This window comes from Cohaesibacter marisflavi (assembly GCF_963665895.2).
Taxonomy (GTDB): domain Bacteria; phylum Pseudomonadota; class Alphaproteobacteria; order Rhizobiales; family Cohaesibacteraceae; genus Cohaesibacter; species Cohaesibacter marisflavi.
The window spans coordinates 2179793-2641165 of record NZ_OY762534.1; the positions used below are offsets into that span (position 1 = coordinate 2179793).

Genomic DNA, 461373 nt, shown 5'->3' on the forward strand with positions numbered 1-461373 from the left:
TGCCCTGTTTGACGATGCGGCCCTTACCGATTTCCAGCGGAACTCCCTCTTCAGGGATTTCGACCCCGACGCCTTCACCGCGTGGATAGCGGAAAGCAATCGGCCCATCCTCATAGGCCCGCGCCGTGGCGACCATATGCACCAGCTCGGCTTCATCGCTTGCAGCCATGACGACCATATTGGGCAAGGAAGCCATAAAACCGATATCATAGGCTCCGGCATGGGTCGGACCATCGGCACCGACAAAGCCTGCCCTGTCTATGGGGAACCGCACTGGCAGATTCTGGATGGCCACATCATGGACCACCTGATCATAGGCCCGCTGCAGGAAGGTGGAATATATGGCACAGAAGGGTTTCAGCCCCTCGCAGGCAAGCCCTGCAGCAAAGGTTACGGCATGCTGCTCGGCGATGCCCACATCGAAGGTGCGATCAGGGAACTGCTCTTCGAAGATATCGATGCCGGTGCCTGAAGGCATGGCGGCGGTCACTGCGACAATCTTCTTGTCCTTGGCGCCTTCCTTGGCGAGGCTTTCGCCGAAAATCTTTGTGTAGCTGGGGGCATTGCTGGGCGGCTTGAGCTGGGTGCCGGTGACCACATCAAAGCGGCTGACGCCATGATATTTGTCGCTGGCATGCTCGGCAGGCGCATAGCCCTTGCCCTTCTGGGTAACCACATGCACCAAAATGGGGCCTTTATCCGTATCGCGCACATTTTTCAGGATCGGCAGCAGATGCTCCAGATTGTGCCCGTCAATCGGGCCGACATAATAGAAGCCCAGCTCCTCGAACAGAGTGCCTCCTGTGACGAAAGAACGTGCGAACTCCTCAGCCTTCGCAGCCTTTTCCTTGAAGAAGCGCGGCAGTTGATGGGCCAGCTGTTTGGCGGCATCGCGCAGGGAGAGAAAAGTCTTGCCGGAAATGAGGCGCGCCAGATAAGCGCTCATGGCGCCGGTCGGCGGCGCAATGGACATGTCATTGTCGTTGAGTATGACGATCAGGCGGCTGTCGAGCGCCCCGGCGTTGTTCATGGCCTCATAGGCCATACCGGCGCTCATAGCCCCGTCGCCAATCACGGCGATGACATTGCGGTCTTCACCCTTCAGTTCAGAGGCCATCTGCATGCCCAGTCCCGCCGAAATAGAGGTCGAGCTATGGCCGGTGCCAAAGGGGTCGAATTCGCTCTCAGACCGCTTGGTGAAGCCTGAAAGGCCACCGGGCTGACGCAAGGTGCGGATGCGATCGCGACGACCGGTGAGAATTTTGTGCGGATAGGATTGATGACCGACATCCCAGATGACACGGTCATTGGGCGTGTTGAACACATGGTGCAGAGCCACAGTCAGTTCCACGACGCCCAGCCCTGCCCCCAAATGCCCACCCGTCACCGATACTGCATCAATGGTCTCGGTGCGCACGTCATCCGTGAGCGCCTTGAGCTGCTCCATATCCATTGAACGGATATCTTCGATGGACTTGATACTGTCGAGCGTGGGGGTCTTGGACAATTCCGTCACCTGTTATTCTTTGGCATTCGAGTTGGCTGCTCGCGCCGCTGGTTTTCCTTTTAGGCCAATCAGTCCCAAAAGACCGAAAAAACCGCCGGTTATAATTTCCTTCATTACGCAGTTTACCATATACGACCGGATCGTGGACAGGGATCTATCGAAAGGATGACAAAACAAGCGCTGATGAGGTTTTGTAATGTGAAAGCAATAGCCACATGATGCGGCGTTATTTCCCAATGTCTATAGGGAAATATGCTTGAGAGCAAGAACATGGGACATCGCCAAATGGTCACATTTACAAGAGGTCGGGGCATAGCCTTTCCGGATTGTCCGAACCGGCCTTCCCGAGGCAGATGTCGAGCATTCTAGAAGAAGAAACTTCGCATTCTCTGCCAGAGGCTGCAAGACGGGCCATCCGCCATCCACTGTTCCTTGATGGCACCGATCATCCACATATCGGCCTCATCCAGAGCTCCACGATCTTGCAAGCAAAGCAAATGATCATGGGCGCTTTGCAGAAAACGATCCCTATTCTTGGGGTCCAGTTCGGAAGCACGCCATTTTGCGATTGCAAGATCTCGGTTATAGCTGGCATTTTGTGGATCTTTGGCCACCAACTTTTCACAAATTGCCAAGGCTTCACCATAGGCAACGAGCGCGCCAATCTCATCCCCCAGAGCACGCCTCAAATCACCAAGTTCGATTTGGCAGATGCTGATGTCGTGCTTTGTCTCTTCCTGATGTTTTGTCAGGGTGAGCAATCCTTCGAAATGTTTGAGAATCTCTTCACAATGGGTCAGCGTCGACCACTTGTCGCCGCGCCTTAGATGTCGCTTGCCGATGGTCCTGTGGATTTCAATCAGATCGCGCCTGCGTATCGGACTGTTTGGATTCTCGGCAAAACGACCGCGAGCTTGTGCGAGAACCTGCTCAAGCTCAGTCTCCGTCTTATCGTCTCCTCGCGCATCACTCGCAGAAACGCGTGAATCCCCAGCCATGAAGTCCCCTTTAAATACCGTGTCTTGTAGACACCCCCCGGTCGCAGCCCGTCAATGAAACCGAAAGGATGCTCAAGATAGTAAATATCAAAGAGTGTTACGCTTTTACTACATAAAGGTTGTATTTTCACACAACGCGCTCACCGACACAGGCTTATTAAAATGCGTGGAACCAGAATTTGTATTAAAGCGAACAAATCCGATCCGGCGTTAAGTATTTGTGTAGGCACACTCGCGTCTGCATAAGAGAAAATACGGCTTGACGAAACGGAGCGCTGAGTGCATTCTCAAAAAAGAACATTTCATGAACATATTTTTAGAGACCGGAATGACTAGCGAACCACCCGTCATCATGGCGCATGTATCCGTAGGGACGAATGATTTTCCAAGGGCGCGGGATTTCTACAAGGCGGTTTTGGAAACCGTTGGCGCAAAGGTCATCATGGAAGTTGATGTGCCCGGAGAAGTCAGCGCTATTGCCTTTGGCAAGATGTTTCCCGAATTCTGGGTCCAAACGCCCCATGACAAGCAAAAGGCCGGCGTGGGGAATGGCACCCATTTCGCTTTTCTAGCCACCAGCAAGGAAATGGTTCAGGCCTTCTGGGACAAAGCGCTGGAAATGGGAGCAACACCTGATGGCGCGCCAGGCCCAAGGCCTCATTATGGCGAGGCCTATTATGGCTGTTTCTTGCGTGACCTTGAGGGCAACAAGATCGAAGCCATGTATTGGGGTGCTCACGATCAGTTCGAAACCTGAGCTCGCCTCGGCCGAGCAGTCTCCCGTGGTAGCGTCCTTTGCAAAGGGTGCACCGCAGACAACCTCTGTTGTCTGTTGCTGTCAATCACGGCTTGCTCTAGAAATGATGAGGTGCCCGTGATCTCCTTTGCGCGCACCCTACCAGGATTATTCCGCACCCTTTGGCTTTCAGTATCAGAGGCGGATCGATCCATCGTCTGCTTAAAGGCCATTCTGGCCCGTCTCTACCGTCACCGCTTTTGTCTTCTGCCCTGTGCATCAAGAGCATAAGCATGTGTTTGTTGATTGAGGTCCGCCATGTTTGATCACTTTCCCTTCCTCACCATCATTCTGGCTCTTGCTGCCCTGACCATGGCTCCGGGGATGGACACGGTTCTCGTGCTGCGTAATGCGGCGCGTGGCGGATTTACCGATGGCTTTACCACCAGTTTCGGCATCTGCTCGGGGCTTTTCGTGCATGCGACCATTTCGGCGCTGGGACTCTCGGTGATCCTGCTCCAATCGGCCTATCTGTTTACTCTGCTCAAATTTGCCGGTGCACTCTTTATTGTCTATCTGGCCTTCCAGTCCCTGCTGTCGGCTTGGCGCGGGCATGGGCTTGTGGTGGCGCACGAAGGCGCAAGGCGCGTTTCCCTCATCACCTCTTTTCGTGAGGGCATTCTCTCCAATGTGCTCAACCCGAAGCCTATCCTGTTTTACATGATGTTTCTGCCCCAGTTCATCGATCCCGCCCAGTCTGCCCTGTGGCAATCGCTTTTGGTGGCGGGCATCCATTTTCTGTTGGGGATGATGTGGCAAGGAGGGCTGGCGCTCATGGTGCACAAGGCACGCCGGTTTCTGGCCCGTCCGGCCATTGCACGCACGCTTAACGGGGCCACGGGGCTGCTGCTTCTGGGTTTTGGCATCAAACTGGCGCTCACTCACCGCTAGCGCCAAGCGAATCTGCGCCAGTTTTTGCTCGCTCCCGCCCATTCTTTCGGGCACTTGCCAGCTCAATCGTGAGCTCAAAGCGGTGTCTGATACAGGCCTAAACCTCTCATCCTTAAGCCTCATGTGCAGTTTCGTCCGGTTGACTTCACACCACAGCTGTGAAAACTGAAAGGCCATCACGTTGAAACCATGCGCAGATTCATCCAGCAGCCAAAGGGACCGTTTCATGAAAAAGCTGATACGCACCATTTCTTGGGCCATGAGCCTTGTCATGGCCATCGTATTGGGGATTCTGGTCTTTTCCTGGTATAGCGAAGAAATGCGGGTCCAAAAAACGCAAGAGGGTCAGACCGATGTGCAAATCGGCGGCGACTTTGCGCTCACTGATCATACGGGCAAACCGGTCACCTATGCCGACTTTGCCGACAAACCGCTGGCAATCTATTTTGGCTACACCTTCTGTCCGGATGTCTGCCCCACGACCCTGAGCGAAATGACCCTCTGGGTGGAGGAATTGGGTGGAGACGCCCAAAAGATGAATTTCGTCTTTGTCACCGTTGATCCCGAGCGCGATACGCAGGAGGCCATGGGTGATTATGTGGACGCGTTTTTTGATCAGCTCATTGGCCTCAGAGGGACGCGCGAGCAAACCGATGCTGTTATAAAGGCCTATAAGGTCTATGCCAAAAAGGTGGATGACGGCAGTGGCGACGGCGACTATGTCATGGATCATACCGCCTCTGTGTTCCTGATGAAAAAGGGTGGCGCCTTTTCCGGAACCATTTCCTTTGGCGAAGCACATGACAGCGCGGTCAAAAAGCTGCGTAACCTGATTGCCAGCGCCGAATAGGAATGCAGCCCCCGGTCCTTTGGGCAAACTCTCTTGATTTGACGGCGGCCAATCTCTATTGACTGGGGCGGCTCGGGGCTGCACGCCAGTTGCTTCCTGCGTTTGGCGGCAAATCAATGCTGGCGCTACCGAAGCTCCAGAGCTTTGCTCTTTTGCCCCGCCTAATAAGAGGATCCTCTATCATGGAAAAGCTGCGGCTTGATCAGGCTCTTGTCGAACGGGGCCTTTGCGCCAGTCGGGCGCGGGCACGCGACGCTATCAAGCGTGGCTTTACGCAAGTGGATGGCAAACCAGCCACGAAGGCCAGCCAGATGGTAGGCCCACAGGTAGCGCTCTCCATCAATGATCCGGCGGCTGGCTATGTCTCCCGCGCCGCATTGAAGCTTATCGGCGGGCTTGATCATTTCGGCTTTGATCCGAAGGGACGTGTGGCCGTCGATATTGGAGCATCCACCGGCGGCTTTTGTCAGGTGCTACTGGAGCGCGGCGCCGCAGCGGTTTATGGCATTGACGTCGGGCATGATCAGATGCATCCGAGCCTGTTGGACAATCCCAAGCTTCATTCGCTGGAAGGTGTCAATGCGCGCCATCTGGATCGCACGCACGTACCAGATCCTTTCAGCGCCCTCGTCAGTGATGTCTCCTTTATCTCCTTGCGACTGGCGCTGCCTGCGGCTTTGGAAATGGCCGAGCCGGGAGCCTTCGCCGTGTTGCTGGTCAAGCCCCAGTTCGAGGTGGGAAAAAAGGGCATCGGCAAGGGAGGGCTTGTGAGAGATCCAGCCGAAGGCGAACGCACAGCACAGGATATTGCCCGTTGGCTGTCTGGAGACGAAGACCCCGCCTGTCATGGTTGGCAGATACGCGAATTGATCCCCTCGCCCATTCTTGGCGGCGATGGCAACAAGGAATATCTACTCGGCGCGTTTAAAGACGGCTAAACGCCGGAGCCCTGCCCCAGCAAAGATGAGAGAGCCGAAGGCTAGAGCCAGATGCTGACCAACAATCCGGCAAAGATGATCCAGCCGATTTGCGTGTTGGAACGGAACAGCGCGAGGCACTGGCCGCCATTGTCAATATCCAGCTTCCAGATCTGCCAGCCCATATGCAGACCAGCAACCGCCAGTCCGACAAAGGCAGGCCAGGAAACGCCGGATACGGCAAAGCAGGCCGCCATGCAGACAACCATCACAGCATAGAAAAGCGAAAGCCAGGCGCGGGTATTTTCAGCAAAGAGCAGCGCGGTGGATTTCACGCCAATCATGACATCGTCTTCTTTATCCTGATGGGCATAGATGGTGTCATAGCCGATGGTCCAGACAATGGCGCCCAGATACATCAATACCGGCGCCAGCGCCAACTGCCCCGTAATGGATGTCCAGCCCACCAAAGCGCCCCATGAAAAGGCCAGCCCGAGCACGAGCTGCGGCCAATGGGTGATGCGCTTCATGAAAGGATAGATGGCCACGACGCTCAGCGACGCAAATCCAAGCCAGATGGTGTAGCTGTTAAATTGCAGAAGAACGAACAGGCCAATCAGCAACTGGGCTGCGAGCCACACCCCGGCAAAGCGGCGGGAAACCTGATGGCTTGGCAGCGGGCGCGAGCGTGTACGCTCCACCTTCTCGTCAATATCCTGATCGACAATATCGTTATAGGTGCAGCCGGCGCCGCGCATGGCAACAGCGCCCAGCCAGAAGGAAAATCCATACCAGAGGATATGCTCGATCGACGGCAATGTGCCAGATTGTGCCGTGGAAACGGCAAGCGTCAGCGACCACAGACAGGGCCAAAGCAACAGCCACCAGCCGATGGGACGTTCAAGACGGGACAGACGCGCATAGGGACGAAACCACGCGGGCAACAAAGTGTCTGCCCAGTGGCCACGCACTGCATCTGCAACGCGTCCCTCACCCAGTGTCGCCTGATCCTTCATAAATATGTCCTTGGTCGTTGATTGTGAGCCGAAAAGGAGAACCCTTATTCACGTAAGAGCATTGCCCCATGCTCCTGTCTGCGTCAACCACTCAAATTGTATTGTGGTGTTCTGGCACAGCATCATTTTGTATTATATAAACTAAATGGGCGCAGCCTTTGTGCTTAGCTTACGTCTTTACGGTCATTTTGTTAGGTTGGATCGCCCGATAATTGCCTTTTCTTGCGTTGTCCTCCCTACATACCGTTGCGTTCCTTTTTCGAGCTTTTTTATTGCGCTTCAAATTGATTAGAAGCGCCCAGAAACGGACAAATCAACCGTCCCTGATGCCTTTTCAGCATTTGTGCATGGCTTTTAGGGCAACAATTGGCCCTGAGGCTGCTTGTGGGCTTGATTTTGTGGCGGCTGAAGGGTAGCAGACGATCACCTGTCTCATTCTTTGTTTTTCGAGCCGCACAAGCGGTTCCCTGTCTCTATCAAAAGGTGGCCCTGATGACTGATCGCCTCAACGTTCTTCTCATCGGCTCTGGCGGACGCGAACATGCCCTTGCCTATGGCCTTAAGAAATCCCCCCGTCTTGGCGCACTGTATGTGGCTCCGGGCAATGCAGGCCTGCTGGAGCTAGCAGAAAAAACCGACATTCAAGAGAGCGACCATGATGCGGTTATCGCCTTTTGCAAGGCCAACGCTATCGACTTCGTGATTGTCGGCCCGGAAGCGCCGCTGGTTGACGGTCTTGTCGACAGCCTCAGCGCGGCAGGCATCCTGACATTCGGTCCTTCCAAGGAAGCTTCCCAGCTGGAAGGCTCCAAAGGCTACACCAAGGATCTGTGCGCCGAGTTTGACATCCCGACCGCGGCCTATGCGCGCTTTGTTGATTGCGCCGCTGCCCTTGCCTATCTCAAAGACCATCCAGCCCCGATCGTCATCAAGGCAGACGGGCTCGCCGCAGGCAAAGGCGTCACCGTTGCCATGAGCGATGCCGAAGCCGAAGCGGCTGTCAAGGAATGCTTCGACGGAGCATTTGGCGAAGCCGGTGCTGAAGTGGTCATCGAAGCCTTCTTGCAGGGCGAGGAAGCCAGCCTGTTTGCCCTTTGCGATGGCAAGACCGCGCTGCATCTGGCCTCTGCACAAGATCATAAACCCGTTGGCGAAGGCGACACCGGCCCGAATACAGGCGGCATGGGGGCTTATAGCCCGGCTCCCGTGATGACCGATGCCTTGACCGAAGAGGTCATGGAAAAGATCGTCCGCCCGACCATCAATGGCATGGCCAGCCGCGGCGCACCCTTCACAGGCATTCTTTTTGTTGGCCTGATGATCACTGACAATGGCCCTGAGCTGATCGAATATAACGTGCGCTTTGGCGACCCGGAATGTCAGACCCTGATGATGCGCCTTGAAAGCGACCTGCTTGAATTGCTGCTTGCCGCAGCCAAGGGCGAGCTGGAAGGCGTTTCGGCTGATTGGTCAGATGATGTGGTGATGAATGTGGTGCTGGCCTCCAAGGGGTACCCCGGCTCCTATGAGAAAGGCACTGAAATAGCGGATCTCTCAGCAGCCGAAGCGCTGGAGGGCGTCACCATTTTCCACGCTGGCACGGCTGAAAAAGACGGCAAGCTGGTGGCCACCGGTGGCCGTGTGCTCAATGTCTGCGCGCGTGGTCGTTCGGTCACAGAAGCTCAACGTCTTGCCTATCAGGCCGTGGATGCGGTGCGTTGGGACAATGGCTTCTGCCGCCGCGATATCGGCTGGCGGGCCGTTGCGCGCGAGAAGGATACCGCTCAATAAAAGAACCGGATAGAGGGCCATCGCCCCGATCTATCCGGCATGCACAAACAAAAAGCCCGCAGTGAGACACTCACGGCGGGTTTTGCTATTGCGCAAGACGCGGGGTGGTATATTCGCCCGGCAATAGAAAAGGCCCTACGACAAAGCCGGACGAATCCGGTAGGCTCTGATTGAACTATGCGCTTTGAAGCCCGGCCAGTTGGCCTAGGCCATAAAGCACGGCAGCACTGAAGGACCAGACATACAGTGACAGACCCTGTTGAAATCACGATTGACGAGCTTGGCGCAAAGGGCGACGGGATCGCCTACTATGGCGGAGGCAGTTTATATGTTCCCTTCGCTCTGGAAGGGGAGCGCGTGCGCGTCACCCCCATGGGAGAGCGCGGCGAACTCGAAGGCATCGTCACGCCGTCCCCAAGCAGGGTCGAGCCGATCTGTCCGCTGTTCCAAACCTGTGGCGGCTGCACCATGCAGCATATGGCGCCAGAGGCTTATGGCGCATGGAAGCAGGATCTTGTGAGGGATGCTCTCGCCTCTCGCGGCTTTGAAGATCTTGCGATCAATCCGCTGGTTGCCACCAAGCCGGGCGAACGCCGCAGAGCCGTTTTGACCGCCCGCCTCATCGGTCGCCGTCTGCTGTTTGGTTATCATGAAGCCCGCTCGACACGGGTGGTCGATGTGGACCATTGCCCGCTGCTTGTGCCTGCTCTCAATGCGCTGTTGCCAAAGCTGGCTGACTATCTGCCCCTTTTCGTGACCAAGAAGAAAGAGGCCCGCATCACCCTACTGGCAACCCATTCGGGCGTTGATCTCAGTTTGGATGACGTCAAGGACATGCGGGGTGGTCAGGACTATCTCAAAGCCGTTGAAATGGCCGAAGATCTGGATCTTGCGCGCCTTTCAGCCAATGGCGAGACGCTGCTCGAGCGCCGCCCGCCGCTATTGCGCATGGGCGCAGCACAGGTCAGCCCGCCTGCCGGGGCCTTTGTACAGGCGGAGGAAAGCGCCGAACGCGCCATGGCCAAGATGATTCTGGAAAGCGTGGGCGACGCCAAGCGTGTGATCGATCTTTTCTGTGGCTCGGGCACCTTCGCCCTCAGACTGGCCAAAAAAGCACAGGTCTGGGCACTGGAAGGCGAGGATGCGGCGCTCAAATCTCTTGAACGTGCATGGCGCTTTGGCGACAAGCTCAAGGGCATCAAGATGGAACGCCGCGATCTGTTCCGTCGCCCGTTGCTGGCCGCAGAAATGAAGAAATTCGACGCCCTCGTGTTTGATCCGCCGCGCGCTGGAGCCAAGGCTCAATGCGAGGAGATCGCCAAATCCCAGTTACCGGTCGTTGTTGCCGTATCCTGCAATCCGGGCACGCTGGCCCGCGACCTGCGCATTCTGGTGGATGGCGGCTACACAATCGCTTCGATCACACCGGTGGATCAGTTTTTATATTCGCCGCATGTGGAATGCGTCGTTACACTCACCCGCTAGCAATTGCAGAAAGGGCTGCCTCGGGCAGCTCTCTTTTGCGCGCTCCGGGCGCGCCTTTCCATAATGAAAGGAGCGTGACGGCAAGTTTCTTTGCTTCTGTATAATTTCGGCTTTTGGTAACAATCGACTTGATCTTGCCATTATGCTGACTAGATATTGCATGACTTAGATCGTTATGGGTGTAAACCCCGATTGCCTTTGAGAGGTCGCCACCAGATGGTCCATATAAAGCGATGGGTGATTATCACCTTCGCTATCTTGCTGTTTCTTGTGGGGCTGGGGTCTGTCTGGACGCCCATTCCCATCGGGGCAATTCTTATGACCTTCGCAACCTTCCTGCTGATCGCCTACAGCCGGAGAGGACGCGCCCTTGTACGTGGTGCCCGCCGACGCTTTGCCCTGATTGATCGCCAGATGCGCTGGTTCGAGGGCAAGAGCAAGGCCAAGATGGTGCGTGTTCTGAAAACCACTCAGCCGCTGGAATCCCGCCTGCGCTATGGCATTAAAAAGCTCGATCTTTAGCGCCCATGACGGCCCTGTTTGTCTTCACGCTGTCATACATGCAGCCTAATGGAAGAAAATGGAGAGCCATAACAGGCTTCTATCTCTTTATTCTCTATTCTTGTTCAGTCGGATTGATGGACTTGGCTTGCAATTCAGGCACGCTGCCGTCTGGTAGGAGTGAAAGACGGTGATCTCGAATCTCAGGCAATGGGCGATCATTGGCTTCGCCTTCTTCTGCTTGCTCGTGGGGCTGGCAACCATATGGCTTCCCATTCCAACCGGCGTGCCACTGCTGGCGCTCGGGGCCTTTCTCCTAATCGCCAATAGCCGCGTCGGGCGCAATGCTGTGCGCCGCCTGCGTAAACATGTCGATTGGCTTGATCACGCGCTTGTATGGTTGGAGGAAAGAGCGGGCCGCCCTTTTGATCGGGTTTTGAAAACGACGCGTCCTTTGATGACACGCCATCGCCGCAAACGCGAAGTCGAAGCCGGCTTGTCTCGCAGCACAGCTGGAACAGATCCCGCCCTCACCTCAACGACCTCCCCCTCTACTCCTGCCGGAGAAGAGAAGCGAACACAGGAAAGCACTGCCAAACAGCCTTGTGGGTAAAGTCTGCTCTGTAAGGATACACCGCCCACTTGCCAATTTTACCATGCTTGGCGTGCGTCTTTCTCGGCGCTGATTTGGGTCGCTATCAGCGCATAAAATCTGGTGCCGGGCAGCGAGCAGGCGATACGTCCAGTTTTATGGCAGAAAAACACCTATTTAAAACAAACGGTTGTGTTTCTTGCTTTTTGGTATCCTACCAAGGACGCCTTGTGCGCCATGAGCGTGATCTCTATCCTGATTGGTGAGTTTTGTAAGAAGGCCATTCAAGTAAAAAGTAACGGGAAAACGATTTGTCGTTTCCTCAACCTTTGAACCATCGCCGTTGGTCAGCGGAGGCGCCGAGCGGTATTGTCAGGATTGTGCCATGCTCAAACCGATCGTCAAAGTGATTGAAGTCCCTTGCGACGCGCTCGCTGCCTACCAGCTCTTTTCCATGGGCATGGGGAGCTGGTGGCCTCTGGAGACGCGCTCGATTTCAATCCATAGCACCGGCATGCCTGCCAAGGCGCTCGAAACCGATCCGGTAGCAGGGGGCGCGATCATTGAAATCGCCTCGGATGATACGCGCCATGTCTGGGGCTGTTTTGCCGACTGTGATCAGCCCAACTCGCTTGCGATCAATTTTCATATGGGCCAACCGCTAGATCATGCGACCTATCTCACAGTGAGCTTTCTGCAAATGAATGCCCACCGCACACTGGTCAAGCTGGTGCATGGCGGATGGGATAGCTATGGCGCCATCGCAGCCATGATGCGGGATGGATATGATACAGGCTGGAACGAAATCTTCTGCTTCCACTATGCCCGTTCCTGTGAAAAGCCACGCTTTTTGCGCCGCGCCTGATCGCGCGCAAAACACACCCTTGCCTCTGAAAGCAAAAACGCCCGATCGCATATGCGAACGGGCGTTTTCACATCATTCCGGGCTCTGTCGTGCATCAGGAAGTGCCGGCCCTGATGCAAACCAGACAGATCATCAGAGCCCCAGAATGCTTTCAGGAGACGTATAGTCATAGCCAAGCGCTTTGGCGACGGCTTCATAAGTTACCTTGCCGTCATGCACATTGAGGCCGGTGCGCAGATATGGGTCGTCCTTGCAAGCCTGCTCCCAGCCCTTGTTGGCCAGAGCCAGTGCAAATGGCAGGGTCGCATTGTTGAGTGCGAAGGTGGACGTGCGGGCGACACAGCCGGGCATGTTGGCCACACAGTAATGCACGACACCATCGACCACATAGGTCGGGTCAGAGTGCGTGGTAGCCTTGGAGGTCTCAAAGCAGCCGCCCTGATCGATGGCCACGTCCACAACCGCAGAACCGGGGCGCATGGATTTGATCATCTCTGCGGTAACCAGTTTCGGCGTTTCAGCGCCCGGGATCAGCACGGTACCGATCACAAGGTCGGCCTGCTCCACAACGCGGGCGATGTTGCCCTTGTTGGAATAAACGGTCTTGATGGCCGTGCCAAAGCGGTCAACAGCTGCGCGCAGCGCATCGGTGTTGCGATCAACCATGGTGACGCTTGCGCCCATACCCAGAGCAACGCGGGCAGCGTTTGTGCCGGAAACGCCAGCACCGATGATGACGACTTCGGCCGGATCAACCCCCGGTACGCCACCGAGCAGAACACCCATGCCGCCGCCATTGTTTTCCAGCGCCTGAGCACCAACCTGCGGAGCCAGACGACCAGCCACTTCAGACATCGGGAAGAGAAGCGGCAGAGCACCGGTTTTCGAGGTTACGGTTTCATAAGCGATGCAGGTTGCGCCTGATTTGACCAGATCTTCGGTCTGGGCTGCATCGGGAGCCAGATGCAGGTAGGTGAAGAGAAGCTGGCCGGAGCGCAGCTGCGCGCGTTCAACGGCAAGAGGCTCTTTCACTTTAACGACCATTTCGGCCGTTGCAAAAATCTCGTCGGCAGTGGCGATGATCTTTGCGCCTGCGGCAACATAGTCTTCGTCTGCGCAACCGATACCGGCACCGGCATTGGTTTCGATCATGACTTCATGGCCAGCGGCGACCAGTTCGAGCACTGAGGAAGGCACCAGACCGACGCGGTCTTCGTGGTCCTTGATCTCTTTGGGACATCCGATAAGCATTGTTGAGTTCTCCATGGTGATTGCTGCCATTACGCCTTTTTGTCGATCAGGTCTCCCGGGTGTACCGGAGCCCCTCTCGCGGGCGCTTATGCATTTCGAATAACTTTTCAATGATGGCGTAAAATAAACGCAATGTGCGGCGAAATAAGGCTGTTTCCGCTGTCAATTTTCGCATATAATTGCGCGAAATCATCAAAAGATCGAATTTTCATGAGCCTCGAAAAACTAGATAAAAGAGACCGCCAGATTCTCAATCTCTTGCAGGACAATGGGCGGCTAAGCAACGCAGAGTTGGCCGAGCGGGTCAATCTCTCGCCATCGGCCTGCCTGCGCCGGGTCAAGCAATTGGAAGACAGCGGGCTTGTGGCGGGCTATCACATGCATCTGGACATGAAGGCTTGCGGCATGTCCGGAGCGGCCTTCGTGTTTGTGACACTGGATGGACAGGGGCGCGATTCGCTGGCCCGGTTCGAAAGGGCCATTAAGGATATCAACGAGATTCAGGACTGCTATCTGCTGGCAGGACAATATGACTATCTGCTGCGCGTCATCTATCGCAATGCCGCCGATCTGGAACGCATCCATCATGACATCCTGACCAACCTGCCCGGCGTTGTACGGGTCAATTCGACCCTCACCTTGCGCGCGGTCAAGCATACAGGCAAGCTGACGGTCTGAGCATCCGACTTTGACTAGCTGGCGATCGGGAAGCGGACGATGACCGTCAATCCACCGCCGACCGTATCGGTCAGCTCCAGTGTAGCTTGATGCATTTGGGCTACCTTGCGGGCAATCGCCAAGCCGAGTCCGAAGCCGGACTTGTCATTCATTGTTCTCGCCTTGTCACCCCGTTCAAACGGTTCCAGCAAGTGGAGCTTGTCTTCCTGAGCGATGCCGGGTCCGTGATCTATGACCCTGAGGCAGGCGACGTCGCCCTTCTCGCTCTCTTCCCGGCTCAATGACACCTCGCAGCTGCCTGCATATTTAATGGCATTGTCGATCAAGTTATCAACCATGCGCATCAGGTCGTTGGGGCGGGCCAAAATCGTCATATTGGCATATCCCACCAGTGCCACCGACTCACCGGCATCATCCCATTCGCAAACCAGACTATCCACCAGACTGCTCAATTCCAGCCGGACCGGATCATCATCAATCTCACCTTTGCTGAAATAGGTCATCAGGCGCTTGAGCAAGCCGTCCATCATGTTAAGATCGCGCAGGAAAGCGGTCTTCACCTCCTCCGGCTCTACGGTATCAGCTCGCAGGCGCAAGCGCGTAACAGGCGTGCGGAGATCATGCCCGACAGCCGCCAGCATGCGGGTGCGGTCATCAATGAGCTGATGAATACGGTCCTGCATCTTGTTCAGGGCCAGCGCGGCGACACGCAATTCGGTTGGCCCGGCGACATCCACTTTTTGCGGCGTGGCATTTTCCTTGGCAATGTTATTGGTTGCCTGAGCGAGACGGCGTAAGGGCCGGATCAGGAAGATAATCGCCCAAAGCAACAACAGCGACATGCAGACGATCGTAAAGACCAGAATGCTCTCTACCTGACGGTTGGGGGGTGTTCTGACCTGGATATGAATGCTGGCGCTAATAACCTTCTGGTCCACCATGCGGGAATAGATGGTTACATGAACCATGTTGCTCCCTTCGGCAGACAATGTACGCGCCAGAGGAATGCTTATCTTTTGAGGATTGGCAAGACTGTCAAAGAAAGGATCCCTTTGTGGCTCCCGCGGTCGGGCTACATCCCCTGAGCGGGACTGATTGTCGGACGCTTCATGTGTCTGGTCTTTGAGCGCCAGGTTACGCGACACCCATGTTAGGCCTTCCAGACGAGGGTCTTTTCCGTCGAGGAGTTGATAGTCCACACCGGGATGCAGCGCCTGCAATTTTTCCAAGAAGGTGCTCGCCTGCGCCTCAGGCAATTGCGCGAGCGTCTCGGCTATGCCGATCTGGCGCTCGGTGAAGAGCATAACGGGGGGAGCGAGCGGCGCATCACGCGCCGCACGGACAGATATATAGATGCCGGTCAGAAAAAGGGCCGTTGCCAGAAGAAGCAGCACGAGCAGCTGTCCGGCAATGGAGTTCAGAAATGCAAACCAGCGGAGTTGTTTCATGCAGGCTCGCGCTGTTCCTGAACTTCGGCAATGAATTCATAGCCGCCCGAACGCACGGTATGGATCAGCTTTTGTCCATCTTCTCCGCTTTCGAGCTTACGCCGCAAACGCGAAACAAGAATATCAATGCTGCGTTCGGTAGCCCCCGTATTAGGGCCCTGCGTCAGCTCGATCAACTGCTCGCGAGTCAAGGTCAACCCGGGGCGCTCACAGAAGACACGCAACAGATCAAATTCAGCCGGTGTGAGGTGAGTCTGCACACCATTATAGTCCATAAGCTCGCGCTTTCTAACATCAAGCTGCCATTTGCCGCCGAAATACAGGATTGGCGCCTGCATGCGGCTGTCTTTGATCGACATGCGGCTGCGGCGCAACATCGCCTTGATTCTGGCTTCCAGCTCTCGTGGATTGAAGGGCTTGGACATATAGTCATCTGCGCCCAGTTCCAACCCGACAACCCGATCAATATCCTCCCCCTTGGCAGAAAGAATCAGAATGGGAACCGTAGAAATGGAGCGCACGCGGGCACAAATGCTCAGTCCGTCTTCCCCCGGCAGCATGACATCAAGAAGGATCAGATCGACAAAGCTGCGAGCCATTATGGCGTCCGCTTCGCGTCCATTGGAGGCCAGTGAAGCTGTCCAGCCGTTGCGCTGCAAAAGAGCCGCAAGCAGCGACTGGATTTCGGTGTCATCTTCGATAACAAGGATATGCGTATTGTTCTGCATGGCGTTTCTTCTGGTTTAAGGAGCCTTATAGTTGGCTGCATATCGGCGAAAAATCAAAGCAACCTTCATTTTTTGCGCAGATTTTCGCCGTCTTTTGTTTCTGATGTTTTCTATATCAGGATTTGAAACGCCAAGACATTGTCAGAAATATAGAGGTCTCGCGCAGCTTCCAATTTTTACAACCATAAGGGGCTGAAACAAAGGCAAAAAACTTCTGTAGAAATTTTTCAGGCGAGAGAAGAACGGGAAGGATAAACTGTTCAAGGAAGTCGTCAAATGGCGCATGGTCAAGTGCGGCGTCGAGATGCCCATACACCAACTCGATTACCATCCGCTCACCCGGCACATCCGGGCAGAAGATTACATCGGTGCTAGGCCAGACGATCTTTCACGCTGAGTACAAGTTTAAAAAGATGTTTGGACAATATGCTGATAGCCGTCAGAAAAAGCATCTTGCGCATTATAATCACCTCATTGTCAGAGCTTACACTCCGATAACGCCCGTACGGAAGAATGGTTCCATTGGCAAGAAAACATTTTCAGCAATAATAAATTCTATATAGGAAAGAAATCTATCGCTTCAATAGCCTCTCGATATGGAGCCCCCTTCTTTGGCAGTTCTACCCTATCTTGCAATCTCGGTGATAGAGCCGTTTCAAAATCCTGTTACAGTTGCCGTCTAGCAGACAAAATCTTCCAAAATATGGCGCACTATGCCTGCACCCAACCAAATTGTATCAAACTGTAACCCGCCAAGGCTTTCTGCGTTGTTCTCCTGTTTCGCGCTATACGCGCAGTGCCTCTGGGCAGAAGGACAAGCCCCCCCTAAGATGACTTGATGCGTGCGGGCTGCAAAGCGAGAATCCTCCAGCAGTAGTTTACAGAAGCAACCAGTTTTGATACCCGATTTTGCCTCATCTCAGCATCTGAAGAGTAAAGCGATTTCATAAAGTTTTTTTGATTTATTTAATTTCGGCGAGAACAGGAAAAGAACAAAGTTCAAACAAATGAATCACTTTCAGAACACCGCAAAAAATAAAAGAACATAAAAAGAACATATATAAGTAAATCCTTTTGAATTTTCTGTCATTTTTGGTAAACCGGATTCACTTAATGTTTCATTAAATATTTTCTGACAATCGCCTCTTGAGAGCATCAAAAACAACAGGATACTCCATGTCGACACAAACGCTGATGACGTCGATTGACATTTATTGCGAGCGAACGGATGCCGGATATTGGTCAGAACCAATCAATGCGCTAACCAACCTGTCATTCATACTTGCTGCCCTTTGGGGATATTGGACCTACCACAGATTGCACAAGAAAAATGGAGAAACAAAAGGGGATATCTTGATCCTTATTACCATCTTCATGGCAGGCCTTATCGGCGTGGGCTCTTTCCTGTTTCACACCCATGCGCAAGTTTGGTCTTCTTTTGCCGATGTCATCCCGATCTGGACCTTCGTTGCCTATTATCTGTTTCTTGCGATCTACCGTATCGTGGGAACCTCTCTTACCCGCGCATTCCGGATCTATGGCATCACCCTTATCTGCATCATCGCCGTTCTTTTCGCTTTCTCGCGGTTTCTGTTGGCAAGCAATGCAACGGACGCCGGTGGTGACGGGCTAAATGGTTCGAGCCAGTATCTGCCGGGCATCATCGCGCTTTATGGCTTCGCGCTGGTCTTGCAACTGCGCAAACATGCCGCAAGAGGATGGATCCTGGCAGCTGCTATCGTGTTCACCATCTCGATTTTCTTCCGCACAATCGACATGCGCGTTTGCAGCGCTTTTCCTCTCGGCACGCATTTTCTCTGGCACACGCTCAACGGCCTCTTCATAGCTTTGCTGCTTCAGACGCTAGTACGCTTTGGCCGCAAGAGTGCGCGCTGAAGATCACACGAAAGGACTAATGGAGGAAAGGTAGGAACAGGGCAGCACAGGATCACTCCGCCCTGTCTTTGCCACCCAAGAGTGCCTTGGGCCAAAGGTCGCCCTCCCTCGTGCACCAGAATAGCATAGGCCCCAATAGGCACTACAAGGCATGAACCATCTGTATGCGCAGGGGCTGAAAACCCTGCGACTCATAAAAGCGCTTGGCCCCCTCGTTGAAGGCATAGACGTTAAGTAGCATTTCACTGGCCCCGTTCTCTTTTGCCCATTCCTCCGAAGCAGCAAGAAGGGCACGCGCAACACCCCGCCGACGACAGGTTTCATCCACTACAAGATTATCAATCTCAAACATCACCCGAACCGGAAAGACAGGTCCGGGTGGGCAGGTTTTCAGCGTCACGAGGCTGAGACCGATCAGCGAACCGCGTTCCCCTTCGATCGTCGGGCATTGTTCAGCCACCAGCAGAGCGCGATCTGCACAATGGATCAACTCGGCGATATAGGCTTTGCTGCGTGGCGCATCCTTTGGCGTGCCGGGAAAGCGCTTGGGGTCCTGTCCCTGGTGGTAACCATCAAGCAGATGCCATAGCGGGCCCATGGCGTCAAAATCGCCAAGACTTGCCTGCCTTATAGTGAAAGTGGGGATTTTTGATAGATGGGTCATGTCTTGTCTCCTGTGCCCCATTTTGCGGGGCCTATAGCCTTCAAAGCGGGAGCGGAGATCAGACATCAGAAACAAGAAGACCACCGAACCCGGTGGTCTGTCTTAAGCACGCAAAAGCCAACCACCCATCTACAAGGATGGGTACCAATAGGATACGGCAGCAATGGTTGGTTTCATTATCATGAAGCGAAAGATAGGGCCAAGCCACAGGTTGGTCAAGCAGCAAATTTTATTGGAGCTGACATGGCTCATAAAAGGGCTGGGCGAGATTGGATAAAAACAGGAAAAAGGGGGCGCATCTGTTGGGCGGTTGGACCAAACAGGGAAATAGGTTAGGCCGCGCTCGCTGTGGCGACGTTCACCCTTTTCTCAAAATAGCCTTTAAAGCCTGATCAGAGCACTGTAAGCCAAAACAAGGAATAGGCGACCAGTCCCAAACTCAGCATCGCGGCATATTTGGCGACATCAATGGAAGCGCTTTTTTCAACTGCTTTTCTTGCCATTTTTTCCACCTGTTCCTAGGGAATTTTCTCAAGTGTAAGAAGCAAAAGTGAATCAGATATGAACGTTTGCTTTTCTTATATTTAGGAACCTTGCAGCAAAGTTCAAATGGTTCCAAAGAATAATTATGACTATTTGTGGCGTTTATTCCCCATCCCTTACGACAAAAGCCAGCTGCAAACGACGAGTTTGTATCTGAATGTAACCAGAAGCTGCTCTGAGACACTTTAAGACACTAATAGGAATTGCTGAGATTTTTCCAGCAACCGTCTGGGATATGCTTAGCCCATATATCGAGCTATGACCTCTTGAGCGGAGACGCTGACATGTCTTTCAGACGAATTATTTTCTGGGCTCACCTGATTGTGGGTGTCGCCACGGGCCTCGTCATTTTTGCACTGGCTCTGACGGGCGTATTATTGACCTATGAAATGCAGATAAAGGCAGCCTTCGATCCGAGCGTTGAACCTGCGGCTGGCCAGACGCAGGTTTTGTCGGCAGATGAAATCCTGCAAATTGCCAAACCCGCCTTCCCCGGCCAAACCGCTACGCTGAATTTCTACAGCGATACAAGCAAGCCTGTCTCCGTTTCTGCCGGGCGGCACGACTCCAAGCTGATCAACCAGTATGACGGCAGCTTCATCGAAAGCGAGAGCAACCCCACCGAGGGCTTCTTCGGTTTCATGGAAAATATCCATCGCAATCTGGCCATGGGCTTCAATTCCGTGGGCGGCGATATCGTCAAGATCAGCAATGTGGCCTTCCTGTTCATCATCCTTTCAGGGGCCTATCTGTGGCTGCCGCGCAAATGGAAATGGCCGTTCCTCAAACAGAAGATATTCTTCCAGAAAATGCCGACATCCAAGGCGCGCGATTTCAACTGGCACCATGTCTTTTCCTTCTGGGTGATCATTCCTCTTGTGGCTGTGGTCGGGTCTGGTGCCGTGCTGTCCTATCAGTGGGCCAGCAACGCAGTGTTTGCCGTCGCCGGATTGGAAGCGCCGCAAGGACGCGGCCAAGGCAAAGGCATGTGGGCGAAATCTTCTGGTGGTGGCGCCTCTGAGTTGCCTGTTGAGCAGCTTGTTTCCTTCCAGTCCATTCTGGACAAGGCCAAAGGCGTGGAAAGCGGCTGGAACAGCATTTCTATCATAGTGCCGAGCTCTGACAAGGCTAAGACCGTGGATGTTCTGATCGATACGGGCAATGGCAAACAGGCACAGACCCAACAGACCATTACCTATGACAGGGAAACGGGCGATGTCGCCGCCGTCAAGGGCCCTGATGAGATGGCCACGCCAACGCAAGCTCTGCGCCGCTATATCCGTTTTCTGCATACAGGCGAAGTCTATGGCGTTATCGGGCAGACCCTTGCGGGTATCGCGTCTCTGGCCTGCCTGTTTCTCGTATGGACCGGGTTTGCGCTGGCCTGGCGCCGTCTCATTTCGCCTCTGTTCCGCCCCAAAGCCACCCCGACCATGAGAGCGCACAGTTAAGCGGGATCAACTGCACAAGCGGTTGGGCAAGCGAAACCCGCAGGGCTTATCAAAGCGCTGCGGGTTTTTCATTTGTCTTGATGTGTTTTTCTGACGCAAGAGCGATCAGATGATGTCCGTGCCGCTGATTTCCAGACCGAAGCCGTCAAGGCCCACATAATGGCGCTCACGCGAAGAAAGCAGGCGAATGGAAGAGATACCCAGATCCTTCAGGATTTGCGCGCCAAGGCCAATGTCGCGCCAGTCATTGTCGCGGCCCTTGGCGCTGGAATGTTCCTCGTTCTGGGCAAGTTCCAAGCCATCACGCGGACGCATGGAGCCGGTAGCCACACAAGGGGAGCCATCACGCAGATAAACAAGCACACCACGATCGGCTGCGAATTTCTCGGAAATCTTGTCCAGCGTGCCGGAGGTTCCGAAAATATCGGCCAGAACATTCTCCTGATGGATACGCACAGGAATATCCTTGCCATCGCGGATATCGCCGAAGATCAAAGCCACATGTTCCATATCGTCGAACTTGGCCTTGAAGGTCACGGCGCGGGCCGGACCATGGCGGGTGTCGATCGGGAAATCCTCGATTTGTTCGACCAGGCGCTCGATGCGCTGGCGGTAGGCGATGAGGTCAGCCACGGACACGTGGGTAATGCCATGCTCCTCAGCGAAGGTGATAATGTCCGGGCCCTTTTTGACCGTACCATCATCATTGACCAGCTCGGAGATGACACCAACCGGTGGCAAACCGGCCAGATTACACAGATCCACCGCAGCCTCGGTATGGCCTGAGCGCACCAGCACGCCGCCCTCTTTGGCGATCAGCGGGAAAATATGGCCCGGACGCACGAAGTCACTTGATACGGCATTGCCATTAGCCAGGCCATGCACCGTGATGCAGCGTTCTTCGGCGGAAATGCCGGTGGTGGTGCCGTGCTTATAATCGACAGAAACCGTAAAGGCCGTAGAGAGTGGCGCATCATTGTGAGCCACCATCGGGTTGAGGTTCAGCCGGCGTGCGCTCTCCCCTGTCATGGGCGCGCAGACAATGCCGGAGCTGTGTCGAATGATGAAGCCCATTTGCTCGGGTGTGATCTTGGTCGCGGCAACAATCAGATCGCCTTCATTTTCACGATCATCATCGTCGGTTACAACGACCATTTCGCCATTTTCAAATGCGCGGATGGCTTTGGCTACCCGTTCCATATCGGCCATGTCGTTTCTATCCTCATTCTTGTTATGCGTGTTCGGTGCTGGTTATAGAATTCTTTTCAAATCATTCAGCGGCGCTTTTGTTGGCGTCTGTCTGTCGCTAAGAAATAGTATCTGTCAGCGAAAAAACAATTGGACATTTAGCCCTGTTGCGCTCGATGGAGCAGAGTGTGGTCGGCAAGAACAAGCGCCATCATGGCTTCGCCAACCGGCACGGCCCGAATGCCCACGCAAGGGTCATGACGCCCCTTGGTCATAACATCAACTTCCTCACCAGAGCGGGTGATGGACTTTTTCGGCGTCAGGATCGAGCTGGTCGGCTTGATGGCAAAGCGCACCACGACATCCTGCCCGTTGGAAATCCCACCCAGAATACCGCCCGCATGATTGGAGAGAAATTCCGGCTGGCCGTCTGGGCCGAGGCGCATTTCATCGGCATTTTCCTCGCCCGTGAGGCAGGCGGCGTTGAAGCCTTCGCCGATCTCCACGCCCTTGACCGCATTGATGGACATCATCGCGCTGGCGAGATCCTGATCCAGCTTGGCATAGATGGGGGCGCCGAGGCCGACAGGCACACCTGAGGCTACAATCTCGATGACAGCGCGATGGACGAGCCGGATTTGCGGATAGCATCAAGATAATCCGCCCAGAGAGCAGCCGCTTTCTTGTCCGGGCAGAAGAAAGGATTGTTGCCCACCTCTTCCCAGTCCCAATTGTCGCGATTGATCTTGTGCGGCCCCATCTGGACGAGTGCCCCGCGGATTGTCACACCGGGCACGACCTTGCGCGCGATTGCCCCTGCTGCTACGCGCATGGCGGTTTCGCGCGCAGAAGAGCGGCCACCGCCGCGATAGTCGCGCACGCCATATTTAGCATCATAGGTATAGTCGGCATGGCCGGGCCGATAGCGCTCGGCGATGTTGCCATAGTCCTTGGAGCGCTGATCGGTATTGTGAATGATGAGCCCGATAGACGTGCCCGTTGTCACCTGCTCACCGGTTTCGGGATGCGCGAAGACGCCAGAGAGAATCTCGACCTGATCAGCTTCCTGACGTTGGGTAGTATAGCGCGACTGGCCCGGCCGACGGCGATCCAGATCCTTCTGGATTTCCTCTCGGGTCAGGGCAATCAGGGACGGGCAACCGTCTACTGTGCAGCCAATGGCCGGCCCGTGGCTTTCGCCCCAGGTGGTCACGCGAAAGAGATGTCCGAAACTGTTGTGCGACATGTGCGGCAAGCTTCCCGTCTCAAGCGATCATGTGAGGGATAGGCGTAAACGGGAGACAGCAGAGCAATCTGCATCATCCTTGTTTGTTACGCCATTCTTCATGATCGGGCGATTCCGTGCCTTTTGGCAGGACCGCCATGATGAAATCCAACGGGACTTTCATAAAGAGCAAGGGCGCAAAGGTCAAACGTCGGACGGAATTATTTCATTCCCGCCGCATTCTCCATTCGCATCATGAAAAAGAGGGCATCCCCCGCATCTAGCGCGCGAAGGTCGTTGACCAATAGCGATTGCCCTTGCGCATGACCTTGTCGCCAACCATGTAGCCGCAATCACGCACGGTCTTCTGGGTCCAGTCGCGGGCGCCATTAACGCCATTATACAACACCATATTGACCCCTTGGGAGTCCTTGTAAAGCTCGTAGGTGGTATAGATGTGGCGGCTCTGGTCGGGTGAGCGCATGGACACACGCTCATAGAGATGCAGCCGGTTATTGCGCTTGTCGCTCAGGGTCTCGTAGCTCCAATATTCACCCAGCTGTCCTTTGCTGGCTCGACCGATCTGGAAGACGACTTCCTTGTCAGGAAAGCGCCGGTCAATCCGCATGACCGAGCCGTCTTCCACTTTGAACTTGTAGGCACGACCGGAGGATTCATTGCCGCCTTCGCAAAAGAACTCGCTTCCTGCTATTGATGCCACGATGTCTTGAGCTGAAGCCGCCGAAGCAAGGCCAAACAGGGATACGCACATCAACAGGGTTGTTGGTAGGGTCGTGAAAATTCTCATCTCGTCGCTTCCCCAAAAGCAGGGTGCAGAACACCGCGCTTCAAGCTATTTGGTTTCCCGTTTCTCAAGATAAACTTTATCAAAAGTATCTTAAGTCTTCGTCAGAATAGGAAAGCGGACTTAAGTAAAAATTACCGAAAATTCTATTCAATCAAGGGTGATTATTGTCAAAATTAACAATCATCAAACCACTAGAATAACCCGTTGAAATAACGCAAAAATCTCTTATTTTTCGTTATTTCCGGTGCTGTGGATCAAATCCAGCTGGCTTCGTGACCATCCCAGTAGTAGATCTTGTCCTGCGGGGTTTTCAGCATCGGGGCTTCGAGTTCGGGTACCTTTTCGAGGAAGTGACGCACAATGCGCAAGACACCCCCATGGGCGATGACAACAGTGGGTTTATCCAGACTGTGGAGCCACTCCCCAACCCGCTCTGCAAGCATCTGATAGCTCTCGCCATTGGGCATGCAGGTGGTCCATTTGTCCTTTTCCCGCTCCCAGTAGAGCTCTGGTTCGCGCTCCTTGATCTCTTCCAGTGTCCAACCTTCCCAGTCGCCGAAGGAAAATTCGATGATCTTGTCTTCAAACCGAACACTCTTTGCCCAGTCGCTATCGGTCCAGCCTGCCGCCTCCATGACGAGGGCCAGCGTCTGACGGGTGCGTGTCATCGGACTGCAAAACAAGTTGGTGTGCGACGGATCTGGCAGGATTTCAGCCAGCACACGACCATTGCGGCGCGCCTGCCCCTCTCCCTTCACATTGAGAGGAATGTCCTTTTGGCCCTGATAGCGATATTCAGCATTCCAGTCGGTTTCACCATGGCGAATATAGTAGAGTGGCGGGATAGGCATCATTTCTCCTCGGGGCCGCAAATGGGGCTGGTTCGGTGCATGCGAAGCGTCGGGCTTCGGATCGCCTCTGCATCGTTGGGCAAACATAAGGGCATCGTCGGCTGCCCCCCTTTGGGGACACGCGCCACCCTCTTAATTGTCACGATCCGATAAATGCCTGTCGGCTTGATGACGTCTTTAGGCCAAAAAAAACACCCGTGGTCAACCGACAAATTCGGAAGACCACGGATGCAAAATGCGGCAGCTTGCCACTTACCCTTTGATGGAGCCTCTTTCAGCCCCGGGTCAGAAGCGGATCAAACCGTGATATCAGGCGCGTCAACAGCCTTCATGCCAACAGCATGATAGCCAGCATCCACGTGATGCACTTCGCCGGTTACGCCGCGCGAGAAGTCGGACAGCAGGTAAACAGCAGAATCGCCAACTTCATCGGTGGTGACCACGCGACGCAGCGGAGAGTTATATTCGTTCCATTTCAGGATATAGCGGAAATCGCCAATGCCGGAAGCAGCCAGCGTCTTGATCGGGCCTGCGGAGATGGCATTCACGCGGATCTTGTCCTTGCCCAGATCTTCGGCCAGATATTTGACGGACGTTTCCAGAGCGGACTTGGCAACACCCATGACGTTATAATGCGGCATAACTTTCTCCGCACCATAATAGGTCAGGGTCAGCATGGAGCCACCATTCGTCATCAGTTTTTCAGCGCGCTGTGCAATCGCGGTGAAGGAATAGGCCGAGATGAACATGGACTGGGTGAAGTTTTCAGCCGTGGTGTCGATATAACGACCGGTCAGCTCATCCTTGTCGGAATAGGCGATGCAGTGAACGACAAAATCGATGCTTCCCCACTCGTCTGCCAAGGTCGCGAAGGCTGCGTCGATGGTTTCACCTTCGGTCACATCGCAGTGTCCCACCACAAAGGCGCCCAACTGTTCGGCGAGTGGCTCAACGCGCTTCTTCATGGCATCGCCCTGATAGGTCAAAGCCAACTCGGCACCGGCATCACTGCATGCCTTCGCAATGCCCCAGGCAATAGACCGGTTGTTGGCAACACCCATGATCAGGCCGCGTTTGCCTTTCAACAATTGTGGTTTGTCAGACATAGAAACCCTCTTGATTCTGTCATCGCGAACGACTCGCGTAGTGTCTGCGCTCTAACGCAATAATCTGTCAGAGGCTTATAGGCGGGATGGCCGCTGTGCGCAATCTGCTAAGGTCCGGGTTTCCAACAGGCGCAGAAGCCGCGCCAATAGAGAATAGCAGGTCCCACGACCGGCCTATTCGTGCCAATCAAGTCCCTGCTCCAAGGCCCCGAGCAATCCATCTCGAGATTTGTGGAGCCTTTATCCACCATGTTGCGATAAAATTGCAATGCCTAAATGGCTGTGCCGATGCCGCAGGCTGCTCAATATTTGTTACAGTTTCTTAACCACCACCGATCGCCTCAGCACCGGCAGATGAGAAGCAACAGGTCTGTAGGCACTGGCAGCAAGCAAGACTGAGCGGACCAACAAGCCAGCACACCGAACTCAAGGCATGCAACCAGACACACAAAAAGATGTGAGGCGCCGATCTAAATCGGCATCTCACATTTCCTCATGCTCTTTCGCACTCATTCACAGTGCCGCACGTTGGCCGCTCTCTACGCATTTGCCTTTTCAGGCGATCGCAGAGATGGGTATCGCTCCGCTTGGTTGATCTGGCAGGAAATGATATCCGGCCAGAACCCCCTTCAATGCGATATCCAGACGGTGCTGTAGATCGAAATTGCGCTCGCTATTCAGCCAGATCTGCCCCATCCCGAACAGGATGGACAAAATGATGTTACTCACATCATGCGGATCGAGATGATCATCAACCTGCCCCTTGTCCTTTGCGGCCGTGAACAGCCGCTCAAGCGTGTAGGTCAATTGCGATATGGCACATTTATGCGACCGGCCGTCGTGTTCATCAGCGGGCATTTCGGCCTCGGCCGCGATGCTGCGCTGACAAATCAGGGTCAGCCATACCCCGGGTGAGCGCTCGAAGCTCCCTCCCATCTGGGCAACGACATCCTGAATCAGATTCGCCGGATCGCTCCACATCTCGGAGCGAGAGATCAATAACTTGAGTTCATCGATCACACGAAGATTAGCTTCTTCGAGAATGGCACGATGCAACTGTTGCTTTGACCTGAAATGCCGGAAAATTGCCGGCTGTGAAATGCCTACTTTGTAGGCAAGTTCTGTTGTTGACAGCGACAAGTGTCCTGACACAGCGATACAGTCGAACGCTGCGTTCACGATCTCAAGCTGTCTTCGAGCACTGTTCATACGCTGAACAGGTCTCTTTCTTGAAGATGAACCCATATTAGGCATCCAGCTGTCCCCTTGCTGTGATGCAGACAAATAGCAATAACGAATATTTTATAACTATCTATTTCGCAAATGCTATGAATTATGCGCAAAACAGCGATAATATTTTGCTTTATTCTGAATTTTGGTCGTGCGCATACGATTACCCTGTGCGTAACTTATTAAGTGGCGAGTTGGTAACTTCTAAAACTTCCGTTGCATTACAATTCGTTCCGAATCGTCATTTGTTGCATTGCAGAAGCTCACTTTCTCATCATGGCATCATCTCGAAGACGAAAAGAAAAGAGGCCCGAGAAGCCAAAAATTCATTCTTATGTTAGGCAATTTTACTTATCTACATCCCACATTCAAAATATCACTTGCCTGCTGCGCCTACCAAAGGTCTTAAGCAGTTTTACAAGACTTCTTTTCACATCAGATGTCTTCTGCTAGGGTCTGGACCATATACCCACCTCTTGGTCTAAAAGGCCGGTTTCCCGGCGAAGACCTTGCCTATCAAGTGACGTTGCAAGTGACCAATTCATCTATTTCTCCAAAGCCTGTGGAGCCAGCCCGGCTTGACAGTCACATCCTTGAACAATTCAAAGTGCTCATCGGCGAGCAGAATTGCCTGACTGCTTCCGCAGATACAGACCCCTACTGCCGCGAATGGCGTGACAAGTTCTTTGGCAAGACAGCCCTCGTGCTCAAACCCGGATCGACCGAAGAGGTCAGCGCGGTGATGAAGCTTGCCTATGAGCAGAATTGCGCGATTGTGCCACAAGGGGGCAATACCGGGCTCGTCGGGGCCCAAACCCCCGATGCCAGCGGCAACCAGATCATTCTCTCGACCGAACGGCTCAACCGTATTCGCACCCTTGACGCCGATAGCAATGTCGCCATTGTGGAAGCTGGTGTCGTGCTGGAACAGTTGCAAACAGCGGCCGAGGAAGCCAACCGCTTGTTTCCGCTGGCGCTCGGAGCGCAAGGCTCCTGCCAGATTGGAGGGAATCTATCCACCAATGCCGGCGGCACCAGTGTACTCTCCTATGGTAACACCCGCGACATGGTGCTTGGCATTGAAGTGGTGCTGCCAGATGGGCGCATCATGAATTGCCTACGCACTCTGCGCAAGGACAATACGGGCTACGATCTCAAACACCTTTTCATCGGAGGAGAAGGCACACTGGGCGTCATCACCGCTGCTTCGCTCAAGCTCTATCCGCGACCAAAAGATCAGCAGGTTGCCATTTTTGCAGTGGAAACGCCGGAGAAGGCCTTCTCGTTGTTTGATTTGGCGCGGGATCATGCCGGGTCCATGCTCACCGGCTTTGAGCTGATGCCGCGCATGGGAGTGGAATTTACCATCAAACATGCCCCCGGTGCACGTGACGTCTTGGAAGCTCCCCATCCCTGGTATTGTCTTTTGGAAATCTCCATCGGCTCCCCTGCTGTCGACGGGCGAGCTCTGATAGAAGCCATTTTCGAGGAAGCCTTTGAAGCTGGCTTCGTAGAAGATGCCGCACTGGCCGAAACAACACAACAGGCGGCGGATTTCTGGCGTTTGCGCCATGGCATGAGTGAAGTGCAGAAGCATGAGGGCGGATCGATCAAGCATGATATCTCTGTTCCCGTCAGCTCCATTCCTGCTTTTCTGGCGCGGGCTCTTCCTGCCTGCGAAGAGGCCATTCCGGGTTGCCGCCCCGTGCCCTTCGGCCATATGGGCGATGGCAATCTGCATTTTAATATCTCCCAGCCATTGGGCGCGGATCGCGAAGCTTTTCTGGCCCGCTGGGAAGAGATCAACACCATGGTTCATGCGATTGTCGTCGATATGGGGGGCTCTATTTCAGCCGAGCATGGCATTGGCACCTTGAAGCGAGATGAGCTGCCAGCCGTGAAAGATCCGGTCGAAATGGATATCATGCGGCAGATCAAGGCGTTGTTTGATCCCAAAGGCCTAATGAATCCGGACAAGCTGATCAAATCCGCCAGTTCTTTTAAGAAAGACCAAGACCAATGAAAAAGCTTGTGGTTTCTGATCTTGCAGAAGATGAAATTGAAACTGTTGTATCGCTCTGGCAGGAATGCGGTCTGACACGCCCCTGGAACAATCCCTACAACGACATTGCCTTTGCCCGTTCGAATGACAATTCGGCTGTGCTGGTTGCCCGACTGGAGGAAGGTGGCCCCATTGTCGCCTCAACCATGGTGGGCCATGATGGTCATCGCGGCTGGACCTATTATCTCTCTGTTTCGCCGGAGCATCAAAGCGCCGGTCTTGGCAAGGCAATGATGAAGGCCGTGGAAGACTGGCATCTGGCAAAGGGAATCTGGAAATCCCAGTTGATGGTACGCACCGGCAATGAGAAGGTTATCAGCTTCTATGAATCTCTGGGCTACAATATCAGCGCAACGCAGTTGCTTGAACGCTGGATTGATCCTTCCAAACGCGGGGACTCTTGAGGCTCAGCCTTACGCTGCGAGGGCTCGACGCTGGTTTGGTGCCGGGCTGGCTCCTACGGCATGCTATCTTCTGGGACCAAATATGAGAAGAATAATCCAGACCGGAATGATTACCACCATTCCAACAATAATGTTGGGCACCAGCCAGATGACGAGCCAGTTGACCGTCAGTTCGACGGCGTCGGTCAACCGATCGATATAAATCGCCATACCCGGAAAGAGATCACGGGTTGTTATGCCAAGAAAGCCAAGCACGGATCCGGTGATCAAAGAGGCAAGCAGAGCCTTGGCAAATCCGGATAACAGTCTGGCGATGCGCATGGATCTCTCCTCTTGTCTCGATCTATCCCTTGGCCGCTTTTTGGGAAGAGCAGAATCAGCTCAAGCTGCGGCTTCATCGCATCCTATCGCAACAAGGTTAATATCAGTTAACCAGATCCGCCGCCTTCCGACCTCGACTTGCAAAATCCTAGGAATTGCGAGCAACGGAGGCCGCAGGATCTCAAGGCTGGGTGGATGTATTTTTGATGGAAAGCCCGGTTTCCGGATCGCTCAGAACCAGAGGCAAAGCAACACCGCCGATGGGGCTGATGTCGCCTTGAGGCGCTTGGGCATTATCTCCGGATGGGGCAATCTCTGCAGGGACACCGGGCGCCAAGATCTCTTCATCAGACGGCACAACAGCATCCTTCACCTTGCGCAGAGAAATGCGTGGCGCATCAAAGGAGCCGCGCAGAAGAAACGGGATTTCCTTCTCGGGAGGCTCGGAGGAATGGGTCGCCGGGTCAGAGCTTTTATAGATAAACAGTGTGCCGGGGAAATTCAGCTCACCTGTTGCAAAGCCATATTGCGCCGCCCCCAGCAACGCCCGCTTGCCCGAGGTTAGCCGCAGTCCCTCGACATCAAGCTTCTGATTGGCCACTTGTCCCCGCACCGACAGCACATCAAAGCGGGCATTTCCTGCATGCAATTTTTCCCTGTCGAGGTCCTTCTCCTGTTGCAAGGCAGTCTCGAAGACATCCATATCGAAATGCTGCAACTCGCCATCCGTCAGCACCACCGACAGGGAGCCATGTGCATCTGCCAATGCATCGCTAACATGGGTCCCCTCTGCCTGCAAGTCGACCTCAACCAGAGCTGTACCATTGAGAAACTCATTGCCGAACATTTCCCGCGTAAAGCCGCCAGCCGAGACGCCATTGGCCTTGGCCCGCAAGCTACAGATCATAATGGACGGATCATCGGGCTTCTGTCGCATATTGAAGGTAGCTTCCAGCCGACCGCCATAGGCATAGGCCTCGCCGATGGAGAAAGATACCTGATTGTCGCGCGTCATAAGAGACGCGGCAGCCTGACCGAGATTAACGGAGCCAAGCTTCAGATCGGACGACGAAATGCGAATGTCGAAATCGACTTTTGCGGCCTTGCTCTTTGTCAGATCATAGGCCATCAGGTCTTCAATGCTCTCGGGCACACGCACGAACTGGCCCAGATCCAGATCATCACTGGCCAAAGTCCCCTGCACCATCGGACGTTCCTGCCGGAAGTCCAGTTGGAGAACGCCATTGATCTGATTGCCATCAAGCTTTACGTCCAGATCGGATAACGCAATGGACGCACCAATGAGATTGGCCCGGGCAGACAGGGAGGCAGCCCCCAGATCTCGATCAGAAGGCAATGGTCGCTCCAGCCACTGCGCCAACGCGCCCAGCGCCGGGGTATCAAAGGAGAAATCCCCTTCAAACTGGAAATTCGAAATGGTTGCAGCCGAGCCATCAAAAGAAACCGAAAAGTTGGGCGAGGACAGCTTCGCGGAAAGGGGAGAAAGCCCCCCGGCAAACAGCTCCATCGGCTTACCTGATTGGGCTCGCAGGTCGACCTTTTCCCCGCGCCAGATGGCGCTGCCATTGATCGAAGCAAGATCTTCGGTGCTTGGCCAGTCAAACATCATGTTGACGTTGGAAAAGCGTTCTTCTTCGCCCGTCGTCCGGTCCTGATAATGAGCGACCCCTCCGGTTATGCGAAAATTGCCGAGGGTCACGTCGGAAAGCGTCAGCCGGCCACTGTCATCGTCAGTCTTGAATAGGGAACCCTTGCGCAGATCCCAAGAGAAGGCACCATCCTTATCCTTTATCAGTTCCAGTTTCGGCTGCATGAGATGGAAACGACGGACTTCAAAATTGCCAAGCAGCAGCGGCAGCCAATACATTTCGGCGCGCAGTGTCTGCGTGGAGACCAAAGGTGGCTCGCCCCCCCCGAGCCCGGATGCAATTTCCACGTCCCTGAGCTTGACGGTCAGATAGGGAAAAACCGTAACAACCGGCTCGCCGCTCACGGTTACTGGAAGTCCCATCCAGTCAGAAATCTGCTCGGCAATCTGCTTCTTGACCACTTTCGTGTTGATCAAATAGGGCGTGGCCAAGACCAGCCCGATAATCACAACAAGAAAGGCCAACAAGCTCCACAGGATACGGATCCGTATGGTCTTTGTCATTTATAACCCGTTCTTTCAAAAGGGATCACATATCTGAAGCGCACATCATGCTATGCCCAAATCAGGCCCATGTGCACGGCAAGCTGCTTCTGGTCCCGCGCGCCTGCTTCTGATTGATCCTCATATCACCTGATATGCGACGCGGACACCAAGCTGACATCGTCGCCAGACAAAGGGCCCGAAGCCTGTTGCTAAAGAGCATTCGGAGCTCTGTCAGGTGGTGGCGTGACAAAATCACAGCGATAGTATTCAAGTCCGACAAGCACCATAAAGTGCCCATAATTCGTGCACATACTATCCAGTCTGCTGCAAATTGTACAAATTAAAATGCAAGCTAGCTCTGGTTAACAACAGGGAAAGCCCCATGGCAGGAGCATTCACAAATGGAACCTGCAGCTTTCAGCGATTTGTGGCGCATTAAAATGAAGAGACACCTTTTCAGTATTTGATCAAAAGAAACCCCTGTGTGCATTTTCTCACGATCTCTGAGGAAAAATAAATTCACTTATAGTAATAAAATTCTCTTTTCTCAAATGAAACAGTTGTTGATCACATGTCCAAATTGTTAAATTTTAATTTCAACAACCCCACTCGCTCATAAATTAAATTTCTCACATTAGAAAACTTGTATATTACGTATACTCCCTAAATCATTTAGTTTTTCTGATTAGTTATTCAATCAATCCTTGCCATAACACACTTATTAGGCGCACAATAAACCAGCAACACGTTGTAATTCTGAGTATTTCTAAATAAGCACTTTTATGTATTAACTCTTCATTTCTAATATAATTCAATTTGAGAAAATAATACTTCAAATTTGATGTAACTGCACTGTATATAAGTGCCTGACAGCTTCGGCGTGCATCTTGGTCCAAGCGCCTTTTGGACTGAGGTGGCCCCGAAAAAAGCGGACGGGAATAAGTCCGCATATTCCGCCAACTATCCCGGCTTTGCCGGGATCTTTTATCTTTCCATGTCATTGTCAGGTTTTATGCCAGCTTAGCCTTGCATGGAGCGGCTTGATGTGCGGGAAAGAAGAATGACCGGCACGAGCCCTACCGCCACAATCGTCAGCGCTGCCAATGCCCCTTTCTCGAACGCTTCTAGCGACGCCTGACCATAGACCAGCGTGGCCAGCGTATCGAAATTGAAGGGGCGCAACAGAATGGTCGCTGGCAGCTCCTTCATAACATCGACGAAAACCAGCAGAGCGCCGGAAATCAATGAAGGCCGGATAAGAGGCAGGTCGATCTCCACCAGCGTGCGCCAGGATGATCGACCCAATGTACGTGAGGCAGCCTCCAGATTGGGAGATATGCGCTGCAGACCCGTTTCACCCGCTCCATAGGACATGGCCATGAAACGCACGCAGTAAGCATAGAGCATCGCGGCTCCGGAGCTGATGAGGATGAGGCCCGTCGCCAGCCCGAACCAATCGCGCATGCTTGCAGCGATGAGATTGTCCAACTGAGCCACAGGAATAAGTATGCCGACTGCCAGCACGGTTCCCGGCACGGCGTAACCGATGGATGAAAGGCGTGTGACGGCGCTGACCAGAGCGCTCTTCTGGGTGCGGGCGAAATAGGCCAGAGCCGTTCCTAGCAAGGCCGTTAACACTGCGGCAAAACTTGCCAGAAAGAGCGAATTGCCCATTGCGGCTAGAAAATCGGCATTGAGATTATCGCGCCAGTGAAAGAAGACCGAGCGCATCAGGATAGAGGCAGGCAACAGGAAGCCAATCAGGATCGGCAAGGCACAGGCCATAACAGCCAGCCCTGCTCGCCACCCACCAAGGCGGAAACTGGGCAAAGACTGATAGCGCCGTGTTGTGGTAGTAAAGCGCTGCTCCCTCCGCCCGCGCCGCTCAAGCCAGAGCAACAGAAGAACCACCAACAACATGACAGTGGAGATTTGTGCAGCCCCTGCCAGACTGGCCCTGTTGAGCCATGTATCATAGACACTGAAGGTCAGCGTCTTGACGCCGAAAAACTCCACCGCACCGATGTCGTTGAGGCATTCCATCATGGCGAGCGTAACCCCGACCACGATGGCCGGGCGAGCCAGAGGCAGAGCGACAGCAAAAAACAGCCGCACCGGCCCGGCCCCCAATGTGCGCGAAACATCCAGTGCGCAGGCCGATTGCATCAGGAAGGTAGCGCGCGTTGTCAGGAAGACATAGGGGTAAAGCACGAAGCTCATGACCAGAATGCTACCGGGCAGCGAACGCACCTCGGGAAACCAGTAGTCGCGCGCACTCTGAAACCCGAAGAGCCAGCGGATGAGGCTTTGCGCAGGACCGGAATAGTCAAACATATCCACCGCAGCATAGGCCACAATATAGGTGGGAATGGCCAAAGGCATCAGCAACGCCCATTGGAACAGTGCACGACCGGGGAAGCGGCACATTGTTACCAACCATGCGGTCGAAACGCCAATCAGCGCCGTCAAACTGCCCACCCCGAGCATCAGCCAAACTGTTGTCATGACCGAACGCGGCAGAACGGTTGATAACAGATGCGGCCAAACGTCACCGGCATCGCCAAAGGCAATCACGACAAGAGACAGGATCGGCGCAATCACCATCAACAGAATGAGAGCCAGCAGCACGAGGGCCACCCGCGATGTCCCCATAACACGGGGAGACACCCAACCGGAAAGCCAGCGCTTTAACTGCGAAATCAGTCCGTTGGTCGTGATGGCGGATGCTGCATCATTTGACTTGGTCATTCATCCTCCGCCCCCCCCCTTGGGGAAACTCCTTATTCTTGAAGACAATATCCATATTTTAAATTCCCCTCATTTTCAAGCGCAACCCCAACGCCCCCAAGGCTTTACAAGGCTTCACAAGGGGTGAGCCCATTGCATATGAGCCATGCTGGCTGGAAAATCACTCAATCGCCTCTTGCGATTGATCGCAAATTAATTATTTTGCGTAAGGCTTGGGTCACTGACCCGAAACTCCCCTCCAGCTTCTATCGTTTCAAGCGCGTTTCGTTTCAAGCCTTTGGGGCTTTCCACCTTCCCTGAAATAGTCTTCCATGGCCTGCATTACAGCCATGAGATCCTGCAAGTGTCCATTGCCATGCCTAATCAATATCTTGTGCTTGTTCTGGTGTTCGTCGGTTCCTTTTCCAATGCAGCAACCGTACCCTTCATGGGCTTGTTCATCATCGAAGACTTACAGAAGTCTCCCATGATGATCAGCCTCTATTCTCTGGTGGCCACGGTGTTGGCGGTTACGGCAAATCGCTTTGTGGGCAAGAAGATCGATCAGGGCTGGGACATCCGCAAGCTTCTGCTGGCCTCCATTCTTTGCTATCTGGCAGCGATGAGCTCGCTGTTGGTGGTTACGAGCTACTGGACACTGGTAACAATCTTCGCAGCCTGTCTGGCGATTGCCAACTCGGCCATTGGCACTATCCTGAGCTTTGCCCGCTTCTATTCGGAGCAATCACATCTCGATTCAGCCAAGTTCAATGCCCGTGTCCGTGCCATGATGTCGCTGGCTTGGATGGTTGCGCCTGCGCTCTGTTTCGCTCTGGCCAGTGTTTATGGCCACATGATCGTGTTCGAGCTGGCGGTCGCGGTTGGCTGCGTCTGGCTTCTGACCTGGAACATCACGCTCAAGCACCCATTTCGACGCACCCATCCGGCCCATGCAGATTCGTCTGCGGCCAGCGCTGCCGCCACCAGCAACTTCAACTTCCCGCTCTGGGCCGCGACGGTTGCCTGCTTTTTCATTGCGCTTGGCAACTCGCTGGCCCTGTCCTCAGCTCCGCTTTTCATGATCAAGGAAGCGCATTTGCCTGACTATGCGCCGGGTCTGTCGATCGCGGTAAAATGCTTCTTTGAGGTGGTGGTCATTCTGGGCACGCCGGGCTTGCTTAAAAAGATGGGCGTGCGCAATGCCATGATTCTGGCAAGCCTCATGGCCGTCGTCTGCTATAGCTATCTCTCCACGATCAATTCGTTGACGGAAATGTCTATCGCAGCAGCCATCGAAGGCACCTATTTCGGTATTTTCGCTGCGGTCAGCATCACCTTCATGCAATCCTTTGCGCGCGGCTTCATCGGCAACGCCATGGCGCTTTACACCAACTCCATGTTCCTTTCGGGGCTGGTTGGCGGTTCGCTGATGGGGATCATCGCCAGCTATTTTGACTATCGCACCGCAGTGCTGTCCGCCTCCCTTGCAGCAGTTGCCGGTATCATTACGCTGGTTGCCACACGCCGCACGGACGCTGCCGCCGAAGAGCTTCCAGCCTGATCATGACGCAGCAAAAGCTGCGGTTTCAGACATCCCAGGGGCGAAGACCTCCCCAAAAACAAGAGTGCCACGACGGATAGAAACCGTCGTGGCACTTGCCATAAAGGATCAACCGGACAAGGTGGAGAATGGGAAAGGGACCAGCTTTCCACATAAGTTTCTCCGATTGATTTTATGTACCGTCCCACATTCTTGTCTTTCCGGGATAAACCCGATAAGCATAAGAGTGTTCACTTGATGACGCATCATAACAAAGGGACCAGCTTTGTTATGGAGCCACCTATGCAGGACCGCTAGGGGATGCGCTTTTTGCAGTCAGTCGACGCGAGAGGACCAGTATCGCGTCTATCGACCGCCAAGCGCTTTATTGGCGAAGGGTCACTCCAAGGAAAAAGCAGTAGGACCAGTACAACTCACCTTGTTTGGCAGTGAAATCACGCTTGTTCCCCTTCAGCCAATTCGGGAAATTCTTCTCCTTAAAACTCAGTTCCTTTAAAAGGGCTGCCTGACTTGCTGGCTCAGCTCAGTTAGCGCCAGCGTCGAAATCAACGATATCGACCAGTTCAGAGGCCTCTTTGCGTGCGTCGGCAATCTTGGACAGCTCAACCGAGTCCGGTGTAAAACTGCCCCAGCTCATAACCAGTTCAGATGGCTGCACGCCTTCTTTGACCGGATATTCGAAATTGCCTTCCGCATAGATTTGCTGGGCTTCTTCCGATGACAGGAATTCCATCAGTTTGACGGCGCTTTCGCGATTTGGTGCGTGCTTGGTCAGCAACATGCCCGAGATATTTACGTGCGTGCCACGACCATCGCTGTTGGGAAAAAGAATGCGGACCGACTCTGCCCATTGCTTCTGCTCGGGTTCTTTGTCGTTGGTCTGCATCTTGCCCATATAATAAGTGTTGCCGAGTGCGATATCGCATTCACCGGCATAGACCGCCTTGACCTGCGCACGATCATTGCCCGTCGGGCGGCGCGCCAGATTGGCTTTGACGCCTTCCAGCCATGTCTTGGTTTCCTCGGCGCCGTGATGCACGATCATCGAGGCAATCAGGCCGATGGTGTAATCATGTTGACCGGAACGGGTGCAAATGCGCCCCTGCCATTTCGGATCAGACAGCTCTTCATAAGTGATACTGTCCTGCTCGACGCGTTCTTTGGAAGCGTAGACGACACGGGCCCGCGAAGTGAGGCCAAACCACTGATTGTCACCATCGCGGAAATGGGCCGGAATGTTGGCCTTCAGGGTGTCGGAGACCACTGGCTGCGCAATGCCCTGCTGGGCTGCCGCTTGAAGACGGCCAACGTCGGTGCTCAGCAACAGATCGGCTGGAGAATATTCGCCTTCTGCCTTGATCCGGGTCTCAAGCCCCTTGTTGGCAAAAATCAGGTTGGTGCGAATGCCGGTTTCCTTGGTGAAAGCCTCAAGCAGAGGCTCGATCAGGAATGGCTGCCGATAGGAGTAGATATTGACTTCATCTGCGGCAAAGCTCACGCTTGCAGATGATACCATGAGTGCGGCGACGCACACCGTCGCACGGAAGGACTTTTTCATTTCTATCTCCAATGTTGGGTTCAAGGCCCAGCTCGGTGTTCTTGTAGTAAAAACTGATGCGAATTGTTCGCAAAGTCAATCAAAAAGGCATAACAAAACAGTGTGTTATGGAAATGAGCGGTCAAAATATTTTTAGAATTTTTCAAAACGCAGCCAATAAGTCACTTTAATTGTTGCCTTTCATTCTCATAATTTAGATACCGAATTCCCCTTATTTAATTGTTGAAAATTTGGCTCATATTTTTGTCGCGCCCTCTCTTTTCAACCCTAAGCTATGAATAAGACCGGGTGCATGCTCTGCGTCATATGCATGGACTTGTGGAAAGCTTGCACGATTTTCCATACCATTGTCAGCCGCTTTGGGGTAAAGCTGCCCGCGACAGTTTGGAGATATCAATGCCCGTAAAATCCGATGCCCCACGCGCCTGGCAACGCATGCTCTCTGGCAGGCGGCTTGACCTGCTCGATCCTTCCCCGCTCGATATCGAAATCGAGGATATCGCCCACGGCCTTGCCCGTGTTGCGCGCTGGAACGGGCAGACCATCGGCGATCACCCTTTCTCCGTAGCCCAACATAGTCTGATCGTGGAAATGATCATGCGGCAGAAATTCCCGTCTCTGCCACTTGAAGCCTTGATGATGGGCCTACTGCATGACGGAGCAGAATATGTTGTTGGCGACATGATCTCGCCCTTCAAGTCAGCCATCGGCGCGGACTACAAGCGTATAGAAGAGCGACTGGAAACAGCAATCCATATTCGTTTCGGTCTCGCTCCCCACCCCACGGCAGCCCTCAAAAAGCAGATAAAACAGGCCGATCGTATTTCTGCCTATTTCGAGGCGATCCATCTGGCCGGTTTTGGCAAAGTGGAAGCGGAGCAATTGTTCGGAGCGCCAAACGGTCTAAAAGAAGCCGAGCTTCCCATAGCGCCGTGGAGCACGGGGGAGGCTCAAGAGGCCTTTCTTGAGCGCTTTCACACATTGCGCAAAGCGCTGGAAGGATGAAAGAAGCCAAGCGCCGCCCGGAGCCGATGCGGATGCGTGAGACGAAGGATCTGCGACCAAATGGTGAGCGCCCTGTAAGCGCACCGAAGAAGAAAAGCTGCTAGTCTGCTATGGACCCTCAAGGGTGATTTGTCAGGACAAAGAAGCACAGTCTACGCCTGACGCAAAGACACCCCGATCATGGATTGGAAAACCAGCACCCTCTCCAATATCAAGATCGGCAAAAAAAGGAACGGTCAGTTCGATGCTCTATGTTTGCTCTCTATCCAAGCTTGAAAAGGTGGTTGAAGATGTCAAAGCCTCCCACCTGGTCAGCGTGGTCAACCCCGAGATGGAGGTCGAAAGGCCGCGACGTATCGCCAAGGAGAATCATCTTTTTTTGGGCATGAATGACATCGCGGCGACCATCCCGGGCTTTACGCTGAGTTCAGAGCAGCAAGTCCAGCAAATGATCGACTTCTTTCGCCACTGGGACCGTAGCGCTCCGATGGTGGTGCATTGCTGGGCAGGCGTCAGTCGGTCAACGGCTTCAGCTTATATTGCAGCCTGTGCCTTGCGGCCCGAGCTTGACGAAATGCTGCTGGCGCAAGACCTGCGCAAAGCCTCTCCTCCAGCGACGCCAAACCGTCGGCTTGTGGAACTGGCCGATCATCTGCTTGGGCGCGACGGGCGCATGAGTGAGGCGATCAAGAGCATTGGCCGCGGCGCTGATTGCTATGAGGGCAATGTTTTTGCCATGCCTCACATCCTCTGAGCGGACTCTGAGCAGAAACTGTTTTCATTCAAATCTCTATGCTGTAGTCATAAGACAATGCCAGTCTGTTGTGTCTGCTCTTGCGGCCATGGCAGCGGCGTCCCTGACAGCGAGAGGATATAGTGGATCAGGAAACCGACACCGCCTCAATGATCTCCATTTCGGTCGGCCTTAACGCCGCCATTATCGCCGTGCGCGACCTGACGCCGATGGTTCTGGAAGTGCATCTGCCCCAGAGCATGCATCACAAGCCGAGCGATTCCCTTGCTGATCTGACACAAGACCCTGCCTCCTCTTCTCCAAACGAGCCCACTTCGGCAAATCAGCCCTATGACTCGCAGGCTTCCTTGCCTTTCGGGCCGTTTGATCCTGCCCGTCACCGGACGCTGGAAGCTGGCCTGCGTGGCTGGGTGCGCAGGCAAACGGGCTTGCGGCTCGGCTATGTAGAACAGCTCTACACCTTTGGCGACAGGGGACGCCGGATGGAAGCGCATGAAAGCGACATACACGAGGTATCCATCGGCTATCTGGCGCTGACGCAACTGGCCGAGGCGACCGAAGACGGTCCGGGTGGACAGCTGGAGCAATTCGGAGGGCGGTGGCGCAGTTGGTATAGCCATTTTCCATGGGAAGACTGGCGCGATGACCGCCCCGCTCTGCTTGACGCCCAACTGATTCCGGCCTTGCGCAAATGGGCAGCCGTTGCGCCCGATGATGGCAACAAGCCTTTGAGCCCCATGCAGCGCTTGCGCCTGTCCTTCGGCATTGATGGTGCCGTGTGGGATGAAGAGCGCGTACTGGAACGCTATGAGCTGCTTTATGAAGCGGGCCTTGTGCCCGAGCATTATCGCGACCGGGGCATTGCCCCTTCCCCCGATGCGTTGCTCTTTGGCCAGCCGATGCAGATGGATCACCGGCGCATTCTGGCCACAGCCATTTCGCGTTTGCGCAGCAAGTTAAAATATCGCCCCGTGATCTTCGAGCTTTTGCAAGACAGCTTTACCCTGACCCAATTGCAAGAAACCGTGGAGGCCATTTCAGGCCGTCATCTGCACAAGCAGAATTTCCGTCGGCTGGTGGAACAGGGCCAATTGGTTGAACCAACCGGAGCGACCTCTACTCGCACGGGTGGCCGCCCAGCCAAGCTCTATCGCTTCCGCCGCTCGGTTCTGGTCGAACGCCCGGCCCCCGGCCTCAGGGTGGGCGGCAGCAGCAAGATGGATGCGAGCTAAGGGACACCTGATGATGAAGCAAGTTCGCGGCAAAGGAAAAGGCAAACAGGGCTCCCTGTTCGACATTGCATCAACCAGCGCAGGAACCGGAGCAGCCACCGGACCAGACTTCACGCTTGAAGAAGCGGCGATGAAGCAATATGGAGGCCTTGTGGCAGGCGTTGATGAAGTGGGACGTGGGCCTCTTGCTGGCCCAGTCGTGACTGCCGCCGTGGTGCTTGATCCTGATGCGATCCCTCAGGGGCTCAACGACTCCAAAAAATTATCAGAGGCCAAGCGGGAGGCCCTGTTCGAGGCCATCTGTTCCAGCGCCCAAGTGTCGGTTGCCTCGGCCTCACCGCGCCAGATTGATAGTCTCAATATTCGCGGTGCGACGCTCTGGGCCATGGCGCGCGCGCTCAGTGGTTTGGCCATTCCGCCTGCCTATGCCCTGTTTGACGGGCGCGATGTGGCTCCCGCCTCTCCCTGCCCCGGCATGCATGTCATCAAGGGGGATAGCCGCTCGCTCTCTATCGCAGCAGCCTCTATCGTGGCCAAGGTGACGCGGGACCATCTGATGATGCGCATGGGGCGCGCCTTCCCCGGCTATGGCTTCGAGACCCACATGGGCTACGGCACCAGAGCCCATGTGGAGGCCTTGGACCGGCTCGGTATCACGATCCATCACAGGCGCAGCTTCCGCCCGATCTATGAACGGCTCGGACCTGACAACGCATAAATGCGGCGCACAAAAGAAGCGTCAAAGAGGTGGGGCCTACCAGCCACCACCGCCGCCGCCGCCACCACCGCCGCCAGAAAAACCGCCGCCTGAAGAACCTGATGAGGACGAAGCTGGCGGAGTCATGGCGCTGGAGAGATCTGTGCCAATGGCATCGGTGATTTGTGCCAGAGCTGCCGTCGGGTGGGCCGCACTATAGGCGCCGACATACCAGATCGGATGATAGGCCCGGGACGGAGGCAATTGCGAGAAGACCTTTGCCTCGAAAGTCTTGGACCATTTGCGTTCCACCCCGAGGGCAATGGCATAGGGTAGCAGATCTTCATAGAGCTTTGGCGTCAGTTCCGGCATATCGGCCGCATTGGCCTCGTCCACCTGTTGGGCAACGGTCACCGTCATAAACAGCTTCAGCCCTTCGATCTTGTCCATCACCTGTCGGCCAAGCTGCGTGGGGGCTTTCATCCATTGATAGAAGCCCAACGATAGCAGCCACATGAAGAGGATCAGAAGCACTGGCGCTATGGCCAACTCACTCCAGAGGCCCGGAATGATATTTTCCTGCCCAACAGCCAGCACATAAAGGCTTGTTCCGGCCAGTGCCGCCAGAATGAGCCCCTTCAAGGCATTCTCAAGCTTGTGGGGCAAAAGGGCCGTAACACCCATGAACAGGATGGTGAAAACAGCGCCTAAAAACGCCAAGACCATCACTTCCAGAATAGGAAATTCAAAAGGCGGAGCCCAAAAGCTTTTGAGGAGGAAGTATAGAGCGACTGAGACGACAGTGATCAGCAAGCCAATAAAAGAGCGCCCCATATTTTCGTGATAGTAGGTCTCGTCGGTTTCCTTATCAACGGCACTGGTGAAAGCCGACATGATTTTGCTCATCTGCTTATATTCCATGTCTGCCAGCTTGACTGTGTCACGCCCGTCAAACAGGGCCTTGAACAGAGCCTTCTCGCCCACCGGCAGGCTTTTGACCGCCGATACATGCCGCTTTTTGCCTGCCACCGTAACACCGGGCGCATCCTTGCGAATGATTTCGGCGCTCTTGCCGACTTCCCTGATTTCGATCAGCCCCTTGATCGCCATGGAGATCAGCGCTGCAATGAAGGTCTTCTGTTCGCCCTCTTCAAATTCTCCCATGCCCTCGATATAGCTGGCCATCGCAGGCGATATCGCCTCCGGCGCGCGGTAAAGAGGAATGATGGCACCGGCATCCGGGTCGCGCCCAACTTTCACCCACGAATAGACAAGCCAGATAAAGGTGACGATGGCCCCGAACAGAACCACATAAAGCGGACTGTTATCAAGAAAGAGACCCACTGCCTGTTCGCTTTGGCTTGGTGCAGCGATCACACCCTTTGGCCAGGCGACGGCAACGGCCATACCCTCGCGGGGGGCAAATTGGCGAGTTGCTTCCAGGCTGATTGACCGGTCAGATTGATCCGTGACCGTGTAGCTGTTGCCCCCTTCGCCATAGCGGCCCGTATAGGCAGAATATTGCAGCACCGACGCCCCTTGAGGGAGTTGTACCGTCACGCGGGCCCGTTCGATCGGAAAAGCCCATTCGGTGCCAATGGCATTCCAGTAGATCTCGTCATAGTCATCAAAGAAGCCAATCGAGTCTTCGACACTGTAGGAAATTTCGTAGGTGTGCAGCCCGTGTTGCAACAGAACATTGGCATCGCCAATGCGCAGGCGGAAATACCGCCCCTCATGGCTTATCTGATAGGGTTCATCCTGCCCATCGCGGCGGACCGTGCTGACCTGAGGGTTGATATTCACATAGCGTCCATCCTCACGCCGATAGGTCTCCGGGATATCGCGCAGCAGGCCGCGTTTGATCTGCTCTCCCTCAACATACACTTCGATGGTTTCGGTAATATCGACGGAGCGATCCTTATTGACGCTGATAGCCACCTGATAGTCGGCAATCCTCTCTCGCGCCAGAGCATCCGCTCCGGAGCCTGCGAGCATGAGAAAAGCGACGAGAAGCAAATGAAGTGAGAATCGCAGTGGCATATCTAAGTCCCTTTTCGGACAGCCGCATCGGCGCAAACATATAACGAAACGCACCTGGCAGCCCAAGTGCGATATGTCAGATCAATAGGCAACAAGAGCCCGCGCCGGGCTTTGCTGCGGATCGGAGAATCAGAATTTTACCTGAGGTGTTGCGCGATCTTCTTCATTCTCAACCTCGAAATAATCCTTCTTGGCATAGGAGAAGAAGCCCGCAACGATGTTGGAGGGGAACTGATCGATCATTGTGTTGAGGTTACGCACGGTGCCATTGTAGTAGCGGCGGGCGAGCTGGATTTCATCTTCCACGCCGGAAAGTTCCTGCTGCAGATTGAGGAAGCCTTCGTTGGCCTTCAGATCGGGATAGTTCTCGGCCACGGCCATGAGATTGACCAGGGCCTTGGAAAGATTGCCCTCGGCCAATGACCGCTCCATGGCGCCACCCTTGGAGGCATTGGCAGCACGGGCACGCATCTCTGTTACCTTTTCCAGCGTCTCGCGTTCATGGCCCATATAGCCCTTGACGGTTTCCACCAGATTGGGAATGAGATTGGCGCGACGTTTCAACTGCACGTCGATTCCCGACCAGCCCTCATTGACCATCTGTCTGGTCTTGACCAGTTTGTTATAGATGGAAATAGCATAAAGGCCCAAAAGAACCACGATCCCCAATAGGACCCAACTGATAGCCATGATCATGTCTCCTGTGAATTGGCCAGCCTTGCAGCAAACAGGCCTTCATGCGGAGAGTAACCCAGATGGCACAAAGTGCAAGCAAGAGTTGACATGGAACACAGCAATTCCTGTGGCTCTCACTCTTTAGCCCAAGTCTTGCCCGAGATGGATGCAAGCATAGACAAGATGCTTTAGGATTGTTCCAGAGACCCGACAATCGAACTCGAAACAGTTAAGGGGTACCATGCCATGACCTGCAAGAACAGACATTCGTTCTCTCTCTTGCGCGAGAAGCTTATACTGTGGTGTGATGCCACTGGTGTAAGATTTTTTCTGGGGTTTACCTTTCTGATTGCTTTTAGCGCATGGTCCGCACCGTCTCTGGCCCAAACCGTTACAGAAGAAAAGCCCATGTTGCTTAGCGAGCATCCTTTGTCTGAGAGCCTTTGGCGTATGAAGACCGGCAAGCGAGCGACGCCGGAAGTGCTTAATGATGCCATAGCCATCGCCGACTATCTTTTGCTGGGCGAGAAACATGACAATCCACGTCACCATGCCCTGCAAGCGCACATTATCGATGAAGTCGGTGCGCTAGGCCGTGAGGCGAAAGTGGTTTTCGAAATGTTAGAGCCTTCTCACCAGCCCCTCGTGGATGCGGTAACCAGATTTGCATATCGCAATCGCGCGGCTGATAACGCCAATTTGCCCGAGCGCCTTGCAGCTCTGGGAGACGACCTGCATTGGAACGATCGCGGCTGGCCCGACTGGAGCTTTTATCAACCCATTTTTGCCAGCGCGATAACCCACGCCATGCCGATCTTTGCAGGAAACCCTGAGCGATCAGATCTGCGCGCTTTGGGAAAGACTGGTAAGGTACCCGAGCGTCTTCGAGAGGATCTGAAATGGGACACCATCTATGACAAAGCTCAGAGCCAGAGCCTGACAGATGAATTGGTCGCCGCCCATTGCGGTATGATCAGTCGGGATGCTGTTGGCCCCATGATGGAGATGCAACGGCTCAAGGATGCGCATATGGCCCGCGCCATGCGCAGGAGCCATCTGGACGGGTCCCTCGCCATTCTTGTGGCAGGCAACGGCCACACCCGCAAGGATCGAGGCGTGCCGATGTTTCTGGAAGCAGATGCCCGCGTGGTATCGATAGGTTTTGTCGAGGTCGCACGGGGAGAAGACAAGCCTTCGTCCTATGCTGCTTTTGACGCGGCCCTTTATGACTGGATCTGGTTTACGCCGCGGGTGGATGAGAAAGACCCTTGCGATAAATTCAAGGCCCAGCTTGAGGCGATGCAGACTGGCAAAAAGCAGAAAGCCGACCGATAGGTGGCAAAGCGCGGCGCGCCGAACCGACAGTTATCCACGCAACTCATGGACGCGCCTGTCCAATATATAACCCAAAGATTGGTTCTGGCCCCTTCCTTTGCCCAGACCATTCAAATGCTATTTATCACGACAATACTTCGTTAACACTACCGCGTGGAATTACCTAGAAACACTAGAAATAATATTATATCGACGTGCCTATTAATCAGGCATTTAGGCATCCTTGTCATTTTTGCTTTTAATAAAAATCAAAAGACTTCGGGTCTTTTAAAGACTGTCAAGGAAACGCATGCTATGCGGCGCATTCTATTCGCTTTCGTTCTGCTTCTCGTCCTGCCTTTGCACGCTCAAGCGCAATCCGGCGCAAGCTGGACCGTGCAGAAAATCACAGGTCTTGCCTATATCGCCCAGAAGGGTGAGAAGGCCATCAAGGTGCGCAAGGGGTCTGTGCTGCATCCCGGCCAGACACTATCGACCAAGAACCGCACGCGCCTGTTGCTCATCCGGGGCAAGGAGCGGATGCAGGTCGGCCCTGATGCTATCATGGCCATTCCGCCCGCGAAATACATCCAGTCTGGCAAAACCGTCATTCTACAACAAAGCGGACGCATCCAGTTGACCGTCAATAAACAGGACGTAAAGCATTTCTCTGTGAAGACGCCCTATCTGACCGCTGTGGTCAAAGGCACCGTCTTTACCGTCGATGTGGCACAGAATCGCGCAGAGGTATCAGTCAACCGTGGCCGTGTGGAAGTCTCCGACGGAGCAACCGGCAACACGACGGAAATCACGCGTGGGCAGAAAGCGTCTGTTACCAAGGCCGCATCCGGCAAGACGAACATGACGGTTCAGGCCAAGGGCAAGAAGCCAACCATCAAACAGATCAAGTCGAAGATCACCAAGCCGAATTTCTATGCAACGGTTCAGGTTAAGGGCAAAACCCGGGCCTTGAAGGCTGGCAGCAAGACAGCGACGACATCGGTGGAGGAAGCCCGATCGGAGCTCTCAAGTTCAACCTCGTCCGCCTCAGCGAATGGCAATAGCGGGAATGGGCGCGGAACATCGTCAGCATCGAGCAGCTTCTCCAGTTCTAGTGATGACGACAATGATCACAGCAGAAACAGCGCATCATCAAGTCACGCCAACGCAGCATCCAAGCAGAGCAATGCCGGAGGCAACGGATTAAGCAACAATGGCAAGAGCAATGCCAACAGCAATGCATCCAGCAACAACGGCAAGAGCAATGCCAACAGCAACGCGTCAAGCAACAATGGCAAGAGCAATACCAACAGCAACGCGTCAAGCAACAATGGCAAGAGCAATGCCAACAGCAACGCGTCAAGCAACAATGGCAAGAGCAATGCCAACAGCAACGCGTCAAGCAACAATGGCAAGTCGGGCAAAAACAAATAGACCGACGCCATCGCTTGAGAACAAAAAACCGGCCTCAATCACCTGAGGCCGGTTTTTTGTATCAATCCTGTTTGCTGATATCGGTCGCGATCAGCTCTCGTAGCCAAGGCCACCGGCTTTGGTCTTGAGGAAGGCTTCACCGCAAGACTTGGCCAATTCCCGCACGCGTAGAATATAGCTCTGACGTTCAGTCACCGAGATAACGCCACGCGCATCAAGCAGGTTGAAGACGTGGGATGCCTTGATGCACTGATCATAAGCTGGGAAAACGCAGTAATGCATGCCAGCTTCACTGCCTGCTTTCTCGCCCTGCTCAAGAAGAGACCGGCATTCAGCTTCCGCATCCTTAAAATGCTGGAACAACATTTCGGTGTTGGCATATTCGAAGTTATGGCGGGAATATTCCTGCTCGGTTTGCAGGAAGACGTCGCCATAGGTGATGCGTTCTTCGCCATCGCGACCATTGAAGTTGAGGTCGTAAACATTGTCCACGCCCTGCACATACATGGCCAGGCGCTCCAGCCCATAGGTCAATTCACCAGCGACAGGTGCGCATTCAATGCCGCAGACCTGCTGGAAATAGGTAAACTGGGAGACCTCCATGCCATCGCACCAGCACTCCCAACCAAGGCCCCATGCACCAAGGGTAGGGCTTTCCCAGTCGTCTTCCACGAAGCGGATATCATGGATGGAGCTATCAATACCGATCGCCTTCAGAGAGCCAAGATAAAGATCCTGAAGATTTTCCGGGCTTGGCTTCAGCAAGACCTGAAACTGGTAATAATGCTGCAGACGGTTCGGGTTTTCACCATAGCGCCCGTCAGTTGGGCGGCGCGATGGCTGCACATAGGCTGCGCGCCACGGACGCGGACCAAGCGCACGCAAGGTGGTCGATGGATGGAACGTACCGGCACCGACTTCCATGTCATAGGGCTGAAGAACTGCGCAGCCGTAATCGGCCCAATATTTCTGCAGCGCCAGAATCATGCCCTGAAAAGAACGTTCTGGCTGCATGTGAGGGGCAAGAATGTCGGTCATCTTCCTAAAGTGTCTCTTTTAAAGTGGAAAAATTCAGTACTCGGTGTCCCGAAGGCTCGAGCGGACCCTAATGCAATCGGGATCATAAGAAAAGCGCGATTTTGCGCTGTGATTATCTTCTCGCATCCACCGACCGCTTAGGGCGCAGGAATATAGCGAATTTCCGCTGGACCAGCACAAATATATTCGCTACGCTCTCATTTAGGCAACATCTCCTTGCTTTTCGATGCCAATATGAACGCTAAATGAATGATGCACTCAGATTTCATTCAGGTTCGATGCATTATAAGGCCGCCAACGCGATCAGGAGATGCGGCGTTTGCTGATCCGACAAGAAACTTACTCCCAATAGCCACGAACTTCTTGGTCCGGTTGTCCTTGCTGACAGCCGAGCCAGCGATCCGCCTTTGGCTCCGCTTAGACTATGCAACAGCTTTCGTCGTCCCCAATGTGATAGCTGACGCGCACTGGTTTCGCGGTGAAATTGCCCTTCCAAGCGTCCCCCAAACGCGCAATGTTCCGAAGGTGGATCGCAACAACTCTTTTTGGTCTAGCTCGTGGGCCCACTTTGGCGCCTAGGCCTGCCCCCTTCCCCGATTACACTCATTCCGATAGCCAGATATCTGCTTCGCCCGGCGTTTTGAGCAAGGCAGCAATGACGAAGTCGCTTTTTGCATATTTCTTCTGGTATCCATCGCGTCTTTTCTTTAGATGCACAGGAAACAAGTTCTATAAGCTCATTTCCACGGATGCCAATCGGCCATGACCAACAAAAAGCCCAGCGCAGATAACAAAGATCCCCATAAGAATAGTGAGAAGCATAGCCTTCTGGACGATGTGCAAGGGCTGACATTCGGTGTCTTTGCCTGCTCTCTGGGTATGGTGTTTCTGACCCATCTGGGCTTTCTGACCGGACAGACTGCAGGGCTTGCACTACTGATTTCCTATTTGACGGATTATGATTTCGGCACGGTGTTCTTTCTGGTCAATATTCCTTTCTACTGGTTCACCTATCATCGCATGGGCATGCGCTTCACCATCAAGTCTGTCATCTGTGTGGTTGGCATGTCGGCCATGATGAAATTCGTCTCCCCTGCCATCAGCTTTGAGCATCTGGATCCGCTTGTTGGCATTCTCGCCTTCGGCGCCATGGTGGGGGCCGGGCTTCTGGCCATCATTCGCCATGAAGGTAGCTTGGGCGGCGTTGGAGCGATGGCCGTGACCATTCAGGAATTCACCGGCTTTCGGGCTGGCTATGTGCAGCAATTGCTGGATCTGGCGATTTTCGCCACCGCGCTGTTTTTCTTCCCCTGGCCAATCATCGCCTGGTCGGTTCTTGGCTCTATCGTGCTCAATTCCATCATCGCCATCAATCACCGGCGAGATCGCTATATCGGGCGCTAGGTTGGTATCGAGTGGGCGTCGGAGCTCTCTGGCCATGCTTTGCATCTTGACAGGACAAGCTGTTAGGCCATTCAATCGGCTCACGCTTGATACCGATTTGCCAAAGACCGACAGGAAAGACACCCATGGCCTATTCCCATTCTCCCGATTCCGATGCGCCCCGCTCTTTCATTCCGATGAAAATTGCCATCATGACGGTGTCCGATACGCGCACGCTGGCAGATGACAAATCCGGTCAGACCCTCGTTGACCGTTTGCAGGCTGCGGGGCATAGCCTCGCTGACAGAGCCATCGTGAAAGACGATGTCGAGGCCATTCAGGCGCAAGCCAAGGCGTGGATTGCCGATGAGGGCGTGGATGTCATCATTTCAACGGGAGGTACCGGCTTTACCGGCCGCGACGTCACGCCGGAAGCCATGACCCCGCTGTTTGACAAACAGATGGATGGCTTTTCGTGGCTGTTCCACAAGATCTCGTTTGAAACAATCGGCACATCGACCATCCAGTCTCGAGCAACAGCAGGACTGGCCGGCACGACCTTCATTTTCTGCATTCCCGGCTCAAGCGGTGCCTGCAAGGATGCATGGGATGGTATCCTCGTCCATCAGCTGGATTACCGCCATCAACCGTGCAATTTTGTAGAAATCATGCCCCGCCTTGATGAGCATCTCAAACGGGCCAAGCTGCGCTCATGAAAAAGGCCCCGAATGGGGCCTATCCTCTACAAGACTTACTGCCGGTCCTTTGGGCGCAGCCTTGCGTCAGGCAACCTCGCGCAAGGCTGCGCCCATGCGGCGGATCGCATCAAAATCGCTGAGCGGTGTATTCATTTGCGGGAAGGCTTCCATGCTGGCTGCGGTCATGGCTACATAGAAGCTGTCGACCTGTTCATTCTGCTCCAAATCGCGCAGGGTTTGCAGAGCTTCCGTGATATTCTGACAATCGGAATAGCAAGGTGTACCAGATTGCGTGCACCAGGCCAGCTTCACATAGGCGCCAAAGCGTGGCCCTGAAAGATCACCTTCATCGATCTGCTTTTTGGCAAAATCAGCGATGTCTGCAACCAATGAATCCAGTACAAGCAAGTCCGTCGACATTTTAGCAATCCTTCGTCCCCAATAGCTTTCAGCCTAAGGAGAGATGCTTAATAAAGCATTGAAGGATACCCATGCCTTGTATTTTTGTTAAGCATGGACCAAAAATAGAGGTGTAATCTGGCTTTTCCGCAACCGAACCCGCGCAAAAGACCGTCATCACCAAAGAAGCAATGACGGCCTCATGCAAATTGCAACAAGAGTTGGCATAAAGCCACACTCAGGCGGGGAGAGAAAAGTCGGCATAATCTGGCAACTCAATGCGCAAGGGCACGCTGCCTGCCGTCAGAGCCAATCCATCCTTGAGGGCATCGGCCACCCGATCCAGCCGCACAATGGCCAGAGCGCGTTTGTCGAGCATAGCCCCGACTTCGCCGACCGGTTTTTCTCCGGCAAGGATTTTGGTACCAGTCGGGGGAATCGGCATATCCGCTTCAAGGCGCACCAGACGTTTGCGGGCGGTGCCTCGATGCTGCATGCGTGAGACCACCTCCTGCCCGATATAGCACCCTTTGCCAAAATCAAGACCACCCAGCGCGTCCATATTGATGTCATGAGGAAATGCATCATCAAGAGAGAAATCAAGACCGGCCTGCGGCACAATGGCCGCGATATGGCGGGCCAGATAGGCATTTTCCAATTCGGGTGAGGTTTGCCACTGGGCGCCCTCACCATAAAGCCGCCAGCCAAGTTGATCGGACCGGGTGTCACGTAGCGCGCGCGCATCCTTGTCAGCATCGGCTACAAAGGCCACACCAACGCGTTCGCTGCTTTCCTCTATCGTCACATCGGAGCGCATCCGATAAAGCGTCATCTTCTTGATAAAGGTGCCCAGCTGCTCCCTGTCCAGATCAAAGCGGAACTGTCCGTCGTCTCGCGAGAGCAGAAAATCGATGGTGATTTTCCCCTGCGGCGTCAGCAAGGCTCCGTGACGAAGCTCCCCCTGTTTCAGATCATCCAGATCGATCGTGATAAGCCGTTGCAGCAGACTTTCCGCCTCGGAGCCGGAAAGTTGAACCACAACACGATTGGCGAGATGAAAGATCTGATCCTGAGGCATAACACGTTCCTTTTCCTGTCGGCGCATTACGGCCCGCAAGCCGCATTCTAAACAGGAATATAGGATAGACGAGCGGTCAATCCAACCGCCCGTTCAAAGAGGATGCTGCTCTTACCAGGCTAGGCGTGTCATGAAGCCGACCGTTTCCACGTCCTCATGGGTCAGACGCAGGCTGACGCGATCATCATCAGGCGCATCCATGGGGCCGAAATCCTGCGCATGAATGCCCGCTGTGATGAACAGGGCATCAATCTTCTGATAATGGCCACCGCGCATATCCGTCGGCATGGCGTCGCCAATGATCAGAATGTCGGACTTGGCAATCGGCGCTCCGTTGATCTCGGTAAACTTGGCAAGAGACGCCTCATAGATCGGGGCTTCAGGTTTGCCTGCCATGACGATTTCACCGCCATAGGCCTCATAACGGTCGGCCAATGCACCAGCGCAATAGACCAGTTTGCCGCCCTGATCGGCAATCCTGTCGGGATTGACGCAGACAAAGGGCAGATGCCGTTTGGCAAGGCGATGCAGAAGGGCGTCGTAATCGTCCGGCGTCTCAGTGAGATTGTCCAGAAGACTGGTGCAGCAGATCATCTCTGCTTCGTCTTCCCCTACGAGTTCCAGCCCGAGGCCTTCAAACAGCGGCAGATTGCGCTCGTGGCCCAGATGGAACACCTTCTTTTTGCCGATCTTGGTAAGCTCGGCTCTTGTCACATCGCCCGAGGTGACGACCGCATCATAGCAGTCACGCGGCACGCCGAGGCTATCGAGCTGCTCGCAAATCTGGGCAGAAGGGCGCGGCGCGTTGGTGATCAGAATCACCTTGCCAAAGTCTTTGCGGAAGTTGCCGAGCGCTTCGACGGTGCAGTCGTTGACAGTTTGCCCGTTGTGCAGAACACCCCAGATGTCGGACAATAGTCCCTTGTAATTCGGCGCAATGGCTGACAGGCCAGCGATGCGGGAAGACATGGCAATCCCTTCATGTCGAGAAGTGGTTTCAGGTTCTCCCTCTTGTCTCTTGTTAAAAATACAAGGTCAAGAGGCAGATGATGCCCTCTATCGCAAACATGTGCGCAAAAATGCCGCGCCTCATCGATGTCACCTGAGGGCGATCAGGACACTTCAATATATTGGCCGCGATCCGTTCCCGTTTTCAGGCCGAAATCATCGGCCGCAGGCAGGCGATCAGACTGGCCTGCGCTGCGTTGTGGCTGCATGCGATCCTGAGCGGCGGCGCGAACGGTTGGCGCAGCTCCGTCACCGGTCTGCCCCGATGCTTCGCCCGGAGCAATCAGGCCTGCAGCCTCGGCCAGAACGGCGCGGAAGTGATCGCGAGTTTCGCTGTTGTTGGTATCCTCGGCGGCCATGGCGCGCAGGGCCTCGGCTATGCGCGGATTTTCTCCCAGCGTACGCTCAGCCCCGTTGCTCCCTGCTCCGGCCGTCGGCTCGTTGGAAAAGGAAGCCGGTTGAGATGGACGTTGTGGCGCGCGTTGCGCCCCTGAGCCATTTGACATACGCGATGACGTGGCCGATCGGGAGGACGGGGCCGAAGGCGCCTGTAGGCGGGATTGCTCTGGGAACTGGGACAGGCGATCAACAGGCGAAGCACGGTTTGGTGTCGGTTCATTGCCGCCCCCAGACATGCGCGCCACCTGCGAGGGGCGTATCGCCGGACGAGGGGCTGCAGCGGCCTGTTGCTGCTGAGAGACGGTTCCTGCTTGCAAGGGGCCTCGCATCGTGGCCGGATTGCCCTTCAGTGCCTTGGCTGGCGCGAAATGATCCCCTTGGGCCAGATGCACATTATAGTCGATCAGATTGACCAGATCGCGCTCGCTTTCAACATGGGTGACAATCAGGTCCATGCCTTTGCGCGAAAGCAGGCGAGAAAAGTCGGCAGGGTGAATATCAAGCCCGCGACCGGCTTCCCGATGGGTCAGGATCGGCGCGGCGATCTTGGCGAATTTGACGCCTTTCTGGGCGAACTCGTCAAAGCCGGCAGCCAGATTGGTGACGCGGTCTACCGAGAAGCGGAAGCCCATGGAGCTGAGCAGCTTCAGGGTCTCTTCTTCCATCAACCCGAATTTGCGCAGATCAGCCTGCGAGAATTCAAGAATCACATGGGGGGCCAGATCACGGTTCTGATCGAACAGATCCCGCATCAGGGCAAAGAAATCGCTATCGGCAAGGCTCTCCAGCGCGAGATTGCAGAACAGCTCCACCGGATGGCCCCGATCTGACAGACGGCGCAACAGGCGGAATGCCTCATTGACAGCCAATCGATCCAACATGGGCAGGAAGCCGTTCTGGCGACAGACCGGCAAGAAGATGTCTGGCGTAATCACCTCGCCATCGTCGGTCTTCAGCCGTGTCAGGGCTTCGTAATATTGCGGTTTGCGCATAGGCAGGGCAACGATCGGCTGCATGAACAGTTCGATATGGCCAAGGGCCAGAGCACGACGCACCTTGGCTTCGTCTTCCGACGTCACCGGTTGTTCCCTCGTCTCTGCAAATGGGCCAGTTGGACCTCCATCTGTCGCTGCGGGTGGCGGCGACGGGCGGTTCCCCTGCTCCTCGGCATAAGGTTGGACATGAGATTGGGTTGGCGCTGGTTGTTCCTCGGGTTCATCATACCGACGCGCGGGCTCGGAATAGCTCGGTGCAACGGGCTGGGCCACAGGCTGGACGGGCTTCTCAGCCGGTCTTTCATGTCTTGCGGACAGAGAGCGCGCGTTGGCGCGCAGATGTTCCTCCAATTCCTTTACGGAACTGGTGGCGGCAATCAGCTTGGCGTTGACCTCGGCCACCTGCCCTTCGCCCTGCTGCATACGCTCATCGAGATCAGCGCAGCTCTCGGCCAGTTGCTTGACCAGCGTACCTATCACATCCAGCTCTGCCAGAATGGGTTCCACCTCTTTTTCAAGGCGGCTAGCTACGGTACTATCGAGCTCGCGCGCCATTTCGCGCACATCCTGCACTTCCTTGGTCAGGGCCAGTTTGAGGCGAGTAAGATCATCCATCTGCTCATCGAGCATCATGCGATCACGCACGCGGGAAATCTGGTAATGCACCAACAGCAGCGTCAGCAGAATACCGAAGGAAAAAGGCGAGGCCTCAGTTATGGACAACCCGAGTTTGAAATGCAAAATGGCGCCGACAGACAAAGAGATGGCGACCATACAAATGGCGATAAAAACGGCCCCTAGCCTTTGCATGTTTTCATCTCCGTTACAGGCATTTCGTGGCCCCGCTGCTTTACTAGTTACATCTTCAGCTTCGCGGGGCGATCCAATCGCCTTACTCGCTGCCGCTACTCATCAGGCACGAAGCCCATACTATCCAAATTCCAGCCAGCCCTGCGCCGCTGCAAAAGCCCTGTTCGAGTGCCCAAGGCGACGAATCAAACCATTAACACTTCGTTAGCGTAGTATGCCGGAGGGGCAGAGAAAAGTGTTTCACGAGAGGGTGTGGGCTATTTGCGAATGCTTGCACGCTTTTTCGCTTGCCTCAGAATATAAAGTTGGTGATCAAGGCCCACATTTTTCGCCTCAGCAGCTGCGTCTGACGGAGCACGACCTCATGAGAAAAGCTGAAACGGGAGAGGACAAGCAGGCCGGGTCTTCTATTGCTGCAAAGCAGTTAAGCTCTTGAAAAAATAAGCTGCCCCGATCAAACCGCCAAACGGCGATTGAAACGGGGCAGCTGGAGGCGCAGTGAAGGGAAGCCACATTCACCGCGCAACAGGAACGATGCGGCGTGTCCCTGCTATAACCCTTTTAAAAACCGGAAAAACCGGTCCATTAACCTAATCGGGTTGGCTCCTAAAGTGATTCCGTAGAGAGTACAAATGATATCTTGGGCTAAAGATAGAACATTTTTAATTTGCTCACACTTATCCAAAAATATCTCACTTAATCATGTGTTAAAGACGCCTGCTGCCAAATATAAGTATACTGAATATCGAGTATTGTTATGCAGAAGACACTTTAAGCAATGCTCCTGTCAGAATAGAGATAATTGGGCCTCGTTTCTTTTTGGGGCTGCAAAATGTTTCAAGGATAGCCGTGTGCGTCGGGTGTTATAACCAAGCTTTCTGCACACAACATCAACGCGCTTATGAAGAAGCTCAGCAAAAGGCCCTGTTCCTTTCATGCGCTGCCCCATTCGACTGTCATAGTCCTTGCCACCCCGCATGGAGCGCAAGACATTCATTACATGGCGGTAGCGATCAGGATAGTGATGCAGCAGCCAATCCTGAAAGAGCGGACTGACTTCATTGGGCAGGCGCAACAGAATGGTGCCTGCTTCCCGTGCCCCGGCTTCATAGGCTGCAGTGAGAATGTTTTCTACCTCATTGTCATTGAGCGCAGGAATGACAGGTGCAACCAGGACTGATGTGGGAATGCCCGCTTCAGCCAGCCGCGAGATGGTTTCAAGGCGTCGTTTCGGGCTCGCGGCACGCGGCTCCATGGCGCGGGACAGGCGATTGTCCATCGTCGTCACAGACAGAGCCACCTTGACGAGATTGCGTTCATTGAGCGCCTTTAGTTTGTCCAGATCGCGCAGGATCAGCGCAGACTTGGTGACAATCGCCACCGGATGGCCCGTTTCCTCCAGCACATCAAGAATATCGGGCATCAGGCGATACTCGCGCTCCACTGGCTGATAGGGATCGGTGTTGGTGCCAATGGCAATCGGGCGCGGTCGATAACCAGGGGCCGAGAGTTCCTTCTTCAGCTGATTGGCAGCATCGGGCTTGACGAAAAGCTTGCTTTCGAAATCAAGCCCCGGCGACAGCCCCATATAGGCGTGGGTCGGGCGGGCGAAGCAATAGATACAGCCATGCTCGCAGCCGCGGTAAGGGTTGATCGAGCGGTCGAAAGGGATGTCCGGCGAGTCATTACGCGTAATGATGGTGCGGGCCTTCTCTTCCTGCACCTCCGTGCGCAGAGGCGGCAGCGGCTCTTCCCCATCCGGGTAAGACCAGCCGTCATCGACCGGTTCTGTCTGGTAGGGCTCGAACCGTCCCGTCTTGTTGGAACGGGTTCCCCTGCCGCGAATGCGTTTGCCCTTATGCAGGCCGGGGTCAACCTGAAAACCGACAAAGGGATCTGCGTCCTCCAATCCTTGCTTGCGAGCGGTTGCTTTGGCGGCGGCCATGCTCATCAGTCTCCATCGCGTCTCGCGTGCGCTTGCGAGCGCCCGTCGATTCTGTTAGCGTTTTGTTCTGAGAGAATGATGCGGCAGAAGATAGAACATAGCAAGAACAAATTTTTGTCTTGCATCGCTGATGCACTGTCGATGCGCTGCTGATGCAAAAAAGGGGCCGCAGCCCCTCTTCTCACCATGCCTTTATTTCGTAGGCTTTGCCCTATTCACCGAAGGTGAAAGTGCCGATCTTGCAGACATCGATATTTTCCTGTGTAACCCGGTCGTCATCTTCAAACACGGCAAGAAAATCGAACATGCAGTTTCCGGTTCCGTCATCAAAGTTGATTTCAACGGCTTCTCCATGATTGAGTCGCTGACCTGCCAGAATATTTTCTTCCCATTCATTCGTGCCGCTGTTGGAGCCATAGAATTCAACGATGGCATATCCGGTCTGGTTTTTGATGGTTACGTTTCTGTCTGCCGCAAAGGCATAGCTTGTCGCAGCGAGGGTCAGGCCGGCAATCGTGGCAGCAAGAAAATTGACTTTCATGATTATACTCTCCCATTCCGGAAGATGCGGTCTGCGCTGCCGCACAATTCCGGATGTTTTCAAATAAGGACGATCCGCTGTTCAAGAACAGATTAGTAAGTAGAAAAGCTCTAAAAAACAGAGATTTAGATTAGAGTGCGTCCAGTAGATTCCACAAATCCGGCATTTCATCAACCGGTTTCTCGGTTTTTGTTGCAAGACGTTAATGGGCTCTTGCCCGATTGAACCTTCATGTCCTTCATCCGCAAACAACCAAGCAAACTACAGCGTAGGGATGAAGCGCCATTTTGTTGCATCGATAAAAGGACTTGTTCACGAGTTGTTATTAAGGTGGGCGCGAACTATGTTTGATTCGACGCCCGGTTTGCGCCAAATGCCAAAAGGGCAAAGTCAATTGCCAGATGGGAGTTCGCACCATGAGCGAAGAAAATGAAAAAAAGTCGGAAGACTCTATGGGCAAGGATGCGGCCGAGGCCCTGTTCAAATCCCGATCCGTCTTCATTTACGGTGAAGTGACGCAGGAAATGGCCCAGAAGGTGAGCGCCCAGTTGCTCGCCATGGCAGCCACAAGCGACGAAGACATCAAGGTCTTCATCAATTCTCCAGGTGGCCATGTCGAGTCTGGCGACAGCATGCATGACATCATTAAATTCATCAAACCGAAGGTCTGGATCATCGGAACCGGTTGGGTCGCCTCTGCGGGTGCTCTTATCTATATTTCCGTTCCGGTAGAGCGCCGCGTTTGCCTGCCAAACACACGCTTCCTGCTGCACCAACCATCGGGCGGTGCGCGCGGTATGGCCTCTGACATCGAGATTCAGGCACGCGAAATCATCAAGATGAATGAGCGCCTCAACAAGCTCTTCTCGGAAGCAACAGGCCAGCCGATTGAAAAAATCGCAGCCGATACCGACCGCGATTACTGGCTTTCTTCTGAAGAAGCCAAAGAGTATGGCCTCGTTTCCAAAATCATCACCTCACACACCGAAATCGGCTAATGGGGGACTTGCATCGTGGGCCGGCTCCGGCGTGCGAGGCAATGATTTGATTGAATTGCTTTTCTGGCAGGTCTCAGGCCTGCCAGAAATATTTTGAGGCTTCCTTTTCCGCCTCATGCCGGGTCATACCGCAATCTTCCAGCACAGCATCGTTAAAGCCGATCGTTTTAAGATCGCGCCGCATCTGCTGACGTTCCTTGCGGCGGCCACGCCACAGAGCCAGCGTCTGTCTCAAGCTTCTTTGCCGCTTTGGCCCATAGTTGGCGATCAAAGCCAGTGCTTCATGATGGCTCATGCGATTGAAATCGCCCTCAAAGCTCGTCTTCATGGCCTTCTCTCCTTCATTGTTTTTGTTATCTTTTGCTATCGGATTCGTCTCGCCCGAGCTAGTGCAATTATTGCGTCTTTTTGGCTGTAATAAAATTGAAAAATACGCACCTTATATGTGAGGAAAAGTGACATGATCCCATGCCCTCACATAAGCAGGAGCTTCAAAAATCCATGGCGCAATTGCCACCCCTTGCCTCCCTGCTGGCCTTTGAAGCGCTGTACTACAGCGGCTCGGTGACGGGAGCGGCCAACAGGCTTGGCCGGACCCACAGTGCAGTAAGCAAGCAGCTTCATCAGTTGCAAGACCATGCAGGAACGCAGCTTTTCGAGAAGCATGGCTCGGGCATCAAGCTCACGCCTCAAGGGCAGAAATTTGCCTCGATCGTTGCGGATGGTCTGTCCGATATTCGCAAGGGCTATGACAGTTTGCGCCTTGAGCGGACGCAGCAGAAAGTCTCCATCAAGGTTAGTTCAACCTTTGCCCGCGTCTGGGCCATTCCCATTGTCGCGCGTTTCAACCGGCATCATCCGGATATCGAGATCCAGATAACCCTTACCATCCCGCTCAATTCCCACTCCTTCGACGGCTCGGTAGATCTGGTGCTTTCATGGGATCGCTTTGTGAGCCCAGAAGAAGCCCACCCGAATGGCACCACCTTGGGGGATGTCCATATCGGGCCGGTGCTATCACCTTCCTACCCGCATCATCTTGAAGACGGACATTTGGCCTTCAAGAACCGCCTTGACCGACGTGGCTCGGAAAGTGGCTGGGCGCAATGGTCGGAGATGACCGGCCTTACGCTATCCTGCGAAAGCCAGCAGACCTTCGAGCTGGCGGGGCTCGCCTATGAGGCTGCCGAGCGGGGCATGGGCGTGGCACTGGCCCCCAAATTTCTCATCGAGAAAGAGCTGAAAAGTGGCACGCTGATAGCGCCTGCCGGCTTCTATTGTTTCAAGGAAGGCCTCATTGTGCGTCCTTCCTCGGAGCGCCCCCAGCCCAGCCAGAGTGCGATGATCTTTCTCGACTGGCTCGCCAGATATGGTCGTCTCGGTGACGATGGCTATCTGGCCGCCGACGTGCTCGACCCGCTATGGGGATAAGTGAGCACCCTCGCCATTGCCCGCCCGTTTTTACCCGCTAGATGGTAGGATGGAACCCCAAATAGATGGCAAACAGCGCAAGGCTTACCACGGTGGATACCGCCAGCGCATTGATCACATAAGCCCTTTCACTTTCAGGTGCCTTCTGCATGAAGAGTGGAATGATGAAGGGGGGTGGCAATATCAGCAGGGTGAAGAAAGCCATCTGGAAGGGTTCGCCAAGGCCGAGCAGGCCACCCAGCACAAACATATTGAGCAGAAGCGCCAATGGCACCAGAATGCCGTAGCGCAGGGCGACCATTTTCAAAACATCGCCCAGCCCCTCGCGATGGATGCGAATGCCATAGCCCACCACCAGCAGGATGAGCGGAATGGCCATACCAGCCAGCAGCTTCATGGTGCCATAAAGGCTTGAGAAAACTGGCGTCGTCTTGATGAAATCCGACAGGCCGAGGCCATTGCACACCAGACCGGCGACCAGAGCGATAACCACCGGCGAGGTTGCAAACATTTTCAGGATCGTTGCCGGATCGCTCTGCCCGTCTCGGCGGATCATCAGCATGGGCGCGAAAATGAACCAGATGAACAACTCATGGGCCAGATCGACCACGGCGATATAGCCCACCGCCTGCAATCCATAAGCGCCACCGAACAGGCTGACCCCGAGCATGCCATATTCAAAGCCGGTCATCAGAAAGGGGAAATAAGGATGGTTGGGAGCCAGTTTCGGCCCGACGATCCGCCCCAGCGCATAAAGTCCGCCGCAAATGGCGGCCGTTACCACGAAGACACCCAGATAGGAGGCCTTCATCGCCATATCCAGAAAGACCGTGAACAGCACACTGGGCAAAACCAGATTGACCACAAGCTTGGTCAGGCCTTCCATGATCTGCGGCGACAGGACATTGAACAGGCGCAGCGACATGCCCGCCAGAATGAGAAACAGAATTGGCAGAATTTGATCAAGAACCGACATGATGACGCCCCTCCCCCACAGGCGACGCTCACCCGCATGACGAGTGTGAGCCCATCAATGCTATTGGTCAGCCAGTTCTTTTGGCAAGAGCCTGCCTTAGCCCATTGGTAGACAAAGCGCTCAGGCAGCTGTTAGCAGCAGGTAAAAAACCGGTTTCTCCATGTCACCCTAGGCCCCTTCTGCACAAGCTGTGCATGCCTGGTGGAGAAATCGCGAAAACTCCACATACCCCAACAAAGAAAAAGGGAGCAAGCCGATATCGGTGCGCTCGCTCCCTTTTCCTTTGTTTCATGAGTCATGGCCGTGAGGATAAGTAAAAAACTTATCCCTCCGGCGAGACTCGCCTGCCCTGTCAGACGTGCCCTTTGAGACCTATCGCTTTTCGCGGAAATCACCGGTTTCGGGATCCTGCTCCAGATCGATGATATCTGCCTCGCGCTTTGCCTTTTCGCTCTCTTGCTTTAGGGCTTCAGCTTTCTGGCGCATCAGTTCGGCCTGACGACGGCGGTTCAACTCTGTGCCCTGCGCGCGAATTTTCGTAAGCAGCTTTGAAAAGATCCAGAGGGCGGCCAGCGCGGCCAACATTACCATCAATTTCGCGATCAACTGCCCTGTTCCTTTCAGCGCGGTTCGTCAGGGATCAAAGTCCTCTGGCGTGATTACAATCCGATGCGGGACCATAATGCGCGTTCTTCGAGGCTTGCAAGGATTTTGTCGGCAGACAGCCCTGCTGCGATGCGATCAACAGGATCGCCCACAGACGCGCCGTGACTTGCCCCCATGGAAAGCGAACTGGAATGGAACAGGCTGAAGAAACCGGAAGACTGGGAAATCAGCTTCAGCTTGGTATCTTCGCCAAAGCGGCGCTTGAGATAGCTGTTCATGTCGCCCAGCTCATCAACGAGTCCATAGTCCAGCGCCTTGTTGCCGGTCCAGAAGGCACCGGTAAAGAGCTTGTCCTCGGATTCGGTCAGCTTGTCGCCGCGGCGACCGCGCACCAGTTCCTTGAAGCTTTCGAACAGATCCTGAAGCAATTCGTCCAGATGCGCCAGATGCTCGGGATTTTCCGGTTTGAAGGGGTCGAGCATCGCTTTTTGCGTGCCTGCCGTATAGATGCGCCGCTCGATGCCGAGCTTCTCGATGGCATCGACAAAGCCGAAGCCGCCAGACACAACACCGATCGAGCCAACAATGGAGCTGGGGTCAGCAACGATAACATCGCCAGCAACAGCGATCATGTAACCGCCGGACGCAGCCGCGTCTTCACAGAAGACGATGACGTCCTTTTCCTTCTCGATGGCCAACTGCCGGATGCGCTCATGAATGAGACGGCTTTGCACCGGCGAGCCACCCGGACTGTTGATGGCAATCGCCACAGCGGGCGCGTCCTTGATATCGAAGGCTTTTTGCAAAGGCCCTGCGATGGAGGCCATATTCAGATGCGACCGCATCGGACCGCCCTGATTGACCATGATAGGGCCAACCATGCGCACCACAGGGATGACTACCGGCTCTTTCGTCCATTTTTCAGGGAGAATGCTGTTGGGAATGGCTTTCCTGATATATTTCATGATTTTCACGGCAAACATCCTCTGGTTACTTGCGGTCGAGGCACAACAAATCTTTTAATAGCTTTTACTTAGGCGGCTGCGGTTGCTATTTCCAGCCCCACCAGAATGATTCTTGTCATAAGCGCAGAGCGGTTGAGGTTTGGTTTCGAAATCCGCTTATTGCATGCCAATTTCCTGTCTTTCCAACAGTCTGCTGTGCTTTTCCCTTTCTTTTGCCTCGTTTGGGTCTTTAGAGTGAGACTTGATCAATCGGTCATCACAACACCGAAACAAGAAGCAAACGTGGATAATTGAAGATATGAGCACACAGCTGACCAATGCCGAAATCAACCATCTGGTGACTTTCCGGCAGGCGCTGCATCGCCGTCCGGATCTGTCGGGCTTTGAGAAGGCAACAGCGCAGACGGTCATTGAGGAATTGCAGAAGCTGTCACCGGACAGCATCGTGACGGGGCTCGGCCCGTGGACAGAGCCGGACGGCACATTGCTTGGCGGCACGGGCATCGCGGCGACCTTTGACTCGGGGCAAGATGGCCCCACCCTGCTATTCCGCTGTGAACTGGACGGATTGCCCATTCAGGAACAATCCGATCTTGCCTATCGCTCCGAGCTGGAAACCAAGGCCCATCTGTGTGGTCATGATGGGCATATGGCCATTCTTCTGGCTCTGGCCATGCGCCTTTCCCGTCAGCGCCCGGCATCCGGACGGGTCGTGCTTCTGTTCCAGCCGGCCGAGGAAACCGGCAAGGGCGCGTCTGCCCTGCTGCGCGATCCAGTATTTGAGGGTCAGGTGCCCAAACCGGATATGGCTTTTGCCCTTCATAACCTGCCCGGCCTGCCGCTTGGCACGGTGGCGCTTAAATCGGGTGCCATGTGCTGTGCCTCTCGCGGCATCCGCATTCTGCTGGAAGGCAAGACCTCCCACGCCTCCATGCCGCAAGATGGCATCTCGCCGGTCGAAGCGATGATGACAATCGCCACAGGCCTCAATGCCCTAACCAATGGTCTTGACGCCGGACAGGCCCTTGATGATAGCTACAAGCTTGTCACCATCACCCATATGAGCGTTGGCGAGCCCTGCTTCGGGGTTGCCCCTGGCACGGGGCAAATATGGGCCACGCTGCGCACCGTCAGTGACGATGTGATGGGCAGTCTGGTGGCGTCCGCCGAGCAGTTGGCAACTCTCGCTGCAAGAGAGGCTGGTCTCACCCTTCAGATCGAACAGGACGACATATTCGCAGCCTGCATCAATGCGCCCGAGACCACAGATCTGGTTGCCAAGGCCCTTGAGGCTGAGGGCATCACAACAGAAGAGCAGAGCGAGCCCATGCGCTGGTCTGAGGATTTCGGCCAGTTCGGCCATCATTGCCCCTCGACCCTGTTCGTGCTCGGGTCGGGAGAAAGCCAGCCACAATTGCATAACCCGGATTTCGACTTCCCCGACAGCCTGACGCCCAGCGGGGCCCGAATCTTCGAGCGCATCCTCCGCGACCGGTTGGGCTGATGGCAATACACGTGGCCAAGCAGGATGATGCCGGCGCACTGGCAGCGCTCAGCATCGAGGTCTGGCTGCATACCTATTGCCGCCCCGGTATTCCTCCGGTTTTTGCGGCTTATGCGCAGGAGACCTTCACGCCTGATAACATGGCAGCCCTGATTGCGGACAAAGACCAGCATTTGCTCGTTGATGGGGTGGACTATGCCGGGCAGGAAGGCCTGCGCGGTTATTTACGCTGGAGCTGTCCTTCAAAGCGACCACTCCCAGCCTGCCCTGCAGCGGAAATTGACACTCTCCATGTGCGCGAGCGCCATAAGGGGCAAGGCATTGGGACGACTCTGCTAGAGGCCAGCTACGCCGACATGCGCAAGGCCGGACATGACGCAGCCTTTCTCGTCGTCAATGCCGAGAATGAGGAAGCGGTTTCCTACTATCTTCGCAAGGGCTTCAAGACACTCGGGGAAAGCTGGTTCGAAATTGAGGACGGGCGCTATCTTAATTTCGTCATGCAGAAAGAATTTGGTATTTAGAGCCCATCTGAAACCTGCACGACCCAATCAGAAGTGCGGCTCTCCTGCATTCCGATAGAAGAGCTGTGCCCTTTGTTGGGCAATCACCCCAACTCAATCGCCGCACCATGGCGGTGAACGGCTTCTATCTGTGCGCCGGGGGTGTCCGAGCCAGCATCATGCAGGGCGATTGTTGGTAACAGGCGGAACGGTGCACGGGATTGCTTTCTGCCCTGAATAACCACCCGATGGGCAGCCTCGCCTTCTCGCGCCGAGAAAGGCTGCACGGTGATGCCGCCAAAGCGCCCTTCCATCAGTTTAAGCAGCGTGGGCAATTCATCTGCCCGTTGGACGACGGTGAAAGTGCCTTTGCTCTTGAGGATGGAAACGGCGGTTCGGAACCACGGCTCCATACCCTCATCGGTCAACATATGCGCCGTGGCGCGTGCCTCATTGGGGGAGGTCTGAAATTTCTCAGGCCGGTAGTAAGGCGGATTGGCGATGACATGGTCGGCGAGATTTTCGACGAGTCCCGCTTCTTTGCGCGGGTCGCCCCGCAAGGCGACATCACAACTGATGACCGAAGCCTCAGCGAGAAAGTCCTTGGAGCGGGCCATGTTGGCCGCAGCGATGGCGGCAATTTCTGGATCGATTTCAACGGCAAGCAGGCGAAGGCCACCGATCCGCGCCGCCACACAGAGGCCCGCAGCGCCCACCCCCGAGCCCAGATCGACCACCAGATCGCCCGGTTTTGCGGGCGTGCAGGCCGCCAGCAACACGGCATCCGTACCCGAGCGATGATGCCCCTTTCTCGGCTGCAGGAGCGAAATGCGCCCGCCGAGAAAGTCATCCTCACTCATTGCGACATCCGCCGGAAGGCCTGCGGCTGCCACAGTCGGCACGTTGGTCAACAAGGGAGCGGGCGCGGCTGAGTTGGAGGGCATGGCCTGTCTTTCTGATATGTCTTGCAAAATGCGTTTGTGCGAGAGGCCTACTCGCCGAGCGACCAATCCGCTTCCTTTTCCAGATCAGCATCGCGCAACAGCTGACGGGCGCGTTCCAGATAATCGGAATCCACCAGAATGCGGCGCGCAATGGAATTGAGAGTGTTGCCGTAAAGCGTGCTCATATTGTGATCAAGAGACTGATAGGGAATACCGGCATCCTTGAGCAGGGCTTCCACGAAGGAAAGGGTCACAGGATTGTTTGTCTTGATGAGTTCTTCCACGCCAGTATCCTTGTGCTGGGACCATTGAAATCAGCTTTGCAGATGGGCCGAACCATAAATTGAAAAGCTTGGGGAGAAAAGAGACTTATAGGCTGGCCAAGCGCCTTTGCAGGATGTTCTCCGGCCTGATTGCCCCTGATCCGGTACATTGGTCCAAGGATGCGCAAGAAAAATGCAGACAAAGGAATAATTTTCAACGTGATTCAGTAACAATTCCGCGCCTGCCCCTTGTCGTTGTCCGGTGACCCGCCTATTCTCGCGACCGAAAAGAAAAGACACAAAATTGGAGCCGCCGCGTGAGCGTTGTCCCACCTCTCAATGAGACAAATAAATCCCAAGCCAGCATTCAGCCGCTTATCGACCTGGTGAAACAGGATATGAGCCGCGTGAATGATCTGATTCTCGAAAAAGCTGGCTCGGATGTCGAAATGATTCCGGAAGTGGCCAAGCATCTGATCGATTCAGGGGGCAAGCGCCTGCGTCCGATGCTGACCCTTGCCGCAGCCAACATGTGCGGCTATGACGACACCACCTCTGCAGGTCATGTCAAGCTGGCCATGGCTGTTGAGTTCATGCATACAGCCACGCTGCTTCATGATGATGTGGTCGACGAGAGCGACATGCGCCGGGGCAAACTCGCCGCCCGTATGCTCTGGGGCAACCAGGCCAGCGTTCTGGTGGGCGACTTCCTGCTTGGTCAGGCCTTCCGCGTGATGGTGGATGTCGGCTCTATCCGGGCGCTCGACGTGCTTTCTACGGCAGCTTGTGTCATCGCTGAGGGCGAGGTTTTGCAGCTGTCCGTGGCTCAGAATATGAAGACCACGGTAGACGATTACATGCAGGTCATCCGCTCCAAGACCGCAGCCCTGTTTGCAGCGGCCTGTGAAGTGGGTCCGATCATTGCGGCAAGCGATGAAGCCAAGATCACGGCCCTGCGCGACTATGGCATGGAACTGGGCAACGCCTTCCAGCTGATCGATGATGCGCTGGATTATGGTGGATCGGCAGCCGCACTTGGCAAGAATGTCGGCGACGATTTCCGCGAAGGCAAGATCACCCTGCCGGTGATCATGGCCTATGAGCGTGGCTCGGAAGAGGACAAGGCTTTCTGGAAGCGGGTGATGGAAGAGCGCAAGGATGTCACAGACGGTGCGCTAGACTTTGCCATGGGGCTTCTGAAAAAAACCAACGCGCTGGAAGACACGCTCAAACAGGCCCGCACCCACGGCGCCACGGCTATTGCCGCTCTGGATGTGTTCGAGGATAGCGCCTATAAGTCAGCGCTTATAGATGCGGTGGAATTCTGCATTGCGCGTGGGCACTGATTTGCTCGGAGAGAGGTGAGCCTTTCCCTTTGCAGACCACAAAAGCGATGGAACGGCGCTTGACAGCTGCTGTCTTTCCAATGATCGGACTGATCTCTGGCCCACAGGGCAAGAGCCACACCGTCCGCATTGACGAATGCAAAGGGTATCCGTTGCAGATCAAACGGTAAAACGGCGATGAGGTTGCCCCTTGAAGACCAATCCACTAGCAAAAATGAGTCTACTTTTTTCAAAAGGTCAAATTTCTGCCACCCGGGTGGGGCATTTTGGTTATTGATTTTTAACATTCTTTATTATGTACAGGGCTAAAGAGTGGGGCTTGCGACAGGGCCTCAAAAAAGCCATGCTACATTCCTAATTCGCTATGAGCCGCATGAATAACGGGTCACAGCCATGACTGAGCGAACCGCGCAAACAATTGCTTGTTTGATTGCTCCGGGCGCTTCTTTGCTTGCAAGCAGCAAGAAAGCGCATTGCTCGCCGTCGTCATGGCGCTATGGTTACAATCGCTTCGGATTGCGCAACAACAAGGCTGACTAAATGCACTTTCGATTTTCCCTCAAGATGTTTCGAAAACACTTCCTGACCGGCGTCGTAGGATTTGCCTTGTTGATAGGACCGGCCTCTCTGGCCGGAGCGACCACCGAAGCGCCTGAGAGCACGCCGGAATCCATTCCCGAGGCCTTGTCTGATGTGCAGACCACCCTGACGGGCACTTATCTTTCGGCGCGTCTGGCACAGGATGAGCAGGATCTGGAGCTGGCCGCGCATTTCTATGCACAGGCCCTTGAGAAAGATCCCGAGAATTTACTGCTACTGGAACGCAACTTTGCCCTGATGCTGGCAACCGGTCGCCATGATGAAGCCTTCTCCCTTGCAGACAAGATGGCTGCCATGAGCAATCATCCTGCTGCCAAGAAAGCGAAGGATGCCACGGATGCGCAAGAGGAAGAAGTCTCTGCCGAGACCAGCGAGCTGAACGCACGCATCGCCCCGATGATCCATCTGGCTCTTGGCGTGAAGGCCCTCAAGGGCCGGAATTATTCCAGTGCGTCAATCCAGTTCCAGAATGGCGTGAAGATCATGCAGGACAATCCAGTCCAGTTGATCGCGCGTTCGCCACTACGGCGGAACCTCAATGATCCGCGCCTGCTGAGTGCCTCCGCGCAATATGGCCCCTTTGCCCTCATCTCCCAGACCGTTCTGGAAGCATGGGCGAGCATCGGGCAGGATCGGGGCAATCTTCCCAAAGCTCTGGAAATGCTCAAGGCTGATGAAGAGAGCGAGGTCAACCAGTTCTTCTTCTCGCTTCATGCCGGGCTTGTGGCATCTTATGCCAAGGATTACACCAAGGCGACATCCCTGCTTCAGCAGAGTCTTGATGCCGACCCCAATTCTCTGGCAACGGCCACGGCCCTCGTCAACAATCTTCTCAAGGCCGGCAATGAAAAACGGGCCAGTCAGGTTATTGAGGAATTTGCTGCCAGCGCCGCTGACGTTGAAGAGAAACAATGGCTGATGACCACCTTCTCTGCAATGAAGCCGATCGCCAGCACCATTCGCACGCCACAAGACGGTGCGGCAGAATATTTCTCGACCCTTGGCAATGCGCTGACCGAAGAAGGTGCCATTGAAGGTGGGGCGCTCTATTTGCAATTTGCCGACTATCTGCGCCCGAATAATGACATGACCAGTTTTTCCTTGGCGCGGCTGCTCGAGCGCGTTGAAAAGAATGAACTGGCCCTTGCCCGCTATGACACAATCAAAACCGGTAGCCCGGTCTATCGCAAGGCCCAGCGTCGTGGTGCCTTTGTTCTGGCGCGACTGGATCGCCCCGACGAGGCTATTGATCGGCTCAAAACTCTGCTGGAAGGAGATTTTTCCGATCTTGAAACCGTTTCGGTGCTTTCGCGGATCTATCAGTCCGAAAGGCGCTTTCAGGAGTCGATTGATATTCTGACCCACGGGCTGGATAGCATCAAGGTCAAGCGGGACATCCACTGGTCGCTCTACTTCCTGCGCGGCTCTGCCTATGATCAGCTCAAAGACTGGGACAAAACCGAACAAGACATGCTGTCGGCGCTCAAGCTGTTCCCCAATCAGCCAACGGTGCTGAACTATCTGGGCTATAGCTGGGTGGATCGCGGCATCAATCTGGACAAAGCCATCGAAATGATCCGTCAGGCCGTGGCGTTGCGCCCGTTTGATGGCTTCTTCGTGGATTCTCTCGGCTGGGCCCATTACCGCCTCGAACAATATGAAGAGGCGGTCAACTTCCTTGAAAGGGCGGTAGAACTGCGCCCTGAAGATCCCACCATCACGGACCATCTGGGCGACGCCTATTGGCGGGCTGGTCGCAAGAACGAGGCCACCTTCCAGTGGCAGCGCGTCAAGACCATGCAGCCTGATGAAGACCTGCTTAAATCGGTCGATGACAAGATTGCCAACGGCCTTGCTGACTGACCCGCTTGCAAGTTAAAATAGCTGAACGCTGCGCCGGATTTTCCGCGCAGCGTTTTTCTTTGCCCTGTTCATGTCTCTGATCCCATCTCCGACAGTAAGGGCCAAAAACAAGCGACAGCCTCTGATCGCTCTCAGCAATTATGCTAGTGTCTAATACGTATTTAGCCAGGCTTCCGCAAACGATCTGGACAAGCTCAATTGATGTCCATATGCTTGTGATTTGAAGGGAAAATTCATCTGGCGCAAAGGCTTGCTCACCTTCGTCTGAGAGGTTTCAAGTTATTTGCCTATCAGGTTGGCGACAGCGGGGTGAGAATCATCTTATGGTTGCGCCGGGTGAGCAGATCAAGCCAGATGCTTGGAAAACGCAGCGATACCGGACAGGCTCACACAGCTTAACAGCGCCGGCAAAAAGCGCCTTCAGGCAAAGCAGAGATCTTTCCCCAGTAACAGCAATGGAACCCAGAGATCGCGCACCTTCAAACCACTTGAGACAGACTGCTTGTAATGACCAAAACGGCAACAGACCAATCCATCCTCACCTTGACCGCACCAGCGAAGATCAATCTCGCGTTGCATATCACGGGTCAGAGGGACGATGGTTATCACTTGCTGGAATCTCTGGTGGTTTTTGGCGGCGCGGAAGATCGCATCCAGTTCAAGCCTTCGCGGCATTTGCATCTGTCGGTCAAGGGGTCCTTTGCCGAAGGCCTGCGGCAGGAGCCGGACAATCTGATGGTCCGGGCTGCGCGTCTACTGGCAGCAGAACTCAAATGCAAGCCAGAAGCAGATATGACGCTGGATAAATCCCTGCCCATTTCTGCGGGTATCGGCGGCGGCTCTTCAGATGCGGCGGCGACGCTGCTGGGTCTCTTGCGTCTGTGGCAGCGGACGATCAATGATGACAAGCTGCGCATGATTGCCCTTAAGCTAGGCGCGGATGTGCCCATGTGTCTTGAAGGGTCCTGCCTCATTGCAGGTGGTGTCGGCGACGAGCTGAGCCCGGGGCCCCGATTGCCCAAGAATCTGGGCATGGTGCTGATCAATCCGCGCGTACCGATTTCCACGCCAAGCATTTTCAAAAGCCTCAAGCGTAAAGACAACAAGCCTATGGGGCCTGTGCCCTCTGCCTTTCTCTCGGCGGTTGCTCTGGCAGACTGGCTGGACGATCAGCGCAACGATCTGGAGATGGCGGCCATTGAACAGGCCCCGGTCATCGAGACTGTTTTGCAAGCACTGGAAGATGATGGCGACTGCCTGTTTGCGCGCATGTCTGGCTCGGGGGCGACCTGCTTTGGACTGTTCGCAAGTGTCAAACATGCCGAATATGCAGCCCGCCGCCTCGCCTTTTCCCACCCCAACTGGTGGGTCAGCCATGGCGGCGTGCAATAGACATTTCTGAGCGGACAGAAGCCAAGAGCCGGACTTAATCGCCCTTGCCTGTTTTGCGAATAAGCCGCTTTTTGAGCCGGTTCATCGAAAGCCAGATGAGAGCCACGACAGGGACAACGAGGGCAGCAGCCATCGTGGTTTTTTCCAGATGGATTGCCTTGGCAAGGGGCGTGAGCAAGTAGGTGAGCAAGCTGACGGCATAATAGGAAATGGCCACCACAGACAGGCCTTCCACCGTTTCCTGCAAGCGGATCTGAAGCGCGGCCCGCCGATCCATCTGGGCCAGCAGTTGCCGGTTCTGATCGGTGGTAGTCACCTGTACGCGCGTGCCCAGCAATTCAGAGGCGTGGGCGGCGCGAAAGGTCATGTCGTCGAGCTGATATTGTGCCGAACGACAGGTACGCATGCTGGGCATGTAGCGCCGCTTCATGAATTCGGAAAAGAGCTGCCGATCCAGAATGCGCTTTTCGCGCAAAAGCTCGATGCGCTGCATGACCAGGTCTTCATAGGCGCGACCGGCATTGAAGCGTGAGGAGCTGCTGGTGGACAGGAGCGAAAGGTCCGCAGAGATGCCCAGCAATTCGTCGAGCACCACCTTGTCACTTTCCTTCTCGTCACCGATCCGGGCGACGGTCTGGCTGAGCTTTATATTCAGATCCTTGATGTTGCCAAGCACATGGCGCGCGGCTGGCAGCGTCAACATGGACATGGCACGGTAGGTTTCCACCTCCAGAAAGCGCTGGATGATGCGCCCCAGACGGCTGGAACTGACTTCGCTGCAAGCCAAAACCACCAACCTGATTTGCCCTCTGTGGTCCAGATCGAAATCAGCCGCAATGGCCGCATCGCCATCGCTGACATAAGCGGCGGCAAAGCTTGAAGCCGAGCCGAACCAGCTATGAGCCACACCGGAGATCTGTTCTTCAAGCGCGATCTGATTCTGCACCTTTTCAATGCGGGCCGAAACCGAAGAGACAATCCGGCCAGGGAAAGCCTCCAGCCATTCGATGGTGAAATGATCATGCAGATCCGTGGCAAAGCTGTCCGGCCCAAGATGATCAGGTCGGGGTGCGTAGCTATAGAGTGTATAGGTGGCGAATTCGGAGTGGTTTTCCCACTTCAGAATCATCCCCTCCTCTTCCTCGCCGATTTGGGCAATGTGATAGACGGCATCATCGCGCGGATGCTCCACACCGAATTGATCGAGAAAGGCTATCAACTGCTTGCGGGCCAGAGCCGGAGTGTGAGTGCCATCCTCTTCCGGCTTGAGCGCAATGAAGGCCAGCCGGCTGGGTGCTCCCAGTTTGAGGAAAGGGCGCGCATGCATTTCGGCAATCATCGGCGCGCGCTGACTGTGATTGAGGCGCGCCTTGGCCAGTCTGGTCTGTGTGTCAGCCACGGGTTTGGTCCTTTATCCCTGGTGTCTGCTCCCTGCTTTCAAGTAAGCCGATCACCGCTGTTTTGGTCAAGACAGAATAGCAGTCACTTGTAACAAGTCTTTGGGCAACTCATGCAAGAGCCTGTCGCAAGGGGCCGTAGACGGGGCCACCGCGCAGGCGGGCTGTCCTATTTTTGTTCAAGCACCAGTTTGACCAACGGCAGAACGAGAAAAACCGCGAGCAACTGACACATGGCAAAGACAAGGCCATCTTGTAGTCTGAGACCTGCATATGTATCCGAGAAGGCCCGTCCGATAGACACTGCCGGGTTTGCAAAACAGGTGGATGAGGTAAACCAGATCGCGGCCGTCACATAAAGCGTAACGGCAGGCGGGATCGATTGAGGTTTGGTTTGCATGCAGACAAGGATAGTGAGCAACAGCCCTCCGGTGGCAACCAGCTCACCCACCCATTGCTGAGGGCCGAAGCGTTGATAGGTTGCCATGGAAATAAGCGGTTCGCTGAACATGAAGTTGGCCAACATGGTTCCTGCGACGGCACCCAGAAGCTGCATGGCGACGAACATCAGCGCCTTGCGCGCCGGGAACTCCCTACGCACGACAAAGGTCAGCGTCACCGCCGGATTGAAATGCGCCCCTGAAATGGGGGCAAATATGGTGATGAGGACAAACAGGATGGCAGCCGGAGGCACTGTGTTGCCAAAGAGCGCGACGCCCGCATTGTCTGGAGAAAGGCTGCCGGTCATGATGCCGGAGCCGATGATGGTACAAAGAAGTATTCCTGTGCCCAAGAATTCAGCCAACAGCTGAGCCCTCAGAGTATAAGCCATTAAATGTGGTCTCCGGTTGCTCCCGAAAGATTGCCGATCTCTTGCATTGCCTGCCGCAAGGCTTCTGCATCCATACTTTCGATGGGCAGAGCGACAAAGCGGCCGATGCGATCGGATAATTGCGCATAGGCCGTCAGGAAAGCCAGTTGCATATCCTTGTCGTCCCCCACTTCAGCAGCAGGGTCGGCAATGCCCCAATGCGCAGTGGCGGGGTTGCCGGGCCAGACGGGGCAGGTTTCACCCGCCGCCCTGTCACAGACCGTGATGATATGATCCATCTGCGGACATCCCGGACGGCTATATTCGCTCCAGTTTTTCGAGCGCAGCCGACAGATCTGATAGCCAAACTGCTCAAGCAACTGAATGGCCCACGGGTTGGGCTGGCCGGCCGGCTGACTGCCTGCGGAGAAAGTCTTGAAACGCCCCTGCCCCATGCGCCCCAGAATGGCCTCGGCCATAAGAGAGCGGGATGAATTGCCGGTACATAGAAATAGCACATTCTGCATTTGGGGTCCTTCGCAGGGGACGGTACTGAGGTTGGCCCTGAGGGTAATATTGGGGCGGGATCGTCCCTTGCTACATTAGAAAGATAGGCAGACAAACACCACACTTTTTTGGCGAATGAGCGGGATCTGGTGGATTAGATCACGCTTCTTTTACCGCCATCTCGTCTTCCCCAGCGGGCATGGCTTGCGGGCATTCATCCTGCAGAAAGGCCATGAGGTCGGTGAGGCAATCCTGCAAGCCAAAATAGATGATGTTCCGGCCCTGACGTTCGGAGCGGATGAGGCCGGCCCGTTGCAGAATCGAGAGATGGGTGGAAAGCGTGTTGTGCGGAACGCCCAGCGCCTTGGCGATTGAGCCAGCGCCCATGCCGTCATGCCCTGCCTGGGACAGAAGACGGAAAACTTCCAGCCGCGTTTCCTGCGCCAGTGCGGACAGAATGATTTGCGCGCGCGATTGCGCATTCCAAATGTCGGATGCCGTATACATTGCAAACCTGCCTGAAGCCCAAAAATTGAAAAATGATACGATACAATATCAAGGCCCTTGGAAGAGAAGACCGAATATAGGTCGAAAACTATCGACGGCTAATGACATTGCCATGACAGCAAGCAGGAAAGTTACGGCAACGCACCGCAATTTTGGCCCTTTGAATGCACCGACATGCAGAAAAATAGAGGTGGACCCCAGTTTCACCTTGATCTGAGCGTTGGGAAAGGTACTAAGGACTCATAACGCAGAAGGAATGGAAGAAAATGGTTCTGGCATCTCATTGGGTTTACAATTTTGGCGGCAGTGAAGCAGACGGGAATGCGCGGATGCGCAACCTGCTGGGCAGCAAAGGCGCGAACCTGGCTGAAATGACCAATATGGGCCTGCCGGTGCCCCCCGGCTTCACCATCACGACCGAACTCTGCAACAGCTATTTTGCCATGGGGCATGTCTACCCCGCGAACCTGAAGAGCGAAGTGGATGTTGCCATCGAGCGCATTTGCGCGCTGACGGGCCGTCGCCTTGGCGATCCGGAAAAGCCGCTTTTGCTTTCCATCCGCTCCGGGGCTCGCATTTCCATTCCCGGCATGATGGAGGCTATCCTCAATCTCGGCCTTAATGACCAAACGGTGGAGGCACTCGCCCGCGAGACCGGTGACGAACGCTTTGCCTATGACAATTACCGCCGCTTCATCCAGAAATACAGCGATGTCGTGCTGGGCATAGACCAGATTGCCTTTGAAGAAATCATTGAGGATTACAAGGACGAGCGCGATATCCTTTTTGATGCGGACCTCAGCGCAGAAGACTGGAAGGCTATCATCGAGCAGTTCAAGGCCATGGTGCAGGATGAGCTGGATGAGCCCTTCCCGCAGGATATCCAGAAGCAGCTCTGGGGGGCGATCAGTTCGGTCTTTTCATCATGGATGAATGCCCGCGCCATCACCTATCGTCATCTTCATGATATCCCAGAAGACTGGGGCACATCGGCCAACGTTCAGGCCATGGTGTTCGGCAATCTTGATGATAATTCCGCGGTCGGGGTTGCCTTCACGCGCAGTCAGGAAACCGGCGAGAAAACCCTTGAGGGCAGCTTCTTGCCCCGGGCTCATGGCGAGGATATGGAATCAAGCTCCGCCAAGCCCCTGCCCCTCATCCGCTCGGAAGGGTCTGACGTCAAGAGCATGGAAGAGCTGATGCCAGATATCTTCAGCAAATTTCTTACCCTCTGCGATCGGCTGGAAACACACTATATGGACATGATGAAGCTCGGCTTCACCATCGAGAAGGGCAAATTGTGGATGCTGCAGGCCCGCGCGGCAACCCGCACCCCCAAGGCGGCCCTTCGGGTTGCAGTCGATCTGGCCAAGGAAGGGCTCATCACGGAATCCGAGGCGGTTGCCCGCGTCGATCCGCGCTCGCTGGATCAGTTGCTGCATCCGACCATTTCCGACAGCGAAAAGCGTGTGGTCTTTGCCAAGGGCATGGCTGCCTCTCCGGGGGCGGCCTCCGGTCATTTGGTGTTCCGCACGCAGGACGCGGAAGAATTTGTCAGCCATGGACGACAGGTCATTCTGATGCGCGTGGAGACCAGTCCGGAAGACGTGCACGGCATGCATGTGGCCCGCGGCATCGTCACCGCTCGCGGCGGCATGACGAGCCATGCTGCCGTTGTCGCGCGCGGCATGGGCATTCCCTGCGTCACCGGCGCTGGCGCAATGCATATCGATTATAAGCAAGAAAGCGTCACCGTGGGCTCCGTCGTGCTCCGCAAGGGTGATCTCATCACTATTGATGGCAGCTCGGGCGATGTGCTCAATGGTGATGTGCAGATGCAGAATCCGGAGCTAAGCGAAGAATTCGCCACGCTGATGGGATGGGTCGACAAGATCCGCCGCCTCAAGGTGCGTTGCAATGCGGACACGCCGCAAGACGCCAAGGCTGCCCGGGAGTTCGGCGCCGAGGGCATCGGCCTTTGCCGCACCGAGCATATGTTCTTTCAGGATGATCGCATCTTCGATATCCGCGCCATGATCATTGCCACCAGCGAAGAAGATCGCCGCCGCTCGATGGACAAGCTATTGCCATTGCAGCGGGCCGACTTCGAAGCCCTGTTTGAAACCATGGCCGGACTGCCGGTCACCATCCGCCTGCTTGATCCGCCGCTGCACGAATTCCTGCCGAACAATCGCCACGACATTGCGGCCATGGCGCATGCGCTCAAGATTGACGAAGACAGCCTGACAAGCCGCATCCATGCCATGCATGAGTTCAACCCGATGCTCGGCCATCGCGGGTGCCGCCTCGCCATTTCCAAGCCGGAAGTGGTGGAAATGCAGGCCAGGGCCATTTTCGAGGCAGCCGTCTCGGCGGGAGAAAAGACGGGCGCACCGGTTCAGCCGGAAATCATGGTGCCGCTGGTCTCCATCCGCGAGGAACTGGAATTCGTCAAGGCCCGTATTGATTCGACCGCCAAAGCGGTGATGAAGGAAATGGGCCACGAGATCGATTATCGCGTCGGCACCATGATCGAGTTGCCACGGGCGGCCCTTCAGGCCCGCAAGATCGCTGAATCGGCCGAATTCTTCTCCTTCGGCACCAACGATCTGACGCAGACCACTTACGGTATCAGCCGTGATGACGCGGCCCGCTTCATTGCCGACTATATCAAGGCTGGTGTACTGGAACAGGATCCCTTCATCTCGATTGATATCGAGGGCGTGGGCGAATTGATCGAAATTGCCTCCGAACGCGGACGCTTTGCCCGCCCAGATATCACGTTGGGCATCTGCGGCGAGCATGGTGGCGACCCGGTTTCCATCGAGTTCTGTGAACGGGTCGGGCTCGACTATGTTTCCTGCTCGCCCTATCGCGTGCCCATTGCCCGCCTCTCTGCCGCGCAGGCCACCCTGCGGCGCCATCAACGGATCTGAGATCAGTGGGGGGAGGTCTCTTCCCCCATTTTGACACGCGCAGCGCTTTTGGCCTTGTCTGCGCGCCGTAAATTATTCGACCAGATGACAGTGATCCACAGGCATTTCCGCAATTTTTGCGGAAAAATTCTCTATTTCCGTCACAGCTACTGCTCACACAATAACTGACAATAATTTATTGCTTAAAGCTGAATTCCATCCCTAAAATATCCGGTGTAGCTTGCCCATTTACTCCTCTTTCTGTGGCAAGACGCACAGCAGAAAGAGGCCTTTTTATAGCCGGATGATCATGATGAGCAGCGTTTATCTTCAGGGGATTGTGATTGGCCTTGCCATAGCGGCACCCGTTGGCCCGATCGGACTGTTATGCATCCGTCGCACCTTGCGCGAGGGACGTTTGATGGGACTTGCCAGCGGCATGGGCGCGGCAACTGCTGACGGTTTATATGGTATTCTCGCGGCCACCGGGCTTGCCGTGTCGGGCCTGCTGGTCAGTCACGGTGACTGGATGCGGCTGGCCGGTGGACTGTTGATCCTTTATCTGGGGGTGACAACCTTTCGGCGCGGTTTTGGGGCCCAGCCTCATGATCCGGCTGCGGCCCCTTCCGTGCACGCGCCACTCAAGGCTTATGCAACGACCTTTCTGCTCACGCTATCCAACCCGGCGACCATCATCGCTTTCATCGGCATGATCTCGGGTCTTTCCAGGGGAGCCGAGAGTGGCCCCGATGCGGCTTTCTGGCTGGTCTTCGGAGTTTTCTGCGGTTCGGCGCTCTGGTGGTGCATCCTTGTCGGATTGACGGCGCTGGTGCGCGAAAGGGTGCCGGACCGCTTTATGCAGGCAGTCGATTTCATTTCAGGGAGCATTCTTTCCCTTTGGGGCGCGCGCCTCATCTGGCAAGCCGCGCGGTTTCTCTTCTAAGAAGCACTCTCTTTCTGAAGCCGCTGTTAGCGCCTCCCTTTGCTAGTTTCCCTTTTCTGGCCCTCTCTTTTCTGGCCCTCTCTTTTCTGCTCCTCTGCGCCTCTCCTAGCCTTCCCGCCTAAGTCTAACGTCTGTCTGGCGACATCGTGTGCGTATGCTAAGCGATATGGAACGCTAAATCATCAACGGAGCCCCATGCGTAACCTGTTCAGCTCGACGAACCAGACATCTTCCCTTTCCCTTTCGGGCATCCGCGAGGGGGGCAAGCGTGCATTGGCGCGGGCGCTTAGCGCATTGGAAGCCGAAGAAGGCAATGAAGCCATCGCACAGCTGCTCGATGAGGCAACCCGCAATGCACAGGCCCATGTCGTAGGGCTCACCGGCCCGCCGGGTGTGGGCAAATCCACATTGACCAACAGCCTCATCCGGCATTGGCGGGCAAAAGGCGAGCGCGTGGGCGTTGTTGCTGTAGACCCCTCTTCCCGCTTCTCCCGTGGGGCACTGCTGGGAGACCGGACTCGTCTGGATACAGACCCGACCGACAAGGATGTATTCGTCCGCTCAATGGCTTCACGCGATCGGCTGGGCGGCCTTTCTCATGAGGCGGTAGCTGCCATCGTGCTGATGCGAGCCCTGTTTGATCGGGTGCTTGTGGAAACAGTGGGGATTGGGCAATCAGAATCAGACATCGCCTTTGCCACCGATAGCGTGGTGCTCTGCATCCAGCCCGGTTCGGGCGATAGCCTGCAATTCATGAAAGCGGGGGTCATGGAACTTCCGGACATCATAGTCGTTACCAAAGCAGATGTCGGAGTTCTAGCAAGACGAGCCAAGGCCGATGTGGACGGTGCCCTTTCTCTCACCATGCGCAAGGACAAGAACTGGTCCGTACCGGTCTTGCTGGTGTCGGCCATGGACGATACAGGGTTACAACAACTTATAGAGGCAATCGACGCTCATCGTGGCAGTTTGCTGGAAAGCGATCATTTCATGTCATTTCGCCAAGATCAGGCGACAGTTTGGCTACTGGATCGCATTAGAAGAAAATTTGGAGAGATAGGCTTGGCCCAGATCAACCCAGCTTCCGAAATCAGGCAGGCTGGAGGTCCTTTCATGGCGGATCACATCATCACCAAAGAATTGGAGCGCCGCCTGACAGATACAATCAGGACTAAATAAAACGCACTAACAACAATTCACCTGAAACGCTTCCATACATGGACTATATCGAGAATTATTGATATGAAACAAAACTGACCAATTGTTAATAAACTATTCGCTACGAACACTTGCGTCTGATGATGTAAGATACAAATCAAATGAAAAATTTTTCTATTCATAACTTTTTCCTATTGGACATTTGGTAAATTGGATAAATTAAAAAGCGAAAAACATCACTTTTGGGGTGATTTAATATTCATTTCCAGTTAGATTTAGATTGCTTGTATGTGTGCTCAGGAGAGCGTCACCTTATTTGGCTCTAGGTGTAGTGCGGACATTCTGCGGGGACTGTTCTGACATTCGCCTCCTACGTTTTCGGTTCTTTGCTGGTTTGAACCAAACGGAAGGGCAGATATACAGGTATTACTTGCCCGGACCCTTCATTGGGCTCCGGGCATTTTTTTATGCTCAGCCGAGGGGTATTCTGTCCGCTACCCGTTTGATAGCACGCAGTCTCCACAACCAGAAATGTGCATAGGCGACCAGAACGGTCTTGGGCTTTTTACGGAGCAAACCGTTGCAATTTGCCCCAGTCCTCCACACATTCCCGTAGTCAAATTGGTCATATTGTCAAATTTGCTTAGAGAAAAATTTTCCTGCCCAAGCTTCGCCTCAATAACGCTTTACCGGCTATTTACCGTCGAGCGTGTCGTTAACGCTCTCTCAAGGTTAATGGTGCATTATTCTCTCTTGAACCGGTCAGTTCGCCGGTTGTTCTGCGTGCGCGGTCCCGTTTGCGAGTATCACCGGGATACGCGATAGAGTGTAATAGTTGCGTTGTGTAATTGGTGACAGAATGTCGAAATCCCTACTGGGCCAGAAGAGCCTTGGTCTGACCACCTGTCTGATGATAAGCACCGGTCTGGTCCTTTCTTTCACTCAATCTCTCGACGAGGACAGATCTGCAGCCGTTTCACTGGCTGACCTGCGCGAGCAGGGCTGGACCGGAGAGATATTCACCCAGACAACCACTCCGGAGCAGGCTGTGGCGCGCCTGAAGGCAAGCACACAGCCCACCATTCCCCCGGTTCCTAAGGCGTTGAGTGCTGCGAGGCAGTTTAATAAGGGCACCTACATCCAGATGTCCGAGCCTTCCGGCAAGGACAAGCTGCTCAAAACGCGTGAAACCTATCAAATAGCCAAATATTCCGATTTGGAGGAAACCTTCAACGTCAACAATGACGGCAAGGGGGATCGCCGCCGCCGTTGGTCATTCGAACCTTTCAAGGTTTCCCATGGTCGGCGCGACATCGCCATGAACTGGTCCGGCTCGGTTTGGCATATGGCCAGCCCGATGGCCGAGGAAAGCAACGACGCCCTGCCCAAACTGGTTTTTGCGCCAGCTGACGATTTGCGTCTGGTGATGGCGGATGCCCACCAATTCCTGAAGACGGAGACCATCTCTACAGGTCCGGCTATCATGGTCGCTCAGAATGGCGTTGCAGATCCGGCCATGCAGGACACCGATCCAATGGTTACAGGCTCGACTGCCATGGCCTATGCACCGACCGGGGACAGCACCGAAGCGCCGTTTGAAGCCATTCTGACAGAACAGCGCAAGGGGGCTATCAGCGAGGACAATCAAGTCACCGTGCTTGATGCCATCGACGATCTCAACTCCGTGGACGAGAACGAAGCAGCTGAAGAAGAAACCACTCAGGCACCTGTGCTTGCTTCCATTGCCCCGATCAATGCCCTGCCCCGCGTGCGCGTTCCCTTCTCCGGTTCATCGGATGACAGCAGCCAGAATGCCAAGGTCAGCAAGCCGCTTGATATTTCGCCCATTGTTGCAGAAGCCGAAAAGCGAGAACAGCAGGTGGCCGACTCAAAGGATGAGGAAGACATTCCTCCAACTCTGGCTCTCAGCCGCGAGCGCCACGCCGAGTTGAAGCTCGCCAGGCTTGCTGATGATGACAAGGAAGAAAAGACCAAGAAGAAATCTCGTTGGGCGAGCTGGTTCAACTTCTCCAGCAAGAAAGCCAAGATTGACGCACGGGGCGAGCACGCCTGGGTGACGAACAAACTGCCAAAATCGTCCTATACGAAAAAGCAGAAGACCTGCCTTGCCAATGCAATCTATTTCGAAAGTCGCTCCGAGCCGGAAGATGGTCAGATCGCTGTGGGCCAAGTGGTCTTGAACAGGGTCAAGAACCCGGCCTATCCAAACTCTATCTGTGGTGTGGTCTACCAGAACCAGCATAAGCGCAATGCCTGCCAGTTTTCCTTTGCCTGTGATGGCATTCCGGATCGTGTCCGCTCCAAGAAGGCATGGGAACTTGCTCAGAAGCTGGCTGATGAAGTCGTGAATGAAGAGGTCTGGCTCAAATCCGTTGGTTCTTCCACGCACTATCACGCCACCTATGTGCATCCCAAATGGGCGCGCACCATGAAGAAGCGCAAGAAAATCGGCTTGCATATCTTCTACAAGACTTATGGTGGCGGCTGGAGCTGATTACGCGCTTAGAATTGGCCCCACACCAAGTCGCGGGCACATTGCATTGCATATTCGGAAAAGCGGGTCTTTTGAGGCCCGCTTTTTTAGTTGACCTGTGACAAGAAATCGCACTGGTGGCTGCACATGGGCAATTCGGAATTTTTATAAAATTTGCATTTTTTTGTGGCGATAGAATAAAGTCGCAATACAACTATAACAAATCAAAGCACAACTATTTGTAGTTTTCACAATGCTAACGAAGAAATATATTCCAACAATGACCCAATTCGGGAATACATTATAATATTCCTATTTGTGTCGTAAATTATTTTTTTAGATCCTTCTGACAATATGCAACCCGATCCACGTCTCTCGAATTTTCACAATAGTTCGGTGTTCCCATGTTTAAGAAGTCCGCTCGGTTTCTCAAATTTTCTCAATCGTTGAAAATTTCCCATCGCATCATTGCCCTGACAGTCGTTTGTTTGCTGGGTGTCGTGATCCTCGGTACGACCAACTATGTTGGTTCGAATATGCGTACTGCAGCCATCAAGGAAGGGGAAGTCGCCAATTCCATCAAGGATATTGTGCAGCAGGTCAACCTGTCGGTTCTGAACATGCGCAGCAACGCCAGCTCCTTCCAGACCGTAAATGACCGCAAATTTGCCGTCCGCTTCGATCTGGCTTACGAGGATGCCGTCAACCTGCTCGACCAGATCAACGAGGTCGACATCTACGGCACGACCAACGAATCCGTCGGAGAATTGCGAGAGGCACTGGCAGACGATCAGAAGAGCTTTCACAAGATCGTAGAAAAGACCAAGGAAATCGGCTTTTCCGATTATAGCGGAATGCGTGGTGAGCTGAACGCGATTGCATCGGATGTTGACAAAACCATCCGCAACACACGAAGCCAGCAATTGCTGGTGCTTCAGCTCGAGATGCGCCATCTGGAAAAGGACTATCTGAAAACAGGTGCGGCCGACATCCTTTCCGATCTGAAAGACAAGCAGAAGGAAATGAACAACACGCTTGCGACCGCGATGTTGTCTTCAGAGGTGCGTGCGTCCATTACCAAGGATGTGACAAGCTACACCGAGACGATCAGTAACATTCAGACAGCCAACAATGATCTCTTCAGAATGACTGCAGAGATGAACTCGCTCTATAACACCATGTCGTTCAAATTCGCGACCATTCGCGAGCTGGCTAACAAAAGCAGCGAACAGGCAGAGCACAAACTGAGCCAGATCGACAAGCAGGTCACGCTGATCTTCATCTCCACCCTGTTTGGATCTGCTGTTCTGACCATTCTGTTGGCCTTCTTCCTTGGTCGCAGCATCGTCGTACCAATCCGCAATATCATCAGCTCCATGAACAATCTGGCAGAAGGGGACAGACAGTCAGAAATTCCTTATGCCGGTCTACGCAACGAAATTGGTGATATTGCGAAAGCTGTGGAAGTCTTTCGCCAGAATGCAATCGAGCGTGAACGTCTGAAAACGACCACCGAGAAAGAACAGGAAGAACGACTGCGTCGTCAGCAGCGCATGGAAGAGCTCATCGAACAGTTCCGAGAACTGGCTCAGCATGCCATGCAGGCCGTTGCCAACAAGACCAAGGGCATGGAAGAAATCGCCAGCACCCTATCTGCCAACTCCACCCAGACCTCAACGCAGGCAGACACCGTGGAACGGTCTTCCAATGAGGCTCAGGAGCATTTTCAGGCTGTGGCTGCCGCTGCAGAACAGCTTACTGCTTCGATCAACGAAATCGGCCGTCAGACCGAAAGCTCCTCAACAGTCATCCAGAAGGCCGTCAGCACTGCTACGGCAGCCGATCAGAAGATCTCCAGTCTGGCCAATGCGGCTCAGCAGGTTGGCGAAGTGGTGACGATGATTCAGAATATTGCCGAGCAGACCAATCTACTTGCCCTGAACGCCACAATCGAGGCTGCTCGCGCTGGCGAAGCGGGCCGCGGCTTCGCTGTTGTGGCTGCTGAAGTCAAAGAGCTGGCAAACCAGACCAGCAAGGCGACCGAAGAAATCTCAGGGCAGATTTCAGCCATTCAATCTGAAACCAATGATGCGGTTGAAGCCATCCGCGCCATCACCCAGACAATGACCGAAGTCGGCTCAACCTCGAACACCATTGCAGCCGCCGTCGAAGAACAGGGCAGCGCAACGGAGAATATCAGTGAGAATGTCCAACGCGCTGCCGCTGGCGCAGCTAACATTACCGAAAATATCGGCAGCGTGGCAGAAGCTGCAAGCGCCAACTTGGACTCGGCCCAGAGTGTTTTGACTGTTTCCCATGAGATGCTGCAACAGACCGACGAATTGCAGACGCTGGTCAATCAATTCCTCGATGATGTCGCTGCGGCGTAATGCCATTTCATAACGACAAACAAAAAGGCCGTGCCGGAGCGTTCCGACACGGCCTTTTTCTATTTCAAACAAGCTCACTGATATTGTAAAACAGGAGTGCGAAGCCCAAAAAGCAGCGCTTCGCAATCACTTCCCTGCAGCCAATCTCTCTTTATATTGCTTCATGGTTTTGCCGCACAGTTTTTCGCACGGAATCCCATCCCTGTCCCTATCTCGCGCTTTGTGACCGCACACTTTTAGAAAATAGGTCGCTTCTTTGCAGCTTTTCATCTGCGTGCAGGTTTTCTTCGGCGTACAGCTCTGGGCATGGGCCGTCGTTTGCACAATGGCCAAAGCGACAAAAACAATCAGTAGCCGAATAACAAGAGACATTCTGGAATGCTATCACAGAGTCCATTGCTAAAAAAGCGACAGGCGCACAAAGCTGATCTAGATCGAACCAATTATGCCTCAGCGAAGCGATTCCAATTTTGCGACCACTTCCAGCAGATCTTGCCAGGCTGCGCGCTTTTGCGCCGGGGTGCGCAGTAGGAAGGCCGGATGCAAAGTGGGCATGGCGGGAATATCGCGTTTTGGCTTGTCTTGCCCGCCGATAGAATAAGTCTGCCAGCGCCCACGCAGGCGCATGATGCCATCCTTGCTGCCGAGCAATTGCTGGGCAGATGTGCCCCCCAGAAAGACCAAAATCTTGGGATTGACCAGTTCGATATGCCGATGAATGAAGGGCTGCATCAGGTTTTGTTCATCAAGGCTCGGCTTGCGGTTGCCCGGTGGACGCCATGGCAGAATGTTGGTGATGTAACTGCTGCTGCGATCCATATTGATCGCCGCCATCATCTTGTCTAGCAGTTGCCCTGCCCGACCGACAAAAGGCACACCTTGCAAATCCTCGTCCCGCCCCGGCGCTTCGCCGATGAACATGACGTCTGCATTGGGGTTGCCATCTCCGAATACAAGATTTTTCGCGGAGAATTTCAGACTGCAGCCTTCAAAGGATGCCAGTGTTTGGCGCAATTGATCCAGACTGCTGGCCTGCAGCGCCAGTGCTCTTGCGTTTTCAACGGCGCCCTGTGCATTGGTGGGCAATCCCCCCGGCGCTCCGGCGGCCGAAGCATTGTGCGATGCAGCATTGGACGAAGGATGGGATTGATTGCCCGCACCCGCTGGCGTAGATCTATTAGTAGGACTTTGAGGGGAAAAAGGCCGGTTTTGTTGAGAATCCTGCGCTGGTCGCGCTTTCTGGCGCGCTTGGGCCTGTCGCAGGCTTTCAGCAAAGCGATCTTGCGGCGCAGCATCAACAGCACAATCCACGCCCATCGCCTCGTACCAGTCGAGGAGGGCTTTCAGATCATGAGATGTTGTCACCACGTTATGCATATTGAACACTTGGATTCGGGCTTCTTTTTCCGCTAATGATACTCCTTATAGGGCCAACTGCGATAAGTGTCGATAGAAAGCCTTTCGACCGTATAATGAAAAGGACCTTCACATGACAGAGTCGAACGGAACTGAAGTGAGCGAACTTCCTGAACGCGAAAGCATGGAATTCGACGTGGTGATCGTTGGTGCAGGGCCTGCCGGGCTGTCTGCCGCCATTCGCATCAAGCAACAGGCAGCCGAGAAGAATGAAGACATTTCGGTAGTGGTTCTGGAAAAGGGCTCGGAAGTGGGCGCGCATATTCTTTCCGGCGCGGTGATTGATCCGGTGGCACTCAGTCGCCTTATCCCCGACTGGAAAGAAGATGAAAGCTGCCCGGTGAAGGTGGCTGTCAAGAAAGACAAGTTCCGCCTGCTCGGACCTGCCGGCGCGATCGGGCTTCCCGGCTTCATCATGCCGCCGCTGATGCATAACCACGGCAACTATATCATTTCTCTTGGCAATCTGTGCCGCTGGCTGGCCGAAAAGGCCGAAGAGATGGGCGTGGAAGTCTATCCCGGTTTTGCCGCCGCAGAATTGCTCTATGACGACAAGGGCGCGTTGCGCGGGGTCGCCACCGGTGACATGGGCCTTGGCAAGGATGGCCAGCCCAAGGACACTTACATGCGCGGCATGGAGCTTTTGGGCAAATATACATTCATCAGCGAAGGCGTGCGCGGGTCGCTGGCCAAGCAGTTGATTGCCAAATATGCGCTGGACAAGGATTGCGATGTGCCGAAGTTCGGCCTTGGCATCAAGGAAATATGGGAAGTCGATCCGGCCAAGCATCAGGAAGGTCTGATCGAACACACCTTCGGCTGGCCACTGGACAGCTCCACAGGCGGCGGCTCCTTCCTCTATCACATGGAAGACAATCAGGTTGCCGTAGGTCTTGTGGTCTATCTCAACTACAAGAACCCGTATCTTTCCCCGTTTGAAGAATTCCAGCGCTTCAAGACCCATCCGACGGTCCAGCCACTGTTTGAAGGGGGCAAGCGCCTTTCCTATGGCGCCCGCTGTATCGCCGAAGGCGGCTATCAGTCCGTGCCGCGCCTCACCTTCCCCGGTGGAGCGCTGATCGGATGTGCGGCAGGCTTTGTCAATGTTCCGCGCATCAAGGGCATTCATAATGCCATGGATTCGGGCATATTTGCAGCAAACGCCGTTGTTAATGCCTTGATTGAAGGACGCGCCAATGACGAGCTTGTCACCTTCGAGGAAAGCTGGCGCAAGGGCCCGATTGGCAAGGATCTGTTCAAGGTACGCAACGTCAAGCCACTTTGGGCCAAACTGGGTCTGTTTCTCGGCGTCGGCCTTGGTGGTCTCGACATGTGGACCAACACACTGTTCGGATTCTCATTCTTTGGCACACTGGCTCATGGCAAAACGGACGCGAAGGCCACCCTGCCCTCAGCCCAGTGCAAACCAATCGACTATCCCAAACCGGATGGCGCTATCACCTTTGATCGCCTGAGTTCGGTTTATCTCTCGGGTGCCAACCACGAGGAAGATCAACCTTGCCATCTGGTGGTTGCCGACGAGGCCCTGCAGAAAAGTTCCGAGCATGATGTCTATGCCGGTCTTTCCCAGCGCTTCTGTCCGGCGGCGGTTTATGAATGGGATGAAAGCGGCGATGAGCCGAGCTATGTCATCAACGCCGCCAACTGCGTCCATTGCAAGACTTGTGACATCAAGGACCCGAACGGCAACATTACATGGACCGTACCGGAAGGCGGTGGAGGGCCAACTTATCCGAACATGTAAGGATGTCACAATTCCTTTTGCCGATAAGCTTATCTCGCGGGCGAGCCTCGCGAGGCTTATCTGGTGACATCAAGGACCCGAACGGCAACTTTACATGGACTGTCCCCGAAGGCGGCGGCGGGCCGACATACCCCAATATGTAAGGATGTCACAATCCCTTTTGCCGATAAGCTTATCTCGCGGGCGAGCCTCGCGAGGCTTATCTGGTGACATCAAGGACCCGAACGGCAACATTACATGGACCGTACCGGAAGGCGGTGGAGGGCCAACTTATCCGAACATGTAAGGATGTCACAATTCCTTTTGCCGATAAGCTTATCTCGCGGGCGAGCCTCGCGAGGCTTATCTGGTGACATCAAGGACCCGAACGGCAACATTACATGGACCGCACCGGAAGGTGGCGGCGGGCCGACTTATCCGAACATGTAATGGTCCATGCTTTCCTGACGATAGGCTTCTCATGCGGGAACCCCGCATGGCCTATCTGATGACCGCCCCAGAAGGCGGAGGCGGACCGACATACCCAAATATGTGATGGTATCTCTGCTTTTGCACAAAGAAAAAAGCCGAGCTTGTTGCCCGGCTTTGCAAATCTTACCTGAAATCATAGCCAGCGAAGCGAGGCTGCCTAGCCGAACAGGGCGTCAATATCGTCCTGACTGCTGTCTTCTTCGTCCTTCAGTTTTTTATTGCTGAAGTCCAGATCTGCCAACATGGCATCCACCTCGTCCTGCTCAACCCCTTCGCCAGCATGCTGCGGACCATGAAGGATTAATTCGCGTTTGCGACGATCTTCATCGGATTCAACTTCGTCATAGCTGGCATCCTCCAAATCCGTCATTTTCATGCGCTCAACGAAAGTGGTGACCCGTTTGTCGATCACATTGAGAGCATGCACGACCTTGGAGATACGCTGGCCCGTAATATCCTGGAAGGAACAAGCCTCGAAAATCTCGATGACCTTGTCATTGACCAACGCCTGATAAGCCTCAGAGTCGCTTGGATCAGCGCCCATGATTTCTTCAGCGGAGGACATGATGATGTTTGTTGCATTTTCCGTCGCTTCGACGACGGCGTCCAGTTCGCGCCCGGCATCTGGGATGGCGGCATGACGCATTTGCGAAGGTCGCAAGGCGGCAATTTCATCTTTCATGGATGAAATTTCAGTCGCGATGGACGTGAATTCTTCATACAGGGTCTTGTCCATGGCTTGCAAATAGGAATCAAGGCTGTTCGCCATGACCTCTGCCAGAGCCATGATGTCATTAAGAGAGACGGCTTCTCCCTTGTTCTTTTCTAGAAAAGCAACGAGTTGTGCGACTTTTTCTGCACTTAGCTGTTCTGCTTCTGCTGCCATTTCATCTTCCCCTTGGGTCTGATTTCAGAAATTTGACCGACTTGATCGCCTTATCATTTCAAATTGTTTCTGCAACCACATCGCTCAAAGCGCCTATATGTTTTATTTCCCGTCAGAGGCGAGATTTGCGGTAGGCGCTCCCGTAGACCGCGGGAGAAACCCTGCGGCGAAGTCCCCTGTCATCATTTTCAAGGGGGAATCGGGTGGCTTTTGGCACTCATTGCTTAAAGCCCAATGTCTAGCCGAGGAGCTTGCCGGGCAAGAAGCCCGGCACTGCGGCCCAACCAAACAATCATCATCCTGCATTCCTCTTCCCTTTCGGGAGGATAGCAATGCGAGTGATCGACCTAGCTATCGAAGACAGCGTCAATCTTGGTTTTGAGCGTTGCGGCGTTGAATGGCTTCACGATGTAGTTGTTTACACCGGCCTTCTTGGCTGCAATCACGTTTTCGGTCTTGGATTCGGCTGTCACCATGATGAACGGTGTCTTGGACAGGGAATCGCTTGCGCGAACCTGCTTGAGAAGCTCGTAACCGGTCATTGGCTCCATATTCCAGTCGGAAATGACAAGGCCATAACGGCGATCCTGCATTTTCGCCAGAGCTTCGGTTCCATCAGCAGCATCATCTACATCTTCAAAACCAAGCTGCTTGAGCAGGTTCTTGATGATGCGGATCATGGTTTTATAGTCATCGACTACCAGTACCGGCATAGAAAGATCGAGGGCCATTTGTTTACTCCAAACTCACACTGCATTACCGCCTTTATCAGCGGAATTTTCGACTTTTCAGACTGTTGGTTTTTTGTGCTCGGGAATTCTGAGTTCCCTGACATGGTGAGCAGACTATCTCAAGGGTTTAAAAAAGCGGTTAACTGGCAAAAGGCGGGGTAAGTCCAAATTCCTAACAAACAGCCTGTTTTGTTAGGAAATCATCGAAATTTGCTTCAATATTTACCTAGCTGCAGTATTTTATTCAGCCTTTACTAACCTTTATATCGATTAACCATAAAGAGACCGGTTTGATCACAGCCCTGAGGTCCGCTTTGGGCCTGCGCGTCTTGACACGGCTCCCCAATACAGGTGGGCAGGTGCACTTCATCGCTCTTGGTAAAAGTAACAAGCATGAGAATGCTTCAGCTTCCAACTGTCTCTCTTTCCCTCTTTTCTCCCACTTTGGCTCAATAGACCTATGCCGTGTTGACGTCAGCGCGCTTGTTGCACATGCTCAATTATGCTGCATTGCAAAATTTCGCGGCCGGATGTAGACCTCTTCCAAAAGGGATTTTTACCAAGGGCCAAGAATAGGTCCATGGCACAGTGTTGACAGAGTGACTGCAGACGGTGTGTGGAATGAACAGGGAAATGAGCCACCGGGGGATTATGGCTCAAATGGCCAGGGGAGGACGAAGAATGACCGCACCGCTTGAAGGCGTCGCACCACGGACAATCTATTATGAGGATATGCAGATCGGGCAGCAGGAAAGCTTGATCCATACGGTAACGGAAAGTGATATTTCAGCTTTTGCCGATCTGACCGGTGACCACAACCCTATTCATATAGACAAGGCTCATGGCGCAGCTAGCCGATTTGGCAGCAACATAGCGCACGGTATCTACACCGCCGGTCTGCTCTCTGCCATTCTGGGTATGCGCCTTCCCGGGCCTGGTTCGATCTATGTCTCCCAGACGCTACAGTTCAAGGCACCGGTTCGTCCGGGCGACACGGTGACGGTCACAGCCACTGTGAAGGACCTGCAAGACAAGGGCCGCCGCGTTACGCTTGATTGCGCAGCCGAAGTGGATGGCCTTTCCGTGATGTCCGGGGAGGCCGTTGTCATGGCGCCCAAGAAGCCGACGGCCTGATTAATCCAGCAAATCTTTCTTACAGCTTTTTCTGGCCGCGTCTTTGCGCGGTGGCTTCCGAACATGCGTTTTTGATCATCCTCCCACTAGGAGGATAGTGTGCCCACGATAGAAAGCGTTTTCCCTGAAGCTTGCCTGAGTTTTCTTGCGACCCAGTCGTTTAGAAACTCAGGCCTCTTTTTATGCGCTCGCATATACGGGTAGCACGAGCCTGAAGGCGTTGCCATTATGGCAAGCTATGCAATCGAGAGACCGGTGCGCGTCCAGTCGAAATCCATTTGCCGCGAGGTCCTCTTTGCCAGTTCCTCAGAGCCAAGACGCGCCACCATTTGCAGGGCCATATCGATGCCGGCGGAAATGCCTGCCGAGCTGATCAATGCCCCATCTTCCACCCAGCGTACATTCCGAGCGCAGTCAATGGCAGGGTAGCGTTCGCGAAAATCGGGAATGTCTTCCCAATGGGTGGTCATTGTCTTGCCGGAGCAGCAGCCCGCTTCAGCCAGAATGAAGGCCCCGGTGCAAACCGATGCAAGCAGGGAAACCTTTGGGGCCTCGGTTTTGACCCAGCCCAGCAGTTGATCATCATCAAGCAGCGGCTCATGCACCCCACCGGGCACAAGTAGGATGTCCAGAGCAGGATGAGAGGCAAAATCGTGATCCGGCAACACCCTGTAGTTCGCCCGCGCATGCACCGGCTGCAAGCTTGAAGCAATAAGCAGGGGTGAATAGGCAAAGGTCTCACCATCCTTTTCGGCCACCCGCCGCGCGGTCGTAAAGACCTCGAAGGGCCCCGAAAAGTCCAGCACCTCAACGCCTTCATAAAGAAGGATACCGATATACCGTTCCTGCATTTGCTTCTCCCCTGTTTGCCAAATCGCTGCTCTAGCTCAGTTCTGGAACCTCCAAAACCACTCTGTTTGAAAATTTGACCAGCCCTAAGCGCTCACGATTAACGAAGCGATAAGTCAGCGATGCAGCCGTAATGGCAAGGCCGGACGCCAGCCCCAACCAGATCCCCTCGCCTTCCCAGCCCAGAATGAAGCCGCAGAAATAGGAGATAGGCAAGCCGCAAACCCAATAGCCCACAATGGCAATCAGCATTGGCACATTCGTGTCACTCAACCCGCGCAAGGCTCCTGCCATCGTGGCCTGAAGACCATCGACCAACTGGAACAGACCGGCATAGGCCAGATAGCTAACAGCCAGCGCGAAGGGCACGCTGTTGGCAGCAACAGTCGGATCCAGATAGAGGCCGACGAGAAAATGCGGGAACAGCAAGAAGCTGGCGCAGCTGATCGAGTTGAACAGCGCCGAGATCAGCACAGACACCCAGCCCGCCCGGTGGATGCCTTCAAGGCAGCGCGCGCCATAAGCAAGTCCGGTGCGTACCGTTGTCGCCTGACTAAGACCAAGAGGCACCATGAAGGCCAGAGAGGCCAGCTGCACGGCAACCGTATGTGCGGCCAGCGCATCGGTGCCGATCCAGCCCATGAGGAACACAGCGGCAGCAAACAGCCCCACTTCCACCATCACCATCAGGCCGATGGGAATACCAATGCGGAACAGCTCGAAAAAGCGTGGCCAGTCCGGCTTCCAGAAGCGCGCGAGCAGGTCGTATTTGCGATAGCTCTTTTTGAAAACCACATAGAGTGCCAGAAAGATGAAGACAAAGGTCTGCACAACAGAGGTGGAGATACCAGCGCCAGCCAGACCGAGCGCAGGAAAGCCGAACTTGCCGAACATCAGCAGGTAGTTGCCTGCGAAATTGACAAAGAAGCTCGCGATGGTCGTCACCAGAATGATGCGGGTTTCGCTATGGGCCGTCACCAGAGACCGCAGGGCAACAAAGCCCAGCGAGGGGAACACGCCGATGGCAGCAAAATTCAAATATCTGGCGGCCTCGGCGGACAGGCCGGGCATCTGGCCACCAAGAGCGTAAATATGCTGGCTCTGATAGAGCAAAATCATAATCAGGATCGAGATGACAAACGCCACCCATATGCCCTGACGGGCAGAGCGGCGCACAGAGGTATAGTCCTTCGCGCCAATTGCCTGCGCAACCATGGGGCTCACGGCAGACAGGGCCCCGATACCGAAGACGACAACCGGATGCAGAAGCGCAGCAGCCAGCGAGCCAGCAGCCAGTGCCTCACGCCCCAGCCACCCCATCATGATCACATCGGTGATCTGAAGGGAGAATTGCGCCAACTGCGCCAGAACAAGCGGCCAGGCGAGCGCCAGCGTGGCCGCGATTTCCTCGCGCCAGGAAATAGGCGTTCCCTGTTTTACGGTGGCTTGGTCAGAGATCGGGCTCTGTCCATCCAGCACCGGTGGCTGGTCTTGCATGCTATCACCAGAATTATGAAAATGGTCCGGTCCCCAAAAATCGGGATTTGCAGGCCACTCTGGGGGCATTGATCCGCCATGCCTATTTTCGGTCCCATAACAGGGGCTTAAAATGAGAGCCTGACGGTGCGCCATAAGCGTTCCGCACCGAACCGGATTGTTGATCGGACCGGCACCCTAGCCTCGCCGCTCGCATAAGTATAGTGTGAATCTTGCCTCATGGTGCTTTTCCCTTAGGTGCCCCGCCTGTTGCTGCCAAAGCCAGATCATACTGCGTTGTTTTGGCATCCAGATAACGGTCCCATTTTGGCTCCTCACTCCTTTTAGGGACACTCACCCACATTTTAGGGTCTGGCAACGCCCGCAGCGGCTTTTGATCCGGACTGACGAAAAAGAACTGGTCACAGCTCCGGTCCCGTTATAAAACGGGGCATGCACGCATTGTTTTTGCATTTCCAACGACGGGGTCATTTCAGACCGATTTTTCGGGCACATTTTTACAGTGTCTCTCTTTGCGGTTTGGCTCTTGTCTTTCGGATTGAGTATCCGCCTGCCCTTCCACGCGTACCTTGAGAGGTTGTCATGATTGACTTCAAGACCGCATCCCTGCCCGCCCTGTTTCTGCTGACCGCACTTGCCGGTTGCCGCTCTGTAACAATGGGGATGGATGAGATCGGCGATATGCTGCCGTCCAGCGAAGGGGTCTCCGGCGAAGTGCAGTGGGATTTTGCAGCAACAAATGGCGATGTTGTGCTGGTGGGGCTGCAAGATGGCGCAGGCATACTCAAGGAAACCAGAGTGATCCCGACCCCGGGTGTCAAACATGTTGATTTTGACCTATCCGTCACCAAGAATGACCGAACCAAATGTGCGTCTCGCGGCTCCTGCCGTTATTCGGCGCAGCTGGTGTCCGGAGACAATGTCAAAGCCAGTGGATTTGCCTATTACACCCCCACATCACACCCGACCATTCTGCTGAACAGCGTAGGCTCTGCAGCGCATGGTGCAATGACAGTATCAGGCCAAGCCATAGCGGCACAGCAACCACAAGCCACGCAAGGCGGACAGGCTGTGACTCGCCAAACCTTGCCAAAGCCGGTCTATCGATGACGTAAAGATCATTTCCGTCATGAAGCCCTGACAAGAGAAGGTCATGCCATGAAGCACGAAACTCTCTTGATGTGGATTGTCCGGGCTCTATATTAACGAGAGATCTTGACCTCATCCACGAGGTTGGGCACCCTCCCGCCAAACCTTTTACGCATATCCATCTGGCTATGCTCGACTATTTTCAACCCTGCCGGTCTTTTCGCCGGTTACAAGGAGTTGCCTTAAAATGATGACCCCAGCCGCGTCCTTTGTTGACATCCGATATCCTGAGCAGCCTTTGCCGGATTCGCTCAGAGGCGGCGTTGTTGCGATTGGCAATTTCGATGGCATGCATCGCGGGCATCAGGCCGTGTTGGAAGATGCCGTCAAGGAAGCGCGCGCCTCTGGCCTCAAGGCCGTGATGCTGACCTTTGAACCTCACCCGCGCACCCTGTTCCGGCCCAACTATCCGGTCTTTCGCCTCACCCCCCACGAGGAAAAAGCGATGATCGCGCGGGCGCTCGGGCTCGATGGCATGGTGTCTCTGACCTTTGATGCGGCCTTTGCCAGCCAGTCTCCGGACCTGTTCATCACCGACATGCTGATCGACAAGCTTGATGCCAAGAAGGCCATTGCAGGCTATGACTTCCATTTCGGCAAGGATCGCACGGGCACGCCAGACTTTCTGCAGGAAAAAGGCGAAGCGTTGGGCATCGGCGTTACCATCGTCGATATGAAAACCGATCGTTCTGGCGATGCCGTATCCTCGACCCGCATCCGGCAGGCACTGGAAGACGGCGCGGTCGCTCCGGCCAACAGGCTGCTGGGCTATCGCCATTTCTTTTCTGGCGTGGTGGTCCACGGTGCCAAGAATGGCCGCAAACTTGGCTATCCGACGGCCAACATGACCCTGCCGGACAACAGCCGCCTGCGCGAAGGGGTGTATGCGGTCAAATTTGTTCGCTCCGATGGCTCCCAGCATGATGGTGTCGCCAGCTTTGGCCGTCGCCCGATGTTTGACAATGGCCCCCGCGTGTTCGAGGTGCATGTCTTTGACTTCGACGACAATCTTTATGATGAAGACGTGCGGGTCGTGCTCTATTCCTATTTGCGCGAGGAAATGAAATTCGATGGTCTTGAGGCTCTGATCAACCAGATGGATGCAGACAGCGTTCAGGCGCGAGCCATTCTGCGCTATGCCGAACCGCTCTCGGAAGTAGAAAGCCGGATTTGGGTCTAGCAGCCCAACCACGCGCTGTTTGAGCTCAGATCTCCCAACATGACATTATAAAAGAGGCTCCATTTGGGGCCTCTTTTTTTGTTTGTGGTCATTTTATTGCAATCAGGCGCTCTAATCCAGATCGATCAGAGTGCCGTTAACCCAGCCTTGCTGATCGCCAGCGTCTACCAGATGCCACAGTTCGGCATGGCCCAGCGGCTTGTAATGGCCCGAGCGGATGATGGTCAGAGGCGTTCCTTTCTCAAGCACGCGAATGACATTGTCCGCATAGGAAGGCCAGCGACGCAGATTGGCGTCAGCAATCACGATTGGGCCACCTTGCTCGCCCTTGGCTCCGAGCAGCGCATTGCGCAAGGGCTCAAGTGGAAAGAGCGGGTTTGGATCGATCTTGCGCCCGGGCGCAATCTCCCAATGGCCCGCTATGAAGGAGAGCTGATATTTTTCAATGAGGCTCTGGGCGATCGCCGTCACCGTTCGGATCTGGGCGGCGGTATAATCCAGCCACCAGCCCTTGCCATGGGCGCGACTGGCAGCAAAGGCAAAGTGAAGCCCGTCGGTGCCATCACGATAATCGCCCTTGAACCACGGCTGAATGGAGCCATCACGCAGCTTGTTGCATCTGCCCAGATTGACCATCTCGATGCCGAAGGCAAAGGCGTTGACGCCTTCTTCGCCGCTATAGCAGCTCTTGCCTGCATGCCATGCACGACGATTGAAGGCCACTTGCTGGGTTACCGAGCCATCCCGCTCGATGGTGAGATGGGCAGATGCCTTTGCCTCGGGTTTGAGAAACCAGTTGACCGCATTGCCCTTTTCAAGCCGGCCGGCCGTGTCGTGCAGAATGATGCCGCGCGGCGCGAAATCACCCGACTGATTGGGCGAGCGCTCAAAGGGCACCGGCGCCTCATTGGCACAAAGCATATGGTTGCGGATTGTGTAGGCAGAGTGCGGAGAAATATCAAACATGGATGGTCCTTCCTTGTTGTTGATGCATCACCCTGCGGGCTTGGAGAGCACTGCCAGCAGGAAGCATGGCCACAGGGTCGCATGGCTTTCACGAAGGGGGGCCGGGGGGATTTGTCGAGCATCTCTGTGCCGCGTTACGATTGCGCAAGGGTGCAAAGGGCAGACGAGGGAGAGCCGTGCGCACGAAGCTGAATTTTTCGGGAAAGTAACGCTCTGGGGGGGCTTGTACTTGGCTCGGGCTTGAATTAATGTCGCGCGCGAGAAAAAGGCAACCGAGATGCTTATGAGACATGCCCTGCGCATGAAACCAGATATGAGATTTGCCACGCTACGGTATTTCGCACCACCCGCCCGAGGCTGTATTGGGCCGATAGCCAGTCGAATTACTGGCCCGGCCTTCGTGTGACTGGCGCAACTGACGCGCCCACGAGGGACCGGGACGACCACGAGGCCGGGCTGCCTTTCTGCTGCCTGATGCCTTTTCCCACGAATTCAATAGCTTGACCGATCCGGACCAAGCCGCAAACCATATGCCCAAGGCATATTCCTCCCCGCGGCTTTTGCTCTCAAAGAGCCTGTCACGATGGCCGAGCTTCACGGAAGTGATAGATAATGACTGAAGAACGCGATTATTCCGAAACGCTTTATTTGCCCAAGACCGACTTTCCCATGCGTGCGGGGCTGCCCAAGAATGAGCCAAAGATCCTGAAACGCTGGGAGGACATGAATCTCTACAAGGCCCTGCGTGAACGCTCTGCTGGCCGCGAGAAATATGTACTGCATGATGGCCCTCCCTATGCCAACGGCAACCTGCATATTGGTCATGCGCTCAACAAGATCCTCAAGGACCTCATCACCCGCTCGTTCCAGATGCGCGGCTATGATTCCAACTATGTTCCGGGCTGGGATTGCCACGGTCTGCCGATCGAGTGGAAGATCGAGGAAAAATATCGCAAGAAGGGCAAGAACAAGGATGCCGTGCCAGTCAAGGAATTCCGTCAGGAATGCCGCGAATTCGCACAGCACTGGATCGGCGTTCAGTCCGAAGAATTCAAGCGTCTTGGCGTGGTGGGTGATTTCGAGACCCCATATCGCACCATGACCTTCGATGCCGAAGCCCGCATCGCCAACGAATTGATGAAATTCGCCATGTCCGGCCAGCTCTTCCAGGGTTCCAAGCCGGTCATGTGGTCCATCGTCGAGAAAACCGCTCTGGCAGAGGCCGAAGTGGAATATCACGACCATACGTCCTACACCATCTGGGTGCGCTTCCCGATCACGGGTCTGCACGGCACTGTCGATCCGGACAAGATGGATGATCTGCTGGATGCGGATGTGGTCATCTGGACCACCACGCCATGGACTATCCCGGGCAACCGCGCCATCTGCTTTAACCCATCCATCAGCTACGGTCTTTATGAAATCACCGAAGCGGCTGATGACAATTGGGGCAAGGTTGGCGACAAGCTGATCATGGCCGACACGCTGGCAGCCGAAGTCTTCAAGGCCGCCCGTGTGGATGGCTACGAACGCAAGTTCGATGTCGATCCATCCCAGATTTCCGAATGCGCCCATCCGTTCGCCGAAGAAGAAGGCGCCGACGGCTATTATGATTTCGACGTTCCGATGCTGCCGGGTGACCATGTGACCGAAGAAGCCGGTACCGGCTTTGTGCATACGGCTCCAGGCCATGGCGCCGATGACTATGAGGTCTTTGTTGCCAATCGCGAACGCTTTGAAGAATGCGGCACGCCGGAAATCCCGCATACCGTGATGGAAGACGGCGCTTACTTCCCGCATGTCCCCCTTTTCCAGGGCCACTATATTCTCAACCGTAAGGGCGGCGAAGGCACCACCAACGGAGCCGTCATCGACAAGCTGGTTGAAGTGGGCTCCCTGCTCGCACGCGGCAAGATCAAGCATAGCTACCCGCACAGCTGGCGCTCCAAGGCGCCGCTTATCTTCCGCAACACGCCGCAATGGTTCATTGCCATGGATCGCAACATCGATGGCGAAGGCGATACTCTGCGCAAGCGTGCCCTTAATGCGATTGATGCCACCCGCTTTGTTCCGAAATCCGGCCAGACCCGTCTGCGCTCGATGATCGAAACCCGCCCGGACTGGGTTATCTCCCGTCAGCGCGCATGGGGTGTGCCGATCACCATCTTCATCAAGAAGGATGATCCGACGGTTGTTCTGCAGGATAGCTCTGTCAACAGCCGTATCTTTGATGCTTTCATGAAGGAAGGCGCAGATGCATGGTTCGCCGATGACGCCAAAGAGCGCTTCCTCGGGGCAGACTATGACGCTGAAGAATGGACGCAGGTGACTGACATTCTGGACGTTTGGTTTGACTCTGGCTCAACCCATGCTTTCTGTCTGGAACAGCGTGGCGACATGAAATGGCCTGCCGATCTGTATCTGGAAGGCTCCGACCAGCATCGCGGCTGGTTCCATTCCTCGCTGCTGGAAAGCTGCGGCACACGCGGTCGTGCGCCTTATGATGCGGTTCTCACCCATGGCTTCACCATGGATGAACAGGGCCGAAAGATGTCCAAATCCATCGGCAACACCATCGCGCCACAGGATATCATCAAGCAATATGGTGCTGATATCCTGCGTATGTGGGTGGCCAGTGCCGACTATTCGGACGATCAGCGCATCGGGCCGGAAATCCTCAAGACCATCGCCGATGCCTATCGCAAGATGCGCAACACCATCCGTTGGATGCTGGGCTCTCTGGCGCATTTCGATGGCACCGAGATTGCTCCTTCCGATATGCCTGAACTGGAGCGGCTGATGCTGCACCGGATCCATGAGCTGGATCATATGGTCAGAGGCGCCTATGACAGTTTCGACTTCAAGCGCATTATGCATGAACTCAACTATTTCATGGGTATCGAGCTTTCTGCCTTCTATTTCGATGTGCGCAAGGATGCTCTTTATTGTGATGCACCAAGCTCCATGCGCCGCAAGGCAGCGCTCTATGTCATCCATGAGCTGTTCATTCATCTGACGGCGTGGCTTGCTCCGATCCTTCCATTCACCATGGAAGAAACATGGCAGAGCCGCTATCCGAATGCAGATGATTCGGTACACTTCCGTCAGTTCCCGGACGTTCCGGGCGACTGGAAAGATGATGAGTTGGCTGCCAAGTGGGATAAAGTGAAAGCGCTGCGCCGCGTTGTCACCGGGGCACTTGAAGTCGAGCGTCGGGAAAAGCGCATCGGGTCTTCGTTGGAAGCTGCTCCGAAGGTCTATGTCTCCGATGAGGCCATTCTCAAAGCGATGGACGGTATCGATCTGGCCGAAATCTCCATCACCTCGCAGGCCGAGTTGATCAAGGGCGAAGCGCCTGAAGGGGCCTTCACCATTGAAGAGGTGGTTGGCGTGGGGGTTGTTCCGGCTCTGGCAGAAGGCAAGAAATGTCAGCGCAGCTGGAAGATCCTGCCCGAAGTTGGCACGGATCCGGTTTATCCAGACCTGTCGCTTCGCGATGCAGCAGCCATCCGCGAAATTGATGCCGCCTAACGGCCGCATTTAGAGCTATAGTGAAGCCGGGGTCTGGCGCTGTCCGAACCCCGGCTTTTCTTTACAGGCCCGAAAGCGGGCTGGATGTGAGTCCAATATGGTTTGGAGAACAGGCTTGTCTGCACGGTCTTTGGGATATCTCGTTGCCTTGACTGGCTTTGTCGTTGATCAGGCGTTCAAGCTCTGGATGCTTTTCGGCTTCCAGATTGATGCGGTCATGCGTTTCGAAGGGCCGGTCAGAATCACGCCATTTTTTGATTTGGTGCTAGTCTGGAACCGAGGCATCTCCTATGGCCTGTTTCAACAGGATGATGATCTGGGGCGCTATATGCTTATCGGCTTGGCGGCTGTCGCAGCCATCGCGCTGGGCATTTGGATCTGGAAAAGCCATGACAAGCTGACGACCCTTGCCCTCGGCCTTATCATGGGCGGCGCTCTTGGCAATGGCCTTGACCGCATTCTTCATGGCGCCGTGGTCGACCTGTTTCATTTTCACGTAGGAAGCTTCAGCTGGTATATTTTCAATCTGGCTGACGTCTGGATCGTTGTCGGAGCTGGGCTGCTTGTACTGGAGAGCCTTCTTGGTGGACGGAAAGCAGGAAAGCTGAAGAAAGCGCCCGATTCCAGCCGCAAAGATGCCGCAAATGAATGATTAGTGGCAAAAGCAGCAATATTTCCAGCAATCCGGGGCATTTGTCTTTGCCCAAAGACAAGCTTCTCTTGATCTACGGCCCCATTAGGAAGTATGTCTAAATCTAATTGGCACATTTTTAACGATGTGCCCGAGGTGGTTTGCGTAAGAGCATTCATGAGAATGCCCGAATATCAAAAGGCGAGATCGTCATGACAGTCAGCAGGTGCAAGGACTTTTTCCTTTCCGGTGCCGAAACTTTCAAAAGCCGTGCGGCTCAGCCTTCAGGCCTGATTGCCATGGTCATGCTGGGGACCCTCAGCATGGGGCTTTCAGCCTGTTCAGGGATTTCCTCTTCAACCTATGGCACCGGCGAAACCCACGAGCGGGAGTTGCTGGACGATGTCACAGGTTTGCTGGGCGCTCTGCCCAACGACAAGAAGCGCCAGACAATAGACTATTCTGCACGCGCCGGTCTCGTACTGCCACCCGATGGTGCACCTCTGCCAACGCCTGAAGACGGCAAACGCTTGCCAGCCTACGCACAAGCAGGCTGGCCACAGGATCCGGACAAACTGCGCGAGATCTATAATGAGCGCATGGAAAATATGACCGACGAAGAGCGCGCGCAATTGCTGGAAGCCATTCGTCGTCTGCCGCCGGAACAGCGTGATTCCATTATCAAGAACAACACCGCCTCTGCCAACTTTGCTCGACAGATCAAAGAACCTGATTATAGCAAAGGACCAGTCAGTCCTGCTGAGTTGAAAGAATATGATAGGCAGGTCAAGGAGCGTCTTGCCCTGATCCGAGCCCAGAAGCATGGAGAAAAAGGCAAACGAACCTATCTGACCCAGCCGCCAGAGCGCTTTACCGATGTAACCCCAGAGGTGGCATCGCAGATGGAACAGCTCAAGCAGCAGGAAAATTCAGGCAAAAAGAAACGCTTCTTCTCGCGTATCTGGCCATTCGGCAAGAAAGATTCAGATTCGGACTCGTAACGAACCTGTCTTCATCGCTCACTCTTAATTATAAAACGGCCGCCTCTGCACCAGCAGGAGCGGCCGTTTTTATTAGGGTTACAAATGGGCGGAATCATCGACTTCATCAATGCACCTCGCGTCTATTTGACAGAATCGATTCCCTATTGACCAGCTAAACAGCTTCGAATCCGGTTTTCTTAGTCCCTGCTTGATGCATTTTGTGCTCCGAACGCGTGGATTTTGAGTCCCCTGACGACAGATTCCGGATCGAACCACCCGGATAAAATTCCTATTTGCCATTTCATTGCCCACTACAAACGCTCAAAAAGCACGAGAATACACATAAATCCCGTTAAGAATTCAGTAACGAATTGGCAGAAATCCGGGGCATAGAGCGTATTTTGTGTTTTTTGTGCAACAGTCCTCGCAAAGTGATCTCAGCGAAGACGAGAGTCGATTGAACCCGCCGGAGAAACGAGTATTGTCAATCTTGTCGCAAGCAGTGAACTACAGTTCTGACTGGACTGGTCACTGCAAAAATATTTTTTTGTTATGACAATGAAGGTCAGAAACATGAACATCAAGAGCCTCATCCTTGGCTCCGCAGCTGCTTTGGTAGCTGGCGGTGCAGCACAGGCAGCAGACCTGCCAGTAGCAGAACCAGTAGATTACGTTAAAGTATGCGATGCATACGGCGCTGGTTACTTCTTCATCCCAGGTACCGATACCTGCCTGAAGATCTCTGGTAAAGTTGAATTCGGCATCCAGAACGGCTTCGTTGACTACCGTGGCGTACAGCGCAACACTGTAGACGAAGTTAGCTACTACACCGAAACCACCATCGCTTTCGATGCTAAAGAAGAAACCGAATTCGGTACTCTTGCTGCTCACATCGAATATGATGACAACGTAGGTGCTGGCGCAACTTCTGGTGCAAACGCTGCATTCGATAAAGCTTACCTGCAGCTCGGCGGCCTGTATGCTGGTCTGACCGACTCCATCGTCGACTTCAACGCTGGCCTGTACTATGATGACTTCGGCATCGGCCACGGTGACCTGCAGACCATTGGTTATGTTGCTTCCCTGGGTAACGGCGTATCCGCTACCATCGCTCTGGAAGAATACAACGGCACCGGCATTGCTGGCCTCGCTGGCATGACCGCTCCTTCCCTCGCTGCTCGCTTGGCTGTTAAGCAGGGCTGGGGTTCTGCAAACGTAGCTGGTGCTGTATACCAGTCTCGTTACTGGAACGGCGCTTTCTCTGCTGACGTTGGCTACATCATCGGTGGTGAAGCTTCCTTCAACCTGATGGAAGGCCTGACCTTCGGTATCGCTGGTGGCTATGAAGATGGCTACACCAACGACGGCCTGGGCAACACCTGGAGCAAATGGGCTGTTAACGGTGGCTTCGAATACGCCTTCGCTGACAACCTGGTATTCGGTGTTGACGCTGGTTACGTTGATTTCGACGAAGCAGCTTACAAAACCTGGGGTACTTCCGCTCAGATCACCTACACCCCAGTTGCTAATCTCGAAATTGGCGCTCGTGTAGGTTACGAAAAAACTGACTTCGACGCAGCAGCTGCAACTGACTGGGACGACGTAGCAGGCAAACTGTACCTGAAACGTTCTTTCTAATCTAAGCTTAGCTTAGACTTGAAGTCCACGAATTCTGGGCCCGAGAGAGATTTCTCTCGGGCCCTTTGTCATTTGAGGAGTAACGGATGTTTTGGCTGTTGGAAACAGCCTGCCTTCATCGTAGCTCCCGATCATAGCGCAGTCGAGAAACGGGCCGAGCCCGTCTTGTTATCAATGCCAGTCCCGACTTCTATCTGTCAAAATAGATCCAACTGCGCATCTTCTTCAGGCTGTCCTTTTGGATTTTTCTGCCCCTCCTCCGCCTTGGAAGCCTTTGCTTTGCTCACTTTGATGCTATCGTGTGCCGAGATCACCTGCTCGGCGTTTCCCTCAGGGGTCTTTAACGGTTCCACCAAGGATGCATCATCAATGTTTGGATTATTGACGCGATTGGAAACAGGGTAAGCCATCAGATCGTCTGGTGGAGCACTCCTAAGTAACGGGCGCGCTTCATTAAAACGACCGGAACGGGTGTTCAACCACGTATCATGGTCATCAGGTGGAATGATGAGGGGCAACCTCTCGGAAATCGTGCGAAAAGGCTGCTTTGCTGGCGCAGTCAACAACGCGAGCCCATCAAACTCCTCGCCATTGGGACCCATCCATGTTTCCCAGATACCAGCAAGCGCAAACAGGCCCTCATTGTCACGCCGGAAGAAATGCGGTATCCCCTCGCCGCTCTCCTTTTGCCGTTGCCATTCATAAAAGCCGGTCACAGGCACAAGACATCTGCGGTATCGAATTGCGTTTTTGAAGGAAGGCTTCTTCTCGACAGTTTCCATGCGAGCGGTGCTGATTTGCGTGAAATCACGCGGATCTTTTACCCAATCGGGCACAAAAGTCCATTTCATCAGCCGAGCGGTGCGTTTGCCATATTCATGGGTGATTGTCAGAACCGGAGTGCTCGGTGCGACGTTATGTCTAGGCGGCATTTTGTGCAAACCGGGCAAAAGCTCCGCTACACCGAAAAATTTAATCAATTCAATCTCTTCTGCCACAAGATGCAGTCTACCGGTCATGATTGTCCAATTCGATTTCTTCTAAAGGGTTTGCTAAATCTTTATCCTGTTTCATCTTTTTCACCGACCTCAGGCCACGTCAAGTATTTGGAAACTATAGCACCTTATGGTTAAGTTGGACCGTCTTTGAGAACCGCTTACTGCATGTATGCGGCAACATTGAGCGGGGATTGAATGTCTTGCACACTGCCGTGACACTTGCGGTAATTGGCATGAAGATATCACTCCCCAGTTGCCCATAAAGCTGTTTTCGCAGACTGGTCGCGTCGCCTGAATGCCAATGAAGTTGCGTTGAGAGTCACCCGATGTCAGAAATGTCTACCCTTCCTGATGCGAATTTGTTGCTGGACGCCAACATCAATCCATCGACATTGCTTGCTACTGACTATCTCAACCATTTCAATGAAGTGCTGATGCTGATCGAGATGCTGTCAGCCATGCCCGAATGCGCCGAGGATATCGTTGCCTGGCGCCCCATGGGCTATGCGGACTATTTCCAGCAATCAACCTTCAAAGAAAAACAACTCGCCATTTCCCTTTACGATTCAGTGCCGCCGGCAGTCCGTGACCAACTCGAGTCGCTGGTGCATGAGATCGATGTCAAGATTGAAGGGCTGATCGAACGCATCGTGGATCTGAATGGCGATCTCTCAAACGAGTTTCTCGATAGTGTCGCCTTCATGGCTTCCACTGAAGTGCGGCCTCTCATTGATCGCGTCAGTGCATTGATCAACGATACAGCCAATGCAACCGACTGGATGCTGGCCATCGATCACCCGACCGCGCAGGACGAGGTCGACCGTCTGTTCGACTAGCCCGATACGGGCCAATCCCTGTGTAGGCGTGTTTGACCGCCTTTCGCACTCCGGCATACCAAAGGTCAGAGCATCAGGCTTCGTCTTCTTCAACGACCCAAGGCTCATTCAGGGCCTCTTCTTCCCATTCCTTCCAGGCAGGCAGGGTTTTGATGGCGAAGCGATAGGCATGGAACACCTCGCTGTCGGTGAGTTCATATTTTTCAAAACGATTGATCACCGGGGCAAACATGGCATCCACCGCGCCAAAGGAACCGAACAGGAAGGGACCGCCAGAGGCATCAAGGCATTCACGCCAGATCTGTTCGATCCGTTCTACATTCTTGACCACGGCGGCGGCACTGTAAGGATCCAGGTCGAGCCGTTTGATCTCTCGCCTGATATTCATCGGGCATGAGCCTCTCAGCCCGAAAAATCCGCCATGCATTTCTGCGGCAAAGGCCCGTGCCTTGGCGCGCTCCATGACATCGACAGGCCAGAGCCCTGCTTCGGGGAATAGATCTGCAATCACCTCGAGAATAGCCAGGCTTTCGCAAATGATTACAGGCTCCTTGCCCTCTTCTTCGATTTTCAGAACCGGCACTTTCTTGGTCGGTGAATATTCGATGAAATGGGCGTGGCCGGTGGCCTCATCAAATTGCAGCAGATGCTCGGTGAAGACGATATTTTTGGTCTTCATGGCAATCCAGGGACGCAAAGACCAGGATGAGTAATTCTTGTTGGCGATATACAGCGTCAATTTGAGATGATCAGCGGAAATTTGGTCGGTCATCGGCGCACCTTCCCTATAACAATCGGTTTCCTAAAGACTAGGCACAAATCCTTGCGCTGAAAAGTGTACATTCGCATTCCTTGTGCCTTGCTTGCGCCCTGTGAAAGAGTTATCCATAAAGCGCTTTCTTTTATTCAGCATGACATGTCTGCGCCTTTAACAAGAGCGCGGCCTTCCACCCAAAAGTCCCGCCATATGGCCGGATGGGTTTTTGTATCCCAATTCTACCTGCTTTTGCGCGCCAACAGCTTGGCGCCTAGTATGGATACCCTGTCATGTATGACCTTCTTTGCACTATGGCCGAACGTCCGGCCCCCTTTTGCCAATATACCGCTCCAGACCTCTGGACCCGCCCCCATATAGCGGCCAGCATGCTCGCCTTTCACATCGATGGCAGCAATGATCTGGCCTCCCGCAAGCAAGAGAGCATCGTCTCGATTGTCGACTGGATTGCCGAACGCTTTGCCGTTGATGGCAAGCGGGTCTGCGATCTTGGCTGCGGTCCGGGGCTTTATGCCAATCGGCTGGCCCAAAAAGGGGCGCAAGTCACCGGCGTGGACATTTCCACATCATCGCTTGCCTATGCACGCGGCCATGCCCCGTCAGCCGCGCCGACTGGTGCACCAAGCTACCGTCTAGCCAATTATCTGGAAGATCCCCTGCCGCAAGAGCAGGATCTGGTCCTGTTGATCTATGCTGACTATTGTGCGCTCTCCCCCAGTCAACGCCGCACGCTGCTGGCCCGCATGCGAAGCACAGCTTAATCCCGGCGGGGCCATCATCTTTGATGTCTTCTCTGACCACATGTTCCAGAAGCTTGAACAGAGCACGGTTTTGGAAGCAGACCTCATGGGGGGCTTCTGGGCACCCTCTCCCTATGTTGGCCTCAAGAAAAGCTGGCTCTGGCCCGAGACGACGACTGGGCTTGATCATTATCTGATCGCATGCCCTGACGAGACATTCGAGATCTATAACTGGATGCAATATTTCTCGCCCCATAGCCTCAAAGACGAGCTGCAACAGTGCGGCTTTGAAGCTCCGACCATGATCGAACTTCAGACGGGGTCAGCTCTGGGGGCAGACTATGGCGATGCCTTTGGAGCGATTGTTACAGTTTAGCTGACATTTCTGCCGTTCGGGCACGCTTGCGCTATGCGCTGTAGCCTGAGCGGTGCATCAATTTCCCTTATGGATGAATTTGCACGATATGTTGGACCCTTGCAGCCCAATGGCGCTATAGTCGCGGCGCAAGAATAGCATGCAGAAAAGCAGGAGACATATCATGGATGAAATGCTGACAGGTCGGTGCCTTTGTGGTGCCGTTGAATTCGAGTTTCCCGGTCATGCCAATCCCATGGTGATGTGTCACTGCAAGCAATGCCGCCAATGGGGCGGCCATGCCTGGCCCAGCATCACGATCCAGTTCAGCAATCTGGTGATCAAAAAGGGGCAGGAGGCTCTGGCTTGGTATCAGTCGTCCGAATTTGCGCGCCGTGGCTTCTGCTCCAAATGCGGCTCGTCGCTCTTCTGGCATGCGGATCGGCATCCTGAATGGCGAGATGAAATTGCTGTCTCTGTGGGCTGCATCGATGATGTCCATGGCCGGCGCCTGACCAAGCATATTTTCGCTGCGCACAAAGGTGATTATTACGACATCACCGACAATCTGCCACAAGAAGACGACTAGCGCAGATTTTAATGCAGAATGAAAGGGGCGCGCGTTCTATCGCCGCCCCCTCAACATGGCTAGTGCAAGTCACGTTTACGGCTGCGGGTAGCCCGGCGGCACGGTAGCTATGGCCGCGCGGTTTTCATCTTCTGCGATCAACTCTTCCGCCGCTTCCAGATTGACAGAAACAAGCTGCGAGACGCCACGCTCGGCCATGGTCACGCCGAACAGTCGATCCATCCGGGACATGGTGATCGGGTTATGCGTGATGGTGACAAAGCGGGTTTCCGTAAGCGTCCGCATTTCTTCCAGCAGGGCGCAGAAGCGCTCCACATTGGCGTCATCTAGCGGAGCGTCAACCTCATCGAGCACGCAGATCGGCGCCGGGTTGGTCAGAAAAACCGCAAAGATCAGCGCCATGGCCGTCAGCGCCTGTTCTCCGCCTGAAAGCAGCGTCATGGTCTGGGGTTTCTTACCCGGTGGACGGGCGATGATATCAAGGCCAGCCTGAAGCGGGTCATCGGCATCGGTCAATGTGAGTTCTGCCTCACCGCCGCCGAACAGTTTGGCGAACAGGGATTTGAAATGACTGTTGACCACGTCAAAGGAAGAAAGCAGACGGGCGCGGGCTTCCTTGTTGAGGTTGAAGATGCCCGTGCGCAGCTTCTTGATGGCTTCAATCAGATCGTCCCGCTCGGTTTCCATGGTGACGAGCTGTTCGGAAATCTCCCCCGCCTCTTCGTCGGCGCGCAAGTTGACGCCACCGAGCCGCTCACGTTCATTCTTTAGGCGCTCCAGCCGCCCTTCCACCGATGCCATGGCGGGGAGCGGCGCGTCTTTCTTGAGGCCAGACAAGCCAAAGGTGGCGGCGGGGGCACAATCCATGGCATCGTCTATCTGGCGGGTCAGTTCGTCCTTGCGGGCCTTGATGCCATTGATGCGTTCATCAGCACGGCTGCGTTCTTCGCGAGTCGAGCTGAGTGCTTCCATGGCGCTCTTGGCAGCCACACCAGCTTCCAGAGCGGTGCGCTCTGCCTCGGCGAGCTTGTCTCCCGCTTCCTTCTGCGCCTCCTCGGCTTTGGCGATTTCAGACAAGAGGGTGCGGCGCCTGATGGCGATCTCGTCCGGAGTGTCTGTGAGCTGCTCCCTCTCCTTCTCGGTCTCGGTCAAACGGGCATCGAGTGTGGCGATCTGAGCATCGGCATTTTCTGCGCGGGACACCCAACTTGAGCGCTCGCGCTCGATTGCGGCCAGCCGCTTAGCCCGCATGATGGCATCGCGCACAAGACTATCAGCCTTGGCCCGTGCCTCAGTCAGCAGGCTGCGTTTTTCACTCTGGATCAGCCGTGCATTGTCCCGCTCACGCTGGAGATGATCGATGGCAGGCAAATCCTTCTGCTGCTTCTCGGCATCTTCGAAGGCGCTCCTTGCCTCGCCCTCTTCCTCAGTCAACCGGCCGATGGTGGCTTCCAGCGTCGCCTTGCGCGCCAATATCTGGTTGGCGTCGCGCTCGGCTTTGGCCAGATTGTCACGCAGGGACGAAAGGCGTTTCTGGGCATCTCGCCAGCGATTGCGCTTGGTTTGTTCTTCCCGCGCCATATCCGAGGCGATGGTGCGCTGTTCCTCAAAGGCATTACGTGCATCGTTGAGGCGTTCCTCAGCTTCGTCCAGACGGCCTTCCAATTCTTCAAGGCGATTGCGCTGTTCAAGGCGCTGGGCCGCTGGTGTGGGCGCTCCGGCGCGGATCACCAGACCATCCCAACGCCACAAATCGCCTTCGCGGCTGACCAGTCGTTGGCCCGGCTTCAGGTGTTTCTGCAAGTCAGCACCAAGGCTGGCATCGACGATGCCGATCTGATCAAGGCGGCGGGTCAGGCGTTCGGGGCTGGACACATAGGCGCTCAGGCAAGGCAGATCATGCGGCATGGCCGGATCTTCAGCATCGCCCCCCATCTCACCCCAATGACGCGGCGCGGCTGCATCAAGCGGTGCATCAAGATCTTCGCCGAGCGCGGAGGCGAGTGCCACCTCGTAGCCAGCATCCACCTTGAGACTATCAAGCACTGGCGGATAGCGTTTGTCCTGCCCGCCCTCGACGATCTTGGCCAGCGTACGGGCTTCGGTGTCGAGCCGGTTAAAGGCGCTTTCGGCTTCAGCACGCGCCCGACGGGCCGTGGTTTCAGCCTCGCGCGCGTCAGCCACGGCGCTGGTGGCAGCTTCCGTCTCCTCCTCGAGGATCGCCAAAACCTCGGAAGCGCTTTCCACCTGCTCGCGCAAGTCATCCAGCCCGGTATCCTTGTCCAATTGTTCGTTGACGCGATCCAGATCGCGCTCACTCTGGGCCTTCTGGCTGGACAGGCGCGCCAGACGCCCTCTTGCGGCTTCCGTTGCCTGCTGCAATTGCCGCGCAGAACCTTCAGCTTCGGCCAGACGGGAGGTCCAGTCGCTGGCAACACTCTCCGCCTTGGCCAGATCCTCTTCGGCCTTTTTGAGCGCTTCATCTGCAGCTTCTTGTGTCTTGGCTGCGCCCTCATCCTCGGCGGTCAGCTCTGCCCGCTCGTCATCAAGGGTCTTGAGCAGATCCGCATTCTCGTCAAGCATTTGCTTTTCGCGCAGTTTATCGGCCTTGAGCTGCTCGATGCGACGGGCGAGATCGGCGAGTTTTTCTTCAACACGCTTTTCCTCGTTGTCGAGTTCGCGGGCCGCCAATGTCAGGCGCTGCAAAGAGGCGGCTTTGGCTGCGGATTCATCGCGCAAAGCTGGTAGGGCATGATTGACCACGGCTTCTTCGCGAGCGGCTGCAGACTGAGCCGTGGTCGCCTCGGCGACCTTCAGGTCGGCCAGACGCAGGGCTTCCTTTGCTTTTTCCTCTTCGGCCAATATTTCCTGCCAGCGCAGATGATAGAGCGTTGCTTCTGTTGCGCGGATGTCGGAGGAAAGATTGCGATAACGGCTGGCTTGACGGGCCTGACGCTTGAGTCCCTCAAGCTGGGTCGATATTTGCGCCATGATGTCCTCAAGGCGCTCCAGATTGGCTTCAGCGGCCTTCAGACGCAATTCCGCCTCATGACGGCGACTATGCAGCCCGGAGATGCCTGCGGCTTCTTCCAAGAGGCCACGGCGCTGTGTCGGCTTCTGGCTGATGATCTCGCCAATGCGCCCCTGCCCCACCATCGACGGTGAGCGGGAGCCTGTGGAGGCATCGGCAAACAGCAGCTGGATATCGCGCGCGCGCGCATCCTTGCCATTGATGCGATAATTGGAGCCATTCTCGCGCTCGATGCGGCGGGAAATTTCCAGCTCGTCGCTATCGTTGAAACCGGCAGGTGCGGTGCGGTCGCTGTTGTCGAGATGAACGGTCACCTCAGCGGTGTTGCGGGCAGGTCGGTTGGTGGAGCCAGCAAAGATAACGTCATCCATGCCGGAGGCGCGCATATTCTTGTAGCTGTTCTCGCCCATGACCCAGCGCAGGGATTCCACCAGATTGGACTTGCCGCAACCATTGGGCCCGACGACGCCAGTGAGCCCCGTCTCGATAATAAAATCCATCGGCTCCACGAAGGATTTGAAGCCCAATAGGCGCAGCTTAGTGAATTTCATCGCCGAGCCCCCTGAAGGACGGCGAAGGGGAACGACAGACTATTCAACGCAAAAGGGCGCAGCCCTTGCCCCAGCATACTCAGTATGAAAGGGGAAAAGGCAGGCGCCCTTAAAGGGTCGGCGGGGGATTCCCCGCCAACGGATATCAAATTACAGCAATGGCTCCAAAATCTTGTCGAATTCGTCACTCGACAGGGCTCCGATATGCTTTTCACCATTCACAAAGAAGGTTGGCGTTGAATTGATTCCGAATTCTTTCTGTCCACGTTCACGTACTGCTTCGATGTCGTCCAGCAATTTATCGTCAGAAACGGCTTTCTCGAAGCTTTCCTGTGAAAAACCGGCCAATTTGGCAAAACGCTGAAGGTTGCCTACAGGATCATCGGTGAAGGCCCAGTTGCGCTGCTGGCTGAGCAAAAGATCGATCATGGCCGTTGCCTTGCCACCGGGCGTCCGTCGGGCCAGCATAGCGCCTGCGGTTGCCAGCGGATCAAGCGGGAATTCACGCAGAATGAAGCGCATCTTGCCGGTGTCGATATATTTTTCCTTGAGATATTTGTAGGTCGTGCCATGGAAATGAGCGCAATGGCTACAGGTCATTGAAAAATATTCAATAATAGTAATGGGTGCATCTTCCTGCCCTACAGCAATGTCTTCCAGATCGCCGGTTTTCTTGAGCATTTCCTCAAGAGGGTAGGTTTCAGCGGCTGCGGGTGCGGCCATTGCAAGGGGAAGTCCTGCCAGGGCAACGAAGCCTGCGGTTGCTTTTGCGCCGGTTATCAGAAATTTTCTACGGTTCAAAGCCATGATTTATTTCCTTAAGGGTTGCGTTTTGGTCGTTGGGGACATTTGCCAGCATCATAGCGAGAATGCCCCGGCAGTCCTGTTACAGAGATACCCTATCCAATCACATTTTGGCGATGAGAGGGCAAGGCGCGACAAAATGCCGTTCGTTACAAATTTGTAATTTTCAACATTTCGAAAATTGCCAATAAATTCTATAGTTTACGCGCTACAACGAAGCGCGTTTCCGCAGCCTTTGGGAAGGTACAAGACTCCAGAATCTCGAAGCCCTGATCCACCATTACAGCTTCAAGGCGTGCAGCTGAAATATAGCTCACATGGGGAGCCTTGCCCAGCCATTGCATGATCGTGATCGGAATACGCAGCAGGCTATACCGCCCGGCAAGGCACCCTGTTTTGGAGATAAGCACACCTCCGGGCTTCAACAGCTGGTTCATATGCTTAATGCCAGCGGGTATATCTTCCAACAGATGCATGAAATTGAAGGCCCAGATGCAGTCATAGGGGGCATTGGCGGCCAGTGCTTCGTCATACATGTCCGCATGCACGAACTCGACATTCTCCACCTTTTGCTCTTTGGCCTTTTCCCTGCCGATTTCCACCAGACGGGACGACAGATCGCTGGCCCAGATATGGCCGACATGTCTGGACAGGAGCAAGGCGGTCGAGCCAGATCCACAGCCCAGTTCCAGAACAGTGTCATCGGAATGGAGGTAAAGGCGCGTGCGCTCAAGCGTCTTTGAATAGGCATCCATATTCTTGATGGGCTTGGCGGCGTAATCGCTGGCCATCTTGTCCCAGAACTGCTCCGACGTCGGCATTGTTGGCTTCCCCTTGTTGTTGGGCCTCGCTTCTTTGGCGTGATGATTTCAATTGCTGCCCTCAATAGAATAGATGGTACTACTTAGAGGGAAAGTAAACAGCCTGCATTACAAGAAAAGGTGCGCCTTGTGTGGCGCACCTCTTGTCTGGTCAATATTATTGGTCTTTTTGCATTTCAGGCAGGCTGAGCTTGCTATTTGGCCGCAACGCTTACTTCGATATTGTTACGGGTAGCGTTGGAATATGGGCAGACCTGATGGGCCTTCTCTACCAGCTTGGTGGCCGTTTCCGCGTCAACACCCTTGAGATCTGCAACCAGATCCACTTTCAGCGAGAATCCTTCGCCGTTGTCGTTGTTACCGATACCGACCTCGGCAGTAATGGTCGGATCTGTCAGTGTCACCTTCTCCTGTGAGGCAATCAGCTTTACGGCGCTGAGAAAACAGGCTGCATAACCCGCTGCAAACATCTGCTCAGGGTTGGTGCCGTTGCCACCAGCGCCGCCAAGCTCTTTTGGTGTGACAAGGGTGACGTTGAGCAGGCCATCTTCAGATTTGGCGGAGCCTTCACGGCCTCCGGTGGCTGTTGCGCTTGTGCTGTAAAGAACTTTCATAGCTGTTTCCTCTCCTATGGTTTGTGTCGCAATTCATCGGTCAGATGCACTCAATTTAGTTATTGCGATAATTATTTTCAAGTAGCACATAGGTCTAAGCCAGACGGTATCGGGCTTTTTCTAAAGATTGGGGGACGAGCTAGTTTTGGGCTTTCAGCAGATTCTTGCGCAAGACTTCCAGCTTTGCTTTCAGCTCCACAAGCTCCGGAATCGGCATACCGCAGGCTTCGGCCACACAGGGGCCAACCTTGGCAGCCTCTGTGCGCAGCTCCTTGCCCTTCTCCGTCAGGCGGATGTTGAGGGCACGCTCATCCTTTTCATCGCGGACGCGTTCGACCAGTCCATCCTGTTCAAGGCGCTTGAGTACAGGGGTCAAGGCGCCCGACTTCTGGCCAAGCTTTGTGCCGATATCCTTCAGGCTCACGCCGTCATGTTCCCACAGGATCAACATGATCAGATATTGCGGATAGGTCAGCCCAAGTGGCTCCAGCAAAGGCTTGTAAAGCTGGGTCATGGCCAGAGAGGCCGAATAGAGCGAGAAGCAGAGTTGCCTGTCGAGAGGCATGATATCGGTCATGATGTATTCCTGAATTGGTTATCGCGCAAGGTAATCGCTCCAAAACAGAAACACAAGGTCGTCTTAAGTGGGTCTCGGGCTTCTGGCGTGCCTAGTTGCGCGCCAGCACTGCGTGGCCGAGACGACGCAAAGCTTCTGCCATCTTGTCGTCCTTAACCCCTTCGATCTGATGTTCGAGCGCATCGGCTTCCGTAAGGGTCAAAGGGCGGAGCGGGTCCGGGCGCTTTGGAGTTTTGGCATTGACAGGGCGCTGCAATATCTGGATTCGATCAATCGCCGGATAGCCGAAATAGGCGTTGACGCGCTGGATTATGGTTGCCTGCTCATGCTGAAGAAAAACCGACTGGGCTCCTTCGCAATGCAGAACCAGTGTACCGGGTTTGAAGCCTTGCGCCTCATCGCGACGCGGCCAGCGAATGCGTTCGGGCTCGGTGCATTCGGCAAATTGTGGTCCGACGATTTCGCCCCAGAAGCGCAGAATATCAGAGGAGGCAAAGCCCTGTTTGCGGCAAAGCGGCGTCAGGGTCGACCCTATCACGTCGCGCAGTTGCACCGCTCCCTTTTTGCGGAAGCCTGTCTGGGCAGTCTTTTTCAGCCGTGTATCAACGGCACTGCTTTTGCTGTCTTGTTTCTTCTTCATGCCAACAGCCGATCCTGTTTATCCGACTGATCAACCAACGGCACCCGATACCGGCATTCCTGCCAAACAAAAAGGGTGCTGCTTATTATTTAAGCTGATTTGCAGAGTTAATCCAGATTAACTACGCAAGATTAATGAGATAGAGTAAAGATTGCGGCAAATTTGCGATTCTTTTCATGCAGTTGGCCGCTTTCCATAAAGAAAAATCAGTAGAGCTTCAACTTGTGCATGATTTCCCATAGTAATCCCCAAGAAGGGCGGGAAAAGGCTGATTGCGCCCCCTTTCAGCTCCAAAGCACGAGACAGGCCTCGAAGAACTTCCGTTAACCTTTTGTTATCTATAAATTTTCGACTCCGGTTTGGGCATTGGATCAATTTGCGCAAAAATGCACAAGTTGACGCTTTTGCTTAACCGCTGGTTTACCATGATGGCTCAGGATAGCCATGTCGGAAGTGTGATCGCGTTTTGATCATTCAAGATATTTCCAATCTGGTCGCTGCCTTACAGGTTGTCAGATCGGGTGTCACTCCGGCAGTTTGCAGCATGGCCGCCGATGTCAAAATCGCGGGATTTGCTCTTGGGTGTAATTCAGTTGAGTAGAGTATGCGTATGCGTTCGAATGTATCCCTACGGTCGGATTTCGACCAGACCGAAGCCGGCCTCGCCGATAGGCTTGATACCATCATGAAGGGCGACTGCGTTGCCCAACTGGAAAAACTTCCCAAACATTCCGTTGACGCGATTTTCGCCGATCCGCCCTATAATCTTCAGCTGGGTGGCGGCTTGACCCGTCCGGACCAGTCCGAGGTGGACGGGGTGACCGATGCATGGGACCAGTTTGAAAGCTTCGAGGCCTATGATGCCTTTACCCGCGCCTGGCTTCTGGCCTGCAAGCGCGTCCTGAAGCCGAACGGTACCATCTGGGTCATTGGCTCCTATCACAATATTTTCCGCGTTGGCGCGATCATGCAGGACATCAATTTCTGGCTCCTGAATGACGTGGTCTGGATGAAAACCAACCCGATGCCGAATTTCCGCGGCAAGCGCTTTACCAATGCGCATGAAACCATGATCTGGGCGAGCCGCGACAAGAGTTCCAAATATACCTTCAATTATGAAGCGCTAAAGGCCTTCAATGATGATGTGCAGATGCGCTCTGACTGGACGCTGCCGATCTGCACCGGTCATGAACGTCTCAAGGGCGACGATGGCAAGAAGGTGCATCCGACCCAGAAGCCGGAAAGCCTGCTCTATCGCGTGCTTTTGTCTTCGACCAATCCGGGCGACGTTGTGCTCGATCCCTTCTTCGGAACCGGCACCACGGGCGCTGTGGCCAAGAAGCTGGGCCGCCACTTCATCGGCGTCGAGCGCGACCGTGATTATATCGCAGCCGCTCAGGCCCGCATTGATGCGGTCGAGCCTGTGGATCTGGATGCGCTCAAAACCACCCAGAGCAAGCGTGCAGCGCCGCGCATTCCGTTTGGCCGTCTGCTGGAAGAAGGCCTGCTCAAACCGGGTGTAGAGCTCACCGACAAGCGCGGCAAATTTTCCGCCATGGTGCGCGCCGATGGCTCGCTGGTCTCGGGCAGCCATACCGGCTCCATTCACAAGGTAGGGGCGCTGGTCCAGGGGCTGGATGCCTGCAACGGCTGGACCTACTGGCATTTTGACAAGGATGGAGCACAGGAGCCGATTGATAGCCTGCGCCAGATCATTCGCGACGCAGCCTGAGAGCGCCGCGTAACGGGCGGCTTTTTAGCTGCCTGTCGAATTTAACCAAGGAGATGTTCGAAGTTCCGGTTTTTCGGTGAAATCCATTCAAGCCCCACCGTCGCCTGCCTGATGTTTTGCGTAGCAGGTGACCTCGGCTTGATCTGACCCAATTGCGACCTCAGACATTTCACCCACCTGAAGGCGACCCGATGGTCGCCTTTTTATTTGGGGTTTATGGGGGGCTGTCAGATGCGCTTCTCAAAGAACAGATCCGGATAGGGATCTTCATTAAAGCGCTCAATCTCGCTCCAGCCGAGTTTGTGATACATGGCCACGGCGTCGCTGAGCACGCTGTTGGTATCCAGCCGCAGACATTTTATGCCAAGGCTTTTCGCCTCATTCTCCGCCTCGGTCATCATGCGCTGGGCCAGCCCCATGCCACGGGCTGAAGGGACGATCCAGAGCCGCTTCAACTCCGCATAGCCCTTGTCCGTTCCCTTAAGGCCAATGCAGCCGATGGGCATGCCATCCAGCATGGCCAAAAGGAAGGCGCCGCGCGGATGCTCCATGTCGCATGCTTCCGGGTCTGCCGAGAGGTTGACGTCGAAGCCGCTCTTCAGCTTCCGACCAAGTTCTTCGTAATAGGCTTCAAGGCACACCACCGCGCGGGGGTCCAGCGGCGAAACACGCTCTATCACCGTGCGCTCGAAGCCAAGTGCCGTGGCCACCACATCCATGGCCTGCAGCAGCACTTCCGGATGCGGATGGCGGGCCACGATATCGGCGGCCTGCTTATCCGAGAGAGCCTCATAGGCGGCGAATTCTTCCTGCCCCGCGGCAGACAGGGTAGCGATCCTGCGACGGGCATCACTTTCGCTGGCTGATACGGTGATCAACCCTTCGTCCTCCAAGCCGCGCAAAATACGGCTCATCAGCCCGGAATCGAGCCGCAAGTAATTTCGGATTTCAGCAATATCCGTGATCCCGCGACCAATAGCGTTGAGCACTCGGGCAGGCCCCAGCGGGCGCCCTCTCCCCAAAAAGGATGCATCAAGCACCCCTGCTTCCGTGGTGACGGCGCGATGAAACCTGCGTGTGCGGGCAACTGGATCTGTCAGCATCCCGATGACTCCCTTGCTAACTTGTCTTTTCGCTCTCCCTTGGAGAGGGCAGCCTTATCAGGCATTTCAATTTATCTGACTTTAGTCAGAAAATAATCCAAAGACAATTACGGCTTTTACGATCCCACGGATTTTTTACAGCCACGCAGCAGCGCATCGGAGAGCCCTAGAGCCCTTCGCCTCGGCCTTCCGGACCAGAATAGTCGCGTTCGATCTTGGCCACACGCAGTTCGTAATGGGCATACCAATCCTTGATCCCGAGGCGCTGGGCGGCCAGATGTTCGGCATTGCGCTTCCATTCAAGGATGCTTTGCTCATCTTTCCAGTAAGAAACGGTGATGCCGAAAAGCGCGCCATCGCGGGTGCTTTCTGCCCCGAGGCAACCGGGCTGTTCAAGGGCGAGTTTATACATGGCATCGCCCATCGCTTCATAGCCTTCATGCTCATCCCTGAGCTGGTTAGAGAAGATTACGGCATAATAGGGCGGCTCGGGTGTTTTGGCGAAACGGTCAGACATGCAGGATCCTTTCAACAGGCAGGAAGACGGAAGAGCGTGGCATTTTCCCCGCAAAAAGAGGACCAACAGGGCTACTCATCAGGCACCGATTGCTTTGCGCATGGTGATGGAGGTGACGCGATCATAACCCGGATGGGCGGTCTCAGCGGTTTTGGTGAAGCCAAGCGCAGCGAAGATCCGGTAATTTTCAATCAGCTCGATGCGGGTTTGCAATTCCAGTGTGTGATAGCCCAGCGCAAGCGCTCTCTGCGCGGCAATCTCAACCAGCTGCGCGCCAAGCCCCTGCCCGCGTGCTTCAGAAGCAACCGCCATCTTGCCCAGATAAAGACAATCGGGCTTTCTGGTGAGAAAGACGCAGGCTTTCACCGGAGCGCCGATGGACCAGACCTCGCCGCTCTCGCATTGGCGGGCGATATCGGCGATGGTCAGCACCAGCATGGAGCTGGGCGGATCAATGCGCCCGTCCATATAGGCAAAGCTCTTCTGGATCAGAGCCAGAATATCGGCCAGCACCGGATCATCCGCTTGACGCTGCCTTGCTCCCTTTATCATGGAACAAACTCCACGACCTTTCGAAAGATGGTCGGTAAAGCTTCGCCCTTGATGCTTTGCGGTGTTGACCACCACCCCTCTGGCGTGGGCCTCGCGCCATCGCTTGCGGCTTCATAGATATCCAGCAAAAGATGGAAGTGGGTGAAGGTATGGGTTACCTGCCCCGTCTTCTTTCTAAATGCGAGTCCGTCAGGTGCCTTTTCAAGCGCAGTTGCAGGGTCGAATCCCTCACCGGCCTTTTTGTCAAACCAGTCAGTGGTTGGCACGGCTGCCATGGAAGCCAACAGGCCCTTGTCCGGTCGCTTGATCAGCCAGAGAGCCCCATCGCCGCGCCGGATAAGAAAGGCCGCGCCGCGACGGGTCGGTTTTTCCTTCTTGGGTGCTTTCACCGGATAACGCTCCATATCGCCAACGGCTTCAGCGGCACAAGCACCGGTAAAGGGACAAAGGGCACAGGCCGGCTTTTTGGGGCTGCACAGGCTGGCCCCCAGATCCATCATGGCTTGCGCGAAATCCCCCGGACGCTCTTGTGGGGTGAGGTCCCCCATCCTCTGCTTGATCGGCTTCTTGGCGGCGGGCAGCGCTTCGTCTATGCGATAAAGCCGCGCGATGATGCGCTCAATATTGCCATCGACCACGGCCACCGGTTCATCAAAGGCAATGGCAGCAATGGCCGCAGCGGTATAATCGCCAATGCCGGGCAGAGATTTCAGCTCGGGGACTGTTTCGGGGAAGCGTCCGCTATACTCGTCCACCACGGTGCGGGCGCATTTGTGCAGATTACGGGCACGGGAATAATATCCAAGCCCTGCCCACGCCTTCAGGATGTCGTCTTCATCGGCGGATGCCAGATCAGTAACCGTGGGCCAGCGCGCAAGAAAAGCAGTAAAATAGTCTTTCACCGCTCCCACCGTTGTCTGCTGGAGCATGATTTCGCTCAGCCAGACTTGATAAGGCTCAGGCAAAACGCCAAGCGCAGCATCCGCCGGCGAGGTACGCCAGGGCAACGTGCGGTGATGTCTGTCATACCAATCAAGAAGCAGGGATGCATCTGCGGCGGCAGTCTCTTTGCAGGCAAGATCGGTCACAATGGTCTTATCATCCAACGCGGTCTGGTCCTTTATATGGTCCATATATGGTCAGTGCGGGCTCGCCCCACTCATGCAACGGCCGTTCATGCCAAGTGGCACTATCCGGCGCTCTGCCAAGGAAGAATGGATAAATGGCGTCGAGCGGCTAGAATCGGGCCGAAATGCAGTGTGCTCACCAGACAGCATGAAATCAAGCCTCATGCCCAAGGACGCCAGCAGGCCATACAACGGCAGCCTTCTGAAGGAACGAATGCAATGCACAGACTATATTTTCTTCTTTTTTCAGTAATTTTACTTGATAAAAAGAAGGTAATTTTCTGAAATTTACCTCATTATTTAAAAACAGAACAAAAAGAAACAAACATACATTCGAATACTCACACAATTACACATTCTTTAACTTATATATTGCTTACTAGTTTACGTTTCTCAATCAGCCACATTCCTTTTTGAAATATAAGTGAATGTGCTTACCTACCCTCCAGGATTAGGCCATGTCCACCAAACAGCTCTCATTCTTGCCAAAATGGGTGACATCCATAAAAGCAAAGATTTTTTCTATCGTTTTGCTTTCGGCTATTGGCATCGCAGCATTGGCAGTGCAGTCAGGTCTTACGTCCAGAGACGACCTGATGGCCAGCAAGGAAGCGGAACTGGCGCATCTAATAGAATCAGCCACCAACATTGCCGAAAAATTCAATGAGCAGGCGAAAAGCGGGCAGCTGTCGCAAGAAGAGGCCCAGCAGCGCGCCAAAGAAGCCATCTCCATGATGAGCTATAATGGGGGTGACTATTTTTTCATTCTCGACACCAGCGGTCACATGCTGATGCACCCGGTTAATCCGGATCTGGTTGGCAAGGATGTATCGGGCACCAAAGACCGGAACGGCACTTACACCACCCGCAGCTTTATCCAGATCGCCCGGGAGCAAGGGGCCGGCGCACTTGAATATGTCTGGCCCAAACCGGGGGAAACAGACGCCACTCCTAAAATGTCCTATGCAGAAATGTTTGCTCCATGGGGCTGGATTGTGGTGACCGGGGTCTATATCGACGATGTGAACACGATTTATCAGAACAATATCCAGAAGCTGCTGCTTTCCGCCGGAATGATCGCACTGATCATTGTCGTGCTGTCCGCAATCACTGCCTTTTCCATTACCAAACCACTTGGCAAGGCCGTGAACACGACCCGCAAGCTTGCTGACGGCGATCTCAATGTCGATATTCCGAACACCGAGCGCGGAGACGAGATCGGAGCACTTGGTCGTGCCCTGATTGTCTTTCGTGATGGCGCAAGACAGACAAAGGCCATGGAACGGGAGCAAGCCGAGCAGAAGCAGCGCAACGAAGAACAACAGCGCCAGATGCTGCTCGACATGGCGGACCGTTTTGACAGCTCTGTCAGCCAGATCATCAAGACGGTAGCTCATGCTGCCACCGGATTTGGCCACCAGACAGAACAACTCGCCACCCGCTCCAAAGAGAATAGTGATCGCGTCAAATCAATCTCGGAAGCCATGGCTGCTTCAAGCAGCAATGTGCAGACCGTTGCGGGCGCTTCGGAAGAGATGACCACATCTATTGCGGAAATCGCCTGCCAGATCGACGAGACCAACAATTATTCCCGCACAGCTGTGAACGAGGTGCAGAAGGCCACCAGCGTGATCGGTTCCCTCTCGCAATCGTCCAAGGCCATCGGCCAGATTGTAGGCCTCATCAAGGATATCGCCGAACAAACCAACTTGCTGGCGCTCAACGCGACCATCGAGGCTGCACGCGCTGGCGAAGCAGGACGCGGCTTTGCAGTGGTTGCTGCCGAGGTCAAGGATCTTGCCTCCCAGACAGGAAAGGCAACCGAAGAGATTGCTGAGCAGATCAATACCATCCAACACACCATCTCAGATGCAGTGGTCGCAATTGAGCATGTGGATGGCACGATTGGTCAGCTCAACCGCATTTCCAGCACCATCGCTTCGGCTGTCGAGCAACAGGGCGCTGCATCGCAGGAAATCAGCTGCAGCATTTCCGAAGCAGCCCAGAATAGCCTTCAGGTGACGGACAATGCCGAAGCACTCAACAATCTGGCCATGGAGAATGATCAGGCTGCTGACGACATGTCGATCCATGCCGCCGATTTGGAAACCCAGATTGCCAATCTCTCGAAACAGGTTGATGCGTTCCTCTCAACCATTCGCGAGCAGAACCGACAAAATGGCGTGAAGGCTGCTTGACCGGCAGCCTCCAACTTTGCCCTTCAAGCGCGAATAAAAAAAGCCCCCGCCGATCTTAAGGGATCAATGACGGGGGCTTTTTATTCATAAAGGGCAATCGATCAGGATCTTGTCAGGCAGATAGATCCACGCTGGAGCCTTCTTCATCCACGGGCGCTTTCATCGCGGCTTCATATTCCTTGGTCAGATGGAGCATATAGTCGATAAAATTCTGCTTGCCCTCGTTGTTCGATACTTCTGACACAATCTGGGAAAAAACATCCTCGTTGATGGGAGAACCACCCATCAGGAGAGCCATCGGATTGGTCGCGCTGCCCTGCCCAATTTCCAATTTCATCTGATCGAGATAGGTCATGAATTCCTTCTCGGTCAGCTTGCCATCACCGAAGCTGTCGGCGGTTTCGAAATTCTTGCGACTGAGAATGGGAACATTCTGCGCTTCGTCGACATTCAGATCGCCGGATTTATCCAGATCATACTTCTCGATCATCATGTCGACAGCATCGGCGTTACTGATGCGGAAGATGGGCATGTAGCTTGATGCACCGCTGATCATGGCCCCACTCCTCTCATCGACGTTCTCCCCTCACCGGGCTGATTTGCCCTCATTGGCAGGTTTTGCGTATGGTTAGCCTTCATAGTTAATGAATTTACCGAAACATGGTTAACGCCCGGTTTAATTTTAATCCGCAGCAACATTCTTCAAAAAACGGACACATTTACAGTGTTCGCATGCGTTGCTTCCACAGGCCTTTAAGCGAAGAAATTTCTATTATTTAATTCTTTAACTGGATATTGGTCGCCAAGGGTCTTATGTCTAGAATAAGTATAGTCACACAATTGTAATCATCACCGCGGGGTCACCATGCATTCTTTATCAACGACTTTGCCAGCTTCCCTTCAGGCGATCTCGCCTGCCTCAAGTCTCATCAAGGGCGAAGGCAAGGATATGCTCGAAAGTTACGGGCTCGATAAGGATCAGGTGAGGCAGGTTTTGGCCGATACCGTGCATGGCGCTGATGACGGCGAACTTTTTTTCGAACAGACGCAATCGGAAAGCCTCGTCTTTGACAACGGACGGCTCAAAAGCTCCGCCTTTGACACCGGACAGGGTTTTGGCCTGCGCGCAGTTGCAGGCGAAATGGCCGGCTATGCCCATTCGGGCGAGCTCAATATGGGCGCTATCCGGCGGGCGGCAGACTCTGTGCGTGGTGTCGCCGATGGCTATGAAGGCGTGTGGGACATGGCCCCTCCCAAAGCCAACCACACCATCTATCGAGGGTTTAACCCGGTGGATGACCTGACGCTTGGCAAGAAGATCGCCCTTCTGGAAGAAATCGACGCCTATGCCCGCGAAAAGGATCCGCGCGTTCGGCAGGTTTCCGCTTCGCTGGTTGGCAACTGGCGGCGTGTTGGCATTCTACGCCCGAACGGGCAGTGGTTTGAAGACGTGCGCCCGCTGGTGCGGCTCAATGTGTCCGTTGTCGTGGGCGAAGGTGACCGCAAGGAGGCCGGCAGCCACGGCTTTGGTGGGCGCAACAGTTATGAATTCTTTCTTGAGGCCAATGGCCTTGAAGGCGGTTGGCGCAACGCCACCGATGAAGCCATCCGGCAGGCTCTGGTCAATCTAGAAGCCGTTGCCGCTCCGGCTGGCGAGCTGGATGTGGTGCTTGGCCCCGGCTGGCCCGGCGTGCTGCTGCATGAAGCCGTAGGCCATGGCCTAGAAGGTGACTTCAACCGGCGCAAGAGCTCGGCCTTTTCCGAACTGATGGGCCAGCAGGTCGCCGCCAAGGGAGTAACGGTGGTGGATGATGGTACCATTCGCGGCAAGCGCGGCTCGCTCAATATCGATGACGAAGGCACCCCTTCCCAGCGCACAACGCTGATTGAGGATGGCATTCTGGTTGGCTACATGCAGGACCGGCAGAATGGTCGCCTGATGGGCACCAGCTCGACCGGCAACGGGCGCCGTCAGTCCTATGCACATCTGCCCATGCCACGCATGACCAACACCATTATGGAAGCGGGCGAGCACGAGCCCGAAGAAATCGTCAAGTCCGTCAAGAACGGCATTTATGCGGTGAATTTCGGCGGCGGTCAGGTGGATATTACATCGGGCAAGTTCGTCTTCTCCTGCACGGAAGCCTATCTCATTGAAGACGGCAAGGTCGGTGCGCCGGTCAAAGGTGCAACCCTGATCGGCAACGGCCCGGAAGCCATGAAGCGCATTTCCATGATCGGTAACGACATGGAACTGGATACCGGCATCGGCACGTGCGGCAAGCAGGGCCAAGGCGTGCCGGTGGGCGTTGGTCAGCCCACACTCAGAATTGACGGCATTACGGTTGGCGGCACACGCACCTGACTGCCTGATAGAGAGACATGATGCAGGATCTGGCGTGCAGGCCGCGCAGAATGCGGCCTCACTCGTCTTGAAAGCCTGTTTAAGTGCCGTTCATTGGCCTCTTTTCAATGAACAATCCTATATGCATATGCGTTGAATATCGTCCGCGCTCGACACATGCAGCCTTTTCACCAAGGCTTCATGCCGGACGATGGTCATCATATCTCTTCAAACACCGCCGAGCCGGGAAGGCTCCGCTCACAATAAAGAACGCCAATGGACCTAGACTATCCTCGCCTCATTTCGATTTTTGTCAGTTTTTTCGCTGTTGTAGACCCAATCGGGACAATTCCCGTTTTCATGGCAGTGACGTCGGGCATGGATGGGCGAGAGCGTCGACAGGTCATCATCAAGGCCTGCACAGTGGCTGCTGCCGTTCTCTGTTTCTTTGTCATTGCAGGGGAAGTCATTCTGACCTCTCTTGGCATTCCGCTGCCAGCCTTTCAGATTTCCGGTGCCATCGTGCTGTTCCTGTTTGCGCTGACGATGATCTTTGGCGCAGGCAAGCCAGAGGCGGAGCTGGAACTCAAAAACGCCCACGATCTGGCCTTCTACCCGCTGGCAATTCCCTCCATAGCGAGCCCCGGAGCTATGTTGGCTGCGGTGTTGCTGACGGAAAACTCGAAATTTCCCATTACCCAACAGATGATTACAACAGGGCTCATGCTTAGCGTCATTCTGATCACCGCCGCCCTCCTACTGGTGGCAAGCTATGCGCAGAAGGTGATCGGCAGAAATGGCGCCAGTGTGATCAGTCGTGTGATGGGCATGCTGCTGGCCGCAGTCGCCATGGAAAATGCCCTCTCCGGCCTCAAGGACTATTTCGGCATTTAGGCTGACAAGAGCTCAACGATGGAATGAATATCCGGCTTCTCGGGTTTGGCCCGGTTCACCTGTGACTGCGGCTCCAAACAAAAAGGAGCGCAGTGATAAACCGCACTCCCTTGGGCTCTTGTTTGAAATCTTTTGCTGCCTTGGCGCCGTCAGGCTGCCGAAACATCCGCAAGGAATTTTTCGATATTCTTCTTGAGAGAGTCAGCGCTCTTGTTGAGTTCGCCAGAGGCGCCTTTGACAAGATGCGCGGATTCTGTCGTCTGGGCCGTTTTCTCGGACACCATATGCATGTTGCTGGAAGCAGAGTGCGTGCTGTCTGCTGCCTGCTGGACGTTGGTGGCAATCTCGCCCGTTGCCGCGCCCTGCTGTTCCACAGCCGTTGCAATCGCCGAGGTATAGCCGTCCACTTCTTCCATGACGCGAGCAATCTTGGCAATAGAATCCACCGTTTCACCGCTTGATGTCTGGATGGCGTTGATCAGGCTGCTGATTTCCTCTGTCGCCTTGGAAGTCTGGGTTGCAAGTTCCTTGACTTCAGCTGCCACAACAGCAAAGCCCTTGCCAGCTTCTCCGGCACGTGCTGCTTCGATGGTGGCGTTAAGGGCCAGTAGGTTGGTCTGTTCGGCAATGGCCTGAATAAGGCTAACCACCTCGCCGATCTTGCGGGAGGCATCATCCAGTTCGGCGACCTTGCCGTTGGAGATCTTGGTATCCTCGGTCGCAACGGCCACGACTTCTTTACTACGGACAGCCTGCTGCATGATTTCGTTGATTGAAGCGGTTAATTCTTCGGCGGCAGATGCCACAGAATGGACGTTGGCAGACGCATCCTGACTGGATGCCGAAGCCTGCGAAGAGCTGTCTTCTGTCTGGCTGGCAATTTCTTCCAGCTTATCCGCAGCCTGCTCCATTTCGTCGATCTGGACAGCTACGGCGCCAAGATTCTGCCCGACGCTTTCCCGGAACATGGTAATCAGCTCCGCAATACGCTCGGCTTTGCGAATGCTCTCTGCATTATTCTCTTTTTCCAGTTCGGCAAGACGCTGCCGTTCAATTGCCCCTACGCGGAAGCCCTCAACGGCCCGGCTCATGGCCCCCACTTCGTCATTGCGGTTCTGCCCGGCAACTTCAATGTCGAGATTGTTGTCGCCAATGGCAACAATATCCTGATTGAGAAGAGAAATGGGCCGCGCAATCGAACGGGCAAGGAAAAAGCCGAAGCCACCGGCAACAGCGACCAGCAACAAGGCGATCAGGCCGGAAATCGTGGCAGCTTTCCAGAAGGCCTGCTGGACATCTTCCAACAGCACGCCAGAGCCGAGAATCCAGCCCCAAGCGCGAAAATTCTTGACGAAGGAAATCTTGTCATGAAAGACACCATTCTTATCATCCCAAACATAATCTACATAAGCTTCGCCATTCTGCGTTGCCTTTTCGATAAATTCTCTGACGTGATATTTGCCGTTGCCGTCCTGAGCCTGCATCAAGTTGGTATTTTCGCTTTGCGGCTTGGCCGGGTGAACAAGATTCGTGCCGGTCTCATCATAGACAAAAACATAGTCCTTGCCTTGATATTTCATGCCTCGAAGAGCAGTCTTGGCTCTGAGCTGGGCTTCTTCTTCAGTCAATTCGCCGCTTTGGGTTTTCTTGTAGAAAGTATCTGCAACATTATAGGCGGCATCGACGACACTCTGAATTTCATGGCGTTTAAAGCCATTCAGGTTGGTATCCAGATTTACCAGCTGGTAGCCCAGCAAAACCAAAAAGGACAAAACAAAGAAGGCGACGAGCGCATATAGGCGGCTCGAAATACTGCGAAAAAGGCGGGACATTTAGGTAGGCTCCGGTGCGGGGTCTTCTTAAAATTCATTATGTTTCCGTAATCTTTCTACATTTCGGGTTAGAAAAAGGTAAATTTTTCCCCTTCACTTTTCCTAATCACGGCGATTTTACTCACTCAGACGCAGACATTTTGTCACAGACATCGAGCTTTATTCTTTTCAACCATTCTCCGGAGCGAAAATGTCTGGCGTTTCTCAAGCATGGACACTGGCAAATGGTGAAACATCCTCTCGATCATCTGATTGAACAGCGCATTCAGGAAGCACTGGACAATGGAGATCTTTCCAATCTGCCCAACGCAGGGCAGCCCCTCTCTGATCTTGACCTCTCTGAGGATGATCTGCTGGCGCGCGTGGTGCGCGAACAAGGCGGCAAACCGGCCTATGTGTTGCTGAATGGCAAGCTGCAAGCGCTGCTCAAGCGCCTTGACCAAGTCAAGGATCCACTCAGACATAAGGCTCTGGAGCAGCAGATCGCGGACATGCGCACCCAAATGGCCATCGAAAAGGAACGCGGATAGGCCGCACCCGCCCAAAATAGCTAACTGCGCTCGACATTGTGAGGGGAGCAGACGGTGTCGAGAAGACGGCGAGGCTGCCCCTCTCGTTCTTTTATGCCCAATTGCCCGAAGGGATTGCCAAGGAGTGATTGCAATTTCGCAAAGCGTCCTCTACAAGGGGGCCTCACCCCGTGACATGGTTGGCCGATGGAGCAGCTTGCGACTGAGCAAGAGAGCTGCGAGGGGAAAAGGCTTCAAGACGCGGGAATCAATTTACGAAGGCCAGAGCTCTGCTGGCAAGGACTTCCTGGAAAGCCTATTATGACAAATTTCGAAAGCGTGCATCCCGTGCTCGCCACAGCCTTGACCCATCATGGCTATGATCATCTTACCTCTGTACAGCAAGCTGTCATCGAAGCCGATGTGAAGGGCCGCGACCTTCTGGTGTCCGCCCAGACCGGCTCTGGCAAAACCGTTGCCTTCGGGTTGGGCATGGCTGAAAGCCTGCTGGGGGAAGAGGGCAAGCTGCCGCGCGCTGCCGAGCCGCTGGCACTGGTCATTGCCCCAACGCGAGAATTGGCCATGCAGGTCAAGGCCGAACTGACATGGCTTTATGCCGACTGCGGTGCGCATATCGCCTCCTGCGTTGGCGGCATGGATATTCGCCGCGAGCGCCGCGATCTCTCCCATGGCTGCCACATTCTGGTGGGCACGCCGGGCCGTCTGCGCGATCATATCGAACGCGGCTCTCTTGACCTGAAATGGCTGAAAGTTTCTGTTCTTGATGAAGCTGATGAAATGCTTGATCTGGGCTTCCGCGAAGATCTGGAATTCATCCTTTCCAACGCATCTGAAGAGCGCCAGACCTTCCTCTTCTCGGCAACCGTACCGCGCCCGATTGAAGAACTGGCCAAAACCTACCAGCGCGATGCCCTACGCATTACAACGGCAGAACAGCGCCAGCAGCACGCGGATATCGACTATCACGCCCATCTTGTTTCGCCAAAGGACAAGGAAAAGGCCGTCATCAACGTTCTGCGCTTCCACGAGTCGCCCAGCACGATGATCTTTTGCTCGACCCGCGAAATGGTGCGCCATTTGTCTGCGCGCCTTTCGAACCGTGGATTTGCCGTAGTCGCGCTTTCCGGTGAGCTTAGCCAAGCTGAACGCACCCATGCACTGCAGGCGATGCGTGATGGACGGGCTCGGGTCTGTGTGGCCACCGACGTGGCTGCACGCGGTATCGACCTACCGAACCTTGATCTTGTGATCCATGCGGATCTGCCCAACAACTCTGACGCCCTGCTGCACCGTTCGGGCCGCACGGGTCGCGCCGGACGCAAGGGCAATTGCGCCATTATCGTTCCGCACAACAAGCGCAACTTGGTCAACCGTCTCCTGAAATTCGCTCGTGTGCGCGTCAATTGGGAACCGGTGCCGAGCATCGACGATATTTTGAAAAATGATCAGGCGCGCATCTTCGAGCATCCCAAGCTGCTTGAAGTGCCAACCGGCGATGATCTGACTTTGGCCGAGAGCCTGCTGGCCACCTATGGGGCCGAACAGGTTGCCCATGCCTTCCTTGCGACCCAGCAGGCCAACTATCCTGCGCCTGAAGAGCTGATTGCCGTCAACTACAAGGAAGACACTCGCAAAGGCGTTCAGGAAAGAAACGACTTTGAAAATGGCGTTTGGTTCCGCATCAATGCCGGGCGCAAGCATCGGGCCGAGCCGCGCTGGCTGTTGCCTCTCATCTGCCGTGTCGGCGGCTTCAACAAGAAGAAGGTCGGCTTCATCCGCATTCTCGATGGCGAGACCGTGTTTGAATTGGCCCCAGATGTTGCAGACCGTTTTCAGGATGTAACCGAGGCGGAAGGCACCGGCGAGAAGAGCCTGCGCATCACCAAGATCGGCGAACGCCCCGAGCATCTGCTTAATTCTGGTGGCGGACGCGGCAAACCGCGCAGCGCCGGTGGCAAGGGACGTTTCAATGATGGTCCGCGCCCACGCCGCCGTGATGGTCGCAGCGAAGGACGCGGCCAGAATGATGGATACCGCAAGGACAAGAAGTCCCACCGTGGCAAGGGTGGAAACAAGAATTACCACCCACTCAACGACTAGGAGGCAGGCTGGTTTCAGCCTTCTTTCCCTTGTCCAATCTCTTATCCATTTCGGCCCGTGTCTTTGATCTGCGCGGGCCGATTTGCATTCTTTCCGCTCAGTTTCTCCTTCTGCTGTGGCAAAAGCATTGCTTCGGCAGCAAGGGCGAAGAGGAAGAAAGCGGCCTCCCCCTCTTTCAATATCCGCCGACATTCCCTATTTAATGGGCCTGACATTTTCCGGATGACCAACCTTTTTTCTGGGCCGACAAAGGGAACCTGACAAGGCACACCCCATTGCTACCCATTTTCATGCCTTTGCCGGATCGCACCACACCGGCGGCGACTTGGCCGGATGCCACTAAACAGGAATTTGCATGACCGAAAAGATCACGCAGCCGTCTTCGGCAGCCGCTTCCCAGCCCAAAACGGACACCTCCCAACGGGCCAAATTCGTGACCGGCTCGATTTTCCGTCATGTTGTCACCATGACGGCAACAGGCGCGGTGGGCATGATTGCCGTCTTCATGGTGGATCTGGCGAACCTGTTCTATATCTCCCTGCTTGGGCAGGCGGAATTGGCAGCGGCCATTGGCTATTCAGCCACGATCATGTTCTTCAATAACTCGCTCAGCATCGGCATGATGATCGGCGGTTCTGCCATCATTGCCCGCGCGTTGGGAGAAGAGCGCAAAGAGCTTGCCAAACGGAGGGCGGGCAGCGCACTGATCGCCGTTTTCCTGATGATGATCGTGATGGCAGGGTTGGTCTTTGCCTTCATTCCCGAGCTGCTGACCTTTATCGGAGCGAAGGGAGACACCCACTCGATTGCCGTTAGCTTCCTGTCTATCGTTATCCCATCCATGCCGTTTCTTGGCATTTCGATGATGCTGGCCGGCATCATGCGCGCCAACGGAGACGCCAAGGGGTCCATGTATGTCACGCTGGCTGGCGGCTTTGCCTCGGCCATTCTCGACCCGATCTTCATTTTCGGATTCGGGCTAGGCATCGAAGGGGCGGCCATTGCCTCGGTCCTGTCCCGCTTCGTGATGATCGGCATGGGCATTCGCGGCACGCTTTTTGTCAAGCAGATCCTTGCCAAGCCAGACAGTCTGGAAGATCTTTTCAGTCAATGGCGGGTTCTGTTTCCCATAGCCATTCCTGCGATGCTGACCAATGTGGCCACTCCCGTTGGCAACGCCTATGTCACCATGTCTATCGCCGACTATGGCGATCAGGCCGTGGCTGGCTGGGCCATCATCGGACGCATCCAACCCTTGGCATGGACAGCCTTGTTTGCACTTTCAGGCTCAGTGGGGCCGATCTTCGGGCAAAATCTGGGCGCAGGACTTCATCATCGCGTCAAGCTCACCCTGCGCGACAGCATGTATTTCATTCTGGGTTATTCGCTCTTTGTGTGGTTCATCCTGTTTGTGGCGCAGGGCATGATTGTCGACATTTTCCAAGCCGAGGGTGATGCGGCCGATTTCGTGCGCTTCTTCTGTACGTGGATTGCTCCAAGCAGCATCTTCATGGGCTTCCTGTTTGTCTCCAACGCCGCCTTCAACAATCTCGGGCACCCTGCCTATTCCACGGCCTTCAACTGGGGGCGCTCAACGCTGGGGACCATCCCTACCGTTATGCTGGGCACCTATCTGGCAGGCGCGGAAGGGGCTTTGCTCGGGCAGGCCGTTGGTGCCGTCATTTTCGGGTTGATGGCGATCCTGACCTGCTTTTATGTCATCAACAAGCAACATGGTCATGGCGGTGCCGCTGACACCAACCCGGTCGAGAACTGGTACCGACGCGCGCTCTCGCCTTTCTCCTCTGGCAAGGGCAACATGTAGCCGCTGGCTTGCGAAAAAATCGCGAGCAATCTTGCAGCAAGGGCTGGTCAGAGCGTGGATTGAGCGCTAGAACAAGACAAGACGCATAAGGGAAAGGACCAAGACCATGATGATCAATCTGCCAAATTCCGGCAAGGAAGCCGTGCTGCGCTATAAAGATGCAGACTTGCAGGTCATTCATTCAGGGTCTTACGTCAGATGTGCCGTCACCGGCCGCCCCATTCCACTTGATGACCTGAAATACTGGTCGGTGGATCGTCAGGAAGCCTATATCGACTGCGAAGCATCCTTTCAGGCCGAAAAAGCCGCTGCCGCGAAAAAGGACTGACACACAGTCTGGAGCATCTCTCTAGAGATAATCCTAGCGTCGCGAGAATTTGCGGCGAACCTCAGTGAGCAGACGCGCCGCAAAGCCCTTGTCTTCAAAGCCCATATCGACCTCGATGATATGAGCCTTACTGGCCAGCTGCGCTCCGACCTCGCCCAGTTCGGCTAGACGGACGTGATCCTTGGCTGTGGTCACGATTTCGAGATTCTGCGCGGCTGCCCGATCCAGAATTTCCTGCCCTTCTTCGATGGTGAAGCTGTGGTGGTCATCAAAATGAATATGATCAATCACCGCAAGATCCAGTTGATCGAGCGTACGGTGGAACTTGTCAGGTCGGCCGATGCCGCAGAAGGCAAATATGCGGGTTCCGCCCAACAAACTGCATTTCCCCGGCAGCAAACGGGCGTTAACCGTGCCCTTGCCCAGCTTTGAGAAAAGTTGGTGCAACTGCGGCCCCTTGGATCCTTCCCCGACGATGACAAACTGATCGGCACGCCAGACCTGAGGGTGGAGCGGCGCACGCAGGGGGCCGGCAGGGAAGACAAAGCCGTTGCCAAGGCCCTGTTGCGAATCCACGATGATCAGGTTGAAATCCTTGTGCAAATAGGGGTTTTGGAAGCCGTCATCCATGATGATGATGCTGCCTTCCTTGCCACCGGAAATCTCTTCGGCCAGCTTTGCACCCGCCACCCTGTCGCGAGAGACGATCGTTGGCGCCACACGGGCCAACAACAGGGCTTCATCGCCAACATCGGCGATGGAATGGGTAGCAGGATCAACCAGCAAAGGGCCGGGCTCCTGCCCCTTGAAGCCACGCGTTAAGAAAATTGGAGAAAGATGCTGGCTTTTGGCCACGCGCCCCAACGTGATCGCAGTCGGCGTCTTGCCTGCCCCTCCCATCACCAGATTACCGATGCAAAGCACGGGCATATGGGCCTTGTAGAGAGCTTTCTTCTTAAAACGGGCAAGGGAAATCCGGCCGTAGACAAGACTAACGGGATAGAGAAGCCACGCCAGAGCGTTTCGCTCTGTCCAAAAGCCGGGTGCCTTCATAGTCTGCTCTCCTGTTGCCCGATAGCCCGGCTGGCGCGTTAGCTCAAGGCGTTTCGCTATTCGCCCTGTTCAGCTCGGCATTGATCTTGAGGGGCTCAAGGAAAGGATTAAGCGCCATCATCGTCATGTCAAGAGCGCCAGAGAATGGCCGCAGGGACCGTCTGGCCAACTCGACACGCCGGTCGATTTCGGCAGAGGAGGACATGAGGCGTGCAAGGGTCTGAATAAGTTCGCGCTCATTATGCAAACATTCCGCGCCGCCGGTCTGATCCAGAGCATCGTAGATATTCTGGAAATTCTCCACACTTGGTCCATGCAGGATCGTGCAGCCCAGTCGGGCCGGTTCAATCGGGTTCTGGCCGCCATGGTCAACCAGAGAGCCACCGACAAATGCAATGCGGGACAGGCGATAGAATAGCCCCATTTCGCCAATGGTATCAGCGATATAGATATCGGTTTTAGGGAACAGATCGGGCTCTTCAGAACGGCGCTGGATGCGCGGCACGATGCCAACCAGTTCCTTCATGATATCGTCGCTGCGCTCGGGATGGCGCGGTACGATAATAGTGAGCAGATTGGGAATGCGCACTGCCATGCGACTATGCGCCTGAGCCAGAAGCCGCTCTTCGCCCGGATGCGTGCTTGCGGCCACCCAGACCGGACGATTGCCCACCGCCATGCGCAGGCGCTGGAGTTGCTCTTCATCGGCCTGAGGTGGAGGTACATCGAATTTGAGATTGCCGGTCACCTCGACCTGCGCCACGCCCAGATTGGTATAACGGTCTCTGTCTTCTTTGGTCTGAGCAAGACAGAGCGGCACATTGCCGAACATCTGCCGGAAGACCGAAGGGAACTTGGACCAGCGCCGGAATGATCGCTCAGACATGCGCCCGTTGACCACGATCATGGGGATGTCGCGATTGTTCAATTCTGACAGGATAAAGGGCCAGATTTCCGATTCCACAAACAGCGCCATATCCGGCTGCCAGAAATTGAGGAACCGATTGACATAAGGCGCAATATCAAAGGGCACGAACTGATGGAAGGCGCCACTTGGCAGGTGCTTTTGGGCGATTTGGGCCGATGTGACCGTGACAGTTGTCAACAGAACCTGAGTGCCGGTTTCCGTTATCAGATTGATAAGCGGCAGTACGGCATTGGTTTCACCCACAGAGGCCGCATGCACCCAAATGAGAGGGCCAGACGGGCGAGCGATGGAAGATTTGCCGTAGCGCTCCTTGCGACGGGCCGGAATCTCCTTGCCCTTGCGCGCGCGCAAGCCAACCAACAGCGGAGCCAAAGGGCTCGCCGCATATCCCGCCATGCGATAGGTGGAAAGTGCAAATCGTCCTGACCAGTCCATCAATTATCCGTTCTGTTTTCCTCACTATGGCCTAAACTTATGGTCCAAAAGATGGCGGCGGGGAGACAATCAACAGCTTGACCTCCCTAAAGCGAGGCCCCCCGATAAAGCTGCCGCATGCTACAAATGTCCGAGCGAATGGCCAAGCCATTTTTGCTATTATATTTTATACAACCTTGCACACTACACACAAGATTGCCCAAACATGCAAGCGTTTCCGCTCTTTTGCAAGGGGGCCTGTCCATAGAGGCTCCAAACGGTAAACAAACCTTCAGGACATCTGACCATGCAAGCCGACACCAGACACTTTGTTGCCCATGGCGCTAGTGTTTGAGAGCTTCGTAGGCCTTGCGGGTGGTCTCATTGAGCGCAGCTTCCACCAATTGGCGCATGCGCTCCAACTCGGCCTCATCGGCCTCGTGCGACACATAGATCGGTTCGCCAATGATGAAGGCAGCCTTGCCGAAGGGCAGATTGACCGATGCCTTGTCCCAGGTATCAAGATCAATGCGCCGGGAAGAGGCATAGGCGGCCGGAATGATCGGGCGCCCGCTCAACTTGGCCAGCGTGACCACGCCGAGACCGCATTCTCTGGCGCCAGTTTTGGGCACATTGACTGTCATCACAACGCCAATGCCTTCACGCAGGCAGGACACCAGATTCTTCAGCGCTGAAATGCCGCCCTTTGTCAGCGTCTTGGAGCGATTGCGCCCGCCGGAGCCGCGCACCACATCAACGCCAAGAGCCTCTGCGGCGACACTATTGAGATGCCCATCCCCGGAGCGCGATACCAGCGCCTTGAAGGGGTCGTTCTTGCGCTTGACCAGAGGCACCATGAAATGCTGCCCATGCCAGAGCGCCACGATCGCCGGATAGTGCCCTTCGACCCTTGCATAGCCTTCATCGGGATTGTTGACCATACGGTTGGTGGCATGCACCAACCGCAGCCAGAGCGCAATCAGCCGTCCCCCCAGTGTCAACACTGGTTTGGAGCGAAAAATTTTCTTCAACTCTCGCACGGTTTGCGCCTACTCCGATCTGACCTGACGAAGAGAAACCCTGCTCGAACAAGTCAGCCAGCTCCGTCTTTTGCGCTCTCCATATAGTGCTATTCGGCAGCAAAGGGAAGAGCGGAGACCGTGAGAGAGGGACAGGATCTGCCATATTTGCGCATTAAAACAGCCAGTAAGGTTAAATCCACAAGCGCATGCGGATGAAGGCGCGCAAAGCCCGCCTTTTCAGCCCTCTTCGGGCGAGACTCAACCGTGGCGTCTTTGCGGAAATTGCAAGGCTGGCATCATGGGAGCAACCAGACGACCAAGCGCCTTGCAGGAGGCGTATAGGCTATCATGATGCACATTGGGCCGGTTATATTTCAGCAGATTGTTGGACTTGTCGCGCAGAATACCGTGAGCCTCTTCGACGATGAGGTCAGCGGCCGCCAAGTCCCAGTCATTGGCGTCTTCGCGAGCCAGAGCCAGATCAAGGGCTCCGGTGGTGACCATGACGATTCTGTAGGCCAACGAGCGGACATAGCCGGCATTTTGCACACCAGCACGGGCCAGCGGCCCTCTGGCAATAGCCGGACGCGGACCGGCTACTCTGGCGCCATCCAGATTGGCGAGGCGCGGACAGACAACGGGCACATTATTAAGCTGTGTGCCACCAAAGCGGGAGGCGCAATACATCTCACCGCGCACGGGTGCGAACAGCACGGCAGCCACCGGCCTGTGATTCTCCACCACCGCAAGCGAGATGGTCCACTCCGTACCACCATCAATGAAGGCCCGGGTGCCATCAATGGGATCGATGACAAAGACGCGCTGCTTTTCCAGCCGCTCGGGATTGTCTTCGCTCTCTTCGGAAAGCCAGCCATAGTCCGGGCGGGCGGCCATCAGAGTTTCTTTTAGAAACTCGTCAACGGCCAGATCAGCCTCTGTGACCGGACTGTAATTCTGTTTGGTCCAGACCTGTGGGTCCCTGTTGAAATAGCGCAGCGCAAGCGCCCCTGCCTTGCTGGCAGCGTCTTCCAGAAGTTTGGTGTCTTCCTTGTAGGCGTGTTTGGAACCGGCAGATGCCTTGCAAGTCTTATCGTCCGGCAACTGTCATGCCCTCTACCAGAATGGACGGTGAATTAACCGCATGTTCAAAGGAAAGGTCGTCCGCCGGAATCATCCGCGCAAACATGTCAACGAGGTTGCCGGCGATGGTGATTTCGGAAATGGCTTCGGCCAGCTTGCCATCCTTGATGCGCACGCCGGAAGCGCCACGGGAATAATCGCCCGTCACCCCATTCACGCCCTGCCCGATCAGGTCGGTAATGTAAATGCCATCCTTGATACCGGCAATCAGCTCCTGCTGGGTGTGGGTGCCCTTCTCAAGGCGCAGGTTGGTCGTTGACGGATAAGGGTTGGCGCCTGAGCGGGTTGCCCGTCCGTTGGTTTTCATTCCCAGCTCGGCAGCGGTTGCGCTATCCAGAACCCATTGGTTCAGATAGCCATTTTCCACCAGAGCCAGAGGCTGGCAATCCACGCCTTCCCCGTCAAAGGGGCGCGAGCCAAGACCGCGTGGCAGCATCGGATCGTCATTGATGCAAATGCCGGACGGGAAGACCTGCCGACCAAGCTTGTCATTGAGGAAAGAAGTATGCCGCGCAATGGCTGCACCATTGATGGCGGACGCGAAATGGCCAACCAGCGTTGTCGCAACCCGAGGCTCGAACAGGATATCGTAGGTGCCGGTTTCGATCTTGGCCGGATTGAGACGGCTCACCGCCCGCTCACCCGCCCGACGGCCGACGAGCCCCGGAGACCGCAAATCATCGCGATGCACCGCAGCCGAGAAGGAATAATCCCGCTCCATCGTCATGCCAGTGCCTGCAATGGCAGTGACGGAGAATGAAATACGAGAAGACAGATAGGAGCCAACAAAGCCGTGAGACGTGGCCAGCACAGCGCCCCCCAGAAAATGCCCGGCACCGGCGCCGCCGGATTTGGTCACCCCCTCCACCGCCATGGCAGCTTCTTCGGCCTCTTCCACCATACGGGTCAGATCTTCCGAGGTGGGAATATTGAGATCGGCCGGATCACAGGCCTTGACCCGTTCGGCCACAAGAGAAGGCTCCATCAGATCGCTGCGCGCGGCCAGTCGCGCGAAGGGATCGGGCGGAGACAGATGCGCCATGGCAACCGCCCGTTCGGCGAGCTTGGTCAGGATATCCAGATCGTCGGTGGTATTGGTGGAAATGGATGCCTTACACCCATCTATAAAGACCCGAAGCGCCATGGAGTCATTCTCGGAATGCTCATTTTCTTCCAATGATCCATCGCGCAAGCCAACCGAACTGGAAATGGCTCTGGCAGCGACCGCATCAGCGGAGTCGGCTCCAGCCTTCATGGCGGCTTTTACAAGATGGTGGGCTCTTTCCTCAATAATGGACTGATCAAGAAGGTCTGACATAAACTCTTGTCTTCTGCTTTGCGGGTGGAGCGATCAAAACACGCTTTCCTTCTGTCTTAGGGGCTTGAAGCGGCTTGAGCAAGTAAAAAGGCATAAGGGCCGTGAGCACAATCTGGGGGAAAGTGGTTGCCAAAAGGTGAAGATTCGACCCCGGTAATAATTCCCTAACCCTATATAATATCACGCTTTTTTAACCCTCTTAATTAAGCAAATACTGAAGCCTGTTTGCTAGGCTGAGCCTATTCAAAAGAAGCATCCCAAAAGGGGCTCGAAGGAGAAGGCTCGTGAGGCGTCAGGAAAATCAAAAATACACGGAAGCCATTTCCTACCAGGTTGAGGGGGCAGCACGCATTGATCCCCACAATCTGGCAAAGTATTTCCAATCCGGCGAAATCCGATCCAAGGCAGCCAAGCTCAGCGGCTTCAGCGAAACCGCTCTGTTCGGCGCACAGGTTCCCGGTATCGTTCAAATCAAGGCAGATCAGGTGCTTGTCGAGTGCAATCTCAGCTGCGGTTTGCCGCTGCTGGTGCGCGTCCCACTGGCTTATTATAAAGGTGTCGGGGCCCGTTTCATTGTCGGCAAGCGCGAAGGCAATCCGCTGATCTGCATTCTCGAACTTGTACATGACGATCCCAATCTGACCTTGCCCTTGATGGCAAGCACAGATCTGGAAGAAGCTGCCGTTGACTGGCAGAGCTGGTCCAATCGTTATCATTTGCCCATGTTGCACAAGCCTCTGGGCGCTGGCGATTATGAAGTGGCCAGTGACAGGAATGGCCCGCTTGCGGATCTGGTGACGGGGCCACAAATGCCACGTCGGCCACATGCACAGATCTCGGCTCGCCGTCCACGGTTTCTTGTGCGTCGGAAAACGGGCACATGCGGTCCGATGCAACATTTTCAGGAACGCGAGATTATCGCGCGCAACTAGGCGCGCTTGCAGGTGAACATCCCAAGACATGCACGAAAGAGAGGGTCAATCGGCCCTCTTTTTTGTTTGTCTTAGCGTTGCTTGTCTCTGTAGGAAAAAGCTCTCATCGGGGCCGCCCTATGCACGGCATCTCAGCAACCGTCTTAGTTCTCACCACATCCGTTATGCTTGCGCCACATGGCGGCATCATGCCCTTCTGGCACTGAGGCGCAGACATCGCTCTCTTCGCTATATCCCCGTAAGGCATTATAGTGCTCAACCTGCTCGGGGGTCACAATCTTCGTTGCTTCCAGATGCGCGGACAGATGGATATAGCGCAGCTTGCGGCGGGATTCTTCTATATAGCCCAAGGCCGTGCGCAACAGACCATCATTGATGCGGCCCGCGCTGAATTCCTTTTCAAGCTTGGCTTCAAGAAAAATGTAGGTTTTGGCTTCCTTCCGCGCATCGCTTGTCATCTGCTCATAGAGCGTTTCAAGCTTCTCGACCTGCTCGTCATCCAGCACCAATTTGTCTTTCAGGTCCAGCAAATGGGCTGGACCGGGAAAGCCGTTCAGTTCGGCAGCCTTGGCGAGCCCCCAGCCACCACCCTTCTTAAGCTCGTCTATATCGTCCTGCGACAGGCTCTTGATGGTTCGCTCTTGCTGTCCGGCATATTTGGACCGCTTCTCCTGCTCCACCATACCCGCCGTCATCGCCTCTATGGGAATCAGCACCGCGAAGAAGGCTCCAAAGCAAATGGTCGGGACATGATGAGAGAAGGGCATGGATGATCCGGAGTCAAGCAGTTTGAATTGCGGTTTGAGGTAATGGCACCATGGTGAATAATACGTATTACACCATACATACCCCCTATATGTGAACACAACATTCGAATCAGGGCGAAAGTTTCACGACATCGTGAAAAAAGTGCCCGTAGCAGAACGGCTGTGAAATGCGGACAGGGCTGCCATCACTCGTTATTCTTTGCTCATCGCTCAAGCAGGCGAGACAAGCTCTGCTTGACTTCTTCCTTGGTGTCGCGGCTGGCTTCAAGAATGTCCGCTGTCTTGAGAAAATCCAGAGGCCGGAAGGCATCCACTCTTGGCTGTACCAAGATGTCAGCCTTGTCATGGCGCATCTTTTCGCGCTGGATTGTCTGCATGAGAATCTGTGTTGCTCCGAAGCCCATTTCAAATGACCCGATTTTGCCATCCCGTGGCTTTTGCGGCAGACCAACCACGTCCACACCGATGACGATATCTGCCTGCGCCCGCACATGATCCACTGGCAGAGGATTGACACAGCCCCCATCGATCAGCAGGTGCCCGTTGATTTCGATAGGGCGAAAAAGGGCCGGAATGGCAATGGAAGCGGCCAGTGCGTTGATCAAATCCCCCTTGTTGAAAATAACCTCATCGCCAGAAAAATAATCTGTGGCACTGAAGCTGGCCGGAATTTCAAGGGCGCTGAAATCCTTTTTGATATCGGGTGGCAGAAAGCTTTCCACCATCCAGACCGGATCGAACTGGCTCCAGTTGGCCATGGGATTTTGCACTGAAAAGAGCCGTGAGAAGCTGCGCGGGCGGTGTTTCCAGAAACGGGATAGAACCTCCCCTGTATTGCCAAACAGATCAAGCATATAGGCGCGCAGATCGACCCCGGAATATCCTGAGGCATAACATACTGCAGCCAGAGCACCGATTGATGTTCCAGAGAGAGCGACGGGCTTTATGCCGAGCTCGTCCAGCGCCTCCATGATCCAGATATGGGATATGCCACGCGCGCCACCACCACCAAAGGCAACTGCCACCTTTTTGTCGCTCATTTTGTTTCTCGCTGTTCAGCTCTCAGATAGTAATGGGCTTCACGCCTGGTTTGGTTCGCAAACAGGTGCTTTGCCCCGCTCGCCTGTCAAGTTTTTGAAAAGCCATTGCACCGGACCTGTACAATAAATATAGTTCTAATATTCAACTTTGACAGATTAAAGAATGGAAACCACCTCATGATCAAATTGAATGTTCAAGAAATGGCCTGCGGTGGCTGCGTCAAATCAGTGACTGAAGCCGTCAAAGGCGTGGATGCGTCCGCTGAAGTGGATGCCAGCCTTGAAACAGGCGAAGTGAAGGTCGAATCTGGTGCCAATCCGGAAGCGATCCGCACAGCCATTGAAGAAGCCGGCTTCCCGGCTGCGCTGGCATAGGCCTGTTCGCAGGCTAAGGTACAATTTGCCCGATTGAATGGCTGGGTGCGATGTCTACCCGGCCTTTCTTTTGGCTCATTTTTAGTCATCCATGATCATAACTATTGTCCTTGGCAAGCTTGCTTTTGATTTTTATCAATCCTTTACACACCAGTTTTTCGATTTTTTTCGCATAATGCGACAAAAAGCTGCGCTATTTGGCCCAGAGTGCATAAATGAAAAGACTTTGTTTACCCTGTTTGAGCAACATAGCCTTACAAGTCAATTCAACAGGGGTGCCCAACCATGTCATCAGGACCTGCGGATCTTAATTCTGTCCGCATTGCAGTCGTTAGTTCTGATCCCGCATTTCGCCGCATGATCAATGATCAGCTGGCGGACCTGCTCGAGGAGAAACTCAAGCAGCCGTGCGATATCCAGATGTTCGACGACAAAGCCCCGTCCAGCTTCCTCATGGAGCCGGCCTGCGCCCTCATCACCTTTGAGGACGAAGAAGAGCTTAAGGTCCTGTCACGTCTGGCAAGCCGCCACCCCAACATGTTGCTTCTGGCGCTCAGCGAAAATGGCTCCGTCTCTCGCGCGGTGGCGTCCATGCAGGCAGGAGCACATGATTTCATCGCGCGCCCTGTTTCCGCCGACGTGCTCAGCAGCCGGATGAGCGAGATGATCGCCCATCACCGCCCTGCCCCGCACGGAGATATTCTCGTTTCGTCCCACAAATCGGCCCCCAAAGGTCATGCAGGGACAAACGCCAGCAATGGAACAGAGACATTTGATCGTGCAATAGACGCCGAGATCATGCGTGATTTCGAGGGCTTTATCGGCACATCCTCTGCCATGCAAGGGGTCTATGACCAGATCATGCGCATTGCAGGTTCCAAGGCTCCGGTATTCATCACCGGAGAATCGGGAACCGGCAAGGAAGTCTGTGCTCAGGCACTTCATGCACGTTCTTCGCGCAATTCCGGCCCGTTCATTGCCATCAATTGCAGTGCCATTCCGGCGGATCTGATGGAATCGGAAGTCTTCGGCCACATGCGCGGGGCCTTTACCGGCGCCAATGACGACCGCAAGGGCGCAGCAGAACTGGCTGACGGGGGCACCTTGTTCCTTGATGAAATCGGCGAAATGCCGCTTGACCTTCAGGCCAAGCTTCTGCGCCTCATCCAGACCGGCACTCTACGCCGAGTGGGCGGCAACGAGGAGATTTCCCTCAATATCCGCTTTGTCGCGGCAACCAACCGCGATCCTCTGGAAGAAGTGCGGGCGGGTCGATTCCGCGAAGATCTGTTCTATCGCATGCATGTTTTGCCGATCCATCTGCCGCCTCTGCGCGACCGGACGGGCGACATCGTGCCACTGGCCAAGAGCTTCCTGCAGCAATATGCCCGCGAAGAGGGCAAGGGCTTTCATATCTTCAGCACGGAAGCCGAATATATGCTCACAGCCTATCGCTGGCCAGGCAATGTGCGCCAATTGCAGAACACCATCCGACGCCTCACGGTGATGTATGACGGAGCCGTGGTCGAGCCGGATCATCTGCCTGATCTTCTGCGCAGTGACGAGAGTTTCGAGCATGACCTTAATCAGGCCATCAGCGATCTGCGCCAGATGGGCAAGGCCATGTCCGAATCCATCCAGCCTTTCTGGCAGCAGGAAAAACAGATCATCGAAGGCGCTCTTAGCTATTTTGATGGCAACATTTCCCGTGCAGCCGCCGCTCTGGAGATCAGCCCGTCCACGATCTATCGCAAACGCATGAGTTGGGCCCAGAAAGAAACTGCCTGATTCACGCCTCCATCCCAAGCTCTGATCCCATGAATTGCTCAAAGCGCTGTCAAAGGCGTTTCTGAACAGCTTCGGGCAATTTTGGGCGCGTTATATCGGTCATCCCCGTCTTCTATGACATAATTATTGATAATATCTCGACATGGAGCGTCTACGCCATTAAGAGTCGAGGCTGTTGGGATTGAAAGAGACAAGCGCATGATCTTCTGTGTTCAGGGTCGGGCAAGTGAAGCCCCCAAGCCGCCGCAAACGCAACCGCAGCGCCGCAACTTCATTGTGGCGATTGAGAGCGAACATGCTGGTTTCGCCAGAGAAACCGCAAAGCAGGTGCTGATCAAGGCTGGCTATAATTTCATTACTGTGTCGCGTGTTTTGCGCCCGCAGGGGGATATCGCAGATCCGGCAATCGCCGAGATCGTCGATCAGGCACGCCGCAACGGCATTGGCATTGCCATCTACCGCTAACTGCGTTCTGTGGCAAAGAATGCCGCCAGCAAGGGGCGTCTTTTCAAAGCTTCCTAATCCCCATAAGCGAGTAGGCATAAAAGCCTAAAGACCGAGAGAGATACAGCCATGAGTTATGCCCTGATCCGCTCTGCGACCGATGAAGATGGCCCAGCGATTGGCAAGCTGATCGCTTCGGTGTTTGCCGATTATGAGAATTGTCATTTCGTCGATGAGGAATATCCCGAGCTTGAGCATCCTTCCAGCTATTATGCTGCCATGGGTGGTCAGATCTGGGTAGCCGAGCAGGATGGCGTGATTGTCGGCTCGCTCGCAGTGGCCGAATCCCTCACCCCCGGCCTATTCGAGCTCCATAAGGTCTATGTCGCCAAGGAAGCGCGCGGCCAGGGACTCGCGTGGTCCATGTTCAATCTGGCGACAGATCTAGTGGACAAGCGCGAAGGCAAAGCCATTCGGCTATGGAGCGATACGCGGTTTCTGGAAGGCCATGCCTTCTACGAGAAGATCGGCTTTCAAAAGGTGCCGGTAGAGCGGTTTCTGGGCGATGTGTCCGACAGCTGGGAATTTGGCTATCGCCTTGATGCCAAAGACGCAGGCTGAAGCAGTCTCTCGCAAGAGCGCTCAGGGGCGCTCCTTTCCAGTAAATCCGTCAATAAAAAACCCGCTGCCCCGAGGGGCAGCAGGCAGCATCGTTTGATGCGTATGCTATGAAGATCAGAGAAGATCAGACCGGCTCTTATTGGGCGCTGTCGCTATCTGCCGGAGCCGGTGCTGCGGGCGCTGCCGCTGGAGCCTGCATGAAACGTGGGCCACCGCCGCGACCATAGCCCATGCCACGTCGTGGACCATCATTCTGATCGATCTTACCGTCATTGTTGCTGTCCATGAAGGCAAACATCTGGTCGGCATGGGCCTTCAGTTCAGCAGGCGTGATCTTGCCATCGGCATCGCTATCCATGAACTGGAAGCCACGGGCCATGCGGTTCTGGGTCAGTTTGAGCCATTCGGCCTTGAATTCTTCCAGATTGATGGCGTTATCGCCATCCTTGTCATTCTCGGCGACTTTCTTGTCAAAGCCGGTGTCGATTTCTTCCTTGGTCAGGGCGCCGTCATTGTTGGCGTCGAACTGCTGGAGCATCATGGCTCCACCCATGAAGCCTCCGCCCATCATGCCGCCCCGCATCATGCCACCGCGAGGGCCTCTGTTATAGCCGCCGCGCATCATGCCGCCACCACGACCCATCCAGTTACCGTTCTGCTGATTGTTGTTCCAGCCATAGCCCCAGCCACCGGCGGAAGCAGTGTGAACAGCCATCGATGTTGCAGACAGTCCTGCGACCAGTGCAACTGCGAGTGCGATTTTCGTTGCGTTTTTCATCTTGCTATTCCTCTACCCGATATGGGCCAATTCCTCATTGGCCTTCATTTCCAAACACCAGATCCCGAGTGCACCTTGCAGCAGGGGATCGACCCATTTTCTTTCGGAGCTGCTGGCGCCTTACCAGCCCGTCCGATGTGATTAACTTGGTCTAAGAATAGCGCCTTTTTAGGGAGGGAACTGGAAGATTTGTCGCCTTATGTATCGGCTATTTGCCGTGATACAGAGCGTTACAATTATCTCATCTTATCCACTTCAAGCTGTCGGTTTCCGGCAAAAAAGCCCGCTGACGGTGCAGCCTGAAATGCTGCAACACCATAAGAAAACCCCGCAGCCATGGGCATAAAACATGCCGGACAACGGGGATAAATTGGAGGCATCTCTTTATAAGACCGGCAGGCTCGTGCTGCCGGTCCTTTTGTTGGCTGGTTATATATTTCTATGCCGATCCGTTACTTGGCCATGGCTACAGGAGGCAGCGCGGGTGCTAGAGTTGATGCGCTGTCCTGTGCTGGCTGGACATCTGGAGCCTGAGGCGCGGCTGTCGGAGCCATCTGTGGGGCCGGAGCCTGCTGGAACTGACCCTGCTGGAACTGGCCACCACGCGGGCCGCCCATCATGCCGCCCCGAGGTCCACCCTGTGGCCCAAACTGTCCCTGTTGGAACTGGCCGCCACGCGGACCTTTCATATCGCGGCCATGATGACCAAAACCACGTTTGCCAAAGTCGGGGCCGTGCCCCTTGCCGCGCATGCCCTTGCCACGCATGGCCTGGCGATCCGCCGAGTCCACCTTGCCGTCGTTATTGACGTCCATGCGATCAAAACGCGCCTGAGCCGGATCGGAGAATTCTTCAAGGGTTACCTTGCCATCGCCATCGCGATCAAAGAACTGGAAGGTCCGCACCATACGGTTCTTGGTCATGGCCATCCATTCTGCTTTGAATTCTTCCAGAGACACGGCTTCATCGCTATTGGTGTCATTATCGCTGATTTTCTTGCCCATGGCGGCAGAGAGTTCATCTTTGGTGATGGACCCGTCCTGATCGGCATCAATGGCCTTCAGATCCAGCATGCCGCGCGGTCCGTGGAATGACTGGGCCTGTTCCGGCCCCATGCCGCGCCCATTGTTCCATCCCTTGGCCGATGCGCTGTTGACGCTCAGAGCCGTTGCAGATACGCCACCGATCAGGGCTACAGTCAAAGCAATTTTTGTAAAGCTGTTCATCTTGTTATCCTCTCGTCTCATAAAGCCAATTCCTCATTGGCCGCAGAGCCTTGTTCATCCTACAGTTCTGTCTAGCCCTGTAGAGTGCGCAGGGCCGGTTTGGGGTCGAGAGGCGGTGTCGCTTGTGGTTTGGTTTCGCGCTCTCGATGACTTCAAGATAGGTGTCTTTCTGCTTAAAGCCATCGCCAAAAAATGGCAGAGTGTCGCCCATTGTATCGCACTTGCCGGTTGATACAGTTGGTTACAATTTCCTTTGTTAGTGCTTGAAAAAACACGTATATTTTTCTGGACAGCAACAAATTTCGTGATATCTGATTATTGTTATAGGATGGCGCCACACCGATATATCGCAAGAGAAGGGCCTGCTCACTTCAAGGCCCGCTGCGGGCAAGACGCCAAGAGGCAACGGAGATACGCACATGGAACAATCAGCCCATATTCTGGTGGTGGATGATCATCGGGACATTCGCGAGCTGTTGTCAAAATATCTCTCAAAGAATGGCTTCCGGGTGAGCGATGCTGATGGTGGCGCCAAGATGCGTCAGATCCTCAAGACGGCAGCGATCGATCTTATCGTGCTGGATGTGATGATGCCCGGCGAAGATGGTCTGACGCTCTGTCGCTATGTGCGCGAGAATGAGAATATCCCGGTTATCTTGCTCACTGCCCTTGGTGAAGAAACAGACCGGATTATCGGCCTTGAGATCGGGGCAGACGATTACTTGACCAAGCCTTTCAATCCGCGCGAGCTGCTGGCACGCATCAAGTCTGTATTACGGCGCAGCCAATCCATGCCGCGCGAGGCGCAGAAGCCGGATGAACCCGAAGTGCTGACCTTTGACGACTGGACACTCTATGTGCATCAGCGCGAGCTGGTCAGCCCCGATGGCGTCACCGTTCCGCTGAGTGCAGCAGACTACCGTCTGCTGATTACCTTCCTCAAGCGCCCGACCATGGTGCTCTCTCGCGACCAATTGCTCGATCTTACATCGGGCCGCACGGCACAGATATTCGACCGGTCTATCGACAATCAGGTGTCACGCCTGCGCAAGAAGATCGAGGAAGATCCCAAGACCCCGAAAATGATCAAAACCGTGCGAGGCGGTGGCTATGTTTTCACCGCAAGGGTAACAGGCAAGGTGGAGGATGCCCCCTTCGACCATGCCGATGAGGAGGACGCTTCTTGACCCGATCATCAGGACCGGACGCATCGCAGAAGTCAGAGCACAGCAAAAAGTCTTTTGGGGCCACTTTCACCAAAGCCGGAAGGTCTCTCAGAGCGGGCTTTCGCCTATGGCCGCGCTCGCTGGCTGGTCAATTGATTGCAGCCTTGATGATTGCTCTCGTTCTGGCGCAGATCATCTCGATAATGATGTTCGCCTTCGAGCGCAAGAATATCACACTCTCAGCAACACGCGGCCAGATTCTGGACCGTACGGCGTCTGTTGTGCGCGTACTCAACCAGACCGACATGGCTTTGCATGACCGGTTTCTCAATGCTGCAGAGGGTCAGGGCATCCGGTTTGATCTAGCAGACTCAACCGAGCTGGCTTTGCCTGCCGAGGGCAGCGCCGAAGCCGGGCTTGCCCATCGGTTGGAACGCCGGGCCGGCCTCGCAGACAATACGGTGCGCTTTAGCAAGCTTCCTGCGGATCCTTTTCTCATGGCAGCCAGAGAGCGCACCACGGCGGACGATGCACCTGCGACAGATCCCCCTCGCCCGGACAGAGGCATGATGAATGGCCAGAAGATGATGGATGGTCAGGGCATGATGACCGGACAAGGACCACCGGACGACAAGAACAGGCTCTTTCGCCATCGGCGCAATTGGGATGATCGCACTCCGCCATGGCGGCGGTTTCGCGACCCGATCCTGGCACAGGATATGAAAATAGCCGTGCCTCTGGATAGTGGCAAATGGCTGATAGCGAAATCCGAAGTGCCCGCCCCTCCCGCAAAGTGGGGACGCCCGTTCCTGATTTCTCTTCTGGTCACCGCGTTGTTGATCATCGCAGTGGTCGTCCTCATCGTGCGCAAACTCACCGCCCCTTTGCGGGAATTGGAGAGCGCCTCGCGCAAGCTGGGGCGTGGGGAGGCGATTGCCCCGTTGAAAGAAAACGGACCAACCGAAATTCAAGGCACGATCAGCGCCTTCAACGCCATGCAGGAACGGCTGTTGCGCTTTGTGCAGGATCGCACCCGCATGCTCGCAGCCGTCAGCCATGACTTGCGTACGCCAATCACGACCTTGCGTCTGAGGACTGAATTTATTGATGATGATGAGATGCGAGAGAAGCTTCAGGAAACCCTTGAAGAAATGCAGGCAATGACCGACGCCGTCCTTGCCTTTGCGCGCGAGGATGCCAGCAAAGAGGAAACGCGGGACGTCAATCTGGCCGCCCTCATGTCTTCTATGGCCGAGGATTATCAAGAGCTTGGCAAGAATGTCGCGTTCGAAGGGCCAGACAATTTGACCTTCTCCTGTCGACAGGTGAGCCTCAAGCGTGCCTTGCGCAACCTTACCGAAAACGCCTTGCGCTATGCAGGCAATGCCTCTCTCAAACTGGAAGCCACCCCACGCCATATCGAGATCAAGGTCTGCGATGATGGCCCCGGTATTCCGGCCGAAAAGCTTGAAGAGGTGTTTGCACCCTTCTTCCGGGTGGAAGGGTCGCGCAATCTGGAAACCGGAGGTGTCGGTCTGGGCCTTTCCATTACGCGCACGATCATTCGCAGCCATGGGGGCGATGTGACCCTTAAGAACCGCAAGGAAGGCGGCCTTGAAGCCTCCATTACCCTGCCGCGCAAATAGACGTTTCGACCGTCATACCGCCCCGGGAAATGCGGCAAACGTGTCGCGCCACGGTCTGCACCATCCATATTCCTAATACTTTAGTCGCAATTATTACGAAAAAATCCGTAGTTTCTTCGGTCTGTCATCTTCTCGTCACTATATTGGAGGCATATCATTCGACGAAACAGACGACCTAGACAAATGTCCGGCTCCCGTTTCATTCACGCGCAGAGATAAAGCGCCATGTCTGAAAGGGTTGACCCGCCGGAGCAAGAACAGGAAAAATTATGTCACTCTATTTTGCGTTGGCCAAATCGAGCCAACTTTCTGAAATCCGCGCACTCTTTATCAAATCCATGGCTCCAATCGGTGAACGCATGGGCGTTGGCCAGCCAGCAAATGCCTTTTCCAACCTGCGCGACTTTTACCAATGCGGCAATCTATATGTTCTGGAAGAGCAAGGCACTGTGCTTGCTGCTGCCGCTCTGCATGAAGCCCGCAACGGACTTTATGTCGACTATCTGGCCGTTCATCCTGATTGTCAGAATGAAGGGCTCGGCAAGCGGATGCTGACCGAGCTGGAAGTACTGACTGAATCCCGTGAGCTATCTCACTTGCGGCTGCATACGCCGGAAGTGATGGACGAACTGAGAAGCTTTTATGCGCGTCGCGGCTTTGCCGAAACCCACCGTGCTCTGCCGTCTCATGGGCGAGACCAGCTTTTGCGTGTTCATTTCCGCAAGGCTATCTCACTGAGCGATCACAATATGGATCTCGAATTCGAACATGATCGTCAGATAGCCTGACGGTCATGCATCGACCATGAAGCCTCACAGGCTTCATGGATAGAGGCCATTAAGCGCCAGTTTATCCCCTTTTGAGCCTCTCCGATAAAATGACTCCAACATGCACATATACGATTGTGCAGATTGACGACTACTAGTCACATTATTTATGCATAGAAGCTGTGATCTATTCAGGCTTGAAACAAAGCCTGTTAGACAATAGTCAAAAGACTTCCCCCAACGGACAGCAAGATCCGCCACCTCCGTACCAGTCAGCTAAATGCTATGCGCCAGCCAAAGATCCTTACGACCTGTAAAACCTATAACCGCGACCAATTTTTCTCCGACTGCTTAGCCGGGATCACTGTTGCGATGGTAGCGATGCCACTCAGCCTTGCGATTGCAATCGCATCGGGAGCGGATCCGGCCAAGGGATTGGTCACGGCAATTATTGGCGGCTTTTTCATTTCGCTGCTCGGCGGCAGCCGCGTACAGATCGGCGGTCCGACCGGTGCCTTCATCGTGGTGGTTTTCAATGTGATTGCAACGCATGGCTATGACGGGCTTGTGCTGGCGACCTTCATGGCGGGCATCATTCTGGTTCTGGCGGGCTATTTCCGCGTTGGCCGGTTGATTGCGTTTATTCCCGAAGCGGTGGTCAATGGTTTCACCATCGGGATCGGCATCATCATTGCGTCCAGCCAGCTCAAGGATTTCATGGGGTTGCAGCTGGCATCTGTTCCGGCTGATTTTCTCGAAAAGGTCCCAGCCCTGTGGCATGCCCGCGATAGCTTCAACCTGCCCGCCTTTGGTGTGGCCATGGTAACGCTGGTCCTTATCATAGGGTTGCGCAAGGCCTTCCCGCGCTTTCCCGGCCTCATTGTCGCTGTGGCGCTTGGCTCGCTGATGATCGTGGCTTTTCATCTGCCGGTCGAAACCCTCTATTCGCGCTTCGGGGCACTGCCACAAAGCCTGCCGGTTCCGTCGCTGCCCGATCTTGGCTGGGCACGCATCGTTGAATTGTTCCCTTCGGCTCTCATCATCGCCTTTCTGGCTGGTGTTGAGTCACTTCTTTCGGCCATGGTGGCTGACCGGATGATTGATGGCAATCACCGCCCCAACGCGGAGTTGACCGCACAGGGCTTTGCCAACATCGCCTCTTCGCTCTTCATGGGCTTGCCTGCTACGGGCGCCATTGCCCGCACGGCAACCAACGTCAAGGCCGGTGGTCAGACGCCTGTTGCCGGTATCGTGCATGCTATCGTGATTCTGCTTGTCATGCTGATCGCCGCCCCGCTTGCGGGCAATCTGGCGATGCCAGCTCTGGCGGCTCTTCTGATGATGACCGCATGGAACATGAGCGAGCCACACAAATGGAAAAGCTATGCTGCGGGACAGCGCAGCGATCTGTTCCTTCTTGTCCTGACCCTCGTTCTGACGGTTCTGGTGGACCTGACGGTTGCCATCGGGGTTGGCGTGAGCCTTGGCCTTGCCATGCGTTGGTGGGAACGTCGTACCGCAACCAGCGACTGGACCACACCGGATCGTTCCTGGACGGCCTCGGAAGAGGAAGCCGAAGCCATTGCTCATGAGATGGAAGCCGTCGCCCATGAGGTCGAGGAAATCGTTCAGGGCGTGAAGGCGGCTCCTTCGGGCAAAAAGACCGATCCAGCCTCTGCCTAACCCGGCTCCCCCGGGAAGGCAGCCACCTTCAACTGATGCCAGTCGGTGACATAGGGCGGCATTGACAAATTCTGTGTGCTTTGAGACAAAACAAGCGTGTTGGCTCTTAATGGAAGCACCAAAACCATGCCTTTTTCCCGTTTGCCCCGTCTCATCCTGACTGGCCCGGAAAGCACCGGCAAGTCTTCCCTCGCCCAAGCGCTCGCTGAGCATCTGGACGGCATATTGGTTCCTGAATATTTGCGTGACTATTTCGAAGAGCAAGGCAGTCTGACCCTTGAAGATGCCATTCCCGTGGCGCAAGGCCAATGGGTGAATGAGGAGCGCGGCGCTGAAGCAGCCTCTTCACAAAACAAGGTGCTGATTTGCGATACAGACCTGATCTCTTCTCTGGTTTATAGTGCACACTATTATGCAGATGAGATGAACACTCCCCTCTGGGCGCAATGGGAGCAATGGTCGGAGCGGCACAAGCGGCGCCTGAAGACGACGCCCTACCGACCCCGTCTCTATATCTTGTGTGATCTGGACTGGCCATGGGTGGATGACGGGCAGCGAGACGCACCTGATCACAGGCCACATTTCTTCAATCGTTTTAAGGCCGAGCTCAAGGAGTTTGATCATATCACGGTAAGCGGTACACTGGACGAACGCCTCAATGCGGTGCTCGCCCATCTGGTTCGCGGCTGCCTTGGTAACTCCTGAACGCAGAAGCTTCACATCCCGAGAGCCTAAGCGGCTTCAAGCTCGGCTTTCATTTCTGTGCGGCGCGCGTCCAGATCCTGCTCGACGGCATCCAGAAAGTCATGCACGGAGCCTTCCATATTGGCAATGACATCCTCCAGCTGGGTTGAAACCGATTTGAAGGCTTCTGCCTCGCGGCTCGACTGCGCGATGGTTTCCGCCACACTAGCGACCCGGTCGCTGGCACCACGGCTCTCCTTGAGCGCAATCGTGATGTCGCCGTCCATATGCGTGGTCGCCTGCTTTTGCACATCCACGGCCTCAGCGATGGCTCTCGTTACTTCATTGACGCCTGCAATCATGTCGGAAATGGTGTGAATCAGGGTTCCGGTTTCAGAGGCGGCCTGCTGCACATCTGTAATCTGGGCTGCAATCGTTTCTGTCGCCTTGGCTGTTTGGGAGGACAGCTCCTTGACCTCCTCGGCCACGACCGCAAAGCCCTTGCCCGCCTCTCCGGCTCTGGCCGCCTCGATGGTGGCGTTGAGAGCAAGAAGATTGGTTTGCGCGGCGATCTTGCCGATCATTTCCACGATATCGCCGATCTGGCCGGTGGCCTTGTTGAGCTTGTCCATGGTGCCGTTGGCTGAATTGGAGACAGCCTCGGCCTCGCCGACAACCCGATGGGCCTTTTCCGTCTGCTCAATAATGTCACTGGCCGCTGTTTGCAGCTCCTGTGCCTTTTCGCTGACAGCGGATGCATGGGAGACGCTCGATGCGGTCGAGGAGCGGGCCAGCTCTGAGGAACCCTGTGCATTGTGAGAAATCTCGTTGAGACTGTCCGTCCGCTTGATGACCTCCCGCGCCTGAGAGGAGACACGCAGCATTACCTGATCTGTTTCAAGCCGGAAGCTCTGAAGCATTTGCTCAAGGGCGGCTTGCCGATCCAGTTCCTTCTGGCGATCAAGCCTCGCATTGTCTTTAAGGCGCTTGCTCTGGATAACGGACTCAAGGAAGTTGCGTGCCGCAACGGACAAGCGCCCCAAGGCATCCCGCGAGCGGATTTCAGGCAACTCGACCGAGAGGTCATTCACCCGAATGCGGTCCATCACATCGGCGAGGCGGGAGAGCGGCCCTGTGATCGAGCGAGCGATCAAAAGCGAGAATACTATGGTCAAGAGGACGATGCCAATCGTGATGCCATAAAAGCTTCTCTCTGCGGCTTCCTTCTGTGTCAGAGCCTTGGCCATCTGGGCTGCCCCCAGTTCGAAGGCATCCTGAGACTGGCTTTCAACATCGGCCACCAGATTGCTGATCGTCTGACGGAACAGCTGAACCTTTTCATCAAGCGCCTTCTTGCCAGCCACCCAATCGGCAAAATCCTGCCGATAGACTTTCAGAAACCCCTTCATCTCCATGCGTCCGACAATCTTGAAGCCGGCCGGCTTCATCGATTTGATCAGGTCATCATAAGAGGCGTCAAACTTTTCAATAATCCCCGGATCGCCAAAGAGCATATAGTCTTTTTCATGGTGGCGCAGCTGGAGCATACGGGCTTCAACTGCTCCGGCAGCCGGGCCCAATTTGTATTTCTTGGCAAAGGAAGAGAGCTTCTCGCCCGCGCGCCTGACAGCGGCATTAAGCTTGCCGCGCAAGCCGTCCTCCTCGCCTAATCCGACCTCTTCTCTTAGTTTTTTGATATCGGAGAAAATATGCGCTGCATTGGTCAGTTGATCGAGGCTGTCATGATAACTGCGGCTAAAAGCCCCTAAAATCTCTTCGTCAGCGGGAGCGGCCAAAGCAGACGCAAACAGGCCTGTTGTCGCATCGGCTTTGATCTTGTCCCGCTCCAGCAGAAATTCTTCCGACAATTTGGCAGCCTTGAGGCTGACAGCCTGCAGGTCTTGAAACAGGCGAGCTCTTTGCTGGGTTGCCTGCTCCATTTTTCGTGCTTCATTCAGCATCGCAGTGGTTTGACCGTTGACCACGAGCATGCCGATGAAGCCCATAAGCATGAGGACCACAAGCGCGGCGATCCGCTGGCGTATGGTCAGAAAGGAAAAGAGTTTACTCAACATAATATGACCGTCGGAGAGAGACCAGATAATACTCACAAATTTAGAAGGCAGTTTTCACGCCTTTTTCTGCTCGTCAATCTCACGTTTTCACATTAAAAAAGGACTAAACCATATAACTTATCAGTAAAAATCTCTCAAGATACGTATATATACAAAATCTTCCAATTTAAATTGAAACCTATTCTTCCAAAATACAGTTTCAATTGAAAATAAGATCCCGAAATCCATATTTTATCATATTTATTTTTCTGAATACCTTTAAAGAGTCAGAAATATATAGAGAGAGTGGTTATCGGTTTGTTTTCTCACCCCCCCTTAACAGACAAGCCGAGAACGGCTATAAGTGCCTCTCCTTGCCGCAAAGAGCATGGGCCTATAAGGTTGCCTCATTTTGCATTGCAACCAAATCGATCACATTTTTTTTGATCGGTTCATTGACTTCTGATCCCACTGCCCCTAAATGAAGGACGCTGTTAGCACTCCCCATAAGAGAGTGCTAATGCACTTGTTAATCGAGGAGCAGACTGCTCGGATGCCGCTAGCAATTTAGGGGCATGCAATGCCCGTAAATGGGTCCGGGAGGCTGCAAAACAGCTTAGGGAAAGTTCAGACAATGAAATTCCGTCCTCTGAATGACCGCGTCGTAGTTCGTCGCGTTGAATCCGAAGAGAAAACCGCTGGTGGTATCATCATTCCTGATACCGCTAAAGAAAAGCCATCCGAAGGCGAAGTAGTTGCAGTTGGCGCAGGCGCCTACAACAGCAACGGCACGCTTGTTCCTTGCGAATGCAAAGCAGGCGACCGCGTTCTGTTTGGCAAATGGTCCGGCACCGAAGTCAAAATCGACGGTGAAGACCTGCTGATCATGAAAGAGTCCGACATTCTGGGCATTCTGGGCTAATCGCCGGAATCCTTAGTCGAACCGCCTCTTATTACAAGTAATCTAGATTTCAGGAAAAGCTAAAATGGCTGCTAAAGAAGTCAAGTTCGGTGCTGATGCACGCGAAAAAATGCTGCGTGGCGTAGATATTCTCGCAAACGCTGTGAAAACCACCCTCGGCCCTAAAGGTCGTAACGTTGTTATCGAAAAGTCCTTCGGCGCTCCGCGCATCACCAAAGATGGTGTTTCCGTTGCCAAGGAAATCGAACTGGAAGACAAGTTCGAGAATATGGGCGCACAGATGGTGCGTGAAGTTGCTTCCAAAACCAACGACATCGCTGGTGACGGCACCACGACCGCTACCGTTCTGGCACAGGCTATCGTTCGTGAAGGCGCAAAATCCGTTGCTGCCGGCATGAACCCGATGGATCTGAAGCGCGGTATCGACATTGCAGTTGCTGAAGCGCACAAAGCTCTGGAAGCCTCTTCCAAAACCATCAATTCTTCTGAAGAAGTTGCTCAGGTTGGCACCATCTCTGCTAACGGCGAAGCTGAAATCGGCAAAATGATCGCTGACGCCATGCAGAAAGTCGGCAACGAAGGTGTTATCACCGTTGAGGAAGCCAAAACCGCAGAAACCGAACTGGAAGTCGTTGAAGGCATGCAGTTCGATCGTGGTTACCTGTCTCCATACTTCGTAACCAACACCGAGAAGATGGTTGCTGATCTGGAAGACCCGTTCATCCTGCTGCACGAGAAAAAGCTCTCCAACCTGCAGCCGATGCTTCCTATCCTTGAAAGCGTTGTTCAGTCTTCCCGTCCGCTGCTCATCATTGCAGAAGACATCGAAGGCGAAGCTCTTGCTACCCTCGTGGTCAACAAACTGCGTGGCGGCCTGAAAATTGCAGCTGTCAAGGCTCCTGGCTTCGGCGACCGTCGTAAGGCAATGCTCGAAGACATCGCTATCCTGACCGGTGGTACCGTTATCTCTGAAGACGTTGGCATCAAGCTCGAAAGCGTTACCCTCGACATGCTGGGCACCGCCAAGAAGGTCAACATCACCAAAGAAAACACCACCATCGTTGATGGTGCTGGCGCCAAAGAAGGCATCGAAGCACGCGTTGCTCAGATCAAAGCTCAGATCGAAGAAACTTCTTCTGACTATGACCGTGAGAAACTGCAGGAGCGTCTTGCTAAACTGGCTGGCGGTGTTGCTGTTATCCGCGTTGGCGGTGCAACCGAAGTTGAAGTGAAAGAACGCAAAGACCGCGTTGACGATGCCCTGAACGCTACCCGTGCAGCTGTTGAAGCCGGTATTGTTCCTGGTGGTGGTACCGCTCTTCTGCGTGCTTCTCAGGAAGTTGAAAAGCTCTCTTCTGAAAATCTCGACATCGAAGCTGGTATCAAGATTGTTCTTCGTGCCTTGCAGGCTCCGATCCGTCAGATCGCAGAAAATGCTGGTGTTGAAGGCTCCATCGTTGTCAACAAGGTTCTGGAAGGCGATGCGACCCTCGGTTTCGACGCTCAGACCGAAGCTTATGTCAACATGATCGAAGCTGGCATCATCGACCCGACCAAGGTTGTTCGCACTGCTCTGCAGGACGCAGCATCCATCGCAGGTCTGATGATCACCACCGAAGCCATGGTTGCTGATGCACCGGCCAAGGAAGGTGCTGGTCCTGCAATGCCTGATATGGGCGGCATGGGCGGCATGGGTGGCATGGGCGGCATGATGTAATCATGAAGCTCTAGGCACTCAGCTTAGTTCTTAGCGAAAGGCCGGTCTTCTGACCGGCCTTTTTCTTTGCCTGCCAAACTTGCTCCATGCTTGCTCGCGTCTGTTCTCAGGACCGCACTGGGGCATAGCAATGGCGATGGCGATGGCGATGGCGATGGCGATGGCGGATCATCAGAAAAATGGCTCTGCAGCCCGAAATTATATTTTTCTTGACAGCCAATCCGCGCCCCAGACATTTTAGCGCACTGTCTCTATCTATCTGAAAATTTTATTCTTTTACTATTCCAAAAATTCTTCGACTATTGATTGTCGCCGCTTGCCTGTTCGTACCTGCCGCGATTTGCTATTCTTATGGCCCTTGAACCGACATAAAGGGTCCTGCCATGCCTCTCTCATTCCTTTCGTCAGCAAGCTGGCATAATGAGCCAACTCGCTGGACCTACCATCCTCACGTCCTCTCTCTGGTGGCGGAGCCAAAATCCGATTTCTGGCGAGAAACGGACCAAGGACGAAGCCGCTCGCGCGGCAATGGTGCTCTGGGGAGGCTCCGTTAACCCTCTGAGATAAGTCTGTTTTGCGATCACCGCCGTCTGTCTGACGATTGAGGCGTTCTCAATTATCAGACAGGAGGTTTCCATGACGGAGGAGAGAACCACACCCTTACGCCAACGAATGATCGAAGATATGCGCATACGCGGAATGGGCGACAAAGCGCAAAAGGCCCATATCAGAGCGATCAAGGATTTTGCAGCTTTTCTTGGTCATTCCCCGGACGACGCCACAGCGGAAGAATTACGTGCCTACCAACTTCACATGACAGATGCCGGCATAACACCGACAACCTTCAATGCCCGTATCGTGGCGCTCCGCTTCTTTTTCACCATGACCTGTGGTCGCGAGGAGATGAAGCGGTATATGCAGTTCCGCAGAGAGCCGCGCAAGCTGCCAGTGGTTCTGAGCATTGAAGAGGTTTCAGATCTGCTGATGGCCGCACCAGGACCGGGGCTGAAGTATCGAGCCGCACTCAGCATCGCCTATGGGGCCGGGCTGCGGGCATCCGAGGTTTGCAATCTCAAGGTTTGTGACATCGACAGTGACAGGATGCTGATCCATGTCGAACAGGGCAAAGGAAGCAAGGACCGCAAGGTCATGCTGTCTCCGGGCTTGCTGCATCTATTGCGAACCTATTGGCGCGAGGCTCGCCCGGGAGGTTGGCTGTTCCCGGGCAAGCCGACGATCAACCCGATTTCACCACGACAATTGAGCCGTGCCTTTGGGTCGGCAAAGAATATGGCCGGGATCCGGAAGACCGCGACCCTGCATACATTGCGGCACAGCTTTGCCACTCATCTGCTCGAAGCCAACACGGATGTGCGGGTGATACAGGTCTTGCTCGGCCATGCCAAGCTGTCTACGACGGCGCAATATACCCATGTTGCCACCAAGACAATCCGGGACACCGTCAGCCCCTTTGAGATGCTGGCCAGCTTGCAGGATCAAACCGTGAAGCGAAGCCTGGAATAAGCGGCCCTTGTGGTGCCGCGTGCAAAGCTGGAGATAGCCGATATCTTTCGACGATACGGCCCAGCCTGGCGCCAAGCCAACCAAGGACATATAAGCCTTGACCAACTCAAGGTGATGTCAGCAATAGAGACCTGCCGAACGGAGGCGCTTGGCGGGCATGTGGCAGGCTGTGCCAAGTGTGGCCACCATCACATTGCCTATAATTCCTGCAAGAACCGCCACTGTCCGAAGTGTCAGGGTCCAGCTGCCCGTGACTGGATGGAGGCACGCGCCGAGGACTTGTTGCCGGTCGAGTATTTCCACCTCGTCTTCACCCTCCCTGCGGAGATTGCCCAGATTACCTACTGGAACAAGCGAGCACTCTATGGGCTGTTGTTCAGGGCATCTGCACAAACGGTGATGACCATCGCTGCCGATCCCAAACGCATGGGTGCCAGGCTGGGTATGACCTCTGTGCTGCACACATGGGGATCGGCCCTCATGCATCATCCCCACATCCATATGATCGTGCCCGGCGGAGGCCTGTCACCAGATGGCACAAGGTGGGTGGGATCCAAGCCCGGCTTCTTCCTTCATGTGCGGGTGCTATCCCGGCTGTTCCGACGGCTGTTTCTGGAAGGACTGTTGGATCTGCATCAGTCTGACAAGCTCGCCTTCTTCGGAGATTTGGCAGGACTGTCGGAACCGAAGGCGTTTGCCGCTTGGCTCCAACCATTCCGCAGGACCGAATGGGTGGTCTATGCCAAGCCTCCCTTTGGCGGTCCTGAAGCTGTGTTGGCCTATCTCAGTCGATACACCCATCGGGTGGCAATCTCGAATAACCGGCTGATCAGTGCGAATGCCAGCACTGTGACTTTCCGCTGGAAGGATTACCGTATCAAATCGGGAGATCGACAAAAGATCATGCAGTTGGCAACGCCCGAGTTCATCCGTCGCTTTCTGCTCCATGTCCTGCCTGCCGGCTTCCATCGGATCCGGCATTACGGGTTCTTGGCCAGCGCCAATCGCAAAGCCAACATTGCGAGGATCCGCACAATCCTTGGAGTAGAGCAACTGCAGGAAGATAACAAACAGGAACCGGCTGCAGAGGTCAGCCCGCCAACCCTGCGAGAACCCTGTCCCTGTTGCGGTGGCCCCATGCGGATTATCGAGATCTTCCGGCGAGGTCAGAAACCTCTATCCCGGGCACCTCCAAGGGAACAGGCTGCATGAAAGATATCTTGCACATCTGGTCCAAACAGAACCGGCTGCTTCAGTTATGCCGGACAGGATCGCCTGCGGCCAAATTCGGAAATCTGGTCTCAAGCGGCTTGTCACGACAGAAAACAACATCAAGCTCGATGTTTTGGCCAGCTTCAGACGCCTGGGTAACGATGAGCCTGCCTCCTGATCATCTGCCGTGCTGCACCATCGCACCAACCTTCGAAACACTTTCCCCATAGACTGAGCGCAGTCCCCGCAGGCTTCTTCCTTGGGAGGATTTCCAACGCGGGTCGAAATTCCATCCAGCCGAAAAATCGCGCCGCGACCCGCATCGAAAATCCTTCACCATGGCTCTCATCCTGATAGCGGACATTTCTTTGCAGTGCCTTGCCAAGGTGACTTTGCGGCAATTGCCGAATTCACCGGCCAGTATGACGTGCTTTATGATCAGGTTGGACTGATGATGCGCGTTGACAGGACACACTGGGTCAAATGCGGCGTCGAATATTTTGATCGCGCCACAAATTATACGACCGTTGTCACACAGGGCTCGTCCGATTGGTCTGCAGTTCCCTGCCCGACCCTGTCCGGCCCGCAGGCTGTGCGACTGGTGCGCAAGGGAAATATCATCTACACCCACTACAAGGACAGATCAGGCAGTTGGCGCCTGATGCGCCTTGCCAATTTCGAGGCACCAGAGGAGGTTCTGATCGGCCCGATGGCCTGTTCTCCCCTTAGAGATATTTCCGAACTCAAGGGCTTCCAGTGCAGCTTCAGCCACTTTTCAATTACTGACGCCCCCGACGATCCTCTTCATGACCGATAGCCTCTAGCGCCGTCCCTTCCTCTTCTCATCAGTGCTTTTGGCCCGGCAACTCTCTTTATAGACCTGTTCCAACTGTGGCGATTTCGCGTAGCCCGCCACAGATCAGCCATCATTTGCGCTTTTTCGCGTCGGTTCCCAATCTTTTTCCCTGATTGTAGGTCAAGATATTCACTGCCCGGATGGACGCATTTCTTGTTTTGAATCATGCTAACGGTAGCGTTTCAATGCGCGGCTTTTCTTACCAAAAGTTAATCTTTTTCCTCATGGGCCTTACCTCACCAAACGTCCAAGCTACGCATTTACACGCACCCGACTGTTGTAATTTAGACACGTATTGAGGCGTGCACAATCTCACCTCACAATCGCTCGGATTTTGCCCCAGTCGCCAGCTCAAATGGCTGTGCGCTGCCAACGCAACGCGAATTAATGACGATAAAACAAATATATACAAGGAGAAGCCAAATGAAGAGACTATTGATTTTGACTGGAACCATCGTGGCTCTGAGTGCTCCGGCAATGGCGCAGGATATCATGATACTGGATGCCAACAGTGATGGGGTGGTCACTCTGGAAGAATTTTCTGCAGCCTATCCATCACTTGAAAATGTCGAGCAGGTTTTCACCGCAGCCGACACAGACACCGATGGCGTGCTTTCTCAGGAAGAACTCATTGCAGCCTATGAAAGCCATCTTATCCCCGAAATGGAGTAACCAAACTCCATAACGTCGGCAGCCCCTGTCCCCTTGCCCAATGACACACCGGCAATGGGGCTGCCGACGAACGCGTTACCAGACGCGAAAAGGGCCGGTAAAAACCGGCCCTTGCTTTTGGCTTTTCATCAATCAACCTTTTGGCCCTTTGCCTTATCAGGCAGCAAGCACATGCTTGATGAATTTGTCGGCTTTGTCCTGCAGCTCACGGGTCTGGTTGTTCATGTCTGCAATCATATTCTGCACCGAGGTTGCCAGATCACCGGTTTCCTGAGCGATACCGGAGACGGTTTCGATGTCTTGGCTGACATGGTTGGTGCCGGTTGCCGCTTCATTCACATTCTGGGCGATCTCTGAAGTCGCGGCCGATTGCTGATCGGTTGCAGCGGCCATGGCCGTCGTCTGCTCGGTGATTTCAAGCACCTTATTGGCGACGGTTTCCGTTGCGCTGATCGAGCTGTTGGCAGCATTTTCCATGTTGGTCAGCTGACGGTCGATTTCTTCGGTTGCCTTGGCGGTCTGGTTGGCCAGATCCTTCACCTCGGCAGCCACCACCGCAAAGCCCTTACCAGCCTCGCCTGCACGAGCAGCCTCAATGGTCGCATTCAGAGCCAGCAGATTGGTCTGCTCTGCGATGTCATTGATGAGGCGGGTGACAGAGCCCACTTCCTGCAGAACCCGCTGCAAATCGGCAACGGACTGGCTGGTCAGCTCAACCTCATGATTGGCTTCATTGGCCAACCGTGCTGCACTGGTCACCTGACCGGAGATTTCCTGAATGGATGCAGACAGTTCTTCGGTCGCGCTTGCAACAGCCTGTACATTGGCGTTGGCCTGCTGGGTGGACGCGGACACAGCAACAGAGCGCTCCACGGTCTGCCCGGCTTTATTGGCCAGATGGGAAGAGTTCTGTTCCATCTGCCCGCACAACTCGGCCTGTTTGGCCACGATGGAGCCGACGACATTGTCGAACTCATCAGCCAGTCTGCGCATTTCTTCCTTGCGTTTGACCTCAGCCTGCTTGCGCTGTTCCTCAGCATCCAATTCAAGCTCTTTGGACCGCTTGAGATTCACCTGGAACACAGACAGAGCCTGATACATCTTGCCGATCTCATCGCCGCGACTGTTGTCAATATCCACACTAAGGTCACCATCCGCCAATGCACCGGTCACATTGACCATCTTTTTCAGTGGGCGTGAAATAATAGCATTGTTGAGAATGGCCAGACCGATGGCGGCGAGAATCATTACCACCAGACCGATCAAGGCCGCACTGGTAACGCTCCTCAACTCCGCATTCTGCTCTGCGGTCAACTGATCCATTTGTGACTGCAGACCAGAAATATGCGTATCGATCTGAGCCATCACGGCCTTGAGCTGCTCGTTGCTCTGGCCGGAGACCTCAATGGCGCGTGCCAGTTCCACTGTCATGGGATTCCGCATCATGGTCAATTGCTTGCCAGCAAAACTGTTATACCAGCTCAACCATTCCTTCTTGACATCAGCAATCTGCTGGCCTGCCGCCATTTCATCAAAATGGCCGGAGATTTCAGAATAGTCTTTCTTGACGGTATCTGACCAGTCAAGATCGCCTGTCAGCAAAAAAGATTTGAGCGCGATAGCCTGATTCTGGATGTCCAGCTTGAGCCCTTCCATGGATGATACCTGGCTTTCCATGACGGAGCGCTCAGCGACCGCTTGTCTTGCGGAATCAGACTTGATGTAGCTGACCAGCCCAACGGCCACACCGACCATCGCAAGAAGGCCGAAAAACAACAGGCTTTTGAAAGTCAGAGAAAAGTTGTTCAGCATGTTAGCCTCCTAGTTCGCAGCAAGCTGACGACGGGACCATTCGGTCAGATTCACTTCGATGGTCGCCGCGCCGATCAGTTGGCCGGTTGCCGGATCGGTCAGGCTCTTGTTGATCTGAGCGCGCCAGATATTGAAATTGTCATCCCACTCCGGATCGTCGACAAAAACAGCCTTCGGCCCCACATCGTAGGTTTTCTGGAATTTGGCTTCATCGCCCTGCCAGAAGTCGGACGTGATAGAAGACTGCCCCACATTGAGGCCCTTGTTGTCCATCACGAAGATCTCGACAAACAGCCCCACCGACTGCCCCTGCATGCGAGACAGATAAACAGACAGCGGACTGGACAGCGTAGCGGCGATGAGAGGTTTGTCATCAGCCTCGGCCTCAGCCCGCCACTGGTTGTCCAGCGTGATGATGTCTTGATCACTCATGTTACCATATTTCTCGTTGTGAGCTTTGACGCTCATGGCAACGATTTCTTTATTCAGCCAAGCATCGATCTGCTGCTGAAGCGCCTCAACATCCATCTGTTTAAGGTCCGGTGCCGGAGCGGCCACAGTCTGTGTACCCAGAGCCAGCAAGATTGCGCCAAAAGCGCCAAGAATCTTTTTCATGACGTTTCCTCGTTAGAATTTTCATTAAATTCTGCGGGAAATTACTTAACAGGTTCTTTTAACAATGCGGAATTTACTTATTTTTTGAACAATCTAAAATTTTAAATTTATGAAATAAAAAGATACTACTTAAAAATTTATGTATTCATGAAACCCTACGTTATACAATCAATCTTATGCACCTGAATTGTTGTATGTTTTACTCAACCACAGCACTGTGCTATTTTCCTAAGCAACTTAATTTTCTAGCAAAATCTGTGTAGCACGAAGCCGGCATGGGCGCCTTTTTCATGCTTCAGCGGCTGCCCATGCCGCTTTTGCAAAAGTTTGATTTAACCGTTTCCTTAACAGTTCATCCACTGGTTGGCAGCAGCAAGCTTGCAATTTATTCATCTACCTCAAGACAGATGCATGAACAGAGCCGAAGCGCACAGACCATGATGCCTACCAAAGTCTCCATCTGTTTCTCCAAACAGGCCAGAATTGTTAACCAGCACCCTGATTTATCCGCGATTCACGTTTGATCTCAATTGGTTAAGTCCGTATATAATAGAGTGATCAGCGCCTTCACTCTTTTAGTGCTTCAGGGCAGACGCCAACGATCTGTTCCTGGTCATCCATCGTTATGTGCGAGACATTCTCATGCCTTTTTCTTTGCCTGCCCAGCCACCTGTCGCCGAAGTGACCCATCTGGATGCGCGCAAAACCGCGCCCAATGTCTTTTCTGGAGAATGGCCCGACCGGCAAATCGCCCGCGTGCATTCTCCTCAACTGCACAGCTTTCGGGTTGCCAAGCCGCGGGCGCAGGCTCTGGTGTATGCGGGTGGCGGCTACACAAAGCTGATCTACGACAAGGAAGGGCTTGAGGTCGCCTTGTGGCTCAACTCTCTCTCCATAGACGCGCATATTCTGGTGCACCGTCTGCCGGGCGCAGACAGCGGCACCGGCGGTGTCTATAATAAGAGTATCGCTCTTATGGATGGTCAGGCAGCGCTCAGGGCGCTCGAAGCCACCAGCGCTTCTCTCTCACTCTTTCATGTGGGGCTGTCTTCGGGGGGCCATATGGCCGGGGTCATGGCCTGCCAGCCGAGCAGTCTGAATGTGCGTGGAGGCCTGATCGCCTATGCACCGATCAATGCAAACCATCGCGCCCATAAATATCCAGAGACCAAAGCAGACTACCCGCCAGTGCAGAAGCAGGATTTTTATGATGACTGGGCCATTGGCCTTGAAGATCACCCTCACGGCCTGCCCCACTGCCCGCTCTTCTTGGCCTATGCATTGCAAGACCGATCCGTGCCGGTACAGCATGCTCTCAATCTGCTACAGGCAGCCAGCCGCAACGGCTTGACCGTTGATGCGCATATTTTCGGCGCAGCACCGCATGGCTTTGCCCTGCGCTCTCTTGATGGCACCCACGCCAGCTGGCCAGCACTTGCTCAAGACTGGTTTATGCGCCGGCTCGAAAGTTAACGAGGCGGCGTCCCCTTCCGCACAGGCATGCCCGCAAAAATGCGTAAAATCCGCGTTTTTGTGAACAAGGTGATAATTACCTAACTTACTTAGCAAGTAATTGCTCTGTAAGCTAAAAAAAATAATCCACCCCTTTTTGATGCGTAATTTTATCAATACAACCAACCCTGCCTTCACTACGAGTTAATACTTAGAAACATAGCTTTTCTCAATATAATTTCAGATTGCACTATATTTTCAAACCGTTATCACAAGTAGCATCGTTAAAACTAACAGCCTTAACTTCTCTACCTTACGTGTAATTCAGTATTTCATGATTTCCAAAAACTTAATCCATTGGCAAAAAATTGCTTCAATGCTTTATACAACTCGAACCATATAAGTAAATGAACTAATTTTATTTTAGAGTCGATCAAAGCCATTAAAGCCCCCTTTACCAAGCAGGCAGCATATTGCTTTCAAACAAAAGGATCTTTTTGCGAGGAAAGCTTGATGATCTCAATAGCCAGCAATAGTTCAGACAAAGCCAAATTCGATGCCATCGGTCGCACGCAGGTTATCGCCGAATTCTCTCTGGAGGGGACTATTCTTGACGGTAACGCGCTTTTCGAGAAGGCATGTGGCTACAGTCTTGATGAAATAAAAGGCAAGAACCATTCAATCTTCGTGCCCGATACAAGCAATGACAAGTCTGCTGACGGTGCGCTTTGGTCTGGTCTACGTCAGGGCCTTGATCAAACCGGTGAATATGCACGCATCGTTAAAGGCGGTCAGTCAATCTGGATCTCTGGAAGCTATTGCGTGGTCAAGAACCGCTCGGGCAAGCCGATCAAGGTTGTGATGCTCGCAAGCGACATCACCGAGCAGAAGCTGCATATGCTGAAGCTGGAAGGTCAATCGGAGGCATTGAACCGGTCTCAGGCCGTTATCGAGTTCGATCTCACGGGCACTATTCGCACCGCAAACGAAAACTTCCTCCAGACGCTGGGCTATCGTCTTGAAGAAATTCAGGGCAAGCAACACCGTATGTTTGTCGATGCTGACTATGCGGCCAGTAATGAATACAAGCAATTCTGGGAAACCCTTCAGGCGGGTAAGTTTCATTCTGGTGAATTCAAACGTCAGGCCAAGGATGGGCATGATGTTTGGATACAGGCAACCTACACGCCGATTTTCGATGCCACAGGCCGCCCGATCAGCGTGATCAAATTTGCGACCGATATCACCGAGATGGTGGAAGAACGTCTGCGCCGCCGCGCGATCCAGAAGCAGATCGATGGTAATCTAAACGATATTGCCAATACTGTTTCCAGTACCAATGAGCAGGCCGCCAGTGCAGCAAACGCCGCAGTGCAAGCCTCCTCCAGTGTGCAGACCGTGGCAGCAGCAGCCGAGGAACTGGTTGCCTCCATCGAGGAGATCAGTCGTCAGGTCAATCAGGCAACAAGCGTGTCCGATCAGGCGGTTTCTGAAGCGACCCATTCGGAAGCAATCATGAGCGGCCTTTCAGACGATGCCCAAAGCATCGGCGACGTGATCGAGCTGATCGACAGCATCGCAGCACAGACCAACCTGCTGGCCCTTAACGCAACCATCGAAGCGGCACGCGCCGGAGAAGCCGGCAAGGGCTTTGCTGTTGTGGCATCCGAGGTCAAGGAACTAGCCTCCCAGACCACCAAGGCAACCGAGAATATCAGCGCCCGCATCAACTCGGTTCAGACGTCAACCGCCGGAGCGGTGAGCGCGATCCATGCGATCAAGGAAGTCATCCAGCAGGTGAGTACCATCTCGAGCAGCATCGCAACCGCCATCGAGCAACAATCTGCCGTGACGCGCGATATTTCGGGCAATATGCAGACAGCTTCCATCGGGGTTGCCACCATCACCGACAATGTCGAAACCATTTCGCAGGCGACAGCCCACATGGATAACTCCACGCGCAGTGTTCGCGAAGCATCCCGACAGCTGGCTCAATAGCAGCAAGCCGCTCCTCCAACGGCTCGCGCAAGAGACAAAAAAGGTCAGCTCACAAGCTGACCTTTTTGTTTGTTCTGCTAACGTTTAATAATGCGGCGGTTTCTCATTGCCCGGAGGAGGCAAATTTTCCTCCAGTTCGACCAGACTATCCTGAAGCATTTTCACCTGTCGGGTCAGTCTATCCATGATGTCCCATTGGCGGGATACCATCTGCGAAAGATCCTCGATTGTGTTGGCCTGATGCGTAATCTGGATTTCCAGATCAACAACGCGGCTTTCGAGTTCCTGTGTCACTTGGCGTCTCCCTCGCTTCACTTGAAGCTGTCTTGTATTGTTCTTGATGGCTAATAGCACATTTTCACCTCTATCATGCAAGATGAAACGGTAAAAACATGACTTTGATCTCCATTATTGATGCAGCTCAAAGCAAAAGTGCCCTCGCACCTTCACCAATGCACTATAACCAGAGCGAGGTATCATATGAGATTGGCCAAAGGGACCGATTTCGCCTATCGGATTTTAATGCTGGTCGCCATGAATGACGAGCGAAGCCTGACCGTGGAAACCGTGGCCTCGGCTTTGCGGCTTTCGCGCACGCACTGCATGAAGCTGATAGCCAAATTGTCCAACAGCGGATTTCTGAAAACCACACGCGGCCGCGGTGGCGGACTTGTTCTGGGCAAAGCCCCTGAAGACATCCGCATGGGCGATGTTGCAAAGGTTATGGAAGCCGATTTTGGCGTGGTGGAATGTCTTTGCCCTCGATGTAATGATGAGCCTCAGCCCGATTGCCCGATGTTTGGCGGTTGCGAAATGTCGCGTGTCATGTCCCGTTCCATCAAGCAGTTTGTTGCCAGCCTGAATGAACATACACTGGCTGAAATCGTCGAGAAATCGAAGAACTCCAAACATCTGATTCTGGAGCCAGATGGCACCATGGCTCCCTGTGCTCAGGAATAGGAAAGTTATTCCCTGGCAATCCCGATCAAATGCAATCTTGAGCATCAAGGTCTTTTTATGCAACTATAAACAATATATGGTTGTATAGACCTTTTTGACTCACCTCTTGCATCTTGACTGGAACCCCCATGAGCCAACTCAAGACCAAAGACAGGGGAAAGCATTTCGGCTTCCTTGTCCGCAAAGCCATCACGGAAAGCAACCGGTATGACATCGCGTCTGTCGCCAAGGGCACAGACATGAGCTATCAGTCTTTCTATCAGCGGCTACAGGGTGTTACCCCCTTTTCTGCCGATGAAATACGCAGGCTCATTGCCTTCTTCCCCGATCCTTCGCTCGTAAGCTATCTCTTGAAAGGCACGGCCTTTGTCGCAGCCGAGCGGATTGAGGCCGAACCGGAAAAGAGAGAAGATCATATCTTTCAGGCCGCCCACCGCATCGTGTTCGAAGCATCTGACGTATTGGAGACCATCGATCAAGCACTCAAGGACCGGCGTATCGACCATCGCGAAGCTGTCACCATCATGTCAGCGATTGACGATGCCGAGCGAAGCCTTATCTCCTTGCGCGAGTTTGTTGCAGGCATGAAGAAGTGACCTTTGAGCTGAAAGGAAAAGGGGCGCGTCCATCTGAAGGCACAATGGCGACGTGCCTCACTCGTCGCTTTCTTTACCGCACCTTGCGGCTTGCTTGCCGATCCTTTGCTGCTTCTTTGTCGCAAAAACCATCGAGCTTTAAAATCACCCTTCTGTTTTAATCGACAAGAACCGGTCAACTCTCCAAATATAGATACGAGAAAAGTTATGAAGGTGGCGCTTCCACCTGTTTATCCTTCCCGTGTTTTGAGGAGAGCATCGTGAACAAGATTTCCCCTGACGCCTATAGTACAGCATCCCAGAATCCGACATTCCTATTTGCACCGGCCATCGCGCCGACCGGCAATGACCTGCATCAGTTGATGAGAGATCCGGCGAGTGTTTGCTGCTTTGAGCAGTTCCTCACAAGCCTGACTGTTCGTGACATCACCTTTGAATGCGAGGGCGACGGTCCTTTGGCCCAGCATCCCGGCTTTCCCGGCGCTGTGCGGCAAGCCATTGGATCGCAGCTAATGAAGACGGCCTCAAGAGAAGCGCTGGCCGGCCTTCCCTGCCCTTGGGGGCCGGCCTGCGGCTTTCAGGTTTTCTTCAATATGCCACAAGACAAGACCGGTGACATGGCCACCCGGATCACACCACCCTGGATCTTGCGCACGGAAACCGCAGACGCCACCAGTGTACGCATTACCATGCGTCTATTCGGACTGGGCCTATTGTGGGCAAGTGAAATTTCGGATGCCTGCCACAGAGCAATTGAAGAAGGCATCTATATCGGCGGGCTGGGGCCTGTCTGCGATAGCGTTCTGATCCGTTCGGTCGAAAATGTCTGGACTGACCTTGATGACGAACAGAAAGACGCCGACCGAGCCATGCTCTCATTCGTGACACCCTTCCATGATGCAGCAGGCGACACAGCACAATCCATCGCAGAACAGTTTCTTGCAGGCCTGATTGATCGAGCGACAGTGGTTGCCCGCTGGCATGGTGTATCGCCCGATGGCGACTTCGCCAAAATCAAGCAGGCGCTCTCAGATTGTCAATGTGATGACGCGGGTCTGGCTGAAGTTAAATGGAATCGCACAGTCAGTCAGCAGCGTAGCGCATCCATTGCCATGCACGGCCAGACCGGACTGTTGCAACTCCGCCTGCCAGAGCAAAACCGTTTGGAAATTCTCCAGTTACTACGCGTTGGCGAGCTACTCCATTGCGGTTCCATGCTTGCTTTTGGCCAAGGACGGTACAAACTCTACCTGATCTGATGGGGTTGGGTAAAATCGGAGGTTTCGTATATGCGCATGAAACGCATTTTCTCCATGTTGAAAAATGGATAAAGGGAGAGTGTAGGCCGCCTATTCCATCATAGACACCTTACATTTAGGTCATTTTTGTCCAATTTCCAAAGCTGTCGAGTGAATTGGGTTCTGACGAGAACCAATCGAACCATGCTTGGTGAGCAGAAACAGAAGAGGCGGGCCACCAGTCCCCCGAAAAGCAGCCCGCCTTGTCGCAGCATCGAATCGTATCCGACCGCGACTATGTTCTGTTTCCCTCCGGATACCTCCGGAGATCTGATGCGACCAAGGCGGCTCGAGAGCCCCTGGAGCATTGCATCAGATAAAACAACAACGAAACATTCTTAATGCTGGAGAAAAGCCTTACAAGTCAGGGATATCTTTACCACTGACGTCTAATCGGAGCGCGGCGCTTCGATTATTTGATCCAAAATTCAAGACCCGTGGCGTCTCAACCAAAAGGCAGTTGAGCCGTTTTGTCACCAAATTCCAGATTTGTTCTTCACTGTCCCCCAGTATAAATTGCTGGCTCCCAACTTGTACTGACACAAAAAGTCGTTCGTATGGTGGTATCCAGCATGTAATACAAGAATACCGCGACACAACAAGAACTCAAGTGGCAAGTTGCTCGTTATACTCGGAAATGTTGCAGCAAGGAGAATCCAATACCAATTGCTACGGGTAAAAAGTTGAATCATCCATACAGATCGGGAAATATCTCAGAACTGCGGTTAAAGCCACCCCATTTGTTTTACCCGAAATAGCGGATCCGGATCGAAGCGGGACAAGCGCTCGTCTGGTAAAGCGGGCCTTATAGCCGTCCAGATCTTTCCATCCTGTAACCAGCTGTTTTTAGGGGGCAATCGCTCGGCATTTGGGGGCTCCATCAAGGCGCGCCGCACCCAGGGTTCGCGCATATGATCATTGGCTCGCCAGATATGGCGTTTTTCCAGTTTGTCCTTCCACCCATTGGCTTGCGGTAACAAAGGACATATGACCGGCAGCGTTGCTGCATCGAATTTTGCTAAAGTACCGGTGACAGCGCGGGCTGCGGCTGCGAAATAGAGGATCTCAGGCTGAAGTACCAAAAAGTGTGGACTGCTGCCTAGATGGGCGGTGAACCGCCGGAACTGCGCGCGGAACTCCGCCTCAAGCGTTCTTTCATCCAGTTCAAACCGGCGCGCCGCTCGGGCCAGATCCGTTCTCCGGGGCAAATAGCCCTGTTGATCGCGATTTTCCGGTGCGAATCCGGTAGAGAGTGGTGAAAAGGGTCCGGTGATCGCCAGACAGAGCCCCACGATAGGGCGTTTTGGAGCGGTCTTGAGATAGGCGTGCAATCCGCTTGCACTCTTGGGCCACAGATCAGACACCGGCAAGCAGGCAATCGAACCAATCTTACCCGCCCGCACGAGCTGGATAATGGCCGCGTCTATGCCTTGAGCCAATCCGAAATCCAAAGCGCACAACAACACACATCTCCATTTAACGTTCGGCGGGCCATGCCACGCCTGAAGCGGAAAGGAGAAACGCAACACGATCTGAAACAGTCAGCAAGCTCGATTCATCCCAAATGATGCATGCGCTTTTGATAAGCCAAATGCAAGATGGCATCTGCATACACTCAAATTTACCGTGCAACTTTTAATACGCAGCCAATTCGGGATTTTGGGTTAAGAAAAGCTTACAGGTTGCAGGCACCGTGTGACTGCCCGAGTAAAGAGCAATCTTGCAATCGCGTGAAACAAGAAAGATGACATGCGTATTTTTATCTAGATTTCTAATCAAATTGAATTAGGTGCAATAGGCAGGATCAGACGAAGCAAACTTACAGATTCTTGCACATTAAAAAGCCTCTATACTTATTGAAATGACTCAAAGTCGGCTCGTAATGGACCGAATATTCGCACCGTCTCAACAGAATAATAAAGAACAACTATAAAATTACACATCCATTTTATAAATAATATTTATTTTATACAGCCATATTCAAGCCTAACCGAATAAGGAATTACACGTTTTGCGCTTTATAACCTACCTTTTTTCGACTTCTACATGCAATTTTTCGATGAGCACTATGGAAAAACCGACCAGCTAAGCGTAGTATCAAAATCAAGAAAGGCCCAAGAAAAAAGCAGCTCTCGGTGTTGGTCCCCCAACAAGACACCAGATGAGCGAAGAAAATAGTCTTTCTAAGGACGGTCCCCACAATTCACCGTCACTAGAGGTCGTCTTATGACGACCTCTTATTTCTTTTGTTTTCACAGCAATCTTACGCTGCATTCACAAAGGCAACCCTCCTTTTGATTGCATTTTTTTCAGTTGGCACTCTTGGTACATACGTTCCAAAGCGGATCATTTGTTCAATCTATGCGAGCAAATTGAACAGCTGTCCAAGCTCGACTCTCCCGCTATGCGCAGCATTCAGAGCTGCAATAATCCACAACAGGCTTGATTCCGTCTCAAAGTTGCTCTAATTATGCGGCCATCATCACGAGAAGGGCTGACGCCCTCGCCAACCTGCCGACCGCGGCAAGGTGGCACCTGTACGGGGATGTGGCGGCATCTTTGCAAACCGCGAAGATGGGCGCAACTAAGCGGAGTTCCCTTACCTGTTGTCGTCAGTCTTCCAAACCCGTGCATGGGCGTTGTCCATGGGCATGTTAGGAAGGAAACACAATGTTTGAAGCAATCGATCAAAGCTACGATTTTCCTGTCAACCACGCCTCCAATCTATCCAAGGAAGCTGACAGCCAAACAGGAAATCCAACGACAAAAGCAGCCAGCGCCGAAACCATCGCGGTTCTGAAGGCCGGTTTTCGCGCCCGCATCATGTCGTTCCGCGAAGCCTATGATCTGGGTGCACGCAGCGGGCTTTCCCTTTCCAGCCTGAAGAACCGCACTGAACAGTGCGCTCATCTCATTTCAGCCGGTCTGGGCTATGCCGTGGATGAAACCGTGTTTGCCACGCTCGTCTATCATTATCCCGAGCTGGCGCAGGGTTATTACCGCGCCCATCGCTAAAAAGCGACCATAGCGAAGCCCGTAGCGTCTCTCATAAGGCTCATCAAGCCGAACGCGAGCGACGCAATCGGGCCGCGCTATCCAATATCTGCTTCTCGCTGATCTGCCCCTGTCGCACCGCGTCGCGTATCCAACCGACGGCTTCGGCGGGCAGATTGGCATCAGGCTTGAGGCTGTTGGACAGCAAAAGAATGTCATAGCCAGCCTGAGCGGCCCGAATGGCCGCTTCGCGGGTGGATGCCACCTTGCGCACGGCGCCCATGTTGAGATCATCGGTCATGATCAGGCCATTAAAGCCCATGCGTCGCCGCAGGGCATCGCGCACAAGGGTCTTGGAAAAGGTTGTCAATTCGCCGTTGCTATCCTTCCCCACTCGCACATAGAGATGACCGGACATGATGCAGTCGGCCAGTCCCATACGGACCAGTTCGGCAAAGGGCGTCAATTCCTCTGGCTGCCACGTATCGCGGATATCGACAAAGCCGTTGTGGCTATCGGCCTTGGACAGCCCGTGTCCGGGGAAATGCTTGAGCGCCGTGGTGATGCCGTAGCGGCGGTGCGCCTTCACGAAAGCCCCCGCATAGCGGATCACCGTGGCAGCATCCTTGCCATAGGCGCGTTTGTTGCGGCCAATCACCGGATTATAAGCGCGATGCAGGTCTGCCACTGGGCCCAGATTGAAGGTGAAACCCGCCTCCGACAATTCTCTTGCCGCCACGGCGTAAATCTTTTCCGCGCCACCGGGATTGGTGCTTTTGGCGATGCTGAGCGCGGAGGCAATGCGGGTGAAGCCCTGTCGCTCCTTGAGACGCTGCACCGTACCACCTTCATGATCGATGGCGATATGCGTGGCACCAGCATCATGAAACAGTTTGTTGAGCCCCAGCACATCCTTGCGCGTGCCGACATTGGTGGAAAGATAGACAACAGAGGCCGCCCTGCCCTTGGCAATTTGGCTGGCGATGGTGCGGGCAAAATTGCCTCCAGCGCTCTTGCCTGAAAAGCCAACCATGATGAGACTTCCGATCGCCCGATCCAACTCGGCGGCGTTGACCACATTGGCGCGCACAAGCGCCGGAGCGGCAAGCCCGGCGGCCACCAGTTTGATCGCCATACGGCGGGATATATCTCGGTTCATGGTCATGTGATGCTCATGTGCTGAGGCGCCAATCAAGAGCCTGCTTGCTCAGGATGAATGATTGCGCCGGTTGCCGCTGTCTTTGTGAGGAAGTGGCCCCAGCAATGAGTCCAAATCAAGGCCAGCGCCGGTTTTGGCGCTGGCAATGCCGTTTATTGCCCAAGGCGCTCCACCATATGATCAAAGAGCGGATTGGATGCCTCGAACACATAGTCCAGACGCCCCACAGATACGGATACCGAGCCCAGCTCGCGCAGGCGACGAGCAATGGCATAGACGCTCTTTTGCGGGGCATGCAGGCGCAAGATATGGTCGTTATGGCCATAGGGCGCAGTCACGCCAGCGGCTTCGAACTCGTCACAGATCTGCTGGCTGATTGCAGCGGCGTCATGGTGGGCAGCTGTGATCTCGCGCACGGAGCGGGCGGCTTCTTCGGCCTGTATGCGATCAAGAATTTCGCCCAGCGCCGATTTGGCTTCCTCAGACCAGTCCGCCGTCAGCGAAGCCACCAGATTGGCCTCCGAACGCAGCATGACCCCATCGTCCAGAATCTTGAGATTGTTGGCCTCAAGGGTCGAACCGGTGGAGGTGATATCGACGATGATATCAGCCGACCCCGCAGCAGGCGCCCCTTCGGTCGCCCCAAGGCTCTCGACAATCTTGTAGTCAATGATGCCGTGGCTGGCGAAGAAGGCCCGCGTCAGGTTGATATATTTGGTCGCGACACGCAGGCGATGGCCATAACGAGCTGGCATGTCCATAGCCACGTCGCCGAGATCTTCCATGTTGCGCACGTCGATCCATGCCTTGGGCACGGCGATGACAACATTGGCATGACCAAAACCGAGTTTGATCAGCAGATCGACATAGCTCTCCGGCGTTGCGAGATGTTCGCGGATCAGATCCTCACCCGTCACCCCAAGATGCACGGAACCAGCTTTCAGCTCCTTGGCGATTTCAGAGGCGGAAAGAAAGGCGATTTCGACATTGTCGGTGCCCTTGAGATGACCGCGATAATTGCGTGCGCCACCCGGACGGGCGACATCAAGACCGGCACGGGCGAAAAAGGCGTTGGTGTTTTCCTGCAGGCGGCCTTTGGAGGGGATCGCGATGATCAAAGGTGTCTTGCTCATGGTGCTCTCTCCTTAGCTCTCTTTGCCCGCTTGCGTCAGACGATCCAGCCAGACCACAAAACCGATGGCCGGAACCGCGTCCACCGCGTTGCCCTGTTTGGCGCGGGAGGCCAGAATGCCCAGCAGGCGATCATAGCGACCGCCACCGGCAACCGGCTTGTCTTCGCCTTCGAAATGCAACTCGTAATTAAAGCCCGAATAATAATCGAGGCGGCGCCCGAAATCGGCTTTGAACACCAGCTTCGTGCCTTGCGGCACAGCGGCTCGAATGGCAGCGATGCGATCGGCAAGAGCCGCAAGGGCATCGCCCAGCAGCCCGCCTTCTTTGGCATCGAAGGCACGGAGCTGATCAAGGCTATCATCGAGCGATCCGGCAATGGACAGATAGCGCACGATGATTGCCAGCTTGTCGGCATCCCAGCCCGCCATTGCGGCGAGCTCGGCCTTTTCCATGTAGCGCTCGGCAATGTCGCCCACAGAGCGACCGCCCACGGCAGCAAGGCCTGCGATATCGAGCATTTCCTCAACCGCCTCGCGCACATCTTCCGGCGCCTTGCCTTCGAGAATACGAGCCAGACCGGCAGACGCCCCATGGCTTTCCGAGCCGCCCTGTTCCAGACGTCTCAGCATGCGGTCCAGCACGGCACGATCACCAAACGCACCTTCCAGACGCCGCTGCCATACAGCGGGCGTGCCCAAAGCATTGAGCAAGGCAGAAAAAAGCCCCAGATCACCGATGGTCACGACCGGGCGCTTACCCGAGAGGCTTTCCACCATGGAAACGGCGCTGGCGACGTTGGCCGCATCAAAGTCAAAGCCGCCTTCGGGGTCGATCTGTTCGATACCTGCCTGATGGAACTCGCCGGGTTCATCATCGGCGCGCTGGCGGAACACCGGACCAAGGCAGGCATAGGTCGCCTTGCGGGTTGCCTCTCCATGGCGCAGATGATGCAGACAAACGGGAATGGTGAATTCAGGCCGGAGCGCCATCGCCTCGCCATTGGCGCCAGGGGCGACATAGAGGCGGCGGCGAATGTCTTCACCAATGAGATCAACAAACAGGTCCGCAGAATAGAGGATCGGCAGATTGATCACTCTGGCACCTGCCGCGTCGAACTGTTGAGCCAGCTCGGCGCGCATTGTTTCGGTCAGATGAGTCATGGATATCTCCTCTCGCCTTTTCCGGCTGAGCGGTTATTTCGTCTCGGCAGCACGGGCGGCGTCCCGATCGGCGGCCTGATCTGCGAGCATCTTCTTGACGGTTTCGACCATCTCGGCGAGCGGCACCTCGACCTGAGCGGGACGGCTTTCACGCCAAGTGGCGTTGTCCTCAATCTCGGCAGAGAGGCGTTTGCCTTCTTCCAGATCCTTGATCTGGACAATGCCCTTTTCCTTCTCGTCAGAGCCCTGAATGATGGCCAGCGGACAGCCGCGCTTGTCGGCATATTTGAGCTGGTTGCCAAACTTCTTCCAGTTGCCCTGATAAAGCTCGGCCCGCACGCCTGCGGCGCGCAGCTCCTGCACCATCTTCATATAATGGCCAAGACTCTCGACATCCCCGTCCATAACGGTAACCAGCACAGGTTCGACGACCATATCCGTGCCCAGCTTGCCGAGATTCTTAAGAGCCGTCATCAGGCGGGAGACACCGATGGAGAAGCCCGTGGCAGGCACGTCACGCCCGACGAACCGTTTGACCAGACCATCATAGCGCCCGCCGCCGCCGACAGAGCCGAACTGGACAACTTCGCCCTTCTCGTTGGTCACATCAAACAGCAGCTCGGCCTCATAGACCGGGCCGGTGTAATATTCGAGGCCACGCACGACGGATGGGTCGATCTTGATGCGATCTTCCCCGTAGCCACAGGCATCAAAGATGGCCTGCATGGTGTCCAGCTCGCGGGTGCCGTCATTTTCCATGTCGAGAGTACCTTGGGTAAAGGCAATCACCTTCTCGACATTTTCAGGGCTAAGACCGGCGCCCTTGGTGAAGTCGCCGCTCTCATCCTTGCGGCCTTCGCCCAGCAACAGGCGCACGCCGTCGGTGCCAAACTTGTCCAGTTTATCAACGGCGCGCAAAACCGTGAGGCGGGATTCGGCATGCTCATCGCCACCAAAGCCGATTTCTTCCATCACCCCATCAAGCACTTTGCGGTTGTTGACGCGAATAACATAGTTGCCGCGCTCGATGCCGAGGGCTTCCATGGTGTCTGCCATCATCATGCAGGCTTCAGCGTCGGTCTGCACACCCGGCGCGCCAACGGTGTCGGCGTCAAACTGCATGAACTGACGGAAACGGCCAGGACCGGGCTTTTCGTTGCGATAGACATAGCCAACGCGATAGGTGCGGAAAGGCAGCTGGATCTCGTTGATATTCTCGGCCACGTGACGGGCCATCGGCGCGGTCAGATCATAGCGCAGGCTCATCCATTGCTCGTCATCATCCTGTACGGAAAAGACACCCGCGTTGGGGCGATCCGTATCAGGCAGGAATTTGCCCAGACAATCGGTATATTCAAAGGTCGGCGTCTCAATCGGATCAAAGCCATGATGCTCATAGACGGCCTTGATTTTTGCGAGCATGTCATCGGATGCGCGAATATCGTCAGCAGTCCGGTCCACAAAACCGCGCGGCAGGCGGGCCTTGAGCTTGTTGGGCTTTTTGTTCTTTGCCATGATTGGACGTCACTTTTGAATTAGAATTGAAGTTAGAGAGGCGCGCACCGGAAATAGGACACGCCTTGCGGGCTTTTCCTAGCCCATCCAAGGGAAAGCGGCAAGAGAAGAGCTGAGCTTTGGCCTCAGTTGAGCAGGAAACTTCACGTAAATGACATCAAAAATGGCATGCAAGGGTCAGCTTCGGGCAAATTGGGCAAAAGTCGCCCATTAAGAACAGACATAAAGCCAATAACGCGGACAAAATCGCACTGGATTCCCCCTGCTTTGCCACCTCCATTCAAAGCCACCTTCGTTCAAAGAAAAAGGGCAGCCCATGCCGCCCTTTGTTTTTCCTTGCCTCAAAAGCCAAAATCAGGCTTCGTCTTTCTCGTTCCTGTTGACGGAAATGATCTGAGTATGCGGATACGGAATGTCGATGCCCTGCTCATCGAAGGCTTCCTTGACGGCCTTCAGCATATCGAATTTGAGCGCCCAATAGTCCGCAGCATCACACCACAGACGTGTGGTGATATCGACCGAAGAATCGCCCAGATTGGTCACGGCCACCCATGGTTCCGGCACCTTCTGAACGCGCATGTCTGCATTGGCCAGATCCAGAATAATCTGCATCGCCTTGTCTGCGCTGTTGGAATAATCGATGCCGAAGGTCAGATCGACGCGGCGTGTGGTTTGCGCCGAGTAGTTGGTAATGATAGAGCCCCATGCCTTAGAGTTGGGCATGATGATCTGCACATTGTCCGGCGTCACCATATAGGTCACGAACAGATCTACGGACTGGACGGTGCCGGAGGTGCCACCAACATTGACATAATCCCCCAGTTTATAGGGACGGAAAATGATCAGCATGACGCCGGAAGCCACGTCACTGAGGGTGCCTTGCAAGGCCAGACCAATGGCCAGAGACGCAGCACCGAGCACCGCGACAAGGCTGGTCGCCTGAAAGCCGAATAGCTGCAACACCGCAATAACAACAATCGTCAGAATGGCCCAACGCGCCATGGAGGCGGCAAAATTGCCCAGCGTATCGTCGACCTTCTCAAGCGGTGTTATACGATTGCGAATGAAGCGTGCAACCATTCCAGCGACAATATAGCCGACAACAAGAAACAGAATGGCCTTGGAAACATTGATAATGAGCGGCGTATAGGCCCCTAATTGTTCTGAAATTGCGTTCATTTTATCCTCTCGGGAATGAATTAAACTCTTGTCTTTGCGCGAAAGGCCATGGTCCCATGCTCTTCGCCCGAGCAACCGTGACCGCTTCCAGCTCACTGATACGACAAACAATCAAAAAAAGCCGATGCGATACTTTAGCACGGAAAGAATATCTATTGGCAACCGATTTGGACGCAGCAATACGCAAAAGATCTGGTCACGGAAGCAAGTAGACCTATGTCATTTTGCTCGCACCCTCAACAATCAAGACTTCAGAACGAGAATGGTTCCAAACTATTTGCACATATTTGTGGCTGGCAACCGTCCGCCGGCCTTTTGGCGTGGATCACTTCGCCTGAGGGCGCTCAAATGCATCACGCAGAGCCTCCACCTCATCGCGACAACAGCAGCCCTCAAGATGATCGTTGACCAGCCCCATGGCCTGCATGAAAGCATAAACGGTGGTCGGACCAACAAAGGACCAGCCGCGCTTTTTGAGATCCTTGGAAATGCGCGTTGACACATCCGTCTTGCCCAAGGGGCCCAAGCTTGCAAAATCGCACCGCTCGGGACGATCTTCCGTCCCCGGCTCATGGGCCCAGAAATAGGCTGCCAGAGACCCGAACTCGGACTGCAAGTCTCGCGCCCTTCTGGCGTTGTTGATGGTGCTCTCGATCTTCTTGCGATGACGTACGATGCCTGCATCGGCCAGACAGCGTTCAATGTCCGTTTCGGTAAAGGCAGCCACCTTGTCTATCTCGAAATTGGCGAAGGCGGCGCGAAAATTCTCGCGCTTTCTCAGGATCGTGTACCAGCTGAGGCCAGACTGGAAGCCTTCAAGGCAGATCTTCTCAAACAGGGTTCTATCGTCTTTGACCGGTCGTCCCCATTCCGTGTCGTGATAGGCCAAATAATCAGGCTTGCCCCCATGCCACCAGCAGCGGGCCTTGCCATCCTCTCCGACCAATAGGCCTTCCACTGGCTCGAAATCGGGCTTGTCGTCAGTCATCGGTCTGCCTCCACGCAAAACGTTCTGTATTTGTTCCATACACAACCAACAACGACAAGTCAAAAGAAAAGCCCACCACGTGAGCTTCGCAGGCAGGCTTTGGAATTTTCAGGCTATCGGTGCCTCGATGAGGCACCTGTCGCTGTGAGACCAGTCTATGCCGGAACACTGTACGCTTTTTGCTTACGCAAAATTCGGGGCAAAGAGGCTCTCGTCTTCAGGCTATCGGTGCCTCGGCGAGGCACCTGTCGCTGTGAGACCAGTCTATGCCGGAACACTGTACGCTTTTTGATTGCGCAAAAATCGGGGTAAAGATGCCCGTGTCTTCAGGCTATCGGTGCCTCGGTGAGGCACCTGTCGCTGTGAGACCAGTCTATGCCGGAACACTGTACGCTTTTTGCTTGCGCAAAAAGCTAGTCGAACAAGGCGTCGATGTCGTCCTGGCTGGCAACGCCATCTTCGTTGGCCAGAGCCGGACCGTTGAGCAGAGCCGCATCGCCGGTCTTTTCCAGTGGATTGTCCACCTCGATTTCCTGAAATTGCTCGATGCCGCCCCAGATATCCATCATGGACACGATGCGTTCCTCGATGAAACGCAACACATTGACCACTTTGGTGATGCGCTGGCCGGTCAAATCCTGGAAGTTACAGGCTTCGAAAACAGCAATGACCGCATCCTGAATTTCGTGGGTCCACTGGTCTTCTTCGCCGGTCAGGGTTTTGGAAAGCTTGGAGGAGTTTTCGTCGATGACTTCGGCAGCCTCTAGGATCTGCTCGGTTGCCTGTTCTGTGCCAAACACGATGGCATCCAGTTCGTCGGTTACCCTGTTCATTTCTGCCGAATGCAGACCATTGACGTGCAGGGTGGCGATTTCGCGCTTGGTTTCGGCAATGGCCTCGTAGATCTCGTCCATTTCCTTTTTGATTTTGACCGCTTCGCTCAATTCAGAACGGAAGGTCTCAACCAGATTGCTATTCAATTCCTGAGCAGGTTCAACAAGCCTTTTCAGGGCTGCAAGCTCATCCATGATCTGTTGATGCTGTTCGCTCGAAAGGGAGCTGTTCGCCGCAATGGATCTGGGAGTCACTGCGTCGCCCAAGACCTGTTCAATCCGAAATGGTTTCGTAGCCAGCGCCATTCCAATCATACTCCCAAACTCAAATTACTCTTATTGTCTAAAGGGGCCGGAAAGCACAGATCGACACATACGGGTCATCGAAACGCAATCCAACAGGCACCAAGTCGAACAGACTTATTGGGAGCAACCATATCGGCGCTTCGTTAAAATTAGGTTTTTGAATGCAATTTAATTAAAGGCTTTTTCTCCGAAAGAAGCTTGCAGTATAATTGGCAAACTTGCCGCAATATAAATACGTACAAAAATGACCAAAACCACTTTTGTTTTTTATTTGTATTATCTTATCATCTTGCAGGCTATAAAGGCCTGCTTCCGGTTGCAGCTGGTTCCAAGACGCCCAGCGTGGTTTGGCGACCGCAAGTTTGTTGCTTTTGCTACTAGCTTGCAATTGACCTTTTCCAAGCGAGTGGCCATTGTATGGTCAGCCCTGCTACCGGGGCGCGGCGCACAGCGTCAATTGAAGCAATTGTTTATATTTCTCAAATTCTTGTCCCGGGTAGAGTGTAGACGCTGAATGCAGAAACCAAGCAACAAGTTACGGACCACAGCCCGCATGTCATGCAGGTTCATGGAACAGGTGCGCTTTCTTGCCGTTGTCTCTGTGTTTCTCGTCGGGGCAGCGCTGATGACCACGCCTGCCCATGCAGCGCATTATGATGACGATGAAGTAGCGCAAGGCTTTTACAAGACTGTGTTTGGCGCCGAGATCAAGGCGCTCAGTTGGGGCGGCCAGTCAAAAAGAGTCAAAAAATATGTGGCTCCGGTCAAGGTCTGGATCGACAACCGAGCCAGACTCAACCGGCTCAGAACTGTGCGCCGCTTTATCAAAAGCTTGCCCATCAGCATTCCCGGCCTTCAGGTGCGCATGGCCAACAATCGCAAAGACGCCAATTTCCATATATATGTGGTCGATTCTGCCGACTATGTGCGAACCGTGCAGGATGAAGTCTATAATGATCGCAGCATGGAGGTGCCCGGCCAGTGCATCGTTCGGGTTTTGTCTCGCCGTTCGGGCATTCTACGCTCGGATGCCGTGATCGTTTCCGATCAGGGACGCTCGGTTTTTCATCGCTGCATGGTGGAGGAGATTCTGCAAGGGCTGGGGCCGGTCAATGATGACAAGAGCCTTGTCCATTCGGTGTTCAATGACGAAAGCAGCTTCGACTATTTCACGCCATATGACCGTTTAATCCTCAATATGCTCTATAGTCCGCATCTGCGCCCGGGCATGACGCTCAAACAGGTCAAACCGATGACCCCTGACCTGCTGCTCTATGCTCGCAAGGTAACGGGTCTGCGCTAGGCGCTTTGTCCTCTCCCCTGTCAAAACCCCTTAAGCTTTAAAGCAATCTTGCCCTCTTTCGCGCAAGAAATGCGGCGCATGGCTCTCGTCATGGGCAAGACGGCCCCCTTGTCATTTTATGCAAATTGCATGGGTCTCGCCGAGACACGGACAGGATTCGCCGCATGAAGGCTGATCTTTGTCTTTTGTTAAGCATAAATGTAGTGCCGTCATATTTTATTAACCTTGAATCCAAACAGAACAACTATCAATTTCTCATTAACCTTTCTGATTAGTTTACCACGTAGAATAATTTTTAATAACAGAAGCAATTATTAAGTATACCTCATCAAAACCCAACGCTTCTGTTTTGAATGTGGCCCGAAGGCCGACAATGGCGTCAATTTCATATTGTGAGTTCTGTAAATGAAGCACCTGATTCTTACAGCTTGTACCGTTGTTCTTGGTCTTGGTGGCCTTGCGCAGTCGGTCTCCGCCAGTTCGGTGCGGTATGCCCCTCCTCCTCCTGTCATGTTGAGCCCGGATCAAATCCAGCCATGGGTGATGCAGCTGCGTCCCGGACGCATGAGTGCCCGCCCGGTGGATGCGCGCCCACGCATGAACCGCATCGCTTCCAAACCGGCTCGCCCGACCTATGAAGCATCGCGTAAAGTGGCGGCCAAACGCACCCGTGGCATAGATCCTCGCTTCCTGCCTACGGTGGTCGATTATCAGGGCCCGGAAAAACCGGGCACCATCATCATCAACACCAACGAACGCTATCTGTATCTGGTCAACAGGGATGGAACAGCGCGCCGCTATGGCGTTGGTGTTGGACGTCCCGGCTTTGAATGGGCCGGTACACACAAGGTTTCGCGCAAGGCTGAATGGCCCGGCTGGACACCGCCAGCCGAAATGCGTGCGCGTCAGCCCGGTTTGCCCAAATATATGGAAGGCGGCCCGCGCAATCCGCTCGGCGCTCGCGCGCTGTATCTTGGCTCGACGCTTTACAGAATTCATGGCTCCAACGAGCCATGGTCCATTGGTCATGCGGTCAGCTCTGGCTGTATCCGCATGCGCAATGAAGATGTCATGGACCTTTACGAACGAGTGCCGGTCGGCACATCGGTAAAGGTCCTTTAAGACCAGACTCTGTCAGGTGGCGCACAGGGGAATATTTTCAGTGCCATCTGCCACGCTTTGTTTTTGACTTGAGAGTGATCCGATTATGGATCCAACTTTAAGGGCTATCCTGAGGGATGGCCCTTTTTCTTTGGCATCATTTCATCTGCATGTATGATGGATGTAGCAGGCTTGAAGGTTTTTCCAAATGCACTCATGAGGCTCCCGTCTTGGCCCAGAGCGACCAAGCCGTGGTGCCCACCATCAGCACAGCCATGGCGGCGGTGAAGAGTTGGTATTTGCGCCCGTCCCCCAGAAACTGCATGACCTTTGCCCCCATAAAGCCCCAGAGCGAATGGAAGACCAGCCCTCCCATGGCAAAGCCACCGATGAGAATTGCGGTTTCATCGAGCAGCGATCCTGTAGGGTTGAAATAGAGCGAAAAGGCGATGCTATACATGGCCCATGTTTTGGGGCTGAGCGGATGGATTAAAATGCCCTCTGCAAAAGACAGATGAGCGGTGTCCTTCTTGTCCGCCTTGTGCATCGTCATAATGCGCCATGCCAGATAGAGCATATAGCCCATACTCAAGCCGCGGAAGATATTAGCAATCCAGCCGTCCTGCATCAGCAGGGCACCCAAGCCCAAAGCGACGCAAAGCCCCAGCATCGCAGCACCCAATATGGCTCCGCACAAAGGGCGAACCACCGCGCCAAAGCCAGCCTTTGCCCCCAGCGCCATGAATGTCAGATTGCCAGGCCCCGGCGTTCCGGACATGACGCATACAAACACGGCGAACGCCATTAATGTCGACCAATCAGCCAATTTGCCACCTGTCTCTTTTTTCTCTCGCCGCATTCATGGGCAAGAAATAGATACAATCAGTACAATTAAGAACACATACTTTGCCCAAAACTGAGCTTTTGTATCAATTGTTTTATTGTTACAGTGACAATTATTCTGGCGCACCGATCGCCGTCGGCGCCGAACAGGGAAGACATGATCATGAAGCAGCCCCTCTCCTGGCAACCGGACATTACAGGTCTGGTAGGCCCTCTCTATATTGCCCTCTCGGACATCATGGCGCGGGACATTGCAGATGGACGCCTCGCCGAAGGCACGCGCCTGCCTCCCCAGCGCGCGTTGGCATGGGCCCTTGGCGTAACCCATGGCACCATCACCCGTGTCTATGAGCGCGCCGAAAAGATGGGACTCGTGAAGGGAGAGATCGGGCGGGGAACCTTTGTCGCACCGCAAAACCGGCCCACCTCACCACTCATGCCAGAAGATGAAGTACTTTCAGAGCTGGATCTCGCTCATAATTTCCCCCTCTCCCATCTGGACCCGGATTTGGGCGCAGCCTTCGAGGCACTCTCCCGCCAAACGGGGATCGGGCGGGTGCTCAATTACACCCCCATTGAAGGGCTTGTGCGCCATAGGGAAGCCGGTCGGGACCTGTTTTCCTATTACAATATCGACGCGCCCGTTGATCGCATTTTGCTAACCTCGGGGGCGCAACATGCCTTGCAGGTTTTGTTGCAAGGCATTTTCAAGGATGGCGACATACTGGCGCTGGAAGCGCTGAGCTATCCCGGCCTGATCAATGCCGCACCGCGCCTTGGTGTCCGTCTGGCTCCCATTGGGGCAGACGCGGAAGGCATGAGCGCCGACCAACTGGACGCGCTTTGCAAGCGACGACCGGTGGCAGGTCTTTTCATCGGGCCCAACGTGCATAATCCCAGTGGGCGACCAACCTCTTCCAGGCGGCTTGATGAATTGGCCGATTGCGCCCGGCGTCATGATCTTTGGGTGATCGAGGACGACCCTTATTGCCCTGTTCTTTCTGCCCCCAATCAATCCATGTGGCACCGTGTGCCCGAGCGGACCTGCATTGTGGCATCGGCCTCCAAGATTCTCGGCGGAGGCCTGCGCACCGGCTTCATCTGTGCACCCCAATCGGTGCGCTCCTCGCTGCTGCGTGTTATCACGGACATTAGCTCCATGTCCTCGCCGATTGGGGCGGAACTGGTGCGGCACTGGATCGATAGTGGCGAGATAGAGAAGAACCGGCTACGCAAACAAGCGGCTCTGGCCGAGCGCCATGCCATTGCAAAAGCCATATTCGCGGACAATATTGAACTTTACCCGGATCGCTTCAGCGGTTGGCTTCATCTGCGAGAGGATCAGAATCCGGCGGTCTTTGAATTGGAAGCGGGCAGACGGGGCATGTCGGTGTTGGGCGCGCATCACTTTGTCGTCGGCTCCAGTCCGGTGCCTTCGGCCGTGCGTCTTGCTCTGGGAGCCATTCCCTCTCTAGTGCAATATGAGAAGGCCTTGCGGCTGTTGGATGATTTCAGGCAGGAGCGAGAAGCAATGCCGCATGCGGCCTTATCGGCAGAGCTTTATGCCTAAATGAAAGCGACCGAACGCAGGCGCTTTTCGTGATACATGCGAGCATCTGCAAGGGTCATCAGCGACGCGTAGGAGCCATCGCCCTCGAACAGGTGAACGATCCCGAGGCTGAGCCCCAGCCCCTTGAAACCGTGGCTATCGAGCTTTCTCTCAACATCGTTGACATAGAGGCGCAATTCATCGGAATCCAGATTGCCCGCGCGCGGGAAGACCTGCACCAGTTCGTCCCCCCCAAAGCGGAAGACACGGCTGTTGCTATCGATTTCCTGCAGGCTATCGGCAACGAGACGCAAGGCCCTGTCGCCTTCCCCATGGCCCAGAACATCGTTGACCCGCTTGAAGCCATCCAGATCGAGCAGCATAACAACGGAATTGCGCATGGCCCTGCTGTCAAACAGGGTTAGCACATCGGACTCTTCCTGCTCACGCTGCATTTCATCAAGGCACCCTTGCAAATAGCTTTCCAGAGCCCGCCGGTTGCCATGCCCGGTCACAACATCCGTGTTAGCATCAGCGACGGCCTTGCTCACCTTCTGGTGAGCGGAACTGACCTCGAAATAGGGACCATAGAGCACGGCCAGTTCCTTGAGCAGCGTGACGCTTTGGCTCATCTGGTTTGGCTCGGCTTCATCGGCCAGCAATGCGTAACCCACGCATTCATCGCGATGATTATGCATACTCATGCCGATCACATGGCCAATGCCATAGGCGGCGATTTCATCGCTATTGACGAAATGCGCCGAGAGATCTGCTGTCATCAACGGACTATGTTCACAGGGCTTGCTATCGGCAAAGCAATTGAGCGAAGGCAGGCGGTTCGCCTGAAGATGCTCTCCATCATAGCACAGATCAAACACAACGCTCCGGGTCTTGAAATCGAGGCTTCCAATGGCAACCCAGCGTGAGTTGACGTGATCGCGCAACACTTGCATTGCAGCGGAAGCCGCTGGCATGCCATCACGGATCGCATCAGAGAATTCCGCCCGCAAGGCCTTGATCTGCTTGCCCAGCTGATCGTCAAATTTCACAAGAATCAGCTTGCCCGAGCCATAGGCATAGCAATTGAAGCTCCAGCCTTCCATTTGAGAGCGGGAGACCAGTTTTTCGTGCCGACTTTTCTCGCAAATGCACTCATCGATCCCGACAAAACTCATGAGGCGGTTTTCCAGATGGTCCGGAAGACGCTTCATGGCCTTGTTTCGATAAAGTTCTTTGCCTGTAGGCCCCATGATCATGACGCCATCACTCAGGTCATCATAGATCGCGTAAAGGTCTCTTTCAGGCACGTTTGAACTAGCGTTCATATTTCCCGTCCCGTCGCACAATTCAGCCTCCGTTATAGGACAGAGATGATAAAATCTTCTTAAAACGCTATTTTCACTGCATTAATTCTTTTGCTCCGAAGAGAACAATAGGGATTAAACTTAATGATATACAAATTTTCCCGATAACATCCTTTGCTTTCAGGCCTTTTCCTTAGATTAACGCTGATTTGTATCATGCATGACAGCTTTTGGCGGATCGGTTATTCTACCCTCTTGCGATTCAAGGGGAATCCGTATTTCTTAGAAATGCTACAATCTGTCTCTTGCCAAATATTCAGAGAGCTGTAACCATTCAGTCTGTTTACTAGCCCTGCCTGGCAAGTCCGACCTTTGACTTTGGCGCATAGCTTAGTGAGACCAGCAGTGTGCCGATTTGCCCGGTTGATCAGAACAGGCTGTACGATATTTTGCTTATGTCGACCAGCAGTCACGCACGGACCTGAGGAGGGGAATGCTGGCTGCCAATCTTAGAAAGGGACCGCAAGTATGAAACGTTTGGTTGCTGTTGCCGGAATGTTCTTCCTTGCTTCCACTCTGGGCGCTTTCGCTGAAGGCGATGCTGCAAAGGGTGAGAAAGTATTCAAGAAATGCAAAGCCTGCCATCAGATCGGCGAAGGAGCTGAGAACAAGGTGGGGCCACAGCTCAACGGCGTTGTTGGCCGCGCAATTGGCTCCGTTGATGGCTACAAATATTCAGACGGCTATCTAGCCCTTGGCGAACAGGGCGAGGCCTGGGATGAAGAAAAGCTGATGGCTTATCTTCTGGACCCTAAAGATTTCCTCAAGGAAGCTGGTGTGAAAAGAAAATCCAAGATGACCTTCAAGCTGAAAAAGGAAGATCAGCGCGAAGACGTCATTGCCTATCTGAAGACATTTTCGGCCGAATAAGCTTTTTGTTTTGTGCTTTTCCCCTTTTAAACTCCAGAGGGGCAAAATACCAAACAAACCCGTTCAATCCCGGCATCCGTGCCGGGATTTTTTTGCGTAAACAGCCAAGCGCTAAACCGGGCGGATTGTCAATCGCGCCGAAAGCTTGGGCAGATCACTCCAGATCCAGCCTTTTTCGCGATAGGCGATGCGACCATGGTGGATTTCCACCCGTTTGGTAACCTCTTCAGCGCCCAGCTTGAGATAGAATTGCTCGGCGCGGATATGGCCACCGATCATCCAGACCCCGATACTCTTGCACCCTTTATTCATCATTGCATCGACGAGCGCGGCTAGAAGCGTCCGCCCGAACGTGCGGTGCTGGAAATCCGGGTGGATATAGAGAGCATAGAGCTCGCCATCGGCCTTGATTTCCTTGCCAGGGCGATCCCCCAGTCGCATCGGGCCAGCCAGACCATAGCCCACGAGCGTATCATCCAGCCATAGCAAGCGGGCTACAAGCCCGGCAGTCTCGTCGGCCAACCAATCGCGCCAATGGGGTACTTCATCTGCGGCATTCAAACCATCAAGACTGGCTTTGGGCATCAGCCCTTCATAGGCATCGCGCCAGCAGATCACTTTCAGCTCGGCAATGGCTTGGGCGTCTTCTGGAGTTGCAATAGACAGGGAGGTAGCCAACGATAAGGTCATGCGTGTTCTTTCAGACAGTCAAAAGGGAAAGATACGGAGTGGACTGTGCCCGCAAAATGCCAAAGAAAGCAACAGGGGCCATCAATTTACGCTTCGCCACCCTTGAAATCAGGTAAAGTCTTTCGTGAAATGGTCGGCGCCCGGGAATGAAGAGAGCCGAGGTGCGGAATAGCAAACCCTCAGCTCTCTTGCCTCCTCCATAGACCCTTTGCATCTCCTGCACATCGCCGTAAAGGGCGCATGCGGCCTCGCGCTTCACGCGCTTAATGGTCTGTTTGCAATCGGGGCAATTACTTGGCCATGCTCATGCTCACCCGCAAGGGGGAGCGCATACGACCTACGCACGTCATCATCCCAGAAAGAAACCCGGGCCTCTTTCTGCGGAACAAGAACAGCTTCGGCCAATGCCTTGACCGATACCATCACAAACTGCTCCGATTTTGCTCCACCATCTTTTCTCTTTCCGGCCCAAGACACAAGCCCTTTTTTGAATTCGTTCGCCTGTCAAATCCCGAAGGATTCCCGGAGCGGACCAGCAAGAAGCGAGCCCGACCTGGCAATGCAGCTTACCAGATTCCGCTTTAATCCATGGATTTTAGGAAGATATCCCGCAGGCATCTCTTCTGCCTTCTGCTGCAGAAACAGCCATCTCATTCCATAGTCGAGCTGTGAAAAAGGAAGAATGGCAGCCCTTGCCCTTTTTGCGGATAGGCCTCGCTTCGCAGCATCCTCCCAGTGGGAAAGGCGTATTTTTCAGTCAGAGGCCATTTTGGTGCTCTTGCGTATCTGTTCTTTTATCTCCAGACTGCCACCACACCAGTTTCCCGGAAAAGAGCTTCCCCTTGCGGGTAGCGCCTTGAGGTTCAAGGCAGCTCTTCTCTGACAGACAGCAAGGCCATAGATGCCTTGGGCCACTGCGATTGCGCCAATTGATTATCCGATTGATTGATAGCCCCGAGCGTTACAAAGACCGAGATCGATGAACCAGATTGAAATGAATTTCTCCGCCCCCTCCACGCCTGAACAGAAGAGGGATGGCTCCAGAGGCACGGATGTTTCCGGCAAGACTGTCGGTCTGTTTGTTACCTGCCTTGTGGATCTGTTCCGGCCAACAGTGGGGTTTGCTGCGGTCAAACTGTTGGAAGATGCCGGCTTTACGCTGGAAGTACCCAAAGACCAGACCTGCTGCGGACAACCTGCCTATAACTCGGGCGACAAGGACGATGCCAGGGCGTTGGCCAAACAGGTGATCCAAGCGTTCGAGGGCTATGATTATGTGGTCGCGCCATCCGGCTCCTGCGCGGGCATGATCCGCAAGCATTATCCATCCCTTCTCGCCGATGAGCCACAATGGGCAGACCGTGCAGCTTCGGTTGCAGGCAAGACCTATGAATTGGTCAGCTTTCTGGTGGATGTGGCCGGCATCGAGGGCGTGTCCTCCCATTTCACCGGCTCGGTCACCTATCATGACAGCTGCTCGGGTCTGCGAGAACTCGGCATCAAGGATCAGCCGCGCAAGCTTCTGGCGTCGGTTCCCGGTGTGGACCTCAAGGAGATGGTTGACAATGATGTCTGCTGCGGCTTTGGCGGCACCTTCAGTGTCAAGTATCCCGATATTTCAAACGCCATTGTCGGCAAGAAAACCGACAATATCACCAAGGCCGGAGCGGGCACCTTGCTTGCTGGCGACATGGGATGCCTGATGAATATGGCGGGCAAGCTCAAGCGCGACGGGTCGGCCATTCAGGTGCGCCATATTGCCGAAGTGCTGGCCGATATGGCCGATGGTCCGGCTATCGGCGAGAAATCCGGTCGCTAGAGGGAGGCGCATAGATGGAAATCAAGTCACGCGATTTCAAGAAGAATGCCAGCGACGCGCTTGCTGACGCCACTCTGCAAAAGGCCCTCAAGAATGTCGAGGCAGGCTTTATCGGCAAGCGGCAAGCCTCGGTTGATGCTCTGCCCGAGTTTGAGGATCTGCGCGATCTGGGGCGGGATATCAAGACACACACCCTCAAGCATCTGGATGTCTATCTGGAAGATTACGAGAAGAAAGTAACAGCCAGCGGCGGGCATGTGCATTGGGCGGAAACGGCTCAGGATGCCTGCGAGATCGTACGCGATATCTGCCATTCGGTCGGTGCGCGAACGATGACCAAGGGCAAATCGATGATCTCGGAGGAAATGCAGCTCAATGCCTTTCTCGAAGCCGATGGCATGGAAGTGACCGAGACCGACCTTGGCGAATATATCATTCAGCTGAGGGGGGAGCATCCCAGCCACATCATCGCGCCTGCGGTGCATGTGACCAAGGAGCAGGTAGAAGCAGACTTCCGCCGTGCTCACACCAATCTCGACCCGAACCGCAATCTGGATGATCCGGTCACCCTGCTTGGTGAAGCACGAGAGGTGTTGCGCGAGAAATATTTCGCAGCCGATGTCGGCATTACGGGCGCCAACTTTCTGGTGGCCGAAAGTGGCTCGTCGGTGATCGTGACCAATGAGGGCAATGGCGACCTAACACAGACTCTCAGTCGAGTGCATATCGTGCTGGCGTCCATCGAGAAAGTGATCCCGACCCTTAATGATCTGGATGTCTTCCTGCGCCTGTTGGCCCGCTCGGCCACAGGGCAGGAACAGAGCGTTTACACCACCCTTTCCACCGGACCGCGCCGGACGGAAGACCCTGACGGACCGGAAGAATATCATGTCGTGCTGCTGGACAATGGTCGCTCGGAAATGCTGGGCACGGATTTTGAAGAAATGCTGCGTTGCATCCGTTGCGGGGCCTGCATCAACCATTGCCCTGTCTATCATGCCGTGGGCGGCCATGCCTATGGCTGGGTCTATCCGGGGCCAATGGGGTCGGTTTTGACGCCATCCCTTGTCGGAGTGGACAAGGCAGGTCATCTACCCAATGCCTCAACGCTTTGCGGGCGCTGCGAAAGTGTCTGCCCGATGCGCATTCCCCTGCCCAAGATGCTGCGTCATTGGCGCGAGAGGGAATATGAGCGCCATCTCAACCCCACACCACAGCGTTGGGGACTCAAGGGCTGGGCCTATTTTGCCCGCCGCCCCAAGCTTTATCACCGCACCATGCGCATTGGCATGCGGGTGATGAAATATCTGGCACCACAAACAGCCCTGATGCGTCGCCTGCCCGCCGCCGGAGGATGGACCAAACATCGCGAGTTCCCCGCCCCTGAGGGCAAGACCTTCCAGCAGATGTGGGCGGAGCGTGAGGCCGAACGTGGGCAGACGAAGGGAGATGCGGCATGAGTGAGCGTCACGACAACAGCGCGGCCAAATCCGCCATCCTTGGCAAAATCCGCCGGTCTCTCGCCTCTGTCAGCGAAGGAGCCGACCCGAACCGCAATGAGGCGCGTCAAGAAGTGCAAGAGCGCCTCGCATCCAGACCAAAAGGCATTGTGCCCAAGCGTGCGCAGGTGGGCCATTATGAGAAAGTTGCCATGTTCATGGACTATGCCGAGCGTGTCTCATCGACCACGGCACGCATCGGCTCCTATGACGACTTGCCCGGTGCCATCACCCAATATTTGCGGGAGCATAACCTGCCCCAAGCCATCGTGATGGGAGAAGACCCGCGCCTCAAGGCGGTAAACTGGCGCACCGAACCACAGCTTGAACGCACCATTGGCCCCTCCGACGGTACAGACCTTGTGGGCGTCAATCACGCCATGGGCGGTGTGGCAGAAACCGGCACAGCCGTGCTCGCCTCGGGGCCAGACAACCCGACCACCATCAACTTCCTGCCAGAAAACCATATCATCGTGCTCGACGCCAACGACATAGCAGGCGATTATGAAAGCATTCACGACCAGTTGCGCGATATGAGCGGGGTGGCTCACATGCCGCGCGCGCTCAACATGATCACAGGCCCGTCACGCTCGGGAGATATCGAGCAGAAAATCATGCTCGGGGCTCACGGGCCGCGTGCCGTGCATGTGATTGTCATCGGCTAATGGATACGGCCTGACGAGAGGGATCGTCGAGGCGCCTCTGCAGCTCTGGCTGTGGCTCTTGTTTGCACTCGCTTCGAGACAAAAAAAGGCCCGCCTCAAGGGGCGGGCCAAGGATAACAGGGGTCTCAAGGAGGACCCCTGGCTGCTTAATCAAATGGGCGACCGCCTCGGGAGCTGCCGACGGTCAGGCAGTGCGGCTACTAGGCTCCCTCTGATCCGCAACAAACCGGCGTCTGTTTGATTGCGGTCAATTTCTCTGCCGGAAGTGGCTGTCTTTCTTCAATCACTGGCCGCGCCCAGCGTGCCAGCACTTCCAGTTCACGGGCATGAATCCGGCGTTTTGCGTCAAACGGATCGATCAGCATCGGATCCCTGTGAAGCGGCTGCGATGCTGCGGTGATCACATCTCCTCGCGTCAGGCCAATATCTGCCAAGGTGCGCTCATCCAGCTCCTGAAGACTCTTCAAGGCTGCACGGTTACGCATGATGGTCGCCCCCGCAGTCACAAGGCGTACAAGGCCGGCGATTGCCGATGAGAATGCAGAATTCAGAAATACTGTCAGCATGTCTTGTCTCCTTTGGCTTGGACTTCTTCTCCCCTCTCGCGATGCAGAACCATCGATTGAGGTTTGAACGAAGGCTGTTTCTCTGTGGCAATCGGGGCCGCAAGATTAGAAAAGCTCTCAGCCAAGACCACCATTTCAAATTTCAAAAGACGCTTGCAATGACCGGTAAAAGCCTAAGATACAGCCAACGGGCAAGTGTCCTTTGTTGTTGTAAACAACTATCGCAAAAAGAGAACAATAAATCCAACGAATGTTTTTTATGGAAACCATCTGAATTTTTGATGGATCTAAATCTGGATCAATGATAAATATTGATCAGACATATTGATCGCTTTTGCTTATGACCTTGCGCGCTGCGCGGAATGCCTTGGAGGCACATTCCAAGGGCACATACCAAGGCACATGGAGATTGCTGATGAACGCCCTTCTTGATCTGGACCAGCTTCGCACTTTCATTGCTATTGCCGAAACCGGCAGCTTCACCAAGGCTGCCGAGCAGGTCAACAAGACGCAGTCCGCCGTGTCCATGCAGATGCGCCGGCTGGAAGAACGGGTTGGACAAACGATCTTCGTGCGCGATGGCCGCCAGAGCCGCGTCACCGACACAGGTCTGCGTCTGTTGGACTATGCCAGGCGCATGCTGTCTTTGAATGCGGAGACCATTGCCGCCTTTTCCTCTGATGCCATGTCCGGCAAGGTTCGTCTCGGATTGCCTGACGACTATGCGCCCAGACTGTTGCCAACAGTTTTGGCCAGCTTTGCCACCACCCACCCAAACATAGAGATTGAAGTGGTGTGCGAGCAAAGCTCCTGCATCCATCGGCGTATTCAGGATGGGCGGCTGGATTTGGGCATTGTCACCCATGGCAATCGGACACAGGAACGCAATGGCCGCATCATTCGCTCGGAGCCTCTGTTGTGGGTTTCCTCCGCCCATCACTCCGTGCATTGTCAGGCGACCATTCCTCTGGCCCTTGGCACCAAGACCTGCACTTGGAGAGCCGCAGCCACCGAGGCTCTTTCCAAAGCCGGAAAGAAATATCGCATCGCCTATGTCAGTTCCTCGGCTGCGGCCCACACCGGCGCCGTGATGGCCGGTCTGGCGATCTCCGTGTTGCCGGAAAGCGCCCTCACCTCTGACATGCGGGTTCTGGGAGAACGGGAGGGCTTCCCCGAGATGAAGCATTGTGATATCGCCTTGTTACGCTCGGAGAATGCGCGAGACCGCATCCACAATGCGCTGGCCGCTCATATCGTCAATGCACTGGACAATGTTTCCGGCGGTGCTGCGTTGGCCGCAGAATAAGCCGGATAGCTCTGGTTTCGGGCCTTGGTTCCAGACTGTGGGGGACATATGAACGGGGATGCACTCATGCCAGACAAAGCGGCACGCGCTTTGATTATTTGCATGATGGCTGGGTTGTTGGCACTCGTTGATCGCAGCGCCTTTGCTGCTCCCCGCAGCAAAGCAACTCTTTATCTACTCAATCAACAGATCGAAGCGGGCTGCGAGAGCGGCGCGGGTCGCTTTCATCACCAAGGCGTCTTCGAGGTTGATCTGAACGGAGACGGCAAGCTGGATCTGGTGCTCTCCCATCAAGGGCTCCATTGCAAGGGCAGACTGGAGCGGAGCAGCTTGTGCGGCGCGCAGTTTTGCACGATCCTTGTTTATTACCGGCGGGGACAATTGCTCAAGAAACAGGATGAGTTTCTTGGCTATATCCTCAGTTTTCGCCCTTCCCCCGAGCCCGTATTCGACATTGCCGAAATGAATGGAAGGGTCGCCCAGTGGCATCCTCGCTCTGATGGAAGCCCGTGGCTTCACTGAAGCCTCATCGGCTGAAGCCGCTAGACGGGCTTTGCTCCAAGCGTTAGCCTATACGGCGGCTTGCTTGCTGCCACTTCGCATGACCAGAATATTGCCCGCGATGATTGCCGCCAATCCGATGAGCCCCCACAAAGACCATTGATAGCCCTCAAACAGGGTGGAGAGCATCAGCGCGACAACGGGGAATAGAACAGTAAGATAGCCAGCTCGCGCTGGTCCAATCGAGCTCAGCAGGGTCATATAGCCCCAAAAGGCCACCACAGAAGCCATGATGACCAGCCAGGCCATGGCAATCCAGTATTCTGCGCTCCAGTCCATGATGAAGGGCACATCAAGTACCAACGCCAGACAGAGAAGCCAGAGAGACCCGTAAGTCAGGCACCAGCAATTGGCACTGATGAGCGGTATGTCGAGTTTCCTGTTCGAGACAGACAGAATATTGCCGGTGCAGAAGAGCAGCGTCCCACCAAGACCAAAGCCCAGCCCATACAGCACCCCTTGGTCGCCAACGTTGGCGCTAATCTCGGGCCAGAAAATCAGCCCGATCCCGGATAATCCCAAAACCGTGCCCACCATGCCCAATTTCGTGGGGCGCATGCCAAGAAACAAAGCGCTGAGGATGATGTTGAAGAGACTGACCAGCGAGAAGATCACCGCCATCAGACCGGAGGCGATATAGCCTGCAGCGAAATAGAACATCACGAAGTTGGACGAAAACATGAAGATGCCCACCATTGCCAGACGCAGATGCACCTGCAATGGAAAGCGCAAGGGATATTTGCCCAGCAAGGCCCATAGGAAGGTAACGGCGGCGGCAAGTGTGAAGCGGTAGACGCCGGTGATCAGAGCGGGCACAATTTCGACCTGATGGGCCATGGCGATCCAACTGGTCCCCCAGACGACGATCATCATTCCATAAAGACCGATATCCTTGCTGGACATAGTGGAGGCCTTGGCGGATTCGCTAACCGAGGTTCCTGCCTGAGAAGGTGGAATGATTGCTGCGCTCATCTTGCTATCCTGAGAATGTGGCGCGAAGGATAGATCCTGCACCAAAACAGGAACGCAGATTATCAAATGGCCACAATGCAATCCAATGAGAATAGTTGCAGGACGCATCAAACATATTGATGCCCATATGGCAACGGCTCTCTCTTGTCATGTCCTTATCGACCAACGAGACTGGGTGCCCACCAGAGCTGCGGAGCCATTTATTTGAAAACAAAAATTAATTAACCGTTCCGCTTATAAAGTTGTGATACTCTCATAGTCTTCGCACGGACGTCGGTTGCCCGCCCTGCTACATAAATACGTCTCGACCAGAATGGTGAAAAGTGGGATAATGGCGCTAAGGCCTCGTACTGCGTTTTGCTCGCTTTGAGCTTTCATTCCACTCTTGCGACAGGAGTTACGATCATGAAACTCACGTATCTGGTCGCTTTGGCATTGATCTTCTCCGCGTTTGGCAGCTTTGCTCTTCCAACCACGGCAACAGCCCAGTTTGCGCCTCCACCGCCACGCAGCTGGAACCGCCCACCGCCCGTCAGGCGTTGGCGGCCTCCAGTCAGACGGTATTATCCACGCTGGCGTCCACGGCCAAGGGTCATCTATCGGCCACCACCACCGCGCTATTGCAACGTTCGCGCCTGCTCGATGCGGTATCGCAGCTTCCGCGCTTGGGATTGCACATTCCAACCGTATAATGGTCCGCGTCGTCGGTGCAGACTCTGAATGTGCCTAAACCGCATCAGGCAGGGTTATGACTGTCTTTGCTGCGGTTTTAGAGCTACTCAATGTGTCTTATCTCTCTTCCTCAGATGGCAACACATGATCCCCGGAACCAACGCTCCGGGGCAACGCCTGTTAATCGGGCACGCTCGTTTTCACCGCGTTTTTGCTTGCTATGAAATCGCCTTGACGATACGCGCCATGCCTACGGTGAACTCCTGCGGGCTTTCTGCGCGCAACAGGAGCCCTTTTGCACTGGCTGAAAGCGCAAAAACCTTGTCATCAGCCTGTTGCCTGCTGCTTGCCAATTCGCACTTAATCAGTAAACGCGCCATATTTGCATAAAGCAGCTCGTCTCCAGCATGCCCCTTATCCCGAAAGATTTCCAAAGCCCGCTCCAAAACCTCAGAGCCATGCGGTGTGCCGCGGATCATGGGCACGAAATCGCCTGCCCAACGATCAAAGGCCTCTATGATGCGCACCGGGCCTTGCTGGCTTTCATCATTCAAAGCGGCCATGGCAGCTGAATGCGCGTCTTGGGTCAGGGCCATGATGGCCCATTCAAAGACACCTTCCTTGGATTTGAATTTTTTGTAGATCGATTGGCGCGACAAGTCGGCAGCCTTTGCAATGTCTTCCATTGAGGCTTTTCGAAAGCCGTATTGGCAAAAGATCATCACTACTTCATTGACATTCATCACGGCTCTACCACATTAAAGTTACATAGTTGACATTTTTTATCCATTTTGTAAACTATGTATATTGATCCTTGACCGTACCCTCTTCGTTATTTCCTCTCAAGCCCTTTGGACATTTTGATATGAACGAACAGTCTATTTCACAAAACAAGATTGAAAATTGGCGAGAAGACCGCTTGCCGAACCTCTCCGGCAAGTGCTTTGTCATTACCGGCGGCAATTCCGGCATCGGCTTTGAGGCGGCCCAGATGCTCGGACGCAGAGGCGCCGACCTCATATTGGCTTGCCGGTCGACACAAAAGGCAGCCTCGGCACGCATGATGCTGGAGGCCACTTCCACCGGCACCATCAATCTGGTGACCCTTGACCTGGCGATCGCTCCAGCATCTGCAGGGCGTCTGATGGCGTGCGTGCGATCACGCAACGCATAGATGGTCTCATCAACAATGCGGGCATCATGCAGACACCAAAGTGTCAGACTGCAGATGGATTTGAATTACAGTTCGGCACCAACCATCTAGGGCATTTTCTCTGGACCAGTATGTTGTTGGATCGGGTGGAAGCGGCAGGCGGGCGCGTGGTTCAGGTCTCTTCCATCGCCCATCGTCTGGGGCGTATTCATTTTGGCGATTTGATGGGAGAAAAGAAATACTCCTCAACCAAGGCCTACGCACAAAGCAAGCTGGCCAATCTGATGTTTGCCTTTGAGCTGGATCGCCGGCTTGCCAAAGCGCAGAGCCCGGCCATCGCCATTGCCTGCCATCCGGGTTATTCCAACACCAATCTGCAAAGCAGCGGCCCGACAGGTCTGTTGAACATGATCTACAAGCCGCTCAATGCTCTTGTTGCTCAACCAAGCGCGTTAGGAGCAGTCCCTACCGTTTTGGCGGCCGCCGGTTTGGAAGCACAGCGAGGCGCCTATTATGGCCCGACCGGCTTTTTTGATATGCGCGGGCCTGTTTCGCTGAGCCACATCGCCCCGCATGCACTGGATCTGGAGCGCTCAGCGCGCTTGTGGGCCGAAAGTGAAAAGCTGCTTGGTATTTCTTTCTTGAGTCAAGACTAACTTATAAGAGCTACAATTTCAGGCCTACCACCATACTGGCATTCTTGCATTATTGTCCATTTTTATAGCATGAACACCAGTATTTTGCCTGTTGATATAGCAATCATTTATGCCAAAAACAGTACAAAATTAAAAATTGCTCACGTGACAATATTTCCCTTGACTAAACTACATAGTTAAGCGCTAACATATACTTGCAGGGTATCACGAGTCGAACTCTAACGACCAATGCACATCGCTTACAAAGTCAAGTGGCAATAATATTTATGACACATTGTTGTTTTACAAGCTGTAAGCAGAAGGCAAACCTTGAAAAATAAGCAGAACTGCTCAGGGAGGCAGTGCAAGGCGTGTTCGTACAAGTGTCGGCAATCCTTTTCGTCGTACCAGTTTCGCGCATGAGTCATCAGCTTCGATGTTAGGAGGACGTCGGAGACTTAGACAGGTCCCCGGATTTCTCGTGCGCTATTGAAAGCCAGCGAGACACCTTTTCCGAACCGCCCTTCAGCCAACCCTGGCGCTTCATCCAACCGCGGCAACTGCGTCGCAGACCGGAATTTGCTTAGAGGGAGGTCCTGTATGCAACTCAATAAGGCTCAAACAACCCAAGACATCACCTTTCACGCCCCCTACCGCGGCAAGATGGTGAAAAAATCCAATGCAAGCCTCGCCCATGACCTCGCTTGGCATGGTGGCCTGCATCCTCTGGAATCATGGCAATTCTCAACAAGCTTGCGTGGCGGCGGAAAGCATTTCAGTTTCCGAGTGCATCTGCTCATCATCCAGCAACGGGGCAGTGAGGCCCAGATTTCTGTCAGCATGTGCCTGATGGATCAGGACACAGGCTGGATTCGCGAGGTGGAGAATACTGTTCCTCTCAAGGACATCATGATCAGTGAGCAGTCTCTCAAATTCTCGACCCACGAGCTGGATATCTATGGCAGCGGCAACGAATTGACGATCAATGCCGAGCTTCCCGATGCATCCATCGAGCTCTCCGGCCATGTCAACGCGCCCATTCTGGTGAATAACGGGGAAGGCAATTTCCACTTCCTTGGAGCACAGCAGTATAAATTCGCCCTGCCAGCCATTCAGCTTTCCGGCAATGTCGAACTCATGGGAAAACCGCAAAGCGTAACCGGCGCCATGTGGCTCAATCGTCAGTTTGGTGCCTTGCCGCGTCGTTTCAGTCTGGACCGGAATTTGGAACAGCGTCAGTGGATCAATCTGTATCCGCAGCTCGACAACGGCATCCGGCTCAGTGTTTCGCAATTGTGGGATTTTGCTCGCAATCGACAGGATACCTGCTGCACGGTGGTGCTGCCTGATGGCACCCATATTGTCGAGAAAATTGATCCGCTGGAAATGAACGATTTCATGGACAGTCGCCTTTCGGGCCGTCGCTATCCGCGCCATGTGGTTCTTTCCCATGAACCTTTCGAAACTTGCCTGCAAATCAGCCTGCCCTACCAGCAGCGCGAGGTCGTTTCCAAGATTGGCAACCTGATCAAGTTTGACGGCAAAATCAATGTCAACGGCTATATGTATGGCGAGGAAGTCACCGGCGACGGCTTCGTGGAAATGGTTGGCCGCTGGCGCTAACACTTGATGAGCAAGATAGCCCACGCATCTTGTGCCTTCTGGCCTTGCTGTCATCGCTGATAGGGGCGTTTATAGCCTCTGTTCAGCGAACAGTCAGGGCGCGCTTTTGTGCCTAATACCAGCGCGGGCGATAAAAGACCGTCCGCTCGGGAATGGCTTCATCGTCACTACGGTAAATTTCATATTCCATGCATTTTGGGGTGTTGGCCTTGTCCACTTGCACCGCGGTGCATTCGGCGATGAAGATTTTGCCCTCATTCAGGGTAAAGCGGATGTCCTTGGCCGGATCGTTATCGAGTTCCGACACCTTGCCGAAATAGTTTTTTCCCTCAAAAATCACGAGATCATCAAGCTTTGGCCCGCCGGGATAAAACTGGATCTTGATTTTCGTACCGTCCGGCTTTTGTCCGCTTATCTTTGCAGGCACACAGGCTGTCAAAAAAACGAACGGCAGGACGGCAAGGGTCATTCGAATGGCAGCTTTCATGACATCTCCCCCTCTGACAGGTCGCGTTATCCTAGCACAGCCCCTCCTGCGCACCACAGGACAAATCGACTTGTGCAACGCTTCGTGGCAGGGATATGGCCCTGTCTGTGCCTTCGAGAATGTGTTTGCGTCTTGAAAACACATAAAGAAAGAGCGCTGTATTGACCCTCCTCTTGAGGGAAGCCCGGACAGCGCCCTTCACTATCGAAAAAACGATAGATGCTCAGTAAGCGAAATCTTCAAAAACGCGATTGATGTTACCGCCCCATTCGTTGTTATAGCGCATGAGCAGTTGATCAGACGGCGTCAGACCGAGCGTGACCGTTTCTTCCAAGGCAGCAAGATACTGGGTTTCATCGAAGCCGGCCCCATTGACCCGCGCTCGAGCAGCCAACCCCTTGCGGGCGATATCGACGACCTTCTTGCCCAGCTCCAGAACGGTTGTGTCACGGAACGGGGTTTTGAGGCCATGCGTGGCAACAGCGATGCGCAGGGCATCACGTTCCTCTGCCGTCCAGTCCTTGACCAGATCCCACGCCGCATCTAGCGACGATTGATCATAGAGCAGGCCAGTCCAAAGCGCCGGCAACGCACAAATGCGTCGCCATGGCCCTCCGTCTGCACCGCGCATTTCGATATAGCGTTTGAGGCGTACTTCGGGGAACACGGTGGTGAGATGGTCTTCCCAATCCTGCAGGGTCGGCTCGGTATCCGGCATCCCGTCCTTGCGCTTGCCGCCAAGATATTCGCGGAAGGTAAGACCGGTCATGTCATAATAGGTGTGGTCACGCGTGATAAAATACATCGGGACATCAAGCGCCCAGTCGACATATTGCTCATAGCCGAAGCCTTCTTCAAAGGCGAACGGCAACATGCCGGTGCGGTCCTTGTCGGTATCATGCCAGATCGCCCCGCGCAGGGATTGGTAGCCATTCTTGTGGCCATCAATGAAGGGCGAGTTGGCAAACAGCGCGGTCGCGATGGGCTGCAGAGCAAGGCCGACACGCATCTTCTGCACCATGTCCGCTTCGCTGGAGAAATCAAGATTGACCTGAATGGTGCAGGAACGGAACATCATGTCGAGCCCACGGCTGCCAACCTTGGGCATGTAATTCATCATGATGTCGTAGCGGCTTTTTGGCATCACTGGCACTTCATCTAGGTGCCATTTCGGTGACACGCCCAGACCAAGGAAACCGATGCCGAGTGGGTCTGCCACTTCGCGCAATTGCGCCAGGTGACGGTGCACTTCGCGGCAGGTCTGGTGGAGATTTTCCAGCGGTGCGCCAGACAGCTCGAACTGGCCACCCGGTTCAAGGGAAATAGCACCCCCTTCGATGGGGTCGACAAGTCCGATGATTTTTCCCTTGTCCTCGATGCGTTTCCAGCCCAGCAGGCCTTCCATGCCCAGCAGCAGGCGTTCGATTCCGCGCTCCCCCTCATAAGGGACGGGGGTAAAGCTGTCTTTGTAGAAAGTGAATTTCTCGTGCTCAGAGCCGATGCGCCATTTTTCCTTTGGCTTCTCCCCTGTCGAAATGGACTCAATCAGAGCGTTGCGGTCGTTAAGGGTCAGGGCTTCAGTTTTTGTTTGGGAAGCGGCCATGAAACAGGCTCCTTGAAATATGGCAAGCGTGACAATGCTTCTTCATATGTCACGTATTGTCAAATTAGGCATTCGAAACAGGGGTTACAATGGGTGAGCTGCGCTAGTTTTGAAAAATCTGTGCAAGCAGCCCCCCGATCAGATAATCTCTTCAGCAGGCAACTCGATGGCGGATTGTCTGCGGCTCTCATTTAAGGCCTTCTGCTCACGGTAGATGATGTAGAGCCCGGCGGCAACGGTCACTGCAATGCCCCAGGCTGCGAGACTATTGGGCAGATCGGAAAAGATGAGCCATCCGATAAAGGTGGCAAAGGGAATTTCCAGATATTGCATCGGCGCCAGAGTGGCAGAGGGAGCCAGATGAACCGCCGCAGTCATCAACAGATGTCCGAGCGAGCCGATCACCCCGGCACCAACCAGAAACAGCCATTCCTCGCGAGAAGGCGATTTCAGATCAAACGCTTCAAAGCCGTCGCCATTGAGCAGCAGAATGGGCACGGCGACAATCACAAGAGCGATGACAGCGGACAGGACCTGAACCGTGACAGGATCGATCCCCCGGCTTGTCTGACGCGTTGCGAGCATGAAAATCACGAATGTGAAGGCGACGCCAACAGGCCATAGAGCATTCAATCCCACTTCCATGAAATTGGGTTGAACCACCATCAACGTACCGGCAAAACCGACAAGAGCCGCCATAATGCGATGGGGACCAACGACCTCCTTCATGACCACATGACCAACCAGCAACATCAGGATCGGATAGATGAAGCAAATGGCTGTTGTATCCGCCAGCGGCATATACATGAGGCCAATATAGATGAAGGCAATCCCGGAAATCTGCATCACCGCGCGGATCAGAAGCCGCCACCAGATATAGGAAGACAAACGGAAGATATGGCCGATGGTTCGTTGCCTGATCAGCATGATGGCCCCCATGAACAGGAACTGAAGACTGAAGCGCACCACAATCACCGTAAGCACCGGCACAGTTTCTCCCAACAGCTTCAGACAGGCATCGCTGAAGGGAATCAGCATGCAGAAGAGCACCATAAGGAGAATACCCAGAACGGGATTATCCCCTTCGAAACTGGCAGTTTTGGGTGTACTGGCAGACATGCTCTCGGCCTCACTACAGCAATTGGGACATTATTCGGAGCAAGCCTTGAGCGAAGACGCAGCTTGCTCCCGATCAGATTAATGAAAGAAAATCTCGGAAAATACCAAATGCCTGACCGAATTTCTGTTCCGATCAGGCAGTGTCGTTACAGAACTCCCCTACAGTATGGTGCGCAATGCAACAAATGAAACTTATTGATCAATCACACAGTGTCTGTGATGGATCGAACCAAACAGCTTCATTCGCCTGCCTCCACTCCATGCAGGGCGGGGAAGAAGGGCTAATCCGTAAGGGCCAATTTGGCTCCAAGGCTCACAAGCAGGCCGCCAAAGGCGCGATCCAGCCATAAAGCAACGGTCTTGTTATTGCGCAGATAGGTACCCAAAGGGGCGGCCAGCATGATGAAGCCCGCCTCAATGACCAGCCCGACACCAATGACGATGGCACCAAGCAGAACGGTATCCAGAAATATCTGATGCCCATTGAGCGTGCCATCATGCGGGATGAACTGGGGTAGAAAAGCGAGGAAAAACAGAGCGACCTTGGGATTGAGTACATCAATCAGCACGCCCTGACGATAGGCTACCCAGGCCGAAAGCTGCTTTTTCGGCTTGGCCTCTGTCGGCAGAACGCTCTCACGTGAAAAGAGTGCCTTGGCCCCGAGCCATACCAGATAGCCCGCGCCCACATATTTGACGATCATGAAGGCCGTGGCAGAGGTTGCCAAAATGGCAGACACCCCAAGGGCTGCGGCCATGACATGCACCAAGGCACCAGAACAAACGCCGAGCGAGGCTGCAAATCCGATTTTTCGACCGTGCCCCAATGTGCGCGACAGAATGAAAATAAGATCTGGCCCCGGCGCTAAATTGAGCATCAGGCAGGCAACAAGAAACAGGCCCCAGGCCTCGGCGGACATGAACATGATCGAACGGCTTTCTGGATCGCCAGTTTGATGGTTCACTCAAACCGGCTCTTGGATCGTGCTGAAAAAGAAAATACTGGCCTGGTTGGCCAGCCTTTCATTGGAAAGTGAAATGAGCCTAGCCCCATAGGGCAAAGGAAACAACCCTCAAGCACAGCGGCAAATCGGCAACCCTGACGCATGGTCTGGCATGCCCATCAACCCAACTGCTTTGCCCGGTTCGCTCCTCAGTGCGGCTGGTCAGCCCAGTCTCCCAGAACCGCCTGAACAATGGCCAATGCTGCCACTGCGGCGGTATCGGCGCGCAAGATGCGGGGGCCGAGCGGAATGGGGGTTACGAAAGAGGATGCACGCAGCGTCTCGCGCTCTTCTGCCGAGAAGCCACCTTCCGGACCAATGAGAACAGCAAGCGGTGGCACGGCATTGCCCTCCCCGCGAATGGTATCGAGAATGGCCAGAGGATCTTTGCCCAACTCCCCTTCATCACAGAAGATGATGTGGCGTCCTTCGTCAGTGCTTTCCCAATTGGCGAGCAGCTTGGCAAGAGGGGTCGCCTCTGTCACGTCGGGAATGGCCAAAATACCGCACTGCTCGGCAGCTTCCACGACATTCATCCGCATCTTGTCGAGCTTTGGGCGGCGCTCTTGCGTGTGCTGGGTGAAGACAGGGCGCAGTTGACTAACGCCCATCTCAACGGCCTTTTGCGCCATATAGTCGATGCGAGCGGACTTCAGCGGCGCGAACAGATAATGCAGGTCACTCGCCTCCGGCTCAGGCTGCGGGCGTACCTGCTCAAGCGGAATGAGCGCGCATTTCTTGCGGCCCATGGGACGGACTTCCACTTTCCATTCGCCATCCCTGCCATTAAAGATGAGCATCTCGTCGCCTTCCTGCATGCGCAGGACATTGAGCAGATAGTTGGCCTGTGCCCGTTCGCACGGGATGGCAATCCGCTCGGCAATATCCTGTTCCACCCACAGGCGCTGGCTCTTGAAATCATAATGGGACATGGCGGCCTCGTTCGGTCGATCTGTTTTCCCCTTTTTCTTAGCTGAATTTCCCCCAAGAGCAAGGGGGCACTGTGTGATCCGTGCCGCTTTGGCGCAAAAGCTCCGGCCCGATGCTTGACCAGAGGTGCAAAGATGGGCACCAATGGACCAATTCAAACGAATCTCAATCAGGAATCATCATGGTCGAACGCGCGCCCAGCAATGCAGCCGAATTTACCGTTTCTGAAATTTCCTATGCGGTGAAATCCTCCATCGAGGATCAGTTCGGCTATGTGCGCGTGCGTGGTGAGCTGGGGCGGGTGTCTCGTCCCGCATCGGGCCATATCTATCTTGATCTGAAAGACGACAAGTCGGTGCTCTCGGGCGTCATCTGGCGCGGTGCGGCCAGCAAGTTGGCAGTCAAACCCGAACAGGGACTTGAAGTGGTTGCCACCGGCAAGCTGACGACCTTCCCCGGCCAGTCCAAATATCAAATGGTCATCGACCATATGGAACCAGCTGGCGCAGGCGCGCTGATGGCGCTTCTGGAAGAGCGCAAGAAAAAACTGGCGGCAGAAGGGCTGTTCGCGCAGGAGCGCAAGAAGCCCCTTCCCCATTTGCCCAGTGTGATTGGTGTTGTCACCTCGCCCAGCGGCGCGGTCATCCGCGATATCCTGCATCGTGTGCGAGATCGCTTTCCGGTGCATGTCATCGTCTGGCCTGTGCGGGTTCAGGGCGAGAGCTGCGCCGCAGAAGTGGCCAATGGTGTGCGTGGCTTTAATGCGCTGCCGGTTGGCGGCCCCATTCCGCGCCCGGACCTGATTATCGTGGCGCGCGGCGGCGGCAGCCTTGAGGATCTCTGGGGGTTCAACGAAGAAGCCCCGGCCCGCGCGGTTGCCGAGAGTGATATTCCGGTGATTTCCGCTGTCGGCCATGAGACCGACGTCACGCTCATCGATTATGTCGCCGACTTGCGTGCGCCAACCCCGACGGGGGCTGCCGAAGTGGCTCTGCCGGTGCGATCAGAACTGGTGGCCACCCTTGGCGATCTGCATTTGCGCCAATATGGCGCCATTTCGCGCATGATGGATCGCCGCCGCTCCGATCTGCGCTCGGCAGCGCGTGCCCTACCACAACCGCGGGACATTCTGGCGCTGGCCCGTCAACGCTTTGATATGGTTTCGGGGCGTCTCGAGCAGGGCCTGATCGGTTCAACGCAAGTGCGCCGTTCCCGGCTGGATGTCGCGGCAGGCCGTTTGCGCCCCACCCTTGTGACCGAGCGGTTGAAAGTGCAGAGAGACCGCCTTGGCGAGCGCAGCGATCGCCTGCACAAGAGCCTTGCCATCTCCAGCCAGACCAAGCGCGCCCAGCTTTCGGGCACCGCTGTCCGCCTGCGCGCCGAACTTGTCACGGGGCGCATCGAGCTACAGACAGAGCGGCTGACGGACCGGACTGCGCGGCTCAATCGCGTGTCTCTTCTCACCGTTGAGCAGAAGCGCAAGCAACTGGATGCGGCCAGCCGCCTGCTCGAGAGCCTTTCGCACAAGGGCGTACTCAAACGCGGCTTTGCGCTGGTTCGCGACCGCAATGGCAAACTGATTCGCCGGGCCGAACAGATCAATCCCGGCTCTCCCCTCAGCCTCAGCTTCGAGGATGGCTCCATCAGCGCCACCGCTTCCCTGATCGATAGCTACGAGCCCGGACCGGTTTCCATGGCGAACCCGCCGAGCACTCCTGAAGCCATTGTCCCGGCAGCCGAGGAAAGAAGCGAGGACAAGACTGATAGTACGCCCGAAGCCGGATCGACCGGCATCATGAGCGCCGACGCGATTTCTGCGGAAGATATCGAAGCCCATTTGCGCACGATCGCGGGCAAGCGGGCCCGTCGGCGCGTAGCCAAAGCCAAGGATATTCCGGTTGAAAATGTGCCCGTACCGGAAACACCAGAAGGCGAACCGGAAGCAACCCCGAAAGAGGATAATGCTCCAGTTGAGGAGGCTGTCGCCAAAGTTCTGACCGAAGACGCCTCTGCGGAACGACTGGAGAAGGCGACCGCCAAGCTCACCGAAGCGATCGAACAGGAAATCCTGACGCGCCTCAAGGAACAGGACAAAGCCAAAGAGCAGCAAAAGCCGGCCCGCCCGCGCAAAAAAAGCAGCAAGAAGAGCGATGATGACGCGCAGGGCAGCCTGTTTTAAAGCTAGACGCGTTTGACGTGGTCGCCAACCCGATACGCTTGAGACAAATCAGAAATGCCAGTAGCTTTTGACAGCCGCTGGCATTGTCTTGTCTATCGCAGGCAAAGCATCCAAAGCTTCGCCTGTTAAGAAATCCGAGGACTGTTATTCGCCCTTGAGCTGGGCGATGATGCCCGTTGCACCACTCTTCTCGACTTCGCCTGGATTTTCTTCCAGATTGAAGTGGGTCACGGTGCCATTGTCCACGATCATGGAAAAGCGCTGGAAGCGGATGCCCATGCCGCCCGCTGTAGCGTCCAGATCAAGGCCCGTTGCCTTTGCAAAGTCGGCATTGCCATCAGCCAGGAAGGTAATCTGGCCCTTGCCGCCGCTCGCCTTGGACCATGCGTCCATGACATAAACGTCGTTGGCAGCCACAACGGCAACCTCGTCGACGCCCAGCGCGTGCAATCCGTCAATGCTGTTGATATAGCCCGGCAGATGGTTGAGATGGCAGGTTGGTGTAAACGCACCCGGCACCCCGAAGATGACAACCTTGCGGCCAGCACAAAGATCAGACACGGTACGCTGTTCCTTGCCGTCCTCTCCCATTACGAGAAATGTTGCTTCTGGAAGCTTGTCGCCAACTTTAATCATCTTGGCCTCTCTTTCCTTCAAATCTATTTTGCAAGAATTCTTGTTTCAACCACGGCCTCATCGCCATTGGTCAACGTAAAAGTCAATTTGGCCCCTTGGGTTTTTGCATCCTTGGGGAGCCCTTCAAGACGTAGAGAAAAGCGTTCTTGCCCTTCTACGTTATTTTCCATATGGGTTGTCAGAGGCAAAAACCAACCCTCGGGCGCTTCTACGAACAGATCTTTTTTGCCATATCCATCTGGGATGCGTGCACTGATGATGAGGCTGTCTCCGCCGTCGTCCATCTTGGCATGTTTGATATCCGTAATGGTGAAATCGTCACGCGGAGCAGTTGGCACCAGTGCCATATCGCGATCAATCAGCAGCTCGGTTCCAAGATCGTGATCGCCAGAGGCCGGAATCTTCAGGGAAAATTCCGCATCGAGCGGCACGCAAAGCTCTGCACAAAGCCCGACCTGAGCGGCGAGATCCATCACGACAGGTGCATTCTTGTCTGCAGGCGTGACAAGGAAAGGAAAAATGATGGCGTCCTTATAGCCCAGCAGCTCGATGCCGCCAGCCCCAATGCGGTGGGGCACCGGCCACAGGGTTTTGATGCTGGCAACATTCTGTGAAGCAGAGGTGTCGAAACTGGGTGGCAGGCCGGACTCACCGGGCACTTTCCAATAGGTCTTCCACCCTTCATCCAGTCGGATTTCCAGCCCGGCCTTGAGGCTGCCATTCTGCATGCCCGCGCTCACAAGACGCATTTTACCGCCTTCGGTTTCTTGCCAATCAGAAGTCGCAGCCTGAGCAAAAGTAACAGGCAACAGAGTGGAAACCGCAGCCATCAACATGCAAGCCACCGTTATTGTCTGGAATTTTTCAAATGGTTTCATGGACTTCATGGGTTTCACCTGTTTTATTGCGCGGGCTTTAACGGGTGGCGCGTCACACCGGCATGGTGACGTAGGATCGTCTAGGCAAAAACCCGTTCGTTCATCATTGAACTTCAAAATTGAACTTATTGTGGCTACCATCTATGCTTATTGCGATTTGCATCTCCGGCTACACACAATTTTATGTGATGAAACATAGCTTGATGACAAGTCACCCCATTGAAGCGCTTTACAGCGCGCCATGCACGCAGTTACCTTTATTGATATGATCGAGCACGTAACAAAACAGCAGTCAAGCATAATGCCTTCTTCATTGGAGGGACAGTTTCTTATTGCCATGCCAAACCTGAAGGGGCCGCATTTCGAGCGCTCTGTTGTCTATTTATGCTCTCATTCCGAAGATGGGGCGATGGGCCTTGTGGTCAATCATGTATCCAGCCAAATCACCTTCCCCGATCTTTTGCGTCAGGTCGATATCCTGAGCGATGAGGAAGACATGATTAATCTGCCCCAACCCCTGCAGAGCATGGATGTGCTTGATGGTGGGCCGGTGGATCAGGGACGTGGCTTCGTGCTGCATAGTGCCGACTATCAACTGGAAGCATCTACGCTCGCTGTTTCCAGTGAAATCTGCCTGACGGCCACGGTTGAAATCCTGAAGGCTCTGGCCGAAGGCAAAGGCCCCAGTTCGGCGCTGCTGACGCTTGGCTATGCCGGGTGGTCTCCTGGGCAGTTGGAAGACGAATTGCAGAATAACAGCTGGTTGACCTGCAACGCCGACCGGTCCCTATTGTTTGAATGCGCCCCGGACCAGCGCTATGAGGCCGGGCTCAAGCTTTTGGGCATTGATCTGTCGATGCTATCCAGCGAGGCCGGGCACGCCTAAGGCGTGCCACTTGAGACACTCCACTTGGCGTCCCCCAAAAAATTCTCTGATTATAGCGAAACGCAAACAACCGACATCATTAAGTCGACTTTTCCAAATCAAGAGCCAGAGTGAATAGGCAAGAGATCTCAGGACTTCTTGCCGCCTCCGCGCATGGCCTGCTGAATAGCCGATGCAATATCCTGATCAATATTGGAAAGATCCGGCATATTGAACGGGAATTCGCCATCGTCCTGAGCCTTGGCAATCTCGGCGTCTGACAGCTGGGCCGGGACAGCAGCACTCTCCCCTTCCGGCTGACGCTCGGGTACTGTTTGCTCCGGTACGACCGGCGGTGTGTTACCCTCGGCCTCTGACACGACAGGATGACTTCCCGCAGCGGGCTTTGGCTCAGAGGCCACGCCCGCATCCACGGCAGGCGCTGCCGTGGTCTCCATCAGGGCTGCTTTGCCTTCAGGAGAGCGAACCGGCTCTACAGGAACGGTTGCCGGCGCTTGTGGTTGTGGTTGAGCCGTCTGCGTAGAGTGCGCAGGTGCCTGCATTTGGGATTCTTCTGCAGCTTTCGTCACCTGAGCCCCTTGCCCACCATGAGCCGCGGGCGCACGCTGAGTGCCTTGCTGGGCATTTCTTGGCCCAGACTGGTTATTGCCTTGAGGCCCGCCCAAAGCGTCACCCTGACGCGGCCCACCCTGAGCAGGAATTGCCGGACGGCTCTGATCAGCCGCAGCTGTCGCCTGATTGGGCTGACCGTGTGCCACAGGACGCCCCTGAGCATTACCCTTCCCTTGGGCATTGCGCTGGCCTTGAGCATGAACACGCCCCTGCCCCTGATGGCCTCTGGCCTGTGATGCCGGGCCTTGCGCTGCCCGTCCTTGCGCTGCCCGTCCTTGTCCTGCCTGACCTCGGCCAGCCTGAGCTGCTCCTTGCCTATTCCCCCCTTGGACCTTGCCAGCCGGACCACCTTGCGGGTTGCCTTTCTGCGGGCCTCTGTGCGAGCCTTTTCCTGGCTGCGCCTTGTTCTCGGCAGGCTGATTGGCGGCAGCAACTCTAGGCATGGGAACAGGAACATCCGATTGGGAGGCGCTGGAACCATCCTTTTCATCGTCCGCCTTCTTAAACGGGTTGGAGAGGAGAGATTTGGCGCCACTCATCTTCTCGCGCAACGCAGCACCGAAGCGACCAGCGGTCTTGCCGGACATTTTCGTCTCGTCCGCCTCTTGGCCGGATATATCGGCAACCGCTTCCTGAGCCGCTGAGCCAACGGCTTCTTCAAGCGATGACTGAAGATCTAATGCCTCGTCATCCTTCTTTGCCTCTTTGGCTGAGGGATAGTGCGGATGGGGCGTCTGAGCTGCAGCATGTGGAGCAGCGCTCTCGCGCTTTGGTTCAGAGCCTTCTTCAGCCTTGCCTGGCGAAGCGGCTGCTTGAGGGGCAGCTTTGTGTGGCACAGGACTGGAAAGCGTCTGACGGGCTGTTCGGGTGATGTCTCCCGCCTTCAGCTCAAAAGCATGCCCGGCTTTGTCGTCCGCAGCTTTCCCTTCTTTATTGCCGTTGCCCGTATTGCCATTGCCTGTCTGGTCTGAGGTGTCTTCCAGCTCAACAGCCAAACTCTCGGCGAGCATTGCTTCAAGAGAATCTTCCTCAGCGGCCTCTTTTACTGATGGCTCAACCTTGGTCGGCTCTGGCTGCTTACGCACAGGTTCGGGAGTTTTGAACCCTTGGGCAGCGACTTCGCGGGCGTGAGCCTGAGCGCGTTCAAGCTCTTCGGCGTCCTTGCGGCGTTTTTCCTCGCGCTGTTGACGCTCTTCTTCGGCTTTCTGGGCAGCAGCTTCCTGCGCGGCGCGCTGACGGCGTGCCTGCATTTCCTGCTGCATCTGACGAGCCAGATCAATCTGCTTGGTGAGTAGTATTTCGGCGTCTTCAGCGGTCAACGGTTTACCAAACAGATAACCCTGCCCCAATGGGCAGCCCATGGTGCTCAATTGCTCGACAGACTGCTCACTTTCAATCCCTTCAGCAACGAGGCTCAAACCCAGATCATGGGCAAGCTTGACGATAGATTGCAAGATGACTTGCGATGTACCCTTGTCACTGACGACAAAACTCTTGTCGATCTTCAGTGTGTCGAACGGGAAATGCTGTAGATAGGACAGCGACGAATAACCCGTGCCGAAATCATCCAGAGAAAGCCCTGCCCCCAGCTGACGCAGACGCATCAGCACCTGAGAGGCATATTCGGGATTTTCCATCACAAGGCTCTCGGTCAATTCCAGCTTCAAGGTGCCGGCATTGACGCTGGAACGCGACAGAATGGTCTTTACATCATTGATCAAGTCATGGCGCAACAGTTGCTGGGACGACACATTCACGCTCATGAACAGCCGATCCATACCTTCCAGTGCCTGTTGCCACTGGTTGAGCTGGCGTGCAGCCTGCTCCATGACATAAAGCCCAAGCGGCAGGATATAGCCGGTGCGCTCGGCTGCCGGGATGAATTCAGACGGCGGAATGAGCCCGCGCTGAGGGTGATGCCAGCGGGTCAGCGCTTCGAAACCCTGAATCATACGTGATTCCAGATCCACGATCGGCTGATAGACAATCTCGAACTCGTTGCGTTCGATAGCGGCTTGCAAATCCTTATCGAGCGGACCACGCAACTTGCCCTGCTGGCGCAGAGAAGGACGGAAGGGTTCAATGCGATCCCCGCCCATGCGCTTGGCATGATAGAGTGCCAACTCGGCGTCATTGACCACGTCAGCGGCGGTCATATGGGCCTGAATATCATGAATGGCTATGCCGATGGAAACCGACAGGCTCAGTTCCTTGTCACCAAAGACGATCGGGGCACGCAGCACCTTGCGGGCGCTATCGGCAAAGACGGCAATACGCTCGGGCTGCTGTTCAGACAGAAGCACAATGGCGAACTGGTCACCATAGAAGCGCGCGATCGAATCCTGAACCTTGAGCAAACGCGTCAGGCGGCGGGCGACCGTGAGCAGAATGGAGTCTCCGACAGACAGGCCGTAATTGTCGTTGATTTCGCGGAAATTATCTATATCGATCAGAAGTGTAGCAGGTCTTGCCGCCCCTTCGGCCTTGGTGCGATTCATGGCCGCTGTCAGGCGATCATACAGCAACTCGCGATTGGCAAGCCCGGTGAGATTGTCATGCACGGCATCATGGAGCATGCGCTCTTCGGCGGTCCGCTGGTTGGTGGTGTCCAGCAAGGTGCCCACGCAGCGCACGACTTCACCATCGGTGCCAACAACGGGGCGCGCCCGCAGGCGGAACCAGTGATAATGGCCATCTTCAGCGCGCAGGCGGAAGTCGAGATTCACTCGTCCGCGCCGTTGCTCGATAATGGCATCCAATACGGCAGTGAAGCGGTCTTTATCCTGCGGGTGGATCAGATCGAGCCAATCACGGGCCGGCCCTTCCAGAGCGCCGCGCTTGAGGCCCAAAAGCTTTTCCGCCTCGCGTGACGTATGCATGCGATCGCGCGGAACATCCCAGTCCCAGACGATATCGCCCGAGCCGACAATGGCCAGCGCACGTCGTTCGCTATCGGACACGATGCCCTGTGCGAGAATGCCGCCAGAGAAGGCATGCTGCATGATAGTGAAGCAGAAGAGCAGCACCAACAGCACCAGGCCACCATTGAGCGCTGGCTGCACCAGATCATTGTCCAGCACACCGGCCACGGCGGCCCCCGCAGCGAGCAACCAGAGCAGCATCAGAATCCAGGTCGGGATCAACATGATGGCCCGGTCAAATCCGGTGTAGGAGAGATAGAGAATAACGGCAAAGCCAGCGACCGCCGTGATCACCATGGACAGGCGCGCAATACCGGCTCCTAGCGATGGATCATAAAGCGCTACGCCAAGCACAACGATGAGGAACAGCAACCAGACGCCGGAGGCGTGCAGATAGCGCACATGCCATCGATGCAGCGTGAGATAGGTAAAGAGCAGAATGAGAATAGAGGCGGAAAAAGCGACCTCAGCCACTGCGCGCCAGATTGGCTCATGCGCGGTGGGAATATCGAACAACCGGCCCATGAAGCCGAAGTCGATCGCCAGATAGGCGAGCACCGACCAGGCCAACAAGGCCGCTGCCGGGAACATAGCTGCGCCCTTGACGACAAACAGGATTGTCAGGAAAAGCGCCAACAGCCCGGCAATGCCAAGCACGATACCGCGATAGAAGGTATAGCTGTTGACATAGTCCTTATAGGCTTCTGGCTGCCAAAGAGTGAGGCTCGTCAGGCTCTTTGAGCTTTGCTCCCCGACGAAGGTAACCACATTGCCCGGGTCAAGCGTAACGCGAAACACGTCTGCCTCGGTGTCGGGGATACGCTCTGGCGCAAAGCCTTGCGAGGTGGAAATGGAATAGACCCGCCGGTCTCCCAGATCGGGCTTGAGCAAACCGGAGCCGGAAAGCTGAAAATGGGGTACGACCAGATAGCGGTCGATCTGGCGATCCGTGTTGTTGGCAAGCGCAAACACAAACCAGCCCGGCACAGAGCCTTGCTGGCGCGCGCGCACTTCAATACGGCGGACGATGCCATCGGGACCGGGCGCGGTCGACACCTGCAAACGATCTTCATCGCCCTCATAAAACTCGACCACATTGTCCAGCTTGAGCACTTTGGTGTCAGCATTGACATCGACAGCTTCCACGGCCCATGCGGCAGACGTGGCCACCAAGCCAAGGATCATGGCCAGAAGAGATATGATCAGGACGGATACGCGATTCACCAGGGGCCCTCTCTCATTCAGCATCCGTGTGGACGCAGTGCACCATAGTTAAAATTTTGCTTTGCGCCATACAAGGCGTAATTCTCAATTTCCTGCCTTTTTAAAAAGGAAAAGGCCGCTTAGGCTGTTATGAAGGCAAGGTTTCCCCTTACACGCGCGTTATTCGTAGCATCACTTCTTGTCTGTCCATGACCAATCGGACATTCCATCACAAAATGGAATCGCTCCAGCAGCCTGAACCGATGCGGCCCATTTTCAAAAACCGACAGACATGATGACATCACTGCGCAAGGCAGAGAAGAGCAGATGGTCTTCCCATTGTCCGTTGATGCAGAGATAGCTACGCGCTTTGCCTTCCAGCTGAAAGCCCGATTTCTTCAACACCGAGATGGATGCGCTGTTGGTTGGCAAACAGGCCGCCTCGATGCGATGAAGGCCCTGACAATCAAACAAATAGGGCAGAAGCAAGGCCAATGCCCGACTCATATTTCCTTGTCCTGCGTGATTTTCACCCATCCAGTAACCAATGGTTGCCGTCTGGCAAATGCCTCTGCGTATGTTGCTGACATTGACCCCGCCCAGCAGGCGATTGTCTCTGGCATCGAAAATCAGATAGGGCAAGGCGCGGCCGGTCTTGCGGTCCCGGCGGTACTGGTCCAACCGACGGCGATAGCCGCGCATTGTCAAATCATCCCGTGGCCAGAGCGGCTCCCAAGGTTTGAGGAAACCGGCACTGGCCGTGCGCAGCCTCACCCATTGGGCAAAATCTCCCTTAACCGGGTGACGCAGATAGAGGCTATGTCCACTTAGACGCGGGTGGACAGCCCCACGCGCCGAGGTTCGGCTTACGATCGAGCCAAGGGCTGCCGTAAAAAAGCTGGCGGATGCTCCAGCGCGGATCCCTTTGAAGCGGGCAGCTTTCTCAGGAAACATGTCCATGCCTTTCCAATGTGCAAACAAGATCAGCCACTCAAAGCTTCCTTGTTGGCGGAAGCAGAGCGGGCAGGATTGTCGGCCAAGGCATTCGTGGAAAGGTCACCTGACGCTCTCATGCACCCGGCCTTGCAAAAGAGCCAAGGCAACCACCAGTCAATGCCAATATCAAAGCTTAGCGCAGAGAAATGACCAAGGGGAAGACATACTTTTTGAAAAGCTTTGAAATTCTTGCCCAATCATCGATTGTTACGGCACATTTTCATTCAAATGCGCCTCTTTGAGGGCTTTTGCCGTGTTGCCGTGCCGAAACTGATGGCACAGGGCGCGGATCAGGCTTTGGGGCGGGGAGCGCCGAGACGGTCGGCAACTTCGTCAATCCACATCAGATTCTGCACAGGCCCGACCGACGCCATGGAGGGAACTCCGGAACAGAAAATCTTTTCGGCCAGTGCGCGTACATCCGCAACGGACACATCGGCAACGGTTTCTTCCATCTCTTCCAACAGACGCGGACGGCCATAGAGCACCACCTGTCGAGACAACTGGCTGGCGCGCGAGGCCGGACTTTCGGTTCCCATCAACAAGCCGGCCTTGATCTGGGCTCGAGCGCGTTCCAGCTCCTGCTGGGTGAGATCTTCAGCCACTCGTATCAGCTCGCCGGTGATCACCGGCAGCAGCTCGGGAAGATGTTCCGCAGCAGTAGCTGCATGAATGCCGAACAGGCCGCTATCCTCAAAGCCCCAATGCAGCGTGTAGATGGAATAGCAAAGCCCCCTCTTCTCGCGCACTTCCTGGAACAGGCGCGAAGACATGCCGCCGCCCAGAATGGCCGCCAGCAGTTGGGCAACGTAATAGTTATCATCGGTAAAGGAGCAACCTTCAAAGCCCAGCACTACCTGCGCTTCCATCAGGTCTTTCTGCAAATCGCGGCTTTCACCGCCCTTATAGACGGCTTTCTGCAAGGGCTTGGGCGGGGTTTTACTGAAGCCGGAGAAAGCTTTTTCGCCCAGATCAACCAGATCGTCATGGCGCACGGCCCCGGCGGCCGACAGGATCATGTTGGGTCCGTGATAATGGGTGCCCATGTAATTTTCGATGTCGAAGGATGAAAAGCCCTGAACCGTTTCCGGCGTCCCCAGAATGGTGCGGCCAAGCGGTTGATCCGGATAGGCCTGTTCCAGAATGTGATCGAAGACACGGTCTTCCGGCATATCGTAGGCAGCGCCGATTTCCTGAATGATGACCTGCTTTTCGCGCTCAAGCTCCTCCTCATCGAAGGTGGAATTGGCCAGAATGTCCCCCAGAATATCGATGGCCAGCGGCAGGTCATCTTCGAGGATACGGACAAAATAGGACGTATTCTCGATACCGGTGGAGGCATTCACATCGCCGCCAACAGACTCGATCTCTTCGACAATTTGTACCGCAGAACGGGTTTCCGTACCTTTGAACGCCATATGCTCCAACAGGTGGGAAATGCCGTGCTCATTCTCGTCTTCAGAGCGTGACCCCGCATTGACCCAGACGCCAACGGCAGAGCTTTTCAGGTGGGGCATCTGATCGGACACGACGGTCATGCCATTGGCAAGGCGGGTCATATTGACGGACAATGGGTTTCTGCTCCTTTTTCCGACCTCTTCAGAATCAAACTGAAGCGACCGAAGGTGCGCGCTCGAAACCAGTTGTCAGTCCTTTGTGCGAAAAGGCGAAGACGGGGCCAAGCGCGCCCTGTTATTGATGGGTCTTTCTGGATTGTTCCGGAAATGATTGTTCCGGGATTTTCCGTTTCTTCCGGGGCAGGTCTGCCCTCAGCCCTCCTTGTCATTGGCGGCGCGGGAGCGTTCCAGAATGAAAGCTTCCACATCATCAAGCTGGTTGTCGATGACGCTGAGGCGCTCTTCACGCTCCATCAGATCCCCCAGCCAGACAGGCAGGGATGGATACTGACCGGACGCGGCCTCGACAGCGGCAGGGAATTTGGCCGGATGCGCGGTTGAGAGCACAATCATCGGCACATTGGCACCGCCAGTCGTAGCTTCTTCCTCTTCGCTCTGCTTGAGGGTCGTTGCTGCGAATTTACGCGCCACATGCACGCCAACGGCAGAATGTGGATCGAGCAGATAGCCGCTATCAGCCAGCACAGCCTTTATTGTAGCTGCGGTGTCTTCTTCGCTGGCCCGATCGGCCGCGAAGCCATCACGCAACATGGCGAGTGGCTCGTCCTCAATGGAGAAGGAACCGGATTGCTTGAGACCCGCCATCATGCGGTTGACCACAGAGCTATCGCGCTCATGCACCTCGAACAGAAGGCGTTCGAAGTTGGAGGAAACCTGAATATCCATGCTCGGAGAGACGGACGGGGTTACGCCCTTGACCTCATAGCTGCCGCTTTCCAGCGTGCGGGCCAGAATGTCATTCTGGTTGGTGGCGATGATCAGCTTGTCGATCGGCAGCCCCATCTGCTTGGCCACGAAGCCTGCGAAAATGTCGCCAAAGTTCCCCGTTGGCACCGTGAAGGACACCGGACGGAAAGGCGCACCCAGCGACAGAGCGGATGAGAAATAATAGACGATCTGGGCCATGATACGGCCCCAGTTGATCGAATTGACACCGGACATGGCAATGCTATTGCGGAAGCTCTCATGGGCAAACATGTCCTTGAGAAGCCCCTGACAGTCATCAAAATTGCCGTTGAGCGCGATGCAATGCACATTGTCATCCAGCACGGAGGTCATTTGGCGCTGCTGCACCGGAGAAACCTTGCCATTAGGGAAGAGAATGAAAATATCAGTATTGGAGCGACCGCGGAAAGCCTCAATGGCAGCCCCCCCCGTATCGCCCGATGTTGCACCAACGATGGTGGCGCGGGCTCCCTTCTCGGCCAGCACATAATCCATCAGGCGGGCCAGCAACTGCATGGCCACATCCTTGAAAGCCAGCGTCGGGCCGTGGAACAACTCCAGCACATATTCGTTCGGGCCGGTCTGGACCAGAGGCGCTACAGCGTCATGACGGAACGTTGCGTAAGCTTCGTTGATCATGGTGCGGAATGTTGCTTCGGGAATTTCCCCTTCGACATAGGGCCACATGACCGCAAAGGCGATATCGGCATAGCTCTTGCCAGCTAACGAAGCGATTTCTTCATCGCTCAATGTTGGCCACACCTTTGGCACATACAGGCCGCCATCACTGGCAAGCCCTGCCAGAATGGCATCACAAAAGCCAAGTTCAGGCGCATCGCCCCGCGTGCTCACATATTTCACGTCTTCAAGCCCTTATCTCTATGCGCCTGTATCAAGCCGGTTGGCGCGCTTTCGGTTACGCGCGGCACCCTACATCCTCGCGATTTTGAGGGCAAGTGCCTTGCATCGGTCCCGTGCGGGCCCACACGACCAACGCAGCAGAGTAGCGGCATGAAGAAGGACATCCAAAACGCAAGAAAGCAGCGCGGGGGGCGCTGCTTTCTTTGAAAGGCTCACAAGGATCCTGCTACAAATCTCTAGCTTATTCCGCAGCGATTTGCGGACGCAGCAGGCCTTTTGTCACGGGAATAGCGGGCAGAGCAGTGTCGACATCGCCTGCAGCTGTTGCCAGTGCACGCATTGCCTCGGTAACGGATCGGGATACGTCCCCTACTTCTTTCTCGGCCGTGATCACTTCGTCCACGCCCTCCGAGCTTTCGTCACCCAACTTGCTTTTTTCGAGATGGAAACGCAGTTCTTTCTCTTCAAGAAGACGCAAACCGGCCTGCAAAACTTCCATATCGCTGGAAAAACGACCGCTTGCCACCTGCTTGGAGATGAACTGTTCAAAGTAGGAACCGATTTCTACCGCATTGTCTGTCTTATTCACGTCAGCTTCGCCTTTCATGTGTGGTCTTTGCCATCCTACATACCGAATCCATTCCAACTGATGTGCCGCATCAAGAATGATCCGATATCCGCCACCGACAGACCAAGCGCTTGCCCAACAATATTGCTGTGCCTCAATGCTTGCGACTTTTACTGCTTGGGGTCACTCGTTGAAAAAGACAAATCCGGGTACATGACCCGATGCTTTTTTCCGAAAACCCCGATCTGACGATGTCGTGACGCCACTTTGGCAAGCGCGGACGCATTTGGAAATGATTCTTTCACGCGCTTTTCCACTTCTGCCATCAAGCAAATTCTACACTATCCACAAATCCCCAATTAACCAATTCTTAAGCCTCTGAGGAATCTAGCACCCCGCCATGTCAAGCGCGAGTTGACCCTAAAAATTTTATTTTTTTCGGTTCCCTGCAACCAATTCTGTTATCCCCAGTCGTACACTTTTCGTTCTCATTTTCTTAACTGCCTTTTTCTCTTTTGAGCACTTTCCCTTAGATTCTCTCTTGATCATGGTGCGCTCGTTTCCGTCTCTGGCGTGGGATTTCAACCGGCATGGAACTCGGGGCGCCTTCCTCTAGAAATCTATAAACTATTGAAATTATTTAATTTTATAAGATTTCGGTTTGTAGATATTATTACGTATACGCTTTGTTAACGATCTTTTGCGTTCGACCGTGCCAAGACACGCAAAAATTGATAAAATTTGAACAAAATCGCAATTCTGGCAGCAAGACCCTTTTAAGACTTCCGACAGGCTCATGGGCCGATGAAGGAGACGATCTGGAATGGAACGCATTGCCCCAAGAGAAGATCGACGCAAGGAACCCCGTGTTCTTGTCCGCAAGCATGGCAAGCTGTTTTGCGAGCATTTTTCATCCATGATCGATTGCGAGATCGGAAACGAGAGTGAAAGCGGCATGCATATTCTGCTCAATCTGGCTTCCGCCGAACCCTTGCCGTCTCAAGTCTGCCTGCTGGACAGGAATACAGGCCAGTTGGTGGATGCCCATGTTATATGGCACGAGGGCAGCAAGGCAGGCGTCCACTTTACGGGCCAGAGAACAGACGTTGATCGTCTGCCGGGTGCAGATATCCGTCGGCTCTCCATTATCGCAGCCAGAAGGCAGTAGCTTTTCAGCCGGGCACTCCACTGTGCAAACAGAAAAGAAGGCCAAACCATCTTTAACTAGCACGACCCAAATAGCACACACTCACACACCGAACCGAAGGCAGGCCCCCGTGGCCTGCCTTAATTTTTTCGCAGGAGATTCCTGCTGAGATAAAAGCCCCCTCCACAAAAGGCTACCCCCTCCCCAAAATGCCGTCTATTTGAGCCAGCCAACGTGCGCGCCTTTAATCCCCAACGGGAAAGACTACACAACCTGTCGCGAGATCATCATAGGCAGAGTAACCATTCAACTGATTGTCTTTGCTCATAGAAATTGCACCGATCCGGATATCGAGCATCCTGATTAAGATTTCATTAACACAACCTATAGGTTTTGTTTAACAAAGATTGAAGATTTTGTCTGGAAGTTTACAGTTTAATAGAAATTGAAAATTGATTGAAACGCCAACAGGATAGCAGAGAGGAGCCTGGTTTAATGGCTATACTCCTGGAACGCCGCCAGAGCCTGAGGCGTCGGGTCTTCAAAGGGGCCAAACTCTTTTTCCAGAATTACATGATGAGCGTGGATTGCACCATTCGCAATGAATGCGACAATGGCATGCAGCTCCTTGTCGATCAGGACTTGATGCTGCCCACAGAGATGACCTTGCTTAACCGCAAGGAAGGCACACTGGCTCCCGTGCAGATGATCTGGAGGCATGGCAATCACATGGGCGTGGAGCTGGATGGCGATGTCGAAGATGTCCGCGTTTCGGAAAAATCCTACATTCGCCAACTGACCACTATGTTGCGTAGCTAGTCCGCTTATAGCCCTTCCGTCGGGCCAAGCTTAGGGGAGCTCTTCAGCCTTCCTTGTAGGGAGCCATGCCACGGCGGGCCAACTCGTCCGCCCGCTCATTGCCATCATGGCCCGCATGACCTTTCACCCAATGCCAGTCCACCTTGTGGCGTTTGAGAGCGTCGTCCAGTGCCTGCCACAGTTCGGCATTCTTGACCGGTTTCTTGGCTGCGGTCTTCCAACCATTTTTCTTCCAGCCGTAAATCCAGCCCGTAATACCGCCTTTGACATATTGGCTGTCTGTATAAAGATCCACATCGCAGGCCCGCGTGAGGGCATTGAGTGCTTCGATAGCAGCGGTCAATTCCATGCGGTTGTTGGTGGTGTTGGCTTCGCCACCACAGAGTTCTTTCTCATGATCGCCCATGGTCAGCAAAGCCCCCCAGCCGCCTGGTCCCGGATTTCCAGAGCAAGCTCCGTCGGTATAAATTGTCACTTTGCTCATGCTGGCTCCTTATGCCCCTTGCGGCGGCGGGTCTTTGTGTTGTCTCGTCCTCGCGCAAAAGGCGCTGCGGGCACAGAGGGCAATGGCCCGGAATTTCCAGAGCAGGCTCCGTCGGTATAAATTGTCACTTTGCTCATGCTGGCTCCTTATGCCCCTTGCGGCGGCGTGTCTTTGCGTTGTCTCGTCCTCGCGCCAAAGGCGCTGCGGGCGCAGAGGGCAATGGCCCGGAATTTCCAGAGCAGGCTCCGTCGGTATAAATTGTCACTTTGCTCATGTTGGCTCCTTATGCCCCTTGCGGCAGCGTATCTTTGGGGTTTCTCGTCCTCGCGCAAAAGGCGCTGCGGGCGCAGAGGGCAATGGTCCCTCACGAGGGATATTCGATTTGCTGCCCTGTCTAGCCAACCCTTCCTCAAGGCGCAAGATGCTTGCTCTCGCAAATGGGGCGGTGTAGAGCTTACGCCAAACAGAAACAGCGCCACTGGCCCTGCAGCCAAAAGATCTGGAAGAATACCATGTCCGAGATTGACCTCGACGCCTTGCAAGAGGCTTACAACAACGCACTGGAGCTTGAGAAAGCCGGCAAGTTTGATGAAGCCGCAGAAAGCTACCGCAAAGCTCTGGAGCTGGACCCGGAAGATCATGCTGGCGCATCGGTGCGTCTGGCTTCCATGCAGCGCGGCCCCTCGCCAGACAAGGCTCCTGTTGCCTATGTGGCAACCCTGTTTGACCAACATGCGGCAGCGTTTGAGAAAATTCTCGTGGATGATCTGGGCTATGCGGTGCCGATGATGGTGCGTGAGATGATTCACTCAGCCGCCCCTGAACGCCGCTTTGCCCGCATGCTGGATCTTGGTTGCGGCACGGGCCTTACGGGCATCTCCATGAAGGACAAGGTGGACAACATGATCGGCGTGGACATCTCCACCGGCATGTTGGACGAAGCCTATGACAAGGAAGTCTATGACGATCTCTATGCTGGCGATGTGGTGGAGTTCCTCAGCGAAATCGAGGATGACGGCGAAGGCGACGCCAGTGGCTGGGACTTGATTGTCTCGACCGATGTACTGCCTTATCTGGGCGAGCTGGATGAAAAATTCCACCATGTGGGCCGGTGCCTTGATGCCGGAGGGCTGTTTGCCTTTTCTTCCGAAACGATGCCGGAGGAAGATTTCGCTGGTGCACCTTACAAAGTCGGTCCAAAGCAGCGCTTTGCCCATTCAGAACGCTATGTCCGTGAGTTGCTGGATGCCAACCGCATGGACGTGAAGCATTTCGAAATGATCGTGGTACGCACCGACGAGGGTAAACCCATCTACGGTCATCTGGTTCTGGCGCAAAAGCGCCCAAATGCGGACTAAACACCCGGCCCTGCTCTTATCATGATGCCTTCATGCTAAGAGCCTTTATTGGGTGGCGCACATCCAGCCTTGGGGAGATGGACGCAAACTGCGCGCGATTTTCCCCTTTTGCCTGCCCATGTGGCAGCATTTGGCCCTGCGAACAACTCCGGGTAGGCCCGTTCCTGCGTTTCACACATATTTTGTTCTGTTCGCCAACCGAAAGACTCCATTGGCGTCTTGACTTTACACGCACCGCCAAGCACCTTTGTCGGGCAGGAGAACCTATCGCGCTCCTGCAGCCGGACGCGTTTATTGTTGTCTGGCTCAAAGTCAGCGGGAGAGCGTTCGGCCCATCGGGGACCGTGCGCGCCGAAGGAGCAACCGCCTCGGAAACTCTCAGGCACAAGGGACCGCCCGACCAGCGAACTCTGGAAAGCAGCTTAAAGACGGGTCTTTGAAAGGACTGTGTCTTGAAAGCTCACCGAAGGAAGCAGCTGCTCCCAGTCTGTTCCGGCATCGTTGGCTGGAGAGAGAGGGAGCGGGAAATCTCTCAGGTTCTGTGACAGAGGAGGCACCGATGCGAATGGACGCTTCATACAAGGAGCCTTCCACTCAGCACCCGTGCAACCACAGAAGGCCCCTTTCCGAAGACCGGACATGGCCATCTGCAACAGAAAGAGAGACGCTATGGCCGACCTGAGTGGCGCCAAAAAGACACCCCTGTTTGATCTGCATGAAGAACTGGGCGGAAGCCTTGTTGATTTCGCAGGCTATGCGCTGCCCGTGCGCTATCCGGCAGGCATCATGGCCGAACATATCCAGTGCCGCGAAAGCGCGGCTCTGTTTGACGTATCCCACATGGGCCAGGCCCTGCTGCAAGGCCCTGATCATGAGACGACCGCCAAGGCGCTGGAAGCCCTGACCCCGTCTGCCTTTACCAAACTGACTCCGGGGCGCATGCGCTACAGCGTGTTCCTCAACGAGACCGGCGGCATCATTGACGATTTCATCGTGACCCGCCCGGGCGATCCGGCTCTGGACGGCACGCTCATGCTGGTGGTCAATGGCGCCTGCAAGGAAAAGGACTATGCTTTCCTTGAAGCCAATCTGCCAGATGGCATTTCCCTTACGCGTCTTGATGACAAGGCCCTTCTGGCGCTGCAAGGCCCCAAGGCCGTAGACGCTCTCAAACGCCATGCGCCAAAAGCCGATGCCCTCACCTTCATGTCGCAAACACCTGATGCAATCAACGGCGTAGCCATCGGCATTTCGCGGTGTGGCTATACTGGTGAAGACGGGTTCGAGATTTCCTGTGCGGCAGACGAAGCCGAAGCGTTGGCACGCCTGTTGCTGGCAGAGCCTGAGGTCGCACCGGCAGGTCTTGGCGCGCGCGACAGTCTGCGCCTTGAGAGCGGCCTCTGCCTTTATGGCCATGATCTGGATGACAGCATCGATCCGGCTGAAGCCGATCTTGGCTGGGCTATTCAGAAAAGCCGCCGACAGGATAAGGCCTTCCCCGGCTCCGAGCGCATATTGAAGGGACTTGAAGATGGCCCAGCCCGCATTCGCGTTGGCTTGCGCATCATCGGCAAGGCTCCGGCCCGCGAAGGGGCAGAAATTCAGGATACGGATGGCAATGCCATTGGCGTTGTAACCTCGGGCGGCTTTGCACCAACCCTGCAAGCGCCTATCGCCATGGGCTATGTGCCGCCGGCCTTTGCCGAACCGGGCACGAAGGTTACAATTGCCGTACGCAAACGCGCTTTGGAAGCAGAAGTGGCCCCCACGCCGTTTGTTCCGCAACGCTATGTACGCAAACCCTGAGCACCAAATGGGCTCATGTGTCTCTCGGGACCGAGGGAGCCCTTGAACTCAAATAAAACAGCAACAGATAAGCAATTAGCATCATCGCATAATCAAAGGGATCAGAGACATGACCACCTATTACAGCGAAGACCACGAATGGGTTGAAGTCAACGGCGGCGTGGCCACCATCGGCATCACCGATTTCGCACAGAAACAGCTTGGCGACGTCGTTTTCGTCGAACTGCCCGAAGTTGGCAAGGAACTGGAAAAAGGCGACGAAGCCGCCGTGGTCGAGAGCGTCAAGGCAGCCTCCGAAGTCTATGCGCCAATCGATGGCGAAGTCAGCGAAGTCAACGATGCGCTTGAAGAAGATCCGGCACTGGTCAACAGCGACGCGGAAGGCGGCGCATGGTTCCTAAAGGTCAAGATAGCAGACAAGAGCCAGCTTGATGACCTGATGGATGAAGATGCCTACAAGGCCTTTGTTGCCGAACAGGAATAGGGCTTGAAGCCACATCTTAAAAAAGGCACGCAAGGGGATTTCCTTGCGTGCCTTTTTTATTGATTTCCCGATCCGCGCGACCAGCGTACTTGTGGCTAGGGGTCCACAATCGTCATGGATGGATCGGAAAGATCCGGCAATGAAATTGCCTCGTTGAAAACATTGGGCTCGGCATTGGCAAGCAGGGCCAGCACAGACAATTTATGCATTGGACGACCAAAGAGATACCCTTGGAAAGTATGACATTTCTGTTCCTGCAGAAAATGCATCTGCTCTTCGGTTTCCACCCCTTCGGCGATAATTTTCAGCCCCATACCGCGTGCCAGATTGATAATGCCGCGCACCAGCTTGCGGTCTTCTTCCTTGTCTTCAATCTGCTTTACGAAAGAGCGGTCAATCTTGAGAATATCCAGCGGCAGGCTCTTGAGATAGCCAAGGTTGGAATAGCCGGTGCCAAAGTCGTCCATCGCCAGAGAGATGCCTCGCGCCGATAGCTGCGAGAGCATTTTTGCGGCCTTGCGAGTGTCCTTCACATCTACACTCTCGGTGATCTCAAGGGTCAGATAGTTGGGGTCAATGCCGGTCCGCTCAAGCAGCTGTATCAGCTCTGAAGCGAGATTGTCGTTGTTGAGCTGGTGCGGCGAAAGGTTGATCGAGAGATGCAGTTTGAAACCGGATTGATGCCAGTTGACAAGATCTGTACAGGCCTCCCTGAAAATCCAGTCGGACAGAGCGCCGATAAGACCGGCATCCTCAGCGATGTTGATGAAATCCAGCGTTGGGATCTGACCCTGATCGGGGTGGAACCAGCGCACGAGGGCCTCCACGCCGGTGACCTTGCATGTGCCCGATTTCAAATCTGTAGAGACCTGCGGTTGATAATAAACCTCCAATCCATCGCCGCCACATTGCAGCGAATGGCGCAGGTCTGCCTCAAGACAGACCCTGTTCTGGATTGCAACACTCATGCCAGTTTCATAAAGACAATATCTTTGCCGCCCCTGCCTCTTGGCCTCATACAGAGCCAGATCCGCATCGCGTAGCAATTCATCGGCAGAATGGGACAGATCGGGGTAGCGGGAAATCCCCACGGAAGAGGAGATACGGATATCATTGCCCGAGAGTTCAAATGCGGAACTGAGAGCGTCGATCACCTCTCCAACCATCTTTTCGCTGGTGGCAAAGTCTGCCCGTTGTAAAACGGCAAACTCATCGCCTCCAAGGCGGGTCACGATATCGGCTTCGCCGCTGAAGATGGCCGTCAAACGTGCGGCGGCATTCTTGAGCAGGCGGTCTCCCATGGGATGTCCGAAGGTGTCGTTCACATCCTTAAACTTGTCCAGATCAAAGAGGATAAGATTAAGCCCCTCCCCGTGTGCATCGGCATACTCAATAAAGCGGTTCATCTTTTCATTGAGAAACGACCTGTTGCCAAGGCCGGTCAATGCGTCATGCTCGGCCAGAAAGCGTATCCGGGCTTCGCGTCCCTTGATCCGGCTTTCTTCCTTGCGTGCCCGATAGGCTTCTACCCCAAACAGGGTAAGAATGAGCACGCCGCCTGCGGCCGAGCTTACAAGGAGCGTGTCCATAGAGACGAGCGCTGCGTCCAACCGCTTTTGAAGCGTCGAGGCACGCTCGACCCGCGTTTGGGCGATGGCGGCGGCCATACTGGTAATGTCTTCCTCATAAGGGGATAGCGTGTCCTCTATATCCCTGAAAGCTATGAGATTACCCGGCCTGAGCTGCTGGACCAGGGGATCGACCTCTCGCAAGGAGCTGCGCAGATTGATCAGCAAGCTGTTGAATTTTTCATGCTGGGCTTCGGGAACCTCTGCGCCGATGGACGTGATGCTGAACACGCGGCTCCAGAGAATATCGAACCATTTCAGCACCATTTCATGGGAGACACTCTGGGCGGTATCCGGACCTGCACTCACATCCTGCAGTTTTTCCCCAAAGACATATTTGCCTGTTATGCTGCGAAAGCGTCTATATTCCAGCTCCAGCCGAATGCCCTCATCGCGCCCGGAAATCATCTCATAGCTTTGCGAAATCTGTCCGCGCAACCGGTCTACCTTCTGGAACTGTGTCAGCTCCAGAAGCAGCAGTCCAACGACCGAGATCAGATAGGCAATGGCCAAGACTTTGGAATAAAACTTCATTTCACTATCATCTTCTCGATTTGCCAGACGAAACGTGAGGTATATTTGGGATCAAGAAGCGACTCGTCATGGTCAATCGGATAGATGATTCTGATGGGGCCACGGCGGCGAATGCTCAGGTCTCGGCCATCCTGCTTGGTCGCCAGCAGCACGTCATAGTCATAGAAATCCTGAACGGGAATTTCGGTCCGGTAGCCATCCAGCGCGTGCACCTCAATGGTTTCGCCCTTGGCTCCGACATAGACGAGAAGATCCCGCATCAAAACACCGTGCCATTGGTGGGCCTTACTTGAATACACCGTGTGGGTGTTTACCTCACTCAGCCCGATAGCCTCAATCATCGGGCGATCCAGATAAACAAGGCCCTTGGCATTGTGATTTTGAACTGCGCCCGAAATTGTGAGAATGATGGCTTCTTGAGGGTATGGGAGTTCGTCAGCCCAAGCATGGGCAGACAACGCACCCGCACATGCAAAAAACGTTATGGCAATTCCAAAAACAATGCGCTGAAGCAGTCCTATGAAAGACACTGCTCCAGTACCCCGACGAGCCATATGAACACCCCTGTCTTAATTCAAGCAAATCAAACCACAGGGGACATTCACAAATCGTAAAATCGCAGCCGCCTCAAAATTTGAAGCAGGTAAAAGCGCCGCAATTGTCTTGTTATGGTTAATAGTTCGTTAGGGCTACAGGCCATTCGAAGGGGCCTGCCAATATTTCGCCTTTTCAAAAGCCATCATAGCACAAGGGGCCTTGCAAGGCCCCTTTTTCTGGTCGCTCTCTTGCGGCCCTTTGCCAATTTGTCTGATTAGCCTTAGCAGATTATTGCTCGTGCCAGTCTTTCAGGGCATCAATCGTTGCCGGAAGGTCGGCGAGGCGACGCACCACCGTTTCCGCTCCGGCATCCATCAGATGTTCGCCGTGGCCAAGGTAGCTGTGGCTTGCGCCAATGAAGCCGATGACACGCATCCCGGCCTGACAGGCAGCCTGAACCCCATGGGTGCTGTCTTCAATGACGAAGCACTCGGAAGGGTCGGTTTCAAGCACAGTTGCGGCATGCAGGAAGACATTGGGATCCGGCTTTGGCAGCTTTGTCCCTACCTCAACGGCGGAATAGACATAAGGGCGGAAGCGGTCCCACAGATCGACGAGGCGCATATTGGCTTCCAGCCGCTCCATGGCCGTGTTGGAACAGACACAACGCGGATAGTCGAGCTGGTCCAGCATTTCGTGAGCGCCTTCGATCACCTTAAGCTTGTCCAGCTTGCTCGTTGCACGGTCGGTAATCCGTTGTAGGATGTCATGCGGCAGGGAACGTTCGATGTCTTCTTCGATTAGCTGGATGATTTCGGCGTTTGTCATGCCGGCATAGGTGCTGTTATAGGCCTCAAGATCCATATCAAGATCCTCTTCCTTGAAGATCTCGAGACTGGCCTTGGCCCAGATGATTTCCGTATCCACCAAAGTGCCGTCGCAGTCAAAAATCACCAGCATCGTGTCCATCCTCGCAAACTGTCTGTCATATCAAGCCATCCCGTGGCGACCGTCAGCGCTTCGGACAGGCGCCTTGCCACAAGACCTCTCATGTGGACCTTCGTACCGAATACGTCAATGCTCAGGACTGCAATTTGTTGGAAACAGCGTGATCTTGTCCAGCCTTCTTGTCTCTTGAAAGACTCTTCCGCAGGAAAAGCAAGAAGATGATGGCCAGCACTGCGGCCAAGCCATACCATGTGACGGCATATTGTAAATGACTGTTGCGGAAGGTGATGCGGGTCTCCCCGCCTTGTGGCAAGCTGGCAGCCTCCGGGCCCCAAGGCACGCCCTGCCCCTTGACCAGATCGACCCAATAAGGCGCGGTGCGGGTTTCATCCATGCCAAGAAAATCGGCCATTTCCTCAACCTGCCTGACAATCCAGACATTCTTCTGTTCGTCCGTCTTCGGGCTCAGCCAGTTTTTCGGCTCGTCAAAGCGCATGAGGCCGGTGAGCGTTTGGGTGCCTTCCACCAGAGTTTCGGGGCGGCTTTCCCGCTCCTTGAGCTGTTCGGGTACAAAGCCCCTATTGACGATCACCTGCCAGCCATCAGTGGTGACAAAGGGCGTCATGATCATGTAGCCTGGACCGCGAAGGGGCCCGCCTTGCGGATCGTTGAGCGCAAACCATACATGCACTTCGCGAGAATGATCATAGTGACCGGTAAGAAGAACGGGACGATAGACGGCATCATCGCGCGACAGATCGGCCCATTGCTTCGGCCCGGGCGCCGCAACGGGGGACGATGCCACGCGGGAGGAGACATCGGCGATCAGTTGCTCTTTCCATGCGAGCCGCCGCACCTGCCAGTTGCCCAGCGCAATCAGAATGGCAAAGGCGCCTAAGGCCGCGAGGCTGAACAGCACGATTTTCGATCTGGAAATCACTTTTCCTGCACACTCCTGCTCTCTTTATGCTACCTCACCGGAAGGCTACAGGCTTTTGGGCCGCCACGCTATCAGACGTCCGCCGCACGGGTGGAGCAAAGAGGATTTTATCAAGATGCATTCACAGCCAGCCCGCTTTGCCCTGATATTCTTTTCGCTCAATCTGCTATTTCCCCTTGCGGTGCAGATCGGAGTTGCGATCATTGGCTTTTTGGGGCCGGATTTGCGTGGTCTTGCCGTGGCTTTGCCGGTGATTTTCCTGATCAATGTGGCCAATATCAGCCTTGCCTTCTATTACAAGGCATGGCAACGGGTCGCCCTGATGACCATCATGTTTTTCAATGCGATTTCCGTCTTTGCGATGGGGGGATTGTCTTTCTTCACGTCCGTCATAGGCTGGGAGGAGATCGTGCCCGATCTGATCACTCTGCTTCAGCCTTATTGACCACCTCGGCAAGCGGACCATCAAGGCGCTGGCCCTGCTCGGCCTTGGTTTGATATTGCTGGGCGATGAGCGCACCTTTCAGCCAATAAAGAAAAGCAACGCAAAGCAAGGTGGCAACCGGGGCCCAGATAATCGCTTGCAACCAGACCAGCGGCTCGTAAGTAAACTCGGTATAGAGCAGTCCACCGGTAGCGATGAAGCCGACAATCATGATGACAAAGGGCGCAGGACCATCACCACTGTCGATGAAGCCGTAATCAAGGCCGCAAACATCGCACTGGTCCCCCACCTTGAGGAAGCTCTTGTAGAGCTTTCCCTCGCCGCAACGAGGGCATTTGCCAGCAAAGGCCGTGCGAGCAATGCTGCCCTTATAGTCTGACATATTCATCACTCCTGACCATCAGGGGCGCGTTATCCACGCCCCGATGGGAATAGTGCTAATGGGCGATAGTGCCGCCGAAATTGCCCCAGACATAGATGGTGGTGAACAGGAACAACCAGACCACATCCACGAAATGCCAATACCAGGCAGCAGCTTCAAATCCGAAATGCTTTTCAGGGGTGAAATGTCCCTTATAGACGCGGATCAGACAGACGATCAGGAAGATCGTGCCGACGAATACGTGGAAGCCATGAAAGCCGGTGGCCATGAAGAATGTTGCCCCGTAAATACTTTCCTTGAAGGCAAACGGCGCGTGGACATATTCGTAAACCTGCACGGCAGAGAAGACGATGCCCAAAATGATCGTCAGCGCCAGACCCTTCTTCAGCCCTTCCCGGTCATTTTCCAAAAGCGCATGGTGAGCCCATGTGATGGTGGTGCCGGATGCAAGCAGGAGCAGCGTGTTGAACAATGGCAGATGCCAAGGATCGATCACCTCAAGCCCTTCAGGCGGCCAAACCCCGCCCAGAAACTCCGTGCGCAGATATTGTTTTGCTTCATCGGCAAACAGGCTGGCGTCAAAGAAGGCCCAAAACCATGCCACGAAGAACATCACTTCGGAGGCGATGAACAGGATCATGCCATAGCGCAAATGCAACTGCACCACAGGGGTGTGATGGCCTTCCAGAGATTCCTTGACCACATCGCGCCACCAGCCAAGCATGGTGTAGAGCACACCAAGCGTACCGGCGATGAGAATAAGGCCTGTGCCGCCATGAAACAGGGTCACGGCTCCGATTGCCATCACGAAGGCATATACCGACGCGATGATGGGCCACGGGCTGGGGTCTATGATGTGATAATCGTGGTTCTTGCTGTGAGCCTCAGCCATTGTCTGCTCCTCCTCCAAAGCGCGTCAATGTCTTGTCGCTGGTTTCTGTGCTCCCGCGAAGGTTTGCCGCCTTGTCAGCAGGCTCCTTCTCCAGCGGGAAGAATGTGTAAGACAGGGTAATTGTGTCGATGGTCTTGAGTTCGGGATTCTTGTCGATATCGGGATCGATAAAGAAGATCACCGGCATATGGCTGGTCTCGCCTGCCTTGACCGTCTGTTCGGTGAAACAGAAGCATTCCAGCTTGTTGAAATAGGCCCCTGCGGCCTGTGGTGTCACGTTGAAGGTGGCTGTACCAGCCGAAGGGGATGAGCCGGTATTGACCACCAGATAGCTCGCCTCTCCGGTTTCGCCTACCTTGAGGGTGACGGGCTTGGTTTCGGGCCGGAAGGACCAGTTGAGCCCGCCGGAGACATTGGCATCAAAGCGCACCGTCATTTCACGCGCAATCGCAGCGCTCGGGGCGGCATTGGCCGCCTGTGTGGTGCCGCCATAGCCGGTGACCTGACAAAAGAGCGAATAGAGCGGCACGGCAGCATAGGCCATGCCGACCATTATGCCCACAAAGCCCAGCAAGCCATAGGCCAGCCTTAAGTTGGCGCGGGCATTGTCGGCAGGTTTGACCTTGCCATCATTTTCAATGTTGGGCTCGATATGCGCACTCATTGGCAGTTGGTTCCTTCCCCCGGCAGATCACAAAGGACGGTTCATCACGCCCGGCCCCATCTTGACGATGGTGATGGCGTAGAAAATGAGCACCAGCGCTCCCAATGCGAAGGCAATGGCAACCGAGCGTTTGTGCTGACGCTTTTTCTGCTCTTCGGTCAGAGTGACCTTTTCGATGATTTCAGCCATGGGCTTTTTCCTTTGTTGTCTGGTTGCGGGTCTTGCTCTTTGTGAATTTATGAACAGCGCGCCTCAAATCATTGCGGGCAGCGCTTCAAGGCCAATAAGGCGCTCAAAGAGCAAGGTGGCATAAAGCAAAAACAGATAGAGAATGGAGAAACCGAACATCTGTCCGGCAGCCTTTCTGGCGGGGGTTCCCTCGCGAATGAAATAGACCCGCAGGGCAGCACCTACAAACAACAGCCCCAGCGCAATCGACAGGGCGCCATAAGCCACACCGGCAAAGCCGAGCAACGCGGGCATCACGCCGATGGGAGCCAAAAGCACCGAGTAGATAAGAATTTGCGAGCGCGTCACGGCTTCCCCTGCCACCACCGGCAGCATGGGCACCTTGGCGGCGCGATAGTCATCGCTCTTGATGAGAGCCAGCGCCCAGAAATGGGGCGGCGTCCACATGAATATGATGAGGAACAGTGTGATGGATTCGATGCTGACGCTGCCGGTAACAGCCGCCCAGCCGATCATCGGCGGGAAGGCACCTGCGGCACCACCAATGACGATATTCTGCGGCGTGGAGCGCTTCAGCCAGATGGTATAAACCACGGCATAAAAGAAGATGGTGAAGGCCAACAGCCCGCCGGCCAACCAGTTGACCAACAGGCCAAGGATCAGCACAGAGCCGAAAGACAGCGTCAGCCCGAAGCCGAGCGCTTCGCCCGGCGTGATGCGCCCTGAGGGGATGGGCCGGTTGGCCGTGCGCTTCATCACGGCGTCGATATCGGCGTCATACCACATATTGAGCGCGCCGGATGCGCCACCGCCAATGGCAATGCACAGAATGGCGATGAGGCTTTCCAGAGGATGCAGACTACCGGGGGCAACCATGAGACCGACCAGAGCCGTGAAGATCACCAGAGACATCACCCGCGGCTTCATGAGGGCAATATAGTCGCGCACCTCCGCTCCGCTGAAATCGGCGCCGAAATCCGTGCGGGTGATGGCGGTGGCGGTCAGGGCCTGTTTGCTCTCGGTCTGGTCCACTAGGGTCATGGTCTTTCTCCTGGGTCTCTCCCGGACAGGTTTCAGCCTGCCTGCTTGTTCTGGGTCCTTTGATTTCTCTGTCTTCTTGGCTTTCTTGCTACTCTTCTTTTTGCTTCTGGCCTTCTAAAGGTCTTATCGATGAGCAAGCGGGGGGCGAGGCGCCAGAGTTCGAATGATCAAACCCTGGCTGCGGGCCTCCTCGCTGGCCTTTCTGCCCTAGCGAATGCGGGGCAATTCTTCCCATTGGTGGAATGGTGGTGGCGAAGACAGCTGCCATTCGAGCGTATCTGCCCCCTCACCCCATGGATTGTCCTCGGCCTTGCGCTTTTTGGCGAAGGCTTCAAAGACGCAATAGAGGAAAATGACAACGCCAACGAAGGTGATGTAATAGCCATAGCTGGAGATAGCGTTCCAACCGGCATAGGCGTCCGGATAGTCGGCATAGCGGCGCGGCATGCCTTGCAAGCCGAGGAAATGCTGCGGCATGAAGACAAGGTTGACGCCAACAAACATCACCCAGAAATGCAGCTTGCCGAGGGTCTCGTTATACATGATGCCGAACATTTTCGGGAACCAGTAATACCAGGCCGCAAAGATCGCAAACACCGCACCCAGCGAGAGCACATAGTGGAAATGGGCCACCACATAATAGGTGTCATGCAGGGCCCGGTCGAGACCGGCATTGGCCAGCTGGACGCCCGTCACGCCTCCGATGGTGAAGAGGAAGATGAAGCCCACGGCCCACAACATCGGCGTGCGGAAGGAAATCGATCCGCCCCACATGGTGGCAATCCACGAGAAGATCTTGATGCCCGTGGGGACCGCAATGACCATGGTCGCGAACAGGAAGTAGGCCTGTGTGTCCACATCCAGTCCCACCGTATACATATGGTGCGCCCAGACGATGAAACCGACAACGCCAATGGCCACCATGGCATAGGCCATGCCCAGATAACCGAAGATCGGCTTTTTTGAGAAAGTGGACACGATGTGCGAGATGATGCCAAAGCCCGGCAAGATCAGGATATACACTTCCGGATGGCCGAAGAACCAGAACAGATGCTGGTAGAGCACCGGATCGCCGCCACCGGCCGGATCAAAGAAGGACGTGCCGAAGTTACGGTCTGTCAGCAACATGGTGATGGCACCGGCAAAGACCGGCAGGCTGAGAAGCAGCAGGAAGGCAGTGACCAGCACGGACCATGCAAACAGCGGCATCTTGTGCAGGGTCATACCCGGCGCACGCATGTTGAAGATGGTGGTGATGAAGTTGATCGCACCCAGAATGGATGACGCGCCTGAGATATGCAGCGCGAAAATCGCCAGATCCATTGCCGGACCGGGATGGCCCAATTTGCTGGAAAGCGGCGGATAGGCTGTCCAGCCACCACCAAAGCCGGTTCCACCCGGAGGCCCTTCCACAAACAGCGAAATGATCAGCAGCAGGAAGGACGGCGGCAACAGCCAGAAGGAAATATTGTTCATGCGCGGGAAGGCCATATCCGGCGCACCGATCATGATGGGCACGAACCAGTTGCCAAAGCCACCAATGAGCGCAGGCATCACCATGAAGAAAATCATGATCAGGCCATGGCCCGTGGTGAACACGTTGAACAGGTGCGGATCGGAGAAGAATTGCAGTCCCGGCTCCTGCAGTTCAAGCCGGATGCCTCCGGACAACAGCCCACCGACGATCCCTGCCATGATGGCAAAGATCAGATACATAGTGCCGATGTCCTTGTGGTTGGTCGAATAGACCCAGCGTTTCCAGCCCGTTGGAATGGCATGCGCATCACCATGCGCATTTGGGGCAGTGGTTACAGACATTGCGTTTGCTCCCTTGTGCGTTGGCGCTATTGCGCGGCCAGTTTCAGGTTTGATTGCGGATAAAGATCGGCCCGAAGTGCCTTGTTGGCCTCAAAGACGTCGTCGGCTGCAGCAGTCAGCCAGTCTTGATACTGCTCCTCGCTGACCACACGCACAGCCAGCGGCATGAAGGCGTGATCCTTGCCGCATAGCTCTGAGCATTGGCCATAATAGATGCCTTCTCGCTCGGCCTTGAACCATGTTTCGTTGAGGCGACCGGGTACAGCGTCCATCTTCACGCCCATGGATGGCATGGCGTAGGAATGGATAACATCGGCTGAGGTGATTTGCAGACGCACGACCTTGTTCACGGGCACGACCATTTCGTTATCCACGGCCAGAAGACGCGGCTCGTTGGTGCCTTTCTCTGTACGTTCTTCATCGCTCAGCATCAGGGAATCGAAGCTGACCCCTTCGAAATCGGGATATTCATAGCCCCAATACCACTGATATCCGGTCACCTTGACGGTAAGGTCAGCAGGCGGGACTTCCATCTGCTTATAGAGCAGGCGGAAAGACGGCACTGCCAGAACCATGAGAATGAGGATCGGCACAACCGTCCATGCCACTTCAAGCAAGGTGTTGTGCGAAGTCTTGGACGGGTTCGGATTGCTCTTGGCGTTGAACCGGATCATGACGATCGCCAGCAGAATGGCGACAAACAGAACGATCGGAATGACGATCCAGAAGGTAAAGCTACCGAACCAGTGCACATCTTCCATTACGGGAGAGGCCGCCGCTTGCAAGCTGGCACCCCAGCTGGTCGGCTGAGAAGCCTGCGCCGCTCCATTTCCCGACAATATCCACGCTGCAGCAACAGCAAGCAGTGCCAGACAATCCCGACCCACTGCGATCAGATGTCTGCAGCTTTGGCTATCTGTGTTGATACCCTCTTTGGCAATCACCACGTTCGATCCTCCTCATGTCGATCCTCTTAACCGCCCTGCTGCCCTAAAATGGCCAGATTGGCAGTGTGATCTGTCTACTCTTCCGAGTTTGAACGCGGTTTGCCCTTAAGCCTGTGGTCTCGCTTTTCTACCGTCAGTCTGAAACGGTGCGCTTCAACTGCGGTTTTAACCTGAGGCGTTTACAACTGCGTCAATCTGAAATTTGATACAGATCAAGTCTTCATCCATTCAGACACATGCGACCGTCTGTCGCAACCTCTGCACATAGTCCATTAGTGCGACATCCTGCCCCACTTGGCGAATTAAGCTTTATTATTCAAAAATATCCACATAAGGTTTTAGGCGTAGGGGCGCTTATTCGGCTAAATATCCCCAATATTTTATTGCCACAATTCCGGCTTAGAGCTGTCATTGAGTGCATTTCCAAGACATGGGTATGACGAATCAGGCAAATAGATTACTGATTGCGTTAACCCCAATTCAGGCCCCTAAGAGCGATAGTCATGGTGACATCTTCAATGACCCCAAAGCACGCCCCGGATCGTTTCTTCCCTAAGCTTCAGCATGGCGTTCTGCTTGTTGCAGCCCTTTTTATGGCATCTCTCATGGCCGTCGGCTTTTCGACCAGTGATGCAAATGCCCAAGGGGCTGTGCGTTCCCAGCATGGTGATTGGGAAATCCGCTGCGATACGCCTCCGGGTGCTCCGTCTGAGCAATGCGCTCTGATGCAATATGTCACCGCATCTGATCGCGACAATGTGGGCCTGACGGTGATCGTTCTCAAAACCGCTGACAAGTCGGCACGTATCCTCAGGGTATTAACACCGCTTGGCGTGTTGCTGCCCCATGGCCTTGGCCTGCATGTGGACGATACCGATGTGGGCAACGCCGGTTTCGTGCGCTGCCTGCCACAGGGCTGCATCGCTGAAGTCATCATGGACGACAAATTGCTCCAGCTACTCGAGGGTGGCAAGACGGCAACCTTCATCGTCTTCCAGACGCCCGAAGAAGGCATCGGCATTCCCATCGAGCTCAATGGCTTCAAAGCAGGCTTTGAAGCGCTAAACTGATTGCCTCTCCGGGCCAGAATTTTCTAAGGCTTGGAGATCAGACTAAACGGTTTGCATGACACAGGACGCTCACAAGCAAAGATATGAGGGACGGTGCCTTTGTGGCAGCGTCTCTTTTGTTATTGAGGCCGTTTTTGATGGGTTCTTTCTGTGCCACTGCTCCCATTGCCGCAAGGGGTCTGGCTCGGCCCATGCATCCAATCTGTTCAGCAGCACAGCAACGCTCACATGGCTGAGCGGAGAAGAGATGGTTTCGCACTATCAAATACCCAACAGCCGACATGCTCGCAACTTCTGCAAGCAATGTGGCTCTCCCCTTCCCCGTATCGTCAGGGCAAAAGATGACGAGGCGGAGACTGATGGTGGTTTGGTGGTCCCGGCGGGCTGTCTGGATACGCCATTGCCCCTGCTCCCGACCGCTCATATCTTCACGGGCTCACGCGCAGACTGGGATCATGAACTGGAAACAATTCCGCAGTTTGAAGATTTTCCGCGCTAAAGGCGGCGCAGTTCAACAAGCGGTGCGCTCAATGCAAGCGATGCACCGAGCCGGAGGATTGATCGTCGCGCTCATTGCGACCACCCTCAATGACCCTTGCCGCGCCGCGCCAGCGGTTGGCCACCGCCCTGAAGCCGGATACTTCCACCATGCCCTGCGAACGAAAGCCCATCAGGGTGCGGATCTTTTCGGCTTCTTCCTCTGAGGGGAAAGCCCCAAAGGCGGGCAGGCTATCACCATTTTCCAGAACCGGATGGATCTCGATCACGGTTTCGTCGGTCGCCCAGTTGGGGCGGTGAAATTCCAGAATGGAAATATCGGTAAAGGGTGTCCGCTTGGCGCGACGACGAAACAGCCAATCGCGCGTGGTCTGGATCACCTGCTGGCTTTCAAGGTCGAGCCGCGTTTCCCGCGCCTCGCCCAGAATGGCCGAGAGCAGGAAGAACGCGCCCCCCACGCCCCCCATCAGGCCCAGAATGGTGTAGGGAATAAGCACCCAGCTGAAACTGTTCCATTGAGGCGCAACAAGCAAGGCATAGGGCAACAGCCAGAGCACGGCACCGAACAGCCCAATCATCACGCGCACAGGCAGCGGATAATGGTTGCGGAAGAGGAAGGGATCATCCTTGACCTTGGTGCCGGTGTTGATGCCGCAGCTTTTCATCGTGCCTCCCTTGCCCGAGCGATGCTCTATTCAGGCAGCCTATCGCTCTATGCCATAATCCATCGGCGTCCGGATGGAGCGATGGAAGCGGAGTTTCTTGAGATACTCAATCGGATCTTTCGGCGTCACCTGCGCCCCTTCAGGCACGTTCAGCCAATCATATAGGCGCGTTAAGTGGAAGCGCAAGGCGGCCCCTCGCGCCAGAAGCGGCAGGGCGTTATATTCCTCAAGCGAGAGCGGACGCACAGACTGATAGCCCTTGAGCATGGCTCTGGCCTTGGTCACGTTGAACATGTCGTCCGGTTCAAAGCACCAGGCATTGAGACAAATCGCGATGTCATAGGCCAGAAGGTCGTTACAGGCAAAGTAGAAGTCGATGATGCCCGACAAGGCGCCGCGCAGGAAAAAGACATTGTCGACAAAGAGGTCTGCGTGAATGACCCCTTTGGGCAGATCCTTGGGCCAGTGAGCCTCAAAATATTCCAGTTCCTTCTCGATTTCGTTCTGAAGCCCTTTTTGCACTTCATCGGCGCGGTTGGCGCACATGGCAAAGAGCGGGCGCCAGCCACCGACGGACAAGGCATTGGCCCGTTCGATTTCGAAGCCCTCACCGGCCTTGTGCAACTGGGCCATGGCAACGCCAAGCTGCTCGCACTGCTCGACAGAGGGGCGACGCACCCACATACCATCAAGGAAAGTCACCATGGCAGCAGGGCGTCCGGCCAGATGGCCAAGGGCCTTGTCCTCACGATTTTTAAGAGGCGTCGGGCAATTGAAACCACGCTCGGACAGATGCTCCATCAGCCCCAGAAAAAAGGGTAGATCGGACGGGTTCACCCGCTTTTCATAAAGCGTGAGAATATAGGGGCCGGTTTCGGTCTGCACGAGGAAGTTCGAGTTTTCGACGCCCTCCGCAATGCCCTTGTAGGATGTGAGCGCGCCGACATTGTAGCTGTCGACAAATGCGCTCAATTCTTCATCGCTGACTTCCGTATAGACCGCCATATCGGTCCCCTTTCAACTTGTCTTCTCTATTGTCTTTTCTTTGACCACCGGGCCCTTGGCCCGGCTTCGCCATGTCAGTTTACCTGCTCGGCCTATCTCACCGGCTCCGCTCTGGGGCCTTCTTCCAGCACACCGGCGGCAATCGCTGCTTCGCGCAATTCGCGCGGGATGTTGAAGACCATGTCTTCATTGGCGATCCTGATCACTTCCACAGACACTTCATAGCGCTCAGAGAAGGCATCAATCACTTCTTCCACCAGAATTTCAGGCGCAGATGCTCCGGCCGTGATGGCCACCGAAGAAATATCGCCAAGACTATCCCAATCGATGTCGGCGGCGCGTTGCAGTAGCAGAGATTGCCGACAGCCGGCCCGTTCGCCCACTTCGCGCAGGCGTTTGGAGTTTGAGCTGTTGGGCGCGCCCACCACGATCATCACATCGGCACGCGGAGCAACTGTCTTGACCGCTTCCTGCCGGTTGGTGGTGGCGTAGCAGATGTCATCCTTGTTCGGCCCCTGAATGTTGGGGAAGCGCGCCTTCAGCGCTTCAACGATGCCTGCGGTATCATCGACCGAGAGGGTCGTCTGGGTGATCCATGCCAGATTGTCCGGATCCTTTGGCTCAAGGCTTGCGACATCCTCGACAGTTTCAATCAGCTTGACCACATTGTCAGCCAACTGGCCCATGGTACCGATCACCTCAGGGTGTCCGGCATGGCCGATGAGCACAACCTCATGACCGCGCCTGTCATGCAACATGGCTTCCTTATGCACCTTGGAGACCAGCGGACAGGTGGCATCGAGATAAAAGAAATTGTTCGCCTTTGCCGCTGCGGGCACCGACTTGGGCACACCATGGGCCGAGAAGATGACCGGCTGTTCGGTCTGGGGGATTTCGTCCAGCTCTTCCACAAACACGGCGCCTTTGGCCTTCAGGCTCTCAACGACATATTTGTTATGGACGATCTCGTGACGCACATAGACGGGGGCCCCGAAGGTCTGGAGCGCCAGATCCACGATCTGGATTGCCCGGTCGACACCGGCGCAAAAGCCACGCGGTGCACATAGCAGAATTTCCAGGGGCGGTTTCGTCTCGCTCATACTGTCCTTACCTTCGATGTGTTTGCATTCAAATCGATATGGGCTCTAAGGGATATGAAGAGTGTGTACCGACCGATGTCAAGGCACGATGAATTGGAAAATCCGATCCAAAGCCATTTCTTGGCAAAAGTTGATGGAAAATTCAGTCCCGATCAGGCAAGAAAATGCTGAATCGAGGTAATTTGGCAGCTTGGATGAATTGCAAAAGCCAGATTGCCGGTTATTATTCGCATTGGCCGTATTTTTGCTGTAAGTCTGGGCCAAATAGGGCACGGGTTGGCTTGAGTCGCACATGGTGATCGCCTTTTCCGAGCTTGATGTGACGCGTAAAGAAAGAGTGGATGATGTCGGTGTCTTTTTCCAATATCTGCAAACTGGCCGCCATGAGCGCCTTGGGGCTGGCGCTATCGGGCTGTGCAAGCGGACCGGGCGGCTTGAAAATGCCAAGCTTTGGCAGCAGCAATTCTGATGCGCCACAGGCCGCATCGACAGCCCCTGCCGCACCGGGCGTAACGTCCAGCGCACGGGATGTTGCCAATGCAGGCACCATCGTGGACAGTACGACCAATCTCATTCTCAACAACGCCAAGAAGATCAACGGCTATTGCCCGTCGGTGAGCATTCTGGGCGATACCAACGTTTATCAGAATTATGCAAGGGGCGGCGAAGGCAACCCCAATATGCTGATCCATCAGGCCAACATCACCCAAACCGCGCGCGAATGCACCGACATGGGCGCGGAGATGTATATCAAGGTCGGCGTCGCCGGTCGTGTGTTGGGCGGGCCGAAGTCCGGCGAGAAGGACAAGGCGGTTCTGCCGTTGCGTATTGTCGTCAAGCAGAAAGACAATGTGCTCTATTCAAAGCTGCACAAGGTGCCTGTAATGCTTGCGCCGCCGGATCGTTCGGGCCTGTTTGCCAAGGTAGATGAAGCGATTGCCATTCCCATGCCGCAAGAGCGAAATGTGCAAATTCTGGTCGGCTTCGATTCCGGCAATAAATAAGCAGACTAATGGATGCGCATAGCCTTGGCGATGCGCGTTCTACGATGCTTCGGTAGGGTTATGTCTCCGGCATCGTCTTTTTCAGCTCTTCGATGAAGCCGGGCACGGCGCGCGGGTCAACTGAAGCCTCGCGCACCAGTCTGTCAAAATGACTGGTCAACGAGCTGACGCGTGCGCTTTCCCGAAAGGCGATGTAAAACTCTCCGATATAGACCACAGCCAGCTTCGGGCCGAAGATGGAAACCGGAGCGCTGTAGATCTGGCGCGCGTCAAAGAGAAAGAGCCGCAGGCGCGGATACAACTCCTCGCACATGCGCGCAATGAAGCACAGCTGCTCTAGCCGCACCTCCCGGGACAAACCTGCATAATAGGCGCTTCCCGCCGCCAAGGCTCTCAGCTCATGCTGCGGCATGGCGATTTCATAATCCGACTGCCCTGACCTGAGCCACGAAAACAGCTCCTGCATCGCTTCGATGGCCAAGGCGGAAGCATGATCAAACGCGCTTGCATATTCCCATTTCAGCATCGCCTCGGTCTTCAACATATCGGGCAAAGTGGCGGGCACATGGCGCAATTTGTAACCGGCGGCTTCCTTGTGCCAGTCCAGTATCTGTGCATCCGCAGCACTGCGTTCTGCCGGACTGAGAGCAAAGCTGGACGCCAGCACATCGCCGGGGCGCTCTGGCCGATCTGTCAACCCGAGCAGCCAATCTGTGCTGACGCCCAACGCAGTCGCGGCATCGGCAGCCAACTGCGCATTGGGTAGGCGGGCAAGATCAGGCTTGAGCAATTGCCCGATGGTGGAACGATCCACATGGGTTGCACGGGCCAGCGCGCTGCGCGACATGCCACACAGATCCATCGCCGCCAGCAGGCGCTCGCGGAACAGGGTCGCCCGGTCTCGTCTGTCCATTTCCTTCCCCATTGGTGACTTTTATCTGCAAAATGCATTTTATGCAGCAAAAGCACCGAATGTCCAATCTTCCTTTGACAAGGTAGAAAGGGTTATGGCGCTTCGCGCTCTTACTATTCAATTTTGACTTGATTTCAATCGGTTGGCGCGTGATACGCCTCACCGCAAGGCGTTGCTTTGCCTCATCAGGCGTTGCGACCCCGCGCCCTATTCATGGGACATATTTAAGGAGAGACGGATGGATACAAGAACAAGAACCATTGCCAAGGCTGTGAGCTGGCAGATCCTCGGGCTCTTTTCCATGACCCTCGTGGGCTATCTGTTCACCCGCTCCTTTGCCGCGAGTGGCGGCATTGCCCTCGCCTCGGCGCTGACCAGCTTTGTCTTTTATTGCTTCCACGAGCGGGTATGGTCGCGGGTGCGTTGGGGGCGCATTTACGAGCAGAGCTCGAGAGGCCTGTAACCCCTTCTATAAACGCCCCTCCCCGAAGAAAGCGTCTGCTTTAGGCTTCGTCCGGATCGGCATCTTCGGCAACAGCGGCCTTGATGCGAGTGACGATCTCTTCAGCCGCTGCGGAGCTTTCGAAAATGCCAGCATGGAGCAGAACACCACCATTCACATCCATCATTTCAATCTCCGCTTCGTCGCTGCCTGGGGTCCGGCCCTTCTCCCCTGCCGGATGAACATGAAAATCGGAAATGCGGACAAATGGGACGATGAACGGACGAGAACGCCCCAGAATGGAAGCCGATGTCTGGCGCATCTGGCGCTTTTCAAAATCAAAATCGATTTGCCGTGACCAGCCCATGATGCCCTGCGAGGCAAAGGTCCAGCCGAAACCGAAGGCCGTGAAGGCCACAATCAGCACCGCCATAAAGAGATAGGCATTCTCGCCATCAAAAGAAAAGCCGAAGATCACATAGAGCGCCAACAGCAGCAGAACGATACCAACCACCGCCTTGATTGCGCGGGTCGTGCCTGCAATATGATTTCTGATCGTGGTGATGTGCGGATTGTCCTTGCGCATGAGCCTTGGGGTCTCTCTGATTATAGTTGACTATAGACCACATAAAGACTGTATAGCGAGAACATGGTCAAGCCGCAAAAAACGGCAAAGGAGCCAAGATCTTTCGCCTGACGGGCAAATTCCGCGAAATCATTGGTGAGATGATCCACCAGAACTTCCACAGCCGTGTTGAGAGCCTCCAGCGCAATGGTTAGCAGGAACAGGAATGTCAGAATGGCAAACTGCTCCGGCGTGGCACCGACAAGACCATAGATCACCAGCAAGACTACAAAAAAGATGCATTCGGCTTGCGCTGCTGTTTCATGAAACAGCCTTATACAGCCAGCGTAGGAATATTGCGCGGCTTTCATGACATGCAGGAAATGCTTCATTGGGTGCTTGCTCTCATGTTGATCTGCGGGCTTTCGATGCGACGGTTTCTGCGCATGGCACTTGGGTGCTCAGGCTCGGGCAATGTTTCACTTGATTGGTGTGACAGAGAGATGACGCCTCCCTGTCAGCATGGGCCGGATGGCAGTAAAAAGCCGGGGATAGAGCCCTCTTCCATCCAATAAAGCAGCCAAATCGTGTAAACACAATTCAATACACTTGGAAATTGCCACCCCAACCACCCCGTCGCGTGAGGGATTCGCCATGAAACGCGCTTTATGTTCTGTATGGTCTGGCCTATGCCTCCTGCTCGCTGCTTGTGCCAACGGAGGGCAAACTGGCATGGTTGAGGATGTCACCTCCATTACCGACGTGCGTCATGTGGAGCTTGACGGACAGGCCTATCGCATCATGGAAAATAGCGAAAAACACACCATCACAACAACGCCGCCCCTTGGCACTGCCTTCAAGGGCGGGCTGATCAACGGGCTGGCGCTGGGCATGGCCAACGTGTTGCCGGGCAAGGCGCAGCATTATAAGGCGGCACGGAAATATCTTGATGAAACGGACCGGGCCGAGTGCTCGATCAAGAGCGGCTTTCTGGTGGTCGAGCCGCGCTATCGTTTCCTTTATGTATGCCCGCAAGAAGAAGAAAAGTCAGGCGCAACCGGTATTGGGCGTCAAAGCTGACCACGAAGGATCGTTTGACACTCAGCTACGCGAAAAGAGCCGTTCAATGTCGCTCAGCTTCAATTCCACATAGGTGGGGCGGCCATGGTTGCATTGGCCGGAATGCGGCGTGGCTTCCATTTCGCGCAAAAGGGCATCCATTTCTTCCGCGCGCAATCGGCGACCAGAACGGACAGAGCCATGACAGGCCATGGTGGCGGCCACATGCAGGATTTTCTCTTCCACGCGGGACGTCTTGTCCCATTCAGCCAGATCATCGGCGATATCTCGCACCAAGCGCTCTATGTTGGGCTTGCCCAGAATGGCAGGAGTTTCGCGCACGGCAACGGCTCCCGGTCCGAAACTTTCCAGTGTCAGACCGAGACGTTCTAACTCTTCTGTCGCCCCCAGAAGGCGCTCGACATCATCTTCTTCCATTTCCACCACATGGGGAATGAGCATCCCCTGCCGGGCGATGCCCTTTGCGGCAAGGGATGCCTTGAGTTTTTCATAGACCAGACGCTCATGCGCGGCATGCTGGTCGACGATGACGAGGCCATCCTCTGTCTGGGCGATGATGTAATTCTCGTGGATCTGCGCCCGCGCTGCGCCCAAGGGTCTGCCAAGGGCGGCAGGATCGGGTAGGCTATCGTTGGCGCGGGCATCGGCCGAAGGGGTAGAAACATCGGCCATACGTCCTTGCATCTCGGGCATCCCAGACATTAAAGGCGTGCTTTGGGCCAGCGAGGATTGAGCAGGCGGCGCGGTGAAGCCATCCTGTGGTCGCTCCTGCATTTCCTGCAAGGGCGCCCCCTCTTCGCTCTCGGACGAGGGCTGCTCTTGGGTTGCTGTCTGTGGCGCATAGACGCTCTGGCGCCAATCCCAGTTGAGTGGTTTGGCAGGTTGGTAGGATGACACTGGCCGATTGGCAGGTGAGGAAGCACTCACGCCTTGTCCTCCGCCAGAAAGCACAGCGTTGCCTGCTTCTGTTGCCCGCACACCATCGGGACGCAACGCGGCCAGCGTAGCCGAGCCGCCGGTGTTGGTTGCCCTGTGGCCTGCGGCGGCAATTGCCTGACGGATGGCTCCAACCACCAGGCCGCGAATATGCCCTGCATCGCGGAAGCGCACATCTGCCTTGGTGGGATGCACATTGACGTCGACCTCATGGGGATCAAGGTCGATAAACAGCACCACACAAGGGTGGCGGCCACCGAAAAGATAGTCCGCATAAGCGCCGCGGATGGCCCCCAGCATCATCTTGTCGCGCACTGGGCGGCCATTGACAAAGACAAACTGCTGCAGGCTGTTGGCACGGTTCAGTGTCGGCAGGCCAGCAAATCCCGTCAGGCGGACGGTGTCGCGCAGAGCGTCGATCTCCACCGCATTGTCGCGGAAGGCCTTGCCCATCACCTGCCCCATACGCACCAGATGGGCATCGGGACCGTTGACATTGGCGTAATCCAGCCGTGAGCGGTCTTCACCTGTCAGCGTAAAGCGCACCTTGGGGTTGGCCATGGCAATGCGCTTGATGACTTCGGAAATGGCCATATTCTCGGCGCGGTCACTCTTGAGAAATTTCAGCCTTGCTGGGGTCGAGAAGAACAGATCCTTCACATCGATCCGCGTTCCGATATTGAGTGCTGCAGGCTTGAGCGCCCTCTCGCGCCCTCCTTCCACGGCAATCTCCCAGGCGTGGGATTCTGAAGCATGACGCGAGGTGATCCCCAGCCGGGCAATGGAGCCGATGGAAGGCAGCGCTTCACCACGGAAGCCCAGATGCCGAATATCCATCAAATCATCCGGGTCCAGCTTGGATGTGCAATGCCGCCGGACAGCCAATTGCAAATCATCCCGGGTCATGCCGAGCCCATTGTCCACCACGCGAATGAGATTCTTGCCACCACCGGCGGTGATGATCTCGATCCGGTCGGCCTGCGCATCGATGGCATTTTCCACCAGTTCCTTGACGACGCTGGCCGGCCGCTCAACCACTTCGCCTGCGGCGATCTTGTTGATGGTGGCTTCGTCCAGCTGTTTGATAATGGTGGAACTGTCACTCATAAAGGGTCACACATGTTGTAGAGAGCGGGCATCAGAATCAGTGCCCCTGTTTCCTTAAGCGCGGAGGATGCCACAGACGGCCGAGCGCTTCAAACGGCTTTCCCTCTCGCTGGTTTTGGCGCAATTCCTTGAGGAATTTTTCCTTCTTTTCCGCATCTTGCCGATTAGGCATTGCAGCTATGCATACCAAGCCGACGAGCTGTGCACATCTGGGAAAATATAATAAAAACAGCGTATGTAATACTACTTGGTGTCTTGCATTGCGATCCAAGAGGTCTACTTTGGCATTCAGGAGGAGAAATAGTTTCAATGAAGTGCAATTAAGGATATTGCCATGCTTAACAAGATTCTCACTCTGATGCGTGAAAACGAAGGGATGACCATTCATGAGGTTGCCAGCAAGCTGAGCGTTTCGTCCGAGGCTGCGCTGGATTACGAACTCGGCAAGGTTCGTCCGACACCAGAGATCATCAAGAAATATTCCGAGATTTTCGGCGTCCCGGTTTCCTCAATCATGTTTTTCAGCAAAGAAGATGACGACGGAATTCTGTCTACTGAATCCCGCATGTTCTTCGCTGACAAGATGGTTACACTCGTCGAAAGGCTCATGCAGTCCCGAGGTCACAAGCGGGCGCATTCTGCCTGACAATCCGTCCGATAATCAGTCGATCCGACTTTCTTTAAGCCCCTTCCCCTGATTGTTCTGCTGTCTTCCAACCCTTTGGGTTTCACTCTCTTCGCGATTGGAAGAAGAACTTGAGAAGTTCAGCACTCTGCCGTTCACTGATGCCGGAATAAACCTCCGGTGCATGGTGGCATATTGTCTGGTTATAAAGCCGGGGACCGCTTTCGACAGCGCCGCCCTTGATGTCTGCAGCGCCATAATAGAGGCGTCTGATGCGGGCAAATGATATGGCGGCCGCACACATGGGACAGGGCTCAAGGGTAACATAGAGATCGCAGTCTGGCAGGCGCTGGCTTCCAAGCTTTGCGCAAGCTTGACGGATTACCAGGATCTCGGCGTGGGCCGTAGGATCATTGTCCGCAATGGTCCGGTTACCGGCCCGCGCCAACACCTCCCCGTCATGCACCAATATGGCTCCGATGGGCACCTCGCCGCAGCTTTCGGCCTTGCGGGCTTCTTCCAGCGCCATTTCCATGAAACTTGCCTTGCGCTCATTTACCGTTTCAGAAGGCCCTGCGCCGGCTGTGGGATGCTCCATGCCAGTTCCCTTTGCTCGCTTTTACTCGTTTTTGCCGGGTTTGTTAGTCCTACCGACAAAATCTGACAGCTATGCATGAGAGGCAAGTCTTTTCTTCTCGCCTTTTCTCAGGGAGTTGTGGTAAAGGCTTTCGCCATGGAACGCAAATCTGCTCAAAATGGACCCCGTTCTGCCGACGCGACGTCGCCAGAAGGCTCCGAAAATGCGCGCCGGGATGGCGCCCATCGCAACAAATCCGCATCAGGCTCTTTCAAGGGCGGCATGCGCAAAGGTGGCTCTAACAAATTCGGCGACAAGTTCGCTGGCAAATCCGGAGGCAAATTCTCCGGCAAAAAGGGCTTTGGCAAGAAGCGCGACGATAGAAGCGCTGACCGCAAGGAAGGCTGGTCGCCGAGCGTGGATGCTCGCCGCGAGACCCCTCAAGAGAGAAGCCTGCGCCAGACTGGAGATCGCCCAGACCGCAGTGACCGCAGCGACCGTCCGGCTCGCAAGGATCGCGGAGACTGGAACAATCGTGGTGACCGCAACGAGCGGCGCAGCGACGATCGGCGCGGCAACGGCCCGCAACGCGAAGGCGGTTTCGACAAGGGACGCCGTTCTGCTGGAGGCGGAGCTGGTGGCTTCAAGGGCAAGAGCTATGCCTCATCCCCGCGCATGAGCGGACAGAAATTCTCCAAACCATCAGACGACAGACCCAAAGGCCCGGCTTACACCCCGCCTACGCGCGCATTGGAAGAAGGCGAACGCATCGCCAAGATCATGGCACGCGCCGGTCTTTGCTCACGCCGCGATGCTGAAACATGGATCAAGGAAGGCCGCGTTTCCGTCAATGGTAAGGTGCTGGATACCCCAGCGGTCAACATCCATACCAAGGACAAAGTTCTGGTCGACGGCGCGCCATTGCCAGTGCGTGAGCGCACGCGCCTGTGGCTCTATCACAAGCCCAAAGGTCTGGTGACCACGACCTCCGATCCGGAAGGACGGCCAACCGTCTTTGAAAAGCTGCCGCAGGGCCTGCCACGGGTCATCACCGTGGGACGTCTTGATATCAATACCGAAGGCCTGTTACTGCTGACAAACGATGGCGGCCTTGCACGTGTTCTCGAACTGCCAACCACCGGATGGCTTCGGCGTTATCGCGTGCGTGCCTATGGCCGGGTGACGCAGGCCCAATTGGACACACTGGCCGATGGCATTGCGCTGGAAGGCGTGCTCTATGGCTCGATTGATGCGCAGCTTGAGCGCGAGGTCGGAGACAATGTCTGGATCACCGTGGCACTGCGCGAAGGCAAGAACCGAGAAGTAAAGAAGGTACTCGGCCATCTAGGGCTTGATGTGAACCGTCTGATCCGTGTCTCCTATGGCCCGTTCCAGCTTCTGGATCTGGATGAAGGCAAGGTGCAGGAAGTCCGAGGCCGCATCCTGCGAGATCAGCTTGGTGAACGCCTAGTGGAAGAGGCCGGCGCCGATTTTGATGCTCCAATTCTCACGGAAGTCCCCAAGGAAGAGCCCAAGCAGGAAAAGAAGGACGACCGCAAGAAGTCAGGCGGCGCCAAGGGTGGCTATCTTTCTGCCAAGGAAGGCGCACGCGTGATTGCCGGTCAGAAAGGCGCCAAGAAGCGCTTTGATGATGATGATCGCGGTGATCGCAGAGGACGCCCGGATCGCGGAGACCGTCCTGATCGCGGAGACCGTTTTGCCAAAGGGGATCGCCCAGACCGTGGCGATCGCAGAGATCGCCGTGATGGCGATGATCGCGGTTATGATCGGCGGGACAAGCCAAGCTATAACGCCATCCCTTATGCCGAACGCAAGCCGTTTGACCCAAGCGCACCACGCCGCACAAACTATGTGTATCGCGAAGAAGGTGCCGACGGCAAAAAAACGGGTGAACGCTCTGTACGCAAAGTGGGTGGACGGCCGCAAAAAGCCGACTTGATGGATCCGAATGCACGGATCGCCAAGAAGGGCGGCAAACAGGCCGACAGCGGTAAATTTGCTGGCAAGCGCGGTGGCAAGTTCGGCAATGGACCGTCTCAGGGCCGTTCGGACAATCGCTTTGGCGGCCGTTCCGATGATCGCTCGGGTGGTCGTTCCGAGGGACGCTCCGGCGGCAAGTTCGCGGATCGCTCCGGCGGTCGCGGTGGCTTCAAGGGCGGCAAGCCACGAGGTGGCGGCTCGGATCGCGGGTCTCGCTAAGGCAAATATCACCTATGGAGAGGGCGGAACCGCCCTCTTTTCTTTTTCTTTCGTATTTCTTTTCGTCATCGGGCTCTCAAAGTGAGTTGCATGGCGCTTGAACACGATATCAAGACCAGATGAGGATTCCAGCTCATGCGCATTGTTGGTGGTCGCTGCAAAGGCAAGCAATTGGCAACTCCGAAAAGTCAGGCCATCCGGCCCACGACGGATCGGGTGCGGGAAACCCTGTTCAACATTCTGGCGCATGGCTATGACAATGCGGTCGAAGGGGCACGGGTGCTGGATCTCTTCGCAGGAACCGGTGCGCTTGGCTGCGAAGCGCTCTCGCGCGGTGCCAAGGCGGCCTTGTTTGTCGAAGAAGGCGTGGAAGGGCGCGGCTTGATCCGCACCAATATGGAAACGCTCGGCCTGAATGGCGTAGCCAAAATCTTCCGGCGCGATGCCACCAAGCTGGGAGAGGTCGGCACGATGGAGCCCTTCACTCTGGTTTTCATGGACCCACCCTATAACAAGGGGCTCGGCGAGCAGGCGCTTGCCAGCGCTGCAAAGGGCAGTTGGCTGGTACCCGGGGCGCTGGTTATCTGGGAAGAAGATGCCAAGGCAGAGCTTGCCATTCCAACCGGATTTGAACAGCTGGAAGAGCGTGGTTACGGCGACACCAAGCTGACGTTCCTTACCTATAAAGGCTAACCGGCACCAAGGCAAAGGCGAGCCCTCTTGCGCCTGTCAGGAAGAGCAAGCCATCGCGCGTACCTGTCGTGTCACGACCGCTCTTCTGGCTTGTCCTTTTAGCACAATTTTCTCGAACATTTCTCTTTTAAGTCCTTATACTTACAAGCCATTCCCCATTTCTGTCCAAAATTGCGCAAGGCATGTGGACAGCTTGTTCAAAGTTGCGAGAATAGAAAAAGAGGGCCTGTTTTATACCAGTACATTACTCAATCTTAAGGCCCTCGCCTCATTGTAAAAGGCATATGACACACGTGCCGAAAAGAGCGCGCAATGAGGAAACTTGCCGAGCATTCCCTGCCAACCAAAAACAGGCAGGGCCCAGATCAACCGGGCCTGAAGCATTATGCTCTGGTCGGGGCGTTTTTTGTTTTGCTGACCCTTGGCGTCATAGTCTTTGCGTCTCTCCCGCGCGCTCTTGGCAACAAGATCGTCGTGTTTGTTCCTCCATGGTCTTCGCCAACCGCTGCTGTTGAAGTCATCGCAAGAGCGGGCGGCGCATTTGTTGGCATGGGAAACAAACCATGGATCGCAATCGGTGTCTCTGAAGAGCCGGGTTTCACAGCACGGCTCTATCATTCAGGTGCCTGGTTTGTTGGTAGTGGCGAGGCCTTTTCGGCCTGTTTGCCAGCAAGCCTTGTGCGACAACGCACTCTTCAGGCGTCTTACGCAAATGGATCAGTTGAATAAGGATAATAACGGGCAAGCGTCATGACCGATCTTAACAGCATCAGAGCACAATTTCTGAAATTCATCATTGGGCTGCTTTGGCTCAATGCGGCCCTTGCGGCCATCTTTACGGTTGCACTGGAGGCCAACACCGGCTGGATCGCAACTGCGGTCGCTGTGGTTGGCGCAGGCGTAACCACCCTCTCCGCTCTCAAGAGCCGCGCCTCGATCCTCACCCAAGATCTCAGCGCGGTTGCCTTGTCTTCACAAGTCGCACTCATTGTCTATATTGTCGCCGAACACCCCTACCAGATCGACTGGCATATGTATTTCTTTGCCACGCTTGCGGTTCTGGCGGGCTGGTGCAACTGGCGGACCATCATGGTGGGGGCCGTGGTGGTCGCAGTACATCATTTGCTGCTCAACTTTGTCTACCCGATGGCTGTTTTCCCGGGGGGAGCAGATATCGTTCGCGTGCTCATGCATGCCGCCGTTCTTGTCTTGCAGGCCGGTGTACTTGTCTGGCTGACAGCTACACTTGCCAAGGTCATCACAAGCGCAAACAGCGCGATGGAGGAAGCCAACGCCCACCGCACAACGGCGGATTCTTTGGCCAAGGATCAAACCGAGGCGCAAGAGCGAGAAAAGGCACGCTCCGCAGCCGTTGACGCGTTGGTTGACCAGTTCCAGTCGAGCATCAGCGAAATGCTGGATCAGGTCAGTAACCACAGCAACAGCTTGCAGTCATTTTCGGAGAAAATGGCCCAAAAGACGGAGAGCACTCTCAATCGCTCTCGCGAAGTTGCCCAGGCATCAACTGACGCCAGCACCAATGTGGAATCCGTGGCTGCATCGGCTGAAGAATTGGCAACCTCAATCGACCAGATCTCGTCCCAGATCAGCGAAACCCAGCGCGTGGTGACCGAAACCTCTCAGGCAGCGCAAAGCACCAACGAAAAGGTGGCCAGCCTTGATAGCGCAGCCCAGCGCATCGGTCAGGTCGTGACCCTCATCAAGGATATCGCCGAGCAGACGAACCTTCTTGCCCTGAACGCAACCATCGAGGCTGCTCGTGCTGGCGACTCAGGCAAGGGCTTCGCAGTGGTCGCTGCCGAAGTGAAGGAGCTGGCAACCCAGACCTCGAAGGCGACCGAAGAGATTTCGACCCAGATCAACGACATTCAGCTCTCCACCAAGGAAGCCGTTCAGGCGATTGAAGAGATCGCCAGCACGATGCAGAATGTAAACAGCTACACCAGCTCGATTGCCGCAGCGGTTTCCCAGCAAGGAGATGCCACTCTTGAAATCAGTGCAAGCGTGCAGAAAGCAGCGCAAGGGACCACGGCCGTCGACAGCAACATCGATGAAGTGACCGCCTCGGTGTCCGAGACGTCTGACAATGCCCGCGATGTTTTGCAGAGCTCTCTGGATATGGTCAAGGAAACAGACAAGATCCGCGATCGCATCGCCAGCTTCCTACAGTCTGTGCGGGCCGCCTGATCTGCCCGGACATTGAGGAGCATATTCACTTCAAGGGAGCCCTTTGGCTCCCTTTTTTGAGCATCTGTCGCTTTTGGCTTTGCTCCCGAAACACAGAATGCTAGCAGCCCGACCGATGGCTCGCCGGTTTCTGCGTCCAACAAAGAGATTTGGACACTTTTGATATCCTTGTAATAAAGACTTGAATTCATACTGGTTCAAACAGATAATCGTCGAGATCAGTCACTGAGGCAACTTTTGTGTTGCTTGATGCATTCCCAAACTGTCCCCCCGCTCTGAAAGCCATACCATGCGCCTCTCCGGTCCCTTCTATGCCCTCTTGGCCGTAACGATCTTTGCCGGTCAGGATACCATCACCAAGGTGATTGGTCACAGCTATCATCCGGTTCAGATTACCATGGTGCGCTATTGGGCCTTTGCGCTGTTCGCCATTCTATGGGCACTCCGCTCACCCAAGGGATTTCGCGAGACGATCCATACCAATCATCTTGTTCTTCAGATCGCACGTAGTTTTCTGCTGGTCGGGCAGATCATCATCTCCATTCTGAGCTTTGCCTATGTGGGACTTGCGCTCAGTCAGGCCATATTTGCCGCCAGTCCTCTGGTTGTCGCCATTCTCTCGGTCCCTCTTCTGGGCGAAACGGTCGGCTGGCGCCGCTGGGTTGCGATTGTCATCGGCATGAGCGGCATGTTGCTGATCATCAATCCCTTCGGGCAAGAACTAACCTACTGGTTCTTTATGCCCGTGCTCTGCACCATCACGTTGGGCTTCTATAATATTTCAACGCGCATCGCGGGGCGTCATGATCCGGCCAGTGTCAGCTTCTTCTATACCGGCATCATCGGTCTGATCGTCACCAGCATCATTGGCCCCTTCTTCTGGTCCCCAGTGACACCCACCGACTGGGCTTGGCTCATCGGGCTGTGCCTTACGGGTGTGAGCGGGCATTATTTCCTCATCAAGGCGTTGGCCCTTACCGAGTCCGTCACGGTGCAGACCATCACTTACTTCCAGTTGGTTTACGAACTTTTCATTGGCTATTTCATCTTCCAAGAAAACATTACGATGGCCATGCTGACGGGCAGCGCCGTTGTCGTGGCTGCCGGTTCCTTTACGATCTGGCGTGAGCACAGCCTCAAACGAGCCAGCGAACGGGAATTGCGCGCGGCAGCCCGAGCACAACTTGAGCGTTGATCTGTCATAGTTTCGCCGTCTGAGTAAGCGACACTACCCGTCCGACGTCGAATAGATTCCCGTTTCTATATACTGCCTAAGTCTATGCCGGATCTTGCTAATTCCGGTCAATCCTTGATCCCTGTCAAAGCAGTTGGTCAAACCAAGGCGGCATAATTTTTATACAGGGATATTGCTCCGGCCTGTTTTTAAAGAAACGGGGCCGGAAAAGACGCAAAGCAATAGAACAACAGGGTCATGGGAGCCATCCTGTCGGCCCGGCATATAGAGGAGCCAAACCATGGCCATTAAAGACGTAGTCTGCATTTTGGACATTGAAACGGATCTCACGACAGCCACCGTACAGATCGCTAGCGAGCTGGCTTCGCAGATGGATGCCCATCTGACCGGCGTCGCCCCGCTGATCGAGCCGGTTGTTCCGGCGCTCATGGTGCAACCAGTCCCTGACCAATTCATCACAGACGCACGCAACCGCGCAAAGGAAAAAGCAGAATCCGCCATTGAGCGCTTTTCCGATTATGCCAAAGTCAACGGTCTGCCGTTTGAAACACGCATCCTGGACATCATGCCTGGCGGGCTGGACACCTTACTCAATCATGCTCGCATGTGCGATCTGATCGTTATCGGGCAGGATCATCCGGACCGTCCGGAGCCGTTGCGCGTGGACCTGATAGAGGCCGCCCTGTTCGATTCAGGACGCCCCATCATGATCGTGCCCTATGTCGGCGTTGAGGCCTTCTCGGCCAAGAAGATCATGGTAGCATGGGATGGCTCGAAAACCGCAGCCCATGCGGTCTATGCCGCCATGTCCATTCTGGAAAAGGCTGAAGAGGTGGAAGTCGTCATGGTGGACGCGGAAAAACTCCACTTGCCAGGCGATCCGGGGGCCGATCTTGCGGTCTATCTTTCGCGCCACGGCGTCAATGTCTCGGTCCAGAAGATCGCCTCGACAGAGGAAGGGGTTTCCGATGCGCTGATCAAATATGTCGAAGCCAATGGCAATGATCTTGTTGTCATGGGCGGCTATGGACACAGCCGTGTTCGCGAATTCGTGCTTGGCGGTGCCACCCGTGGAATGCTGGAATCCATGCCTATTCCGTGCCTGATGGCCCACTGATCATTCCTGATCTTTGCCAAGAATAGACAATGACAAAAAACCCGGTGCCACACAGACGCCGGGTTTGCTTGTCTTGCACAGCAAGCTTGTCGTTCATTTGAAAAAGATGGCCCAGCTCAAGACCAACTGGATCAGAGCAAAAATCGGCAGCCAAGTATGGCGCAATTGTTCCACTGACATCAATTGCTTGATCTCATCCTGCTTTTTCAGGCGGCGCTCTACGCGCTCCAGTCTTGTTTCGACCGCAAGGCTCTTGAGGTGAATATCTTCAATAGGGGCAACCTGATGAAGCAGCATATTGATCTGCTCCTTTAAGTCTCCCATCTGCTTGGCGACCATTTTTGCATCGGACGAATGCCCATAGTCAGCAGCCCGGATCTTATTACCCAAGCTATTGATATCAGACCTGATCCTTCGGATCTCGTTAGTAAACTCTTCTGGTTCCACTGTTGGCCTCCCAGCAGCAATTCCACGACTTTTCGTCAGGTTAGCAGCAAGGTTTTAAATTTTTGTTCATACGCTTCAACTTCTTGCCACAAAAAGAAAAGAAATTTATTAAATAATCTAAGCTCTATAAAATTCCCACATAAATAATTCAATTAAAATTGCAGATTTCAATTTAATAAACAATCCTTTCTCTATTAACAAAACCGCCAATTATTTTAAATTTACTTTTGATCGCGCCTATCCGACGCATTTATTTTCGTTAACGATAATTTGAAAATCTCCTTGCAGATTGTTCAGCTTTTCAGAAAAAGGCCCACTGCTCTGATTTTGAGACCAATACGTGCCTTATACTTCTGGTCAATTTGATGGGAAAGTCTTTGAGAATCGAACAACTTTCACAGAAACTGGAAGCTGCAAGAGTTTCAGGCACATGCCATTGACGACGCTGTGTTCACATAGGCAAAGGCTCCGATTTCAAATGAGCAGTTTCAACCTCGATGTATTCTTTCGCCCTCGCAACGTCGCCCTTATAGGCGCCTCCTCCAAGCAAGGCAGCATCGGCAATGCGCTGGTGCAAAACCTGTTGGAAGGGCGCTACAAGGACAAGCTCTTTCTGGTCAATCCCCGAGGGGGCGAGCTGGAAGGCCTGCCGCTTTACAAATCCGTAGAGGAGATTGACGCCAAGATCGATCTTGCCATCGTTGCAATTGCTCCGCCTTCGGTGGTTGAAACAATCGAGCAGTTGGGCAAAAAGGGCTGTCGCGGTGCCATTATTTTATCCATTGCCATGGGCTCAGGTGCAGGCTCTCTGGCCGAAGAAGCCGCCAAGGTCGGTGCGCGCTACCATATGCGCCTGCTCGGCCCGAACACCATCGGGGTGCTGTCCCCTGCAGCGGGGCTCAATGCATCCTTCAGCCATGTGCCCGGCCTCTCAGGCGATCTGGGACTCATCTCGCAATCCAGCGCGATTGTGACCTCTGTTGCCGAGTGGGCAAGCCATAACAATGTGGGCTTCACCGGACTGGTGGCGCTGGGCGACAAGGTCGATGTCGATATCGCCGATATGCTGGACTATTTTGCTATGGATGCCCGCACCCGGGCCATCTTGCTTTATATTGAGAATATCAGGGACGCTCGCAAATTCATGACCTCGGCCCGGGCAGCTGCGCGCGCCAAACCGGTCATCCTGATGAAGACTGGACGGCATCCGCAAGGACTGGCCGCCGTTGCCTCGCGCAAGAGCGCCTTGGCGGGTGCTGACGAAGTCTATGACGCTGCATTCGAGCGTGCCGGCATGCTTAGGGTCTACAGCTTGCAAGAGATCTTCTACGCCGTTGAGACGCTCACCCATACCCGCGCACTGAAAGGGCCCGATCTGGCTATTGTGGCCAACAGCAACGGTGTTGGTGTGTTGGCGGTTGATCATCTGGTGGAACAAGGGGGCAATCTGGCCACTTTGAGTGAAGAAACGATTGCCAGCCTAGATGCCATCCTGCCCGAAGGCTGGTCGCGCAACAATCCGGTTTACATCGTGACAGATGCGGATACGGATCGCTACAAGGCAGCCCTTGGTGCGGTGATGGATGACAAAGGTGTGCATGCCGTGCTTGGCTTGTTCTGCCCCTCAGCCATCGGCTCAAGCGAAGATGCTGCCCGCGCAGTGGTTGATCTGATGGCCGAACGCAAGAAGGTTGGCAAACGGCGCGTTCCCGTGTTTGCTGTTCGGCTTGGCGGCGGCCCCGATCTGGTCAAGCTATATGAAGACGCCGACATTGCCCATTTCGAAACACCGGCCGACGCGATACAAGGCATTTCCTATGTTCTGCGCCATATGAAGGCACAGGATCAACTTATGCTGATGCCACCCGCGCTGGGTACATTCCAGCCCGATTATGAAGAGGCACGCACGGTCATAGATGAAGCTCTGATGGAAGGGCACGACTGTCTGGATGCAGTGGACGTCTCCAAGCTTCTGAAGGCCTATGGCCTGCCTATGGCAGCCTCTCATGCAGCCAACAATGCCGTGGAAGCGGCGCAGTTGGCAGCGCCCATTCTCTCGGCGCATGGGGCAGCGGTTGTCAAGATCGACAGCCCCGATATCCGCTTCAAGTCCGATATTGGCGGGGTGGTTCTGGGCCTAACCAACACGGGCGCAGTGGCCACAGCCGCTCAGCAGGTTCTGGAACGGGCCAAGGAAGCCTATCCGGATGCCGATATCAAAGGTGTGACCGTCCACCCGATGATCCGTAAGCCCCATGCCATCGAACTGCTCGCGGGCATGATGGTGGATGAAGTCTTCGGTCCTGTCATGGTCTTCGGCCGGGGTGGCACGGCGGTGGAGGTCATCCGCGACAAGGCACTGGCCCTGCCGCCGCTTGATCTGCTCTCTGCACGGGCGATGATAGAGAAGACGCGGGTCAATCGCCGCCTTGAGGGCTATCGCGATACAGCGCCCTGTGACAAGGGGGCTCTGGCTGAAATGCTGGTGCGCATGAGCCAGATGATTTCCGACTTTCCGGAAATTCAGGAGCTCGATTTCAACCCCGTATTGGCAGATGCCAATGGCAACGTCATCGCGGACGCCCGCGTGCGGGTGGCCCAGGTTGATGCTCATGAGCATCCCCATAAACGCTTTGCCATCAAGCCCTACCCCAGCGAATGGGAGCAGGAACGCACTCTCAAGGACGGACGCATTGTTTTCATCCGCCCCATGCGGCCCGAGGACGAGGCGCTTTTTCCTGCCTTTTTTGATCGGGTCACAGATGATGACATGCGCCTGCGCTTCTTCTCATCGGCACGCAGCCTAAGCCACGCCTTCATTGCCCGGCTGACACAGATCGACTATGCCCGGTCCATGGCCTTCATTGCCGTCGACCAGAAAAACGGCGAGATGCTTGGCTCGGTCCGGTTGATGGGCGATGCAAACCACGAGAAAGGCGAATATGCCGTTATGGTTCGCTCCGACCTCAAGGGTCTGGGAATGGGCTGGATGCTGATGAAACTCATCCTGGCTTATGCCGAAAAGGATGGCTTCAAGGAAGTGGAAGGCGAGGTACTACGCTCCAATCAGACCATGCGACAGATGTGCGAAGCGCTTGGCTTTGAAACTCACATGGATCCGGACGATCCCGATCTGGTGCGCATGATTTTCAAGGTGCCGGAGATCTCGAAAAGAATCGCCAAACTGATCTAAGTCTTATGCGCGAAAATTGCCATAGCCAGTTATGACAAACGGGAGTGCAATGTTGGGGGACAATTGCACTCCCGTCCTTTAGAAAAGCAGTTTGGGAAAACAACCGCACTCGCTTTCCCCGCTCTTCATGGCTGTCTTTCTTGCTCCGGGCTCTCTGTTTCAATTGCTAAATCTGGCAAGAAGGCAACCGCATCTTTGCGGAAACTCGGGGGGCTATTCCTGGCAGTTTCCTTTTCAAAGACATAAGAAGCATCTTGATTCGCACTTTTGGTCACGTTGACATGACTCAAAACCTACCCCAAAGTTTATGCAAAATATTCTGCCTCAAGGTGTTAATTCACAGGATTATGTGTCAGAATTGCCTAGAATAGACCGCATTCATACCGATTAGATACCATTTCAGACTGTCTCGACGGTTGATACCTGAAAGGTTAGAAGCTCCCCATCTTCATCCTTGATGGACACATATTCGCCCGGCACGAAGACGTGTTTGCCGAAGCGATAGCCCGCTTCCACATCTTCTTCGCCGTCAATATCATAAGTGAAAGCCCAACTGCCGCCAGGGCGATGAACCAAATGCCCATGATCATCATCCTCCCCTTCCCAGAAGCGACGGACACGACATGGGTCCCGATTGGCGCGCCAGCTTTCGGCGTCTATGAATCCCTCTTCATTCAAAGGTGCGACAAATTCATAGCCATGCTGTGCACTGCCGCTCGGATAGTCGGCATTGCGCGCCAGATTAAGACGAATCTTTTTCATGATGCTATTGGCCATTTCCAGTTCCTCCCTTGTGTTTCAGCCTGATTTGCTGCCTCCTTGTTTATAACCATTCTTAACTTACTGACTGTAACGCTGTCGATTACCCAATCAGAGATAGAATTGATATGCAGCGTGATCGCTGCTTATTTAACGACAACGAAACAATCGGTTTTACCCCCTAAATCATACTACAAATTACAGCATAAAACGATGACAATACTTATGTATTTGTACTTTTTACTTATCTTGATTTCCATCAATGCATGTCTAAGCCATCATGGCCAAACTCCGGCCCGACCTCTCAGTGCTCATTTGGCGTGGTTTTACAAGCATTGAGAGATTTTACCCCAAGTAAAAGGCGATCAGGACCAGATCCAATGGGCATTGAACGTTCCCAAGACAGACGACCAGCTTCAGTGGGCAGAGGCCCCGAACCTGAAGGTGCTATCGGCAAAGCCGCAGCGCTTGTCAAAGACCGCTACCAGTCTATTCAGGACAGGGTTGTGGCCTTTTTGGGCGACCCGCACAGCTATGGGCTTGATGAACCTGTCGAGCGATTGGAGACGCCCCAATTCCTATTTTTCATGGCTGGTCCCTTCTGCTACAAGCTGCTTCGCCGCAATGCGCTTGGCCGCAGCGAACCTTTTTCGCTGGCCCAGCGCCACAGCCTTGCCGCACGCGAGGTGCTGCTGGGGCGCAGCTACGCGCCGGAACTTTATCTCGATCTTATTCCCATCCGCGAGCGCGGCACGACACTGACCATGCAGCTGCCTCTGGCTGACCCCATGACCAACAGTGCCGAGCCTATCAGCCACGGAGACGAAAGTGCCATCGTGGATTGGGTTATTGTTCTGCGCCGCTATGATTTTTCAAAACGCTACGATCATTTCGCCGAGATCTATCAGCCCAACTTCTCCGAATGCCGGGAATTGGCAAGGCTAGTACCGCAAGGCCAGACATTCGAGCATTCCAGCGCCCATGTGCAATCATGGTTGATGCTCATGGATGAGATGTTCGATGATCTGGAACCGGTGGTTCGCAAGTTGGCCAAGAAGTCGCGCAAAACCACTCTGCGCGCCTGCTTCAATCGTGCTCAGGATCAATTGGATCGCATGAAAGAAGCGATCTATCGACGTGCCGAGCGGGGGCTTTTCGCCCAGATTCATGGCAATCTGCGCCTGCGCAATGTGGTCAAGCTGAGTGATGGACTGCGGATGGTCAATCCCAAGGTCAATGGCTCCAAGAGCCTGATGCGCGACCATATCGGTGATCCGTTCTACGACCTTGCCACTCTGATTGGAGAATTGTGGTCGCGGGGCTTTTCGCGTCAGGCCAACTGGGTCTTCTCGCACTATTGCAACCGGCTGTTTGACAGCCATGCTCTTGAAGGTCTTCAGGTTCTGGATCTTTACATCTTCCTGCAGGCGCTTGCCGATGCCAAGACCATCAAGGCCACTGTGAATGCCCGAAGTACATCGGATGATCCGTCAATTCCTTCGGCTCTTTTGCGCGGCGGCACCGAGGAAAGTGTGTTGCAGGGTCATATGAAAACCGCTCGCGACAGTCTGCTGCACGACGAAGCTCGGCTGATTGCCATCAATGGTGCCAGCCAATCAGATCGCTCCAATCTGGCCCGCATGCTCGCACCGATTACCGGGCGCATGCCCGGCGCACTTTATCTCTCCGCCGAGCAAGAATGTCTTGCTTTGTATGAAGTAGACAGCAAGGACAGGCTGCCCCAGTCAGCCCTGCGCGATTCCGTCTGGGATCTTGTCTATCGACGCATGATGGAAAAAGCCCGTCTGGCGCTCACGGCCGGTTATTCGGTCATTCTTGAGGGACCATTCGACCAGCCGATCCACAGCGAACAGCTGGCCGATCTGACGGAAGATATGGGGATGTCGGAGTCGTTTGTCGCTCTCAGCCTGCTCAAATGCCGTCAGGAGGACTTACGCAGACGTGAGGCGCTCTCGGCCTTCTTGCCACACCGAGAGGGGCATGCGCTCTTTGCTACCCCCGCCACAGGAAACAAGCAAACACAAGGCCAGTTGAAAGGGAGAGAGCCCATCCGCTGGATCGAATTGGATGCAACAAAACCGGTGAGCGATCAAGTGAGCCTTGCCCTTTGCCATATCAATGCGGCCTGGACACCGACGGAACGCAAGACCCTGCACTGAGCTTTTTCTGGTCAACCAGCGAACCAGCGAACCAGCGAACCAGCGAACCAGCGTGCGTGCTGTTTGAAACCATCATTTGCAAGGTCGCTCAGGCGGCCTTGCTTGCACTGCGCTGTTCTTTGGTCTGCCTTTTTCTAAAGCGGCACCGCAGCTGCGTTCCGGCCTGATACGCACTCGTTATGGCAAATTCGCCCCCCATGGCCCTAACGAGCCGAGAGACGAGAATAAGCGGCAGGATCTGCCCCAGTCCCAATTCATCCAGAGCACGGTCTTCTGACAGAGGATCACGGATTGCGCGTATCTGACGGGCAGACAGGGCGGTTCCCGTATCAAGGCAATCGAGCACGACATACTGCCCAGAGCTATGTTCCTTGAGTTCCAGGCGAACCGGGCTTGCACTATCGCTAAGTTGCCTGTTGAACGCCCCTTCCACCGTCAAGGTGAGAATGCGAGCAAAGGCATTGGCATCGCCGCTCACCTTAAGCCCCTTGCTTACCGCGCAATCAATCTGCAAAGGCCTGTTGCGCACTTCTGCGATGGCCTTTATGCGTGATGCCTTTTCATTCAGCAAAGCCGCAATATCGCAAATATGGTCGCGAGAGAAGAAGCCGTCCACCTGCGCTTCTTCCAGATCGCGCATCATCTCGATCTGGTGTACACCATGAGACAGAATCTCGGCGGATGTGATGACGATATTTTCCAGCTCTGACAATTCTGCCTGCAGCGGGATGTGACGGGCCAGCTTCTTGATGTCATTTTCAACCGGAGCCAGCAGCTTCTCCACGGCCTCCTGTCCCCAGAGCAGAAAACGCTCGCCGCCCAGATCTCCCCCGTCACCAGACTTGAGGATATCTTCCAACAACATCAGGATATCTTCGGCTTTTACCCGCACACTGTCTTCCGCCAGCCTGATACGGGAGACCATCGCGGCGCCCTGTTTCGGGCTTACGCTCGTGGAGAGAATTCTGTCCGTGGCCTTGCTGGTCGCATCATGAAGCTGGACGATAGCGTCGCTGAATTTGGCTGCAATTCTTGCCAAGCGAGTGTTGCGCTCGCCTTTCTGCCAATCTGCGCGATGGTTATAATGCATCACACTGGAAATGATGAAGTCTGGTTCACTGACAAAGCCGAAATGAGAAACCGAAAGGCCTCGTTTTTCCTCGACCTCGCCCACGCGCAACCCGACGGTAAGCTTCAAGATCAGGCCGGCGATCAGGGTAACCCCGAAAGCCCATGCAGCAATCGCACTGATGCCGATCAACTGGTTGATGAATTCATTGGCTAGCGAGGGGCTGGCGCCCGGTCTGGCGAGCGGTGCCATCAATCCGCCGACAAGGCCACCAGACAAAAAGGCTGAAATCAACTCCCCCGGATCATCTACTTCGATGGCGGCGAGAATGCGGTTGAAGCTGACTGACAACGTCCCTGCCAGAATTCCGATAAGAGCTGCATCGACCGGTTCAGCAAAAGAGGCCACGGCCGTCAGAGCGACGGTCCCGGCTAACACCGATGTCGACACATTCTGTGTCATCTCGCTACGCTTGGCGATCATCGGCAGCAAAGACCCTGCCAGGGTAGAAAACGCCACCCCGATCAGCATAACGTAAAATGCCGCAGTCATGTCTTCAAGGCTTTGCGCCTTCATAACAGCCAGCGTAATGGTCGAGGTGACAATCACGATCATGCCCATGCCATACCAGGTTGGGCTCTGCCCACGCGGACGCCCAACCTGCATGGGGAAGCGTCCAAGGCGTGGCCCCAGAATGAGAGAGACGGCAAGGCCAACAAAGCCAGCAGAAACGAAAATTACAATCGCGCCGCCAACATCTTCAAAGCCGCTTGCAACCAACCACCCCTGCCCATCGAGGCCGGAATGCATCGACCAGTGAGCGGTTACCGGGGCAACCAAAACTGCGACAGCCCCGACCAAAAGATTTCCGATATGGAAGCTGCCACGCTCGACCATACCAGCTGCGGCAGCAATCGGAGGAACGGAGAAGAGCACCAAGAGATGGAGATCCGGCTCGCCCTGTAGCAGATCCTTGCGTTGCATGAAGCCCTTGGTCGAGCCGATCAGGCCGTTGATCGTTTCCCCGCTATAGAGCCCGTAACCGATGACCCAATAGGCAATAATGGAGATACAATAAGCCGAAACCATGCGCAGGAAGGTGTCCAGCTCGTTGCGATATTTCACTCGCCCCGACAGCACCATTATCAGCCCCATCGGCAAACCAAGCCCGGCAATAGACATGAACATTCGGGCAAATTCTAGCATTCGGGGTCTCTAATATTTCAAGGCGTTAACATGCGCGGGTGCTTACGATCAGGTGTTTCCTGAGGGTTCAGAACGCAAGCCTAAAGGATTATGGTTAGCTTTACGTTAACCATGATTTTTGCAACATCAAAGCTGAGATAATCATAATATGAGTTAAACTAGTAGTCACCGTAATACGTTATAGTCGGTTTACGAAGAACGTTCATTTCAAAAATCACTCAATTAATGATTGAATGCACACAGAAAATACTACAATCAAAGACAATATAGCAGTTATAAATAGTTTGCTGACCAAACTAGGATTGGGGAATAGAAAAAAAGTTACAAGTACGGTTGCTGTAACTCCTAATATCATAGAACGGTTTCTGCCCATAAAATGCGATAAAGTCATCAAGATAGCCAGTATAGTCGATACAGCTGCCCACAGATATAGAATTGAAACTCCATAGCTTACGCCTCTACCAATTTTTCCAAATAATTCAGTCGCCGTATCTATTGCTAGTCCTGACGCAAAAGATGCCAAAATAGCGGTAATTATTCCAAAAATTATTTTTTTCATAATTATATCTGTACTTTAGATTACTATATGGATAACCAAAATTTGTGATTGTCTCTCTACGAACCCCAAGTTTTGAATGTCCTACAGACTTGAAGCTCTAACGCTGATTTGCAAAATCAGTAGTCCTATTGATCATCGCATTATCATAACTATTAGTTAAATCTGGTTTCGCTACCCCAAGCATCGAACCAATCCCTTTAATCACGTTCCCTTCACTAAACCGGACACCTCTAGTTGCTGTAAGTTCCGCCGCTATAGAGCCCGTAATCGATGACCCAGTAGGCAATAATGGAGATACAATAAGCCGAAACCATGCGCAGGAAGGAGTCCAGCTCGTTGCGCTATTTCACTCGCCCCGACAGCACCATTATCAGCCCCATCGGCAAACCAAGCCCGGCGATAGACATGAACATTCGGGCAAATTCTAGCATTCAGGGTCTCTAATACTTCAAGGCGTTAACATGCGCGGGTGCTTACGATCAGGTGTTTCCTGAGGGTTCAGAACGCAAGCCTTAAGGATTATGGTTAGCTTTACGTTAACCATGACTTTTGCAACCGCAGCGCATATGCCCCGCTGACCAGGCCGGGCCAAACGATCAAGCAAAACCATCCGGGATCATTCGGGCTTTATCTGCTGGCCGGCTTCATCAGCAAGACCAATGAGGCTATGCTCGCCATTCTCTGCGATGCGCATCATGCCAAAACGCGCTTGGCTGAACGCATCTGCATGGCCTTCCTGAAAGAAGAAGGACCGGGGCATCAGCCGGATTGGGTTGAAACCGCCTGATGCATGAAATTCAAAGCTGATCAGGCGCTCATTCTCCGCCAGAGTTTGGCCCTTTTTATAAAAGCGGGCGAAGCTGGCTTTGGCTTGTCCATCAAGCCGCAAGACCATTTGGCCGGAGCCATCGCCGGGCGCCTTTTGCCCCTCGTCTGTCTTGCGTATCTCCTGCCAGGCCGCATTGGCCTTTTGCGCAAGGGTATAGCGCAAGTCCATATAGTCCCCCTGCATGAGCGAGCGGGGATCATCAGGCGCCAATTCCAGCAGGATCAATTCGCCATCGCGGCGCAGACTTTCCCGCTCGAAAACGGAATAGTTGAGGATAGCCAGAATGAGCAGTAGCGCCAGCAGTATGAGATGTTTCCTCATGTCCCAGCCCCCCTTGCCTTGCCGGTTTGCCTATACCAGCCGCGCCAATAGATATAGCCCGAGGCGAGCAGCAAAAGTACGCCCGACACAATCAGTATCATGGATTTCTGTAGCAGTGACAGGTCCAGATTATAATAATAGAGAAAGCCGAAAAACAGTGCGAACAGCAACCCTAGCAGAGTGTGTCCGGGGCGATGGGTGGCAAAGCCGAGGATCATCAGTCCGATCGCCAGTATGATGCCCGCATTGGAGAGCAGTGCCAATGCCACAGCGCCCAGTAAGCTGGCCACGACCGGCTCACGACCAAGGCTGCCTTTGCGCCCGGCGATCCAGACAATCAAGGCAATCAGAGCGAGAGAGAGCGTTATTTCGACGGACCAGCGATAGCCGATCCCCAGAAAGGCTTTCACTTCTTCGGAGACATCCTGCCATGCTTCATGACCAATGGAAACAAAACCCTGTATCACGCCAACCGCAAGACAGAGAGATAGCAACAGCGCGTCATAAAGACTTGTCAGCTTCTGGCGCACAAGAGGCCAGCGCAGGAAGGACGCCAACGCCAGGATATGGGCGATGAGCATCATGACGAAGCCGGTGAGTTCAAACTGGTCAGACCAATCCACCAACAGGCAGATCCACAGCGACACCAGAAAGGCAAAGCTGGAGACAAAGCGCTCGATTGAAGAGGGAAAGGCCAGAAAACTGAGCAGCATGATCAATCCAAGAATGGCGGAAACGGTCCAGAACCAGCTAATTCCGAACGCATCATGAACGATTTGCGCCAAGCCGGCCACGAGCGCAACCTTGCCAGCCTGCAACCAGGTGAGCGCCAGTTGGATATAGAAATCCCTTGCCAGATTAGTCTTGCGCACCCCGTGTGCATGCAACAGCGCCGACAGGCCGATAAATACCAACCCATTGATGCTCAGGCTCATATCGCCAAGATCGAACAGGCCAAACAAATAGAGGAGATAGATGAGCAGCAGCCCTGAGATGACAGCCCCGACTGCGCTTAGGGCCCGCAGATAGAGCGGCGCTTCTTTCTTCTCTCTGGTTTTGATGACGAGAATGTCCCGTCTGATATCGGCCAGATCTTCATCATGGACCAGCCCGCGCGTTTGCAGAAATGAGACCCATTGCGACACCTGCGGGGCATCTATCAGAAAGCGATAGCCTTTATTGCCTTCAATCATTGCCCCACCTCCCCGCGATCAATGCCCAGCGCCAACAGGTGGCGCAAATATCCAGCAGCCGCTGCAAAGCAGATGATGGCTGATATGGCGGTAAAGAATGTGGTGCCCAGTGAGTCAAACAAATTGTCATAGAGCAGAATAGCCAGCCCCATGACCACGAGGATGCAGATCATCAGGAATTCCATAGCCAGCGCCGGAATATCGGGACGCCAAAAGCGAAAGGCGAGAAACAGCACAAGCGTTATCACTCCGGCCACCAGAGCTGATAGCACAACCTGCAGACTGGCGGTTTCCCAGTTGGCGATCCATATCATCAGCGGAGGGAAGAGAAACACCAGCATTCCGGCCAATAGCAGCCAACGGGTCCACTGGGGCAAAAGCCAGTGAAATGCTTCGCTTTCCGGGCCATCTTCGTCTGGCAGGAGCCATTCGCGCGCAAGAAGAACAAGGCCGATCATCAGCGCATGGATGAGATAAAGGGCACTCGTATCATCCTTTCTGAGCAAGGGGGTGCTGTCCCACCAAAGGTAAAAGGCCAGATTGATCAGGCCCAACCAGAGTATCCAGAGCGGCAGAAACCGCCCGATCAGGGTCCAGAGAGTGATCAGGGCAGCCCAGAGCGCGAAGAGCTGCCAGGCATCGGCGCCGGTCTGATAGATCTGACCAAAGACAGCCAGAAAGACACCGGTCAGCACCGCAGCAGCCATCAGCAACAGGCGCCCTGCAAGATTTTCGCGCGATAAGAGCCATGCACCGAACGCGCACAGAATGATGCCAGCCTCAATGAGAGCCAGCTTGGCCAAGTCCGGAATGGACGCCCAGTTGAAGGCGAAGAAAAAGATAATGCCGGTGAGCACCAGTGCTATCCCGAAGGCCATCAACATGACCATGGCCCAACGTGCCCTCAGGTGAGCAGGGTGCAGCCAATTGAGACTCTCAAGACGCACATCTGCACTGATCGTGCCTCTTTGTGACAGCTCGTCAAGCAAATGGCGATCAAGCGCCACGCCCTTGAGCCTATCGGGGTCTATTGGGCCTTCCGGCTGGCGATCCATGGCAGCGACGATCCTCTTGTCCTGAGGTGGAACATTCAAGTGAGGCATCATCACCTCATGAATCGGGCCTTTTCAAGAATATTCGGCACAGCGCCCGCCGCTGTCAGACCTTTGGAGGGACCAGGGGGGGCCCGCAGGCTACTGCGCTAATGCATTTTCCCTGTCTCTGCGCTCTCTCCAGCGCTCTGTGAGGATGGTCAACAGCATGGTAATCGAACTACCGACCATGAAGCTACCAAGCAGCGCCAGAATGGAGCCATCGTAGATTTGCCCCATCAGGGTGGCAATGGTCATAGCGATGAGCGTCGAGACAGCTCCAACCCAGGCCGACGCCATACCGGCCACATTGCCCACCTCTTCCATGGCGAGGGTATTCATGTTGCCAAACAACAAGCCGGTGCAAAAGAAGAGCGGGCTGAAGATGACAAACAGCATCCACAGCTCAGGCACGAAACCAAAAGGCATGGTGCAGGCAAGGCCAAGGGCTGCAATGATCGCCATGGCGATCAGAGCCCGCCGAACCAGATAGCGCATACCGAAGCGCAACACCAGACGGCTATTCATGAAGGAGGCAAACCCGACAGAGAAGGCAAGACCGGCAAAGGCAAAGGGAAACAACGTCCCCAGTCCGTAGGTGGACTGGAACAGATGCTGTGCCGTGCTCAGATAGAGCATAAAAGGCCCCTGCACGAAACCAGCGGCAACCATATAGCCAAGGCAGCTCGGCGTGGTGAAGATCACCTTGCTGCCGCGCCACAGGTTGGATGGCGTGACCTTGATGCGCCGCGAAGGATGCAGCGTCTCATTCTGGCGAAAGCCCAACCACAGTCCGCCGATGGTTGCCAGCAGAATGAAGGAAAAGAAAACCGAACGCCAGCCCGAGATTGCCATGATGGTCTGACCGGAAATAGGCGCAAGCGCCGGAACGAAGATGAATAAGCCCATCACAAAGGACATGATGCGGGCCATTTCGCGCCCGGCATACAGGTCGCGAATAAGCGCGATCATCACGATGCGCGGCCCAGCAACCCCGAAGCCCTGCAAGAAGCGCCCCAGCAGAAGCATCTCGAAACTGGTCGAGAACCAGCTCATCAGATTGCCGATAATGAAGATGACCAGCCCAATGAACATGCCGCTCTTGCGCCCGATCTGATCGGACAGCGGTCCATAGATCAATTGACCGATCGCCAGACCGGCAAAGAAGATGGTGATGATCTTTTGCAATTCCTGCGGGCTGCTATGGCCGAACTCAGCGCCAATAATGGAAAAGGCCGGCATGATGGAGTCGGTGCATAGCGCTGCCAGCGACATCAGCAATGCCATCAGGATGATAAATTCCACAAATGGCATATTGGGTTCGGCGATATGCGCCGTTCTGGCACTTCGAGTCTGATTGGCAGCGGCCCCTGCATCGTGCAGACCGTTCTGTTTTGTCATTACGGAGGTCCTTAAAATCCTTGGATCGGAATATACCGGAAAGGAAAGAGATAGAGTCTGAATGGCAATCAATTCGGCCGCGAACAACAACGGGGGTGACAAGGCATCATTGGCCTAATCGGCAAAATCACGCCCGTCTGCCATTGCTGCGACGCAACAGGTCTTAGCATTGGCAACGTGGCAACACCAGCCCAAACTGAAAAGCTTCAAAATCGCCATTTTTAGCGGTAGAGCCTCAGCCAGTGGCCCGACGTAAACCGCATGGATCTTTTCACGGCCCCTCTGATGCCCTTACCGTCCAACTCTTACGGTCTGCTTTCCTTGTTTGAGAGAACATAGCCTCGCTAGCAAAGGGTTCATCTAATGCATGACTTTTTTGTTCATGTATTAACAAATCAAGAAACAAATTTATTTCATACACTTCATAAAATATTCCAATCTATATTTGGTAAAATTTACCTATATATTATGTATATTCATATTGATATAGATTCCCCTCAAAATCGCATCTGTTCAAAACATATTCATATAAATATATTTATGAACCTAAATAAATACCTCAAAATTACGTATTTTCTACTACCAAAAAGTGCAGTTTTTATAATCAATACTTATGGTTTTTCAAATTATTAACTTTTTTTCTCAATTCTATTGTCAAATATCACGAGTTCACTTGTGCCATCTGTCTGGCCTGTGGGTGGCCGGCAATTGTCATTGGAGCCCCGATCATGTTTTCCCCTTTTAACGCGCTTTTGCCCCATTGGGCTCGCGGTTTGACGGCCAAAATCTATTCCATTGTCTTTCTGGCGATATTGGGCATTGGCGCTATTACTTTGCAGGCAAGTATTGTCAGCAAGCATGACCTTGAGAAGTCCAAGGCAACGGAACTGCAGCATCTAGTCCAGTCCGCTCTGACAACCATTGCTGCATTGCACGAAGATGCCAAAAGTGGCGCCATCAGCGAAGAGAAGGCACAAGAGGTCGCCAAGGCGTTGCTCTCAAAGTTGCGCTATGATGGCTCCAACTATTTCTGGATCAACGACATGAACCATCGCATGCTGATGCATGGGACGGACCCGTCAACTGTCGGGAAGAACTATTCCGAGGCGAAAGATCCCAACGGCCTGTTGTATTTTCAGGAATTCGTGAAAGTCGGCCGTCAGGCAGGGGGAGGCGTTGTCGCCTATTCGTGGCCACATCCTGGCAGCACGGAACCCTCGCCCAAAATGTCCTATGTTCAGGCCTACCAGCCATGGGGCTGGATTGTCGGCACCGGCACCTATATCGATGATCTGGAAGCAACATTCTGGGACAATTTGACTAGTTTGCTGACCAGCTCGGCATTCATCTTCCTTGTCATCGTGGCCAGTTCCGCCCTTCTCGCCACCTCTCTCACGCGACCGATCAGAAAGCTGGTTCACTCGATGCTTAAGCTGGCCGAGGGCGACCTGAATGTCGAAGTCGCCGAAACGCATCGTCAGGATGAAATTGGCAACATGAACCGCGCCATGCTGGTTTTCCGAGACAATGCAAGAGAACGCAAAGAGCTGGAACGCCAGCAAGCTTTGAAAGAGGCCGAAGCGGAAGCCGAACGATGCCAGATGGTGCGCGAGCTTGCTGACTCATTTGATCAGCAGGTCGGATCTATTATCACACAAGTACAGCAGGCAGCGGGCCAACTCGGGACAGAGTCCGAAGGGTTGGCAAACCGGTCTGTCGAGAATAACGAGCGCCTGCATTCCGTGCAGTCATCCATGGAAGAAGCCAGCAACAATGTTGAAACGGTGGCAAGCGCCTCAGAAGAAATGACCGTTTCAATCTGCGAAATTTCCAGTCAGGTGAGCGAAAGCGGCAAGGTATCCCAACATGCCGTTGATGAAGTCAAACGCGCAAGCGATGTGATTTCCACCCTTTCCAATGCGTCCACCGCGATAGGCCGGATTGTCGGTCTAATACAGGATATCGCAGCCCAGACCAATCTTCTGGCGCTCAATGCCACGATTGAGGCAGCTCGCGCGGGCGAAGCAGGTCGGGGCTTTGCCGTGGTCGCCGCCGAGGTCAAGGATCTGGCAGCCCAGACCGGCAAGGCCACCGAGGAAATTTCCGGGCAGATCTCATCCATCCAGAACAGCATCGGCGATGCAGTGGATGCTGTGGGTGAGGTGGAGAATATCATCCATCAGATGACTGCCATTTCGGGAACCATCGCTGCCGCCGTCGAGCAGCAAGGGGTTGCAGCTGGAGAAATCAGCGAGAATATCGCGCAGGCAGCGTCAGGCACGCGTGATATTGCCAACAACACCAATGTCATGAGTGATCTGGTCAATTCCAACTCAAAGAGCGCCGAGACCATGTCTCACAATACCAACGGCTTACGCCAGCAGATTGAAACGCTATCCTCTCAAGTTGAAATTTTCCTGAATACAATTCGAGAGCAAAGTAACTCGAAACATAAAAGTATCGAAGATTCTCAAGCCTCTTAGTGAAAAAACTCTCTTTTGAGTTTACGATTAAAAAAGACTTTCTTTTTCTTAACTGCGCTCATTTGAGCGCAGTTTTTGTTTAATAGAAGCCAGAAAGCTTTTGTTTCTATTTATACTTATTTCAGCATTTTTTGAGACAGTCCCAAAGATCACCTCTGTAAATTTGCAAAACATGCACAGAAACGACCCTGGCAAACAGGAAACAAGCATGAGCAAATGGCGGGACGAACGGGGCTGAGTAGGCGATGAGACATCTTGTGAAGAAGAACCAATTTATTGCATTGATTGCGGGCATTGTCGCCCTGACTTTGCTGGATGAAGTGTTGCTGGCCCGTTTTTTAGAAATGGAGGAATTTGAAAACGGGAACGTGCTGTTCAAGGGGATTTCACAATTTCTCTTTCTTCTCCTGATCGCGTTCGCAGGCCTTTTGTATTTCGGTTACAAAGAGCGCGAGAAGCAAACAGAAGCTTTGGCCAAGGAACGCGACAAGTCACGCAAGCTCGCTTCCAGGCTGGCGTCTCACAAGCTGGGTATTGATGCGCATGCCATCGTGTCGATTGCGGACCCAGAGGGCCGCATAGTCTATGCCAACGACAGATTCTGCGAAGTTTCTGGCTATACACGTGAGGAACTGATCGGCAAAGATCACCATATCCTCAACTCGGGCTATCACGACCGGTCCTTCTTCAGAGGCATTTACGAGGCCATTGAAAAGGGGGAAACCTGGACTGGTGAAATCTGTAATAAATCCAAGGACGGCACGATCTACTGGATTTCGACCACCATCGTGCCAATCATGGATGCCCAAGGCAAGCTGGAAGAGATCATATCGATCCGCACAGACATTACAGAGATCAAGAATAATGAAGCCGCGCTCAAGAGCAGCAGCGACCTTTTGAACTCGACCTTTGACAATTTCCCTGGCGGCATCAGCGTCTTCAATGAGGATCGGCAACTCATTCTGGCCAACAAGGCCTTCTATGATCTCTTGGAGATCACCCCCAAAGAATTTCCCGTCGGCAGTAACTATGCCGACATATTGCGCCGGAATATCGAATTCGGCGTCTACGGGGATATCGACGGGGACGCGCTGATAAAAGAGCGTCTGCGGTTGATTGATACCAAACACCCATTCCAGTTGAGCAGAAAGACGCCGAATGGGCGAATTATCGAGATCCGCTGCTGGCCTCTGGAAGGGGGCGGTGTGGTTGCTGCCCATTATGACGCAACCGAACGACAGCAAATGCTCGAAGATCTGGAGCAACAAAGAAACGAGGCCAAAGCCAACGCAGCCCAGCTTCAAGCCGCTCAGGAGGAGCAGGACAAGGCCCACAAGCGTCTGATCAACTCCATCAACTCGATGCGCAATGGATTTGTCCTTTGGGATTCAGATGCTCGGCTGGTTATCGCCAACGAGGCCTTCCGCAGCTATCACAAGGAGCTTGCCCATCTCATCCATAAGGGAATGTCAGCGCGCGATCTTCTCGAAGCAGGGCACGAAATCAATTTCTGGAAATGGAACGAGGAGCTTCCCAGCAACTGGCTCGATATTTTCATGGAGCGCTTCAAGTCGACGAAAAATTTCGAAGACTCCTTCGAGACGACCGACGGGCGCTATCTCGTGATGCAAAGTTCGAAGCTACCAAACGGTGACATCATTTCCAACTTTACCGATGTCACCAACAATCGCCTGCGCGAAGCAGAGCTGGTGCGCGCGCGGGACGCGCTGACCCACATCGCCTATTTCGATGCCCTCACGGCACTTCCAAACCGCGCCCACGGGCAGCAGGATCTCGAAGCGCTGTTCATGAACAAGCAGAAGGATACGCGTTTTGCAGTCATCCAGATTGATCTGGACAAATTCAAGCGCGTCAACGACACGCTGGGCCATATTTCAGGAGATCATCTACTCAAGGAAATAGGCTCACGTCTGGCCTTCCTTGCATCCAAGGTTCCCAATTTCCAGCCCTATCGCTGGGGAGGCGATGAATTTGTCGCTATTGTCAAGGACGTCACCAACCATCAGCTCGAGAGCCTGTGTCAGGAACTGACCGATCTGATTGCCATTCCGGTTCCTTATGAAAATGCGACCCTGTGGCCGACAGTCAGCCTCGGTGTCGCCATTTATCCAGATGATGCAACAGACCTTTCTGCCTTGATGATGTATGCGGATCTAGCCCTCTACAAGACCAAGGAAATGGGGCGCGATGGCTATCAGTTCTTCTCCTCGGAAATGAAAGAGCGTCTGGATAGCGAAGCCTCCATCGAGGCCGATGTGCGCGACGCCCTCAAGCTTGACCAGTTCGAGTTGCATTTCCAGCCGCAGATCAGCACGCTGGACGAGAGCATTACCGGAATCGAGGCGCTGGTGCGCTGGAACCATCCCAAACGGGGCCAACTGCCACCGGGCCTGTTCATGGATATCGTCGAAAGCAACGGCATGGCAGCCGCCCTTGGCAACGCAATTTTCGAAAAAGCCATGTGGTCCGTTCGCCAATGGGTGGACGAAGGCCTGGAATTCGGACGCCTTTCGGTCAACCTGTCCCCTGCCCATCTCAAGCGCCAGACACTGGTAGAAGACTTCTGCCAAAGCATGGAAAAATATGACATCAACCCGGACCTTCTGGCAGTTGAGCTGCTGGAAGGGGTGCTACTGGATGATCAATATACGAATATCAACGAGCTATTCGAAACCCTGTCGGCGCGCGGCGTTCATGTGGAGCTGGATGATTTCGGCACGGGCTACGCCTCCCTCTCCCATCTTTCCAATTTGCCGGTAGATGGCATCAAGATTGATCGGTCTTTCGTCAACAATATCGTGGTTAACAAGAAGCAAAAGGCAATCGTGGGCGTGGTCATGTCCATGTCCAAGCTCATGCAGCTGCGCGTGGTGTGCGAAGGCATCGAGACACATCAGCAGCTTTCGACGGTCTCCCAGATCGCCAATTGCTCGGTACAAGGTTATCTGGTTTCGCGTCCGCTCAGCTTTGAGGATATGACAAGCTGGATCAGGGCAAGACGTAATATCGGTCTCTTGAGCCCTTCAGGGCCGCGCCAGATCCGAAAGGGCCACTCGAGCCTTGTTTCTTCGGATATTCTTGATCGATAGCAATTTTTCGGATGCAACCAGATAAACCATCAAGAAAAGACAATTCTTTTTTAGGTTGCAAAATCAATCACATCACTCGCAATGATACATGAATGCGCCAAATTTATTGTGATAAATACTTATGTTTTGTGTTTTAATTCTATTATTACGAAACATTATTTAGAATAATTCTCGCTTCTTGTTATCAACATATTTGAAATTCTTAATCTATTAAGACTTAATTAGGCGGCTTACCCGAATATTACCCTTAACCAGACAATATTCCGGACCCTCAATTATGAAAATATCCAAGCTCCCCCTCTCCTGGAAAATAGCAGCACCGACTATTACCGTTTTCATCTTTATGCTGGCCCTCTCCGCAGTCAGCCTTTCCAACCTGAAAAGTTCCATGCGCGCAGAGCGCGTGAACAGCCTTAAAGACATTACCCACGCCGCACAAACCATTGCCAATTCCTTCTATGCACTAGAAAAAAGCGGCGAGCTTTCTCGCGAAGAAGCACAGGAACGCACCAAGGCTGCCATCGACGCCATGCGCTATGATGATGGCTCGGGCTATATCTTCGTCTATCAGTATGACGGCACCAATCTTGTTCTTCCCAACAAGAAGCTGGTGGGTAAAAACTTGATGGACATGAAGGATGCTGACGGTAAATTTCTTGTCCGCAATCTGATCGACATCGCCAAGAAAGGCGGCGGTGAATATGCTTATTACTGGCCAAAGCCAGGCAGCGAAAAAGCCTATGAAAAGCTGAGCTGGGCTGAAGGCATCCCTGAATGGCAGTGGATGCTGGGCACTGGCGTTTATATTGATGACATGAATGCCGCTTTCCTCAGTCAGGCCATGATCGTGGGATTGGCAACGCTTATCGCTTTGATCCTCGCTGGCGCAGCCTCCTATGTGGTCATTCGCTCCATCAACAAGCCAATTACCGGTCTGGTGGACAATATGCGCTCACTGGCAGATGGCAACTCGTCCATCACTGTTGGCGATCAGGACCGCTCGGATGAAATCGGCCAGATGGCTCAGGCCATGCAAGTGTTTGTCGACAACGAAAACAGCCGCAAGGCCCTTATGGCGGAACATGAAAGGAACCAGAGCGAAGCGCTCAAACGCGGTACGAATGTTCAGCAGCTTTGCCGCGCCTTTGATGAAGAGGTTGCGCGGATGCTCTCCACCGTTGGCGATGCAGCCAAAGGCTTGCAAGATGCTTCGCACATGATGAACCAGGATGCCCAGAGCACCTCGGCCCAGAGCGAACAGGTATCCAGCGCATCGGCACAGGCTTCCAGCAATGTGGAGGCAGTTGCCTCTGCTGCTGAAGAACTCGCAGCATCTGTCAGCGAAGTGGCCCGTCAGGTTCAGACCTCCAATGACATGGCGTTGAAAGCCTCCTCTGAAGCCAACAGCACCAATGATCGGGTTGAGCGCCTGGCTCAGGCTGCCAAGCAGATTTCCGAAGTGGTCACGCTCATCCAGGCCATTGCCGAGCAGACCAACCTTCTGGCCCTCAACGCAACCATTGAGGCTGCACGGGCCGGAGAAGCGGGCCGTGGCTTCGCCGTGGTGGCTGCGGAAGTCAAGGAACTGGCCAACCAGACCAGCAAGGCAACCGAAGAAATCGACAAGCAGATTTCCGAGATCCAGCAAGAAACGGATCTTGCCGTAAATGCCATCTCCGAGATTTCGCAAACCATCGAAAGCCTGAGTTCGGTTTCTAGCCAGATTGCCGCCGCAGTTGAAGAACAGCGCGCAGCAACGGAAGAAATCGCAACCAACGTCACTCAGGCATCTCGCGTGACCCATGAAGTCTCCACCAGCATCGGCAACGTGACGCAGACGGCAGACAAGACCCGAGAGACCTCTGCGGTTGTTCACGACTCCTCGCTGAAACTGCAGCAGGAAGCAGATCATCTCAGAACCCGTGTCAACGGCTTCCTTGATGATGTGCGCAAGGAATCAGCGGCTGCAGCCTGATGCGACGGCTTAAATGAAGGGTCGCCAGCCCCTCGCCTACAGCCCGCCAAGAGAAACAAAAAGCCCGGACAGGCCACTGTCCGGGCTTTTTGTTTGGAGCATGGTGATGAGCAACCAGAAAGACACCAGACGTCTTTCCCCGCAAACCGTTAGACCGTAAGACTAGCGTTTGCTTTCCTCGTCGTTTGCGACTGCAGCAGATTCATCGTCAGAAGAGGCGGCCTCAGGAGTATCCGCTTCGGCATCATCGGCCCCGCTCTTAGAGCGCTCACCTTCATGAGCCTCTTCCACTTCCTCTTCATCATCATCGCCTTCAATGGCTGTCTTGTCCTGCGGAACACCGTCACCTTCCTTGATAGCGATGGCTACAGCTTCATCCACCTCGACTTCAGGCAACTTTCTGGGTTCCAGAGCCGCATCCTCGGGCAGCTCCCCTTCGGGGATTTCGCCACCATTGACCTCGGCGTCGGGATCTTCTTCCTCAGTGGGCTCCCACTCGTCTGGCACAACAACATAGCGGTCTTCTTCGCTGAAGACTTCTGGCGAGACCACACCAAGGACGGCAGCCGTCGCGGCAAGGTCGAAGTCCTCTTTCTGTGCTTCGCGGACAGGATCTTTCTGACGAATACGGATCACCAGATAAACAGACAGGATGGCAAGAAGCACTGTGGGGAAGAGGAACAATACGTCCGGCCCATAAAACTGCATCAATATTGATGTAACCGACGGGCCAATGGCCGAGCCCAAACCGTAGGAAACGAGCAGACCCGCGGCCATGCGCACATAGCCGCTTTCCTTGGCATTGTCATAGCCATGGGCAGCAGCCAGCGAATAGGCAGGTTGGGTGAGTGCCCCGATAACCGCGCCCACGATCAGGAAGAGATAGAAGGGCACATCATGCAACATGGTGATGGCAACGGAAGCAACGCCCCCCAGAATGCTGATGGTCAAAAGAACGACGCGTCGGTCCATCCTGTCCGAAAATCGGCCCAGAGGCCACTGGCTGATGATCCCGCCAAGGCCAAGCATGGCCGCAAAGACAGGGGCCTGCGTCAGTGGATTATAGCCCTTTTCAACCGCATAAATTGGCGCAAATGTCAGATGCGAGCCAAGCACCACGCCAATCATGAATGCAGAGATAATCGCCGCCTGCGAGGTCTTGAACACACGGCGCAAATCCAGCTTGACGATAGCAATAGGTGCAGGTTGAGCAGCCTTGGTCATGGCCACAGGCATCACAGCCACCGAAATGATAATGGAGGCGATGGCGAACAAATAGAAACTTTCCGGCTGCGCCAATGTCACCATCAACTGCCCCACCGTAAAGGCGGCATAGTTCACGATAATGTAGGCGGACATGACCAGTCCGCGGTTTTCGTTATCGGCAAATTCATTGAGCCAACTCTCAATGATCAGATAGAGGCCGGACACGCAGAAACCGGTGATAAAACGAAACAACACCCAGGCATAGGCGTCTGTCACCAAGGGGTGCAACAATGCAGCCGCAGACATGGACGAGACCATCACGGCAAAGCCGCGAATATGACCGGCGCGCACCACAACATGCGGCGTGATGATGCCGCCCAAGACGAAGCCGGCAAAGTAGGCCGACGCAGCAAAACCAATCAGCAAGTCACTGAATTGATAAGCGCGCGAGGCGAGAGGAATGAGGGTGCTCTGCAAGCCGTGGCCCAGCAGCAGCAGGGTAACGGAAATCAGCAGTGAGGCGATCGGTGCAAATATCTTGGCCATGACAACCATCCTGATAGCGGGTCCGCAAGATTTGCTTGGAAATCAAAAGTCGGATCTAAAGTGTTTTACATGGAGATCGCGAGTGCCCTGGCTTGGCAATCAGGGGACTCTTGAAGCCTTGGTTCGCCTCTATTCGCTCACAGCTCTGCGTTGGAAACAGACATTGGAACGATCGGCGTCAGCGCGGTCAGCCATGATGGAATTCGTTTGTCGATGCAAGGAAAAAAACGCGCGTTTCATCGGGAAATCCGCGCCATTGCAAAAAGGTCACGCTCATGTCGTTCTTCGCCTCTCTCTCCATTCCATACTCAAATTCCCTTATAGATTATAACTATAACAATTGTGCATTCTCAACCCTTGAGCTTGCCCCGGGTCTAACGCTAAGTTGGCGACAGGAATCCCCCTTGAAAGGGGCAGGCAAGCCGCTGCGCAGGGCAAGGAACCACCCCGCCCAGCAGCATGGATGACAGGGTGAAAACGATGTGCGGACGGTTTATCCTTCAGGGCTCATGGGCGGATATCCATGAAATGTATAATCTCATTCGTCCCGAAGACCGGCAACGCAATGTGCCTGCCCGCTACAATATCGCCCCAACCCAGTCTGTGCTCTATGTTGGCGAGCCGAACGGCGAACGGCGGCTTATGGAGGGACGGTGGTGGCTTGTGCCCCATTGGGCCAAAGAACTGCAAAACAGATATCCCATGTTCAACGCCCGCTCGGAAGAGGCTCACAACAAACCGTCCTTTCGGGATGCCTACAAGACGGGGCGATGCCTCATACCGGCTGATGGCTATTATGAATGGACAACAAGCAAGGCAGACGGCAAGAAAGATCCCCATCTCTTGCATCTCCCCGATTTCGAGCCCTTCGCCTTTGCCGGTCTGTCGGCCTATAACCCGTTCCTAGATCTTTACAGCTGCACCATCCTCACGGCCCCAGCCGTGGATGAGATCAGAGCCATCCATCCGCGCATGCCCGTCATCCTCAAGCCTTCAGTGTTTGATGCATGGCTCAGCGCGGGCACATCCGTGGATGAGGCCAGTTCGCTTCTCTCCGAGCACAGGGATAGCGAGTTGATCTCCTATCAGGTAGATCGCGCAGTGGGTAGCAGTCGCGCCTCTGGTTGCCAGCTTATGGAACCAGCCGACACACACCCCAAGACGCTGTTCTAGCTTCTGTTTTTCAATAACCGCACAGACGAAATCCACCAGCTTTTGCAACAGGCAAGCAGGCGGCTCCGCATGGCCTTGTCGATTTGGTTTTGTAAAAGTTGGGAACAATTCGGACTCTGTCGACGTTGACTTGCCGAACCGGGTAGAGAGCAAACAACAACAATAAAAGCTTCTCTACCCTCGCCGATATTGCAAGGAATCTGGAGATTGATCCTATGACCCGTTTTATGAAATATCTTTTCATGGCAACCCTCCCCGCGCTGGCTCTCAGTGCACCAGCTGCTGCTGACACCATTGATCGTGTCGAGATTGGTCAGCTTGATTGTGCGGTGAAAGGCGGGGAAGGATTTGTTTTCAAATCTACCAAGGATCTCTCCTGCACCTTCAAATCTGCTGAGGCTGGCGTGCCAGACGAAGCCTATTTTGGCGCGATCAACAAATTCGGACTGGATATCGGCACCACTGATCATGGCGTAATTTCATGGCTGGTCATGGCGCCGACCACGGACGACTATCGCCCTGGCGCTCTTGCAGGTGATTATGCAGGCGTAAGTGCTCAGGCAACCGTTGGCGCCGGTGTTGGCGGGAACCTGCTTGTGGGTGGCTCTGACGAGACCATTGCCCTGCAACCGCTTAGCGTTTCCGCCCAGACAGGGTTGAACTTCGCGCTGGCTGTTAGCGAACTACAATTGCGGTCGCTGGCTGACTGATCCGGCGAGCGCCCCTTGCCCGACCGTCCCCCGCGCGGTTGGGCATTTTCGGGGGCATTGATTTGACCGCGCATACAGGGGCCAAACACACAGCAGCAGGCCCTCCCGACTAGACGATACTCAGGAGTTTATTATGTTTACGGGTTATGGCCTTGTTGGCCTTATCATTCTTATTCTCGATATTTATGCCGTGATCAAGGTCATTGGCAGCCACGAAAGCACGGGGGCCAAACTGCTCTGGATTCTCGGCATTATCATCTTCCCGTTGCTAGGCCTTATTGTCTGGTTCTTTGCCGGCCCCGGCGGTCGCAGCAGCGCCCGCCTTTGACTTCGCCTTCGAGCGCCCGTTCTCAGGCAATGGCACTGTAATCTCCACGGTCAGGCCGTGCGTTTCGAACCGACGTTCGATAGTGCCGCGCAACTCACCCCGGATATTGGCATCGATCAGCTTGGTGCCAAATCCCTTATGCTCAGGAGCTGCAAGCACATTCTCGCTGCGTTCCTTCCAGGCAAGATGCAGATTTCTCACCTTCCCCTTCTGCTCAAGAGACCATGTCACACTGAGGGCGGCATTATCCTTGGCAACGTCGCTATATTTAAGTGCATTGGTTGCCAGTTCATGGAAGGTCAGCGCAAAAGCCTGCACCGTGGTTTCATCCAGCTCCACCTTCGGCCCCGAAATCGTGCCGCCGAACTGGTCTTCACCTAGCACCTGCCTCAACTCCTTTGAGAGCAGATCAGACAAATCAGCTCGCTGCCAATGGGAGCGCGTCAGAGCATCCTGCGCGTTGGCCATGGCCTGCAAGCGTGCCGTCAGACTCTCGGAATAGTCTTCAATCGTCTCGGAGTGGTGAGCCGTCTGCCGCGCCATTGCCAGAATGCGCGCGATGGAATTCTTGATCCGGTGCTTCATTTCCTGCAAAAGCAGATCTTTCTCTATCAGGTTCTTTTCTGACAGCTTCTGCATGGTCTTGGCTGTGCGAACAGCGCGCAGCTGGGAATGGGTGATCCATGCCAACATCGCGGCCAGAAGGAAAAACGCGGTAAAGGACACGTAAGGGGCTGCAGTTTGCAGGGTCCAGGCGGTTTTGTTCTTGACCCGTATATCCAGCACCCATTTGCGTCCTGCAACTTCCATAACACGGGTCACCCGCGAGCCAAATTGCTCCACATCATCATAAAGCGCAGACTTGAAGAGAGGGCGGCTCTTGTCGTCCAGATCACGCGCCTGCAACACCACGGGCAGGGTCGGTTTCTGAGAAAGTGCCGTAATGAAGAGATCCCCGGCCCTGAAGGGAGCATAAACCAGCCCTCTGGTTGGCTTTCTGCCCACCGAAGGATGGAGCCCTTCATAAGCGCCGGGCATATCGGTGTCTTCATATCGTGAATAAACAAGAAAACCAGCCTGCTTGATCGCGGTGATCTCCTGCACCAGTTCCACTGGCCCGGAGGCAACCATGTCTCCCGTTTCATAGGCCTTCTGGATTGCGGCGCGGCGCACAGGCTCTGAATACATATCGTAGCCAATGGCTGCGTGGTTCCTGTCCGTCAAGGGTTCGAGCAGCGTGATCGCGGCGCGTTCGGCCTGATCCGTCTCCGGCCAGACCTTGGCATCCGCCCCATAATCTCTCTTCAGAATAGCACCGAGAGCGTCATCCTCACTGGGAGAAATGGCTTCAGCAAAGCCGATGCCCTGAAGACCGGGATAATTGTCCTCAAGATCGAAACCGGCGATAATCTTGTCAAACTGTGTATGCCGTATGCGATTGGGCGTTGCCGCAAAGAAAGCATTGGTCGCCCTGAGCAACGCAAAATGCTGTGACAGACGCAGGGATACGCGGTCGACGACCTGTCCGGCCAGATCTTCCGCTCGCCTTTCCGTTGCCAGTTCCGCGTTGTTATAGAGCATCAGTGATGCACCAGTGCCAATGATCATGACTGTTGAAAAGACAATCGGAGCGATAAGTCGGTGCATACACATACCATAGTGAGTTTGAATGTTCTGAAGAACGGAATAGCGCCCTTTCAAGGCAACTTTTTGATTATAGGAAGCTTACAAAAATTTGGCAGCAGAAAAACACTTCATCCCCGAAAACAATACAGGCCAAACAAAAACCTATTAATTATGTCTTCTGAGGAAAAATTTACCTGTCGCAAAGGCTGCGCCAAGATCCGATTTCTATCTGAATCTCCTCCATTTTTCGGAACGTTCTCTGCCCCCACACGTTGATTAGGTGAGGATCGCAAAGCGATCTTACGACGAATCAAATCAGGAGAGACGCTATGAACTGGAATCAGATTGAAGGCAATTGGGAACAGGTTAAAGGCAATGCGCAGGCACAGTGGGGCCGCTTGACCAATGACGATGTTGATGTGATCGCAGGCAACCGGAAAGCTTTGGCAGGCAAGCTGCAGGAGCTGTATGGCAAGCAGGAAGAGGAAGTGGAACGTGAAATCGACGAATGGATTGCGCGTCACTGATCGCACTGACCTACCCCTATCGGGATAAAGCGGAGCCTTAGCGGGCTCCGTTTTTTTATGTCTTTTCCGGAGGCCTCCAGACTTGAACAGGCTCATTCGTGCAGACTTTGATAAGGCGTTCCTTTGGCGGAACAGTGCCACTCGTGACCAACAGTGCCACTTGGCAAAAAGAAAAGCGACCCCGCTCTGGCAGGACCGCTTTTTTTGAGAGATGTGTTGGCCTGTCGTCTCTATCGACCGCGTACCAGGTGCATCAACAGGGAGATGACGAGGAATGCCAAGAAGAGGAAGAACAAGATCTGAGCGATCCCGGCCGACGCTCCAGCAATACCACCGAACCCAAGTACACCAGCAACAATTGCGACAATAAAGAACACCAAAGCATAATAAAGCATGTCATTTCTCCTTTGCACTACACAACTAAAACGATTCATGCCAAAGGTTTGTTCCATGCTCTATTAGCATTTTTTCTTATGATGTCCTTTCAAAGAACAGAGCCTGACTGATCAATGCCTTGACCATGTCTTCGTTGAATGGCTTGGTAACAAGGAAGGTCGGCTCGGGGCGTTCGCCCGTCAGCAGACGTTCCGGGAAAGCGGTGATGAAGATCACGGGAATATCGCTATCCTTGAGAATGTCGTTGACCGCATCAATCCCCGAAGACCCATCAGCCAACTGGATGTCTGCCAGCACCATTTTGGGCTTGTCACTGTTGTAAAGCTCGATCGCCTCGTCATAGGTCCGCGCAATGCCTGTAACCCGATGCCCTAGACTCTCGACCATTTGCTCGATGTCCATCGCAATCAGAGGTTCGTCCTCAATGATCATGATGTCGGTCGCCACCTGCTTGGAAATGAGCTCTGATGCTTCATTGAGCAGCTCTGGCACAGTCCCTTCTTCCACACCCAGAACGACAGCGATGTCTTCAGAAGTGAATTCTTCGACAGATGCCAGCAAGAAGGCCTGACGCGGAGCCGGTGGCACATTCTGCAGGTTTGTCTGTGCGCGGCTCTCCCATCCGTAAGGGGATTTGGCGGGCGGAACTTCCACATTGGCTCTTCGATAGAGATCAGAGAACAGCTTATAGAGCGAAACGCGATCACTGCTGGCTTTCGGGAAAACGGAAACGTCAGCAATCAACGCTTCCAGAGTGGCGGCCACAAAGGCATCACCAGATGTTTGAGATCCTGTCACAGCGCGTGCGTAGCGACGAAGATAGGGAAGATGCGCGGCAACACGAGTAGAAAGCGTCATCTATAATCCTCTCCTTGATAGTATCGATCGTAAAATCGAGAATGTAGTATATCGATACAATCCGCCAGCAAAAAAAAAGTTCCAACTTTGCGGAACTTTTTTGAAAATGGGGCGTTTTTGTAGCAAGACCGAGACAATTCCTTGGCCTCTAAAGGTGTTCTAAATGATAAATGATGAAAAAAAATCGGGCATTCTGAGCGCGTCCGACATGTTGGGGGGAGCCGTTCAGCCAAATGAAGAGTTGGATCCGAACGGCGCCATCGCCCAAAAGCTAAAGGCGCTATATACTCAAACCGAACAGCAAGCCATTCCGGATCGTTTTCTGGATTTGCTCGAGCAGCTGGACGAAGCCGAACGTGCTGCCAACAGCCTTGGTGAGAGGTAAACGCTCAAGATGCAAAATGCTGACAACAGTTTCAAGCGCGAGATGCTCTCCGTGCTTCCTAGCTTGCGTGCCTTTGCCATGTCGCTGTGCGGCAAGCATGACCGCGCCGACGATCTGGTTCAGGATACGGTGATGAAAGCCTGGTCCAAACAGGACAGCTTCGAGGCGGGCACCAATATGCGTGCCTGGCTCTTCACCATTCTGCGCAACGAATTCTACAGCCAGATGCGCAAGAGCGGCCGTGAGATTCAGGATAGCGAAGGCACTTTCACGGAGAGCCTTTCCATTCAACCTGCCCAACATGGACAGATGGACTTGCAGGATTTCCGCGAGGCGCTTTCCAAGCTGCCGGATAATCAGCGCGAGGCGATTGTTCTGGTGGGAGCGTCAGGCATGTCCTATGAGGAAGCCGCAGTGATCTGTGACTGCAAGGTCGGAACAATCAAAAGCCGTGTCAATCGCGCACGCGCTCACCTTCAGGAACTTTTGTCGCTGGAAGAGGACGGTAACTACCATCCGGACAATTCTGCAGCCTCAGTCGTTTCTCAGGCATTTGTGAGCTAATTCCCCATCTTCTGACGTTCAATTTTCTTTAGAACCAAATGCTACTGTCTCCATTCACCCGATGTGCCTCTGCGGCACGTCGGGTTTTTCTTTTCCTGCCATCGCTATTCCCCTTGCACCCTTTCACTTCCTGTATACATGTGCTGTCGAATGTAAAGAGGTTTTGCCCTGCGCTGCTAAGGCACTCTCTACTGCGCTTTAGTGATAGGGAGCTGCGCACAAAAAACCCCTTCTCATTCGAAACGAATGAAGAGGGATTAATATTCAAACTCAGGTCTGTAAAAGACCCGCGCGATCAATCGCTGACGATCGCTCTCAGCATCCAGAGGGCTTTCTCATGGAAGGTCAGGCGTCCGGTCAGCATATCCTCGGTCACCAGGTCACCTGCATCCCCGGCCGCTTCACCAGCACGGCGCATGGTGCGCACGAGTTCTTCATGCATGGCGATCAGGTCTTCCACCATGTCCTGCGCCTTGAGATCTTTCACGTCGCCGCGCTCGGGCATGAAGTTGCCAAAATTGGCTCCTTTGACAGGCGCAAGGGCATCGAGTGCACGAATACGCTCGGCAATTTCGTCGGCAGCCGCAAACAGGTCGTTATAATGCTCTTCTGTCAGCTCATGTAGCGATTTGAAAAGCGGACCGACGACGTTCCAGTGGTAAATATGACTTACCACGGTAAGCTTGTAGGTCGCCCCCAGAATATCTGACAGGGCTTCTGCCATGTCTTTACGATAGGTTTCATCCAGGCCGTTGTTAATTCCGGCTTCTCCTGGAGCGGTTTGCAATACAGCTTGTACAGTCATAATGAAGAGTCCTTTCTAAAATCGTTTCGTCAATAGGGCACACTGTCAGGCTGGCGTACCCGCTCAACGGGCATCCAGTCGCTCATATTCATGACGCAGAGCGCCCTATTATTCTGATGAGCGCTTGCGCGTGACGTAGCCTGCAGCCGTAATGCCGGCCCCGAGTGCCATCATCAGCAACGGAGAAGCACTTACGATCTGAAAGACAGCCTGGACCGTTGCCAGATCGGAGCTGGATGCAGCTCGTGCTGCCGCCCTGATCCGCGCTCGACGCTTGCGGCGGCGCGCAAGCAAGTAGAGCACCAGTGCACTGAACAGAAATGCCAGAGCAGCCAGAATGATCGACGCCTCCAAGGCGCCAAGATAGCGCTCAAGCACGATGAACAGTGCCAGCAACCCGAAGCCTGCGCCAATGAGGCCGGCGAGGAAGGCTGCAAAAATCAGCAGCCCGTCCTCAGCGCCCCCTTTAAGCTCTCGCTTTATGCCGGGGCCTGCCAGATCGGCCAATATGGAGACCAGAGCGCCCATGGATTATTTACGAACCATCAAGGCAGCCAGGAAGCCGACACCAGCGGCCAGACCAACTGCGGCCAGCGGCTTTTTACGAATTTCAAGCATCATGCGTGCTTCAGCGCGGCCAGCGTCATCGTTAAGGTCGGTCAGCTTTTCCTGTGCCTTTTCTACGGCGGTTTTTGCTGCGCCTCGGGCACGATCCTGCAAATTAATCACATCTTCAGAACCGCGTTTGGCGAGCAGTTCCGTAATGCTTGCGATGTCGCTGCGAAGCTCTTCAATCTGCTTGTTCAGGTCAGCATCTTTGGTGGATTCGCTTTTGTTGTTGGCAACAGCCATAACGCAATCTCCTGTTTCGATGTTTGTGTTCGTCAGACACCTAACCAATGCACACGAACCGCCCTTTGTTCCTGAATTTTCTTGATATTTTTATTTCGAATTTTTCGGAACCATTCGACATTCCATGCGTTGAAAATATGAATCGCTCGCGTGCGTGTTCCTTTATTCTTTCCTGAATGGTCGCAAGCAAGCCCGATAAAAAAGCAACGATACGCTCGTTGAAAAGGAAAAAACCGACACCGAGAAAAAGGGTCATTTTCTCTCTTGAGGCCTAAGTTGAGATGATCGATTTGAATTTCATGCACAAAGAGTTGCTTGCGTTGGTGCAGGATGAAGGACGCCTGAAAGCTGTTGAACAGATTTGCGGCCTGGGCATTCTGCCGGACTCGGATTTTAATACCCTCATAGACATGATCAGAGCCCAGACCGGGGCCGATACCGCCTTCATCGCAGTGGTGAAAAACGGCGAAGTGCTGTATCAGGCCTGTTCATGTGATGAGACCCCACGCACCGATGTGACGGATGCGGTTTCCATTTCATGTCTCATTGAGCGGGATCATTGGTCTCTTTCTCCCCTACCGCCCGTATTAAAGCAAAGAGACTATCATGGCCGTGTTTGGGGTATTCCCATTATGGTCTCAGATCATGCAATCGGCAGCCTTTGCCTGATGGACGCGACCGACCGCACCGCCGTGTGGGCCGCCAGAAATGATGATCTGCTGGAGCGCTCTGCCCAATTGATTGCCTCCATGTTTGAATTGAAGCAGTCGGCACGGGCGCGCAGCATGTCCGAATTTGACCTGTCACGCGCCAATGTTCGCTATGCCCTGGCTCTTAAGGCCGGTCAGGTGGCAACCTGGAGCTGGGATCAAGATGAACAGATCATCGAATGCGACCCTTTGATGCGTCAGTTGCTGGGTCTTCAGGATGTCGGCACCGTGACCGGATCGCGCCTGTTTCGCCAGATAGATCCAGACGACCTGACCCGCATCAAGTATGAAGTCTCCACTATGGTTGCCTCTGACGAGGATGTCAGTGTCGAGTTCCGCGCCCGCAGTACGGGGAGATATGTGCTCGCTCTGGGGCATGTGTTCGAACGGGATAATGAAGGCAAGCCCAAAAAGATCCTCGGCGTGGCCATCGACCTCACAGAAAGCAAACGCAGCGAAGACAAGACGCGCCTGTTGCTGCGCGAGGTCAACCACAGAGTGAAGAATATGCTGGCCATTCTGCAGTCTCTTGCTAGCCAGACCTTGCGCCATTCCCAATCACCAGAGCGTTTCACACGTGCCTTTTCGGGGCGGTTGGCAGCCCTTGCCACCTCTCATGGTCTGCTTTCGGATCAGGAATGGGAAGACATTGATCTGGTGAGCCTTATCCAGACACAGGTCAAACCCTATGCCAGCCACTATGCAGAGCAGGTGACCATTGAGGCCGAGCCCATCGCCATCAATGCCGATGCAGCCATTGCCCTAGGGCTGGTTATCCATGAGCTTGCCACCAATGCGATGCAATATGGTGCACTCTCCCAGCGAGTGGGGCGTCTCGAGATTTCGATTACCGCCTCCCCCGCCATACATGGTCAGAAAATGTTGTCGATCCTATGGAAAGAGACCGGGGGCCCGGCGCTCAGTGAGGAAAGACGCAAAGGCTTTGGCTCAATTCTGATCGAGCATAGCCTGAACAAAATTATTGGTAGCAATGTGCATATAGATTACGAGAAATCCGGCATTATCGCCAAAATCGATATGCCCACCCAATAATTCTCTGGTTGCAGAATTCTTATTTTTATAAAAAATCCGGAACAAACCTAATTCCCACTCGTTTTACTCCTGCAAGCAGAAAGGATACACCGTTTATTCTTTAATGAACATAGTATCCTTTCAACTAACGAGAAAATTTACGAGGAGAGGAATTATGAATTACAAGTTTATTGCTACGACTGCTTTGGTTGCTCTTATGTCTACTGGCGCCGTTGCCATGGACAATTCAAACAAGACCTCCCAGATGAATGACTCCAAGGCGCAGACCGAAATGAATGCGCAGTCTGAACAGTCCGGTGAAGAGCTGGTGCCACGCGCTACTATGGAATTCAGCATCTTTGCGAAAGATGTGTCCGCCGACGCCACTATGAGTGAAGACGGCTATCTGTCTGCCAAGCCCGGCCAGATCCTTGCCAGCGGCCTGATGGGCAAAACCATCTACTCCTCGGTCAAGGATGTGGACGGCGTGCGCACCATTATCGGTGACATCAACGATATCGTACTGGACAAGAACGGTTCTGTTGAAGCTGCCGTCGTCGGCGTTGGTGGCTTTGTCGGTCTCGGTGAAAAAGATGTCGCCGTTGACTTCAGCCGCCTGCAATGGATGACGTGGGATAATGAGCGCCATCTGGTCATGGCCTCTACCAAGGCCGAGCTGGAAGCTGCGCCAGAGTTTAGCCGTGATGGCGTGACTACCCTGGCCAATGCAGACATGCTGGTGATCGATCAGAACAAGCTGAGCACCGATCAGTTGATTGGCACCTCTGTTTATGGTGAAGAGCTGAACGAGATCGGTGAAGTCGGTGACGTCATCCTTGATAACAACGAGCGGGTTGAAGCCTATATCGTTGACGTAGGCGGCTTCCTTGGCATCAACGCCAAGCCAGTTGAACTGGAAGCAGACAAGCTGAATGTTTATGCTGATGCACAGGGTGCCCTGCATGTTTATACCCCATTCACTCAGGCACAGCTCGAAAGCATGCCGGCTTATGAAGCTGAAGACGAGCAGATCAGTTGGCTGAAATAACGCCTCTGGGAAACGAAAAAAAAGCAAGGGCAAGGCGCTGAAATAAAACCAATAAGAATTATCGCCACCCTCTAATCGCATCAGGATCTGACTGGTTCGCGTGATGCGACAGATATGAAAGAAGGCACCGTCCATCCTCCCGGGCGGTGCCTTCTTGTTGTTTCATTCTGCGGATATACCATCAAATCTTCAGAGGCCGGCCTTTGTCAGGTTGTCCATTTCATCTTGTGTCAAATCGAGCTCAACAGCCTTCACGAAGCTTTCAATCTGGGAAAAGCTGGTTGCGCTGGCAATCGGCGCGGTTATCCCATCGCTTCTGATGATCCAAGCCAGAGCAACTTCGGCCTGTTTGGCATCATGGTTTGCAGCTACTTCGTCCAGCACATTAAGCACATGCACGCCCTTTTCATTGTAGAAGCGCTTGGCCATCTCGCCCCGTTTCGGGCCTCTAAAATCTTCTTCCGCGCGGTATTTGCCCGTCAGGAAGCCCGATGCGAGACTGAAATAGGTGATGACGCCAATGGACTTCTCAACGCAGAAATCCTTGAGCGGGGCCGGGAATTTCTCACGGGAATTGAGATTGAATTCCGGCTGTAGCACCTGATAGAAGGGCAGCCCTTCCTTTTGCGATGCTGCGAGCGCCCCCGTCATCAGCTCCAAATCATAGTTGGAGGCACCAATGGTGCGGATCTTTCCGGCTTTCAGAAGCTTGTCATAGGCACCCAATGTTTCCGAATGGGAAGCATCCGGATCAGGCCAATGGGAGAAATAGAGGTCGATATAGTCTACACCAAGCCGGGAAAGGGAGTCATCAACGGCCTTGAGGATCCATTCTTCCTTCAGCCCCTTGTGGCCGGGGATCCCCATATCGGAACCAACCTTTGTGAACAGCTTGACCTTGTCGCGCATCCCCGGGCGCGCCTTGAACCATTTACCCAGAATGGTCTCGGATTCACCTCCCTTGTTGCCCTCGGCCCAGCGCGAATAGGCATCAGCCGTATCGATTGCATCAAAGCCATGGTCAATAAAGGCATCAAGAATACGGAAGCTCTCCTGCTCATCAAGCGTCCAGCCGATTACATTGCCACCAAAGACAATCGGGGCGATGTCAAAACCGGTTTTACCGAGTGCTTTCTTTTCCATCTGATCAGGTCTCCTTTCAAGATATCCGGGCGAGCAGGCTGGTCCCCCAATCACGGAGCTTATCACGGCTCCGATCAAGAAAGCGGAGACCTACTCGCCCATGTTCATATGCTATTGTGAGAGCCGAAGACCTTTCAAACAAGGGTGCGTAAAATGGAAATGGGTGGCAAACCCTTCTTCTGCACTGAAAAACCCTCTGCGCTGAAAACCGGCAACCATGGCCGAACAGTCCGTTCCCTGCCCGGCGCTAGATGCACGAAAATCTCCAAGGAACTTTCATAAAATTCGCACGTTGAATTCATGTAGGGCGAGCGCTGCCTTTCCATAGACAGGCGCTCCTCAAAGCTTAAAGCTGCGCCTGCCTTCCGGCTCTGCATCTTGCCTCATAAAGGCCAATAGGATCGCTTGCAGCGATCTGCTTCTTCCAGGCACGCAGCATATCTTATTGAGAGGATAAAACATGAAGATTCTACCCGATCGATATTCTTCGGGGCCTTTGCTGCTTGTGGTGAGCGCGGCCGCAGGGTTAGCTATCACGCTTTATCACTATATGGCCCCCCTTACGGGCGTAACAGAGACCATCGGTGCCGGACTGGTCGTCTTTTCGACCGGTATCATGCTGGTCGCCGCCCTCATCCATCCCATTCTGCCCTCCGGCGTCATGCGCAAAACTGAGATGTTCCTCATTCTAGTCGATGCTATCTGCACCATGGCTGCGGGCTATTTCCTGCATGAGTGGTTGTTGATGGTCGCCATGGCTATTGCCCTCATTGGTGCTGTGATGAGCGCCTTTACCGGCTCGGCAACTGGCGGCGGCAAATCCGCGTCCAGCCAGAAAACACAGGGAGCAGCAGCATGAAAACTCTCACACGGATTTTATTGAGCAGCGCCCTTTGCTTCTCCATGAGCAGCACTCTGACTCTGGCGCAGGAAAATAGTGAGGCCGATGCCCCGGCAAGCACCGCTGATGTCACCTTGCCTGAAGCCCAGGCCGAGACACCGGGCACGGCGGAAGGTGGCAATGGGGCGCGCCCCACAGATACCGATGGAATGGCCCAAGGCCCAGCCCCCGATGGCGAAGACGAGACCGGGGGCTATGTTGCGCCTGCCCCCGTTCAGGATGTCAATGACAGTATCGTGGCACCCATTCTCAACACCACTCTTCGCCAACGCAAGGGCATTCCTCTGGTGCCACAACAGGCGACGTGGAACAGCTTCCATGGCCAGTTGAATGCCCAGAAATATGCGCCGCTCGACCAGATCAACAAGGACAATGTGAGCGAACTCGAAAAGGTCTGGGAAGTCCATACCGGAGACGTATCAGACGGCAGTGGCGACACGCCCGCAACCGTATGGTCTGCAACGCCTGTGTTTGCCAATGATACGCTTTATATCGGCACGCCCTTCTATCGTATTCTGGCACTTGATCCGGCAACGGGTGAACAGAAATGGGTATTCGACACCAAGTCCAGGCTGGAAGCTCTGACGCAGCCAGCGCTCAAGAACCGCGGCGTTGCCTATTGGGAAGCTGACAATCCGGTTGCGGGTGAACCTTGCCAGAAGATCGTCTATATCGGCACCATGGATGCGCGCCTGTTTGCAGTCGACGCGGATAGTGGTGAAGCCTGCGAGGCTTTCGGGGACAATGGCGCACTGGACGTGAACCAGTGGAACACGCGCCCGGACCGCTTCCCGCTTTCGCTGTTGCAGCCACCCACTGTTACCGGCAACCATTTGATCATGGGCTGGGCCGGTTCGGACTGGGAATATTCCGAAGCCCCTCCAGGAGCCGTCTTCTCGGTAGATCCTCAGACCGGCGATTTGCAGTGGGCCTTTGACACCATTCCGGAAAATATCCGCCGTCAGACAGGCACGGCCAATGTCTGGACTGCGATGTCCGTGGATGAGGATCTGGGGCTTGTCTATCTGCCGATTGCCTCGCCATCTCCCAACTATTGGGGCGGCAACCGCAAACAGCAGATCCCATATGCCACGTCCACCACGGCTCTCGATCTGGAAACCGGCGAAGTTGTCTGGTCGCGCCAGTGGGTCCATCATGACATCTGGGACTATGATATCAACTCCGCGCCAACCCTGATGGACATCACGGTTGACGGCAAAGACATCCCGGCTCTCGTTCAGGGTACCAAGATGGGCTTCCTGTTCGTGGTCAACCGCGAGACGGGTGAAGATGTCTGGCCAATCGAAGAGCGTCCGGTGCCACAGGGCGATGGCACGATTGACGGCGAAGTCTATGCCGCGACCCAGCCCTTCCCGACCAAACCGGCTCCTCTGCTGGACCAGTCGAAAAAGCCGGAAATCTGGAAGATTGCCGATATCGTCGGCGGAGGGTCTTGCTCGGCGCTGTTTGACAAGCTCAGCTATGAGGGCATGTATACCCCGCCAACCACCAAGGGCGAAGGCGTCCTAACCTATCCGGACAGCGCCGGTGGCGTTCAATGGGGCGGCGTGGCCTTTGATCCAGAAAGTCAGACAGCCATCGTCAATACCTCTCATATCGTGCAATATATCAAGCTGTTTGCACGTGAAGACTATGACAAGATCAATGGTGGCTCTGGCAACGAGAACGGATTCTATCCGCAGGAAGGCGCCCCGTACGGCATGAGCTTGATGAATGCCATGAACTGGTTGGGCATGCCATGTTGGAAACCGCCGTTCGGTGAACTGGTCGCGCTCGACATGCATACCGGTGATGTCAAATGGCGCAGACCAATCGGGGAATCCCAGCGGTATGGCTTTTTCATGCCAGAGAGCATGGGCTCTCCCACCATCGGCGGCCCCGCTGTTACCAAGGGCGGACTGGTTTTTATTGGCGCAACCATGGATGCCAAGGCCCGCGCCTATGACCTCAGCACGGGTGAAGTCCTCTGGTCCGATCAGCTTGAGGCCCCCGTTGTGGCCAACCCTGCTGTCTATGAGTATCAGGGCAAGCAGTATGTCGCCTTTATATCGGGCGGTAACTCGATCCTGAAACCAACGGTGGGTGATCAGATCGCAGTCTATGCCCTGCCGGATTGATCAGCGATCTGATCATCATGAGAAAAGCAAAACGCTTGCTGAAGGGGCGCCACTGGGCGCCCCTTTTCTTTTGCCATTTTGCCTATTCACCCTGGCACCAGTGGACGAAGCGCGTGTAATTTGGCGAGGTCATAGACGTTTCTACTGCCTCCCCCCAAAAACCTTTACAACAATGAGATAAATAACAGGCGTTCCATTCCTACTAATCCCTCCAACAGGATCAGCCCGTCGCGCAATCGCCAACGGATCAGCAAGCACTGTTTGTGCAGCACGATGAATGGCTTGCCCAGCCTGAATACAGGAGATGAAGCAATCGTTGTTTGCAGATCTTCTGCTGGATGGGCGTTGTATATGCAGGAGGAGAGCCTTGACCAAAGTGGCATTGTTTCATTTGCAGGCATCCTCTCAACACAAAAAAGCCGGGCAGAAAGCCCGGCTTTTATCATTTTATCGTTTAAACGCTCTGCGTTTTAGCTCTGGGCACCCGGTTTAAAGGCCGAGTGGAAGGTGCGGCGACGCTGGGCGGCCTTGAGGGCAGAGAATTCCGCTTCGAGCTGATCGCCCCAGGCCTTGATATCGCGGCGAGACACCGCATCGCGCAACAGCTTCATGCGGGTGCGACGTTCTTCTTCTGGCATATTGAGGGCCGTCAGGATGGCCTCATCCATAGAGCGATGCGAGAATGGGTTGGCGATCACGGCCGAGCCCATTTCAACGGCAGCACCGGCGAATTCGGACAACACCAAAACTCCGTCGCCATCAACGCGGGAGGCCACATATTCCTTGGCCACAAGGTTCATGCCATCAACGAGCGGCGTGATCCATGCCACATCGGCGGCGCGGTAGTAGGCGACCAGATCCGAGAAAGGAATGGCGCGGGAAATCAAGGTCACCGGCTGCCAATCGAGCGTACCGAAACGCCCATTGATGCGGCCAGCGGCGGCTTCAATGTCATTCTGGATTTCTTCATAGGCGCTCATATTGCGGTTGGCGCTCACGGAAACATGCATCAGGCGCACGTTGCCAATAAGCTCCTTGTTGTTCTCCAGCAGGCGCTCGAAGCTGTCGAGCTGCTCGACGCCACCTTTGGTGTAGTCGGTGCGGCCAACAGAGAGGATCAACTGGGTATCCCCCATTTCTTCCTTGATGGCTCGGGCCCGCTTGAGATTTTCCGGATCGTTGCCACACTCGGTAATGTAATCGACATCAACACCGACAGGGGCAACCGAAATACCGATTTCGCGATCTTCCCAGTTCAGGAGCGTAGGCACGCGGCGTTCTGTCAGAGCTGTGCCTTCAAAGATCAGATCATCACTAACCAGCTCGCGGCGCAGAACATCCACATCCACAAGACTGCTGGCGGCGGAAACGAAGTTGGCCGCATAGCGTGGAATATGGAAACCGACCACGTCACACTGCAACAGGCTTTCAATGATCTCCTTACGCCATGGCAGAATGTTGAACATGTCTGCTGACGGGAATGGCGTGTGATGGAAGAAGGCAATGCGCAGATCAGGGCGCATCTTGCGCAGATAGCCGGGCACCAGCCACAGGTTATAATCATGCACCCAGATCATGGCGCCTTCGGCAGCCTCTGCGGCAGCCGCTTCTGCAAAGGCCCAGTTGACCTCGCGGAAGTTTGGCCAGTCCACCGGGTCATAGTTGTAGCGTTCACGGAAACCATGCAGGATCGGCCAGAAGGCTTCCTTGGAGGTGACGTGATAAAATTCCTTCACCTGATGGGCTGACAAAGGCAGGCGGGAGACGGAGTATTTGCCATGATCGTCTTCCACTTCGATCACCTGCTCAAAATCCGGATTGGCAGGATCTTCTGCCAACTTCCAGGCCACCCAGGCGCCGTGATCGACGGCCCCAAAGAAGCTCTTAAGGGTCGGAACGATGCCGTTCGGGCTTTTGTTTTCCCGAAGCTCGGTCTTTCCATTGACTTCAACTTCTTCATAAGGTTGGCGATGGTAAACGATGACAAGATCAGAAGACATGGGTCTAGCTCTATTTCCTTTTGACAAAAATTCGAAATTTACTTTGGTAATTCAGGGTTTGGGCCTGGGCCGCGGGGGCATCAGACCTTGAGATTCATGCCCGGATGCAGGCCGAACGCGCCAATGGCTTCTGCGATACCGGCCGCGCCAATGGCCTTGGCAACATGGACATGATCCAGAAAATGCACCTTTTCCAGCAGCGGCTCCTCGGCGCCACCAACGGCCACAGCCGGGACACCACATTGCAGCATGGAGAGGTCATTCAGCGTGTCGCCTGCGGCCAGAACGCGCTTGGCATCCAGACCGAGATGATCAATCAGTTTGAGCAGGGATGGCCCCTTGGAAAAGCCCTTGGGCAGCACGTCGAAATAACGGTCCGCGGAAATGATCCAGTCAAGGCCCATGGCATCCACGATGCTGCAGGCGGAGGCGTCAAACAGATCCGGGTCCATATCGTAGCTCACGCGATAGCGGAACCCGGTTGGCTGAAGGGTCAGCCCCTTGATATCGACCAGTGCGTCACGCACCCTGTCGCCACTGTCATTCCAGGCTGCGGCAATGTCATGCTCCAGAGCCGGGATAGGCTCCACATGCCCTTCGGGCGTCACCTTGGCTATGGTCGTTCCGATGTCACCAACAACATATTCCGGACGCGGCACCCCTTGGCGTGAGGTCAGTTCCACGATGAATTCCGGGTCGCGCCCTGTGACAAAGACAAGGCCGACGCTGTCGCGATTGGCTTCGATCCAGTCATAGAGCGCCTTGCGATCTTCATCGCTGCCCCCCAGAAAAGTCCCGTCCAGATCGGTTGCCAGCACAAATCGCTTCTGGGCGATGTCTGCCTTGATATCTGTACTCATTTCGTTCATGTCGGCTCCAATAAATTGCTATTCAAAACGGCTAACGGGATGCGATCAGGACATTTTCTCGGCAGCGCGGGCGAGAGCCTCTTGCGCTTCCTGACTCGCCGGATGCGAATAGGAAAGATCCATGGCGCTCGGTTCGGCCTCGATGGGACGCGACCAGAGCGCAGCAAAGGTCTGTTCAATATCGGCACCCTCATAAAGAATACGGCGAACGGCCTCACAGATCGGCATGGTAACGCCAAGACGACGGGCCAGATCGGTGATGGAGCGGGCATTGGCCTCGCCTTCAACCACGATATGGCGCCCCTCAAAGCAGTCTTTCCGCTCGATCCCCTGCCCCAATTGCAGACCAAGGGACATGTTGCGCGATGTCGGCGAGGAACATGTCAGCGTCAAATCACCAACGCCAGACAGACCGGCGACGGTTTCGCGGCGTCCGCCGAGCTTCTCGGCCAGCACCATCATCTCATCGATGCCACGGGTGATCAGCGCTGCGCGGGTATTTTCGGCAAAGCCAACCCCCTGCATCATGCCGCAAGCGATGGCGACCACGTTTTTGACAGCCCCCCCGATTTCAACGCCCACCAGATCGTCAGATACATAAGCGCGAAAGGCTTCTGTGCTGAGCGTCATGGCAAAGCGTACGGCCGGGCTTTCATCCGGCGTCAATCTGTCCGCATAACTGAAAGGAAAGGCCGACACGACAGCCGTCGGATGACCTATCGCGGTTTCACGGGCAAAGGTCGGCCCGGAAATGACACCCACCGAATGATTGGCCAGTTCGGACTCGGCAACCTGGGTCATAAGAAGGCCTGTATCCGCTTCAATCCCCTTGGCGCATACAGCAATAGGCACACCTTCGGGAATATGGGCAGCGACCTGTTCGGAAACGGCGCGAATGGCGCTGGACGGCACAACGATCATTACAGCGTCGGCATCAGCCAGCGCAGCTTGTAGATCTGAGGTCGCCTTGAGGGTGCGCGGCAATTCGCAGTCGGGCAGAAACACAGAGTTTGTGTGCGCCTCGTTGATTTCGTTGACCACCTCTTCAGAGCGGCCCCAGAGGATCGTCTTCGTTCCGGCGCGCGCTGCCGTTGCGGCAAGAGCCGTGCCCCACGACCCCGCGCCAACCACCGTTAGCGACGAAAAGGGGTGCGCGTGGGTTTCATCATTTTCCGGCAAAGAGGTTTCAGGGCGCGAGCTTTTTTCCTCTGCATCTGAGGGAGTTATCGGGCTCGCGGGCGTGAATTCAGCGACAGGAACCTGCCGTCCGCCCATCTGCCACCCTCCAAAAAGAGAATCCCAAAGAGTTCGAACTGCTACACCATCCAGCACTTTATTTCTCCGTAAAACAAACATCATCAATCGCAAATTCGCTCGTATTTTCTGTTTTTAGGTTTCGCCCCATCAGCAAACCACAAAGCTCGGGGCCTTTGAAAAAGTACGGTCTTGGTCTGGTAGAAAATCAGGACATGTCTTTGCTTGAGAAACATCTCATGATTGTCTGCCAGCGGATCTCTCCAACCGGTCAACGCGCCAAAATGGATTTGGTTTCAAAATTTTTTGAATAAATTTTTGTGGCGTGACTATTTGTGGCTCCAAGCCCGAAAACTCGATGAGAATGGAAAATATAGTTTTAATGGCTCCATGTCAAATTTCGCCAACAACCTATTTCTTAAAATAAATGTATTCTATTTGTTATATTTTTTACGTTTATTCTATAATTGAAAACTTATTACAGCATCTCATGCAAAAAATTTTTCTTAAATTATATTTCAAAAATTTTCGACAAGCCATATGACGCACAAGTTTAAACCAAGACAAACCCAAGCTAATTCGGGCGACAACAGTATAGAGGCAAGGAGAATCAACCGCCTTTGATGAGAGATTGGGCATGCTTAATTTTTACTCAAAACAAAAACCCGCAGCCGGAGAATGCCTCCAACTGCGGGGTTCTTCATGTCCATTTGTGTCAGGGGTCCCCCCTGAAACCGGGCTGATGCGACAGCCCTCATGCCACGGTGTGGTTGGCCATCATTTCGAGCGCCTTGACCATGGCGGAGTGATCCCATGCGGAGCCACCATTGGCCTTGCAGGCGTTGAACAGCTCCTGAGCAGTGGCCGTGTTGGGCAGACTGATGCCCATGGCGCGTGCGTTGGAAAGCGCCAGATTTAGATCCTTCTGGTGCAGTTCAATGCGGAATCCCGGATCGAAGGTACGATTGATCATGCGTTCACCATGAATCTCGAGGATCTTGGAAGAGGCAAATCCACCCATCAATGCCTCCCGCACCTTGGCAGGATCAGCCCCGGCCTTGGAGGCAAAGAGCAGCGCTTCACTCACCGCTTCGATATTGAGTGCTACAATGATCTGGTTGGCGACCTTGCAGGTCTGGCCATCACCATTGCCGCCAACGAGCGTGATGTTCTTGCCCATCAAGTCGAACAGAGGCTTGACCGTCGCAAAGCCTTCCTCCGATCCGCCACACATGATGGTGAGAGACGCCGCCTTGGCCCCCACCTCACCACCGGAGACCGGCGCATCGACATATTCGCAGCCCAGCTCGTTGATCTTTTTGGCGAATTCCTTGGTGTCGACTGGCGAGATCGAGCTCATATCGACAACGGTCTTGCCGGCAACCAATCCCTCAGCTACACCATTTTCGCCAAACAGCACAGCGGCCACATGAGGTGTATCAGGCACCATGACGATGATGATATCAGATTGTTCTGCCACTTCCTTCGAGGATGCTGCTACCTTCGCGCCCTTGGCCTTGAGGCTATCAGGCACCCCGATGACGTCAAAGGCGACCAGTTCGTGGCCTCCATCCAGCAGATGCTCTGCCATTGGTGCACCCATAATGCCTGTGCCGATAAAACCTACTTTGCTCATAAGAAAAGCTCCTTGTCTGGTGCGCCCGAGGGCGCCAGTTCAATTGGGTTGATTATTGAGCGAGGCGAGCCGCCTCAGGCCTGCTTGAATTCCGCAAGTTTTGCCATGGCGGCATTGCGCATGAGCGCCACTTCAGCACCAAGCGCCACAAAGCTGTAGCCCCATTCGAGATAGCGCTGTGCATCTGCGGTAACAGGCGCCAGCGTGCCAATGGGAACACCCTTGGATTTGCACTCGTCACAGAGATATTTCATCATGCCCTGCACGTCCTTGTGGCCCGGGTCACCCAGATGATTCATGCTGGCCGCCAGATCGGATGGGCCGATAAAGACGCCGCCCAGATTTTCCACTTCGCAAATTTGCTCAATGCGCTCGGCAGCACTGGCCGTTTCCACCTGAACCAGTGCACAGGCGCGCTCGTTGGCAGACTGGATATAGCCAGCCTCGGCCCCGTAGGAGCAGGATCGATGCATGGTCGCAACCCCGCGCACGCCTTCAGGCGGATAGCGCATGGCGGCAACGGCAGCTTCGGCCTCTTTCTCATCCTGCACATAAGGAAAGAGAATGGTGCGGAAGCCAATATCCATGTAGCGCTTGATCAGCACCGGATCGTTCCAGGTAGCCCGAACGACTGGCTCACTCCCACAGCCTCGGAGGGCCTGTAGTTGAGGTATCAGAGTGGTCAGCTCGTTCGGGGCATGCTCAGCATCAAGGACGAGCCAGTCGAATCCGACCGCGCCGATCACCTCTGCGCCAATATTGCTGGTCAGAGCCAGCCAAAGCCCGAATTGGGTTTCACCCTTCTTGATGGCTTCCATGAAGCGATTTTCTGGTGGGTTAATCAGATTTGTCATTCCGGTTCCTCCCCGTTATGCGGCCCATCGCTCCCGAGCAGACGCAAGGGCAGCAATCAAGGCAACAATGCTTGTGACAGGACAACCAGATAGACAGAGGAAATGGGCATTGCGCCCGAAACAACACACGGAATCACGCACGCCCTTCACCAAGCGCCATCGGCTTAGCTGGAGGAAAGGCAGAAAGACCGTGTGGGTAATTCCTGCCAAATCACACACTTTGTCCATCACAATCTCTATATTGACCATATTAATTAATCTGTTTAATTTTCCAAGAGAAAATCGCATATTTTAAAATTTTACAGAGAAAATGTCCAAAATCAGCCGATTTTATGTGGAAACTTGCCGAAATCGCTCTAACGGACTTGCAAAAATCAATCACAGAATAAACAATTAACCTGATTAATTTTTTTGCATTTCGACACCAAGAGTCGACTCTTTTCCTTGCGAAGCCTTGCGTGAGACGGTCTAAAGACTGCAAGACTGAGGCGCGTCAGGACTGGGATAATGGGAAATCTGAGTAGCATGAAACGGGAAAGCAATGTCGGTTGAAGAAGTAAACACAGCGTCAGGCGGCTCACTCACGGACCGGACTGCCAGACAGATAGAACAGATGATCGCCGAGCGCTCCCTGAAGCCGGGAGATCGCCTACCCACTGTGCAAGATCTCAGCCGCAGGCTTGGAGTCAGCCTGTCTGTCGTGCGCGAAGCCATTGCTTCGCTACGCGCAGGGGGCGTGCTTCACACACGCCGAGGCGCCGGCATCTTTGTCGCAGAACCCAGCGCCATAGACAATCGCGGTCTGTTTTTTGGCGATCTGTCTCAGATCTCGTCTGTCGTGGAAATTCTTGAATTGCGCCTTGCCGTAGAAGTGGAAGCTGCCGGGCTTGCTGCCGAGCGTCACTCCATGGCGCAAGAGTCGCGCATTTATGAGGCCTATGAGGCGATTGAAGCGGTTATGGAGCTGGGAGGCACGGGCGAAGCGGAGGATTCGCTTTTTCACATTGCCATTGCAGAGGCAACGAACAATCGACGCTTCGTCGATTTTCTGACCCAGTTGGGCAACGCGATGATTCCGCGTAACAAGCTGCGCCCGCTCCCAGCCTCGCACCAAGAACACATCGCTTATCTGGCCCAGCTTCAAGATGAACATCGCGTTATTCTGGATGCCATCTCAGGTAAGGACCCGGAGGCTGCCCGCAACGCCATGCGCGCGCATCTTTCTTTAAGCCGTGATCGTTATCACAGCATGATCAAGGCCAAAACGGCCCTGCGCTAGGTTTGTCAACGCTTAACGCAACGCCTCAAAACTAGAGATGAAATACGTCGTCGATGTCGAGTTTCTGCAAATCTGCGTGAGAAGGCTGACGGCCACATTCTACATCATTGGCAACGCGGGAAGCTGCAGGCAGGCAAGAGATGAGATGACGCGTAGACTCGAAAATTTCGCTGATCATGGGGATGTCTCGGTTTGTTGTTATACTTTAGTTGAGACAATATACCTGCCGATATCAATGTGAAAAGAACTAGACTGCCACAACAGCCATGCAAAGAATGCACACCTAGGACAATCCACCCTTTAAACAGGTGCAATCCGAGGTAAAAAATCTGATGATTTGACAGGAAATAACGCAGCGGCCCCGCTCAAGCCGTGTCCCGCTCTATGATCTCGAAGCCGACATCCAGCACGGGTTGCGCAACGGGTAGATCGGCCAGCCGCGCCAACAGGGCACTTGCCGATTCTCGCCCCATGGTCGCCCGATCAATCCGCACCGTTGAAAGCGCCGGATAGGTGTGAGCGGCGAAATTCTGATCCCCGAAGCCGACAATGGCAATGTCATCAGGTATGGAGAGGCCGCGTGCCTGCACCTCGGTTAGAACCCCGTGCGCAAGCGTGTCAGAGCTACAGAAAATGAGGCTGTCATGCAGGCCCTCATCGAGCAGTTTTGCAACACCCTGCCGGCCCAATTGCAAATTGGAAATGCCCGGCACAATGCTCTTCGGCACCTTCGTAATGCCCTTGTCAGCAAGCGTTTTCAGAAAGCTGTCATTTCGGATCAGGGCGCGCTGGTCTTCAGCGGACACGATGGCGAAGTTCCGGTATCCCTTATCGTAGAAATAGTTGGCGGTCTTTTTGCCTACACTTTGCTGGGAAAAGCCGACAACGATATCGAGCGGCGTCGGCGTCACATCCCAGGTTTCGACAATGGGAATATTGGCAGCCAGAAGCTGACGGCGACAATTGTTGGAATGCTGGATGCCGGTAAGAAAAATACCATCGGGGCGGCGACTGAGAATGGCTGTTACGAGCTGTTCTTCTTCTTCCAGAGAGTAGCCAACCTCCCCTTGCAGAACCTGATAACCGGCCTCTTTCATCGGCTTGGCAAAATGCTGCACTGTCTCAGCATAGACGATATTGACCAGACTGGGCACGATGACGGCCACCAGCTTGCTCTTGTTGGACGCAAGCCCTCCGGCCAGCATGTTGGGCACATAGCCTGTCTGCTCGATCACCGCGTTGATCCGGTCGAGTGTCTTTTTGGCCACCTTGTCTGGATAGTTGAGGGCACGAGAAACCGTGGTTGGCGCTACTCCGGCAAGCCTTGCCACACTTTCCAGAGTGACCCGCTGCGATCCCTGCCGCGCTCGTCTTGGCTCTGAAGTTAACAGTTGCTCGTCAGGTAGGTCTGCCACGTCCATATTTCCTTCATTACGGCCCCTTCACACGAAGCCGTTGACTAGCCGCAACGAAGGAAACCGCGCAATCCTATGTTATTGGCGCAGGATTGAACAGAACAAGGTCATTCCGAATACCCAGTTTGTCAGCTGCTGTCTTGCATCGCCCGCTGGCGATATCGAGAATGAGCCTGAACAGCTCCCAGCCACCTTCCTCAACGGAAATCTCACCAGACGCAATCCGGCCCGCATCGACATCCATAATGTCAAACCAGCGCGCGGCCAGCGTGCTGTTGGTAGCCACCTTGATGGTTGGCGTCGTTGGCAGATTATATGGGGTTCCGCGTCCGGTCGTAAATATATGCAGGTTCATTCCCGCTGCCAACTGCAAAGTTCCACACACAAAATCGCCCGCTGGTGTGGCTGCGAAGGTCAACCCCTTGCGCCGAAGCCTCTCACCGGGTCCAATCACGTCGACAATCGGGCTCGAACCGGATTTGGCTACAGACCCCAGAGATTTCTCCACGATACCGGAAAGGCCCCCTGCCTTGTTGCCCGGCGTGGTATTGGCGGACCGATCTGCGCCGCCCTTGTCGAGATAGGCATCATACCAAGCCATTTCGCTGACGAGCTTTTCAACCACATCGGCCGAGGCAGCCCTTGGTGGCAACAGATGCACCGAATCCCGCACCTCCGTCACCTCAGAAAACATGACGCTGCCCCCAGCCCGCACGATAAGATCGGCAGCCGCCCCAAGCATCGGGTTGGCAGTGATGCCGGAAAAGGCATCGCTACCACCGCACTGCATGCCGACGACAAGATCGGACACAGGACAGGTTTCCCGCTGGCGATTGTTGAGCCGCTCAAGATGCATGCGCGCCTGCAACAGAATGTCATCCACCATAGCCGAAAAGCCCGAAAGCCCTTCATCCTGAAGATACATGCTGGTTGCCTTGTCATCGCCCTTGGTCATGATCATTTCAGGGCGAAGCTTTTCGCACCCAAGCGCCACCACCATCACTTCGCCACCAAAGTTTGGATTGAGCGCGATATTCTTGATGGTCCGGATGGGGATATAGGCGTCGGTCGCGTTGATGGCCACGCCGCAGCCATAGGAATGGGTTAGCGGCACCACATCGTCCACGTTGGGATAGTTGGGGAGCAGCTCTTCACGAATGCGCTTGACCGCATGCTCTACGACACCGGCCACACATTGGACGCTAATGGAGATGCCCAGAAGATTGCGCGTGCCGACGCTGCCATCCGCGTTGCGATAGCCTTCGAAGGTGTAGCCTTCCAGCGGCGGCAGAGACTTGGGCGCAACTGCAGGCGCCTTGAGGCTTTCGAGGTGGGGAGCCTCTGGCAGCATGATCATATGCTCATTGACCCAAGCCCCTTTCTCGAGCGGCTGCAGGGCCAGCCCGATCGTCACCCCGTAGCGAATGACCGCGCCGCCTTTTTCAATATCGGCTAAGGCTACCTTATGGCCGAAGGGCACATCCTCTTTAAGGACAGCACCCGTATCCAGCTCTGTTCCGGCAGGCAGCCCTCCGGCGGTCAGAACGATGGAGACATTGTCATCAGAGTGAACCTTCAGGCTCGGAACGGCGGTATTCATGGCAGCCTCACGCATGTTTGTTGTTGTTTTTCTTCTGCTTGATCATGCCGTAGATCGAGAAGACAACTGATATCAGGATCAGCACCCAAAGGACCATGGCAATCGGGCTTTTGGTAAAGAAGATCGTCAGGGAACCGAAGGATTCCAAGCTTTTGACAAAATAGACTTCGGCCTGCTTGCCCAGAATGAAACCAATGATGAACGGAGCCACCTCAAGCCCGACCTTCTGGCCAAGATAACCGAACAGGCCAAAGAACAGCAGCGTCCAGACATCGAACATGATACCGAAATTGATCGCATAGGCCCCGACCACGCACATCATGATGATGCCAGGATAGAGCAGATATTTCGGGATCGTGATCACCTTGACGATGGTGCGGATGGCAAAGAACATCACAAAGAACATGACAAGGTTGGCAAACAGCAGCGCCACCATCATGGTGTTCCATGTATCCAGATTGTTGCCGATGAAGAGTGGCCCCAGCTGGATGCCCTGCAGCGTAAAGGCACCGATGAGCACAGCCGTTGTTGAATCGCCGGGAATGCCAAGCGAAAGCAGTGGTATGAGTGCCCCGCCGGTGAGACCATTGTTGGCGGCCTCTGATGCGATGACACCTTCTGGCGCTCCCTTACCCAGCTTCTCTGGATGTTTGGAGAAGTTCTTCTGCTGCGTATAGGACAGGACCGACGCCGCACTGCCGCCCACACCGGGCAACATGCCGACAAATGTGCCAAGGCTACTCGAACGGATCAGATTGATCATCTCACCCTTGAAAACCGAGAAGCTGAAGGGAGTACCGCCATTCAGATCGAGCTTTTTGCCCTTGCCAACCTCTTCCCGGATGCCTTTTTCGGCCTCTTGCATGATGGTTCCAAGCCCGAACAGCCCGATCAGAACAGGCAGGAGCGAAAAGCCGCTCTCCAGATAGGGCACCATGGCGTCTGTCATCAGACGATATTCGCCATTGCCGCCGTAGGAAATGTCATAGGAGCCGATCAGACTGAACCAGACGCCCAGTACACCGCTGAAGATGCCCAGCAGCAAATTACGCGACAGAGACGCAATCACCGTCAGCGCAAACAGAATGATCAGGAACTTCTCGACATAGGAGAATTTGATCGCAAAGTCCGCAAGGCTTGGCGCGAACAGAAACAGGATAACCGCACTGAAGATGCCGCCGAACAGTGATGCCGTGATGCCGGTTTTAAGGGCGCGCTCTCCTTCCCCCTTTTGCGTCATCGGATAGCCATCAAAGGTGGTGGTTATCGAGGAGGGAGTACCGGGGATTTTCAGCAGAATGGCCGGAACGAGCCCACCCGAGATGCCGCCTACATAAAGCCCCAGCAGCAGGGCCAGCCCATTGATCAGGTCGAGCGCATAGGTCATGGGCAGACACACGGCCACTGCCATGGTCGCAGTCATGCCGGGAATGGCGCCAAAGATGATTCCAACGATCACGCCGAAACCAACCAGAGCGAAAAACATGGGCGATAGATAACTTAGAAATTCCATGGGTCAGCCTATCGGTTCAAAGGTCAGGGCAGCGTGATGTTGAACATCTGCGCCAACACATACCAAGCGACGGTGGGCGAGATGATCGAACTGAGCGTGATGGTTATAAATTCGCGACGTCCCGGCGTATGCACAAACAAGGTCGAGAGCAGGAACATGAATGGAATGGAAGTCAGCAGAAAGCCGAGCCCCGTGTTGGGAAAGATTTCTCCTACTGGTTCCATCACGTAAAAATAGAGAATGGTCAGCACAAGCATGCCCAGGAGGCGCAGCCAGTCTATCTTGCGTGTTTGGTCTTTCTCTCCCGAAGCTTCAGGCCCTCTATTTTCCTCTGCCCGCGCGCGCATCTTGCGAAGGACTTTCGGTCCTTCTGTCAAGGCGATCAGCAGGGCAAGGATCAGAAGGATCCAGTGAATGATATTGGGAAAGAACAGGTGCGACTGATCAAAGTCGATCGACACCTTGAAAAGAGAACTACCATCTGCCATTGCGGTTTCTCCGGGGTGATCCTGTTGGCAGGGCATAGGAGCCCTCAGGATGCGGTTTTGTTGCGGAGAGCCAGACCCGGTTTCCCTTGGGTGGGATGGCCGGGTCTGAAGGATGTCTGAAGTCTATTTGATGCTATCGATGATCACTTCATACTGACCCATCTTGTCTTTCAGATAAGCCGCAGCTTCAGCTGATGGTTTGAAGTTAGGAATGAAGAAGGATTTCTTCTGGGTTTCCTGAATTTTGCCTTCTGCATAGATTTCGCCAAGCGCTTCATCCAGAGCGTCGACAATCGCAGGATCCATCTTCTTGTTGTAGATGAAGAAGAATTCCTTATCGAACGTGAAGTCTTTTTCGCCATCCTGCGTTACGGATGCTTTCGGGGAGACGAAGTCAAGCAGATGTTCCTGAGAGGTGTCGCCAAAGCCTTCCGGCTTGGTCTGCTTGATGGTTTCCGGGCGTGCGGTCAGCCAAACAAAGCGCATGGCTTTCTGATCTTCTGCGGGCAATTGGGTATATTGTTCGTTGGCCTGTACCGAACCGTTGATCAGGTCAGCCTGACCATCAAACAGCAGCTGGTTCTTGTCGGACTGCGAGCCGGTATTAACAGCAACAAGGTTGGCTTCCTTACCTGGGTAACGCAGCTTAATGGCGTTTTTCAGAGCCGAGAAACCGATTTCCGAAACACCCCCGGGCTGAATGGCAACACGGATTTTCTTGTCGCTTGCACAAGCCTGAATAATGTCTTCAATAGACTGATATGGAGAGCTCTTGGGAACCAGATAGGAGTTACCCGGATTGATGGCGACCGTCGGCCCTACGGTAAAATCTTCAAAGATATTGAAGTAGCCCTTTACGCCATACAGGTAGCCCAGATAGGACTGATCATGGAAAATCATGATCGTACTGCCGTTGGAAATGCGGCGTAGAGTCTTGAAGGCTGCACTTGAGCCAACAGCGTCAACCTTGACGTTGATGCCGAGCTTGTCGGCCAGAGCCTGCGCTACGATGGCAGAGTTCTGATAGGTGTCACCACCGGTGGATTTGGAGCCGATGACGATGCGCAAATTCTTGGCAAGCTCGACATCCGCAGCGCTGGCCTGCGAAGCAGCCAAGCCCATGAAGGCAGCCATTGCGACAGCCAGCCCGCTTTTCAGAAACTTCATTTTTTCTCTCCCTAATGGAACGCCGGTTCGAGAACCTCCAGAAACACTTCCCTATTGCTTCTTGCTGTTCAACCAGACGTTCTGATTTCGGCGTCGCTCTGCGTCCGCCTTTCCTCCTTTTATTGACACCCCAACCAAACGCGGTTTGTTCCTCAGACAAACAGCAGCTCCGCTGGTGCCCAGCGCCCTCAAGTTTCCTCCAAATGAAAACGCTGTCATTTCATAGTAAGTTCACATTCATTCTTCTGTCAAGCATGCGAAGTGGAGCACACAGTTTTCTGATATATTCGGCAGAAAAGCTTAGATATTAGTCTAATAAATGCGTTTTCTTTCCACAAAAAGCACATCAACACGACAAAATGGTTGCGCTTCCATTCTTTGTTTGGCGAAATAGCATAAAGGTCCCCGTGCGGGTAGGAACGGAGCGCGAGGCTGCAACAATTTGGAGGAAAAACAAGATGGTAGCGCCAGATAGATTCGGGACAGGATCGCCGAAAGTCACATCCATGCGCGTCGTGCCCGTTGCGGGACAAGACAGCATGTTGCTGAATTTGAGCGGAGCCCACGCACCCTATTTCACGCGCAATGTCGTTCTGCTAGAAGATGAAACCGGCCGGATCGGTCTGGGCGAAGTGCCTGGTGGTGAGAAGATCCGCCAGACGCTGGAAGACGCAATCCCGCTCGTTGTGGGCCAGCCTATTGCGCGCATGAATACCATTCTGAAAACCATGAACGAAACGTTTGCCAGCCGAGACAAAGGCGGGCGCGGCACCCAGACGTTTGATCTGCGCATCACCATTCATGCTCTCACCGCAGTGGAAGCGGCCCTTCTGGATCTGATGGGGCAGTTTATGGATATGCCAGTGGCCGCTCTTCTGGGAGAAGGCCAACAGCGCGACACAGTGCGTATGCTGGGCTATCTCTTCTATGTCGCCGACCGGAACAAGACCAATCTGCCCTATCGATCCGAGCTTGATGCCAAGGATGATTGGCTGCGCCTGCGCAATGAAGAAGCCATGACGCCTGAGGCAATCGTGCAGCTAGCCGAAGCAGCCTATGAACGTTATGGCTTTGAAGATTTCAAACTCAAAGGTGGCGTTCTCTCGGGCGAAGAAGAAATGCTTGCCGCCGCAGCCCTCAAGCAGCGCTTTCCCGAAGGGCGCATTTCCATTGACCCGAACGGGGCCTGGTCACTGAATGAAGCCATCGCCCTTTGCAAAGGGCAAGATCATATTCTGGCCTATGCAGAAGATCCATGCGGGGCTGAGAATGGTTATTCAGGCCGGGAGATCATGTCCGAATTCCGCCGTGCCACAGGCCTTCAGACCGCCACCAACATGGTTGCCACAGATTGGCGACAAATGGGCCATTCGGTCATGCTGCAATCGGTTGATATTCCGCTGGCCGATCCACATTTCTGGACCATGCAGGGCACTGTACGGGTGGCGCAGATGTGTCGTGACTGGGGCCTTATCTGGGGCTCCCACTCCAACAATCATTTTGACATTTCGCTGGCGATGTTCACCCACGCGGCAGCAGCGGCTCCGGGACACATCACACCGATCGACACCCACTGGATCTGGCAGGATGGGCAACGCCTGACCAAGGAGCCACTGCTGATCAAGGGTGGCGAGATCGCCGTGCCAGAGCGTCCCGGCCTTGGTATCGAAGCGGATATCGATGCCATCATGGCTGCGCACGACCTTTACAAGAAGAAAGGGCTTGGCGCACGTGATGATGCTCTGGGGATGCAGTTTCTCATTCCCAACTGGACCTTTGACAATAAACGCCCCTGCCTCGTGCGCTAAGGCATCATAACAATAATATTCCTCCTCCCAGACCTTACCCTCGAAGAGCCCCCCTTCTTCGGGGGTTTTTCGATTCTCAATCCAGATTTTCAGCTCACCATTTCAAGGCCCTCAAGCATTTGTGATAGGTCACACGCTTGCACTTCCCCATCACAGACCAAACGTTAGCCTTTGGACATCAAGCCGTTTCGCCAGAGCCAGTCTCTGGTGTAGCGACAGACCAGAGGAGACACGCAATGCATGCCCTTCCCCTAACCGGCCTTGTTGCTCTTAGCCTGCTTGCGGGCACAGCAACGGCGTCTGCCCAGACCTTCAACGATGCGCCCCCCAATGGCGAGGGACAAACGCCTGCCTTTGAAGGTCAGACCCGCGCACCGTATCTTGCTGATGATGTCTCGGTAAAACGGGAGACCATCGCCAACGGCCTGCAAAATCCGTGGGGGATGGACCAGTTGCCGGACGGGCGCTGGATTGTTACCGAGCGGCCAGGGCGGATGCGGATCATCGATGCAGACGGCAATAAATCGCACGCAATCGACGGTTTGCCAGAGGTTGACGCGCGCGGTCAGGGCGGCTTGCTGGATGTGGTTGTCAAAGACGATTTTGCACAGACACGCCGCGTCTGGTGGAGCTTTGCCGAACCGCGCGGCGATGGCCTGAATGGAACCGCCGTTGCCACGGGCATTCTTTCCGATGATGACAGCCGCATGGAGCATGTGGAGGTCATCTTGCAGCAAAATCCTGCCTGGCGCTCGACCAATCATTATGGCTCGCGTCTGGTGTTCGATCCGTCCGGCGCCCTGTTCGTGACGACAGGCGAACGCTACTACACCGAGTCGCGCCAACTGGCGCAGGATGTTGGCACCCATCTTGGCAAGGTGCTACGCATCGACCCGATGGGTGGCCCGGCGGAGGGTAATCCTGACCTGGCAGGCGGCTTGCCCGAGGTCTGGTCCTATGGCCATCGCAACATTCAGTCTGCAGCACTGGGGCCGGATGGGCATTTATGGACCGTGGAACATGGCCCCAAAGGAGGCGATGAATTGAACAGGCCCAAAGCGGGCAAGAATTATGGCTGGCCGATCATCTCCTACGGAGAGAATTACTCCGGCACGCCAGTGGGAGAAGGCATCACCGCCAAGGGAGGCATGGAGCAGCCGGTCTATTATTGGGACCCTGTGATCGCTCCGGCGGGCATGGTCTTTTATGACGGCGCGATGTTCCCCTCTTTCAAGGGTGATGCCCTCATTGGCGGACTGGCCAGCAAGGCGCTTGTGCGGCTGAAGCTGGAAGACGGCAAGGTCGTGGGCGAAGCGCGCTATCTTGAAGGACGCAGCCGCGTGCGTGATGTTGATGTCGACGCCAAAGACGGTGCCATCATGATTTTGACAGATGCAAATAACGGAGCCCTGATGCGGATTACTCCGGAGTAACCGGCACGCTCCCTTGCGGCTTCGTGTGCCCTAACGCGAAGCCGCTTGCCTTCTGGTGCTAAAGAGGCTGCCAGATCTTGCCCGTAACAGGCTTTGCGCCCAGTCAGGCTTTTGCCTTGAAAGCTGGGAGCCTTGACCCCTCATTCGCAAAGAGCGCGGGCGCCATTGTTCCCAAGATCGACCATGATGGATTGAAGATTGGCACCCAACTGCTCAGGCTCGATCCATTTGCCGCCTGTGGCCTTGGCAACGCAGGCAAGGGCGTCGCCTCCACCAAGGGACACCACATCAATCTCCACTTCCGGATGCGATCGAGCCACGGCGCATGGATCACCACCATTTGTATCTTTGCCATCACTCACCAGAATGATGCGTCCCCCACCCTTTTTCTGTACTTTTCGAAGCGCCAACTTCAACGCCTTGGCCACGGCCGTGGAGGACTTCAGCTTCAATCCGTTGGTTTTCGCGATAAGGCCTGAGCGCTCTGCTGGACCGAAGTCTCCCAGATCCCTCACAAAAGAGCGACCAGCGAATGATACAACACCAATCTCCGTCTTTTTATCAGTCTGGCGAGCGACCTGTTCAACGGCGCTTTTCAGATCATCAAGACGCTTGCGACCGGGCTTCTTTATCAGACCGGCATAAATAACTTGTGCCGTTTTGCCTGAAAGCCCACCAGCCCCCATGCGCTTTTCCAGCTTCGTGGCCAGTGCGCTATCAACATCAGCAGGCAGGCCCATACTGATTGAATGATCAAGCGCAAGAACAATATAGCTGCGATCTTCGGGACGGGCGCAGTGCTTTGAAGGGGATTCTGGCGCTTCGGGTTCAGGTGGAGGCGCCTTCGCGACCGGTATCTCTGGCGGCGGCGGAGGACAGGCCTTCTCTTGTTCACCGGCCATTTGCATCAGCATGTGCAACTGGTCCTGAAGCGCGTTGAGCCTTGCGAGATCTGGTGCGGCCTCAGCTGAGCACCAGCTCCATTGATAGCCCCAAATCCTGACGCCACAAGACTTCAGCGACAGATGGCCCAGATAGCCCAGCAGCGCGATAAAAATCAGCCACAAGAGCACAAATCCGATCAGACGCAGAGCTCTCATCAGCAGCCTCCTCTTGCGCCATTGAGCCCCAGTTCAACAAGAATTTGCTGCAAGCTCTGCGCTTCCTTGGCTGGTTCGACCAGCTTTCCGCCGGTGGCCCTTGCCACGCAGGAGAGTGCCTGCCCACCACCAAGAGAGATGACATCGACCTGAACGCCAGAGCTTTGCTTGGCCACAGCGCACGGGTCAGCGTCGCAGGTATCTTTGCCATCGCTGACGAAAATCACCCGCCCGCCAGGCACACGAGCAGCCTTTTCCATGGCGATCTTGAGGGCATCAGCAGCGGGCGTTGCCGGTTTGGTCTGCAGCTTCTCGATCTTGCTGATCAGGCGCTCGCGCCTTCCCTCATCATAATCCCCCATATCCACCACGCCATTGCATCCGGCGAAGGTGACCACGCCAATTCTGGTTTCCGGAGGCAGGCGTCGGGTTACTTCCCCGACGGAGGATTTGACCTCGTCAAGTCGCTTGCGACCAGGGCGGGCGATATACTCATTATAGGTGTTGGAGGCTTGCCAAGCGTCGGGCCCGCCCGCCTCGATTGTGTTTTCAAGCTCGGTTGCCAATGCGCTGTCCATGTTGATTGGCAGCCCCATGCTTTTGGAATGATCAAGGGCCAGCACCACATAATCAAGCTTCGGCTTGCCATCGGCGCATTGTTGCGGAGTTTCGGGCGATTGACTGCCTGCCGGAGGAGGATTGCCTCCCGCAGCAGCTGCGCTTCCGCCTCCACCGCCAGAGGGAGGTGTACCGCCAGCCCCACCAGCACCCGCAGGAGGGTTTCCTGCTCCTGCTCCTTCGCCTGAACCCCCAGCGCCACCTGCTCCGGCACCTCCTTCTCCATCTCCGCCAGATGCAGCAGCACCCGCCCCACCGGCTCCACCACCGCCAACATCCAGCCTATGCGGTGCAGGTTCGGGCAATGGCATGGCACCCTCGGTGGAAGGCATGTCACCTCCCGCGTCTGCGTCTGGCATATCTCCGTCCAATTCCGCCTCTGTTGTCGACATGGGAGACGGAGAGACCTCTTCTTCCATTGGCCCAGCTGTCCCAGAAGCAGGATCAGCCGAAGGCAGAGCGGGACCGGAAGCAAGTGGACCTGAGCCACCTTCTCCTACCGCCCCCACGGCCCCATTGCCACCAGCCGGACCGATAGTCAGGACGCCCGGCGACACAGGAACGGGCGTTGGCCTCGCTCCGGACCGAGGCACGGGCGCAACGGGACCACATTGGGCGCCCATCTGGCCGTTCATCTCGATCAGGCTGTGCAGCTCACGCTGCAGGGCATTTAGCCGCGACACATCTGGCCGGTGGCTCGCCGCACACCAGCTTAGTTCGTAGCCCAGAAACCGAACGCCGCAGGCCTTGAGCGACAAGCCCGCCAGCAGCGCAACCAGCCCCACGAATCCCACCCACGAAATGACCAGAACAGCCAGACGAATGCCCTTCATGTGACGCCTTCTTACTGCGTTTGCATCAAGGTTTCGACCTGTGCCCGCAGAGCGGCCACTTCGGCTTCAAGACGGGTAATCTGCTCGGCGGTGCCATTGTTGGCGCGGGCCGAAGACAATTGCTGCTGCCGTTGGGCAAGCGCTGCACGCAGCCTGTTCAACTCGGCTTGCCGCGCAGACAGATTGGCCTTTTCATCATACATATTGGCCTGAGCATTGGCGGCCTGATACTGGCGATGGGATGCGATCGACTGCAACTGATTGGTCTGCTGCTGATAGACGCCATTATTGAGATTGCTGCGTGCGCACCAATAATCATCATAGCGGGCATCCCCCGTGCATGACGTTGTCTGGCAGGCAGCCAGAAGGGGCAACAGAACACCCAGCGCAATGCCGGGAACCAGAGCCTTTGTCCGAAACTTTGTCATGATGTCATCTCTCTTTTCACACTGGGATTAAATGGTTACGCCGACTTCGGACGGAACGCGGGAATAGGCGGAAACGAGAGCGTCACGCTGGGTTTCCAGCGAGGCTTTCTGGGCTTTGAGCTGGGAAATCTGCTTTTTGACATCCATGCCGTTGTTGGCAGCCCCTTCCAGATCGGTGATATCGCGGTCAACATTGGAGATCTGGCTGTTCACGATCTGCACGTTGCCGCGGGCGCTGGACATCTGGGCGCGATAGGCGTCAGGGGCGAGCTGTCCGGCGCTAAGCTGGGCATTGAGACGGTCAATCTCGGCCTGTTCTTCGGCGGCCAGCTGACGCGTGAAGTTCGCCATTTCCTGATAGTGGGCGATATTCTTTTCAGCATTGGCGATAACGCCCTTGAGCTGATCCTGTTGGGCTGCCTGAGCGCCGGCCTGCTTGTTGACCCGCTGGGCATCAGCCGCGCCGAGTACACCACCGCCAAGAGCGCCAATCATAGCGCCCTGAGCCATGGATTTTTCATCCCCGCCGAGCAGCAGACCGAGCCCACCGCCAACGATGGCTCCCACGGCTGCGCCCGTGGCTACGCCCTGAAGAATGCGCACATTCTCATTCTGTTTCTGGCGCATAGCCATTTCGGTGGGGCTGAGAGGGCCGGTTGGCTGTTGCGTAGTCACGCAGCCTGCAAGGGCAAGCGAAGCGGCGAGCGCTGCGACCAAAACGTATTTCTGCGACATGATACTGACTTTCCTGTGTCTCTATAAATCTCAATCAATCAATGGATGGGGTGGGAATTTCATCGAGGAAATGCAGCACGCTGTGCTGGTTGCGCGCGTGCCGGAATTTATCAATGGAGGTTTCCAGAGCCTCGACAAAGCGGATCATGTCCGTGTCGTTGCGTTGGGAAAGCGCCTGCTTGACGACGCCCGACTGTGTGCGGATTTCCGGCGCGGCATAATCGGCCAGCGTGTCCACCGTCTCGTAATAGGCGTTTGAAATCAGGGTGTAATGGTTATATTCCGCCTCGATGCGCGGAGCGTAGAATTCGGGGTGGGTATTGGTCAGCTTGGCCTGTTTGTAGGCCGCCTTGAATTTCTTGATCGCCCGGGCACTGAGGAACACCTCCATGGCCTGCAAACCGCCATTGGACAGCATGACGCGTACATTGCGGGCCTTCAGCTCATTGCGGCGGGCAAACTCGTCTTGCAACTGCCCCTGCAACTCCCTGATCTTGGTTTGCAATTCTGCATTCTGAACCTGATCGGCCACGGCCTCCATCTGCTGGAGCGGCTGCTGATCTAGGGGGCCATCCACCTGACGCTGGGTTTCTTCAAAGGCCGTCTCCAGGCGTGGAACCTCGGAGACATCACGCGGGATGGACGAGGTACTGACAGCGATGCGGAAGCCCATCGAGCGGCGCTTGAACTCGCCTCCCACCTGCGCATCGAAGAAGGGATTTTCATCGCGCCGCGCCGAGGTGATCAGATCGGGGCTATCAAGAAATGAGCCGCCGCGCACCACGAAGCCACCAATCGCCCCATGCAGGCGATCCGAGCGGGTCATGCGGAAGGAATCCTGCACGATTTCGGCAGCATTGCCGTAGACGTCATAGAGCCCCAGCGGATTTGGCTTTTTCTTGCCAATCGGCTTAGCCTTACCCGAGGAGGACATCGCCCCATTATACCAGGCGTAATCGTCGATGGTGCCTTCGCTGAAGAAGACCGGCTCATTGCGCACGGCAGCGGGAACTGCACTGCCGCCTCTGGCCGCAAATTCCCACTCCACCTCGCTTGGCAGACGGACAAAGCCATTGGCTGCTCCGATCTGGGAGAGGGTTGCCATCATGCTGGAAGGATTGCTGTAGAGCCAGATATTGAGCTTTCTGGTGAAATCAATCGCGTCATACCAACTGACATTGGTAACGGGCACATTGAGTTTGCGGCTCATGCGTCTGGGGCAGCTATCCGGCCCTTTCATCACGGCATCATATTGGCCTTGCGTCACCTCATAGGCCCCGATCAGATAGTAGCGCTCGTGGGTTTCGTCATCCATGAGGGTGCCGGAGATATATTCATGGTGGTTTTCCTCGATATAGCCACGCGTCCGTCCGGCATCACGACCGATCACGATTCGCTGGTCACTCAAAGGACCGACCGGTGAGCTAGGATCTTCGGTGATGGTCACCACCTTTTTGAGCGCAATCTTGCCCCCGCATGGGATGGGCAGCAGCAGGACATCGGGATCGCCAGCCGGATTGTAATAGTTGGCGTCCCACGTCTCCTGCGCCAAAGTCGCACCAGCGGAAAACAGAAACAGGGACAGGCCAGCGATGGCCCGCCCAGAAGCACGAGAATATCTAATAGCCACGGAACAGGTCCCCCGGACGAATATAGGTTGATTTTAAAGCAACAAAGGATGCGAGTATGAGCTGGAGCAGAAAGGCCCCTGCGTCGATCAATGCGATATGGCGAACGGGTAGCGCGAAAATGGCCGCGAAATTGCCATATACGCCCTGAAACTGCATATTCCCCAACCACGCCAGCAGCAATGTCAGGCCATCGGCCAGTAGAATGCCCCCCAAGGCGTTGAACAGGCCGATAAAGACAAAGAACATGGAAACGCCAAACAGGCCCTGCCCCATAAGCCCCAGAAGGGCGACGTGGGGCCGCAAGCGCTCAAGCTGGATGACCATGCCCGACCAGACAGACAGGGTAAGCCCGACAAACAGCACCAGACCGATTGCCAGAACGATTCCGCTCAGAATTTTATCGAGCTGCTGTATGGCCTCGATGCGGGCGGCATTGCTCTGCACCGAAAAGCCCAGACGTGTCATCTCATTGGCCAGCGGCGCGACATGTTCGATGCGGTCGGCATATAGGCGCAGGCCGGAATAAACGTCCGGACGCTCAGCAAGGGGCTTGCCCTCCTTGCCCCTGTCAGGCAGGGCAAAGCCATCAATGAAGGCTTCCACCTCCTGAATGACCGAGGGGGTGACCATCACCCATTGACCAACGACCGTCTCCCGCGAGATCACGTTGGCAATGGTCAGCGGAATGCGCAGCAGTTCCCTCTGCTTCTTGCGATTGGTGGAAATCTCGAATGCATCCCCCACCCCGAGCCCGAGCTTTTCAGCAAGGTCGCGGGTAATGATGGCATCCCCCTTTCCAGCCAATCCCTCGCCTGCTTGCAAAAGCGGATCGCCGGTGCCAGTCGGCAACAGGGATACGGGCGTTCTGCCCCGGCCATTGTCATGACTGGCGAACGCGCGGGAGGCGAGATAGCGGGCTGTCGGTATAATGAAGCCAATGCCATCGAGCGCTTCGATTTCCCTGAGCTTATCGGGTGTCAGGACATAGTCTCCCTTCACCCGGATTTCCAGGCTCGCCGGAGATGTCCGCAATTCATCAAGCATCGACTGGATGAAGCCGACCTTCATGCTCCAGAGCAGCATTGTGGGCACCAGCACCGAAATGAGGGCGATCATCGCCGCGATATTGGGCTTCGGAGAGCGCAGGATGCTCTTTATGGCCAGATCCAGTGCAATCATGCTCTGCGTTTCTCCGCGCCGGATTGATGGGCAAGTGTTGCAGACATGGCATTGTCGGCAAGCATTCTGGTTTTGATTTCGTAGAAGTCGAAGCCATAGGCTTTTGCCAGATCCCAGTCATGGGTGATCATGATGAGAATGGCACCGGCGCGCTCAGCCGCCCAGATGATGGTTTCGATGCAGTCCCGTGCGGTTCGCGGGTCCAGTGCCCCCGTCGGCTCGTCGCACAGAATGATGGACGGGTGATGGGCCAAGGAACGGGCAATGGCCGTGCGCTGTTTTTGTCCCACCGAGATTTCATCAGGCATGGCATCGGCGATCATCGCTATGCCCAGTCGGTCAAACAGTTGCTCGACGAACGCGGCATCGGGACGGGCTGAAATATGCTGTTGCAGCAGGACATTTTCCCGCACCGACAGAAAGGGAAAGAGCGGGCTCTTTTGCATGACATAGCCGAAATAGCTGGCACGCAGGCGGGCACTCTCGCGCCGGTTTTTCGAGGCGGCATTGAGGTCGTGGGTCTTGCCATCAACAACAAGGTCAAACTGCTCGCATATGCTGGGCTGGCTGGCCATGGCCAGAATATCCATGGCTGTCGTCTTGCCTGATCCCGTCGTGCCGACAACAGCGATCTTCTCCCCGCCCTTTGCATCAAAGGCGGGGATGTGCAGATCGAACGCCCGGTCGGGGTCTTTCAGGCTTTTGCGTATGTTGCGAACAGTGAGTGCTATCATGGCATGCGGTCCAGCGAGATCGTCGTGACGGCTTCTCCCGGCGCGGCATTCTCATGCAGGTCGAACCAGCGGTCCGGATCGGAATGCACCCGCTCGTAATAGCGCAGCTTGGATTCCAGACCATTCATGATGTCCCGCTGCTCGGGCGCACTGAGGGTCACCCAGTCGGCCATGGTCATGGCTGTGGTCTGGCTCTTGTAGGGCAGATCATCCAGATATTCTGCAATGGCATCACCAAGGCTCTGATCATCGCGGATCTGGGTCGGATCGTTCGAGGTGCGCAACGCCAGATCCTGAATGCTGCGGAAGAAGGCGTTGGCATCGATGATGCCGCCGGGCCTGTTGGCCTGATCCACGATTTCGCGCAGATTCTGCGCCATGGTTGAAAGCTGGTTCTTGGTCAGCAGAATGCGGATATCGAGCGCCTGACGGGCATAGGCTGCGAAGGCACGGTCGATGGTCCAGGCACGATAGAATTCCGGCGCCTGTTCGCCCTGCTGATTGCCACGATATTCCAGCTGGAAGGCCTTGGCGGCGCGACGCAGATTGGCCTGAGTGGAATTGTCATTCGCGTCGGGCTCAGCGATCTCCTTGTCTTTCTGGATATCCTGCGAAGTGGTAACGATCTGGCTGGCAATCAGGCTGACGCCATTGCCAAATTCACGCACACTGCCCTCGGAGACATCGGTATAAAGATCATTCATAGAGCCTACGAGGCGGGACGCCTGACGATATTGCAGCTCGGCGGTGCGATGGTCCTTCTTGCCGGCCGGAGTTTTCAGATGCATCACCAGAAGGCGGATCCCCTTGTCATTGAGGTCTCCGGCCAGTTCGGGGATGTCCAACTCGTGGGCGTAGTTATCGCCCAACTCGGGGGATTTAGCCCCGGCATCGGTAACAAGGATCATATATTTGGCGGCATAGGGCTGCCAATTGTTATCATTGCTGGCAAAGGCGATGCCACCGATGGCGTCCTCATCGAAGCCGACGGTCGGCACCTTGGCAACATCCATATTGTCAATCGCAGCAAGGAACTGGTTGACGTCTGAATGCGCGTCCAGCGGCAACAGATTTTTGACATTATAGCCAATGCCCGGATTGGTCAGTGTCGACTGGCGATAGCCCACCAGCCCGAAGGAAACCTTGCCTGACAGCGGGGAATTCTCAAGCTGCACACCAATCTGTTCGACGACTTCCTTGGTCTGGCGGATATAGGGCCCCATGGAAATGGTGGTATCAATAACAAAGACGACCCCTGCCCTGAAATCCTCAGTGGTGCGCCGCGCGCTGGCCGCCGTCACCGACCCCACTTGCAGCATGTTGCCTTCATTGTCATCGGGGAAATAGATCGATTCATGATCGAGAATGGGCAGCAGATAGAAATTGTTGTTGTCGTTGATGGCATTTTCCGGCTCTACAGCCACGATGTCGGGGCTGTTGGCGAACTCATCAGGCGTTTGATAGGCCTCAATGTCATCGGCGAGCGTGTTGAAATCCTTAAAGAAGAGATGCCGCACGCGACCGGCTTCAGCCCGGTTGTTGAAGGCCACAACGATAGACTGTTTCCAGTCGACCAGCTTTTCCGAAGCGATCCAGCCTGCCGCATCTCCCCGACTGTTGATGCCAACCTCGGTGTAGCCATTCTGCTCGCCATAGACATAGTAGACGGCGAAGGCTGGCACATTGCCCTTGATCACCTGCGCACTGGGCGAGGCAGCAGAAAGCAACTGGCTGCCCGGTTTGGTCACGACCCTGCGGTAAAGGGTCTTTTTGCCTTGCATGAGCAGCGCTTCACGCGCGAAGGCAGACTGCTCAAGTCCGACCAGGGGAATGAGCGTCAGGTTTGCAATCAATAGAACAAGAATAAAAGCAAATTTCTTCATGGAGCCAACCTTTCAAGCTTATCTGCAATAGTCGTCGACAGCGGTGCGGGCCTCTGCATCCTGATAATATTTCGGCTCAAGGAACTGGCAGAGAGTCTGGATATCCGCCGCAGCATTGGCGTCTCCGCCAGCCTTGAGGCGCGTATAGGCGTCAAGCGCCGTATTGGCATTCTTGATGACCGATGCGCCTGCCGCATCCGGCTTGGTGGGGTCATAGCGTTCGGCATAGGACCTAAGAGCTGGCGCATAGCCCTTGTTGGAGGCAAGGCGCAGGAATTCGGCAGACATGTCGCTCAGATCGGCATTGTCTGCCGTTTCCTCGGAGGCCTCGTAGAGCTGCTGTCCGGACATCTGCCCGCTCATCATCTGCTGCTGCCAATAACTGCGGCCTCTGGCCACCTGCGGCTCTTGCGGCGTTGGGGCCGGTGTTGCAGATGGCGTCTGAGCTGGTGTCGGCGCAGGCGTGACAACCGGCTCCTCAACTGGCGTTTGCTCGGCCTGTTGGGAGAAGGAATCCAACCCGGCCAGCAAATAGGGGCTGTAATACCAGCCCAGCAGGCAGACCGCGATCAGAACCCAGAAGCCAGCCAGCCCGACAATAGTCTTGCGGCTGATACGGGTGGACGGTTTCTCTGTTATGGACGGATCGGCAAAGGCTATGAGACTGGGGTCGATCGAAATGGTTTCCCCCGGCATATAGTGTCTGCCCTTTGCCGCCCCTGCACCGGCGGTCTCGGCTCCGGCTTCATCGTCTGTGGGCGCTGCGCTTTGCTTGGCGCCACCCCCTTTGACATTGACCGCCAGATCACTTGGCCCTGCCTTCTGGTGTGCATCCGCAGATGGCTTGGAAGAGACGATGCCAAAGCCGGATGACTTGCGACCGGAAATGGGGACGACAGGCCAGAAATCTTCTTCGAAATAGCCTGTGCCCGTGATGGCAACTTTAATGAAATCCCCTTCGCCAAGATGATCGACAATGGTCGGGCCAAGCAGCATCCGGCCCCCATCCACGGCATCGACGGGCAGATTTTCCGGCACGCTTTGCCAGCCACTGCTGCCCAGATAGCGGTCCTTATCTGTTTCGCGCTCAATGACCAAGGCCGTCTCGGGCGTTACGGCATGGTCCATGCTCAACCAGGCATGCCCGGGACCGTGTTCCTTATGCGCCGAAAGTATTCTCATTTCCTGCTCACTTTCCGATAAATTCTCGCGTGCCATGCTCTTCATTGCTGGCTATCTGTTGCGGGCGCACCGCGCACCACTGATGCGTTCCTTTGGATGCGTTACCTTGAAAGCCTTTCCAGAATGCCGCCGAGTCGCGCATTGAGTTCAGGATCAACATCAAGCGTGTCGCCCAACGCGTTATCCTGTACGACCTTGAAGAAGGCATGCAGCCAGCTGTCGACATAGCGGGTGGTAAAGGCATCGGGTTCGTCGGAGATACCGCTGGTATCAAAGGCAACCGCTCTGGATTTGAACACAGGCTGGCTGCCCGTCTCATACTCGATCACGGCTCGCTTTTCCTCCGGCAGCAGCGACATGCCCAGATCGGCGATAAAGCCGTTGGTCATGTGCTCGGCGGCCAGCGTGGCCTTGTTGAGCAATTCGTCGCGACGATCCACAAAGGCGATGCGGGCGATCTGTTCGGCCAGACTGTCCGTCAGTTTGACCCGGCGTACGGCCAGCGCGATTTCCTTGGCGATCTCGCGCAAGGCGTCCGCAGACACTCCGGTGAGCGCCGCAAGGCTTGGATTGTCAGCCTGTTCGAACAGATTTTCGATCATCGTCACGATGGCCGCTTCAGCCAACAGGCGCTGCCGGTTTTTGGTAGGCGCCTTTGAGGGCGGCTGGATCGCCTTTGCCTCAGATGCGGCCTCCGCAGCTGCACTGGCGGGAGCCCGACCTCCACCTGGTGTCGGCCTTGGTCGCACGCGCCCTGCCCCCGGGCGAGGACGTGAGGGGGCAACCGATGCCACGGCCTGCGAAGCGTCGCTGTCATCATCTGACCGGCTTTCGATGGCGCGGCTGAGACTGGCTTCATGCAATCGGCTGGCCAGCATGCCCGGATCCAGCATCAGGCCACGCAACAGGGAGCCAAAGCGCATCCGTTCGTCACATACATAAAGCTCCTGCAAAACCTGATCAGCCACCGCCAGCCGTTCGTCCAGCCGAACCGAGGAATCGGAGCTGACATAATAGGCGGACAGGCGCTCGGACAGGCGCTCCCGCAGTTTTTTGAGGCGCTCCTCTATCTGCCGTTTCTTGATCTCGGGGTTGCAGACCGGTGACAGATTTCTGGCTATGTGCGACGCGCCGCCGTCATTGAGTTCCATCATCTGCGCAAATGCTTCGGCCGGATCGCTGAAATGCTCCTGTACCGGCTCGACGCTGACGAAGGTGTTCTTGAGATCCCCCAGAAATCCCTTTTCGCTCCCCCTCACACCAGTCTCACTCTGACCATCGATATCAAATATCTCGCGGTTCAGAATGTTGGGGTTGCGCATCAGGTAGCAATTCTTGAAGGGCTGGCCCGGCGTCCAGTTTTTCACCCATGTGTCGGCGCTGCCGCCATAGGACTGGATAAGCGGGTTTTCGATGGCCCCACCCAGCCGCCCTTCCAGCCCGAAGGAGCTGTCGCTGGTCTTGCGGGTGAAATGCAAATCGAACTTGGTGAAGATGAAGAACAACAGAACTTCCTTGTTCAGCCGGTTTTCAGGCTTTGGCCCGTGGGTCGCCGTAATCCATTTGGCCACCACCTGTGGCAGCTGGTCCACGTCGAGATTGTTGGGCTGGGCGCAGAGCAGCATGGAGGTGATCTCCTGCTCGGCCACATAGCGCTGGAAGAGATATTCCACCTTGCCGCGCAGCAACAGCGTCTGCAGGGTCTTGTCCGGATTCTGTGCCAGATATTTTGCGATGCCCTTCAGGTTGCTGTCGTCATCATCTTCTTCGAAATCGGCCGCTTTCAGGCCACGGCTACGATAGCCGGGGAAGTCGAGCAGGTCGGTATGGTCGAAGAAATCCCAAGGCTTGTCCTGAATGGTGATGAGGATCTCAGCAGTCAGGGCCGCCACCGAAGAGCGCGGCAATGAGGCCGAGGCGCCACTCATTGTCTTGACCTCGATCTGCTCGCTTGAGCCTTGGGAGATGTCAGACAAACCGGCCACCGTGATGATGCTGGTAATCTTCGGGTTGGTTGCATCGATGGCAGCCAAGGGCACATAGGCGGTCTTTGGGAAATCCAGACGCTGCAGAGCCGTGACCAGATCCACATAGAGCTTGGTGATCGGCTCTTCCTTGCCCCAGAGGATCGAGAAGAACTTGCCCAGATCAGCAATGGACAGGTTGGGGCAAATGTCCGCAGCCGCCATCCAGAAGGCATCCAGCTTGGCGGTTAGAGCCGAGGCGCTCATATATTGGGTGAAATAGTCCTGCAGATCCCAGACATCTTCCGGCTTCAGGCCATTATTCTGACCACCGGTGCCAGCGCTTAAAAATCGACTGACATGCTCGGTAATCTCGGCACTTTCAGGAAAGCTGTTGGGGCGACCATCAAAGAAATAGGCGTTGGCGATAATCTTGATCAGATCCGCATGGGAGAGCCAGCGCAGGCAGACGGGGAAGCCGACGGGCGTCGTCTCCTTGTTGATCGTAAAGCGGGTGACAAGGCCGGTGGATTCCCCTTCCTTGTCGATATTGATCTGCTTGATATAGCTGACCGGCTCATCGACACCATCAAAGACCGCATAAAGCTCATCATTCGAACGGGCGAGCACCGAGATCAGATGCGACTTGCCAACCTGACTGGCGCCGAACACGGCAACCGCCATGGGGCGGGTGGCTGCCTCGGAAAGCCGGAGGGCATCAACGACACCGCGCTTGAGTTCGCGCTCGATCGACTTGGCCGCCTCCCCGATACGCTCCACATTGGCGGGCATCTTGAGCCAGTCGACGCCTTCCTGCGCGGCACTGGCGGTTTCTTTTGTCTTTTCAAGCAGCTGCTCGTTTACAATCATCATTTTTCGGCCCCGCTAGATGTTCAAGATGCCAGAGTCGAGCCAATATTCGCTCTGGGACAATGGGAAGGTCCGGAAGGAAATGGACACCACGCGCTGCACGTCGCCGCCATTGGCATCCACGGCATCGACGATGCGCAGATCTTCCTTGGTCGCCTCGTAATTCATCAGCTTTGCCGCCTTCACATCGGGATGATCCATTTCATCCTCATCCAGCTCGAGCATCATCTCGCGCGCCAGCGTGACGGAGATCGGCTTGGCCGGACCATTGTCTTCGAGCTTGATGTGATAGAGTGGCGAGGTCACCCAGCGCTCAAAGGGCAGCTGGCGATAGCCGACGAGGCTCTCAGTATAAAGCTTGAGCACCTTTTCATTGTCGGCATTGGCATCATCCAACTCATCGAAGGTGAAGAGCACATTGTCATTCTTCAGCTTCATGTCCTTTTCCAGCTCGCCGATATAGCGCGTGGTCGAGCGGCCCTGCAGCATGTGGGTATAGAGCGTGAAGTTCGTGATGCTGTGTTCAGCCAGAGAACAGAGCATGCCGCCAACCACTGCGCAGGATTTTGGATCGCCGATGCGGGTGTTGTCACGACTTCTGAAGGGATACCAGTTGCCTGCGCGATAGTCGCCCATTGGCAACAGCCGGTCCGGACCGATAACGAGGCGATTGAGCAGCCCCTCCTGAATGGCGGAGAGTTTCGAAGGTCGCCCTGACAGCAGAACATAGTCACAATCGAAATGGGCCAAGGCTTCAGCCACCGGCTCGAACACCACATCCATCACTTCCTGAATGGCATCAGAAACCAAATGGAAGTTGAGCGGCACGGCCATGGACATGATGTCGAACGGCTCATCGCCGGACTGGCCCAGGCCGGAGACAAGATATTGCTGCACGGACGGATAGACCGACAGCGAATCCTTGATCAGCTCTGCCATGGTTGCCGAATGAATGACCTCATAGCGGTCCTCGCCGGAATTCTCATAGCGCTCCATGATGCCCAGCGCGGCAGGTACCAGAATCTGTTGCACGAACTGACGTCTTGCATGCTTTTCATGCTCGGCCATGTTGGCCCGATCGCCATGGAACAGGTCTCTGAGCATAACCACCGCATCGCGGACGCCATGTTGTGTGAGCGCGGCTTCCAGCACAGGAATGATGCAATGCTCGATCACCGCCTTGGTGATATCGTCCCCGGCGATCCGCACCCCTTCCCGGAAGGTCTGCACCGGCACGATGGCACGGTCATCATCCTGAAAATAGGTGGTGATCATCAGGTCTGTCGTGCCGCCGCCAATATCAAGGCTGGCGACGCGCAGGGATGGCTCTTCCGGTGTATCAGGACTTGGTAATTCATCGGGCAGGAAGCGCTGGCGCTGTTTGCCCATCATGGTGAAGAATTCGCAGATACGGCCGCCGAAGCGACAGCTGATCTCGCCATAAAGCCAGACCAGTTGCACGCAGCTGGATTCATCCCACGCCACATGAATGGTAGGACGCACCAGACCCGGAGGCGGGTTTTCGTTCCACTTCATGATATCCCACAGGAAGCTGATGGCCGCCTCGGCGCGCATTTTCATGATCTGCTGCTCGCGCACCGGCAAAGCGGTCGGCAAGGTGAGGATGATGCGCCTAAGGCTGCGCGGTGCTTCGCTCTGGCGACGATCGGCCCGCACCGCCGGGTCATTGATCATGACCATGGCCTGAAAGAAGATCTCCGAGAGCATGAAGCTGTAGAAGGACGAGCGCGAATAGGTCAGTTGCTGGCTGGGGCGCTGATATTCGGCCGGTTTGCTTTTGGGGTAGAGCGCGGTGAAAAGGTCTCGCTCCTTGCGCACTTGCGAGAGCACATCGCCATGGGCATTGAGATAGCGGCGCGCCACCTTGCCGACGGGTGGCAATTCGCCCTCATCGGAATAGTCAGATTGCGGGAAACGCCATGGCTGATTGACCGGAGCCACATCCCACAAATAGCGTTTCGGGGCGGACATGCCGATGATGGATTCCAGCCCTGACTGGGTGGACTTGATGCGGGAAGCCTCTGGCCCGACGCGCACCATGGTCGGCCAGAAGAAAGCATCGCTGCGGCCAGACATGCGCGACAGATTTTCCTTGCCAAACCATGCCTGCGACAGGGTGACATGGCTTTCAAACGGCTCGTCATATGTCTGCCAGGGGCGCTGGATATCTCGCATCTGCAGTTTCATGGAATTGTTGAGCTCGACAGAATCCTCGTTGGGATAGTTCTCGATGAGCATGCCGCAGGTACGACTGTTGCCAACATCGAGGATGAGGTCCACATTCACCGGACGCACCGAGCGGACATCGGAAATCGTGTCCACGAAATGCACCACGCCGGGCTGAACCAACTGGTCAAGCAGTTGCAAAAGGGCAATCCAACGGGCGGCATGCTCGAGGTGATATTTGCGCTGCGGCTGACGGCCCTTGGACCGTTTGGTCAGATATTCCTCAAACAGCTCATCGAGCCATTCGGCCACCCAGATCTGATAATCCTGCTGCGCGTCACTGCCATCGATTGAGATCGGGTTGGAGAGGAACCAGCCATTCTTGGCCATGGAGGAGACCATGCGAAATTCGCACGGATTTTCGACATCGAGCTTGCGCGGAGCCACATAGAGCTGGCTGCTGTCATCGGCGGCATTGACAGTGACATTGTCTGCGTCATCCATGGCGAGAGCGGTATCAAAGGAAAAGATGACCTTGTACCAGAGCCCTTCATCGCCGTTTTTCTCATAATCGCGCACGACCATGGCGCGGGCCCAGTTGGTCGGGCCCTTATCGAACATCATCTCGCCATTGGCCCCGCGCCCGGGCAATCGGCGCAAATAGGGCACTGGCACCCACTTGCCCAGGAAGGGCTCAAGTGCCGCTATCTTGTTGATGTCGTAGCTGATGTCATCCATCTGCTCCTGTTCTGGCTCATCGTCATTGGGATTGGATTCCAGCAGCTTCCACGGAACGCCTTCTTCGGTCGCTTCCTGAGGAAACGGGCGCTCGATGAAATGCAGGCGAAAGCTGTTCAGCTGATTGAGGTCGAATCCATACTCAACGAATTGAATGCCAGAGAAAGGAACCAGAGTGATATCAGCGAATATAGTCATGTTGTTGCCTATTGCAGCGCTATTGCTTGTTGGCGAGACCGATAAAGATCGGTCGTTTCACCTGTGAGCGAGACGCTACGCCGTTGATTGTGTAATTCGATGTGATGGCACCATTCTGCCGCCTGACGACGCGGACGGTGTAAGGGATGTTCTGCTGGGGCTGGCCGCGATAATCAAACAGGGTCACGAAGATCGGCAGATCACCGGTCGGGATGACATCCTCGGTCTGCCAGACGATATTCTCCACCGGAGTCATCGTGATTTTGGAGCGACCGTTTGAATCCGTATCAAGACTTGCCCCGCACTTATTCTTCTCTTTGAACCAGATGAGGCCGTTGCTGCATTTGACCATCAGATCCAGATCCGTGCCGCCATTCCATGCCAGCGAAATCTGCAAGGCGCCATCGCCTGCGTTGCGCTCCAGAAGGCGCTTGTCCAGCTCCTCATTGGCGATAGGCTCTTCAGGTGTTCCTGCGACGTCGCAATTCTCGTTTTTGAAGGCGAGCGCATTTTCCAGAAGGCGCACTTCCTGTTGCAGGCTGACCAGATCGGTCTGGTAGCGGCCCGGGCAATAGTCGATCCACGGAAAAAAGGCCGAGATGGAACAGGCCTTCAGCAACACATACAAGATCGCCGCAATGAGCAGAGCCAGAAGCGCCCATAAAAGGGCAATCAGCCAGCAACGCTTATGGTTCTTCTTCTCATGGACAGGTGACTGCTGCGTTTGGGCAGCAATATCCAGCGCGTCTTCCGGCTTTGCCACATGGGGCTCGACGATCTGAGGCGGCGCCTTTGGACTCGCCTTGGCCGCGACCGGCGCAACCTTGCTGATACCGCCCCGCATGGGCTTGTGATCATTGAGGCGATAGCCCCAGGCCACCAGCACCGGATGGCCATTGAGGGCATAGATATGCTTGCGGCTCGGCACGCAGGTCGCATTGGCCAATGCCTTTCCCAGCGCACGATCATCCGGGTTTGATGCCCCTTGCAGCTCATGCGCCAGACGGCCGATCTTCTCTTCGGCCACATGCAGCTCGGCGAGCAGGTTTGCCTGCTCTGGCTCATCAAGCGCTTCAAGCGCCTCAATGCGGCCAAAGGCCTTCACATACCAGTCGATGCGGGCGCCATCCATGCTCCCCACCGGTTCGGCAAACAGCGCAGCAACCTCATCCCCAAGGGTTACAGCAACATAGTCCACGATGCTGTCATAGTCGCGCTCCTGCGCGCTGCCAATGGGGGTCAGTTCGGCAGAAGGTGTCGTGGCGATTTTAATGCTTCTCGCCATGTCACGACCCTGCCTGCTCGTTTGCTGATGCCAACGGACAAGGCGCGCTCGCAGTTGTTGCCTCGACACCATTCTGGGAGAGGAAATCGAGCAAGCTATCACTCTTGAGCGCAAAGTTGAGGCGCAATTGGGCTTCATCGCTGGTCTTGATGAAGGTATTGACCCCGACAACACTACCGCATGCATCCACCAGCGGTCCGCCGCTGTTGCCCGGCGAGATATCGGCGCTATGGAGCACCAGTTTCAGGCCTGACGGACTGTCCTGAAAGACCGTCACGATGCCTTGCGTCAGCACCATGCTCGGCGCGGCATGGGCATCGCCTGCAAGCAGCTCACGGAATTTGGCGTCTGTTTCCATAAAAAAGCCCGGGAAGCCTGCCGCGTAGGTCTGCTGTCCTTTGCCGATGGTGCGGGTGAGCTGCAAGTAGCGATTGGCAGGCGCTCCTTCCATCGCAAGCAGCGCATAATCCTTGTCGCCCAATTCACTTGTGCTGCTGGTGGCCACGACATTTGCCTTGCGCACGTCCCCCAAGGTTTCATTGATCACGAAGACCTGTCCGCCCTCGGCTGTTTCTATGACATGGCGGTTGGTGACGATCTGATTGGGCGCAATCAGGAAGCCGCTCCCGCTGCTCACCTGCCCCTTGGCACCAGTCGCCAGAACGAGCACAGTCGCCTGATCAAGCAGCGGCACCAGATCCGTTGGCGATTGCGCCGCAACAGGGCCTGTTGGGGTAGCGACGGGCCGATCAGCACCTTCAGCCCCAGAGCCCCCTTGCAGCAAAGCGCCGTCCGGGCCCAGCAGTCCCGGCGCGGCAACGCAGCGCCTTTGCGAAAGCTGGCTGCGCAAATCGGCGATGCGGGTGCGCAACGCCTGTTCGGATTGTCGGATTGTCGATTGGGAGAGAAGAGAAGCGGAAGAAGAGCCGTAAGGGTAGATCAGAACACCGGGGATGAGAGCGATCAACAGGAGAAGCAGCGACACGATGCAGGCAATCAAAACCGGCACCCAGCAGATCCGGCCCCGAGGTTCGTTCGCCTCGCCTCGTCTGCCGCCGGGAAAATCGCCTCCCCTGCCGCCATAGGCACCCGCCGCGCTGGCCTTAGCACCGGCTGCTCCGGCGTCAGCCCCATCAGAGGCAAACTTCACGTCGGACTGCTTAAGCTTTAGCGGATCAATAGCAGCAGCCCCTTCCACCCCTTCACTTTGATAGGAAGCATGGACCGCCTCAAAGCCATCAGCTGCAGAGCTATCCGATGATGCGGAATCTCCAAGAGAGGCTGCAGCAGCGGCTGCGCCCGCACCGGCAACCACGCCTGCGCCAGCTGCCAAACCAGCCGCGGCTCCACTTGAAGATGGTTGCTCGGCCACCTCATCAGAATCCGAGGGGCTTTCGGCAACATCCAGCATCAATTGCGCAAAATCAGTCAGATCATAGTTTTCAGGCAGAAACTGGCCAACGCCATGCAACAGGTGATGCGCCATCCGGTCTGCACTGGACACCACACCTGCAGGCACTATGCCCCAATTGGTGATGACCGGCTGGCCATTGATAACGAGCATGTCTGCATCAAAGGACAGGATATTGAGCCAACCCAGTATCATCCGGGCCTGCGGATCATCGAAGCGATGAATGCGGTTGAGCAGATCGCTCAAAAAGCCGCGCAACATGGCCGCAACACGCACTTTTCCGGTTTGGTCGAGGCTCTCCCAAACCTGCATCTGGCCGACATCGTCGCCATACCACGCCACAGTCAGAAGAGTATCATCTCCATCTCTCTTGACCGCCGGAGATGCAAACAGTCTTACATAGCGCGGCATGTGAGCCGCCAGATAGTCCAGCCCCTCATCATAGGTGTCCAGAATCGGCGTGCCCTGAAATCTGATTTCTTCTTCGCTGCTGTATCTGTTGCTTTTTAGGAAGGTGTGCTGCCCACTCACGGAATTCGCCTCCACGGACTAAGTCGCAAACAACCAGCCCACAATTTTAAATTTATTAAATCACTAATTGAATTTTATAATCTTTTTGAAACACAAGAGGCAAAATTGCAACCAAATTGTGCCATGGAGTCTATGCTAATAATTTAATTGAATAATTTTCCTTCAACGAGCTATATAAATGGGCAAAATTATCAACAAACAAACGCCAAAAGACTCACCTTCGTCATATTCTACTCTTGATTTAAACAACCACAGATAAGTAATTTCTCGAATATTACATGCTGTAATTACTAACTTATAAATTGTAGTTTCTCCCTTCTACGCGCCTTTTCTGCAAAGAAATGAGAGGTTGACTGAGCGCCCTCATGCCAACGGAAGATGTTTTCTTGAGCCTGTTTCATGACTCTCATCGCGATATCGACATCAAACCGAGCTGGATTTTCCTGCCTGTCGGCCCTATAAATCGGTGACCATTATAAAGGACACCCATCCTTCCATGACTTCAGACAATATGGCGGACCAGACGCTCCGATCACGGCCAACGCAACCTGCGCTATGGCATGCAGGAGCGGTGTTGTCGGCCCTTATGGCCTTTGCCTCGATCTCCACTGATTTCTACCTTCCCGCCATGCCGGAAATGGCTAAAGATCTGGCAGCAGCACCCGGACGCATTGAACTGACAATTTCGGGCTACCTCATCGGCATATCTCTGGGGCAGCTCTTCTGGGGTCCGATCAGCGATCGCGTCGGGCGCCGTCTGCCTGTTGCCATCGGCATTGTTCTATTCATCATCGGTTCAGCAGGCTGCGGCCTTGCCCAAAGCGTTTCGAGCATTATTGTCTGGCGGGTCATCCAGGCAATCGGCGCAGCAGCCAGCATTGTTTTATCCCGGGCCATGGTGCGCGATCTCTATGATGGCGACAGGGCAGCGCAGGTCATGTCGCTCCTGATGGCTGTCATGACGATTTCACCACTCATCGCCCCCAACGCCGGTGCGTTGATTGTGTCCCTCTCCAGTTGGCGTATGATCTTCGCCCTGCTGGTCGTGATCGGACTGGTCACGCTCATCGCCCTGTTCACGCTGCCGGAAACCTTGCCAAGCCGACGGGAAGGAGGCTCAAGCAGGGGAGCTGCTCTCTCAGAGCTCGGAGCAGCCATGCTTGATTATGGACGCCTTCTCAAAAGCCGAGCTGTCATGAGCCATGCACTGGTTTGCGGCTTCTACTATTTTGGCATGTTTGCCTATGTGGCCGGGTCGCCCTTCGTCTTTATCGACTATCACCAGCTTCCTCCCAGCTTCTATGGCCTGATCTTCACGACCTGTGTTGTTGGCATCACGATCGGCAACCTCATCAATTCGCGCCTTGTGATGCGTATCGGGCGGCTCACAAGCTTGCGGGCCGGCTCAGCGGGCGCCTGTCTGTTCGGGCTTTGGCTGGCGATCTGCGCGTGGTCTGATCTGGGCGGTGCGCTTGGTTTCTTTGTGCCCATGTTCCTGTTCGTTTCCTGCACTGGCCTGATCCTGCCCAACGCCCTTTCGGGGGCGCTTGAGAGCAGTACCAATGATGCGGGGGCGATTTCTGCGCTGTGTGGGGCCATTCAGTATGGCGGCGGCATTTTCGGCTCCGGACTGGTGGGGTTGTGCGCAGACGGAACCGCATGGCCTCTCGGCCTGCTCATTGCTTTTTCCGGTGTCGGCACGATTGGGTTCAGCCTGTTGCTGGAGCGTAAGAGCTGACCCTTTGTCTCCTCGCCTGAGTACACCGGAGAGAAAAGAAAGCAGGCCGGAGATAGGCGGCCTGCCTTGCTTTTTTACTTTTAGCCAGAGACACCGCAATGGGAGCCTATCACCCTTTTGCTGCGGCCGACTTTTCGATTTTATCCAGTATCTCATGCAGAACAACGGCGTCGGCAAAGGTGGGCGCAGTTTTGGTGCCATTCTGGATATCTTCGGCAAGGCGCGCATAGATGCCAGCCACGTTGCGCGCGCCCGGAAATTCCGGCTGACCTTCATAAACGGATGCGTCCGGCATCAGGTCGACCAGTTCGGTTTCCTCACCCTTGGCCCCCTTTATGGTAAGCTGAACCATCTGGGCGTGACCAAGCCCTGCGGTAACCTGAATATCCCCTTCAGTGCCATTGATCTCCCAAAGGAAATTGGTGCCACGGTTGGTGCCGCCTTTATAGTGTAGAGAGAAGGCTGCACCACTCGCCAAAGCCCCCTGAACCATAACCTGATCAGGTGCAGTCTTTAGCTTTTTCTCTCCAGTTTCGGTGACGGCCACCGTATCGAAATTGAACAGTTTGGTCGCATCCAGATCGCCAAAATCGCCCAGCACATCCTTGATTGCAGCCAGAGTGTGACCGATGGGAATATCTTCCATGGTGGCGCCATTCTTCTTTTCAAAGAGATAGTAGAGCGCCTCGCTGGTCTGGTTGGCCCAGCTACCGCCAGTACCGATGACGCTGGTTGAGAGCACCCTGCCCACATAGCCATCTGCAATAAGCTTCTTGAGATGCAGGATCTCGTGCGCAGCACGGGCTTGCGTACCGGCGACGGCCACAACGCCCTTTTCCTCGGCGAGAGCGGCCAGCTTGCGCGCCTCTTCCAGTCCGTTGCCCAGAGGCCATTCGCAATAGACATGCTTTCCAGCATCGAGAGCCTTGCTGACCAGTTCGAAATGATAAGGCACCTTGACTGTTACCACCACAAGATCGACTTCATCGGACGCGACCAGCGCGTCGGGCGTTTCAAAGGCATATTTCAAGCCATGCGTTTTTGCCGTCCGCTTTGCGCTTTCTGCAGAGCTGTTGGCTACCCCGATGATCTCGAAACGGTCTCCAAGGGATTTGAGCGCGGGCATATGGGCCATAAAGGCCCAATTACTGTCCGGGTTCAGACCGATGAAGCCGACACGAATTGGCGTTGTAGTCATAGAAGAGTCTCCTCAAATCTGAAAATGGTTGGCATTCATTAAAAGCTTTGCAGCATAGGATTTGCCCGAGAGCAGCAGTGTCAGGACGTGTTCACCAAGGCGACGAATTGCCTAAAAAGACCGTCGAGATGCGCAATGGCTCAGGCACCCACGCTAGAAAGGCTTGACCAGATCCTGCCTTTTCTGCTTCAGATATAGGGAATTGAAGGGACACTCCCTTGCATTATTTGATCTCAGGCTTGCCTAATTTGATCATTCTTCCGCATAGATCCCGTGCAGCCATCAGGAGGCCCGATGCTCAAGCTCCAAAATTCCATGAACGGATTGCTCGACGATCTACGCATGCTTGTTGATGACATTCAATCAACAGCCCCAGCCACGCTGGCCAGCAGGCAGATCATCAACGGGGTCGAGTTGATCACCACAAGCACACCTCAGACCACTTTGTCCGATGTCTATGCCCCCATGGCCAGCATTGTGCTTCAGGGCAGCATGGAAGTATCCATCGGGCAAGCGCTGCTGCACTATGATCCGGGCACATGTTTTGTCGGTTCCATCGACCTGCCAATCACCAGTCGCATCACAACCGCCAGCGCGGAGCGCCCCTATCGGGCCATTCACGTGCAGCTGGAACGGGACAGTCTGGCAGATCTCATCGCCGAGGCGCTCGATCATGCCCCCGAACAGGGCAAATGCTATGCGCTCGGGCCCGCTTCGCCAGAGTTGCTGGAGGCTTGTTACCGCCTGCTGCAGCTTCCGCTCAGACCGGAAGACGTGCCGGTAATAGGCCCGATGATCCGCAAGGAAATGCTCTATCGTCTGCTGCGTGGCCCACAGGCCGGTGCGATCCATCAGATCGTGTTGTCCGATCCCAAAATCCAGCAGGTCCGACGGGCACTGATATGGATAAGAGAGAATCTGGAAAAGAGCGTTCCGATTGCCGATATGGCAACCTGCGCAGGCATGAGCCAATCCTCTTTCAGACGCCATTTTCGGGTGGCGACGGGCATGAGTCCTCTGCAATATCAGAAGACACTGCGTTTGCAGGCCGCAAGACGCGCCATTTTGGCTGGTACGGATGTCAGCCGGGCTGCCTTTGATGTGGGCTATGAAAGCCCGTCCCAGTTCAGCCGGGAATATTCCCGAACATTCGGCGTTGCGCCCTCGCGCGATCCAGGCTTTAGCAAGGACGCTCCCTGCCGCTAGAATACAAAATGGGGCAGAACTGCAGCTTGGCCTGTGCCTTGCACTGTTCCGCCCCACTTTTTCATACTAGATTGCCATGCTTGCCATTGGCCTGTTCAGCCTTGCATCAAGGCAGGTAAGCACCGCCGCAAACCGGATTGTAGGTGCCGGTTACATGGCCGCTCTTCTCATTGGCGAGAAAGCGGATCGTGTTGGCAACATCTTCCGGCGTTGCAATTTTTTGCGTCGGCGTGAAGTTACGGATCATTTCCTTGAACTCGTCCGGAGCATTCTTGGTAGCGTCGGTTTCGACAAGGCCCGGAGCCACGATGTTGGCGGTGATGCCGAGTGGGCCGAGTTCCTGCGCCAGATATTTGCAGAAGCTGTCCAGAGCGCCCTTGGCCGAACCATGCGCAATGAAACTGGGAGCCGGAGCTTCAGACAGAGTGCTTGAAATGAAGATCAGGCGACCATAGCCTTTTTTCTGCATGGAAGGAATGGCGAATTTTGCAGCCTGATAGGACGCATGCATTTCGTCATTCAGCTTCTGGGCGAATTCTTCCCAGGTCTGCTCGATAAATGGCTTGGCCGTGAAGTTCATGTTGGCGTTGGAAACCAGAGCATCCACGCCACCGAACTCTGCTTCAATTTTGTCGAACATGCCCTTGAGCTGAGCATCATCGCGCACGTCTGCCTGCAAAGCCACGGCTTCGCCACCGGCACTCTTGATTTCTTCTACCAGAGCATCAGCAACGGCGGTGCTGTTCACATAGTTGATGAAAACCCGGTATCCGTCAGCCGCCAGAGCCTTTGACGCAGCTGCGCCAATGCCTCGAGCTCCTCCCGTTACCAGTGCATTGCGTTTTGTCATAGATCTTCTCCGATTGTCATGGTGAGTAAGCGTTCCGATTTCTCGGATTTGGGTCAGATAAGGTGAAAATGTGCAATCCTATGGGGCTGCGCCTCTCAAATTCGAAATGATTTGGGTCAGTGTTGCTTTCTGCGCGGCCAAAGCATCGGCCTGAAGCCCCTGCTCTGCATCATGCAAGACAGATCGGGCTATGTCTGAACAGCGCTCGACAAGGTCGCGAGCGCTCGGCGTCACGATCAGAACCTTCTTGCGATTGTCATCAGGATCTTTCGAGCGCATAACCCAACCACGCTTTTCGAGACCGGTTGTCAGGCGACTGACACTCGACTTGTCCAGATATAATTGCTCGCCAAGCTGGCCTTGCGACAAGGGTTCCATATTCATGAGGATGACGATCGCCCCCCATTGTTCTGCCGTCATGTCGATGCCGGCTGCGTGAAAACGGGATGCCAACAGATTGTTGAACAACCGGCTCGCCAGCCCGGTAAGATGGCCCATGGAATTCTTTATGTCGTAAAGCTTCTGCATCTTTAGTTGTATATACAACCATATACTTTGTGTCAATGCGCGTCCAAATCAGTTTGGCCAGACTGCACCATTTGGCCAGTGTATGAAACGGGACTATTCAGGCTGCAAACAGGGCTAATGAAGCAGGCTCATGACTGTCAGTGAAAATGCCCGCATTAATTTCTCGCTCCAAGGCGCCACATAGCTAAGGGACAGACGGTCAAACGATCTGCCGAATGCGAAAACCAGCACAGAATAACCAGCCGCAGACGACAGATTGATAAGAATAAGAACGGAGGTTCCAATGGCTTGGACAACAGAACAATTACAAGCTTTTGCCAGAGCCGATGATTGCCGCATCGCCCCATTCCGCCAAGACGGGGTAACCTGCGGCACACCGACATTTATCTGGTCTGTTGTAGTGGAGGACGCGCTTTTCGTCCGAGCTTACAGCGGAACGAGATCCAGTTGGTATCAGGCTGCCTTACAACAAAAAGCAGGACAATTAACCCTCGCAGCAGCCGTTCATGACGTCAACTTTGACCCTGTCGAAGGCGAAATCAACGACAGAATTGATGAAGCCTACAAAGCAAAATATGCCCACAGCCGTTATCTCTCCTCGATGATTTCGGACAGGGCGCGAGCAGCAACCGTCAAGGTCACTCCCAAGACAGCCTCTCAGCAGGCCTGATCAGACATCTGTTGCTCTTCGGTGAGGGGATTTCCCCTCGCCCCAGATTTCCCAATTTTCCTGAACGAGCCGGAGCCTTGCTCCGGCTCGCTTTTCCCGGCGCATCTCTGGGGCTGCGTTCGGGCATCCTATTGACAGAAGAAAGGACTTTGAAATGAAAAAATTACTGGAAGGCAAAACTGCCATTGTTACAGGTGCAAGCAAGGGCATCGGCTTTGCCATTGCCGATCTTTATGCAGAAGAAGGTGCCAATGTGGTTTTGACGGCACGTGGCAAAGAAGGCCTCGACAAGGCCGTGGAAGCCATCAAGACCAAAGGCGGCCAGGCCATCGGTGTCATCGCTGACAATGCCGATCCGGAAGCGCCTGCTCGCGTCTTCAAGGAAGCCATCGACACCTTCGGTCAGGTTGACATCATGGTCAACAATGCTGGTGTTGGGGAAATGTTCGCCATTGAAAAAACCTCCACCGAGCATTTTGACGAAATCATGCAGATCAACCTTGCAGGCCCGTTCCGCTATTGTCGCGAAGCCGTCAATCATATGATGCCGCGCAATGAAGGCCGTATCATCAACGTTTCTTCTGTGAACGGTACCACACCGATCTGCGGAGTTGCCTACACCTCCACCAAGGGCGGCATCAATACCATGACGCTGAATATCGCGATGCGTCTTTCGGGCACCAAGATCCGCTGTAATGCCATTGCGCCGGGCGTAACAGACACCGACGCCGCCCGCGCATGGGCAGCCGGAGAACAGGAAGGCGGCGGCGAGATGCTGGAATTTTCGGATAAATATACCAACACCAGCGTGCCTTCCACCGAGCCGATCGATCAGGCCTATGCTGCGCTTTATCTCGCCTCGGAAATGGGCCGTGCCGTAACCGGACAGGTCATTCAGGTGGACAATGGTCAGTTCCTGTAAGGCCTCCACCTTTGCGAGCGCATCGCTTTAACATTGCCATCACACCGGGCCCCACGGGGCCCGGTTTTATTTTGCCTGATGCTTTCTGCCATATTCTGGCGTCTCCAACTCGCTCGCCCTTTATGCACAGATGAGAAATGCGCCAAGGAAAAGCCGGCAGGATTGGTTCCCACCGGCTTTTGATTTTTCACATTTGTCTTCTTTTCACGTTTGCGTTCCGGCGGTTTATTCAAACCGGCCTTTTACGCCTACATGTCAGAAAGTTCGGCATCCGGGAAATCGACACCGCAGGTGACCTCTTTCCATTCCTCGAATGTCTGGTGCAGTTCTTCAACCCGTTCCATCGCCAGATTGTAGGCATAAGAGCCCATCAGCAAGCGCAGAGGTGGATTTTCGTTTCTGGATACATCGACAATCGCCTTGGCCAGACGTTCCGGATCACCGGGCTGATTGCCGGAATTGTCATGCTGCAAGCTGCGGACATAACCGGCGGTTTCGGCATAGTCGTCGATGGTGACTTTCGGATCGACCGAAGACCGACCGGCCCAATCGGTGCGGAAGCCTGATGGTTCGATCAGGGTAACCTTGATGCCCAGTGGCGCAACTTCCTTGGATAAGGCTTCGGAAATGGCTTCCACGGCAAATTTCGATGCGCAATAATAGCCAAGCGACGGGTGAGAGGTCAGGCCACCAATGGACGAGAAGTTGAAAATGTGCCCCGATCGACGCTTGCGCATGCCCGGCAGAACGCGACGGGTGAGAGCGGCAAGACCAAAGACGTTGGTGTCAAACTGGCGACGGATTTCGTCTTCTTCGCCCTCTTCGATGGCGGCGAAATATCCGTAACCCGCATTGTTAACCAGCACGTCGATCTGACCGAAATGGTCCTCAGCCTTGGTCACGACAGCATCGATCTGGGCGCTGTCTGTCACATCGAGAGCCAGCGGCAGGGCAATCTTTTCGTTGCCTTCAACCAGATCGGCAATGCTTTCCAGCTTGCGCGCAGTCATTGCCACACGAATGCCTTGCGAGAGCAGCAGTTTGGCGATTTCACGTCCAAAGCCGGTTGAACAACCGGTGATGAACCAGACGGGATTCTGTTCAGCCATTGCAATATCTCCTTGTTAAATGGAACCAAGCGCAAGCTCACGAAAGGAACACATAGCGTCTCTTCCGTGCGGCGCTTTTAAACATTTTTAAATGCCTGCCTTCAACTTGGCCTTTTTGGAGGCTCGTTTCATGAGCCAAACAGACATAGCATTCATGGGGTGGTTTCATAGATGAAGCGCAAAGTGGGAAGCAACACTTCGGTTCAAACCGAAGTCAGGGGGGCTTTGACACATGAAAGAGCCTCATGACTGGCTGCGTCATGACGTGGATTTTCCCTTTGTCAGATCCCTGTAGACTACTGCCATTCAAGACTGTAAAGGCAGAGCAGAGGAGTTTTCACAATGGCAATATACCGACCAACCATTCCGGCGGCCCTTGGGCTTGCAGCCATACTCTTTGCTAGTCTGTTGCCTACCGGCCAAAGAAATGCATTTGCGGCCGATGCGCATGCAGGGCCGGTACCCGTCGCGCAAGGCTTTGCGCTATCCGCTATGAAGGTGGAAATCACATCCGGCACCAACAGGGCCACCTTCCAGCTCTATGACACGCAAGCGGCGAAGGATTTTTACGCCCAACTGCCTCTGCAGCTGCCGCTCACCAATTTCCGCAATGCGCAATGGATGTTCTACCCGCCTCACAAGCTGGAGGTTACGGTTCGCGAGGCCTATCATGACGGCATCAAGGGTGAGTTGAGCTATTACGCCCCGTGGGGTGACGTTTTCATGCTCTATGAGGATTTCTATGCGGGGGATGAAATGCACCGGCTCGGCATCGGCCTGTCCGGTATTGATCAGATCAAGCCGATGAATGGCACCATAACAGCGAAAAAACTGACGAACTAATCCGCATCAAGCCGGCCTGAGGGCAATGCTGAAGCTTCGGCTTGTCGATGGTGTTCGGCCACCTCTATCAGGCACTCAACAAGATAGCGGATGGGCGCGCTGGCCTCCACCGCTTCGCGCATATAGAGTTCAAGCGGGATGGAGCCTTGAGCCACCGGCCCGAGATCCAGAATAGCGACCTCTCCGCGCGCCAGCTCTTCCTTGATCTCTTCCTGCGGTATCCAGCCATAGCAATTGCCTTGCAGGATGGCGGCCTTAATGGCTGCCACACTCTCAACAATCCAGAACCGTCCCTCTTTGGGTGAAGCGGTTCCGGCGATCACCTCGTCTCCCTCCACAACAACCCTTGTATGACGCATCATGGCAGACCGCGTGGGTTTTCTCTGGATCAGGGGGTGGTCCGCGCGGGCCACCTGTAGGAAGCGGCTTTCATAGAGCCGGGCAATGCTGCGCAGATTGGGCGATGGCATGGAGATGGCCAGATCCCAATCTGCACCAGCTTCAGACACCACCGCACGACGTACATGCTCTTGCAGATCCACGCGATGGTCTGGATAGTGCCTCGAAAAATGCGACAGGGCCTCAAACAGCAAATGCGAGGGGAACAGACTGTCTACATTCAGGCTGAGCCGTTGGGAAAACTCCGCGTCCCGGCTGCGCACCTGCGCTTCCAATTCTATGAAATCTTCAATCAGGGGCACTGCTGTATCGAGCAATTCACGGCCAAGAGCGGTTAGCACAGCTCTGCGCCCGTCTGCCCTCATCAGCTCAGCCCCCAGGCTCTGTTGTAATTTGTTGACCGTATAACTGATGGAGGAGGGGCTGCGATTGAGGGCTTCTGCGGCCAAGGCAAAAGAGCCTGACTGCACCACGACCTGGAGAACACTCCATTGTTCTATCGTCGTTCTGGGAATTTGCATGAATCTACAGCGCCCTTCCTTGACATTTATGCCCAATTAAACTGATTTTCTGTTCAATTACCGCGAATATTAGCATTATTCATTCGAAAAATACATTGTTATAGTGCCCTCAACACCCGAAGCCGAATTCCCGTTTCCCTTTTTTGGAGACAATCCGATGTCCCTGCATTTTCTAGGTCTTTCCCTTGTGCTCATAACGAGCACCGCCCTGCCTGCGACGGCACAATCTGATAGCATGGCAAGCCAATGCGAAGCACTGTCAGGGCTGAGCATGCGCAATGTCCGCATTGATACAGCGTCCCTTCAGCAGGCCGGAGAATTGCCTGCCGACCCCAACTCGGCCATGACCGGCGGTTCTCCGCGCGCGCTCGCAGTTGGCACTCACTGCCTTGTGGAAGGCAAGATCGAAGATCGCGCCGGTGTTGACGGGCAATATGGCATCCGCTTCCAATTCCGCGCTCCGGTTGACTGGAATGGCCGTTTCCTGTTTCAGGGCGGCGGCGGCATGGATGGCTTCATTGCTCCGGCAATCGGCTCCGTTCCGGTGAATACCACCACAGCCACCCCTGCCCTTACCCGCGGCTACGCGGTGATCAGCATGGATGGCGGCCATAACGGACGAGACGCCTCCTTTGCGCAAGACCAGCAAGCACGGCTTGATCTCGGCTTTGCTTCCATCGGCAAGGTGACCAATGTGGCCAAGGCGCTGATCGGTGATTTTTACGGCAAAGAGCCCGAGCAATCGGTCTTCATGGGGTGTTCGAACGGAGGGCGCGAAGCCTTGATGGCAGCCCAACGCTTCCCGCTGGAATTTGATGGCGTGGTGGCAGGCAACCCCGGCTTTCACCTTTCCCATGCACCGCTCGCGGAACTTTGGGATGTGAAGCATCTCATGGCCATCGCTCCGGAAGAGAATGGCGCGAGAATTCTGGCAAAGGCCCTGACGCAAGAGGATCTTGATCTGGTTTCCGAAGCCGTGCTTGATGCCTGTGATGATCTGGACGGCCTCAAAGACGGCCTGATCAATGCCTACAAAAGCTGTACGTTCGATCTGGAGAGCCTGCGCGGCAAGCTTGAAGACAAGAAGCTGGACGCACTAAAGACCATCATGGCCGGACCGGTGGATGCGGATGGCCAATCGGTTTATAGCGATTGGCCAGTGGATGCGGGCATCAACGCGCCGGGCTGGCGTGCCTGGAAGCTCGGCACCTCCGAGACTGGCCAGTCAAACGCACTCAATGTGGTGCTTGGCATGGCCTCCTTCTCACAGCTCTTCCTGACACCGCCAACACCAAATGTTGATCTGACGACACTCGATTTTGGCGCAGCCGAACAGGCTGTCCGTGAGGTTGGCGGTTATTTTGATGCCAATTCCACCTTCATGACCACCTATGCCCAACGCGGCAGCAAACTGCTGGTTTTCCATGGTATGTCCGATCCGGTCTTCTCGGCCAGCGATCTGATGCGCTGGTATGAAAAGGCCGAAGCCAACACCGGCGACAAGGATTTCTCACGCCTGTTCATGGTACCCGGCATGACCCATTGCGGCGGCGGTCCGGCTCTGGACGATTTCGACCCGCTGACGGTGATGGAAAAATGGATGGATAGCAACGAAGCTCCTGAACAGATGGCCGCGAGGGGCAAGAGCTTTAAAAGCACCACCCAACCAATCTGCGCCTACCCGCAAGAAGCCCACTATGAAGGGGGAGACCCAACCAAAATCGACAGCTACAGCTGTCAATAGTCAAGGATAAGAAACCAAAATAATAATAATAACAATCCTATAGACACCGGCCCCGAGTTTTCTCGCGGTCGGTGCTTTTTTATGACTGCTAACGCCCCCCCCCCCCCCAGCAAAGCCGGAATTGTTGCACCGGCTTCATGAGTGAGTTGAGCAACTCGTGAATTGCGCCAAGGGCAGAATATCGGCATCCTGCATAAAGCATGCCCCAATCAGGAGAGACGTCTTGACCACTTCATCGATCAGTTTCATTTCCCGCAATGGCTCGGCGCTTGGCATCGGCTTTGCGATGATGCTCGCACTTACCGCACCATCAATGGCCCTGCCAGCATCTGCAGAAGGCGCCCGCGTGCGTTTTATCCTTGCTAATACGACGCTAACAGCGACGCTGGAAGACAACTCCGCCAGCCGGGATTTTCTGGCCATGCTGCCTGTCGACGTGACACTGGAAGACTATGCCAGCAACGAAAAGATCTTCTATCCGGAAGAAAAGCTATCTACGACGGATGTGCCAGACGGGATAGACCCTGAGCCGGGGGATATCACCTATTATGCCCCGTGGGGGGATGTGGCGCTTTTCTATCGCGATTTCCGTTATTCAGCAGGGCTTGTCAGGCTGGGGCGATTTGATGAAGGGGCGATAAAGGCGCTTTCAAAATCCGGATCGCTCAAGGCCCGCATTGAGGCAATCAAGTAATAGCCAGATCTTGAAAGTGAATAAAGCCGCAGGAGTGGTCCTGCGGCGTCTTCATCAAGAGCTAAGATCCCTATGATCAGGCCCCTAGCCCCTTATGCTATCGCACTCAAGCTCTCAGTCAGCCTTGGCGAGCGTTACCGAGATACTGCGGGGTAGCGCGTCGAGACGCGAAAGCGGATCCGAAATCCTGCCGAATTTTACCAGCGGTCCGCTGTCTCCTGACTGCTCCTCACCACCATAGAGAATGGTGAACCAGTTGGCGCCCGGTCCGAACGCAATATCGCCATTTTTCCAACCGGTCGTGGCGTCGCTTTCCTTATAGGCAAGGCCTTCAGGCATCACACCGCAAAAATCGAACTCATAGCCTTGCAGCTGCAGTGTAAGCGGCAATCTATCCAACAGATCCTTGGCAGTTTTGCTGTCGTTGAGTACGGCGTTGATGACCGTTCCCTTGATAGTTAGTGTTATTCTAGTCTCAGTAGCCATTGCTTTTGTCTTGCCTTCTTCAGCTTTGGCACCAGATGTGCCAACGCTCGCTATCACCAACATGGCAAAGAGGCTCCTTTGGAGGAGCCTCAGAGCTGTTATCGGGGTTGGTATCGTCATCACAAAGCCAATCAGGCTTCACGCATATCGATGACGAAGCGGAATTTCACATCCTTATCGATCACGCGGGAAATGGCCTCGGTGATCTGGTTTGGCTTGATGATCTCCACGTCTGGCTGAACATTGTGGCTGGCGCAGTAATTGACCAGTTCCTGTGTTTCCGCCATACCGCCAATCATGGAGCCAGCAAGGCTCTTGCGGCCAAAACCCATCATCATGCCCGAGAGACCATCGATCTGTGCCAACTGTCCAACATTGACGAGGGTCGCATCAAGCTTCAGCAGGTTGATGAACTGCTGCATGTCGAAGGCATAGGGCACGGCGGCGATCATCAGATCGAAGCTGTTCATCATGCCGCGCATGGTGTCCGCATCGCTGGCCAGCACCGGCGTGGCACCCATGGCCTTGATGAGCGGCATTTTATATTCAGAGGTGGTGAAAGCAGTGACGTCTGCGCCGCGGGCCACGCCCAGCTTGACTGCCATATGACCGAGACCACCGATGCCGACCACACCAACGCGCTGGTCTTTTTCAAGTTTCCAGAACTGCATCGGGGAATAGGTTGTGATACCGGCGCACATCAGAGGGGCTGCGCGGGACAGATCCAGATTATCCGGTACATTGACCACAAAATGATCCTTGACCACGATCTTGCGGGAATAGCCACCATAGGTCAGACCGCCGGAGACCTTGTCTTCTGCGCCATAGGTCCATGTGGTGCCATTCAGGCAGTTCTGCTCGCGATCATTGAGGCAGTTCTCGCACTCGCCGCAGGAATCCACCATGCAGCCGACACCACCGATGTCGCCAACCTTGAAGCGGGTCACGTTGCTGCCCACGGCCGTTACGCGGCCAATGATCTCATGACCAGGCACCAGCGGGAACGGACCGGCACGACCCCAGTCGCCATTGATGGTATGGATATCGGAATGGCAGATGCCAGCGAACATGACATCCATTTTCACATCGTTCGGTCCAACAGCGCGACGGGTGATGGACATGGCTTTGGCCGGACCGTGTGCCTTGTTAAAGGCAAAGGCCTCGACGGATTCCGCTGCCATGGGATCTGCACCTTGCGCCATGGCGCTGCCAGCTGAAAAGACCGAGCCAAACGCGGCACCGGCGGCCAGACCGGCTCCGCCAATCATGATATCGCGGCGTCCGTGGTCAATTACCTCGGAGTGATCGTGCACATGGCCATTCTTGCATTTTTCACACATCGTATATCCTCATGAGTATCAGTAGAAAAATAATTTGGCCTATCGGCCCTTATTGCATCAAAGGGGATGGGAGAGCCCAACGCGTTACATCAGATGCAGGGTTACTTTCATCGGGCGAAAGTCGACGCACCTTTCCCTGCATAAAGACAAGTCTAGTCAGAAAGGCCGGATGCGTTAATATACCGATATCTCATCTGACTTATTGGTGCGGTTCATGAAAGAATCTGCTCTCCTGATCATCGCGAGTCTAGGTTGGCATAGATTTACGCGCAGACCGGCGGTCCAGCAAAAGCATGACAAGAAGCCCCAGCACACTGAAACCCGTTGTCGCCAGTACGGCTTCTAGCCAGCCAAGAGACAGGGCGTACGGGCCGGCATTGGATATAAGCACGGCACTGACGGTAATGCCGATGGCAGAGCCAAGATAACGCGCAGTATTGTTGGCCGCCGACCCCATTGCCACCCGCTCGACCGGCACGCTTTCCACGGCGGCATGTCCGAGCGAGGCGTTGAGAATCCCATTGGCCACACCGGAGACGAAAAGCCCGGGCAACGCGATGGGCCAGATATAGTCGCCACTCATCAGCAACAGCAGCAACTGTCCGAAGATGCACCCCACCATGCCCAGCACCACTCGATTGCGAGCGGAAAGACTGCGAGGCAGATATTGCGCGGCCAGCGCGGCGACTACTGTGATGGCAGACCAAGCAAGAAGTATGGTAGCTGCAAACAGAGGCCTGATCCCCAAGCTGCGCTCCAATACCGTGGGCACCATGGTCATGATGGAAAGCACACCGGCACCCGAGGCGAAGGCGGCCAGCGTTGCACCAACAAAGTCGGCCCGCCTAAAAAGGTCCAACTGAATGATTGGATTGCGTACCCGCAGCTCCAGAAAACAGAATGCGATAATCAGCACGGCACTCGCGAGCAACATCAGGACCGGTTCGGCAGAAATGCCCATTCTGAGCTGTGTCAGTGCGGAAAGAAGAAAGGCCATACCAGCCATCATCAGGATACTGCCCAGCAGATCGATCCGCTCGGGAATGCGTTCGCTTTTCGGCAAGGGCTTGAGAGAGGCCAGAGCCAGTGCACCAGACGCAATCGCGGCAACCCACTGAATGGCCTGCCAGCCACCAAGGGACAGGCAGATGGAGGCCAGAATCGGTCCAATGGCAACACCACTGCCCAGAGATGCGGCCCAGATGGCCGTTGCGCGAGCGCGCTCCTCACCATGATAAACCTGCCCGAGCAGCCCGAGGCCGCAGGCCATAACTCCGGCATTGCCCAACCCCTGCACCACGCGCGCCAGGATAAGCACCAGTCCGCTTTCAGCCAACGCCGCCACGATAGATGCGACCACTGTTATCAGCAGCCCGCCGAGAAAGACCTTCTTGCGCCCATAGGTATCGCCCAATGCGCCAGAGGTGAGCAAGCCGACGGCGCAGCCCAGTGGCATGCCGCTCATGATCCATGCGATCTCACCGGCAGTAAGACGCAAGTCCTGGGTCACGGCGTTGATTGTCGTCAAGGGTATGGTGAAGATAATCAGTGACAGCGCGGTTGAAATGGCGACGAGCGTCAGCGTTACCGCCCGCGCATCACGCTCTGGAGAAGTGGGCATGGGCAATCCTTGAATGAGTCATGGGTGCGTTTGCAAACGCATAAAAATAGACAAACTGATCGGATCGGGCCTTAGCCGCCACTTATGCGGTGATGCATCCACACTGCATCATAGTCGAGGGTTTCCACGCCCAACAACTCAAGAGGCCGGCCCTGCAACTGACCCTGATAATCATAAATCGAGGGAATTCCCGACTGGCCGTCCAGCACCGGCATAACCAATGTGCTGGTTTCGTCAATCAGCCCCTGCTCCAGAAAGGCCCCATTTAGCATGCCTCCGCCCTCAAGTAGCAACGCCTTGACATCGAAGGCAACGCCGATCCGCTCAATCGCATTGGCAATATTGTTGCCTTCCGGTCCGGCAAAGAAGACCGAAACGCCTCTTTCAACCAGATAGGCCACATGCTCTTTGGCAACATGATCCGAGAGGACAAGCACCAGATGGCTGCCTTCCACGTCATCCGTCTCGGGCATCAGCTTGCCCTTGCGATCAAAGCAAATGGCAAGGCTCCGCCCTCTGGAGGCGCCGAGATGGTCGCTGGCGGTGATGGCACCATTGTCTTGCGGACCGGAATCCAGATGCGCTTCTGCGGCGGGCACAAAGCTCGCCATGGTGGTTCGCCCCACGATCCAGCCGTCGGTATCCAGCCGGTCGGCAACCTCTTCATAAAGGTCCAGCGCTGTCTCGGGCAATCCGTTCCAGCGTTCGGTCAAAAGGCGCCCGTCAAGGGACGCAACCATGTGGCATATGATGCGGGGTCTTGGCATAGCGAGTCAGTCCTTGCATTCTTAATTGGTCTTGTTGGCTTCTTATCGACCGGCGCGCCCATAAGCGTTCAACTGTTTGTGATCGAGATAATGCTTCCCGCGTAAAAATACTATCCCGGCAAGTGTAAATGCCATCATGAGCAGGAATAATAAATTAGCCGCAAAGGGCGGATTTCGCGCATCAACAAGCAAAAGCGCTGTAGTATAATGCCCTTATCTTTGCGTCCATAGCCGAAACATTGCCAAACTTTCATGAACCTTGGTCATTATTGCTTTTAGTCTGTCCCTCTTACTCTTTGCGGCGGGTTGCTTTTCAATTGCCCAAGCCAAAGCTTGCTCAAAGCCGAACCAACGAGGGACCATTGAAAGTATATCCTGTAGCAGCCCTGTTCATCGGATTGACGATGAGCACACCACTCCTTGCCCAGTCAGCCGCATCTGACCATGTCGCCCTGCCTCCGGATTATAAGAGTGGAATTCATTTCTCGACCTTCAAGCGAGGAGGCATCACCGAGGAGCTGTTCACCGCGCAAGAGGCAATAGATGCAGCCAACGCCGGAGAGCCCTTTCCAGAAGGCACAGTCGTCACCATGGAAGATTTTCGCGAAGGGTCTCTTTATCGCATTCTGGTGATGGAAAAGCGCGCCGAATGGGAAAGCCAATCGCTTTCGGGCGGCTGGCGCTTCGGTGTCTATTGGCCCGATGGCCAGCCAAACCTGTCGGAAGATTTGCAGCGTTGTGAATCCTGCCATGCCAGCGCAGAAGACCGTGATTTTGTTTTCCGCCATGGCGACATGCTGGATGACTAAGCCCTCCTTCCGGGCTTCACCGAACAGCCTTGCTCCAAATGCATTGGCCGGTGCTTTTCCAAGCGACCGGCCAAGCGCGTCTTGCCATCATTGCGTCAGAGCGATCCTGTCACCAGACACGAAAGAGCGGTGGGCTCACTTGCCCTCATAGTCTTTATCAGAGACTTTTTCCATCCATGTAACCGGGCTGCCATCAATGCTTTCCTGAACGGCAATATGGCTCATGGCGGTTTCCGGAGAGGCCCCGTGCCAGTGCTTTTCGCCAGCAGGGAACCAGACGACATCGCCCTGCGTCACTTCTTCGATTTCGCCGCCTTCGCGCTGAACGCGCCCACGACCGAAGGTGATGATAATGGTCTGACCTGCCGGATGGGTGTGCCATGCGGTACGAGCGCCCGGCTCGAAGGTTACATGAGAACCACCCGTGCGGCCCGGCTCTTCCGCCTGAAAAAGCGGATCGACGCGAACCGTTCCGGTGAACCAATCTTCAGGCCCAGCAAATGATGGGGCACTACCGCCACGAATAACTTTCATAGCTTTATCCTTTCCTTGTGTTTCAATATCTGTATTTCAATGTCAAAAAGGAAAAGCATGCAGGCTCACGGCTGCAGCTTTTCGAAATGATAGGTAAAAGCTTCTCCGCCCGGATGCTCATAAGCCAAAACGGCGGTCACCATAGCGAAGGGCTCAACAAAGCGCCCATTCTTCAGTCCCCCAAGATCAACCGGATCAAAGCCGACCTCCAAGATCAGCTGCCTGGCGATTTGCTTGGCACCAGCATCGTCGCCATACAGCATGTGCTGGGGCCGTTTGCCCTCTTCACGCTTTGCAAAGACCACCGGCAGGCTCTCTGATGGGCTTGTGTTGAAGGCTGAAACCCATCGGGCTTTCGGACGGGCTGCGGCAAGTTGTTCCGCGCCAGACGTCGTTGTGCCCAACACCAGATTTTCATTGTCTTGGTCGAGTGGTACGCAGCAGTTGAGGACAATCTTGCCTTCCAGAGCCCCTGCTTTTGCCAAAACATCTTCTATATGAGACCAATGCACAGCCAGCAGAACAAGTTCCGCTTCTTGAACAATATTTGTCACAGCCCCCCAACTGGCGTTCAGTTCCTGGGCCAGTTTTTGCAGCTTTTGCTCATCCCGGCTAAAGGAGAAGGCAACCTGATGGCCGCATTGCGCCCAGATGCGTCCGAGGGCTTCGCCCATATTGCCCGTCCCCACGATGGCAATTTTCATTTTATGGCTCTCCTTTCACGCTGAGAAGCTGACACTATTGCCATCCTTTCTCTTGGATCAGACGATCAGCAAAGGGCAGGAGTGCCTCCACCCTTTGCCGGTCTTTCCAGTTTAGTCTGCGCGGGACTCAAATACATCCTTGGCGACAGGCATTGCGGAGAAGACTTTCGGCCAACCCGCATAGAAGGCGAGATGGGAAAGAACCGCGCCGGCCTCATCCTTTGAGAGGCCATTATCCATTGCTTTGTTAAGATGGAAAGTCATCTGTTCAGGCTGGCCAGCTGCAATAAGAGCTGCCACGGTGATCAGGCTGCGGTCACGTGGCTCAAGGCCCGGGCGGAGCCAGAGGTCAAGGAACAGGAGCTGTTCTGTATCACGAACGACACCGGGGCTGACATTGCCATAGGTGCTGGAGACAAAATTCTGACGGTTGGCTTCCGCCTCTTCATCCAGCGGCAACAGCTCGGGATCAACCGGAGCCAGATCGTCGACCGAAATGCCGCGAGCCTCGAAAACCGGGGCAGCGGCTTGAGCGGCGGCAGTGGCATTGCCCCATCCGGTATAGAAAGCAAGATGGGTGATGGTTTCGGAAATCTCGAGCGGCTTCACACCGGAATCCAGAGCCAGCTCGATAAATTTGTCCAACCCTTCGGTTTCATGACGGGTGAGCAGAGCAGCGAAGGTCACCAGCGAGCGGTCACGGGCAGAGAGAACCTCATCCTGCCAAACTTTGCCGACGAGATCGTCCATGGCATAGGACTGCAGTGCGGGCGAAACTCGGGCAACAGCACCGGGAATGGTCTTGGCTGCATCTTCGGCCAATGCGCCGCCGGACATCAAAGCGAGGGCTGAGGCGGCTAGCATGGTCTTGACTGTCTTCATGGAAATATCTCCTTGGGATCTGACAAAGGTGATTGAAGTTACCCGTTAGATCTGGTTCAGAAAGCCATGAAATTAATAGCCTCATCGCCAAAGACAGTCATGAGAGAGATTGATCAATCGCTGAAACGCTTTTCATCAACCCCTTTCCCGCAAGGCATCAAGGACCACCTGAAAGGCCGATGAAGTTCTCAGGCGGCTGGGGTAATAAAGATGGAATCCATCGAAATAGGGCGAATAGTCTCCAAGGCACATCTTGAGACGCCCCTCGGCAAGATCCTTCTCGACCAGCCTTTCGGGCACCAGAGCCAGCCCGTGCCCGTCAAGCACAGCGCGGTAGATCGTCATGATAGTGTCAAAACAGAGCTGCCCGGTTACCTTGACACGGATCTCCCGCTTGTCCTTGTCTTCAAATTCCCACGCATAGAGCGCTCCATGGGTCGACAGACGCAAATTGATGCATTCATGCTCGCTGAGATCGTTAGGGGTTTCAGGCTCTCCATGCTCGGCGAAATAGCCCGGCGTGCCGATGCAGACCATGCGCTCATCAGGGCCGATGCGCATGGAAATCATGCCATCACTGACCTGATCGCCATAGCGCACCCCTGCATCACACTGGGCAGAGGCCAGATCGGTGTAACCATAGTCATTGACGAATTCGACCCGAACGGCAGGATAGTTTTTGATGACCGGCGCGATCTTGGGCCAGAGCAATGTCTCGATGGTATAGTCCGTGGCGACGATCCGCACGGTTCCCGTTGGCGTGGACTGGTTTTCCGTCAGCGCGACCAGCCGCTCTTCGATGGTTTCAAGAGCCGGAGACAGGGTCGCCAGCAGATCTTCGCCCTCGATTGTGGGCGCCACGGAACGGGTGGTTCTGGTTAGAAGACGCAGGCCGAGACGTTTTTCAAGTGCTTTGATGGTATGGCTCAGTGCTGATTGAGACACATTGAGGCGAGCGGCTGCGCGCGTGAAGCTGCGCTCTTCGGCGACTGCCATCAGGGCAATCAGATCATTGATATTTTCTCTAAGCAACAGCGATAGATCGCGTTGGCTACTGAAATCGCCCGTTTCTGGCATCGTGAAATATCCCTTGTGAAAGGCAGTTTGCCCATGGTGCCGTCAGAAGACTGGCTTGGGAGGAAAGTCGGCAACCATTTTGGCCTTCTTATGAATCTACCAGCTTCATATCACCGTATAATGCAGTATAATGGAATTCTATGATGAATTGAATTCATAAGACTAATGAAAAGAGACAGCAAGCGCCTGACACCTGTCAGGCGGGCCGAGCGATAGCATCGAACGGATTATTCTGAGATTTCAGACAATCAATGATCCTCGTTCATGAATGCTATCAATCATCCCCTCTTAGTCATGAAGGCCTAAGCGCTTATACTATCCTCAGACCAAGACCACGCCCAAGGGCAATCAATCTGGCCGGATCATTTGTCCGCCTCCCCTTGAGCGCCTCAATTGAAAGAAAGAAGCACGTCATGTCCACCAAAGCAGGAACAAAAATCCTTATCACGGTTGGCGCTGAAACTGTAACAGCTGTTCTGGATGACACGCCCTCAGGACGTGATTTTGCAGCGATGATGCCGCTCGAGCTGTCGCTGAGCGATTATAGTCGCACCGAAAAAGTAGCCGACCTGCCCGGAAAGCTGAGCACGGACGGAGCGCCGCGCAGCTATGCGGCATCCATCGGCGATATCACCTACTATGCCCCATGGGGCAATCTGGCGATTTTTTATAAATCTTTCCCCAGTGCCAGCGGATTGGTGCGTCTGGGCAAGATTGACGGCAGCATGAACCTGCTGCTCAAGAACGGCACCTTCAAGGCCCGTCTGGAAATCGCCGGCTAACGGATCAACAAGGAGGGAAGACAAATGACAGAGCGTATCAAAGACAAAGTTATCGTCATCACAGGCGCGTCCAGTGGCATGGGCGAAGCCACGGCAAAATCCCTTGCGGCGCAAGGTGCCAAGGTTGTTGTGGGCGCACGCCGCGCCGATCGCCTTGAAAAGCTGGTTGCCGATATCACCGACGCAGGCGGCAGCGCAACCGCTGTTGCCACCGACGTGACCAAGCTGGATGATGTGAAGAATCTGGTCGACACAGCCGTCAAGACCTATGGCAAGATCGACGTCATCTTCAACAATGCCGGCCTGATGCCGCTTTCTCCGCTGGAGAGCCAGAAGATCGACGAATGGGACCAGATGATCGACGTGAACCTGAAGGGCACCCTTTATGGTATCGCGGCCGCCCTGCCCTATTTCAAGGAGCAGAAATCCGGTCAGGTGATCAACGTGTCTTCCGTTTATGGCCATATCAGTGTGGCCAATGGTGCAGTCTATTGTGCCACCAAGCACGCCGTGCGTTCGCTTTCCGAAAGCCTGCGCAAGGAAGTCAAACCGTATGACATCCGCGTAACGGTGATTTCTCCAGGTGCCGTTAACACCGAACTGACACAGCATATTTCCGAGCCGGGTCTTGGAGATGCCGTGCGTGATATCGTGGGCGAAATCGGCGTTCCGGCCAGCACCATGGCCGACATGGTTTCCTTCGCCATTTCGCAGCCAGCCAATGTCGATGTCAGCGAAATTCTGTTCCGCCCGACGGTTCAGCCTGAATAAGATTTTCTCCCTGCTCTTGCCTGAAGGCAACAGAGGGCGAGACAGGAAAACAGGCCAAGCAGTCTAGCCCTGATGCCTTTTCAAGGCCTCGGGGTTTTTCTTTGTCTGCTTGGCCAGACCGCCTCTTAGAAAAGGAGGCTGTTCACAATTACGTTACCGAACTCATGATTAAGGCTTCATTCATGAAATTTGATCATGGGAGTTAGCAAAGTGTGGGTCATTAATTCAAGAGGTGCTTGCTCCTATCTTCTAAGGGCAGCTGGCGTGAAAGCCACACCAGTTGTCTGACGACGGAAGAGTGCTTGGGCAGAGCATCCATCCGCCGTCGGAGGCCTGGCCTCAGACAACGGCGACGAGAAGATCGCCTTGCTGGCGCATTATCACCAACAAGGAGACCACCCTATGTTCAAGAAAACAGCCATTACCCTCACAGCCCTTTTGCTCAGCACCGGCGCGTTCGCCCAAGGCATGGAGAAATTCTCCGGTAGCGACCGCAAGGGCATGATTGCTCCGGAAGAGAATTTCACCGGCACGGCTTATGTTGAAATGATTTTTAGCAACGAAGACCCGTTCGTCGTCAATGCAGGCAAGGTAACCTTCCTGCCAAATGCACGTTCCAACTGGCACACCCATCCAGCAGGCCAGATGCTTGTTGTCACCGAAGGCCGTGGCTGGGTTCAGGAAGAAGGCAAAGAACGCCTTGTGATGGAAGCCGGTGACGTTATCTGGTGCCCACCGGATGTCAAACACTGGCATGGAGCGACCGATTCCAGTTCCGTGACCCATTATGCCATCCAGCAATTCGAGGAAGGCAAGAATGTCAACTGGATGGATGCCGTGACCGATGACCAGTATAATCCTGAAGCAGCTAACTAAAGCTTTTCGGCTGGCGCTTCCCCGGGTGCGCTATTGCTGAGCAATCCGCTTTTAAGACACCGCATTGGCACGGCCTTTGCGGTGTCTTTATATTCAGCCCTTCCCCACCCTTCGCACGAGCGCCTGCGGGCCATCTATAGATGGGCAGTTCGATGAGGCAGATCACAAAAGATTGATGAACTGCATTCATATTTGGTTGTTCTTCCAGACACCTACACGGGCATTCGGATCTGTCCTAAATTCGCAGCATACCAACCCTTGGACCCAGGCGCTGAAGCGGAGCGGTCAATGAGGACCACCCAAGCATAGACACCGAGCAACTGGCCCGGCCAAGCACCCCGCAAGGCTTCCTTTGTCAATTGCAGCTTCAGTCGCAAACAAGAAACCAGATCCGTAATGACAAGCAAGATCACGACAAAAAACAGAATTGAAGACCGTTTCTATGAGGGCGAACGCCCCCTTTATGCCCTTGGCGAAACCGAACTCGACCATGTCCGCTTCTACCCTGGAGAATCTCCCCTCAAGCATAGCCATGACATCGTGATCCGCGGGTGCGACTTCATGGGCAAATATCCTCTCTGGCATAGCGAACGGGTGTTGATCGAGGATAGCCTGTTTACCGTTTATGCCCGCGCGGCCATCTGGTACACACAGGACCTGACCATGCGCAACTGCACCATTGAAGCGCCCAAAATGTTCCGCCGGGTCTCCCATCTCACCATCGAAAACACCTGTTTCCCCAATGCCGGAGAAACGCTTTGGACCTGCGATCACATCACCCTCGACAATGTGACGCTGAAGGGTGCGGACTATGTCTTCATGAATTGCGAAGAGATCAAGATCGACGCCATGACGTTGCAAGGCAATTATTCCTTTCAGGACGCCAAGAATGTCACTATCCGCAATTCCCATCTTGCCTCCAAGGATGCGTTCTGGGGCGCAGAAAATGTGACGGTCTATGACAGTGTAATCGAAGGGGAATATCTCGGCTGGCACTCGAAAAATCTGCGTCTGGTCAATTGCACCATTCGTGGCGAGCAACCGCTTTGCTATGCGCAGGATCTGGTGATGGAAAATTGCCGTATGGAAGACACGGATCTATGCTTTGAATATGCCACGCTCAAGGCCGACATCAAGACCGATATCATCAGCATCAAGAATCCCAAGGGTGGTAGCATCAAGGCGCGCAGCATCGGTGAGATCATCATCGACGAGAATTGCATCACTCCGGGGGCCTGCACCATCGAAACCGAGCTTCAGGATGTAGCGTAAGCCATGACCTCGCAATTTGATGTCATCATTCCCAGACGCGGCAGCGGATCTTACAAGTGGGACAGCTCGGATGATCCCCAAAGCCTACCCATGTGGGTAGCGGATATGGACTTCCGCACGGCACCAGCCATCATCGAAGCGCTTTCCGACCGCGTCGCCCACGGGGTATTCGGTTATACCAAGGTGCCCGATGCCTATTATGAGGCTCTGGGCTCCTGGTTTGCCAACCGTCACGGGTTCCAGATCGAGCGTGACTGGGTGATCTACACATCGGGTGTGGTTCCGGCCATCTCGGCGATCCTCAAGGCCCTGACGCGACCGGGCGAACGCGTACTGATCCAGACGCCGGTCTATAACTGCTTTTACTCTTCCATCGCCAATATGGGCTGCATTCCTTTGGAAAATGTCCTCATTGCAGGTGAAGACGGACACTATGGCATCGACTTTGAGGATCTGGAAGCCAAGGCCGCCGAACCGGATGTGCATGTGATGCTTTTATGCAATCCACATAATCCGGTGGGGCGCAGTTGGCGCGCGGAGGAACTCAGCCGCATCGGAGACATTTGCTTACGGCATGGCGTAACCGTGGTAAGTGACGAGATCCACTGCGATCTGACCTTCCCCGGCCATACGCACCACCCCTTCGCCACCATCAAGCAGGAATTCCTGGCAGCATCTGTGACATGCATTTCGCCCAGCAAGGCCTTCAATATTGCCGGGTTGCAGATCGCCAATATTGTTGTGACAGATGAAGAGCTGCGCAGCCGCATCGGCAAGGCGATCAATATTCACGAGGTTTGCGACGTCAATCCCTTCGGCGTAGCTGCCCTGATCGCTGCCTATCGTGAAGGCGGCAGCTGGCTTGATGAATTGCGAGGCTACCTGCAGGCAAATTACCAGACCGTTTCGGACTTCATCGCAAGCAATATGCCGACCTTACGCCTGACACAACAGGAGGCCACCTATCTGGCCTGGATCGACTGCCGTGCGCTTTCCCTTTCCTCCGACGCTATCGAGGCACGACTCGCCACGGAGGGCCACCTGTTGGTCAACAGTGGCACCCTCTATGGCGCAGCAGGAGAAGGCTACATCCGGCTCAACATGGCCTGTCCGCGCGCTCAATTGCTTGATGGCCTTGAACGCATGCAGACGGTTCTGACCCAATAGCCACATAACCTATGGCCCGCTTCCATGTTATTCGGGCCAATGATCCACAAGAAGAGCAGGCAGTCGCCCCGCCCTTCTGATAGCAGAAACTCAAGGGGCCTTGTGCCCCTTTCTTTTTGCCCGTAGCGCAATCCGTAGGCTCAAATCTCCCGTTGGCTGCGGTCAAGCTCCCTTCCCGTGCCCCGCGTCAGGCCCCCGACGCATGAACCCGGCAGCGTGATCCGCATGTGAGCCATTTCTAACAAGTGAATGAAATTTTCTTTCTTCTTGCCAAAAAATGCCGGTTTTGTAATATTGACACCGGTCTCAATAGCAGATTAGTTACAAGACATCATATAATGTCACTAAGGATTTCGGTATGAACGATCAAGTCAAGAACTACGGTCTGGAAGAAGCGATCGCTGCGGTTGCTGCGCGCGGCACCATCCGTGAAATCTATTTTGTAGCATGTGGCGGGTCCTATGCTCTTTTGCAGGAAGGCCAGTATGTCGTTGACCGCGAGGCCAAATCCATCGCCTCTTATGGCTATAGCTCTGCCGAGTTCCTTTCGCGGGCGCCTGTGCGCCTTGGCAAGGACTCGCTGGTCATCACCTGCTCCCATTCCGGTAACACGCCAGAAACCGTCGCAGCCACCGAATATGCCCGCAAGGCTGGCGCGCTGACCATCTCGCTGACCAATCTGGCAGACTCGCCTCTGGACAAGGCAACCGAGAACACCGTCTTTTATGAATGGGACCCGCTGGCGGTAACCAGCAAGCACAATTCGGTGATGCTGCTGCTGTTGGTCTTCGGCATTCTCGACAAGCTGGAAGGCAACAGCAAATATGCGCTGGTCAGCAAGGCTGTGCCCGCTCTGCATGACATGGGCGAAAAGCTGAAGGAAAAATACGCCGCCGCGGCGTCCGAGTTTGGGGAATCCCACAAGCGCGAACCGGTCATCTATACCATGGCTTCGGGCTCCAACCATTCTACCGCCTATGCCTTCGCCATCTGCCTGCTACAGGAAATGCAGTGGGTGCATTCGGCTTGCATCCATTCGGGTGAATATTTCCACGGCCCGTTTGAAATCACCGATTTCGACACGCCGATTATCATTCTCAAGGGCCTTGGCAATGCGCGCAAAATGGATGAACGCGCGTTGGCTTTCGCTGAGAAATATTCCAAACGCCTGACGGTTCTCGACGCGGAAGATTTCGGCCTTGAAGCCATCGCCGGAGAAGCCGCCGAATATCTGACACCGATCATGTTCAATCTGGTTCTGCGCGTTTATGCCGTCGAACTCAGCGACAGCCGCGGCCATCCGCTCACCGTTCGCCGCTATATGTGGCGCATGGAATATTAATCTCCTTCGGGTGGGGGGCTTTCCCCTCTGGTCTCCTGCCCGTTCTTTACTTTCTTGCTCAAAGCAAGCAATTCTAAAGACAAGACCGAATTTGAAAGCCCCTCAATGACACTCTCAGAAAATAAAGCTTCCCTTCTGGGCATCGGCGACAACGTCGTCGACTTCTATAAAGACCGCAATGAATTCTTCCCCGGTGGGAATGCGCTTAATGTTGCTGTGCTGGCCAAACGGTTTGGCCTCCAGAAAGCTGGATATATCGGGCTTGTCGGCAATGATGTGGAAGGCGAGCATGTCGCCAAGAGCCTTGCCGCTGAAGACATTTGGATAGAACGCCTGCGTAAGGCGTGCGGCGAAAATGGCAAGGCGGTTGTTCATCTTGATGACAAGGGCGACCGGGTGTTTCTGGGCTCGAACAAGGGCGGCATCCAGCGTCGTCTAGCGCTGCGCATGGAAGAGGAAGACCTTGCGGCTGTCGAAGAGTATGGCTGTGTCCATACTTCGGTTTTCAGCTATCTGGAAAATGAACTGCCCAAGATCCGCGAAAGAGCGAACACCGTTTCCTTCGACTTTTCCTCTTTTCTCGATATCGATTATGTGAAGAGCGTTGTCCCATATATCACCATGGCCTTCTTTTCCGGCTCGGAGCTGGATGACAAGGGCATTGATGATCTTATCGACACCGTCTCAGGGCTGGGCGTCTCGACCGTGGGTGTGACACGTGGTTCGGATGGCGCCTTCTGGAGCGTAGATGGTAAACGCTATCGTCAGGGCATCAAGCCGGTTGAAGTCACCGATACCCTTGGCGCTGGCGATTCCTTTATCGCGGCCTATATAAGCGGCATTCTGATGGGGCATAGCGTTGAGCAATCTCTTGATGATGCAGCCAGTTTTGCAGCCGACACATGCACCCGCTTCGGAGCTTTCGGCTATCCCTACAAGGTTTCTTGAAAAAACACCCCGTCTCAAATGGCGGGGCAACGCATCGGTCCGGCATTTTCTCCCGAAAAGGCATGCTATCCCCTGCATGTGGTGTTAAAGCCGCACATGCCGGGCCGCCTCTCCCCTTCCATCAGGCCGGAGGCACAACCGACTGTCGGTTGATCACCTTCATTTTCATGACATGCCGCAAGGCAGGCTCAGTGCAGCCTTCTATCCGCTTGATCAACTGCTCTGCACTCCAGCGGCCCATTTGCGCAACGGGCTGATCCACCACCGTAATGGCAGGACGCGTGACCTCGGTCCAATCGGCATTGTGGAATGCGATCAGGGACAGCTGGCTCGGCATCTCGATATTGCGCTCCTGAGCCTGTTTGAAGATCTCTAGCGCAACATGACTATCGGAGGCCAGAATGGCCGTGGGCCGGTTGGACTGATCCAGCATTCTGCTGATTGACACCCCGAGCCCCGCCTTGGGATCGGAATTGAGCACAATCAGGCTATCTTCTCTGGCAATGCCGCCCTCATTGCAAGCGGTGAGGAAGCCCTCAATACGACGCCCGACCGATGAGGTGGGAATATGCAAGGCACCGTCTGCATCGCTGTCTTTTTCCTCTGTCGCAGTCACAAAGGCCAGACGGCAGTGCCCTGCATCCAGAAGCTGTTTGGTCACGGCAGCGGCAGCTTCCTGATCATCACTGACCACCGTATCCATATCCAGACTGGGAATCTCACGGTCGAAAAGCACGACCTTGCAATTCTCTGATTTGAGATTTTCCAGATGGCCGATTTCATAGCGGCTGGCGGGTGTAACGATCAAACCGTCGACCTGTTTTCCCACCAGAACATTCACAGCTTCACGTTCCACATCGAAATTTTCGTCGGAATTGGCCAGAATCACATTGAACCCATGGGCATTGGCCACATCGGTGATGCTGCGCACAGCAATACCAAAGAATGAGTTCTCAATATCCCCAACAACAACGCCGATTGTTTTCGACTTTCCGGTCGTCATCGATCTGGCCAACTCATTGGGCCGATATTTCAGAGCTTTAGCCGAAGCCTGCACGCGTTCGCGCACTTTTTCGCTCGTTACGCCATAGCCCCCGAGGACACGTGCCGCAGTTGACTTTGACACGTTCGCATGCCGGGCAACATCGGCCACGGTTACTGATGAAGAATGCAGATTCTTTTTTTCCATAATTTAAATGCCTACAGATGAGTTGACGTGCAGTCAAGATCATCATAGTCTTTGATTGAGACCGGTCTCACAAATAAGGATCGGCCTAATAAACGCCAAACTCGAAACAAAATTCGACTTTGCCGGAAAATTCGTTCGATTATTTGGACACCGGCGAAGATCCGATGGAGAACAGCATGAAGCTCACCACAACACTCGGCACCCTCACCCGCCGTTCCTGCATGGCGCTAATGTCAGGACTCTTTGTATCCTTTATTGCAGTCCCCGCCAATGCTGCAGATGACAATCCCTATGATCTGCTCGACCCGAATTCCATCATGGTTGGCACCATGTCCGACGCCAAGCCATATGCCTTTGTCACCGCAGAAGGTACCTTCTCCGGTTTTGACGTGGAATTTTTCCAGAATATCGCTGGCCGCCTTGGCATTGAAAAAGACAAGGTCACCTTTGTCGGTCAGGACTTCGCCGCCCTTATTCCGTCTGTTGCCAACGGCCGCTTCGATGTAGCTGTCGGCGCCATCGGCACCACCGCAAAACGCAAGGAAGTTGCCAACTTCACCGATGGCTATCTGGCAGGCTTCCTCTCGGTTCTGAGCGCAGATTCCTCGCTCACCACCATTGAGAGCCTCAAAGACAAGCGCCTTGGTATCGTACAGGGTACACTGCAGGACGACTATGCCCAAAAGCACTTCCCTGATGCGCAGCTGGTCCGTTTCCCGGACAACAACAGCGCCGTTGCTGCCATGAACAATGGCATGATTGATGCGCACTTCCTTGATTTCGAAGCAGCCAAACAGTTCGGCCAGAACTTCCCGGACCTGAAGGTTCAGCAGAATTTTGCTTCCTTCGATGCGCCTGCCGGGTTTGTTGTCCGCAAAGACAACCCGAAACTGCTTGAAGCACTGAACGAGAAAATCCACGAAGCCATGCAGGATGGCACCTGGAAAGAGCTGCACACCAAATGGTTCCCGGGCAGCCCAATGCCTGAACAGTATCTGCCAAAAGAGTAATGTTCGCACATTGAGCAAAACCAGCTTACCGCAAAGATCGGGGGCGGCGCAGCCCGCCCTCGAAACCGGCAGAAAACACCTCTCATATTCAAGACGTGGTCCAGCCTGGAATAGCCTCCTCTCCCTGATTTAGTGCGGCACCTTTTTCGTATTTTGGGGCTTTCTCGCCAACGGTAATTAACGGGACAACTTTATAAATGGAATGGTTAGAAACCTTACGGCGTAGTTTTCTGGATTTTGATGCTATGGCCTCCGTTCTGCCCAGCATGTTTTACATCGGGCTCAAGAACACACTTATCCTCGCTGCATTTTCAACCTTTTTCGGTGTCTTGATCGGCATCGTGCTGGCTGTCATGGGCATTTCCCGCTCGCCCTGGCTGAAACTGCCAGCGCGCATCTATACTGATATCTTCCGCGGTCTCCCCGCAACTGTCACCATCCTGCTGATCGGTCAGGGCTTTGCCCGTATCGGTCGCGAGCTTTTCGGCCCCTCCCCTTTCCCTCTGGGCATTGCCGCCCTCAGCCTGATTGCCGGCGCCTATATTGGCGAGATTTTCCGCTCCGGTATCCAGAGCGTTGACAAGGGACAGATGGAAGCCTGCCGCGCTCTTTCCATGAGCTATGGACAAGGCATGCGCCTGATCGTTGTGCCGCAGGGTATCCGACGCATTCTGCCTGCGCTGGTCAACCAGTTTATCGGCAACGTCAAGGATTCGAGCCTTGTCTATTTCCTTGGTCTGCTCACCTATCAGCGCGATCTGTTTCGCGTTGGGCAGGATCAGGCCGTGGTTACCGGCAACCTCTCGCCTCTGTTGCTGGCCGGTATCTTCTATCTGATCATCACGGTTCCCCTGACCCATCTGGTCAACTATATCGATGACCGCTTGCGCACGGGACGCATCGTCAAACAGGCCCCGGTTTCCGGGCTTGAAGAGGTCACCGAGCAGGCCGCCGTCAAGAATGCAGACGCGCGACCGACCTTCAAAGGCGGCAGCCTGAAGATCGACCACCTGACGATGGCTTATGGTGAGGTTGAAGTATTGAAGGATGTGACGCTGGAAGTACCCGCCGGGTCGGTTACTTGCGTGATCGGACCATCGGGCTCGGGTAAGTCCACCCTCTTGCGCGGCCTCAACCGATTGGTTGAGCCAAAGGCGGGAGCGGTCACACTGGATGGCAGCGACGTGCTGACCATGCAACCGGAAACCCTCAGACGCCGCATTGGCATGGTGTTCCAGCAGTTCAACCTGTTCCCGGACCATACTGCCTTGCAGAATGTCAGCCTTGCTCTTAACAAGGTCAAGAAAATGTCGACGGCCGAAGCCCGCAAACTGGCTGAGGAACGTCTCACAGACGTAGGCCTTGCTTCGCGCATGAACCACCGTCCGGCCAACTTGTCTGGTGGGCAGCAGCAGCGTGTGGCCATTGCCCGTACATTGGCCATGGAACCGGAAGTCATCCTGTTTGACGAAGTCACCAGCGCGCTCGACCCCGAGTTGGTCAAGGGTGTTCTTGAACTGATGACTGATCTCGGCAAGCGTGGCATGACCATGGTTGTGGTCACCCACGAAATGGGCTTTGCCCGCAAGGTTGCAGATCAGGTGGTCTTCATGGATGAAGGCCGCATCATCGAGGCCGGTGCCCCGCAGCAGATCTTCGACAATCCGAAGAACGAACGCCTCAAGCACTTCCTGCAAGAGGTGCTGTAAGCAGCGATCCTTTGCACAAGTATCAAACTGAAAAGGCAGGATATCGGAAAGATATCCTGCCTTTTTCAATCTCGATTGGCACATATAGCCGAACGCGCTCTAAAGCACGAAATCGCCTTCTACCAGCGTGGAGGTATTGACCATCTGGATCTCGAAATCAGCCACGGCATCGCCATTCACATCGGCAAAGACCAGCAGATCCGATCCGTCATTTTCCAGCCAAATCGAATGAGCCGCAGCGGTCGTGCCGGAAAAGGCGAAGGCCTGATCACCAGTGGCAGCGCTGTTGGCGTCAATTCCGGAGAGATCAAGCACATCTTCGCCGCTATCAAACTGGGCAATCTTGTCATGAGCCGCGCCAACCTTACTGTCGTTGACTGTGTTGAAAAGGAAGCGATCAACGGCATTGTCAATGCCTGCAAACATGGTGTCGGCTCCGAGACCTCCCGTGAAGCTGTCCGCTCCAGCGCCACCAAAAAGCTTGTCCCAGCCGAGGGCGCCAATGAGAATGTCGTTACCGCCATGACCATTGAGGATATCGTTGCCACCCCCGCCATTCAGCGTATCGTTGCCGAGGCCGCCATTGAGATTGTCTGCGCCTTGATGGCCGTTCAGCTTGTCGTTGCCATTGGACGCATAGAGCTTGTCATTGCCCTTGCCACCGTTAAGGACATCGTCTCCGAACCCGCCGTTGAGAATGTCATTACCGTTGCCACCATTCAGCGTGTCGTTGCCGCCGCGTCCTGTCAGCGTATCATTGCCGAACAGACCGCTCAGCACATTGTCTTTCATGTTGCCGGTGATGGCATTGCCCAAGCCGTTGCCCGTGCCGTCAATAGCCTGATTGCCCAAAAGCGTCAGGGCTTCGATATTCTGGCTGTGGGCTTTCAAGGAAAAGCTGACCGTGCTTTTGACCAGATCAATACCCTGGCCTGCCGCCTCACTGACCTTGTCTCCCACATTGTCAACGATATAGGTGTCGTTGCCCCGGTTGCCCGCCATGGTATCGGCACCAATGCCGCCATTGAGCAGGTCATTGCCAAGACCTCCAATCAGTGTGTCACCATGTTGGTTGCCGAACAGACGATCATTCCCCGCGCCACCATTCAGCACATCCGCGCCAAGACCGCCAAAGAGTTTGTCATCTCCAGCCTGACCCAAGAGGCGATCGAGCCCGACGCCACCGTAAAGGAAATCACCATTATTGCCAGCTTTGATGGTATCGTTTCCAAGGCCACCATAGAGCGTATCAACGCCATTGTAGGTCGTGATGATATCATTGCCGGCATAGCTGTAAAACGTCGTGCCCCAATCCCGGCTCACGCTTTCCTGATCCGAGACCGGTTGCTGCAATTCACCAATGTCGATAATATCATGGCCAGACAAAACTGATTTGACGTAAGCGTCGTCATCTTTTGTCGATGCGGTTTGCGCTATTGCATAAACATCCGAATACCGAACGGAGATACCGGATATCTTCAGCAATGTCTCGGTTGTCGCCTCCCCGAACTCTCTAACTCTGAAGTCTAAAAACTGCAGGGTACCATCTTCCAGAACGTTCCCCTGATAGACAAGATCTCTTCCCCCGATCGCGAGATATGCCGAATAGAGTTGTTCCCCGAGATAAGCTGAAGACGATACGGTTGCAAAATACTGATAGTAGGCTCCCTCAAAATAGTAATTGTTATAGACTTGAGGTGTGCTCGTATTGGCATCTGAAAAATTGTCACCCAACAATGTGTCAAGAGCGGCGAGACTTCCATACCCCATATATAGATAAACCATTCATTTCTCTCCAGTTTTTAAATTCTATCAATATCGCAGGGCAAATACAGCCATTTTAGATAGGGCTGTTCGCTCAATTATTTCCATTTGTTTCATATTTTATAAGTGGAATCCAGTCGCTCAGATATCGATAGGACACGCCTCTCGAAATAAGGCACGCTATGGTTTACTTTGAACACAAATATCCCGCTTAAATTGAGTTTTATAAGTGCCAACTTTGGCATTTGAATGGCGACCAGAAAGAGTATTTATGTAGATTTTGTTCAACAATGTTCAAATATTGATACTTTTACTTAGGTCATCCGTTCGAATTGTACAACTTTGGATTAAAGTGTATATAAGTGGTATTTTATAACCTATTTTTGTGTTGAGGCTGTGATTTCCCTGTTTGTCATCAGCACGGATGAACGGGAAGTCCAATTTACAAGGGCTCCTCTGGCAACAGAGGAGCTTTTTTTTTATGAAACCGCACCCGTTTGTGACGGCGCGAAAGGCCAAGCCCCTTCAGAATCAGAAAACCCTCACAGCCTTAAGACCATGAGGGGTTTATTTGTAAGATTAGGCAAGGTGCGGGGAATACCCGCCTGCATATGGTTCGTGAAGCCTTAGCTGATCTCGGCTTTGCTGACCATGCGCCAATCACGCGCAAGGGTATGGAGCGACCCTGTGAGAGCTACCTTTGTCTTGAGGCGAATATCACCGCTGGAGGCTCCCACCATCAGTTCAAACTGTCCCGGCTCTACGAGCCTATGCCCTTGCGGGCCGGTAAAGCAGAGCATGTCGGTTGGCACCACAAAGGTTACTTTACCCGTCTGACCGGCTTCCAGCGCGATGCGCGTGAAAGCCTTCAGTTCCTTGACGGGGCGAACGACACTGGCCAGCTCATCTCGCACATAAAGCTGAGGCACCGCAACGCCAGCCCGTTGCCCCGTATTGGTGATGGTGAAACTCAGGCGGATTTCACCGCTTTCGCAATCCACCTGATCCTCGGCAAGAGACAGGTTCGTGAATGCGAAATCGGTATAGCTCAAGCCGTGCCCGAAGGGGTAAGCCGAGCCGAAGTGGCGGGCGATCGGCGTGCCCGAACTTTTGAAATTGTGATTATAGAAGTAAGGCGCGGCCCCTGCACTCTTTGGAATGGACAGGGTCAGACGTCCAGATGGCTCCACCGCCCCGGTGAGGACATTGGCAAGAGCCGTGCCTCCCTGTTGTCCGGAGAAGAAGGTCATGACCTGCGCTGCAAGTTTGTCTTCAAGACCACCCAGATTGTAAGGGCGACCGGAGGACAGAACCACAATGACCGGCTTGCCTGTGGCAACCACCGCATCCAGCAGCTCTTGCTGCACGGCGGGCAGCCTAAGGGTGTCGACATCGGAGCCTTCGCCCACGGTGCCGGTCTGGAAGATACCGGACAGGTCGCCCACGCAGACGATGGCCACATCAGCCTCCTCAGCGGCGGCTACCGCATCGGGGATCATGTCCAGCCGCGTTGACAGGCTTGAGGCCTGTTCCAGACTGGTGCTGTCGTCCACATCGCCGGGGAAGACCGGCGCTCCGGCCTTGCGTTCATCAAGGATGTTGCAGCCGCGCGCATAGGTGATTTCCACCTTGTCACCGATGAGCTCCTTAAGCCCGGCAAGCGGGGTGATTACATTGCCGATTTCCTCTTCCTCGTCATTATGAATGAGGTGAACCGGGAAGCTATAATCCCCCAGCAATGCCAATGGATCGTCCGCCGTCGGGCCGATGACGGTAATTTTCTTCTGACCGCTGAGCGGCAGGATGCCATCATTGGACACAATGACGACCGACTGTTCGGCCACTTCACGAGCCACATCCACGGCCTTTTCGCTTTGCAGCGTAACCGCGCTGTCATCTGCGTAAGGTTTCTCGAACAAGCCGATGCGGAACTTCTCAACGAGAACCCGTTTCACTATTTCGTTGATGGTCTCCTCGGTGAGGAGACCGCGTTTGACGGCATCTTCCAGATCTTTGGCGCAGTCATCCCCCGGCAGTTCGATGTCCAAACCGGCATTGAAGGACAAGGCAGCTGCTTCTGCTTCATCGCTTGCGACGCCATGATGCTGATACAGCAGAGAAACGCCCACATAGTCGGCCACGATCAGGCCATCAAAGCCCCAATCCTCGCGCAGCACCTTGGTCAGCAAATGACGGGAGGCATGCACCGGCTCATTGTCGATGTCATGATAGGCGGGCATAACCGAGCCTGCATTGGCCAGTTTCACAGCCATTTCAAATGGCAGCAGGAACATGTCGTTGAGTTCGCGCCAGCCCATATGCACCGGAGCATGGTTGCGTCCGCCCTCGCTGGCCGAATGGCCTGCATAATGCTTCAGAGTGGCCAGCAGATCGCGCTTTTCACCCTGCAGGCCCTTCACATAATGGGTCGCCATGAGACCGCAGAGATAAGGGTCTTCGCCGAAGGTTTCTTCCGTGCGACCCCAGCGGGCATCGCGGGCCACATCCAGCACCGGAGCCAAGCCCTGATGGCAGCCCACGGCCCGAGCTTCCTCGCCGATCATCTTGCCAACTTCTTCGATGAGTTCCGGGTTCCATGTTGCGCCATAGCCCAGCGCCGAGGGGAACAGGGTCGCGCCCTTGATCATCAGCCCCGAGAGGCATTCTTCATGCGACATCACCGGAATGCCGAGGCGGGTTTCCTCTAGCATGAATTTTTGCAAGGCGTTCAGCGCCCGAACGCCTTCTGCCGGGTCTATGCTGCGAGTTCCAAGTGGCCGAGTGATTTGCCCCAGTCCTCGCCCCAGCATCTGGCGCAAGGTGTCGGCATCGCTTTCGCCGGTGAACTGGTCACTACGCACATTATGTTCGCCATTCTCATTGAGAAACAGCCAAACGGCGTGCATCTGCCCGATTTTCTCATCCAGCGTCATACGGGATAGCAGATCATCCGCACGCGCTTCTGGGCTTTGGGTTGCGTCTTTGAATATGTCAGTCATTATGGTAAGTCCTTGAAAGCACGCATCACAGCGAAAGAGCGTCGAAGCTGAGAGATTTGGGGGCGGGGTTGAGATGGGTCAGTGCTTCGCCTTCCCCGTCGAACAGATGGCAAAGCTCTGGACGCACATGGAAGCGAATGGCGCCGCGCACATTCACCACGGCTTCGTCGGAGACCTTGGCAATCATCGGCTGCTCGGCATTGCTCGAGAGATAAAGGAAGCTATATTCACCAAAATTCTCGACCGCGTTGAGGGGTCGGGAAAAGACCTGCTCGCTCACGTCCTCACCAACGGGCAGCATATGCTCGGGGCGGATGCCAAGCGTCAGGGATGTACCCGCAGCCAGATGGCTGGCGGAAACAGGCACAAACAGCTCTTCGCCACTTTCCAGCTTGACCGTTGCCCCTTCACTGGACGCGCCTGTAAGAGTAACGGGTAGAAAATTCATGGAAGGGGAGCCGAGAAACCCTGCCACAAAGAGATTTTGCGGCCGGTGATACAGTTCGAGCGGCGAACCGATCTGGGCAATGGAGCCCTTCTTGATCACATCGTCCCCGGCCCGCAGCAACACGATCTTGTCGGCCAACGCCATCGCTTCGGTCTGGTCGTGGGTCACATAGATCATGCTCGCTTCGGGGAATTTGCGATGCAGATTGGCAATCTCGGTGCGCATATGCACTCGCAGGGCGGCATCGAGGTTGGATAGAGGCTCATCGAACAGGAATACCGCAGGCTGACGCACGATGGCCCGACCAATGGCCACGCGCTGGCGCTGACCCCCGGACAGTTCCTTGGGCTTGCGCTCAAGCAGATTTTCAATTTGCAGGATGTGAGCTGCCTCATTGACCCGATTGGTGATTTCATCCTTTGGCGTCTTGGCCTGCTTGAGGCCGAAAGCCATATTCTCGAACACGCTCATATGGGGGTAGAGCGCATAATTCTGGAACACCATCGCCACACGGCGTTCCGCAGGCAAGGCCTCGTTCATGCGCTGGCCACCGATCTTCAGCTCGCCATCGGAGAGCGTCTCAATGCCGGCGATCATGCGCAAAAGGGTGGATTTGCCACAGCCGGAAGGGCCAAGGAAGACGCAGAATTTGCCATCCTCGATGTCCAGATTGATGTCATTCAGCACGGTCACCCGGCCAAATCGTTTGGCTGCATTGTCTAGGGAAATGCTTGTCATGACTGATGGATCCTCTTTGCAGAGATGTCTTTGGTACGCCGCGGCGCCTGCCCATCAAGGGGATGCGTCAAGCGGCGAGGGAAAAAGGCTTGGTTCAATTGGTTGGGTCGATGCTCTGCCATGGCCTATCCCTTCAAAGATCCGGCCATCATGCCGTTGACGATCTTTTCCTGACCGATGGCATAGACGATGATCAATGGCAGGGTGCTGAGGGTGACCACGGCAAGGATCGCCGGGATATCGGCGGCATATTGCCCCTGAAAATCCCAAACGGCGAGCGGCAGGGTGCGTGTGCCGGGCGAGCTGGTCAGCACATAGGCAAAGACAAACTCGTTCCACAGCATGATGCCGTTATAAATGGCCACAGTGGAGATGCCCGGCCCCGACAGCGGGAAGAAGATCTTGAAGAAAATCTTGAACGGGCCACAGCCATCCAGAAAGGCGGCTTCCTCGAGCTCTTTGGGCACCTGCCGCATGAACTCGGTGAGAATGAACACCGAAATCGGCAGACTGCAGGCCACATAGGGACCGATGAGCGCAAACATAGTGTCATACAGGCCCATATTCTTGATCATCAGATAAATGGGCACGAGTGTGACATGCAGCGGCACGATCATGCCTGCCACGATGAGGCCAAACAGCAGATTGTTGAAGCGGAATTTGAGCCGCGCCAGCGCATAGGCCGCCATGGAGCTGACAAGCACGATGAGAATGACAGAGACGGAGATTACAAAGATCGAGTTGCGCAGATAGGTCAAGAAGGATCCATTGAGCAACTGGATGTAATTGTCAAAATTCCAATGCTCGGGCGGCATCCAGACCGCATTGGTGTAGGTCTCCTGCAAGCTCTTGAAGCTGGTGAAAGCCACGAAGATGAAGGGCAGCGTGGTGACCAGAAGCCAGAACAGGCCGAGCACGGGAAAGGCGATTTTCGAGAATTTGAACGGTTTCTTTTGCATCGCTCAGACCTCCGTTTCAAAGCGTTTGGATAGACGCATGGAGATAGCGGCAATCACGGTGATGATGATGAACATCGCCGAGGCAATGGTGCTGCCATAGCCCATCTCAAAGGAGTTGAAGACGGTGTGGTACATGTAGGTCGCCATCATTTCCGAAGAATGTTCAGGCCCGCCGTCCGTCATCACATAGACAAGGTCGAAATAGCGCATGGACCCGATGACCGCGAGCAGCACCGCCGTACGGAACGTGCCTTGCAGATGGGGCAGCTTCAATCGCCAGAAGATGGTTGACTGGCTGGCGCCATCCAGATTGGCCGCTTCCACAATCTCCCGGGGGAAGGAGGAAAGGGCAGCGAGGAATAGCACCATGTAGAATGGCACATTCTGCCAGCAGACAACGGCAATGACCGAGCCCAACGCCAGATCCGGATCGCCCAGCCAGTCTTGTGTCCAGTCATATAGACCCAGTTCTGCAAGAATGGCGTTGATGGGCCCAAAGTTGGGGTCAAAGATGTTCTTGAACAGCACTCCCAGCGCCACGCTCGACATGAGCAGCGGGATGAAATAGAGGATCTTGAGTATCCGCGATCCCTTGGCCGCTTCATCCAGCACCACAGCCAGCACCACCGCGATGGGCAGCTGGATCAGCACGGAGAAGACCGCCAGATAGATGTTGTTCAGCGCCGATTGCCAGAATATGGCGTCGGAGAGCAGCCGCTCCCAATTGTCCAGTCCGTTGAAGCGGGCACCATTGCCCAGCCCGTTCCAATCCAGGAACGACAGCTGGAAACTGTAGATCAACGGATAGAGGAGGAAGACCGACAACAGGATGATTGCCGGAGCGAGGAAGACAAACGGGGCCAGCTTTTGCGCTCGCCGGTAGGATTGTCTTGAACGAAGTGTCATGGATTGTTGAGATCCACCAGACATGAGGAGTATCCCTTCATTTGGCCGCAGCCGACCGTTGCCCCTGGAAGGCAGCGGCCGGAAAGATCGATCACAATGTCGACGGATTGTCTCTCAAGAGAGATTATTTGCCAGCGAGTTCCTTGGCAGCGGCTTCCATCTTGGCGGCCGCTTCTTCCGGAGTGATGGAGAGCCCCAGCAGTTGCTGTGTGGTATCCTTGTGGATTTCAGCCAGCGATGGTGCCAGTTCCTGATCATACCAGAGCTGGATGCTCGGAGCCTTGGCAACGGCATCCATAACCTCGGCGAGGTAGGGATCTTCGACCTCGGCGTCCTTGATGGGCAAGATCTTGTTGTCTTCCATCTTCAGTTTGGCAGCCGTATCATCGGTCGAATACATCAGCAGTTCAAAGGCTTTATCCTGATAGGGGCAAGCGGAGTTGATGGAGATATAATTGTCTCCCATGGTGCCTATGGCATTGTTCGGATCGCCTTTGCCCCCTTCCACTGCCGGGAAGGTGAAGAAACCGACATTCTTGGCAAAGTCGGGATTTTCATTCTCGATAGAGCCGAATTCCCAGCTGCCCATCAGTTCCATGGCTGCACGGCCGGAATAAAGCAGACGACGCGAGCCGCCAATGTCATAATCGAGCCCGTTATAGCCACGGGCAAAGCCGCCAGCCTTGACCAGATCCTGAAGCAACTTGCCGGCCTTGATGAAGGTCGGATCTTCAAAGGAGCCACCCGGCTCCCGGTCTGCTGCTTTCTGGAACACGTCCGGACCACCGATGCGATCGGCCAGATAGACGAAGAACATGGAGCCGGGCCACTTGGCCTTGTTGGCCAACGCAAACGGCGCGATCTTGTGCTCGTTAAGGGTTTCGACCACATCCATCAGCTCCGCCCAGGTCTTTGGCGGCTTGATGTCGAATTTCTCGAAGATGGCCTTGTTGTAGATGATCACTGCTACAGAGGTGCCCATCACGGGCAAGCCATAGACATCGCCATCATATTTGGCTGGCGAGAAACTGGCTGGCAGGAACCGGTCGGCGAATTCCTTGTTCTTTTGCAGATAGGGCGTCAGATCGGTTACGTTGCCTGCCTTGATATATTCACGCAGAGGACCTCCACCCCAGCTGGTGAAGACACAAGGGGCTTCGTTTGCACCGAACGCAATTTTCAATTTGGTTTTATAGGCATCGTTTGCGATGTGCACATCTTCGATGTTGAAGCCGGGATTGGCAGCTTCGAAACGGTCTGCTGCGTCGCGGATCGTGGCAACCGTACGTTCCTGTGTTTGCAAATCCCATGATGTGATGATTTTTGTGTCGTCAGCCGATGCGCTCATTGGCAGAAGGCCTGCCATGGCAACACCGCACAGAAGACCGGCGATGCGCCCTGAAAGTTTTAGCTGCATCCTTTCCTCCCATATTTCAAGAGTTGATCAGACCCGAGGCTTGATCCTTCAATCTTACAGATGTTACGTTACCGGTAACGTTATTGCGTGTCAATAAACTTGAAAAGAGTGCAAAAGCCTGTATGAAGGTCAAACCCTGCGACAAAAAGGCTGTTTTCTGCCGTTGTAGCCTGAAAATAGAGACTACAACCACAAAAAACTATACAAAAGTCGAAGAGTGATCTGTCTGCAGGCTTCTGAGAAGCAAGCGGTGTAAGTATAAAGTCGCCTATCGGAGAAGGCTGTTGCGTTACACGATAGCGTTGTCTCTTGATCAATTTGCCAATTCGGGCTGAACTAGACGGTTACAAGTGAAGATGCCAAAACCCACCCTCGCCGATGTTGCAAAAGTTGCAGGCGTTTCACGCATGACGGCGTCCCGTGCGCTCAATGACAAGCCGGGTGTTTCTGACAAGACGCGCGAAGATATCCAGCGCATTGCCAGTGAAATGGGCTATGTGGCCAACCCTCTGGCGCAGAAGCTTTCCAACGGTCGCACACATATCATCGGCGTCGTGGCACAGCTGCACACCTCTTTCACCGGCGAGATGGTTATGGGTATAGGCACCACCATTCGCGGGGCGGGCTATGAGATGCTTGTCTATTCCCTGCCGGACAATGACACCCAGCCGCCTTCCAGCGTGGTCAACCTGTTGCAACAGGTCGCAGACGGCATCATTGTTCTGTTGCCCTATGAAGCCGATTATCTGGAAAAGCTGCGCGAAGCCTCCTTACCGGTGGTTACGGTGGAAACCGTTTTTGACGAACCCACCTTCCCTGCCGTGATTACCGATGGCTATCAGGGTGGCCGGCAGGCGATGACCCATTTGATCGAGTTGGGTCACAAGCGCATCGGCTTTATCACCGGCAATCTCAAACTGCTTTCAGCACGCAGTCGATTAAAAGCCTATCAGGATATGGTCGCCCAGTATAATCTGGATACCGACCCCTCCCTGATCTGTGAGGGGGACTATATGCAGCTGGGGGGCTATGACGCAGCCAAACAGCTGCTGGCGCTCAAAGAGCGGCCTACTGCGATTTTCGCGTCCAACGACGTCAGCGCCCTAGGAGCCATGTCTGCCATTCGCGAAGCCGGTCTCTCAGTGCCTGAGGACATTTCCCTTGTCGGCTTTGACGATATTACCCTTTCCGAACAGATGCATCCGGCCCTGACAACCGTGCACCAGCCACTGCAACAAATGGGTCGTTCGGCGGTCAACATGCTGATGGCCATGATCGCCGGTCTGGATGTCCCGTTCAACCAGATCACGCTGCCAACGGAACTGGTGGTGCGAGACTCCACCAAGAGCCCGAAAAGCGAATAGACGCGTGCGCTACCATGCCCCAGCGCACCTCGACCGCCTAACCGAATTTGCCCTCAGAAATCGACAGCCTAGCAACAGGATTTCACGATGGACTTTCCCAGTACAGCAACCCCAACACACCGCGCCTTTATCCGGCAGGCGATAGAAACGCTCAGCGCTGATGCACGCATCGTTGGCCTGGCCTGCTCCGGCTCCTACAGCGAAGATGCCCTTGATGCATACAGCGATCTCGATTTTGTGGTTGCCATCGCTCCTGATTGCTATACCGCCGTTGAGAATGAACGGCTGGAGATTGTCGCCCGTCTAGGGGATCTCCTCTCCGCTTTCACAGGGGAGCATGTGGGCGAGCCAAGGCTGGTCATCGCGCTTTTTGGGCCGGACGGCCTGCATGTGGATTTCAAATTCGTCAAAGTTGCAGATGCCAGCAATCGTGTGGACGAACCAACGGTCCTATGGGAAAGAGACAACCAGCTTTCCGACGCGCTCAAAAAGGGCGTTGGCGCCTATCCACGGCTTGATGAACAATGGGTCGAAGACCGATTCTGGACATGGATTCATTACTGCGCTGGCAAAATAGGCCGCGGCGAATATTTCGAGGCAACGGATTTTCTAGGCTTTCTGAGAGGGCAGGTTTTGGGACCACTGGCGTTGCAGCAGGCCGGTTTTGAAGCCAGAGGTGTCAGAAAAATCGAGCTTCTGCTGCCTGATTTTGCAGACCGGCTCCGTGAGACGGTAGCCCAACCGGAAAAAGTGCCGCTACTGTCCGCCACCGAACATGCCATCGTGCTTTACAAAGCCATAAGAAGCCCGGATGTGACGGCCCGCAAGAGAGCCGAGCAAGTTGCTCTCAAGGCACTGCGAACCATCTAATCCGGTTCGGAGTGCCTTTATTATCCTTTTTCTGTCTTGAGCAACACCGATGCGACGCGCTCTGAGCGCGATTTGCGCTTCATACCCCAAAATAAACAAAATCACATATACATTCTAGGTTCTCTGAAGACATTCCGGATATTCAAATGCGCCAAATCCTTAAGCTTTCCATCAAACCTGCATCCATGGTGCTATCCTTGGCGACCATCGCAGCTTCAGTCTGGGTTGCCTATGACGCAACTGGAAGCCTGTTTAGCACGGTCAGGGTTTCTGCACTCAGGGGCTATGGCGCGACAACTTTTGCAGATATTGCAAATCTTGAACTATGGCGATTGATTACTGCCCAGCTCATTCATGTTAAACAAGGCCATATGCTCTATAATGCGGTTTGTCTTTTGCTTGTTGGCAGTCTGGTTGAGAGCAAGTTAGGCTCACTGCGGACACTCGCTATTTGGCTATTTGCAGGAGGACTGGCCACATATGTCAGCCCGATTGGGATAAAGGCGCCCTGGGACGCTGGAACCGGAGCCTCTCAAGCCGTCTTTGCGTTGGCTGCTGTTGCTCTCGTTTTGATCTTTCAGCGCAATGTCAATCGGATGCGCGGGGCTGTTTTGGTCGCCTTTTCGTTGGTTCCCGGATTGGCGCTTGATTTCATGACTGCGGGTTACCCTAAGCCCGGGCATGCGGTGGCGCTTTTTCTGGGTGGTCTGTTGGGCTTGATTTTTCATGTCCGCACATGCCCAGAGGATCGAGAGCCGGGATAAAACTCCAAGAGACGACGCACATTGTCTCAAGGCGTCAATCATCTCTGCGAGCAATTCGATAGGAGACGCAGTCTGAATGGCCACGCTCTTTGCTGCAGATGCGCCGAGAGGCGATCCCTTTATTAAACCAGCATACCATTCCAATTATTGATACAATACCATCATATTTAATCACTTATTCTCATTATTAACTCGTGCTATCATGTCGAGAAATTTTAGACACAATGACACTGCTTGCAGATCGCCCCCCCCCAAGCAGTCGACACGATAGGACATCGCACGCCTTGATTACCTTCAAGCAGCTGGAAGCAATCTATTGGATCGCTGAACTTGGAAGCTTTGCCGCTGCGGCGGACAAGTTGAACACCACGCAGTCTGCTGTCTCGAAACGGGTTCAGGATTTCGAGCTGCTTTTCAATGTGGCGATTTTTGACCGGAGCAAGCGGTCTGCACGCCTCACCGAAAAGGGGGCCGAAGCGCTGGATTATGCCAGAGGGTTGCTGGAAGGGCGAGACACGTTCATAGAACGGATCAGCTCGCAGGATGTTCTCATCCGCCAATTTCGTCTTGGCGTAACCGAATTGACGGCAATGACCTGGTTGCCCAATCTGGTCAAGAGCATCAAGGCAGACTATTCCGGCATCAACATCGAGCCTGTTGTCGAATCCAGTTCAGCTCTGTTTGACAGACTTATGGAAGACACGATCGACATGATCGTCATTCCCGATGTCTTCAACGATTCCCGATGCGTTTCAGAGCCTCTGGGGCTGGTTGAAAATGCATGGATGTGCTCTCCCGATCTGGATGACTCCGACACCCCTCTCTCTTTGTCGGATCTGGCCAATTTCACGATGCTCGTCCAGGGCAACAAATCCGGAACCGGGCTTGTTTATGGCAGGTGGCTCTCAAGTCAGGGTATCACACCCTCCAAGACCATCAACTGCGAAAGCCTGTTGGCACAAATCGGCTTCACGATGTCCGGTCTGGGGGTGAGTTATCTACCGATCGCTGCTGTGCGCTCTCTCATTCAGGCTGGAAGTCTGAGGCGCTTGGTCATGCAATCGCAGATGCCACATGTACGCTATGCCCTGCTCTATCGGCATGACCGTCTGTCGCAATTCAAACTGCGAGTTGTGGAGTTGGCACAGGCCCATTGCGATTTCACTGTCTCGCCGATCTATGGCGCAACGATCTGAGCTGCCTATAGCCATTTATTCAAAACAAAAGGGTGAGCCGACAATCGGCCCACCCTTTTTGCATTGCTTACCCATTTTGGATTGTTCAGCGCCTTCTTCAGGCCATCACCAGATTGGGCAGGAAGCTGATAATTTGCGGGAATAGGGCCAGCAGCAAAACAAAAGCCATCATGATCAGGAAGAATGGCAATGCCGCTTTCACCACTTCACCAAGTGGCTTTTTGGTGATGCCTTGCAACACGAACAGGTTCATGCCTACAGGTGGAGAGATCTGGGCCAGTTCCACCATGATCACAAGGAAAATACCAAACCAGATCTTGTCATAGCCTGCTGACTGCACCAGAGGCAGCACGATTGGAATGGTCATGACGATCATGGACATCCCTTCAAGGAAGGTTCCAAGGATCATGTAGATGACGATCAGCAGCAGGATCAAGGCAAATGGAGCAAGATCCATCTGTGTCACGATACGTGAAATCGTGGTGGGAATCGCCAGAAAGCCCATAGCTACAGAGAGGAAGGAAGCCGCTGCGACGATCAACCCCAACATGGAGACCGTGCGAGAGGTGCCAATTGCTGCATCCTTGAGGTTGGCAATGGTCAGGGAGCGCTCAAATGCCATGATAACGACGGTTGCTACCACAGCAAAAGCTGCCGCTTCTGTCGGGCTGGCAAGGCCGCCATACATGGAGCCAAGAACAGCCGCGATCAGCAAAAGAAAGGGCAACAACAGCGGAAGCTGCTTGAAACGCGCACGCCACAAGTCCGGCTTGCTCATTGGCTCAGCCTTGCCAACCATGCCCGGATTCAACTTGGTGACGATTGCAACATAGCCCATGAACGCAACACAGAGAAAGATGCCGGGAATGATGCCTGCAGCAAACAGCTTGAGCACCGATGTGCGCGACAGCACGCCATAAATAATCATGACGATGGACGGCGGAATGAGAAATCCGAGCGTACCGGCTCCGGCCAGTGTGCCGATAGTCATGCGTTCATCATAACCACGCTGGCGCAATTCGCCGACGGTGATCCGGCCGATGGAGCTGGTAGTGGCAGCAGAGGAGCCCGAAATCAGCGCAAACAGGGCACAGCCGATAATGTTGGTATGCAACAGGCCACCGGGCAGATTGCGCAACCAGGGTTCGAGAGCACCAAAAACGCCATCGATAAACTTGGAGCGATAGATTAGCTCGGCCATCAGAATGAAGAGAGGCAGGGCCAGCAATTCAGCCGAGGACAGGCCGTTCCAGATGGATTGAGAAAAGAGCTTGTCAACGGGCACATTGCGGAAGACCTCAAGGCTAATCAGGCCGATTCCGGCAAGACCAAGGCCAATCCAGACGCCAGACCCCAGAATAACAACAAGCAGAACGAGAGGGAGAATAACAGAAGCGGGCATGGGCTCTTCAATCCATAATCGGGGCTGGGGCGTCTTCGCCTGTCGTATCAAGATCAGGCGCTTCGCCAAGGACAAGCCGCAGGGCGCGCAGGAGAATCTGCAGCGTCATCATGGAGGCTCCGAAGGCGATGATCGTGGCGGGGATTGCAAGCGGGGTATCAGTCACTGAACCGCTCGTCCGGCCGCTGGCATAATAGCTCCATGCCAGTTTGATGAGAGCACTGCTCATATAGGCTGAGATGGCAAGGCCGAACAATGTTGCAACCCATTCCCCCAATCGCGGCAACTTGCCCAGCAACAGGGTAACGCGGATATGCCCTCCGGTGCGCAAGGTCCAGCCAGCGCCCAGAAAGACTGCCGCCATATGGGCAAAGACGCTCACTTCCCAGACATAGTGCAAGCTGATGTCTGCAAATTTACGCAGAAAGATTTCGGCAACGATCAGCAGGGCCATGCATCCGAGCATAATGCCGGACAAAAGCGAAAGCCCCATGGAAAACCGATCTATGGCTCTCAAGATTTTCACAATGCTACTCCCGGTGTGAGAGTGTTTTATAAGGATTGAGGCGAATGACAGAGCACTCGCCTCAATTGGCTGGTTTATTGTTGCCGGGCTTTTATTTAGCTTTGAAACCTTCGACAACGTCCTTGGCTTTTGCACCCATCTTTTCGATTGCAGCGGCGCGCAGTGGTTCTGCCCGTTCGGTCAGGATTGCACGCAACTCATCAGAGATCGGAGCAAGGGTCATGCCCTGTTCTGCGAGGATTTTCATGTTTTTAGTGTCTTCATCCTGCGCAGACTGCCAAAGAGCTGGCTGCATTTCGTTTGCGATGGATGTCAGAGCCTTCTGGTCTTCATCGCTCAAACCGTTCCAGCTGTCCATGTTTACCGTCATGGCATTCATGTTCCAGGTCTGGCGTGTCGGGAAGCCATAGTCCAGGAATTCCCAGAAGGAACCGTCTACAGCAGACGGAGACGAGGTTGCCACAGCGTTGATGGTGCCTGCTGCGAGAGACGGAATAACTTCCCCCCAAGGCAGCTGAACCGGAGTCATGTCAGCGGAGGCGAACACGTCGGTGGAAGAGCGGTCATAAGAGCGGATCTTCATATCCTTGATGGATGCCAGATCGGTCACTTCGCTTTTGGTCCAGATCTGCTGCTGTGGCCAAGGAATGGTGTAGAGCAGTTTTTGGTTGTTTTTCGCAAAGATATCTTCCAGGTCGGCGCGGAAATATTTCTCAAAAGCCTGCAATTCTTCAAACGAAGACAGGAAGTAAGGCAGAGACGTCAGGCCGAGCATTGGCTCATCACCGATCTGCTGGTTCATCAGCATGTCGCCGATCGGCACAAGGCCATCGCGCACAGCACCCAGCATTTCCGGGCCCTTGAAGCCAAGGGAGCCACCGGTGTGCAAGGTGATGTCGACGCGCCCTTCGGTTTCTTCGCGAACGCGGTCTGCGAAGGACTGAGCGCCTACGCTGATATAGTTGTCGGCAGGCCATGCCAGAGGCAGATCCCAATTGTCTGCCAGAGCGGGAGAAGTGGCCAGGAGCAAAAATGCCAAACTACTGCGGGTAATCATAGGAGTGTCTCCTCAGGTGCTGGTGTTATTTTGACTTGATCACATACTTGCCACATTGAGCAACAAAAGAAAGCGAATTAAATTCGGCTCTTCTCATGAGAAAAAGGAATTGATAGTGAGAAAATTACTGATCTATCACTTTTCTACTGAAGCGAGAACAACAACGACATAGACAACGCAATCCATAAGTCTTTCCACATCCTACCTTTTTAAACAACAGATCCGCAATTCTCCTATGCATTCCCAAAATTGATCCTTTCGAATAATTTTAATTCGCTTTTTTTGCTGAGACTTGCCGCCTACCTTCTTGGCAAATTTGTCTAAGAGGTCTAATCGCATGTCGATCACAATTTCGCAAAAAGTTCGCAAGCTGCGACCTTCCGCGAGCATTGCTGCCAAACAGAAAGTGGATGAGCTGCGCGCTCAGGGTGTCGAAATTCTGGACTTTTGCCTTGGCGAACCAGACTTTGACACGCCCGCACATATTATCGAAGCAGCTCATCAGTCGATGCTGTCTGGAGACACCCACTATACGGGGTCGCAAGGAACTCCGGCACTGCGGCAAGCTATTGCCGACAAGCTCAAGCGGGACAATGGTATCAACGTTCCGGCGAGCCAAATTGTGGTGGCAAATGGCGCAAAACAGCTGATTTTCGACATTTTTTCTGCCACTCTTGATCCAGGCGACGAGGTGATTATCCCTGCGCCCTACTGGGTGAGCTATCCGGACATTGTTTCTCTTAACGGTGGTGAGCCGAAGATCGTCGCTTGTGGCCCGGAAACGGGTTTCAAGCTGACGCCGGATATGCTCGAGGGACTGATTACCAGCCGCACCCGCTGGTTGATCATCAACTCGCCGTCAAACCCGACCGGTGCCGTTTATACCCGCGAGGAATGGCTCGACTTGATCGAGGTGCTCAAAAAGCATCCGCAGGTCGGCATAATGACTGACGAAATCTATGAGCATATCGCTTTCGAGGGCGTAAAAAACCATTCCCCGATGGCCGTTGATCCTTCGGTCGCTGACCGTTGCGTCATTGTGAATGGTATGTCCAAGGCCTATGCCATGACTGGATGGCGCATAGGCTACGCCGTCTGCCCGCCTGAACTGGTCAAGGCAGTCGTCAAGCTGCTTGGACAGAGCACCACTTGCGCTTGCTCCTTCTCTCAATCGGCAGCAACGGTCGCGCTAAACGCCGATCAATCCTGTGTTGACGATATGGTGGTGCTCTATACAAAGCGACGCGCAGCCATTGTCGATGGCCTCAACGCAGTCCCCGGCATCCGCTGCAAGGCACCGGATGCAGCTTTCTATGTGTTCCCGGATGTTCGCGCCCTTCTGGGCAGCAAGACGGCTGCCGGAGAACGGATTGAAACAGATCTGGACTTGGTCAACTACCTTCTTGAAGAGGCCCATGTCGCCCTCATGGACGGCACATCCTATGGCCTTCCCGGCTTCCTGCGTCTCAGCTTCGCGGCCTCAGAAAAGGTCATCGCCGAGGGCATGACTGCCATTTCCAAGGCCGTGTCAAAACTACAGTTGGCTGACAACCCAACAAATCAGGAGGCGGCCCAATGACCGCGTTGAGCAAGACCGAAATGGTCCCGAGTGAAGACAAACTGGACCACCTCATTGCCGAGTTTGCAACCTGTGCAGTCGCCAATGTCAGCGACAATCTGGACCGTCTGAGAGGCGCCAAGGGCATCAAGCCGTTCCATCGGGCTGGCGTCATGGTCGGCCGTGCGCTTACAATCAAGGTTGTGCCGGGCAGCAATGGCTTCATCCATCGAGCACTGGACATTGTAAAACCGGGCGAAATTCTCGTTGTCGATGGTGGCGGCTATTGCGACCGGGCTCTCATCGGCGAAATCATGGTGGCCATTGCCAAGTCGCGTGGGGCTGCGGGCTATGTGATTGATGGTGCGATCCGCGACATTGACAATATTTCGAGCAATGACTTTCCGGTGTTCGCGCGTGATTTTATCCATATGGGCCCCTACAAAGACGGTCCGGGAGCCATCAACATTCCGGTCAGCATCGGCGGCATGATGGTGCATCCGGGTGATATCATCATGGGGGATGCCGATGGCGTCGTAGCCATTGCGCCGCAAGAAGCCGAAACCCTTCTGGCCAATACGCGCGCCCAGCAGAAAAAGGAGGAAGAAATTCTTGCTTCCGTGGCTGCAGGCACGTACACCGGAGCCTATGCAAAGTAGGGAAAGTCACTAAGATTCCTTGGTAAAGCTCTCAATCAATGGGTTCCCCAATAGCGCGTTTGTGCCTGACAGACACGGGCACAGACGTCCAAGCCGAAAGCCACCTTCTGTGAAAGAAACAATGCCGTCCTCCGTATCCATAAGCATCTCCCATATGGGGGCCACCGCTTTGCTGGTGCAGTCAGGCGGCCCTCTTTCGGTTGATGTACAAAGCCGCTATTGGGCGTATGATCAAGCCTGCAAAGCGCTTGAAGGCGTGGTTGAGACCGTATTGGGCATGCATTCCCTTCTGGTCTATCTGACACCCGACTGCGACCCGATGCGCATGAAGGTTGAGCTTGAACAGCTTTGGCAGCGGACAAAGCCGCGCCAGATCGAAGGGCGCCTTGTCGAAATCCCGGTTATCTATGGCGGTGAGACGGGCATGGATCTGAGCGAACTGGCAGACTCTTGCAGCCTCAGTGTTGATGAGGTCGTCGCCCTACACTCGGAACCGGACTATGTCGCCTTTGCCCTCGGTAGCCAGCCCGGATTTGTCTATCTTGGTGGCATGAATCCGAGATTGACCACGCCTCGCCGTGCCCAGCCCCGTTTGAGTGTGCAAGAAGGCAGTGTGGTGATCGGAGGCGCTCAGGCCGGCGTCATCGCCAAGACATCTCCTTCCGGATGGCATGTTATCGGCAAGACGGAGCTTTCCTTCTTTGACGAAACCAAACAGAGCCCTTCCCTCATCATGCCCGGAGACAGGATCCGGTTCGTTATTCAGGAGATGATAGCATGATCGAGATCTCTGCGCCGGGTCTGCTGGCAACCATACAGGATCTCGGACGCCCCGGCTTCGGATCACTCGGTGTTGGCCGCAGCGGTGCGATGGATGCATTGGCGTTGCGTATTGCCAACGCCATGTTGGGCAACGAAGAAACCGCCGCAGGCATAGAGATCACCTTGGGTGGATTTGAATGTCGCATTCTGGAACCGGTTGACATCTGCCTAGCCGGAGCCGACTGCAAGGCCATGCTGGATGGCAAGCCGTTGCCGCGCTGGTGGGTGCAAAGCCTGCGCCCCGGCCAGACCCTCAAGATGGGCTTCTGCACCAGTGGCATGCGCAGCTATCTGGCTGTGCGGGGCGGGTTGAATGTTCCTGAAATCCTAGGTTCACGCGCAACTGATATGAAAGGCGGCTTTGGCGGTCTTGAGGGGCGAGCCCTGCAAAGGGGAGACCGCCTCGCAGCGCTTCATAAAGCCACTCTTTCGCCTCCCCTTGCCTTTGGCTTGAGCCCGACTATCTGGCAATCCTTGTTTGAAAGCACGGCTATTCCTCAGCCCCTACACTTCATTCCGGCAGCAGAATGGGGAGATTATGACCGGGAAAACCAGACGCTGTTTACAGAGCAGGCCTGGCAGATTTCACAGGACAGCAACCGCATTGGCTATCGGCTCGAAGGGGAAGAAATCATCCCCATGGAGCGCAAGGAATTGTTGTCACACGGTATTTTGCCCGGCACCATTCAGCTTCCTTCTTCCGGCAAGCCTGTCATTCAGCTGGCTGATGCCAATACAGCGGGTGGATACCCCAAACTGGGTGTCGTGATTGAAGCAGACCTGCCACTTCTGGCACAGTCAAGGCTTGGCAGCACAGTGCGCTTTGTGCCTTGCGCTTTGGAGGAAGCAAAGGCGGCAACCGAAAAGCAAAATCGGATGCTGGATGAAATCAGGACCTGCGCAGCATTCCATTTGGCGCCCTAACCAACGGGCTCTTTGTCTTCAAGAGTGGCTTGTGCAGCTTTGGTCGGTCCTGCACCACTCTTTACTACCATATAGACCAGCCCCGGGTATCTGGAATAAACAAACAACACCCCGCCTTCACTAGGGAGAGTTCTGATGAAAAGCATTGATGTCAATTCCGATCTTGGTGAAGGATTCGGTCCTTACCGTATTGCGCCAGATGCCGATCTGATGCCGTTGATCACATCGGCCAATATTGCCTGCGGTGCCCACGCTGGCGATCCCCTGATCATGGATGAAACCGTTTCCCTTGCGCAAACAAACAAGGTGCGGGTCGGGGCTCATATTGGCTATCCAGATCGAGAGAATTTCGGCCGCCGGATGATGACAATGACGCTCAAAGAACTTGAGTTGATGACCGTCACCCAGCTTGGTGCACTTGCTGCCATTGCCGCACACCGCGGTGCACAGCTCACCCATGCCAATTTCCATGGGGCACTGGGGAACTTGTCCTTTGCGGACGCCGATGTTGCGCGGACACTCATCAAGGCCATGAAGTCCTTCGATCCCTCCCTCAAATTTATCGGGCTGGCCGACACCGAGGCCTCTCGCATAGCCGAGGAAGAGGGAATAGAGGTTGTCTACTCCTTCCTGGCTGATCGGGGTTATTCTGCTCCGGGCCGTCTGGCGCCGCGCGGCACAGCTGGTGCATTGCTGCATGAGCCTGAAGATATCCGCCTCAGAGTTGCCGAAACCCTGTCATCGGGCAAGCTGAAGCTCACGACGGGGGAAGCCATTCCTGTCAAGATCGATTCCATTCTGGTCCATAGCGATACGCCCAATGCCCTGAAACTGGCCCACGCCATTCGTCAGGGTATCGCAGATGCCGCCTTCGAAATCGCCTCCTACGCGATCTGATCGCCCGGAGTATCAATGCCGAGAAGGTTGCTCTCAAGGCGCTATAGCATCTAGTCCGGGTCGGAAGGTCTTTCCATCAGCCTCTCCCGGCTCCTCGGTCTATGGGGACCAAAGGCTTTTACAAATCGGAGGCCTGCATTCGCGCTTTGGCTGTTGAGTCGCGCAAAACCACTTGCGAAGGCAAGACAAGCCGCTTTTGCGGTATCGTCTCACCCTTCAACCGTTTGACCATAAGGTCCGCTGCAAGCCGGCCCTGATGGTCCGCATTCATTTTTACGGTCGTCAAGGGGGGCGAGATGAAGCCCGAGAAGGGCAGATCATCATAGCCAACAACGGATACATCGCCGGGCACCGACAACCCAAGGCTATTGAGCGCCCCGATCACGCCCAGCGCGATGGTGTCATTGCCTGCAAATATGGCCGTCAATCGTGGCTGCCGCTTCATCAGGCGCAGGGTTGCGTTATAGCCGCTCTCTGCACTGAAATCGCCGAACTCGATGCAATCGGCGTCGAGCATTATCCCGCTTTTTAAAAGCTCTTGGCGCAGCTCCTCCAAACGGGAATCGGTCGCGGAAAAGCCCGAGGGCGAAAAGGGAACGCTGCCGATATTCCGGTGTCCCAAATCCACGATATGGCGCACTGCCTCCGTTGTGCTGTCACTGGTGCAGGTCGTCACACTCAGCTCTTCGGGATGTCCGATCGAGCCGATCTGCACAACGGGAAAGCCGCTATCCAGCAAGGCATGAAGATCCTTGTCTTCGACATGAGGGCTGAGCACCATCAGCCCGTCTATGCGATGGGAAAAGACCAGATCCGTATAGGGATTGACGCCCTTCTTCCGTTCGAAGGTCTCCAATAGCAGGCTGTAACCCGCCTCTTTCAGAACATCGGCAATCGCGTAATGCAATATGGGGATATAGGCATCCACACGGATGGAGCGCGTTTCCGTGATCACCAGACCGATCGTATCCGTTCGCCCCTTGCGCAGCATGAGCGCCGCAGAATTGGGACGATAGCCCAGAATGCGCGCTGCTTCACGCACGCGCTCCTTGGTTTCTTCGCTGAGACTGACGGCATTTGAACCGTTCAGAACCAGAGACACGGTCGAACGGGAAACGCCGGCCAGTTTGGCCACATCATGGCTGGTGACAGATTTTGCTTTCATTCCAACTGGATACCATACTAACGCGTGTTAGTCGAACTTTTTTCATTGACAGATGCAAATTCAAAACTACACTAACACGTGTTAGTATGGCTTGGCTGGGGATAGAGGAACCCTACAATCCAGCTCAGCATTCAAGATGGGAGGAGCATGATGACCCGACGAAGTACCGATAAAACGGTCAACGCGGACAAAGAATCAGGTCTGTTTGGAAACAGGCTGCGCAGGAAGGAAGCCCTGACGGGCTATCTTTTCATTTTGCCAGCCCTTATCGGCCTGATTGCCTTTTTTGCTTTTCCTACCATCCGGGCCGCGCAAATCAGTCTGACCAACTGGAACCTGATGCGCCCGGCGCACTGGATCGGGTTTGATAACTACGGCAAACTCTGGGCCGATGGGAAATTCTGGGACTCCATGCAGATCACGTTGCTCTATGTGATCTACAACATCCCCTTGCAAACAGCGCTTGGCCTGATCATTGCCGTGCTCGCAGACAGGCTTGCCAAGTCGGTTCTGTTCCGGGCCGTGATCATAGCGCCCTATCTCATTTCCAACGTGGTGGCCGGTCTTGTCTGGCTGCTCATGCTGGACCCGCTAATCGGCCTGACCAACACTTTTCTTACCGGCATCGGCATCCCACCACAATCCTTTCTCAGTTCACCCGATCAGGCGCTCATTTCTGTCGCCGGCATCTCGATCTGGCGCCATGTGGGCTTCACTGCCCTGCTCTTCTATGCCGGTCTTCAGTCAATCCCACGCGATCTCTATGAAGCGGCGCGGCTGGATGGTGCCAGCGAAAGTGCCATGTTCCGCATGATCACGCTGCCGCTGTTGCGCCCCGTCATGGTGTTTGTGCTGGTGACCAGCGTGGTCGGGTCTTTCCAGGTGTTCGATGTGATCGCCGTGACCACGCAAGGGGGGCCTGCCAACTCCACCCGCGCCGTGCTCTGGTACATCTATGAGAATGCCTTCCAGTTCAGCCGCATGGGCTATGCCTCAGCCATGTCCATGGTGCTGTTTGTCTTCCTCATTTTGGTAACGCTGTTGCAGATGCGCCTGCTGCATGCTGACCGTTCGGATCTGGGATAGGGAGAAGCCTCATGTCAAAGAAACTCAACCTGCCCAAATTGTTCGGCTATGCGGGCCTTGCCATTTTCTGCATCATCTCACTGTTGCCCATCTGGATGGCGCTCAAAACAGCGATCACCATGCCCTCAGATGTCTTTTCCACGGCGAATAGTCTATGGGTCAACAATCCGGTCTTCGGCAATTTCCTGCGCGTTTTGGGCCTGCCCAGTGATGTACCGCCGCCTGCCAACTCAGGATCGCCAATCAACTTCATGATCGCCCTTCGAAACAGCGTGGTCTATACCGGCCTTCTTGTCACCGGTCAGCTCTTCTTTTCGTCACTGGCCGCCTATGCCTTTGCACGTCTGCGCTTTCCCGGACGGGATGCGCTCTTCTACAGTTTCATCGCGGCGACGATGATCCCTTCGATCGTGCTGTTCATTCCCAATTTCATCCTGATCCGCCAGTTGGGCCTGCTCAACAGCTTTGCGGGCATGGTGGCTCCCAACATCCTGATGCTGCCTTTCGCAGTCTTTTTCCTGCGTCAGTTCTTCCTTTCAACCCCCAAGGAGCTGGAAGAAGCAGCGCGGCTGGATGGCCTGAGCTGGTTCAAGGTCTATTGGCATATCGCCCTGCCGCTACAGCGCGGACCGCTGGCCACACTGGCCATCCTGCTTTCCATTCAGGCCTGGAATGACTTCTTCTGGCCGTTCCTCGTGGGCCAGAAAGAAAATGTACAGGTGATGGCCGTTGCCCTCGCCAACTATCAAAGCCAGACCGGACAAGGTCAGCCGGATTGGACCGGCCTGATGGCCGCCGTGATGCTATCGATCATTCCGGTGCTGATCCTGCTCGTTTTCTTTGGTCGCCGTATCGTGGAATCCTTGCAAACAAGCGGCATGAAATAGGCCGATATTCGAATTTTCTAGGGAGAGAGAATTATGAAGAACCTAACGAACTATCTTCTTGTGTCCGCAGCCATTCTGGCTCCGACAACCGTTTTTGCGCAAGACACCGTGCGCTACTGGATGTGGGATGGGCAACAGGCACCTGTCTATCAGCAGTGCGCGAATGACTTCGAGGCACTGAACAGCGACATCCATATCGAGATCACGCAAACGGGCTGGGATCAATATTGGACGAACCTGACGACCAGCTTCATTTCCGGTGATGCCCCTGACGTTTTCGTCAATCACCTGATGCGCCTGCCAGAATTTGCCGCCAACCAGATGATCGAGGATCTCACTCCGCTTCTTGCTGACGCCTCCTATGATACATCGGGCTATCTGCCGGGCTTGCTGGAGAACTGGTCCAAGGATGGCGCAATCTACGGTCTTCCCAAAGACTGGGCAACCGTCGCTGTCGCCTATGACCGGGACAAATTGAAGGCTGCCGGTCTTCAGCCATCTGATCTGGCTGACATGAACTGGAACCCAGAAGATGGGGGCAGCTTTCAGAAGATCATCGCACATCTCACCGTGGACACCAACGGCAAGCGCGGAGATGAAGAGGGCTTTGACCCCAATTCCATTGCCACCTTTGGCCTCGTTCTCAACCCGCTCAGCCCGCAAGGGGAAACCGAATGGGCCTATCTGGCAGCCAGCACGGGCTGGAGATTCATCGATGAGCCATGGTCGACCCACTATAATTTCGATGATCCCCGCCTCGCCAAAACCCTGACATGGATTAGGGATCTTGCTCGCGTTCACCACCTGATGCCGACAGTGGAGCAGACGGGACGCCTGGGGGCAGAAACGCTGATGTTCTCCGACAAGGGAGCCATGACAGTGACCGGTTCGTGGCTTGTGGGCCTCTACCACCAGTCAAAGCCATCGGTTGCCTTTGCCCCCATTCCTGCCGGGCCACAAGGGCGCAAAACCATGTTTAACGGGCTGGCGGATTCCATCTGGACGGGCAGCCCAGTCAAAGATGCCGCATGGAAGTGGGTGCAATATCTCGGCTCTGATGCGTGTCAGACAACCGTTGCCAAAGCGGGCGTGGTCTTCCCTGCCCAGCAGGACCAGATAGAGACTACCGTCAAGGCCTTCGAGGACAAGGGCGTCGATGTCTCTGCCTTCACCAAGGTTGCCACTGAAGAGACCACGTTTGCTCCGCCGATTACCGACTATGGCAACGAGATTTCCTCCATCGTGAAAGCAGCCCTCGAAAGTGTCATGCTGGGGCGGGAAAATCCCGAAGAAATCCTTACCGATGCCAATGAAGAGGTTAACAGCCTTTTCTGATCGTTCGATCTTTGCAGGGAGCAGCATCGTCTGGGGGCGGCGCTGCGCCCCATCGCGGCCGGATAGCCTTCTGTCCGGCCGCACCCAGCCCCATTATTTCAGCCGGAGCCCGAAGTGCAATCCGGTCAGGCCAACCCGGGAGGAGAGCATGTCCAGTCTGGAACTCAAGGATGTCAACAAACGCTATGGCGAAGCCCATATCATTCACGACGTCAACCTGAAAATCGAAGCCGGAGAGTTCTGCGTTTTCGTTGGACCTTCGGGCTGTGGCAAGTCAACATTGCTACGTATGATCGCCGGCCTTGAAGACATTTCAAGCGGTTCACTGGCCATCGGTGGTGAGCCAATGAATGATGTGGATCCGGCCAAGCGCGGTGTCGCCATGGTGTTCCAGAGCTATGCGCTTTATCCCCACATGACGGTGCGCGAAAATATGGGCTTTGGTCTGCGATTTGACAAAACCCCCAAGGAAGAAATCACTCGCCGGGTCAATGAAGCTGCCGATGTGCTCGAACTGGATGGCCTGCTGGACCGAAAACCGAAGGCCTTGTCCGGCGGTCAGCGTCAGCGAGTTGCCATCGGTCGCGCCATTGTGCGCAAGCCCAATGTCTTCCTGTTCGATGAACCCCTTTCCAACCTTGATGCGGAATTGCGGGTCAATATGCGTGTCGAGATCGCCCGCCTGCATCAAGAGCTGGGCACGACAATCATCTATGTCACCCATGATCAGGTGGAAGCCATGACATTGGCAGACAAGATCGTTGTTTTGCGCGCGGGCTGTATTGAGCAGGTCGGAGCCCCCCTCACCCTGTATGATGATCCGGACAATCTTTTCATTGCCGGTTTCATAGGTTCGCCCAAGATGAACTTTCTTGAAGCCACGGTGCAGGCCGTGACGAGCCAGCGTGTAACGCTTCACCTTGATGGGGTCGAGGCGACGCCTTTCACCATGGAACTTAAAGGGGCTTTGCCTGCTGAGGGAGACAAGCTGACCGTTGGTGTCCGGCCTGAGTTTCTTTCTCCGGAAGGGTCCGTGCAGCTAAAGCTCACCACAGACATCGTCGAGCATCTGGGCGGTGAATCCTACATTTACGCCCGTACGCAGACCGGTCAGCGCATCGTCATGAAGCTGGCCGATGCCCGCCAGTTCAAAACGGGTGAAGCCATAGTGGCAGCCTTCGATGAGGAAAAGGCCTTCCTGTTCGACGCTGCGGGCATGCGCCTGCGCTAGCTGCCAACACGCCCTGACAACCCGATACTCAAGAGCAACCAAAGCGGACTGATCCATGACTTCCATCCATCATAGACTGGATACGCCAACCCAAACCCTTGTCCTGCGTATAGAAGATAACCGTATGGCAGAGGCCATTTATTGGGGGGAGCGCCTGCCCGACGCAGAGGATCTGGCACAATTGTCAAAGGCCCATGCGATTGATCTGGGCGGTGGCATGCTGGATGCAACCATTCCACTTTCCATCTGCCCGGAAGCCAGAGCTCCTTTTCCCGGTCAGGTCGGGCTTTCTCTCTCAAGCGGAGAAAAGACCATTCTGCCTCGCTTCAGGTTTGAAAAGGCCGAGCGCGGCGAAGGGTTACAGCTCTTCTTTTCTGACGCCATACATGGGTTGCGCTATGTCGCGCAGTTTGCCCCGATTGGCGATGTCATCATTGCTTCGGCCGCTCTCTCGTCAGACGCCCCTGTTCTCTGCCACTGGCTGGCTGCGCCGGTTCTGCCAGCGCCACATATGTCTGATGACATCCTCGACTGGCATGGAACATGGCTCAAGGAATTCCAGCGCCAGAAGACGCCCTGGTCGGCAGGCATCCGTATGCGAGAGGCCCGAACGGGCCGCTCAGGCCATGAGCATCCACCAGTTGCCATGATCCCGCTTCGTGGCGCCACCAGAACACAAGGCCATGTTCTCGCTCTACAACTTGCCTGGTCCGGAGGGCATCGCTTCATTGCCGAGGAACTCCCTGACGGGCGGCGGCAACTTCAGATGGGCCGAACCTGGGACTCAGAAGGATATGGCACCCAGTTTCACTCATCCGAGCTGATCCTTGCCTGCTCCAGCGAAGGAGAAGCCGGCATAGCCCGCGCCTATCAACGCTATATTCGGGATCATGTGGTGACATGGCCAGCCCCGGACCGCCCTCGCCCGGTGCATTATAACTGCTGGGAAGCGATCTATTTCGAGCATTCCCTTGAAGCCCTGTCCCAGATTGCCGAGCGTGCTGCGGCGCTGGGGGCCGAACGCTTCGTGCTCGATGATGGCTGGTTCGGCCAGAGGGATGATGACACCAGCTCGCTGGGAGACTGGACGATCGACACCAGAAAATGGCCAGATGGTCTTACTCCGCTCATCGACAAGGTGCATGCCGAAGGCATGGCTTTTGGCCTGTGGGTGGAGCCGGAAATGGTCAATATGGACAGCGATCTGTATCGCGCCCATCCGGACTGGCTGCTTGGTCCGGCTGATCAGCTGACCGGACGTTTCCAGCATCTGCTCGATCTTTCCAAACCAGCGGTCCGCGACTATCTGTTTTCTGCACTCAGTGATCTTCTGGAAGCGTACGAAATCGATTATCTCAAATGGGACCACAATCGGCTGTTACCCGTGGTGACATCTGCCCAGACCGAAGGGGTCTATGCCCTTCTTGATCAGCTTCGGGCTGCTCACCCCATGGTGGAGATAGAAAGCTGTGCGTCAGGCGGCGGTCGCATCGATGCAGGCATTCTCGCGCGCACCCATCGGGTATGGCTATCCGATTCCAACGATGCCATTGAACGCCTGCGCATCCAGCATGAGGCCGCCCTCTTCATTCCTCCCGCGGTAACCGGAAGCCACGTCGGCCCGCGTAAATGCCACTCTTCGGGACGGATCTTGCCGATGTCTTTCCGGGCATGGGTGGCCGCCGAGCGCCATATGGGCTTCGAAATGGATCCAAGGGAGCTGACAGACGAAGAATTTACCATTCTACAGCGCGTCACCAACTGGTGGAAGGCAACGCGCGACTGGCGCATGAAAGGGTATGTGCTCCCGCTTGAAAGCGACGATGACTCCGTCATTTCAGAGCTTCAGATGGCCAATGACGGAACGCGTTTTGTCCTTTTCGCGGGCCGCTTTGCGACGCCGCGTCACACTTTGCCACTTGCCCAGAGGCTGGCTGGCCTTGACCCTGATGCCCTCTATCGGGTGCGCCTCATCAACCCGGAAGACCGGCCGCCACAATCACGCGGTCACACAGCTCTGGTTGATGGTGCGTTGGTCCTTTCCGGCACCGCCCTGATGACTCACGGCCTCAACCTACCTCTCTCCTGGCCAGCAACCATGTGGGTGGTTGAGGGAGAAAAAATCTAGATCCCGGACATAACTAGCCCCTGTGGCTTCCACCAAACCGGAAGCCACAGGGGCTGTCTGTTTGTGAGCTTGCTCGTTTGCCAGAGTATCAGGCAACGCAGCCAAGTTCCCCGGCAAGCCCATGAATTCAGGCTGTTTTCGCTGACTTTTCAACCAGTTTTTCAAGCATGGTTGTCAGCATACTGTCGGCAAATGGCACCTTCAGTTCGCCCTCTTCATCAAAGGCTTCATGGGCGGAGGCAATAGAAACCATTTCCGGCAAGACATGAGCTCCAACACCGAGTTCAAGGAAGCCACGCAGAGCCATCAGACCGCGATAGCCCCCGAAACCGCCCGGAGAAGCGCTACTGATGGCGTAGACCTTGTTGCCAAAGATGGCAGCCTTGCCGCCATTTTCAGGAACACGAGACAACCAGTTCAGTGTGTTGACCAGAAGCGGGCCAATGCTTGAATTGAATTCCGGGCTCGTAACAACAACGCCATCATGATCAGCAATGATCTTGTGCAGTTTTCTGGCCGCCTCCGGCACACCCTGCTGTTCCTCGATATCGCCGCAATAGATGGGCAATTCATAATCTTTTAGATCGACACGGGTGACAATGGCACCATTCGCTTCAAGACGCTTTTGCGCCAGGTTGGCCAGTTTAGCATTGAAAGAGCCAGTTCGAACGGAACCGGCAAAAACGACTATCTTCACTTGTGACATCAATTACTCCGTTCAACCGAAGCAGATTGCATCTCTTCGAGACATTGCTTCGGGCTTTACATTTCAGAAGGCGCCCTGAGGAGCACCCTTTATATCGTCTCAATGCCCGCCAGACACGGCCGCTCTTGGTTTGGCCAAAAGAAAGGTCAAGGGCATGATAAGGATGAAAATGGCCGCTAAGAGCAGGAACACATCGTTCCAGGCCATAATGGATGCCTGTTGCTGTATCTGAAGAGTTAGCTGACGGAAAGCGGCTTCTTGAGCTGTTCCACCGATGGTTGGAAATTGTGCAAAATATCGCGTCATATTTTGCATTTGGCTCACGAAAAGCTGGTTCGTATCGGACATCTTCTCGACGATCCACCAATAGTGCCGGTCATAACGCCCATCCCACTGTGTGTTGATGAGAGCAAGACCCACCGCTCCCCCCATATTGCGGAAGACATTGAACAGGCTGGAGCCCATATTGACGAGATGTCTGGGTAAGGTGCCCAAGGCCACGGCGGTAATGGTAACCAGATTGAGTACCAGCCCGAAGCCTCTTGTGGCCTGCGGCAAGACAAGCTGGTCAAAGCCAACCTCGGTGGTCATGTGGCTGTTGAGATAGAGACCACAGCTGACAATAGCGAATCCGACCAGCAGGATCTTGCGCGGATCGACTGTGTGCCCGATCTTGCCTGCAATAGGAGCCCCGATGAACATAACGGTTCCGGTTACAGCCATGACCTCTCCCACTTGCAGAGAGCTGTAGCCACGGACATGGGAAAGGAACTGGGGCAGCATGTAGGTTTGCCCGATCAGGCACATGCCCAACACAAAGGACAGAATGCAGCCAATGGTGAAATTCCGGTTTCCAAATGTCCTCAGCTCTATGACCGGATGCTCGATGGATGTCTCCCGCCAAATCAACAGGATGCCGGACACGGCCGATAGAATGGAAAAGCCCACGATCATCCGGCTTTCGAACCAGTCATTGCGCGCCCCTTCATCAAGGACAAATTCCAACGCGCCCAGAAATCCGGCCACAAGCAAAATGCCGATGAAGTCGATCTTGTAGACAAGACGCCAATTGGGCCGATCAAAATCGACAATGATCGGCACGAGAATGGTGATCAGGATCCCCGGCCCAACATTGGCCAGAAACAGCCAATGCCATGAAAACATGTCGGTCAGATAGCCGCCAAGCGTTGGTCCCAGTGCGGGCGCAACAGAGGCCGTCAATCCGGTCACGACCGTCCCCATGATGCGTTTTTCGGGTGGCAACAGCTTGTAAATGGAGGCGAACACAGTCGGAATCATGGCGCCTCCCAGAAATCCCTGCATCGCTCTGAAAACAAGCATTGATGAAGTATCCCACGCCATGGCGCAAGCAAGGCTCATGATGGTAAAGCCGGCTGACGAGGCCGCGAAAAGCCAGCGCGAAGACATCACCCGGGCCAACCAGCCCGAGAGCGGAATCATGACCACTTCGGCCACCAGATAGGCTGTCTGCACCCAGGTAATTTCATCGGCCGAGGCGGAAATGCCCGCCTGAATTTGCGGCAGCGAGCTGGCCACCACCTGAATATCCAAAATCGCCATGAACATGCCGATCACCATCAGGAAAAAGCCAAATAGCCCTCCCTTTGGTTCCACATCGTCATGCGGGGCGGGAGATGGAGCCGCCTTGTCTGCAGTCTTGGCCATCAGTCCTCATCCTGATGGGTGTCGACCTCAACCACCACGGAGGTTCCCGGACGTAAGGCAGGGGCCTCGCCTGTATCCGGTGTGTCGATGAGGATCTTAACGGGAATACGCTGAACGATCTTGGTGAAATTGCCGGTCGCATTTTGTGGCGCCATAAGCGCGAATTCCGAACCGGTTGCAGGAGAAAGGCTATCGATATGCCCTTTCAACTCGATGCCTCCCAACATGTCCGCGCTAACAGAAACCTTCATGCCTTCTCGGAAATGACGCACCTGAGTTTCCTTGAAATTGGCCTCAACATAGATATCCTGCAAGGGAACCAGACTGAGCAGCCTGGTGCCCGTGGTTACATATTCCCCCTGATCAATCCCCCTGTTGCCAATCACGCCGTCATACCCGGCCCGGACTTCGACATGGGCCAGATCGTTTTTGGCAAGCTTGAGTGTCGCCTGGGCATCGGAAACAGACGCCAGCCTTTGTTGGCGCTGGCTAGCGAGTACATCAAATTGCCCCTTGGCCAACTTGAGCGCTGCAGAGGCTTTGTTGAAGGCGGCTTCAGCAGCTTCCAGATTCATGTCATTCTGCTCGACAGTCACCCGGGTCGCAGATCCTTTGGCCAGCAGTCTACGTCCACGCTCAGCATTCGCTCTTGCAAAGGTGAGCTGCGCCTTTGCCGATGAGAGGTCCGCCTCGGCAGACATCACTTGTGTATGTTGCAACCCGATCTGTTCATCGAGATTGGCCAGCGCAGCCTCTGCCGATGCCAGACCCGCCTTCGCCTGATCCTGTTTTGCCAGATAGGCCGTGTCATCAATCCGCACCAGAAGATCTCCCTTCTTCACGGGGCGGTTATCCTCGATGGGAATGGACTGGACGGAGCCAGATACCTCAGCCGAATAGGTGATGATATCAGCGCGCACATAGGCGTCATCCGTGCTTTCGACAAAACGGCCGACCGTCCACCATTCATATCCCAGCCAAGCGGCAACCACGAGGACAGCAAGGCCGATGACCTTGAAAATTGTTCGTCGCTTGGCCCCGGGCCTTGATTGCCCTGAAGGGGCGCGTTCTTCGCGTTGTGCCGGATCGGCGGGGGACTTTTCTGCGCTCATTTTTCCAGCTTCCTTATCCGTCGGAGAAGAGGCATCTCGGTCTCGGTCATGCTTATTTGCCTTCATCCTCTCGTGAATTTTCCGACCACCAGCCCTCAGGCCCTTATATCGCGTGCATTTCGCCTTCCGCCCTCAGAGCATCAAGAATAGCTTTGCAATGGGCTTGCAGCGTTTGTTCAATGCTGGCAGCATAATCTTCAGTGATCGCATTCCATCCCATGATGCGCAGAGCACTTTGGCGGGAAACCCGGAACATCAACCCCTGACCGAACATCAGCAAAAAGCGCATGCGAGCTTGCTCGTCACTGATTGCACCGTTCGAGATGCGCGTAATCAATGCAATAATCCGGTCCGCAATGGGCCGGAAGGTTCGCTCGTAGAGAATGTCAAACGCTTCTGTCGGTTGCATTTGCTCGCGCATGACAAACAGCGACATGGCATCACTATCGGGGGAAAGAAAATACCGCAGATAGGTGACAAGAATCGTTTCCAGCTCTCTGCATGCCGCATCAACCGTCAAATCGGTCGCTGGAACTGCGCCCGTAAGAGCGGCACTCAGCCTTTCACCGATAATCGACCCGGCATATTCTGCGGTTGCCAGATACAGGCCAAGTTTACCACCATAATGATAGTCGATTGCAGACACGCTACTGCTGGCGGCCTTGGAAAGAGAGCGGATGGAAACCCCTTGGAATCCATTTTCGCCAAACTGCCTAAGCGCCACCTGCAACAGGCGTGCTTCGGTCTTTTCTGCTTCATGGTCATCGGGCATCTGGTTTCCTACACGCAATTAGATCGTTCGTTCTAATTTTTAGACATAAATTAGAACGAACGATCTAGTCAATAAATTCTATTGCGCTTAGAAGCATTTCTGCTGGGAAAGAAACGGAAAAGGCAGGAATGGCCCTTCCAATAGAATGGCCTCGCAGCTTATTCCTAAGAAATGGCGATAAGAGAATGATGCTACCTTGCCACTCCAGACCTCAGTGCTTATGTGCCCATGGCAAAGCATCGGTCGCTCCTTCAGGAGCATCAATCATCGGGACATAGATCTTGATATCAAGCAGCGGCGTGCCATCGATGCAATCAAGCCCACTGACCGTCAGTTTCGTGCCTTCAATCGCGAGGATCTTGACGGCACTCAGAGCAATCGGGTTGGGCCGATGGGGCGAACGTGTGGCAAAAACACCATATTGCTTTTCAGCATTGGGCGGAGTCGTCTGCAATTTTGTTCTATCGGCCTTGTCGAACCAATAGAGCACGGCAATATGGCGCCCGACCTCAAGACCCAGAAAGGCATCGGCAAAAGCAGGATCGACCTCGATCACGCTTTCACTCTCGTTAAAGCGGCTGTTGCGCGGGCATTCTTCGCGACTTTTGAAGCCGGTCCATATTTTGCCAATCGGTTGCAGGGTGAATGGGGGGAGCTGTTCTGACATGGTTCTCTTCCTTTCTTTCCATCAAACTTTCACATAACGGCGTCACTCAGCCAAAATGGTTGGCCTTGTGGCTGTAGGGGTTTCTGTCGGTTTTGGCACGACGACGGGAGCACCATCGATGGTGTGAATGCTAACCGGGATATCGTAGGTCGCCTCGATGAGCTTTGGAGAAATCTCCTCGACGGCCCCGCGCGCCAGAACGCGCCCGTCTTTGAGAAGCAGGAATTCATCCGCAAAGCGAAGGGCCGTGTTGAGATCATGCATTGTTACAACGGTGGCCGTTTTGCGCTCTCTCACAACAGAAAACAGGAGCGACAAGAGCTCAAACTGATTGCGCATATCAAGCGCGCTGGTTGGCTCGTCTAGCAACAGCAGGCGCGGTTGCTGAACAAAGGCTCTGGCGATTGAGACCTTTTGCAACTCTCCCCCTGAAAGCTCATCGAGATAGCGTAAACTCAGCGCCTCAAGGCCCAGACGCGCAATGATCTCTCCCACCATAGCGAGATCATGATCCTTCACGCGCCAGCCCATATGCGGCTTGCGCCCCATCAGCACGGCATCAAACACCGTGAGACGGGCAGTTTGCGATTTCTGCGCCACATAGCCCACCTTTGCGGCCAATTGTGGCGGCGTCAGGCAAAGCAGGTTCTCGCTATCGAGCAAAACGCTTCCACCTTTCGGTTTCTGGATTGCATTAAGGCACTTGAGCAAGGTCGTCTTGCCCACGCCATTGGGACCGAGAATGACAAGAATGCGGCCGGGTTTGAGGTCAAAGGCGATGTCATTGAGAATGGCTCTGTTGCGATAGGCAAAATGGAGATCCTGAACGTCGAGCATCAGTGTCGTCCTCCGCGTAAAATGAGCCACAGAAACACCGGCACGCCGAGAAAAGAAGTCAACACAGACACCGGCAGAACATTGGGCGACAGCACCAAACGCGCAGCCGTATCGGCAACCAGCAACAAGAGCGCTCCGCCAATCAGGCTGGCGGGCAAAAGAAAGCGATGATCCGCTCCGATGACCCTGCGCACCATATGAGGCACCACGAGACCGACAAAGCCGATGATACCGAGAAACGATATCGACACTGCGGTCAGAAGGGAGGCAGCAAACATGCTGAGAAGGCGCAAGCGTTCCACTCTCACACCCAGCCCTTGCGCGGTCTCATCACCGGCATCAATGGCATTATAGTTCCAGCATTGCGCGATAAAATAGATTGAGATCGGTAAAGTGACAGCGGCTATCAATCCGATGTCTCGCCAGGTGGCACGGGCCGTGTCGCCAAAGGTCCAAAAGACCATGGCTGCCAATTGCACATCATCTGCAAAGAATTGCAGGAACATGGTGCCCGCCGTAAAGAGCGAGCCCAGAGCCACCCCCGTCAGCACCATGACCTCGGGTGACGCCCCCCTCACCCGAGCAATCAGAGTGATGAGTGCCGCTGCAAGCAGGCTGAAACCGAAGGCAGATAGCGTAACGGCAACCGGATTATAAACTGCAACCGCGCCTCCCTCCGCCGACGGGATCTCCATGGCCCCGACGGCCATAACGCTCAGAGCGGCCCCGAAGGCCGCTGCGTGAGAAATGCCCAGAGTGAAGGGAGAGCCAAGCGGGTTGCGCAGTACCGACTGCATGGCAGCGCCGGACACAGCCAATCCAGCTCCGGCAAGCATGGCCGCCACAGCCTGCGGCAGCCGAATGCTCCAGACAATGATGTCGCTTCGACGCGGGGCGTCAGCCCCGATAAGGGACAAGACCACATCTTTGATTGGCACTGCTGCCGCCCCCAAAGAGAGGGCCGCAATCAGCGCAGGCACGAGCGCCAACAATAGAACGGCAATCACCAAAGCCTTGCGACGAATATAAAGGGCATAGCCACCCAAGTTGGTATCACAGGCCTTCAGCATCATTGGACTGGCACCTGACGGAAAACCAGGTCATCGAATATGCGATTCATTTCGTCAAACACAGGCTTACCGAACAGGAAGCTGTATATCTCATCCGCCTTAGAGACAGGATCGATGTCCGCGAAGCTATCTGGATAGACCAGCTTGCCGAGAAAATAAGCATCAGCAAGAATGGAGCCATAATTCTTGGTATAAAGCGCATAAGGCAGTGTGCCCCAAACCTGCCCCTTCTCTCTGGCGGAGAGAATTTGATAGGCAGGATCATTCATCAGTTCAGCCTGCCCACCGGCATCGGGACCAAGCTGTAGGGTTGCAAGATCAAGCAGAATGATCTCCGGATCCCATTCGATCAGCTTTTCCTTTGCAATGGTGGTGGCGTGCCCCCCACTCGCTTTCGCCTTGGATGCGGCAAGATTTTGAAGCCCCAGAGCAGCAAAGGGCGCATAAACCGGATCGGTGGATGCAAGCCCGCGCGACCCGCGGTAGGAGATGCCCCCGACATAGATGCTCGGAGCTTCCTTCTCAGACGCAGAGGCCCGCGCCTCAAGATCGGATCTTGTGTCCTTAAAGAAGGAGACCAGTTCGGCCGCTCTCTCTTTGCGGTCGAGCGAGTCTCCCATAATTTCCAGTGCCTGATAGAATTGCTCACTCTGACTATCAAGATCGCCATATTCCACGGCAATCACGGGAATATGCGTCTTCTGCTGGAGCACTTCCGGTTTCAGCCCAGAAGAGCCAACGGTCTTGAAGATGACCTGAGGAGCAGGATCGAGCGCCATGATCAGCTCCGGATTGTCCCGTCCCAGATGTTGCCCGAAAAGAGGCAAGCTCTTATAGGCTGGGGTCACCAGTGCGTAGGGACGCGAGTCAAAAGGCGATTTCCGTTTCTCCATTCCGTCGACCCCGACAACACGATCTTCAACGCCGAGATAAGTGAGAAGCCGCAAGCAGCCTGCGCCGGAGCAGATCACATGATCTACTTTGTCTGGAATATCATGCACGACCCCCAAGGTATCTTTGACGATACGTGCAGAAGCAGGAAGACTGAAAGACATAAGCGCCAAGGCGCAAGCAAATAGATATCGAATTTTCATAACATGGCCATTTTCAAGGAATGGAGGGAAGAAAATTCACGCAGATCCCAAAGTGGACCAAAGCCTTTGGCCACGGCGTGGTGCGAGCGCACAGCAAGCAGTCCTTGGCAGCAAGCAAGCCAAAAACGACACCAGTTTGAAAAAAGGAATACAAAAAAGACCTTCCTTCTGGAGCACCCCGCCCAGATCTGAATGAGTGGCATGTCGGCAGGTCTCCTGGCTCACAGGTCAATATGCTTTTCTACCTTCCCGGCTCAAACCAGTGGCAAAAGAGAAAAGCATTCTCTGTTTACAGTTGCGGGGGCAGCTCCGGATTCACGACAAGGCAAACGTCTTGCACGCACCGGATTCCCTTTTCATTCCTTTTGGAAACCGACATCCAATTTCTGTTGCAATTGCCTTGACCTGTCAATTGACAGATCAGCGCAGTCTCTCCTCACCGCACAAGCCATCAATAATAAAGGTCAAGGATCGTCTTTCTCGTTCCTCTCACTATTTGTGGGAAGAGGATCGGTGTTGAAGATGACTGGCCTTGCGGAACAGGAAGGACATCCATTGCCGGAGTTGGAAGGGCATCCATCACATACCCCGCGTTTTCGCCAGAGTTTGACATAGAGATATGCGATGGCTGCAACCACACAAAGGCCAAGCAGCAGAGCGTCCCATGAAAAAATATCGGTGCTTTCCAGTAGTCGGGAAGCTGCGCCCTCCGTCTGTTCCTGCATCATCCTGCTCCTGTCTGAATGACCGATTTGCGATCAAAGCGAGCGTCTCGCCTTTCTCCCAAAACGCCCACCAGAATCAACAAAGCAAGAGCGGCAAGATATATTCCTGTCATCATCTGGATACCGGAGATGTTCATCCATGTCCCCAGTGTGAAAACAAGGCTTGAAACCGTCAGCCCCAACACGGTGGGAAACAGAATTGAGAACAGCATCCATAAATAAGATCCGGTCTGGACCCTCACCATGACGGTCGTTGCAAGACAGGGGGGATAGAGGGCAAAGAACAGGATCATCGAGGCAGCCAGCAAAGCCGTTGCCCCTCCCGCCTTGGTCTCCTGCCCCATGCGCTGTTCCAGAGAGGCATTCTGATCTTCATCTTGCTGAAAGAGCACACCAAGTGTGGCAACCGAACTTTCACGCGCAGCAAAAGAGGACAGGAGCGCTACATTGATCTTCCAGTCGAAGCCGGCAAACTGTGTCACAGATTCCATTGACCGCCCGATAGCACCGAGGAAAGACCTCGTAATACGTTCTTCCTTCATTTCCCGCCGCAATGACTTGCGCGCATTGACCAGCCTTTTAAGCGCTAGACCGCCGGCCTTGGCGTCCTGATCTCCTTTCGGGGGTCTCACAAGAGGGTAAAAGTCTGCATTGCGCTTTTTAAACGCATCATTGACAGCCTTTGACCCAGCCGCCCCGCTCGCATTCAGCTTGGCGCGTTTATAGTCATTGTAATAGTTGACCAGAGCGACAAGATTTTCATCACTGGACAGGGCTTTGTAGGCGTTGTCCGCCATGCTTTCCTGAAAGCCGATGATGGCTCCCAAGCCTTCGGCTTTGAAATGCGCCATGCGGTCCTGCGACAATCCGGGAAACTGCAAAAGGGTGAAAACAACGATAGCCACCGCGATAACAATGGTTCCCACCTTCTTGATGTAGATCCAGGTGCGTTCCAGTGAGCGCTGGACGACGCCCCAAGCCGTGGGCGCATGATAGGCAGGCAACTCCATAACAAAAGGTGAGGTTTCATGCCCTTTAAGAACCGTCGTTGTCAGGAGTTTGGAAACAAGAAGCGCAAAGATGACCGTCATGGTTGAGATGTAAAACATCATCAGCGACTTGTGTTCGACGAAGAAAATGCTCAGCAGCAACGTATAGAGCGGCACCTTGGCCAAACAATTCATGAATGGTACGGCAAAAATTGTCGCCATACGCGCCCGATTATCCGGAATCCCCTTGGTTGCCATCACACCGGGTACGGCGCATCCCCCGGCAAAAACCCCACCAAGAATCAGCGGCAGCGTGCTTTGGCCATGCAATCCAAAGCGATGCAGCACCTTGTCGAGAATAAAGGCAATCCGCGCCATATAGCCGGAATCTTCCAGAATGGCGATCAATGCAAACAGGATCAGGAAAATAGGGACATAGTTGAGCAAGGTGTTGGCAGAATCAACCAGCCACAAGCCCAAGGCCCGCACATAAGGATCTTCAAGAAAGCCCGCGCTTGGGAGCAATCCGGCAACCAGCTCACGAAACCGCGCCAAATAGGGCCAGGTGTAGTTGGTCAGTTCATATCCCCAGACAATGGAGATCTGATAGATGAGATAAACAGTCAGGATGAGAAAGAGCGGCGCCGCCCACCGATTCAATACAACGCGATCTATGCGGCTTGTCAGGGACTCCTTGCCGCTTTCGTTCAAAACAACAACACCATCCAGCAGTTCGGCGATATGAGAATCTCGACTTGCAACAATATGGTCCGAGACGCTGATGCCCTTTGTCGTCTCAAACCTTTCCGACAGGGCTTGGGCAAAGCCCAGAATCTCCTCGCTTGCTGAGGCTTCTGCGTTCTCCTCAATCAAAATCCGAGCCTGACTGTCCTGCTCCAACAGCTTCAGGGCGAGCCATCGAACAGGAACCCTCCACTCGTCAACCTGCCTTTCCAAGTAGGCAGCAAGCTCGGAAATGGGGGCTTCAAGAGCTTCGTAGTCCACGGGGACATCAGGCAGTTGGACATTGGCCGCGCGCACCAGAACCGCATCACGCAGCGCGTCACGCCCTCGTCCACGGCTGCCAATTGTTTCGATCACCGGCTGCCCCAAACGCTCTTCAAGCGCATCTGTATCGATTGTCACTCCTCGGTCTGTTGCCACATCCATCATGTTGAGCACCAGCACGAGGGGAAGCCCCATCTCCAGAAGCTGAATAGTGAGATGGAGCGAGCGTTGCAGATTGGAGGCATCCACAATATTGACCGCGACATCTGGTCGCTCCCGCAAAAGATAGTCCCGCGCAACCCTTTCCTCGAGCGAAAAAGAGGTGAGGCTATAGGTCCCGGGCAGGTCTACGGCGACCACTGAAACGCCCTTGTAAACATACCGCCCGTATTTCTTGTCGACCGTCACACCGGGATAGTTTGCAACATGCTGGCGCGCGCCTGTCAGGCTATTGAAAAGCGTCGATTTTCCCGCATTTTGCTGCCCAGTTAAGGCAATGGTGATCTCACTGGTCATTGGCATCCTCACAGACTTCAATTGTGGCAGCTTCACGTCTGCGCAGGGTGATGTCTGTGGCACCAAGACGGAGCTCGATGGGATCGTTGAGCGGGGCAGCCCGCACGACCTGTACTTTGGCATTTGGCATCAAGCCAAGGTCCAAAAAGCGCTGTCGCACCGCGCCGGTGGCATTGTGGCGCCGGATCAGCACCAGTTCGCCGGGCAATATATCGTTTAGAGACAAGTATTTGGATAGGTTTTTAAGAGACGTATTAACGGTCATGTCGAGGCACCAACTTGTAGGAATAGACCCCATATTGGCAGGCCATCCGATCCGGTCACTTCGGCGGGTCCGCTATGAGATTGCGAATGATTACTATTTACAACAAGGCCTCACCTGAATAAAGTAAAAATTGAAAGAAAAACTCAACTTTTCTTTCAAATAACAGAATAGAACGATTCAAAAGAAGCGCCGGGCAAATACTTTTGAATATTTCTATATTTTTATTCTGCGTCAAACTGCCACAGTTACGGAATTTACTGACATGAAACAACTCACCGCGTTTTCTGCTCTGGCATTTCTTGCCATGACCAGTGTTTCTTTTGCCCATACGCCCCTTTGCTCTTGCTACGACAACGGAGACGGGACCGTGTTGTGTGAAGGCGGCTTTTCGGATGGCTCTTCAGCTTCGGGCGTGACCATGAAGGTGCTCGACAGTTCCGAGGCGCCTATCTTCGAAGGCAAGATGGACGAGAATAGCGAATTCGAGTTCGACAAACCTGATGGAGAATACAAGGTTCTGTTCGATGCGGGTCCGGGACACGCAATCGAAATCGACGGAAATGATATCGTCGAATAAAGCCCCACTGCCTCGATAAGACATCCGCCAACCCGGGCTGCGATCACCCAAGAAAATCTGACTATCTTCAATGGCTCTCGGCATTTCCAAGAGAGCCAACCGGATTTGTGCGCCTATGCAACACAGTCTGGAGTGTCGCTTGAGTGTGGTCCAGCCCCACCGGCCTTATACCGGCAAATCCGGCTTTCCGGGCAGCATCGATGTCTTCAACTCCCTTTCTCAAAGGAGCAAACACATATGAACAAGATATTTCTCAGCATGGCCATCGCCACCTTTGCGCTTTCCTCCACGGCACAGGCCCATTTCCAACTGCTCTACACACCAAAGACAATGCTGGAAAATCCGGAAGAAATTCCCATCAAACTCGTTTTCGGGCACCCTATGGAGAATGGCCACACCATGGACATGGGGCAACCAGAAGCATTTGATGTCTATTTCAAAGGAAAGAAGACCGATCTGCTCCCCACGCTGTCTCCCATAGAATGGAGAGGTGCGCACAATGAAGCCAAGGCCTACGAGAGCAGCTATGCCATCAAGCGAAACGGCGACTATATTTTCGCCCTGACGCCTGCGCCCTATTATGAGGAAAGCGAAGACATCTATATCCAGCAGATCACCAAAAGCTATGTCAACAAGGCCATGCCAACGGACTGGAACGAACCTTTAGGGCTTGCCACCGAAATCGTGCCCCTGAACAAACCCTATCAGAATTTTGTTGGCGGCACCTTTAGCGGTCAACTTCTCTCACAGGGAAAGCCCGCCGCCGGGGTGGAGTGTGAAATAGAATATATCAATCCCGAAGTCGATATCGAGCAGAATGCCTTTTCCGAGAATGCAAACGGCCCAGTTCCGGCAAGTGCTCTCGTGGCGATGACAGGCCCCAATGGCGTCTTTACTTTCGGACTACCCTATGCCGGAAAATGGGGTTTTGCCTGCCTCGGCTCAGGTCCGGAAACCGAGCACGAAGGCAAGGAACTTTCACAAGACGCAGTGCTCTGGATCGACGTGAAAGAATTCAAATAAAAACCAGCTCTGGTTTTGTGACCGTCGGGCCCATCGAAAAACGGTTGAAGGCGCTTGTCTGATCACACCATTTGCAACGCAGACCCGTGCTGCGCTGCAAATGGACTGATGAAAATTGCTCAATTGCCAAAGGTGAACGCCGTCCAAGGCTCTATCTTCTTTTCCGCCACTCCGTTGGAGACATCCCTTTTTCTTTGCTGAAAAACTTCGAGAAATGGAATGTATTGGCAAAGCCGAGAAGAGAGGAAATTTCCTTGATCGACTTGTCGGTATTGATCAGGAAATCGCAGCCTCTCTGAAGCCGGATATTGAGTTGGAACTGCTTGATTGATACACCGGTCTGCTCACGGAACAACCGTCTCAGATAGGAATAGCTGATGCCGAAATGGCGAGCCAGCTCATCCATATCCAACACTTGTGTGTGGTGCTCAAGCAGATACATCCGCACCGCGTCGACGATTTGTTCGTATTTGCGCGACACCTCCTCGCGAGGACGCGCCAACAACGACAGAAGCGAAAGCGCCAGCGTGGACAAAAGCGCCTGATTGTCTGTTGCCCCTTCCAGGGCCAGTTGATGAATTCGCACGAAAAGGTCTGAAATGTGCCCATTGCTATGCATCACGGGACGATCGGGCGATAACAGCCCTTTCTCCGTCAAGCTATCATAAGCTGCGCTCTTGCATTCAATCCAGTTTTCAGTCCAGCCCGTGGTCGGGTCAGGCTCATAGCGATGCCACTCCCCGGGGAAGAGCACAAATATATCTCCCGTCTGGATCGCCACTCTGGTGTGCTCGGGCCCATATTCAAAGGTTCCCTGCCCTGCGCTGATATAGACGATCTGATAGGCCTGCAAAATACGCCCGTTACGCCAATCAAGATGATGATCATCGGGGTGCCTGCGCGGCGGATAGATGCTGCCGGGTGGAATGACCGTGTGCCCCATGGAGATCGCGGTGCATCGCCATGCATCGCACAATCCATTGTCCGGCAAATAGACAAAATAGTTCCGCATCGATCCTCCCCAAAATCATTTTTGATATCATATGGATCATTTTGGAAAACATAATTAGTAGTAATACTTATTATTCCGGAGCATCGAGATGCGTAAGCTTTACCCAGCTCGCAGTTTGGGAATGGAGTTCTGCGAGCTATCAAAAATAGATGCGATACAGTTCGTGGGAGGAACTTAGCAGAATGAAATCTGGCGTGATTTAATCCGGCAGCCGCACGTCATAAAGGCAGACGGGCTTGTGCAAACACAGGCACCAACAGGGAAGTCTTGTCTTTTGGCCAGTCGGCCGCAGCAATAAATCGCAGAAAGCAACCATCCTAAAGGCCTATTCTTGTAATTGCGGCTTTTCGGAAAGCGTGGATGCTATGTCCGTCTGCTAATCCCTTGTCTCTGCGACCCTGTCATATGTTGCGAGGAAAATGGGAAATGGAATACTCGGCTAATCTGGGGATATTCTATCACTTGCTGGGAGCCCTGGCGGCTTCCTCATTCTACATTCCGATCTCTCTGGTCAGAAACTGGGAGTGGGAAGCCTCTTGGTTTCTCAATGGCATAGCATCCTGGATCATCATGCCAATTTTGATATCTAGCCTGCTTTTGCCAGACTTGGGAGCCTTTTATGCGGCCATTCCAGCCAGCGTTTTGATCAAAACCTATCTTCTGGGTGCGCTGTGGGGCATTGGTGGCCTGACCTTCGGCATGACCATGCGATATCTGGGCCTGTCGGTCGGCTATGGCGTGGCTATCGGCATTACGCTTGTTGTCGGAACCCTCATGCCCCCCATCGTCGATGGTCAAATCGGGCATTTTGTCTCGACGACCTCAGGCTTGATCGCTCTGGGCGGTGTTCTTCTGGCCGTGGTCGGCATCTTCGTATGCTCTCAGGCTGGACGACGCAAGGAAGCGGAAACCGGCGAGAAAAGCGACGAATTCAACCTCAAGAAGGGCATCATTATCGCAGTTATCTGCGGTGTGCTGAGTGCCTTCATGGCCTTTGCCATCGAAGCAGGCCAGCCGATGCAGAATCTGGCGGTCGAACTGGGTGTCGATCCGCTTTACCAGATCATGCCAAGTTACGTGATCATTATGCTGGGCGGCTTCACCACCAACGCCGTTTACTGCATCTACAAGGCCCGCCAGAACAATACGGTCCAGAAAATCCGCCAGGATCGCAGCGGTCTGGTTCGCAATACACTTCTGTCAATGGCTGGTGGCGTGATCTGGTATCTGCAGTTCTTCTTCTATGGCTGGGGGCATGTTCAGATGGTCGGGTCCAATCTCGGCTTCATCAGCTGGACCCTTCATATGTCCCTTCTCGTCTTCTGCGGCGGCCTGTTCGGCTTCCTGATGAAAGAATGGGTCGGCAGCAGCGCAATCACCCGGCGTGTCCAGTATGCAGGCATGGGGGTCATCATCTGCTCCACCATCGTTATCGGCATTGCGGCCAACTAGGAGGATCTCATGAAACGCGAAGCATTCAAGATGAAGCTGATTGGCGATGTTGCCAAGGACTATCAGCGCCGCCACGCAGAGATCTGGCCAGAGCTGGTCAAACTGCTCAAGGACGCAGGCATCTCCGACTACGCCATCTATTTCGACGAAACGACCAACGAGCTGTTCGCGGTTCAGAAGGTCTCCGGCGAGGCTGGAGCCGCTGATCTCGGGGCAGAGGAAATCGTTCAGAAATGGTGGAGCTATATGGCCGATATCATGGAAACCAACCCCGATGACTCGCCGGTTTGCATCCCGCTCACTGAGGTCTTCTACCTCGCCTAAGTCCCGCGCCAAGGAGACGGTCGCAGTAGCAGGGCCGTCTCTGCTCATAGCAAAGCAATTAATTATCTGGAGAATTTCACATGACAAACCTCAAGCTAGGCGTATTCGGTATTGGCCTCGATACCTACTGGCCCCAGTTTGACGGCCTCAAGGCACAACTGGAAGGCTATCTCGATCAGGTTGGCCAGAATATCGCCAAATCCGGCGTGGAAATTGTCAATGGAGGTCTGGTTGACAGCGTAGAAATGAGCGAAGGCGTGGAAGACCAGTTTCGTAACGCGTCCGTCGATGCCCTTGTGCTTTATATCACGACCTACGCGAAAAGCGGCTCCATCCTGCCGCTGGTGCAGCATATCGCCAAACCGGTTCTTGTTCTTGCCTTGCAGCCGCAAACCCGCGTTCCAGTCAATGAAATCAATAGTGTGGAAGATCGCGGCATCCGCACGGGTCAATGGCTTGCCCATTGTCAGGCTTGCACGGCACCAGAACTGGCCAATGTCTTCAATCGCGCAGCCATTCCATATGAAATGGTGGTGGGCTATCTTGATGATGAAGCAAGCTGGAACGAGATCTATGCCTATATCTCTGCGCTCAAGACGGTAAAGGCTCTTGGCACCACCAATGTCGGCATTCTGGGGCATAATTTCCAAGGCATGTATGACACCTATTCGGACGTCACCAACCTGTCTTCCCGCCTTGGCATCCGCTTTGACATTCTGGAAATGTGCGAGTTGCTCGAATATCGCAACGCCGTAACGCCAGAACAGAAGAAAGCCAAGGTTGAAGAGCTGCACGCAGTGATGAAGGTCGAGGATAGCTGCGATCCTGCCGAAGTGGACCGCGCCGTCGTTACGTCCTGCGCGCTTGATCGGCTGGTTGACGAACATGGACTGGGGGCCATGGCCTACTATTATGAAGGCCGCCCGGCATCGCCTGAAGAGAATATCATCACCTCGGTCATTCTGGGCAACACCCTGCTCACGGCCCGCAATGTGCCAGTTGCCGGAGAAGGCGAGATCAAGAATGTTCTGGCGATGAAGATCATGAGCCTTCTCGGTGCAGGTGGCTCCTTCTCAGAGCCCTATGGCATGAATTTCGACGAAGATCTGGTGCAGTGGGGCCATGATGGTCCGGCACATCCGAAAATCGCCGAAGGAGAGGTCAAGCTGGTCGAGCTTCCGGTCTATCACGGCAAGCCGGGCAAGGGTGTTTCCATTCAGATGTCCGTTGCCAATGGGCCGGTCACCTTCCTGTCCGTGGTGGAGAAGCGCACAGGAGAAGTGGTGCTGCAATATGCTGAAGGGCAGTCGGTTGCCGGTGACGTGCTGGATATAGGCAACACCAATTCCAACTACAGCTTCCCCATCGGGGCAAAGGCCTTCACGAAGACCTGGAGCCTTGGCGGCCCGGCGCACCATTGCGCTATCGGGGTCGGCCACAAGGGAGCCGAGATCGAAGCGATTGCCCAGATCCTCGGGATCGAGACCAACCGCATCTGCTAGGTATCAGAAGCAACAAAGAACATCTTCCCGTTGCAACCAGACTTTTGCAACGGGGATTTTTGGCAGAAATACCATAGAGCCGGGACCTGAGTGAGGCCCATCAGAGCACCAGACTGACAATCGGAATGCCGCAAATAGCAAGAATGCCGGAGCCTAAAGCCCCAGCGCCCGATGCAGCGCAGCTGTCAGATGCTTCTCGATAGCAGAGGCAGCGGCGTCAGGGTCGTGGCTTTCCAGCGCTTCAATAATGGCCATATGCTCGGTCATCACCTGACGGAAGGTGCCCGGTGTTATGAGCGTCAGATGTCCGTGGGCCAGCCGGATCAACTGGATGCGCTGATTATTCATCGCATAAAGCCAGTCGACCAACTCATTGCCGAGCGAAGACACAATGGTGTCGTGAAGGCTGTCATCTATGCCTTGCGCATCTTTCAAAAGATTATCGCTGGGCCCCACCTCATCGACGCGTGCAATAACCGACCTATGAACCTCACGCAGCTGGCTGATCATGGCTTCGCTGGCGTTGCCTGCGAATTTGGCGGCCGCTTCCTTCTCGATCATCATGCGTAACTGATAGGTGTCGCGAATGAACCGCAAGCTCACTTCGACGATCTGGATGCCACGCTGCGGAGCGATCTGGACAACCCCTTCCAGCTCTAGGCGCAACAAAGCCTCCCGCACAGGCGCAAGAGGGACACCGGTCATTGTCGCCAGTTCGCGTTGCGAAATGAACTGGCCGGGTTTTAGGTCCCCCATCATCAGATGGTGTTTGAATTTTTCGTAGGCTTTGTCACTAAGCTTCATGGTCTGCTTGTTCCGGGACCCTGACGCACCATTTCAGATTCTTAGCAGAGGAGCATGAAGGCCAAACATCATTGGGTCATTCGCGTATCTAGTTACCCATTCGAAACAGCCGGGTCAATCCCGACAGGCGGGGACATCATGAGCCGCCAGACCAAAGCATGACAAGGTCTGGCGACAAGGTTCGAAAGCCTAGCCCCCCAACCCCAGAAGATGGGGCAACCAGGTCGTGAGGCTCGGAATGCAGGTAACCGCCCCCAGAACCACGATCAGAGGGATCAGGAACGGGATCATCGCCCGGATAGCCCGCTCAGGCGGCACATCAGCAATTGATGCGGTCAGAAACAGCACGACCCCCACCGGTGGCGTGATTGTGCCGATCATCAGATTGAGCACGAACAGCACCCCGAACTGGGTCGGGTCGATGCCATTGGCCATGGCCACAGGCACGAAGATCGGGATGAGGATCAGCATCGCCGCGATAGCTTCCATGAAAAGCCCGACAACCAGCAATGAGATGTTGACGATCAAAAGGAAGATCAATGGGTTATGCGAAACGTCTGCCAACAGAGAACCGACCATGAAGGGAATACGGGCAACTGAAAGCGCCCAGCCGAGCAGGCCGGCAGTCATCACCAGCGCCATCACCAGACCGGTGGTCTGAACCGTGCTGAGAATAACCTGAGGCAGATCGGAAAGGCTGAAATCGCGATAGACGAGGCCACCGACCACCAGCGCGTAGGCTGCCGCAACAACCGCGGCCTCGGTTGGGGTGAAGACACCCGACATGATGCCGCCGAGCAGAATGACCGGCGTCATCAAGGCAAAGAAGGCATCACAGAAGGCCCGGCCAACCTCACACAGCCCGGGGAACTTGTCCCGAGGCAGATTATGACGTTTGGCAATAGCCCGAACCGTCACCATCAGCGCCAGCGCCATCAAAAGGCCTGGCACGATAGCGCCAACGAACAGTGACCCGATCGAGGCTTCTGCCGTCACACCATAGATCACCATGGGCAGACTTGGCGGAAGAATCGGCCCGATGGTGGCCGAAGCAGACGTAACGGCAACCGCCAGATCAGACCGATAGCCAGCATCCTTCATCGCCTTGATTTCGAGCGCGCCCAGCCCGCCAGCATCGGCAACCGCAGATCCGCTCATACCGGCGAACACCACACTGGCGATAATGTTGGCGTGCGCGAGCCCGCCCCGCATCCAGCTCGAAATAACCGAGACGAAGCGGAAAAGACGGGTCGTGACACCAGAATAGTTCATAACGTTGCCCATCAAAATAAAGAAAGGCGCAGCCAGAAGCGGGAAGGAATTGGCAGCCATGACGATTTTCTGTGGCACGGCAAGCGCGGGAATCCCATTGATGACAATGAAGGCCGTACCGGCCAGACTGATGGCAAGATAGAGCGGGACGCCGATGATGATGGCGATGAACCAGATCGGCAGGATCATGAACATGGTTTCAGTCATGAGCGCGCCTCCCCGTTCTCTGAAGCCTCTTGGGCTGCTTCAGGTACAAATAGGTCGAGTATCTTGACCAGAGAAACCAGAATGGCCACAGCGGCGAAAACCGGTACGATGGCGTAGACCACGGCAAAAGGGAAAAACAGACTTGCCGTGCTCACCGTGACGTTGCGCAAGGTGATGGCATAGCCCTCATAGAGCATGACGCAAGAGAAGATGATCGCCGCAATTTCGATGAAGAACAGCATGATCTTGCGGTTGCTTTCCGAAAGCCGCCCGATCACGGTGGTAATCACGATATGCTGATTGTTGCGGCTCGCCATCAGCCAGCCGATGAAGCACAGCCAGATAAAGGCATATTGTGCAAATTCATCACTCCAGACGAGCGGAGAGTTGAAGAGATAGCGGAGAATAATCTGCGTCATGACAACCACAAACAACAAGGTGAACAGCACGATGGCAAAACCGCTGAGAACCTTGAAAATGGCATCGACGAGACGGCGTAGAGAAAACAAGATGGCCTCCTCGGATCCGGCGCATATCCTTCAGCATCAGACTGACGGGGCGACTGACTGGCAGCCAATGGAACACGCCACATTTTTCAACCGGATGCGCCATCCCGCGAAATGATAGGGGCGTGTGTCCGGTATTGTCTTGAAGAGGACGGGCGCTCAACTGAACGCCCGACCGGAGAATGAAGGGGGATTACTCCATATTCTGGAGTTTTTCGTAGGTGCCTTCACCCCAAACTTCTGTGAAGAGCGGCGGGACCGCATCAACCGTAGCCTTGCGGAAGCTCTCAACGTCCGGCTCGATCACGGTGACGCCACCGGCCTTGAATTCGCTGATCAGACTGTCTTCCTGCTTCATGATTTCTTCGTTGGCCCAGGTGCTGGCTTCCTTGACTGCATCAGTGATGATGGTGCGGTCTTCTTCGCTAAGGCCCATCCAGAAATCATTGTTGACGACGACCATACGCGGCGTGCGGATATGGCCGGTCAGGATGATGTATTTCTGCACTTCGTTCAGCTTGCCGGACTTGATGGTCGGCAGCGGGTTTTCCTGACCATCGACAAGTCCCTGCTGCAGGGCAAGATACAACTCATTGAAGTTGATCGGCGTCGGCTTGGCACCCCATGCCTTGGCCATGGCCACAAACACATCATTCTGCGGTACGCGAACCTTGAAGCCTTCCATGTCAGCAACGGTCTTGATTTCCTTGTCGCTGGTGGTCAGGTGGCGCGTACCGTAATAGAGCGCGGAAATGGCATGCATACCCGCTGGAGCGAGCTGTGCGTTGATTTCATCAAGCATTTCGCCATTGAGAACAGAGATCATCTGCTCTGGTGTCTTCCAGATGAAAGGCGCTTCGACGACAGAAATCCATGGCACCCACTGGCCGAAGTTGGCGGCCCCTTCGGTTACAATATGCTGCACGCCGGAGCTGACGGCTTCGATCATGTCGCGGGAGCCACCGAGCTGACCACCCGGGAAGGACTGGATCTCGATCCGGCCATCACTCTTCTTGGAAACGATGTCTGCAACCTTGTCGATCATCATCACCTGAGGATGCGATCCGCCAACGACGTCACCCCAACGGATGGTCACATCGGCCGCATTTGCAGGCATGGTTGCAGAGACACAAAGCGTCATTGCCGCAGCAGCCACAAGGCTGGCGGGTGAAAAAATCGAGGGCTTCATTATTTCCTCCCAGAACTAATTACCTCTAAGCGCAATCGCATGGGGCGACCGCGTGTATGGACTCGACCCGACAATTCCTCCACGAGCCGATCTGGCCACTATAGACATGATCAAATCACTCATTCAAGAGCAAAAGTACCACTGATCTACTACTGATATATTATTTCTCGAAAGGCCCTACCTGCATCGTTTCAACTCCGTTGAAAGCCGCGAGGTATCCCAGCCGCTGCGTGGAAAATGGTAAAAATGGGCAAAGCTGCTCTTGGGGAAAACGGATTTCCCCAACAACCTTGCTGGCAGACTATGAATGTCTGCACGCGCATCTTGAAACTGCCACGAACCGGAGTATTAATCGCGCCAGTCGGGTTGGCAGGGGAAAAGCAGAAAACAAGCCAACTCAGAAAACAAGCCAACTCTGGCGATCCGATCCCGGATCGACTCGCCTTCGATAGTCCCTTCATGACATGATCAAGAAGACACCTTGATCTTCCCATCAGAAGAGTAACACGGTTCGCTTTCCTAAGGCCCGTATAGCCAGCCTTTCACGGTCTCCCTGCCTGCAGACCAGCGTGAGGGTTTATCGGTGATTGGCCTGGCCGAACTTGAGGAGCAGGGCGATGACGCTCACAAAGAACACCCCAGAGGCCAACGGCACTGCAATTTCCGTTGAACAAGACACATCCGCGGCAAATAACACCAATCAATCGATGACGGTTGCGGCTCCGGTGCTGGGCATTGGTCTCAAACTGGCTTCCACTCTGGTGTTCAGCATCATGACCGTCACACTCAAGATCGCCTCGGAAACGGTGCCGGTCGGCGAAATTGTCTTCGCCCGCAACTTCATCGGCCTGTGGCCCGTGTTACTGATGGTCGCCTTGCGGGGAGAACTGGGCGTTGCCTTCAAAACCAATCACCCATTGGGGCATCTGGGCCGATCAGGTATCGGCATAATCTCGATGATGTTCTCTTTCACCGCCTATGCCCTGCTGCCTCTTCCTGATGCCACCGCCATCGGCTTCGCTTCACCGCTCTTCGTCATCATATTGGCCTTCTTCATTCTTAAGGAAAAGGTCCGGATCTATCGCTGGGGAGCTGTCGGGGTAGGGTTTCTTGGCATCATCATCATCCTTTCGCCTCACATGGGCGCAGGAGAGATGGATAGCAATGCGTTCATAGGCTCCATGTGCGCGGCAACATCGGCCTTCCTTGGGGGCCTTGCGATGATTTTCGTACGCAAGCTTTGCGAGACAGAACGAACTTCAACCATAGTTGTCTGGTTCCATGGGGCGGGCACAGGGCTCGCCCTCTTCTCAATCCCCATCGGCTTTGTATGGACAGACTGGGCCTGGGTCGTGCCGGACATGAAAAGCCTGATGTTGCTGGTCATAGTTGGTATTTCCGGTGGCATCGGACAAATTCTGATGACCCAGAGCTATCGGTATGCAGACGCTTCAACGATCGCCCCATTTGACTATACCAGCATGATCTGGGCCGTGCTTTTCGGTTATCTTCTATTTTCCGATGTGCCGCTGCCACAGGTTCTCATTGGTGCCGTTGTGGTGATCTGTGCTGGCATTTTTGTCATTTTCCGCGAACATGCCTTGGGACTGGATCGGACAAAAGCCCGCAGGGCCTCCACTCCATCCAAATCATAACATCCGTGACGACAAGGAGAGCTGCGGCTCATGCTTAAAGGAGGTTCGGGCCTTAACGCAGGTCCGGATCATCCTGCAGAGAAACAAGATCCCTCCCCTTCCAACGCAATGGTCTATCCCCTTTGGCGCATTCCCTCCTGCATGAGGTGATTGGCAGCCAGGTTGACCACGGTATAAAACCGGAATGATCAGATGCGCAGCTTAGTCGGCCAGTTTGACGCTTTTGCGGATAACAAGATCTCCAGACAACAGCACTTTGACCGGTGGTTGCTTTTCGTTGGCGACAATCAAATCATCCAGAAAGCGAATAGCCATGGCACCAATGCGCTGCTTGGGCACATTGAGAGACGTGAGCGGCGGGTCAAACATGCTTGCCATCGGCAGATTATCAAACCCTACGACGGAAATATCGCCGGGCACAGAATAACCAAGTTCACGCAACGCCCGAATGAAGCCGAAGGCGATCACATCATTGGCACAAAAATAGGCGTCTGAAAGTTTCTTGATGTTGGAGAGCTGCTTGATGGAATCCGCGTAGGCTTCCTCTATGGTGGCGCAGACCGAAAGAATATTCTCCTCTTCAATCTCCAACCCATGCGCGTTCATGGCCCGCATATAGGCTTCATGGCGGAGCTTGAAATTATTCACCTCAGAGTAGCTGCTCACAAGACCAATCCGCCTAAATCCGTTGGAGGCGAGGTGCGCCAGCGCAAGATGCACCAGTTGTTCATTGTCCATGTCGATAAAATTGCCATCAACGAACGGACGATATGTATCGATGATGACATTGGGGACGCCGCAGTCATTGATCAGATGAATGTCTTCATCACTCAACTCGGTTCCCAGAGCGACGATACCACGCAGGTCGGACTTAGAAATTTCATCGATTATCGATGCAACATCCACTGCTTCATGCGAGACAACCTGAAGCGAATAATCGCGTCTGGTGGCTTCATAGGACATGCCGTCAATATAGTCGGATATGAAGACGTTGTGATCTCGGTTCAGGGTCTGCCCATGGCGCACAATCTTGAGAAAGCGGACAGCATTCTGCGCATCAGAAGCATCAGAATCCGCATTGCTGCGCTCTCCACGCGGAGTGTAATTCAATTCGGCCATGGCACGCAGCACATTCGCGCGCGTATTCTCTGAGATTTCACCTTTACGATTAAGGACAAGAGACGCGGTGGTAACCGAAACACCTGCATGTTCAGCAACCTGCCGCAAAGTTGGGTTTTGTTTAGGCCCAGCAGCCATTCGCGTTTTTCCTCTCTCGCTTTGCCCTCGTTGACCGAACTAAAATGTTTTTTAATGCATCTGGTTTCTATGAGCAAATATTAAAATTATTGAACATCACTAAACAAAAATATGTAATTTCTACTGAGTTTTCATGCTATTCACTAAATTTCAGACGATCATCAATCGCCGGTTTGACGGCATAATCTTTTTGTCTCCGCCATGCATTTGCCAAACACTACAGACAGGGCAGGAACCCCTTCCAAACAGGGTCGGGAGGGGCTTTCGTAAATGTCCTTGCCAGCATCCGTCGGGAAGACCGGCACGGCATCATATGGCCAGAGATGAAGATCAACCGACCTCGTTTTTCATCTCTTCATTGGCAGCTTTTGCTGCTTCCATGAACAGCCCGATATCACCCGGGCCAGCAAGAAAGTTATGGCCACGCCCCTTCAACTCGGCGAAGCTCCAGCGAGGACGCTTGACTGTGCCCATATATTTGCCGGCAGCCTTGATTTTCTCTTCAGCTTCGGCGGCAAGAGCCTCGGCATCATCTTCACCCAGTTGCTCCAGAAGACCGATGGTGCCAGCGAGATCGTTCGGCCCGATAAAGAGCATTTCAATACCGTCCACCTCGGCGATTTCGGCAATATTGGGCAGCGCATCCTTATGCTCGATCTGACCGATGACAAAAACCTCTTCATCAGACGTTTTCAGATAGTCGGTCTTGGCCCCATAGTGAGAAGCCCGCCCGCATGGTGCGGCATATCCACGGGTGCCGGTTGGTGGATAGTGTGTCGCCGCAGCAGCTGCCTCTGCAGAAGCCTTGTCGCAGATCATCGGGATCATCAGGGACTTGATGCCAAGCTCGAGAATCCGTTTCAGGTAAACCTGATCATTCCACGGGACGCGCACGACAGCATGACCGCCAGCGGCTTCAACGGCCCGAACCATGTTGACGGTCGCTTCCAGATCAGCCGGTCCGTGTTCGTTGTCGATGAGAACACAGTCCCATCCCGCCCAAACGGCAGCTTCAGCCAGTGCAGGAGAGGCCAGTTCCAGCCAGATACAGCGCACGCAGCGCCCGGTTTTCAGTTGTTCTCGCAACCAGTTCATTTTGTACCTTCTTTCAGTTACTGGCACGCGGTTTTTGGCTCTCAACCCGTACCAAAAGTCTCAATTCAGCAACGTGTCCTTTACGAACCCGTCTGGATTTCATTTTTCGGACGGCACCGAGCCGTTCGCCCGATATCCTCCGGAAACCATCTCGCGTACGGCTCTCGCGATGAGCAAAAGCCAAATGAATAATGTCACGATCCCCAGCACCAATGCGTAGGAGCGATCAAAGAATGTCAGAAAATTTCCTTGCGCCTTGATCATCGAAACCATGAAATTATCCTCGATGATCTTGCCAAGCACGATACCCAGAATCGCCGGTGCCAACGGGATCTCAACTTTAGCCATGAGGTACCCCATCAAGCCGAGCACCAGAACGATCCAGATGGCCGTGACGCTCCCAGAAATGGCATAGGCACCAACCATGGAAAAGAGCAGGATAACGGGGGCCATAACCGCGCGCGGTACCTTCAGAATGTAGGTCGAGCAGAAGATAGCCAGCATCCCCATGGGGATCATCATGATATTGGCAACAAGAAAAGAGCCAAACAGGGCAGAGGTCAGTTCCGGCTGGTCAATGAAAATGCGCGGTCCCGGCGTCATGCCCTTGAGCAGTAACACACCGATGGCGATGGCGGTAACAGAATCACCGGGAATCCCGAACACCAATGCTGGTGTCCATGCGCCGCTGATGGCCGCATTGTTTGACGACCCGCCAGCGGCAATACCATCCATGCTGCCTTTTCCGAATGTTTGAGGCTCTTTGGATGTGCGCCTTGCCAGCGCATAGCAGATCCAGGCGGCAATATCTGCGCCTGCACCGGGCAGAGCACCGACCACCGTTCCGATTACGGAAGACCGCAACACCGTTATTGCAAAGCGACGAATGGCGTTCACGGCTCCCTTCAAAGCAGCCCAGAAAGGCTCGGTGATCGTTTGCAATTGCGTCTCTTCTTTTCGCAGAGACTGGACCGTGCGCAACACTTCTGAAAAGGCGAAGATACCGATCATGGCCGGAATGAACGTGATGCCGTCCATCAGATCATCAACCCCGAAGGTGAAACGGGGATAGCCAACCGCCACATCGATGCCGACACAGGCAATGGCCAGACCGATAAACAGACTGGCAAAGTTTTTGGGCACCGATCCGCCACCCACGAACACGGCACAGCTCAACCCGAGACAGGCCAGCCAGAAGGTTTCATAACTTGAAAAGCTGATGGCAATATGAGCCAACTGCGGAGCAATCAACATCAGGATGATCACACCGATCACACCGCCAATTGAAGCGGTCAAAAGAGAGATAAGAAGTGTTGTCCGCGGTTTGCCATTGCGGGAAATGGTATGAGCATCATCAACATAGGCCGCAGAGGCGGGCGTACCGGGTATCCGCAGCAGGGTTCCGGATATATCGCCAGCAAAGATAGCTGTCGTCGTCGTTGCGACAATGGCGCTAATAGCCGGAATGGGATCGAGAAAGAATGTAAAAGGCACCAGCAAGGCCACGGCCATTGTTGCTGTCAGTCCGGGAACTGCCCCGATAAAACAGCCATAGATCGTTGTCAGGCCAATGATCAGAAGATTATCGGGTGCCAACACCGTTAATAGAACATTTGTCAACATAGTGGCCTCACCAAGCATACGGTTCCAGCCATCCCCACGGCAGGGGAACATGCAGGAATGAATAGAACAGGAAATGGACGAGCATGGTTACGCCGAGCGCCAGCACGATTGCCTTCCACCATTTGGTGCCATAGAGCAGCAGCAGGCAAAGCATCAGCGGAAAAGCCAACAGGTGAAAGCCGACGGTATCGAGAAATTCTGCGAACAGAATGACCCCGAGCACCAGCGCGATGGAATTGATCCAGGCTTTGGGGGAAAGGCTTGAAACCGCGTCGGTCTCGCCACCATCGTTGGCTTCTGCCCTTCTTACGGACATGATACCGGTGATCAGGACCAGTAGCCCACAGATTGCCAGTCCCGTTCCGGCAATTGTAGGGAAAAGGCCCGGACCGAACTTCATGCCGCCAAGCAGCGGAAAGCTTTGTGCTTGCCAGGCAATCCAGCCGCCTGAGCAGGACAGGATGATCCCTGTCAAAATATCCTTGTTAAACATGAGATAACTCGCATTCTCCAACCTCTCGTCACGATGCGCGAGGTCATCATCAACGCAGCATAGCCGCACTGGCGAACGGTAACGCGCCTTAAAGGACGCCCCTTCCGACACAGGTGGATATGCCCGGATATATGGCATGCTCCCGCACCTTTCCGAACTGACGCGCAGCCGTCCCTTCTCACGAAGAGATGAGTGAGGCTGCGCGTCGGCTTCGGAATATGGATTATGGAACAAGGCTACTTGGCCAGGCCGATTGCCTTGATGGTGTCTCCGAGATTTTTGTCGGTTTTGGCAATAAGACTACCAACTTCATCAGCTCCCATGATCACGACATCTGCGCCGCGGCTCGCTTTAAAGTCGGCCCATTCCTTGGTTTTCAAAACCTTGAGCACGGCTTTTTCATAGGAGCAGGCAATCTCTTTGTCCATTCCGGCAGGGCCAGTGAGGGCCTGATAGGAAGAAAGCGTCCAGCCAGAATCCAGCTGTTCGACTGTGGTAGGAATATCGGGCAAAGACGGCATGCGCTCGTCGTTCATATAGGCAAGGCCCTTGAGTTCACCTTGCTCGATGAGCGACTTGACCTCGGACTGAGCAACGGTGATGACATTAACGCCCCCGGCCATCAGTTCCTTGATTGCAGGTGCAGCGCCCTTGGAGGGAATCCAGCGAATGGATGCAGGGTCCATACCTTCAGCATTCAACAGGCCAGCAAGGGCCAGATGCCAGATACCGCCCTGGGACGTACCCGATGCCGTGATTTTTCCCGGATTGGCTTTTGCCTCTGCCAGCACTTCCGCAAGGCTATTGTAAGGAGAGTCCGCAGCGACCGTAAAGCCAGCAGGAACCAGATCCAACAAGGCGATCGGCGTCAATTGCTCATAATTGATATCTGTAAGGCCGATCCAATGCATCGTGTTGATCTCGGTCGTGGATGAACCGATTGTATAGCCATCCGGCTTGGCGCGAATAATGGCAGAGTGCCCTGTGACACCATTACCTCCCGTCCGGTTCACCACATTGAAGGGCTGCCCCATTTCCTCGCTCAGCAGGCTCGAAAGCATACGCGCATTCGCATCGGTGCCACCGCCTGCACCCCAAGGAACAATATAGGTGACTGCACGTTTCGGTTTCCAGTCACATTCGGCCGAAGCGACCGAGCTTGCGAGCGTTCCAAGGCCCAAAATTGTTGCCCCCAAAAGGGCTTTCATCAGATTCTTCGTCATGGTGTCCTCCCACCTGATAGTTTTGAATTACGAATCCTTGCGGATTCACCGCTCCTCTCGCGGTCGATCCTCCTCCAACAGGGGTCGAGCGCGATGGTCGGCATTTCCTGCGCGCAAATGGCTCAGCATGACGCGCAGGAAAAGGGTTTGGAACGGATCAGCTTGCCGCTGCGGCTTTCATAAATCCGTTCAATTCAACAGCCAGAATGCAAGCAACGGTGCCGCCAGCATCTTGCAACCCGCGTGACTTTTCTTGGAAAGCGGCGGCCTTGCCATGCTGGGCAACCAGAAGCTTGGTTGCTTCAAGAGCCTCATCAGCAGCCTTTGCAGCCGCCTCGCAGGCCACCTCCAGTGGTGCGCCCTTTTCAGCTTCGGCTTTGAAACAGCGTGCGATCGGGTCCAGCACATCAAGCACGGTTTTGTCCCCGAGCGCAGCTTTGCCGCGCATGGCAACGCCGTTTGCATAAGCGTCCCAAAAGCTTGCCAACCCGGCAACATCCAGAGCGGCGGCACCGTCAAGCGCCTTTGAGCCACGCAGGAACCCGGTTGCCATCAGCGTGCCCATCGTCGAAGGGGCCGCCTTGGCAATCGCCGCACCGGCAGTCTTCATCTGAGTGGCCAGATCGGGCGCATCCAATGCCCCGACAGCATCGCTGGCGGCTCGGAAGGCTTTCGCCATCGTCAATCCCAGATCGCTATCACCAACCTTGCTATCAAGTTCAATCAGAGCCTCCCGCTCCTTTTCGAACCTGTCGGCAAAGCGTGGAAAGAGACCGGCAACGGATTTTGCATCAAGAGTTTGCATGTCTCCCTCCCTTAGCCCGCGAAATGCTTGAAGAAAGGCGTGTCGACCTCTGCTGCGACCAGCGGTTCCAACTCGTCATCAAGCTTCATGATGGAGATCGAGAAGCCGGCCATTTCCATGGAAGTAGCGAATTCTCCCAGCCACACATGGCGGATCTTGACCTCTTTTTCATCCAGCAACTGACCAAGACGCCGGTAAGCGATATAGAGTTCTTCCAGTGGCGTGGCGCCAAGCCCGTTCATGAGAATGGCCACTTCGTCTCCCTTTTCGTAAGATTGTTCGGCAAAAATCTTGCTGGCCATTTCCTCGACCACAGCATCCACCGGCTCAAGCGCCTTGCGCGAGATGCCCGGCTCACCATGGATGCCCATGCCGATTTCCATTTCGTCATCACCGATCTGGAAGCTTGGCTTGCCGACTTCAGGCACAATGCATGGAGACAGGGCAACACCCATTGTCCTCACCTGGCTTTTGGCCTTTTCAGTGAGCCGTTTGACCTCAGCCAGAGGCTTCATCTGGGCCGCAGCTGCACCGGCGACCTTGTAGAGAAAGAAAATGCCAGCAACGCCGCGCCGCTTATGCTCTTCGCCAACAACAGATGAGGCTACATCGTCATTGCCAACAACCGTTGCGGTTTCGATGTCATCCAGTTCGGCAAGTTCTCCGGCCATGTCGAAATTCATGATATCGCCGGTATAATTGCCATAGAGATAGAGAACACCTGCGCCCTGATCGACATATTTGGTAACGTTGAGCAATTGATCCGAGCTTGGAGACTGGAAGACGCCTCCGACGCCAGCGCCATCCAACATGTTTTTGCCCACATATCCAAGAAACAAAGGCAGATGACCTGATCCGCCACCCGTGACGATGCCCACTTTTCCGGGCACAGGTTTGGCCGTTACAAAACACCGCATATCACCATCAGTGAAGGTCACTTCCGGATGCGCGCGATAGATGCCTTCCAGCATCTCATCGACGAAATCTTCAGGTTTGTTCAGGAACTTTTTCATTGGTCAGATTCTCTTCCAGCCGCGTGAAGCGCAACAGGCAGGCCACATCGCAACAGCCGAATTGCGCGATTTTGTTACCCACAAAAGTGATGTAATCGAGAAATTTTAGTGAATCTAAGAAGAACAAGTTTGCAAAAATCACGCTTCAGGGCTGCTATTAGGCGACCCTAAACTGGATAAATCTTGTCCATCTTTGATTATTTTCGGGAGATTTTTTGACTTTTTCGTCAAATCTCACAGGTCATAAGCGAAGAAAGGCGAAATCTGTGCCTGAATCGGAATAAATTAGAACGCATTGACTATCCTCCACTTTTAGTGAACATATCTGTTCAATTAGTGAATTGATACCATAATATTTAGTGATGTTCAATAATTTTATATCCTGATGTTTGGTTAGCCTCAAAGCCTATGGACAGATTGAGGTGTTTTGCGCGGGACGATTTTGGCGCGCCGCAGCTCCCCTCATGGACGCAAAGAGAGACCGGTTCATCACGTAGCAGGCTTCAAAGGCAAAAGAAGTGGCCGTAAAGATCTGCAGCAGAAGAGAAAATCCACATCAGGGTGAACAGCTTGCGGGGTTCTCTCCTGCACATGTTGGTCTCGCAGGTTTTGACTATATTGAAATGACCTACAACCAGGAGTAATTTATATTGCCCTCAAAATTGGGCAGAGCAATGCCAGTCGGGCAGCAAATCATATCGGTTTACGCCCTCCATAAGGGATGAAAAAATGCGGAAATTCGGTATGTTTTTGGCAACGTTACTGGCGGCACTCAGCCTCCTCTTGCCGAGTGCACAGTCGTCAGAAGGGTTTGCCATCTCCGAAAGCATCACAATAACGCCGATAACGCAGAACGCCTTCGTTCATTCTTCCGATAACAATAACGGCCTCATCTATATCAGTGGGGACGAGGCTCTCATTGTTTCGACACCGCAGACAGACAGGCAAACGCAGGATCTGATTGACTGGGTCACACAGGAAAAGCACTTGAAGATCGTTGGCTATGTCATCGACAGGTGGCATCCAGATGCCATGGGAGGATTGGCTGCCGTCCATGCCAACGACATTCCGTCTTATGCTTACTTGCGCACCCAACAGATAGCCAGACAGAAGGGACTGCCGGTTCCGCACCATGCGATGGATGAGAGAACCATCATTCATGTTGGCGATCAGACGGTTGAATGCGCTTTCCTCGGGAAGGCCCATACCGAAGATGGCATCGTCGTCTGGCTTCCGAAAGAGCAGGTCTTGTTCGGCGGAAACGAGATCCGGAATTACAACGGGTGGGTTGGTAATATCGGAGATGCAAATCTGAAGGACTGGGCATCAACTGCGCGCCGGATTAAAGATCTTTATGGAACCGCCCGGATTGTCATTCCAGGGCACGGACCATTCGGCGGCGCTGAGCTCATCGATTACACAATCGACTTGTTTACCCCCTTCTCTCAGCAGATCAAAAACGCCCTTCATCCAGATTTGTCCTATCTTCTTGACCAGCGTCCCGTCATAGTGGTGAAGGCGTCGGAAAGCTCTAAGGAAGGCGACACAAAGATCTTCAAAGAGGCGACAATCCTTTCTTCTGATGCAACAAAGTATGTGCGAATAGACGCGCCTATCGTCCGATGGAATATCAAGAACAACCGCATCGATTCCGCTGAGGGACATCTTGCAATTTTCGATAAGACGGAAGGTGGAGCAGAACTGAGAGCCTCTGCAGCCTATACCAAACTGATTGTCATTCCTGTCAATGAGCAGGTCGGACTGGCGGTCATTGTCAAGGCAATGACACCAGACTAGTCGGCCATATGCACAAAATGCCCGCAAGCTGAATAAAGAAAGACGAGACTTATCGGTCCCCAAATGGAGCCAGCTCAGCCCGGGGCATCGGGAGACCCCGCCCGTACAACCAGTTGAACTCCTCATATATATTGGGTAAAATGTCCCGTCAGGTCGTTTGGCAATTGTAAGTATCAGCCTTATACCGCTTACCCCAACAAGGTCATGATATGTTATCGCCCCTCCAACTCGACATTGCCCTTGCAAAGCAGATCACCAAGGTCACACGCTCGCGCTATTTTCATAATCTCTGGCTGCCGATCCAAATTTCCAGAAGAGACCCACAGCCGCATTTTCCCCTTCACAACCACGATTTTGATGAAGTCGCCTATATCATCAAAGGCCACGGCATCACTTTCATGGGCGATCGGTTCCAGCTTCTCCTGCCCGGCAATGTGACCTATCTGCGCGCCGAAGATACCCATGCCTACCCCATGGTCGACTCGTTACGACTGCTCAATATCTTCTTTCTGCATGACCGCCTCATCGAGAATTTCCCAAAGCTGAGAAGCCTCGTTGAAGACTTCCATGCGCTGCAGTCTTCCAATAGCCAGTTATTTACCGACTACACCGCTTATGCGCGCCTCAAAAGTCTGGCCGACCTGCTGGACGTTGAGACATTCTGCTCCGATGACTATTCGGAATATACCGCCATGGCGCATCTTGTCGAATTCTTTGTCCTGATATTGCGCCAATATCGGCGGCAGGAAGACTTTACGCTCACCGATCCGGACCAATTGGCGCGCAACAAGATTTTGAAACTTTTCGCCGACCCGGCGCTGGCTGAGGGCAAATGTCGGAAGGACCTAGAAGACCTTGTTCTATGCCACGCGCTGTCATGGAGAAGCTTCGAGCGTATTTTGCCGGAGATGAGCGGCCTGACACCCCATGAATTGGCAATCTGCAATCGATTCATCTCCTTTCTCAATCTTCTTCTGGACCAACCGGAACAAACACTGGAAGACGTCTGTATCACGGCCGGCTTCTCCGATTATCGGTCCATGTCGAGAAATTGCCGCCAGTTTCTCAAGCTGTCCCCCAAGCAGGTTCAGAATATGGTCGCCCATTTCATCGCAAATCCCCCCACGACATCAGATCTGGAAGTTACACCCTCATAAGGACGAAATGCACCTCATCCATGTAAGCCATTGCATTGGCGTACATTCTTCTGAAGAGACTGCCTTCGTGAGACCATATTTCTCTCAAACCGAAAGCAAAAGCCTTCAATATTATCTTTTGTATTTTTGACCATTACCAATCAAAAAATTTAATGCCCCCAAAAGCCAGTAACCATGCCTTATAGAGAGATTTGTATACTTTAGTAGAAATAATTTTTAAGACATTGATTAGTAATAAAAATTCTTAGAACCAGTCATTTCTCGCCAACATGTAGTAAAAAGTTTGATTTTTTGCCCTGTCCGGAATTTGAAGCCAGTGGCTAACTAAATGCGTAGCGCTCGATCGAAGGATCATCTTTGGGAGAGGCAAAGGCGTTGCACATTTAGGAGGAGATCATGGTCACCAAGGCCGTTGTTGCGGTGGATCTGGGGGCGTCATCGGGGCGCGTGCTCAAGGTTGCGCTGTCTGATGGACAGCTCTCTTTGCAAGAGATCAATCGCTTTCCTCATGGCCCCAAGTCAATTGATGGTCGCCTTTGCTGGGATCTTGACTATCTCTGGGGTGGCATCCGGCAAGGCATTGGTAAGGCCTTCGCCTCAGATCCGACCATAGCCTCCATCGGCGTCGATAGCTGGGCCGTGGACTTCGTGCCCGTGGATGAGGATGGAGCGGCCTTGTTGCCCTTTGTAAGCTATCGAGATGCCCGCACCGAAGGCATCATGCCCGATTTCTATCGCAGAAGCGGGATCAGCGCCCATGAGCTGTTCGAGAAGACCGGCATCCAGTCGCTGGAACTCAACAGTCTCTATCAGCTTTATGCCCTCAAGGATCATCCGCTGGAAAGCTACAGCCGGCTCGACCGCTTCATGCTGCTGCCCGACTGGATCCATTTCCAGCTGAGCGGTATCTGGTCCAGCGAATATACCAATGCCACCACCACCCAGATGCTCAGCGTGCATGACAAGAGCTGGGACCCCGATCTCCTTCAGCAAGTCGCCATGCCCCCCAAAGTGATGCCGCGCATTCGCAATGCTGGCGACATACTCGGCCCGCTCAAACCGGACTGGTGCTCTGAATGGGGCCTTGGCGAGGGCGCAAACCAAGCCCCGAACGTCGTTCTGTGCGGCACCCATGACACGGCCTCCGCCGTTGCCGCCCTGCCCTCCTTGACGCCAGAGCCCTATTTTATATCCATGGGCACATGGGCGCTGGTGGGCCGCGAGGCACAGGTGCCCGATCTCTCCGACTATGCCTTCCGCCATGGCCTCTCCAATGAGGGCGGCGTGTTTGACACCTATCGCCAGCTGCGCAATGTGTCCGGCCTTTGGCTGATCCAGCGGGTGCGCGAAGAACTGGCCCCTGACAGCGATTTTGCCGACTGGGTCGCCGACGCCGAACAAGCCGAACCGGGACGATCCCTCATCGATCCCATGGCCGATCGCTATTTCCGCGCAGCCTCCATGGTCCAGACCATACAGACAGCCTGCCGGGAGACGGGCCAACCCGTGCCGCAGAGCCGGGGCGAGCTGGCCCGCTGCATTTTCGAAAGCCTGGCGCTCAATTTCGCCGACGTACTCATGGACTTCTCCAAGGGGAAAACGATCTCAGAGCTGCATATCGTTGGCGGCGGTGCCCGCAATGGCCTGCTTTGCCAGCTGACCGCCGATTTCCTCGGCAGTCCGGTGATCGCCGGGCCGTTTGAGGCATCCGCTCTGGGCAACGCCGTGGTGCAGATGATCGGCCTTGGCTGGATTGCGGATCTTGATGAAGGGCGGCGGATCATTCGCAACAGCGAAGACCTGCCCCAATATCAGCCGCATACCTCCCGCAAGCAGACATGCATTCGCCAGCGTTATCACATGCTATTTCACAAAGAAAAGGAACTGGCCAAATGACCCGCCTAAATTATGATGCCGCCCGCGACGCTTTTGCGGAATGGGGCGTAGATGCCGATGCTGCCATCAAACAGCTGGCCGATATTCCCATCTCCATGCATTGCTGGCAGGGCGATGATGTTGTCGGCTTTGAGCAAAGCGAAGGCGGCAGCGCCGGTGGCATCCAGATCACCGGAAACCATCCCGGACGCGCCCGCACAGCAGCAGAGCTGCGCGCCGATCTCGAATTTGCCTATGGCAAGATCCCGGGCAAGCATCGCCTCAATCTGCATGCAAGCTATCTCGACACAGACGAGACGCCGGCCCGGGACGAACTGGACTATCACCATTTTGCCAGTTGGGTCGATTGGGCAAAGGACAACGGCCTCGGGCTCGACTTCAACCCGACCTTCTTTGGCCACCCCAAGGTGGATGAGAATCTGACCCTTTCGCATCCGGACAAGGACATCCGCAACTTCTGGATTCGCCATGGTCAATGCTGCCGTGCCATTGCTGCCAAATTCGGCGAAGAGCTGGGCAGCCCTTGCGTCAACAATATCTGGGTGCCCGATGGCTACAAAGATACACCGATTGACCGGCTGGCCGCCCGCGAACGTCTGGAAAGCGCCATCGACGAGATGATCGCACAGCCCTATGATGCCGCCCATATGCTCGATGCCGTGGAAGCCAAACTGTTCGGCATCGGGGTGGAAGCCTGCACCGTGGGCAGCCATGAATTCTACATGGGCTATGCCATCCGCAAGGGCACACTCCTGTGCCTTGATATGGGCCATTTCCACCCGACCGAGAATGTGGCCGACAAGCTGTCCTCCGTCTCCCAGTCGGTCAAGGAAATCCTGCTGCATGTCAGCCGCCCGATGCGCTGGGATAGCGACCATGTGATCCTGCTCAACGACGATATTCTGGCCATGGCGCAGGAACTGGTCTTCGGCAACCTTCTGCCACGCACCCATATCGGGCTGGATTTCTTCGATGCGACCATCGCCCGCACATCCTCCTGGGTGATCGGCACACGCAACATGCAGAAAGCCCTGCTGCGTGCCCTGCTCATGCCACAGGCCGAGCTGAAGTCGATCGAGGAAAAACTCGACTTCACCCAACGCTTCCTGATGACCGAAGAACTCAAGGATCTGCCTTATGGCGTGATCTGGGATGAATTCTGCGCGCGCAACAATGTTCCAACTGGCAAGGCGCTCATCGCCGACCTCAACAGCTATCAGGCCAGTGTGGCCCCCCGCGGATAAGGATTAAAAGCATGACTGTATTTTCGCACCCGATCCCCTTTGTGCAACAGGTCGCCTCTCTGGCGCGCCTTTGCTGGGAAATGGGATGGAATGAAGCCAACGGTGGCAATATTTCATGGCGCCTGCCAACCGATGAAGTGGAAAGCGTGCTCGCACGCCGCTACCCGAACGTGACACCCGCTGCCCCCGTCACACTGCCCCAGCCGCAGCCGACCCTCGATGGGGAATATTTCATCGTCACAGGCACGGGGCAATATTTCCGCCACGCCACGGAGTTTCCCGATCAGGTCTTCGGCATCGTCCGCATCGTTGAGGGCGGCTCTGCCTATCAGACCGTCTGGGGCTTTAGCAATGGCGGACGCCCAACCTCGGAATTTGCCACCCATCTGGCTGGCCATGCGGTCCGCAAGCGCGTCTCTGAAGGCCGCGAGCGGATCATCATGCATTGCCATGCCCCCGAATTCATTGCCCTCAGCTACATCCTGCCCCTTGATAGCAAGGAGTTGACGATGGCGCTCTGGACCAAGATGCCCGAATGCATCGTGATCTTCCCCGATGGCGTGCGCATCGTTCCCCCCATGCTGCCCGGCACCACGCAGATCGCAGATGCCTCCATCAAGGAAATGGAAAAGGGGCGCATCATTTCCTGGTCGCACCACGGCATTTTCGCCTCCGAAGCCACACCGGATTCCGTCTTCGGGCTGATCGAAACCATCGAGAAAGCCGCAGGCATCCACCGCAAGGTGCTGTCCGCCGGTGGCGAAAAACAAACCATCTCGAAAGAACTGCTCGGCCAACTCACCGACTATTTCGAAAGACTGCTCGTCCAGAAACCTGACTTCCTGGACGATTAAAAGGCAACGAAAGAGGCCCTCTCGGGAGGAAAACCAAGGGCCTCTTTCATGCATTGGAAAATCCATAGTAGATAGGGAGAGAGACTATGAAACTGAAACACCTGCTATCAATGGCCGCGATTGCCGGCCTTATGGCAACATCTGCGGCTATGGCTGCAGATGTCCGCATCGCCATGGTGCCCAAAAGCCTTGGCAATGCCTTCTTTGAAGCAGCACGAGACGGGGGCAACGAAGCCGCCAAGGAAATTGGTGGGGTTGAACTCATCTTCAACGCTCCGGCCGTCGTTACCGCTGAAGGCCAGATTGAGGTGATCAACGCCCTGATCGCGCAACGCGTCGATGCCATCGCAATTTCCTCAAATGATCCTGACGCTCTTGTTCCGGTTGCCAAAAAGGCGATGAAACGCGGCATCAAGGTCTTGTCTTTCGATTCCGCAATCGCACCGGAAGGTCGCATGCTGCATATGCATCCGGCAACCGCAGCCGGAGCAGCCAAGGCACAGCTGGAAATGGCGGTTGACGCCATCGGCCCGGAAGGCGAAATCGCCATCCTGTCAGAAACCCCACAATCCACCAACCAGAATGAGTGGATTGAAGAAATGAAAAAGCTGCTCCCATCCGACGAATTCTCCAAGCTGAAGCTCGTGGATGTCGCCTATGGCATGGGACAATCGGACAAGTCCTATCGCGAAACCATCGCCCTGCTGCGTCGCTATCCAGACCTCAAAGTCATTATCGCTCCGTCAACGGTCGCGATTTCTGCCGCTGCCAAGGCGGTTGAAGATCAGGACATGGTTGGCAAGGTTTATGTAACCGGTCTGGGCCTGCCTTCTGAATTGGCTGGCTATGTGCATACCGGTTCTATCAAGTCCTTTGCCATCTGGAACCCAATCGATCTGGGTTACTCAGCCACCTACCTCGCCTACGACTTGATCCAGAAAGAGGAAGTGCAAGCAGGTGACGAGCTTGAAGCTGGCCGGATGGGCACCTTCAAGCTTGATGACAAGCTGGAAACCTCGCTGCCTCAGCCATTTGTTTATGACGCAAGCAACGTCGACAAATACTCCAAAATTTTCTGAGTGAATTGCTTGATGTGTAGAGCCACTATCAGGCAGGTCGGACATTCCGACCTGCCTCCCAACGGAGGAAATTATGGCTGATCATGCGAACACCACTCCCCTTGTCGAGCTCAAGGGGATCACCAAGACATTTGGTGGCATTCATGCTCTCAAGAACGCCGAATGCCGGATCTATCCCGGAGAAGTCGTTGCGCTGATTGGCGAAAATGGAGCTGGGAAGTCAACGCTCGTAAAGTCCATGACGGGGCTTTATCACCCTGACAGCGGAACAATCAAAATCAAGGGAATTCCGGTCAAGTTGGCAACCGCCAAGGCAGCGGCCGTGATGGGAATTACCGCCATCCATCAGGAAACGACACTGTTTGAAGAACTATCGGTTGTCGAGAATATCTTCATGGGGCATCCGTGCCTGAAAAGCGGTGGCTTGCTGGACTGGAAGCAGATGCATGAAAAAGCAGCTGCATTGCTCAAGGAAGTGGATCTTGACATTGATCCGGCCATCCTGCTCAAACAACTCAGCCTCGGCCAGCAGCATATGGTGGCCATTGCCAGAGCGCTCGCAGAAGAGGCAGATGTCGTCATCATGGATGAGCCGACATCTTCGCTTTCTTCCAACGAGATCGAAAAGCTCTATGTGATTATCGAGCGCTTGAGGCAGCTTGGAAAAGGCATTCTGTTCATCTCGCACAAGTTCGACGAGATCTTTCACATCGCTGATCGCTATGTTGTTTTTCGCGACGGCTCCTTTGTGGGAGAAGGCAATATTGCCGATGTGCGGGAGGATGATCTTGTCAAGATGATGGTCGGCCGCGAGGTTGCGACAGTCTTTCCCAAACGCACAGTCGAAGTGGGAGAGCCGTTGCTTGAGGTCAAGAATCTGGGCAACAATATCGAGTTCAAGAACATCTCTTTCTCGCTGCACAAGCGCGAAATTCTGGGCTTTTACGGGCTGGTTGGCGCGGGGCGTTCCGAGATCATGCGCTCCATCATGGCGTTAAGCCCTTATGCCTTTACCGGTGAGATCACCCTTGATGGCAAGGCAATCCATTGGACGGACTGCTCGCAAGCCATTGATGCTGGGGTTGTCTATGTGCCGGAAGACCGGCGCAATCAGGGGGCGATTCTGCCTCTCTCAATCCGGGATAACATCGCCCTGCCCTCACTCAAAAAGCTTTCAAACGGCATCTGGCCCAATCGGGACGCAGAAAAAAAGCTTGCTCAGGACTATGGTCAGATCTTTGCCATCCGTGCTGCCAACATTGAACAGCCAGTTGAGGATCTATCGGGCGGCAATCAGCAAAAGGTCGTGCTTTCTCGCTGGCTGGCAACCAACCCCAATGTTGTGATTGTCGATGAACCCACGCGCGGCATCGACGTCGGAGCCAAGTCTTCGGTGCACGATGCGCTGGGCGGCATGGTGGAGAAGGATCTCTCCGTGCTGCTGGTCTCATCAGAACTGCCCGAACTGATGGGCATGGCTGACCGCATCATCGTCATGCGGCTGGGCGAAATCGTGGCAGAATTCGACCGCAAGGATTTCGATGCAGAAGTGATCGCCGCCTACGCAACAGGAGCGAAAAAGCCTCAAACACAGTCTCATGACCGGGAGGTTGCATAATGGTCAAGGCACTCAAGAGCCGTGAGGCGTTGCTGGCAGCCAGCTGGATAGCGCTGATCGTCATCGCGGGCATTGTCACGCCCAACTTCGTCACCGTTCAGGCCTTGCGCGATCTGCTGACGGACCTTTCCATCCTGATGGTGCTCGCACTCGCACAGATGATCGTCATCCTGATCCGGGGCATCGATTTGTCGGTTGCGGCCAACCTTGCCTTCACGGGCATGATGGTCGCCCTCATCGCGGTTGCCAATCCCGGATTACCAACCATCGTCTGGCCCGTGCTCTGCATTATCATCGGCACATTCATCGGCATGTTCAATGGGTTGCTCGTGGCCGAACTCAAGATCCCGCCGATTGTCGTGACACTCGGAACCATGAGCGTCTGGCGCGGCATGATCTTTGTCGTCTCCGGCGGGGCATGGGTTGTACAACATCAGTTCCCGGAGGGATATCTATCGGTCCCCCGCACCCCCATTCTCGGTTTGACCCTGTTTTTCTGGATCGGTCTGATCGTCACATTCGGCATGTGGCTCATGACCACCCAGACCCGATTTGGCCGCGAGCTATATGGCATGGGCGGCAATCCCCGAGCTGCAGAATATGCAGGCGTTCGTGTCAAGCATCACGAATTCTGGGTCTATACCATCACGGGCGCCCTGTCGGGTCTGTGCGGATGGCTATGGACCTCCCGCTATGCAATGGCCAATACCGACGTTGCCCTTGGCTTCGAGCTGCAAACAGTCGCGGCCTGCGTCATCGGCGGGGTTGCCATTTCCGGCGGAGCAGGAACGATTATCGGGGCAGTCTTTGGCGCTCTGTTCCTTGGAACGCTCTACAATATTCTGCCCGTTATCGGCGTGAGCCAGTTCTGGCAACAGGCATTGTCCGGGGCAATCATCCTGATTGCAGTCTATTTCAACATGATCAGCCGAAAACCTCCGGTCAGGCGGATTCTTCCGCAGGCTGCAAGTCAGGGAGTACAGGAATGACCATGACAGTTTCCTCAAACAACCGTCCCTCACTCGATGCCCCCTCAACGATATCGGCAGGCTCTATGCTGAAATCGAGGGAGATCGTGCTCATCGGCCTGCTGATTCTGGTTTTCGTTGGCGGCGACCTATCAAGCCCGTGGTTCCTCGACATCTACAACCTGCTCGATTCAACGGCCATTTTCTCTGAAATCGCAATGATGGCCCTGTCAACAGCCCTTGTCATTATCTGTCGGGACATTGATATTTCGATGGCTTCGGTGATGGCCCTTTCATCCTTGATGATGGGGCTGGCGAGCCAGAGCCTCGGGCTGGGAGCCCTGCCCCTGTGTCTGGTTGGCTTACTGACAGGGGCTGCCTGTGGCTTCTTCAACGGCTTTCTGGTAACCCGCCTGAAAATGCCGGCAATCGTGGTCACAATCGGCACCATGTCGCTGTTTCGTGGCGTTGCCGCCGGTGTGCTTGGCAATGAGAAAATTGCCCATTATCCGGATGCATTTGCGGCGATTGGCCAGTCCTACTTCATGGATATGGTGCCCTATTCCTTCATCACCTTCGTTCTGCTCTCTATCGTCTTCATCATTGTCATTCACTACACGACGATTGGCCGTTCGATATTTGCCCTGGGCAACAATCCGGAAGGGGCGCTATTCTCGGGCATTCGCACCGACCGCCTGCGCTTCATCCTGTTCACGCTCAACGGCCTGATGGCAGGCCTGGCTGCGGTTTTCCTGACGTCCCGATTGGGCAGCACGAGACCTGATATCGCCAACGGCCTCGAGATGGAAGTGATCACCATTGTTGTTCTGGGTGGGGTTTCGCTCAACGGTGGCAAAGGCACCATATCCGGTGTCTTCATCGCTGCTCTTGTCATCGGCTTCCTGCGGTTGGCCATCACGCTCAACAATGTGCCGGGCAATATTCTGATCGTGTTCACGGGCACCCTGCTGGTCGTGTCCGTGGCTCTGCCAATCATCGGGCAGAAATATCTACCACGCCTTAGCAAGAAGAAAAGCGAATGACGCCTTGTGATGGCGCGGCCCCTTCGACCAATCGATGATCGTGGGCTGCGCCATCACCCGCAAGCACAAAGAAAACCGGAGAGCTGACCTTGGAACAGCTTTCCAATAGGGGGAGATCAAGGCCTTGGAACGTTATGCCTTCAAGATGCAATTAAAGCCGGGTGTCGAGGATGAATACAAAAAACGCCACGATGAAATCTGGCCCGAGATGATTTCGGTTCTCAAGGAAGCGGGCGTTTCGGACTATTCGATTTTTCTGGATGAAGAAACAGGCCAGCTCTTTGCTTTTCTCCGCCGGGATGAAAAGCATCTGATGGATGCACTACCCGACAAGGCAATTGTCAGAAAGTGGTGGGACTGGAATGCACCCCTCATGGAGGTGCTGCCCGATAATGAGCCGGTGAGTGTCCCTCTTAAAGAGATGTTCCATCTTGAATAGATCCCCTATTCCCTAATCCCTTTGAACCGATCCGACTGCATTTCGCCGATCTGACGACTCCCAAAAGCCGCCTTCCGACCTCCGACATGTTCGCCGCGATAGGGCTCAAGAACACATCAAACAACCAAGACGCACAAAATATTCTACACGGAGGACAAATTGAGATGCATCGCATGATCTTAAATGAAACATCCTATTTCGGAGCTGGCTGTCGGTCAGAACTGGTTGGCGAAGTGAAAAGCCGCGGCTTCGACAAAGCCCTGATCGTTACAGACAGCGTTCTGAGCAAGGCAGGTGTCGTCAGCAAAGTTACCGACATGCTCGATCAGGCCGGGCTGGCCTATGAGATATTCGACAAGGTGATGCCCAATCCAACCATCGATGTGGTCAAAGATGGCATTGCAGCTTTCAAGGCCTGTGGCGCCGACTATCTCATCGCCATTGGCGGCGGCTCTCCGCAAGATACCAGCAAGGCCATTGGCATTGTCATCAACAACCCTGAATTCGAAGACATTCGCAGTCTTGAAGGCGTGGCCCCGACCAAAAAGCCCTGCGTTCCGATCATTGCGCTGGCCACCACAGCAGGAACCGCCGCTGAAGTGACCATCAACTATGTCATCACGGATGTCGAAAACCGCCGCAAATTCGTCTGCGTTGATCCCCATGACATTCCGATTGTCGCAATCATCGATAGCGAGCTGATGGAAAGCATGCCCGTCTCGCTGAAAGCGGCAACAGGTATGGATGCGCTTACCCATGCGATTGAAGGCTATATCACGCTCGGCGCTTGGGAATTGACAGATGCCCTGCATCTCAAAGCCATCGAAATCATAGCCAAATCCTTGCGGGCCTCGTGCGCTGGCGAACCCGAAGGCGTGGAAGGCATGGCCCTTGGGCAATATGTTGCGGGCATGGGCTTCTCGAATGTCGGTCTGGGGCTTGTTCATGGCATGGCCCACCCGCTGGGCGCTTTTTATGACACGCCCCATGGCGTGGCAAACGCCATTCTGCTGCCAACCCTGATGGCCTACAATGCAGACTATACAGGCGAAAAATATCGCGCCATCGCAACGGCCATGGGCGTAAGCGACGTAGAGAGCATGTCTCTTGAGGATGCTCGAAAAGCGGCCATTGATGCCGTTCAGCAGTTGTCCATCGATGTAAAAATCCCAACCAAGCTCACTGAGGTGGGTGCCAAGGCGGACGATATCGATGCACTGGCCGATGCGGCCATGGCTGATGTTTGCACGGGCGGCAATCCGCGCGAAGCCAAACTTGAAGAGGTCAAGGAACTCTATCGCTCCTTGATGTAGGCTCTTCAATCGAATGACGAGATTGCTGGTTCGATCCCTTTTCCAACATTTGGGTTGTCCCCCCCTTTCAGTTGGATTGTTCGAACCAGCAAGCATCCGGCCTAAAGAGCGGCCCTTCACGCCAACTTCCCATAACCTGCAATCAGAGGATCACAACATGCAGGACTGAGGCAGGATAAAGGGATGATGGTGTGTAAGGGGCGTTTGGCTGACACGGATGGGAACAGAAAAGACCTCACTCATGAGCTGATCTGTCAGAATTTCGCGGGGCAGACCGTCGGCAACGATATGCCCTTGGCTAACCACCAGCAGGCGATCCGCAAACATTGAGGCGAGGTTGAGATCATGCAGAATGGCAAAACACCCCCCACCTTTGGACACAAAATCGCGCGCCAGCGATAGGATACCCAATTGATGCCGGATATCGAGACTTGCGGTCGGTTCATCAAGAAAGAGGTAGCGCGGAATTCTGTCAGCCACAGGATTCCAGACCTGACACAAGATCCGGGCCAATTGCACCCGTTGCTGCTCGCCGCCAGACAGTTCCTGATAAAATCGCCCCTCGTAACCGGCCAGATTTACCTTCATTAATGCCTTGAGCGCCCGTTGCTTGGCCTCCTCTTGGCTCGCGGAGGATAAACGGGCACCCAGTTGGACAACTTCAAACACCGTGAAGGGGAAGGCAAGCGGATCTGATTGGGGCATCACGGCGCGTCTTGCTGCCATTTCTCCAGCAGACCAGGACCCTAGCGTCTCGCCATCATAGAACACTTGGCCGCATGCGGGCGTGTAATCCCCCGTCAGCAGTTTCATGAGTGTCGATTTACCAGCACCATTCGGCCCCACAATGACGACCAGTTCACCAGCCTTGATCGTGAGATCGGCAGGATGCAGCAGGGTTTTGGTGCCGACCTGCACTGATGCGCCCTTCATTTCAAACGCATAGCTCACAGCATCATATCCCTTTTCGACCGCAGCAAGAGAAAGAGGAAGAAGGGACCGCCGATGGCCGACATGACGATACCAATAGGCAAGGAAGCGGGGGCCGCCACCGTTCGGGCGACCATGTCAGCCAACAGGAGCAAAACAGCCCCGAGCAAGGCCGAGGCAGGAAGCAGATAGCGATGATCCGGCCCAATGAGCAGGCGCAACAAGTGGGGAACCACAAGGCCGATAAAACCGATGCCCCCCGTTACGGCAACAGAAGCGCCAACAGCCAAAGCAATGGATGCGATGGTCAGGCGTTTGAGCTTTTGTATCGGCACGCCCATATGGCGGGCCTGATGATCGCCCAGCATGAGGGCATTGAGACCATGCGCGGTGAAGGGCAAGACGGCCAGTGCAAGAAAGACAAATGGCAAGATAGACTGTATTTTCACCCAGTTTGCGCCTGCCAGCGATCCCATGCTCCAGAAGGTGAGATCGCGCAACTGCTGATCATTGGAGATAAAGATAAGATAGCCAGAGACAGCGCCCATCAAGGCCCCGATAGCGATGCCAGCAAGAAGCATGGTGGCAACCGATGTCAGCCCTCGTCTGGTGGCAATGATATACAGCAGCAACGTATTGAAGACCCCGCCAAAGAAGGCGAACAGAGGCAACATATAGATGCCAAGCAGGGATTGAAGCGGAGAAAGGAGCGTGTCGCCAAGGATAATGGCGATGATTGCAAAGAGAGCGGCACCAGCCGATACACCGACGATACCGGGATCTGCCAGAGGATTGCGAAAAAGCCCCTGCATACTGGCTCCAGCCGATGCCAGTGATGCGCCGACCATTATGCCCAGTATCATTCTGGGCATTCGGATATCCCACAAAATGACAGTGTGACGCAAAGGCATATCTTCTCCGCCCAGCCAGTAGCTCCACAATTGTGCGAAATTCAAATCCGAGGCCCCCACGGTCAGGGACAGCCCTGCGGTTCCGGTCAGCAAAAGCACGAGCGCAAAAAAGGCCAGACGGCCAAAGGCGGAGCGGTCGCCACCTTTAACCTTGATATAGCCTGACAAGCTCAATTTGCCTGTGTCAGCAGCTTCGGATAGGCCTGCTACGCTCATTGTCTTTCACCGAGTGACAAATTGCGAATAGCTTCGCTGTCGGGATAGAGTTGCTTGGCCAAATCCTTAACTGCTTGGGCGGTGCGAGGGCCAAAACCGAGAAGATACATACCATCCATGCGAATAATCCGGTTATCCTTGATGGCTGGCGAATGCGCCAAAGCCGGAAGAGCGGCCAGATCTTCATTGCTGATGGCGTCCCCATGGGACTTCATCATGAGGATCACATCGGGAGGGTTGGAGAGCAGCGCTTCGTCATCTACCATCTTGTAGCCTTCAATGGACTGCATGAGATTGGTGCCGCCGGCCATTTTTGTAATGGCTGCCGCGTGACTGTTTTTGCCCCCCACCATCAACCGACCATCGCGAACGGAGAAGAGAAATAGCACTTTTTTCCTTTCCTTTTCCGGTATCCGGGAAATGACATGGGCGGTAAGATCAAGATCCGCTTTTACATTTGCCGCCAATTTTTCAGCTGCTTTTTCAGCCTTGACTGCAGCGCCAACAGCCTCAATCTTTTCAACAATTCCTTCTGGGCTGTACAAGGTGGGAATAAAGATTATGGGAATGCCTGCCGCTTTCAGGTTATCAACTGCCTCAACGGGACCAGCTCCGGCCTCTGAAATAATCATGCCGGGCTCCACTGCGAGTACGCCTTCGGCATTCAACCGCCGAATATAGCCTATGCTGGGTTTTTCCTTGAGTGCTTGAGGGGGGAAGGTACTGGTATCATCTACCGCCACAATTTGATCCTGCAAGCCAAGCGCATACAAAATCTCGGTAACAGAGCCTCCAATCGAGACAATGCGCAGACTATCTGGCGCCATAGCCTGAGCCAGAGCCGCATGGCTGGAGCAAAGGACAGTAAAAAACAGAGAAAGGGCTATTGCTCCTTGTGAAAGAGAGGAAAACCGCGTCTTGGTCATCAGGCTGTCTCCGTTATCAAGTCTGAGGTTGCTTCTATTTTGGGGAGTTGCTCAGCCAGAGCGCGCCATTGGGGATTCTCATCTTCCTTTTCGTCCCGAACCCCGTAGAATTGAACAATCATGTCTCCATTGCTGTCATACACTTCAATGGACGTCACATGGCCAAAGCTGTTGGGCTTGCGCACAAGCCAGACCGCATGGACATGATCTTCTCGCAAATGCAGATTGAAGCCCGGATCGAGAATGTTGAACCATGGGCCGACCGTCTTGAGTTGCGCAATGGGGCCGGAATGAATCTGGACACAGCCCTTGTTGTGAACAAAAACCATAATGGGGAGTTGCATGTCGGCCGCCGCGGTGAGCGCGGCGCGAACGCTGCCAATATCGAGTTGGCAAGCAAACGCATTGCCAGCCAGACGAAACGCTTGCTGACGATCAAGTTTGTGCTTTTTAAGCAGTCCGAAAAACTGATGCACGTCAGTCATGCCGCTCCAGTCTTCCCGAAGGGCAGCAACATCAACAGTTGTATCTGCGCGGGGCGGAAAGGCTTCTTCCTTCTCGCTCTGCTTCGTTTGAAACAGCGCAAGCTGGGTGTCATGAACAAACTCAGATTTCAGTTTCTCAAAGCCATCAAGATTGGAAGCAGGGCGCAGGTAGATCTTATGAACGGCCAGCCCTTCGGCATCAAAGATTTGGATGGAGCGCTTCATCCCTTTTGGTGTCTCTTCTTCAACAGCAAAGACATGAAGCCAATGATTGAGGAACACCCGCAAATCCACTTCTTTATTCAGAACGATCGCTACAGCGTCTCCGCCACCAACCCGCCCAAAGTGGCCGACCTTTTCATGAACACAAGATTCATTGCGCGTCAAAACCATCACTTCGCCCAGATCAATGAAAGCCTTGAGCATTTGTTTGCTTGCAGGTTTGAGGCGTGTGACATCCTTGCCAACGCGCGCTGACAACAACAGGCCTTCTGCAATTCCCATAGCAGCGGCGGCATCTCGCGCTCTCTTGCCATCCATTTCTGGCAACAGTTCTTCAATGGTCGTGGCAATTTTCTCCGCATCAGGATGCGGCTGTATATCAAGATTCATAAATTTATTTCCTCAATTGCCCGGACACTGCAGAGAGAACTTCCTGTGTGCCGGTTTGGGGATCTCACTTTCCCACTGGCAACGCCTCGGGAAGCGGATTGGATTATTTTGTCAGGATGAGTTTCTGCTGCGAGGTTATGCGCAAGCGGTAGATTTCTCCGCGATGGGAGAGATGTATCTCACGCGCATTGCCGAACAGTCTTTCTGTGTCGAGGATTAGGGGCAAAGCGGGTTGGCCTTCCTCGGCAGAAGGTTTGGCGAGAGGACCTTTGTTTTGTTCAGGCATCATCGTCTTTTTTCTTTCCGTTACGTTGAAAAAAGCGGTCGATTTCGTATGTCTCGGACGGTCCAATCCGATGTGATTTGTTTTGATTCATGAGTCGTGAACTCATAAATTAATTGTTGACTCATTTACTCAGGTTTAATACTTAGCGCAAGAGCCTTCTCAAAATAGTGCACATTGTTCTGGTACATATTTGAGAAGCAAAACGACAGCTAGCCCGTTCGTTTGCCTATTGAGCAGTTCGCGACAGCCAGCCAAAAAATCATAAAATTCAAGAGGCTATCATGCGAGAAGCTGTTTGCCGCTTTAGCGGCATCTACAGTTTGACTGCTTGGCTTACTGCGCCAAAGTGTGGGTGTGAAAACTTTCACGTCCCGAAGCGGATGGGCCTATCCGGCAAGACCGGACCATCTGCAATCAGGCTTTGGACACCCCTTCCCTCAAATTTTGTTAACAATTTTTCGCTCGGACCGTTTGAGCAAACGTGGTCCCGGGCTGGAAAATCCAGGAGAGTATCATGAACACCCATGCCATCCGGTTAGCGATGTTCCGTGCCGGAACTGCAATGACTGCAGTTTGTCTGTTTACAGCTGCGCTCGCACAGGAGTCCCTGCAAAAGCCCATTGTTACCACGCTTGATGAAATTACGGTAACCGCCTCCAAGGGAGAAGGTGCGGCGATCAACGAGATGGCTTCCATCAGCGTTGTCGGGGAGCAGACCAAGGAGGAAACGGGGGCCAATACGGTTCGAGACCTCCTGAGAGGGGTTCCTGGAGCAAGCGTGGCGATGACACCTGGAGACACCGCTGCTTCTATCAATCTACGCGGACTGGAAGGCTTTGGCCGCGTCGTGGTTACTGTCGATGGCGCACGGCAGAACTATCAACAATCCAGTCACGGTTTAACAAGCGGTTCCTTCATTTTCGAGCCGGAATTCCTGCAAGATGTGACGGTCATCAAAGGCCCGTCTGCCAATGCCTATGGCTCAGGTGCCATCGGCGGGGTTGTTGGCTTCAGAACGAAAAGTCCGGGCCATTTTCTCGAAGCGGATGAAACCTGGGCTGCAGAAACCATGCTGCGCTATAACACCAACAAAGGGTGGGCCGCTGGCGAGACAGCAGCAGTGCGTGTCAATGATGCATTCTCTGTTCTTGGGTCTCTGGTCTTTCGAGATAATGACGATTATCAAGACGGCGACGGAAACAGGATTGAGAATTCTGATAGCCAGGTTGTGCGTGGCATGGCCAAGGCCGACATTCAACTGAGTGAAGAACAAAGACTGGTGCTTGGTTATATCCATAACCACGACGAAACCACCACCTCTTCGGGTAGCTATGGCAATGTAGTCGACACGAACAATCTGACGGCAGACTATAGCTATGTCAGTCTGGATAATGACTTGGTGGATCTTCGGATCAATGGCTATTGGACAAGCACCGATCTGGATCAGGAGTATCTGAGCAGCTCAAGCAGTTGGTATGGGCAGACGCGCACTTTCCAAATTGACACAATCGGTGCCGACATCGTCAACAGCAGCCTGTTTTCGACCGGCGCGTTTGCTCATAAACTGACATATGGTGTTGATGGATATAGAGACGAGGTCGACAATAGTGACCCTGCTCATTCTGGTAGAGATGGCGCAACCCCATCGGGCCAACGCACTGTTTATGGTGGCTTTGTTCAGGATTCGGTCGGTTTCGGAGACTGGCTGGAAGTAAATGGTGGCTTGCGGTATGACGCGTTCAACCTGGAGGGCAACGGCGTAGACAATTCCGGCTCGCACCTGTCCCCGAAAGTGACGGTTGGCGTCTCACCATTTTCTGGCAACGCCCTGGGTGGACTACAGGTTTATGGCTCTTATGCCGAGGCCTATAGAGCACCTGCGCTCACCGAAACACTCGTAAGCTGGTCGCATATGGGCCTGTTCGAGATGATACCCAATGCGAATTTGAAACCGGAAACCTCGCGCAACTATGAAGCTGGCATCAACTATTCGGCTGACAGCGTCTTCACGGACAGCGACGGGCTACGCCTGAAAGCTGCAATATTCCAGAATAACGTGTCTGACTATATTGAGCAGATCGGTATCGGGATACCTGCTGCGCCCTATTATACATATCCTGAATATCAGTATCAGAACATCAAAAGCGCTCGTATTGAAGGCGTCGAGCTTGAAGCCACATATGATGCCGGCTGGTTTTATGCCGGATTATCCGGTTCTATCCAGAAGGGCTACAATGAAACGGATGGAGGCCTTCTGGATTCCGTCCCTGCGAACAAGTTCGTAACCAACATCGGATTTAGAGCATTGGATGACAAGGCCAATTTCGGTGCTCAGTGGGAGACTTACAAGGCGCAGGACGATACGTCTGCCGAAGACTATGATGTTGTCAATCTCTTCGCTTCTTATGAGCCAAGAGAAGGAACAAGCTTGTCAGTGAATGTCGACAACCTATTTGACGAAACCTACAAACCCTACGGGTTCACAGACAATTCGAGCGGACGCGCCATCATGTTTACCTTCAAACAGCGTTTTGGTGGCTAAGGCCTTGCAAAAAGTGCGGGAGGGCACTGCGTCCCTCCCAACAACGGCTCTAAACCGATTGGGTCTTGTTGGGCTGCACACAACGCTTGGGCACGAACGCTATCAGACAAAGCGCCGCGATTACACACTCGAAGACGAGAGCCATAAGAATGCCTTTCGAGGGCATCCCGTCCAATATCAGACTGACAAGGCGACCGGCCGGAAAGGACAGAAAGACCGTCAGAGAAGCAAGAATGGCAACAGCTGCAAACCTTTGTCTTGCGATGCCAAGCAGCATGATGACACCAAGAGCAGCAAGCCCTGCCCCGGGAGCGCGAAGCTCACTCAAAAGACTTGCCTCAGAGCCAAGAGTGATGCCGTAGCTGGCGTAGAACATATGTGGCATGGTGGTGATGGTGGCGCCGATGCCAAATGCGGTGAGGCCAGCGATGCCAAGAACAAGCTTTTTAAAGAAATTAAGCGTCATGGTTTTGTCCTTCTGTATGAAGTGGCAAGTTACGCTGCAGCGCTCCACGCCCCATTGAGCGCTGTTTTATGCGCGAATTGGGCAAAGCTGGTCGGAGCGCGTCCCAAAGCGCGCTCAACCCCGTTGCAGACATTGGCATTGCGTCCGTCCAACGTCTCGCGGGCAATCGCGGTAAAGACATCTGCGACGAAATCCTCTCCTGCTTCTGCCACATTGGCGTGGAAGTCCTCAAAGGTGATGGGAATGTGCCGAATGGGCCGTCCAGTCGCATTGGACAGAATCTCTGCCATGTCCGCAAAACCAAGTAGATCAGGGCCAGTGACTTCGTAGAACTTGCGCGCGTGGCCCTCCTCAGTGAGGGCGGCGACCGCTACGTCTGCGATATCGTCGATATCAATGATGGGCTCCAGAATGTCCCCCCCGGGCATCGGTAGCACGCCAGCAAGAATCGGGTCGCGCAGGTAGCCTTCGCTGAAATTCTGTGCGAACCATGATGAGCGAACAAGCGTATAGTCCAACCCCGATGCCTCGACGACCTTTTCGCCTTCTCGTGCATGGTGCTCTCCCCGACCGGACAGAAGTACCAGACGCTTGAGACCAGAAGACTTTGCCATAGCGCACAGCGCCTCAACCTTTTCGACCGCACCGGGAAAAGCCAGATCAGGAAAATAGGTGACATAGGCAGCCTCTATGCCGTCAAGGGAAGCAGCCCATGTATTGGAATCTTCCCAGTCAAATGGGACTGGTGCGCGGCGGGAGCCATAACGAACAGCTTTTCCCAGCTTTTCGAGACGACTGACAACGCGGGAGCCGGTCTTGCCGGACGCGCCAATGACGAGAATAGGGTGATCGGACATGTGAAGTCTCCTTTGCAATCGGTTGATGGCCGGAGACTAAGGTGGGAGGCGGATCCAGATATTGACCGTAGGCGCCATCTTTTTGACAGTCGATGCCAACAAGCCCATTGAAAACTATGGCTGAGACTTGCGATAGCTCGCCGGCGTGTGGCCGGTCCATCTTTTGAAGGCACGGTTGAATGCACTTTGCTCGGAATAGCCTGTCAGGAAGGCGATTTCGGAGAGCGCATAGCGTTCTTCTTTCAACATGCCAATCGCGATGTCCCTGCGTGTTTCTTCCGTTAGCGCCTGAAAGCTGACGCCTTGCTCTGCGAGCCGACGGTGAAAGGAGCGAACGCTTAATCCAAGTTGGCGCGCAATGTCCGCCATTTTTGGCAATCCGTTGCTAAGCGCGCGGGCGATTTCGTCTTTGGTTCGTGCCCCCAATGTGGGGGTGTCGTCAATCTTGGATAGCTCGTCATCCAGATGCGATACCAAAAAGCGTGTGATGCCCTCATCTCCCAGAAGGTTGGGAGCCGACAGAGACTCTGGCGCCATCAACAATGCGTCCATATGCGCATCGAAATGCACCGGACAGCCAAAATAGGCTTCATGACGCGCGACCGACTTGGGGGCAGGATGCTTGAAATAGACAGCAAGCGGAGCAAAGGCGTCGGATGTAACCTGTCGGCTAAGCGAAACAGCACTGGCAAGATCGGCTTCGATGGAAAGACGCATTCCCAAACGTCTTTCCCCTTCGCGGTGCTCGATAAACAATAGGCCTTCTTCACCCTGCTTCAGTTCGTATCGCACGAAACTGGTCCAAAGACGAGCGTAGCGCTCCACACGGGAGAAAGACCCCAATAAGGTTGGTGCGGCCTTCCAGGCCAGTCCGAGCGCTCCATATTCATCCGGACGCATTGCATCACCCACAATGAGCGGCAAGGCTGTGATGTCAAACTGCCGGGCCATCAGTTCGAGCATGCCGTAATAGTCTGCTTCGTCCAGCATCAGCTTGGGGTCAAATGGCCCATCAACGTCAAGGCCGACCGCCCCCAACACCACCTTGGCGTCGATGCTATCCCCTGCCGCTGCAACAACTTTCCGCGCAAATAGTGATGTAACCTGACCCATAACGGGAAATTACTTAGAAAAACGACCTAATACAAGCAATGCTTTTCATCAGTCCGTCTGCTTCAGGCGCCAAATCTCGGGTGATCGCCCTTTTCAATCATCCTGATGAGGACCAGCTCCCTTAAGAAGTAGTCCTCATCAGAATATGATGTCATGCCGCTTTCTTCAGATGGTTCGCTTTGGCGCCCCCAATCAGCGCCTTGTGAAGGGCAACCACGGTGCTGTCAGCAGCATCTTGCGGAACGACAAACTGAATATCCACGTTGCGCGGCGACTGTTGTGCTGCCAGCACATCGATGCCGGCTTTCTCCAGTGCCACCAAGCCTTTGGAGAAGGCATTAAGTCCGGTAAGATCGCGACCGATCACTGAGACAATCGAAACATTGCGGATGCTCACCTGAGCGGAGGGAAAGATTGCTTCCAGATCCGACACCACCCGCCGCACAGTCTTCAAAGGGGCTTCAACATAGTGGGTAATGGCATTGGCATTCGACGTTTTCGACGCGATGCGCACCTTGTGGCGCTTCAGGGATGCCAAAACCTCGGCGTCATAGCCTTTAACCCCCACCATGTCCGGCTCAAACAGTTCGAGAGCCACGACATTGAGACCGGTAATAATCTCCACCGCAGAGGAATCTGCGGGCTGTTCGTCAATGAGCGTGCCAGGATCGGACGGATCGAAGGCATTCGTAACCCGCAGGGCGACCTGCGATTGGCGCAAGGTCTTTGCCGCATTGGGGTGAATGGCTTCCATCCCCATATTGGAAAGCTGATCTGCCACATCATAATTTGTGTGGCCAAGCTTGCGAACCGAATCTATTCCAACCAACGCTGGGTCGGCAGAAGAGAGATGAAATTCCTTGTGAATGATCGCTTCTTCTGCGCCAGTATAGGCGGCGATGTTGGAAAAAGTGACTTCAGAATAGCCGCGATCATATTCGCGCATCAAGCCCTCGCGGCATTGCGCATAGCCTGTCACGATGGGCAGTTCCGACGTCAGATCCACATCCTTGAAAGCGCCAGCAATGCGCTCCTGCAAACTCCATTCGGTTTCGTCACGCCAGCCGCTGAGATCGATAAAGCGCGCATTGACCCCGGCGCGTTTGAGCATCAGCGTTGTCACATAAGCGGAATGGGCTTCCCCCAGACCGGAGAGCAGCTCACGCACGATCATCATCTGGTTGGAAAGCCTGAAATGCCCGTAAGAGCAAAGGCGTCTTAGATCGAACAGGCAATTGCGCGCGCCCTCGATCCGATCTCGCACGAAATTCTCGGCCAGAGTGCGATCTGCGGAATTGTGCAAGACCGCATTGTGCTGTTCTGCCATGGCTGCGCCGACGCGGGTTAAGGCATCCAGCCAGCTGTGATCATTGTCGTCATTTGCAAAGAGCGCGTAAACACCCGGATCGCCGGTTTTCTTGTGCTCCAGCAGCAGGTTTGTGATCCCACCAAAGGCGGAAACGACAAAGATCCGGTGAAACAGCTCTTCCGCTGTACGATCACCTATGATCAGTGTATCGCGCAATTCATTGATGCGCGACATGGAGGTTCCGCCGATTTTCTCGACGGTGTGTTTTGGGAAGGTCAAATGATGTCATCCGACAGATGTCGGAGCCTTTCAAGCTGATTCCAGATCTTCTGCGGCGGCGTAGGAGCCATCTTCGCGATGCACTTCCTTGCCGGTCACAGGCGGGTTGAAGCAACAGGCCATGACCAGTTGTTCCTCTGCCCGCAGAATATGGCGGTCGTGTTGGTCCAGCGCATACATCACACCGGGTTTGATGGGGTGGGTTTCGCCGGTCGCAAGATCGGTGATCGAGCCGCTCCCCTGCATGCAAAAAACGCTCTCGAAATGGTTCTTATATTCGAACGTGTGCTCGGAGCCTGGTTCCAGAAAGGTGATATGGAAGGAAAAACCCATTCTGTCATTCGCCAAGAGCATGCGGATGCTGCTCCATTGGGCGTCTGATACCACGCGATCTGGTTGGCTTTTCAAAATCTCGTTGAGGTCGCGCACAATCATGCTGTTACTCCGCTGCGTATTTGTAAGTGCCCAGCACATTCTGTGCTGCGTCGATGAGAATATCCAAACCGGACAGAAGCATGTCGTCCGGTGTTGTCAGAGGAGCAAGGATCTTGACCACTTCATCCTCTGACCCTGAAGTTTCGATGATGAGCCCGTTTTGGAAGGCGCGGGCACAGATCTCTGCAGCCAGGTCACCACTCCCCACGTCAACGCCGCGCATCATGCCGCGTCCTTTCAGGCGTGCGCCCGGGATCATGTCGGCAATGGCCTGCAAACCCTGCTCGATCAGTTTTGCCCGACGCGCAATATCCTGTTCAAAGCGATTGTCGGACCAGAATTTTTCAATCGCGGCCCGCGCCGTGACAAAGGCATGTGTGTTGCCGCGAAAGGTGCCGTTATGTTCCGCCGGCCCCATGACATCATGCTCTGGTTTTACCAAGACAAGCCCCATTGGCAGGCCAAAGCCGGAGATGGACTTGGCCAAGGTGATGATGTCTGGAGAAATGCCGCTTTCTTCAAAGGAGAAAAAGCGCCCGGTGCGCCCGCATCCGGCTTGCACGTCATCAACGATCAACAATGCACCCGCCTTTTTGGCCATCTGCGCAATGCTGCGTAGCCACTCAGCGGAGGCCGCATTTAACCCGCCCTCGCCCTGAACCGTTTCAAGAATGATGGCTGCTGGCGCATCCATTCCCGAAGACTGATCAACAAGCATCGCTTCGATGAAGGCCGTTGTATCATTATGCTCCCCCACGAAACCATCAAAGGGCATGCGGGTGACGTTGTTTAACGGTACTCCGGATCCTTCGCGGTGATAGCCGTTGCCGGTTGCCGCCAGCGCGCCTTGAGTTACACCGTGGAACCCGTTGGTAAAGGCGATAATGTTGGAGCGCCCCGTGACCTTGCGCGCAATCTTCATCGCAGCTTCCACGGTGTTGGCACCTGTCGGCCCGGTGAACATGATTTTGTGCGCCATCTTGCGCGGGGTGAGAATATGCTTCTCGAACGTCTCAATGAAAGCGGCTTTGGTGTCCGTATGCATATCCAGACCATGGGCAATGCCATCAGCTTGAATATGGTCAATAAGGGCCTGTTTGAGGTCGGGGTCATTGTGACCGTAGTTCAGCGAAGAGCAGCCTGCGAGAAAGTCGATATAGCGTGTCCCGTCTTGATCGATCATCTCTGATCCGTTTGCAGAGGTGAAGACGGTGTCAAAGCCACGACAATAACTGCGCGCATCGGATTCGCGACGTGTAAAAATGTCCGTGTTAGCGGGTGTTGTAGACATAAGGTTTCCTTGGGGTTTCCTTGGCGTTCGAAAAATAAGAAGGGTGCGGTGATCAGGTTTGGCGAGCAGAAGGCTCAAGCCGCCAGCGCCGCACGTTCCGCCAGCCGGATCGTGACTAGATTTTCGGTATCGTGGCGATCCTGAAAATGCTGCAACTGGGTGTAATAGGGCTGGGAGTCCAGCTCGCAGCTCTGGTTTTTCGCGAATTTGCCAAACAAAGCCCAGGACGCCTCGTTGTCTTCTGTGATTGTTGTTTGCAGCTTGGTCACAGCCTCGCATTGCGGTCTGTCGATGATCGTCTGCAGCATCTTGCTCCCGAGTCCGAGACCGCGGGCCTTTTGCGCAACGGCGACCTGCCAGATAAACAACGTGTCCGGCTCATTGGGTAAGATATAAGCAGAGATCCAGCCAACGACCTCCCCGGACAACTCCGCCAACACACAGGTGTCCGCGAAATGATCACATTGCAGAAGATTGCAATACATCGAGTTTTCATCGAGTGGTCGGCAATTGCGAATGAGTTCCCAGATCTCGGCGCCATCCTCGGCGCAGGGAATGCGCAACAGGGGACGGGCGGGGTGAATCTGTTTAGCGGTATATTGCATGTGTAGTGAGCTCCTTTTCGCTTCGCATATCGAACTAACATAGCGGTCAATAAATTTCAACAATCAAAGCAATATAATTTCAAACTCGATCCAAAATGACAGAAATCAGCCAGAAATAAAGAGTTTCTGCACGAGAATTATCAATTATAGCTTTGATAATCAAATTAAATAAAATTTTGCTTTACCGAAGTAATCTGGCTATTATTCTCGCATTGAAACACCTTTGTGTTCTTCAACAATCATCAAATGGAGGCCACTTGGACCGCATCGACTCTAGCTTGATTGCCCTGAGACGGATTGTGCGCGCGACTGAATTGTTTGGTCGCGAAATCCGCCAGACCAGCGGCGTCACTCCCACCCAGTTTCGCGTTTTGCAAATTGTCTCCGAGCAAGGATATGCCACGGCCAAAGCTATTTCAGTGCGGATGCGTGTCTCGCAAGGCACGGTCACCTCTTTGGTTGACAAGCTGGTGCGTGACGGTGTGGCGGTGCGCGAGAAATCCACTCAGGATCGCCGACAGACGAACATCCTTCTCACAGATGCTGGACGCGCTGTGCTTCGCGATGCGCCGGACCCTTTGCAACAAACATTTGTGCGCAAGTTCGCTGCCATGGAGAATTGGGAGCAAGCCATGCTTGTGGCCAGTCTTGAGAGAGTGGCGGCTATGCTGAATGCTGAAGATATGGACGCATCACCAGTGTTGGATACCGGCGAGATAAGACCCACAGAATAAAACCAAGCAGCTTGGCTCGTGGCCGAGTTGCCATTGGCCACCACAACGTTGGCTAGACACGCACTTTCCTGAGTTGCCGAACCAAGACAGCAAGATGCATCTGCACTGTCCTTGCGGAATCAGGAGCGGTTGTTGCTCATGCTTGCCATGATCCGCGACACGTCTATCATGCGGTCGCGTGCCCGCTGCCGATCCTCACTCGCTGGCAGACGTGCGTCGAGCACCGCATCGAGCTGGTCCCGTGCGGCGTCCTGACTTAGTCCATCGAGGCTCAGGCCACACCGAAGCCATAGGCCATCGACGGCAGTCGTTAACACATCAGACATCAAATTTGCGTCCTGCTCTGGCAGAAGGCTGCGCAAGGGGCCGATAAGGTTCGAGCGCATTCTGGCATAGATCACCGTCTGGATGCGCTGGTACGACGTGATGTGAGGCACACCGGCGCAAAGCGAAATCCATGCATGAGCCACATCGGTCCGAAAGGACGTAGGGGAAAGATTGGTTTCCAGAACCGCATAGATGCGCTCCCATGGCGTTTTCGCTTCCCGCAGCAGAATGATCGCTTCCTTGCACAAGACCGCATTGGCATAGCGCAGCGCGGCAGACAATAGAGCTTCCTTGCTTTGGTAATAGTGCAGAACATTGGCTTTCGAAGCGCCAGCTTCTTCTGCTACGCGCGACAGCGACGTTCCCTGAAGGCCATGCTTCATCAAGGTGCGATAAGCGGCGGCTGCATATTCTGCCCGCCTTATCTGAGAAATGTTCCTTCGCCCCATTGCCCCCCTCCAGTTAGCCCGATCTGATACGGCTTTTCTTCTAGAATAGGTTGACTCTATGGTCAATCTATTAGATTTTAGATCGTAAATTGACCAAATGATTTATTTATAACCCAAGAGAATCATAAATTATGAAATCGCTTCTTTCCACCACATGTGCCCTTCTTTTTTCCGCAGCACTTCCCGCTCAAGCCGATTGCAATCTGGTGCGTCTTGCCGAACCGGGCTGGACCGATCTGGCGCTCACATCCGCAATCACGCAGGTCCTGATCGAAGGAATGGGTCACAAGACAGAGAGCAAGATCCTCGGCATTCCCGTGATCTATGAATCCATGAAGCGCAAGGATCTGGATGTCTTCATGGGATATTGGGATCCGGCGATGGAAACCTATTTCAATGCCTATCGTGATAGCGGAGAAATCGAAACCATCCATACCAATCTGGAAGGCGCCAAATTTACATGGGCCGTTCCCTCCTACGTATATGACGCGGGGGTTCACTCTTTTGCAGACCTTGCCAAACACGCGGATGAATTCGACGAAAAAGTTTATGGCATTGAGCCGGGCTCGAACGATATCATGCTCGACATTGTCGCCAAGAACGAATTTGGGCTGGGAGACTGGAAGGTTGTCGAAAGCTCGGAACAGGGCATGCTGTCTCAGGTTGCGCGTGAGATAAAGCGCGAGAAGTGGATCGTGTTCCTTGGCTGGGCACCGCATCCCATGAACACGGCCTTTGATCTGAAATATCTTGAAGGGGGCGATGCCTATTACGGCCCGAACTTTGGCGGGGCGACCGTCCATACGCAAGTGCGCAAAGGCTATCAAAAAGAATGCCCACAGATTGGCAAACTGCTTGATCAGCTCACCTTCACTGTGTCCATGGAAAGCGAGGGCATGGGCTATATTCTGGACGACAAGATGAGCGCTATGGATGCCGCACGCAAAGTCATCGCCAACCACCCTGATATGCTTGATACATGGTTGGAAGGGATTTCCACGACGGATGGCAGCCCGGCTCTCGCCGCAGTCAACGCAGATCTCGGACTTAACCCCAAACCATGACGAGCACGGATCTTTACGCCAAGTTGGGTGACATCCGAATGTGCTACAGGCAAGACGGGTCTTCGGATGCGCCCGCCCTCATCTTGATACCTGGCCTCGGCATGCAGTTGATCGAATGGCCTTCAGCCCTTGTCGAGGCGCTTTCACAGGACCATAGAGTCATTCGCTTGGACAATCGGGATTGCGGCCTTTCAAGCCGATGCGGCGGGCCATTTTCGGCGATTCCGTCCGGCTTCTCCTGGAAAGGAAGTGCATTAGAACAGGCACCCTATGACCTGACAGATATGGCGGATGACGTCATTGCATTGGCCAATCATCTGCAACTGAAACAATTTGGCTGTATCGGCTTTTCCATGGGAGGCATGATCGCGCAGATTGTCGCAACAAAGGCTGACGATCGGGTGCGATCTCTTGTGTCAATCAGCAGCACGGGAGGTGAAAGTGTGATTTCCGCCGAGCCTGAAGCCTTGAGGCAGATGGAAAGCTTTTTCTTTCCTTTCGCCACGGCGATGGAAGCATCGGAGGTGATCCGATCGAGCAATGACTATTTTTCGCGCGGCGCATTGCCCCGCGATAGCGCGCAGAGTATCAGGCTGGCCCATGCGCTTGTTGAGCGCGCCCAAGATGAAGGCGGCTATCTGCGACAGGCCTGGGCCATGACGGCCACTGCGGCTTGGAGGGACGGATTGGCAAAGCTATTGGTTCGGGCTCTCTTTCTTCACGGAGACAAAGATCCATGTATCAAGGCAACATCTGCCCAACAGATGGCAGGCGATATGCCTCAGGCCAGTTGCACGATCTGTACTGAGCTCGGGCATTGGATTGATGACCAGATTTGCGCGCAAATTGTGAGCTGGATAAAAGAGACTGACCTCGCAATATCTCGATGTAGCGCCTGATCCATCATTGCGAGAATACTTCCTGCACCGGGCCAAGAAGATGGTTCGCAATCTTTTTGCATTATTATGCTAAGAGAGTTGTCAGGTGGCATGAAACCCTAAAATTGGGGCCATCAATGAATTCATGAAAAATCTTGGCACCCAATATGGCCCCACTCGGGTCGCATATGGTGAAATCGCCTGACACACTCCGAGAAACCTGAGACCTAAAAACCCCATAATTCCAAAGACTTGTTGACATAAGTGGGACGGGCTAGGAAAAATGATGGTGCCCCGAGGCGGATGTCATTTTCAGAACTGTAACCCATTGAAATTTCGATATAAAAATTTTGCAACCAAAAATTTCATGCCTGTGGATGGCACCGTTTTGGGCACTAGACCTTAGGCTAGGTCAGGCTCGCTTCCAGCTCAACCTGAAAATTTCGGCTCAACGTCTTCCGATCGGCGGATTCGGAATGCGAACGTCTTTCTCCATTCTATCCGATAGCCCGAGATAGGAACAAATCACATTTTTCTTGCATCATCCCGTTCGGGATGTTTTTCGTCACATCAACACTCTGATGGCACCCGTCGTCCCGTTCGGGTCTTTTTCGTGCATTTTTAACTGAGTTGTGCTAAATTCGTCCCGAAAGGGATGATCATGGCCAACATAGATAGTTCTCAAGATCTTGGAGCGCTCATTCGCGAAGAGCGCAAACGGCAGGCGCTGACACAGGAACAGCTGGCTGCCCTTTCGGGGGTCGGCGTACGCTTTGTGCGTGAGCTGGAGCATGGCAAGGAAAGCTGTCGGGTGGGACTGGCGCTCACAGTCATGCAGACCCTTGGCCTCACCTTCACGGTCAACAACCGGGAGGATGACGCATGAGCCGCACTCTTGATGTCTATTTGCGCGAGAGTTTGGCAGGTTCCCTAATTCAGATGGATGATGGGCAACTCTGCTTCTTCTATGATCCTGACTACCTGTCTTCCAACGGAGCCGCTCTTTCAGTCTCAATGCCCCTGCAAGAGGTCCCCTACCCTGATGCGGTAGCCCGACCTTTCTTTTCCGGACTGCTACCAGATGAGCGCGCGCGCAAAAGGCTCGCTGCCGCCCTCGGCGTCTCGCAGCAGAATTCCTTTGGGCTACTGGAAATCATCGGTGGTGAATGCGCTGGTGCCCTCTCGCTCTTGCCACAGGGATCAGAACCTCCGGACTTTAGGTCTCAGGATATCGAGCCACTGGACGAGAAACGCCTGAGCCAGATCCTTGATCTGTTGCGGGAGCGCCCTTTGCTCGGAGGAGAGGAAGGTGTACGTCTGTCTCTTGCCGGTGCACAAGACAAGCTGGCGGTATGCGTGACCGGAGGTCAAATCTCGCTCCCCAAAGCCGGCAAGCCGACGACCCATATCCTCAAGCCCTTCATTGAAGGGCTGGATGGCACGGTTGAGAATGAGCTCTTCTGCATGCGTCTCGCAAACCGCATCGGGCTGCAGGCTCCACATGTCATCAAATCGTCAGCAGGAGACACCGACTTCATTCTGGTGGAACGCTATGACCGCATACAGCAAGCGGACGGCTCCATTGCCAAACTGCATCAGGAAGACTTCTGTCAGGCTCTCAGCGTGCCGCCCGAACTCAAATATGAAGAAGAAGGTGGACCGGGGATCGCACAGTCGGCTGGTTTGATCCAGAAACACACGCGTCGCCCTGCCGCTGACAGGCTAGCCTTCCAGCGCATGGTGATGTTTCACTATATGGTCGGAAACGCAGATGCACATGGCAAGAATTTCTCTTTGCTCTATCACGCCAGCACACCGGATCTAGCCCCCCTCTATGATGTGGTTTGCACCGCGGCCTATCCACGTCTCACCAAGAAACTAGCCATGCAGATCGGCGGGCGAGGTCTTGCCGACACGATCATGCTTGAACAATGGTACACACTTGCTGCTCCAACCAAGGCCGCCCAAAGAGTGCTCCGCACCGAGTTGGCCACAATGGCCAGCAGGATCGAAGCAGAAGCCGATGCTCTGCTCGACGAGTTGCACGCTGAAGACCTGTTTCACCCGATCCTGAAGACCGTCAGGACAATCATTGGCACCCGTGTCAAACTTGTGAGAGACCAACTCGAGAAGGCATGAGAAAGGCCCCGGCGATTGCCACAGCATCCTTGCGACTGAAGTAACGCGGAGGATGGAAAGGAGTGGCTTTGTTGCTTCGCGAGGAATGTCGGCTCGCCGACATGGGAAGAAAGCCCATCCGAACCATTGCGGCCTAGACGACCGAGGCATAAGCCGATCTTCGGCCAGATCGGGCTGATCCTCCCCCACTGAGTTGGTCCACCGTTATAGTTCGGGAAACGGAGGATTCGCTATGGCGAACAAACGCCCCAAACCAGAAGAAATTGTCACGAAGTTACGGCAGGTTGAGATCTTGACGGATTAGGGGGAACCTTAAAGTTGATTCCATCTAAAGCCCAAAAGAGGCGAGAAACTCCTCCAAAAGCGTCAATTCTTCTTAGATTACCTCAAGCGCAACCTTGGCTTTGAAATCAGCAAGGTAGCGTTTTCTCTTCGTCATTTCGGATCTTCTTTCTCATCAGAAAATCCACCTTAACACTTGGTCCGAATTTCTAGGACCAGCTCTCCGTTCTCTAGGGAAGCCACATCGTCAATTATGAAGATATGATCTTCCCGGATACAAACTAAGAAGCCTTTCCCACTTTGAGCCACGGGTGGAAATGCCAAGTAATGGCAAGCCTGAACAAGTAGGATTGCCCATAAGTGGCGCTATTTTCTATTTGGCGATGAACAGACAAGCAGCTTAACCCCGTTCAACTCCAACTGCATGCGAATGTCTGCCGGAGGCTGGGAATCTGTAAACAGAGCAGAAATATTCTTGATATGGCCCATTTCAACAGTCGCTGTTGTGCTGAATTTGGTCGAATCCGCAGCAATGAAAACCTTACGTGCGGTTTTCATCATGCTTTGCACCATGATCACTTCATTGAATTCATAATCAAGCAAGGTACCATCGCTATCGATCGAGCCGCAGCTGGTGATCAGGTAATCAACGCGGAAATGGTTGATAAAATCAAGAGCCGTCGAGCCCAGTATGCCGCCGTTGGTACTGCGCAGCTTACCGCAAGGAACCATGACATTAAAGTCAGGGTTTTGATAGAGTACGTTTGCAACACGCAAGCTATTGGTGATCACCTGTAACCCACGCTTCTGCAACAGATGCTTCGCAATGGTCTCAGTAGTGGTGCCAATGGAAACGAAGATGGAACTGTTATCAGGAATCTGGGCCGCAATAGCTTCTCCAATGGCTTCTTTTTCTTCGGTTTCGGAAGTCTGCCGGACGGAATAGTCCAAGTTGACAACGCTGGAATTGCGCGCGGCCCCCCCATGGTGCCGGATGAGTAGCTTTTGATCGCTGAGTTTCTTAATATCGCGCCGGATTGTTTGCGCAGAAACGTCGAGCAGCTCCGTCAATTCCTCTACGCTGATATAACCCCGTTCATTGACTTCCCTTAGAAGCTTGTCCTGGCGGGGGGTCCCAACAATGACGGCGTCTGACATGTGGCTTTATTCCTGTTCTTGCAAATCAGATTCATTCCCGACCCTTCGCTTCATCGGAAATGACCTCTTTATATGTTCATTGTTATAGGGCGGCGTCCCTATTGGCTGGCAGCCAGAAAGGCATTCACGGTTTCCAGATCAGGAATGCCTTCTCGCCCTCCATATTTTGTACATTTCAGCGCAGCAACGGCGCTGGCAAACCGCACGGTTTGCGACGTTTCCATACTCTTGGCCAGAGCGAATGCAAAGGCCCCGTGGAAAACATCTCCGGCCCCGGTTGTATCCAATACATCCACTTTGAAGCCGGAAGCATGCCGGATATCCCCATCTTCCAACCAGTAGCAGCCATTCGCTCCTGCTGTCACATAGACTTTACCATCGGTTCTAGTCTGAGCAAGGCGCAATCCACTCAAAAGATCATCTGTTTGTGCGAATTTCGCCAATCCCGGTTCGGAAAACGCCACATGATCGGCCAAACCGACCAGATCTGAAATGTCCTGCGGCGTGACGTCGGCATCCAGCACACTGGGAACAGAAGCATTTTTAGCCATTTTCAGAGCATATGCAGCCCCGTCGTGCCAGCGCACATCGCACAGAACGGCTTGGAACTTTGCGAAATCAACAGTCTGCATCCATGTTGGATCTGTGCTTAGGGTTTCATCCTGGTAGTTAATGATCATCCTCTCCCCCTCATCATCAACAAGGATGGCAGAGAAGGATGAGGTGGCATCTTGTACTTCACGGGTGAAGCGATGCCCGACACCATAATGATCGAATTCACGTATGATTGCCTGCGCCACATCGTCAGAACCAACCCGGCCAAGAAATTCAACCGGAAGTCCAAGTCGAGCCACGGCAACTGCGGCTGTTGCCGCCGGTCCACCTCCAATTTCGAAATAATCCTTAGCAACAAACTTGCCACCATTGGAGGGGAGTTTTTCAACGCGGAATACGCGGTCGAGAACGGTAATACCGACGCATGCAACGGTCATGCTTTTTTCCTTGTGTTTGCAACGCGCTGAAGGCGCTTGTCTTCTGAGCTTGGCGTTCTATCTCCAAAATATCACCAAAAACGACCACAAAACAACTAATATGTGTTGTAATTTGTCTATTTTTATTGCAAATGTTGTATTACGATCAAATTCGCTCAAATGGGAGGTCTGAATGACGACAGTCGGTTTTATCGGTCTGGGGCAGATGGGCGCCGCAATGGCAGCCAATCTGATCAAGGGGGGCAATCAGCTCAAGGTTTTCGACATCAACAAGGATGCAGTAGACAATTTGGCCGCGCAAGGGGCTATTGCATGCTCTTCTGCCGCAGAGGCTGTCAGCGATGTAGGATTTGTCATCACCATGCTGCCCAATGGCGCACTGGTGCGTGATGTATTGTTGGGAGGCGGAGGCGTTGCGGCAGCCATGCCCAAGGATGCATTGGTTATTGATATGTCGACCATTCATCCACTGGAGACAGATGCCCTTATCAAAGACCTCGCCGTCCAAGACATTGAAATGATGGAAGCGCCGGTGGGGCGCACGTCCGATCATGCCGTTGCAGGCACCCTGCTTATTCTGGCTGGCGGCACAAAGGACCAGATCGCGCGCGCGCAACCTTTGTTCGACTTGATGGGCTCGGAAACCGTGGATGCTGGCGGGCCGGGCAAAGGCATTCGCGTCAAGATCATCAATAACTATATGAGCATTGCGCTCAATGCCCTTTCGGCTGAAGCAATTGCCCTTTCCGAGAAGATCGGCCTCGAGTTCGACACCGCCATGTCTGTCATGAGCGGCACACCAGCTGGCAAAGGTCATTTCACAACAACATGGCCCAACAAGGTGCTGGCTGGCGACCTCTCTCCTGCCTTTATGATCGACTTGGCACACAAGGATCTGGGCATCGCACTTGATCTGGCCAATCAGGTGGGCGTGCCCATGCCGATGGGAGCTGCTTCACGAGAGCTCTACAATATCAGCCGCGTTTCCGGACGTGGGCGTCAGGACTGGACCGCGGTTCTGGAACAAGTGCGCGATCTGTCCGGCCTTGAAACCAAGGCATAACAGGACAGGCACGGGAGGACTATCATGAAAAAGACTATAGAAAACTACGGCGCGGTGGACGGCAAACGGGTCGATCTCATCACACTGAGCAACAAGGGTGGCATGACCGTTCGTGTCACCAACTATGGCTGCATCGTTACCAGCATCGAGGTCCCGGATAAAAATGGCACCTTGGCAGATGTGGTGCTTGGCTACGAATCTCTTGAGCGCTATCTAAGTGGTCACCCCTTCTTTGGTGCGATCGCCGGACGCTTTGCCAACCGCATCAAGGATGGCCAATTCGCAATCGACGGCCAAAGCTATGAACTTGAAACCAACGAAGCCCCTACGGGCCAGCATTTGCATGGCGGTTCCAAGGGCTTTGACAAATATGTCTGGGGCTATGACCTTGAGGAAAGCGAAGACGCGATCCTCATTCACTTCCATCGGGTCTCGCCCGACGGTGAATCCGGCTATCCGGGCACCATGCAGGTCACCCACACCATAGGCCTTAGCGAAGACAATGCCCTTTGCTATGATTTCACGGCAAGTTGTGATCAGCCAACCATCGTCAATCTGGTCAATCACAGTTATTACAATCTGGCAGGTCATGATAGCGGCAGCGTCGCGGATCATGAATTGACGCTCTATTCCGATTTCTACACACCTGTTTCAGACACTATGATCCCCACCGGCGAAATCCGATTGGTTGAGGGCACTGGACTTGATTTCCGCAATCCGACGGTGATTGGCACCAACATGAAGAAAGTGGATGCAGGCGGAATTGACAATAATTTCATCCTCAGTGACAAACAAACCGAAGGCCCCTACACGCTCGCCGCTGATCTCTACGAACCCAAGTCTGGTCGCTCTATGACTGTGCTCACCACGCAGCCTGCGATTCAGTTCTACAATGCCTTCAAGCTTTCCAACAAGGAATGGATCGGGCGCAACGGGTTCAAATATGAAGCATTTGGGGGCCTTTGCCTTGAGACCCAAGGTTTCCCCGACGCTCCGAACCAGCCGCACTTCCCCAGTGCGGTTCTCAAACCCGGTGAAGTTTATCATCATCGCACCCTTCACCGGTTCGGCACCCGCTAAGCCACCTATCCCCCGAGAGGCCAGAGGTCATTTTGCAGCAGCATGATCTCTGGTCACCTTTTGGCAGGACCCTCCCCATGATCATGGAAATTATCGTCGTATCGGCTATCATCGCGCTGGGTAGCTTTACGCAAGGTCTGACCGGCTTCGGATTGGCACTCGTCAGCGTGCCACTTCTCTCCATGGCGGTCGATGTCAAGGCGGCGGTGCCAATCGCAGGCATCTTCGGCTGGCTGGTTACTTTTCCGCTGGTTTGGAAAATGCGCAAGAATGTGCAATGGAAAAGTGGTTTGATTCTGTTTGTCGGATCGCTTCCAGGCTCCTTCCTTGGTGCGGATTTGCTCAAGCGGTTGCCGGGAGAGGCAATTCTGATCACGATGGGCGTCGTGCTGATCCTCTCCAGCCTTTATTCCCTCTTCTCCCGTGCGCCCCTTTTCAAAAAGACGTCGCCCCCCATCACACTGGGAACCGGATTCTTCTCCGGTGCCTTGGGCGCCAGTGTTGGAGAACCCGGCCCACCTGTGATTGCCTACACATCAATGCAGCCATGGAGTGCCCATGAGGTTAAATCGACTCTGGTGTTCTTCTTCATGCTGCAGATGGTCGGGGCCATCGCTGGTTTCTGGACCAAGGGGCTTCTGGATGCCTATGTACTAGAGCGTGTGGCCTATGCCTTTCCTGCCTTTATCGTGGGCATGAGCCTTGGCATGTTCGCCTATCACCTGCTGCACACATACAAGATCAACTATCACGGCATCATCCATTCGTTGCTTTTGATCATTGGGGTCATGCTCGTGGTGAAAAATTTCCATATTTTGTAGGTTTCATGCAGTAATTTGTGTAATAGTGTTGCTTTTCACCCAATTATCCGTCAGAACACTTTCGGAAACGATCAAAACTTGGTAACCTGCACATAGAGAAACATGAAATATGACATTGGCAGCCAATAAGATCCCAGACAGCTGTCGCGGCGCATTTTTTCGAAGAGATGCGTAACAAGAGGTAACAGAATGGCCTATATTTCCGGTACAAAACTGATCGAACGCGCCTGGAAAGACGGATATGCGATCGGCGCCTTCAGTGTACACAACGCCGAGACAACACGAGCGATTCTCAAGGCGGCCGAAGAAGAGCAGGCCCCCATCATGGTGATGATCGGACAAAAAGTGATCAACACCATGGGGCTGGATGAAATGAAGGCCATTGTGGATGCCTTCATGACAAACATCACGGCTCCAGTAGCTATCCATCTCGATCATAGCCGCCAGTTTCCGCAAACCATGGCTGCGGCGCGCGTCGGTTTCCATTCCCTCATGTTTGATGGGTCCGGCCTTGAATTTGACGAAAACTGCCGCATCACCAAAATAGTGACAGAAGTTGCGCATGCTCTGAATATTGGCTGTGAAGGTGAAATCGGCAAGATTGGCGGTGTGGAAGATGACATCGCCGTGGATGAAGCAGATGCAATGATCACCACGGTTGCCGAGGCACAGGAATTTGTTGACCGCACCAACCTCGACTATTTGGCCATTTCCATTGGCACTGCGCATGGTATGTACAAAGCAGAACCCAAGTTGGCCTTTGACCGTATCAGGGAAATCAAGGAAATCGTGCAGAAACCCTTGGTGATGCATGGCGGTTCGGGTGTGCCGGACGAGCAGGTCGAGCGCGCAATAAAACTGGGTATCGCCAAGGTCAATGTAGACACTGAGCTGCGCCAGGCCTTCACCTATGGCGCTCAGGCCTATTGGAAAGAGAGTCCAGAAGACTTTGTTCTGGCCGACTCTCTTGGGGCTGCTGAAACCATCATGAAAGAAAAGGTGAAAGAGAAAATTCGCCTGTTTGGTTCCAGTGGAAAAGCTTCTGATTTTTAAATTGGACCTCGTTCTCCCGCGAGTTTTTTCCTCCACTATAGCTGGACCATACCTCGCCCTGACCCATTTACGGGTCAGGGTTTTTGTTGTTGGGCGTTCTTGCTTCTCCCGCACGTCCTCCGTTTAATACCAATAATGTCGATTACTTTTGCCAACGTTGGATGAGTTCAGGATAGGCATTGCAAGCAAAAGGCCCAGGCAAACAAACCCCTCTGCGCACCAAGAGCGCAGAGGGGTTTAACATTTGGCTCACCATGCAGCCGGTGAGAATTGCCCGAACGCCGCTCAACCGTGAGGGTACCGACTCCTGCTAAAGCAGATCTTCAGCTGCATCCTGGATCTTGGCAAACAGCACTGTGTCTGCGCTTGACGCTCTATAGAAAACTGCGGGCTTCCCGATGGGAGCCTCCACTTCAACCCAGCCACCCTGATAATGCTCACCGCTCCAGATATGAATCCACTGATCAGGAGGCAAATAGAGTTTGCGCTGCCTTACGCCCCGCTCATAAACCGGTGCGACAAGCAGATCGCGGCCAAACAGATATTCATACATGATCTCATAAGACAGGGCATCACCTTCATAATGCATGAAGAGCGGGCGCTGAACCGGCATACCCGTTAAGGCATTCTCTTTAACTGCGGCCTTTATGTAGGGCTTCAGATGAGTGAAAATCCGCGTCATGCGGGCCAGATGGCAAAGGGTTTCGGTGTCCGTATCAAACTGGTGATTGTCTGCAGGTCGGTTGCCTTCATGGGTGCGCATCATAGGCGTGAAGGCGGCCATTTCCGCCCAGCGCATGAACAATTCCCGATCCCGCTTCATGCCGTGCAAAGTGGTATAGCCGCCAATGTCCGAATGATGGATGCCATTGCCCAGAAGACCTGAAGAGAGCGCTCCATTGATCACTGAGGGCATACCGTCGTCGATATTCCAGTTTACGCATTGATCGCCCGCCCATAGGGTGTGGCAATAGCGCTGAATACCTGTGTAGCCTGCGCGCATAAAAAACAGGATATCATCGGTCTTGCCGGCTTCCTCAATGGCTTCATGGTTGATCTTGGCCCAGCGACGTGGCCAGTCATTATGTTCGATCTCGGCGGATTTGCCATTGGCAAGAGTGCAGTCGGTGGGCAGATATTCCCCGAAATCCGCCATCCAGCCATCAAGGCCGAAATCGATCATGTTGGTCTTGATAACGCCTTTATACCATTCACAGGCCGCAGGATTGGTGAAATCCACCACGCCACAATAG

The 461373-nt window shown here is 54.5% G+C and carries 405 protein-coding genes, 5 pseudogenes and 3 riboswitches (2 of these 413 only partly in view); of the genes and pseudogenes, 189 read left to right on the forward strand and 221 right to left on the reverse strand.

The window, feature by feature from the left end:
• Both dxs and ACKPCT_RS11000 read right to left on the reverse strand, forming a co-directional pair.
• On the reverse strand, positions 1-1453 hold the 5' portion of the coding sequence (dxs, locus tag ACKPCT_RS10995) for a 1-deoxy-D-xylulose-5-phosphate synthase (RefSeq protein ID WP_244544647.1). The gene continues 413 nt to the left of window position 1, outside the view; only the first 1453 of its 1866 coding nucleotides appear in the window; its start codon is at positions 1451-1453; its stop codon lies beyond the left edge, outside the window.
• 419 nt (positions 1454-1872) lie between these two features.
• Positions 1873-2505, reverse strand: a complete 633-nt coding sequence (locus tag ACKPCT_RS11000; protein WP_319569212.1) for a hypothetical protein — start codon at positions 2503-2505, stop codon at positions 1873-1875.
• A 328-nt stretch (positions 2506-2833) separates the two neighbouring features.
• Here ACKPCT_RS11000 and ACKPCT_RS11005 point away from each other — a divergent pair, with 328 nt between their 5' ends.
• The 4 genes from ACKPCT_RS11005 to ACKPCT_RS11020 all read left to right on the forward strand — a co-directional run bounded on the left by ACKPCT_RS11005 (position 2834) and on the right by ACKPCT_RS11020 (position 5980).
• A complete protein-coding gene (locus ACKPCT_RS11005) occupies positions 2834-3262 on the forward strand; it encodes a VOC family protein (RefSeq protein WP_319569213.1) in 429 nt (142 codons plus the stop codon).
• A 297-nt stretch (positions 3263-3559) separates the two neighbouring features.
• Positions 3560-4192, forward strand: a complete 633-nt coding sequence (locus ACKPCT_RS11010) for a LysE family translocator (RefSeq protein ID WP_090070601.1) — start codon at positions 3560-3562, stop codon at positions 4190-4192.
• A gap of 226 nt (positions 4193-4418) precedes the next feature.
• The gene (locus ACKPCT_RS11015) at positions 4419-5042 is read left to right on the forward strand and encodes an SCO family protein (RefSeq protein ID WP_319569214.1); all 624 of its coding nucleotides are present in this window, start codon (positions 4419-4421) and stop codon (positions 5040-5042) included.
• Positions 5043-5206: 164 nt separating this feature from the next.
• Positions 5207-5980 carry a TlyA family RNA methyltransferase gene (locus ACKPCT_RS11020; protein ID WP_407062706.1) on the forward strand — a complete coding sequence of 258 codons (774 nt, stop codon included), beginning with the start codon at positions 5207-5209 and terminating at the stop codon, positions 5978-5980.
• A 41-nt stretch (positions 5981-6021) separates the two neighbouring features.
• Here ACKPCT_RS11020 and ubiA read toward each other — a convergent pair whose 3' ends face one another.
• Positions 6022-6975, reverse strand: coding sequence for a 4-hydroxybenzoate octaprenyltransferase (gene ubiA, locus ACKPCT_RS11025; RefSeq protein WP_319569215.1), 954 nt, complete (start codon positions 6973-6975; stop codon positions 6022-6024).
• 492 nt (positions 6976-7467) lie between these two features.
• Between ubiA and purD the strand changes: the two genes are divergently transcribed.
• The 5 genes from purD to ACKPCT_RS11050 all read left to right on the forward strand — a co-directional run bounded on the left by purD (position 7468) and on the right by ACKPCT_RS11050 (position 12209).
• Positions 7468-8766 carry a phosphoribosylamine--glycine ligase gene (purD, locus tag ACKPCT_RS11030; RefSeq protein ID WP_319569216.1) on the forward strand — a complete coding sequence of 433 codons (1299 nt, stop codon included), beginning with the start codon at positions 7468-7470 and terminating at the stop codon, positions 8764-8766.
• Positions 8767-9012: 246 nt separating this feature from the next.
• The gene (locus ACKPCT_RS11035; RefSeq protein ID WP_319569217.1) at positions 9013-10251 is read left to right on the forward strand and encodes a class I SAM-dependent RNA methyltransferase; all 1239 of its coding nucleotides are present in this window, start codon (positions 9013-9015) and stop codon (positions 10249-10251) included.
• Positions 10252-10467: 216 nt separating this feature from the next.
• Positions 10468-10773 (forward strand): hypothetical protein, encoded by a 306-nt coding sequence (locus ACKPCT_RS11040; RefSeq protein ID WP_090070611.1) that lies wholly within the window; start codon positions 10468-10470, stop codon positions 10771-10773.
• A 169-nt stretch (positions 10774-10942) separates the two neighbouring features.
• Positions 10943-11365, forward strand: coding sequence for a hypothetical protein (locus ACKPCT_RS11045; protein ID WP_175527970.1), 423 nt, complete (start codon positions 10943-10945; stop codon positions 11363-11365).
• 364 nt (positions 11366-11729) lie between these two features.
• Complete coding sequence (locus ACKPCT_RS11050; protein ID WP_090070615.1) at positions 11730-12209, forward strand: SRPBCC domain-containing protein; 480 nt, start codon at positions 11730-11732, stop codon at positions 12207-12209.
• Between the two features lie 132 nt (positions 12210-12341).
• Here ACKPCT_RS11050 and ald read toward each other — a convergent pair whose 3' ends face one another.
• Positions 12342-13460: an alanine dehydrogenase gene (gene ald / locus ACKPCT_RS11055; RefSeq protein ID WP_319569218.1), complete on the reverse strand. Its 1119-nt coding sequence runs from the start codon at positions 13458-13460 to the stop codon at positions 12342-12344.
• Between the two features lie 210 nt (positions 13461-13670).
• Between ald and ACKPCT_RS11060 the strand changes: the two genes are divergently transcribed.
• Entirely contained in the window at positions 13671-14138 is a 468-nt protein-coding gene (locus ACKPCT_RS11060) for an Lrp/AsnC family transcriptional regulator (protein ID WP_090070616.1), read from the forward strand.
• Positions 14139-14152: 14 nt separating this feature from the next.
• Here the strand turns inward: ACKPCT_RS11060 and ACKPCT_RS11065 are convergent, their stop codons facing one another.
• The gene (locus ACKPCT_RS11065; RefSeq protein WP_319569219.1) at positions 14153-15586 is read right to left on the reverse strand and encodes a HAMP domain-containing sensor histidine kinase; all 1434 of its coding nucleotides are present in this window, start codon (positions 15584-15586) and stop codon (positions 14153-14155) included.
• The gene (locus ACKPCT_RS11070) at positions 15583-16314 is read right to left on the reverse strand and encodes a response regulator (protein WP_090070620.1); all 732 of its coding nucleotides are present in this window, start codon (positions 16312-16314) and stop codon (positions 15583-15585) included. The genes ACKPCT_RS11065 and ACKPCT_RS11070 overlap by 4 nt, the downstream gene beginning before the upstream one ends.
• A gap of 1176 nt (positions 16315-17490) precedes the next feature.
• On the opposite strand from ACKPCT_RS11070, the gene ACKPCT_RS11075 reads away from it, so the two are divergent.
• A complete protein-coding gene (locus ACKPCT_RS11075; RefSeq protein WP_319569220.1) occupies positions 17491-18210 on the forward strand; it encodes a ceramidase domain-containing protein in 720 nt (239 codons plus the stop codon).
• A gap of 142 nt (positions 18211-18352) precedes the next feature.
• Here ACKPCT_RS11075 and ACKPCT_RS11080 read toward each other — a convergent pair whose 3' ends face one another.
• Positions 18353-18874, reverse strand: a complete 522-nt coding sequence (locus tag ACKPCT_RS11080) for a GNAT family N-acetyltransferase (RefSeq protein ID WP_175527971.1) — start codon at positions 18872-18874, stop codon at positions 18353-18355.
• 827 nt (positions 18875-19701) lie between these two features.
• Between ACKPCT_RS11080 and ACKPCT_RS11085 the strand changes: the two genes are divergently transcribed.
• Entirely contained in the window at positions 19702-20868 is a 1167-nt protein-coding gene (locus ACKPCT_RS11085) for a PepSY-associated TM helix domain-containing protein (protein ID WP_319569221.1), read from the forward strand.
• A 105-nt stretch (positions 20869-20973) separates the two neighbouring features.
• Here ACKPCT_RS11085 and ribB read toward each other — a convergent pair whose 3' ends face one another.
• The 6 genes and pseudogenes from ribB to ACKPCT_RS11115 form a co-directional block, all read right to left on the reverse strand.
• Positions 20974-22077, reverse strand: coding sequence for a 3,4-dihydroxy-2-butanone-4-phosphate synthase (ribB, locus tag ACKPCT_RS11090; RefSeq protein ID WP_090070630.1), 1104 nt, complete (start codon positions 22075-22077; stop codon positions 20974-20976).
• Between the two features lie 137 nt (positions 22078-22214).
• Positions 22215-23302: pseudogene (aroC, locus tag ACKPCT_RS11095) on the reverse strand (chorismate synthase).
• A 259-nt stretch (positions 23303-23561) separates the two neighbouring features.
• Positions 23562-24089 (reverse strand): hypothetical protein, encoded by a 528-nt coding sequence (locus tag ACKPCT_RS11100; RefSeq protein ID WP_139229227.1) that lies wholly within the window; start codon positions 24087-24089, stop codon positions 23562-23564.
• 254 nt (positions 24090-24343) lie between these two features.
• Positions 24344-24940: a histidine phosphatase family protein gene (locus ACKPCT_RS11105; RefSeq protein WP_210186687.1), complete on the reverse strand. Its 597-nt coding sequence runs from the start codon at positions 24938-24940 to the stop codon at positions 24344-24346.
• A 296-nt stretch (positions 24941-25236) separates the two neighbouring features.
• A complete protein-coding gene (gene fabI / locus ACKPCT_RS11110) occupies positions 25237-26046 on the reverse strand; it encodes an enoyl-ACP reductase FabI (protein ID WP_090070638.1) in 810 nt (269 codons plus the stop codon).
• Positions 26047-26601: 555 nt separating this feature from the next.
• Positions 26602-27300 (reverse strand): TetR/AcrR family transcriptional regulator, encoded by a 699-nt coding sequence (locus ACKPCT_RS11115; RefSeq protein ID WP_090070640.1) that lies wholly within the window; start codon positions 27298-27300, stop codon positions 26602-26604.
• Positions 27301-27838: 538 nt separating this feature from the next.
• Between ACKPCT_RS11115 and ACKPCT_RS11120 the strand changes: the two genes are divergently transcribed.
• Together ACKPCT_RS11120 and ACKPCT_RS11125 are read left to right on the forward strand one after the other, a co-directional pair.
• Positions 27839-29299 carry an FAD-binding oxidoreductase gene (locus ACKPCT_RS11120; protein WP_244544648.1) on the forward strand — a complete coding sequence of 487 codons (1461 nt, stop codon included), beginning with the start codon at positions 27839-27841 and terminating at the stop codon, positions 29297-29299.
• Complete coding sequence (locus tag ACKPCT_RS11125; RefSeq protein ID WP_090070644.1) at positions 29296-29742, forward strand: GNAT family acetyltransferase; 447 nt, start codon at positions 29296-29298, stop codon at positions 29740-29742. Before ACKPCT_RS11120 ends, ACKPCT_RS11125 begins: the two co-directional genes overlap by 4 nt.
• A gap of 63 nt (positions 29743-29805) precedes the next feature.
• Here the strand turns inward: ACKPCT_RS11125 and ACKPCT_RS11130 are convergent, their stop codons facing one another.
• The 3 genes from ACKPCT_RS11130 to ACKPCT_RS11140 form a co-directional block, all read right to left on the reverse strand.
• Positions 29806-30063 (reverse strand): hypothetical protein, encoded by a 258-nt coding sequence (locus ACKPCT_RS11130; protein WP_090070646.1) that lies wholly within the window; start codon positions 30061-30063, stop codon positions 29806-29808.
• 181 nt (positions 30064-30244) lie between these two features.
• On the reverse strand, positions 30245-32236 hold the full coding sequence (locus tag ACKPCT_RS11135) for an AsmA family protein (protein ID WP_319569222.1): 1992 nt from the start codon (positions 32234-32236) through the stop codon (positions 30245-30247).
• Between the two features lie 1002 nt (positions 32237-33238).
• The gene (locus tag ACKPCT_RS11140; protein WP_319569223.1) at positions 33239-34966 is read right to left on the reverse strand and encodes an ABC transporter permease; all 1728 of its coding nucleotides are present in this window, start codon (positions 34964-34966) and stop codon (positions 33239-33241) included.
• A 355-nt stretch (positions 34967-35321) separates the two neighbouring features.
• Between ACKPCT_RS11140 and ACKPCT_RS11145 the strand changes: the two genes are divergently transcribed.
• Positions 35322-36506 (forward strand): MFS transporter, encoded by a 1185-nt coding sequence (locus ACKPCT_RS11145; protein ID WP_139229228.1) that lies wholly within the window; start codon positions 35322-35324, stop codon positions 36504-36506.
• A gap of 523 nt (positions 36507-37029) precedes the next feature.
• On the opposite strand, the gene ACKPCT_RS11150 is transcribed toward ACKPCT_RS11145, so the two are convergent.
• Positions 37030-38070 carry a Fe(3+) ABC transporter substrate-binding protein gene (locus tag ACKPCT_RS11150; protein WP_407652485.1) on the reverse strand — a complete coding sequence of 347 codons (1041 nt, stop codon included), beginning with the start codon at positions 38068-38070 and terminating at the stop codon, positions 37030-37032.
• A 390-nt stretch (positions 38071-38460) separates the two neighbouring features.
• Here ACKPCT_RS11150 and ACKPCT_RS11155 point away from each other — a divergent pair, with 390 nt between their 5' ends.
• The 4 genes from ACKPCT_RS11155 to ACKPCT_RS11170 all read left to right on the forward strand — a co-directional run bounded on the left by ACKPCT_RS11155 (position 38461) and on the right by ACKPCT_RS11170 (position 41773).
• Entirely contained in the window at positions 38461-39069 is a 609-nt protein-coding gene (locus ACKPCT_RS11155; RefSeq protein WP_319569225.1) for an HD family hydrolase, read from the forward strand.
• Positions 39070-39313: 244 nt separating this feature from the next.
• Entirely contained in the window at positions 39314-39823 is a 510-nt protein-coding gene (locus tag ACKPCT_RS11160) for a tyrosine phosphatase family protein (RefSeq protein ID WP_319569226.1), read from the forward strand.
• A 149-nt stretch (positions 39824-39972) separates the two neighbouring features.
• Entirely contained in the window at positions 39973-41055 is a 1083-nt protein-coding gene (locus ACKPCT_RS11165; RefSeq protein ID WP_407652486.1) for an NUDIX hydrolase, read from the forward strand.
• Positions 41056-41065: 10 nt separating this feature from the next.
• Positions 41066-41773, forward strand: coding sequence for a ribonuclease HII (locus ACKPCT_RS11170; protein ID WP_407652468.1), 708 nt, complete (start codon positions 41066-41068; stop codon positions 41771-41773).
• 36 nt (positions 41774-41809) lie between these two features.
• Here ACKPCT_RS11170 and ACKPCT_RS11175 read toward each other — a convergent pair whose 3' ends face one another.
• Both ACKPCT_RS11175 and ACKPCT_RS11180 read right to left on the reverse strand, forming a co-directional pair.
• The gene (locus ACKPCT_RS11175) at positions 41810-43795 is read right to left on the reverse strand and encodes a DUF2207 domain-containing protein (protein ID WP_319569228.1); all 1986 of its coding nucleotides are present in this window, start codon (positions 43793-43795) and stop codon (positions 41810-41812) included.
• Between the two features lie 129 nt (positions 43796-43924).
• Positions 43925-44485: a LemA family protein gene (locus tag ACKPCT_RS11180; RefSeq protein WP_090071272.1), complete on the reverse strand. Its 561-nt coding sequence runs from the start codon at positions 44483-44485 to the stop codon at positions 43925-43927.
• 393 nt (positions 44486-44878) lie between these two features.
• Here ACKPCT_RS11180 and ACKPCT_RS11185 point away from each other — a divergent pair, with 393 nt between their 5' ends.
• Together ACKPCT_RS11185 and ACKPCT_RS11190 are read left to right on the forward strand one after the other, a co-directional pair.
• Positions 44879-45805 carry a ChaN family lipoprotein gene (locus ACKPCT_RS11185; protein WP_319569229.1) on the forward strand — a complete coding sequence of 309 codons (927 nt, stop codon included), beginning with the start codon at positions 44879-44881 and terminating at the stop codon, positions 45803-45805.
• A gap of 294 nt (positions 45806-46099) precedes the next feature.
• Positions 46100-47218 (forward strand): FecR family protein, encoded by a 1119-nt coding sequence (locus ACKPCT_RS11190; RefSeq protein ID WP_319569230.1) that lies wholly within the window; start codon positions 46100-46102, stop codon positions 47216-47218.
• A gap of 90 nt (positions 47219-47308) precedes the next feature.
• On the opposite strand, the gene ACKPCT_RS11195 is transcribed toward ACKPCT_RS11190, so the two are convergent.
• Positions 47309-48256 carry a glycine--tRNA ligase subunit alpha gene (locus tag ACKPCT_RS11195; RefSeq protein WP_319569231.1) on the reverse strand — a complete coding sequence of 316 codons (948 nt, stop codon included), beginning with the start codon at positions 48254-48256 and terminating at the stop codon, positions 47309-47311.
• A gap of 762 nt (positions 48257-49018) precedes the next feature.
• On the opposite strand from ACKPCT_RS11195, the gene ACKPCT_RS11200 reads away from it, so the two are divergent.
• Positions 49019-49660 (forward strand): YitT family protein, encoded by a 642-nt coding sequence (locus ACKPCT_RS11200; protein WP_090070670.1) that lies wholly within the window; start codon positions 49019-49021, stop codon positions 49658-49660.
• A gap of 125 nt (positions 49661-49785) precedes the next feature.
• The gene (gene moaB, locus ACKPCT_RS11205) at positions 49786-50355 is read left to right on the forward strand and encodes a molybdenum cofactor biosynthesis protein B (RefSeq protein WP_319569232.1); all 570 of its coding nucleotides are present in this window, start codon (positions 49786-49788) and stop codon (positions 50353-50355) included.
• A gap of 66 nt (positions 50356-50421) precedes the next feature.
• Here moaB and ACKPCT_RS11210 read toward each other — a convergent pair whose 3' ends face one another.
• From ACKPCT_RS11210 to ACKPCT_RS11235, 6 genes are all read right to left on the reverse strand, one after another.
• Complete coding sequence (locus ACKPCT_RS11210) at positions 50422-50757, reverse strand: hypothetical protein (RefSeq protein WP_090070674.1); 336 nt, start codon at positions 50755-50757, stop codon at positions 50422-50424.
• A gap of 217 nt (positions 50758-50974) precedes the next feature.
• Entirely contained in the window at positions 50975-51814 is an 840-nt protein-coding gene (gene ygfZ, locus ACKPCT_RS11215) for a CAF17-like 4Fe-4S cluster assembly/insertion protein YgfZ (RefSeq protein WP_175527974.1), read from the reverse strand.
• A gap of 111 nt (positions 51815-51925) precedes the next feature.
• Positions 51926-52783: a TIGR01459 family HAD-type hydrolase gene (locus ACKPCT_RS11220; protein ID WP_319569233.1), complete on the reverse strand. Its 858-nt coding sequence runs from the start codon at positions 52781-52783 to the stop codon at positions 51926-51928.
• 143 nt (positions 52784-52926) lie between these two features.
• Complete coding sequence (locus ACKPCT_RS11225; protein WP_090070680.1) at positions 52927-55026, reverse strand: EAL domain-containing protein; 2100 nt, start codon at positions 55024-55026, stop codon at positions 52927-52929.
• A 787-nt stretch (positions 55027-55813) separates the two neighbouring features.
• A complete protein-coding gene (locus tag ACKPCT_RS11230; RefSeq protein ID WP_407652469.1) occupies positions 55814-56977 on the reverse strand; it encodes a PA0069 family radical SAM protein in 1164 nt (387 codons plus the stop codon).
• Positions 56978-57182: 205 nt separating this feature from the next.
• Positions 57183-57512 (reverse strand): hypothetical protein, encoded by a 330-nt coding sequence (locus ACKPCT_RS11235; RefSeq protein ID WP_090070689.1) that lies wholly within the window; start codon positions 57510-57512, stop codon positions 57183-57185.
• A 416-nt stretch (positions 57513-57928) separates the two neighbouring features.
• Here ACKPCT_RS11235 and ACKPCT_RS11240 point away from each other — a divergent pair, with 416 nt between their 5' ends.
• Positions 57929-58510: an ATP-dependent Clp protease proteolytic subunit gene (locus tag ACKPCT_RS11240; RefSeq protein WP_319569235.1), complete on the forward strand. Its 582-nt coding sequence runs from the start codon at positions 57929-57931 to the stop codon at positions 58508-58510.
• Between the two features lie 73 nt (positions 58511-58583).
• Here ACKPCT_RS11240 and ACKPCT_RS11245 read toward each other — a convergent pair whose 3' ends face one another.
• Positions 58584-58838, reverse strand: coding sequence for a hypothetical protein (locus ACKPCT_RS11245; protein ID WP_319569236.1), 255 nt, complete (start codon positions 58836-58838; stop codon positions 58584-58586).
• Between the two features lie 173 nt (positions 58839-59011).
• On the opposite strand from ACKPCT_RS11245, the gene ACKPCT_RS11250 reads away from it, so the two are divergent.
• Entirely contained in the window at positions 59012-59941 is a 930-nt protein-coding gene (locus ACKPCT_RS11250; protein WP_319569237.1) for a LysR family transcriptional regulator, read from the forward strand.
• 37 nt (positions 59942-59978) lie between these two features.
• Here the strand turns inward: ACKPCT_RS11250 and ACKPCT_RS11255 are convergent, their stop codons facing one another.
• The 3 genes from ACKPCT_RS11255 to ACKPCT_RS11265 form a co-directional block, all read right to left on the reverse strand.
• Entirely contained in the window at positions 59979-60917 is a 939-nt protein-coding gene (locus tag ACKPCT_RS11255; RefSeq protein ID WP_319569238.1) for an AEC family transporter, read from the reverse strand.
• Between the two features lie 372 nt (positions 60918-61289).
• Positions 61290-61523 (reverse strand): hypothetical protein, encoded by a 234-nt coding sequence (locus ACKPCT_RS11260; protein ID WP_139229230.1) that lies wholly within the window; start codon positions 61521-61523, stop codon positions 61290-61292.
• A gap of 53 nt (positions 61524-61576) precedes the next feature.
• Complete coding sequence (locus ACKPCT_RS11265; protein ID WP_319569417.1) at positions 61577-62488, reverse strand: S49 family peptidase; 912 nt, start codon at positions 62486-62488, stop codon at positions 61577-61579.
• A gap of 298 nt (positions 62489-62786) precedes the next feature.
• On the opposite strand from ACKPCT_RS11265, the gene ACKPCT_RS11270 reads away from it, so the two are divergent.
• Together ACKPCT_RS11270 and ACKPCT_RS11275 are read left to right on the forward strand one after the other, a co-directional pair.
• Positions 62787-63992: an amidohydrolase gene (locus tag ACKPCT_RS11270; protein ID WP_319569239.1), complete on the forward strand. Its 1206-nt coding sequence runs from the start codon at positions 62787-62789 to the stop codon at positions 63990-63992.
• Positions 63992-64516: a GNAT family N-acetyltransferase gene (locus ACKPCT_RS11275; RefSeq protein ID WP_319569240.1), complete on the forward strand. Its 525-nt coding sequence runs from the start codon at positions 63992-63994 to the stop codon at positions 64514-64516. Before ACKPCT_RS11270 ends, ACKPCT_RS11275 begins: the two co-directional genes overlap by 1 nt.
• A gap of 83 nt (positions 64517-64599) precedes the next feature.
• On the opposite strand, the gene ACKPCT_RS11280 is transcribed toward ACKPCT_RS11275, so the two are convergent.
• Both ACKPCT_RS11280 and ACKPCT_RS11285 read right to left on the reverse strand, forming a co-directional pair.
• Positions 64600-65439: a tRNA1(Val) (adenine(37)-N6)-methyltransferase gene (locus ACKPCT_RS11280; RefSeq protein WP_319569241.1), complete on the reverse strand. Its 840-nt coding sequence runs from the start codon at positions 65437-65439 to the stop codon at positions 64600-64602.
• A 47-nt stretch (positions 65440-65486) separates the two neighbouring features.
• Positions 65487-65723, reverse strand: coding sequence for a putative signal transducing protein (locus ACKPCT_RS11285; protein WP_090070703.1), 237 nt, complete (start codon positions 65721-65723; stop codon positions 65487-65489).
• Positions 65724-66019: 296 nt separating this feature from the next.
• Here ACKPCT_RS11285 and ACKPCT_RS11290 point away from each other — a divergent pair, with 296 nt between their 5' ends.
• The 3 genes from ACKPCT_RS11290 (at position 66020) to ACKPCT_RS11300 (ending at position 70903) form a co-directional block, all read left to right on the forward strand.
• Positions 66020-67048 carry a polyprenyl synthetase family protein gene (locus tag ACKPCT_RS11290; RefSeq protein WP_175527975.1) on the forward strand — a complete coding sequence of 343 codons (1029 nt, stop codon included), beginning with the start codon at positions 66020-66022 and terminating at the stop codon, positions 67046-67048.
• 540 nt (positions 67049-67588) lie between these two features.
• The gene (locus ACKPCT_RS11295; RefSeq protein WP_090070705.1) at positions 67589-69511 is read left to right on the forward strand and encodes a tetratricopeptide repeat protein; all 1923 of its coding nucleotides are present in this window, start codon (positions 67589-67591) and stop codon (positions 69509-69511) included.
• Positions 69512-70018: 507 nt separating this feature from the next.
• Positions 70019-70903 (forward strand): 4-(cytidine 5'-diphospho)-2-C-methyl-D-erythritol kinase, encoded by an 885-nt coding sequence (locus ACKPCT_RS11300; RefSeq protein WP_090070707.1) that lies wholly within the window; start codon positions 70019-70021, stop codon positions 70901-70903.
• Positions 70904-70937: 34 nt separating this feature from the next.
• Here the strand turns inward: ACKPCT_RS11300 and ACKPCT_RS11305 are convergent, their stop codons facing one another.
• The 4 genes from ACKPCT_RS11305 to ACKPCT_RS11320 form a co-directional block, all read right to left on the reverse strand.
• Entirely contained in the window at positions 70938-72302 is a 1365-nt protein-coding gene (locus tag ACKPCT_RS11305) for a DUF3422 domain-containing protein (RefSeq protein WP_090070709.1), read from the reverse strand.
• A gap of 167 nt (positions 72303-72469) precedes the next feature.
• On the reverse strand, positions 72470-73132 hold the full coding sequence (locus tag ACKPCT_RS11310; protein ID WP_090070711.1) for an aquaporin: 663 nt from the start codon (positions 73130-73132) through the stop codon (positions 72470-72472).
• Positions 73132-73638 carry an arsenate reductase ArsC gene (locus tag ACKPCT_RS11315; RefSeq protein WP_319569242.1) on the reverse strand — a complete coding sequence of 169 codons (507 nt, stop codon included), beginning with the start codon at positions 73636-73638 and terminating at the stop codon, positions 73132-73134. Before ACKPCT_RS11315 ends, ACKPCT_RS11310 begins: the two co-directional genes overlap by 1 nt.
• A 139-nt stretch (positions 73639-73777) precedes the next feature.
• Positions 73778-74125 carry an ArsR/SmtB family transcription factor gene (locus tag ACKPCT_RS11320; protein ID WP_090070715.1) on the reverse strand — a complete coding sequence of 116 codons (348 nt, stop codon included), beginning with the start codon at positions 74123-74125 and terminating at the stop codon, positions 73778-73780.
• 266 nt (positions 74126-74391) lie between these two features.
• On the opposite strand from ACKPCT_RS11320, the gene ppdK reads away from it, so the two are divergent.
• From ppdK to ACKPCT_RS11345, 5 genes and pseudogenes are all read left to right on the forward strand, one after another.
• Complete coding sequence (ppdK, locus tag ACKPCT_RS11325) at positions 74392-77061, forward strand: pyruvate, phosphate dikinase (protein WP_319569243.1); 2670 nt, start codon at positions 74392-74394, stop codon at positions 77059-77061.
• Between the two features lie 289 nt (positions 77062-77350).
• Positions 77351-77983 (forward strand): LysE/ArgO family amino acid transporter, encoded by a 633-nt coding sequence (locus tag ACKPCT_RS11330; RefSeq protein WP_319569244.1) that lies wholly within the window; start codon positions 77351-77353, stop codon positions 77981-77983.
• A gap of 195 nt (positions 77984-78178) precedes the next feature.
• Entirely contained in the window at positions 78179-79162 is a 984-nt protein-coding gene (gene meaB, locus ACKPCT_RS11335; protein ID WP_319569245.1) for a methylmalonyl Co-A mutase-associated GTPase MeaB, read from the forward strand.
• A gap of 2032 nt (positions 79163-81194) precedes the next feature.
• Positions 81195-81656, forward strand: a pseudogene (locus tag ACKPCT_RS11340) (cell wall hydrolase); the annotation flags it as partial.
• Between the two features lie 383 nt (positions 81657-82039).
• Positions 82040-84025: a methyl-accepting chemotaxis protein gene (locus tag ACKPCT_RS11345; RefSeq protein WP_319569246.1), complete on the forward strand. Its 1986-nt coding sequence runs from the start codon at positions 82040-82042 to the stop codon at positions 84023-84025.
• 126 nt (positions 84026-84151) lie between these two features.
• Here the strand turns inward: ACKPCT_RS11345 and ACKPCT_RS11350 are convergent, their stop codons facing one another.
• Together ACKPCT_RS11350 and ACKPCT_RS11355 are read right to left on the reverse strand one after the other, a co-directional pair.
• Entirely contained in the window at positions 84152-84397 is a 246-nt protein-coding gene (locus ACKPCT_RS11350) for an excalibur calcium-binding domain-containing protein (protein ID WP_090070723.1), read from the reverse strand.
• Positions 84398-84475: 78 nt separating this feature from the next.
• Positions 84476-85402, reverse strand: coding sequence for a uracil-DNA glycosylase (locus tag ACKPCT_RS11355; RefSeq protein WP_090070725.1), 927 nt, complete (start codon positions 85400-85402; stop codon positions 84476-84478).
• A 112-nt stretch (positions 85403-85514) separates the two neighbouring features.
• On the opposite strand from ACKPCT_RS11355, the gene ACKPCT_RS11360 reads away from it, so the two are divergent.
• Genes ACKPCT_RS11360 through ACKPCT_RS11375 form a run of 4 tightly spaced genes read left to right on the forward strand, consistent with a single transcriptional unit; the run spans position 85515 to position 87635 of the window.
• A complete protein-coding gene (locus tag ACKPCT_RS11360; protein WP_319569247.1) occupies positions 85515-87206 on the forward strand; it encodes an electron transfer flavoprotein-ubiquinone oxidoreductase in 1692 nt (563 codons plus the stop codon).
• Between the two features lie 2 nt (positions 87207-87208).
• Positions 87209-87349 (forward strand): 4Fe-4S dicluster domain-containing protein, encoded by a 141-nt coding sequence (locus ACKPCT_RS11365; RefSeq protein ID WP_407652470.1) that lies wholly within the window; start codon positions 87209-87211, stop codon positions 87347-87349.
• A gap of 2 nt (positions 87350-87351) precedes the next feature.
• Complete coding sequence (locus ACKPCT_RS11370; RefSeq protein ID WP_319569248.1) at positions 87352-87492, forward strand: 4Fe-4S dicluster domain-containing protein; 141 nt, start codon at positions 87352-87354, stop codon at positions 87490-87492.
• 2 nt (positions 87493-87494) lie between these two features.
• On the forward strand, positions 87495-87635 hold the full coding sequence (locus ACKPCT_RS11375; protein ID WP_210186689.1) for a 4Fe-4S dicluster domain-containing protein: 141 nt from the start codon (positions 87495-87497) through the stop codon (positions 87633-87635).
• A 199-nt stretch (positions 87636-87834) separates the two neighbouring features.
• On the opposite strand, the gene ACKPCT_RS11380 is transcribed toward ACKPCT_RS11375, so the two are convergent.
• Positions 87835-88563 carry a protein phosphatase CheZ gene (locus tag ACKPCT_RS11380; protein WP_090070731.1) on the reverse strand — a complete coding sequence of 243 codons (729 nt, stop codon included), beginning with the start codon at positions 88561-88563 and terminating at the stop codon, positions 87835-87837.
• Positions 88564-88910: 347 nt separating this feature from the next.
• Positions 88911-89294 (reverse strand): response regulator, encoded by a 384-nt coding sequence (locus ACKPCT_RS11385; RefSeq protein ID WP_090070733.1) that lies wholly within the window; start codon positions 89292-89294, stop codon positions 88911-88913.
• A gap of 681 nt (positions 89295-89975) precedes the next feature.
• Here ACKPCT_RS11385 and ACKPCT_RS11390 point away from each other — a divergent pair.
• Entirely contained in the window at positions 89976-90428 is a 453-nt protein-coding gene (locus ACKPCT_RS11390; RefSeq protein WP_319569249.1) for a MaoC family dehydratase, read from the forward strand.
• Positions 90429-90664: 236 nt separating this feature from the next.
• Here the strand turns inward: ACKPCT_RS11390 and ACKPCT_RS11395 are convergent, their stop codons facing one another.
• Both ACKPCT_RS11395 and ACKPCT_RS11400 read right to left on the reverse strand, forming a co-directional pair.
• Positions 90665-91279: a DJ-1/PfpI family protein gene (locus ACKPCT_RS11395; RefSeq protein ID WP_090070737.1), complete on the reverse strand. Its 615-nt coding sequence runs from the start codon at positions 91277-91279 to the stop codon at positions 90665-90667.
• A gap of 31 nt (positions 91280-91310) precedes the next feature.
• A complete protein-coding gene (locus tag ACKPCT_RS11400) occupies positions 91311-92774 on the reverse strand; it encodes an MATE family efflux transporter (protein ID WP_319569250.1) in 1464 nt (487 codons plus the stop codon).
• A 582-nt stretch (positions 92775-93356) separates the two neighbouring features.
• Here ACKPCT_RS11400 and ACKPCT_RS11405 point away from each other — a divergent pair.
• Together ACKPCT_RS11405 and ACKPCT_RS11410 are read left to right on the forward strand one after the other, a co-directional pair.
• The gene (locus ACKPCT_RS11405) at positions 93357-93884 is read left to right on the forward strand and encodes a hypothetical protein (protein ID WP_319569251.1); all 528 of its coding nucleotides are present in this window, start codon (positions 93357-93359) and stop codon (positions 93882-93884) included.
• Positions 93885-94110: 226 nt separating this feature from the next.
• Positions 94111-95103 (forward strand): bifunctional riboflavin kinase/FAD synthetase, encoded by a 993-nt coding sequence (locus ACKPCT_RS11410; RefSeq protein ID WP_319569252.1) that lies wholly within the window; start codon positions 94111-94113, stop codon positions 95101-95103.
• 111 nt (positions 95104-95214) lie between these two features.
• Here the strand turns inward: ACKPCT_RS11410 and ACKPCT_RS11415 are convergent, their stop codons facing one another.
• Positions 95215-96069, reverse strand: a complete 855-nt coding sequence (locus ACKPCT_RS11415) for an N-acetylmuramoyl-L-alanine amidase (RefSeq protein WP_319569253.1) — start codon at positions 96067-96069, stop codon at positions 95215-95217.
• Positions 96070-96681: 612 nt separating this feature from the next.
• Between ACKPCT_RS11415 and ileS the strand changes: the two genes are divergently transcribed.
• From ileS to ACKPCT_RS11435, 4 genes are all read left to right on the forward strand, one after another.
• The gene (gene ileS / locus ACKPCT_RS11420) at positions 96682-99600 is read left to right on the forward strand and encodes an isoleucine--tRNA ligase (protein WP_319569254.1); all 2919 of its coding nucleotides are present in this window, start codon (positions 96682-96684) and stop codon (positions 99598-99600) included.
• A gap of 115 nt (positions 99601-99715) precedes the next feature.
• Positions 99716-100252 carry a signal peptidase II gene (gene lspA / locus ACKPCT_RS11425; protein WP_319569255.1) on the forward strand — a complete coding sequence of 179 codons (537 nt, stop codon included), beginning with the start codon at positions 99716-99718 and terminating at the stop codon, positions 100250-100252.
• A gap of 191 nt (positions 100253-100443) precedes the next feature.
• Complete coding sequence (locus tag ACKPCT_RS11430) at positions 100444-101232, forward strand: hypothetical protein (protein WP_319569256.1); 789 nt, start codon at positions 100444-100446, stop codon at positions 101230-101232.
• Between the two features lie 555 nt (positions 101233-101787).
• Entirely contained in the window at positions 101788-102852 is a 1065-nt protein-coding gene (locus ACKPCT_RS11435; protein ID WP_175527976.1) for a porin, read from the forward strand.
• 197 nt (positions 102853-103049) lie between these two features.
• On the opposite strand, the gene ACKPCT_RS11440 is transcribed toward ACKPCT_RS11435, so the two are convergent.
• Complete coding sequence (locus tag ACKPCT_RS11440) at positions 103050-103871, reverse strand: SOS response-associated peptidase (protein ID WP_319569257.1); 822 nt, start codon at positions 103869-103871, stop codon at positions 103050-103052.
• 305 nt (positions 103872-104176) lie between these two features.
• Between ACKPCT_RS11440 and ACKPCT_RS11445 the strand changes: the two genes are divergently transcribed.
• Positions 104177-104686, forward strand: coding sequence for a hypothetical protein (locus tag ACKPCT_RS11445; RefSeq protein WP_090070758.1), 510 nt, complete (start codon positions 104177-104179; stop codon positions 104684-104686).
• Positions 104687-104759: 73 nt separating this feature from the next.
• Here the strand turns inward: ACKPCT_RS11445 and ACKPCT_RS11450 are convergent, their stop codons facing one another.
• Positions 104760-105458, reverse strand: a complete 699-nt coding sequence (locus tag ACKPCT_RS11450) for a glutathione S-transferase (protein WP_319569258.1) — start codon at positions 105456-105458, stop codon at positions 104760-104762.
• 275 nt (positions 105459-105733) lie between these two features.
• On the opposite strand from ACKPCT_RS11450, the gene ACKPCT_RS11455 reads away from it, so the two are divergent.
• From ACKPCT_RS11455 to ACKPCT_RS11465, 3 genes are all read left to right on the forward strand, one after another.
• Complete coding sequence (locus ACKPCT_RS11455) at positions 105734-106222, forward strand: class I SAM-dependent methyltransferase (protein WP_319569259.1); 489 nt, start codon at positions 105734-105736, stop codon at positions 106220-106222.
• A 40-nt stretch (positions 106223-106262) separates the two neighbouring features.
• Positions 106263-106577, forward strand: coding sequence for a hypothetical protein (locus tag ACKPCT_RS11460; RefSeq protein WP_319569260.1), 315 nt, complete (start codon positions 106263-106265; stop codon positions 106575-106577).
• A gap of 163 nt (positions 106578-106740) precedes the next feature.
• Positions 106741-107145 (forward strand): GFA family protein, encoded by a 405-nt coding sequence (locus tag ACKPCT_RS11465; protein ID WP_244544630.1) that lies wholly within the window; start codon positions 106741-106743, stop codon positions 107143-107145.
• Positions 107146-107220: 75 nt separating this feature from the next.
• On the opposite strand, the gene ACKPCT_RS11470 is transcribed toward ACKPCT_RS11465, so the two are convergent.
• The 6 genes from ACKPCT_RS11470 to ACKPCT_RS11495 form a co-directional block, all read right to left on the reverse strand.
• Positions 107221-110727, reverse strand: a complete 3507-nt coding sequence (locus ACKPCT_RS11470) for a chromosome segregation SMC family protein (protein ID WP_319569261.1) — start codon at positions 110725-110727, stop codon at positions 107221-107223.
• Between the two features lie 150 nt (positions 110728-110877).
• Positions 110878-111534, reverse strand: coding sequence for a DsbA family protein (locus ACKPCT_RS11475; RefSeq protein ID WP_090070766.1), 657 nt, complete (start codon positions 111532-111534; stop codon positions 110878-110880).
• A 191-nt stretch (positions 111535-111725) separates the two neighbouring features.
• Positions 111726-112352 carry a class I SAM-dependent methyltransferase gene (locus ACKPCT_RS11480; RefSeq protein ID WP_090070769.1) on the reverse strand — a complete coding sequence of 209 codons (627 nt, stop codon included), beginning with the start codon at positions 112350-112352 and terminating at the stop codon, positions 111726-111728.
• Between the two features lie 194 nt (positions 112353-112546).
• A complete protein-coding gene (locus tag ACKPCT_RS11485) occupies positions 112547-112966 on the reverse strand; it encodes an organic hydroperoxide resistance protein (RefSeq protein WP_090070771.1) in 420 nt (139 codons plus the stop codon).
• A 139-nt stretch (positions 112967-113105) separates the two neighbouring features.
• Positions 113106-113543, reverse strand: coding sequence for a MarR family winged helix-turn-helix transcriptional regulator (locus ACKPCT_RS11490; protein WP_090070772.1), 438 nt, complete (start codon positions 113541-113543; stop codon positions 113106-113108).
• Positions 113544-113634: 91 nt separating this feature from the next.
• The gene (locus ACKPCT_RS11495; RefSeq protein WP_090070774.1) at positions 113635-114183 is read right to left on the reverse strand and encodes a DUF721 domain-containing protein; all 549 of its coding nucleotides are present in this window, start codon (positions 114181-114183) and stop codon (positions 113635-113637) included.
• A 685-nt stretch (positions 114184-114868) separates the two neighbouring features.
• Here ACKPCT_RS11495 and ACKPCT_RS11500 point away from each other — a divergent pair.
• On the forward strand, positions 114869-115915 hold the full coding sequence (locus ACKPCT_RS11500; RefSeq protein ID WP_210186709.1) for a site-specific DNA-methyltransferase: 1047 nt from the start codon (positions 114869-114871) through the stop codon (positions 115913-115915).
• Between the two features lie 227 nt (positions 115916-116142).
• Here the strand turns inward: ACKPCT_RS11500 and ACKPCT_RS11505 are convergent, their stop codons facing one another.
• From ACKPCT_RS11505 to mutY, 4 genes are all read right to left on the reverse strand, one after another.
• Positions 116143-117018, reverse strand: a complete 876-nt coding sequence (locus tag ACKPCT_RS11505) for a bifunctional helix-turn-helix transcriptional regulator/GNAT family N-acetyltransferase (protein ID WP_319569262.1) — start codon at positions 117016-117018, stop codon at positions 116143-116145.
• 166 nt (positions 117019-117184) lie between these two features.
• Entirely contained in the window at positions 117185-117535 is a 351-nt protein-coding gene (locus ACKPCT_RS11510; protein ID WP_319569263.1) for an antibiotic biosynthesis monooxygenase family protein, read from the reverse strand.
• A 78-nt stretch (positions 117536-117613) separates the two neighbouring features.
• A complete protein-coding gene (locus ACKPCT_RS11515) occupies positions 117614-118087 on the reverse strand; it encodes a GNAT family N-acetyltransferase (RefSeq protein ID WP_319569264.1) in 474 nt (157 codons plus the stop codon).
• Complete coding sequence (mutY, locus tag ACKPCT_RS11520; RefSeq protein WP_319569265.1) at positions 118084-119220, reverse strand: A/G-specific adenine glycosylase; 1137 nt, start codon at positions 119218-119220, stop codon at positions 118084-118086. The genes ACKPCT_RS11515 and mutY overlap by 4 nt, the downstream gene beginning before the upstream one ends.
• 452 nt (positions 119221-119672) lie before the next feature.
• Between mutY and ACKPCT_RS11525 the strand changes: the two genes are divergently transcribed.
• Positions 119673-121412 (forward strand): methyl-accepting chemotaxis protein, encoded by a 1740-nt coding sequence (locus ACKPCT_RS11525; RefSeq protein WP_319569266.1) that lies wholly within the window; start codon positions 119673-119675, stop codon positions 121410-121412.
• A 112-nt stretch (positions 121413-121524) separates the two neighbouring features.
• Here the strand turns inward: ACKPCT_RS11525 and ACKPCT_RS11530 are convergent, their stop codons facing one another.
• Positions 121525-121968 carry a hypothetical protein gene (locus tag ACKPCT_RS11530; protein ID WP_090070787.1) on the reverse strand — a complete coding sequence of 148 codons (444 nt, stop codon included), beginning with the start codon at positions 121966-121968 and terminating at the stop codon, positions 121525-121527.
• Between the two features lie 393 nt (positions 121969-122361).
• On the opposite strand from ACKPCT_RS11530, the gene tldD reads away from it, so the two are divergent.
• Both tldD and ACKPCT_RS11540 read left to right on the forward strand, forming a co-directional pair.
• Positions 122362-123777: a metalloprotease TldD gene (gene tldD, locus ACKPCT_RS11535; RefSeq protein WP_319569418.1), complete on the forward strand. Its 1416-nt coding sequence runs from the start codon at positions 122362-122364 to the stop codon at positions 123775-123777.
• 255 nt (positions 123778-124032) lie between these two features.
• The gene (locus ACKPCT_RS11540; RefSeq protein ID WP_090070789.1) at positions 124033-124650 is read left to right on the forward strand and encodes a MarC family protein; all 618 of its coding nucleotides are present in this window, start codon (positions 124033-124035) and stop codon (positions 124648-124650) included.
• Positions 124651-124799: 149 nt separating this feature from the next.
• On the opposite strand, the gene ACKPCT_RS11545 is transcribed toward ACKPCT_RS11540, so the two are convergent.
• Positions 124800-126482 carry a methyl-accepting chemotaxis protein gene (locus tag ACKPCT_RS11545; protein WP_319569267.1) on the reverse strand — a complete coding sequence of 561 codons (1683 nt, stop codon included), beginning with the start codon at positions 126480-126482 and terminating at the stop codon, positions 124800-124802.
• 224 nt (positions 126483-126706) lie between these two features.
• Between ACKPCT_RS11545 and ACKPCT_RS11550 the strand changes: the two genes are divergently transcribed.
• From ACKPCT_RS11550 to ACKPCT_RS11565, 4 genes are all read left to right on the forward strand, one after another.
• Complete coding sequence (locus tag ACKPCT_RS11550) at positions 126707-127012, forward strand: DnaJ family domain-containing protein (protein ID WP_090070793.1); 306 nt, start codon at positions 126707-126709, stop codon at positions 127010-127012.
• A 300-nt stretch (positions 127013-127312) separates the two neighbouring features.
• Positions 127313-129112: a DEAD/DEAH box helicase gene (locus ACKPCT_RS11555; protein WP_090070795.1), complete on the forward strand. Its 1800-nt coding sequence runs from the start codon at positions 127313-127315 to the stop codon at positions 129110-129112.
• A gap of 355 nt (positions 129113-129467) precedes the next feature.
• Entirely contained in the window at positions 129468-130937 is a 1470-nt protein-coding gene (locus ACKPCT_RS11560) for an MATE family efflux transporter (protein ID WP_090070797.1), read from the forward strand.
• Positions 130938-131043: 106 nt separating this feature from the next.
• Complete coding sequence (locus tag ACKPCT_RS11565; RefSeq protein ID WP_407062705.1) at positions 131044-131265, forward strand: DUF2093 domain-containing protein; 222 nt, start codon at positions 131044-131046, stop codon at positions 131263-131265.
• A gap of 33 nt (positions 131266-131298) precedes the next feature.
• On the opposite strand, the gene lpxK is transcribed toward ACKPCT_RS11565, so the two are convergent.
• The 5 genes from lpxK to ACKPCT_RS11590 all read right to left on the reverse strand — a co-directional run bounded on the left by lpxK (position 131299) and on the right by ACKPCT_RS11590 (position 137140).
• Positions 131299-132318: a tetraacyldisaccharide 4'-kinase gene (gene lpxK, locus ACKPCT_RS11570; protein WP_319569268.1), complete on the reverse strand. Its 1020-nt coding sequence runs from the start codon at positions 132316-132318 to the stop codon at positions 131299-131301.
• A 43-nt stretch (positions 132319-132361) separates the two neighbouring features.
• The gene (locus ACKPCT_RS11575; RefSeq protein WP_319569269.1) at positions 132362-133681 is read right to left on the reverse strand and encodes a 3-deoxy-D-manno-octulosonic acid transferase; all 1320 of its coding nucleotides are present in this window, start codon (positions 133679-133681) and stop codon (positions 132362-132364) included.
• Positions 133682-134004: 323 nt separating this feature from the next.
• Complete coding sequence (locus tag ACKPCT_RS11580) at positions 134005-134700, reverse strand: lysophospholipid acyltransferase family protein (RefSeq protein WP_139229231.1); 696 nt, start codon at positions 134698-134700, stop codon at positions 134005-134007.
• Between the two features lie 240 nt (positions 134701-134940).
• Positions 134941-135783: a 3'(2'),5'-bisphosphate nucleotidase CysQ gene (locus tag ACKPCT_RS11585; RefSeq protein WP_090070805.1), complete on the reverse strand. Its 843-nt coding sequence runs from the start codon at positions 135781-135783 to the stop codon at positions 134941-134943.
• The gene (locus tag ACKPCT_RS11590) at positions 135770-137140 is read right to left on the reverse strand and encodes a TldD/PmbA family protein (protein WP_090070807.1); all 1371 of its coding nucleotides are present in this window, start codon (positions 137138-137140) and stop codon (positions 135770-135772) included. The genes ACKPCT_RS11585 and ACKPCT_RS11590 overlap by 14 nt, the downstream gene beginning before the upstream one ends.
• A 284-nt stretch (positions 137141-137424) precedes the next feature.
• Here ACKPCT_RS11590 and ACKPCT_RS11595 point away from each other — a divergent pair, with 284 nt between their 5' ends.
• A complete protein-coding gene (locus ACKPCT_RS11595) occupies positions 137425-138072 on the forward strand; it encodes a DUF6101 family protein (protein WP_090070808.1) in 648 nt (215 codons plus the stop codon).
• A 143-nt stretch (positions 138073-138215) separates the two neighbouring features.
• On the opposite strand, the gene ACKPCT_RS11600 is transcribed toward ACKPCT_RS11595, so the two are convergent.
• The gene (locus tag ACKPCT_RS11600) at positions 138216-138839 is read right to left on the reverse strand and encodes a hypothetical protein (RefSeq protein ID WP_175527978.1); all 624 of its coding nucleotides are present in this window, start codon (positions 138837-138839) and stop codon (positions 138216-138218) included.
• Between the two features lie 203 nt (positions 138840-139042).
• A complete protein-coding gene (locus tag ACKPCT_RS11605; RefSeq protein WP_090070810.1) occupies positions 139043-139879 on the reverse strand; it encodes a patatin-like phospholipase family protein in 837 nt (278 codons plus the stop codon).
• 177 nt (positions 139880-140056) lie between these two features.
• Between ACKPCT_RS11605 and ACKPCT_RS11610 the strand changes: the two genes are divergently transcribed.
• The 4 genes from ACKPCT_RS11610 to ACKPCT_RS11625 all read left to right on the forward strand — a co-directional run bounded on the left by ACKPCT_RS11610 (position 140057) and on the right by ACKPCT_RS11625 (position 143107).
• Complete coding sequence (locus ACKPCT_RS11610; RefSeq protein WP_090070812.1) at positions 140057-140254, forward strand: heavy-metal-associated domain-containing protein; 198 nt, start codon at positions 140057-140059, stop codon at positions 140252-140254.
• A gap of 285 nt (positions 140255-140539) precedes the next feature.
• Entirely contained in the window at positions 140540-142042 is a 1503-nt protein-coding gene (locus tag ACKPCT_RS11615; RefSeq protein WP_090070813.1) for a sigma-54-dependent Fis family transcriptional regulator, read from the forward strand.
• Between the two features lie 198 nt (positions 142043-142240).
• Positions 142241-142507 carry a hypothetical protein gene (locus ACKPCT_RS11620; RefSeq protein ID WP_090070814.1) on the forward strand — a complete coding sequence of 89 codons (267 nt, stop codon included), beginning with the start codon at positions 142241-142243 and terminating at the stop codon, positions 142505-142507.
• Positions 142508-142615: 108 nt separating this feature from the next.
• Positions 142616-143107 carry a GNAT family N-acetyltransferase gene (locus tag ACKPCT_RS11625; RefSeq protein ID WP_090070816.1) on the forward strand — a complete coding sequence of 164 codons (492 nt, stop codon included), beginning with the start codon at positions 142616-142618 and terminating at the stop codon, positions 143105-143107.
• Positions 143108-143243: 136 nt separating this feature from the next.
• On the opposite strand, the gene ACKPCT_RS11630 is transcribed toward ACKPCT_RS11625, so the two are convergent.
• Entirely contained in the window at positions 143244-143885 is a 642-nt protein-coding gene (locus ACKPCT_RS11630; RefSeq protein WP_090070818.1) for an EF-hand domain-containing protein, read from the reverse strand.
• Between the two features lie 452 nt (positions 143886-144337).
• Positions 144338-145111 (reverse strand): EF-hand domain-containing protein, encoded by a 774-nt coding sequence (locus tag ACKPCT_RS11635; protein WP_319569270.1) that lies wholly within the window; start codon positions 145109-145111, stop codon positions 144338-144340.
• A gap of 419 nt (positions 145112-145530) precedes the next feature.
• Here ACKPCT_RS11635 and ACKPCT_RS11640 point away from each other — a divergent pair, with 419 nt between their 5' ends.
• The 5 genes from ACKPCT_RS11640 (at position 145531) to ACKPCT_RS11660 (ending at position 151078) form a co-directional block, all read left to right on the forward strand.
• Entirely contained in the window at positions 145531-146298 is a 768-nt protein-coding gene (locus tag ACKPCT_RS11640; RefSeq protein WP_319569271.1) for a response regulator, read from the forward strand.
• The gene (locus ACKPCT_RS11645) at positions 146295-147923 is read left to right on the forward strand and encodes an ATP-binding protein (RefSeq protein ID WP_319569272.1); all 1629 of its coding nucleotides are present in this window, start codon (positions 146295-146297) and stop codon (positions 147921-147923) included. The genes ACKPCT_RS11640 and ACKPCT_RS11645 overlap by 4 nt, the downstream gene beginning before the upstream one ends.
• A gap of 269 nt (positions 147924-148192) precedes the next feature.
• The gene (locus ACKPCT_RS11650) at positions 148193-148711 is read left to right on the forward strand and encodes a GNAT family N-acetyltransferase (RefSeq protein ID WP_319569273.1); all 519 of its coding nucleotides are present in this window, start codon (positions 148193-148195) and stop codon (positions 148709-148711) included.
• A gap of 351 nt (positions 148712-149062) precedes the next feature.
• A complete protein-coding gene (locus tag ACKPCT_RS11655) occupies positions 149063-150373 on the forward strand; it encodes a SulP family inorganic anion transporter (protein WP_210186691.1) in 1311 nt (436 codons plus the stop codon).
• Positions 150374-150499: 126 nt separating this feature from the next.
• Positions 150500-151078, forward strand: coding sequence for an AAA family ATPase (locus tag ACKPCT_RS11660; RefSeq protein ID WP_090070829.1), 579 nt, complete (start codon positions 150500-150502; stop codon positions 151076-151078).
• A 26-nt stretch (positions 151079-151104) separates the two neighbouring features.
• On the opposite strand, the gene ACKPCT_RS11665 is transcribed toward ACKPCT_RS11660, so the two are convergent.
• Positions 151105-153132, reverse strand: a complete 2028-nt coding sequence (locus ACKPCT_RS11665; RefSeq protein WP_319569274.1) for a methyl-accepting chemotaxis protein — start codon at positions 153130-153132, stop codon at positions 151105-151107.
• A gap of 613 nt (positions 153133-153745) precedes the next feature.
• Here ACKPCT_RS11665 and groES point away from each other — a divergent pair.
• The 6 genes from groES (at position 153746) to ACKPCT_RS11695 (ending at position 160014) form a co-directional block, all read left to right on the forward strand.
• The gene (gene groES / locus ACKPCT_RS11670; RefSeq protein ID WP_090070834.1) at positions 153746-154033 is read left to right on the forward strand and encodes a co-chaperone GroES; all 288 of its coding nucleotides are present in this window, start codon (positions 153746-153748) and stop codon (positions 154031-154033) included.
• A 64-nt stretch (positions 154034-154097) separates the two neighbouring features.
• Entirely contained in the window at positions 154098-155750 is a 1653-nt protein-coding gene (gene groL, locus ACKPCT_RS11675) for a chaperonin GroEL (protein WP_319516038.1), read from the forward strand.
• Positions 155751-156386: 636 nt separating this feature from the next.
• Positions 156387-157274 (forward strand): tyrosine-type recombinase/integrase, encoded by an 888-nt coding sequence (locus ACKPCT_RS11680; RefSeq protein WP_319567949.1) that lies wholly within the window; start codon positions 156387-156389, stop codon positions 157272-157274.
• A gap of 12 nt (positions 157275-157286) precedes the next feature.
• Entirely contained in the window at positions 157287-158486 is a 1200-nt protein-coding gene (locus ACKPCT_RS11685; RefSeq protein ID WP_319567050.1) for an IS91 family transposase, read from the forward strand.
• A gap of 373 nt (positions 158487-158859) precedes the next feature.
• Entirely contained in the window at positions 158860-159303 is a 444-nt protein-coding gene (locus tag ACKPCT_RS11690; protein ID WP_407652471.1) for a DUF1349 domain-containing protein, read from the forward strand.
• Between the two features lie 462 nt (positions 159304-159765).
• Entirely contained in the window at positions 159766-160014 is a 249-nt protein-coding gene (locus ACKPCT_RS11695; protein WP_319569276.1) for an EF-hand domain-containing protein, read from the forward strand.
• A 156-nt stretch (positions 160015-160170) separates the two neighbouring features.
• Here ACKPCT_RS11695 and ACKPCT_RS11700 read toward each other — a convergent pair whose 3' ends face one another.
• Both ACKPCT_RS11700 and ACKPCT_RS11705 read right to left on the reverse strand, forming a co-directional pair.
• Positions 160171-161826 carry a methyl-accepting chemotaxis protein gene (locus tag ACKPCT_RS11700; protein WP_090070842.1) on the reverse strand — a complete coding sequence of 552 codons (1656 nt, stop codon included), beginning with the start codon at positions 161824-161826 and terminating at the stop codon, positions 160171-160173.
• Between the two features lie 9 nt (positions 161827-161835).
• On the reverse strand, positions 161836-162441 hold the full coding sequence (locus tag ACKPCT_RS11705) for a hypothetical protein (protein WP_090070844.1): 606 nt from the start codon (positions 162439-162441) through the stop codon (positions 161836-161838).
• A gap of 275 nt (positions 162442-162716) precedes the next feature.
• Between ACKPCT_RS11705 and ACKPCT_RS11710 the strand changes: the two genes are divergently transcribed.
• From ACKPCT_RS11710 to ACKPCT_RS11720, 3 genes are all read left to right on the forward strand, one after another.
• Positions 162717-162965 (forward strand): hypothetical protein, encoded by a 249-nt coding sequence (locus ACKPCT_RS11710; RefSeq protein ID WP_090070845.1) that lies wholly within the window; start codon positions 162717-162719, stop codon positions 162963-162965.
• A 118-nt stretch (positions 162966-163083) separates the two neighbouring features.
• The gene (locus ACKPCT_RS11715; RefSeq protein WP_319569277.1) at positions 163084-163914 is read left to right on the forward strand and encodes an alpha/beta hydrolase family protein; all 831 of its coding nucleotides are present in this window, start codon (positions 163084-163086) and stop codon (positions 163912-163914) included.
• 492 nt (positions 163915-164406) lie between these two features.
• Complete coding sequence (locus ACKPCT_RS11720; RefSeq protein ID WP_319569278.1) at positions 164407-165891, forward strand: methyl-accepting chemotaxis protein; 1485 nt, start codon at positions 164407-164409, stop codon at positions 165889-165891.
• 84 nt (positions 165892-165975) lie between these two features.
• Here the strand turns inward: ACKPCT_RS11720 and ACKPCT_RS11725 are convergent, their stop codons facing one another.
• A complete protein-coding gene (locus tag ACKPCT_RS11725; RefSeq protein ID WP_090070849.1) occupies positions 165976-166185 on the reverse strand; it encodes a SlyX family protein in 210 nt (69 codons plus the stop codon).
• Between the two features lie 186 nt (positions 166186-166371).
• Between ACKPCT_RS11725 and ACKPCT_RS11730 the strand changes: the two genes are divergently transcribed.
• The 3 genes from ACKPCT_RS11730 to ACKPCT_RS11740 all read left to right on the forward strand — a co-directional run bounded on the left by ACKPCT_RS11730 (position 166372) and on the right by ACKPCT_RS11740 (position 168706).
• Complete coding sequence (locus ACKPCT_RS11730) at positions 166372-166851, forward strand: RrF2 family transcriptional regulator (RefSeq protein ID WP_175527980.1); 480 nt, start codon at positions 166372-166374, stop codon at positions 166849-166851.
• Positions 166852-166979: 128 nt separating this feature from the next.
• The gene (locus ACKPCT_RS11735; RefSeq protein WP_090070853.1) at positions 166980-167447 is read left to right on the forward strand and encodes a phage regulatory CII family protein; all 468 of its coding nucleotides are present in this window, start codon (positions 166980-166982) and stop codon (positions 167445-167447) included.
• 260 nt (positions 167448-167707) lie between these two features.
• Positions 167708-168706: a hypothetical protein gene (locus ACKPCT_RS11740; RefSeq protein ID WP_090070855.1), complete on the forward strand. Its 999-nt coding sequence runs from the start codon at positions 167708-167710 to the stop codon at positions 168704-168706.
• Positions 168707-169470: 764 nt separating this feature from the next.
• Here the strand turns inward: ACKPCT_RS11740 and ACKPCT_RS11745 are convergent.
• Positions 169471-170274: a ChbG/HpnK family deacetylase gene (locus ACKPCT_RS11745; RefSeq protein ID WP_319569279.1), complete on the reverse strand. Its 804-nt coding sequence runs from the start codon at positions 170272-170274 to the stop codon at positions 169471-169473.
• Between the two features lie 945 nt (positions 170275-171219).
• Positions 171220-171331, forward strand: a riboswitch (SAM-I-IV-variant riboswitch).
• An 84-nt stretch (positions 171332-171415) separates the two neighbouring features.
• Here ACKPCT_RS11745 and ACKPCT_RS11750 point away from each other — a divergent pair.
• Positions 171416-171760, forward strand: a complete 345-nt coding sequence (locus tag ACKPCT_RS11750; protein ID WP_090070859.1) for a hypothetical protein — start codon at positions 171416-171418, stop codon at positions 171758-171760.
• 43 nt (positions 171761-171803) lie between these two features.
• On the opposite strand, the gene ACKPCT_RS11755 is transcribed toward ACKPCT_RS11750, so the two are convergent.
• From ACKPCT_RS11755 to ACKPCT_RS11785, 7 genes are all read right to left on the reverse strand, one after another.
• Positions 171804-172904 (reverse strand): glycoside hydrolase family 3 N-terminal domain-containing protein, encoded by a 1101-nt coding sequence (locus ACKPCT_RS11755; protein WP_319569280.1) that lies wholly within the window; start codon positions 172902-172904, stop codon positions 171804-171806.
• A gap of 146 nt (positions 172905-173050) precedes the next feature.
• A complete protein-coding gene (gene hisG / locus ACKPCT_RS11760) occupies positions 173051-174031 on the reverse strand; it encodes an ATP phosphoribosyltransferase (RefSeq protein ID WP_319569281.1) in 981 nt (326 codons plus the stop codon).
• 12 nt (positions 174032-174043) lie between these two features.
• Positions 174044-175192, reverse strand: a complete 1149-nt coding sequence (locus tag ACKPCT_RS11765) for an ATP phosphoribosyltransferase regulatory subunit (RefSeq protein WP_090070865.1) — start codon at positions 175190-175192, stop codon at positions 174044-174046.
• A 33-nt stretch (positions 175193-175225) separates the two neighbouring features.
• A complete protein-coding gene (gene hisS / locus ACKPCT_RS11770) occupies positions 175226-176710 on the reverse strand; it encodes a histidine--tRNA ligase (protein WP_319569419.1) in 1485 nt (494 codons plus the stop codon).
• Positions 176711-177061: 351 nt separating this feature from the next.
• Entirely contained in the window at positions 177062-177886 is an 825-nt protein-coding gene (locus tag ACKPCT_RS11775) for a mechanosensitive ion channel family protein (RefSeq protein WP_319569282.1), read from the reverse strand.
• Between the two features lie 325 nt (positions 177887-178211).
• A complete protein-coding gene (locus tag ACKPCT_RS11780) occupies positions 178212-178874 on the reverse strand; it encodes a DNA-3-methyladenine glycosylase I (protein ID WP_090070871.1) in 663 nt (220 codons plus the stop codon).
• A gap of 413 nt (positions 178875-179287) precedes the next feature.
• Entirely contained in the window at positions 179288-180013 is a 726-nt protein-coding gene (locus tag ACKPCT_RS11785) for a protein phosphatase CheZ (protein ID WP_090070873.1), read from the reverse strand.
• A gap of 553 nt (positions 180014-180566) precedes the next feature.
• On the opposite strand from ACKPCT_RS11785, the gene ACKPCT_RS11790 reads away from it, so the two are divergent.
• Positions 180567-181316 carry a DUF2927 domain-containing protein gene (locus tag ACKPCT_RS11790; protein WP_319569283.1) on the forward strand — a complete coding sequence of 250 codons (750 nt, stop codon included), beginning with the start codon at positions 180567-180569 and terminating at the stop codon, positions 181314-181316.
• 405 nt (positions 181317-181721) lie between these two features.
• On the forward strand, positions 181722-182438 hold the full coding sequence (locus ACKPCT_RS11795) for a L,D-transpeptidase (RefSeq protein ID WP_319569284.1): 717 nt from the start codon (positions 181722-181724) through the stop codon (positions 182436-182438).
• A 193-nt stretch (positions 182439-182631) separates the two neighbouring features.
• Here the strand turns inward: ACKPCT_RS11795 and ACKPCT_RS11800 are convergent, their stop codons facing one another.
• Positions 182632-183243, reverse strand: coding sequence for a LysE family translocator (locus tag ACKPCT_RS11800; RefSeq protein WP_319569285.1), 612 nt, complete (start codon positions 183241-183243; stop codon positions 182632-182634).
• A 180-nt stretch (positions 183244-183423) separates the two neighbouring features.
• Here ACKPCT_RS11800 and ACKPCT_RS11805 point away from each other — a divergent pair, with 180 nt between their 5' ends.
• Complete coding sequence (locus ACKPCT_RS11805; RefSeq protein WP_319569286.1) at positions 183424-184830, forward strand: aminotransferase-like domain-containing protein; 1407 nt, start codon at positions 183424-183426, stop codon at positions 184828-184830.
• Here ACKPCT_RS11805 and ACKPCT_RS11810 read toward each other — a convergent pair.
• The gene (locus ACKPCT_RS11810; protein WP_090070884.1) at positions 184827-186134 is read right to left on the reverse strand and encodes a GGDEF domain-containing protein; all 1308 of its coding nucleotides are present in this window, start codon (positions 186132-186134) and stop codon (positions 184827-184829) included. The genes ACKPCT_RS11805 and ACKPCT_RS11810 overlap by 4 nt on opposite strands.
• A gap of 507 nt (positions 186135-186641) precedes the next feature.
• On the opposite strand from ACKPCT_RS11810, the gene ACKPCT_RS11815 reads away from it, so the two are divergent.
• Positions 186642-187043 carry a c-type cytochrome gene (locus tag ACKPCT_RS11815; protein WP_090070886.1) on the forward strand — a complete coding sequence of 134 codons (402 nt, stop codon included), beginning with the start codon at positions 186642-186644 and terminating at the stop codon, positions 187041-187043.
• Positions 187044-187154: 111 nt separating this feature from the next.
• Here ACKPCT_RS11815 and ACKPCT_RS11820 read toward each other — a convergent pair whose 3' ends face one another.
• Positions 187155-187733 carry a GNAT family N-acetyltransferase gene (locus tag ACKPCT_RS11820; RefSeq protein WP_319569287.1) on the reverse strand — a complete coding sequence of 193 codons (579 nt, stop codon included), beginning with the start codon at positions 187731-187733 and terminating at the stop codon, positions 187155-187157.
• A gap of 979 nt (positions 187734-188712) precedes the next feature.
• Here ACKPCT_RS11820 and ACKPCT_RS11825 point away from each other — a divergent pair.
• From ACKPCT_RS11825 to ACKPCT_RS11835, 3 genes are read left to right on the forward strand one after another with little or no spacing between them, the layout of a single operon-like run.
• On the forward strand, positions 188713-189552 hold the full coding sequence (locus tag ACKPCT_RS11825) for a (Fe-S)-binding protein (RefSeq protein WP_319569288.1): 840 nt from the start codon (positions 188713-188715) through the stop codon (positions 189550-189552).
• Between the two features lie 14 nt (positions 189553-189566).
• Positions 189567-191012 (forward strand): LutB/LldF family L-lactate oxidation iron-sulfur protein, encoded by a 1446-nt coding sequence (locus ACKPCT_RS11830; protein ID WP_319569289.1) that lies wholly within the window; start codon positions 189567-189569, stop codon positions 191010-191012.
• Positions 191009-191716, forward strand: a complete 708-nt coding sequence (locus ACKPCT_RS11835; RefSeq protein WP_090070899.1) for a LutC/YkgG family protein — start codon at positions 191009-191011, stop codon at positions 191714-191716. Before ACKPCT_RS11830 ends, ACKPCT_RS11835 begins: the two co-directional genes overlap by 4 nt.
• Positions 191717-191916: 200 nt before the next feature.
• Here ACKPCT_RS11835 and ACKPCT_RS11840 read toward each other — a convergent pair whose 3' ends face one another.
• Positions 191917-192282, reverse strand: coding sequence for a DUF1127 domain-containing protein (locus ACKPCT_RS11840; protein WP_319569290.1), 366 nt, complete (start codon positions 192280-192282; stop codon positions 191917-191919).
• A 415-nt stretch (positions 192283-192697) separates the two neighbouring features.
• Between ACKPCT_RS11840 and ACKPCT_RS11845 the strand changes: the two genes are divergently transcribed.
• Positions 192698-193588 (forward strand): LysR substrate-binding domain-containing protein, encoded by an 891-nt coding sequence (locus ACKPCT_RS11845; RefSeq protein WP_090071296.1) that lies wholly within the window; start codon positions 192698-192700, stop codon positions 193586-193588.
• Between the two features lie 66 nt (positions 193589-193654).
• Positions 193655-194110 carry a hypothetical protein gene (locus ACKPCT_RS11850; RefSeq protein ID WP_319569291.1) on the forward strand — a complete coding sequence of 152 codons (456 nt, stop codon included), beginning with the start codon at positions 193655-193657 and terminating at the stop codon, positions 194108-194110.
• A gap of 48 nt (positions 194111-194158) precedes the next feature.
• Here ACKPCT_RS11850 and ACKPCT_RS11855 read toward each other — a convergent pair whose 3' ends face one another.
• Positions 194159-195121 carry a DMT family transporter gene (locus ACKPCT_RS11855; protein WP_319569292.1) on the reverse strand — a complete coding sequence of 321 codons (963 nt, stop codon included), beginning with the start codon at positions 195119-195121 and terminating at the stop codon, positions 194159-194161.
• 642 nt (positions 195122-195763) lie between these two features.
• Between ACKPCT_RS11855 and ACKPCT_RS11860 the strand changes: the two genes are divergently transcribed.
• Positions 195764-195841, forward strand: coding sequence for a BA14K family protein (locus tag ACKPCT_RS11860; RefSeq protein ID WP_244544649.1), 78 nt, complete (start codon positions 195764-195766; stop codon positions 195839-195841).
• Positions 195842-196011: 170 nt separating this feature from the next.
• Here the strand turns inward: ACKPCT_RS11860 and ACKPCT_RS11865 are convergent, their stop codons facing one another.
• Positions 196012-196479 (reverse strand): TetR/AcrR family transcriptional regulator, encoded by a 468-nt coding sequence (locus tag ACKPCT_RS11865; RefSeq protein ID WP_175527986.1) that lies wholly within the window; start codon positions 196477-196479, stop codon positions 196012-196014.
• A 305-nt stretch (positions 196480-196784) separates the two neighbouring features.
• Here ACKPCT_RS11865 and ACKPCT_RS11870 point away from each other — a divergent pair.
• Positions 196785-197602: pseudogene (locus ACKPCT_RS11870) on the forward strand (oxidoreductase).
• Between the two features lie 579 nt (positions 197603-198181).
• Positions 198182-199204 carry a lipocalin-like domain-containing protein gene (locus ACKPCT_RS11875; RefSeq protein ID WP_090070912.1) on the forward strand — a complete coding sequence of 341 codons (1023 nt, stop codon included), beginning with the start codon at positions 198182-198184 and terminating at the stop codon, positions 199202-199204.
• A 112-nt stretch (positions 199205-199316) separates the two neighbouring features.
• Here the strand turns inward: ACKPCT_RS11875 and ACKPCT_RS11880 are convergent, their stop codons facing one another.
• The 5 genes from ACKPCT_RS11880 to ACKPCT_RS11900 all read right to left on the reverse strand — a co-directional run bounded on the left by ACKPCT_RS11880 (position 199317) and on the right by ACKPCT_RS11900 (position 204349).
• Positions 199317-199691 carry a hypothetical protein gene (locus tag ACKPCT_RS11880; protein WP_090070914.1) on the reverse strand — a complete coding sequence of 125 codons (375 nt, stop codon included), beginning with the start codon at positions 199689-199691 and terminating at the stop codon, positions 199317-199319.
• Between the two features lie 223 nt (positions 199692-199914).
• Positions 199915-201294, reverse strand: coding sequence for a glutamate--cysteine ligase (locus tag ACKPCT_RS11885; RefSeq protein WP_090070915.1), 1380 nt, complete (start codon positions 201292-201294; stop codon positions 199915-199917).
• A gap of 138 nt (positions 201295-201432) precedes the next feature.
• Positions 201433-202413 carry a DMT family transporter gene (locus tag ACKPCT_RS11890; protein WP_175527987.1) on the reverse strand — a complete coding sequence of 327 codons (981 nt, stop codon included), beginning with the start codon at positions 202411-202413 and terminating at the stop codon, positions 201433-201435.
• Between the two features lie 281 nt (positions 202414-202694).
• Positions 202695-203378 carry a LysE family translocator gene (locus ACKPCT_RS11895; RefSeq protein ID WP_319569293.1) on the reverse strand — a complete coding sequence of 228 codons (684 nt, stop codon included), beginning with the start codon at positions 203376-203378 and terminating at the stop codon, positions 202695-202697.
• 188 nt (positions 203379-203566) lie between these two features.
• A complete protein-coding gene (locus ACKPCT_RS11900) occupies positions 203567-204349 on the reverse strand; it encodes a 16S rRNA (uracil(1498)-N(3))-methyltransferase (RefSeq protein WP_319515998.1) in 783 nt (260 codons plus the stop codon).
• A 179-nt stretch (positions 204350-204528) separates the two neighbouring features.
• Between ACKPCT_RS11900 and xseA the strand changes: the two are divergent.
• Positions 204529-206004 (forward strand): annotated as a pseudogene (gene xseA, locus ACKPCT_RS11905) (exodeoxyribonuclease VII large subunit); the annotation flags it as partial.
• Between the two features lie 666 nt (positions 206005-206670).
• Here the strand turns inward: xseA and ACKPCT_RS11910 are convergent.
• Together ACKPCT_RS11910 and ACKPCT_RS11915 are read right to left on the reverse strand one after the other, a co-directional pair.
• A complete protein-coding gene (locus tag ACKPCT_RS11910) occupies positions 206671-207162 on the reverse strand; it encodes a peroxiredoxin (protein WP_090071305.1) in 492 nt (163 codons plus the stop codon).
• A 23-nt stretch (positions 207163-207185) separates the two neighbouring features.
• Positions 207186-208049: a protein-disulfide reductase DsbD domain-containing protein gene (locus ACKPCT_RS11915; RefSeq protein ID WP_319569295.1), complete on the reverse strand. Its 864-nt coding sequence runs from the start codon at positions 208047-208049 to the stop codon at positions 207186-207188.
• A 292-nt stretch (positions 208050-208341) separates the two neighbouring features.
• Here ACKPCT_RS11915 and ACKPCT_RS11920 point away from each other — a divergent pair, with 292 nt between their 5' ends.
• The gene (locus ACKPCT_RS11920) at positions 208342-208926 is read left to right on the forward strand and encodes a YqgE/AlgH family protein (RefSeq protein ID WP_244544633.1); all 585 of its coding nucleotides are present in this window, start codon (positions 208342-208344) and stop codon (positions 208924-208926) included.
• A 1892-nt stretch (positions 208927-210818) separates the two neighbouring features.
• On the opposite strand, the pseudogene ACKPCT_RS11925 reads toward ACKPCT_RS11920, so the two are convergent.
• From ACKPCT_RS11925 to ACKPCT_RS11945, 5 genes and pseudogenes are all read right to left on the reverse strand, one after another.
• Positions 210819-213644, reverse strand: a pseudogene (locus ACKPCT_RS11925) (EAL domain-containing protein); the annotation flags it as partial.
• 294 nt (positions 213645-213938) lie between these two features.
• Positions 213939-214616: a GNAT family N-acetyltransferase gene (locus ACKPCT_RS11930; protein WP_319569296.1), complete on the reverse strand. Its 678-nt coding sequence runs from the start codon at positions 214614-214616 to the stop codon at positions 213939-213941.
• 332 nt (positions 214617-214948) lie between these two features.
• Positions 214949-216229 carry a M16 family metallopeptidase gene (locus tag ACKPCT_RS11935; RefSeq protein ID WP_319569297.1) on the reverse strand — a complete coding sequence of 427 codons (1281 nt, stop codon included), beginning with the start codon at positions 216227-216229 and terminating at the stop codon, positions 214949-214951.
• A 198-nt stretch (positions 216230-216427) separates the two neighbouring features.
• Entirely contained in the window at positions 216428-217882 is a 1455-nt protein-coding gene (gene thrC, locus ACKPCT_RS11940; RefSeq protein WP_090070929.1) for a threonine synthase, read from the reverse strand.
• Between the two features lie 241 nt (positions 217883-218123).
• A complete protein-coding gene (locus ACKPCT_RS11945) occupies positions 218124-218471 on the reverse strand; it encodes a type II toxin-antitoxin system ParD family antitoxin (protein ID WP_175527990.1) in 348 nt (115 codons plus the stop codon).
• Positions 218472-219273: 802 nt separating this feature from the next.
• Here ACKPCT_RS11945 and ACKPCT_RS11950 point away from each other — a divergent pair.
• Positions 219274-219618: a PilZ domain-containing protein gene (locus ACKPCT_RS11950; RefSeq protein WP_090070932.1), complete on the forward strand. Its 345-nt coding sequence runs from the start codon at positions 219274-219276 to the stop codon at positions 219616-219618.
• 474 nt (positions 219619-220092) lie between these two features.
• Positions 220093-220416, forward strand: a complete 324-nt coding sequence (locus ACKPCT_RS11955) for a hypothetical protein (RefSeq protein WP_090070934.1) — start codon at positions 220093-220095, stop codon at positions 220414-220416.
• A 43-nt stretch (positions 220417-220459) separates the two neighbouring features.
• Here the strand turns inward: ACKPCT_RS11955 and rnhA are convergent, their stop codons facing one another.
• Positions 220460-220900 carry a ribonuclease HI gene (gene rnhA, locus ACKPCT_RS11960; protein WP_090070936.1) on the reverse strand — a complete coding sequence of 147 codons (441 nt, stop codon included), beginning with the start codon at positions 220898-220900 and terminating at the stop codon, positions 220460-220462.
• 512 nt (positions 220901-221412) lie between these two features.
• Here rnhA and ACKPCT_RS11965 point away from each other — a divergent pair.
• From ACKPCT_RS11965 to gcvH, 3 genes are all read left to right on the forward strand, one after another.
• Complete coding sequence (locus ACKPCT_RS11965; RefSeq protein ID WP_319569298.1) at positions 221413-222258, forward strand: methyltransferase; 846 nt, start codon at positions 221413-221415, stop codon at positions 222256-222258.
• A gap of 306 nt (positions 222259-222564) precedes the next feature.
• Positions 222565-222663: riboswitch (glycine riboswitch) on the forward strand.
• A gap of 264 nt (positions 222664-222927) precedes the next feature.
• Positions 222928-224064 carry a glycine cleavage system aminomethyltransferase GcvT gene (gcvT, locus tag ACKPCT_RS11970; RefSeq protein ID WP_319569299.1) on the forward strand — a complete coding sequence of 379 codons (1137 nt, stop codon included), beginning with the start codon at positions 222928-222930 and terminating at the stop codon, positions 224062-224064.
• A gap of 109 nt (positions 224065-224173) precedes the next feature.
• A complete protein-coding gene (gene gcvH / locus ACKPCT_RS11975; protein ID WP_090070944.1) occupies positions 224174-224548 on the forward strand; it encodes a glycine cleavage system protein GcvH in 375 nt (124 codons plus the stop codon).
• Positions 224549-224643: 95 nt separating this feature from the next.
• Here gcvH and ACKPCT_RS11980 read toward each other — a convergent pair whose 3' ends face one another.
• From ACKPCT_RS11980 to ACKPCT_RS11995, 4 genes are all read right to left on the reverse strand, one after another.
• Positions 224644-226710, reverse strand: a complete 2067-nt coding sequence (locus ACKPCT_RS11980) for a putative bifunctional diguanylate cyclase/phosphodiesterase (protein ID WP_319569300.1) — start codon at positions 226708-226710, stop codon at positions 224644-224646.
• Positions 226707-227168, reverse strand: a complete 462-nt coding sequence (locus tag ACKPCT_RS11985) for a molybdopterin-dependent oxidoreductase (RefSeq protein ID WP_319569301.1) — start codon at positions 227166-227168, stop codon at positions 226707-226709. The genes ACKPCT_RS11980 and ACKPCT_RS11985 overlap by 4 nt, the downstream gene beginning before the upstream one ends.
• Before the next feature lie 367 nt (positions 227169-227535).
• Complete coding sequence (locus tag ACKPCT_RS11990; RefSeq protein ID WP_175527991.1) at positions 227536-228207, reverse strand: HAD family hydrolase; 672 nt, start codon at positions 228205-228207, stop codon at positions 227536-227538.
• Positions 228208-228328: 121 nt separating this feature from the next.
• A complete protein-coding gene (locus ACKPCT_RS11995) occupies positions 228329-229135 on the reverse strand; it encodes an SURF1 family protein (protein WP_090070950.1) in 807 nt (268 codons plus the stop codon).
• A 115-nt stretch (positions 229136-229250) separates the two neighbouring features.
• Between ACKPCT_RS11995 and ACKPCT_RS12000 the strand changes: the two genes are divergently transcribed.
• A complete protein-coding gene (locus ACKPCT_RS12000) occupies positions 229251-229580 on the forward strand; it encodes a hypothetical protein (RefSeq protein ID WP_090070952.1) in 330 nt (109 codons plus the stop codon).
• Here ACKPCT_RS12000 and ACKPCT_RS12005 read toward each other — a convergent pair.
• From ACKPCT_RS12005 to coxB, 7 genes are all read right to left on the reverse strand, one after another.
• Entirely contained in the window at positions 229558-229962 is a 405-nt protein-coding gene (locus ACKPCT_RS12005) for a DUF983 domain-containing protein (RefSeq protein WP_319569302.1), read from the reverse strand. The two genes, ACKPCT_RS12000 and ACKPCT_RS12005, sit on opposite strands and share 23 nt — an antisense overlap.
• A gap of 55 nt (positions 229963-230017) precedes the next feature.
• A complete protein-coding gene (locus ACKPCT_RS12010) occupies positions 230018-230854 on the reverse strand; it encodes a cytochrome c oxidase subunit 3 (RefSeq protein ID WP_319569303.1) in 837 nt (278 codons plus the stop codon).
• Positions 230847-231518, reverse strand: a complete 672-nt coding sequence (locus ACKPCT_RS12015) for a cytochrome c oxidase assembly protein (protein WP_319569304.1) — start codon at positions 231516-231518, stop codon at positions 230847-230849. The genes ACKPCT_RS12010 and ACKPCT_RS12015 overlap by 8 nt, the downstream gene beginning before the upstream one ends.
• Before the next feature lie 27 nt (positions 231519-231545).
• Positions 231546-231707 (reverse strand): hypothetical protein, encoded by a 162-nt coding sequence (locus tag ACKPCT_RS12020; RefSeq protein ID WP_175527992.1) that lies wholly within the window; start codon positions 231705-231707, stop codon positions 231546-231548.
• 63 nt (positions 231708-231770) lie between these two features.
• Positions 231771-232748 carry a heme o synthase gene (locus ACKPCT_RS12025; RefSeq protein WP_319569305.1) on the reverse strand — a complete coding sequence of 326 codons (978 nt, stop codon included), beginning with the start codon at positions 232746-232748 and terminating at the stop codon, positions 231771-231773.
• A 207-nt stretch (positions 232749-232955) separates the two neighbouring features.
• Complete coding sequence (gene ctaD / locus ACKPCT_RS12030) at positions 232956-234566, reverse strand: cytochrome c oxidase subunit I (protein ID WP_319569306.1); 1611 nt, start codon at positions 234564-234566, stop codon at positions 232956-232958.
• Between the two features lie 26 nt (positions 234567-234592).
• Positions 234593-235453: a cytochrome c oxidase subunit II gene (gene coxB / locus ACKPCT_RS12035; protein WP_407652487.1), complete on the reverse strand. Its 861-nt coding sequence runs from the start codon at positions 235451-235453 to the stop codon at positions 234593-234595.
• A gap of 653 nt (positions 235454-236106) precedes the next feature.
• Here coxB and ACKPCT_RS12040 point away from each other — a divergent pair.
• Both ACKPCT_RS12040 and ACKPCT_RS12045 read left to right on the forward strand, forming a co-directional pair.
• Positions 236107-236583 carry an invasion associated locus B family protein gene (locus tag ACKPCT_RS12040; RefSeq protein ID WP_319569421.1) on the forward strand — a complete coding sequence of 159 codons (477 nt, stop codon included), beginning with the start codon at positions 236107-236109 and terminating at the stop codon, positions 236581-236583.
• Positions 236584-236638: 55 nt separating this feature from the next.
• Positions 236639-237082 carry a GFA family protein gene (locus ACKPCT_RS12045; protein WP_319569307.1) on the forward strand — a complete coding sequence of 148 codons (444 nt, stop codon included), beginning with the start codon at positions 236639-236641 and terminating at the stop codon, positions 237080-237082.
• A 28-nt stretch (positions 237083-237110) separates the two neighbouring features.
• On the opposite strand, the gene ACKPCT_RS12050 is transcribed toward ACKPCT_RS12045, so the two are convergent.
• The 3 genes from ACKPCT_RS12050 to ispH form a co-directional block, all read right to left on the reverse strand.
• A complete protein-coding gene (locus tag ACKPCT_RS12050; protein ID WP_319569308.1) occupies positions 237111-237746 on the reverse strand; it encodes a hypothetical protein in 636 nt (211 codons plus the stop codon).
• A 39-nt stretch (positions 237747-237785) separates the two neighbouring features.
• The gene (locus ACKPCT_RS12055; RefSeq protein WP_319569309.1) at positions 237786-238751 is read right to left on the reverse strand and encodes a homoserine kinase; all 966 of its coding nucleotides are present in this window, start codon (positions 238749-238751) and stop codon (positions 237786-237788) included.
• Between the two features lie 92 nt (positions 238752-238843).
• Positions 238844-239851 carry a 4-hydroxy-3-methylbut-2-enyl diphosphate reductase gene (ispH, locus tag ACKPCT_RS12060; RefSeq protein WP_090070972.1) on the reverse strand — a complete coding sequence of 336 codons (1008 nt, stop codon included), beginning with the start codon at positions 239849-239851 and terminating at the stop codon, positions 238844-238846.
• A 350-nt stretch (positions 239852-240201) separates the two neighbouring features.
• Between ispH and ACKPCT_RS12065 the strand changes: the two genes are divergently transcribed.
• A complete protein-coding gene (locus ACKPCT_RS12065) occupies positions 240202-240855 on the forward strand; it encodes a hypothetical protein (protein WP_319569310.1) in 654 nt (217 codons plus the stop codon).
• A gap of 58 nt (positions 240856-240913) precedes the next feature.
• Here ACKPCT_RS12065 and ACKPCT_RS12070 read toward each other — a convergent pair whose 3' ends face one another.
• The gene (locus tag ACKPCT_RS12070; protein ID WP_090071312.1) at positions 240914-241768 is read right to left on the reverse strand and encodes a helix-turn-helix domain-containing protein; all 855 of its coding nucleotides are present in this window, start codon (positions 241766-241768) and stop codon (positions 240914-240916) included.
• A 238-nt stretch (positions 241769-242006) separates the two neighbouring features.
• Here ACKPCT_RS12070 and ACKPCT_RS12075 point away from each other — a divergent pair, with 238 nt between their 5' ends.
• The gene (locus ACKPCT_RS12075) at positions 242007-242231 is read left to right on the forward strand and encodes a DUF2061 domain-containing protein (protein WP_090070978.1); all 225 of its coding nucleotides are present in this window, start codon (positions 242007-242009) and stop codon (positions 242229-242231) included.
• A 40-nt stretch (positions 242232-242271) separates the two neighbouring features.
• Here the strand turns inward: ACKPCT_RS12075 and ACKPCT_RS12080 are convergent, their stop codons facing one another.
• Both ACKPCT_RS12080 and ACKPCT_RS12085 read right to left on the reverse strand, forming a co-directional pair.
• Complete coding sequence (locus ACKPCT_RS12080; RefSeq protein WP_090070980.1) at positions 242272-242796, reverse strand: hypothetical protein; 525 nt, start codon at positions 242794-242796, stop codon at positions 242272-242274.
• A 20-nt stretch (positions 242797-242816) separates the two neighbouring features.
• Entirely contained in the window at positions 242817-243167 is a 351-nt protein-coding gene (locus ACKPCT_RS12085; protein WP_319569311.1) for a diacylglycerol kinase, read from the reverse strand.
• A gap of 340 nt (positions 243168-243507) precedes the next feature.
• On the opposite strand from ACKPCT_RS12085, the gene ACKPCT_RS12090 reads away from it, so the two are divergent.
• The gene (locus ACKPCT_RS12090) at positions 243508-243855 is read left to right on the forward strand and encodes a hypothetical protein (RefSeq protein ID WP_319569312.1); all 348 of its coding nucleotides are present in this window, start codon (positions 243508-243510) and stop codon (positions 243853-243855) included.
• 21 nt (positions 243856-243876) lie between these two features.
• Here the strand turns inward: ACKPCT_RS12090 and mutL are convergent, their stop codons facing one another.
• Positions 243877-245898 carry a DNA mismatch repair endonuclease MutL gene (gene mutL / locus ACKPCT_RS12095; RefSeq protein WP_319569313.1) on the reverse strand — a complete coding sequence of 674 codons (2022 nt, stop codon included), beginning with the start codon at positions 245896-245898 and terminating at the stop codon, positions 243877-243879.
• A gap of 334 nt (positions 245899-246232) precedes the next feature.
• Between mutL and ACKPCT_RS12100 the strand changes: the two genes are divergently transcribed.
• The gene (locus ACKPCT_RS12100) at positions 246233-246544 is read left to right on the forward strand and encodes a helix-turn-helix domain-containing protein (RefSeq protein ID WP_090070988.1); all 312 of its coding nucleotides are present in this window, start codon (positions 246233-246235) and stop codon (positions 246542-246544) included.
• An 82-nt stretch (positions 246545-246626) separates the two neighbouring features.
• On the opposite strand, the gene ACKPCT_RS12105 is transcribed toward ACKPCT_RS12100, so the two are convergent.
• Positions 246627-247121, reverse strand: coding sequence for a nucleoside deaminase (locus ACKPCT_RS12105; RefSeq protein ID WP_210186694.1), 495 nt, complete (start codon positions 247119-247121; stop codon positions 246627-246629).
• Between the two features lie 135 nt (positions 247122-247256).
• Here ACKPCT_RS12105 and ACKPCT_RS12110 point away from each other — a divergent pair, with 135 nt between their 5' ends.
• The 6 genes from ACKPCT_RS12110 to ACKPCT_RS12135 all read left to right on the forward strand — a co-directional run bounded on the left by ACKPCT_RS12110 (position 247257) and on the right by ACKPCT_RS12135 (position 254533).
• Positions 247257-249320, forward strand: coding sequence for a pseudouridine synthase (locus ACKPCT_RS12110; RefSeq protein WP_319569314.1), 2064 nt, complete (start codon positions 247257-247259; stop codon positions 249318-249320).
• A 135-nt stretch (positions 249321-249455) separates the two neighbouring features.
• Entirely contained in the window at positions 249456-250013 is a 558-nt protein-coding gene (rsmD, locus tag ACKPCT_RS12115; RefSeq protein ID WP_319569315.1) for a 16S rRNA (guanine(966)-N(2))-methyltransferase RsmD, read from the forward strand.
• A gap of 312 nt (positions 250014-250325) precedes the next feature.
• Positions 250326-250742: a hypothetical protein gene (locus tag ACKPCT_RS12120; RefSeq protein ID WP_090070992.1), complete on the forward strand. Its 417-nt coding sequence runs from the start codon at positions 250326-250328 to the stop codon at positions 250740-250742.
• Between the two features lie 21 nt (positions 250743-250763).
• Positions 250764-252221, forward strand: a complete 1458-nt coding sequence (locus ACKPCT_RS12125) for a methyl-accepting chemotaxis protein (RefSeq protein WP_319569316.1) — start codon at positions 250764-250766, stop codon at positions 252219-252221.
• Between the two features lie 289 nt (positions 252222-252510).
• The gene (locus tag ACKPCT_RS12130; protein ID WP_090070996.1) at positions 252511-253416 is read left to right on the forward strand and encodes a DMT family transporter; all 906 of its coding nucleotides are present in this window, start codon (positions 252511-252513) and stop codon (positions 253414-253416) included.
• A gap of 280 nt (positions 253417-253696) precedes the next feature.
• Complete coding sequence (locus ACKPCT_RS12135; RefSeq protein ID WP_090070998.1) at positions 253697-254533, forward strand: universal stress protein; 837 nt, start codon at positions 253697-253699, stop codon at positions 254531-254533.
• 93 nt (positions 254534-254626) lie between these two features.
• Here ACKPCT_RS12135 and ACKPCT_RS12140 read toward each other — a convergent pair whose 3' ends face one another.
• Complete coding sequence (locus ACKPCT_RS12140; RefSeq protein WP_139229237.1) at positions 254627-254923, reverse strand: hypothetical protein; 297 nt, start codon at positions 254921-254923, stop codon at positions 254627-254629.
• Positions 254924-255458: 535 nt separating this feature from the next.
• Here ACKPCT_RS12140 and ACKPCT_RS12145 point away from each other — a divergent pair.
• Positions 255459-258173 carry a bifunctional acetate--CoA ligase family protein/GNAT family N-acetyltransferase gene (locus ACKPCT_RS12145; protein ID WP_319569317.1) on the forward strand — a complete coding sequence of 905 codons (2715 nt, stop codon included), beginning with the start codon at positions 255459-255461 and terminating at the stop codon, positions 258171-258173.
• Positions 258174-258572: 399 nt separating this feature from the next.
• Here the strand turns inward: ACKPCT_RS12145 and ACKPCT_RS12150 are convergent, their stop codons facing one another.
• Positions 258573-258950: a hypothetical protein gene (locus ACKPCT_RS12150; protein ID WP_319569318.1), complete on the reverse strand. Its 378-nt coding sequence runs from the start codon at positions 258948-258950 to the stop codon at positions 258573-258575.
• Positions 258951-259312: 362 nt separating this feature from the next.
• On the opposite strand from ACKPCT_RS12150, the gene ACKPCT_RS12155 reads away from it, so the two are divergent.
• The gene (locus ACKPCT_RS12155; protein WP_319569319.1) at positions 259313-261112 is read left to right on the forward strand and encodes an AAA family ATPase; all 1800 of its coding nucleotides are present in this window, start codon (positions 259313-259315) and stop codon (positions 261110-261112) included.
• Positions 261113-261200: 88 nt separating this feature from the next.
• Here the strand turns inward: ACKPCT_RS12155 and ACKPCT_RS12160 are convergent, their stop codons facing one another.
• The 6 genes from ACKPCT_RS12160 to ACKPCT_RS12185 form a co-directional block, all read right to left on the reverse strand.
• Positions 261201-263387: a hypothetical protein gene (locus ACKPCT_RS12160; protein WP_319569320.1), complete on the reverse strand. Its 2187-nt coding sequence runs from the start codon at positions 263385-263387 to the stop codon at positions 261201-261203.
• A gap of 214 nt (positions 263388-263601) precedes the next feature.
• Positions 263602-263946 carry a hypothetical protein gene (locus ACKPCT_RS12165; RefSeq protein WP_319569321.1) on the reverse strand — a complete coding sequence of 115 codons (345 nt, stop codon included), beginning with the start codon at positions 263944-263946 and terminating at the stop codon, positions 263602-263604.
• Between the two features lie 616 nt (positions 263947-264562).
• Positions 264563-265096: a GDYXXLXY domain-containing protein gene (locus tag ACKPCT_RS12170; RefSeq protein WP_319569322.1), complete on the reverse strand. Its 534-nt coding sequence runs from the start codon at positions 265094-265096 to the stop codon at positions 264563-264565.
• Positions 265093-266289, reverse strand: coding sequence for a DUF4401 domain-containing protein (locus tag ACKPCT_RS12175; RefSeq protein WP_319569323.1), 1197 nt, complete (start codon positions 266287-266289; stop codon positions 265093-265095). The genes ACKPCT_RS12170 and ACKPCT_RS12175 overlap by 4 nt, the downstream gene beginning before the upstream one ends.
• Positions 266286-267383 (reverse strand): DUF2157 domain-containing protein, encoded by a 1098-nt coding sequence (locus ACKPCT_RS12180; RefSeq protein ID WP_319569324.1) that lies wholly within the window; start codon positions 267381-267383, stop codon positions 266286-266288. The genes ACKPCT_RS12175 and ACKPCT_RS12180 overlap by 4 nt, the downstream gene beginning before the upstream one ends.
• Before the next feature lie 99 nt (positions 267384-267482).
• Positions 267483-268781, reverse strand: a complete 1299-nt coding sequence (locus ACKPCT_RS12185; protein WP_090071016.1) for a multidrug effflux MFS transporter — start codon at positions 268779-268781, stop codon at positions 267483-267485.
• A 728-nt stretch (positions 268782-269509) separates the two neighbouring features.
• Here ACKPCT_RS12185 and ACKPCT_RS12190 point away from each other — a divergent pair.
• The 3 genes from ACKPCT_RS12190 (at position 269510) to ACKPCT_RS12200 (ending at position 276349) form a co-directional block, all read left to right on the forward strand.
• Positions 269510-271264 (forward strand): methyl-accepting chemotaxis protein, encoded by a 1755-nt coding sequence (locus ACKPCT_RS12190; RefSeq protein WP_319569325.1) that lies wholly within the window; start codon positions 269510-269512, stop codon positions 271262-271264.
• 257 nt (positions 271265-271521) lie between these two features.
• Entirely contained in the window at positions 271522-274374 is a 2853-nt protein-coding gene (locus ACKPCT_RS12195) for an EAL domain-containing protein (RefSeq protein ID WP_319569326.1), read from the forward strand.
• Between the two features lie 277 nt (positions 274375-274651).
• Positions 274652-276349: a methyl-accepting chemotaxis protein gene (locus ACKPCT_RS12200; protein ID WP_090071024.1), complete on the forward strand. Its 1698-nt coding sequence runs from the start codon at positions 274652-274654 to the stop codon at positions 276347-276349.
• A gap of 162 nt (positions 276350-276511) precedes the next feature.
• Here the strand turns inward: ACKPCT_RS12200 and ACKPCT_RS12205 are convergent, their stop codons facing one another.
• The gene (locus ACKPCT_RS12205) at positions 276512-278101 is read right to left on the reverse strand and encodes an MFS transporter (RefSeq protein ID WP_319569327.1); all 1590 of its coding nucleotides are present in this window, start codon (positions 278099-278101) and stop codon (positions 276512-276514) included.
• A gap of 480 nt (positions 278102-278581) precedes the next feature.
• On the opposite strand from ACKPCT_RS12205, the gene ACKPCT_RS12210 reads away from it, so the two are divergent.
• The 3 genes from ACKPCT_RS12210 (at position 278582) to ACKPCT_RS12220 (ending at position 280312) form a co-directional block, all read left to right on the forward strand.
• Positions 278582-279274 carry an SOS response-associated peptidase gene (locus ACKPCT_RS12210; protein WP_319569328.1) on the forward strand — a complete coding sequence of 231 codons (693 nt, stop codon included), beginning with the start codon at positions 278582-278584 and terminating at the stop codon, positions 279272-279274.
• A 215-nt stretch (positions 279275-279489) separates the two neighbouring features.
• A complete protein-coding gene (locus ACKPCT_RS12215; RefSeq protein ID WP_319569329.1) occupies positions 279490-279984 on the forward strand; it encodes a DUF992 domain-containing protein in 495 nt (164 codons plus the stop codon).
• A gap of 133 nt (positions 279985-280117) precedes the next feature.
• The gene (locus ACKPCT_RS12220; protein ID WP_319569330.1) at positions 280118-280312 is read left to right on the forward strand and encodes a PLD nuclease N-terminal domain-containing protein; all 195 of its coding nucleotides are present in this window, start codon (positions 280118-280120) and stop codon (positions 280310-280312) included.
• Here the strand turns inward: ACKPCT_RS12220 and ACKPCT_RS12225 are convergent.
• Positions 280253-281959: a CHASE domain-containing protein gene (locus ACKPCT_RS12225; protein WP_175527997.1), complete on the reverse strand. Its 1707-nt coding sequence runs from the start codon at positions 281957-281959 to the stop codon at positions 280253-280255. The genes ACKPCT_RS12220 and ACKPCT_RS12225 overlap by 60 nt on opposite strands.
• Positions 281960-282267: 308 nt before the next feature.
• Between ACKPCT_RS12225 and ACKPCT_RS12230 the strand changes: the two genes are divergently transcribed.
• A complete protein-coding gene (locus ACKPCT_RS12230; RefSeq protein WP_090071034.1) occupies positions 282268-282465 on the forward strand; it encodes a CsbD family protein in 198 nt (65 codons plus the stop codon).
• Between the two features lie 230 nt (positions 282466-282695).
• Here ACKPCT_RS12230 and ACKPCT_RS12235 read toward each other — a convergent pair whose 3' ends face one another.
• Together ACKPCT_RS12235 and ACKPCT_RS12240 are read right to left on the reverse strand one after the other, a co-directional pair.
• On the reverse strand, positions 282696-282860 hold the full coding sequence (locus ACKPCT_RS12235; RefSeq protein ID WP_090071035.1) for a DUF1328 domain-containing protein: 165 nt from the start codon (positions 282858-282860) through the stop codon (positions 282696-282698).
• A 76-nt stretch (positions 282861-282936) separates the two neighbouring features.
• Complete coding sequence (locus ACKPCT_RS12240) at positions 282937-283719, reverse strand: response regulator (RefSeq protein WP_090071037.1); 783 nt, start codon at positions 283717-283719, stop codon at positions 282937-282939.
• Between the two features lie 163 nt (positions 283720-283882).
• On the opposite strand from ACKPCT_RS12240, the gene ACKPCT_RS12245 reads away from it, so the two are divergent.
• Together ACKPCT_RS12245 and ACKPCT_RS12250 are read left to right on the forward strand one after the other, a co-directional pair.
• Positions 283883-284104, forward strand: a complete 222-nt coding sequence (locus tag ACKPCT_RS12245; protein WP_090071039.1) for a NepR family anti-sigma factor — start codon at positions 283883-283885, stop codon at positions 284102-284104.
• A gap of 9 nt (positions 284105-284113) precedes the next feature.
• Positions 284114-284668, forward strand: coding sequence for a sigma-70 family RNA polymerase sigma factor (locus ACKPCT_RS12250; RefSeq protein WP_090071042.1), 555 nt, complete (start codon positions 284114-284116; stop codon positions 284666-284668).
• 295 nt (positions 284669-284963) lie between these two features.
• Here the strand turns inward: ACKPCT_RS12250 and ACKPCT_RS12255 are convergent, their stop codons facing one another.
• The 4 genes from ACKPCT_RS12255 to ACKPCT_RS12270 form a co-directional block, all read right to left on the reverse strand.
• Positions 284964-285473, reverse strand: a complete 510-nt coding sequence (locus tag ACKPCT_RS12255) for a Dps family protein (RefSeq protein ID WP_090071044.1) — start codon at positions 285471-285473, stop codon at positions 284964-284966.
• 108 nt (positions 285474-285581) lie between these two features.
• The gene (locus ACKPCT_RS12260) at positions 285582-286001 is read right to left on the reverse strand and encodes a hypothetical protein (RefSeq protein ID WP_319569331.1); all 420 of its coding nucleotides are present in this window, start codon (positions 285999-286001) and stop codon (positions 285582-285584) included.
• Between the two features lie 3 nt (positions 286002-286004).
• A complete protein-coding gene (locus ACKPCT_RS12265) occupies positions 286005-286325 on the reverse strand; it encodes a DUF883 family protein (RefSeq protein ID WP_090071048.1) in 321 nt (106 codons plus the stop codon).
• 40 nt (positions 286326-286365) lie between these two features.
• Positions 286366-286581: a hypothetical protein gene (locus ACKPCT_RS12270; RefSeq protein WP_319569332.1), complete on the reverse strand. Its 216-nt coding sequence runs from the start codon at positions 286579-286581 to the stop codon at positions 286366-286368.
• Between the two features lie 25 nt (positions 286582-286606).
• On the opposite strand from ACKPCT_RS12270, the gene ACKPCT_RS12275 reads away from it, so the two are divergent.
• Positions 286607-288088, forward strand: a complete 1482-nt coding sequence (locus tag ACKPCT_RS12275; RefSeq protein ID WP_090071052.1) for a sensor histidine kinase — start codon at positions 286607-286609, stop codon at positions 288086-288088.
• Positions 288089-288242: 154 nt separating this feature from the next.
• Positions 288243-289115 carry a PRC-barrel domain-containing protein gene (locus tag ACKPCT_RS12280; protein ID WP_175527998.1) on the forward strand — a complete coding sequence of 291 codons (873 nt, stop codon included), beginning with the start codon at positions 288243-288245 and terminating at the stop codon, positions 289113-289115.
• A gap of 189 nt (positions 289116-289304) precedes the next feature.
• Here the strand turns inward: ACKPCT_RS12280 and ACKPCT_RS12285 are convergent, their stop codons facing one another.
• Entirely contained in the window at positions 289305-290258 is a 954-nt protein-coding gene (locus ACKPCT_RS12285; protein ID WP_319569333.1) for an aldo/keto reductase, read from the reverse strand.
• A gap of 460 nt (positions 290259-290718) precedes the next feature.
• Here ACKPCT_RS12285 and ACKPCT_RS12290 point away from each other — a divergent pair, with 460 nt between their 5' ends.
• Together ACKPCT_RS12290 and ACKPCT_RS12295 are read left to right on the forward strand one after the other, a co-directional pair.
• Positions 290719-291117: a hypothetical protein gene (locus ACKPCT_RS12290; protein WP_319569334.1), complete on the forward strand. Its 399-nt coding sequence runs from the start codon at positions 290719-290721 to the stop codon at positions 291115-291117.
• Positions 291114-293297 carry a pyrroloquinoline quinone-dependent dehydrogenase gene (locus ACKPCT_RS12295; RefSeq protein ID WP_319569335.1) on the forward strand — a complete coding sequence of 728 codons (2184 nt, stop codon included), beginning with the start codon at positions 291114-291116 and terminating at the stop codon, positions 293295-293297. The genes ACKPCT_RS12290 and ACKPCT_RS12295 overlap by 4 nt, the downstream gene beginning before the upstream one ends.
• 164 nt (positions 293298-293461) lie before the next feature.
• Here ACKPCT_RS12295 and ACKPCT_RS12300 read toward each other — a convergent pair whose 3' ends face one another.
• The 6 genes from ACKPCT_RS12300 to ACKPCT_RS12325 form a co-directional block, all read right to left on the reverse strand.
• Positions 293462-293743, reverse strand: a complete 282-nt coding sequence (locus ACKPCT_RS12300; RefSeq protein WP_319569336.1) for a hypothetical protein — start codon at positions 293741-293743, stop codon at positions 293462-293464.
• 24 nt (positions 293744-293767) lie between these two features.
• A complete protein-coding gene (ggpS, locus tag ACKPCT_RS12305) occupies positions 293768-295297 on the reverse strand; it encodes a glucosylglycerol-phosphate synthase (protein ID WP_090071062.1) in 1530 nt (509 codons plus the stop codon).
• Positions 295298-295377: 80 nt separating this feature from the next.
• On the reverse strand, positions 295378-296166 hold the full coding sequence (locus ACKPCT_RS12310) for an HAD family hydrolase (RefSeq protein WP_319569337.1): 789 nt from the start codon (positions 296164-296166) through the stop codon (positions 295378-295380).
• Between the two features lie 45 nt (positions 296167-296211).
• Complete coding sequence (locus ACKPCT_RS12315; RefSeq protein WP_090071064.1) at positions 296212-297441, reverse strand: NAD(P)H-dependent glycerol-3-phosphate dehydrogenase; 1230 nt, start codon at positions 297439-297441, stop codon at positions 296212-296214.
• Positions 297442-298174: 733 nt separating this feature from the next.
• On the reverse strand, positions 298175-299056 hold the full coding sequence (gene glxR, locus ACKPCT_RS12320) for a 2-hydroxy-3-oxopropionate reductase (protein ID WP_319569338.1): 882 nt from the start codon (positions 299054-299056) through the stop codon (positions 298175-298177).
• A 74-nt stretch (positions 299057-299130) separates the two neighbouring features.
• Positions 299131-299910, reverse strand: a complete 780-nt coding sequence (locus ACKPCT_RS12325) for an aldolase/citrate lyase family protein (protein ID WP_210186696.1) — start codon at positions 299908-299910, stop codon at positions 299131-299133.
• Positions 299911-300451: 541 nt separating this feature from the next.
• Here ACKPCT_RS12325 and ACKPCT_RS12330 point away from each other — a divergent pair.
• Positions 300452-301189: a FadR/GntR family transcriptional regulator gene (locus ACKPCT_RS12330; RefSeq protein ID WP_319569339.1), complete on the forward strand. Its 738-nt coding sequence runs from the start codon at positions 300452-300454 to the stop codon at positions 301187-301189.
• Between the two features lie 31 nt (positions 301190-301220).
• On the opposite strand, the gene ACKPCT_RS12335 is transcribed toward ACKPCT_RS12330, so the two are convergent.
• From ACKPCT_RS12335 to ACKPCT_RS12360, 6 genes are all read right to left on the reverse strand, one after another.
• Positions 301221-301367, reverse strand: a complete 147-nt coding sequence (locus tag ACKPCT_RS12335; RefSeq protein ID WP_175527999.1) for a hypothetical protein — start codon at positions 301365-301367, stop codon at positions 301221-301223.
• Positions 301368-301554: 187 nt separating this feature from the next.
• Positions 301555-302604 (reverse strand): LacI family DNA-binding transcriptional regulator, encoded by a 1050-nt coding sequence (locus tag ACKPCT_RS12340; protein WP_244544640.1) that lies wholly within the window; start codon positions 302602-302604, stop codon positions 301555-301557.
• Between the two features lie 73 nt (positions 302605-302677).
• Positions 302678-304219: a galactarate dehydratase gene (gene garD / locus ACKPCT_RS12345; RefSeq protein ID WP_210186697.1), complete on the reverse strand. Its 1542-nt coding sequence runs from the start codon at positions 304217-304219 to the stop codon at positions 302678-302680.
• Positions 304212-305717 (reverse strand): tripartite tricarboxylate transporter permease, encoded by a 1506-nt coding sequence (locus ACKPCT_RS12350; protein ID WP_090071074.1) that lies wholly within the window; start codon positions 305715-305717, stop codon positions 304212-304214. Before ACKPCT_RS12350 ends, garD begins: the two co-directional genes overlap by 8 nt.
• 23 nt (positions 305718-305740) lie before the next feature.
• Positions 305741-306205, reverse strand: a complete 465-nt coding sequence (locus ACKPCT_RS12355) for a tripartite tricarboxylate transporter TctB family protein (protein WP_090071076.1) — start codon at positions 306203-306205, stop codon at positions 305741-305743.
• 123 nt (positions 306206-306328) lie between these two features.
• The gene (locus ACKPCT_RS12360; RefSeq protein WP_090071077.1) at positions 306329-307372 is read right to left on the reverse strand and encodes an ABC transporter substrate-binding protein; all 1044 of its coding nucleotides are present in this window, start codon (positions 307370-307372) and stop codon (positions 306329-306331) included.
• Between the two features lie 458 nt (positions 307373-307830).
• On the opposite strand from ACKPCT_RS12360, the gene gudD reads away from it, so the two are divergent.
• Both gudD and ACKPCT_RS12370 read left to right on the forward strand, forming a co-directional pair.
• Positions 307831-309180, forward strand: coding sequence for a glucarate dehydratase (gene gudD, locus ACKPCT_RS12365; RefSeq protein WP_319569340.1), 1350 nt, complete (start codon positions 307831-307833; stop codon positions 309178-309180).
• 236 nt (positions 309181-309416) lie between these two features.
• On the forward strand, positions 309417-310613 hold the full coding sequence (locus ACKPCT_RS12370; RefSeq protein ID WP_319569341.1) for a PQQ-dependent sugar dehydrogenase: 1197 nt from the start codon (positions 309417-309419) through the stop codon (positions 310611-310613).
• A 140-nt stretch (positions 310614-310753) separates the two neighbouring features.
• Here the strand turns inward: ACKPCT_RS12370 and ACKPCT_RS12375 are convergent, their stop codons facing one another.
• The 13 genes from ACKPCT_RS12375 to ACKPCT_RS12435 form a co-directional block, all read right to left on the reverse strand.
• The gene (locus ACKPCT_RS12375) at positions 310754-311713 is read right to left on the reverse strand and encodes a vWA domain-containing protein (RefSeq protein ID WP_319569342.1); all 960 of its coding nucleotides are present in this window, start codon (positions 311711-311713) and stop codon (positions 310754-310756) included.
• Complete coding sequence (locus ACKPCT_RS12380; protein ID WP_319569343.1) at positions 311713-313164, reverse strand: vWA domain-containing protein; 1452 nt, start codon at positions 313162-313164, stop codon at positions 311713-311715. Before ACKPCT_RS12380 ends, ACKPCT_RS12375 begins: the two co-directional genes overlap by 1 nt.
• 11 nt (positions 313165-313175) lie before the next feature.
• The gene (locus ACKPCT_RS12385) at positions 313176-313592 is read right to left on the reverse strand and encodes a hypothetical protein (RefSeq protein WP_319569344.1); all 417 of its coding nucleotides are present in this window, start codon (positions 313590-313592) and stop codon (positions 313176-313178) included.
• 27 nt (positions 313593-313619) lie between these two features.
• Positions 313620-314327 carry a hypothetical protein gene (locus ACKPCT_RS12390; RefSeq protein WP_090071091.1) on the reverse strand — a complete coding sequence of 236 codons (708 nt, stop codon included), beginning with the start codon at positions 314325-314327 and terminating at the stop codon, positions 313620-313622.
• 34 nt (positions 314328-314361) lie between these two features.
• Entirely contained in the window at positions 314362-315957 is a 1596-nt protein-coding gene (locus tag ACKPCT_RS12395; protein ID WP_319569345.1) for a formylglycine-generating enzyme family protein, read from the reverse strand.
• Complete coding sequence (locus ACKPCT_RS12400) at positions 315947-317137, reverse strand: hypothetical protein (RefSeq protein ID WP_319569346.1); 1191 nt, start codon at positions 317135-317137, stop codon at positions 315947-315949. The genes ACKPCT_RS12395 and ACKPCT_RS12400 overlap by 11 nt, the downstream gene beginning before the upstream one ends.
• Entirely contained in the window at positions 317134-317871 is a 738-nt protein-coding gene (locus ACKPCT_RS12405; RefSeq protein WP_090071097.1) for an ABC transporter ATP-binding protein, read from the reverse strand. The genes ACKPCT_RS12400 and ACKPCT_RS12405 overlap by 4 nt, the downstream gene beginning before the upstream one ends.
• Positions 317868-319754 carry a vWA domain-containing protein gene (locus tag ACKPCT_RS12410; RefSeq protein ID WP_090071099.1) on the reverse strand — a complete coding sequence of 629 codons (1887 nt, stop codon included), beginning with the start codon at positions 319752-319754 and terminating at the stop codon, positions 317868-317870. Before ACKPCT_RS12410 ends, ACKPCT_RS12405 begins: the two co-directional genes overlap by 4 nt.
• A gap of 18 nt (positions 319755-319772) precedes the next feature.
• The gene (locus tag ACKPCT_RS12415; RefSeq protein ID WP_319569347.1) at positions 319773-320936 is read right to left on the reverse strand and encodes a hypothetical protein; all 1164 of its coding nucleotides are present in this window, start codon (positions 320934-320936) and stop codon (positions 319773-319775) included.
• 101 nt (positions 320937-321037) lie between these two features.
• Positions 321038-323773 carry a virulence factor SrfC family protein gene (locus ACKPCT_RS12420; RefSeq protein ID WP_319569348.1) on the reverse strand — a complete coding sequence of 912 codons (2736 nt, stop codon included), beginning with the start codon at positions 323771-323773 and terminating at the stop codon, positions 321038-321040.
• Positions 323774-323785: 12 nt separating this feature from the next.
• Positions 323786-326893, reverse strand: coding sequence for a virulence factor SrfB (locus tag ACKPCT_RS12425; RefSeq protein ID WP_319569349.1), 3108 nt, complete (start codon positions 326891-326893; stop codon positions 323786-323788).
• A 19-nt stretch (positions 326894-326912) separates the two neighbouring features.
• Complete coding sequence (locus tag ACKPCT_RS12430; RefSeq protein ID WP_319569350.1) at positions 326913-328178, reverse strand: hypothetical protein; 1266 nt, start codon at positions 328176-328178, stop codon at positions 326913-326915.
• Between the two features lies 1 nt (position 328179).
• Positions 328180-330120, reverse strand: coding sequence for a S1 family peptidase (locus tag ACKPCT_RS12435; protein WP_319569351.1), 1941 nt, complete (start codon positions 330118-330120; stop codon positions 328180-328182).
• A gap of 496 nt (positions 330121-330616) precedes the next feature.
• Between ACKPCT_RS12435 and ACKPCT_RS12440 the strand changes: the two genes are divergently transcribed.
• The gene (locus ACKPCT_RS12440; protein ID WP_319569352.1) at positions 330617-331858 is read left to right on the forward strand and encodes a multidrug effflux MFS transporter; all 1242 of its coding nucleotides are present in this window, start codon (positions 330617-330619) and stop codon (positions 331856-331858) included.
• Positions 331859-331967: 109 nt separating this feature from the next.
• Here the strand turns inward: ACKPCT_RS12440 and ACKPCT_RS12445 are convergent, their stop codons facing one another.
• Entirely contained in the window at positions 331968-333056 is a 1089-nt protein-coding gene (locus ACKPCT_RS12445; RefSeq protein WP_319569353.1) for a Gfo/Idh/MocA family protein, read from the reverse strand.
• 294 nt (positions 333057-333350) lie between these two features.
• On the opposite strand from ACKPCT_RS12445, the gene ACKPCT_RS12450 reads away from it, so the two are divergent.
• The gene (locus ACKPCT_RS12450) at positions 333351-334262 is read left to right on the forward strand and encodes an AraC family transcriptional regulator (RefSeq protein WP_319569354.1); all 912 of its coding nucleotides are present in this window, start codon (positions 333351-333353) and stop codon (positions 334260-334262) included.
• Positions 334263-334368: 106 nt separating this feature from the next.
• Here ACKPCT_RS12450 and ACKPCT_RS12455 read toward each other — a convergent pair whose 3' ends face one another.
• Together ACKPCT_RS12455 and ACKPCT_RS12460 are read right to left on the reverse strand one after the other, a co-directional pair.
• Positions 334369-335112: an SDR family NAD(P)-dependent oxidoreductase gene (locus tag ACKPCT_RS12455; RefSeq protein WP_319569355.1), complete on the reverse strand. Its 744-nt coding sequence runs from the start codon at positions 335110-335112 to the stop codon at positions 334369-334371.
• 78 nt (positions 335113-335190) lie between these two features.
• A complete protein-coding gene (locus ACKPCT_RS12460; RefSeq protein ID WP_210186699.1) occupies positions 335191-335610 on the reverse strand; it encodes a MarR family winged helix-turn-helix transcriptional regulator in 420 nt (139 codons plus the stop codon).
• Positions 335611-335923: 313 nt separating this feature from the next.
• On the opposite strand from ACKPCT_RS12460, the gene ACKPCT_RS12465 reads away from it, so the two are divergent.
• Complete coding sequence (locus ACKPCT_RS12465; protein ID WP_319569356.1) at positions 335924-336310, forward strand: DUF2255 family protein; 387 nt, start codon at positions 335924-335926, stop codon at positions 336308-336310.
• Between the two features lie 154 nt (positions 336311-336464).
• Entirely contained in the window at positions 336465-337232 is a 768-nt protein-coding gene (locus ACKPCT_RS12470; protein WP_319569357.1) for an SDR family NAD(P)-dependent oxidoreductase, read from the forward strand.
• Between the two features lie 248 nt (positions 337233-337480).
• Here ACKPCT_RS12470 and ACKPCT_RS12475 read toward each other — a convergent pair whose 3' ends face one another.
• Complete coding sequence (locus ACKPCT_RS12475; RefSeq protein WP_319569358.1) at positions 337481-338341, reverse strand: oxidoreductase; 861 nt, start codon at positions 338339-338341, stop codon at positions 337481-337483.
• A gap of 342 nt (positions 338342-338683) precedes the next feature.
• Between ACKPCT_RS12475 and ACKPCT_RS12480 the strand changes: the two genes are divergently transcribed.
• Positions 338684-339184, forward strand: a complete 501-nt coding sequence (locus tag ACKPCT_RS12480; protein ID WP_319569359.1) for a cyclophilin-like fold protein — start codon at positions 338684-338686, stop codon at positions 339182-339184.
• Here ACKPCT_RS12480 and ACKPCT_RS12485 read toward each other — a convergent pair.
• Positions 339181-340104, reverse strand: coding sequence for a LysR family transcriptional regulator (locus tag ACKPCT_RS12485; protein ID WP_319569360.1), 924 nt, complete (start codon positions 340102-340104; stop codon positions 339181-339183). The two genes, ACKPCT_RS12480 and ACKPCT_RS12485, sit on opposite strands and share 4 nt — an antisense overlap.
• A gap of 157 nt (positions 340105-340261) precedes the next feature.
• Here ACKPCT_RS12485 and ACKPCT_RS12490 point away from each other — a divergent pair, with 157 nt between their 5' ends.
• Both ACKPCT_RS12490 and ACKPCT_RS12495 read left to right on the forward strand, forming a co-directional pair.
• Positions 340262-341848 (forward strand): tannase/feruloyl esterase family alpha/beta hydrolase, encoded by a 1587-nt coding sequence (locus ACKPCT_RS12490; protein ID WP_319569361.1) that lies wholly within the window; start codon positions 340262-340264, stop codon positions 341846-341848.
• A gap of 223 nt (positions 341849-342071) precedes the next feature.
• Positions 342072-342542 carry a cyclophilin-like fold protein gene (locus tag ACKPCT_RS12495; RefSeq protein WP_319569362.1) on the forward strand — a complete coding sequence of 157 codons (471 nt, stop codon included), beginning with the start codon at positions 342072-342074 and terminating at the stop codon, positions 342540-342542.
• Positions 342543-342656: 114 nt separating this feature from the next.
• On the opposite strand, the gene ACKPCT_RS12500 is transcribed toward ACKPCT_RS12495, so the two are convergent.
• The 4 genes from ACKPCT_RS12500 to ACKPCT_RS12515 form a co-directional block, all read right to left on the reverse strand.
• The gene (locus tag ACKPCT_RS12500) at positions 342657-343091 is read right to left on the reverse strand and encodes a cyclophilin-like fold protein (RefSeq protein ID WP_175528002.1); all 435 of its coding nucleotides are present in this window, start codon (positions 343089-343091) and stop codon (positions 342657-342659) included.
• Between the two features lie 68 nt (positions 343092-343159).
• The gene (locus tag ACKPCT_RS12505) at positions 343160-344368 is read right to left on the reverse strand and encodes an NAD(P)-dependent alcohol dehydrogenase (RefSeq protein WP_319569363.1); all 1209 of its coding nucleotides are present in this window, start codon (positions 344366-344368) and stop codon (positions 343160-343162) included.
• 247 nt (positions 344369-344615) lie between these two features.
• Positions 344616-345989 carry an MFS transporter gene (locus tag ACKPCT_RS12510; protein ID WP_319569364.1) on the reverse strand — a complete coding sequence of 458 codons (1374 nt, stop codon included), beginning with the start codon at positions 345987-345989 and terminating at the stop codon, positions 344616-344618.
• 71 nt (positions 345990-346060) lie between these two features.
• Positions 346061-346756, reverse strand: coding sequence for a dihydrofolate reductase family protein (locus ACKPCT_RS12515; protein ID WP_319569365.1), 696 nt, complete (start codon positions 346754-346756; stop codon positions 346061-346063).
• 362 nt (positions 346757-347118) lie between these two features.
• Between ACKPCT_RS12515 and ACKPCT_RS12520 the strand changes: the two genes are divergently transcribed.
• Positions 347119-347565, forward strand: a complete 447-nt coding sequence (locus ACKPCT_RS12520) for a cytochrome P460 family protein (protein WP_319569366.1) — start codon at positions 347119-347121, stop codon at positions 347563-347565.
• A 135-nt stretch (positions 347566-347700) separates the two neighbouring features.
• Here ACKPCT_RS12520 and ACKPCT_RS12525 read toward each other — a convergent pair whose 3' ends face one another.
• The 4 genes from ACKPCT_RS12525 to ACKPCT_RS12540 form a co-directional block, all read right to left on the reverse strand.
• The gene (locus ACKPCT_RS12525) at positions 347701-348099 is read right to left on the reverse strand and encodes a (R)-mandelonitrile lyase (protein ID WP_090071140.1); all 399 of its coding nucleotides are present in this window, start codon (positions 348097-348099) and stop codon (positions 347701-347703) included.
• 65 nt (positions 348100-348164) lie between these two features.
• Entirely contained in the window at positions 348165-348803 is a 639-nt protein-coding gene (locus ACKPCT_RS12530) for an NADPH-dependent F420 reductase (protein WP_319569367.1), read from the reverse strand.
• 111 nt (positions 348804-348914) lie between these two features.
• Positions 348915-349685 (reverse strand): carboxymuconolactone decarboxylase family protein, encoded by a 771-nt coding sequence (locus tag ACKPCT_RS12535; RefSeq protein WP_090071144.1) that lies wholly within the window; start codon positions 349683-349685, stop codon positions 348915-348917.
• A gap of 135 nt (positions 349686-349820) precedes the next feature.
• On the reverse strand, positions 349821-350717 hold the full coding sequence (locus ACKPCT_RS12540) for a LysR family transcriptional regulator (protein ID WP_090071333.1): 897 nt from the start codon (positions 350715-350717) through the stop codon (positions 349821-349823).
• 458 nt (positions 350718-351175) lie between these two features.
• Between ACKPCT_RS12540 and ACKPCT_RS12545 the strand changes: the two genes are divergently transcribed.
• The 7 genes from ACKPCT_RS12545 (at position 351176) to ACKPCT_RS12575 (ending at position 357920) form a co-directional block, all read left to right on the forward strand.
• Positions 351176-351544, forward strand: a complete 369-nt coding sequence (locus ACKPCT_RS12545; RefSeq protein ID WP_090071147.1) for a cyclophilin-like fold protein — start codon at positions 351176-351178, stop codon at positions 351542-351544.
• Between the two features lie 24 nt (positions 351545-351568).
• The gene (locus ACKPCT_RS12550) at positions 351569-352315 is read left to right on the forward strand and encodes an SDR family oxidoreductase (RefSeq protein WP_319569368.1); all 747 of its coding nucleotides are present in this window, start codon (positions 351569-351571) and stop codon (positions 352313-352315) included.
• Between the two features lie 402 nt (positions 352316-352717).
• Entirely contained in the window at positions 352718-353191 is a 474-nt protein-coding gene (locus ACKPCT_RS12555) for a (R)-mandelonitrile lyase (RefSeq protein ID WP_319569369.1), read from the forward strand.
• A 396-nt stretch (positions 353192-353587) separates the two neighbouring features.
• A complete protein-coding gene (locus ACKPCT_RS12560; RefSeq protein WP_319569370.1) occupies positions 353588-354463 on the forward strand; it encodes a DUF3737 family protein in 876 nt (291 codons plus the stop codon).
• 3 nt (positions 354464-354466) lie between these two features.
• Positions 354467-355630, forward strand: a complete 1164-nt coding sequence (locus ACKPCT_RS12565) for a MalY/PatB family protein (protein ID WP_319569371.1) — start codon at positions 354467-354469, stop codon at positions 355628-355630.
• Positions 355631-355988: 358 nt separating this feature from the next.
• Positions 355989-356972: an SIS domain-containing protein gene (locus ACKPCT_RS12570; RefSeq protein WP_090071156.1), complete on the forward strand. Its 984-nt coding sequence runs from the start codon at positions 355989-355991 to the stop codon at positions 356970-356972.
• A gap of 105 nt (positions 356973-357077) precedes the next feature.
• Complete coding sequence (locus ACKPCT_RS12575) at positions 357078-357920, forward strand: PfkB family carbohydrate kinase (protein WP_319569372.1); 843 nt, start codon at positions 357078-357080, stop codon at positions 357918-357920.
• A gap of 121 nt (positions 357921-358041) precedes the next feature.
• On the opposite strand, the gene ACKPCT_RS12580 is transcribed toward ACKPCT_RS12575, so the two are convergent.
• Positions 358042-359109: a LacI family DNA-binding transcriptional regulator gene (locus ACKPCT_RS12580; RefSeq protein WP_319569373.1), complete on the reverse strand. Its 1068-nt coding sequence runs from the start codon at positions 359107-359109 to the stop codon at positions 358042-358044.
• 221 nt (positions 359110-359330) lie between these two features.
• On the opposite strand from ACKPCT_RS12580, the gene ACKPCT_RS12585 reads away from it, so the two are divergent.
• The gene (locus tag ACKPCT_RS12585) at positions 359331-360119 is read left to right on the forward strand and encodes an ABC transporter substrate-binding protein (RefSeq protein ID WP_407062709.1); all 789 of its coding nucleotides are present in this window, start codon (positions 359331-359333) and stop codon (positions 360117-360119) included.
• Between the two features lie 197 nt (positions 360120-360316).
• Positions 360317-361828 (forward strand): amino acid ABC transporter permease/ATP-binding protein, encoded by a 1512-nt coding sequence (locus ACKPCT_RS12590; RefSeq protein WP_090071162.1) that lies wholly within the window; start codon positions 360317-360319, stop codon positions 361826-361828.
• 99 nt (positions 361829-361927) lie between these two features.
• Here the strand turns inward: ACKPCT_RS12590 and ACKPCT_RS12595 are convergent, their stop codons facing one another.
• From ACKPCT_RS12595 to ACKPCT_RS12620, 6 genes are all read right to left on the reverse strand, one after another.
• Positions 361928-363613, reverse strand: a complete 1686-nt coding sequence (locus tag ACKPCT_RS12595; RefSeq protein ID WP_319569374.1) for a calcium-binding protein — start codon at positions 363611-363613, stop codon at positions 361928-361930.
• Positions 363614-364218: 605 nt separating this feature from the next.
• Complete coding sequence (locus ACKPCT_RS12600; RefSeq protein WP_319567052.1) at positions 364219-366591, reverse strand: glycoside hydrolase family 3 N-terminal domain-containing protein; 2373 nt, start codon at positions 366589-366591, stop codon at positions 364219-364221.
• A 25-nt stretch (positions 366592-366616) separates the two neighbouring features.
• The gene (locus ACKPCT_RS12605; RefSeq protein ID WP_090071168.1) at positions 366617-367777 is read right to left on the reverse strand and encodes an ABC transporter ATP-binding protein; all 1161 of its coding nucleotides are present in this window, start codon (positions 367775-367777) and stop codon (positions 366617-366619) included.
• A 125-nt stretch (positions 367778-367902) separates the two neighbouring features.
• Positions 367903-368736: a carbohydrate ABC transporter permease gene (locus ACKPCT_RS12610; RefSeq protein WP_090071170.1), complete on the reverse strand. Its 834-nt coding sequence runs from the start codon at positions 368734-368736 to the stop codon at positions 367903-367905.
• A 3-nt stretch (positions 368737-368739) separates the two neighbouring features.
• Positions 368740-369666 carry a carbohydrate ABC transporter permease gene (locus ACKPCT_RS12615; protein WP_210186700.1) on the reverse strand — a complete coding sequence of 309 codons (927 nt, stop codon included), beginning with the start codon at positions 369664-369666 and terminating at the stop codon, positions 368740-368742.
• A 100-nt stretch (positions 369667-369766) separates the two neighbouring features.
• The gene (locus ACKPCT_RS12620) at positions 369767-371059 is read right to left on the reverse strand and encodes an extracellular solute-binding protein (protein ID WP_319567053.1); all 1293 of its coding nucleotides are present in this window, start codon (positions 371057-371059) and stop codon (positions 369767-369769) included.
• A 356-nt stretch (positions 371060-371415) separates the two neighbouring features.
• Between ACKPCT_RS12620 and ACKPCT_RS12625 the strand changes: the two genes are divergently transcribed.
• From ACKPCT_RS12625 to ACKPCT_RS12640, 4 genes are all read left to right on the forward strand, one after another.
• Complete coding sequence (locus tag ACKPCT_RS12625) at positions 371416-372423, forward strand: LacI family DNA-binding transcriptional regulator (protein WP_090071172.1); 1008 nt, start codon at positions 371416-371418, stop codon at positions 372421-372423.
• A gap of 87 nt (positions 372424-372510) precedes the next feature.
• On the forward strand, positions 372511-373293 hold the full coding sequence (locus ACKPCT_RS12630; protein WP_090071174.1) for an oxalate:formate antiporter: 783 nt from the start codon (positions 372511-372513) through the stop codon (positions 373291-373293).
• Between the two features lie 146 nt (positions 373294-373439).
• Positions 373440-374057 carry a rhomboid family intramembrane serine protease gene (locus tag ACKPCT_RS12635; protein ID WP_319567054.1) on the forward strand — a complete coding sequence of 206 codons (618 nt, stop codon included), beginning with the start codon at positions 373440-373442 and terminating at the stop codon, positions 374055-374057.
• A gap of 284 nt (positions 374058-374341) precedes the next feature.
• Positions 374342-375253 (forward strand): LysR family transcriptional regulator, encoded by a 912-nt coding sequence (locus ACKPCT_RS12640; RefSeq protein ID WP_090071178.1) that lies wholly within the window; start codon positions 374342-374344, stop codon positions 375251-375253.
• 97 nt (positions 375254-375350) lie between these two features.
• Here ACKPCT_RS12640 and ACKPCT_RS12645 read toward each other — a convergent pair whose 3' ends face one another.
• The 3 genes from ACKPCT_RS12645 to ACKPCT_RS12655 all read right to left on the reverse strand — a co-directional run bounded on the left by ACKPCT_RS12645 (position 375351) and on the right by ACKPCT_RS12655 (position 378238).
• Positions 375351-376655, reverse strand: coding sequence for a TRAP transporter large permease (locus ACKPCT_RS12645; RefSeq protein ID WP_090071180.1), 1305 nt, complete (start codon positions 376653-376655; stop codon positions 375351-375353).
• Positions 376656-376662: 7 nt separating this feature from the next.
• Complete coding sequence (locus ACKPCT_RS12650) at positions 376663-377181, reverse strand: TRAP transporter small permease subunit (RefSeq protein ID WP_244544643.1); 519 nt, start codon at positions 377179-377181, stop codon at positions 376663-376665.
• Positions 377182-377272: 91 nt separating this feature from the next.
• A complete protein-coding gene (locus tag ACKPCT_RS12655; protein WP_090071183.1) occupies positions 377273-378238 on the reverse strand; it encodes a TRAP transporter substrate-binding protein in 966 nt (321 codons plus the stop codon).
• Between the two features lie 337 nt (positions 378239-378575).
• Between ACKPCT_RS12655 and ACKPCT_RS12660 the strand changes: the two genes are divergently transcribed.
• The 5 genes from ACKPCT_RS12660 (at position 378576) to ACKPCT_RS12680 (ending at position 383098) form a co-directional block, all read left to right on the forward strand.
• Entirely contained in the window at positions 378576-379817 is a 1242-nt protein-coding gene (locus ACKPCT_RS12660) for a pyridoxal phosphate-dependent aminotransferase (protein ID WP_090071185.1), read from the forward strand.
• Entirely contained in the window at positions 379814-380455 is a 642-nt protein-coding gene (locus ACKPCT_RS12665; RefSeq protein ID WP_319567055.1) for an RraA family protein, read from the forward strand. The genes ACKPCT_RS12660 and ACKPCT_RS12665 overlap by 4 nt, the downstream gene beginning before the upstream one ends.
• Positions 380456-380576: 121 nt before the next feature.
• Positions 380577-381236, forward strand: coding sequence for a 5-oxoprolinase subunit PxpB (gene pxpB, locus ACKPCT_RS12670; protein WP_319567056.1), 660 nt, complete (start codon positions 380577-380579; stop codon positions 381234-381236).
• A complete protein-coding gene (locus ACKPCT_RS12675; protein WP_319567057.1) occupies positions 381233-382201 on the forward strand; it encodes a 5-oxoprolinase subunit C family protein in 969 nt (322 codons plus the stop codon). Before pxpB ends, ACKPCT_RS12675 begins: the two co-directional genes overlap by 4 nt.
• A gap of 135 nt (positions 382202-382336) precedes the next feature.
• Positions 382337-383098 carry a LamB/YcsF family protein gene (locus ACKPCT_RS12680; protein WP_319567058.1) on the forward strand — a complete coding sequence of 254 codons (762 nt, stop codon included), beginning with the start codon at positions 382337-382339 and terminating at the stop codon, positions 383096-383098.
• Between the two features lie 118 nt (positions 383099-383216).
• Here ACKPCT_RS12680 and ACKPCT_RS12685 read toward each other — a convergent pair whose 3' ends face one another.
• Complete coding sequence (locus ACKPCT_RS12685; RefSeq protein WP_319567059.1) at positions 383217-384263, reverse strand: LacI family DNA-binding transcriptional regulator; 1047 nt, start codon at positions 384261-384263, stop codon at positions 383217-383219.
• 147 nt (positions 384264-384410) lie between these two features.
• On the opposite strand from ACKPCT_RS12685, the gene ACKPCT_RS12690 reads away from it, so the two are divergent.
• The 5 genes from ACKPCT_RS12690 to ACKPCT_RS12710 all read left to right on the forward strand — a co-directional run bounded on the left by ACKPCT_RS12690 (position 384411) and on the right by ACKPCT_RS12710 (position 390930).
• On the forward strand, positions 384411-385349 hold the full coding sequence (locus ACKPCT_RS12690) for a carbohydrate ABC transporter permease (protein ID WP_319567060.1): 939 nt from the start codon (positions 384411-384413) through the stop codon (positions 385347-385349).
• Positions 385350-385360: 11 nt separating this feature from the next.
• On the forward strand, positions 385361-386236 hold the full coding sequence (locus ACKPCT_RS12695) for a carbohydrate ABC transporter permease (RefSeq protein WP_090071194.1): 876 nt from the start codon (positions 385361-385363) through the stop codon (positions 386234-386236).
• 33 nt (positions 386237-386269) lie between these two features.
• Complete coding sequence (locus ACKPCT_RS12700; RefSeq protein ID WP_319567061.1) at positions 386270-387571, forward strand: ABC transporter substrate-binding protein; 1302 nt, start codon at positions 386270-386272, stop codon at positions 387569-387571.
• A gap of 148 nt (positions 387572-387719) precedes the next feature.
• A complete protein-coding gene (locus ACKPCT_RS12705; RefSeq protein ID WP_090071198.1) occupies positions 387720-388802 on the forward strand; it encodes an ABC transporter ATP-binding protein in 1083 nt (360 codons plus the stop codon).
• Positions 388803-388857: 55 nt separating this feature from the next.
• Positions 388858-390930, forward strand: coding sequence for an alpha-galactosidase (locus tag ACKPCT_RS12710; protein WP_319567062.1), 2073 nt, complete (start codon positions 388858-388860; stop codon positions 390928-390930).
• A 127-nt stretch (positions 390931-391057) separates the two neighbouring features.
• Here ACKPCT_RS12710 and ACKPCT_RS12715 read toward each other — a convergent pair whose 3' ends face one another.
• The 11 genes from ACKPCT_RS12715 to ACKPCT_RS12765 all read right to left on the reverse strand — a co-directional run bounded on the left by ACKPCT_RS12715 (position 391058) and on the right by ACKPCT_RS12765 (position 402377).
• On the reverse strand, positions 391058-391636 hold the full coding sequence (locus ACKPCT_RS12715; RefSeq protein ID WP_090071202.1) for an NADPH-dependent FMN reductase: 579 nt from the start codon (positions 391634-391636) through the stop codon (positions 391058-391060).
• Positions 391637-391735: 99 nt separating this feature from the next.
• Positions 391736-393322, reverse strand: coding sequence for a DHA2 family efflux MFS transporter permease subunit (locus ACKPCT_RS12720; protein ID WP_319567063.1), 1587 nt, complete (start codon positions 393320-393322; stop codon positions 391736-391738).
• Positions 393322-394434: an HlyD family secretion protein gene (locus ACKPCT_RS12725; RefSeq protein ID WP_319567064.1), complete on the reverse strand. Its 1113-nt coding sequence runs from the start codon at positions 394432-394434 to the stop codon at positions 393322-393324. The genes ACKPCT_RS12720 and ACKPCT_RS12725 overlap by 1 nt, the downstream gene beginning before the upstream one ends.
• A 103-nt stretch (positions 394435-394537) precedes the next feature.
• Positions 394538-395206, reverse strand: a complete 669-nt coding sequence (locus ACKPCT_RS12730; protein ID WP_090071205.1) for a CerR family C-terminal domain-containing protein — start codon at positions 395204-395206, stop codon at positions 394538-394540.
• A 211-nt stretch (positions 395207-395417) separates the two neighbouring features.
• Positions 395418-395873 carry a tRNA (N6-threonylcarbamoyladenosine(37)-N6)-methyltransferase TrmO gene (gene tsaA, locus ACKPCT_RS12735; protein ID WP_319567065.1) on the reverse strand — a complete coding sequence of 152 codons (456 nt, stop codon included), beginning with the start codon at positions 395871-395873 and terminating at the stop codon, positions 395418-395420.
• A 42-nt stretch (positions 395874-395915) separates the two neighbouring features.
• Complete coding sequence (locus ACKPCT_RS12740; RefSeq protein WP_319567066.1) at positions 395916-396710, reverse strand: ABC transporter ATP-binding protein; 795 nt, start codon at positions 396708-396710, stop codon at positions 395916-395918.
• On the reverse strand, positions 396710-397783 hold the full coding sequence (locus ACKPCT_RS12745; protein ID WP_319567067.1) for a FecCD family ABC transporter permease: 1074 nt from the start codon (positions 397781-397783) through the stop codon (positions 396710-396712). Before ACKPCT_RS12745 ends, ACKPCT_RS12740 begins: the two co-directional genes overlap by 1 nt.
• Entirely contained in the window at positions 397780-398835 is a 1056-nt protein-coding gene (locus ACKPCT_RS12750) for an ABC transporter substrate-binding protein (RefSeq protein WP_210186704.1), read from the reverse strand. Before ACKPCT_RS12750 ends, ACKPCT_RS12745 begins: the two co-directional genes overlap by 4 nt.
• A gap of 228 nt (positions 398836-399063) precedes the next feature.
• A riboswitch (cobalamin riboswitch) is annotated at positions 399064-399266 on the reverse strand.
• Between the two features lie 72 nt (positions 399267-399338).
• Complete coding sequence (locus ACKPCT_RS12755) at positions 399339-399602, reverse strand: hypothetical protein (RefSeq protein ID WP_319567068.1); 264 nt, start codon at positions 399600-399602, stop codon at positions 399339-399341.
• Positions 399599-402112, reverse strand: a complete 2514-nt coding sequence (gene feoB / locus ACKPCT_RS12760; RefSeq protein ID WP_319567069.1) for a ferrous iron transport protein B — start codon at positions 402110-402112, stop codon at positions 399599-399601. The genes ACKPCT_RS12755 and feoB overlap by 4 nt, the downstream gene beginning before the upstream one ends.
• The gene (locus ACKPCT_RS12765) at positions 402102-402377 is read right to left on the reverse strand and encodes a FeoA family protein (RefSeq protein WP_090071216.1); all 276 of its coding nucleotides are present in this window, start codon (positions 402375-402377) and stop codon (positions 402102-402104) included. Before ACKPCT_RS12765 ends, feoB begins: the two co-directional genes overlap by 11 nt.
• Before the next feature lie 262 nt (positions 402378-402639).
• Here ACKPCT_RS12765 and ACKPCT_RS12770 point away from each other — a divergent pair, with 262 nt between their 5' ends.
• On the forward strand, positions 402640-402954 hold the full coding sequence (locus ACKPCT_RS12770; protein WP_090071218.1) for a hypothetical protein: 315 nt from the start codon (positions 402640-402642) through the stop codon (positions 402952-402954).
• A 237-nt stretch (positions 402955-403191) separates the two neighbouring features.
• Entirely contained in the window at positions 403192-403977 is a 786-nt protein-coding gene (locus tag ACKPCT_RS12775) for a DUF4198 domain-containing protein (RefSeq protein ID WP_090071220.1), read from the forward strand.
• A 151-nt stretch (positions 403978-404128) separates the two neighbouring features.
• On the opposite strand, the gene ACKPCT_RS12780 is transcribed toward ACKPCT_RS12775, so the two are convergent.
• The gene (locus tag ACKPCT_RS12780) at positions 404129-404989 is read right to left on the reverse strand and encodes a helix-turn-helix domain-containing protein (RefSeq protein ID WP_090071222.1); all 861 of its coding nucleotides are present in this window, start codon (positions 404987-404989) and stop codon (positions 404129-404131) included.
• A gap of 426 nt (positions 404990-405415) precedes the next feature.
• Between ACKPCT_RS12780 and ACKPCT_RS12785 the strand changes: the two genes are divergently transcribed.
• The 3 genes from ACKPCT_RS12785 to ACKPCT_RS12795 all read left to right on the forward strand — a co-directional run bounded on the left by ACKPCT_RS12785 (position 405416) and on the right by ACKPCT_RS12795 (position 408267).
• Positions 405416-406441: an L-rhamnose/proton symporter RhaT gene (locus ACKPCT_RS12785; protein WP_319567070.1), complete on the forward strand. Its 1026-nt coding sequence runs from the start codon at positions 405416-405418 to the stop codon at positions 406439-406441.
• A gap of 9 nt (positions 406442-406450) precedes the next feature.
• Positions 406451-406765 (forward strand): L-rhamnose mutarotase, encoded by a 315-nt coding sequence (gene rhaM / locus ACKPCT_RS12790; protein WP_090071226.1) that lies wholly within the window; start codon positions 406451-406453, stop codon positions 406763-406765.
• Between the two features lie 80 nt (positions 406766-406845).
• The gene (locus tag ACKPCT_RS12795; protein ID WP_319567071.1) at positions 406846-408267 is read left to right on the forward strand and encodes an L-fucose/L-arabinose isomerase family protein; all 1422 of its coding nucleotides are present in this window, start codon (positions 406846-406848) and stop codon (positions 408265-408267) included.
• Between the two features lie 153 nt (positions 408268-408420).
• Here the strand turns inward: ACKPCT_RS12795 and ACKPCT_RS12800 are convergent, their stop codons facing one another.
• The 4 genes from ACKPCT_RS12800 to ACKPCT_RS12815 all read right to left on the reverse strand — a co-directional run bounded on the left by ACKPCT_RS12800 (position 408421) and on the right by ACKPCT_RS12815 (position 412245).
• The gene (locus ACKPCT_RS12800) at positions 408421-409071 is read right to left on the reverse strand and encodes a GntR family transcriptional regulator (protein ID WP_090071229.1); all 651 of its coding nucleotides are present in this window, start codon (positions 409069-409071) and stop codon (positions 408421-408423) included.
• Between the two features lie 189 nt (positions 409072-409260).
• A complete protein-coding gene (locus ACKPCT_RS12805; protein ID WP_319567072.1) occupies positions 409261-410550 on the reverse strand; it encodes a TRAP transporter large permease in 1290 nt (429 codons plus the stop codon).
• On the reverse strand, positions 410547-411059 hold the full coding sequence (locus ACKPCT_RS12810; protein WP_090071233.1) for a TRAP transporter small permease: 513 nt from the start codon (positions 411057-411059) through the stop codon (positions 410547-410549). The genes ACKPCT_RS12805 and ACKPCT_RS12810 overlap by 4 nt, the downstream gene beginning before the upstream one ends.
• Before the next feature lie 190 nt (positions 411060-411249).
• On the reverse strand, positions 411250-412245 hold the full coding sequence (locus ACKPCT_RS12815; protein ID WP_319567073.1) for a sialic acid TRAP transporter substrate-binding protein SiaP: 996 nt from the start codon (positions 412243-412245) through the stop codon (positions 411250-411252).
• 617 nt (positions 412246-412862) lie between these two features.
• Between ACKPCT_RS12815 and ACKPCT_RS12820 the strand changes: the two genes are divergently transcribed.
• Complete coding sequence (locus tag ACKPCT_RS12820; RefSeq protein WP_319567074.1) at positions 412863-413900, forward strand: DMT family transporter; 1038 nt, start codon at positions 412863-412865, stop codon at positions 413898-413900.
• A 201-nt stretch (positions 413901-414101) separates the two neighbouring features.
• Here the strand turns inward: ACKPCT_RS12820 and ACKPCT_RS12825 are convergent, their stop codons facing one another.
• The 7 genes from ACKPCT_RS12825 to ACKPCT_RS12855 form a co-directional block, all read right to left on the reverse strand.
• Positions 414102-415157, reverse strand: coding sequence for a LacI family DNA-binding transcriptional regulator (locus tag ACKPCT_RS12825; protein WP_319567075.1), 1056 nt, complete (start codon positions 415155-415157; stop codon positions 414102-414104).
• 330 nt (positions 415158-415487) lie between these two features.
• On the reverse strand, positions 415488-416252 hold the full coding sequence (locus ACKPCT_RS12830; protein ID WP_090071239.1) for an HpcH/HpaI aldolase family protein: 765 nt from the start codon (positions 416250-416252) through the stop codon (positions 415488-415490).
• 99 nt (positions 416253-416351) lie between these two features.
• On the reverse strand, positions 416352-417875 hold the full coding sequence (locus ACKPCT_RS12835; RefSeq protein WP_319567076.1) for a tripartite tricarboxylate transporter permease: 1524 nt from the start codon (positions 417873-417875) through the stop codon (positions 416352-416354).
• A gap of 7 nt (positions 417876-417882) precedes the next feature.
• The gene (locus ACKPCT_RS12840) at positions 417883-418506 is read right to left on the reverse strand and encodes a tripartite tricarboxylate transporter TctB family protein (RefSeq protein WP_090071241.1); all 624 of its coding nucleotides are present in this window, start codon (positions 418504-418506) and stop codon (positions 417883-417885) included.
• 98 nt (positions 418507-418604) lie between these two features.
• The gene (locus ACKPCT_RS12845; protein ID WP_090071243.1) at positions 418605-419591 is read right to left on the reverse strand and encodes a tripartite tricarboxylate transporter substrate binding protein; all 987 of its coding nucleotides are present in this window, start codon (positions 419589-419591) and stop codon (positions 418605-418607) included.
• A 157-nt stretch (positions 419592-419748) separates the two neighbouring features.
• Positions 419749-420396: a dihydroxyacetone kinase subunit L gene (locus tag ACKPCT_RS12850; protein ID WP_319567077.1), complete on the reverse strand. Its 648-nt coding sequence runs from the start codon at positions 420394-420396 to the stop codon at positions 419749-419751.
• Between the two features lie 11 nt (positions 420397-420407).
• On the reverse strand, positions 420408-421409 hold the full coding sequence (locus tag ACKPCT_RS12855) for a dihydroxyacetone kinase subunit DhaK (RefSeq protein ID WP_090071247.1): 1002 nt from the start codon (positions 421407-421409) through the stop codon (positions 420408-420410).
• A 729-nt stretch (positions 421410-422138) separates the two neighbouring features.
• On the opposite strand from ACKPCT_RS12855, the gene bla reads away from it, so the two are divergent.
• The 11 genes from bla (at position 422139) to fucO (ending at position 434817) form a co-directional block, all read left to right on the forward strand.
• Positions 422139-423206 carry a subclass B1 metallo-beta-lactamase, long type gene (bla, locus tag ACKPCT_RS12860; RefSeq protein ID WP_319567078.1) on the forward strand — a complete coding sequence of 356 codons (1068 nt, stop codon included), beginning with the start codon at positions 422139-422141 and terminating at the stop codon, positions 423204-423206.
• 209 nt (positions 423207-423415) lie between these two features.
• On the forward strand, positions 423416-424363 hold the full coding sequence (locus ACKPCT_RS12865; RefSeq protein WP_319567079.1) for an AraC family transcriptional regulator: 948 nt from the start codon (positions 423416-423418) through the stop codon (positions 424361-424363).
• Between the two features lie 396 nt (positions 424364-424759).
• A complete protein-coding gene (locus ACKPCT_RS12870; protein ID WP_319567080.1) occupies positions 424760-426259 on the forward strand; it encodes a rhamnulokinase in 1500 nt (499 codons plus the stop codon).
• Positions 426256-427503, forward strand: a complete 1248-nt coding sequence (locus tag ACKPCT_RS12875) for an L-rhamnose isomerase (protein WP_319567081.1) — start codon at positions 426256-426258, stop codon at positions 427501-427503. The genes ACKPCT_RS12870 and ACKPCT_RS12875 overlap by 4 nt, the downstream gene beginning before the upstream one ends.
• 11 nt (positions 427504-427514) lie before the next feature.
• Entirely contained in the window at positions 427515-428357 is an 843-nt protein-coding gene (gene rhaD, locus ACKPCT_RS12880) for a rhamnulose-1-phosphate aldolase (RefSeq protein WP_319567082.1), read from the forward strand.
• 86 nt (positions 428358-428443) lie between these two features.
• Complete coding sequence (gene rhaS / locus ACKPCT_RS12885; protein ID WP_319567083.1) at positions 428444-429436, forward strand: rhamnose ABC transporter substrate-binding protein; 993 nt, start codon at positions 428444-428446, stop codon at positions 429434-429436.
• A 73-nt stretch (positions 429437-429509) separates the two neighbouring features.
• Positions 429510-431054 (forward strand): sugar ABC transporter ATP-binding protein, encoded by a 1545-nt coding sequence (locus ACKPCT_RS12890; protein WP_090075432.1) that lies wholly within the window; start codon positions 429510-429512, stop codon positions 431052-431054.
• Entirely contained in the window at positions 431054-432043 is a 990-nt protein-coding gene (locus ACKPCT_RS12895) for an ABC transporter permease (protein WP_090075431.1), read from the forward strand. Before ACKPCT_RS12890 ends, ACKPCT_RS12895 begins: the two co-directional genes overlap by 1 nt.
• On the forward strand, positions 432040-433065 hold the full coding sequence (locus tag ACKPCT_RS12900; RefSeq protein WP_090075430.1) for an ABC transporter permease: 1026 nt from the start codon (positions 432040-432042) through the stop codon (positions 433063-433065). Before ACKPCT_RS12895 ends, ACKPCT_RS12900 begins: the two co-directional genes overlap by 4 nt.
• Before the next feature lie 124 nt (positions 433066-433189).
• Positions 433190-433504 carry an L-rhamnose mutarotase gene (gene rhaM, locus ACKPCT_RS12905; RefSeq protein WP_090075429.1) on the forward strand — a complete coding sequence of 105 codons (315 nt, stop codon included), beginning with the start codon at positions 433190-433192 and terminating at the stop codon, positions 433502-433504.
• 173 nt (positions 433505-433677) lie between these two features.
• Positions 433678-434817 carry a lactaldehyde reductase gene (fucO, locus tag ACKPCT_RS12910; protein WP_319567084.1) on the forward strand — a complete coding sequence of 380 codons (1140 nt, stop codon included), beginning with the start codon at positions 433678-433680 and terminating at the stop codon, positions 434815-434817.
• Between the two features lie 150 nt (positions 434818-434967).
• Here the strand turns inward: fucO and ACKPCT_RS12915 are convergent, their stop codons facing one another.
• The 5 genes from ACKPCT_RS12915 to hemP all read right to left on the reverse strand — a co-directional run bounded on the left by ACKPCT_RS12915 (position 434968) and on the right by hemP (position 439186).
• Positions 434968-435750: a heme ABC transporter ATP-binding protein gene (locus ACKPCT_RS12915; RefSeq protein ID WP_090075441.1), complete on the reverse strand. Its 783-nt coding sequence runs from the start codon at positions 435748-435750 to the stop codon at positions 434968-434970.
• Between the two features lie 14 nt (positions 435751-435764).
• Positions 435765-436874: a FecCD family ABC transporter permease gene (locus tag ACKPCT_RS12920; protein WP_319567085.1), complete on the reverse strand. Its 1110-nt coding sequence runs from the start codon at positions 436872-436874 to the stop codon at positions 435765-435767.
• Positions 436871-437800 (reverse strand): heme/hemin ABC transporter substrate-binding protein, encoded by a 930-nt coding sequence (locus ACKPCT_RS12925; protein ID WP_319567086.1) that lies wholly within the window; start codon positions 437798-437800, stop codon positions 436871-436873. The genes ACKPCT_RS12920 and ACKPCT_RS12925 overlap by 4 nt, the downstream gene beginning before the upstream one ends.
• On the reverse strand, positions 437800-438897 hold the full coding sequence (locus ACKPCT_RS12930; protein WP_090075426.1) for a hemin-degrading factor: 1098 nt from the start codon (positions 438895-438897) through the stop codon (positions 437800-437802). The genes ACKPCT_RS12925 and ACKPCT_RS12930 overlap by 1 nt, the downstream gene beginning before the upstream one ends.
• Before the next feature lie 103 nt (positions 438898-439000).
• Positions 439001-439186: a hemin uptake protein HemP gene (gene hemP / locus ACKPCT_RS12935; protein ID WP_244544809.1), complete on the reverse strand. Its 186-nt coding sequence runs from the start codon at positions 439184-439186 to the stop codon at positions 439001-439003.
• A 511-nt stretch (positions 439187-439697) separates the two neighbouring features.
• Here hemP and ACKPCT_RS12940 point away from each other — a divergent pair.
• A complete protein-coding gene (locus ACKPCT_RS12940; protein WP_319567087.1) occupies positions 439698-441725 on the forward strand; it encodes a TonB-dependent receptor domain-containing protein in 2028 nt (675 codons plus the stop codon).
• Positions 441726-441774: 49 nt separating this feature from the next.
• On the opposite strand, the gene ACKPCT_RS12945 is transcribed toward ACKPCT_RS12940, so the two are convergent.
• The 7 genes from ACKPCT_RS12945 to ectA all read right to left on the reverse strand — a co-directional run bounded on the left by ACKPCT_RS12945 (position 441775) and on the right by ectA (position 448080).
• Positions 441775-442191: a DUF4345 domain-containing protein gene (locus tag ACKPCT_RS12945; RefSeq protein ID WP_319567088.1), complete on the reverse strand. Its 417-nt coding sequence runs from the start codon at positions 442189-442191 to the stop codon at positions 441775-441777.
• Between the two features lie 29 nt (positions 442192-442220).
• Positions 442221-443048: an NAD(P)H-binding protein gene (locus ACKPCT_RS12950; protein WP_319567089.1), complete on the reverse strand. Its 828-nt coding sequence runs from the start codon at positions 443046-443048 to the stop codon at positions 442221-442223.
• Positions 443049-443162: 114 nt separating this feature from the next.
• Entirely contained in the window at positions 443163-444161 is a 999-nt protein-coding gene (locus tag ACKPCT_RS12955) for an AraC family transcriptional regulator (RefSeq protein WP_319567090.1), read from the reverse strand.
• Between the two features lie 151 nt (positions 444162-444312).
• Positions 444313-445749, reverse strand: coding sequence for an aspartate kinase (locus ACKPCT_RS12960; RefSeq protein WP_319567091.1), 1437 nt, complete (start codon positions 445747-445749; stop codon positions 444313-444315).
• Between the two features lie 30 nt (positions 445750-445779).
• The gene (locus ACKPCT_RS12965; protein WP_090075420.1) at positions 445780-446184 is read right to left on the reverse strand and encodes an ectoine synthase; all 405 of its coding nucleotides are present in this window, start codon (positions 446182-446184) and stop codon (positions 445780-445782) included.
• Between the two features lie 4 nt (positions 446185-446188).
• Positions 446189-447475, reverse strand: a complete 1287-nt coding sequence (gene ectB / locus ACKPCT_RS12970; protein WP_319567092.1) for a diaminobutyrate--2-oxoglutarate transaminase — start codon at positions 447473-447475, stop codon at positions 446189-446191.
• A 74-nt stretch (positions 447476-447549) separates the two neighbouring features.
• Positions 447550-448080, reverse strand: a complete 531-nt coding sequence (gene ectA / locus ACKPCT_RS12975; RefSeq protein WP_319567093.1) for a diaminobutyrate acetyltransferase — start codon at positions 448078-448080, stop codon at positions 447550-447552.
• Positions 448081-448337: 257 nt separating this feature from the next.
• On the opposite strand from ectA, the gene ACKPCT_RS12980 reads away from it, so the two are divergent.
• Positions 448338-448814 carry a MarR family winged helix-turn-helix transcriptional regulator gene (locus tag ACKPCT_RS12980; RefSeq protein WP_090075417.1) on the forward strand — a complete coding sequence of 159 codons (477 nt, stop codon included), beginning with the start codon at positions 448338-448340 and terminating at the stop codon, positions 448812-448814.
• A gap of 119 nt (positions 448815-448933) precedes the next feature.
• Here the strand turns inward: ACKPCT_RS12980 and betI are convergent, their stop codons facing one another.
• Positions 448934-449590, reverse strand: coding sequence for a transcriptional regulator BetI (gene betI, locus ACKPCT_RS12985; protein ID WP_090075416.1), 657 nt, complete (start codon positions 449588-449590; stop codon positions 448934-448936).
• A gap of 131 nt (positions 449591-449721) precedes the next feature.
• On the opposite strand from betI, the gene choX reads away from it, so the two are divergent.
• From choX to ACKPCT_RS13005, 4 genes are all read left to right on the forward strand, one after another.
• Positions 449722-450654, forward strand: a complete 933-nt coding sequence (choX, locus tag ACKPCT_RS12990; protein WP_319567094.1) for a choline ABC transporter substrate-binding protein — start codon at positions 449722-449724, stop codon at positions 450652-450654.
• Positions 450651-451553 (forward strand): alpha/beta fold hydrolase, encoded by a 903-nt coding sequence (locus ACKPCT_RS12995; protein ID WP_319567095.1) that lies wholly within the window; start codon positions 450651-450653, stop codon positions 451551-451553. The genes choX and ACKPCT_RS12995 overlap by 4 nt, the downstream gene beginning before the upstream one ends.
• A gap of 640 nt (positions 451554-452193) precedes the next feature.
• Complete coding sequence (locus ACKPCT_RS13000) at positions 452194-452418, forward strand: helix-turn-helix domain-containing protein (protein WP_319567096.1); 225 nt, start codon at positions 452194-452196, stop codon at positions 452416-452418.
• Positions 452415-453671, forward strand: coding sequence for a type II toxin-antitoxin system HipA family toxin (locus ACKPCT_RS13005; protein WP_319567097.1), 1257 nt, complete (start codon positions 452415-452417; stop codon positions 453669-453671). Before ACKPCT_RS13000 ends, ACKPCT_RS13005 begins: the two co-directional genes overlap by 4 nt.
• A gap of 648 nt (positions 453672-454319) precedes the next feature.
• Here the strand turns inward: ACKPCT_RS13005 and ACKPCT_RS13010 are convergent.
• Together ACKPCT_RS13010 and ACKPCT_RS13015 are read right to left on the reverse strand one after the other, a co-directional pair.
• Positions 454320-455111, reverse strand: coding sequence for a DeoR/GlpR family DNA-binding transcription regulator (locus ACKPCT_RS13010; protein ID WP_090075412.1), 792 nt, complete (start codon positions 455109-455111; stop codon positions 454320-454322).
• A gap of 98 nt (positions 455112-455209) precedes the next feature.
• On the reverse strand, positions 455210-456103 hold the full coding sequence (locus tag ACKPCT_RS13015) for a PfkB family carbohydrate kinase (RefSeq protein WP_090075411.1): 894 nt from the start codon (positions 456101-456103) through the stop codon (positions 455210-455212).
• A gap of 172 nt (positions 456104-456275) precedes the next feature.
• Here ACKPCT_RS13015 and yihU point away from each other — a divergent pair, with 172 nt between their 5' ends.
• The 4 genes from yihU to ACKPCT_RS13035 all read left to right on the forward strand — a co-directional run bounded on the left by yihU (position 456276) and on the right by ACKPCT_RS13035 (position 460120).
• Positions 456276-457166: a sulfolactaldehyde 3-reductase gene (gene yihU, locus ACKPCT_RS13020; protein ID WP_319567098.1), complete on the forward strand. Its 891-nt coding sequence runs from the start codon at positions 456276-456278 to the stop codon at positions 457164-457166.
• Positions 457167-457190: 24 nt separating this feature from the next.
• Entirely contained in the window at positions 457191-458246 is a 1056-nt protein-coding gene (locus ACKPCT_RS13025; protein WP_319567099.1) for an aldose epimerase family protein, read from the forward strand.
• A gap of 77 nt (positions 458247-458323) precedes the next feature.
• Positions 458324-459067, forward strand: a complete 744-nt coding sequence (locus ACKPCT_RS13030; protein WP_090075408.1) for a sulfite exporter TauE/SafE family protein — start codon at positions 458324-458326, stop codon at positions 459065-459067.
• A gap of 189 nt (positions 459068-459256) precedes the next feature.
• Entirely contained in the window at positions 459257-460120 is an 864-nt protein-coding gene (locus ACKPCT_RS13035) for a class II fructose-bisphosphate aldolase (protein WP_090075407.1), read from the forward strand.
• A 310-nt stretch (positions 460121-460430) separates the two neighbouring features.
• Here the strand turns inward: ACKPCT_RS13035 and ACKPCT_RS13040 are convergent, their stop codons facing one another.
• Positions 460431-461373 carry the 3' end of an alpha-glucosidase gene (locus tag ACKPCT_RS13040; RefSeq protein WP_407652410.1) on the reverse strand. 1079 nt of this gene lie beyond the right edge of the window, so 943 of the gene's 2022 nt are visible here — the last part of the coding sequence; its start codon lies off the right edge, out of view; the stop codon is at positions 460431-460433.

Excerpts from the sequence above, each read along its gene's own strand:
- rhaS (WP_319567083.1), top strand. The coding sequence starts at position 428,444 with ATGAAACTGAAACACCTGCTATCAATGGCCGCGATTGCCGGCCTTATG.
- ACKPCT_RS12215 (WP_319569329.1), top strand. The coding sequence starts at position 279,490 with ATGACCCGTTTTATGAAATATCTTTTCATGGCAACCCTCCCCGCGCTG.
- ACKPCT_RS11715 (WP_319569277.1), top strand. The coding sequence starts at position 163,084 with ATGCCTTTTTCTTTGCCTGCCCAGCCACCTGTCGCCGAAGTGACCCAT.
- ACKPCT_RS11370 (WP_319569248.1), top strand. The coding sequence starts at position 87,352 with ATGTCACAATCCCTTTTGCCGATAAGCTTATCTCGCGGGCGAGCCTCG.
- ACKPCT_RS11815 (WP_090070886.1), top strand. The coding sequence starts at position 186,642 with ATGAAACGTTTGGTTGCTGTTGCCGGAATGTTCTTCCTTGCTTCCACT.
- ACKPCT_RS11430 (WP_319569256.1), top strand. The coding sequence starts at position 100,444 with ATGACAGTCAGCAGGTGCAAGGACTTTTTCCTTTCCGGTGCCGAAACT.
- ACKPCT_RS12130 (WP_090070996.1), top strand. The coding sequence starts at position 252,511 with ATGCGCCTCTCCGGTCCCTTCTATGCCCTCTTGGCCGTAACGATCTTT.
- ACKPCT_RS12210 (WP_319569328.1), top strand. The coding sequence starts at position 278,582 with ATGTGCGGACGGTTTATCCTTCAGGGCTCATGGGCGGATATCCATGAA.
- ACKPCT_RS12815 (WP_319567073.1), bottom strand. The coding sequence starts at position 412,245 with ATGAAGCCCTCGATTTTTTCACCCGCCAGCCTTGTGGCTGCTGCGGCA.
- ACKPCT_RS11085 (WP_319569221.1), top strand. The coding sequence starts at position 19,702 with ATGTCTTTCAGACGAATTATTTTCTGGGCTCACCTGATTGTGGGTGTC.
- ACKPCT_RS11070 (WP_090070620.1), bottom strand. The coding sequence starts at position 16,314 with ATGCAGAACAATACGCATATCCTTGTTATCGAAGATGACACCGAAATC.
- ACKPCT_RS13030 (WP_090075408.1), top strand. The coding sequence starts at position 458,324 with ATGATCATGGAAATTATCGTCGTATCGGCTATCATCGCGCTGGGTAGC.
- ACKPCT_RS12370 (WP_319569341.1), top strand. The coding sequence starts at position 309,417 with ATGCATGCCCTTCCCCTAACCGGCCTTGTTGCTCTTAGCCTGCTTGCG.
- ACKPCT_RS11890 (WP_175527987.1), bottom strand. The coding sequence starts at position 202,413 with ATGTCTGCCAGTACACCCAAAACTGCCAGTTTCGAAGGGGATAATCCC.
- ACKPCT_RS12000 (WP_090070952.1), top strand. The coding sequence starts at position 229,251 with ATGCATTCACAGCCAGCCCGCTTTGCCCTGATATTCTTTTCGCTCAAT.
- ACKPCT_RS12225 (WP_175527997.1), bottom strand. The coding sequence starts at position 281,959 with ATGCACCGACTTATCGCTCCGATTGTCTTTTCAACAGTCATGATCATT.
- ACKPCT_RS12680 (WP_319567058.1), top strand. The coding sequence starts at position 382,337 with ATGAAAAGCATTGATGTCAATTCCGATCTTGGTGAAGGATTCGGTCCT.
- ACKPCT_RS12855 (WP_090071247.1), bottom strand. The coding sequence starts at position 421,409 with ATGAAAAAGTTCCTGAACAAACCTGAAGATTTCGTCGATGAGATGCTG.
- ACKPCT_RS12135 (WP_090070998.1), top strand. The coding sequence starts at position 253,697 with ATGGCCATTAAAGACGTAGTCTGCATTTTGGACATTGAAACGGATCTC.
- ACKPCT_RS12715 (WP_090071202.1), bottom strand. The coding sequence starts at position 391,636 with ATGTCACAAGTGAAGATAGTCGTTTTTGCCGGTTCCGTTCGAACTGGC.
- ACKPCT_RS11320 (WP_090070715.1), bottom strand. The coding sequence starts at position 74,125 with ATGTATACGGCATCCGACATTTGGAATGCGCAATCGCGCGCGCAAATC.
- ACKPCT_RS12450 (WP_319569354.1), top strand. The coding sequence starts at position 333,351 with ATGCTCAAGCTCCAAAATTCCATGAACGGATTGCTCGACGATCTACGC.
- ACKPCT_RS11075 (WP_319569220.1), top strand. The coding sequence starts at position 17,491 with ATGTCGACACAAACGCTGATGACGTCGATTGACATTTATTGCGAGCGA.
- ACKPCT_RS12755 (WP_319567068.1), bottom strand. The coding sequence starts at position 399,602 with ATGATGCAGGAACAGACGGAGGGCGCAGCTTCCCGACTACTGGAAAGC.
- ACKPCT_RS12530 (WP_319569367.1), bottom strand. The coding sequence starts at position 348,803 with ATGAAAATTGCCATCGTGGGGACGGGCAATATGGGCGAAGCCCTCGGA.
- ACKPCT_RS11380 (WP_090070731.1), bottom strand. The coding sequence starts at position 88,563 with ATGGCAGCAGAAGCAGAACAGCTAAGTGCAGAAAAAGTCGCACAACTC.
- ACKPCT_RS11390 (WP_319569249.1), top strand. The coding sequence starts at position 89,976 with ATGACCGCACCGCTTGAAGGCGTCGCACCACGGACAATCTATTATGAG.
- ACKPCT_RS12360 (WP_090071077.1), bottom strand. The coding sequence starts at position 307,372 with ATGAAGTTTCTGAAAAGCGGGCTGGCTGTCGCAATGGCTGCCTTCATG.
- ACKPCT_RS12255 (WP_090071044.1), bottom strand. The coding sequence starts at position 285,473 with ATGACTGTACAAGCTGTATTGCAAACCGCTCCAGGAGAAGCCGGAATT.
- ACKPCT_RS12950 (WP_319567089.1), bottom strand. The coding sequence starts at position 443,048 with ATGTCCGATCACCCTATTCTCGTCATTGGCGCGTCCGGCAAGACCGGC.
- ald (WP_319569218.1), bottom strand. The coding sequence starts at position 13,460 with ATGCTTATCGGATGTCCCAAAGAGATCAAGGACCACGAAGACCGCGTC.
- ACKPCT_RS12290 (WP_319569334.1), top strand. The coding sequence starts at position 290,719 with ATGAAGATTCTACCCGATCGATATTCTTCGGGGCCTTTGCTGCTTGTG.
- ACKPCT_RS12110 (WP_319569314.1), top strand. The coding sequence starts at position 247,257 with ATGGAACGCAAATCTGCTCAAAATGGACCCCGTTCTGCCGACGCGACG.
- ACKPCT_RS11145 (WP_139229228.1), top strand. The coding sequence starts at position 35,322 with ATGCCTAATCAATATCTTGTGCTTGTTCTGGTGTTCGTCGGTTCCTTT.
- ACKPCT_RS12720 (WP_319567063.1), bottom strand. The coding sequence starts at position 393,322 with ATGGCCAAGACTGCAGACAAGGCGGCTCCATCTCCCGCCCCGCATGAC.
- ACKPCT_RS11185 (WP_319569229.1), top strand. The coding sequence starts at position 44,879 with ATGTTGCTTAGCGAGCATCCTTTGTCTGAGAGCCTTTGGCGTATGAAG.
- ACKPCT_RS12270 (WP_319569332.1), bottom strand. The coding sequence starts at position 286,581 with ATGACCCTTTTTCTCGGTGTCGGTTTTTTCCTTTTCAACGAGCGTATC.
- ACKPCT_RS12310 (WP_319569337.1), bottom strand. The coding sequence starts at position 296,166 with ATGAACGAAATGAGTACAGATATCAAGGCAGACATCGCCCAGAAGCGA.
- ACKPCT_RS11755 (WP_319569280.1), bottom strand. The coding sequence starts at position 172,904 with ATGACCATGAACCGAGATATATCCCGCCGTATGGCGATCAAACTGGTG.
- ACKPCT_RS12840 (WP_090071241.1), bottom strand. The coding sequence starts at position 418,506 with ATGCCATATATCCGGGCATATCCACCTGTGTCGGAAGGGGCGTCCTTT.
- garD (WP_210186697.1), bottom strand. The coding sequence starts at position 304,219 with ATGCGTGAGGCTGCCATGAATACCGCCGTTCCGAGCCTGAAGGTTCAC.
- ACKPCT_RS11735 (WP_090070853.1), top strand. The coding sequence starts at position 166,980 with ATGAGCCAACTCAAGACCAAAGACAGGGGAAAGCATTTCGGCTTCCTT.
- ACKPCT_RS12160 (WP_319569320.1), bottom strand. The coding sequence starts at position 263,387 with ATGCTAGAATTTGCCCGAATGTTCATGTCTATTGCCGGGCTTGGTTTG.
- ACKPCT_RS12655 (WP_090071183.1), bottom strand. The coding sequence starts at position 378,238 with ATGATTACCCGCAGTAGTTTGGCATTTTTGCTCCTGGCCACTTCTCCC.
- ileS (WP_319569254.1), top strand. The coding sequence starts at position 96,682 with ATGACTGAAGAACGCGATTATTCCGAAACGCTTTATTTGCCCAAGACC.
- ACKPCT_RS12730 (WP_090071205.1), bottom strand. The coding sequence starts at position 395,206 with ATGCCCGATGACCATGAAGCAGAAAAGACCGAAGCACGCCTGTTGCAG.
- ACKPCT_RS11910 (WP_090071305.1), bottom strand. The coding sequence starts at position 207,162 with ATGATTAAAGTTGGCGACAAGCTTCCAGAAGCAACATTTCTCGTAATG.
- ACKPCT_RS11255 (WP_319569238.1), bottom strand. The coding sequence starts at position 60,917 with ATGTCGGTTCTTGATCAAATTCTGCCAATTCTGTTTCTCATTCTGGCG.
- ACKPCT_RS12405 (WP_090071097.1), bottom strand. The coding sequence starts at position 317,871 with ATGATAGCACTCACTGTTCGCAACATACGCAAAAGCCTGAAAGACCCC.
- rsmD (WP_319569315.1), top strand. The coding sequence starts at position 249,456 with ATGCGCATTGTTGGTGGTCGCTGCAAAGGCAAGCAATTGGCAACTCCG.
- ispH (WP_090070972.1), bottom strand. The coding sequence starts at position 239,851 with ATGAGCGAGACGAAACCGCCCCTGGAAATTCTGCTATGTGCACCGCGT.
- purD (WP_319569216.1), top strand. The coding sequence starts at position 7,468 with ATGACTGATCGCCTCAACGTTCTTCTCATCGGCTCTGGCGGACGCGAA.
- ACKPCT_RS13010 (WP_090075412.1), bottom strand. The coding sequence starts at position 455,111 with ATGTCAGACGCCGTCATTGTTGGGACCCCCCGCCAGGACAAGCTTCTA.
- ACKPCT_RS11920 (WP_244544633.1), top strand. The coding sequence starts at position 208,342 with ATGCCTTCTTCATTGGAGGGACAGTTTCTTATTGCCATGCCAAACCTG.
- ACKPCT_RS11615 (WP_090070813.1), top strand. The coding sequence starts at position 140,540 with ATGTCATCAGGACCTGCGGATCTTAATTCTGTCCGCATTGCAGTCGTT.
- gcvH (WP_090070944.1), top strand. The coding sequence starts at position 224,174 with ATGACCACCTATTACAGCGAAGACCACGAATGGGTTGAAGTCAACGGC.
- ACKPCT_RS11625 (WP_090070816.1), top strand. The coding sequence starts at position 142,616 with ATGAGTTATGCCCTGATCCGCTCTGCGACCGATGAAGATGGCCCAGCG.
- ACKPCT_RS12890 (WP_090075432.1), top strand. The coding sequence starts at position 429,510 with ATGGCTGATCATGCGAACACCACTCCCCTTGTCGAGCTCAAGGGGATC.
- ACKPCT_RS12510 (WP_319569364.1), bottom strand. The coding sequence starts at position 345,989 with ATGCCCACTTCTCCAGAGCGTGATGCGCGGGCGGTAACGCTGACGCTC.
- ACKPCT_RS11385 (WP_090070733.1), bottom strand. The coding sequence starts at position 89,294 with ATGGCCCTCGATCTTTCTATGCCGGTACTGGTAGTCGATGACTATAAA.
- ACKPCT_RS12930 (WP_090075426.1), bottom strand. The coding sequence starts at position 438,897 with ATGAATCTTGATATACAGCCGCATCCTGATGCGGAGAAAATTGCCACG.
- ACKPCT_RS12825 (WP_319567075.1), bottom strand. The coding sequence starts at position 415,157 with ATGGCTGCTGGGCCTAAACAAAACCCAACTTTGCGGCAGGTTGCTGAA.
- ACKPCT_RS11100 (WP_139229227.1), bottom strand. The coding sequence starts at position 24,089 with ATGAGAATTTTCACGACCCTACCAACAACCCTGTTGATGTGCGTATCC.
- ACKPCT_RS11950 (WP_090070932.1), top strand. The coding sequence starts at position 219,274 with ATGGAACGCATTGCCCCAAGAGAAGATCGACGCAAGGAACCCCGTGTT.
- ACKPCT_RS11885 (WP_090070915.1), bottom strand. The coding sequence starts at position 201,294 with ATGGCCGCTTCCCAAACAAAAACTGAAGCCCTGACCCTTAACGACCGC.
- ACKPCT_RS12235 (WP_090071035.1), bottom strand. The coding sequence starts at position 282,860 with ATGCTTTATTATGCTTTGGTGTTCTTTATTGTCGCAATTGTTGCTGGT.
- ACKPCT_RS11275 (WP_319569240.1), top strand. The coding sequence starts at position 63,992 with ATGGCAATACACGTGGCCAAGCAGGATGATGCCGGCGCACTGGCAGCG.
- ACKPCT_RS12010 (WP_319569303.1), bottom strand. The coding sequence starts at position 230,854 with ATGGCTGAGGCTCACAGCAAGAACCACGATTATCACATCATAGACCCC.
- ACKPCT_RS12315 (WP_090071064.1), bottom strand. The coding sequence starts at position 297,441 with ATGGGCGGACGGCAGGTTCCTGTCGCTGAATTCACGCCCGCGAGCCCG.
- ACKPCT_RS12390 (WP_090071091.1), bottom strand. The coding sequence starts at position 314,327 with ATGTCGCAGAAATACGTTTTGGTCGCAGCGCTCGCCGCTTCGCTTGCC.
- ACKPCT_RS11130 (WP_090070646.1), bottom strand. The coding sequence starts at position 30,063 with ATGCGCATCGCCAGACTGTTATCCGGATTTGCCAAGGCTCTGCTTGCC.
- ACKPCT_RS11005 (WP_319569213.1), top strand. The coding sequence starts at position 2,834 with ATGACTAGCGAACCACCCGTCATCATGGCGCATGTATCCGTAGGGACG.
- lpxK (WP_319569268.1), bottom strand. The coding sequence starts at position 132,318 with ATGAAGGCACCCGGCTTTTGGACAGAGCGAAACGCTCTGGCGTGGCTT.
- ACKPCT_RS12645 (WP_090071180.1), bottom strand. The coding sequence starts at position 376,655 with ATGCCCGCTTCTGTTATTCTCCCTCTCGTTCTGCTTGTTGTTATTCTG.
- ACKPCT_RS11695 (WP_319569276.1), top strand. The coding sequence starts at position 159,766 with ATGAAGAGACTATTGATTTTGACTGGAACCATCGTGGCTCTGAGTGCT.
- ACKPCT_RS11545 (WP_319569267.1), bottom strand. The coding sequence starts at position 126,482 with ATGTCCCGCCTTTTTCGCAGTATTTCGAGCCGCCTATATGCGCTCGTC.
- ACKPCT_RS11435 (WP_175527976.1), top strand. The coding sequence starts at position 101,788 with ATGAACATCAAGAGCCTCATCCTTGGCTCCGCAGCTGCTTTGGTAGCT.
- ACKPCT_RS11165 (WP_407652486.1), top strand. The coding sequence starts at position 39,973 with ATGATCTCCATTTCGGTCGGCCTTAACGCCGCCATTATCGCCGTGCGC.
- ACKPCT_RS12410 (WP_090071099.1), bottom strand. The coding sequence starts at position 319,754 with ATGAAGAAATTTGCTTTTATTCTTGTTCTATTGATTGCAAACCTGACG.
- ACKPCT_RS13035 (WP_090075407.1), top strand. The coding sequence starts at position 459,257 with ATGGCCTATATTTCCGGTACAAAACTGATCGAACGCGCCTGGAAAGAC.
- ACKPCT_RS11270 (WP_319569239.1), top strand. The coding sequence starts at position 62,787 with ATGAGCACACAGCTGACCAATGCCGAAATCAACCATCTGGTGACTTTC.
- ACKPCT_RS12005 (WP_319569302.1), bottom strand. The coding sequence starts at position 229,962 with ATGTCAGACTATAAGGGCAGCATTGCTCGCACGGCCTTTGCTGGCAAA.
- ACKPCT_RS12165 (WP_319569321.1), bottom strand. The coding sequence starts at position 263,946 with ATGAAAAAAATAATTTTTGGAATAATTACCGCTATTTTGGCATCTTTT.
- ACKPCT_RS12275 (WP_090071052.1), top strand. The coding sequence starts at position 286,607 with ATGATCGATTTGAATTTCATGCACAAAGAGTTGCTTGCGTTGGTGCAG.
- ACKPCT_RS11180 (WP_090071272.1), bottom strand. The coding sequence starts at position 44,485 with ATGGCTATCAGTTGGGTCCTATTGGGGATCGTGGTTCTTTTGGGCCTT.
- ACKPCT_RS11610 (WP_090070812.1), top strand. The coding sequence starts at position 140,057 with ATGATCAAATTGAATGTTCAAGAAATGGCCTGCGGTGGCTGCGTCAAA.
- ACKPCT_RS12875 (WP_319567081.1), top strand. The coding sequence starts at position 426,256 with ATGACCCGCCTAAATTATGATGCCGCCCGCGACGCTTTTGCGGAATGG.
- ACKPCT_RS12380 (WP_319569343.1), bottom strand. The coding sequence starts at position 313,164 with ATGAAGGGCATTCGTCTGGCTGTTCTGGTCATTTCGTGGGTGGGATTC.
- ACKPCT_RS11575 (WP_319569269.1), bottom strand. The coding sequence starts at position 133,681 with ATGGACTGGTCAGGACGATTTGCACTTTCCACCTATCGCATGGCGGGA.
- ACKPCT_RS11115 (WP_090070640.1), bottom strand. The coding sequence starts at position 27,300 with ATGCCTAATATGGGTTCATCTTCAAGAAAGAGACCTGTTCAGCGTATG.
- ACKPCT_RS11605 (WP_090070810.1), bottom strand. The coding sequence starts at position 139,879 with ATGAGCGACAAAAAGGTGGCAGTTGCCTTTGGTGGTGGTGGCGCGCGT.
- ACKPCT_RS11560 (WP_090070797.1), top strand. The coding sequence starts at position 129,468 with ATGACCGAAAAGATCACGCAGCCGTCTTCGGCAGCCGCTTCCCAGCCC.
- ACKPCT_RS12335 (WP_175527999.1), bottom strand. The coding sequence starts at position 301,367 with ATGATCAGCGAAATTTTCGAGTCTACGCGTCATCTCATCTCTTGCCTG.
- ACKPCT_RS11850 (WP_319569291.1), top strand. The coding sequence starts at position 193,655 with ATGCCAGACAAAGCGGCACGCGCTTTGATTATTTGCATGATGGCTGGG.
- ACKPCT_RS12550 (WP_319569368.1), top strand. The coding sequence starts at position 351,569 with ATGACAGAGCGTATCAAAGACAAAGTTATCGTCATCACAGGCGCGTCC.
- ACKPCT_RS11660 (WP_090070829.1), top strand. The coding sequence starts at position 150,500 with ATGCCTTTTTCCCGTTTGCCCCGTCTCATCCTGACTGGCCCGGAAAGC.
- ACKPCT_RS12785 (WP_319567070.1), top strand. The coding sequence starts at position 405,416 with ATGGAATACTCGGCTAATCTGGGGATATTCTATCACTTGCTGGGAGCC.
- ubiA (WP_319569215.1), bottom strand. The coding sequence starts at position 6,975 with ATGAAGGATCAGGCGACACTGGGTGAGGGACGCGTTGCAGATGCAGTG.
- ACKPCT_RS12430 (WP_319569350.1), bottom strand. The coding sequence starts at position 328,178 with ATGGCGAGAAGCATTAAAATCGCCACGACACCTTCTGCCGAACTGACC.
- ACKPCT_RS12300 (WP_319569336.1), bottom strand. The coding sequence starts at position 293,743 with ATGATAAAAGCCGGGCTTTCTGCCCGGCTTTTTTGTGTTGAGAGGATG.
- pxpB (WP_319567056.1), top strand. The coding sequence starts at position 380,577 with ATGCCGTCCTCCGTATCCATAAGCATCTCCCATATGGGGGCCACCGCT.
- ACKPCT_RS11875 (WP_090070912.1), top strand. The coding sequence starts at position 198,182 with ATGCAACTCAATAAGGCTCAAACAACCCAAGACATCACCTTTCACGCC.
- ACKPCT_RS12285 (WP_319569333.1), bottom strand. The coding sequence starts at position 290,258 with ATGGAAAAGAAAGCACTCGGTAAAACCGGTTTTGACATCGCCCCGATT.
- ACKPCT_RS12475 (WP_319569358.1), bottom strand. The coding sequence starts at position 338,341 with ATGGCTGAACAGAATCCCGTCTGGTTCATCACCGGTTGTTCAACCGGC.
- ACKPCT_RS11470 (WP_319569261.1), bottom strand. The coding sequence starts at position 110,727 with ATGAAATTCACTAAGCTGCGCCTATTGGGCTTCAAATCCTTCGTGGAG.
- ACKPCT_RS12845 (WP_090071243.1), bottom strand. The coding sequence starts at position 419,591 with ATGACGAAGAATCTGATGAAAGCCCTTTTGGGGGCAACAATTTTGGGC.
- ACKPCT_RS12830 (WP_090071239.1), bottom strand. The coding sequence starts at position 416,252 with ATGAACTGGTTGCGAGAACAACTGAAAACCGGGCGCTGCGTGCGCTGT.
- ACKPCT_RS12835 (WP_319567076.1), bottom strand. The coding sequence starts at position 417,875 with ATGTTGACAAATGTTCTATTAACGGTGTTGGCACCCGATAATCTTCTG.
- ACKPCT_RS12995 (WP_319567095.1), top strand. The coding sequence starts at position 450,651 with ATGACGAGCACGGATCTTTACGCCAAGTTGGGTGACATCCGAATGTGC.
- ACKPCT_RS11375 (WP_210186689.1), top strand. The coding sequence starts at position 87,495 with ATGTCACAATTCCTTTTGCCGATAAGCTTATCTCGCGGGCGAGCCTCG.
- ACKPCT_RS12070 (WP_090071312.1), bottom strand. The coding sequence starts at position 241,768 with ATGGACAGACGAGACCGGGCGACCCTGTTCCGCGAGCGCCTGCTGGCG.
- ACKPCT_RS11250 (WP_319569237.1), top strand. The coding sequence starts at position 59,012 with ATGGCGCAATTGCCACCCCTTGCCTCCCTGCTGGCCTTTGAAGCGCTG.
- ACKPCT_RS12500 (WP_175528002.1), bottom strand. The coding sequence starts at position 343,091 with ATGTTGGTGATAGCGAGCGTTGGCACATCTGGTGCCAAAGCTGAAGAA.
- ACKPCT_RS11050 (WP_090070615.1), top strand. The coding sequence starts at position 11,730 with ATGCTCAAACCGATCGTCAAAGTGATTGAAGTCCCTTGCGACGCGCTC.
- ACKPCT_RS12455 (WP_319569355.1), bottom strand. The coding sequence starts at position 335,112 with ATGACAAAACGCAATGCACTGGTAACGGGAGGAGCTCGAGGCATTGGC.
- ACKPCT_RS12150 (WP_319569318.1), bottom strand. The coding sequence starts at position 258,950 with ATGGCCAATAGCATCATGAAAAAGATTCGTCTTAATCTGGCGCGCAAT.
- ACKPCT_RS11720 (WP_319569278.1), top strand. The coding sequence starts at position 164,407 with ATGATCTCAATAGCCAGCAATAGTTCAGACAAAGCCAAATTCGATGCC.
- ACKPCT_RS12170 (WP_319569322.1), bottom strand. The coding sequence starts at position 265,096 with ATGAGGAAACATCTCATACTGCTGGCGCTACTGCTCATTCTGGCTATC.
- ACKPCT_RS11230 (WP_407652469.1), bottom strand. The coding sequence starts at position 56,977 with ATGAGCATGGCCGCCGCCAAAGCAACCGCTCGCAAGCAAGGATTGGAG.
- gcvT (WP_319569299.1), top strand. The coding sequence starts at position 222,928 with ATGGCCGACCTGAGTGGCGCCAAAAAGACACCCCTGTTTGATCTGCAT.
- ACKPCT_RS12460 (WP_210186699.1), bottom strand. The coding sequence starts at position 335,610 with ATGGGCCATCTTACCGGGCTGGCGAGCCGGTTGTTCAACAATCTGTTG.
- ACKPCT_RS11555 (WP_090070795.1), top strand. The coding sequence starts at position 127,313 with ATGACAAATTTCGAAAGCGTGCATCCCGTGCTCGCCACAGCCTTGACC.
- ACKPCT_RS11010 (WP_090070601.1), top strand. The coding sequence starts at position 3,560 with ATGTTTGATCACTTTCCCTTCCTCACCATCATTCTGGCTCTTGCTGCC.
- ACKPCT_RS11310 (WP_090070711.1), bottom strand. The coding sequence starts at position 73,132 with ATGGCTTATACTCTGAGGGCTCAGCTGTTGGCTGAATTCTTGGGCACA.
- ACKPCT_RS12505 (WP_319569363.1), bottom strand. The coding sequence starts at position 344,368 with ATGTGTGAAAAATGCAAGAATGGCCATGTGCACGATCACTCCGAGGTA.
- ACKPCT_RS12700 (WP_319567061.1), top strand. The coding sequence starts at position 386,270 with ATGAAGAACCTAACGAACTATCTTCTTGTGTCCGCAGCCATTCTGGCT.
- ACKPCT_RS12385 (WP_319569344.1), bottom strand. The coding sequence starts at position 313,592 with ATGACAAAGTTTCGGACAAAGGCTCTGGTTCCCGGCATTGCGCTGGGT.
- groES (WP_090070834.1), top strand. The coding sequence starts at position 153,746 with ATGAAATTCCGTCCTCTGAATGACCGCGTCGTAGTTCGTCGCGTTGAA.
- ACKPCT_RS12745 (WP_319567067.1), bottom strand. The coding sequence starts at position 397,783 with ATGATGCTGAAGGCCTGTGATACCAACTTGGGTGGCTATGCCCTTTAT.
- ACKPCT_RS12125 (WP_319569316.1), top strand. The coding sequence starts at position 250,764 with ATGACCGATCTTAACAGCATCAGAGCACAATTTCTGAAATTCATCATT.
- ACKPCT_RS12100 (WP_090070988.1), top strand. The coding sequence starts at position 246,233 with ATGCTTAACAAGATTCTCACTCTGATGCGTGAAAACGAAGGGATGACC.
- ACKPCT_RS12355 (WP_090071076.1), bottom strand. The coding sequence starts at position 306,205 with ATGGCAGATGGTAGTTCTCTTTTCAAGGTGTCGATCGACTTTGATCAG.
- ACKPCT_RS12605 (WP_090071168.1), bottom strand. The coding sequence starts at position 367,777 with ATGACAAGCATTTCCCTAGACAATGCAGCCAAACGATTTGGCCGGGTG.
- ACKPCT_RS12260 (WP_319569331.1), bottom strand. The coding sequence starts at position 286,001 with ATGGGCGCTCTGGTCTCCATATTGGCCGATCTGGCAGGCCCCGGCATA.
- ACKPCT_RS12145 (WP_319569317.1), top strand. The coding sequence starts at position 255,459 with ATGAGCAGTTTCAACCTCGATGTATTCTTTCGCCCTCGCAACGTCGCC.
- ACKPCT_RS12330 (WP_319569339.1), top strand. The coding sequence starts at position 300,452 with ATGTCGGTTGAAGAAGTAAACACAGCGTCAGGCGGCTCACTCACGGAC.
- ACKPCT_RS11490 (WP_090070772.1), bottom strand. The coding sequence starts at position 113,543 with ATGACCGATATCATGCCTCTCGACAGGCAACTCTGCTTCTCGCTCTAT.
- ACKPCT_RS11365 (WP_407652470.1), top strand. The coding sequence starts at position 87,209 with ATGTCACAATTCCTTTTGCCGATAAGCTTATCTCGCGGGCGAGCCTCG.
- ACKPCT_RS12565 (WP_319569371.1), top strand. The coding sequence starts at position 354,467 with ATGACCTCGCAATTTGATGTCATCATTCCCAGACGCGGCAGCGGATCT.
- ACKPCT_RS11445 (WP_090070758.1), top strand. The coding sequence starts at position 104,177 with ATGTCAGAAATGTCTACCCTTCCTGATGCGAATTTGTTGCTGGACGCC.
- ACKPCT_RS11465 (WP_244544630.1), top strand. The coding sequence starts at position 106,741 with ATGGATGAAATGCTGACAGGTCGGTGCCTTTGTGGTGCCGTTGAATTC.
- ACKPCT_RS12965 (WP_090075420.1), bottom strand. The coding sequence starts at position 446,184 with ATGATTGTGCGCGACCTCAACGAGATTTTGAAAAGCCAACCAGATCGC.
- ACKPCT_RS11600 (WP_175527978.1), bottom strand. The coding sequence starts at position 138,839 with ATGCCCTTCTCTCATCATGTCCCGACCATTTGCTTTGGAGCCTTCTTC.
- ACKPCT_RS11525 (WP_319569266.1), top strand. The coding sequence starts at position 119,673 with ATGTCCACCAAACAGCTCTCATTCTTGCCAAAATGGGTGACATCCATA.
- ACKPCT_RS12615 (WP_210186700.1), bottom strand. The coding sequence starts at position 369,666 with ATGTCTGGTGGATCTCAACAATCCATGACACTTCGTTCAAGACAATCC.
- ACKPCT_RS12725 (WP_319567064.1), bottom strand. The coding sequence starts at position 394,434 with ATGAGCGCAGAAAAGTCCCCCGCCGATCCGGCACAACGCGAAGAACGC.
- ACKPCT_RS11105 (WP_210186687.1), bottom strand. The coding sequence starts at position 24,940 with ATGCCTATCCCGCCACTCTACTATATTCGCCATGGTGAAACCGACTGG.
- ACKPCT_RS11155 (WP_319569225.1), top strand. The coding sequence starts at position 38,461 with ATGCCCGTAAAATCCGATGCCCCACGCGCCTGGCAACGCATGCTCTCT.
- ACKPCT_RS11355 (WP_090070725.1), bottom strand. The coding sequence starts at position 85,402 with ATGCATAACGTGGTGACAACATCTCATGATCTGAAAGCCCTCCTCGAC.
- ACKPCT_RS12240 (WP_090071037.1), bottom strand. The coding sequence starts at position 283,719 with ATGACGCTTTCTACTCGTGTTGCCGCGCATCTTCCCTATCTTCGTCGC.
- ACKPCT_RS11620 (WP_090070814.1), top strand. The coding sequence starts at position 142,241 with ATGATCTTCTGTGTTCAGGGTCGGGCAAGTGAAGCCCCCAAGCCGCCG.
- ACKPCT_RS11880 (WP_090070914.1), bottom strand. The coding sequence starts at position 199,691 with ATGAAAGCTGCCATTCGAATGACCCTTGCCGTCCTGCCGTTCGTTTTT.
- ACKPCT_RS12015 (WP_319569304.1), bottom strand. The coding sequence starts at position 231,518 with ATGAGTGCGCATATCGAGCCCAACATTGAAAATGATGGCAAGGTCAAA.
- hisG (WP_319569281.1), bottom strand. The coding sequence starts at position 174,031 with ATGAGCAAGACACCTTTGATCATCGCGATCCCCTCCAAAGGCCGCCTG.
- ACKPCT_RS11175 (WP_319569228.1), bottom strand. The coding sequence starts at position 43,795 with ATGCCACTGCGATTCTCACTTCATTTGCTTCTCGTCGCTTTTCTCATG.
- ACKPCT_RS12915 (WP_090075441.1), bottom strand. The coding sequence starts at position 435,750 with ATGAAGGGCGCATCAGTGCAGGTCGGCACCAAAACCCTGCTGCATCCT.
- ACKPCT_RS12045 (WP_319569307.1), top strand. The coding sequence starts at position 236,639 with ATGACACAGGACGCTCACAAGCAAAGATATGAGGGACGGTGCCTTTGT.
- rhaM (WP_090071226.1), top strand. The coding sequence starts at position 406,451 with ATGAAACGCGAAGCATTCAAGATGAAGCTGATTGGCGATGTTGCCAAG.
- ACKPCT_RS12820 (WP_319567074.1), top strand. The coding sequence starts at position 412,863 with ATGACGCTCACAAAGAACACCCCAGAGGCCAACGGCACTGCAATTTCC.
- ACKPCT_RS12515 (WP_319569365.1), bottom strand. The coding sequence starts at position 346,756 with ATGCCAAGACCCCGCATCATATGCCACATGGTTGCGTCCCTTGACGGG.
- ACKPCT_RS11415 (WP_319569253.1), bottom strand. The coding sequence starts at position 96,069 with ATGTTTGATATTTCTCCGCACTCTGCCTACACAATCCGCAACCATATG.
- ACKPCT_RS12920 (WP_319567085.1), bottom strand. The coding sequence starts at position 436,874 with ATGAGCGTAGCAGGCCTATCCGAAGCTGCTGACACAGGCAAATTGAGC.
- ACKPCT_RS11635 (WP_319569270.1), bottom strand. The coding sequence starts at position 145,111 with ATGAACAGCTTTACAAAAATTGCTTTGACTGTAGCCCTGATCGGTGGC.
- ACKPCT_RS12480 (WP_319569359.1), top strand. The coding sequence starts at position 338,684 with ATGGCAATATACCGACCAACCATTCCGGCGGCCCTTGGGCTTGCAGCC.
- ACKPCT_RS11485 (WP_090070771.1), bottom strand. The coding sequence starts at position 112,966 with ATGAAAGTTCTTTACAGCACAAGCGCAACAGCCACCGGAGGCCGTGAA.
- tldD (WP_319569418.1), top strand. The coding sequence starts at position 122,362 with ATGCTCGAAAGTTACGGGCTCGATAAGGATCAGGTGAGGCAGGTTTTG.
- ACKPCT_RS12590 (WP_090071162.1), top strand. The coding sequence starts at position 360,317 with ATGGAATGGTTAGAAACCTTACGGCGTAGTTTTCTGGATTTTGATGCT.
- ACKPCT_RS12025 (WP_319569305.1), bottom strand. The coding sequence starts at position 232,748 with ATGACCCTAGTGGACCAGACCGAGAGCAAACAGGCCCTGACCGCCACC.
- ACKPCT_RS12295 (WP_319569335.1), top strand. The coding sequence starts at position 291,114 with ATGAAAACTCTCACACGGATTTTATTGAGCAGCGCCCTTTGCTTCTCC.
- ACKPCT_RS11245 (WP_319569236.1), bottom strand. The coding sequence starts at position 58,838 with ATGAAGACGAGCTTTGAGGGCGATTTCAATCGCATGAGCCATCATGAA.
- ACKPCT_RS12570 (WP_090071156.1), top strand. The coding sequence starts at position 355,989 with ATGAACGATCAAGTCAAGAACTACGGTCTGGAAGAAGCGATCGCTGCG.
- ACKPCT_RS11865 (WP_175527986.1), bottom strand. The coding sequence starts at position 196,479 with ATGGAAGACATTGCAAAGGCTGCCGACTTGTCGCGCCAATCGATCTAC.
- ACKPCT_RS12625 (WP_090071172.1), top strand. The coding sequence starts at position 371,416 with ATGCCAAAACCCACCCTCGCCGATGTTGCAAAAGTTGCAGGCGTTTCA.
- ACKPCT_RS11395 (WP_090070737.1), bottom strand. The coding sequence starts at position 91,279 with ATGCAGGAACGGTATATCGGTATCCTTCTTTATGAAGGCGTTGAGGTG.
- ACKPCT_RS11360 (WP_319569247.1), top strand. The coding sequence starts at position 85,515 with ATGACAGAGTCGAACGGAACTGAAGTGAGCGAACTTCCTGAACGCGAA.
- ACKPCT_RS11460 (WP_319569260.1), top strand. The coding sequence starts at position 106,263 with ATGTTCCAGAAGCTTGAACAGAGCACGGTTTTGGAAGCAGACCTCATG.
- ACKPCT_RS12080 (WP_090070980.1), bottom strand. The coding sequence starts at position 242,796 with ATGCGCAAGGACAATCCGCACATCACCACGATCAGAAATCATATTGCA.
- ACKPCT_RS12585 (WP_407062709.1), top strand. The coding sequence starts at position 359,331 with ATGGCGCTAATGTCAGGACTCTTTGTATCCTTTATTGCAGTCCCCGCC.
- ACKPCT_RS12220 (WP_319569330.1), top strand. The coding sequence starts at position 280,118 with ATGTTTACGGGTTATGGCCTTGTTGGCCTTATCATTCTTATTCTCGAT.
- ACKPCT_RS11530 (WP_090070787.1), bottom strand. The coding sequence starts at position 121,968 with ATGATCAGCGGTGCATCAAGCTACATGCCCATCTTCCGCATCAGTAAC.
- ACKPCT_RS11140 (WP_319569223.1), bottom strand. The coding sequence starts at position 34,966 with ATGACCAAGTCAAATGATGCAGCATCCGCCATCACGACCAACGGACTG.
- ACKPCT_RS12105 (WP_210186694.1), bottom strand. The coding sequence starts at position 247,121 with ATGGAGCATCCCACAGCCGGCGCAGGGCCTTCTGAAACGGTAAATGAG.
- ACKPCT_RS11765 (WP_090070865.1), bottom strand. The coding sequence starts at position 175,192 with ATGACTCATCTGACCGAAACAATGCGCGCCGAGCTGGCTCAACAGTTC.
- ACKPCT_RS12525 (WP_090071140.1), bottom strand. The coding sequence starts at position 348,099 with ATGAAAGTTATTCGTGGCGGTAGTGCCCCATCATTTGCTGGGCCTGAA.
- ACKPCT_RS11550 (WP_090070793.1), top strand. The coding sequence starts at position 126,707 with ATGGTGAAACATCCTCTCGATCATCTGATTGAACAGCGCATTCAGGAA.
- fucO (WP_319567084.1), top strand. The coding sequence starts at position 433,678 with ATGATCTTAAATGAAACATCCTATTTCGGAGCTGGCTGTCGGTCAGAA.
- ACKPCT_RS12205 (WP_319569327.1), bottom strand. The coding sequence starts at position 278,101 with ATGGCCAAGATATTTGCACCGATCGCCTCACTGCTGATTTCCGTTACC.
- ACKPCT_RS11655 (WP_210186691.1), top strand. The coding sequence starts at position 149,063 with ATGGTAGCGATGCCACTCAGCCTTGCGATTGCAATCGCATCGGGAGCG.
- ACKPCT_RS12690 (WP_319567060.1), top strand. The coding sequence starts at position 384,411 with ATGATGACCCGACGAAGTACCGATAAAACGGTCAACGCGGACAAAGAA.
- ACKPCT_RS11860 (WP_244544649.1), top strand. The coding sequence starts at position 195,764 with ATGCGGTATCGCAGCTTCCGCGCTTGGGATTGCACATTCCAACCGTAT.
- ACKPCT_RS11825 (WP_319569288.1), top strand. The coding sequence starts at position 188,713 with ATGAACCAGATTGAAATGAATTTCTCCGCCCCCTCCACGCCTGAACAG.
- ACKPCT_RS11710 (WP_090070845.1), top strand. The coding sequence starts at position 162,717 with ATGGGCGCCTTTTTCATGCTTCAGCGGCTGCCCATGCCGCTTTTGCAA.
- ACKPCT_RS11590 (WP_090070807.1), bottom strand. The coding sequence starts at position 137,140 with ATGTCAGACCTTCTTGATCAGTCCATTATTGAGGAAAGAGCCCACCAT.
- ACKPCT_RS12710 (WP_319567062.1), top strand. The coding sequence starts at position 388,858 with ATGACTTCCATCCATCATAGACTGGATACGCCAACCCAAACCCTTGTC.
- ACKPCT_RS12155 (WP_319569319.1), top strand. The coding sequence starts at position 259,313 with ATGGGCATTGAACGTTCCCAAGACAGACGACCAGCTTCAGTGGGCAGA.
- ACKPCT_RS11080 (WP_175527971.1), bottom strand. The coding sequence starts at position 18,874 with ATGACCCATCTATCAAAAATCCCCACTTTCACTATAAGGCAGGCAAGT.
- ACKPCT_RS11405 (WP_319569251.1), top strand. The coding sequence starts at position 93,357 with ATGATTGACTTCAAGACCGCATCCCTGCCCGCCCTGTTTCTGCTGACC.
- ACKPCT_RS12925 (WP_319567086.1), bottom strand. The coding sequence starts at position 437,800 with ATGACCAAGACGCGGTTTTCCTCTCTTTCACAAGGAGCAATAGCCCTT.
- ACKPCT_RS12245 (WP_090071039.1), top strand. The coding sequence starts at position 283,883 with ATGATAAATGATGAAAAAAAATCGGGCATTCTGAGCGCGTCCGACATG.
- ACKPCT_RS11565 (WP_407062705.1), top strand. The coding sequence starts at position 131,044 with ATGATGATCAATCTGCCAAATTCCGGCAAGGAAGCCGTGCTGCGCTAT.
- ACKPCT_RS12075 (WP_090070978.1), top strand. The coding sequence starts at position 242,007 with ATGGATACAAGAACAAGAACCATTGCCAAGGCTGTGAGCTGGCAGATC.
- ACKPCT_RS11040 (WP_090070611.1), top strand. The coding sequence starts at position 10,468 with ATGGTCCATATAAAGCGATGGGTGATTATCACCTTCGCTATCTTGCTG.
- mutL (WP_319569313.1), bottom strand. The coding sequence starts at position 245,898 with ATGAGTGACAGTTCCACCATTATCAAACAGCTGGACGAAGCCACCATC.
- ACKPCT_RS11705 (WP_090070844.1), bottom strand. The coding sequence starts at position 162,441 with ATGAAAAAGATTCTTGGCGCTTTTGGCGCAATCTTGCTGGCTCTGGGT.
- ACKPCT_RS12705 (WP_090071198.1), top strand. The coding sequence starts at position 387,720 with ATGTCCAGTCTGGAACTCAAGGATGTCAACAAACGCTATGGCGAAGCC.
- ACKPCT_RS12230 (WP_090071034.1), top strand. The coding sequence starts at position 282,268 with ATGAACTGGAATCAGATTGAAGGCAATTGGGAACAGGTTAAAGGCAAT.
- ACKPCT_RS11135 (WP_319569222.1), bottom strand. The coding sequence starts at position 32,236 with ATGACAAAGACCATACGGATCCGTATCCTGTGGAGCTTGTTGGCCTTT.
- ACKPCT_RS11630 (WP_090070818.1), bottom strand. The coding sequence starts at position 143,885 with ATGAAAAACGCAACGAAAATCGCACTCGCAGTTGCACTGGTCGCAGGA.
- ACKPCT_RS12040 (WP_319569421.1), top strand. The coding sequence starts at position 236,107 with ATGGCATCTCTCATGGCCGTCGGCTTTTCGACCAGTGATGCAAATGCC.
- tsaA (WP_319567065.1), bottom strand. The coding sequence starts at position 395,873 with ATGTCAGAACAGCTCCCCCCATTCACCCTGCAACCGATTGGCAAAATA.
- ACKPCT_RS11330 (WP_319569244.1), top strand. The coding sequence starts at position 77,351 with ATGATGAGCAGCGTTTATCTTCAGGGGATTGTGATTGGCCTTGCCATA.
- ectB (WP_319567092.1), bottom strand. The coding sequence starts at position 447,475 with ATGTCTACAACACCCGCTAACACGGACATTTTTACACGTCGCGAATCC.
- ACKPCT_RS12685 (WP_319567059.1), bottom strand. The coding sequence starts at position 384,263 with ATGAAAGCAAAATCTGTCACCAGCCATGATGTGGCCAAACTGGCCGGC.
- ACKPCT_RS11170 (WP_407652468.1), top strand. The coding sequence starts at position 41,066 with ATGATGAAGCAAGTTCGCGGCAAAGGAAAAGGCAAACAGGGCTCCCTG.
- ACKPCT_RS12200 (WP_090071024.1), top strand. The coding sequence starts at position 274,652 with ATGAAAATATCCAAGCTCCCCCTCTCCTGGAAAATAGCAGCACCGACT.
- ACKPCT_RS12440 (WP_319569352.1), top strand. The coding sequence starts at position 330,617 with ATGACTTCAGACAATATGGCGGACCAGACGCTCCGATCACGGCCAACG.
- gudD (WP_319569340.1), top strand. The coding sequence starts at position 307,831 with ATGGTAGCGCCAGATAGATTCGGGACAGGATCGCCGAAAGTCACATCC.
- ACKPCT_RS12675 (WP_319567057.1), top strand. The coding sequence starts at position 381,233 with ATGATCGAGATCTCTGCGCCGGGTCTGCTGGCAACCATACAGGATCTC.
- ACKPCT_RS12055 (WP_319569309.1), bottom strand. The coding sequence starts at position 238,751 with ATGGCGGTCTATACGGAAGTCAGCGATGAAGAATTGAGCGCATTTGTC.
- ACKPCT_RS11835 (WP_090070899.1), top strand. The coding sequence starts at position 191,009 with ATGAGTGAGCGTCACGACAACAGCGCGGCCAAATCCGCCATCCTTGGC.
- moaB (WP_319569232.1), top strand. The coding sequence starts at position 49,786 with ATGGCCTATTCCCATTCTCCCGATTCCGATGCGCCCCGCTCTTTCATT.
- ygfZ (WP_175527974.1), bottom strand. The coding sequence starts at position 51,814 with ATGCCTCAGGATCAGATCTTTCATCTCGCCAATCGTGTTGTGGTTCAA.
- ACKPCT_RS11125 (WP_090070644.1), top strand. The coding sequence starts at position 29,296 with ATGAAAAAGCTTGTGGTTTCTGATCTTGCAGAAGATGAAATTGAAACT.
- ACKPCT_RS12765 (WP_090071216.1), bottom strand. The coding sequence starts at position 402,377 with ATGACCGTTAATACGTCTCTTAAAAACCTATCCAAATACTTGTCTCTA.
- bla (WP_319567078.1), top strand. The coding sequence starts at position 422,139 with ATGCGGAAATTCGGTATGTTTTTGGCAACGTTACTGGCGGCACTCAGC.
- ACKPCT_RS11295 (WP_090070705.1), top strand. The coding sequence starts at position 67,589 with ATGCACTTTCGATTTTCCCTCAAGATGTTTCGAAAACACTTCCTGACC.
- ACKPCT_RS11060 (WP_090070616.1), top strand. The coding sequence starts at position 13,671 with ATGAGCCTCGAAAAACTAGATAAAAGAGACCGCCAGATTCTCAATCTC.
- ACKPCT_RS12020 (WP_175527992.1), bottom strand. The coding sequence starts at position 231,707 with ATGGCTGAAATCATCGAAAAGGTCACTCTGACCGAAGAGCAGAAAAAG.
- ACKPCT_RS12780 (WP_090071222.1), bottom strand. The coding sequence starts at position 404,989 with ATGCGGAACTATTTTGTCTATTTGCCGGACAATGGATTGTGCGATGCA.
- glxR (WP_319569338.1), bottom strand. The coding sequence starts at position 299,056 with ATGAGCAAAGTAGGTTTTATCGGCACAGGCATTATGGGTGCACCAATG.
- ACKPCT_RS12900 (WP_090075430.1), top strand. The coding sequence starts at position 432,040 with ATGACCATGACAGTTTCCTCAAACAACCGTCCCTCACTCGATGCCCCC.
- ACKPCT_RS11210 (WP_090070674.1), bottom strand. The coding sequence starts at position 50,757 with ATGTCGACGGACTTGCTTGTACTGGATTCATTGGTTGCAGACATCGCT.
- ACKPCT_RS12350 (WP_090071074.1), bottom strand. The coding sequence starts at position 305,717 with ATGGAATTTCTAAGTTATCTATCGCCCATGTTTTTCGCTCTGGTTGGT.
- ACKPCT_RS13015 (WP_090075411.1), bottom strand. The coding sequence starts at position 456,103 with ATGACCGTTGCATGCGTCGGTATTACCGTTCTCGACCGCGTATTCCGC.
- ACKPCT_RS11455 (WP_319569259.1), top strand. The coding sequence starts at position 105,734 with ATGTATGACCTTCTTTGCACTATGGCCGAACGTCCGGCCCCCTTTTGC.
- ACKPCT_RS11315 (WP_319569242.1), bottom strand. The coding sequence starts at position 73,638 with ATGCAGAATGTGCTATTTCTATGTACCGGCAATTCATCCCGCTCTCTT.
- ACKPCT_RS12490 (WP_319569361.1), top strand. The coding sequence starts at position 340,262 with ATGTCCCTGCATTTTCTAGGTCTTTCCCTTGTGCTCATAACGAGCACC.
- hemP (WP_244544809.1), bottom strand. The coding sequence starts at position 439,186 with ATGATGCCTGAACAAAACAAAGGTCCTCTCGCCAAACCTTCTGCCGAG.
- ACKPCT_RS11750 (WP_090070859.1), top strand. The coding sequence starts at position 171,416 with ATGTTTGAAGCAATCGATCAAAGCTACGATTTTCCTGTCAACCACGCC.
- ACKPCT_RS12595 (WP_319569374.1), bottom strand. The coding sequence starts at position 363,613 with ATGGTTTATCTATATATGGGGTATGGAAGTCTCGCCGCTCTTGACACA.
- ACKPCT_RS11235 (WP_090070689.1), bottom strand. The coding sequence starts at position 57,512 with ATGAAAGTCAATTTTCTTGCTGCCACGATTGCCGGCCTGACCCTCGCT.
- ACKPCT_RS11650 (WP_319569273.1), top strand. The coding sequence starts at position 148,193 with ATGTCACTCTATTTTGCGTTGGCCAAATCGAGCCAACTTTCTGAAATC.
- ACKPCT_RS12800 (WP_090071229.1), bottom strand. The coding sequence starts at position 409,071 with ATGAAGCTTAGTGACAAAGCCTACGAAAAATTCAAACACCATCTGATG.
- ACKPCT_RS12955 (WP_319567090.1), bottom strand. The coding sequence starts at position 444,161 with ATGGGTCAGGTTACATCACTATTTGCGCGGAAAGTTGTTGCAGCGGCA.
- ACKPCT_RS12870 (WP_319567080.1), top strand. The coding sequence starts at position 424,760 with ATGGTCACCAAGGCCGTTGTTGCGGTGGATCTGGGGGCGTCATCGGGG.
- ACKPCT_RS11350 (WP_090070723.1), bottom strand. The coding sequence starts at position 84,397 with ATGTCTCTTGTTATTCGGCTACTGATTGTTTTTGTCGCTTTGGCCATT.
- ACKPCT_RS12805 (WP_319567072.1), bottom strand. The coding sequence starts at position 410,550 with ATGACTGAAACCATGTTCATGATCCTGCCGATCTGGTTCATCGCCATC.
- ACKPCT_RS11915 (WP_319569295.1), bottom strand. The coding sequence starts at position 208,049 with ATGAAGTCCATGAAACCATTTGAAAAATTCCAGACAATAACGGTGGCT.
- mutY (WP_319569265.1), bottom strand. The coding sequence starts at position 119,220 with ATGGACCATATAAAGGACCAGACCGCGTTGGATGATAAGACCATTGTG.
- ACKPCT_RS11160 (WP_319569226.1), top strand. The coding sequence starts at position 39,314 with ATGCTCTATGTTTGCTCTCTATCCAAGCTTGAAAAGGTGGTTGAAGAT.
- ACKPCT_RS11955 (WP_090070934.1), top strand. The coding sequence starts at position 220,093 with ATGGCTATACTCCTGGAACGCCGCCAGAGCCTGAGGCGTCGGGTCTTC.
- ACKPCT_RS11805 (WP_319569286.1), top strand. The coding sequence starts at position 183,424 with ATGAAGCAGCCCCTCTCCTGGCAACCGGACATTACAGGTCTGGTAGGC.
- ACKPCT_RS12660 (WP_090071185.1), top strand. The coding sequence starts at position 378,576 with ATGTCGATCACAATTTCGCAAAAAGTTCGCAAGCTGCGACCTTCCGCG.
- ACKPCT_RS12555 (WP_319569369.1), top strand. The coding sequence starts at position 352,718 with ATGTTCAAGAAAACAGCCATTACCCTCACAGCCCTTTTGCTCAGCACC.
- ACKPCT_RS13025 (WP_319567099.1), top strand. The coding sequence starts at position 457,191 with ATGAAAAAGACTATAGAAAACTACGGCGCGGTGGACGGCAAACGGGTC.
- ACKPCT_RS11775 (WP_319569282.1), bottom strand. The coding sequence starts at position 177,886 with ATGAACGCAATTTCAGAACAATTAGGGGCCTATACGCCGCTCATTATC.
- ACKPCT_RS12535 (WP_090071144.1), bottom strand. The coding sequence starts at position 349,685 with ATGAAGACAGTCAAGACCATGCTAGCCGCCTCAGCCCTCGCTTTGATG.
- yihU (WP_319567098.1), top strand. The coding sequence starts at position 456,276 with ATGACGACAGTCGGTTTTATCGGTCTGGGGCAGATGGGCGCCGCAATG.
- ACKPCT_RS12470 (WP_319569357.1), top strand. The coding sequence starts at position 336,465 with ATGAAAAAATTACTGGAAGGCAAAACTGCCATTGTTACAGGTGCAAGC.
- ACKPCT_RS12740 (WP_319567066.1), bottom strand. The coding sequence starts at position 396,710 with ATGCTCGACGTTCAGGATCTCCATTTTGCCTATCGCAACAGAGCCATT.
- ACKPCT_RS11930 (WP_319569296.1), bottom strand. The coding sequence starts at position 214,616 with ATGTTTCCTGAGAAAGCTGCCCGCTTCAAAGGGATCCGCGCTGGAGCA.
- ACKPCT_RS11065 (WP_319569219.1), bottom strand. The coding sequence starts at position 15,586 with ATGAAACAACTCCGCTGGTTTGCATTTCTGAACTCCATTGCCGGACAG.
- ACKPCT_RS13000 (WP_319567096.1), top strand. The coding sequence starts at position 452,194 with ATGGCCAACATAGATAGTTCTCAAGATCTTGGAGCGCTCATTCGCGAA.
- ACKPCT_RS12610 (WP_090071170.1), bottom strand. The coding sequence starts at position 368,736 with ATGCAAAAGAAACCGTTCAAATTCTCGAAAATCGCCTTTCCCGTGCTC.
- ACKPCT_RS11510 (WP_319569263.1), bottom strand. The coding sequence starts at position 117,535 with ATGTCTGACCGTTTCGCCAAAACACCCGAGCCGCCCTATTATGCCGTA.
- ACKPCT_RS11990 (WP_175527991.1), bottom strand. The coding sequence starts at position 228,207 with ATGCTGGTGATTTTTGACTGCGACGGCACTTTGGTGGATACGGAAATC.
- ACKPCT_RS11410 (WP_319569252.1), top strand. The coding sequence starts at position 94,111 with ATGATGACCCCAGCCGCGTCCTTTGTTGACATCCGATATCCTGAGCAG.
- ACKPCT_RS11500 (WP_210186709.1), top strand. The coding sequence starts at position 114,869 with ATGAAGGGCGACTGCGTTGCCCAACTGGAAAAACTTCCCAAACATTCC.
- ACKPCT_RS12575 (WP_319569372.1), top strand. The coding sequence starts at position 357,078 with ATGACACTCTCAGAAAATAAAGCTTCCCTTCTGGGCATCGGCGACAAC.
- ACKPCT_RS12250 (WP_090071042.1), top strand. The coding sequence starts at position 284,114 with ATGCAAAATGCTGACAACAGTTTCAAGCGCGAGATGCTCTCCGTGCTT.
- ACKPCT_RS12090 (WP_319569312.1), top strand. The coding sequence starts at position 243,508 with ATGGTTGAGGATGTCACCTCCATTACCGACGTGCGTCATGTGGAGCTT.
- ACKPCT_RS12580 (WP_319569373.1), bottom strand. The coding sequence starts at position 359,109 with ATGGAAAAAAAGAATCTGCATTCTTCATCAGTAACCGTGGCCGATGTT.
- ACKPCT_RS12280 (WP_175527998.1), top strand. The coding sequence starts at position 288,243 with ATGAATTACAAGTTTATTGCTACGACTGCTTTGGTTGCTCTTATGTCT.
- choX (WP_319567094.1), top strand. The coding sequence starts at position 449,722 with ATGAAATCGCTTCTTTCCACCACATGTGCCCTTCTTTTTTCCGCAGCA.
- ACKPCT_RS11785 (WP_090070873.1), bottom strand. The coding sequence starts at position 180,013 with ATGGCGCTGGCTACGAAACCATTTCGGATTGAACAGGTCTTGGGCGAC.
- ACKPCT_RS11450 (WP_319569258.1), bottom strand. The coding sequence starts at position 105,458 with ATGACCGACCAAATTTCCGCTGATCATCTCAAATTGACGCTGTATATC.
- ACKPCT_RS12325 (WP_210186696.1), bottom strand. The coding sequence starts at position 299,910 with ATGACAAATCTGATTAACCCACCAGAAAATCGCTTCATGGAAGCCATC.
- ACKPCT_RS12560 (WP_319569370.1), top strand. The coding sequence starts at position 353,588 with ATGACAAGCAAGATCACGACAAAAAACAGAATTGAAGACCGTTTCTAT.
- feoB (WP_319567069.1), bottom strand. The coding sequence starts at position 402,112 with ATGACCAGTGAGATCACCATTGCCTTAACTGGGCAGCAAAATGCGGGA.
- ACKPCT_RS11195 (WP_319569231.1), bottom strand. The coding sequence starts at position 48,256 with ATGACCGACATTCTTGCCCCTCACATGCAGCCAGAACGTTCTTTTCAG.
- ACKPCT_RS11665 (WP_319569274.1), bottom strand. The coding sequence starts at position 153,132 with ATGTTGAGTAAACTCTTTTCCTTTCTGACCATACGCCAGCGGATCGCC.
- ACKPCT_RS12400 (WP_319569346.1), bottom strand. The coding sequence starts at position 317,137 with ATGATTGCACTGGATCTGGCCATAAAGAGCATCCTGCGCTCTCCGAAG.
- ACKPCT_RS12085 (WP_319569311.1), bottom strand. The coding sequence starts at position 243,167 with ATGAAGCATTTCCTGCATGTCATGAAAGCCGCGCAATATTCCTACGCT.
- ACKPCT_RS11225 (WP_090070680.1), bottom strand. The coding sequence starts at position 55,026 with ATGCAAAGGCTAGGGGCCGTTTTTATCGCCATTTGTATGGTCGCCATC.
- ACKPCT_RS11855 (WP_319569292.1), bottom strand. The coding sequence starts at position 195,121 with ATGAGCGCAGCAATCATTCCACCTTCTCAGGCAGGAACCTCGGTTAGC.
- ACKPCT_RS11810 (WP_090070884.1), bottom strand. The coding sequence starts at position 186,134 with ATGAACGCTAGTTCAAACGTGCCTGAAAGAGACCTTTACGCGATCTAT.
- ACKPCT_RS11820 (WP_319569287.1), bottom strand. The coding sequence starts at position 187,733 with ATGACCTTATCGTTGGCTACCTCCCTGTCTATTGCAACTCCAGAAGAC.
- ACKPCT_RS12600 (WP_319567052.1), bottom strand. The coding sequence starts at position 366,591 with ATGACTGACATATTCAAAGACGCAACCCAAAGCCCAGAAGCGCGTGCG.
- ACKPCT_RS11730 (WP_175527980.1), top strand. The coding sequence starts at position 166,372 with ATGAGATTGGCCAAAGGGACCGATTTCGCCTATCGGATTTTAATGCTG.
- ACKPCT_RS11700 (WP_090070842.1), bottom strand. The coding sequence starts at position 161,826 with ATGCTGAACAACTTTTCTCTGACTTTCAAAAGCCTGTTGTTTTTCGGC.
- ACKPCT_RS12775 (WP_090071220.1), top strand. The coding sequence starts at position 403,192 with ATGAACAAGATATTTCTCAGCATGGCCATCGCCACCTTTGCGCTTTCC.
- ACKPCT_RS11265 (WP_319569417.1), bottom strand. The coding sequence starts at position 62,488 with ATGAAATATATCAGGAAAGCCATTCCCAACAGCATTCTCCCTGAAAAA.
- betI (WP_090075416.1), bottom strand. The coding sequence starts at position 449,590 with ATGGGGCGAAGGAACATTTCTCAGATAAGGCGGGCAGAATATGCAGCC.
- meaB (WP_319569245.1), top strand. The coding sequence starts at position 78,179 with ATGCGTAACCTGTTCAGCTCGACGAACCAGACATCTTCCCTTTCCCTT.
- ACKPCT_RS12485 (WP_319569360.1), bottom strand. The coding sequence starts at position 340,104 with ATGCAAATTCCCAGAACGACGATAGAACAATGGAGTGTTCTCCAGGTC.
- ACKPCT_RS12190 (WP_319569325.1), top strand. The coding sequence starts at position 269,510 with ATGTTTTCCCCTTTTAACGCGCTTTTGCCCCATTGGGCTCGCGGTTTG.
- ACKPCT_RS12940 (WP_319567087.1), top strand. The coding sequence starts at position 439,698 with ATGAACACCCATGCCATCCGGTTAGCGATGTTCCGTGCCGGAACTGCA.
- ACKPCT_RS11200 (WP_090070670.1), top strand. The coding sequence starts at position 49,019 with ATGACCAACAAAAAGCCCAGCGCAGATAACAAAGATCCCCATAAGAAT.
- ACKPCT_RS11780 (WP_090070871.1), bottom strand. The coding sequence starts at position 178,874 with ATGACTGACGACAAGCCCGATTTCGAGCCAGTGGAAGGCCTATTGGTC.
- ACKPCT_RS11220 (WP_319569233.1), bottom strand. The coding sequence starts at position 52,783 with ATGTCTTCCCGCATCGCTGGCCTGTCAGCCATTGCGCCGAATTACAAG.
- ACKPCT_RS11440 (WP_319569257.1), bottom strand. The coding sequence starts at position 103,871 with ATGACCGGTAGACTGCATCTTGTGGCAGAAGAGATTGAATTGATTAAA.
- ACKPCT_RS11680 (WP_319567949.1), top strand. The coding sequence starts at position 156,387 with ATGACGGAGGAGAGAACCACACCCTTACGCCAACGAATGATCGAAGAT.
- ACKPCT_RS12895 (WP_090075431.1), top strand. The coding sequence starts at position 431,054 with ATGGTCAAGGCACTCAAGAGCCGTGAGGCGTTGCTGGCAGCCAGCTGG.
- ACKPCT_RS12620 (WP_319567053.1), bottom strand. The coding sequence starts at position 371,059 with ATGCAGCTAAAACTTTCAGGGCGCATCGCCGGTCTTCTGTGCGGTGTT.
- rhaD (WP_319567082.1), top strand. The coding sequence starts at position 427,515 with ATGACTGTATTTTCGCACCCGATCCCCTTTGTGCAACAGGTCGCCTCT.
- ACKPCT_RS11980 (WP_319569300.1), bottom strand. The coding sequence starts at position 226,710 with ATGAAGTTTTATTCCAAAGTCTTGGCCATTGCCTATCTGATCTCGGTC.
- ctaD (WP_319569306.1), bottom strand. The coding sequence starts at position 234,566 with ATGTCTGTAACCACTGCCCCAAATGCGCATGGTGATGCGCATGCCATT.
- ACKPCT_RS11640 (WP_319569271.1), top strand. The coding sequence starts at position 145,531 with ATGGAACAATCAGCCCATATTCTGGTGGTGGATGATCATCGGGACATT.
- ACKPCT_RS11790 (WP_319569283.1), top strand. The coding sequence starts at position 180,567 with ATGTCATGCAGGTTCATGGAACAGGTGCGCTTTCTTGCCGTTGTCTCT.
- ACKPCT_RS12375 (WP_319569342.1), bottom strand. The coding sequence starts at position 311,713 with ATGAGAGCTCTGCGTCTGATCGGATTTGTGCTCTTGTGGCTGATTTTT.
- ACKPCT_RS12185 (WP_090071016.1), bottom strand. The coding sequence starts at position 268,781 with ATGACAAAACAGAACGGTCTGCACGATGCAGGGGCCGCTGCCAATCAG.
- ACKPCT_RS12050 (WP_319569308.1), bottom strand. The coding sequence starts at position 237,746 with ATGAAAAGCTGCGGCATCAACACCGGCACCAAGGTCAAGGATGATCCC.
- ACKPCT_RS11840 (WP_319569290.1), bottom strand. The coding sequence starts at position 192,282 with ATGCTGACAGTATTTCTGAATTCTGCATTCTCATCGGCAATCGCCGGC.
- ACKPCT_RS12850 (WP_319567077.1), bottom strand. The coding sequence starts at position 420,396 with ATGCAAACTCTTGATGCAAAATCCGTTGCCGGTCTCTTTCCACGCTTT.
- groL (WP_319516038.1), top strand. The coding sequence starts at position 154,098 with ATGGCTGCTAAAGAAGTCAAGTTCGGTGCTGATGCACGCGAAAAAATG.
- ribB (WP_090070630.1), bottom strand. The coding sequence starts at position 22,077 with ATGGCCGATATGGAACGGGTAGCCAAAGCCATCCGCGCATTTGAAAAT.
- ggpS (WP_090071062.1), bottom strand. The coding sequence starts at position 295,297 with ATGTCTTCTGATCTTGTCATCGTTTACCATCGCCAACCTTATGAAGAA.
- ACKPCT_RS11280 (WP_319569241.1), bottom strand. The coding sequence starts at position 65,439 with ATGCCCTCCAACTCAGCCGCGCCCGCTCCCTTGTTGACCAACGTGCCG.
- ppdK (WP_319569243.1), top strand. The coding sequence starts at position 74,392 with ATGGTTCTGGCATCTCATTGGGTTTACAATTTTGGCGGCAGTGAAGCA.
- ACKPCT_RS11515 (WP_319569264.1), bottom strand. The coding sequence starts at position 118,087 with ATGATAAAGGGAGCAAGGCAGCGTCAAGCGGATGATCCGGTGCTGGCC.
- ACKPCT_RS11845 (WP_090071296.1), top strand. The coding sequence starts at position 192,698 with ATGAACGCCCTTCTTGATCTGGACCAGCTTCGCACTTTCATTGCTATT.
- ACKPCT_RS12695 (WP_090071194.1), top strand. The coding sequence starts at position 385,361 with ATGTCAAAGAAACTCAACCTGCCCAAATTGTTCGGCTATGCGGGCCTT.
- ACKPCT_RS12265 (WP_090071048.1), bottom strand. The coding sequence starts at position 286,325 with ATGGCTGTTGCCAACAACAAAAGCGAATCCACCAAAGATGCTGACCTG.
- fabI (WP_090070638.1), bottom strand. The coding sequence starts at position 26,046 with ATGTCTGACAAACCACAATTGTTGAAAGGCAAACGCGGCCTGATCATG.
- ACKPCT_RS12665 (WP_319567055.1), top strand. The coding sequence starts at position 379,814 with ATGACCGCGTTGAGCAAGACCGAAATGGTCCCGAGTGAAGACAAACTG.
- ACKPCT_RS12425 (WP_319569349.1), bottom strand. The coding sequence starts at position 326,893 with ATGACTATATTCGCTGATATCACTCTGGTTCCTTTCTCTGGCATTCAA.
- ACKPCT_RS12750 (WP_210186704.1), bottom strand. The coding sequence starts at position 398,835 with ATGTCTTTCAGTCTTCCTGCTTCTGCACGTATCGTCAAAGATACCTTG.
- ACKPCT_RS12630 (WP_090071174.1), top strand. The coding sequence starts at position 372,511 with ATGGACTTTCCCAGTACAGCAACCCCAACACACCGCGCCTTTATCCGG.
- ectA (WP_319567093.1), bottom strand. The coding sequence starts at position 448,080 with ATGCAATATACCGCTAAACAGATTCACCCCGCCCGTCCCCTGTTGCGC.
- ACKPCT_RS11505 (WP_319569262.1), bottom strand. The coding sequence starts at position 117,018 with ATGCTGACAGATCCAGTTGCCCGCACACGCAGGTTTCATCGCGCCGTC.
- ACKPCT_RS12445 (WP_319569353.1), bottom strand. The coding sequence starts at position 333,056 with ATGACTACAACGCCAATTCGTGTCGGCTTCATCGGTCTGAACCCGGAC.
- ACKPCT_RS11495 (WP_090070774.1), bottom strand. The coding sequence starts at position 114,183 with ATGAAGAAGAAACAAGACAGCAAAAGCAGTGCCGTTGATACACGGCTG.
- ACKPCT_RS12545 (WP_090071147.1), top strand. The coding sequence starts at position 351,176 with ATGTCCACCAAAGCAGGAACAAAAATCCTTATCACGGTTGGCGCTGAA.
- ACKPCT_RS12865 (WP_319567079.1), top strand. The coding sequence starts at position 423,416 with ATGTTATCGCCCCTCCAACTCGACATTGCCCTTGCAAAGCAGATCACC.
- ACKPCT_RS11540 (WP_090070789.1), top strand. The coding sequence starts at position 124,033 with ATGGACCTAGACTATCCTCGCCTCATTTCGATTTTTGTCAGTTTTTTC.
- ACKPCT_RS11345 (WP_319569246.1), top strand. The coding sequence starts at position 82,040 with ATGTTTAAGAAGTCCGCTCGGTTTCTCAAATTTTCTCAATCGTTGAAA.
- ACKPCT_RS11900 (WP_319515998.1), bottom strand. The coding sequence starts at position 204,349 with ATGTCCCATTATGATTTCAAGAGCCAGCGCCTGTGGGTGGAACAGGAT.
- ACKPCT_RS11015 (WP_319569214.1), top strand. The coding sequence starts at position 4,419 with ATGAAAAAGCTGATACGCACCATTTCTTGGGCCATGAGCCTTGTCATG.
- ACKPCT_RS12945 (WP_319567088.1), bottom strand. The coding sequence starts at position 442,191 with ATGACGCTTAATTTCTTTAAAAAGCTTGTTCTTGGCATCGCTGGCCTC.
- ACKPCT_RS12770 (WP_090071218.1), top strand. The coding sequence starts at position 402,640 with ATGAAACAACTCACCGCGTTTTCTGCTCTGGCATTTCTTGCCATGACC.
- ACKPCT_RS11965 (WP_319569298.1), top strand. The coding sequence starts at position 221,413 with ATGTCCGAGATTGACCTCGACGCCTTGCAAGAGGCTTACAACAACGCA.
- ACKPCT_RS12420 (WP_319569348.1), bottom strand. The coding sequence starts at position 323,773 with ATGATGATTGTAAACGAGCAGCTGCTTGAAAAGACAAAAGAAACCGCC.
- ACKPCT_RS11300 (WP_090070707.1), top strand. The coding sequence starts at position 70,019 with ATGACCAAAACGGCAACAGACCAATCCATCCTCACCTTGACCGCACCA.
- ACKPCT_RS11830 (WP_319569289.1), top strand. The coding sequence starts at position 189,567 with ATGGAAATCAAGTCACGCGATTTCAAGAAGAATGCCAGCGACGCGCTT.
- rnhA (WP_090070936.1), bottom strand. The coding sequence starts at position 220,900 with ATGAGCAAAGTGACAATTTATACCGACGGAGCTTGCTCTGGAAATCCG.
- ACKPCT_RS11190 (WP_319569230.1), top strand. The coding sequence starts at position 46,100 with ATGCGGCGCATTCTATTCGCTTTCGTTCTGCTTCTCGTCCTGCCTTTG.
- ACKPCT_RS12120 (WP_090070992.1), top strand. The coding sequence starts at position 250,326 with ATGAGGAAACTTGCCGAGCATTCCCTGCCAACCAAAAACAGGCAGGGC.
- ACKPCT_RS11475 (WP_090070766.1), bottom strand. The coding sequence starts at position 111,534 with ATGGCTTTGAACCGTAGAAAATTTCTGATAACCGGCGCAAAAGCAACC.
- ACKPCT_RS12635 (WP_319567054.1), top strand. The coding sequence starts at position 373,440 with ATGCGCCAAATCCTTAAGCTTTCCATCAAACCTGCATCCATGGTGCTA.
- ACKPCT_RS11000 (WP_319569212.1), bottom strand. The coding sequence starts at position 2,505 with ATGGCTGGGGATTCACGCGTTTCTGCGAGTGATGCGCGAGGAGACGAT.
- ACKPCT_RS13005 (WP_319567097.1), top strand. The coding sequence starts at position 452,415 with ATGAGCCGCACTCTTGATGTCTATTTGCGCGAGAGTTTGGCAGGTTCC.
- ACKPCT_RS12175 (WP_319569323.1), bottom strand. The coding sequence starts at position 266,289 with ATGATTGAAGGCAATAAAGGCTATCGCTTTCTGATAGATGCCCCGCAG.
- ACKPCT_RS12415 (WP_319569347.1), bottom strand. The coding sequence starts at position 320,936 with ATGAGAATACTTTCGGCGCATAAGGAACACGGTCCCGGGCATGCCTGG.
- ACKPCT_RS12465 (WP_319569356.1), top strand. The coding sequence starts at position 335,924 with ATGGCTTGGACAACAGAACAATTACAAGCTTTTGCCAGAGCCGATGAT.
- ACKPCT_RS11795 (WP_319569284.1), top strand. The coding sequence starts at position 181,722 with ATGAAGCACCTGATTCTTACAGCTTGTACCGTTGTTCTTGGTCTTGGT.
- ACKPCT_RS12795 (WP_319567071.1), top strand. The coding sequence starts at position 406,846 with ATGACAAACCTCAAGCTAGGCGTATTCGGTATTGGCCTCGATACCTAC.
- ACKPCT_RS11480 (WP_090070769.1), bottom strand. The coding sequence starts at position 112,352 with ATGCCGACGTCGGAGCAGTTCTGGGACAAGATGGCCAGCGATTACGCC.
- ACKPCT_RS11400 (WP_319569250.1), bottom strand. The coding sequence starts at position 92,774 with ATGCAAGACCAGCCACCGGTGCTGGATGGACAGAGCCCGATCTCTGAC.
- ACKPCT_RS11240 (WP_319569235.1), top strand. The coding sequence starts at position 57,929 with ATGAGCGAAGAAAATGAAAAAAAGTCGGAAGACTCTATGGGCAAGGAT.